This window comes from Gordonia alkanivorans (genome assembly GCF_004011905.1).
Classification (GTDB): Bacteria; Actinomycetota; Actinomycetes; order Mycobacteriales; family Mycobacteriaceae; genus Gordonia; species Gordonia alkanivorans.
Map to the genome: position 1 here is coordinate 400,317 of NZ_CP027114.1, position 461,373 is coordinate 861,689.

Annotated in this window: 404 protein-coding genes, 7 tRNA genes, 1 other RNA gene, 15 pseudogenes and 1 riboswitch (2 of these 428 running past the window's edge); of the genes and pseudogenes, 197 read left to right on the forward strand and 230 right to left on the reverse strand. The window is 67.2% G+C overall.

Translation table 11 applies throughout. The annotated features are described in order from the left end of the window. The 20 genes from C5O27_RS01845 to C5O27_RS01940 all read right to left on the reverse strand — a co-directional run. Positions 1 to 238 carry the 5' portion of a hypothetical protein gene (locus tag C5O27_RS01845; RefSeq protein WP_127961760.1) on the reverse strand. It extends 77 nt beyond the left edge of the window, so 238 of the gene's 315 nt are visible here — the first part of the coding sequence; its start codon is at positions 236 to 238; the stop codon falls past the left edge of the window. Positions 239 to 307: 69 nt separating this feature from the next. Further along, positions 308 to 1,789 carry an acetyl-CoA acetyltransferase gene (locus tag C5O27_RS01850; protein WP_127961761.1) on the reverse strand — a complete coding sequence of 494 codons (1,482 nt, stop codon included), beginning with the start codon at positions 1,787 to 1,789 and terminating at the stop codon, positions 308 to 310. A gap of 126 nt (positions 1,790 to 1,915) precedes the next feature. Continuing rightward, positions 1,916 to 3,013 (reverse strand): ABC transporter ATP-binding protein, encoded by a 1,098-nt coding sequence (locus C5O27_RS01855; protein WP_127961762.1) that lies wholly within the window; start codon positions 3,011 to 3,013, stop codon positions 1,916 to 1,918. A gap of 28 nt (positions 3,014 to 3,041) precedes the next feature. Beyond that, positions 3,042 to 3,839: a GNAT family protein gene (locus C5O27_RS01860; protein WP_244216577.1), complete on the reverse strand. Its 798-nt coding sequence runs from the start codon at positions 3,837 to 3,839 to the stop codon at positions 3,042 to 3,044. 92 nt (positions 3,840 to 3,931) lie between these two features. Beyond that, complete coding sequence (locus tag C5O27_RS01865) at positions 3,932 to 4,888, reverse strand: MlaD family protein (RefSeq protein ID WP_074851834.1); 957 nt, start codon at positions 4,886 to 4,888, stop codon at positions 3,932 to 3,934. Continuing rightward, positions 4,885 to 5,916 carry an MlaD family protein gene (locus C5O27_RS01870; RefSeq protein ID WP_127961763.1) on the reverse strand — a complete coding sequence of 344 codons (1,032 nt, stop codon included), beginning with the start codon at positions 5,914 to 5,916 and terminating at the stop codon, positions 4,885 to 4,887. The genes C5O27_RS01865 and C5O27_RS01870 overlap by 4 nt, the downstream gene beginning before the upstream one ends. Then, positions 5,917 to 7,032: an MlaD family protein gene (locus C5O27_RS01875; protein ID WP_127961764.1), complete on the reverse strand. Its 1,116-nt coding sequence runs from the start codon at positions 7,030 to 7,032 to the stop codon at positions 5,917 to 5,919. Continuing rightward, a complete protein-coding gene (locus tag C5O27_RS01880; protein ID WP_127963738.1) occupies positions 7,032 to 8,015 on the reverse strand; it encodes an MlaD family protein in 984 nt (327 codons plus the stop codon). The genes C5O27_RS01875 and C5O27_RS01880 overlap by 1 nt, the downstream gene beginning before the upstream one ends. Continuing rightward, the gene (locus C5O27_RS01885; protein WP_425269590.1) at positions 8,012 to 9,022 is read right to left on the reverse strand and encodes an MlaD family protein; all 1,011 of its coding nucleotides are present in this window, start codon (positions 9,020 to 9,022) and stop codon (positions 8,012 to 8,014) included. Before C5O27_RS01885 ends, C5O27_RS01880 begins: the two co-directional genes overlap by 4 nt. Continuing rightward, complete coding sequence (locus tag C5O27_RS01890; protein WP_127961765.1) at positions 9,022 to 10,107, reverse strand: MlaD family protein; 1,086 nt, start codon at positions 10,105 to 10,107, stop codon at positions 9,022 to 9,024. The genes C5O27_RS01885 and C5O27_RS01890 overlap by 1 nt, the downstream gene beginning before the upstream one ends. 1 nt (position 10,108) lies before the next feature. Next, on the reverse strand, positions 10,109 to 10,972 hold the full coding sequence (locus tag C5O27_RS01895) for an MlaE family ABC transporter permease (protein ID WP_174718234.1): 864 nt from the start codon (positions 10,970 to 10,972) through the stop codon (positions 10,109 to 10,111). A 7-nt stretch (positions 10,973 to 10,979) separates the two neighbouring features. After that, positions 10,980 to 11,840, reverse strand: a complete 861-nt coding sequence (locus C5O27_RS01900; RefSeq protein ID WP_119031146.1) for an ABC transporter permease — start codon at positions 11,838 to 11,840, stop codon at positions 10,980 to 10,982. Positions 11,841 to 12,338: 498 nt separating this feature from the next. Then, entirely contained in the window at positions 12,339 to 12,974 is a 636-nt protein-coding gene (locus tag C5O27_RS01905; protein WP_127961766.1) for a TetR/AcrR family transcriptional regulator, read from the reverse strand. Positions 12,975 to 13,170: 196 nt separating this feature from the next. Continuing rightward, entirely contained in the window at positions 13,171 to 14,688 is a 1,518-nt protein-coding gene (locus tag C5O27_RS01910; RefSeq protein ID WP_127961767.1) for a class I adenylate-forming enzyme family protein, read from the reverse strand. Positions 14,689 to 14,852: 164 nt separating this feature from the next. Continuing rightward, a complete protein-coding gene (locus C5O27_RS01915; RefSeq protein WP_127961768.1) occupies positions 14,853 to 16,034 on the reverse strand; it encodes an aromatic ring-hydroxylating oxygenase subunit alpha in 1,182 nt (393 codons plus the stop codon). A gap of 181 nt (positions 16,035 to 16,215) precedes the next feature. Then, positions 16,216 to 17,448 (reverse strand): cytochrome P450, encoded by a 1,233-nt coding sequence (locus C5O27_RS01920; protein ID WP_127961769.1) that lies wholly within the window; start codon positions 17,446 to 17,448, stop codon positions 16,216 to 16,218. Then, positions 17,445 to 17,684 carry a ferredoxin gene (locus C5O27_RS01925; RefSeq protein ID WP_127961770.1) on the reverse strand — a complete coding sequence of 80 codons (240 nt, stop codon included), beginning with the start codon at positions 17,682 to 17,684 and terminating at the stop codon, positions 17,445 to 17,447. Before C5O27_RS01925 ends, C5O27_RS01920 begins: the two co-directional genes overlap by 4 nt. A 2-nt stretch (positions 17,685 to 17,686) precedes the next feature. Next, entirely contained in the window at positions 17,687 to 18,556 is an 870-nt protein-coding gene (locus C5O27_RS01930) for an SDR family NAD(P)-dependent oxidoreductase (RefSeq protein ID WP_127961771.1), read from the reverse strand. A gap of 364 nt (positions 18,557 to 18,920) precedes the next feature. Further along, positions 18,921 to 20,414, reverse strand: a complete 1,494-nt coding sequence (locus C5O27_RS01935) for an aldehyde dehydrogenase (RefSeq protein WP_127961772.1) — start codon at positions 20,412 to 20,414, stop codon at positions 18,921 to 18,923. Positions 20,415 to 20,610: 196 nt separating this feature from the next. Next, a complete protein-coding gene (locus C5O27_RS01940) occupies positions 20,611 to 21,039 on the reverse strand; it encodes a hypothetical protein (protein ID WP_127961773.1) in 429 nt (142 codons plus the stop codon). Positions 21,040 to 21,112: 73 nt separating this feature from the next. Between C5O27_RS01940 and C5O27_RS01945 the strand changes: the two genes are divergently transcribed. Genes C5O27_RS01945 through mnhG form a run of 6 tightly spaced genes read left to right on the forward strand, consistent with a single transcriptional unit; the run spans position 21,113 to position 27,835 of the window. Next, positions 21,113 to 24,088 carry a Na+/H+ antiporter subunit A gene (locus C5O27_RS01945; RefSeq protein WP_127961774.1) on the forward strand — a complete coding sequence of 992 codons (2,976 nt, stop codon included), beginning with the start codon at positions 21,113 to 21,115 and terminating at the stop codon, positions 24,086 to 24,088. Next, the gene (locus C5O27_RS01950) at positions 24,085 to 24,774 is read left to right on the forward strand and encodes a Na(+)/H(+) antiporter subunit C (protein WP_006358097.1); all 690 of its coding nucleotides are present in this window, start codon (positions 24,085 to 24,087) and stop codon (positions 24,772 to 24,774) included. Before C5O27_RS01945 ends, C5O27_RS01950 begins: the two co-directional genes overlap by 4 nt. Then, on the forward strand, positions 24,771 to 26,384 hold the full coding sequence (locus tag C5O27_RS01955) for a Na+/H+ antiporter subunit D (protein ID WP_006358098.1): 1,614 nt from the start codon (positions 24,771 to 24,773) through the stop codon (positions 26,382 to 26,384). Before C5O27_RS01950 ends, C5O27_RS01955 begins: the two co-directional genes overlap by 4 nt. After that, a complete protein-coding gene (locus C5O27_RS01960) occupies positions 26,381 to 27,232 on the forward strand; it encodes a Na+/H+ antiporter subunit E (RefSeq protein WP_127961775.1) in 852 nt (283 codons plus the stop codon). The genes C5O27_RS01955 and C5O27_RS01960 overlap by 4 nt, the downstream gene beginning before the upstream one ends. After that, positions 27,229 to 27,492, forward strand: coding sequence for a monovalent cation/H+ antiporter complex subunit F (locus C5O27_RS01965; protein ID WP_127961776.1), 264 nt, complete (start codon positions 27,229 to 27,231; stop codon positions 27,490 to 27,492). The genes C5O27_RS01960 and C5O27_RS01965 overlap by 4 nt, the downstream gene beginning before the upstream one ends. A 10-nt stretch (positions 27,493 to 27,502) precedes the next feature. After that, complete coding sequence (gene mnhG / locus C5O27_RS01970) at positions 27,503 to 27,835, forward strand: monovalent cation/H(+) antiporter subunit G (RefSeq protein WP_035754943.1); 333 nt, start codon at positions 27,503 to 27,505, stop codon at positions 27,833 to 27,835. 94 nt (positions 27,836 to 27,929) lie between these two features. On the opposite strand, the gene C5O27_RS01975 is transcribed toward mnhG, so the two are convergent. The 4 genes from C5O27_RS01975 to C5O27_RS01990 form a co-directional block, all read right to left on the reverse strand. Further along, complete coding sequence (locus tag C5O27_RS01975) at positions 27,930 to 29,051, reverse strand: glutamate--cysteine ligase (protein ID WP_035755221.1); 1,122 nt, start codon at positions 29,049 to 29,051, stop codon at positions 27,930 to 27,932. A gap of 33 nt (positions 29,052 to 29,084) precedes the next feature. Continuing rightward, positions 29,085 to 29,765 (reverse strand): superoxide dismutase family protein, encoded by a 681-nt coding sequence (locus tag C5O27_RS01980; protein WP_035755223.1) that lies wholly within the window; start codon positions 29,763 to 29,765, stop codon positions 29,085 to 29,087. Between the two features lie 138 nt (positions 29,766 to 29,903). Continuing rightward, positions 29,904 to 30,389, reverse strand: coding sequence for a LytR C-terminal domain-containing protein (locus C5O27_RS01985; protein WP_127961777.1), 486 nt, complete (start codon positions 30,387 to 30,389; stop codon positions 29,904 to 29,906). A gap of 47 nt (positions 30,390 to 30,436) precedes the next feature. After that, positions 30,437 to 30,781, reverse strand: a complete 345-nt coding sequence (locus C5O27_RS01990) for a nucleoid-associated protein NapA (protein WP_006358107.1) — start codon at positions 30,779 to 30,781, stop codon at positions 30,437 to 30,439. A 249-nt stretch (positions 30,782 to 31,030) separates the two neighbouring features. Between C5O27_RS01990 and C5O27_RS01995 the strand changes: the two genes are divergently transcribed. From C5O27_RS01995 to C5O27_RS02020, 6 genes are all read left to right on the forward strand, one after another. After that, complete coding sequence (locus tag C5O27_RS01995; protein ID WP_127961778.1) at positions 31,031 to 31,645, forward strand: peptide deformylase; 615 nt, start codon at positions 31,031 to 31,033, stop codon at positions 31,643 to 31,645. A gap of 30 nt (positions 31,646 to 31,675) precedes the next feature. After that, complete coding sequence (locus C5O27_RS02000) at positions 31,676 to 32,704, forward strand: N-acetylglutamate synthase, CG3035 family (protein ID WP_127961779.1); 1,029 nt, start codon at positions 31,676 to 31,678, stop codon at positions 32,702 to 32,704. Next, positions 32,704 to 33,222, forward strand: a complete 519-nt coding sequence (locus C5O27_RS02005; protein ID WP_127961780.1) for a guanyl-specific ribonuclease — start codon at positions 32,704 to 32,706, stop codon at positions 33,220 to 33,222. Before C5O27_RS02000 ends, C5O27_RS02005 begins: the two co-directional genes overlap by 1 nt. After that, positions 33,219 to 33,722: a barstar family protein gene (locus C5O27_RS02010; RefSeq protein ID WP_127961781.1), complete on the forward strand. Its 504-nt coding sequence runs from the start codon at positions 33,219 to 33,221 to the stop codon at positions 33,720 to 33,722. The genes C5O27_RS02005 and C5O27_RS02010 overlap by 4 nt, the downstream gene beginning before the upstream one ends. Beyond that, positions 33,723 to 34,508 carry an exodeoxyribonuclease III gene (locus C5O27_RS02015; protein ID WP_127961782.1) on the forward strand — a complete coding sequence of 262 codons (786 nt, stop codon included), beginning with the start codon at positions 33,723 to 33,725 and terminating at the stop codon, positions 34,506 to 34,508. Positions 34,509 to 34,831: 323 nt separating this feature from the next. Continuing rightward, entirely contained in the window at positions 34,832 to 36,439 is a 1,608-nt protein-coding gene (locus tag C5O27_RS02020) for a DUF222 domain-containing protein (RefSeq protein ID WP_244216578.1), read from the forward strand. 36 nt (positions 36,440 to 36,475) lie between these two features. Here the strand turns inward: C5O27_RS02020 and C5O27_RS02025 are convergent, their stop codons facing one another. Both C5O27_RS02025 and mbtM read right to left on the reverse strand, forming a co-directional pair. Beyond that, positions 36,476 to 37,231, reverse strand: a complete 756-nt coding sequence (locus C5O27_RS02025) for a siderophore-interacting protein (RefSeq protein ID WP_127961784.1) — start codon at positions 37,229 to 37,231, stop codon at positions 36,476 to 36,478. Then, positions 37,228 to 38,892 (reverse strand): long-chain-fatty acid--ACP ligase MbtM, encoded by a 1,665-nt coding sequence (mbtM, locus tag C5O27_RS02030; protein WP_006358114.1) that lies wholly within the window; start codon positions 38,890 to 38,892, stop codon positions 37,228 to 37,230. The genes C5O27_RS02025 and mbtM overlap by 4 nt, the downstream gene beginning before the upstream one ends. A 331-nt stretch (positions 38,893 to 39,223) precedes the next feature. Between mbtM and C5O27_RS02035 the strand changes: the two genes are divergently transcribed. From C5O27_RS02035 to C5O27_RS02065, 7 genes are all read left to right on the forward strand, one after another. Further along, entirely contained in the window at positions 39,224 to 42,937 is a 3,714-nt protein-coding gene (locus C5O27_RS02035; protein ID WP_127961785.1) for a non-ribosomal peptide synthetase, read from the forward strand. A gap of 49 nt (positions 42,938 to 42,986) precedes the next feature. Then, positions 42,987 to 43,595 (forward strand): GNAT family N-acetyltransferase, encoded by a 609-nt coding sequence (locus C5O27_RS02040; RefSeq protein ID WP_127961786.1) that lies wholly within the window; start codon positions 42,987 to 42,989, stop codon positions 43,593 to 43,595. A 5-nt stretch (positions 43,596 to 43,600) separates the two neighbouring features. Then, positions 43,601 to 45,400: an IucA/IucC family protein gene (locus C5O27_RS02045; protein ID WP_127961787.1), complete on the forward strand. Its 1,800-nt coding sequence runs from the start codon at positions 43,601 to 43,603 to the stop codon at positions 45,398 to 45,400. Then, complete coding sequence (locus C5O27_RS02050) at positions 45,397 to 47,730, forward strand: penicillin acylase family protein (protein ID WP_127961788.1); 2,334 nt, start codon at positions 45,397 to 45,399, stop codon at positions 47,728 to 47,730. Before C5O27_RS02045 ends, C5O27_RS02050 begins: the two co-directional genes overlap by 4 nt. Then, positions 47,718 to 49,163 carry a condensation domain-containing protein gene (locus tag C5O27_RS02055; RefSeq protein ID WP_127961789.1) on the forward strand — a complete coding sequence of 482 codons (1,446 nt, stop codon included), beginning with the start codon at positions 47,718 to 47,720 and terminating at the stop codon, positions 49,161 to 49,163. The genes C5O27_RS02050 and C5O27_RS02055 overlap by 13 nt, the downstream gene beginning before the upstream one ends. Before the next feature lie 65 nt (positions 49,164 to 49,228). Beyond that, positions 49,229 to 50,773, forward strand: a complete 1,545-nt coding sequence (locus tag C5O27_RS02060; protein WP_127961790.1) for a pyridoxal phosphate-dependent decarboxylase family protein — start codon at positions 49,229 to 49,231, stop codon at positions 50,771 to 50,773. Further along, positions 50,770 to 52,086, forward strand: coding sequence for a lysine N(6)-hydroxylase/L-ornithine N(5)-oxygenase family protein (locus C5O27_RS02065; RefSeq protein ID WP_127961791.1), 1,317 nt, complete (start codon positions 50,770 to 50,772; stop codon positions 52,084 to 52,086). Before C5O27_RS02060 ends, C5O27_RS02065 begins: the two co-directional genes overlap by 4 nt. A 108-nt stretch (positions 52,087 to 52,194) precedes the next feature. On the opposite strand, the gene C5O27_RS02070 is transcribed toward C5O27_RS02065, so the two are convergent. The 6 genes from C5O27_RS02070 to C5O27_RS02095 form a co-directional block, all read right to left on the reverse strand. Then, positions 52,195 to 53,166, reverse strand: a complete 972-nt coding sequence (locus tag C5O27_RS02070) for an ABC transporter substrate-binding protein (RefSeq protein ID WP_127961792.1) — start codon at positions 53,164 to 53,166, stop codon at positions 52,195 to 52,197. A gap of 24 nt (positions 53,167 to 53,190) precedes the next feature. After that, positions 53,191 to 54,012, reverse strand: a complete 822-nt coding sequence (locus C5O27_RS02075) for an MTB12 C-terminal domain-containing protein (protein WP_127961793.1) — start codon at positions 54,010 to 54,012, stop codon at positions 53,191 to 53,193. Positions 54,013 to 54,137: 125 nt separating this feature from the next. After that, positions 54,138 to 55,442: a wax ester/triacylglycerol synthase domain-containing protein gene (locus C5O27_RS02080; RefSeq protein ID WP_127961794.1), complete on the reverse strand. Its 1,305-nt coding sequence runs from the start codon at positions 55,440 to 55,442 to the stop codon at positions 54,138 to 54,140. 24 nt (positions 55,443 to 55,466) lie between these two features. Next, complete coding sequence (locus C5O27_RS02085) at positions 55,467 to 56,633, reverse strand: acyl-CoA dehydrogenase family protein (protein ID WP_127961795.1); 1,167 nt, start codon at positions 56,631 to 56,633, stop codon at positions 55,467 to 55,469. Between the two features lie 29 nt (positions 56,634 to 56,662). After that, on the reverse strand, positions 56,663 to 56,911 hold the full coding sequence (locus C5O27_RS02090; protein WP_006356947.1) for an acyl carrier protein: 249 nt from the start codon (positions 56,909 to 56,911) through the stop codon (positions 56,663 to 56,665). Between the two features lie 47 nt (positions 56,912 to 56,958). Beyond that, the gene (locus C5O27_RS02095; protein WP_127961796.1) at positions 56,959 to 58,329 is read right to left on the reverse strand and encodes a salicylate synthase; all 1,371 of its coding nucleotides are present in this window, start codon (positions 58,327 to 58,329) and stop codon (positions 56,959 to 56,961) included. Positions 58,330 to 58,480: 151 nt separating this feature from the next. Between C5O27_RS02095 and C5O27_RS02100 the strand changes: the two genes are divergently transcribed. Together C5O27_RS02100 and C5O27_RS02105 are read left to right on the forward strand one after the other, a co-directional pair. Next, positions 58,481 to 60,145, forward strand: coding sequence for a (2,3-dihydroxybenzoyl)adenylate synthase (locus C5O27_RS02100; protein WP_127961797.1), 1,665 nt, complete (start codon positions 58,481 to 58,483; stop codon positions 60,143 to 60,145). An 85-nt stretch (positions 60,146 to 60,230) separates the two neighbouring features. Then, complete coding sequence (locus tag C5O27_RS02105; RefSeq protein ID WP_127961798.1) at positions 60,231 to 61,772, forward strand: PucR family transcriptional regulator; 1,542 nt, start codon at positions 60,231 to 60,233, stop codon at positions 61,770 to 61,772. 26 nt (positions 61,773 to 61,798) lie between these two features. Here the strand turns inward: C5O27_RS02105 and C5O27_RS02110 are convergent. Next, positions 61,799 to 63,266: pseudogene (locus C5O27_RS02110) on the reverse strand (aldehyde dehydrogenase family protein). Between the two features lie 181 nt (positions 63,267 to 63,447). Continuing rightward, complete coding sequence (locus C5O27_RS02115) at positions 63,448 to 63,795, reverse strand: GNAT family N-acetyltransferase (RefSeq protein WP_127961799.1); 348 nt, start codon at positions 63,793 to 63,795, stop codon at positions 63,448 to 63,450. 194 nt (positions 63,796 to 63,989) lie between these two features. After that, positions 63,990 to 64,104: riboswitch (TPP riboswitch) on the forward strand. Here C5O27_RS02115 and thiC point away from each other — a divergent pair. Continuing rightward, the gene (gene thiC, locus C5O27_RS02120; RefSeq protein WP_006356939.1) at positions 64,096 to 65,787 is read left to right on the forward strand and encodes a phosphomethylpyrimidine synthase ThiC; all 1,692 of its coding nucleotides are present in this window, start codon (positions 64,096 to 64,098) and stop codon (positions 65,785 to 65,787) included. (Overlaps the previous riboswitch by 9 nt.) Continuing rightward, positions 65,784 to 66,641 carry a bifunctional hydroxymethylpyrimidine kinase/phosphomethylpyrimidine kinase gene (gene thiD / locus C5O27_RS02125; RefSeq protein WP_006356938.1) on the forward strand — a complete coding sequence of 286 codons (858 nt, stop codon included), beginning with the start codon at positions 65,784 to 65,786 and terminating at the stop codon, positions 66,639 to 66,641. The genes thiC and thiD overlap by 4 nt, the downstream gene beginning before the upstream one ends. A 120-nt stretch (positions 66,642 to 66,761) precedes the next feature. Here thiD and C5O27_RS02130 read toward each other — a convergent pair whose 3' ends face one another. Genes C5O27_RS02130 through C5O27_RS02150 form a run of 5 tightly spaced genes read right to left on the reverse strand, consistent with a single transcriptional unit; the run spans position 66,762 to position 72,902 of the window. Further along, positions 66,762 to 68,414 (reverse strand): ABC transporter family substrate-binding protein, encoded by a 1,653-nt coding sequence (locus C5O27_RS02130; RefSeq protein WP_035755246.1) that lies wholly within the window; start codon positions 68,412 to 68,414, stop codon positions 66,762 to 66,764. After that, positions 68,411 to 70,483 carry a dipeptide ABC transporter ATP-binding protein gene (locus tag C5O27_RS02135; protein WP_127961800.1) on the reverse strand — a complete coding sequence of 691 codons (2,073 nt, stop codon included), beginning with the start codon at positions 70,481 to 70,483 and terminating at the stop codon, positions 68,411 to 68,413. The genes C5O27_RS02130 and C5O27_RS02135 overlap by 4 nt, the downstream gene beginning before the upstream one ends. Beyond that, positions 70,480 to 71,478: an ABC transporter permease gene (locus C5O27_RS02140; RefSeq protein ID WP_127961801.1), complete on the reverse strand. Its 999-nt coding sequence runs from the start codon at positions 71,476 to 71,478 to the stop codon at positions 70,480 to 70,482. The genes C5O27_RS02135 and C5O27_RS02140 overlap by 4 nt, the downstream gene beginning before the upstream one ends. Position 71,479: 1 nt before the next feature. Then, positions 71,480 to 72,463 carry an ABC transporter permease gene (locus C5O27_RS02145; protein ID WP_075863617.1) on the reverse strand — a complete coding sequence of 328 codons (984 nt, stop codon included), beginning with the start codon at positions 72,461 to 72,463 and terminating at the stop codon, positions 71,480 to 71,482. A 49-nt stretch (positions 72,464 to 72,512) separates the two neighbouring features. Further along, the gene (locus C5O27_RS02150; RefSeq protein WP_127961802.1) at positions 72,513 to 72,902 is read right to left on the reverse strand and encodes an SHOCT domain-containing protein; all 390 of its coding nucleotides are present in this window, start codon (positions 72,900 to 72,902) and stop codon (positions 72,513 to 72,515) included. Between the two features lie 215 nt (positions 72,903 to 73,117). On the opposite strand from C5O27_RS02150, the gene C5O27_RS02155 reads away from it, so the two are divergent. Beyond that, complete coding sequence (locus C5O27_RS02155) at positions 73,118 to 74,173, forward strand: LLM class flavin-dependent oxidoreductase (RefSeq protein WP_127961803.1); 1,056 nt, start codon at positions 73,118 to 73,120, stop codon at positions 74,171 to 74,173. Between the two features lie 6 nt (positions 74,174 to 74,179). Here the strand turns inward: C5O27_RS02155 and egtD are convergent, their stop codons facing one another. Then, complete coding sequence (egtD, locus tag C5O27_RS02160) at positions 74,180 to 75,115, reverse strand: L-histidine N(alpha)-methyltransferase (RefSeq protein WP_006356911.1); 936 nt, start codon at positions 75,113 to 75,115, stop codon at positions 74,180 to 74,182. Beyond that, entirely contained in the window at positions 75,112 to 76,413 is a 1,302-nt protein-coding gene (egtB, locus tag C5O27_RS02165; protein WP_127961804.1) for an ergothioneine biosynthesis protein EgtB, read from the reverse strand. The genes egtD and egtB overlap by 4 nt, the downstream gene beginning before the upstream one ends. A 179-nt stretch (positions 76,414 to 76,592) precedes the next feature. On the opposite strand from egtB, the gene C5O27_RS02170 reads away from it, so the two are divergent. After that, positions 76,593 to 77,342: a Clp protease N-terminal domain-containing protein gene (locus C5O27_RS02170; protein WP_075863614.1), complete on the forward strand. Its 750-nt coding sequence runs from the start codon at positions 76,593 to 76,595 to the stop codon at positions 77,340 to 77,342. 23 nt (positions 77,343 to 77,365) lie between these two features. Here the strand turns inward: C5O27_RS02170 and C5O27_RS02175 are convergent, their stop codons facing one another. Beyond that, on the reverse strand, positions 77,366 to 77,860 hold the full coding sequence (locus tag C5O27_RS02175; RefSeq protein WP_006356908.1) for a DUF5709 domain-containing protein: 495 nt from the start codon (positions 77,858 to 77,860) through the stop codon (positions 77,366 to 77,368). Positions 77,861 to 77,969: 109 nt separating this feature from the next. Between C5O27_RS02175 and C5O27_RS02180 the strand changes: the two genes are divergently transcribed. Further along, complete coding sequence (locus tag C5O27_RS02180) at positions 77,970 to 78,542, forward strand: hypothetical protein (RefSeq protein ID WP_035755297.1); 573 nt, start codon at positions 77,970 to 77,972, stop codon at positions 78,540 to 78,542. 17 nt (positions 78,543 to 78,559) lie between these two features. Here C5O27_RS02180 and C5O27_RS02185 read toward each other — a convergent pair whose 3' ends face one another. Next, complete coding sequence (locus C5O27_RS02185; protein WP_006356906.1) at positions 78,560 to 78,988, reverse strand: DoxX family protein; 429 nt, start codon at positions 78,986 to 78,988, stop codon at positions 78,560 to 78,562. A 217-nt stretch (positions 78,989 to 79,205) separates the two neighbouring features. On the opposite strand from C5O27_RS02185, the gene C5O27_RS02190 reads away from it, so the two are divergent. Together C5O27_RS02190 and C5O27_RS02195 are read left to right on the forward strand one after the other, a co-directional pair. Next, on the forward strand, positions 79,206 to 80,573 hold the full coding sequence (locus C5O27_RS02190) for a M1 family metallopeptidase (protein ID WP_006356905.1): 1,368 nt from the start codon (positions 79,206 to 79,208) through the stop codon (positions 80,571 to 80,573). Between the two features lie 8 nt (positions 80,574 to 80,581). After that, positions 80,582 to 81,880, forward strand: coding sequence for a polysaccharide biosynthesis protein (locus tag C5O27_RS02195; protein WP_127961805.1), 1,299 nt, complete (start codon positions 80,582 to 80,584; stop codon positions 81,878 to 81,880). On the opposite strand, the gene C5O27_RS02200 is transcribed toward C5O27_RS02195, so the two are convergent. Beyond that, positions 81,858 to 82,724, reverse strand: a complete 867-nt coding sequence (locus C5O27_RS02200; protein ID WP_127961806.1) for a glycosyltransferase family 2 protein — start codon at positions 82,722 to 82,724, stop codon at positions 81,858 to 81,860. The genes C5O27_RS02195 and C5O27_RS02200 overlap by 23 nt on opposite strands. 67 nt (positions 82,725 to 82,791) lie before the next feature. Here C5O27_RS02200 and C5O27_RS02205 point away from each other — a divergent pair, with 67 nt between their 5' ends. Both C5O27_RS02205 and C5O27_RS02210 read left to right on the forward strand, forming a co-directional pair. After that, a complete protein-coding gene (locus tag C5O27_RS02205) occupies positions 82,792 to 83,493 on the forward strand; it encodes a glycosyltransferase family 2 protein (RefSeq protein WP_006356915.1) in 702 nt (233 codons plus the stop codon). Positions 83,494 to 83,500: 7 nt separating this feature from the next. Further along, positions 83,501 to 83,866, forward strand: coding sequence for a DUF2304 domain-containing protein (locus C5O27_RS02210; protein WP_075863610.1), 366 nt, complete (start codon positions 83,501 to 83,503; stop codon positions 83,864 to 83,866). A gap of 119 nt (positions 83,867 to 83,985) precedes the next feature. On the opposite strand, the gene C5O27_RS02215 is transcribed toward C5O27_RS02210, so the two are convergent. Together C5O27_RS02215 and C5O27_RS02220 are read right to left on the reverse strand one after the other, a co-directional pair. Next, positions 83,986 to 84,636 carry an MspA family porin gene (locus tag C5O27_RS02215; protein WP_127961807.1) on the reverse strand — a complete coding sequence of 217 codons (651 nt, stop codon included), beginning with the start codon at positions 84,634 to 84,636 and terminating at the stop codon, positions 83,986 to 83,988. Between the two features lie 35 nt (positions 84,637 to 84,671). Continuing rightward, positions 84,672 to 85,265 carry an MspA family porin gene (locus C5O27_RS02220; RefSeq protein ID WP_042378245.1) on the reverse strand — a complete coding sequence of 198 codons (594 nt, stop codon included), beginning with the start codon at positions 85,263 to 85,265 and terminating at the stop codon, positions 84,672 to 84,674. A gap of 752 nt (positions 85,266 to 86,017) precedes the next feature. On the opposite strand from C5O27_RS02220, the gene C5O27_RS02225 reads away from it, so the two are divergent. Next, positions 86,018 to 86,797: a GntR family transcriptional regulator gene (locus tag C5O27_RS02225; protein ID WP_075863607.1), complete on the forward strand. Its 780-nt coding sequence runs from the start codon at positions 86,018 to 86,020 to the stop codon at positions 86,795 to 86,797. A 39-nt stretch (positions 86,798 to 86,836) separates the two neighbouring features. Here C5O27_RS02225 and C5O27_RS02230 read toward each other — a convergent pair whose 3' ends face one another. Continuing rightward, positions 86,837 to 87,463, reverse strand: coding sequence for a dTDP-4-dehydrorhamnose 3,5-epimerase family protein (locus C5O27_RS02230; protein ID WP_006356920.1), 627 nt, complete (start codon positions 87,461 to 87,463; stop codon positions 86,837 to 86,839). 28 nt (positions 87,464 to 87,491) lie between these two features. Then, positions 87,492 to 88,367 carry a glucose-1-phosphate thymidylyltransferase RfbA gene (gene rfbA / locus C5O27_RS02235; protein WP_127961809.1) on the reverse strand — a complete coding sequence of 292 codons (876 nt, stop codon included), beginning with the start codon at positions 88,365 to 88,367 and terminating at the stop codon, positions 87,492 to 87,494. A gap of 97 nt (positions 88,368 to 88,464) precedes the next feature. Here rfbA and rfbB point away from each other — a divergent pair, with 97 nt between their 5' ends. Both rfbB and galE read left to right on the forward strand, forming a co-directional pair. Beyond that, positions 88,465 to 89,469 (forward strand): dTDP-glucose 4,6-dehydratase, encoded by a 1,005-nt coding sequence (gene rfbB, locus C5O27_RS02240; protein WP_127961810.1) that lies wholly within the window; start codon positions 88,465 to 88,467, stop codon positions 89,467 to 89,469. A 51-nt stretch (positions 89,470 to 89,520) separates the two neighbouring features. Next, complete coding sequence (galE, locus tag C5O27_RS02245; RefSeq protein ID WP_127961811.1) at positions 89,521 to 90,540, forward strand: UDP-glucose 4-epimerase GalE; 1,020 nt, start codon at positions 89,521 to 89,523, stop codon at positions 90,538 to 90,540. 4 nt (positions 90,541 to 90,544) lie between these two features. Here the strand turns inward: galE and C5O27_RS02250 are convergent, their stop codons facing one another. Next, the gene (locus C5O27_RS02250) at positions 90,545 to 91,381 is read right to left on the reverse strand and encodes an MBL fold metallo-hydrolase (protein ID WP_006356924.1); all 837 of its coding nucleotides are present in this window, start codon (positions 91,379 to 91,381) and stop codon (positions 90,545 to 90,547) included. Positions 91,382 to 91,575: 194 nt separating this feature from the next. Between C5O27_RS02250 and C5O27_RS02255 the strand changes: the two genes are divergently transcribed. Beyond that, complete coding sequence (locus C5O27_RS02255) at positions 91,576 to 93,165, forward strand: DUF222 domain-containing protein (protein ID WP_051405997.1); 1,590 nt, start codon at positions 91,576 to 91,578, stop codon at positions 93,163 to 93,165. Between the two features lie 16 nt (positions 93,166 to 93,181). Here C5O27_RS02255 and C5O27_RS02260 read toward each other — a convergent pair whose 3' ends face one another. The 3 genes from C5O27_RS02260 to C5O27_RS02270 all read right to left on the reverse strand — a co-directional run bounded on the left by C5O27_RS02260 (position 93,182) and on the right by C5O27_RS02270 (position 97,331). Then, positions 93,182 to 95,314: a DUF6541 family protein gene (locus C5O27_RS02260; protein WP_127961813.1), complete on the reverse strand. Its 2,133-nt coding sequence runs from the start codon at positions 95,312 to 95,314 to the stop codon at positions 93,182 to 93,184. A 104-nt stretch (positions 95,315 to 95,418) separates the two neighbouring features. Further along, complete coding sequence (locus tag C5O27_RS02265) at positions 95,419 to 96,684, reverse strand: MFS transporter (protein ID WP_127961814.1); 1,266 nt, start codon at positions 96,682 to 96,684, stop codon at positions 95,419 to 95,421. Beyond that, the gene (locus C5O27_RS02270; RefSeq protein ID WP_127961815.1) at positions 96,681 to 97,331 is read right to left on the reverse strand and encodes a GntR family transcriptional regulator; all 651 of its coding nucleotides are present in this window, start codon (positions 97,329 to 97,331) and stop codon (positions 96,681 to 96,683) included. Before C5O27_RS02270 ends, C5O27_RS02265 begins: the two co-directional genes overlap by 4 nt. A gap of 267 nt (positions 97,332 to 97,598) precedes the next feature. Between C5O27_RS02270 and C5O27_RS02275 the strand changes: the two genes are divergently transcribed. Then, the gene (locus C5O27_RS02275; RefSeq protein WP_006356930.1) at positions 97,599 to 98,795 is read left to right on the forward strand and encodes an NAD(P)-dependent malic enzyme; all 1,197 of its coding nucleotides are present in this window, start codon (positions 97,599 to 97,601) and stop codon (positions 98,793 to 98,795) included. Positions 98,796 to 98,861: 66 nt separating this feature from the next. On the opposite strand, the gene C5O27_RS02280 is transcribed toward C5O27_RS02275, so the two are convergent. From C5O27_RS02280 to C5O27_RS02310, 6 genes are all read right to left on the reverse strand, one after another. Then, positions 98,862 to 99,530, reverse strand: a complete 669-nt coding sequence (locus C5O27_RS02280; protein ID WP_127961816.1) for a VOC family protein — start codon at positions 99,528 to 99,530, stop codon at positions 98,862 to 98,864. Between the two features lie 106 nt (positions 99,531 to 99,636). Beyond that, positions 99,637 to 100,341: a hypothetical protein gene (locus tag C5O27_RS02285; RefSeq protein ID WP_127961817.1), complete on the reverse strand. Its 705-nt coding sequence runs from the start codon at positions 100,339 to 100,341 to the stop codon at positions 99,637 to 99,639. Between the two features lie 108 nt (positions 100,342 to 100,449). Beyond that, entirely contained in the window at positions 100,450 to 100,929 is a 480-nt protein-coding gene (locus tag C5O27_RS02290; RefSeq protein WP_005198347.1) for a hypothetical protein, read from the reverse strand. A 123-nt stretch (positions 100,930 to 101,052) separates the two neighbouring features. Continuing rightward, complete coding sequence (locus C5O27_RS02295) at positions 101,053 to 102,168, reverse strand: hypothetical protein (RefSeq protein ID WP_127961818.1); 1,116 nt, start codon at positions 102,166 to 102,168, stop codon at positions 101,053 to 101,055. 697 nt (positions 102,169 to 102,865) lie between these two features. After that, positions 102,866 to 103,981: a hypothetical protein gene (locus C5O27_RS02305; RefSeq protein ID WP_127963740.1), complete on the reverse strand. Its 1,116-nt coding sequence runs from the start codon at positions 103,979 to 103,981 to the stop codon at positions 102,866 to 102,868. A 121-nt stretch (positions 103,982 to 104,102) separates the two neighbouring features. Further along, positions 104,103 to 104,984: a DUF8176 domain-containing protein gene (locus C5O27_RS02310; RefSeq protein WP_127961819.1), complete on the reverse strand. Its 882-nt coding sequence runs from the start codon at positions 104,982 to 104,984 to the stop codon at positions 104,103 to 104,105. 213 nt (positions 104,985 to 105,197) lie between these two features. Here C5O27_RS02310 and C5O27_RS02315 point away from each other — a divergent pair, with 213 nt between their 5' ends. From C5O27_RS02315 to C5O27_RS02340, 6 genes and pseudogenes are all read left to right on the forward strand, one after another. After that, positions 105,198 to 105,779 carry an ASCH domain-containing protein gene (locus C5O27_RS02315; RefSeq protein ID WP_006359066.1) on the forward strand — a complete coding sequence of 194 codons (582 nt, stop codon included), beginning with the start codon at positions 105,198 to 105,200 and terminating at the stop codon, positions 105,777 to 105,779. 36 nt (positions 105,780 to 105,815) lie between these two features. After that, a pseudogene (locus tag C5O27_RS02320) lies at positions 105,816 to 106,061 on the forward strand (AraC family transcriptional regulator); the annotation flags it as partial. Positions 106,062 to 106,093: 32 nt separating this feature from the next. Next, positions 106,094 to 106,177: pseudogene (locus C5O27_RS22890) on the forward strand (VOC family protein); the annotation flags it as partial. A 49-nt stretch (positions 106,178 to 106,226) separates the two neighbouring features. After that, entirely contained in the window at positions 106,227 to 107,078 is an 852-nt protein-coding gene (locus C5O27_RS02330; RefSeq protein WP_425269591.1) for an esterase/lipase family protein, read from the forward strand. Positions 107,079 to 107,251: 173 nt separating this feature from the next. Continuing rightward, positions 107,252 to 107,327, forward strand: a tRNA-Thr gene (locus tag C5O27_RS02335). 308 nt (positions 107,328 to 107,635) lie between these two features. Then, on the forward strand, positions 107,636 to 109,090 hold the full coding sequence (locus C5O27_RS02340) for an alpha/beta hydrolase family protein (protein ID WP_127961821.1): 1,455 nt from the start codon (positions 107,636 to 107,638) through the stop codon (positions 109,088 to 109,090). Between the two features lie 19 nt (positions 109,091 to 109,109). On the opposite strand, the gene C5O27_RS02345 is transcribed toward C5O27_RS02340, so the two are convergent. From C5O27_RS02345 to C5O27_RS02355, 3 genes are all read right to left on the reverse strand, one after another. Then, positions 109,110 to 109,718: a hypothetical protein gene (locus C5O27_RS02345; protein WP_127961822.1), complete on the reverse strand. Its 609-nt coding sequence runs from the start codon at positions 109,716 to 109,718 to the stop codon at positions 109,110 to 109,112. A gap of 207 nt (positions 109,719 to 109,925) precedes the next feature. Next, positions 109,926 to 110,471: a hypothetical protein gene (locus C5O27_RS02350; protein WP_244216579.1), complete on the reverse strand. Its 546-nt coding sequence runs from the start codon at positions 110,469 to 110,471 to the stop codon at positions 109,926 to 109,928. Positions 110,472 to 110,732: 261 nt separating this feature from the next. Further along, entirely contained in the window at positions 110,733 to 111,305 is a 573-nt protein-coding gene (locus C5O27_RS02355) for a TetR/AcrR family transcriptional regulator (RefSeq protein ID WP_127961824.1), read from the reverse strand. A 146-nt stretch (positions 111,306 to 111,451) separates the two neighbouring features. On the opposite strand from C5O27_RS02355, the gene C5O27_RS02360 reads away from it, so the two are divergent. Next, positions 111,452 to 112,294 (forward strand): alpha/beta fold hydrolase, encoded by an 843-nt coding sequence (locus C5O27_RS02360; protein WP_127961825.1) that lies wholly within the window; start codon positions 111,452 to 111,454, stop codon positions 112,292 to 112,294. Positions 112,295 to 112,366: 72 nt separating this feature from the next. Here the strand turns inward: C5O27_RS02360 and C5O27_RS02365 are convergent, their stop codons facing one another. From C5O27_RS02365 to C5O27_RS02400, 8 genes are all read right to left on the reverse strand, one after another. Continuing rightward, positions 112,367 to 112,555 carry a hypothetical protein gene (locus C5O27_RS02365; protein WP_127961826.1) on the reverse strand — a complete coding sequence of 63 codons (189 nt, stop codon included), beginning with the start codon at positions 112,553 to 112,555 and terminating at the stop codon, positions 112,367 to 112,369. A 60-nt stretch (positions 112,556 to 112,615) separates the two neighbouring features. After that, the gene (locus C5O27_RS02370) at positions 112,616 to 113,677 is read right to left on the reverse strand and encodes an ABC transporter substrate-binding protein (protein ID WP_075863595.1); all 1,062 of its coding nucleotides are present in this window, start codon (positions 113,675 to 113,677) and stop codon (positions 112,616 to 112,618) included. A gap of 51 nt (positions 113,678 to 113,728) precedes the next feature. Further along, a complete protein-coding gene (locus tag C5O27_RS02375; RefSeq protein ID WP_127961827.1) occupies positions 113,729 to 114,562 on the reverse strand; it encodes an ABC transporter permease in 834 nt (277 codons plus the stop codon). Next, positions 114,559 to 115,332, reverse strand: a complete 774-nt coding sequence (locus C5O27_RS02380; protein WP_127961828.1) for an ABC transporter permease — start codon at positions 115,330 to 115,332, stop codon at positions 114,559 to 114,561. The genes C5O27_RS02375 and C5O27_RS02380 overlap by 4 nt, the downstream gene beginning before the upstream one ends. Then, positions 115,325 to 116,170, reverse strand: coding sequence for an ABC transporter ATP-binding protein (locus tag C5O27_RS02385; protein ID WP_035754783.1), 846 nt, complete (start codon positions 116,168 to 116,170; stop codon positions 115,325 to 115,327). The genes C5O27_RS02380 and C5O27_RS02385 overlap by 8 nt, the downstream gene beginning before the upstream one ends. Positions 116,171 to 116,234: 64 nt before the next feature. After that, a complete protein-coding gene (locus C5O27_RS02390; protein ID WP_127961829.1) occupies positions 116,235 to 116,762 on the reverse strand; it encodes an SRPBCC family protein in 528 nt (175 codons plus the stop codon). Continuing rightward, positions 116,759 to 117,127: an ArsR/SmtB family transcription factor gene (locus C5O27_RS02395; RefSeq protein WP_127961830.1), complete on the reverse strand. Its 369-nt coding sequence runs from the start codon at positions 117,125 to 117,127 to the stop codon at positions 116,759 to 116,761. The genes C5O27_RS02390 and C5O27_RS02395 overlap by 4 nt, the downstream gene beginning before the upstream one ends. Positions 117,128 to 117,194: 67 nt before the next feature. Next, entirely contained in the window at positions 117,195 to 118,481 is a 1,287-nt protein-coding gene (locus C5O27_RS02400) for a DNA polymerase III subunit delta' (RefSeq protein ID WP_042378205.1), read from the reverse strand. 115 nt (positions 118,482 to 118,596) lie between these two features. Between C5O27_RS02400 and C5O27_RS02405 the strand changes: the two genes are divergently transcribed. Next, complete coding sequence (locus tag C5O27_RS02405) at positions 118,597 to 120,114, forward strand: adenylate/guanylate cyclase domain-containing protein (RefSeq protein WP_035754782.1); 1,518 nt, start codon at positions 118,597 to 118,599, stop codon at positions 120,112 to 120,114. Positions 120,115 to 120,196: 82 nt separating this feature from the next. Here C5O27_RS02405 and topA read toward each other — a convergent pair whose 3' ends face one another. The 3 genes from topA to C5O27_RS02420 form a co-directional block, all read right to left on the reverse strand. Beyond that, positions 120,197 to 123,262, reverse strand: coding sequence for a type I DNA topoisomerase (topA, locus tag C5O27_RS02410; RefSeq protein WP_127961831.1), 3,066 nt, complete (start codon positions 123,260 to 123,262; stop codon positions 120,197 to 120,199). A 184-nt stretch (positions 123,263 to 123,446) separates the two neighbouring features. Beyond that, positions 123,447 to 124,031, reverse strand: a complete 585-nt coding sequence (locus tag C5O27_RS02415; protein WP_006359049.1) for a hypothetical protein — start codon at positions 124,029 to 124,031, stop codon at positions 123,447 to 123,449. Positions 124,032 to 124,189: 158 nt separating this feature from the next. Then, positions 124,190 to 124,393, reverse strand: a complete 204-nt coding sequence (locus C5O27_RS02420; protein ID WP_006359048.1) for a cold-shock protein — start codon at positions 124,391 to 124,393, stop codon at positions 124,190 to 124,192. A gap of 335 nt (positions 124,394 to 124,728) precedes the next feature. On the opposite strand from C5O27_RS02420, the gene C5O27_RS02425 reads away from it, so the two are divergent. Together C5O27_RS02425 and C5O27_RS02430 are read left to right on the forward strand one after the other, a co-directional pair. Continuing rightward, positions 124,729 to 127,056 (forward strand): DEAD/DEAH box helicase, encoded by a 2,328-nt coding sequence (locus C5O27_RS02425; protein ID WP_127961832.1) that lies wholly within the window; start codon positions 124,729 to 124,731, stop codon positions 127,054 to 127,056. Beyond that, positions 127,049 to 127,600 (forward strand): hypothetical protein, encoded by a 552-nt coding sequence (locus tag C5O27_RS02430; RefSeq protein WP_006359046.1) that lies wholly within the window; start codon positions 127,049 to 127,051, stop codon positions 127,598 to 127,600. Before C5O27_RS02425 ends, C5O27_RS02430 begins: the two co-directional genes overlap by 8 nt. A gap of 73 nt (positions 127,601 to 127,673) precedes the next feature. Here the strand turns inward: C5O27_RS02430 and C5O27_RS02435 are convergent, their stop codons facing one another. The 10 genes from C5O27_RS02435 to C5O27_RS02480 all read right to left on the reverse strand — a co-directional run bounded on the left by C5O27_RS02435 (position 127,674) and on the right by C5O27_RS02480 (position 135,352). Further along, positions 127,674 to 128,006 (reverse strand): hypothetical protein, encoded by a 333-nt coding sequence (locus C5O27_RS02435; protein WP_127961833.1) that lies wholly within the window; start codon positions 128,004 to 128,006, stop codon positions 127,674 to 127,676. Positions 128,007 to 128,252: 246 nt separating this feature from the next. Continuing rightward, a complete protein-coding gene (locus tag C5O27_RS02440) occupies positions 128,253 to 128,624 on the reverse strand; it encodes an Rv3654c family TadE-like protein (RefSeq protein WP_006359044.1) in 372 nt (123 codons plus the stop codon). Continuing rightward, positions 128,621 to 129,022 (reverse strand): TadE family type IV pilus minor pilin, encoded by a 402-nt coding sequence (locus tag C5O27_RS02445; protein WP_006359043.1) that lies wholly within the window; start codon positions 129,020 to 129,022, stop codon positions 128,621 to 128,623. The genes C5O27_RS02440 and C5O27_RS02445 overlap by 4 nt, the downstream gene beginning before the upstream one ends. Beyond that, positions 129,022 to 129,237, reverse strand: coding sequence for a DUF4244 domain-containing protein (locus tag C5O27_RS02450; protein WP_006359042.1), 216 nt, complete (start codon positions 129,235 to 129,237; stop codon positions 129,022 to 129,024). The genes C5O27_RS02445 and C5O27_RS02450 overlap by 1 nt, the downstream gene beginning before the upstream one ends. 124 nt (positions 129,238 to 129,361) lie before the next feature. Further along, positions 129,362 to 129,736, reverse strand: coding sequence for a VOC family protein (locus C5O27_RS02455; protein ID WP_127961834.1), 375 nt, complete (start codon positions 129,734 to 129,736; stop codon positions 129,362 to 129,364). Positions 129,737 to 129,790: 54 nt separating this feature from the next. After that, positions 129,791 to 130,405, reverse strand: coding sequence for a type II secretion system F family protein (locus tag C5O27_RS02460; RefSeq protein ID WP_006359040.1), 615 nt, complete (start codon positions 130,403 to 130,405; stop codon positions 129,791 to 129,793). Continuing rightward, complete coding sequence (locus C5O27_RS02465; RefSeq protein WP_127961835.1) at positions 130,402 to 131,268, reverse strand: type II secretion system F family protein; 867 nt, start codon at positions 131,266 to 131,268, stop codon at positions 130,402 to 130,404. The genes C5O27_RS02460 and C5O27_RS02465 overlap by 4 nt, the downstream gene beginning before the upstream one ends. Next, positions 131,265 to 132,503: a TadA family conjugal transfer-associated ATPase gene (locus tag C5O27_RS02470; protein ID WP_006359038.1), complete on the reverse strand. Its 1,239-nt coding sequence runs from the start codon at positions 132,501 to 132,503 to the stop codon at positions 131,265 to 131,267. The genes C5O27_RS02465 and C5O27_RS02470 overlap by 4 nt, the downstream gene beginning before the upstream one ends. Further along, the gene (gene ssd, locus C5O27_RS02475) at positions 132,500 to 133,558 is read right to left on the reverse strand and encodes a septum site-determining protein Ssd (RefSeq protein WP_035754779.1); all 1,059 of its coding nucleotides are present in this window, start codon (positions 133,556 to 133,558) and stop codon (positions 132,500 to 132,502) included. The genes C5O27_RS02470 and ssd overlap by 4 nt, the downstream gene beginning before the upstream one ends. A 1,038-nt stretch (positions 133,559 to 134,596) precedes the next feature. After that, a complete protein-coding gene (locus C5O27_RS02480; RefSeq protein ID WP_035754777.1) occupies positions 134,597 to 135,352 on the reverse strand; it encodes a Fic family protein in 756 nt (251 codons plus the stop codon). A 409-nt stretch (positions 135,353 to 135,761) separates the two neighbouring features. On the opposite strand from C5O27_RS02480, the gene acs reads away from it, so the two are divergent. The 3 genes from acs (at position 135,762) to C5O27_RS02495 (ending at position 139,467) form a co-directional block, all read left to right on the forward strand. Further along, a complete protein-coding gene (gene acs, locus C5O27_RS02485) occupies positions 135,762 to 137,705 on the forward strand; it encodes an acetate--CoA ligase (protein ID WP_127961836.1) in 1,944 nt (647 codons plus the stop codon). Between the two features lie 181 nt (positions 137,706 to 137,886). After that, a complete protein-coding gene (locus C5O27_RS02490; protein WP_006359034.1) occupies positions 137,887 to 138,399 on the forward strand; it encodes a phage holin family protein in 513 nt (170 codons plus the stop codon). Between the two features lie 3 nt (positions 138,400 to 138,402). Then, positions 138,403 to 139,467, forward strand: a complete 1,065-nt coding sequence (locus tag C5O27_RS02495) for an alpha/beta fold hydrolase (protein ID WP_127961837.1) — start codon at positions 138,403 to 138,405, stop codon at positions 139,465 to 139,467. Here the strand turns inward: C5O27_RS02495 and C5O27_RS02500 are convergent. From C5O27_RS02500 to nth, 4 genes are read right to left on the reverse strand one after another with little or no spacing between them, the layout of a single operon-like run. Continuing rightward, positions 139,382 to 140,575: a MarP family serine protease gene (locus C5O27_RS02500; protein WP_006359032.1), complete on the reverse strand. Its 1,194-nt coding sequence runs from the start codon at positions 140,573 to 140,575 to the stop codon at positions 139,382 to 139,384. The genes C5O27_RS02495 and C5O27_RS02500 overlap by 86 nt on opposite strands. Continuing rightward, complete coding sequence (locus tag C5O27_RS02505; protein ID WP_035754726.1) at positions 140,575 to 141,402, reverse strand: NUDIX hydrolase; 828 nt, start codon at positions 141,400 to 141,402, stop codon at positions 140,575 to 140,577. The genes C5O27_RS02500 and C5O27_RS02505 overlap by 1 nt, the downstream gene beginning before the upstream one ends. Beyond that, the gene (locus C5O27_RS02510; RefSeq protein ID WP_006359030.1) at positions 141,399 to 142,139 is read right to left on the reverse strand and encodes a TlpA family protein disulfide reductase; all 741 of its coding nucleotides are present in this window, start codon (positions 142,137 to 142,139) and stop codon (positions 141,399 to 141,401) included. The genes C5O27_RS02505 and C5O27_RS02510 overlap by 4 nt, the downstream gene beginning before the upstream one ends. Beyond that, a complete protein-coding gene (gene nth, locus C5O27_RS02515) occupies positions 142,136 to 142,939 on the reverse strand; it encodes an endonuclease III (protein ID WP_006359029.1) in 804 nt (267 codons plus the stop codon). The genes C5O27_RS02510 and nth overlap by 4 nt, the downstream gene beginning before the upstream one ends. A gap of 209 nt (positions 142,940 to 143,148) precedes the next feature. Between nth and C5O27_RS02520 the strand changes: the two genes are divergently transcribed. Together C5O27_RS02520 and C5O27_RS02525 are read left to right on the forward strand one after the other, a co-directional pair. Next, positions 143,149 to 143,409, forward strand: coding sequence for a hypothetical protein (locus tag C5O27_RS02520; protein WP_006359028.1), 261 nt, complete (start codon positions 143,149 to 143,151; stop codon positions 143,407 to 143,409). 221 nt (positions 143,410 to 143,630) lie between these two features. Beyond that, entirely contained in the window at positions 143,631 to 144,305 is a 675-nt protein-coding gene (locus C5O27_RS02525) for a Crp/Fnr family transcriptional regulator (protein ID WP_005194565.1), read from the forward strand. Positions 144,306 to 144,467: 162 nt separating this feature from the next. On the opposite strand, the gene C5O27_RS02530 is transcribed toward C5O27_RS02525, so the two are convergent. The 7 genes from C5O27_RS02530 to sp36 all read right to left on the reverse strand — a co-directional run bounded on the left by C5O27_RS02530 (position 144,468) and on the right by sp36 (position 150,272). Beyond that, complete coding sequence (locus C5O27_RS02530) at positions 144,468 to 145,289, reverse strand: MBL fold metallo-hydrolase (RefSeq protein ID WP_006359027.1); 822 nt, start codon at positions 145,287 to 145,289, stop codon at positions 144,468 to 144,470. Positions 145,290 to 145,365: 76 nt separating this feature from the next. Beyond that, positions 145,366 to 145,782 (reverse strand): DUF2628 domain-containing protein, encoded by a 417-nt coding sequence (locus C5O27_RS02535; protein WP_006359026.1) that lies wholly within the window; start codon positions 145,780 to 145,782, stop codon positions 145,366 to 145,368. A gap of 97 nt (positions 145,783 to 145,879) precedes the next feature. Further along, on the reverse strand, positions 145,880 to 147,109 hold the full coding sequence (locus C5O27_RS02540) for an MFS transporter (RefSeq protein ID WP_231499020.1): 1,230 nt from the start codon (positions 147,107 to 147,109) through the stop codon (positions 145,880 to 145,882). 75 nt (positions 147,110 to 147,184) lie between these two features. Then, complete coding sequence (locus tag C5O27_RS02545; protein ID WP_042378155.1) at positions 147,185 to 148,744, reverse strand: MFS transporter; 1,560 nt, start codon at positions 148,742 to 148,744, stop codon at positions 147,185 to 147,187. A 118-nt stretch (positions 148,745 to 148,862) separates the two neighbouring features. Then, positions 148,863 to 149,624: a TSUP family transporter gene (locus tag C5O27_RS02550; protein WP_127961838.1), complete on the reverse strand. Its 762-nt coding sequence runs from the start codon at positions 149,622 to 149,624 to the stop codon at positions 148,863 to 148,865. A 7-nt stretch (positions 149,625 to 149,631) separates the two neighbouring features. Further along, the gene (locus tag C5O27_RS02555) at positions 149,632 to 150,105 is read right to left on the reverse strand and encodes a RidA family protein (RefSeq protein ID WP_006359022.1); all 474 of its coding nucleotides are present in this window, start codon (positions 150,103 to 150,105) and stop codon (positions 149,632 to 149,634) included. A gap of 2 nt (positions 150,106 to 150,107) precedes the next feature. Beyond that, positions 150,108 to 150,272, reverse strand: coding sequence for a Sp36 family protein (sp36, locus tag C5O27_RS02560; RefSeq protein WP_004022081.1), 165 nt, complete (start codon positions 150,270 to 150,272; stop codon positions 150,108 to 150,110). A 43-nt stretch (positions 150,273 to 150,315) separates the two neighbouring features. Here sp36 and bagA point away from each other — a divergent pair, with 43 nt between their 5' ends. Both bagA and bagB read left to right on the forward strand, forming a co-directional pair. Then, complete coding sequence (gene bagA / locus C5O27_RS02565) at positions 150,316 to 151,386, forward strand: ATPase BagA (RefSeq protein WP_006359021.1); 1,071 nt, start codon at positions 150,316 to 150,318, stop codon at positions 151,384 to 151,386. After that, positions 151,386 to 152,480, forward strand: a complete 1,095-nt coding sequence (bagB, locus tag C5O27_RS02570) for an ArsA family ATPase (RefSeq protein ID WP_006359020.1) — start codon at positions 151,386 to 151,388, stop codon at positions 152,478 to 152,480. Before bagA ends, bagB begins: the two co-directional genes overlap by 1 nt. A gap of 87 nt (positions 152,481 to 152,567) precedes the next feature. Here bagB and C5O27_RS02575 read toward each other — a convergent pair whose 3' ends face one another. Beyond that, positions 152,568 to 152,879, reverse strand: coding sequence for a WhiB family transcriptional regulator (locus tag C5O27_RS02575; RefSeq protein WP_035754718.1), 312 nt, complete (start codon positions 152,877 to 152,879; stop codon positions 152,568 to 152,570). 383 nt (positions 152,880 to 153,262) lie between these two features. Here C5O27_RS02575 and C5O27_RS02580 point away from each other — a divergent pair, with 383 nt between their 5' ends. The 4 genes from C5O27_RS02580 to C5O27_RS02595 all read left to right on the forward strand — a co-directional run bounded on the left by C5O27_RS02580 (position 153,263) and on the right by C5O27_RS02595 (position 157,725). After that, entirely contained in the window at positions 153,263 to 155,713 is a 2,451-nt protein-coding gene (locus tag C5O27_RS02580) for a penicillin-binding protein (protein ID WP_127963741.1), read from the forward strand. 83 nt (positions 155,714 to 155,796) lie between these two features. Then, the gene (locus C5O27_RS02585; protein WP_006359016.1) at positions 155,797 to 156,792 is read left to right on the forward strand and encodes a metallophosphoesterase; all 996 of its coding nucleotides are present in this window, start codon (positions 155,797 to 155,799) and stop codon (positions 156,790 to 156,792) included. Between the two features lie 34 nt (positions 156,793 to 156,826). Then, positions 156,827 to 157,522 carry a haloacid dehalogenase type II gene (locus C5O27_RS02590; protein WP_006359015.1) on the forward strand — a complete coding sequence of 232 codons (696 nt, stop codon included), beginning with the start codon at positions 156,827 to 156,829 and terminating at the stop codon, positions 157,520 to 157,522. A gap of 11 nt (positions 157,523 to 157,533) precedes the next feature. Beyond that, positions 157,534 to 157,725: a hypothetical protein gene (locus C5O27_RS02595; protein WP_040004162.1), complete on the forward strand. Its 192-nt coding sequence runs from the start codon at positions 157,534 to 157,536 to the stop codon at positions 157,723 to 157,725. A gap of 104 nt (positions 157,726 to 157,829) precedes the next feature. Here C5O27_RS02595 and C5O27_RS02600 read toward each other — a convergent pair. After that, positions 157,830 to 157,903, reverse strand: a tRNA-Pro gene (locus C5O27_RS02600). Positions 157,904 to 158,103: 200 nt separating this feature from the next. Here C5O27_RS02600 and C5O27_RS02605 point away from each other — a divergent pair. Then, positions 158,104 to 158,529 (forward strand): DUF7144 family membrane protein, encoded by a 426-nt coding sequence (locus C5O27_RS02605; protein WP_006359013.1) that lies wholly within the window; start codon positions 158,104 to 158,106, stop codon positions 158,527 to 158,529. A 142-nt stretch (positions 158,530 to 158,671) separates the two neighbouring features. Continuing rightward, positions 158,672 to 159,286, forward strand: coding sequence for a lipocalin family protein (locus tag C5O27_RS02610; protein WP_035754712.1), 615 nt, complete (start codon positions 158,672 to 158,674; stop codon positions 159,284 to 159,286). Positions 159,287 to 159,317: 31 nt separating this feature from the next. Here C5O27_RS02610 and C5O27_RS02615 read toward each other — a convergent pair whose 3' ends face one another. Together C5O27_RS02615 and C5O27_RS02620 are read right to left on the reverse strand one after the other, a co-directional pair. After that, the gene (locus C5O27_RS02615) at positions 159,318 to 160,571 is read right to left on the reverse strand and encodes a serine hydrolase domain-containing protein (protein WP_127961839.1); all 1,254 of its coding nucleotides are present in this window, start codon (positions 160,569 to 160,571) and stop codon (positions 159,318 to 159,320) included. A gap of 189 nt (positions 160,572 to 160,760) precedes the next feature. Next, positions 160,761 to 161,216 (reverse strand): helix-turn-helix transcriptional regulator, encoded by a 456-nt coding sequence (locus tag C5O27_RS02620; RefSeq protein WP_127961840.1) that lies wholly within the window; start codon positions 161,214 to 161,216, stop codon positions 160,761 to 160,763. Between the two features lie 198 nt (positions 161,217 to 161,414). Here C5O27_RS02620 and C5O27_RS02625 point away from each other — a divergent pair. Further along, positions 161,415 to 161,905: pseudogene (locus tag C5O27_RS02625) on the forward strand (acyl-CoA dehydrogenase family protein); the annotation flags it as partial. 58 nt (positions 161,906 to 161,963) lie between these two features. On the opposite strand, the gene C5O27_RS02630 reads toward C5O27_RS02625, so the two are convergent. Then, complete coding sequence (locus C5O27_RS02630; protein ID WP_127961841.1) at positions 161,964 to 164,402, reverse strand: pentapeptide repeat-containing protein; 2,439 nt, start codon at positions 164,400 to 164,402, stop codon at positions 161,964 to 161,966. Positions 164,403 to 165,467: 1,065 nt separating this feature from the next. Here C5O27_RS02630 and C5O27_RS02640 point away from each other — a divergent pair. Beyond that, entirely contained in the window at positions 165,468 to 165,857 is a 390-nt protein-coding gene (locus C5O27_RS02640; RefSeq protein WP_127961842.1) for a hypothetical protein, read from the forward strand. A gap of 140 nt (positions 165,858 to 165,997) precedes the next feature. Continuing rightward, the gene (locus C5O27_RS02645; RefSeq protein WP_127961843.1) at positions 165,998 to 167,995 is read left to right on the forward strand and encodes an Hsp70 family protein; all 1,998 of its coding nucleotides are present in this window, start codon (positions 165,998 to 166,000) and stop codon (positions 167,993 to 167,995) included. 34 nt (positions 167,996 to 168,029) lie between these two features. Here C5O27_RS02645 and C5O27_RS02650 read toward each other — a convergent pair whose 3' ends face one another. The 3 genes from C5O27_RS02650 to C5O27_RS02660 all read right to left on the reverse strand — a co-directional run bounded on the left by C5O27_RS02650 (position 168,030) and on the right by C5O27_RS02660 (position 170,361). After that, positions 168,030 to 168,581 carry an RNA polymerase sigma factor gene (locus C5O27_RS02650; protein WP_127963742.1) on the reverse strand — a complete coding sequence of 184 codons (552 nt, stop codon included), beginning with the start codon at positions 168,579 to 168,581 and terminating at the stop codon, positions 168,030 to 168,032. Positions 168,582 to 168,710: 129 nt separating this feature from the next. After that, entirely contained in the window at positions 168,711 to 168,914 is a 204-nt protein-coding gene (locus C5O27_RS02655; RefSeq protein WP_127961844.1) for a hypothetical protein, read from the reverse strand. A 460-nt stretch (positions 168,915 to 169,374) separates the two neighbouring features. Further along, on the reverse strand, positions 169,375 to 170,361 hold the full coding sequence (locus tag C5O27_RS02660) for a C39 family peptidase (protein WP_127961845.1): 987 nt from the start codon (positions 170,359 to 170,361) through the stop codon (positions 169,375 to 169,377). 237 nt (positions 170,362 to 170,598) lie between these two features. Here C5O27_RS02660 and C5O27_RS02665 point away from each other — a divergent pair, with 237 nt between their 5' ends. Together C5O27_RS02665 and C5O27_RS02670 are read left to right on the forward strand one after the other, a co-directional pair. Further along, entirely contained in the window at positions 170,599 to 171,975 is a 1,377-nt protein-coding gene (locus C5O27_RS02665) for a dynamin family protein (RefSeq protein WP_164905298.1), read from the forward strand. Next, positions 171,972 to 173,816, forward strand: coding sequence for a dynamin family protein (locus tag C5O27_RS02670; RefSeq protein WP_127961847.1), 1,845 nt, complete (start codon positions 171,972 to 171,974; stop codon positions 173,814 to 173,816). Before C5O27_RS02665 ends, C5O27_RS02670 begins: the two co-directional genes overlap by 4 nt. Here the strand turns inward: C5O27_RS02670 and C5O27_RS02675 are convergent. Next, positions 173,804 to 174,133 (reverse strand): hypothetical protein, encoded by a 330-nt coding sequence (locus tag C5O27_RS02675; RefSeq protein ID WP_127961848.1) that lies wholly within the window; start codon positions 174,131 to 174,133, stop codon positions 173,804 to 173,806. The two genes, C5O27_RS02670 and C5O27_RS02675, sit on opposite strands and share 13 nt — an antisense overlap. A gap of 8 nt (positions 174,134 to 174,141) precedes the next feature. Next, complete coding sequence (locus C5O27_RS02680) at positions 174,142 to 176,151, reverse strand: Hsp70 family protein (protein ID WP_167483110.1); 2,010 nt, start codon at positions 176,149 to 176,151, stop codon at positions 174,142 to 174,144. A 174-nt stretch (positions 176,152 to 176,325) separates the two neighbouring features. Here C5O27_RS02680 and C5O27_RS22815 point away from each other — a divergent pair. The 5 genes and pseudogenes from C5O27_RS22815 to C5O27_RS02705 form a co-directional block, all read left to right on the forward strand. Next, a pseudogene (locus C5O27_RS22815) lies at positions 176,326 to 176,688 on the forward strand (hypothetical protein); the annotation flags it as partial. A gap of 160 nt (positions 176,689 to 176,848) precedes the next feature. Then, the gene (gene istA / locus C5O27_RS02690) at positions 176,849 to 178,360 is read left to right on the forward strand and encodes an IS21 family transposase (protein ID WP_127961568.1); all 1,512 of its coding nucleotides are present in this window, start codon (positions 176,849 to 176,851) and stop codon (positions 178,358 to 178,360) included. Then, positions 178,357 to 179,145: an IS21-like element helper ATPase IstB gene (gene istB, locus C5O27_RS02695; RefSeq protein ID WP_006902471.1), complete on the forward strand. Its 789-nt coding sequence runs from the start codon at positions 178,357 to 178,359 to the stop codon at positions 179,143 to 179,145. The genes istA and istB overlap by 4 nt, the downstream gene beginning before the upstream one ends. 66 nt (positions 179,146 to 179,211) lie before the next feature. Beyond that, positions 179,212 to 179,481 (forward strand): annotated as a pseudogene (locus tag C5O27_RS02700) (hypothetical protein); the annotation flags it as partial. Positions 179,482 to 179,685: 204 nt separating this feature from the next. Further along, entirely contained in the window at positions 179,686 to 180,483 is a 798-nt protein-coding gene (locus C5O27_RS02705) for a hypothetical protein (protein WP_127961850.1), read from the forward strand. Between the two features lie 104 nt (positions 180,484 to 180,587). Here the strand turns inward: C5O27_RS02705 and C5O27_RS02710 are convergent, their stop codons facing one another. Then, entirely contained in the window at positions 180,588 to 182,324 is a 1,737-nt protein-coding gene (locus C5O27_RS02710) for an Hsp70 family protein (RefSeq protein WP_127961851.1), read from the reverse strand. A gap of 320 nt (positions 182,325 to 182,644) precedes the next feature. Here C5O27_RS02710 and C5O27_RS02715 point away from each other — a divergent pair, with 320 nt between their 5' ends. The 4 genes and pseudogenes from C5O27_RS02715 to C5O27_RS02730 all read left to right on the forward strand — a co-directional run. Further along, entirely contained in the window at positions 182,645 to 184,024 is a 1,380-nt protein-coding gene (locus tag C5O27_RS02715; RefSeq protein WP_127961852.1) for a hypothetical protein, read from the forward strand. 507 nt (positions 184,025 to 184,531) lie between these two features. After that, a pseudogene (locus tag C5O27_RS02720) lies at positions 184,532 to 185,784 on the forward strand (IS256 family transposase). 603 nt (positions 185,785 to 186,387) lie between these two features. Further along, the gene (locus C5O27_RS02725; RefSeq protein WP_127961853.1) at positions 186,388 to 187,698 is read left to right on the forward strand and encodes an ISL3 family transposase; all 1,311 of its coding nucleotides are present in this window, start codon (positions 186,388 to 186,390) and stop codon (positions 187,696 to 187,698) included. A 4-nt stretch (positions 187,699 to 187,702) separates the two neighbouring features. After that, positions 187,703 to 187,840: pseudogene (locus C5O27_RS02730) on the forward strand (acyl-CoA dehydrogenase family protein); the annotation flags it as partial. On the opposite strand, the gene C5O27_RS02735 reads toward C5O27_RS02730, so the two are convergent. From C5O27_RS02735 to C5O27_RS02745, 3 genes are all read right to left on the reverse strand, one after another. Then, positions 187,837 to 189,243 (reverse strand): dipeptidase, encoded by a 1,407-nt coding sequence (locus tag C5O27_RS02735; RefSeq protein ID WP_127961854.1) that lies wholly within the window; start codon positions 189,241 to 189,243, stop codon positions 187,837 to 187,839. The pseudogene C5O27_RS02730 and the gene C5O27_RS02735 overlap by 4 nt on opposite strands. Positions 189,244 to 189,312: 69 nt before the next feature. Further along, positions 189,313 to 190,671: a DUF2252 domain-containing protein gene (locus C5O27_RS02740; RefSeq protein ID WP_006359007.1), complete on the reverse strand. Its 1,359-nt coding sequence runs from the start codon at positions 190,669 to 190,671 to the stop codon at positions 189,313 to 189,315. 65 nt (positions 190,672 to 190,736) lie between these two features. Beyond that, entirely contained in the window at positions 190,737 to 192,188 is a 1,452-nt protein-coding gene (locus tag C5O27_RS02745) for a hypothetical protein (RefSeq protein WP_127961855.1), read from the reverse strand. Between the two features lie 208 nt (positions 192,189 to 192,396). Between C5O27_RS02745 and C5O27_RS02750 the strand changes: the two genes are divergently transcribed. Then, positions 192,397 to 192,924, forward strand: coding sequence for a hypothetical protein (locus C5O27_RS02750; protein ID WP_127961856.1), 528 nt, complete (start codon positions 192,397 to 192,399; stop codon positions 192,922 to 192,924). A gap of 102 nt (positions 192,925 to 193,026) precedes the next feature. Here the strand turns inward: C5O27_RS02750 and C5O27_RS02755 are convergent, their stop codons facing one another. From C5O27_RS02755 to C5O27_RS02780, 6 genes are all read right to left on the reverse strand, one after another. Further along, on the reverse strand, positions 193,027 to 193,500 hold the full coding sequence (locus tag C5O27_RS02755; protein WP_006359004.1) for a Dps family protein: 474 nt from the start codon (positions 193,498 to 193,500) through the stop codon (positions 193,027 to 193,029). Between the two features lie 114 nt (positions 193,501 to 193,614). Further along, positions 193,615 to 194,046, reverse strand: coding sequence for an organic hydroperoxide resistance protein (locus C5O27_RS02760; RefSeq protein ID WP_006359003.1), 432 nt, complete (start codon positions 194,044 to 194,046; stop codon positions 193,615 to 193,617). A gap of 159 nt (positions 194,047 to 194,205) precedes the next feature. Further along, the gene (locus C5O27_RS02765; RefSeq protein WP_042378170.1) at positions 194,206 to 194,880 is read right to left on the reverse strand and encodes a hypothetical protein; all 675 of its coding nucleotides are present in this window, start codon (positions 194,878 to 194,880) and stop codon (positions 194,206 to 194,208) included. Between the two features lie 126 nt (positions 194,881 to 195,006). Beyond that, positions 195,007 to 196,296, reverse strand: a complete 1,290-nt coding sequence (locus C5O27_RS02770) for a lipase family protein (protein ID WP_127961857.1) — start codon at positions 196,294 to 196,296, stop codon at positions 195,007 to 195,009. Between the two features lie 192 nt (positions 196,297 to 196,488). Then, positions 196,489 to 197,883 carry a GntP family permease gene (locus C5O27_RS02775; RefSeq protein ID WP_035754699.1) on the reverse strand — a complete coding sequence of 465 codons (1,395 nt, stop codon included), beginning with the start codon at positions 197,881 to 197,883 and terminating at the stop codon, positions 196,489 to 196,491. Positions 197,884 to 197,885: 2 nt separating this feature from the next. Continuing rightward, a complete protein-coding gene (locus C5O27_RS02780; protein ID WP_035754697.1) occupies positions 197,886 to 198,389 on the reverse strand; it encodes a gluconokinase in 504 nt (167 codons plus the stop codon). Positions 198,390 to 198,514: 125 nt separating this feature from the next. Between C5O27_RS02780 and C5O27_RS02785 the strand changes: the two genes are divergently transcribed. After that, the gene (locus C5O27_RS02785; RefSeq protein WP_127961858.1) at positions 198,515 to 199,249 is read left to right on the forward strand and encodes a FadR/GntR family transcriptional regulator; all 735 of its coding nucleotides are present in this window, start codon (positions 198,515 to 198,517) and stop codon (positions 199,247 to 199,249) included. Here the strand turns inward: C5O27_RS02785 and C5O27_RS02790 are convergent. Together C5O27_RS02790 and C5O27_RS02795 are read right to left on the reverse strand one after the other, a co-directional pair. Next, a complete protein-coding gene (locus C5O27_RS02790) occupies positions 199,246 to 200,271 on the reverse strand; it encodes an aspartate-semialdehyde dehydrogenase (protein WP_006358996.1) in 1,026 nt (341 codons plus the stop codon). The genes C5O27_RS02785 and C5O27_RS02790 overlap by 4 nt on opposite strands. A gap of 2 nt (positions 200,272 to 200,273) precedes the next feature. Beyond that, positions 200,274 to 201,539, reverse strand: a complete 1,266-nt coding sequence (locus C5O27_RS02795; RefSeq protein WP_127961859.1) for an aspartate kinase — start codon at positions 201,537 to 201,539, stop codon at positions 200,274 to 200,276. Positions 201,540 to 201,707: 168 nt separating this feature from the next. Here C5O27_RS02795 and C5O27_RS02800 point away from each other — a divergent pair, with 168 nt between their 5' ends. Further along, a complete protein-coding gene (locus tag C5O27_RS02800) occupies positions 201,708 to 203,036 on the forward strand; it encodes a glycosyltransferase family protein (RefSeq protein WP_127961860.1) in 1,329 nt (442 codons plus the stop codon). Between the two features lie 16 nt (positions 203,037 to 203,052). On the opposite strand, the gene C5O27_RS02805 is transcribed toward C5O27_RS02800, so the two are convergent. Further along, positions 203,053 to 203,727, reverse strand: a complete 675-nt coding sequence (locus C5O27_RS02805) for a TetR/AcrR family transcriptional regulator (RefSeq protein WP_006358993.1) — start codon at positions 203,725 to 203,727, stop codon at positions 203,053 to 203,055. 170 nt (positions 203,728 to 203,897) lie between these two features. Here C5O27_RS02805 and C5O27_RS02810 point away from each other — a divergent pair, with 170 nt between their 5' ends. After that, a complete protein-coding gene (locus C5O27_RS02810; RefSeq protein WP_006358992.1) occupies positions 203,898 to 205,475 on the forward strand; it encodes an MFS transporter in 1,578 nt (525 codons plus the stop codon). Further along, positions 205,463 to 206,041, forward strand: coding sequence for a nitroreductase family protein (locus C5O27_RS02815; protein ID WP_006358991.1), 579 nt, complete (start codon positions 205,463 to 205,465; stop codon positions 206,039 to 206,041). The genes C5O27_RS02810 and C5O27_RS02815 overlap by 13 nt, the downstream gene beginning before the upstream one ends. Before the next feature lie 81 nt (positions 206,042 to 206,122). Here the strand turns inward: C5O27_RS02815 and C5O27_RS02820 are convergent, their stop codons facing one another. Together C5O27_RS02820 and C5O27_RS02825 are read right to left on the reverse strand one after the other, a co-directional pair. After that, a complete protein-coding gene (locus tag C5O27_RS02820) occupies positions 206,123 to 207,553 on the reverse strand; it encodes an MFS transporter (protein ID WP_127961861.1) in 1,431 nt (476 codons plus the stop codon). 189 nt (positions 207,554 to 207,742) lie between these two features. After that, positions 207,743 to 208,150, reverse strand: a complete 408-nt coding sequence (locus C5O27_RS02825) for a RidA family protein (protein WP_006358989.1) — start codon at positions 208,148 to 208,150, stop codon at positions 207,743 to 207,745. A 74-nt stretch (positions 208,151 to 208,224) separates the two neighbouring features. Between C5O27_RS02825 and C5O27_RS02830 the strand changes: the two genes are divergently transcribed. The 10 genes and pseudogenes from C5O27_RS02830 (at position 208,225) to C5O27_RS02885 (ending at position 218,043) form a co-directional block, all read left to right on the forward strand. Next, on the forward strand, positions 208,225 to 208,638 hold the full coding sequence (locus tag C5O27_RS02830) for a winged helix-turn-helix transcriptional regulator (RefSeq protein WP_006358988.1): 414 nt from the start codon (positions 208,225 to 208,227) through the stop codon (positions 208,636 to 208,638). A gap of 208 nt (positions 208,639 to 208,846) precedes the next feature. After that, positions 208,847 to 210,697, forward strand: coding sequence for a 2-isopropylmalate synthase (leuA, locus tag C5O27_RS02835; protein WP_006358987.1), 1,851 nt, complete (start codon positions 208,847 to 208,849; stop codon positions 210,695 to 210,697). Between the two features lie 173 nt (positions 210,698 to 210,870). Then, on the forward strand, positions 210,871 to 211,482 hold the full coding sequence (locus C5O27_RS02840; protein WP_127961862.1) for a TetR/AcrR family transcriptional regulator: 612 nt from the start codon (positions 210,871 to 210,873) through the stop codon (positions 211,480 to 211,482). Positions 211,483 to 211,550: 68 nt separating this feature from the next. After that, positions 211,551 to 211,802 (forward strand): annotated as a pseudogene (locus tag C5O27_RS02845) (LLM class flavin-dependent oxidoreductase); the annotation flags it as partial. Between the two features lie 43 nt (positions 211,803 to 211,845). Further along, complete coding sequence (locus C5O27_RS02850) at positions 211,846 to 213,282, forward strand: recombinase family protein (protein WP_006358979.1); 1,437 nt, start codon at positions 211,846 to 211,848, stop codon at positions 213,280 to 213,282. Positions 213,283 to 213,463: 181 nt separating this feature from the next. After that, positions 213,464 to 213,676 (forward strand): hypothetical protein, encoded by a 213-nt coding sequence (locus C5O27_RS02855; RefSeq protein WP_006215449.1) that lies wholly within the window; start codon positions 213,464 to 213,466, stop codon positions 213,674 to 213,676. Then, the gene (locus tag C5O27_RS02860; RefSeq protein WP_006215448.1) at positions 213,676 to 213,924 is read left to right on the forward strand and encodes a hypothetical protein; all 249 of its coding nucleotides are present in this window, start codon (positions 213,676 to 213,678) and stop codon (positions 213,922 to 213,924) included. The genes C5O27_RS02855 and C5O27_RS02860 overlap by 1 nt, the downstream gene beginning before the upstream one ends. Positions 213,925 to 214,275: 351 nt before the next feature. Beyond that, entirely contained in the window at positions 214,276 to 216,273 is a 1,998-nt protein-coding gene (locus C5O27_RS02870) for a Rep family protein (RefSeq protein ID WP_244216581.1), read from the forward strand. Further along, a complete protein-coding gene (locus C5O27_RS02880; protein WP_006215444.1) occupies positions 216,270 to 217,556 on the forward strand; it encodes a relaxase/mobilization nuclease domain-containing protein in 1,287 nt (428 codons plus the stop codon). The genes C5O27_RS02870 and C5O27_RS02880 overlap by 4 nt, the downstream gene beginning before the upstream one ends. 10 nt (positions 217,557 to 217,566) lie before the next feature. Beyond that, positions 217,567 to 218,043 carry a hypothetical protein gene (locus C5O27_RS02885; RefSeq protein ID WP_006215443.1) on the forward strand — a complete coding sequence of 159 codons (477 nt, stop codon included), beginning with the start codon at positions 217,567 to 217,569 and terminating at the stop codon, positions 218,041 to 218,043. 370 nt (positions 218,044 to 218,413) lie between these two features. On the opposite strand, the gene merA is transcribed toward C5O27_RS02885, so the two are convergent. Then, on the reverse strand, positions 218,414 to 219,835 hold the full coding sequence (gene merA / locus C5O27_RS02895) for a mercury(II) reductase (protein WP_127961864.1): 1,422 nt from the start codon (positions 219,833 to 219,835) through the stop codon (positions 218,414 to 218,416). A 105-nt stretch (positions 219,836 to 219,940) separates the two neighbouring features. On the opposite strand from merA, the gene C5O27_RS02900 reads away from it, so the two are divergent. From C5O27_RS02900 to C5O27_RS02920, 5 genes and pseudogenes are all read left to right on the forward strand, one after another. Then, positions 219,941 to 220,330: a heavy metal-responsive transcriptional regulator gene (locus C5O27_RS02900; RefSeq protein WP_006215441.1), complete on the forward strand. Its 390-nt coding sequence runs from the start codon at positions 219,941 to 219,943 to the stop codon at positions 220,328 to 220,330. A 35-nt stretch (positions 220,331 to 220,365) separates the two neighbouring features. Next, positions 220,366 to 221,145, forward strand: a pseudogene (locus C5O27_RS02905) (LLM class flavin-dependent oxidoreductase); the annotation flags it as partial. A gap of 89 nt (positions 221,146 to 221,234) precedes the next feature. Continuing rightward, positions 221,235 to 221,555 (forward strand): putative quinol monooxygenase, encoded by a 321-nt coding sequence (locus C5O27_RS02910; protein ID WP_006358977.1) that lies wholly within the window; start codon positions 221,235 to 221,237, stop codon positions 221,553 to 221,555. A gap of 211 nt (positions 221,556 to 221,766) precedes the next feature. After that, positions 221,767 to 222,435 (forward strand): TetR-type transcription factor C-terminal domain-containing protein, encoded by a 669-nt coding sequence (locus tag C5O27_RS02915; protein ID WP_127961865.1) that lies wholly within the window; start codon positions 221,767 to 221,769, stop codon positions 222,433 to 222,435. Positions 222,436 to 222,471: 36 nt separating this feature from the next. Continuing rightward, entirely contained in the window at positions 222,472 to 223,623 is a 1,152-nt protein-coding gene (locus tag C5O27_RS02920) for an acyl-CoA dehydrogenase family protein (RefSeq protein WP_042378292.1), read from the forward strand. 64 nt (positions 223,624 to 223,687) lie between these two features. On the opposite strand, the gene C5O27_RS02925 is transcribed toward C5O27_RS02920, so the two are convergent. Further along, positions 223,688 to 224,572: a LysR family transcriptional regulator gene (locus tag C5O27_RS02925; protein ID WP_127961866.1), complete on the reverse strand. Its 885-nt coding sequence runs from the start codon at positions 224,570 to 224,572 to the stop codon at positions 223,688 to 223,690. Between the two features lie 101 nt (positions 224,573 to 224,673). On the opposite strand from C5O27_RS02925, the gene trxA reads away from it, so the two are divergent. The 3 genes from trxA (at position 224,674) to C5O27_RS02940 (ending at position 227,249) form a co-directional block, all read left to right on the forward strand. After that, complete coding sequence (trxA, locus tag C5O27_RS02930; RefSeq protein ID WP_006358973.1) at positions 224,674 to 225,036, forward strand: thioredoxin; 363 nt, start codon at positions 224,674 to 224,676, stop codon at positions 225,034 to 225,036. Positions 225,037 to 225,134: 98 nt separating this feature from the next. Further along, complete coding sequence (locus tag C5O27_RS02935) at positions 225,135 to 226,166, forward strand: EamA family transporter (RefSeq protein WP_035754491.1); 1,032 nt, start codon at positions 225,135 to 225,137, stop codon at positions 226,164 to 226,166. A gap of 105 nt (positions 226,167 to 226,271) precedes the next feature. Next, complete coding sequence (locus C5O27_RS02940) at positions 226,272 to 227,249, forward strand: IS481 family transposase (protein ID WP_127961867.1); 978 nt, start codon at positions 226,272 to 226,274, stop codon at positions 227,247 to 227,249. Here C5O27_RS02940 and C5O27_RS02945 read toward each other — a convergent pair. Then, positions 227,246 to 228,340, reverse strand: coding sequence for an alpha/beta hydrolase (locus C5O27_RS02945; RefSeq protein WP_127961868.1), 1,095 nt, complete (start codon positions 228,338 to 228,340; stop codon positions 227,246 to 227,248). The genes C5O27_RS02940 and C5O27_RS02945 overlap by 4 nt on opposite strands. A gap of 75 nt (positions 228,341 to 228,415) precedes the next feature. Between C5O27_RS02945 and C5O27_RS02950 the strand changes: the two genes are divergently transcribed. Both C5O27_RS02950 and C5O27_RS02955 read left to right on the forward strand, forming a co-directional pair. Beyond that, positions 228,416 to 229,717 (forward strand): MurT ligase domain-containing protein, encoded by a 1,302-nt coding sequence (locus C5O27_RS02950; protein WP_075863644.1) that lies wholly within the window; start codon positions 228,416 to 228,418, stop codon positions 229,715 to 229,717. Next, positions 229,714 to 230,442 carry a type 1 glutamine amidotransferase gene (locus C5O27_RS02955; protein WP_127961869.1) on the forward strand — a complete coding sequence of 243 codons (729 nt, stop codon included), beginning with the start codon at positions 229,714 to 229,716 and terminating at the stop codon, positions 230,440 to 230,442. Before C5O27_RS02950 ends, C5O27_RS02955 begins: the two co-directional genes overlap by 4 nt. Before the next feature lie 4 nt (positions 230,443 to 230,446). On the opposite strand, the gene C5O27_RS02960 is transcribed toward C5O27_RS02955, so the two are convergent. The 8 genes from C5O27_RS02960 to C5O27_RS02995 form a co-directional block, all read right to left on the reverse strand. Continuing rightward, positions 230,447 to 231,187 carry a uracil-DNA glycosylase gene (locus tag C5O27_RS02960; protein WP_127961870.1) on the reverse strand — a complete coding sequence of 247 codons (741 nt, stop codon included), beginning with the start codon at positions 231,185 to 231,187 and terminating at the stop codon, positions 230,447 to 230,449. Positions 231,188 to 231,220: 33 nt separating this feature from the next. After that, complete coding sequence (locus C5O27_RS02965) at positions 231,221 to 231,781, reverse strand: uridine kinase family protein (RefSeq protein WP_006358967.1); 561 nt, start codon at positions 231,779 to 231,781, stop codon at positions 231,221 to 231,223. Next, a complete protein-coding gene (locus C5O27_RS02970) occupies positions 231,778 to 233,352 on the reverse strand; it encodes an alpha/beta fold hydrolase (RefSeq protein ID WP_051405980.1) in 1,575 nt (524 codons plus the stop codon). The genes C5O27_RS02965 and C5O27_RS02970 overlap by 4 nt, the downstream gene beginning before the upstream one ends. 97 nt (positions 233,353 to 233,449) lie before the next feature. Next, complete coding sequence (gene recR, locus C5O27_RS02975; protein ID WP_006358965.1) at positions 233,450 to 234,061, reverse strand: recombination mediator RecR; 612 nt, start codon at positions 234,059 to 234,061, stop codon at positions 233,450 to 233,452. A 51-nt stretch (positions 234,062 to 234,112) separates the two neighbouring features. Next, complete coding sequence (locus C5O27_RS02980; protein WP_005199059.1) at positions 234,113 to 234,529, reverse strand: YbaB/EbfC family nucleoid-associated protein; 417 nt, start codon at positions 234,527 to 234,529, stop codon at positions 234,113 to 234,115. Continuing rightward, the gene (locus C5O27_RS02985; RefSeq protein ID WP_006358963.1) at positions 234,507 to 234,836 is read right to left on the reverse strand and encodes a hypothetical protein; all 330 of its coding nucleotides are present in this window, start codon (positions 234,834 to 234,836) and stop codon (positions 234,507 to 234,509) included. Before C5O27_RS02985 ends, C5O27_RS02980 begins: the two co-directional genes overlap by 23 nt. Before the next feature lie 65 nt (positions 234,837 to 234,901). Continuing rightward, complete coding sequence (locus tag C5O27_RS02990) at positions 234,902 to 235,768, reverse strand: pseudouridine synthase (protein WP_035754418.1); 867 nt, start codon at positions 235,766 to 235,768, stop codon at positions 234,902 to 234,904. A 68-nt stretch (positions 235,769 to 235,836) separates the two neighbouring features. After that, positions 235,837 to 236,274 carry an SRPBCC family protein gene (locus C5O27_RS02995; protein WP_006358961.1) on the reverse strand — a complete coding sequence of 146 codons (438 nt, stop codon included), beginning with the start codon at positions 236,272 to 236,274 and terminating at the stop codon, positions 235,837 to 235,839. Between the two features lie 81 nt (positions 236,275 to 236,355). Between C5O27_RS02995 and C5O27_RS03000 the strand changes: the two genes are divergently transcribed. Then, positions 236,356 to 237,738 carry an FAD-binding oxidoreductase gene (locus C5O27_RS03000; RefSeq protein ID WP_075863643.1) on the forward strand — a complete coding sequence of 461 codons (1,383 nt, stop codon included), beginning with the start codon at positions 236,356 to 236,358 and terminating at the stop codon, positions 237,736 to 237,738. After that, entirely contained in the window at positions 237,735 to 239,054 is a 1,320-nt protein-coding gene (locus tag C5O27_RS03005; protein WP_006358959.1) for a class I SAM-dependent methyltransferase, read from the forward strand. The genes C5O27_RS03000 and C5O27_RS03005 overlap by 4 nt, the downstream gene beginning before the upstream one ends. 82 nt (positions 239,055 to 239,136) lie before the next feature. On the opposite strand, the gene C5O27_RS03010 is transcribed toward C5O27_RS03005, so the two are convergent. The 6 genes from C5O27_RS03010 to C5O27_RS03035 form a co-directional block, all read right to left on the reverse strand. Further along, on the reverse strand, positions 239,137 to 239,865 hold the full coding sequence (locus tag C5O27_RS03010; RefSeq protein ID WP_127961871.1) for a M15 family metallopeptidase: 729 nt from the start codon (positions 239,863 to 239,865) through the stop codon (positions 239,137 to 239,139). 32 nt (positions 239,866 to 239,897) lie between these two features. Continuing rightward, positions 239,898 to 242,492, reverse strand: coding sequence for a DNA polymerase III subunit gamma and tau (locus C5O27_RS03015; protein WP_127961872.1), 2,595 nt, complete (start codon positions 242,490 to 242,492; stop codon positions 239,898 to 239,900). A 43-nt stretch (positions 242,493 to 242,535) separates the two neighbouring features. Continuing rightward, positions 242,536 to 243,996 carry a glycosyltransferase 87 family protein gene (locus tag C5O27_RS03020; protein ID WP_035754412.1) on the reverse strand — a complete coding sequence of 487 codons (1,461 nt, stop codon included), beginning with the start codon at positions 243,994 to 243,996 and terminating at the stop codon, positions 242,536 to 242,538. 111 nt (positions 243,997 to 244,107) lie between these two features. After that, positions 244,108 to 245,382, reverse strand: coding sequence for an aspartate aminotransferase type Ic (locus tag C5O27_RS03025; protein WP_006358955.1), 1,275 nt, complete (start codon positions 245,380 to 245,382; stop codon positions 244,108 to 244,110). A gap of 70 nt (positions 245,383 to 245,452) precedes the next feature. Continuing rightward, positions 245,453 to 245,547: signal recognition particle sRNA small type (gene ffs, locus C5O27_RS03030), an RNA gene on the reverse strand. Positions 245,548 to 245,702: 155 nt separating this feature from the next. Beyond that, positions 245,703 to 245,791: transfer RNA gene (locus tag C5O27_RS03035), tRNA-Ser, on the reverse strand. A 79-nt stretch (positions 245,792 to 245,870) separates the two neighbouring features. On the opposite strand from C5O27_RS03035, the gene C5O27_RS03040 reads away from it, so the two are divergent. Both C5O27_RS03040 and C5O27_RS03045 read left to right on the forward strand, forming a co-directional pair. Beyond that, positions 245,871 to 246,719 carry an NmrA/HSCARG family protein gene (locus C5O27_RS03040; protein ID WP_127961873.1) on the forward strand — a complete coding sequence of 283 codons (849 nt, stop codon included), beginning with the start codon at positions 245,871 to 245,873 and terminating at the stop codon, positions 246,717 to 246,719. 154 nt (positions 246,720 to 246,873) lie between these two features. Beyond that, positions 246,874 to 247,851, forward strand: a complete 978-nt coding sequence (locus C5O27_RS03045; RefSeq protein ID WP_127961867.1) for an IS481 family transposase — start codon at positions 246,874 to 246,876, stop codon at positions 247,849 to 247,851. A gap of 38 nt (positions 247,852 to 247,889) precedes the next feature. Here the strand turns inward: C5O27_RS03045 and C5O27_RS03050 are convergent, their stop codons facing one another. Both C5O27_RS03050 and C5O27_RS03055 read right to left on the reverse strand, forming a co-directional pair. Continuing rightward, positions 247,890 to 248,972, reverse strand: coding sequence for a DNA polymerase domain-containing protein (locus tag C5O27_RS03050; protein ID WP_035754404.1), 1,083 nt, complete (start codon positions 248,970 to 248,972; stop codon positions 247,890 to 247,892). Between the two features lie 2 nt (positions 248,973 to 248,974). Next, positions 248,975 to 250,027, reverse strand: coding sequence for an ATP-dependent DNA ligase (locus tag C5O27_RS03055; protein WP_127961874.1), 1,053 nt, complete (start codon positions 250,025 to 250,027; stop codon positions 248,975 to 248,977). A 145-nt stretch (positions 250,028 to 250,172) separates the two neighbouring features. Between C5O27_RS03055 and gluQRS the strand changes: the two genes are divergently transcribed. Further along, positions 250,173 to 251,090, forward strand: a complete 918-nt coding sequence (gene gluQRS / locus C5O27_RS03060; RefSeq protein ID WP_127961875.1) for a tRNA glutamyl-Q(34) synthetase GluQRS — start codon at positions 250,173 to 250,175, stop codon at positions 251,088 to 251,090. A 3-nt stretch (positions 251,091 to 251,093) separates the two neighbouring features. Here gluQRS and C5O27_RS03065 read toward each other — a convergent pair whose 3' ends face one another. The 3 genes from C5O27_RS03065 to tgt form a co-directional block, all read right to left on the reverse strand. Beyond that, a complete protein-coding gene (locus C5O27_RS03065) occupies positions 251,094 to 252,104 on the reverse strand; it encodes a hemolysin family protein (protein ID WP_035754398.1) in 1,011 nt (336 codons plus the stop codon). After that, the gene (locus C5O27_RS03070) at positions 252,097 to 253,518 is read right to left on the reverse strand and encodes a hemolysin family protein (protein WP_035754396.1); all 1,422 of its coding nucleotides are present in this window, start codon (positions 253,516 to 253,518) and stop codon (positions 252,097 to 252,099) included. Before C5O27_RS03070 ends, C5O27_RS03065 begins: the two co-directional genes overlap by 8 nt. Before the next feature lie 287 nt (positions 253,519 to 253,805). Continuing rightward, positions 253,806 to 255,062, reverse strand: coding sequence for a tRNA guanosine(34) transglycosylase Tgt (gene tgt, locus C5O27_RS03075; protein WP_127961876.1), 1,257 nt, complete (start codon positions 255,060 to 255,062; stop codon positions 253,806 to 253,808). Positions 255,063 to 255,178: 116 nt separating this feature from the next. On the opposite strand from tgt, the gene C5O27_RS03080 reads away from it, so the two are divergent. Beyond that, the gene (locus C5O27_RS03080) at positions 255,179 to 255,679 is read left to right on the forward strand and encodes a hypothetical protein (RefSeq protein ID WP_127961877.1); all 501 of its coding nucleotides are present in this window, start codon (positions 255,179 to 255,181) and stop codon (positions 255,677 to 255,679) included. Positions 255,680 to 255,744: 65 nt separating this feature from the next. Next, on the forward strand, positions 255,745 to 256,542 hold the full coding sequence (locus C5O27_RS03085; RefSeq protein ID WP_127961878.1) for a MerR family transcriptional regulator: 798 nt from the start codon (positions 255,745 to 255,747) through the stop codon (positions 256,540 to 256,542). 21 nt (positions 256,543 to 256,563) lie between these two features. On the opposite strand, the gene C5O27_RS03090 is transcribed toward C5O27_RS03085, so the two are convergent. Further along, positions 256,564 to 257,379, reverse strand: a complete 816-nt coding sequence (locus tag C5O27_RS03090) for a tyrosine-protein phosphatase (protein ID WP_127961879.1) — start codon at positions 257,377 to 257,379, stop codon at positions 256,564 to 256,566. Positions 257,380 to 258,058: 679 nt separating this feature from the next. Here C5O27_RS03090 and C5O27_RS03095 point away from each other — a divergent pair. The 5 genes from C5O27_RS03095 to C5O27_RS03115 all read left to right on the forward strand — a co-directional run bounded on the left by C5O27_RS03095 (position 258,059) and on the right by C5O27_RS03115 (position 264,071). After that, positions 258,059 to 258,790 (forward strand): ATP-binding cassette domain-containing protein, encoded by a 732-nt coding sequence (locus tag C5O27_RS03095; RefSeq protein ID WP_127963743.1) that lies wholly within the window; start codon positions 258,059 to 258,061, stop codon positions 258,788 to 258,790. A 4-nt stretch (positions 258,791 to 258,794) separates the two neighbouring features. Then, entirely contained in the window at positions 258,795 to 260,672 is a 1,878-nt protein-coding gene (locus tag C5O27_RS03100) for a YhgE/Pip domain-containing protein (RefSeq protein WP_127961880.1), read from the forward strand. 111 nt (positions 260,673 to 260,783) lie between these two features. Further along, a complete protein-coding gene (gene gad, locus C5O27_RS03105) occupies positions 260,784 to 262,193 on the forward strand; it encodes a glutamate decarboxylase (RefSeq protein ID WP_006358942.1) in 1,410 nt (469 codons plus the stop codon). A gap of 92 nt (positions 262,194 to 262,285) precedes the next feature. Further along, entirely contained in the window at positions 262,286 to 262,960 is a 675-nt protein-coding gene (locus C5O27_RS03110; RefSeq protein WP_127961881.1) for a hypothetical protein, read from the forward strand. Positions 262,961 to 263,018: 58 nt separating this feature from the next. Continuing rightward, on the forward strand, positions 263,019 to 264,071 hold the full coding sequence (locus tag C5O27_RS03115; protein ID WP_040004147.1) for a helix-turn-helix domain-containing protein: 1,053 nt from the start codon (positions 263,019 to 263,021) through the stop codon (positions 264,069 to 264,071). Positions 264,072 to 264,090: 19 nt separating this feature from the next. Here the strand turns inward: C5O27_RS03115 and C5O27_RS03120 are convergent, their stop codons facing one another. Continuing rightward, on the reverse strand, positions 264,091 to 265,404 hold the full coding sequence (locus C5O27_RS03120; protein WP_127961882.1) for a UDP-N-acetylmuramoyl-tripeptide--D-alanyl-D-alanine ligase: 1,314 nt from the start codon (positions 265,402 to 265,404) through the stop codon (positions 264,091 to 264,093). A 131-nt stretch (positions 265,405 to 265,535) separates the two neighbouring features. On the opposite strand from C5O27_RS03120, the gene C5O27_RS03125 reads away from it, so the two are divergent. From C5O27_RS03125 to C5O27_RS03215, 19 genes are all read left to right on the forward strand, one after another. Continuing rightward, positions 265,536 to 266,612, forward strand: a complete 1,077-nt coding sequence (locus tag C5O27_RS03125; protein ID WP_006358938.1) for a D-alanine--D-alanine ligase family protein — start codon at positions 265,536 to 265,538, stop codon at positions 266,610 to 266,612. Between the two features lie 69 nt (positions 266,613 to 266,681). Next, on the forward strand, positions 266,682 to 267,092 hold the full coding sequence (locus C5O27_RS03130) for a hypothetical protein (protein ID WP_127961883.1): 411 nt from the start codon (positions 266,682 to 266,684) through the stop codon (positions 267,090 to 267,092). A gap of 158 nt (positions 267,093 to 267,250) precedes the next feature. Further along, the gene (locus tag C5O27_RS03135; RefSeq protein ID WP_006358936.1) at positions 267,251 to 267,658 is read left to right on the forward strand and encodes an NADH-quinone oxidoreductase subunit A; all 408 of its coding nucleotides are present in this window, start codon (positions 267,251 to 267,253) and stop codon (positions 267,656 to 267,658) included. Positions 267,659 to 267,697: 39 nt separating this feature from the next. After that, a complete protein-coding gene (locus tag C5O27_RS03140; protein ID WP_127961884.1) occupies positions 267,698 to 268,252 on the forward strand; it encodes a NuoB/complex I 20 kDa subunit family protein in 555 nt (184 codons plus the stop codon). Further along, positions 268,249 to 268,938 carry an NADH-quinone oxidoreductase subunit C gene (locus C5O27_RS03145; RefSeq protein WP_006358934.1) on the forward strand — a complete coding sequence of 230 codons (690 nt, stop codon included), beginning with the start codon at positions 268,249 to 268,251 and terminating at the stop codon, positions 268,936 to 268,938. Before C5O27_RS03140 ends, C5O27_RS03145 begins: the two co-directional genes overlap by 4 nt. Beyond that, positions 268,938 to 270,299, forward strand: coding sequence for an NADH dehydrogenase (quinone) subunit D (gene nuoD, locus C5O27_RS03150; RefSeq protein WP_075863547.1), 1,362 nt, complete (start codon positions 268,938 to 268,940; stop codon positions 270,297 to 270,299). The genes C5O27_RS03145 and nuoD overlap by 1 nt, the downstream gene beginning before the upstream one ends. Further along, complete coding sequence (gene nuoF, locus C5O27_RS03155; RefSeq protein WP_127961885.1) at positions 270,296 to 272,347, forward strand: NADH-quinone oxidoreductase subunit NuoF; 2,052 nt, start codon at positions 270,296 to 270,298, stop codon at positions 272,345 to 272,347. Before nuoD ends, nuoF begins: the two co-directional genes overlap by 4 nt. Beyond that, on the forward strand, positions 272,344 to 274,755 hold the full coding sequence (locus C5O27_RS03160; RefSeq protein WP_127961886.1) for an NADH-quinone oxidoreductase subunit G: 2,412 nt from the start codon (positions 272,344 to 272,346) through the stop codon (positions 274,753 to 274,755). Before nuoF ends, C5O27_RS03160 begins: the two co-directional genes overlap by 4 nt. Further along, positions 274,752 to 276,086: an NADH-quinone oxidoreductase subunit NuoH gene (nuoH, locus tag C5O27_RS03165; protein WP_127961887.1), complete on the forward strand. Its 1,335-nt coding sequence runs from the start codon at positions 274,752 to 274,754 to the stop codon at positions 276,084 to 276,086. Before C5O27_RS03160 ends, nuoH begins: the two co-directional genes overlap by 4 nt. Beyond that, entirely contained in the window at positions 276,079 to 276,648 is a 570-nt protein-coding gene (nuoI, locus tag C5O27_RS03170; RefSeq protein ID WP_127961888.1) for an NADH-quinone oxidoreductase subunit NuoI, read from the forward strand. The genes nuoH and nuoI overlap by 8 nt, the downstream gene beginning before the upstream one ends. After that, positions 276,645 to 277,448 (forward strand): NADH-quinone oxidoreductase subunit J, encoded by an 804-nt coding sequence (locus tag C5O27_RS03175; protein ID WP_241549224.1) that lies wholly within the window; start codon positions 276,645 to 276,647, stop codon positions 277,446 to 277,448. The genes nuoI and C5O27_RS03175 overlap by 4 nt, the downstream gene beginning before the upstream one ends. Beyond that, a complete protein-coding gene (gene nuoK / locus C5O27_RS03180) occupies positions 277,445 to 277,744 on the forward strand; it encodes an NADH-quinone oxidoreductase subunit NuoK (RefSeq protein ID WP_005200546.1) in 300 nt (99 codons plus the stop codon). The genes C5O27_RS03175 and nuoK overlap by 4 nt, the downstream gene beginning before the upstream one ends. Before the next feature lie 10 nt (positions 277,745 to 277,754). Then, complete coding sequence (nuoL, locus tag C5O27_RS03185; protein ID WP_127961889.1) at positions 277,755 to 279,668, forward strand: NADH-quinone oxidoreductase subunit L; 1,914 nt, start codon at positions 277,755 to 277,757, stop codon at positions 279,666 to 279,668. Beyond that, positions 279,665 to 281,302 (forward strand): NADH-quinone oxidoreductase subunit M, encoded by a 1,638-nt coding sequence (locus tag C5O27_RS03190; RefSeq protein ID WP_127961890.1) that lies wholly within the window; start codon positions 279,665 to 279,667, stop codon positions 281,300 to 281,302. The genes nuoL and C5O27_RS03190 overlap by 4 nt, the downstream gene beginning before the upstream one ends. Next, positions 281,299 to 283,086: an NADH-quinone oxidoreductase subunit NuoN gene (gene nuoN / locus C5O27_RS03195; protein ID WP_006358924.1), complete on the forward strand. Its 1,788-nt coding sequence runs from the start codon at positions 281,299 to 281,301 to the stop codon at positions 283,084 to 283,086. The genes C5O27_RS03190 and nuoN overlap by 4 nt, the downstream gene beginning before the upstream one ends. 112 nt (positions 283,087 to 283,198) lie before the next feature. Then, positions 283,199 to 284,080, forward strand: a complete 882-nt coding sequence (locus tag C5O27_RS03200; RefSeq protein WP_127961891.1) for a LysR family transcriptional regulator — start codon at positions 283,199 to 283,201, stop codon at positions 284,078 to 284,080. Next, on the forward strand, positions 284,077 to 285,006 hold the full coding sequence (locus tag C5O27_RS03205; RefSeq protein ID WP_127961892.1) for a serine hydrolase: 930 nt from the start codon (positions 284,077 to 284,079) through the stop codon (positions 285,004 to 285,006). The genes C5O27_RS03200 and C5O27_RS03205 overlap by 4 nt, the downstream gene beginning before the upstream one ends. An 89-nt stretch (positions 285,007 to 285,095) precedes the next feature. Continuing rightward, positions 285,096 to 286,868: a penicillin-binding transpeptidase domain-containing protein gene (locus C5O27_RS03210; RefSeq protein WP_127961893.1), complete on the forward strand. Its 1,773-nt coding sequence runs from the start codon at positions 285,096 to 285,098 to the stop codon at positions 286,866 to 286,868. Positions 286,869 to 286,916: 48 nt separating this feature from the next. Next, entirely contained in the window at positions 286,917 to 287,141 is a 225-nt protein-coding gene (locus C5O27_RS03215; protein ID WP_006358920.1) for an amphi-Trp domain-containing protein, read from the forward strand. Positions 287,142 to 287,201: 60 nt separating this feature from the next. On the opposite strand, the gene C5O27_RS03220 is transcribed toward C5O27_RS03215, so the two are convergent. Both C5O27_RS03220 and C5O27_RS03225 read right to left on the reverse strand, forming a co-directional pair. Then, positions 287,202 to 287,849 (reverse strand): DUF5995 family protein, encoded by a 648-nt coding sequence (locus C5O27_RS03220; RefSeq protein ID WP_341867536.1) that lies wholly within the window; start codon positions 287,847 to 287,849, stop codon positions 287,202 to 287,204. Between the two features lie 440 nt (positions 287,850 to 288,289). Next, positions 288,290 to 289,945, reverse strand: coding sequence for a nuclease-related domain-containing DEAD/DEAH box helicase (locus C5O27_RS03225; RefSeq protein WP_127961894.1), 1,656 nt, complete (start codon positions 289,943 to 289,945; stop codon positions 288,290 to 288,292). A gap of 395 nt (positions 289,946 to 290,340) precedes the next feature. On the opposite strand from C5O27_RS03225, the gene C5O27_RS03230 reads away from it, so the two are divergent. Both C5O27_RS03230 and C5O27_RS03235 read left to right on the forward strand, forming a co-directional pair. Beyond that, positions 290,341 to 290,859 carry an OsmC family protein gene (locus tag C5O27_RS03230; protein WP_127961895.1) on the forward strand — a complete coding sequence of 173 codons (519 nt, stop codon included), beginning with the start codon at positions 290,341 to 290,343 and terminating at the stop codon, positions 290,857 to 290,859. A 233-nt stretch (positions 290,860 to 291,092) separates the two neighbouring features. Next, positions 291,093 to 291,989, forward strand: coding sequence for an HNH endonuclease domain-containing protein (locus C5O27_RS03235; RefSeq protein WP_127961896.1), 897 nt, complete (start codon positions 291,093 to 291,095; stop codon positions 291,987 to 291,989). Here C5O27_RS03235 and C5O27_RS03240 read toward each other — a convergent pair. Continuing rightward, positions 291,973 to 292,689, reverse strand: coding sequence for a YoaK family protein (locus C5O27_RS03240; protein ID WP_127961897.1), 717 nt, complete (start codon positions 292,687 to 292,689; stop codon positions 291,973 to 291,975). The genes C5O27_RS03235 and C5O27_RS03240 overlap by 17 nt on opposite strands. Before the next feature lie 170 nt (positions 292,690 to 292,859). Here C5O27_RS03240 and C5O27_RS03245 point away from each other — a divergent pair, with 170 nt between their 5' ends. Continuing rightward, positions 292,860 to 293,582, forward strand: coding sequence for a GNAT family N-acetyltransferase (locus tag C5O27_RS03245; protein ID WP_127961898.1), 723 nt, complete (start codon positions 292,860 to 292,862; stop codon positions 293,580 to 293,582). Between the two features lie 6 nt (positions 293,583 to 293,588). On the opposite strand, the gene C5O27_RS03250 is transcribed toward C5O27_RS03245, so the two are convergent. Continuing rightward, positions 293,589 to 294,464, reverse strand: coding sequence for a hypothetical protein (locus C5O27_RS03250; RefSeq protein WP_127961899.1), 876 nt, complete (start codon positions 294,462 to 294,464; stop codon positions 293,589 to 293,591). Positions 294,465 to 294,589: 125 nt separating this feature from the next. Between C5O27_RS03250 and C5O27_RS03255 the strand changes: the two genes are divergently transcribed. Beyond that, a complete protein-coding gene (locus tag C5O27_RS03255) occupies positions 294,590 to 295,561 on the forward strand; it encodes a hypothetical protein (RefSeq protein ID WP_127961900.1) in 972 nt (323 codons plus the stop codon). Here the strand turns inward: C5O27_RS03255 and C5O27_RS03260 are convergent. Beyond that, positions 295,551 to 296,471, reverse strand: a complete 921-nt coding sequence (locus C5O27_RS03260) for an NADP-dependent oxidoreductase (protein WP_127961901.1) — start codon at positions 296,469 to 296,471, stop codon at positions 295,551 to 295,553. The genes C5O27_RS03255 and C5O27_RS03260 overlap by 11 nt on opposite strands. A 112-nt stretch (positions 296,472 to 296,583) precedes the next feature. Here C5O27_RS03260 and C5O27_RS03265 point away from each other — a divergent pair, with 112 nt between their 5' ends. Together C5O27_RS03265 and C5O27_RS03270 are read left to right on the forward strand one after the other, a co-directional pair. Continuing rightward, positions 296,584 to 297,024, forward strand: a complete 441-nt coding sequence (locus C5O27_RS03265) for a winged helix-turn-helix transcriptional regulator (protein WP_006358909.1) — start codon at positions 296,584 to 296,586, stop codon at positions 297,022 to 297,024. A 79-nt stretch (positions 297,025 to 297,103) separates the two neighbouring features. Then, positions 297,104 to 298,852: a DUF3556 domain-containing protein gene (locus C5O27_RS03270; RefSeq protein WP_127961902.1), complete on the forward strand. Its 1,749-nt coding sequence runs from the start codon at positions 297,104 to 297,106 to the stop codon at positions 298,850 to 298,852. On the opposite strand, the gene C5O27_RS03275 is transcribed toward C5O27_RS03270, so the two are convergent. Further along, the gene (locus C5O27_RS03275) at positions 298,849 to 300,114 is read right to left on the reverse strand and encodes an NAD(P)/FAD-dependent oxidoreductase (RefSeq protein WP_127961903.1); all 1,266 of its coding nucleotides are present in this window, start codon (positions 300,112 to 300,114) and stop codon (positions 298,849 to 298,851) included. The genes C5O27_RS03270 and C5O27_RS03275 overlap by 4 nt on opposite strands. A 49-nt stretch (positions 300,115 to 300,163) precedes the next feature. Beyond that, positions 300,164 to 300,523 (reverse strand): UBP-type zinc finger domain-containing protein, encoded by a 360-nt coding sequence (locus C5O27_RS03280; RefSeq protein ID WP_127961904.1) that lies wholly within the window; start codon positions 300,521 to 300,523, stop codon positions 300,164 to 300,166. 414 nt (positions 300,524 to 300,937) lie between these two features. Between C5O27_RS03280 and C5O27_RS03285 the strand changes: the two genes are divergently transcribed. After that, on the forward strand, positions 300,938 to 301,408 hold the full coding sequence (locus C5O27_RS03285; protein WP_127961905.1) for a hypothetical protein: 471 nt from the start codon (positions 300,938 to 300,940) through the stop codon (positions 301,406 to 301,408). Positions 301,409 to 301,418: 10 nt separating this feature from the next. Here the strand turns inward: C5O27_RS03285 and C5O27_RS03290 are convergent, their stop codons facing one another. The 5 genes from C5O27_RS03290 to C5O27_RS03310 form a co-directional block, all read right to left on the reverse strand. After that, entirely contained in the window at positions 301,419 to 302,705 is a 1,287-nt protein-coding gene (locus tag C5O27_RS03290; protein WP_127961906.1) for a PucR family transcriptional regulator, read from the reverse strand. Positions 302,706 to 302,728: 23 nt separating this feature from the next. After that, positions 302,729 to 304,156, reverse strand: a complete 1,428-nt coding sequence (locus tag C5O27_RS03295) for a phytoene desaturase family protein (protein ID WP_127961907.1) — start codon at positions 304,154 to 304,156, stop codon at positions 302,729 to 302,731. Next, positions 304,153 to 306,015: a DUF3556 domain-containing protein gene (locus tag C5O27_RS03300; RefSeq protein ID WP_127961908.1), complete on the reverse strand. Its 1,863-nt coding sequence runs from the start codon at positions 306,013 to 306,015 to the stop codon at positions 304,153 to 304,155. The genes C5O27_RS03295 and C5O27_RS03300 overlap by 4 nt, the downstream gene beginning before the upstream one ends. Positions 306,016 to 306,135: 120 nt before the next feature. Continuing rightward, on the reverse strand, positions 306,136 to 307,602 hold the full coding sequence (locus C5O27_RS03305) for a class I adenylate-forming enzyme family protein (RefSeq protein WP_006358900.1): 1,467 nt from the start codon (positions 307,600 to 307,602) through the stop codon (positions 306,136 to 306,138). Positions 307,603 to 307,778: 176 nt separating this feature from the next. Further along, entirely contained in the window at positions 307,779 to 308,669 is an 891-nt protein-coding gene (locus C5O27_RS03310; protein ID WP_127961909.1) for an alpha/beta fold hydrolase, read from the reverse strand. A gap of 96 nt (positions 308,670 to 308,765) precedes the next feature. Between C5O27_RS03310 and C5O27_RS03315 the strand changes: the two genes are divergently transcribed. After that, positions 308,766 to 309,227, forward strand: a complete 462-nt coding sequence (locus C5O27_RS03315) for a MarR family winged helix-turn-helix transcriptional regulator (protein WP_127961910.1) — start codon at positions 308,766 to 308,768, stop codon at positions 309,225 to 309,227. A gap of 31 nt (positions 309,228 to 309,258) precedes the next feature. Here C5O27_RS03315 and C5O27_RS03320 read toward each other — a convergent pair. The 5 genes from C5O27_RS03320 to C5O27_RS03340 form a co-directional block, all read right to left on the reverse strand. Then, a tRNA-Ser gene (locus C5O27_RS03320) sits at positions 309,259 to 309,349 on the reverse strand. A gap of 77 nt (positions 309,350 to 309,426) precedes the next feature. After that, entirely contained in the window at positions 309,427 to 309,636 is a 210-nt protein-coding gene (locus C5O27_RS03325) for a CsbD family protein (RefSeq protein WP_006358717.1), read from the reverse strand. A gap of 169 nt (positions 309,637 to 309,805) precedes the next feature. Further along, positions 309,806 to 310,075: a hypothetical protein gene (locus C5O27_RS03330; protein WP_006358718.1), complete on the reverse strand. Its 270-nt coding sequence runs from the start codon at positions 310,073 to 310,075 to the stop codon at positions 309,806 to 309,808. 121 nt (positions 310,076 to 310,196) lie between these two features. Beyond that, positions 310,197 to 310,661, reverse strand: coding sequence for a nucleoside deaminase (locus tag C5O27_RS03335; RefSeq protein WP_006358719.1), 465 nt, complete (start codon positions 310,659 to 310,661; stop codon positions 310,197 to 310,199). 10 nt (positions 310,662 to 310,671) lie between these two features. Then, positions 310,672 to 311,214: a tRNA adenosine deaminase-associated protein gene (locus tag C5O27_RS03340; protein WP_006358720.1), complete on the reverse strand. Its 543-nt coding sequence runs from the start codon at positions 311,212 to 311,214 to the stop codon at positions 310,672 to 310,674. 79 nt (positions 311,215 to 311,293) lie between these two features. Here C5O27_RS03340 and C5O27_RS03345 point away from each other — a divergent pair, with 79 nt between their 5' ends. Beyond that, positions 311,294 to 312,268 (forward strand): prephenate dehydrogenase, encoded by a 975-nt coding sequence (locus tag C5O27_RS03345; protein ID WP_035754337.1) that lies wholly within the window; start codon positions 311,294 to 311,296, stop codon positions 312,266 to 312,268. Positions 312,269 to 312,295: 27 nt separating this feature from the next. On the opposite strand, the gene C5O27_RS03350 is transcribed toward C5O27_RS03345, so the two are convergent. Further along, positions 312,296 to 312,946: a putative glycolipid-binding domain-containing protein gene (locus tag C5O27_RS03350; protein ID WP_035754335.1), complete on the reverse strand. Its 651-nt coding sequence runs from the start codon at positions 312,944 to 312,946 to the stop codon at positions 312,296 to 312,298. Positions 312,947 to 312,997: 51 nt separating this feature from the next. Beyond that, entirely contained in the window at positions 312,998 to 313,744 is a 747-nt protein-coding gene (locus C5O27_RS03355; protein WP_035754333.1) for a hypothetical protein, read from the reverse strand. A gap of 485 nt (positions 313,745 to 314,229) precedes the next feature. Between C5O27_RS03355 and helR the strand changes: the two genes are divergently transcribed. Beyond that, positions 314,230 to 316,410, forward strand: coding sequence for an RNA polymerase recycling motor ATPase HelR (gene helR, locus C5O27_RS03360; RefSeq protein WP_084813222.1), 2,181 nt, complete (start codon positions 314,230 to 314,232; stop codon positions 316,408 to 316,410). 61 nt (positions 316,411 to 316,471) lie between these two features. Here helR and C5O27_RS03365 read toward each other — a convergent pair. Then, positions 316,472 to 316,544 (reverse strand) — tRNA-Arg (locus tag C5O27_RS03365). Positions 316,545 to 316,580: 36 nt separating this feature from the next. Next, positions 316,581 to 316,672: transfer RNA gene (locus C5O27_RS03370), tRNA-Ser, on the reverse strand. A 117-nt stretch (positions 316,673 to 316,789) separates the two neighbouring features. On the opposite strand from C5O27_RS03370, the gene hisC reads away from it, so the two are divergent. After that, positions 316,790 to 317,857 carry a histidinol-phosphate transaminase gene (gene hisC / locus C5O27_RS03375; RefSeq protein WP_006358725.1) on the forward strand — a complete coding sequence of 356 codons (1,068 nt, stop codon included), beginning with the start codon at positions 316,790 to 316,792 and terminating at the stop codon, positions 317,855 to 317,857. Here the strand turns inward: hisC and C5O27_RS03380 are convergent. Continuing rightward, positions 317,854 to 318,807 (reverse strand): alpha/beta hydrolase, encoded by a 954-nt coding sequence (locus tag C5O27_RS03380; RefSeq protein ID WP_244216583.1) that lies wholly within the window; start codon positions 318,805 to 318,807, stop codon positions 317,854 to 317,856. The two genes, hisC and C5O27_RS03380, sit on opposite strands and share 4 nt — an antisense overlap. Positions 318,808 to 319,048: 241 nt before the next feature. Between C5O27_RS03380 and C5O27_RS03385 the strand changes: the two genes are divergently transcribed. Then, positions 319,049 to 319,528 carry an acyl-CoA thioesterase gene (locus C5O27_RS03385; RefSeq protein WP_006358728.1) on the forward strand — a complete coding sequence of 160 codons (480 nt, stop codon included), beginning with the start codon at positions 319,049 to 319,051 and terminating at the stop codon, positions 319,526 to 319,528. Here C5O27_RS03385 and C5O27_RS03390 read toward each other — a convergent pair. Next, complete coding sequence (locus C5O27_RS03390; protein ID WP_127961912.1) at positions 319,502 to 320,737, reverse strand: hypothetical protein; 1,236 nt, start codon at positions 320,735 to 320,737, stop codon at positions 319,502 to 319,504. The two genes, C5O27_RS03385 and C5O27_RS03390, sit on opposite strands and share 27 nt — an antisense overlap. Before the next feature lie 148 nt (positions 320,738 to 320,885). Here C5O27_RS03390 and C5O27_RS03395 point away from each other — a divergent pair, with 148 nt between their 5' ends. The 4 genes from C5O27_RS03395 to C5O27_RS03410 all read left to right on the forward strand — a co-directional run bounded on the left by C5O27_RS03395 (position 320,886) and on the right by C5O27_RS03410 (position 324,807). After that, on the forward strand, positions 320,886 to 321,983 hold the full coding sequence (locus C5O27_RS03395) for a magnesium transporter CorA family protein (RefSeq protein ID WP_127961913.1): 1,098 nt from the start codon (positions 320,886 to 320,888) through the stop codon (positions 321,981 to 321,983). Positions 321,984 to 321,990: 7 nt separating this feature from the next. After that, positions 321,991 to 322,905 (forward strand): ABC transporter ATP-binding protein, encoded by a 915-nt coding sequence (locus C5O27_RS03400; RefSeq protein WP_127961914.1) that lies wholly within the window; start codon positions 321,991 to 321,993, stop codon positions 322,903 to 322,905. After that, positions 322,902 to 323,702: an ABC transporter permease subunit gene (locus tag C5O27_RS03405; RefSeq protein ID WP_035754319.1), complete on the forward strand. Its 801-nt coding sequence runs from the start codon at positions 322,902 to 322,904 to the stop codon at positions 323,700 to 323,702. The genes C5O27_RS03400 and C5O27_RS03405 overlap by 4 nt, the downstream gene beginning before the upstream one ends. Before the next feature lie 121 nt (positions 323,703 to 323,823). Beyond that, the gene (locus C5O27_RS03410; protein ID WP_127961915.1) at positions 323,824 to 324,807 is read left to right on the forward strand and encodes an alpha/beta hydrolase; all 984 of its coding nucleotides are present in this window, start codon (positions 323,824 to 323,826) and stop codon (positions 324,805 to 324,807) included. Position 324,808: 1 nt separating this feature from the next. Here the strand turns inward: C5O27_RS03410 and C5O27_RS03415 are convergent, their stop codons facing one another. Continuing rightward, positions 324,809 to 325,483 (reverse strand): winged helix-turn-helix transcriptional regulator, encoded by a 675-nt coding sequence (locus tag C5O27_RS03415; RefSeq protein WP_127961916.1) that lies wholly within the window; start codon positions 325,481 to 325,483, stop codon positions 324,809 to 324,811. A gap of 176 nt (positions 325,484 to 325,659) precedes the next feature. Between C5O27_RS03415 and C5O27_RS03420 the strand changes: the two genes are divergently transcribed. After that, positions 325,660 to 326,475, forward strand: a complete 816-nt coding sequence (locus C5O27_RS03420; protein ID WP_127961917.1) for a class I SAM-dependent methyltransferase — start codon at positions 325,660 to 325,662, stop codon at positions 326,473 to 326,475. A 99-nt stretch (positions 326,476 to 326,574) separates the two neighbouring features. Here C5O27_RS03420 and C5O27_RS03425 read toward each other — a convergent pair whose 3' ends face one another. From C5O27_RS03425 to C5O27_RS03445, 5 genes are all read right to left on the reverse strand, one after another. Continuing rightward, positions 326,575 to 327,804, reverse strand: a complete 1,230-nt coding sequence (locus C5O27_RS03425) for a multidrug effflux MFS transporter (RefSeq protein ID WP_127961918.1) — start codon at positions 327,802 to 327,804, stop codon at positions 326,575 to 326,577. Positions 327,805 to 327,817: 13 nt separating this feature from the next. Continuing rightward, complete coding sequence (locus tag C5O27_RS03430; protein ID WP_006358737.1) at positions 327,818 to 328,756, reverse strand: exodeoxyribonuclease III; 939 nt, start codon at positions 328,754 to 328,756, stop codon at positions 327,818 to 327,820. After that, positions 328,749 to 329,522: an SGNH/GDSL hydrolase family protein gene (locus tag C5O27_RS03435; RefSeq protein ID WP_127961919.1), complete on the reverse strand. Its 774-nt coding sequence runs from the start codon at positions 329,520 to 329,522 to the stop codon at positions 328,749 to 328,751. Before C5O27_RS03435 ends, C5O27_RS03430 begins: the two co-directional genes overlap by 8 nt. Positions 329,523 to 329,596: 74 nt before the next feature. After that, positions 329,597 to 329,684, reverse strand: a tRNA-Ser gene (locus tag C5O27_RS03440). Positions 329,685 to 329,769: 85 nt separating this feature from the next. After that, the gene (locus C5O27_RS03445; RefSeq protein ID WP_006358739.1) at positions 329,770 to 329,919 is read right to left on the reverse strand and encodes a hypothetical protein; all 150 of its coding nucleotides are present in this window, start codon (positions 329,917 to 329,919) and stop codon (positions 329,770 to 329,772) included. A 100-nt stretch (positions 329,920 to 330,019) separates the two neighbouring features. Between C5O27_RS03445 and C5O27_RS03450 the strand changes: the two genes are divergently transcribed. Further along, the gene (locus tag C5O27_RS03450) at positions 330,020 to 330,988 is read left to right on the forward strand and encodes an NAD(P)H-quinone oxidoreductase (protein WP_035754307.1); all 969 of its coding nucleotides are present in this window, start codon (positions 330,020 to 330,022) and stop codon (positions 330,986 to 330,988) included. A gap of 1 nt (position 330,989) precedes the next feature. On the opposite strand, the gene C5O27_RS03455 is transcribed toward C5O27_RS03450, so the two are convergent. Beyond that, positions 330,990 to 331,490 (reverse strand): MarR family winged helix-turn-helix transcriptional regulator, encoded by a 501-nt coding sequence (locus tag C5O27_RS03455; protein WP_208651416.1) that lies wholly within the window; start codon positions 331,488 to 331,490, stop codon positions 330,990 to 330,992. A 75-nt stretch (positions 331,491 to 331,565) separates the two neighbouring features. After that, on the reverse strand, positions 331,566 to 332,762 hold the full coding sequence (locus C5O27_RS03460) for a cysteine desulfurase-like protein (protein WP_035754467.1): 1,197 nt from the start codon (positions 332,760 to 332,762) through the stop codon (positions 331,566 to 331,568). A 115-nt stretch (positions 332,763 to 332,877) separates the two neighbouring features. Between C5O27_RS03460 and C5O27_RS03465 the strand changes: the two genes are divergently transcribed. Genes C5O27_RS03465 through glfT1 form a run of 4 tightly spaced genes read left to right on the forward strand, consistent with a single transcriptional unit; the run spans position 332,878 to position 336,088 of the window. Further along, positions 332,878 to 333,435 (forward strand): bacterial proteasome activator family protein, encoded by a 558-nt coding sequence (locus C5O27_RS03465; RefSeq protein WP_006358743.1) that lies wholly within the window; start codon positions 332,878 to 332,880, stop codon positions 333,433 to 333,435. Positions 333,436 to 333,462: 27 nt separating this feature from the next. Next, on the forward strand, positions 333,463 to 334,326 hold the full coding sequence (gene wzm, locus C5O27_RS03470; protein WP_006358744.1) for a galactan export ABC transporter permease subunit Wzm/RfbD: 864 nt from the start codon (positions 333,463 to 333,465) through the stop codon (positions 334,324 to 334,326). 11 nt (positions 334,327 to 334,337) lie between these two features. Beyond that, entirely contained in the window at positions 334,338 to 335,174 is an 837-nt protein-coding gene (wzt, locus tag C5O27_RS03475) for a galactan export ABC transporter ATP-binding subunit Wzt/RfbE (protein ID WP_127961920.1), read from the forward strand. After that, positions 335,171 to 336,088, forward strand: coding sequence for a galactofuranosyltransferase GlfT1 (gene glfT1 / locus C5O27_RS03480; RefSeq protein WP_127961921.1), 918 nt, complete (start codon positions 335,171 to 335,173; stop codon positions 336,086 to 336,088). The genes wzt and glfT1 overlap by 4 nt, the downstream gene beginning before the upstream one ends. 61 nt (positions 336,089 to 336,149) lie before the next feature. Here the strand turns inward: glfT1 and C5O27_RS03485 are convergent, their stop codons facing one another. Both C5O27_RS03485 and C5O27_RS03490 read right to left on the reverse strand, forming a co-directional pair. Next, positions 336,150 to 337,559 carry a DHA2 family efflux MFS transporter permease subunit gene (locus tag C5O27_RS03485; protein WP_164905299.1) on the reverse strand — a complete coding sequence of 470 codons (1,410 nt, stop codon included), beginning with the start codon at positions 337,557 to 337,559 and terminating at the stop codon, positions 336,150 to 336,152. Beyond that, complete coding sequence (locus C5O27_RS03490) at positions 337,556 to 338,383, reverse strand: acyl-CoA thioesterase (protein ID WP_127963746.1); 828 nt, start codon at positions 338,381 to 338,383, stop codon at positions 337,556 to 337,558. Before C5O27_RS03490 ends, C5O27_RS03485 begins: the two co-directional genes overlap by 4 nt. Positions 338,384 to 338,437: 54 nt before the next feature. Here C5O27_RS03490 and C5O27_RS03495 point away from each other — a divergent pair, with 54 nt between their 5' ends. Together C5O27_RS03495 and C5O27_RS03500 are read left to right on the forward strand one after the other, a co-directional pair. Beyond that, complete coding sequence (locus C5O27_RS03495) at positions 338,438 to 338,914, forward strand: winged helix-turn-helix transcriptional regulator (RefSeq protein ID WP_127961923.1); 477 nt, start codon at positions 338,438 to 338,440, stop codon at positions 338,912 to 338,914. A 93-nt stretch (positions 338,915 to 339,007) separates the two neighbouring features. After that, positions 339,008 to 339,886 (forward strand): TIGR03619 family F420-dependent LLM class oxidoreductase, encoded by an 879-nt coding sequence (locus tag C5O27_RS03500; protein ID WP_075863638.1) that lies wholly within the window; start codon positions 339,008 to 339,010, stop codon positions 339,884 to 339,886. Positions 339,887 to 339,947: 61 nt separating this feature from the next. On the opposite strand, the gene C5O27_RS03505 is transcribed toward C5O27_RS03500, so the two are convergent. After that, positions 339,948 to 340,301 carry a nuclear transport factor 2 family protein gene (locus C5O27_RS03505; RefSeq protein ID WP_006358752.1) on the reverse strand — a complete coding sequence of 118 codons (354 nt, stop codon included), beginning with the start codon at positions 340,299 to 340,301 and terminating at the stop codon, positions 339,948 to 339,950. A gap of 118 nt (positions 340,302 to 340,419) precedes the next feature. Here C5O27_RS03505 and C5O27_RS03510 point away from each other — a divergent pair, with 118 nt between their 5' ends. The 4 genes from C5O27_RS03510 (at position 340,420) to C5O27_RS03525 (ending at position 346,678) form a co-directional block, all read left to right on the forward strand. Continuing rightward, complete coding sequence (locus C5O27_RS03510) at positions 340,420 to 341,202, forward strand: helix-turn-helix domain-containing protein (RefSeq protein WP_035754458.1); 783 nt, start codon at positions 340,420 to 340,422, stop codon at positions 341,200 to 341,202. A 322-nt stretch (positions 341,203 to 341,524) separates the two neighbouring features. Beyond that, entirely contained in the window at positions 341,525 to 343,132 is a 1,608-nt protein-coding gene (locus tag C5O27_RS03515) for an ABC transporter substrate-binding protein (protein WP_244216584.1), read from the forward strand. A 1-nt stretch (position 343,133) separates the two neighbouring features. After that, positions 343,134 to 344,099, forward strand: coding sequence for an ABC transporter permease (locus C5O27_RS03520; protein WP_127961924.1), 966 nt, complete (start codon positions 343,134 to 343,136; stop codon positions 344,097 to 344,099). Beyond that, complete coding sequence (locus C5O27_RS03525) at positions 344,096 to 346,678, forward strand: ABC transporter ATP-binding protein/permease (RefSeq protein ID WP_127961925.1); 2,583 nt, start codon at positions 344,096 to 344,098, stop codon at positions 346,676 to 346,678. Before C5O27_RS03520 ends, C5O27_RS03525 begins: the two co-directional genes overlap by 4 nt. 1 nt (position 346,679) lies before the next feature. Here the strand turns inward: C5O27_RS03525 and C5O27_RS03530 are convergent, their stop codons facing one another. The 3 genes from C5O27_RS03530 to C5O27_RS03540 are packed head-to-tail and all read right to left on the reverse strand — an operon-like array spanning position 346,680 to position 349,473. Beyond that, positions 346,680 to 348,083: a phytoene desaturase family protein gene (locus C5O27_RS03530; protein WP_127961926.1), complete on the reverse strand. Its 1,404-nt coding sequence runs from the start codon at positions 348,081 to 348,083 to the stop codon at positions 346,680 to 346,682. Between the two features lie 19 nt (positions 348,084 to 348,102). Next, entirely contained in the window at positions 348,103 to 348,621 is a 519-nt protein-coding gene (locus tag C5O27_RS03535) for a GtrA family protein (RefSeq protein ID WP_081474330.1), read from the reverse strand. Between the two features lie 21 nt (positions 348,622 to 348,642). Beyond that, a complete protein-coding gene (locus C5O27_RS03540) occupies positions 348,643 to 349,473 on the reverse strand; it encodes an aldo/keto reductase (protein ID WP_006358759.1) in 831 nt (276 codons plus the stop codon). Between the two features lie 148 nt (positions 349,474 to 349,621). Here C5O27_RS03540 and C5O27_RS03545 point away from each other — a divergent pair, with 148 nt between their 5' ends. From C5O27_RS03545 to C5O27_RS03570, 6 genes are all read left to right on the forward strand, one after another. Beyond that, positions 349,622 to 350,860: an alpha/beta hydrolase family protein gene (locus C5O27_RS03545; RefSeq protein WP_232283159.1), complete on the forward strand. Its 1,239-nt coding sequence runs from the start codon at positions 349,622 to 349,624 to the stop codon at positions 350,858 to 350,860. A 62-nt stretch (positions 350,861 to 350,922) separates the two neighbouring features. Then, entirely contained in the window at positions 350,923 to 352,542 is a 1,620-nt protein-coding gene (locus tag C5O27_RS03550; protein ID WP_127963748.1) for a phytoene desaturase family protein, read from the forward strand. A gap of 88 nt (positions 352,543 to 352,630) precedes the next feature. Beyond that, a complete protein-coding gene (dprE1, locus tag C5O27_RS03555) occupies positions 352,631 to 354,055 on the forward strand; it encodes a decaprenylphosphoryl-beta-D-ribose oxidase (RefSeq protein WP_127961927.1) in 1,425 nt (474 codons plus the stop codon). A 76-nt stretch (positions 354,056 to 354,131) separates the two neighbouring features. Continuing rightward, entirely contained in the window at positions 354,132 to 354,893 is a 762-nt protein-coding gene (gene dprE2, locus C5O27_RS03560; protein ID WP_127961928.1) for a decaprenylphospho-beta-D-erythro-pentofuranosid-2-ulose 2-reductase, read from the forward strand. Between the two features lie 25 nt (positions 354,894 to 354,918). Then, positions 354,919 to 356,922, forward strand: a complete 2,004-nt coding sequence (locus tag C5O27_RS03565; RefSeq protein WP_425269594.1) for a galactan 5-O-arabinofuranosyltransferase — start codon at positions 354,919 to 354,921, stop codon at positions 356,920 to 356,922. Between the two features lie 3 nt (positions 356,923 to 356,925). After that, on the forward strand, positions 356,926 to 357,693 hold the full coding sequence (locus C5O27_RS03570; protein ID WP_006358765.1) for an MBL fold metallo-hydrolase: 768 nt from the start codon (positions 356,926 to 356,928) through the stop codon (positions 357,691 to 357,693). 3 nt (positions 357,694 to 357,696) lie between these two features. Here the strand turns inward: C5O27_RS03570 and C5O27_RS03575 are convergent, their stop codons facing one another. Further along, entirely contained in the window at positions 357,697 to 358,374 is a 678-nt protein-coding gene (locus C5O27_RS03575) for a nitroreductase (protein ID WP_006358766.1), read from the reverse strand. Positions 358,375 to 358,607: 233 nt separating this feature from the next. On the opposite strand from C5O27_RS03575, the pseudogene C5O27_RS03580 reads away from it, so the two are divergent. Next, positions 358,608 to 359,795: pseudogene (locus C5O27_RS03580) on the forward strand (AMP-binding protein); the annotation flags it as partial. Here C5O27_RS03580 and C5O27_RS03585 read toward each other — a convergent pair. Next, positions 359,787 to 360,764, reverse strand: coding sequence for an IS481 family transposase (locus C5O27_RS03585; protein ID WP_127961867.1), 978 nt, complete (start codon positions 360,762 to 360,764; stop codon positions 359,787 to 359,789). The pseudogene C5O27_RS03580 and the gene C5O27_RS03585 sit on opposite strands and share 9 nt — an antisense overlap. Before the next feature lie 102 nt (positions 360,765 to 360,866). On the opposite strand from C5O27_RS03585, the pseudogene C5O27_RS03590 reads away from it, so the two are divergent. Beyond that, positions 360,867 to 362,276, forward strand: a pseudogene (locus C5O27_RS03590) (alpha/beta fold hydrolase); the annotation flags it as partial. Between the two features lie 161 nt (positions 362,277 to 362,437). Next, positions 362,438 to 364,000, forward strand: coding sequence for an HNH endonuclease signature motif containing protein (locus C5O27_RS03595; RefSeq protein WP_127961930.1), 1,563 nt, complete (start codon positions 362,438 to 362,440; stop codon positions 363,998 to 364,000). Between the two features lie 30 nt (positions 364,001 to 364,030). On the opposite strand, the gene C5O27_RS03600 is transcribed toward C5O27_RS03595, so the two are convergent. From C5O27_RS03600 to aroQ, 3 genes are all read right to left on the reverse strand, one after another. Beyond that, entirely contained in the window at positions 364,031 to 364,348 is a 318-nt protein-coding gene (locus tag C5O27_RS03600) for an ArsR/SmtB family transcription factor (RefSeq protein ID WP_127961931.1), read from the reverse strand. After that, complete coding sequence (locus C5O27_RS03605) at positions 364,341 to 364,823, reverse strand: SRPBCC family protein (RefSeq protein WP_127961932.1); 483 nt, start codon at positions 364,821 to 364,823, stop codon at positions 364,341 to 364,343. Before C5O27_RS03605 ends, C5O27_RS03600 begins: the two co-directional genes overlap by 8 nt. A gap of 87 nt (positions 364,824 to 364,910) precedes the next feature. After that, complete coding sequence (gene aroQ / locus C5O27_RS03610; RefSeq protein WP_006358789.1) at positions 364,911 to 365,381, reverse strand: type II 3-dehydroquinate dehydratase; 471 nt, start codon at positions 365,379 to 365,381, stop codon at positions 364,911 to 364,913. Positions 365,382 to 365,449: 68 nt separating this feature from the next. Between aroQ and C5O27_RS03615 the strand changes: the two genes are divergently transcribed. From C5O27_RS03615 to C5O27_RS03645, 7 genes are all read left to right on the forward strand, one after another. Next, positions 365,450 to 368,797 carry an arabinosyltransferase domain-containing protein gene (locus C5O27_RS03615; protein ID WP_127961933.1) on the forward strand — a complete coding sequence of 1,116 codons (3,348 nt, stop codon included), beginning with the start codon at positions 365,450 to 365,452 and terminating at the stop codon, positions 368,795 to 368,797. Positions 368,798 to 368,860: 63 nt separating this feature from the next. After that, positions 368,861 to 372,184, forward strand: coding sequence for an arabinosyltransferase domain-containing protein (locus C5O27_RS03620; protein WP_425269595.1), 3,324 nt, complete (start codon positions 368,861 to 368,863; stop codon positions 372,182 to 372,184). Continuing rightward, the gene (locus tag C5O27_RS03625) at positions 372,177 to 375,503 is read left to right on the forward strand and encodes an arabinosyltransferase domain-containing protein (protein WP_127961934.1); all 3,327 of its coding nucleotides are present in this window, start codon (positions 372,177 to 372,179) and stop codon (positions 375,501 to 375,503) included. Before C5O27_RS03620 ends, C5O27_RS03625 begins: the two co-directional genes overlap by 8 nt. Positions 375,504 to 375,666: 163 nt before the next feature. Then, positions 375,667 to 376,206: a Dps family protein gene (locus C5O27_RS03630; RefSeq protein ID WP_006358793.1), complete on the forward strand. Its 540-nt coding sequence runs from the start codon at positions 375,667 to 375,669 to the stop codon at positions 376,204 to 376,206. 269 nt (positions 376,207 to 376,475) lie between these two features. Further along, positions 376,476 to 377,684 carry a DICT sensory domain-containing protein gene (locus C5O27_RS03635; RefSeq protein WP_127961935.1) on the forward strand — a complete coding sequence of 403 codons (1,209 nt, stop codon included), beginning with the start codon at positions 376,476 to 376,478 and terminating at the stop codon, positions 377,682 to 377,684. Between the two features lie 150 nt (positions 377,685 to 377,834). Continuing rightward, complete coding sequence (locus tag C5O27_RS03640) at positions 377,835 to 381,092, forward strand: arabinosyltransferase domain-containing protein (protein ID WP_127963750.1); 3,258 nt, start codon at positions 377,835 to 377,837, stop codon at positions 381,090 to 381,092. Continuing rightward, complete coding sequence (locus C5O27_RS03645) at positions 381,085 to 384,450, forward strand: arabinosyltransferase domain-containing protein (protein WP_127961936.1); 3,366 nt, start codon at positions 381,085 to 381,087, stop codon at positions 384,448 to 384,450. Before C5O27_RS03640 ends, C5O27_RS03645 begins: the two co-directional genes overlap by 8 nt. 81 nt (positions 384,451 to 384,531) lie before the next feature. Here the strand turns inward: C5O27_RS03645 and C5O27_RS03650 are convergent, their stop codons facing one another. From C5O27_RS03650 to glf, 13 genes are all read right to left on the reverse strand, one after another. Beyond that, on the reverse strand, positions 384,532 to 386,082 hold the full coding sequence (locus tag C5O27_RS03650) for an acyl-CoA carboxylase subunit beta (RefSeq protein WP_127961937.1): 1,551 nt from the start codon (positions 386,080 to 386,082) through the stop codon (positions 384,532 to 384,534). Positions 386,083 to 386,121: 39 nt separating this feature from the next. Further along, on the reverse strand, positions 386,122 to 391,464 hold the full coding sequence (pks13, locus tag C5O27_RS03655; protein WP_127961938.1) for a polyketide synthase Pks13: 5,343 nt from the start codon (positions 391,462 to 391,464) through the stop codon (positions 386,122 to 386,124). A gap of 64 nt (positions 391,465 to 391,528) precedes the next feature. Continuing rightward, positions 391,529 to 393,433, reverse strand: a complete 1,905-nt coding sequence (gene fadD32 / locus C5O27_RS03660) for a long-chain-fatty-acid--AMP ligase FadD32 (RefSeq protein WP_006358799.1) — start codon at positions 393,431 to 393,433, stop codon at positions 391,529 to 391,531. 258 nt (positions 393,434 to 393,691) lie between these two features. Continuing rightward, positions 393,692 to 394,702, reverse strand: coding sequence for an LLM class F420-dependent oxidoreductase (locus C5O27_RS03665; RefSeq protein WP_006358800.1), 1,011 nt, complete (start codon positions 394,700 to 394,702; stop codon positions 393,692 to 393,694). Between the two features lie 180 nt (positions 394,703 to 394,882). Continuing rightward, on the reverse strand, positions 394,883 to 395,890 hold the full coding sequence (locus tag C5O27_RS03670) for a cutinase family protein (protein WP_127961939.1): 1,008 nt from the start codon (positions 395,888 to 395,890) through the stop codon (positions 394,883 to 394,885). 1 nt (position 395,891) lies between these two features. Then, a complete protein-coding gene (locus C5O27_RS03675) occupies positions 395,892 to 396,440 on the reverse strand; it encodes a DUF732 domain-containing protein (RefSeq protein ID WP_127961940.1) in 549 nt (182 codons plus the stop codon). Between the two features lie 183 nt (positions 396,441 to 396,623). Next, positions 396,624 to 398,120 carry an alpha/beta hydrolase-fold protein gene (locus C5O27_RS03680; protein ID WP_127961941.1) on the reverse strand — a complete coding sequence of 499 codons (1,497 nt, stop codon included), beginning with the start codon at positions 398,118 to 398,120 and terminating at the stop codon, positions 396,624 to 396,626. Positions 398,121 to 398,391: 271 nt separating this feature from the next. After that, on the reverse strand, positions 398,392 to 399,381 hold the full coding sequence (locus C5O27_RS03685) for an alpha/beta hydrolase (RefSeq protein ID WP_006867062.1): 990 nt from the start codon (positions 399,379 to 399,381) through the stop codon (positions 398,392 to 398,394). Positions 399,382 to 399,783: 402 nt separating this feature from the next. Next, positions 399,784 to 401,865, reverse strand: a complete 2,082-nt coding sequence (locus C5O27_RS03690; protein ID WP_127961942.1) for an arabinofuranosyltransferase AftB family protein — start codon at positions 401,863 to 401,865, stop codon at positions 399,784 to 399,786. After that, positions 401,852 to 402,772: a decaprenyl-phosphate phosphoribosyltransferase gene (locus C5O27_RS03695; protein ID WP_127961943.1), complete on the reverse strand. Its 921-nt coding sequence runs from the start codon at positions 402,770 to 402,772 to the stop codon at positions 401,852 to 401,854. The genes C5O27_RS03690 and C5O27_RS03695 overlap by 14 nt, the downstream gene beginning before the upstream one ends. Beyond that, positions 402,769 to 403,524: a phosphatase PAP2 family protein gene (locus C5O27_RS03700; RefSeq protein ID WP_127961944.1), complete on the reverse strand. Its 756-nt coding sequence runs from the start codon at positions 403,522 to 403,524 to the stop codon at positions 402,769 to 402,771. The genes C5O27_RS03695 and C5O27_RS03700 overlap by 4 nt, the downstream gene beginning before the upstream one ends. Continuing rightward, positions 403,505 to 405,448 carry a glycosyltransferase gene (locus C5O27_RS03705; protein WP_127961945.1) on the reverse strand — a complete coding sequence of 648 codons (1,944 nt, stop codon included), beginning with the start codon at positions 405,446 to 405,448 and terminating at the stop codon, positions 403,505 to 403,507. The genes C5O27_RS03700 and C5O27_RS03705 overlap by 20 nt, the downstream gene beginning before the upstream one ends. Next, on the reverse strand, positions 405,449 to 406,657 hold the full coding sequence (gene glf / locus C5O27_RS03710; RefSeq protein ID WP_006358810.1) for a UDP-galactopyranose mutase: 1,209 nt from the start codon (positions 406,655 to 406,657) through the stop codon (positions 405,449 to 405,451). A gap of 164 nt (positions 406,658 to 406,821) precedes the next feature. Here glf and C5O27_RS03715 point away from each other — a divergent pair, with 164 nt between their 5' ends. The 5 genes from C5O27_RS03715 (at position 406,822) to C5O27_RS03735 (ending at position 410,667) form a co-directional block, all read left to right on the forward strand. Continuing rightward, positions 406,822 to 407,529, forward strand: coding sequence for a glycosyltransferase family 2 protein (locus C5O27_RS03715; protein WP_006358811.1), 708 nt, complete (start codon positions 406,822 to 406,824; stop codon positions 407,527 to 407,529). Next, entirely contained in the window at positions 407,526 to 408,488 is a 963-nt protein-coding gene (locus tag C5O27_RS03720) for an acyl-CoA dehydrogenase family protein (protein ID WP_006358812.1), read from the forward strand. The genes C5O27_RS03715 and C5O27_RS03720 overlap by 4 nt, the downstream gene beginning before the upstream one ends. Continuing rightward, positions 408,485 to 409,267, forward strand: a complete 783-nt coding sequence (locus tag C5O27_RS03725; RefSeq protein WP_006358813.1) for a PIG-L deacetylase family protein — start codon at positions 408,485 to 408,487, stop codon at positions 409,265 to 409,267. The genes C5O27_RS03720 and C5O27_RS03725 overlap by 4 nt, the downstream gene beginning before the upstream one ends. Then, positions 409,264 to 409,869, forward strand: coding sequence for a class I SAM-dependent DNA methyltransferase (locus C5O27_RS03730; RefSeq protein WP_006358814.1), 606 nt, complete (start codon positions 409,264 to 409,266; stop codon positions 409,867 to 409,869). Before C5O27_RS03725 ends, C5O27_RS03730 begins: the two co-directional genes overlap by 4 nt. Before the next feature lie 111 nt (positions 409,870 to 409,980). Then, a complete protein-coding gene (locus C5O27_RS03735) occupies positions 409,981 to 410,667 on the forward strand; it encodes a GAF and ANTAR domain-containing protein (RefSeq protein WP_006358815.1) in 687 nt (228 codons plus the stop codon). Here C5O27_RS03735 and C5O27_RS03740 read toward each other — a convergent pair. After that, positions 410,664 to 412,151 (reverse strand): SpoIID/LytB domain-containing protein, encoded by a 1,488-nt coding sequence (locus C5O27_RS03740; protein WP_208651476.1) that lies wholly within the window; start codon positions 412,149 to 412,151, stop codon positions 410,664 to 410,666. The genes C5O27_RS03735 and C5O27_RS03740 overlap by 4 nt on opposite strands. Positions 412,152 to 412,611: 460 nt before the next feature. Between C5O27_RS03740 and C5O27_RS03745 the strand changes: the two genes are divergently transcribed. Then, positions 412,612 to 414,210, forward strand: a complete 1,599-nt coding sequence (locus C5O27_RS03745; RefSeq protein WP_127961946.1) for a peptidoglycan recognition protein family protein — start codon at positions 412,612 to 412,614, stop codon at positions 414,208 to 414,210. Positions 414,211 to 414,217: 7 nt separating this feature from the next. Here C5O27_RS03745 and C5O27_RS03750 read toward each other — a convergent pair whose 3' ends face one another. The 4 genes and pseudogenes from C5O27_RS03750 to C5O27_RS03765 form a co-directional block, all read right to left on the reverse strand. Then, on the reverse strand, positions 414,218 to 415,051 hold the full coding sequence (locus C5O27_RS03750; RefSeq protein WP_006358820.1) for a Cof-type HAD-IIB family hydrolase: 834 nt from the start codon (positions 415,049 to 415,051) through the stop codon (positions 414,218 to 414,220). Next, positions 415,048 to 415,445, reverse strand: a pseudogene (locus C5O27_RS03755) (hypothetical protein). Before C5O27_RS03755 ends, C5O27_RS03750 begins: the two are co-directional and overlap by 4 nt. A gap of 17 nt (positions 415,446 to 415,462) precedes the next feature. Beyond that, positions 415,463 to 416,221, reverse strand: coding sequence for a lysophospholipid acyltransferase family protein (locus C5O27_RS03760; protein ID WP_006358822.1), 759 nt, complete (start codon positions 416,219 to 416,221; stop codon positions 415,463 to 415,465). A gap of 35 nt (positions 416,222 to 416,256) precedes the next feature. Continuing rightward, a complete protein-coding gene (locus C5O27_RS03765) occupies positions 416,257 to 416,871 on the reverse strand; it encodes a TetR/AcrR family transcriptional regulator (RefSeq protein ID WP_127961947.1) in 615 nt (204 codons plus the stop codon). Positions 416,872 to 416,998: 127 nt separating this feature from the next. Here C5O27_RS03765 and C5O27_RS03770 point away from each other — a divergent pair, with 127 nt between their 5' ends. The 3 genes from C5O27_RS03770 to C5O27_RS03780 all read left to right on the forward strand — a co-directional run bounded on the left by C5O27_RS03770 (position 416,999) and on the right by C5O27_RS03780 (position 419,484). Next, on the forward strand, positions 416,999 to 418,600 hold the full coding sequence (locus tag C5O27_RS03770; RefSeq protein WP_127961948.1) for a Rieske 2Fe-2S domain-containing protein: 1,602 nt from the start codon (positions 416,999 to 417,001) through the stop codon (positions 418,598 to 418,600). Between the two features lie 98 nt (positions 418,601 to 418,698). Next, the gene (locus tag C5O27_RS03775; RefSeq protein WP_127961949.1) at positions 418,699 to 419,103 is read left to right on the forward strand and encodes a four-helix bundle copper-binding protein; all 405 of its coding nucleotides are present in this window, start codon (positions 418,699 to 418,701) and stop codon (positions 419,101 to 419,103) included. 168 nt (positions 419,104 to 419,271) lie between these two features. Next, a complete protein-coding gene (locus C5O27_RS03780; protein ID WP_006358826.1) occupies positions 419,272 to 419,484 on the forward strand; it encodes a hypothetical protein in 213 nt (70 codons plus the stop codon). 25 nt (positions 419,485 to 419,509) lie between these two features. On the opposite strand, the gene C5O27_RS03785 is transcribed toward C5O27_RS03780, so the two are convergent. From C5O27_RS03785 to C5O27_RS03820, 8 genes and pseudogenes are all read right to left on the reverse strand, one after another. Beyond that, complete coding sequence (locus tag C5O27_RS03785; protein ID WP_127961950.1) at positions 419,510 to 420,757, reverse strand: lipase family protein; 1,248 nt, start codon at positions 420,755 to 420,757, stop codon at positions 419,510 to 419,512. Between the two features lie 62 nt (positions 420,758 to 420,819). Then, the gene (locus tag C5O27_RS03790) at positions 420,820 to 421,698 is read right to left on the reverse strand and encodes a DMT family transporter (RefSeq protein WP_127961951.1); all 879 of its coding nucleotides are present in this window, start codon (positions 421,696 to 421,698) and stop codon (positions 420,820 to 420,822) included. A 34-nt stretch (positions 421,699 to 421,732) separates the two neighbouring features. Then, positions 421,733 to 422,284 (reverse strand): annotated as a pseudogene (locus C5O27_RS03795) (hypothetical protein). Further along, positions 422,281 to 422,925, reverse strand: a pseudogene (locus tag C5O27_RS03800) (aldo/keto reductase). The pseudogenes C5O27_RS03795 and C5O27_RS03800 overlap by 4 nt, the downstream one beginning before the upstream one ends. A gap of 183 nt (positions 422,926 to 423,108) precedes the next feature. Next, positions 423,109 to 424,671, reverse strand: coding sequence for an HNH endonuclease signature motif containing protein (locus C5O27_RS03805; protein WP_127961952.1), 1,563 nt, complete (start codon positions 424,669 to 424,671; stop codon positions 423,109 to 423,111). A gap of 392 nt (positions 424,672 to 425,063) precedes the next feature. Further along, positions 425,064 to 426,002: an EamA/RhaT family transporter gene (locus C5O27_RS03810; RefSeq protein ID WP_127961953.1), complete on the reverse strand. Its 939-nt coding sequence runs from the start codon at positions 426,000 to 426,002 to the stop codon at positions 425,064 to 425,066. Between the two features lie 14 nt (positions 426,003 to 426,016). Beyond that, on the reverse strand, positions 426,017 to 427,276 hold the full coding sequence (gene serS, locus C5O27_RS03815; protein WP_035754227.1) for a serine--tRNA ligase: 1,260 nt from the start codon (positions 427,274 to 427,276) through the stop codon (positions 426,017 to 426,019). Between the two features lie 75 nt (positions 427,277 to 427,351). Next, entirely contained in the window at positions 427,352 to 427,768 is a 417-nt protein-coding gene (locus C5O27_RS03820) for an ankyrin repeat domain-containing protein (protein WP_035754226.1), read from the reverse strand. A gap of 96 nt (positions 427,769 to 427,864) precedes the next feature. Here C5O27_RS03820 and C5O27_RS03825 point away from each other — a divergent pair, with 96 nt between their 5' ends. The 3 genes from C5O27_RS03825 to C5O27_RS03835 all read left to right on the forward strand — a co-directional run bounded on the left by C5O27_RS03825 (position 427,865) and on the right by C5O27_RS03835 (position 430,010). Then, entirely contained in the window at positions 427,865 to 429,055 is a 1,191-nt protein-coding gene (locus C5O27_RS03825; RefSeq protein ID WP_127961954.1) for a septum formation family protein, read from the forward strand. A gap of 4 nt (positions 429,056 to 429,059) precedes the next feature. Continuing rightward, the gene (locus C5O27_RS03830; RefSeq protein ID WP_005199266.1) at positions 429,060 to 429,410 is read left to right on the forward strand and encodes a metallopeptidase family protein; all 351 of its coding nucleotides are present in this window, start codon (positions 429,060 to 429,062) and stop codon (positions 429,408 to 429,410) included. Positions 429,411 to 429,509: 99 nt separating this feature from the next. Further along, entirely contained in the window at positions 429,510 to 430,010 is a 501-nt protein-coding gene (locus C5O27_RS03835) for a hemerythrin domain-containing protein (protein WP_127961955.1), read from the forward strand. Position 430,011: 1 nt separating this feature from the next. Here the strand turns inward: C5O27_RS03835 and C5O27_RS03840 are convergent, their stop codons facing one another. After that, on the reverse strand, positions 430,012 to 430,671 hold the full coding sequence (locus C5O27_RS03840) for a histidine phosphatase family protein (RefSeq protein ID WP_006358838.1): 660 nt from the start codon (positions 430,669 to 430,671) through the stop codon (positions 430,012 to 430,014). Continuing rightward, positions 430,671 to 431,642: a prephenate dehydratase gene (pheA, locus tag C5O27_RS03845; protein WP_040004122.1), complete on the reverse strand. Its 972-nt coding sequence runs from the start codon at positions 431,640 to 431,642 to the stop codon at positions 430,671 to 430,673. The genes C5O27_RS03840 and pheA overlap by 1 nt, the downstream gene beginning before the upstream one ends. Positions 431,643 to 431,803: 161 nt before the next feature. On the opposite strand from pheA, the gene C5O27_RS03850 reads away from it, so the two are divergent. Both C5O27_RS03850 and C5O27_RS03855 read left to right on the forward strand, forming a co-directional pair. Then, entirely contained in the window at positions 431,804 to 432,556 is a 753-nt protein-coding gene (locus C5O27_RS03850; RefSeq protein WP_127961956.1) for a DUF2470 domain-containing protein, read from the forward strand. Between the two features lie 39 nt (positions 432,557 to 432,595). Continuing rightward, positions 432,596 to 433,393 carry a CPBP family intramembrane glutamic endopeptidase gene (locus tag C5O27_RS03855; protein ID WP_006358841.1) on the forward strand — a complete coding sequence of 266 codons (798 nt, stop codon included), beginning with the start codon at positions 432,596 to 432,598 and terminating at the stop codon, positions 433,391 to 433,393. Between the two features lie 12 nt (positions 433,394 to 433,405). Here the strand turns inward: C5O27_RS03855 and C5O27_RS03860 are convergent, their stop codons facing one another. Further along, positions 433,406 to 434,758, reverse strand: a complete 1,353-nt coding sequence (locus C5O27_RS03860) for an APC family permease (RefSeq protein WP_127961957.1) — start codon at positions 434,756 to 434,758, stop codon at positions 433,406 to 433,408. Between the two features lie 253 nt (positions 434,759 to 435,011). On the opposite strand from C5O27_RS03860, the gene C5O27_RS03865 reads away from it, so the two are divergent. Together C5O27_RS03865 and C5O27_RS03870 are read left to right on the forward strand one after the other, a co-directional pair. Further along, positions 435,012 to 436,193 (forward strand): LCP family protein, encoded by a 1,182-nt coding sequence (locus C5O27_RS03865; protein ID WP_230461878.1) that lies wholly within the window; start codon positions 435,012 to 435,014, stop codon positions 436,191 to 436,193. A 95-nt stretch (positions 436,194 to 436,288) separates the two neighbouring features. Beyond that, positions 436,289 to 436,825, forward strand: a complete 537-nt coding sequence (locus tag C5O27_RS03870; RefSeq protein ID WP_006358844.1) for a ferritin — start codon at positions 436,289 to 436,291, stop codon at positions 436,823 to 436,825. A 79-nt stretch (positions 436,826 to 436,904) separates the two neighbouring features. Here C5O27_RS03870 and C5O27_RS03875 read toward each other — a convergent pair whose 3' ends face one another. The 5 genes from C5O27_RS03875 to C5O27_RS03895 all read right to left on the reverse strand — a co-directional run bounded on the left by C5O27_RS03875 (position 436,905) and on the right by C5O27_RS03895 (position 441,305). Continuing rightward, a complete protein-coding gene (locus C5O27_RS03875) occupies positions 436,905 to 437,828 on the reverse strand; it encodes a DUF5926 family protein (RefSeq protein WP_127961958.1) in 924 nt (307 codons plus the stop codon). A 59-nt stretch (positions 437,829 to 437,887) separates the two neighbouring features. Further along, entirely contained in the window at positions 437,888 to 438,697 is an 810-nt protein-coding gene (locus C5O27_RS03880) for a glycerophosphodiester phosphodiesterase (protein ID WP_127961959.1), read from the reverse strand. After that, positions 438,694 to 439,578, reverse strand: coding sequence for a DUF4328 domain-containing protein (locus C5O27_RS03885; RefSeq protein ID WP_244216586.1), 885 nt, complete (start codon positions 439,576 to 439,578; stop codon positions 438,694 to 438,696). Before C5O27_RS03885 ends, C5O27_RS03880 begins: the two co-directional genes overlap by 4 nt. A gap of 110 nt (positions 439,579 to 439,688) precedes the next feature. Then, complete coding sequence (locus C5O27_RS03890) at positions 439,689 to 440,051, reverse strand: rhodanese-like domain-containing protein (RefSeq protein ID WP_244216587.1); 363 nt, start codon at positions 440,049 to 440,051, stop codon at positions 439,689 to 439,691. A gap of 390 nt (positions 440,052 to 440,441) precedes the next feature. After that, entirely contained in the window at positions 440,442 to 441,305 is an 864-nt protein-coding gene (locus tag C5O27_RS03895) for a S49 family peptidase (protein WP_006358849.1), read from the reverse strand. Positions 441,306 to 441,404: 99 nt separating this feature from the next. Between C5O27_RS03895 and C5O27_RS03900 the strand changes: the two genes are divergently transcribed. After that, a complete protein-coding gene (locus tag C5O27_RS03900; RefSeq protein WP_127961961.1) occupies positions 441,405 to 442,172 on the forward strand; it encodes a VOC family protein in 768 nt (255 codons plus the stop codon). 2 nt (positions 442,173 to 442,174) lie between these two features. Here the strand turns inward: C5O27_RS03900 and C5O27_RS03905 are convergent, their stop codons facing one another. Both C5O27_RS03905 and msrA read right to left on the reverse strand, forming a co-directional pair. Beyond that, positions 442,175 to 443,248 carry a winged helix DNA-binding domain-containing protein gene (locus C5O27_RS03905; RefSeq protein WP_127961962.1) on the reverse strand — a complete coding sequence of 358 codons (1,074 nt, stop codon included), beginning with the start codon at positions 443,246 to 443,248 and terminating at the stop codon, positions 442,175 to 442,177. A 1-nt stretch (position 443,249) separates the two neighbouring features. Continuing rightward, a complete protein-coding gene (gene msrA / locus C5O27_RS03910; RefSeq protein ID WP_127961963.1) occupies positions 443,250 to 443,963 on the reverse strand; it encodes a peptide-methionine (S)-S-oxide reductase MsrA in 714 nt (237 codons plus the stop codon). A 172-nt stretch (positions 443,964 to 444,135) separates the two neighbouring features. On the opposite strand from msrA, the gene C5O27_RS22685 reads away from it, so the two are divergent. Beyond that, a complete protein-coding gene (locus tag C5O27_RS22685; RefSeq protein ID WP_164905300.1) occupies positions 444,136 to 444,288 on the forward strand; it encodes a hypothetical protein in 153 nt (50 codons plus the stop codon). Between the two features lie 198 nt (positions 444,289 to 444,486). Further along, positions 444,487 to 445,116, forward strand: a complete 630-nt coding sequence (locus C5O27_RS03915; RefSeq protein WP_127961964.1) for a superoxide dismutase — start codon at positions 444,487 to 444,489, stop codon at positions 445,114 to 445,116. Between the two features lie 78 nt (positions 445,117 to 445,194). On the opposite strand, the gene C5O27_RS03920 is transcribed toward C5O27_RS03915, so the two are convergent. Together C5O27_RS03920 and C5O27_RS03925 are read right to left on the reverse strand one after the other, a co-directional pair. Further along, entirely contained in the window at positions 445,195 to 445,947 is a 753-nt protein-coding gene (locus tag C5O27_RS03920; protein WP_006358855.1) for an energy-coupling factor transporter transmembrane component T family protein, read from the reverse strand. Continuing rightward, the gene (locus C5O27_RS03925) at positions 445,944 to 448,064 is read right to left on the reverse strand and encodes an ABC transporter ATP-binding protein (protein WP_208651419.1); all 2,121 of its coding nucleotides are present in this window, start codon (positions 448,062 to 448,064) and stop codon (positions 445,944 to 445,946) included. The genes C5O27_RS03920 and C5O27_RS03925 overlap by 4 nt, the downstream gene beginning before the upstream one ends. Before the next feature lie 178 nt (positions 448,065 to 448,242). Here C5O27_RS03925 and C5O27_RS03930 point away from each other — a divergent pair, with 178 nt between their 5' ends. From C5O27_RS03930 to C5O27_RS03940, 3 genes are all read left to right on the forward strand, one after another. Further along, positions 448,243 to 448,764: a hypothetical protein gene (locus C5O27_RS03930; protein WP_006358857.1), complete on the forward strand. Its 522-nt coding sequence runs from the start codon at positions 448,243 to 448,245 to the stop codon at positions 448,762 to 448,764. Positions 448,765 to 448,912: 148 nt separating this feature from the next. Next, entirely contained in the window at positions 448,913 to 449,635 is a 723-nt protein-coding gene (locus C5O27_RS03935) for a TMEM165/GDT1 family protein (RefSeq protein ID WP_035754202.1), read from the forward strand. Positions 449,636 to 449,755: 120 nt separating this feature from the next. After that, positions 449,756 to 450,517, forward strand: coding sequence for an SDR family NAD(P)-dependent oxidoreductase (locus C5O27_RS03940; RefSeq protein WP_127961965.1), 762 nt, complete (start codon positions 449,756 to 449,758; stop codon positions 450,515 to 450,517). Here C5O27_RS03940 and C5O27_RS03945 read toward each other — a convergent pair. The 3 genes from C5O27_RS03945 to C5O27_RS03955 all read right to left on the reverse strand — a co-directional run bounded on the left by C5O27_RS03945 (position 450,514) and on the right by C5O27_RS03955 (position 452,995). Next, positions 450,514 to 451,734 (reverse strand): MAB_1171c family putative transporter, encoded by a 1,221-nt coding sequence (locus C5O27_RS03945; RefSeq protein ID WP_127961966.1) that lies wholly within the window; start codon positions 451,732 to 451,734, stop codon positions 450,514 to 450,516. The two genes, C5O27_RS03940 and C5O27_RS03945, sit on opposite strands and share 4 nt — an antisense overlap. Continuing rightward, complete coding sequence (locus C5O27_RS03950; protein WP_006358861.1) at positions 451,725 to 452,237, reverse strand: hypothetical protein; 513 nt, start codon at positions 452,235 to 452,237, stop codon at positions 451,725 to 451,727. The genes C5O27_RS03945 and C5O27_RS03950 overlap by 10 nt, the downstream gene beginning before the upstream one ends. A 182-nt stretch (positions 452,238 to 452,419) precedes the next feature. Beyond that, positions 452,420 to 452,995, reverse strand: a complete 576-nt coding sequence (locus C5O27_RS03955) for a helix-turn-helix transcriptional regulator (protein ID WP_040004141.1) — start codon at positions 452,993 to 452,995, stop codon at positions 452,420 to 452,422. A gap of 346 nt (positions 452,996 to 453,341) precedes the next feature. On the opposite strand from C5O27_RS03955, the gene C5O27_RS22900 reads away from it, so the two are divergent. Next, entirely contained in the window at positions 453,342 to 454,235 is an 894-nt protein-coding gene (locus C5O27_RS22900; protein ID WP_231380944.1) for a hypothetical protein, read from the forward strand. Between the two features lie 23 nt (positions 454,236 to 454,258). Here C5O27_RS22900 and C5O27_RS03965 read toward each other — a convergent pair whose 3' ends face one another. Further along, positions 454,259 to 455,905: a TM0106 family RecB-like putative nuclease gene (locus C5O27_RS03965; RefSeq protein ID WP_006358864.1), complete on the reverse strand. Its 1,647-nt coding sequence runs from the start codon at positions 455,903 to 455,905 to the stop codon at positions 454,259 to 454,261. Positions 455,906 to 456,021: 116 nt separating this feature from the next. Between C5O27_RS03965 and C5O27_RS03970 the strand changes: the two genes are divergently transcribed. Together C5O27_RS03970 and C5O27_RS22690 are read left to right on the forward strand one after the other, a co-directional pair. Further along, on the forward strand, positions 456,022 to 456,714 hold the full coding sequence (locus tag C5O27_RS03970) for a DUF6474 family protein (RefSeq protein ID WP_006358865.1): 693 nt from the start codon (positions 456,022 to 456,024) through the stop codon (positions 456,712 to 456,714). A 147-nt stretch (positions 456,715 to 456,861) separates the two neighbouring features. Next, the gene (locus tag C5O27_RS22690; protein WP_164905301.1) at positions 456,862 to 457,467 is read left to right on the forward strand and encodes a hypothetical protein; all 606 of its coding nucleotides are present in this window, start codon (positions 456,862 to 456,864) and stop codon (positions 457,465 to 457,467) included. A gap of 3 nt (positions 457,468 to 457,470) precedes the next feature. Here the strand turns inward: C5O27_RS22690 and C5O27_RS03980 are convergent, their stop codons facing one another. From C5O27_RS03980 to C5O27_RS03995, 4 genes are all read right to left on the reverse strand, one after another. Then, positions 457,471 to 458,871 (reverse strand): fatty acid desaturase family protein, encoded by a 1,401-nt coding sequence (locus C5O27_RS03980; RefSeq protein WP_127961967.1) that lies wholly within the window; start codon positions 458,869 to 458,871, stop codon positions 457,471 to 457,473. Positions 458,872 to 458,981: 110 nt separating this feature from the next. Further along, entirely contained in the window at positions 458,982 to 460,079 is a 1,098-nt protein-coding gene (locus C5O27_RS03985; protein WP_127961968.1) for a ferredoxin reductase, read from the reverse strand. 247 nt (positions 460,080 to 460,326) lie between these two features. Next, entirely contained in the window at positions 460,327 to 461,175 is an 849-nt protein-coding gene (locus C5O27_RS03990) for an alpha/beta fold hydrolase (RefSeq protein ID WP_127961969.1), read from the reverse strand. 38 nt (positions 461,176 to 461,213) lie between these two features. Beyond that, on the reverse strand, positions 461,214 to 461,373 hold the final stretch of the coding sequence (locus C5O27_RS03995) for a PQQ-dependent sugar dehydrogenase (RefSeq protein WP_127961970.1). It continues 1,061 nt past the right edge of the window; 160 of the gene's 1,221 nt are visible here — the last part of the coding sequence; the start codon falls outside the window, past its right edge; the stop codon is at positions 461,214 to 461,216.

Below are 461,373 nucleotides of genomic sequence, written 5' to 3' on the forward strand. Positions count from 1 at the left end.
GGAGGCCGACCTGACGGCCGTCGAAAGTGTAGACGGCCTCGCCGATCATCCGGTCGCCGTCCGCGCGGACCCCGACGATCCGGTGGTCCTCGATCACGCCACGGGGCACGTCGACGCCCTCGAACACGGTCGGGAGGTTCTCCTGGACCATCTCCGCCAATGCAGATCCCATGTCTCCGGCGGCGACGTGGCCGACGTGCTGCGCATAGCGGGCACGAAAGTCGTCGATCTCGCTCATCGCGTCACTCCTTCACCGCCGGATGCCCGGCGTCTGTGCAATAAACCTTACGTCGTTAGATATAGCGGGTCAACCGAGCCGGGCGATCCCGGACTCCTCGACCCTCATCGAGCGACCGGCCATCTCGGCGTCGGCGAACTCGGCGAGGTCGCCGGCGTCGGTGACCACCGCCAGGGTCCGCGCACCGCCCGGCACCCGCGCCGCGACGAACGCCTTCTCGGGATCCCCCTGCCGGCCGAAAGCGACTGTCCAGGACTCGACCTCGGCTACACCGTCATGGGTTTCGGCCACCGCCGTCGTGGGCTCGGCATCCACCTCGGCCTGGACGTTCTCACGCCGGAACCCGCCTGCCGGGGGCTCGGTGCTGTACACGCCGAAGGCGTGCTTGGTCAGGTACCCGCTGTTCGCCGTCACCAGACCGTAGGTGCCCGGGGACTCCCGCAGCCGCGACGCCACCGTGGCGATGGCATGCGTGCTGTAGTTGTTCCACGGCCCACCGGCGAAGGTGAGGCCACCCGTACAGGTGAGGGGCCGCTGCACGCCGCTCGGGTCGAGCCCCAGCTCGATGGCGGCCACCTGCACCGCGGACGGGAAGCAGGAATAGATGTCGAGGAACGAGACGTCGTCGATCCCCACGCGGGCGAGCTCGAGCGCACGGTGTGCACCGACCCGGATCGCGGCCGACCGATCGAGCGCCCCGCGCGCCGCGATCGCGCCGGTGTCCTTCGACTCGGTACCGCTGTGCGGGAACACCCACTCCGAACGGGGCACGCCGAAACGTTCCGCCGCCTCCGCCGAGCACACGATCAGCGCGGCCCCCTGATCCACCATGTTGTTCGAGTTCAACAACTTCGGATAGGGAGTCGAGATCCAACGGTTGTCCACCGACGGTTTCGCGACCTCGGCGGCGGAGTAGGACCGCTGCGTCCAGGCGTGCGGGTTCGTCGCGGCCATCTCGCTGAACGACGACCAGAGCGCACCGATGTGTTCGGCGTGCTCGGCGATGGTTCGGCCGGCGGAGATCCGCAGCGCCTGCTCGAAGAGCGGATAGACGTACGACGGGCGGTCCAGCCCGATTCGGCGCTCGCTCTCGGCCTCCATCGGAACATCGGGCACGATGATCTCGGCCGGCGGCACCGACTCGTCCTGCTTGGTCCACGCCGGACGCTCCCCCTTGGCGCGCAATTTCATCCGCGTACGCCAGGACTCCGCGCCACCGATGAGGATGACGTCGGCCCGCCCAGCGGCGATGTCCTCGGCAGCCGCGTTGACGAGCACCTGCGGCGTACTGCCACCGTTTCCGGTGTAACCGGTGTGCACACGTCCCGCGCCGAGCCGGTCCGCAACGAGTGCCCCGGGATCGCGATAACGCCAGGAGAGCAATCCCACCACGCGCACCGAATCGATGCTCTCGAGCAGCTTCGGCGCACCGGCCTGCTCGGCAGCACCGCGGGCCGCCCGCACGATCAGGTCGACGGGCTCGACTCCGCCGTCGCGTTCGTTCACCTGTCCGCCCCCGACGACGACAGGTGTACGGGGATCAATTCTCATGGACTGTTCGCTTCCCTTCAGGCATGGGCACTCGCGAGGGGTTCACGACCCGGCGCGGGACCTAAACCTAACATCAGTAGGTAGCGGGCGTGCGCCGGCCACCACGCCGACGCTTGCGCCGGACGCTCAGACCCGGGGCAGGACCTGGGTGGGCGCGTCCTGCCAATCCCGCGCCGCTCCCGGGCCCGCGACCCCGTCGGCCACATCCGCCGCGTGGGCGTCACCCTCGGCACGGATGCGGTCCTCTACGGCCATGCTGCGCAGGATCGCCTCCTGCGCATTCGGCGGCAGGTCGGGAAGCATCTCGTGCACCCGCACACGGTGACGGGCCACCGCCTTGCGTTCGGGCATACCGGGATTGGGCTGCACCTGCGGGATGATCTCGGTGAAGTCCTCCTTGGTACCACCACCGGAGATACCCGCGGCCTGCATGGCCTCTTCCTGCTTCTGGACGGCCTCGTCCTTCTCCTCGGACATACCGATCGGACCGAAACGATCACCGGAGAGGAACTGCTTGACCACCGGCTGCTCCGAGGTCAGCAACTGCTCGCGCGGACCGAACATCACCAGCTCCTTGCGGAAGAGCATGCCGATGTTGTCCGGGATGGTACGAGCGATGTTGATGTTGTGCGTCACGATCAGGATCGTCGCGTCGATCTGCGCATTGATGTCGATCAACAGCTGCGAGATATAAGCGGTACGAACCGGATCCAGACCCGAGTCCGGCTCGTCGCACAGGATGATCTGCGGATCGAGAACCAGCGCACGAGCCAAACCGGCACGCTTGCGCATACCGCCGGAGATCTCACCCGGCAGCTTGTCCTCGGCACCGGTCAGACCGACCAGGTCGATCTTCTCCATCACGATGTCGCGGACCTCGTTCTCCTTCTTCTTCGTGTGCTCACGAAGCGGGAACGCGATGTTGTCGAACAACGACATCGAGCCGAACAGGGCGCCGTCCTGAAACAGCACACCGAACAGCTTGCGGATCTCGTACAGCTCCTTGGCCGAACACTGCGTGATGTCGGTGCCATCGATGATCACCGAACCCTGCTCGGGATGCAGCAGACCGATCAAGGTCTTCAGGAACACCGACTTACCGGTACCCGACGGACCCAGCAGCGCCGACACCTCACCCTCCGGCAACGTGAGCGACACGTCCCGCCAGATGTTCTGCGAACCAAAAGATTTCGTCAGATTCTCGACACTGACCTCAACACCCATGGCCTTTACCCCGTCCTCGTCGTCGCGTTCAGTTACCCGGAACCGCGGGTGCGGGCTGTGCGGGTGCGGGCTGTGCGGGCGCCTGCTCGGCCGGTGCCTGCTGCGCCGGCGCCGGTGCTCCACCCTCGTTGGCGTCGAGGTTCGAGCCGGTGCTGCTGATGGCGGTGATGAGCCAGTCCTGACTCTTGTCCAGGGTCATCCGGTAGGTCGCCGTCGACTCGATACCCGACGGTGCCTGCACGTTCTTGGTGCGCACGTTCACGAAGGCCACCACCTGGTAGGAGTCACCGTCGACCGATTCGACCTTCGCCGCAATGGGTTCCGCGGTCGACGACCACTGCAGCGGACGCAGCAGCTGTTCCATCTGGGTCGACGCCTGGCGCAGGCGCTCGGACAGTTCCGGCGAGGTACCCGCGGTGAGGCGACTCCGCCAGTCCTCCGGATTCTCGAAGCTCATGTTCGCGGCGCCCTGTGCATAGTCGAGGGCGACCTGCTCGGCCTTGGCCTGATCGGCCGAGGCCGCCTTCAGGTCGTCGACCTCGTTGGAGGTGCTCATCAGCTGCCAGCCCATCAGGCCCAGTGCGGCGACCACCAGCACGGCGACCGCGCCGACGAGGACGGAGCGCAGCGACACCGAGCGGCCGGCCAGGCGGGACTTCGACTCGGCCTTGATGTCGGCGGTCTTCTTCTCGGCGGTCTTCTTCTCGGCGGCCTTCTTCTCGGCGGCCTTCTCGTCAGCGGTCGTCTCGGTGACGTTCTCCTCAACCGCGACATCGTCTGCGGTGGTGTCGGTCTGGTCGTTCTCCGGGTGGGTATCGGTCTTCATGGGAGTCTCTCTTCAGGTCGGGGGTGAAGTCAGCAGGGCTGTGACATCCAGGCGACGGGGCTACGCCCGTCCCGTCTGTCTTCGACGCGACATCATCGACCTCCCACGGGGATCTCGATGTCGAGCGCCCCGGAATCCGTTGCGTTCAGCAGGTTGTCGAGGAATCGTCCCATGTCGACGGTCCGCAGCGAAGCCGCGCCTGATTGCGCGGCGGGCAGCAGGTTGTCGCCGATGACCTTCAGATCCGCTCCGCTGTCGTCGAGGAACTTCTGCAGGGCGGCGACCAGAGGCGAAGCTCCGGTGGTGATCCCGGTGTACATCGGGCCACTCCAGTCGATCGCGTCCTTGGTCCCGGATTCCATCGCCGAGAAAGCCACACCGAATTCTTCGAGGTTCGGCGAGGTCGCGCGCAGCAAAGCAGGCAGCGGAGTGGATCGCATCAGCAGCGGCTGCATGGTGGCCAGCAGCGTGGTGAGCTGATCGGCCTGCTGGGTGAACTCGGACGTGAGCAGCCGGCCGGCACGGTTGAGGTCCTCGATGACCTCCATTCCGTCGGGCAGGCCCAGGTCGAGTTCGGCGAAGACGCGCTGGACCTTCTCCGGGTCGGTCTGGCCCAGCACTTCGGTCACCCGCTCGGAGAGTTCCTTGAACGTCGCCGAACTGGAGACGCTCTCGCCGTCGACCAGAGCGTTGTCCTGCAGGTACGGTCCGCCGGCCGTACTCGGCATGACGGCCACGTAGGCCTCGCCGAGCGCCGAGAGGTTGTCGACCCGGAACTCGGACTCCACCGGAACATTCTCCGACTCGTCGTAGTCCCAGGTGATCTGGGCTCCGTCCGCGGCCTGCCGGATCGAGGTGACGTGCCCGATCTCGATACCGCGGAGCAGGACACGCGAACCGACGAGGATGCCGTTGGTGTCGGGCACGGTGATCGTCGCGTGCTTCGCCGACGGCGATTTGACGTGCAGTCCGACGTTGAGGATGTAGGCGATCGACAGGGCGGCCAGCGCCAGCATGGCCACCACCGACACGCGGGTCTTCGTGATCATCGAATTGCTCCCAGCATGCTCAGCAGCAGCTTGGTGTCCCCGAGAAGCTGCTTCTTACCCGCCGTGCGGACCGAACCGCTGTCCGTGGCGGTGACGCGAACCGACGACACGTTGACCGACGGGTTCTTGGCGAACGGGATCAGCGTGTCCTCGAGGAACTTCGCCATCGCGGCGCCGGTGGACGGCGCCTGATCCCACATCCCGCGGCCGGCCTCGCCCGTGGCGGCGAGGGAGTTCAGCAGCGGCACGAGGAACAGACCACCGGTGAACACCGATCCCACCGACGGCAGGAGCGTACTGATGTGGGCGACCAGTGATTTGGCCACGGTCTTCCAGTAGTGCAGGCCCTGATCGGAGAAGACGTGGTCGATCTGCACCCGGCTGTCGTCGAAGGACTGGGACACGGCGTTGAGCGCGTTGATGGTCCGTTCGATCTCGCCGGTGTTCCGCGCGAGATCGTCGAGGTCCTTCGACACGGTCGCCGCGATCTTCCGGACATCGCCGACCGGCGGCATCGTGCGGTTGAGGGTCGCCATCGTGTCCTGGACCTTCTGGATGCTGCCGCCGTTCACGAAGTACGCAAGGACGGCGATGGTGTCCTCGAGCGGCGGCGGCGAGGTCGTCCGGTCGACCGGGATGACGCTGCCCTCTCGGAGATACTCGCCGGAGCCGTCACGGGCCGGCGGTTCGATGGCGAGGTAGGTGTCGCCGAGCGGCGTGTTCTGGCGGATGATCGCGGAGGAATCGGCCGGCACCGCGCGGTCATCGGTCAGTCCGACGATGACGTCGACGCCGTCCGGGGTCGGGTTCGTCGACTCGACGCGTCCGACCTGGATGCCGTTCATCATGACGTCGGCACCGTCGGGCAGGTTCAGCACACTGGTGAACTGCAGGGTCACCCGGTAGTCCAGCGGCACACCGCTCTTCACCGACGGAAGGCGATTCGGGCTCAGTGACGAGCAGCCGGTCAGGCCGACGACGATCGCGCAGACGACGATCGCCGCGACGAGGATTCGTTTCGCGCTCATCTAGAAACCAGCCTTCTGCAGCAGGATCGACAACGGATTGACCGAGGTGGTGCCCTTCTCCTGATCGCAGGCTCCGCCGAGGGCCTTGCACTCGGCCTTGCTGACCGCGACCTTGGGTGCCTGATACGGCACGGACAGTGCACCGGCGGCCGACTCCTGCTCGCGCATCGCCGCGGCGATCGACGGCGTGACACCGAGGAGCTCGGAGAGCTCCGGAGCGCGCTGCGCACCGTAGGCGACGATGTCCTCCACCGGCCCGTGTAGCAGCGGCCACAGGATGTCGTCGCCGTAGTTGCGCTGGATGTCGTACAGCAGGGCGATGGTCCAGCCGACACCCTGACAGAACCGGGCGACGTCGTAGAACAGGGTGGTGCCCAGCGCCGAGACGTTCGGCGCCTGGTTCATGATCGACATGATCTGATCCCAGTTGCGCACCGCGGAGTCGGTGAGCGGGGCCATGTCGCGGATCGACGTCCCGATGTCGGCGATGAACGAGTCCGGGTTCTGGGCGGCTCGCGCCGCATTCTCGAACATCTTCGACGCCTGCGTCCCGGTCCCGGCGAACGCACGGTCGGCACCCTCGAGGACCTTCTCGAGGTCGTCACCGCCGTTGTCCGACAAGGCCTTCAGGAAGTCCGACGCCGAGCCGGCGACCTCGGAGATGCTCTTGGGCGTGAAGGCGTTGTCGACTCCGATGCATCCGCCCTCGACGAGCGTGGGGCCGCCCGCATAATTGCCGACGAGTTCCAGATTGCGGTCTGCGAGGAGGGATTTGGACCTCGTGACCGCTTTGACGTCGGCCGGGTACTTCCGTCCCGGCTCGAGCGAGAAGGTGACGCGCGCGTGGGTGCCGCGGCTCTCGATCTTCTCGACCTTGCCGACCGGGATGCCCATCTGGGTGACCCGGTTGCCCACATACAGACCGATCGTGTCCGAGATGTCGGCACAGAAGCCGTCACCACCCGCCATGTCCGGACCGACATCGCGTGCGGAGGCCACGCTCAGCCCGACGGTCGTGACCACGGCGGCCATCGCCGCGACCGTTCCGACCGCGATGGCGGCCCGCCGACGCTTGCCGGCACGGTCTGTCCCGAGCCTGGAGATGATGCCCCTCATCAGCAGTTCCTTCCCGGAATCGGAATGCACACGTTCTCGGTCCACAGCGCGTCGCCGCCGATCTCGCGCATGCCCTGCGGAGTGATCCACTGCGCCAGCTGTTTCCGAGTGGAGACCAAGCCGTCGATGGCCGGTCCCAGCTGCTGCTGCAGCCGGATGATGGTGTCCTTCATCTGGTTCACGTGCTGGGCGACCAGATCACTGTGGCCGAGGTAGAAGCGCATGAACGGGGACAGCTTGTACAGCACGTTCGCGAACAGCTTGTAGGCGTAGTTGAAGCCCGCCGAGTTCACATGATAGGTGCTGACGACCATGTCGATCTTGCGGATCAGTTCGAAGACGAATTCACGGTTGCCGTTGAAGGTCTGGAGGTACTCCGCAGCCAGTCCGGCGATCTGATGGACCTGACCGCGCTGCTTGTCGAAGACCTCGGTGACCGACTCCAGACCGTCCACGATGCCCCGGAGGGAGGTGTCGTTGGAGCCGAGCGCCTTCGCGACCTGGTCCAGGTTCGAGTTGACCTCGCCGGCGTCGACCTCGTCGGTGGTGCTGGGCACCGCCTGGATGATGTCGCCGATCGAGTAGGGCACGGTGACCCGTTCTGCCGGAATGGGTGTGGTCAGTTCTTCCCGCCCCATCGGGATCATCGTGATCGCGTAGCCGCCGACCGGGGTGAGCATCCGGACCTCGAGGCGGGTCTGGTCGCCGACGAAGGTCTCCTCGTCGATCCGGGCGGTCACCTGGACCCGGTCCGGCGCGAGGGTCACCTCGCTGACCTTCCCGACGCTGATCCCGGCGACGCGGACGTCTTCGCCCGGTTCGATCGCGGAGGCGTCGGTGACCTCGAAGGTGATCGACTTCTGGCCCGGCGGCCGCAGGTAGATGACCGCGAGGGTGCCCAGCAGTGCCACGACGACCAGTAGGACCACCGCGCCGATCACACCGTCGTGTGTCGAGAACCGATGCAGCCGGCTCTTCTTCATCGCTGGCACAGGACCACCTCGCTACCACTCATGAGCACACGGACATCGGCGGGGAGCTGCGCACGTCCGTTCGTGCACTGCTTCGAGAACGACGCGCGGGTGTCGATTCCCCGCAGGCCGGCCAGCGCATTCGGCATGAGCTGGAACGAGTTCAGCGCTTCCTGCATCGACTTGAACGAGGTCTGGAGGAACTCGTCGACATCGAACTGCTCGTTGATGCCCAACGCCACCAGGAGCCGCTCGACGGGTTCGAACAGGGCCGGGCCGGCACTCGCCGTCACCGCGAACTCGTCGAGCACCGTCATCGCATTGCTGATCGGCAGGTCCACGGCCTCCAGGAACCCCATGACCTGAGGTGAACGCCCGCCCATGGTGTCGGCGATGCGCGCGAGATTTGCGGTGAGGGTGGAGATCAGCTGCTGCCGGTTCTTCGCGTAGTCCGCCAGTTTCTGCGTGCTGTCGAGCATCGGTCCGAGACCGGAACCGTCTCCCTGCAACAACGCGATCGCGTTCTCGCTGAACTGGTTGACCTCGTCGGCGTTCATGGTCGTCAGCACCGGTTGGAGTCCGTTGAACAGACCGGTGATGTCGAAGGACGGCACCGTCTGGGAGGTCGACGCATGGCTGACCATCTGACCGGGCTCGTCCCCGGGTCGGACGTCGAGGTAACGCACGCCGGTGAGGTTCTGGTACTTGATCGCGAGCTTGGTGGTCGACGTCAGCTTCTGCTGGTCTTCCATCGTGAATTCGACTCGGGCGAAGGGCTTCCCGTCGGCATCGTGCTGCAGATCCACCGCGGTGATCTTGCCGATGCGCTTGCCGCGGAAGCGGACGTCACCGTTCTCGTGCAGTCCGGATGCGTCCGTGAAGTCGGCGCGGTACTTGACCACCTGGGCGTCGACCGGGTTGCGCATCGCGTTGATCACCAGGATGAACAACAGGACGGTGATCACCGCGACGATCGCGACCTTGATGCCGGCGAAGAGCGTGTTGCGAGACGTCAGCATCAGTTACCTCCGACGCGCGGGCCGTCGACGACACCCATGCGGGCCAGCGGACCCGCGACCGCGGGCACGGTGTCGAGGAGCAGACGGATCTGCAAGGTCTTGGCCTCCTCGTTGCCCTTGAACATGTTGCGCAACTGTTCGATCGCCTTTCGTGTCTTTGCCATCGACGCACCGCCGCCGATCATCTGCGGCACCGGGTCGACCAGGTACTTGATCGAGGTGACCACCGGGGTCAGATCCGTGGCGTGCGACCCCAGCAGGGTGCCGATAGCGCCGAACAGTCCGTCGGCGGCGACGGTGAGCGACCGGTCCATCAGGTCGTGGTAGGCCTCGTCCACGCCGCGTGAACCATCAGGCAGCTTGTTGAGGACGTTGTTGCTGATCGCATCCAGGCTCTTCATCGCCTCCCGGTTGAAACCGGGGAAGGCCTCGGCGAGGTCGTTCATCTTGCCGAGGAGTGTGCTCGGCATCTGGTGCTGCGTACGCGCCACCTTGTCGGTGAAGATGACCGCGGTCTCGATCAGCGGCGACAGGCCGTTGGCGTAGCGCATCACCTCGTCGAGGCTGTCGATCATGTCGCGGGTCAGCGTCCCGTCCACCACGATCGAGCTGCGTTCGATCATCGTCGACATGGTGAAATCCGGTGCGGCCTCACGGCGTACGGTCTGCCCGCTGCGCAGGGACTCCCCACCCGGCATCGCCACGAGGTTGACCGCGGTGACGCCGAAGTAGTTCTGCGGCCGGTAGTCGAGCTGGAACGAATCGGTGAGGCTGCCCGCGGCCTGCTCGTCGAGGACCACGTCGACGTGGACGACGCCGGGCTCGGTCGAGTCGATGCCGGTCACCTCGCCGACCTCGGCCCCGCGGAGCAGGACCCGGCTCCCGTTCTCGACGCCGGGCCCCAGTGCCGGGAGAACGAGGTGCAGATCGGTTCCCCGGGGCGCGGTCGCGCGGGGATAGACCACCGCGAACACCGCGACGACGACCACCAACACCACCAGAGCCGAGAGGCCTGCGGTGACGAGCGTCCGGGACTGGCCCCGGACATCTCCTCTGATGAAGTCCTGACTGCTGTTCACTGACACGTCAACCCCTGAACGGAAGGACCGGATTGAGGCCCCAGATGGCCACGGTCATGAGGAAATTGAGAACGACGATGGCGACCAGGCTCGCGCGGATGGCGCGCCCGGATGCGGCGCCGACACCTGCCGGCCCACCGGAGGCGAAATAGCCGTAATAGCAATGGATGATGGTGATCACCGCGCAGAAGATGAGCGCCTTGGCGACCGAAGCGAGAAGATCCGGTATCGAGATGAACTGCGCGAAGTAGTGGTCGTAGGTTCCTTCGGGTTGATCGTGGAACAGCTTCACGATCAGTCCGCCGGTGATGAAGCTGACGACCAGCGCCATGAGGTAGCTCGGCAGCACCACGAGCATGCCGCCGATGAGGCGGGTTCCCACCACGAACGGGATCGCCCGCAGTCCCATGGTCTCGGTCGCGTCGATCTCCTCGGAGATTCGCATGGCGCCGATCTCCGCGGTCATCCGGCAGCCGGCCTGCGCGGCGAAGCCGATGCCGGTGATGATCGGCGCCACCACGCGGATGTTGCCGAACGAGTTGATGATTCCGGTCAACGCTCCGAAACCGAGGAGGTCGAAGGCCATGAAGGCCATGATCGCGACCACCGAACCCACCGCGATACCCAGGAAGAACATCAGGCTGACCACGCCGCCGTCGACGATGACCGAGCCACTCCCCCAGGCCATGTCGTTCATGGTCTTGACTGTTTGCTTGCGATAGTGGCGAATCGTCGTCGGCAGCAACGCGAAGGTCTTGCCGACGAACACCACGATCTGACCGAAGGTTGCGATCGCCGTGGTCACGCGCTCGTTCAACGCTCGGCCCAGGCGGAAGATGCCCGCGGGGGCCGTAGCACTCTCTGTCGTCATCTGAGCCTCACGCCAGTTGGGCCGGGAAGAACATGGCCTGCAGCTGACTGACCGCCATGTTCGTCATGAAAATGCACAGGACACTGAGGACCACCGAGGCGTTGACCGCGTTGGCCACCCCCTTGGGACCGCCTTTGGCCTCGAGGCCTCGCAAGCTTGCGATGACCACGACGATGAAGGCGAACAACACGGCCTTCAGCACCGAGAACATCAGGTCGGTCGGGGTCGCGAAGGTTCCGAAGGACTGCCAGAAGCTAGCCGGGACAACGTCGTTGACGTTCGCCGCGATGGCCAGACCCGCACCCACACCGGACGCGATGATCATCACGCAGAGTGCCGGCGCGATGGCGAGCATCGCCAGGAACCGCGGCACGATGAGCCGCTGGACGGGGTTGACGCCGATCACCCGCATCGCCTCGATCTCCTCGCGGATCGACCGCGCGCCGAGGTCGGAGGCGATCGCCGAGGCGGCCGCGCCACTCATCAGCAATCCGGCGGCCATCGGCGCGCCCTGGTTGACCACGCCCAGACCCGACGCCGCGCCCGCAAGGGAGTTGGCGCCGACCTGATCCATGACGCCACCCACCTGAACCGAGACCTCGGCACCGATCGGAACCGCCATCAGCAGCGCGGGAAGCGCGGTGACCTTGAAGAGCTTCCACATCTGGTCGATCACTTCACCGCCGGCCAGGCGGAGGGTGAAGGTGTCGGTGATCGCGAACCGGATCATCTCCCCGGCCAGTCGCGCCGAACGACCGATGGTCGCCAGACTACGACTGATCCGGTCGATCACACCGGCGGCGAACCTACGGAGCGCCTCGGCCGATCTGATTCCCGGACTGCGCCCTCCCAGAGCACTGACAGTCATCACGGTCCTCTCGAATTCATTAAGAGCGGTGACACGTCGGGGAGATTGCCGAACGGTCCACGACCCCGTGGCGGGTTCAGGGCTGCCCCGCGCCGGCGTCGACGGTGAGGCCCTGAGGGATGTCTCCCCGACTTCGGACATCACCCTTGTGGCCTAGCATCGTTAGGCGGGACACTGTGATGCCCACCACTTGAAGCCTTGATCAGACTAGCAGACATGAGACGTTCGCTGTCAAGTGTCAGCAGCTCGAAACCGCCTGGACCGGCTAAAACCCCAGCTAGTCGCCTGACTTATCCCGAAACCGCAATCTATTGTTGTTAGATTAATGACCAGCCCCGGCAGTACGGTCGATCCATTCGGGGTGCATTCAGTGCCGGCACGACGGAAAGCGCCCCTGGGAACCACCCTCGGTGGCCGCGCCGACGACACCATGTCCTCGGGCGGCCTCTGGAGGGTTGAACTCAGGGGCGCTCTTCAGGGGAGCTTTTCGTTGGCGCGCTAGGCCTTCGCGGAATCGGCCGGCACCGCACTGGGCAGAAAGGACGGAAGTACGAAGTTACGCAACATCTCTCGATGTTCCGGATCATCCGGGCGATCGAAATCCAAACGGCCGACGAGGATGAACTGGACGAATGCGATCCACTCGGCCATCTTCTCCCTGTCGAGATCCGTACGGATTTCGCCGCGCTCCATCGCCTGCTCGATGACCGGACCCCACATCTCCGCGGTGAGCCGGGCGGCAAGCCCCGACGCCCCGACGAGGGGTTCGGCCATCTGCATGTGTTCGGGGCTGACCAGGATGCGGATCAGCGGATCGCGGCGACCGCGGTCGACCAGGAAGATCAGGCCCTCGACCAGCTGGTCGGCGAAGGAGTCTCTCTCCTGCAAGAACTTCCGTGCCTTGGCGAACAGCATGCGCGACCGTCGTTCGATGATGGCAGAGATGAGAGTGTCGCGGTCACCGAAATAGCGGTAGACAGTCGGGCGGGACACACCGGCCTCACGACCGATGTCGTCCATCGTCGTCTTGGATATGCCGTATCGCTGGAAAACCTTCTCGGCAGCGACCATGATCTGTTTACGGGCCTCGTCGACGTCCTCGCTCAGGACGTTGCCCGTCTTTCTGCGTGCCACGTGTGTACACCTCCCAGAAAGTCATGTTACAACGGACAAACTGTGTCATCTGTCCGGCAAGCTGAAAAAGCGAGACAGCCTTCTCGGACCTCGCGACGAGCCAAACGGAACAGCAAAACGACCGAGGTGCGGATATCCTCCGCGACCTCGGCCGTCTCACCAGCAGCGCGTACCTCGTCTAACGCACGCGCACCCCTCAGCGCACGCGCTCGAAGCGAGTGTCCACATCCTTGTACTCGTCCCGGATCACCGTCTTGGCGATCTTCCCGCTGGGCAGACGGGGCAGCGGGTCCTGACGGATCACGACGTAACGAGGCACCTTGAAGTCGGCCAGGACCTTCTGGCAGTGCTCGACGATCGTCTTCTCGTCGACGTCCGCGGCCGTCACGATCGCCGCCGGCGTCTCGCCGAACCGGTCGTCGTTCGCCGCGATCACGGCGACCTCCTGGACTCCGTCGATGGCGCCGATCGCGATCTCGAGTTCCACCGGCGAGATGTTGATGCCGCCGGAGATGATGAGGTCCTTGAGTCGGTCGACGAACTTCACCCGGCCGTCCTCGTCGGCTTCGCCGAGGTCACCGCTGTGCAGCCAGCCGTCGCGCAGCGCCTGCGCGGTGGTCTCGGGGTCGTTCCAGTAGCCGGGGGTGACACCCGGGCCGCGGACCACGAGTTCGCCCGCTTCTCCGGGAGCCGCTTCCTCACCCCTGTCGTTGAAGACCTTGACCTCGGTGAAGATCGACCCCGTGCCGCACCGGTCCGGGAACTCGAAGGCCTCCTCACGGATCGTCGCGGTCGCGACACCGCCGGCCTCGGTCATGCCGTAGATCTGACGCAGGAGGACACCCTTGTCGGCCCAGCGCTTCAGCAGCGGCACCGGAACGGCTGCGCCGCCGACGATCGCGGTCTTCAGGGCGCTCAGGTCCGCCTCGGCGAACTCCGGGGCACGCGAGATGGCCTCGAAGATCAGCGGGACGCCGAAGATGGCCTCCACCGAATGCTTCTCGAGGAGCTTCACCGCGTTCGAGGGATTCAGCTCCGGCTCGACGACCAACGTGCCGCCCAGAACCGTCGTGATCAGGAGTCCGTAGACCAGGCCCGGAGTGAATGCGAGCGGCAGGACCAGCAGCGTGGTGGTTCCCGGCCGGAAACCCTCCTCGGTGAGGGTGTTCTCGAAGACGATCGACATGAGCGTCCGGTTGGTGAGGATCACACCCTTGGACAGCCCGGTGGACCCGCTGGTGAACAGCACGGTCGTCGGCTCGTCGGGTTCGAGATCGACGCGGAAGTCGTCCGCGCCGCCGGCGCGCAGCGCCTCGAGCTCGGCGTAGGTGATGACGCTGAACGGTTCACCGATCGCCGCGGTGTCCTCGGCCAGCTGCTCGAAGCCCGGGGCCACGATCACGACGCCGATACCGGCGTCGTCGGCGATCTTCCGCAGCTCGGCCGGACGGTAGCGACTGTTCAGCGGAACCAGGACGCCGCCGGACTTCAGCGCGCCGAGGGCCGCGACCGGCCACTCGAGCGAGTTCGGTCCGAGGAGACCCACCCGGGCGCCAGGCGCGACGCCCTTGCCCTCGACGAGGAGGCGGGCGATGCGACTGGTCCAGTCCCGCAGCTCGCGGTAGGAGATCTCGGAATCGGAGAACACCACTGCGGTGGTATCGCCCTTGGTACGGGCCCACCAGTCGAGCGCCTTGCCGATGGTTGCGGTCATGATCGTACTTTCTTCTATGTCAACAGGTTTCGATACGGCCGAGGGGTGCGGCCGCCGCACTGCGCAGATCCGGCATGTCGGCCGGCCCCTCAATCACCTAACGCTTATAGGATAAATCGGACTTTGCCGCTGCGGGCCGGTTCCCGCGAACCGCCCCCTCGACCTCACGAGCCGGCGGCGCGACCCTCGGCGACGAGCCTCTTGGTCTCACGACGGAAGACCTGGTTGGCGATCTCGTTGCGGCCGAGCAGCATGTCACCCGCGTCGGCACTGCCCATGCCCTGTTGCGAATCGCGCAGCAACGGGAAGTCCTCCTGATGCAGGACCGCGAGCAGGATCTCCCAGTTCTTGTTCCACAGGCGCTCCCACCGTTCCTGCTCCATACCGCTGTCCTCGACGGTCGGCACCATCAGGCGCTGTTCCATCCGGGACTTGGCCGGATCGGTGGGGTGCGGACGGAACGTCAAGAGCTGGAAGTGATCCGGCTGGCGGAGCAGGGTGCTGTTCGGCCCGAGCCAATGCGTCTCGGTGACGAACTTGTCCAGCGGGGCATCACCGGGATCCTCTTCGAGGAAGCGGTCGATCGACTTGCGCGGCGCGATGAATCGGCAGTGCCGGCCGAAGTCCTCGAAGGCCATCACGTTGGTGTGGATGATCTTTCCGGCGGTGTTCGGGTGCGCGTACTGGATGTGGTAGCCGTCCAGGAACGCATCCTGCATGATCTTCCAGTTCGTGGGTTCGTCGAAACCCGCGGCCCGGAAGCAGACCAGCTTGTCCAGGTTGTACTCGGCGAGCATCGGGTCGATCTCGGGACCGAGCCAGGCCGCGACGTCGATCTCGGCCGAGGCGTTGTCGACGACCCAGATGAACCCGTGACGCTCTTCGGTCGGGATCTCGATCAGGCCGTGGTCGGAACGGTCCACATCGCCGAAAGTCGAGTCTCGCGTGATGGTCCGCAATGAACCGTCCGGATCGTAGGACCAGCGGTGGTAGCCGCAGGAGAAGATCCGGCAGCGCCCCTTCTCGCTCTTCTCCAGCATCGCGCCCCGATGCCGGCAGAGATTGACGAAGGAGCGGACACCGCCGTCCTTCTGCCGCACCACGATGATGTTGTTCCGCGGCATCTGGACCGTCACGAAATCGTTGGGCCGCGAGATCTCGCTGCCGTGCGCGACGATCGACGGCACCCGGCCGAAGATGTGGTCGCGCTCCTCCTTGGCGAGCGCCGGGTCGGTGAACTCCTCGGGCTCGAACTGCACGATCTCATCGAACTTGTCCGTCGTCTCATTGCGCAGGAGCTCGAGCGCACGCCGGATTCGGTCTTGCCGGGGAAGCGAAGTGGTCATGGTTCCCTCCGTGGAGGAGCGGTTGTCTACGAGTTGGTATGCACCCGTCCGGACTGGGGCGGATACTGCAGTAAACCTACAGTAGTAAGTTTTATGGAGCAATGGCGCGCCACCCCTGGACCGGTGTGGCGGGCGGGGAACACAACCCACCACACCGGTGATCAGGGCACGCCAAGCCGGGTCAGGGCTCCGGGGTGAACCGGATCGGCATGCGGACACACCCGCGCACCTGACTGGAGTGGAACACCGGCGGATCTGATTCCACGAGCCGGAAATCGGGGATGCGGCGCAGGATCTCCTCGAGTGCGATCGTGAGTTCGATACGCGCCAGATGCGAACCGAGGCAACGGTGCGGCCCACCACCGAAGGACAGGTGACGGTTCGGCTTGCGGGCGATGTCGAGCGCGTCCGGGTCGTCGAATTCCTCGTCGTCGCGGTTGGCCGAGCAGAGCATCAGGATCAGCTGCTCGCCTTCGGAGATCTTCATTCCGCCCAGTTCGACGTCGCGGGTGGCACGACGCCCGGGGACCACGGCGGCCTCGATGCGCAGGATCTCCTCGACCGCGGTCGGGATCATCAGCTCGGGGTCGTCGATGATCGCCTGTCGCTGCTCGGGATTGTTGACCAGGTGGACGATCGCCCACGCCAGCGAGCCCTGCACCGTGTGCAGGCCGGCGATGAGCAGCAGGAAGAACATCCTGTTCAGCTCTTCGTCGGTCAGCAGCCGGAGACCGTCCTCGAGCTCCACCTCTGTGTGGATGAGCTGCGAGGTGACGTCGTCACCTGGGTTCGCACGTCGCTCGTCGACCATCTTCTGGAAGTAGCCGAGCATCTGCATGCCGGCGATGGCGCGCGCTTCCAGCGATTCCTGTTCGGTGCCACCGGGCTTGCCGAACAGCACGACATCGGTGGCCTCGGTGAACAGCGGCGCGTCCTCGACCGGCCAGTCCATGAGCGCCAGGAAGATGCGGGCCGGGAGTTCGTGTGCGAACTCCGAGATGTATTCGGCCTCACCCTTCTTCGCAAACCCGTCGAGCAGGTCGTTGACGACGCCGCGGATGTCGTCGGACAGCTTCTTCATGCGGGCCGGACCGAACAGCGGCTGAAGCGCCTTGCGGTAGCCGGTGTGTTCCGGCGGGTCGAGCTCGATCGGGATGAACTTGCCGAAGGCCTCGTTCGTCACCAGGTTGTTGGGGTAACTGGAGAAGGTTTCCGCGTCACGCAGAACCTCGTGGATCTCGTTGTAGGAGGTGACGATCCAGTGTCCGCCATGGGCGGTCGAGTAAACGACCGGACCCTTCGCGGCGAGTTCTGCGGCGAACTCCTGGAATCGATCTACCGGGGCTGCGATGGACGGGTCGTAGACGTCGAAGTCGACGGTGACGTCCTCGCGGGATCGTTCCGCTGTTGTCATTGCTGATCCTTGGTGGTCGTGGATGTGGTGGTGAGCAGTGCCAGTGCCCGTTCCGGGCACATCGACACCGCCTCGCTCGCCTGAGTCGCCTCGTCCGGCGTGAGAGTGCGCTCCGGGACCACGGGGTCGCCCTGATCGTCGGCGTCGATCAGATCAGGGGCGACCCCGTAGCACAGTCCGTGTCCGGCGCACGCCACGCGATCCACAGTGAGAGTGGTGGGCTGCGGGGAGGACATGATCAGGCGTTCGGGTTCTTCTGGTCGAGATCCTCGGGGAACCACATGCCCACGCGGGACAGGGTGCCGCCGTCGCCCGAGCCGATAACCTGACCCGACATGTAGGCCGAGTCGTCCGAGGCCAGGAACAGGGCGATCTTGGCGTTGTCGACGAGTGACGGCGGGCGGTTCAGCTTGAGGGGGATCGGCGAGACCCACGGATCCCACGGGCCGGCGACCTCTTCGTAGGACTGACCGACGACCGGCGAACCCGCGGGCATCAGAAAGTTCGGCGACATACCGTGGGTCGGTGCGATGCCGTTGACCCGGATGCCGAACGGGCCGAGGTCCAGGCTCAAGCCGCGGACCAGGCCGTTGACGCCGGCCTTGGTGGCCGAGTACAGGGCGATCTGGTGGTAGGCGAGGAACGAGGCAGCAGACGAGGTGGCGATGATGGTGCCGCCGCCGTTGGCCTTCAGGTGGGGAACAGCCGCCTGCGCGGTGAAGATGACACCCGAGAGGTTGACGCCGAGGACGTCGTTCCAGTCCTGCTCGGTCAGGTCCTCGAAGTTGACCTGCTCGCCGCCGGCGACGGAGGGAACACCGCCGCGGGACACGATTCCGGCGTTGGCCCAGGCGATGTCGAGCTTGCCGAACTCGGCGACCGTCGCCTCGACCGCGGCCGTGATCTCGTCCTTCTTCGAGACGTCGGCGGTGATGGCGATCGCCTCGCCGCCCTGCTGCTCGACCAGCTTCACCGTCTGTTCGGCGCGGTCGGCGTCGATGTCGACGACCGCGACCTTGGCGCCCTCCGCAGTGAACATCTGCGATGACTGGCGGCCGAGACCCGAACCCGCTCCGGTGATGAGTGCGACTTTGCCTTCGAGTTTCATGTTCGATCCTTGCTCTGGGGTGTGTGGCGATACCTGCCGAAGAGATCGCAGACAGGCTGACTGACGCCGTGAAAACGAGGTGACCCGCATCGTGACGCGAGAGTCGATGTGATGACCGCCACCTTCTCGACTCACGGTAGAGCGTTGAACATGAGACGTCAAGTGATATTTGTCAGCAGCTCGCATTGTTCTTTTGACGTTGCCACACAGTCACTTTGAACGACGACGACCAGGCGTGACAGCGTCACGCCTGGTCGTTCCGTCGGGACCGCACACCACGTTGGCGACCAGCGAGGGGTCGCCGATGCGGCGTCTTTTCAGCTGTGTGTCGGGCAGTCGGGGACGCGGCCGGGCCGCAGCGGGGTCAGGACGGCTGGGGAGCCGGCAGGTGCACCGTCTTGATCTCGAAGAATTCCTCGAGCCCCTCGGCCCCGCCCTCGCGGCCGACACCGGACTGCTTGTATCCGCCGAACGGAAGCGTGAAGTCGAGCACCGAAGTGTTCACGTTGACCGTTCCGGTCCGGATACGTTGCGCCAATTGGAATCCGCGCTCGACATCGGCGGTGAAGACCGCACCGGACAAGCCGTAGACCGAGTCGTTTGCGATCGCCACCGCGTCGTCTTCATCCTCGTAGGTGATGATCGAGATGACCGGACCGAACACCTCTTCCTGCGCGATCGTCATGTCGTTGCGGACGTTGTCGATGATCGTGGGCTGCACGAAGAAGCCCTGATCCCCGACCCGACCGCCGCCGTAGACCACCTCGCCACCTTCGGCCTTGGCCTTCTCGATATAGCCCTCGACCCGGTCCCGGTGCCGTGCCGAGGTCAGCGGACCGAGGAAATTCGTCTGCTCCCAAGGGTTTCCGATCGGGATCATGTCCAGCGCAGCCTTGTACGCCCCCACGATCTCGTCGTGACGCTCGCGCGAGACGAGAACGCGGGTCAGCGCGACGCACGCCTGGCCGGACTGCATGCAGCCGGCCATCGGCAGATTGGCCATCACAGTGCCGAGGTCCGCGTCGTCGAGGATGATCGCGGCGGACTTGCCGCCCAACTCCAGGGACACCTTCGCGACCCGGTCCGCCGCGAGACCCATGATCCGGCGTCCCACCGAGGTGCTGCCGGTGAAGGTGATGTGGTCGACCTTCGGGTTGACCACGAGCGACTCGGAGACCTCCCGGTCGGCGACGAGCACGCTGAGGACGCCCTCGGGGATCGAACCCTCCTCGACGAGCTCGGCGACCACGTCGGCGAACACCGACGGCGACAGCGGCGCCTCGGGCGAGGTCTTGAGAATGACCGAGCAACCGGCGGCCAGTGCCGGGATGACCTTGAAGGCGATGCTGCCGATGGGACCGTTCCACGGGATGATCGCGGCGACGACGCCGGTCGGCTCCTTGACGATGCGCGATACCCCGCCGTCGGCGCGCGGACGCTCCTCGACGATGTTCACCTTCCGCGCCTCGGCGGCCACCGCACGGAACAGGCCGAGGATCATCTGCTGGGTCATGGCGCTGACCGGGGTGGTGACCCCCACCTCGGCGATGCCGAGCGTGGTGAGTTCGGGGATGCGCGCCTCGAGGCGGTCGGCGATCACGTCGATGACATCGGCGCGTTCGGCGGGCGACTTACGCGCCCACTCGCCGCAGTCGAACGATGCCCGGGCGACGTCGACGGCACGCGCCACGTCGTCGGCGGTGGCAGCGCGAACGCGGGCCGCGGTGCGCTCGGACCACGAGTCGACCACCTCGATCCACTCGTCGCCGCTGGACTCCACCCAGTGTCCGCCGATGAACACCCTGTCGCGGTCGGCGATGGTCTCCAGGGGGTCGGTCACCTGTTCGGTCGTCGTCATGGAACAGCTCCTCGATCTCGGTTGTGCGCCCGGTGCCGAACATGGCGTCCGGCACGGGAGCGCTGCGCTGTGAAGCGGGTCACAAGGAAGGGTAATAACCGAATGGCGTTAGGTCAACACCTGACATCTTCTGTCATTTGTCTCGCCGCTTCGGGTACGAAAAAGCCCCCGCCGGAGCGGGGGCTCATGACGTCGACTATTCGACGTTGACCAGATAAAACACCGATGAACCGCCACCGGCCGCCTGCGGGGAGGCCCCGATCTGGACCCAATAGGTTGATCCGCCCTTGGATGCGGACAACACGGCGACCGACTGACCACCTTCGGTGGAACGGTGCGATTCGGTGTAACCGGCGTCGGTCAGCTTCTTCGTCGCCGCCTCGAGCTGATTGCCGGCGTTCGCCGGACCCTGGACGGTGACCTCCCAGCCGTCGGCGCGCGTACCGCTCGCCGACAGCACGTGCCCGTCGATCAGCGGCACCTGCGTGACGGGAAAATCAGACGGCAGCGGAACCCCATCGGGGCCCGCCTGCTCCTCCTCGCTGCACCCGGCCAGCGCGCCACCGACCACCGCGATCGAAGCCAGTACCACAACGAGACGCCAGAGCCAGTCGAACCGGAACATACGGGCAACGGTAAAGTAGTTCCCGCGGGTGTTCGCCCGTGACACCCCGCCGGGAGAAAGACGGAGTGCCCTTTTGATTTCTGTGTTGGCTGCGTTGGCAGTGTGCGCACTGATCGCGCCCGCAGTCATCCACTGGATCGGCACCCGGGGTTTCTACATCCTCGCGCTCGCGCCGCTCGGCGCCCTGATCTGGGTGATCACCCACTGGCCCGCCCCCGAGGCCGACCGCGCCGTCGTGGAGACGGTGAGCTGGGTTCCGTCGTTGCAGATGGACATCGTCACCCGCTTCGACACCCTCACGGCGATCCTGTCGGTCCTGATCCTGGGCGTCGGCGCCCTCGTGCTCTGCTACTGCGCCCACTACTTCGACGACGCCCGCCCGCGCGTCGCGCTGTTCGGTGGCGAGATGGTGGCCTTCGCGGCGGCCATGTTCGGTCTGGTCATCTCTGACAACATGCTCGTGCTCTACGTGTTCTGGGAGCTCACGACCGTCCTGTCGTTCATGCTCGTCGGCTTCTACGGCGTCCGTGCGACGGCCCGGCGATCGGCCACCCAGGCTCTCCTGGTCACCACCTTCGGTGGCCTGGCCATGCTCGTCGGCATCATCATGCTGGGCGAACGCTCCGGGACCTACCTGCTCTCGGAGATCATCGCGGCACCGCCGACCGGCGTCTACGTCGACATCGCGATCGTCCTGCTGCTCATCGGCGCGCTCAGCAAGTCGGCCATCGTCCCGTTCCACTTCTGGCTCCCGGGCGCGATGGCCGCCCCCACGCCGGTCAGCGCCTACCTGCATGCTGCCGCGATGGTGAAAGCCGGCATCTACCTGATCGCGCGTCTGGCCCCGGGCTTCTCGGCCACCGCCAGCTGGCAGATCGCCGTCGTCGGCCTCGGTGCGCTGACGATGGTCCTCGGGGGCTGGCGTTCACTCCGTGAACTCGACCTGAAACTCATCCTCGCCTTCGGCACCGTGTCCCAGCTGGGATTCATGGCCGTCCTCGTCGGCATCGGCGATGCGAACGTGGCCATGGCAGGCCTCGCCATGCTCGTCGCGCACGCCATGTTCAAGGCGTCGCTGTTCATGGTCGTCGGCATCATCGACCACGCGACCGGTACCCGCGACATCCGCAAGCTCGCACGTCTCGGGCACCGCCTGCCGGTGCTCGCCGTCACCGCGGCGCTCGCCGGTGCGAGCATGGCCGGCATCCCGTTCACCTTCGGGTTCATCGGCAAGGAGACCGCCTTCGCGTCGGTCTGGGACACCGGGGCCCTCAGTTCCTGGCAGGCCCACACCGTCGACATCGTCCTGCTGGTCGGATCGATCATCACCTGCGCGTACACGCTGCGCTTCCTGTGGGGCGCGTTCGGACGCAAGGTCCGCAACACACCCAGCCCGGCCGTGGCGAAGATGCACGCCCCCGCCTGGGCCTTCTACATCTCCCCGGTCGTCCTCGCCGTCGCCGGTGTGGTCGCCGGCTTCGTCAGCGGGCCGATCGGCGCCCTCTTCGAGCCCTACGCCGAGACCCTGAACAGCTACGGACACGAGCTCGAACACCTCGCGCTGTGGCACGGTTTCGGACTCCCGGTGATCTTCTCGATCATCGTGATCGTCGGCGGTGTCATCGCCTTCCTCGGCATCCGCAAGATCCGCGACCGTGTCTTCGGTTTCCGGCCGATGCTCAACGCCGACCGGATCTACGACGCCGCGCTGCGTTCGGCCGACACCGTCTCACTGCTGCTCACACGCAACACCCAGCGCGGATCGCTGCCCGTCACCCAGGGCGTCATCCTCTGCACGGCGATCCTGTTGCCGACGATCGTGCTGTTCCTCGGCGCCCGTGACCAGCTGCAGATCGACTACGACGCCACCGCTCCCCAGTTCGTCATCGGCGGCATCATGATCGCTGCTTCGATCGCAGCGGTCGTCCTGCGCAATCGTCTCGCCGCGACGCTGCTCGTCGGCGTAACCGGTTACGGCTGCGGCATGTTGTTCGCCCTCTACGGCGCCCCCGACCTCGCGCTCACCCAGTTCCTGGTGGAGACGCTGACGCTGGTCATCTTCGTGCTCGTCCTGCGTAAGCTGCCGGCCGAGCCGGAGAAGCGGCACGCCACCGGCTTCAAGCCCCTGCGCGCGCTGATCGGCCTCGCCTTCGGCGCCATGCTCGTGGTGATCGGCCTGTACGCGGCCTCCGCACGCTCGACCGAGCCACTGCACGTCGACCTTCCCGAGGCCGCCTACAAGTTCGGTCAGGGCGCGAACGCGGTGAACGTCATCCTCGTCGACATCCGCGCGTGGGACACACTCGGCGAGGTGTCCGTGCTGATCGCCGCGGCGACGGGTGTCGCCTCGATGGTGTTCCGCAACCGGCGCTTCGGCGCGGTACCACGCGTCGCCGACGCCGCTCGCCTGCAGGCCGGGATCAGCGACAACGACACCGATGACGACGACGATCCGATCCCACCGGACCGCACGACCTGGCTGCTCGGGTCTGGTCTGCGCGACCCCCGGCATCGATCGATGGTCCTCGAGGCCACCACCCGACTGCTGTTCCCGACGATGGTCGTGCTGTCGGTCTACTTCTTCTACGCCGGACACAACTCGCCGGGCGGCGGATTCGCCGGTGGCCTCACCATGGGTCTCGCGCTGGTACTGCGGTACCTGGCGGGTGGCCGCTACGAGCTCGGGGAGGCCCTGCCGATCGAACCGGGCCGCATCCTGGGCGCAGGTCTGGCGATCTCCGCCGCCACCGCGATCATGTCGTTGTTCCTCGGGGCGCCCGCGCTCTCGTCCGCCGTCTTCGAGATCACCGTCCCGGTCCTCGGCGACATCAAGCTGGTCACCGCGCTGTTCTTCGACCTCGGGATCTACCTCATCGTGATCGGACTGGTACTCGACGTGCTGCGCAGCCTCGGGGCCCGCCTCGACGTCGAGACGACGATGGCGCGCACTCCCGTCCGCACCCAGACCGATCCGTCGGCGATCCCGGCCGAATCCGACGAGCCGACGGCCGAGAACGTCCCCGCGGGAGAGGGACAGGTGGTCCGATGAGCACCAATCTCCCACTCCTCCTCGTCGTCGGGGTCATGGCCGCGTGCGGCGTGTACCTGCTGATGGAACGCAGCCTGGTCCGGATGTTGTTCGGCCTGCTCCTCGCCGGCAACTCGCTCAACCTGATGATCATCGTGGTGTCCGGCGGGATGGGTAATCCGCCGATCCTGGGCCGGTCGTCGGAGAACCGAGCCACGGATGCCGACCCGCTCGCCCAGGGAATGATCCTGACCGCGATCGTCATCACCATGGGCGTCGCGGCGTTCGTGCTCGCGCTCGTCTACCGGCTGTTCGTGATCAACCGCGACGACGACGATCTCGAGGACGACGTCGAGGACGTCAAGATCAAGACGGGCACACTCGACACGGCCCCCGATCGCGACCGCAGCGACGACCCGGTCACGCTGTCCGATACCGCCAGCGGCGACTACTTCGACGACTCGGGTAACCCCCTCTCCCCCGAGGAGGTCGCCGAACGTCACGCGGCGCTGCACGAGACCGACATCATGCCGACCGACTCCGACGTCATCGACGAGATCGGGTCCGACAGTTCCGAGGACGACCCGGACCTCGTGGGAGACAAGATCCCCGAGGACGACTCCGACCACCCGAAGGTCATCGGGAGCTCCGGGGAGAAGGTCGCCACCGACGACGCCGAACACGATTCCGAAGGGGGTGACCGATGACTCCGCAGCCGTCCTGGATTCCCGTCCTGATCACGCTGCCGACGCTGGTCCCCCTCGGCGCCGCCGCGCTGTCGCTGCTACTCGGCCGCAGCCCGCGGTTCCAGCGCGTGGTCGCCATCGCGGCGATCTCGGTGGCGTTCATCGCGTCGTGTCTGCTGCTCTACCTGACCGACCGGCACGGTACCTTCGCGGTCGCGATCGGCGGCTGGGGTGACAAGGGCTTCCCCAACGGCCCACTCGGGATCACGCTGGTCGTCGACCAGCTCGCGGCGCTGATGCTGGTCGTCTCGACGATCGTGCTGCTGTGCGTCGTCGTGTACGCGATCGGTCAGGGTATCCGTGACGGCACGGCCCAGCAGCCGACGTCGATCTTCCTGCCGACCTACCTGATCCTGACCGCGGGTGTCTGCAACGCCTTCCTGGCCGGCGACCTGTTCAACCTCTACGTCTCCTTCGAGGTGCTGCTCACCGCGAGCTTCGTGCTGCTCACGCTCGGCGCCAGCGAGGAACGCGTCCGCGCCGGCGCGTCGTACGTGATGGTGTCGATGTTGTCGTCGCTGATCTTCCTGGCCGGCATCGCCTTCGCCTACGCCACCACGGGGACGCTCAACCTCGCGGAGATGGCGGTCCGCCTCGACGACGTGCCCGACGGCACCCGCAACGCCCTCTATGCGGTACTGCTCGTGGCGTTCGGCATCAAGGCCGCGGTCTTCCCCCTGTCGACGTGGCTGCCCGACTCCTACCCCACCGCGCCCGCCCCGGTCACCGCGGTGTTCGCGGGCCTCCTCACCAAGGTCGGTGTGTACGCGATCGTCCGCGCCCACACCCTGTTGTTCCCCGGCGGGTCGATGGACACGGTGCTCATGGTCGCGGGTCTGCTGACGATGATCGTGGGCATCTTCGGTGCGATCGCCCAGTCCGACATCAAACGTCTGCTGTCGTTCACCCTCGTCAGCCACATCGGCTACATGGTCTTCGGCGTCGCGCTGTCGTCGGAACTCGGGATGTCGGCGGCAATCTACTACGTCGCCCACCACATCCTCGTACAGACCACGTTGTTCCTGGTGGTGGGCCTGATCGAGCGTCAGGCGGGATCGGCCTCACTGCGTCGGCTCGGCGGCCTGATCGCCAGCCCCGTCCTCGCCGTCCTCTTCCTCGTCCCGGCCCTCAACCTGGGGGGTATCCCGCCGTTCTCCGGGTTCATCGGCAAGGTCGCACTCCTCGAGGCCGGCGTCCAGAACGGATCGGTGCTGGCCTGGATTCTGGTGGCCGGCTCGGTCGTCACCAGCCTCCTCACGCTGTACGTGGTGGCCCGAATCTGGACCAAGGGCTTCTGGCGGCCCCGCGCCGACGCCCCCGAAGGCGAACTCGCCGACCAGGGACCGTCCGCACTCATCGACGAACGCGACGACGGCGCCTTCTCCGAACGTGAGGACGTCGGCCGCATGCCGGCGATGATGGTCCTCCCCACGTTCGCGATGGTCGTCGCCGGTCTGGTGCTCACACTGTGGGCCGGCCCGATCTTCGACTTCACCGACAGCGCCGCAACCGACGTCGTCCACCGCGGCGTGTACGTCGAGGCCGTACTGGGCGGAGGTGAATCACGATGACGACCGGAGAACAGCCCAGCGGGAAGCAGCCCGACGGTGGCGAACGGACCATGAAGCTACGCGCCCCGGTGGTGTCCACCAAGGGCCCCGTGCTCTCGCTGGTGATCAACACCTGGCGGGTGTCACTGCTGTTCATCTTCTGGCACTTCGTCAGTGCTCTGGTGTGGCTGCGCAGTCACACGCGCCTGCCCAAGTGGCTCGGCAGCGACAGCCGCGAGGTCGGGGTCCGGCTGTGGACCATCGCCTGGCTGACCTTCGTCTGGGTGTTGTTGTGGGGCACCGTTTCGTGGGCCAACATCATCGGCGGCGTGGTCCTCGCGGTTGCGGTGCTCACCGTGCTGCCCCTACCGCGCGTACCCGTCGAGGGCCGAATCCACCCGCTGTCGCTGGCCCGGCTCGTCGTCCGGCTCGTCGTCGACTTCTTCGTCTCGAGCCTGCAGATCGGCTGGATGGCCATCCGACCCGGCCGACCGCCACTCGGTGCCGTCGTGCGCGTCCGGGTCGCGATCAAGTCCGACATGGTCCTCACCCTCGCCGTCGACTACCTGAACCTCGTGCCCGGCACGATGGTGCTCGAGATCGACCACCGTCGTCGCATGCTGTATGTCCACGTCTTCGACGTCCGGTCGGAGAAGAAGGTGCGCGCGTTCTACGACCAGGTCGCCTACGTCGAGCGCATGTTCATCAAGGCCTTCGAGCGGGACAGCGAATGGCATCCCAGCCCGTACCACGGCATCGACGAGGACTTCCATCACGTGCGGCCCATCCAACCGGTCGCCGGTGCGCAGTCGGCGGACATCCCGACCGCGACGCCGGAAACCTCCCGCTCGGATCGAGGTGAGTCATGAGCGTCGTGTGGACGGTCGCGGCGACGATGCTCCTGGTCGCCGCGATCCTGACGATGATCGCCATCCTGCGCGGACCGTCGACGCTGGACCGTCTGGTCTCGCTCGACGTCCTCATCGCGCTGTGCATGTGCGGTCTCGGTGTGTGGGCGGCCTACAGCCTCGACTCGACGGTCGTGCCGGCCATCGTCGCGCTGTCGCTGCTGAGCTTCGTGGGATCGGTGGCGATCGCACGATTCCGAGTCCGGGATGACCAGACATGACGGTGCAGAAATGATCGTGGACATCATCAGCGGAACGCTGATCCTCATCGGCTGCCTCATGGCGGTCACCGCGGCCATCGGTCTGGTGCGGTTCCCGGACACGCTGAGCCGGATGCACGCCGCCACCAAACCGCAGACCTTCGGGCTGCTGCTGATCCTGCTCGGCGCGGTGGTCCGCCTCGGCGACAACGTCGACGCCGGGATGCTCATCCTGGCCGGGCTCTTCGCACTGATCACGGCACCGGTGGTCGCCCACCGGATCGGACGCCTCGCCTATCAGGAACAGCGCGCCCGCGACGGCCTCATGGAGGAGCGCGACATGGAGTCACCCGACCGGGATTAGGCGCCTCGGCCCACCCCGGGTAGTGCGCGCTGCGACGGGACCACCTGCCGCTCCCTGAGTAGCCCCGGAGCTTGCGGAGGAGCGTGTCGAAGGGTCAGTCCAACTCGGCCACGACGGACGCGACGACGTCGCGCATGGAGTGGGTGTCGCGGTACACCGCACGCTGGCGCTGATAGCTGGCGCCCTGCGCGATGATTCTCTCCACGCCGGCGAGTTCGTCGACGCAACCGAGGTCGCGCGCGATCGGCTGGAGACGTTCGAGCAGCCTGTGCAGATCGTCGGTGACGAGTTGTTCCCGGCACTGCCCGTCGAGGATGACGATGGCCTCGAGGCCGTAACGCGCTGCGCGCCACTTGTTCTCCTGGACCAGCCAGGGTGCCATCGTGGGGAGGGTCTCCCCCGCGGAGAAGCGGCGGTCGAGATCGACGACGAGGCAATGGATCAGCGCGACGATCGCGGAGAGCTCCCCGAGGTTGGTCATGCCGTCGCAGACGCGGACCTCGATCGTGCCGAGATGCGGTGACGGGCGGATGTCCCAACGGATCTCGTTGAGGTGGTCGATGATGCCGGTCGTCTTCTGGTCGGCGACGAAGGCCTCGAACTGGTCCCACGTCTCGAACTGGAAGGGCAGTCCCGCGGTCGGGAGCTGCTGGAACATCATCGCGCGGTTGCTGGCGTAACCGGTGTCCTGGCCGGCCCACATCGGCGACGACGAGGACAGCGCCAGCAGGTGCGGATAGAAGTTCAGCAGGGAGTCGAGGATCGGGAGGACCTTGTCGCGGTGGCTGATCCCGACGTGGACATGGACACCCCAGATGAGCATCTGCCGGCCCCACCACTGGGTGCGCTCGATGAGCTCGGCGTAGCGGTGCCCCTCGGTGAGCAGCTGAGTCGAGTACTGGGCGAACGGATGCGTGCCCGCGCCGTACAGGTCGACGCCGAGCTCCTCGGTCAGGACCCGTACGACGCCGAGGGTGTCGGTCAGATCCGCGATCGCCTCACCGGTGGTGCGGCAGATTCCCGTCACGAGTTCGACGGTGTTGCGGAGCAGTTCCTTGTGGATCTTCCCCTCACGGTCGGGGTGATGCTCACCGACCGCGGCGAAGAGCGCCGCCGCCGAGTTCGACAGATCGCCGGTGACCTTGTCGGTCAGAGCGAATTCCCACTCGACCCCCAGCGTGGGGGTCGGCGACCCGTCGAACTCGATCGGTGACATGGGCGGCCGCGCCCGGTGCCGGATCGCGGGTGCCTAGCTGCGCTCTTCGATGACGCCGCACGCGATCCGCGAGCCGGCGTCACCGGTCTTCAGGGTGTCTTCCTTCGGTCCACCCGGGTACTTGTCGGCCGGGATGTTGCCGAAGTTGTCGGGCTTCTCGTGGATCATGATGGCCTTGCCGAAGACCTGATCCAGCTTCACCGCGTCGGTGGTCGTCACGGTACGACCGGTGTGGTCTTCGAGGATGTTGATCGAGACCAGGTCACCGCTTGCGGGGTGGCTGGTGTTGCCGTCGACCTGCAGGTGTCCACCGGCCGAGGTGAAGGCCTGTGCCCCACCGGAACCGGCGTCGCAGGTGCCGTTCTCGTGGATGTGCATGCCGTGGAAGCCTGCGGGTAGGTCACCGTCGGTGACACGAACGCTGACCGTGACCGGGCCGTCGCCCTGGGACTCGGCCGAGAAGGTGGCCTCGCCGACGACCTTGCCGGAGGTGTCCTTGATCTCGGCGGTCGCGACCTGACCGCTGGGCTCGTCGTCGACGTTGTCCGCGGCACCCGGGGGCAGCGGCTTGTCGGAGATCACCGGCGGTGTCGTGCCGGGGACATCCGTGGGGTTCTGATCGGGGCTGCACCCGGCCAGGGCGACCCCGATCAGTCCCGCGGAAGCCAGCGCGGCGAGGGCGCGCGACGCGGTGAGTTTCGAACGTCCGGACATGTCACTCCTTGATCACTGTCACCGGGGCTTCGCCCGGCTGTGGGCGGTTCACTGGGCGTCGGCCCAACGGTGCGCGACGACTGCACTGCGCGCTGTTGAAGTTGTGCGAATGATTCGACGATAGTCCGGCCGCGTGCGTCACGATCCACTGACCGCGGTCACCACGATCACCGGGACCCCGCCCTTGCATCGGGTGAACGAGCTGGGACGCTCCTCGACCGAGACCGTGCCGCCCAGTGCCTTCGCAAGCTCGTCGGCCTGGGCCCTGTCGGAGTCCGAGTCGTAGAAGATCGTGTTCTCGCTGAAACCGCCGGCGGTGTAGTTGCCGGGCTGGGCCATCGTGTAGCCCTTCTCCTTCAGCAGGTCACTCACATCCGAGGCGAGTCCGGACACCTGACCGGCGTTGATCACGCACACCCGCTTCGTCGTCGACGACGCGGAGGTCGACGACGTGGTGGAGGCGGGTGTCGGGGTGGCGGTCGCGGTGGTCTCGGTGGCCTGGGGTTCGCTTCCCGAGGTCGCCGCGGAATGCCAGCCGAGCCCGATGAAGACGACGGCCACTGCGAAGAGCATCATCGCCCCCGCGCGCAGCGGCAGGCGATTGGGCTCACGGTCTGCATTCATCACCGACGACCTTAACGCACCTCGGGTGGCTGACCGGGGTCAGCGTCTCAGGTGATCTCGAAGCCCAGACGGCGCGCGGCGCGGGCCTTCTGGCGCGACGCACGGAGACGGCGGAGTCGCTTGACGAGCATGGGATCCGCGGCCAGCGCCTCCGGCCGGTCGACCAGCGCGTTGAGTACCTGGTAGTACCGGGTCGCCGACAGGCCGAACAGTTCCTTGATGGCTTCTTCCTTGGCGCCGGCGTACTTCCACCACTGACGTTCGAAGGCCAGGATGTCGTGTTCTCGGCGCGACAGACCGTCCGCACCGACCTCGTGCGGGTCGGGCTGGGCTCCGTTGTCGGGGGTGGGTTGCTCGCCGTCGTTCTGGCTACGCGCGGTTGCGCCGTCCATCTCACTCCCTCACCGATAAACCTGATGACCCTCACACCGTCGCTGACGTGCACGGAACCGGCGGGCCGATCCAGACGGAACGAATCGGACATCGGCGGCACGGCGACGAATCACAACAGTGTGGTTCGCAGACAATCTAACCACGGTCAGGGCGTCCGATCGTGCTGTGACTCGCCACGACGCACGGCCGGTCCGCGACGCCGTACCCGGCGTCGTTGCGGCGCTCTGAGCAGCGTTAGGGTGATCGACATGTCGATTCTCCCGATCTGCATCGTGGGCGAGCCGGTGCTGCACCAGCCCACCTCCCCGGTCCCGCTCGACGCGGACGGCCGTCCGTCGCAGGAGGTCATCACGCTCCTCGACGACATGTTCGACACCATGGATGCCGCCCACGGCGTCGGACTGGCCGCCAACCAGGTCGGGGTCGGGTCTCGCATGTTCGTCTACGACTGCCCCGACGGCGACCGCATGGCGACCCGACGCCGCGGCGAGGTGATCAACCCGGTCCTGGAGACCTCCGAGATCCCCGAGACCATGCCCGATCCCGACGACAACGACGAGGGTTGCTTGTCGGTGCCGGGCGAGCAGTTCCCCACCGGCCGCGCCGACTGGGCACGCGTCACCGGCGTCGACCGGACCGGCGCCGAGGTCGTCATCGAGGGCAACGGCTTCTTCGCCCGGATGCTGCAGCACGAGGTCGGCCACCTCGACGGCTTCCTCTATGTCGACGTGCTCGTCGGCCGCAATGCGCGCGCCGCGAAGAAGGCCATCAAGCGCAACAAGTGGGGTGTCCCCGGACTGACCTGGCTGCCGGGCGCCGTCGCCGACCCGTTCGGGCACGACGACGATGACGACGACGACTGACCGCCACCGATCAGGCCACACCGGGCGACAGTGTCCCAGCTGCACACGACGAAGTCGGGCGCCGTGATCGGCGACCGGGTCGTCGTGCGCTATCTGCTGGGTGACTCGACGCCCGCAGACTGGCGCGGCAATCCCGATGCGGCGCAATCGGATGTCACCGGCGTCCTGCTCGACGACACCGATCCGCTTCGCCTCGAACGCGACGGCGAGGTGGTGTCGATCCCCGCTGCCACCGTCACCTCGGTGCGGCTCCTCTCGGCGACGCCGGTGCGTAACAAGGGAATCCGCGCCCTGGAGGGTGTCGCGGCACGATCCTGGCCGGGAGTGGAGACCGCGTGGATCGCCGGGTGGTTCGTCCGCGCCGGACACGGGTTCAGCCGCCGCGCGAACTCCGCGATCCCACTGGACATGTCGGCCCACCCGGACGCGACGACGCTCGCCCGCATCGCGCGGTGGTACGCCGAACGAGACCTGCCGCCCCTTCTCGCACTCCCCGAGCGCCTGGTGAAGGCCGCCACCGTCGGCGGTGTCCAGGACATCGAGGTGCAGATGCTCACCTGCGACGCGGCGCCGCTGACGGCACGGCTGGCCGGGTCCCGTTCCGACGCAGTTCGTCTATCCGACGAGCCGGATGCCGAATGGCTCGCCGCCTACACCGGGCACCGTGCCGGCGACGACACCGACGTCGAGGACGCCACCGACGCCGTACGGCAGGTGGTGACCGCCGGCGACGGGCCGCCGGTCTTCGCCGCGATCCGCGACGAGTCATCGGCGGTCATCGCGATCGGCCGCGGCGTGGTCACCGAATCCCCGGACGGCCGACGGTGGTTGGGACTGTCGGCACTGTGGACCGACCCGGAGCGACGCCGGACGGGGTTGTCCTCACAGATCCTCGCGGAGCTGGTCGCGTGGGGGGCCGAGCACGGCGCCGATCACGCCTATCTACAGGTCGAGACGACCAACCGTCTCGCCGGAGCCTGGTACCGCCGGCTCGGCTTCGGCCTGCACCACAGCTACCGCTACGTGATGCTCGACACTCCCGCGCCCGGAGACCACTGATGCCCAGCCGTTCACGCTCGACGCCGTCCGTCGCCCGACGCCGTCGGCAGGCCGAGATCACCACCGCCGCTCTCGTCATCGCGCTGGTGTTCGCGATCACCTGGTTCATCAACGGCGGCAGCGACTCCGGGACCGACGAGCCCGTCTCTGCAGGTTCGGCCTCGTCGAAGAGTTCGACGGTCCGGACCTCGGCCGCCGAGACCACGGCAAAGACGCCGACGCCCACTGCGGTACCTGCGCATGTCACACGCACGCTTGCCCTCATCGACGCCGGTGAGTGGCCGGAGGCGGCCCGCGCACCGGGGACGAAGGGCGGAATCACCTTCCGTAACAACGAGCGTCGTCTGCCGCTCACCGACGCCGACGGACGCCGCGTCACCTACCGGGAATGGGACGTCAACCCGAAGGAACCCGGCCGCAGCCGGGACGCCGAACGGATCGTCACCGGTAGCGACGGAACCGCCTGGTACACCGCCGATCACTACCGGTCGTTCATCCAGATGCGAGGACCGTCATGACCTCGCACGACGATTCCGCCGTTCACCTCCGGCGCTTCCTCGAGACCGCCGGACACGACGGCCCGGCCGTCGGACTCACCCTGTCCACGGACCTGCCCGACCTCGGTCCCGACACCCGCCTGCGCACCATCAGCGGTACGGCGGCGACCACCACCGGCACGCTGTACTCGACCTTCGCGCGCGTCTGGGATTTCCCGGATCACTTCGGCCGCAATCGGGATGCGTTCGACGATTGCATGCGCGATCTCGACACCCCCGACACCGACGGACGCACACCGTCGGCCATCGTCACCCACATCATGCAGGCTCACCGCCTCCTCGAAGAAGACGACGCGACCTTCGCCTGGTTCGCCGACTCGATCGACTTCTACCGCGATCACTATCGCGATGTGGGACGGACTTTCGCACTGATCCTGTCGACGTCGTCGTCACGCGCCTCGGCCGTACGAGCGCGCTGGGATGGCGCCGGTGTGCCGGTCGTCGACCTCGAGGAGTGCTGAATGCGGATCGCCACGTGGAACGTCAACTCCATCCGCGCACGATCAGAGTCGGTGGTCGAGTGGATGGAACATGCCGAGATCGACGTCCTCGCGATGCAGGAGACGAAGTGTCACGACGACGCCTTCCCGCTGATGAGCTTCCTCGCATCCGGATACGACGTGGCGCACATCGGACAGGGCGCCTACAACGGCGTGGCGATCGCGTCGCGGGTCGGGCTCGATGCCGTGGAGGTCTCGTTCGACGGGGTGCCCACCTATCCGGTCGACGGTCAGCCGATCCGTGAGGCGCGCGCGATCTCCGCGGTGTGCGCCGGGATTCGCGTCTGGAGTCTGTACGTACCCAACGGGCGAACGCCCGAGGACCCGCACTACGAGTACAAACTCCGCTGGCTCGACGCCCTCGGTGACCACATCGCGTTGCGGCTGGCACACGATCCGGCCGCCGAGATGATGCTGGCCGGTGACTGGAACGTCGCGCAGACCGACGACGACGTCTGGGACCGCGAGTACTTCGAGGGACGCACCCACGTCACGCCGCCCGAACGTGCTGCAGTGCAGCGCTTTCTGGACGGCGGACTGGTCGACTCCGCGCTGCCCTACGCCCCGGGTTACACGTTCTGGGACTACACGCAGTTGCGTTTCCCGCGAAACGAGGGGATGCGTATCGACTACGCGTTCTGCTCGCCCGCGCTCGACACGCGCGTCATGGGTGCCCACATCGACCGCGACGCCCGGAAACGCAAGGGCGCCAGCGACCATGCGCCGGTGGTGTTCGAGCTCGGCTAGGCAGGCCCTGCCGAGTCGAGCGATTATCCGCAACGACGTCGCGTGCGATGCCGTTCCGGCGGTTTCGAATTCGATCGAGGACGCCGTTCCGAATCCGGTTGCTACACAGCTGTGTAACTAGTCGCGCCCTGTGGATGAGAATCCATACTTGTCGGCGGTCGGGTCTACATTGGTTGTCAGCAGGTGAGCCGCCCTATCCGGGTTGGCGCTGCAACGCTTCTGGGGGCAAGGTGTTGGGGAATCGGAACGATCCATCAGGCGAGGTTGTCGCCGGGGTCGATCCTGCCCACCCCTACGATCCTGCCCACCCGTACAGCGCCGACATGTACACACTCATGGACGAACTCACAGCGTCACAGCGGCGCGAATCGCATGAGCACTGGACCCGCTACGGCACGGTGCACGCGATCGCCGAACGGAGCATCGCCACCCGCCCCACCGTCGACGGCGGGATCATCGCCACCGGTGAGGCCGACTGCGTCCAGCGGGTCTCACGCCAGCTGTCGATGACGCGACGCCAAGCCGAGATCCTCATCGACGAAACCATCACCCTCCACGAGAACCTCCCCGAAGTCCTCGACACCCTGCGCGATGGCATCACCACCCGCTGGCAGGTGCAGGCGATCGTCTCGCGCACCGCACTCGTGCCCGCCGACTCCTCGATCACCCCGACCCTCGACGCCGAGATCGCCGCCACCCTACGCAACAAGAAGGGCGCGTGGAGCCGCGCCCGCCTGCGCGACATGGTCGACCGCCTGGTCTTCCGCCACGACCCCGACCTGGTCCGCGAACGGCGCAAAGAAGCCCTCGACAACCGCGGCATGTTCCTCCACATCCTCGACGACGGCACCGGCGAGATCACCGGGGTCATGTCCGCCGAGAACACCCGTATCGCGGCCAAAGCCGTCCGTGCTCTCGCCGATTCGGTATGCACACACGACGGCCGCACCGTCGGGCAACGCAACTCCGACGCCATGTTCGCCCTGCTGACCAGCACCGCCTTCGAGTGCCACTGCGACCGCGAAGACTGCACCGCCCAGACCCCCGATCCCCACACTGTTGTCGCCTCGATCCGGTCGCAGGTCCACATCCACGTGGTCACCGACGCGGCCACGCTGGCCGGCGCCCCCGGAATCGGCTGGATCGACGGCCACGGCGTCATCTCCGATGAGCATGTCCGCGACCTCGCCGCCCGCCCCGACGCCAGCATCACCCCGGTCACCCCGATCCGCACCTCACCGATGGGCGTGGTCGCCGACACCAGAGCAAACGACTCCGAGGGCGAGAGCTCCGAGGGCGACGCCCTCGACACGCATACCGTGAAACATGCTCGGAAACAATCGGATACGTCGACGACCGATGACGCTTCCGTGCCCTCGGCCGAGTTGGTCATCGTCTACCCCGGCTCCCTACCGTCGGACCCGTACCGGCCCACCCAAGCCTGTGCCGATTTCGTACGCATCCGGCACGGTTACTGCGGCGATCCCTTCTGCGATCGCTCGGCGTTCGACTCCGACCTCGATCACGTCGCCGAATACGACCACCACAATCCCGCCCGCGGCGGCGCGACATCGAGTGAGAACCTCGCCCCAAAATGCCGGTACGGGCATCTGCACAAGACGTTCGGCGACTGGACCGACGTCCAATACCGCGACCACGACGGACGTCTGGTCACCGAATACATCACCCCCGAGGGCTATCGCATCCACGGCGACGCCGAAACACTGGAGGACCTCTTCCCCAACCTTCGACGCATCCGCTTCGAACAACCCGCCCAAGCCCCACCCCCGCCACGGGTCATCACCGGCGACAACACCCCACCGCCGAGCAACCGAACCGCCGCGAAACACGCCCGGCGGCGAGCCGAACGCGCCCGCAACCAGCGCGAACGCGAACGACGCGAAGCCGAAGACGGCCCCGCACCGTTCTGATCGGAACTTTCGACGCCGCGAGTCCGGCAGGCACCCTCAGGCGAAGGACTTGCCCGGGATCCAGTAGGCCTGGGCCTTGACCGACTTCTTGGGGATGCCGTACTCGTTCTTCAACGCGGCCGAGACGGCGCGGGTGCTGACCGAATCCAGTGCGACCCAACCGAAGTGGTCGTCCGCGGCGAACGCGGAGGCACGTACCGCGTCGACGAGAGCGCCGCCGTCGCGCTCCCGCTCGACCCAGTGGACGGTGTCGTGTGCGCGAGCCCGCAGGGGCAGTGACCTGTCGCTCTCGTGCTGGTACTCGAGCCAGATGGTCGCCGGTGTCGACGGGTTGTCCGACGTCTCGATGGCGTCGAGTAGCGAGTTGATCGCCGGTAGCGAGGCGGGGTCGCCCGCGATGATCCAGCCACGGACCTCTTCGCCGGGCATTGTGAACTTGGAACCCATGACGGTGGCGGTGATCGTGTCCCCGACCTGTGCCTGCTGCGCCCAGCGGGCGGCGATACCGTCGTGGATCGCGAACTCGATGCCGAAGGTGTCGGCGGCGGGATCGGCGTCGACCAGGGTGTACCCACGCTGATGGAGTTTCCCGGCGTCGTCGAACCACATCCGGATCCACATCGTCGGGTGCAGCGCCCGCTTCGTCAGCAGACCGCCACCGGTGAACGTCAGGCGCACATAGTGTTCGGTCACCGCCTCGGAGCCGGTCACGGTGAGCTCGAAGTCGTCGCCGCCGAGGAGTTTGAGGACGGCGCCCTGCCAGCCGCGGCCCTTCGTCGCGACTTGACTCACTTCTGTCCGATGGTTTCGAACGCCCCGTCCTCGACCATCTGCCGGGTCTCGAGGCGACGGATCTTGCCCGACGTGGTGCGCGGAACCGCGTCGGGTGCCACGAAGATCACCTCGGCGGGCATGATCCCGCACGCCGACGCCACCTCCGAGTTGACCTCGGCGCGAGCCTTGTCCGGGTCCGAACCCTTGTACTCGGCGAGGATCACCAGACCCGGGCGCGACGAGCCCTCACCGCGGGCCATCGCGACCACACCGCCCCGGCGCACGCCCGCGACCTCCGCGGCGGCACGCTCGATCTCGATCGGGAACAGGTTGCGGCCGGCGACGATGATGACCTCTTTGGCGCGTCCACAGATGACCAGTCGGTCGTCGATCAGGTAACCGAGGTCTCCGGTGGCGAACCATTCCCCCGCACCGAGGTCGGGGCCGCCGAGATAACCGCGCATCATCGAGGTACCCCGGATCTCAACGTGCCCGACCGAACGCCCGTCGATGACCGGAACGTCCACATTCGGTTCGACGATCCGAACCTGCATGCCGCCCAGCGGCTTTCCGAGGAGCGCGTATCGCCGGCGGATGGGTTCGCCACCGCCGGGCGGGGTCACGGTGACCTCGTCGTAGTGCGCGCCCTCGCCGACCGCGGGCATCGTGACGGCACAGGCGGATTCGGCCATACCGTAGGCGGGTGCGGCGGCCGAAGGCTCGAAGCCGAACGGCGCCGTGGCCTCCAGGAACTTGTCGAAGGCGTCGGCGTCGATGGGTTCGCCGCCGCTGATCGCGACACGGAGGTTCGACAGGTCGATGTCGCGCAGGAGCTTTCCGTAGCGTCCGAGGATGTCGTAGGCGAAGTTCGGGGCGGCGGTGACGGTGGCCTTCGTCTCGGTCAGCCACTGCATCCACTTGAACGGCGCGGCCGCGAAGGCCGTGTTCGGCACCACGTAGGCGGGGATGCCCGTCGTCATTCCGGCGAGGAGGAACATCAGTCCCATGTCGTGGTAGAGCGGCAGCCAGGTGAACCCGGTGTCGCGGGTGCGGTGCATACCCAGGCGGCTCACCAATTCGATGGCGTTGGAGTACACCGCCGACGCCGTGAGGACCGCGGTCTTCGGATCACCGGTCGATCCGGCGGTGCCCTGCAGGACCGCGACGCTGTTGGGGTTGACATTGCGGGCGACGAAGCCGCTGGTGTCGGCGGCGATCCCGTATTCGGCGACCCTAGCGATGCGGAGCTGCCCGTCGACCTTGGTGAGCAGATCGAGCTGGGAGCCGCTCCCGAGGACGGTGCCGACGCCGATCGAGACGAATCGCCTGTAGGTGGTCTCCGCCCAGCGGCTCTCGTCGGCTCCGCGGATGGGTCCGGGCAGGATGCTCACCGGAACGCCGGCGAGCCACGCGCCCTGGATCGCGGCGATGAGGTCGACCGTGGGATCGCCGATGAGACCGACGGCGAGCGGCTCGTGCAGGTCACTGTCGGCGAGGAGCTGCACCGCGATCTGTTCGGCGCGCGCGTGAACCTCGCGCCAGGGCGCGATCACCCATTCGCCGGATTCGGAGTCGAGCACGGACAGCGTGGTGTCCCCGGCCAGCATCGCCTCGCGGACGGTCGCCGCGAGGGTGTTGGTCGAGCCTGTTTCCTCCAGAACCACGCTGCTCTGCGACATGTTCGTTCCCCGTTCTCGCCGACCGCGGGTGTCGGCTGTCGTGTTCGTGTGGATGCGTCCGGTTCGCATGTATCGCGCGGGTCGCGGCGACCCGTTGTCGGCCCTCCGCCCATGGGTAGGTTAGCCTAAACTTTGCAGCACACAAGAGGTCTCCGCCGCCGGTAACAGCGTGATCCAGATCATCTGGCCAGACGGCGGCATCTAACTTAGGCTGTCCTAAGTTACGGCCCGCTCAGGCATTTCATCTAGCGAGTAGTTAGTATAACCTACCCTAAATTGGGTATGTTGCTCGAGTAATCGACGTTCCCGAACCGCGAGAGGCAATCGGCTGATGGCCACGAACTCTGAGATGACTGACCCCATCGCGGACCTCGTCAGCCCCGCCGGCATCCGAGCCCAGGTCGCCGCCGCGCTCGGCGTCGCGTCCGAGTCCCTGGACCCCACCCAGGATCTCATCGCCCAGGGCCTCGACTCCTTGCGCATGATGCGACTCGCCGGCACCTGGCGTAAACGTGGCATCGACATCGACTTCGCCCGCCTCGCCGCTCAACCCACACTCGACGCCTGGATCGAGATGCTCGCCGCCGATGCCACACCGGCCCCCGCTGCCCGCGAAGCGGCATCCCCGGAGAACGGGGCGCCTGCGGTGCCGGACATCCGCGGAGAGATCGCCACCGCTCTCGGCGTCGCGCCCGAGTCCCTCGACCCCACCCAGGATCTCATCGCCCAGGGCCTCGACTCCTTGCGCATGATGCGACTCGCCGGCACCTGGCGTAAACGCGGCATCGACATCGACTTCGCCCGCCTCGCCGCTCAACCCACACTCGATGCCTGGATCGCCCTACTCGGCGAGCCGTCGACCCCCGCCGAGACGAGCACATCGCCGGAAAACGTCGATCCCACAGCGCCTTTCCCTCTGGCACCGATGCAGCATGCCTACTGGATCGGACGGTCCGACAGCCATGCGTTCGGCAACGTGGCCGCGCACCTCTACATCGAGTTCGACGGCCACGACCTCGATCCCGACCGCTTCACCAGCGCCATGGGCGAGTTGCTCCAGCGACATCCGATGCTCCGGGTCCGCGTACTCCCCGACGGCACCCAGGCCGTCGGACCGGCGCACCCGGACGCGATCGCCGTCCACGACCTGCGCGCCCAGCCGGCGGAGATGGTCGAGGCGATCCTCGCCGAGAAGCGCTCCCACGGAACACATCGGACGCTTCCGGTCGAAGAGGGTGCGGTCATCCGCGCCGAGCTGAGCCTGCTGCCCGACGGGTCCACCCGGGTGCACCTCGACGTCGACATGATCGCGGCCGACGCCATGAGCTACCGCGTCCTCGTCGACGACTTCGCTCGCCTCTACCGCGGGGAGACCCTGCCCGAACTGGGTGTCACCTTCGCGACGATCACCGCCGACCGGGCCTCCCGCGAGATCCGCGACGAGGACCTCGCCTGGTGGCGCGAGCGCATCCCGCACCTGCCAGGGCCGCCGGAACTCCCGCTCGACGATCGCGCCGCCCGCGGCGAGGTCGAGCCGCGTAGCGTCCGCCTGCACCACTCCGTCTCGGCCTCCGAATGGAAGCGCCTCGAGGAGCACGCCCATCGTCGAGGGGTGACCCCCGCAGCCGCGGTGGCGGCGGCCTTCGCCGAAGCGGTCGGCACGCACGCGGCGAATTCCCGCTTCCTGCTGACCGTTCCACTGTTCGATCGTCCCCAGATCCACGCCGACGTCGAGCGCGTGGTCGGCGACTTCACCTCGTCGATCCTCGTCGATGTCGACCTGCGCCGCCCGGCGACCCTGGCCGAACGCGCACGCCAGATGCGCTCGGCGATGCACGACGCCGCCGCTCACGGATCGATGAGCGGTCTCGACGTCCTCCGCGAACTCGGCCGCGCCCGAGGCGAATCCGTCGTCTCCCCGATCGTGTTCACCAGCGCGCTCGGACTCGGCGACCTGTTCTCTCCCCAAGCCACAGACGTCCTCGGCGACCCCGCCTGGATCGTGTCGCAGGGCCCACAGGTACTGCTCGATGCCCAGGTCACCGAGATCGCCGGCGGTCTGCTCCTCAACTGGGATGTCCGGGTGTCCGACCTCGACGAGACCACCGCACGCGCGATGTTCGACTACTACGTCCGGCTCCTCGGACTGCTCGTCGACGGTGAATGGGATGCCCAGGCACCCGATCCCGTCGACGATGATGTTCGTGCACAGCGGCTTTCGGTCGAGGAACCGCTACCCGAGACCGACACCTTCGACGGGACCCTGCACGGCTCCGTCTTCGCGCGCGCGGCGCAGCGGTCCTCGGACCCGGCGGTCATCACCGACACGCGCACCTGGACGCACGGCGAGCTCACCGACGAGGCATTGCGCGTGGCGGGTGCACTCACCGCTGCGGGCGTCCGCCCCGGCGACACCGTCGTCGTCAACCTGCCCAAGAGTGGCGACCAGATCGTTGCCGCACTCGCCGTCCTCGCCGTCGGCGCCGCCTACGTACCGATCGCGCCGACACAGCCCGCGGCCCGTCGGGATCGCATCGTCTCCATCGCCAGACCACGCGCCGTGCTCACCGCCGACGCCGATGCCTGGGCAGAACCCGACGGCCCCACCGTCATCGACCTCGCGACGGCGCGCACCTCCGCACCGGTCGCCCCGGTGGAAGTCACCGGCGAGGAGTTGGCCTACATCCTGTTCACCTCCGGATCGACGGGGCTGCCCAAGGGCGTTCAGGTCCCTCATCGAGCCGCGGTGGCCACCATCACCGACCTTGTCGACCGCTACTCGATCGACGCCCGTGACCGCAGCCTGCAGGTCTCCTCGCTCGAGTTCGACCTCTCCGTCTTCGACATCTTCGGTCTCCTCACCGTCGGCGGGGCGGTCGTCGTACCCGGCGACGACGAGCGCACCAAGGTCGACGACTGGGTGCGGCTCCTCGCCGACCACTCGGTGTCCGTGCTCAACTGCGTGCCGTCGATCCTCGGGATGATCCTCGACCTCGGTTCGCTGCCGTCGTCGATGAGGATGATCATCATGGGCGGCGACAAGGTCGACGTCTCGCTGCTCGAGCGGGTTACCGCACAACTGCCCGCCTGCCGCGTGGCCGGCCTGGGCGGCACCACCGAGACCGCCATCCACTCCACCATCTGCGAGGCGGACGACGTCCCGGCCGGAATGGCGTTCGTGCCCTACGGTGTCCCGCTGCGCGGCGTCCGCTGCCGGGTCGTCGACGAGATCGGCCGCGATCGCCCCGACCTCGTGCCCGGCGAGCTGTGGATCGGTGGCGCCGGCGTCGCCGACGGTTATCGCGGCGATCCCGAACGCACGGCCGATCGCTTCGTCCATCACGACGGTGAGAAGTGGTATCGCACCGGGGATCTCGCCCGGTACCTGCCGGGCGGATTCCTCGACTTCCTGGGCCGCGCCGACCAAATGGTCAAGGTCCGCGGTTACCGCGTGGAGCTCGGCGAGGTCGAGGCCGGCCTGCTCGCCCTCGACGGGGTCGGCTCGGCGGTCGCCTGGTCCGACGGTCGCGACCTGCATGCCGCCGTCGTCGCCGACGCCGACGAGAGCACGATCCGCGCAGAACTCTCCGGTTCCCTTCCGCCGCACATGATCCCGCGGTCGATCAATCTCGTGGATACCCTCCCGCTGACCGCGAACGGGAAGTACGACCGCAAGGCCCTGGCGGCACTGGTCGACACCGCCGAGGGCGGTCCGCAGGTCGTCCCACCGGGCACCCCGCTCGAGGAGGCGCTCGTCGTGATCTTCTCCGAGGTGCTCCCCGTCCGACCGATCGGCGTCACCGAGGACTTCATCTCACTCGGCGGTGACTCGGTGCAGGCCACCCGACTCGTGGCCCTGTCCCGCACCTGGCTCGACACCCCGCGACTGTCGGTCGCCGACATCTTCGGGCACCGGACGATCGCGGGTCTCGCCGAGCGGCTCACCGCCCTCGAAGGCACCCGGGTCGAGCGGGTCGCCGCGATCCTCCTCGACGTCGTGGCCCTCTCCGACCAACAGGTGGATGCCGAACTCGCCGGCACCTGACGCATCCAGCAGGCCCGCTTCCACCAGACACCCCGACAGCAAAGGCATCATGACCACTTCATCGGCACCCACGTACGACCTGCACTCGGTCGATCTCGACGACGTGTCGCACGCCGTCACGGTCCACGGGTGGCTGACCCATCCCAAGGCCAAGTACTGGGACATGCTGGAGAGCTCCGTCGCGGACGTGGAGAAGATGATCCGGGACACCGCGGCGGCAACCGCCGGGACGCCCTACGGCTTGCGTCTGGGCTACCACGACGGCCGCCCGCAGTTCCTGTTCGAACTGTACGATCCGCAGACCAGCGAACTCGCCGACCCCGCAAGCGGTTACGTCCACGCCGCGGGCGACATCGGTATGCATCTGCTCGTGGCCCACTCCGAGCAGGCCCTGCCCGGTTTCACCGGCGCGGTGATGCTGCACATCATGCGGACGGCGATCCTCGAGGTCGGGGCAGCGCGGGTGGTCGTCGAACCCGACGTCCGGAACACTGCGGTCCACCGGCTCAACGCGAGCGTGGGCTTCCGGGTCGACGGCGACTACCCGGTCGGGAACAAGACCGCGCATCTGAGCTACTGCACGCGAGACGACTTCCTCCGCGTCACCGCCGACGGCACCAGCGTCGGCGCCGTCGAGGTGACGGACCTGGGAGCGTAGATCCGTTGACCATCGAACAGATCCGCCCGGTACCGACCGCACTGCAGTCCACCGTGTCGTATCGGCAGGTGTATCACCACCGGATCGCGCGGAAGATCCTGGCCGAGTTCTCCCACGAACGCGCCTTGAGTCCGGTCGAGACCGGCCCGGGTCGCTACGTGGTCGGTTCCGCCGACGGCCGCACCGAGTATCACTTCCGTGCCGAGGTCCTGTCCCTGGAGAACTGGGCGATCGAGGAGTCCTCGTTGCGCCGGGTGCGCGATGGGGAGGAACTGCCCGTCGACGCCGTCGCGCTGGTCGTCGACCTCGCCCCGATGCTCGGCATCGGCCCGCAGGCGTTGCCGGAGTACCTCGAGGAGTTCATCAACACTCTCGCGATCAGCGCCGAGCGGCCTGACGAACGACGCATCACCGCAACCGATCTCGCGCACGCGGACTTCCAGACCATCGAGCGGACGATGACCGAGGGTCACCCGTGCATCGTGGCGAACGCCGGGCGCCTCGGGTTCAGCGCCGACGACATCGATCGTTACGCACCGGAGGTCGGCAACCACTTCCGCCTCGTCTGGGTCGCCGCCCGCCGCGAGGACTGCGACGTGGCGACGGTGAGCGGCGTCGACTACGACGCCATGCTCGTCGACGAACTCGGCACCGACACCCTGGCGGAGTTCGATGCAGTGCTTCGCGAATCCGGTTGTGAGTCCGACGATTACCGCTACCTGCCCGTTCATCCGTGGCAGTGGACGGAGAAGGTCCGGAAGCTCTACTCGGCCGATCTCGCCGACCGCCGCATTGTGTTCGTGGGCGAGAGCCCCGATCTGTACCAGGCGCAGCAGTCGATCCGCACGGTCTTCAACGCGACTACGCCCACCCGTCACTACGTGAAGGGCGCCCTGTCGATCGTGAACATGGGCTTCACCCGGGGCATGTCGGCGGACTACATGCGCACCACCCCGCTGATCAACAACTGGGTCCGCGGACTCGTCGCCGACGACCCGTATCTCGCCGCAATCGGCTTCGAGATGATCTTCGAGGTCGCGGCCATCGGTTACCGCAGTCCCACCTTCACCCCGATCACCCAGCCGGGGTCGGAGTACCGCAAGATCCTCTCGGCGCTGTGGCGCCAGAGTCCGGTCACACTGGTGCGTGGCGGCGAGCAGCTCTCCACCATGGCCGCGCTCCTGCACGTCGACCACCACGGCGACCCACTGGTGGGCGCATTCATCGCGCGGTCGGGGATACCGGCCGCCGAATGGATCCGGCGCTACCTGCGCACATACCTCCACCCGATCGCCTACCTGCTGTACCGGTACGAGCTGAAGTTCTCCCCCCACGGCGAGAACCTGATCCTCGTTCTCGACGAAGGGGTTCCGGTCCGCGCGATCCTCAAGGACATCGGCGAGGAGGTGTCGGTCTTCGGCGAGCCGGAGGATTTGCCGAAGAGCTGCGCTCGCGTCCTCACCACCGAGCCCGACGAGATCCGCAACCTCGGCGTGCTCTCGGACGTCTTCGACGACTACCTGCGTCCGCTGGCGGATGTCCTCCACACCCACCGACTCGTGACCGACGAGGAGCTCTGGGACCTGGTGGCCGACAGTCTGCGCGAGTTCGTCGACACGCATCCCGATCTTGCCGACCAGTTCGCGAAATGGGATCTCTTCGCACCGGAGTTCGGCGCGGTACACATGAACGGCCTGCAGCTGCGGAACAACAAGCGCATGGTCGACATCGAGGACTCCTACGCATCCCTCGTCGACGCCGGACACCGGCTCCTCAATCCCGTCGCCGAACGGGGACGCCAGTGACCGTCACGACCCCGGCACCCGACACGTCCCCCGCGGAGATCCTGCGCGATGCGCACGGCATCCCGCACGTCCTTGCCGCCACGCCGGCCGACGCGCTGTACGGACAGGGCCGCGCCTGCGGACAGGACCGCCGCTGGCAGATCGAGTTCATGCGTCTGCGCGCCGAGGGGCGTACCGCCGAGGTGTTCGGCGAATCCTGCGTCGAATGGGACACCTTCGCGCGGCGCGCCCGGCTCGACGCGGTCGCCGAGCAGATGTATCACGCGTCGTCGGACCGCACCCGCAGCCTGCTGCGCGCCTACGCCGACGGTGTGAACAGCACTCTGTCCGACACCGAGACCGTGCCGCCGGCACCGGAACTCGAGGCGCTCCGGCACGAGCCGGACCCGTGGCGACCGTGGACGCCGATCTCGGTGTTCATCATGCACCACGTGTTGTTCGGCCGGTTCACCACGAAACTGTTCCGACTGCACGCCTGCCGGACGACGGGTCCGGATGCGCTGCGGTTCTGGGCATTCGAGGGTAGCGAGAACGATCCGACCGTGCCGCCGATACCAAACGAGCAGTTCGTACGCGAGATCTTGGATCTCACCCGGCCCTCTCCGGCCGCCGATTCTCCCGTCGGCGAGACCCTCGACCTGGGTGACCCGATGTCCGGCAGCAACGCGTGGGGGGTGTCCGCGGCCCGCAGCACGACCGGGTCCCCGATCGTCGCCGGTGATCCCCACCGGTTCCTCGAACTGCCCGGCATCTACGAGCAGTTCCACCTCGCTTCGACCGATCCGGCGCAGTCCTTCGACGTGGTGGGCTTCGCCTTCGCCGGTGTCCCCGGCGTTCCACACTTCGCGCAGGGCCCCGAGATCGCCTGGGGCATTACGAATGCGATGGCCGACTACCAGGACCTCTACGTCGAGCGGTTGACCCGCGACGAGGACGGGACACTTCTCGTCGAGGTGCCCGGCGGACACCGCGTCCCGGCGACCGTCCACACCGAGCAGATCGCCGTCCGCGACTCCGCATTTGTTGCCGTCGAGGTGATCACCACCCACAACGGTGCCGTCGTCTTCGGCGGTCCGGACGAGCCGTTCGCGATGAGCCTGCGGTCGCCGCTGCTCTCCGAGGACGTCACCTTCGACGCCCCACTCGACCTCCTGTTCGCCCGCTCGGTCTCCGACGTCGAAGCCGCACTGTCGTCGTGGGTCGAACCGGTGAACCGCGCCGTCATCGCGCACCGCGACGGGACCACGGTCACCCACGTGGCCGGCCGCGTTCCCGTCCGCGCCCCGGAGAACTACTGGCTCCCTGTTCCCGGCTGGGACGAGCGCTACCAGTGGAAGGGCTACGAAGCCGGTTCGCTCGGCGACCCGGGCTTCGATCCGAAAGTCGCCGACGGCGGTGTGAGTGTGACCGCGAACCAACGGATTTCCGCGGTTCCTGCGCTGCAACCGATCACGACGGAGTGTGTGGAGGCGTTCCGCGCCGATCGGATCACCACCCGCCTCGATGCTCTCGACACTGTCGATCCCGAGGATTGCGCCGACATCCACCGCGACGTCGTCCTCGACCAGGCCGCGGTGGTCCAGCAACTCCTCGCCCGGGTCGTGGGCAATTCCCCGGCCGCCGAGGGCATCCGGCAGCGCATCCTGGCCTGGGACCGCACCATGGCTGCCGACAGCACCGACGCCTTCCTGTTCGCCGAGTTCCGCAGCCAACTCGTGCTCGGTGTCGCGCGCACCGATGCCCTGGCGCCGCTGCGCGGTCCGCACGGTTTTCCCGCCGTGTTCCAGCCGTGGTTCGTCCCGGAACCCCGCCTCGCGACCGCGATCACGACGGTCATCGCCAACTGCGCGCTGATCGGCATCGACATCGATGAGGTCGCGGTCGACGCGCTCGACGCCGTCCTCACTCGCATCGAGACGTTCGGGGACATTCCGAACTGGGGGACTGTGCATGTGCTCGCCCCCATCCACGGGTTCGATCTCGTCGGTGCGTCGCCTCACCATCCCGAGCTGTTCGCAACGCTGCGACCCGATCCGCTGCCCCTCGCCGGGGATTCGGAATGCGTCTTCGCCAACGCATCCGCGGTCGGCACCCACGTGTGCATCACCGGCTCCGCGGCCCGCTACGTCTGGGATCTCGCCGATCCGCACGCGAGCCGCTGGGTGGTTCCGCTCGGCGCCTCCGGCGACCCGGCCTCCGATCACTTCCAGGACCAGGCCCCGCTGTGGGCCGACGGACGGTTGATCCCCGTCGCCCGCGACTGGGAGGCACTGCGCGCACAGGACTTCACCACCGCCACTTCAACAGAGGGGGAACCGTGCCCACGTTGACCGAAGCACGACTCACACTGCTGCGCCGGCGGATTGCGGAATCCGGTGAATCCCCGTCGGGCGAGCACCAGACCGGAGCGGGCTCGGAAAACCCCACTGCCTTCGGGCAGTTCGGGGTCGCCGAGCGCCGGATGTGGAAGATCTACGAACTCGACCCCGAATCGGTCTCGCACAACATCGGTCTCGTTCTCGAGTTCGGTGGCGATCGCACCGCCGAGTCCGTCGTCGCCGCGGCCGAACTGCTCGTCGAGCGCTTCGAGGTGCTGCGCTCGGTTGTCGAGGTCGACGGCGAGGGTGTGCCCCACCGCGTCCCGGTGCAACGAGAAGGGCATTGGGACGCAGCACATTCGGTCTGGACCTGGGGAGTCGATGACGTCCAGGACCCCTCCGCCGATACCGACACCGTGGCCACCCAGATGACTCGCACCGCGTTCGACCTGCACGCCGACGTGCCGCTGCGCCTGCGTGTGTCGGGACGGGGCGGGCAGGTGACCATGATCCTGGTCGTCCACCACCTCGCGGTCGATGACACCTCGTGGCCGCTGCTGCTGGGCACGCTCGTGTCCGGAGAGTGGGCGGGCGACGCCGACGCCGATTCCCGCCCCGCGACCCCGGATGCCGCCACCGCAGCGGAGGCAGCGGACTCCGCGGTGCGGCATGCACTGTCGACGTGGGCCGCCGAGGACGTCCGGTACCCGCTCTCGGGCGAACTGCCCACCGAGAGCGCCGCCGGGAGCTGGCTGTCCCCCATGGATGATCGTGCGGGCATCAAGGTGGCCGCACCGGTCGCCGACGAATCGCTGACCGCCTTCGACCGGGTCGCGCAGACGGTCGGCGCGACGCCGAATGCGCTGCTCATCGGCGTGTGCTCGCTGGCCGCCTACGCGCTGACCGGCGCATCCGACCATGTGCTCGTCGTCCCGGCCGACAATCGACGACGCTCGCAGTCGCCGCAGCACATCGGCTACTGCGGCAACATCATCCCGATGCGTTTCCGCGTCGATCCGACCGCGACCGTCGAGCAGACCCTGCGCACCGCGGCCGCGGTGATCTACCGGGCGATGGAGCACTCCGGCACCGACTTCGGGCCTATCCTGACCGCACTCCGTCAGCAGGGCGGGCGGTTCCCGATCATGGAGATCATGGCCTCGGTGCGGCCCGCCCCGCTGCGCGGCATCACCCAGTCCCCCGACTCCCCGGTCACCTGCCGTTCGGTCTTCAACGGCATCGCCAACTATCCGTTGTCGATCGCCTTCGAGGCCGACGACCACTCCACCCACGTGGAGGTCGACCACCAGCCGGGGATCGTTCCCGACCCCGTCGCCGCGCGCGCCACCGGGGTGTTGACCGCACTCGTCGACCTCATCCCGTCCACGTTGGGGACGACGGTCGCCGAACTCCTCGCGGAGCTCGACAGGCGGGTCCCGGCGTGACCGCCCGGCGCCCGCGCGGCTCGGCACACCACCACACGACCACCGCACGTTCAGGGGGGAACTCAGTGACCGAAGACCACGACTCCGCGTGGGGTGCTTCTCGTTTCGCGCGGCCGGGTACCGGCTGGGCGGACATCGGTCGCGGTCTGGCCGAAGCAGCGGAGTCGGTCGCCGATCACCACCACGGAGCACCATTGCCGGCCGGGGATCCGGTGTCGGTCCTCGCGGCGGTCACCGGCTCACTGGGCGGCCCCGGGATCCCCGAGTCCGGGATCGGCGAGTCCGAGGCCCTGTCGCGGATGGCGCGCCTGGTCGCCGAGTTCGGACTCGACCTCACCCACCCGCTGACCGCGGCCCATCTGCAGCCGGCACCCCTGTCGGTCGCGGTTGCCGCGGATGCACTGGCGAGCGCCACCAACGCTTCCCTGGACACCTATGACTCGGGTCCGGCGACCCTTGCCCTGGAGACCTGGACGGTTCAATCCCTGGCCCAGATGGCCGGATTCGGCCCGCGGGCCGGTGGTGTCTTCAGTCCCGGCGGTTCCATCTCGAATCTGTTGGCGCTCATGATCGCCCGCGATCACACCGCGGCCCGTCGGGGCATCGACGTCCGCCAGGACGGCGTCGGCGCACTCCGCCGGCCGGTGGTGTTCTGTTCGCGGGTCGCCCACTTCTCGGTACACCGCGCTTGTGCCGCACTGGGACTCGGCGAGTCCGCGGTGATCCCCGTCGAGGTCGACGCACATCACCGGATGATCCCGGGGGCGCTCGAGAGCGCGATCCGTCAGGCCGGCGACGTCACCCCGCTCGCGATCGTCGCCACCGCCGGCACCACCGACTTCGGCACCGTCGACCCGCTGCCCGACATCGCCGACATCGCCGAACGCCAAGAGATCTGGCTACACGTCGACGCGGCCTACGGTTTCGGCACCCTGTTCTCGGACCGCCTGTCTGGGCTGCTGTCCGGGATCGACCGCGCCGACTCCGTGACCCTGGACCTGCACAAGGTCGGCTGGCAGCCCGCGGCGGCAAGCCTCATGCTGCTCTCCGACGCCGGCCGTTTCGCCTCGCTGAACCGCTCGGTGGCGTACCTGAACCCCGACGACGACGTCGAAGCCGGTTACAGCGGGCTGCTCGGGCAGACCCTGCAAACCACCCGTCGACCCGACGTCCTCAAGGTGGCCGCGACACTGTTGGCGTACGGTCGTCGCGAACTCGGCGGGATGCTCGAGCGGTGCAACGACCTCGCCGTATACGCCGAACAGCGGGTTGCCACCGAACTGCAACTCGAGCTGATCGCCCCGGTCACGTTGACCACCATCGTCTTCCGCTACCGCTGCGCCGACCTCGACGCCGTCAACGGCGAATTGCGACGCCGCCTCATCACCGACGGCAAGGCGCTCATCGGACGTACCCAGGTGCGGGTGCCGGGTGAGGACGAACCCCAGACCTGCCTGAAGCTGACTCTTCTGAATCCGGAGACCGCCGAGCGCGACATCGACGACCTGTTCGACGAACTCCTGCGTCTCGCGATCGAAGTGGAGTCCGAGAGCACCTCGGTCGCCGGCGACCAGGCCCGCAGTGAAGAAATGGTGAGGGTGTCGGAATGACCCGTGTAGAGAACGTGGATGTCCTGGCGATCGGCTGCGGTCCGTTCAACCTGGGGCTCGCGGCGCTGGCATCGACCGTCGATGACCTCGACGTGCTCGTCGTGGACTCCCGCGAGGAGTTTCGGTGGCATCCGGGCCTCATGTTCGACGAGGCCCGGTTGCAGGTCGGCTTCCTCTCCGACCTGGTGACTCTGGTCGACCCGACGCATCCGATGTCGTTCCTGAACTACATGGCCGACACCGATCGGATGTACCGATTCCTGGTGCGGGAGAACTTCTATCCCACCCGCATCGAGTACGAGGCCTACCTGCACTGGTGTATCGACCGGCTCGACTCCCTGCGCTGGGGCACCACCGTCACCGAGGTCACCTGGGACGCCGACGCCGACGCCTTCGCCGTCACGGTCGTTACCGGCGGCACCCCGTCGACGGTGATCGCCCGCCACGTCGTCGTCGGCGTCGGCACCGAACCGCACGTGCCCGAATCGTTGTCGTCCGACTCTCCGGCTGTCGTGCACAGTGCCGACTACCTGTACCACCAGGACAAGGCGCATGCCGCAGACACGGTGACCGTCATCGGTTCGGGACAGTCGGGCGCCGAGATCGTCATCGACCTGCTCGAGGCCAATCTCCGCGGCGGGCCGTCGGTCCGCTGGTGGACCCGCACCCCGTGGTTCGCCCCGCTCGACTTCACCAAGATGTCGCTCGAGATGACCACCCCGGCGTACATGGACTACTTCCACAGCCTGCCGGAGGAGGCCCGCGATCGAATCCGACCGCAGCACTGGCAGTTCCACAAGGGTGTCTCCAGCGACACCCTCGAGCGGGTCCACGAGCTGATGTACCAGCGCCAGCTGCGCGACAAGCTCAACCCGGTCCAGTTGCGCATCTCCACCGAGGTCGACGGCATCGACACCCTCGCCGACGGCAAACTGAAGGTCCGCGGACGCCACCTCGACACCGGCACCCAGCTCGCGCACACCACCGACATGGTCATCGCCTGCACCGGCTACCAGCCCCGGCCCATGCCGTTCCTGGCCCCCATCGAGTCACAGCTGCACCGTGATTCGCGTGGCCGGCTCGTCGTCGGAGCCGCCCACCAGGTGGAAACCGAACCCGCCCTGGCCAACCGGTTGTTCGTCGCGAACGCCGAGGAGCACGCCGTGGGTGTCTCTGCCCCCAATCTCGACATCGGCGCGGTCCGCAACGCCCGAATCCTCAACGCCGTCACGAGCCGAGAGGTGTACCGCCTGCCGAAGGACACCGCGTTCACCGCCTTCGGCGCCGACGACCTCGACGACGTCGTCGGCTGAATCCCCCGCCCTCTGAGGTGCGAGGAGCCCCCCCCTCCACTCCCTGCGGTCACACAAACCAGAACGGCCCGACCCACAACCGTGGGTCGGGCCGAATCTCTTTGCGTATCAGTTCGTCGCGGCCGCGAAGCTCGGCTTGAGCAGGTCCAGAACGTACGGCACCGAATTCGGCGTCGGCGCATTGAGGCCGGTGATCTGCGACTGGGTCATGAAGGTGACGGCGCCGTTCTTGACAGCCTTCAGGTTCTTGTAACCCGGGAGCTTCTTGAGGGTTTCGGCCTGTTCCGGTGTCGCGGTGGCGACGACCAGCACGTCGGCGTCGAGCATCGGGATGTTCTCGGTGCTCAGCCCGAAGCGGGGATTGCGGGTGCGCTGGTACTCGGCGACGAGCTTCGGCGCCATCTGCATCTTCAGCTCGGTGAACAGCTTTGCCGCGCCGTCGTTCGGGTCGCCGAGCACCGACAGCTGGTCGTTGCCGTACATGAAGGCCAGCGCGTAGGTCTTGCCGGCGAGTTCCGGGAACTCCTTGCCGACGGCGGCGATCTTCGCGTCGGTCTCGTCGATGATCTCGGTCGCCTTGTCGGGCTGGTGCAGCACGGTACCCATGACGGTGACCATGTCCTGCCAGGGGTCGATCTCCTGGCCGCTGATCGCGTTGACGGTCGGCGCGAGCTTGGCGATCTGCTCGAATTCCGGGCTGTCGGAGGCGAATCCGGGAGCGAAGATCAGGTCCGGGTCGAGCTTGGCGATCGTCGTCGCGTCGTCGCCCTTGGTGGGGTCGATGAACGTCGAGTCGGCTAGCTTCTGCCCGTACCAGGGCTGCAGTTCGCCGGTGGCCGACTTGGAGTAGTCGTAGTAGCCGACCGGGGTCACGCCGAACGAGAGCGCCACGTCGGTCCACTGGTCACCCAGGGTCACGATGCGCTTCGGCGTCTCCGGGATCGTCACCGAGCGACCGTCGGGCAGGTTCAACTGCACCGAACCACCGGTCGACTCATCCGAACTCGAGCATCCGGCGAGAAGGCCGGCGGACATCAGCGCACCTGCGAGCAGGGCACCCAGACGAAGTCGTGTTTTCACGTCAGTTCTCCAGAACGGTGGGGGTCAGAGCGAGCAGGGAAGGAGGACGAAGCTGGCGATGAGGCAGACGCTGCTGTTCGACAGCTTCCACTTGTCGCCGCTCCACACCCAGGTCATCGCACGGTTCTGGCTGCCCCGGCCGACGACGCTGATCTGCAGCGGGGCGGTCATCTTGGTGCCGTTGACCTGCACCGGGCCGACCATCTGGTAGCTGAGTCCGACATTGCCGTAGGTGGTGATCGCCTGGGAGACAGCATCGAGCTGGCGCAAGGCACGCTCACCGCCCTGGAGCTCGGCAGCACGTGCGGCACGGTTGCCGCGCGAGTTCATGACCGTCTTGACCTTGGTGTTGAGCTGTCCGGGAGTGAGTGCGGTCGGGGCCGCGACGGCCTGCTGCTGGGACGGCGCCGCCGAGGTGCCCGGCACGGGCGCCGGTGCAGGCGCGGGCGCTGCGGCGTCGGGGCCGGCGCCGACAATGCCGCCGCTCTCCGGCACGTTCTCGGTGGCCGCGGGTGCGGGCGCCACGGCAGGGGCGGGCTCACCGGGCGCGGCGGCCGGCGGCTGGTTGGCGGCCGGACCCACCAGGCCCTGCTGCTGTTGCGGAGTCTGCGCAGAACCGAGGTTCACGACGGTCGGCTGGGCCGCGTTCGCCGAGTCGTTGCGGTCGCCGACCATCAGACCGACCACACCGATCGTCACGATGATCGCCGAGATCACCGCCGCAACACCTGCCGATGCCAGCACGGTCGGGATGTTGATCCCACCCGAGCGCTTCTCCGGGCCCGTTTCCGGTTCGTGGGTCTCATCCACGTAGGCCGGGTCCTGGTAGCCGACATCGTTCTGCATGGTGCTCTCCGTGTTTTCTGCTGTGTCGTTCACTTGTGCCGTGGAACGCCTGGATGCGCGTATCCACGTGCTGATCGTTCCCCGTGGGGAACGAATTCCTAGGCAAGCCTAAGCTCGCCTCGTCTTCATGCTGACGGTAGGGCCTCGGTGAGGACCTTGTCGAATGTCTCCACGAACTTCTGCGCGTACCCGGGAAGCGCCTGGGCGTCGGTCACGATGCCGAAGGTCGTCGTGTTGCCGAGGATCAAAACGGTCACCGAGAAGGAGTAACCGGCCAGCGGCGACAGCGGCGTCAAGCTCACGATGGACCTGCCCAGGACCGACCGAACCCGGGAGAAGCCAGGATTGATCCCGATGTGGATGTCCGGATGCATGTGACCCATCGAGGCGTTCACGATCGCCCGCTGCAAGCCCCAGAGCGGCGCCCGCGGCAGGTCATCGGCCGCGGCGAGGTAGAGCTCCGGCCGACGCTCGGCGATGGTCGCCAGCTCGCTGCGCGCCCGGCCGATCTGCTGAGACAGGTTCGTCTCGTTGCCGGGCAGGTTGAGCAGCGCCACCGAGACCGCGTTGCCGGTGTGCCGGAACTCCGGATCGAGGGTCACCGGCAGGGTCACGCGGAGGACCTCGGCCTGCGGTGACGCAGGCGGGTCGATGCTGAGCGCGCGTCCGATGGCCCCGAGCACGAACTCGTGCACGCTGGAGTCGTTGGCCTTGGCCGCCTTGCGCAGCGCGCGGGTGGACGTACTGAAGAGCGCGTGTTCACGACGCCCCGACTTCGTCAGACTCGGCCAGGCGCGCTTCTTGCCGCCGCCGGCCGCATGCTGGTCGTTGAACGCCGACTTGGCCTCCCCCAGCTTCTCCGGGTCGATACCGCTGATGTGGAACCGCGGGCTGGTGGCGAAGCGCTCGAACTCGGCGAGGTCCTCGGGTTCACCGTCGGCGAGCAGTGCTGCGAAGGCCGCGCCGGCGATGCCGTCGGAGATGCTGTGGTGCACGCGCAGCAGCACCCACTGACCGACCCCCTCGGCACCGGCGGAGGGGGTGAAGAGCGTGATGTCCCAGAACGGGCGCGGCCGGGGCAGCGGCGTCTCGAGGAGCTTGGAGACGCGGCGCTGCAGATGCTCACGGTCGGTGAATCCGAGCTCCGAGACGTGTTCGCCGGCATCCCAGTTCGCGTCGGCGAGCACCACCTCGGGCTTGCGCCACCGGCCGTTCTTCACGCCCAGCCGGAAGATCTCGAACAACCGCCCCCGGTCCCGCACCCGGGCACGTACTTCATCGAGGCCGAGAAGCGTTCCGCCGGTGTCGATTTGGAGGATCATCGACCAGTGCATGGGCCGACTGTCGGTGTCCATGTGCAGATAGGTGTGATCCGGCGGTGCGAGTTCGGTGACACGAGCGTCGGCCGGAGTGCTGACTGGGCTGTTCATTATGACCGCCTGGATGAGGGACGCTCAGGGCGCCTGGTTGAGGGAATGGGAAAAGAACTGGTGGTAACGCTCGGCATCGGGTTTCATGGCCGCCGCGACCAGTTCCCACAACACCTCGTCGGTGCCGCCCCCGACGCGAGCGAGCTTCATGTCGCGCCACCAGCGTCCGATCGGCGTCTCGGTCTCGAGATAACCAATCCCGCCGAAGATGTGCAGGCACTCCGAGGCGACCTCCTCACCGAGGTTGGCCGCGGTCGCCTTGAGCGCGGCGGCGGTGCGCAGGTTGATCTTTCCCCCGGCAGCGACGCCGTCGAGCGAGTAGCTCAGCACGTCGACGCGGGCCTGCAGATCCGCGAGCCGCAGACGAAGCGCCTGATGGTCGTAGAGTTTCTTGCCGAACTGCGTGCGTTCCATCATGCGGGCGAGCGTCACGCCGAGCATCACCTCGCACGCGGCCGCGATCTGCGCGGCGACGGAATAGCGTTCGTGCGCAAGCCCCCAGCTGATGACCGCCAGCCCCGTTCCGGGCCGGGCGATCAGCGCCTCCTCGGGAATCCAGGTGTCGATGGTGACCGGCGCGGTGTCGAGCGGTCCGGCGCCCAACTTCTCGTAGGGCGCACCGACGCGGACCCTGTCGATCGGCACGGCGGCCAGCGCGACGTTGCCACCGATGTCGGGGCCGTCCTCGACACCGCGACACACGACGAACATGTGGTCGGCGATCGGTGAGAGCGAGACGAACTTCTTGGCGCCGACAACCCGGTAGCCGCCGTCCTCGGCAAAGATTCGCGTCTCCGAGTTCTGCAGATCCGAACCGCCCTGTTCCTCGGACGCACCGATGCACAGGACGGCATCGGTGGTCATCGCCCGCTGCGCGAGGTCTTTCAGGAAGTCGTTGCGGCCGAAGCGGCGGAGGATGGCGATCGCCGAATCGTGCAGGCTGACGCCGACACCGATCGCAGCCGAACCGAGCGATCCGAGATGACGGCCGAGCGCGAAGTGGTCGTGCAGGTCGGTGAGTTTGCGATCCTCCCACTTGCGGGTGAAAACCCCGGCCTCGCCGAGGTGTTCGAGGAGCGGCCGAGGGAATCGATGATCGTTCTCGGCCTGTGCCGTCCACGCGGTGACCTTCTCGTCGAACGCGTCGTCGAGCAGTTCGGCGTACGACTGCACTCCGGTGTCCACACTCATCCCCCGCCCCGACTCGCGTCCCACCCGGTTCAGGCCGGTGTCCCGGCCTTCGCGCGGACCAGGTCTTCGAGATCGCCGACCGTCTTCGACTCGAAGAGCTCGCGTTCGGAGAGCTTCACACCCAGACGCTCCTCGATCGCGACGACGCCGATGGCGAACGCCACCGAGTCCAGGCCCAGGTCGTCTATGAGCCGCGAGTCGCGGGTGACGTGGCCGAGCGCGAGGTCGAGGTCCTCGGTGAGGATGCCGTGCAGCGCTTCGGTGATGTTGTCGGACATGTGATGGCTCCTGATGGGATCGGTGGTGGTTCGAACGTAACGGCCGGTCAGCGCGGGATGACGTACGGGGCGACGCTGCCCAGCTTCTCGCAGGTCTCCTCGAACTCACGCTCCGGCGTCGACTGCGCGACGATGCCGGCGCCCGCCCGCAACCATGCCGCGCCCCCGGACGAGAAGACGGTGCGCAACGCGAGGGTTGCCTCGAGTTCCCCCGACGACGACGCGACGAGGACCGCACCGGAGTACGGCCCGCGACGCCGGGACTCGAGCCGGTCGATGGCGTCGACGGCCGCGGTCTTGGGTACTCCCGAAGCGGTGATCGACGGGAAGACGACTTCGAGTGCACGCCAGGGAGATTCCCCCTCCGCGAGGGTTCCCTTCACGGTCGACGCCAGGTGCTGGACGCTGCCGCGCTCACGCACCTCCATGAACGTGCTGACCGCGGTCGTCTCGGCGGCCGAGATCGAGGCGATCTCGTCATAGCAGGCGCGCACCGACATCGCATGTTCGGCAACCTCTTTGGCGTCGCCGAGAAGTTCGGCCCGAGCGGCCGCGTCGTCGTCGGCGGACACCCCGAAAGCCCTTGTCCCGGCGAGGGGTTCGGTGACCACGGTGCGGTCGGAGTGCACCGCGACCACGAGTTCGGGACTGAACCCGGCGGCCGCGAGATCGCCGAGCGACAGCAGATAGGAGCGAGCCGGCGTGTTATCCGCACGGCCGCGGGCATAGGTGGCGGGGATGTCGACCGCGAAGGGGATGTCCACCGCGCGGGAGAGGATGACCTTCTGGTAGCGACCGGCCGCGATCTCGGAGACGGCGGCCGCGACGCGGCCGCGGTAGTCCTCGGTGTCGACCCGCACGTCGACGGGGCGCGACGCCCCGGGATCACCTGCCGTGGCGGCGATCTCGAGGAGACGACGAGCTCGGTCGGAATCGGCGGTGCCGGTGTCCACCCCGTCCGCGTCGACGAACGCCTCGAACCCGGGAACGATCAGATGCGCGAGCACCGTGTCGTCGGGAACGCGGTCGAGGATGCCGTGGTACGGCGCGCAGAAGTCGAAACCGACCCACCCGTAGAGGCGCCAGTCGGGGATCGACAGCGACTCCGTCGCCGCGGCCAGCGCGTCGGCCGGGTCACCGTGCCATGCGGTGGTCGACCGGCGCCCATGGTCGTCGACGATGACCTCACCACGTGTGACCACCACTCGCACGTGAACGCCGGCAGCGAAGGTCCAGCGACCGTTGCGCTCGTAGACGACGTGGTCGCCGAACTCGCCGGAACCCGCCCAGGCCGCCGAGATCCGGGCGGCGTCCGCGTCGTCGAACCGCGTCGTCGGAGCGTTCAGGCCGGCGGCGCCCTCGAGGCCGAGGTCCGCGGCATCGAGCCTCGATGTCGGCGAGTCGGTCGTCAGCGACATGTCCTTGTCCTCCGGTCGTGGGCGGCAGCACCAGTGATCCTAGGGATTTTAGGACAGCCTAAGCAAATGTTTTGGCGAGTCGATGGCGTGGATCACACCACCAGACCGACCGGTAAGGTTACCCTACCCTGCCTGTGTTTGAATGGGTTCCATGCCGACGCCTCTGGACCACGCGACCGACCTGCTCGACGGTTTCACCCCGTACGCCGACGCCCAGGCAGCCCGCTACCGCGACGCCGAACTGTTCCGCGGACTCCCACTGTTCGCCGGCTTCGACGCCAGTGCCGAGAGCACCCCCGATGCCCCGGCCGTCACCGATGCCTCGATCGACGGGCCGCGGACGCTCACCTACTCCGAACTGCGCGAGGCCTCGCTGCGTCGAGCGGCCGGATTCGTCGCGGCCGGACTCCGCCCCGGAGAGCGCGTCGTCCTCCAGCAGAACAACTCGCTCGAGTTCGTCGTGAATCTGCTCGGCCTGCTCCGCGCGCGCGTCGCCCCCGTCATGACCCTGCCCGCACACCGGATCACCGAGATCGCACATCTCGCCGCCGGTGCCGGGGCCGTCGCCTACATCGGTGAGGACGGGCGACGCGGCTTCGACTTCCGGGACCTCGCCACCGAGCTGCAGTCCCGCGTCCCGGCCGTCACGCAAGTGTTCGTCTCCGGCGATCCCGGTCCGTTCGCGACCGCACCCGACGCGGATCCCGCATCGGTCGACCTCCCGGCCTCGCCGAACTCCGACCTCCCGGCCCTTTTCCTGGTCTCGGGCGGCACCACCGGCCTGCCCAAACTGATCGCGCGCACGCACGACGACTACGACCTGAACGCACGACTGTCGGCCGAGGTCGCGATGCTGACCGCCGACGACACCTATCTCGTCGCATTGCCGGCGGCCCACAACTTCCCGCTGTGCTGCCCGGGCATCCTCGGCGTCTTCGGGGTAGGCGGCCACGTCGTCTTCACCGACAACCCGAGCCCCGACAACACCTTCGACCTCATCGAACGTCACCGCGTGACGGTGACCGCCCTGGTCCCCGCCCTCGCACAGCTGTGGTGCGCGGCGACCGAGTGGGAGCCCGCCGACATCAGCTCGCTGCGACTCCTGCAGGTCGGCGGCGCCAAGCTCGCCCACCCGGACGCCGTCGCCCTCGACGAAGCGCTCGGCGACGTGGTCCAGCAGGTGTTCGGCATGGCCGAGGGCCTCATCTGCTACACCCGGCCCGACGAGCCGCGGAACCTCGTCCACGAGGTCCAGGGCTCGCCGATGTCGGAGTTCGACGAGGTACGCGTCGTCGACGAGGAGGGCGTGGACGTTCCCGACGGCGAAGAAGGCGAGCTGCTGGTGCGCGGCCCGTACACGATCCGCGGGTACTACCGGGCCGACGCGCACAACGAGAAGTCCTTCACCCCCGACGGCTTCTACCGGTCGGGCGACAAGGTGACCCGGCTGCCGTCGGGGCATCTCTCCGTGACCGGTCGCATCAAGGACACCATCGTCCGGGCGGGCGAGAACGTGGCCGCCGACGACGTCGAGGAGAACCTGCTCGCGCACCCATCGGTACGCCAGGTCGCGGTGGTCGGGCTTCCCGACGACGCACTGGGCGAGAAGATCTGCGCCGCGGTCGTGCTCTCCCACGACCATCCGCCGACCCAACCGCTCGAACTGGCCACGCTGCGCACGTTCCTCGCGGACCGCGGCCTCGCATCGTTCAAACTGCCCGACGTGGTCCGCGTCGTCCGGACCCTCCCCGTCACCGCCGTCGGCAAGATCGACAAGAAGGTCTTACGAGAGCAGCTGGTGTCCACAGCGGGATGACCTCGACACCCGGCACCCTCGCTATGCTTTGACGCACCTGCGGACGGGTGTCGAACGTCCGCTGACCTGTGAGGAGTGAGTCGCCGTGGCGCTGACCGTGCAGCGCCTGTCCCATAACGCCGACCTGGGCCTGACGCTGGTGGCAGGTCACTCTGGCGCCGATCGGGTCATCGAGTGGGCACACGCCATCGAACTCGCCGATCCCGCTCCCTGGATCACCGGCGGTGAACTGGTGATGACCACGGGCCTGGCGATCGGACCTTCCGACTCCGAACAGTTCGACTACGTGACCCGCCTGGTGCGGGCGCGAGCGGCGGCACTCGCCGTCGACACCGGCATGACCTTCGACGCGGTCCCTGACCGCATCCGGGCCGCCGGCGACGCACTGGGTCTGCCCGTCCTCGCAGTGCCACCGCACACTCCGTTCATCGCGGTCACCCGCGCCGTGATCGACGATCTGACCGCCGACCGGGTGCGCGCGGTGCAGCAGGTCGTCGACCAGCAGGACAAGTTCGCCCGAGATCTTCTCCGCGGCGGCATACCGCATCTGGTCACCGCCCTCGGGCGTGCCCTCTCGTGCTCGGTCGTCCTCGTCGACGCCGAGGGCGGGGCACTCTCGGTCCACGGTCCTGACGCGGCGCGAGCGCTCGAACATGCGCGTTCGGTGTCACGCGGTTCGGGACGCCGCCGACAGGCCGGCTCTGCCTTCGCCGACGAACACGCCACGTACCTCGTGCAGAGCGTGTCCGTCGCCCGGGAGCCGCATGGATATCTGGCGGTGGCGTCGCCGGCGGCGTTGCAGCCGGAGGAACGACTCCTCGTGGCCCACGCGGTGGCCTTGCTGTCGATCGAACTGGGCAAGCCGGCGAAGGTGCTCGACGCCGAACAGCGGCTCCGGACGGTCGTGACGCAAGCACTCGTGAACCTCGGTCCCGAACTCGACGCGGGCCTGCTGCGGTACTTCGGCTTCGACGAGGACACCCGCGTCGTCGCAATCACGGTGACGAACGTCGGGCCGGCGTTGCCGGCTCTTCGGGAAACGGCCGATGTGATCACACGGCAATCAGTTCCGTACCTCTTGTCGCCGATACGGGAGGGTCTGCTGCTCGTCGTGTCCGACGACCGCGGACGGGACTGGGTTGTCGAATTCGTCGCGCGGCTCGGCGCCCGGCTGGAACGGACGCTGCGGGCCGGGCGAGGCGGGACCGCCGTGATCGCCGAAACCGCCGTGAGCCTCCGCCAGGCCAGGGCCGCCCTCCACCTCGGCCCGACGCAGGAGACGGTCGTCGACTTCTCGGACACGGGTACCTTCTCGATGTTGTTCGGTGGACGGTCACCCGGCGAACTGTCCGCGATGTCGCGAATCGTCCTGGGACCACTCGAGGATTGCGACGCCGCACACGGTTCGTCGGTGGATCTCGTCACCGCGCTACGGACCTGGCTCCGGAACGACGCACACATCGAGAGCGCCGCAAGGGAATTGGGCGTACACCGACACACCATGCGGAGTCGGATGGCCAAGGTCGGCCAACTCCTCGGCCGCGACCTCGACTCGGCCGAGGTCCGGGTCGAGCTGTGGATAGCGGTCAAAGCGCGCGAACTCCTCGACGTCCTCGAGACCGATTGACGCACGGTCGTCGGTGTCGACGGCCGTCAGATGCGCGGCGCGCCACCACGGAGGTAGACCGTGGTGGTGTGGGTGAAGAACTCGCGCGCCGAACGTCCCTGCTCTTTGGGCCCGTACCCGCTTTTCTTGGCTCCGCCGAACGGTACATGGGGATCGGCGCCCGCCGACTCCGAATTGACGTGCAGGATACCGACGTCGAGGTCGTCGACCGCCTCCAGTGCACGGGTGAGATCCTGCGTGAAAAGTGCAGCGGACAACCCGTACTCGCCGTCGCCGGCCACCCGGAACGCCTCGGAGACCGAGGGCACACGGACCACCGCCAGGACCGGACCGAAGAGCTCGTCGCGCCACACGTCGAGGTCCGTGGACGGTAGTTCCAGGATCGTCGGGGACAAGAAGTATCCGTCTTCGGGGATACCTACGGGCGGCTGGTCACCTCCGGTGAGCACGGTCGCACCCTGCTCGACTGCGCGAAGGATGCCGGCCCTGATGGTGTCACGAGCAGGGGCCGTGATCACCGGACCCATCTCGGTGGAGGGGTCCAAGGGATCACCGACGACCAGGTCGGCGGCAGCCTTGCTCAGTGCGGCGAGGAGTTCGTCGGCCACGGCCTCGGTGACGACGAGTCGCGATGTGGCCGTACACTTCTGACCCGAGGAGCGGAACGCTCCCAACAGGATCTGCTGGACCGCCAGGTCGAGGTCGGCGTCACCGAGGACGATCGCGGCGTTCTTGCCACCCATCTCGGCCTGCACCGGCACGCCGCGCGCGGCGCCGGCGGCCGCGATACCGCGTCCGACCCCGGTCGACCCGGTGAAGGTGATGGCGTCGATGCCGGTGTGATGGACGATGGCGTCGCCGATCTCACGGTCGCCGAACGTCAGATTCACTACGCCGGCGGGGAGCCCGGCTTCGGTCAGGGCCTCGCCAAACGGAACGCGAGCAGCGGAACGGTGCCGGCCGGCTTCCACACCACGGTGTTGCCGTAGACGAGGGCCGGCGCGATCTTCCACGCCGGGATCGCGATCGGGAAGTTGAACGGAGTGATGACACCGATGGTGCCGATCGGTTTGCGCGTCACCAGGATTCGCTCACCCTTGCGCGGTGACGAGTACACCTCGCCGGCCTCGCGGTCGCCGTCGGCGCCGTAGTAGCGGAGGATCTGTGCGGCGCGCCGCACCTCGCCGATACCCTCGGCGAGCGTCTTGCCCTCCTCGCGGGCGAGTTCCGCGCCCCATTCCTCGGCATTGCGCTCCAGGACGCCGGCAGCCTGCACGAGTACCCCACCGCGTTCGTGCGTGGACAGGCGTGACCACTCGGCCAGGCTGCGTCCGGCCGCGGTGACCGCGGCGTCCAGTTGGCGGCGCTCGCCCGACGCCCCACGGCCACGACGACGTTCGGGTCACCGGGACTGTCGCTGGTAAAGGGCGCGTCCTCGCCGTCGACCCATTGTCCGTCGATGAGGTTGTACAGGGACTCGACCGTCTCGGTCATCGTTCTCGCTTCCGTGGCAGCAGTCGGCCCGACAACCGGGCGGGATCACCGCCGAACAATACGTCCGCATCGGCACGCAAGGTCGTCGCCCGAGGGTACAAAACCTCGACCGCGGGTCACCCTGGCGTACAAGAACGCCAACGCCGGCAAGCGGCACCGCGGGCGCGCGGAAGCCGCCTGCTCACACCGGCGCGAGCTCGACGATCCCCGGGTGATGGTCGAGATAGTTCTTGGTGAACGAGCACACCGGCCGAAGCCGCGCGTTGCGTTCCCGGGCGAAGTGGATGACCGACCGGGTGAGACGGGTGGCGAGCCCGTGACCGCTGTATTCGTCGTAGAGAACCGTGTGCAGAACGGTGATGGTGGTCTGACCGTCGACAGTCTCGATCGAGTAGCCGAGCACCCCGACGAGATCCCCCGCGACCCAGAGTTCGAACCTCTCGCGGTCGGGATTGTGCACCACCTGAGCGATCTGCTGCAGAATGGATCGCGCCGACTGCGGCGGCCGATGCCGGTTCTTGCGTAACACCTACATCTCCTCACGTGATCACTGTGGCGGGTCACCGGCAGGACGTCGCGGCTCGACGCAAGGGCCCCTGTGACTAGGGTCACACCCTACCTTACGGTTCCGTAACTGCCGAGACCTCCCGGTGATCCGGTGCAGTGAGCATCTGGGCGCATCGTCAGGTGTTGACCGACGTTGTAGGGTGGCGAACGCAACACAATCACACACGCGGGGGCTCTCACGATGACCGAGGGCTGAGATGGCGACGGGCGGTCGCCGACCGCCCGAACCTGTCCGGGTAATGCCGGCGTAGGGAGAACCATCATGGGCACACGTGTATCCACCGCACCCACCACTGCGACATTCACAGACGGCGGTCTGACCACCGGGCCGATCGAGGGCAGCTCCAAGCACTACCTCTCCGTCGATCACCTCCGTGTACCGCAGCGCCGAATCCACCTGACGAACGGGGAACACCTCGACGTCTACGACACCTCCGGGCCGTACACCGACCCCGATGCCGTGATCGACGTGGAGCGCGGCCTGCCACCGACCCGGGACGCGTGGCACCGCCCGGAACCCGTCGACGGCGCGAGCACCCAACTCGCCTGGGCGCGAGCGGGGATCGTCACCGATGAGATGCGGTTCATCGCGGCACGGGAGGGCGTCGACCCCGACCTGGTCCGCTCCGAGGTGGCCATCGGCCGCGCCGTCATCCCGGCCAACCATCGTCATCCGGAGTCGGAGCCGATGATCATCGGCAAGCGGTTCGCGGTGAAGATCAATGCGAACATCGGCAATTCTGCGGTGCGCAGTTCGATCGCGGACGAGGTCGAGAAGATGGTGTGGGCCACCCGATGGGGCGCCGACACCATCATGGACCTGTCCACCGGCGCCGACATCCACACCACCCGGGAGTGGATTCTGCGCAACTCCCCCGTCCCCGTCGGGACCGTGCCGATCTATCAGGCCCTCGAGAAGGTGAACGGCGATCCCGTCGCTCTCACGTGGGAGATATACCGCGACACCGTGATCGAGCAGGCCGAGCAGGGTGTCGACTACATGACGGTGCATGCCGGGGTGCTTCTCCGCTACGTGCCGCTGACCGCCCGGCGGGTCACCGGCATCGTCTCGCGGGGCGGATCGATCATGGCCGCCTGGTGCCTGGCGCACCACGAAGAATCGTTCCTGTACACGCACTTCGACGAACTGTGCGAGATCTTCCGCCGCTACGACATCACCTTCTCCCTCGGCGACGGACTGCGTCCGGGGTCGATCGCCGACGCCAACGACGAGGCCCAGTTCGCCGAACTGCGCACCCTCGGCGAACTGACCTCCATCGCGAAATCCCATGGCGTGCAGGTGATGATCGAGGGCCCGGGACACATCCCGATGCACAAGATCGTCGAGAACGTGCGTCTCGAAGAAGAACTCTGCGAGGAGGCGCCGTTCTACACGCTCGGCCCCCTCGCCACCGACATCGCACCCGCCTACGACCACATCACCTCCGCGATCGGCGCGGCGATGATCGCCCAGGCGGGCACGGCCATGCTCTGCTACGTGACACCCAAGGAGCACCTCGGGCTGCCCGACCGGGACGACGTGAAGGTCGGCGTCATCACCTACAAGATCGCGGCCCACTCGGCGGATCTCGCGAAGGGCCATCCGCGGGCGCAGGAACGTGATGACGCATTGAGCAAGGCGCGCTTCGAGTTCCGCTGGGTCGACCAGTTCAACCTTGCCCTCGACCCGGACACCGCCCGCGAGTATCACGATGAGACCCTGCCGGCCGAGCCCGCGAAGACCGCGCACTTCTGCTCGATGTGCGGTCCCAAGTTCTGCTCGATGCGGATCTCCGCCGACGTGCGCGCCTACGCGGAGGAGAACAACCTGGTGACCGCCGAAGACATCGACCGCAAGATCGCCGAAGGGATGGCGGCGAAGTCGGCCGAGTTCGCCGAGGCGGGCAACCGCGTGTACCTGCCGCTCGAAACCGGTCCCGGAGGTTCTGCGTGACCGACGTCGAGTTGCTGCCCGTCGCAGCACCGGGAGAGACCCCGGTCCGCGTGATGACCATCGCCGGATCGGATTCCGGCGGTGGTGCCGGCATCCAGGCCGACATGCGCACCTTCGCGCTGCTCGGCCTGCACGGCTGTGTCGCGGTCACCGCGGTCACCGTGCAGAACTCGCTGGGCGTCACCGGTTTCCAGGAGATCGCACCGGAGACCGTCGCCGCCCAGATCGCCACGGTCGCCGACGACATCGGCGTAGGCGCCGCCAAGACCGGCATGCTGGCGTCTGCACCGATCATCGACGCCGTCGTCGCGCAATGCTCGGCGAGCGGTATCGGTCGCGACGGTTCCTCGCCGCTGGTCGTCGACCCGGTGTGCGCCTCGATGCACGGGAATCAACTACTCGCCGACTCCGCCCTGGACACCCTGCGCGACAACCTCTTCCCGCTGGCGACGGTGGTGACACCCAACCTCGACGAGGTGCGCCTCATCACCGGCATCGACGTCGTCGACACCGGCTCCCAGCGCGACGCAGCGAAGGCGCTGTTCGATCTCGGACCCGCGTGGGCGCTCGTCAAGGGAGGCCACCTGCGGTCGAGCGACCACTCCCCCGACCTGCTCTACGACGGCGCGGAGTTCATCGAGCTCAACCACGAGCGCATCGACACCGCCCACGACCACGGCGCGGGTGACACCCTCGCCGCGGCGATCACCTGCGCCCTGGCACACGGCTATTCGGTGCCCGACGCAGTCTGCTTCGCGAAGAAGTGGGTCACCCGCGGCCTGGCCGCCGCCTATCCGCTCGGCGCCGGCCACGGCCCGGTGAACCCGCTGTGGCGGGTGAGCGGCCCCTACTGACGCACCGCCGAGCGAACGATCTCGCCGATACGCACTTCGGTCCCGCGGTGCCGTTTCCTTCCCGCGTGCCGGCTAGCGCCCGCGGGAAGGAAACGGCACCGCGGGAGAGTAGGCGCAGACCTACTTCTCCCAGCCGATGTCCTCGATGGGACCGACGTAGAACTGTCCCGCTCCGTAATTGGCGAGCCCTTCCTTCACCGCGACCATGGACGGACCGTTGAAGAGGGGAAGGTTGGAGAACTGCGCGAAGGCCTCGCGCTCGAGTTCGTTCCCCGCCTTGATCTGGGCCATCGGGTCGCCGATCCTCGACATCGCACGGATCTGTGCGTCGAGTTCCGGGGACCCGGCACCGGCGGGGTTCAGCTGGGACCCCATGCACCACACCTGACAGAAGTAGGCCATGCCGAAGGGGTCGCTCGACGAGAAGCCGAGCAGGAGCACGTCGAACTCCTTGTTGACCACCACCTGTGAGAAGTCGGCCGACGGGCGTTGGCGGACAGCGAGGTCGACGCCCACCTTCTTCAGGATCGCCTGGAGCGCGCGTGACAGGTTCTGGGTCGTGGTGTCGTCGCCGATGTTGGGCAACTCCAGCGACAGCCGTCTCCCGTCCTTGCTGCGGATGCCGTCCCCACCCTCGGTCCACCCCGACCGGTCGAGCAGTTCCTCGGCTTTCGCCGGGTCGTAGGACAACACGTCCGACAGGTTGTCCTCGTATCCCGGTTGGAACGGGTACAGCGACAACGAACCGGGGAGTTCCTCCGTGTAGTTGAGGCCGGTGAACCTGATGCGCGACAGCGTCTCCCGGTCGACGGCGGAGAGCACGGCCTCACGGACGCGCCGATCGGACAGGATCGGGGTGTCGAGGTTGAGCACCAGCAACGACTGCTGCGGTGCGGCCGCGGTGCGAATGTCGATGCCGTTCATCGTGAGTGCCCGCGCGCGCGCGTCTTTGGCGGCCACCCCGGTCGCGTCGATCTCGCCGTTCTGGAAGGCGTTGAGCGCCGCCTGGGACTCCATCTGCCGGAAGATCCGTCGGTCGAGTTTGCCGGGTTTTCCCCACCACTTGGGATTTCGTTCGAAGACGACGGTCCCGTTGTCGGCGTCGTAGGAGGCGATCGTGAACGGTCCGGCGCCCCATTCGGGATGCGGCTTCCGGACATAGCCCTCGTTGTAGACGTCGGGATCGGCGGCCTTCGGGTGGAGCACGACGTTGAACAGGCCGTCGGGCCAGGCGTAGACGCCGTCGAAGCGCACGACGACCTCACGGTCGTCGGCGCCGCGGGTGACCGAGGCGATCTGGCTGTACCCGTCGGTGGAGCTGACGATGTAGCGATCGTCGATGCCCCGGCTCGTGCGCCAGGTCTCGACGAAGGCGCGGTAGTCGATCGGTGTGCCGTCGTTGAAGAAGGCCTTCGGGTTGATGGTGTAGGTGACCACGGTGTCCCGGCCGACGACCTCGGTACGGACGTCGGTGAGGTAGTCGGGATTCGGCGCGTACTGCCCGTCCGGCGAGAAGTAGGCGAGCACCGGGTTGTACCAGCGCCACAAGGCCAGGGTGTAGGCGTTGCCGTCGGCGTGGAAGGTGTTCCACTGGGCCGATACCTCCGCGAGCACGGTCGTGAGACTGCCGCCGTCCTCGAGATTCTCCCGGGGTTGCAGGTTGAGCGAGGCTCCTTCGGTCTTCACCGCCCCGGTGTCGATCGCGGCACCGCAACCGGTGATGCAGGCGATGGTCACGGCCATCGCGGCGATGATCACCGACCAGCGCTTCACCGGTCCACCTCCAGGAAATGGCATGCCGCTCTGTGGTCGACAGCAGGAGGCCCGTGCCGATCCGTCGGCCGCAGTAGGGGTACGACCGTCCGACACCGCTCGCGACGCTCCTCGCCGAGCCGGGCGTGCAACGGGCACCGGGTGGTGAAACTGCATCCGACGATCTCGTCTGTCGCACTGGGCTGTTCGCCGGTCAGGACGATGCGCTGCCGCTCGCGTTCGACGCGCGGGTCCGGAATGGGCACTGCCGACAAGAGTGCCCGGGTGTAGGGATGCGCGGGTTCGGCGAAGACCGCCTCGGTGGGCCCTGACTCCACGATCGAACCCAGATACATCACCGCGACGCGGTCGGCGAGATGTCGGACCACGGAGAGATCGTGGGCGACAACCAGATACGCCACGTCGCCGTCGGCTTGGAGGTGGCGGATCAGGTTGACGACGTCCGCCTGCACCGAGACGTCGAGGGCCGACAGCGGCTCGTCGAGGACGATCAGATCGGGGTCGGTGGCGAGTGCCCGCGCGATGGCGAGACGTTGTCGCTGGCCGCCGGAGAAGGCGGCGGGGAAACGGTCGGCGTGAACGGGATCCAGCCCGACGCGCCGCATGAGACCCGTGACCCTCTCCTCCGTCTCCGCTCTCGGGACCCCCAGCGCGCGAAGCGGTTCGGCGATGATGTCGAAGGCGGTGAACCGAGGGTCGAGCGCATCCGACGGGTCCTGGAAGACGATCGACGTCTTCTGGCGCAACGCGCGGGCCTCGCGTGAACGGACCGCCGCCGGGTCCACCCCGCCGATCCGGACGACGCCCTCGGGCTGCGCGAAGTCCATGATCTCCAGCAGAGTCGTCGACTTGCCGCTGCCCGACTCTCCGACGAGGGCCATCGACTCACCGCTCCGGATGTCGAAGCTGATCCCGTTGACGGCCCGCACCGAACCCACCCGACGCTTGAGGAAACCGCTCGTCAGCGGGAAGACCTTGGTCATGTCCACCACATCGAGGACGGTCGCACGTTCCTGCCGGTCGGTCACTGCCGGCGACGCCGCCGGCACATCGGGCGGCGGGAACACCGGCTCACCACCGATCCGGCCGTCGCCGTCGATCTCCCCTACACGGATACACGCCGCCCGGTGGCCGCCGGCCACCTCCGCCAGCGCCGGTTCGCTCCCGCGGCAGTCATCGATCGCGACGGGACACCGTGGCGCGAACTGACATCGGTCTGCCACGTCGATGAGAAGCGGAGGCGTCCCAGGGATGGGGATGAGTGCATCGGTCCGATGGTCCACCCGCGGCACCGCTCCCAGCAATCCGATCGTGTACGGCATCCGCGGTCCGCCGAAGAGCGTGTCGACGTCGGCGGTCTCCACCGCCCGCCCGGCGTACATCACCACTACATCGTCGGCATGACCCGCGACGACGCCGAGATCGTGCGTGATCAACAGCATCGCGGCGCCGCTCTCCCGTCGCGCCGTGGCCAGCACATCGAGGATCTGTGCCTGGATGGTCACGTCGAGCGCGGTGGTCGGTTCGTCGGCGATGATCACCGACGGGTCGTTGGCGATCGCCATCGCGATCATCACACGCTGCCGCATCCCGCCGGACAACTCGTGCGGAAAAGCCCTGGCGCGTCGCTGCGGATCGCCGATCCCGACCAGGTCGAGCAGTTCGACCGAGCGCGACCAGGCCTGTTTGGCGGTGATGGACTGATGGGCCCGCAGCGCCTCGGAGATCTGCGCTCCCACGGTGAACACCGGGGTCAGCGACGACAGCGGGTCCTGGAAGACCATCGCGATCTCCGAACCCCGGACCGCGGACATCTTCTTGTCCGACAACCCGATCAGTTCTCGACCCCGCAGTGCGACCGATCCGCTGATGTGCGCACTGTCCGGTAGCAGTCCCGAAACCGCCAGTGCCGACACCGATTTCCCTGATCCGGATTCGCCGACGATGGCGGTGGTCCGGCCGGCCCGCAGGTCGAAGTCGAGACCGCGGACGGCGGCGACGACGCCTGCCTCGCTGCCGAAATCCACTGTCAGGTCCCGGACCGTCAGCACCGCATCGGGATTCGTCATCGACGGGCACCTCCACTCGACGAAGGGTCGAAGGCGTCGCGCAGGCCATCGGCGATGAGCGCCATCGAGACCGTGAGGAGCGCCAGCGCGGCCGCGGGGAACCAGAACAGCCACGGCGACGCGGCCAGCGTCCCGGCACCCGCCTGCAGCAGTGAGCCGAGGGTGACGTCGGGGATCTTCACACCGAACCCGAGGAACGACAGCCCGGTCTCGGCGAGCACCGCGGCCACCACGCCGAGGGCGAAGTTGATGACCAGCAACGACGCGATGTTGGGCAGGATGTGCCGGAGGATGATGGTCACCGGGGACACGCCCAGATACTTTGCGGCGGCGACATAGTCGCGCTCGCGGACGGTCAGCGCCAGGGAATGGATCACGCGCGCCAGCATCATCCAGCCGAACGCGATGAGCACGACGATCAACCACCGCCAGTCACCACCGGTGCTGTTGGAGACCAGGGCGAGGATGAGGAACGTCGGCACCACGAGGAGCAGGTAGACGACGCCCAGGACGACGCGCTGCACCCAACCGCCGAAGTAGGCGGCGAGCCCGCCGAGGAACGCGGCGATCGCGGTCGTCCCGATCGACACGGCCAGGGCGATCGTCAGCGAACGTTGGAGTCCGTGCACCACCTGCGCGTAGAGATCGTTGCCGGCGTCGTTGGTACCGAACCAGTGGGCACCATCCGACCCGTGCGTCGACGGCGGGAAGCCGATCGCCAGGAAATCGGTGTCGGTGTAGGAGTACGCGGTGAACAGTCCGCCGAAGACGGCGAACAGCACGAGCAGGACGAAGATGGCCAGGCCCAGCAGCGCGGACCGGTTGCGCGCGTACCGTCTGGCGAAGATCTTGACCCGGCCGCTGCGCCGCCGGGCCAGTGGCGCCGACGCGGTGTCCGATTCGTCGAGGACACCGCCTGTCTCACCCATGATCGGGGCGGTCGCGTCGAGGTGACCGGACTGCGGCCCGCGCGGTTCCGGCGGCATCATCGCCATCTCAGCTCACCCGGACTCTCGGATCGAGGTAGACCACGGCGAGGTCGGCGAGGATCGCACCGACCGCGGTGGCCAGGGCACCGAATGCGGCGACGGCGACGACGCCGTGGATGTCGTTGGTGTTGATCGAGGTGACGAAGTACCGGCCCATCCCCTCCCAGCCGAAGATGGTCTCGGTGAGGACCGCGCCGGTGAACACCGCGGGGATCGCGAAGGCGATACCGACCGCAACCGGGATGATGGCCGTGCGCAACGCATGTCGTCGAACCGCCACCCCACGGGTGAGTCCCTTCGCACGTGCCGTGCGGACATAGTCGGCGTTGATGGTGTCGAGCACCATCGAACGCTGGAGCAGATGCAGTCCGGCGTACTGGATCACGACCAGGGTGATGGTCGGGAGGATGAGGTGCTGGATGCGGTCCAGCAGCACCGGGAAAAATCCCTCGACCCCCACGCTGGCGGCCCCGGAGACGTAGACGACGCTGTGGCCGAGGGACTGATTGAGCGAGATGGCGGCGAGCACGATGCCCAGGCCGACGACGGGAACCGGCAGGTTGATCATCGCTATCGAGATGAACTGCCACGCACGGTCGGCGAGCTTGTACTGGCGGAGGGCCGTGTAGACGCCCAGGGCGATACCCAGCAGGGTGGAGATGACGGTGGCGGCGGCGAGCAGCTGCACCGAGGAGACCAGCCGGAAACCGATCTCGCTGTTGACGCTCTCACCGACCGGCGTCGACCCCCAATCCCAGTGCAACACCACGCCGGTCAGCCAGTTCCACCAACGTTCGACCAGCGGGGTCTTGTCGTTGAGGTTGTGGGAGGACAGCGTGGCGTCGACGACGCTCTCCGGCAACGGGGGTCGCCGGACGGCGTAATTGGATCGGGGGTCGAGGAACCAGGTGGCCAGGAAATAGGTCAGATTGGTTGCGAGGAAGACGAGGACAGCCCAGGCCGCGATGCGTTTACACAGGTATCCGATCACCGCGGCTCCAGGTCGTCGTCAGGTCGGTGTCACCCGACCGTAGCGTGACTCAAGCCGCTCCGCCGTGAGCCTTCGCCTTGAGGTGCTCGAACTCTTCGGGGGTGATGGCACCGGAGTCGAGGAGAGCCTTCGCCTCGGTGATCTGCTGGGTCGGAGAGGTTCCCGCCACCGACTTGATGTACTCGTCCGACGCCTGCTTGGCCTCGGTGAAGGCCTCGCGCTGACGTTCGGCCATACCCTTGCCCTTCGCCAGCAGGTACACGATGGCGGTGATGTACGGGAAGATGATCAGGAAGACCACCCAGACCGCCTTCTGCCACCCCGACGCCTTCTTGTCACGGAACAGGTCGGTGATGATGTGCCACAGGACGATCAGGTACGCGACGAACGCGAAGATGACGATGGTGTACCAGATGAAGTCCCAGAATGAGTCCCACATGAAGGTCTCCTCTTTCTAGAAGAAAAGGACCACTTCACAATGGCCCCCTGACGGATAGAAGCATGGCACAGCAATACCCTCGGTACTGCTCTGTCAGGCCAAAGTGGCCGTGAGAACTATTAGCACGAGTCAGCGGTGCACCATTTGCCGCATATGAGAATGTGTCCCATAAGCAGTTCCGGCTCGGAGCAGAACCGGACGAACAGAGAGACGCGATGGAATCACACACGGCCAGGCATGAACTCGAGTTGGGCTTGGACACCTTCGGTGACATCACCGCGGCACCCGATGGCAGCCCGCTTTCCGACGCGCAGACCCTGCGCGACGTGCTCGACCAGGCGGTCCTGGCCGACGAGGTCGGCGTCGACTTCCTCGGCGTCGGCGAACATCACCGCGCGGACTACTCCGTGTCCGCACCCGAGGTGGTCCTCGGCGCCATCGCCGCGCGCACCGGCCGGATGCGCCTGGGATCGGCCGTGACCGTCCTGAGCTCCGACGACCCGATCCGTGTGTTCCAGCGGTTCTCGACCGTCGATGCCCTCTCCTCGGGCCGCGCCGAGGTGATCCTCGGCCGCGGCTCGTTCACCGAGTCGTTCCCTCTTTTCGGCTACGACCTCTCCGATTACGAAGAGCTGTTCGCCGACAAACTCTCCCTCTTCGCCGAACTGCGCACCGGCAACCCCGTCACCTGGTCCGGCTCGACGCGCGGCCCGCTACGCGCTCAGCCCGTGTTCCCCCAGCTCGAGAATCCCCCGCTGCCCACGTGGATCGCAGTGGGCGGCAGCCCCGAATCCGTGGTGCGCGCAGCGTCGTACGGGCTTCCGCTGATGCTGGCAATCATCGGCGGCGACCCGCTCCGCTTCCGCCCCTATGTCGACCTCTACCACCGCGCTCTCGCCGACTTGGAGAAGGACGCCCTCCCGGTCGGCGTGCACTGCCCGGGACACGTCGCCGACACCGACGAGCAGGCACGCGAGGAGTTGTGGCCGCACTATCGGGGATACGTGGCGCGGATCGGGCGCGAACGAGGGTGGCCACCGCCCAGCCGTTTCGAGTTCGAGCGGTCCACCGGGCCCGACGGCGCACTGTTCGTCGGATCGCCGGAGACCGTCGCCCGCAAGATCGCCTCGACATCGAAGGCTCTCGGGCTGAGTCGCTTCGACATGAAGTACTCCCACGGCACCCTGGGCCATACACAGCTGATGCGCAGCGTCGAGCTGTACGGCACGAAGGTCATCCCGCGGGTGCGCGAGCTGCTCGCCGAGGGGTGAGCGGTCTCAGCGCCGACTGAGCGTGAGCGCGAAATCCCCGGCCGGGTCGGTCCACACGGTGACCACCTGGAGTCCGGCGGATTCCAGTTCGTCGCGCAGTGCGTCGGGCTCGAACTTCGTGCTGATCTCGGTGTGGATCTCGGTGCCGGCCGGCAGCCGCCACGCCCGGCCCAGGACCTCGAAGTAGGCGTCGATGTCCCGGCGGGCGCGCAGCCACATCTCGATGCGGTGTTCGCGCGGGTTCCATCGCGCGATGTGTTCGAAGTCGTCGGCGTACAGGCCGCGGGCGTCGAGCCCGGTCCGCAGGACCTCGATGAGGTTGCGGTTGAAATCGGCTGTGACACCGGCCCTGTCGTCGTAGGCGGCGACGAGCCGGCCGGTGTCTTTGACGAGGTCGGTGCCGAGCAGGAAGAAGTCGCCGGGCGAGAGCGCCTTCGCCAGGCCTTGATAGAACGCGCGCCGCGCGTCGGGGTCGAAGTTCCCGATGGTGCCGCCGAGGAACACGGCGAGGCGGGGGCCGTCGGCGTCGGGCAGACGCAGATCGGGTTCGGTGAAGTCCGCGACCACCGGGACGACGTCGATCCCCGGGTAGTCCGCGGACAGCACGTCGGCCGTGGTCGTGAGCATCTCGGTGCTGACATCGACCGGTACGTAGGTGAATCGCTCGGCGTCAGGGGTGGCGGCGCTGAAGGCATCGAGCAACAGCCGGGTCTTGGTGGAGGTGCCCGAACCCAGTTCGACCATCACCTGTGCCTGTGTGGCATCGGCGATCTCGGCCGCACGCGCGCGCAGGATCGCGGTCTCACGACGTGTCGGGTAGTACTCGGGCAGCCGGGTGATCTCGTCGAAGAGCTTGCTCCCGCGCTCGTCGTAGAGCCATTTGGTGGGCAGCGTCGGCGGGTCCTGCCACAACCCCGAAAGTGCATCCGCGGCAAGAGTCATCGGGCGAGCCGCAGTCCCGAGAACACCCACCGCGACGCAGCGGGGAAAAAGTTCCGGTAGGTGATCCGCTCGTGGCCGACCGGGGTCACCGCGCTCGCGCCGCGCAGGACGTGCTGGTCGGACATGAACTTGCCGTTGTACTCGCCCACCGCCCCGTTCGCCGGGACGAATCCCGGGTAGGGCAGGTACGCGCTGGCCGTCCACTCCCAGACGTCACCGACCATCGCCGAACCGGCCCGACCGGGATGACATCGGCCAGGGTCGAGGAGCCGGCCACGCGCGTCGCCGAGTGTTCCCGCGGCGACCTCCCATTCGAATTCGGTGGGGAGGCGCGCGCCGGCCCAGCGGGCATAGGCGTCGGCCTCGTAGAAGGACACATGGGTCACCGGCTCGTCGAGCACGACCGGGCGGCGCCCGGACAAGGTGAAAGTGGTCCAGCCACCGTCCTCTTCGCGCCAGTAACCCGGTGCATGCCAGCCTGTTTGGTTGACCGTGCCCCACCCGTCGGAGAGCCAGAACTCGTGGCGTCGGTATCCGTCGTCGGCCATGAACTCCAGCCAGTCGGCGTTGGTCACGAGCCGGTCGGACACCGCGAAGTCCTCGAGATACACACGGTGCCGGGGCCCCTCGTTGTCGTAGGCGAATCCGCTTCCGACAGCACCGACCTCGTGCACACCGCCGGCGAACTCACGCCAGCCCATCGGCGCGACCTCCCCGGGCACATCGGGTTCACGGTCGACGTACACCGGCCCGAACGCGTGCGTCGAGAACAGGTGCTTGATGTCCATGAGCAGCAGTTCCTGGTGCTGTTGTTCGTGATTGCAGCCCAGTTCGACGAGGTCGAGTGCGGCGTCGTCGAGTCGGCCGGACTCGAGGGCCGCGACCATCGCCGCGTCCACGTGTTCGCGATACCGCGTCACGTCACGCACGCCCGGTCGGGTCACCAGGCCGCGATCGGGACGAGGATGCCGTTCTCCCACCGTCTCGTAGTAGCTGTTGAACAGGTACCGGAACGTCTCGTCGTAGACCGCGTAGTCCGGGTCCCGGCGGAGGATGAACTCCTCGAAGAACCAGGTGACATGCGCCCGATGCCATTTCGCGGGACTCGCCTCGGTCATCGACTGCGGCGTCTGGTCTTCCGGCGAGAGCCGTTCGGCGAGAGCATCGGTCCGCGACCGCACGTCGAGGAAGCGGCGGACGGTGTCGGAACCGCCCGCGCCCACTCCAGGGGGTTCGACATCCGGGGACCCCGCTCCCGATCGCGGATCGGGGCGGACGGTGGGTTCGGTGATGCTCACTGGAAAGCCTCCCGTGGCAAACGAAGGAGTGTGCGGCGGCGTCTTGGGCGAATCTCCGCATCCATCGTCACGACGGTTTCCATCTCTGTCAACGATGGTCGGTCTTGCGTCCGGCCCCCGAACACACCAATCGTCAACCGAGGGTTGACGACCGAGTCCCGTCAACCTACGGTTGACGCATGGCAAAGAATCGCATTCCCGTTCGCCTCGACGACCTGATCGCCGCGATCCGCAAGGTGCACGACGACCCGCTCGACCAACTGTCCGATGCGGTCCTCGCCGCGGCCCACCTCGATGAGGTCGCCGACAGCCTGATCGGCCATTTCGTCGACCAGGCTCGCCGCTCCGGGGCCTCGTGGACCGCGATCGGAACCAGCATGGGCGTCAGCAAACAGGCAGCTCAGAAGCGATTCGTCGACCGGGTGTCGACGACCGGCGATGCCGGGGCGGGACCGGCCGACGCGTCGGACCCGTTCTCGAGGTTCACGCCCCGCGCGGCGAATGTCCTGATGGCGGCCAACGGTGCGGCGGCCGCGGATCGGGCCGAATTCGTGACCCCCGCCCACGTGGCCGCGTCGATGAGCGTCGATCCGCGGGCCCTGGTCTTCGTGGTGCTGCGGGAGTTCGGCGTCGACGTCGAGGCGTTCACGGAGGCCATGGCGCCCCTCGTCCCGGCGCCGCGGGACATCCCGGATTCCGAGGCGTCGACCGTCGTGCCCTATGACGACGCGGCCAAGGCCGTCCTGGAGGCGACCGTCGGCGTCGCCGTCGACCTCGGGCACAACTACGTCGGCACCGAACACCTGCTGCTCGGGCTGTTCGCCGACGACTCGGTGGCCGCCGCGCTCACAGACCTCGGGCTCGACAAGACCGCGATCCGCGACACGATCATCGTGACGCTCGCGCAGTTCACCCCGCCGGCCGAGTAGCTACTCCTGAGCCGGCCGAGTAGCTACTCCTGGTCAGAGATGTAGTGCACCGCGGCTTCTTCGGCCGAGGCGCCCGCGCCGTCGATACCCGCGTCGGCGGCGATGGCCTCGGGTTCGGTGTCGATACCCGAACCCTCGTCCGGCGCGATCAGCCGACCGGCTCGTCGGTCACCGACCTCGTGGTCTTCGTCGAACTCCTCGCTCCGGTCGGAATCATGTGCGCGCCAATCCTTTTTGGCGCGCTCGTCGGCGGTGATCTCGTCGAGCGGATCGACCGCCCCGACGTCGGGCTCCTCCTCGGCCAGCCGCTCGTCGAGGCTCTCGCCCTCGCGTTGCTCCTGGGCCGTCAGCCCGTGGACAGCACCTTTGGGCCGGTAGTCGGGTGGTGAGAATCCCTCGTCGAGGACGTCGTCGACGCCGCGGTCGACCAGGGTGTCCTCCGGCTGGAGTTGATCGTCCTCGTCAAGGCTGTACTCGCCGTCGGAGCCTTCGGGGGTGCTGCCGATGTCGTCCTTCATCCTTGTCACGATGCCAGCCCGTCGTGGCCTGTGCCAGAGATCGGCGCGGGTTGTCCCAGTTCGGTCAATACGCCGGTAACCGTCAGCGGAATCGACCAGAATGACGAAGATGATCGAGGAATTGCAGGTCGAGGCCGAAGCTCTCCTCTCCGCGGGCGAATACGAGCATGCGCTCGCCGCATTCTCGGTCCTCCGCGAGGTCAGGGCACGACGCGAGGGACCGTACTCGACGAAGTATCTGTCCAACCTGCACGACTGCGTCCGATGCATGTCGCACCTGCAGCTGTGGACCGACGCCAACTACCTCTGCAGCGAGCTGCACGGCAAGTACGTGCGCACCCACGGCCGCGGGGAAGCCGACACCGTCGACGTCGCCAAACACTGGGCCTGGGCGCTCGTCAACCTCCACGACTACCCGACGGCCATCCGCCTCTACCTCATGACCGCCGACGCTCTCTGGGACATCGACCCCGGTCAGGCACAGCGCCTTCTCGGTGCCGCCGTGATCCACCGGCATGACACCGATCCCCTGGAGATCCTCACCCCGGGCGAGATCGACGGAGTGGGCCTGCACCACGCCGACGAGGAACGCACGGTGATCGCTCGCCTGGTGGCTCAGCTCGCCGACAACGACACCGCCTCGCGGAGTTCGGCCACCATCGACGGCCTCGCGTTCGCCTGACCCGACGAGAGTCGAGGTCAGACCACGTCGGTTCGACGCCGCCGTCGCATGATGTAGCTGTCGGCGGCGGCACGCCCCGCCGAGGTGAAGCCGACCGCCAGGAGACCGGCGATCAGTGCCAGCGGCCATTCGTAGCCGCTGTCGGCGTTCCAGAATCCCGCATCCCAGTGCACGAACACGATCGCGCCGATCATGTCCGCGATCAGCAGCGTGGCGACGATGGGAAGCAGCAGGCCGAGGATCAGCAGGATGCCGCCGACCAGTTCCACCCAGGTCGCGTAGTACGCGGCGAGATCGGGGTACGGCACGTCCATGCCGGCCGGACCGAAGGCCACCTTCGTGGCGTCCATCCCCTGCGTCACCAGCTTCTGCCAGCCGTGCGCGATGAAGATGATGCCGAGTATCAATCGCGCGAGAAACTGCGCGACACTGCCGAATCCGCTCATAACCCTGCTCCTCGCATCGTCGGGCGGGCCCGGATCCCCGCCGCCAGGTACTCTCACAGTGTCCGCGACGACATCACCTCGTCGCGGGTGTTACGCCGAAATCGAGTCATCAAACGCAACCGCGTCGTGACCAAAGGCACCGTACCGGCGCCCGGGGGCCACGGCCGTCCGACCGCCGGCGAACATGCCATACGGCAGAACGGAGTAGGAGTCGAGAGTGCCGGGAAAGTCTGGCCTGGGGTCGCGAGCAAATACCGGGCAGCCCGTCCTGGGCGCACCGTCCGATGTCCTCGATCCGTACGTGCCGGACAACGGGAATCTCGGTTTCCGGATCTCGCGCTACGACCTCGAACTCGAGTACAAGGTCGCGAGCAATCGCCTCGACGGCACCGCGGTCCTGACCGCGACGTCGTTGCGCGAGCTCAAGCGCTTCACCCTCGATCTCGCGGGCACGATGTCCGTGCAGCGGGTCTCGGTCAACACCAAGCGCGCCCGCTACAGCCATCGCCGCAACAAACTCACCATCACCCCCGACACCCCGGTGCCGCCCGGCGGCGCGATGACGATCACCGTCCGCTACCACGGCAGCCCCCGTCCGATTCGAGGCCCGTGGGGCGAGGTGGGCTGGGAGGAACTGACCGACGGCTCGCTGTGCGCCAACCAGCCCAACGGCGCCGCATCGTGGTTCCCGTGTGACGATCACCCGAGTGCCAAAGCGCCGTACCGGATCTCGATCACCACCGACAGTCCGTACCACGCGCTCGCCAACGGCGTGCTGGAGTCCAAGCGGGTCCGCGCCGCACAGACCACCTGGGTTTACCAGCAGGTGGAGCCGATGCCCACCTACCTGGCCTCCATCCAGATCGGCCAGTACAAGCAGATCCCGTTGGCCGACAAGCCTTTTCCGGTTACCGGGCTCATCCCGTCCCGTCTCGAGGAGAACTTCGGGATCGATTTCGGACCACAGATGGACATGATCTCGGCGTTCATCGAGATGTTCGGGCCCTATCCGTTCCCGCAGTACACCGTCGTCGTCACCGACGACGAACTCGAGATCCCCATCGAGGCACAGAGTTTCTCGACCTTCGGTGCCAATCACTGCGACGGCAGCCGCGACGCCGACCGCCTCATCGCCCATGAGCTCGCACATCAGTGGTTCGGCAACTCGGTGACCGCCGCGCGCTGGCGGGACATCTGGCTGCACGAGGGATTCGCCTGCTACGCCGAGTGGTTGTGGAGCCAGCGATCCGGTGGCCGAAGCGCCGACGAGTGGGCCCGCCACTACTACGAGAAGCTCGACGCCGCGCCGGTGAAGGTGCCGCTGGCCGATCCCACCCCGCGCAAGATGTTCGACGACTGGGTCTACAAACGCGGTGCGCTGACGCTGCACGCCCTACGTCTGCGGATCGGCGACGGCGACTTCTTTGCCCTGCTTCGCCGCTGGACCGAGAAGTACCGCTACGGGTCGGTGACCACCGAGGACTTCATGTCGCTCGCCGCCAACCACTCGTCGAAGCCGCTCAAGGACCTGTGGGACGCCTGGCTGTTCACCCCCGAGCTACCGCCGTTCCCCACTCCGTCCTGAGGCACCTCATGACGACGGACACGCCGGCACCGACGCCGGACTCCCCTTCCGGCGCGGCCGAGGGAACCGACACCGACGCGCGGTCGCTGGGACGCGTCACGATCGCGACGCTCATCGCCGCCGCGTCGGGCTATGTCGTGCTGCTCTTGGCCGCACGACATCTCGGCGCGATCGGGTACGGAGTCTTCGCGGTGTTCTGGGCGGCCTACGGCCTCGTCACCGGTGCGCAGAACGGTCAGCTGCAGGAGACGACGCGTGCCGTGCGCGCGGCCTCCGACGATGCCGTCCGGTCGCGACCGTTGCCCGTGAACGTCGGGATCGGAGTCGGCCTGGCCGCGCTCGTGGCCGCGACCTCGCCGCTGTGGAGCGGTGAGGTGTTCACCGATCAGCGTTGGCTGTCGGTGGCGTTGCTGTCGGTCGGGGTGGCGAGCTTCGCGGTGTACGCACACCTGTGCGGCGCCCTGTCCGGGATGCTGAGCTGGTCGTCGTTCGCGGTGTTGCTGTCTGTCGACGCGCTGATCCGTCTCGCCGGTGCCGTCGTCGCGGTGGCCGCCGGCTGGGGCACCACAGCATTCCTGGTCATCACCGTCATCGGTTCCGCGTCGTGGGGCCTGCTGCTGCTCGGTTCATCGGCGGCCCGCCGGGCGGTCGGGATCGGCGGGGACGTGTCGCCGCGTCGACTCACCACCAACACCCTGACCGCGATGGCCGCCGCCGCGGCGAGTGCCGTTCTCGTCATGGGCTTCCCGGTGCTGATCAACCTGACCGCCAACCTGCGCGGCACCCCCGACGCCGACGAGGCCCGGATCATCGGCGCACTCATCCTGGCGGTGACACTCACGCGTGCCCCGCTGCTGGTGCCGCTCAACAGCTTCCAGGGCGTGCTGATCTCGCGATTCGTGGACGGCCGCGATCGGCGGATCGCCGCGCTGGCCGCTCCGCTCGGCATCGTCGGCATCGTCGGCGGGGTCGGGGTCGCGGCCGCGTGGCTGGTCGGGCCCTGGCTGCTCCGGTCGGTCTTCGGCGCCGACTTCGACCTCGACGGCTACGTCGTCGCACTCCTCACCGCAGGTGCCACGTGCCTGGCCCTGCTGACCGTCACCGGTGCCGCCGCGATCGCCGCCGGCGCGCACCGCTGGTATGCGGCCGGGTGGTGGGTCGCGACCGTGGTCGCGGTCGGGATGCTGCTGATCCCGGCCGACGTCGAGGTCCGGACCTGCGTCGCCCTCGTCGTCGGACCACTCGTGGGCCTCGGCGTGCACATGGTCGGGGTGCTGCGGCGGCCTAGTGCCCCTGTCGCCGGGTGAGCCCCGTCGAAACCTTGCCGACCTGCGCACCAACCCGCGCCTGCAGGTGGTTCATCCTCGAGGTCGCATGCAGCCGGGCCGCCCGCGCCGCCTTGGGCCAGCCGCGTTCCGCGCACCGCTGCGCCTCCTCCGCGAAGAAGCGGTTCTCCTCGTCGAAGCGCCGTCCGTCGACGGCCTGCACCGAACTCACTGACGCGCTGTGGCGGCGGTAGGAGAACACGACCTCGGGGTCGTAGACCAGTGAGCCGTCGGCGGCGGCAAGGTCGACGAGGAGCGCAAGGTCGAGGACGATCTCCAGTCCCGGCCGGAAACCCACCTCACGCACCGCGGCGGTCCGCCACAGCAACGACGGGAAGTACGTCCAGTTGCCGTGGTAGAGGCTGGTCGCGAGGCGTTCACCGGACAGCACGGTCGCCCGGGAGGGCGCCAGCACGTTCTTCATCCGGTCCCCCAGCGGACGCACCGCACGGCCGTTCTCGTCGATGACGTCGACTCCGGGCGCGATGACCGACGCGTCCGGGTGGTGCCCGGCCAGGGTGCGGACCGTCGCCAGGTAGTCGGCGTGCATCACGTCGTCGCAGCCCATGACGACGAACCAGTCGGCGGTCACGAGGTCGACGCAGCGCCGGAAGTTGCCGTTGACGCCGAGGTTGGTGTGGTTGCGCACGTAGCGGACGCGGGCGTCGTTCAGCGAGGCGAGCCATTCGCGGGGCGTGGGGTCGGGATAGCAGTCGTCGACCACCACGAGCCGCAGATCCGGGTCACTCTGGTCGAGGACGCTGGTCACCGCCTCGCGGAACTGCGCGACGTCGCCGTAGAAGGGCATCATCACGTCGATCGGCACCCGACCAGACTAGCCGGGCCGTGCCGGGCGATGAGTACCGCGACCGGCCGGGTTAGGGTTGTTCACCATGGCCGACCCCATCACCAATGCCGACGTCTGGCTGGTGGTACCCGTCTTCAATGAGGGACAGGTGATCCGGGGGGTCGCCGCCAAGGCGCGCGAGACATTTCCCAACATCGTCTGCGTCGACGACGGCTCGTCGGACAACTCGGCCGAGGAGATCAGGGCCGCCGGCGTCCATCTCGTGCGGCACCCGGTGAACCTCGGGCAGGGCGCCGCCATCCAGACCGGCGTCGAGTACGCCCGCAAGCAGCCCGGCGCGCGCTTCTTCGTCACCTTCGACGCCGATGGCCAGCATCAGGTCGACGACGTGTCGGCGATGGTCGCCCGCCTGCGAACCGAACCGGTCGACATCATCGTCGGCACCCGCTTCGCCGAGGGCCGCAGCGAGTCCGTCCCGGTGTTGCGTCGAATGGCCCTGCGCACCATCGTGTTCCTCAGCCCGCGCACGCGGCGGCTCGGATTGTCCGACGCGCACAACGGACTTCGTGTCTTCAACAAGAAGGTCGCCGACGACCTCGACCTCCTCATGAGCGGGATGAGTCACGCATCGGAGTTCATCGCGCTGATCGACCACCACAAGTGGCGGGTCGCCGAGCAACCGGTCACGATCCTCTACACCGAATACTCACGCGCGAAGGGACAGTCGCTGATCAACGGCGTCAACATCGTCGCCGACGGCCTGTTCCACACCCGGATGAGGAAGTGAACAACGCATGATCTGGTTCCAGATCCTCGCGATCATCGGCCTGCTCGCGCTCGTCGGCTTCTTTGTCGTCAACCGCGGCACCGCCCGGTCGTCGGCCGGTGTGAAGATCCTATTCGTCGCCTTCGTCGGCTTCGGCCTCTACGCGATGCTGCGCCAGGACGACGTCACCTGGGTCGCGAACAAGATCGGAATCCAACGCGGCCTCGACCTCGTGCTGTTCCTACTGGTCATCGCGTTCGCGTTCACCACGGTGTCCACATACCTGCGGTTCCGCGACCTCGAGGTCAAGTACGCCCGCCTGGCGCGCGCGATCGCGTTGCAGAATGCCGAGAAGCCGCACCGACCGGGAGAGACCGGCGGCGTTCAGGACTGAGGGCTCGTATAGTGCGGCGCCTCGGCTCTCGACCACGGCTCTCGACCACGGCGAGCGGTCCCCACTCCGACGCACCTGTCCGAAGTGGGAACCGCCTCACCCGTGAGAGGGAACCTTGATCAGCCCAAGCTGAACGGCTTGCCCCACAGGACGGTCTCGCTCTTGAGCCCGCCCGCCGTGACCTGGATGGACATCCGCGCCCGCGCCTGGGCGTACCCGGCGCATCCGTTGACCCGCAACGGTTCCTGGCTGTAGGCGACGGATGCGCTCGTGCCGGCGAACTTGTACCCGTTGATCCGGTACAGCTCGTTGTCGGCATCGACCAGCGAATTGGTCTGGTTGATGATCGGCACATACGCCGCCTGACCGGGTCCCAGGGACAGCGTGGAACCGGCGCCGGCCGACGCCATGCCGGACTGGTTCGCCGTCGAATTGCCCGAGAATCCGACACCCGCCAGATTGACCTGGCAGCCCACCACGTAGCCGCCCTTGATGATGCCGCCGGTCGCCTTGCCCGTCAGGGACACGCGCACCTTGCCACTGACCCAGACCTCGCGGCTGGTCGGCACCGCGGCCACACCCGATCGCTGGTAGGAGACCCGCTCCTCGGCCAGCTTCGCGGTCATCGACGTGCCGCCGCCGAGGTCTTCGTATGCCGAACCGCCCGGCAGTGGTCCCGCGACGGCCGAACCCGCCCCCAGGGCAGAACCTGCCCCGGCTACGACGGCCAGGGCGACTACTCCGCGAACGGCCAAAATCCTGTTATTCATCCGCTGTGTTCTTCTCTCTCGCTGGGGAATTCGGCTCAGTTGAGGCTGAACGGCTTGCCGTAGAGGGTCGACTGCACGTAGGCACCCTCGCCGCCGATGTTGTTCGCCGTGGTGCCTGCATCGACGGCGTATCCCTCGACTGCCTCCACCTTCGCGAAGGAACGGGCCTGCGCGAATCCACCACAACCCTGCACTTCGACCTCCAGCCCGGAATACTGATACCGAGCCAGTCCGTCGACGATGGGTTGCACGGACAACTGGACGGCCTTGATCTCGCCCGGCGCCAGCGGGAACGAGATACTGCCAGAGACCGTCGGGGCCGCGGACAGCGTCCCGGACACCCCGGCGGTCAGGTTGCCGACCGAGACCTGGCAGCCGACGAGGTACCCGACCCTCAGCCGGCCCTCCCCCTTCGACACCCGCGTCGTGACCTCGCCCGACAGCACCGCTGAACGCCCGATGCCGTTGGCGGCCATCGACGTCGCGGGCATCGCGGTTTCGCCCGTACGCCAGGTCTGCACCGTCACGGCACCCTCGGACACCTTCTTGTACCCGTTCGGCAGCGGAGCCGCCGAAGCCGGTGAGGTTCCCGATGCCAGCAGCACCAACGCCGCCGCCGCTACCGCCATACCTACTTGTTTCACTCCTAGAACCCTTCTTCGCAGGACATTTGTTCGGACATCACCGGGCACGGACGCACGCCGAAGAGACCGACGGCCCACAAGCCACGGTTGTCGAACGCACGCAGCAGCCCGACTTCTCGTCGAGGCCGACGTGTTCAGTGATGAAGTCGCTACCCGGACAGCATCTTTCGACCTCACTTGCACGGATCGGAGAACTCGCCGCACGCACCTCCACGCGATGCTCTGGACGGCCGACTCAGGTGCGTGGCGAGTCCGGCTTCGGCCGGCACCGCACGCGCGAGCGCGCACTGCCTTTCGTGATGCCGTTCATTTGTACGGACAATGTATAGCCCAGAGACCCAGATCTCCACAAGGGTCGTCCAGTGACGCATCCCACCTTCTACCACCAGGGACGGCGATCGGCCCGCGCGTACGATCATCAAAAGGCGAGGTCGCCGGGATGCCACCGATGCCGGCAGGCTACTGGGAGACAGACAGGAAATGTTGTCTCACTGGGCTTTCGTACCATCGTCGGGCGTGCTCGGCGGTTTGCACGGCGACGAACTCGGACGCCTACGCGACCCATTTGGCGTGCGTGCACGAGAACGCTCAACCCGTCCACTGCGGCGCCGCTGGTCCTCATCCAAGTCCGGACATTGCGGGAGACGCACGTCCGAAACCAGCGCCACACACCCCAACGGGGACGACTTCTGATAGGACGGTACGCAGTCGACCGACGCTCTACATCAAGGAACTCCGTGACCGAATCCGAGAACTCAGACAGCGAGCCGAACAGTCCACGCGACAGGCGCGGCGGCCCGCTCCATCGCGAGCTCTCGCGAACGCTTCGGGCAGAGATCGCGGCAGGCGAATACGACATCGGCAGCAAGTTCCCGACCGAGATGGAACTGTGCGCCCGATTCGGCGTCTCGCGCCACACGGTCCGTGCCGCGATGGCAGATCTGCGACAGAGCGGACTGATCTCCCGCCAGCGGGGCGTCGGAACCACGGTGCTGTCGTACGTCTCGCAGGCACGCTACATCCTGCGGGCGTCGGACGAGGACAATGCTGTGCGGCAGTACACCGAGAGCACCCGGTTCGAATTGATCGATGAGCCGGGACCGGCCGCGGTGTTCGACAGTCGTCGTCTCCTCCTCGGCGACGCGCGCGACTGGCTCAAGTGGACGGGGCTGAGACGAACCGTCGACAATCCCCTGCCCATGGGTTTCAACACCTACTACATTCCCACCAAATACGCCGTCGCGGTCCGAGACCGTGTTGCAGATGCGCAAACTGCCGTGTTCCCTCGCATCACCCGCGAGTTCGGCTTGACCCTGCAGAGTCTGGAACAGTCCATCGCGGTCACCCTGTTGGACGACCACGAAGCCGAGCATCTTCGGGCGGCAGCAGGCAGCCCGGCACTCGCGATAACGCGGCGATTCATCACCGAGGACGGGCTCATCGGGGTCTTCGAGGGAATTCACCCCGCCGACCGTTACGCCACGACGATGCGTTTCGATGTCGAGATCAGTGAGTGACCGAGCGGCATACGGCGGCTGAGGACAAGCGTCAGGTCACTACAGCTGATCGCCGGCGAGCCCCCGCAGGAATGCGGTTACGTCGTCGTGATCCGGAAGCAGCCCCGACTCGCGCGCCTCGGTGAGACCCGGTGCGGCGGTGTCCTTCTCGGACAGTTCGTACTCCAGCGGCGACCCGTCGCGGGCGTGCGTCGGCCACTCGATGCCGAGTTCGGGGTCGAGCGGATTGATGCCGTGTTCACCGGACGGGTTGTACCCGGTGGAGCAGAGGTAGGTGACGGTCGAGTTGTCGGCCAGCGCACAGAACGCGTGTCCGAGCCCTTCCGACAGGTAGACCGCACGGCGGTCGACGTCGTCGAGCAGGACGGTGTCGTAGGTGCCGAAGGTCGGGGAACCGACGCGGATGTCGACGATGACATCGAGGATGGCACCCGTCGCGCACGTCACGTACTTCGCCTGCCCCGGAGGCACATCGGCGAAGTGCACGCCGCGCAGTACACCCGCCGCGGACACCGACAGGTTGACCTGGGCAAGGTCGAAGCGATGGCCGATCACCTCGGCGAGCAGGTCCCCTTTGAAGGCCTCGGCGAACAGGCCGCGTGCGTCACCGTGCTGGACCGGCGTGAGTTCCCACGCGCCGTCGATCGTGAGCGGTCGCACCTTCATGGATGAGCCTTTCGCAGCTGATGTGGACTCAGAACCCCTTGCCTCGCTGTAGGAGTTCGAGCAGGTAGTCACCGTATCCGGACTTGCGCAGTTTCTCCGCGCGGGACCGGAGTTCGTCGTCGTCGAGGAAGCCACGACGCCAGGCGATCTCTTCCGGCGCAGCGATCTTGAGACCTTGGCGTTGTTCGACGGTGCGCACGAAGTTACCGGCGTCGAGAAGGCTGTCGAAGGTTCCGGTGTCGAGCCAGGCGGTGCCGCGCGGCAGGACCGTCACCGAGAGTTTGCCGCGTTCGAGGTAGTGGGCGTTGATGTCGGTGATCTCGTACTCACCGCGGGCGCTGGGCTCGAGACCTCGGGCGATCTCGACCACGTCGTTGTCGTAGAAGTACAGACCGGGAACGGCGAAGTTCGACTTCGGTTGTGCCGGCTTCTCTTCCAGCGAGATCGCGGTACCGTTCGCGTCGAAGTCGACGACACCATAGGCCTCTGGATTGGACACCCAGTAGGCGAAGACCGCACCGCCGTCGACGTTCTCGAATCCCTGCAACTGACTGCCGAGACCGGGACCGTAGAAGATGTTGTCGCCGAGCACGAGTGCGACCGACTCGTCGCCGATGTGGTCGGCGCCGAGCGTGAAGGCCTGCGCGAGTCCGTCGGGTGAGGGTTGGGTCTTGTAGGTGAGGTTGATGCCGAACTGGTCACCGTTGCCGAGCAGCCCCTGGAAGGCGGGAGCGTCGTGCGGAGTGGTGATGATGAGGATGTCGCGGATACCGGCGAGCATCAGTGTCGAGAGCGGGTAATAGATCATCGGTTTGTCGTAGACCGGGACGAGCTGCTTGCTCACACCCTGCGTGATCGGGTGCAGGCGCGTGCCCGTACCACCGGCCAGAATGATCCCTCGCATGCGCTTCAGCCTAGTGCCCGACGATCCGGCTCACCGAGTGCACACCCGGCGCCTCGGTAGAGTGACGTCCACGAATACCTCAGGCGGAAGGAACGACGTGCGTGTTCTCGTGACCGGTGGTGCCGGTTTCATCGGCGCCAACTTCGTGCTGCGCACCCTGGCCACCCGCCCCGACTCCTCGATCCGGGTCCTGGACAAACTCACCTACGCCGCCAACCCCGAGACCCTCGCCCCGGTCACCGATCGCGTCGAACTGATCGAAGGCGACATCGCCGACGCCGCCCTGGTCCACAGGTTGGTCGGCGAGGCCGATCTGGTGGTGCACTTCGCCGCCGAATCCCACAACGACAACTCCCTGGCCGACCCCTCAGCCTTCGTACACACCAACCTCGTGGGCACCTACACGCTGCTCGAAGCCGTCCGCGCCCATCAGGTGCGCTACCACCACATCAGCACCGACGAGGTCTACGGCGACCTCGACCTCGACGACCCGGCCCGCTTCACCGAGCACACCGCCTACAACCCGTCGAGCCCCTACTCCTCGACCAAGGCCGGTTCCGACCTGCTCGTGCGTGCCTGGGTGCGGTCCTTCGGCGTCGCCGCCACCATCTCGAACTGCTCCAACAACTACGGTCCGTACCAGCACATCGAGAAGTTCATCCCCCGCCAGATCACCAACGTGCTCTCCGGTGTGCGCCCCAAGCTCTACGGCGACGGCCGCAACGTCCGCGACTGGATCCACGTCGACGACCACAACGACGCGGTGTGGACCATCATCGACAACGGCCAGATCGGCGAAACGTACCTGATCGGCGCTGACGGCGAGGTCGACAACCGCACCGTCGTCGAAACCATCCTCGAACTCCTCGGCCAACCGAAAGATGCGTTCGACTTCGTCACCGACCGCCCCGGCCACGACCGCCGCTACGCCATCGACTCCACCCGCCTGCGCACCGAACTCGGGTGGACACCCAGCTACAACGACTTCCGCGCCGGCTTGGCCGCCACCATCGACTGGTACCGCGACAGCACCGACTGGTGGCAACCCGTCAAGGACGCCGTCGAACAGAAATACGCCGCCACCGAGCGGGTGACCGGCTGACCTCTGCCGGTCGTTTGGCGTTCTCCCAGGTCCGCCGCCTACGGTGGTTTCATGCGCGTACTCGTCAGCGGCGGCGCGGGCTACATCGGCTCGCACACCGTGATCCAGCTGGTCTCCGCCGGTCATGACGTCGTCATCGTCGACGACTTCAGCAACGCCAAGCCCACCGTGGTCGGTCGGCTCGAGGCGTTGAGCGGTCGTTCCATCCCGGTGCACGCTTTCGACCTCGCGGACGTGGACAAGACCGAACGCTTCTTCGCCCACGAGGACGTCGACGCGGTCATCCATTTCGCCGGGTACAAGGCAGTCGGCGAGTCGGTGGCCAAGCCGCTGGACTACTACCAGAACAACCTCGGCACCACGTTCTCGCTGTTGCGGGCGATGGAACGCCACGACGTGCACACGCTGGTGTTCTCGTCGTCGGCGACCGTCTACGGTGCGGACCCCGAACTACCGATGACCGAGGACCTCCCGACGTCGGCCACCAATCCGTACGGCTGGACGAAGGTGATGATCGAGCAGGTGCTGCGCGACGTCGCGGCCAGTTCCGACGCCTGGCGGATCGCCGCGCTGCGCTATTTCAACCCGGTGGGCGCGCACCGGAGCGGTCAGATCGGCGAAGACCCGTCGGGCATCCCGAACAATCTGATGCCGTTCGTCGCGCAGGTCGCCGTGGGCCGGCGCGAGAAGCTGTCGGTCTTCGGCGACGACTACGACACCCCTGACGGCACCGGCGTCCGCGACTACATCCACGTCGACGACCTCGCCGCCGGACACGTCGCCGCTCTGGACCGGATCAGCACCGGCGACACCGGCATGTCGACGTGGAACCTCGGTACCGGGCAGGGTGTCTCGGTCCTCGAGGTCGTCCACGCCTTCGAGAAGGCCAGCGGCAAGCCGATCCCGTACGAGATCGCACCCCGCCGACCCGGCGACATCGCCGCGTCGTATGCCGATCCCACCCGGGCGAACGCCGATCTCAATTGGCACGCCACCAAGACGATCGACGACATGTGCGTCGACACGTGGCGATGGCAGTCCGAGAACCCGACGGGCTACCCCGACTCCTGAACCGTCACCGAGCCGCGTACGGATCGTCGGGATCGATGATCTCGTCGGTGGCCCACCCGATGTAGCGCCGGGCCGACGTCTCGACGACCTCGCGTGCGTCCTTGTCCACGACGACGCCGAATGCGTCGTACAGCCGGTCGAACGGCAGGGCCGTGACCCGGTCGACGATCTGACGAACGAGCCTGGGCGACAACGGGATCATGTTCGGATAGCTGCGCATGAACGTCACCATTCCCGGCTGCATGACACCTTTGACGGTGTCGCCGGTCAGCAACGCTCCCCGACCGTCGGCGGCGTCCGGTAGGTGCAGCACCGCGCTGCCGGGAAAATGTCCGCCGCACTGGATGAGTCGCACTCCGCCGAGAACCTCGGCTTCGCCGGACCAGAACTCGACCACGGGGTCCGGCCGGGTCAGCCATCGACGATCGAGATCGTTGTAGAAGACCGGGACCCCGCCGAACCGATGACTGAGCGAGACACTCGCGCCGTAGAGGTGCGGGTGGCTGGCGGCGATGGCCTCGACACCGCCGTGCTCTTCCAGCCAGCCGACGAGGGACGGACCGATGAACCCCGGCGGCTCCCAAAGGATGTTGCCGTTCAGGGTGGCCACCAGGAATCCTCGTTGCCCGATGCCGACCGACGGTCGCAGCGACAACCGGAACAGGCCCGGCTCCAGTTCTGTGGTGTCGAGCGCGTTGTCGGCGTTCTCGTCAAGCCGGGTCCACTGCTGCCCGCTCGTCGGGATCCATTGCCGGTCGTCGTCACAGATCGGGCAGACCTCGGGTAGGTCGGCGTCGGGAGCGAACTCGTTTGCGCAGAAAACGCACATCCACGGCTGCATGGTTCGACGCTAACGCGGGCCCGGTCAACAGGTCAGTGGTTCCGCACAGATTCGGACGGCGAACCGACGAGATGTGGACAATACCAGGCGACACCGACAAAACCCTTGCGACGTATTTCTGGCGACAATCGTTGCAGCACTGGCTAATCGGGTGTACTGTCGAACATATATTCGCACGATGTTTCCGGGGGGGGGTGACCGTCTTGACCGAGATCTCTCAGGCTGATGGTCCCACTTCGCGCGCAGAAGAACTTCTGAGTGAACTGCACCGGATCACCACCGAGCTGCAGACTGTTGATCTGACACAGTGTTCGGATGCCGAGCTCGTCGACGTCGCTGCCGAGACCGAACGGGCAATCGCCCGAATGACTTTCGCCGGCGACCGGCAAATCGTCGAGATCGCCGACCGCGACCTGCCCCACAAGACCGGCCACCGCAGCATCACCCAGTTCATGACCCACCGCCTGCGCGTGGCCGACCCCATGCGCCGCACCAGACAACGCCACGCGACCGCCACCCACCTCAGCCCGACCGGTGAACCACTCGAACCCGAACGCCCTGCTCTGGCAGAGGCATTGGCCGACGGCAAGGTCAGCACCTCCCACGTCCGGGCAGTACTCGATGTACTCGACCAGATCCCGCACGCCACCGACCACGACGTCAAAGTCGCCGCCGAACGACAGATGGCCGAGATCGCCGTTGACCACACCCCCGCCGACATCACCGCCCTCGGCTCGCGGCTACTGGCCCACCTCGACCCCGACGGCACACTCACCGACGACACCGACCGCAAACGTCGCCGGAATCTGTACGTGAACCGGCAACGCGCCGACGGCACCGCCAAACTCACCGCCACCCTCACCCCTGAACTCCTTGCCCGGGTCACCATGCTGCTCGCCGTCTGGGCGAAACCCGGCATGAACAACCCCGACGACCCCGACTCCCCGCGGGGGTCGATCGAGGACGCCGACCCCGACGCCGTTGCCGCTGCTGCCGAACGTGATGACCGCACCCCGGCCCAGCTCAACCACGACGCCTTCAACGCCCTCCTGAAAGCGGTGTTGGAGGACGGCATGCTCGGCAAAAGCCACCGCGGGTTGCCGATGCAGATGATCTTCAAAGCCGACCTCAACGATCTACTCCGCGAAGCCGGGTTCGCCACCACCGCCACCGGCACCCTCATCCCGATCGACGATGTCATCCGCATGGCCGCCGACGCCCAACCCTGGCTGGCCGTGTTCAAAGACGCCACCGCCGTCCCGCTCTACTTCGGCCGCGGCAAACGCCTCGCCACCCGCGAACAACGCCTCGTCTCCTTCGCCCGACCCGACGGCGAAAACTGCTCCACACCCGACTGCGACCAATCCGCCGCACACGTGGAAATGCATCACGCCCAACTCGATTGGGGACTCGGCGGACTCACCGACATCACCGACCTCACCCCCGCCTGCCCGAAACACAACCGAATGGTCGGCGACCAACCCGGCCAATACACCACCCGCATGGTCCGCGAAGGACCCGACGAAGGCCGCTGCGCCTGGCGACTCAACACCCAACCCGGCGCCCCACCCAACCCCGAACGCATCAACCGGCGACCCGACATACCCCGCCGATTCGCCGAACACCTACAACACGTGCGCACCGAAATCCACGGACCTGACAAGGCGTCCGGCGATACCCCACGCCTCCACCTGCGTGAAGTCATCGACCTCCGTCACGCCACACCCGTCGAACTCGTAGTCGCCTCAGCACTTCTCAACCACGCGTACGGGCACTCAGGATAGGAGCACTCCTCACAGCTCAGGGAGCGGGGACCGGAACCGGCGGAGCCTCCACTGGCGGCACGCCTTCAGCCGGTGCACCCTCGACAGGCGGTGGCGGCGGGTAGACCAGGTCGTTGACGCGGTAGACGACGGCCTCGCCCTGGCGGAACACCTCTGTCAGTCCAGGAGCGCCGTTCTCGCGCAGCTCCAGGAACGGGTCGCCCTGGTGGCCGTTCGCCGGATCGGGTCGGCCGCGCTGGAACTCCCAGTAACTCGTCGGGGAGTCGATCACATAGTGCACGTTCATGTCCCGGACGATCTGGTCGGTCGCGGGGTCGGCGCCGATCTTCGCGACGCCCCAGAAGAGGTCGCGTTGCCGTTCGGAGAACTCGTTGGCCCGATAGAACGGGAACATCGGGGTGACGCCGGTGACCGGGTACAGCCAGCCGGTGCCCTGGTCCAGGTTGTTCAGGACGAGCACGTCCTGGGCGTCGGGCTGCGAGGCGAGCCATGCGTAGGCGGCGAGGTCGTCGGGACCGACATACTTGCCACCGCGCTCCTTCGACGCGATCTGGGCGTTCGGCGGGTAGCGGACCACCGCGGCACCGGCGATCAACGCCAGCAACACCACGTACGTCGACGCGACCAGCCAACCCGCGCGAGCGGTGCCCTTGACGGACGTCTCGTCGGACTGCGCGAACCGCCGCCCGATGACGCCGATCAGCGCGATCACCGCGACGCCGATCGCGACACCGGCGGCCGCGGCCGAGAAGATGGCGACGACGAAGGTGAGGCGGTGCGGCGAGTTGTAGAAGTAGCCGCCGATGGCGCCGAGCGGGTACGACAGCAGACCGAGCGAGACCACCGAGTTGGTCGTCACGAGCGCGAAGACCAGCCAGACGGCGAGTCCCGCCCAGCATCGCAGCCAGGCGAGCACCCCGAGGCCGAGGACGGTCACGATGATCAGCGGCCAGATCGGGAAGTGGTTGAGCTCCAGCGGGATCGTGCCGTTGAACGCGCCCTGCGCCAGGCCGCGCAGCACTCCGATCCCTTCTTCCCGGAAGTCGAAGAACGGGAGTTCGTTGGTGTCGGCGACGCGGATCGTGCCGATCACCACGGGGGAGATCAAGATCATCGTGAGGACGGCGGTGACAGCCAGGGTCGCGAGATCTGCCAAACGACTCGTCGCCGGACGCCACAGACCCTCACACAGCCACCACAGGCCGACGATGACGCCGACGAGAATCAGACCGGACGGATGCGTTGCGGTCACGCCGGCCACGGCCAGGGCCGCAGGTGCCACTCGCGACCGGTCTCGGACGACGCTCAGAACCAGGACCGCTGCTACCGGAGCCAGACTCACGCCGACGGCATTGGGCACCGAGGTCAGCTGCACCTCGACGTACGGCAGCGACGGGAACAGCGCGGCGACGGCGGCGGCCGTGCCGGCGATCAACGCAGAGTTGTCGACGTCGTAGCGGTGCCGGGCGAACCAGTAGGCCAACGACGCCACACCCAGCGGGACCGTGACGGCCAGCACCGCAGGCGAATACGTGTTGTACAGCTCGACCGGGTTCGCGCCGGTCAGCGGGAACAGCAAGGCACCCAGCGCATGCCACGTGTTCGGGTAGTAGTTGAACCCCTGGGTGTCGTAGTTCATCAGCTCGCCCATGCGCATGGCCGAACCGATCCCGGTCTCGTCGATCCATCGCAGAGAACTGGCGTGCCACAACGAGTCCCACACCTGTGAGATGTTGTTCAGTCCCGCGAAGGCGGTCTTGGCCACCGGTCGGATGCAGGTGATCGCGATGATGAGTCCACCGAGCCCGAGGCCTGCAGCCGCACGCAGGATCGCGGTGCGGCCGACGCGAGGCTCGCCGGTCTCAGTGGGTACCGGCGCGAGACGACGTCCGATCCCCGTGCCGAGCAGCCGCGAGTACAGCCAGGCGCCGGCAAGGGCCAGGACCAGGCCGACGAGCGCCGAGACCGCGTTCCATTCGAAGCCGACCGCCGAGTACAGGACGGTGAGGATGGAGACCAGGGCGAACGTGATGGCCGGTCCGGCCGCGAACGCCACCGGCCAGGGCAGGTTCATCCGCCGACCCACGAAGGCGCCCGGCAGGATCAGCACCAGCGCGGACACGATCACGACCCACGCAGCCAGCACCATCACCCCGCGCCTTTCCACACTCGCTTGTCACACCCACGGTGAGACCCGGTTTCCACTCCCTTCCGGGCCCCGACCAAACACTCAGCAGGGTACCCGGCGTCGTCTCAGTGCGACTGTCCGGTGACGACGCTCTCGTCGCGCATCGGCCGCTCGCCGGACACCGGCCGGACTTCCGGGCGATGCCTGGTGTGCCCCGACGCGGCGACGGCGAGGCAGGCCAGCGCCGCGACCGCACCGAACGTGAACATCTCGGTGTAGGTGATCGACGTCCACTTCTCGGTGATCCATGCCAGGAGCGCCGGGACGGCGAAGCCCAGGTAGGTCACGCTGTAGAAGACGGCGGTCAGGCCGGCGAGGTCGTCGGGCCCGGCGATGCGCTGCACCTCCAGGAGCCCGGCGATCAGCGCCATGCCGTAGCCGCAACCCAGCAGGGTCGCGGCGATCAGGGACAGCCAGACCGTCAGCACGTGTGCCGCCAGTGCGGCGACGAGCATGCCCGCAACGAGGGTCGTGAGGGCGACGACCACGCCACGCGAGCTCCCCGGAACGTCGATGCGTCGACCCACCGATTGAATGCCGAACCCGGCGCCGAGCCCCAGGACACAGCACAGGGCGGCAAAGGCGATCGGCGCTCCAGAAGTCCGTGCCGACATCAACGCCGGGATGATCGCGTACGCCGACGCCGCGGCGCCGAAGACCCAGGGCGCGACCGGCAGGACGACGAACATGAACCGTCGATGACCGGCGGCCGGGATGCGCAGGTCGTCGATCAGACGGCCCGGCGTCGAACTGCGGAATCGCATCTCCGGCACGACCGTCAGGAGGGCTCCCGCGCAGACCGCGATCGCGATGTTCACCAGATACGGCAGCACATGCGGCCAGGGGCCCCACTGGGCGAGCACACCGGCGACGCCTGCGCCGACACCGAAGCCGGCAGTGAGGCTCATCGCCGCGCGTCCGGCGCCGACCCCGGCCCGTGCACCGTCGCGGTCGGACAGCTCCTTGATCCAGCTTCCGCCGACCGCCATCGACAGACCGAGTGCGATGCCGCTGCAGATGCGTCCCACGGTCAGCAGGGCCGCCGACTGAGACCCTGCGGCCAGCAACACCGAGCCCAGCGCCGCGAACACCGGTGCCGGCAGCATGAGCGGCCGCCGACCGAACCGGTCCGACAGCGGCCCGCCGATCAGGAGGGCGGGCACGATGCCGAGCACGTAGGCGAACAGCAGGGCGTCGACGACGACCGGCGACAGGTCGGTGATCTGCCGGTACATGACCAGCAGCGGGGTGAACTCGTTGCCGCCCCACGCGGCCGCGAAGACGGCCAGCGAGACAGCGGGCCACCCGAAGCGGTTGCGGTTGTCGGTCATGCGGGTTCCCCCGGGAGGTCGTGAACACCGGCGAGGTGCCCCGCCAGGAGGTATTCGAAACGGTCCGCGTCGGCGGCTTCGATGGCGCCGAGGAGATCGAGGTGATCGGCGAGGATGCGCGCCGCAACCCCGGCGTCACGATGCACCGAGGCGATCGTCATGCGTCGATGCCGCTCGCCCAGCGTCGTGTAGAAGTCGGCGAGGAGCGGATTGTCGCCGGCTGCGGCGATGAGCTGGTGGAACGCGGCGTCGAGCCGGGAGAACTCGGCGACGTCGGTCGCGTCGGCGCGTCGATGGGCGGCGAGGTTGTCGCGGAGTCGCTCGGCCAGCTCGGCGACGGCGGCGGGCCGAGACGTGACCGACCGGACGGCGTGTCCCTCGAGGAGGCGGCGCGCGTCGACGACGTCACGCTTCTCGCGGTCGCCGATCGGCACCACGAGCGCTCCCCGCTTCGGGTAGAGCCGCATCCACCCTTCGGTCTCGAGACGCAGAAAAGCCTCCCGCACGGGAGTGCGGCTCACCGAGCACTTCGAGGCGATCTCGCCCTCGCTGATCAGCTCACCGCCGGCGATCTCGTTTGTGAGAATTCGCTCTTTGACCTCGGCATATACCCGCTCAGCAGCGGATTCAGCAGAGGTATGCAACATAGACACAAGTCGTACCTTACCAATAGGCGATGACGCCGCGACCTGGGCCGACCCGCCTTTCATGGCGATCCCAAGCAGTGAGACACTTAATGTGGCCGTAACGAGCGTCACCTCGCTCGCGGGCCCTGATCGCGTCCGCTGAGCCATCCGCTCTCGCGTCGATGCGGATCTCTACAGCTCGCGGGCAGCGTGGCCGGCGAGACGATGCAACCCGCGTTTCGCGGCATTCAGGAGGACCCGACCGTGACAAGCACGGAGGACACACGTATGGGCGATACCCCGATCACCGAACCGACCATTGCCGATCTGCCGATCACCGACGACGAGATCTTCTTGGCGCATGCCGGCGGCAAGCTGTCCGTCGAACTTCGCGCGCCCATCGACACCCAGCGCGACCTGTCGATCGCCTACACCCCGGGCGTCGCCCAGGTGTCACGCGCGATCGACACCGACGCCACCCTGGTGAACAAGTACACCTGGACCGACCGTCTGGTGGCCGTGGTGAGCGACGGATCGGCTGTGCTCGGCCTCGGTGACATCGGCCCGCGTGCGTCGCTGCCGGTCATGGAGGGCAAGTCCGCACTGTTCCGCAGCTTCGCCGGACTCAACTCGATCCCGATCGTTCTCGACACCAAGGATCCCGACGAGATCGTCGAGACCCTGATCCGTCTGCGTCCGAGCTTCGGCGCGGTCAACCTCGAGGACATCTCGGCACCGCGATGCTTCGAGATCGAGCGCCGCGTCATCGAGGCGCTCGACTGCCCGGTCATGCACGACGACCAGCACGGCACCGCCATCGTGGTCCTCGCCGCCCTGAAGGGCGCCGTGACCCACCTCGGCCGGGACATCACCACCCTGCGGGTCGTCATCTCCGGTGCCGGCGCCGCGGGTGTCGCCTGCGCCAACATCCTGCTCGCGGTCGGCATCACCGACGTCATCGTGCTCGACTCGAAGGGCATCGTCTCCGCCGGCCGCGACGGCCTGAACGAGTCGAAGGCCGAGCTCGCGAGCCGCACCAACCCGCGCGGCCTGACCGGCGGAGCGGTGGAGGCCCTCGACGGCGCCGACGTCTTCATCGGCGTATCGGCCGGCCTGATCCCCGAGGAGATCATCGCGTCGATGAGCGACGACTCGATCGTGTTCGCGCTGTCGAACCCCGATCCGGAGATCCACCCCGAGGCCGCCGCCAAGTACGCGGCCGTCGTCGCGACCGGTCGCAGCGACTTCCCGAATCAGATCAACAACGTGCTCGCCTTCCCGGGCGTGTTCAAGGGCGCACTCGACGCGGGTGCACGCCGGATCAGCGAGGGCATGAAGATCGCTGCAGCAGAGGCGATCTTCTCGGTGGCCGCCGACGACCTGCGGGCCGATCGCATCGTGCCCAGCCCGCTCGACGACCGGGTCGCACCGGCCGTTGCGGCGGCGGTCGCCAAGGCGGCGCAGGACGAGGGCCTCTGCTCGTAAAATTGTGTGTCACAAGCCGGTTCGATCATCTCGATCGAACCGGCTTGTTTCTTTTCCGCAGGTGTTTCAGTCCCGTTCCTGCCAGGTGCACAAGCAGATCTCGTTGCCCTCGGGGTCGGCGAGAATCCACCACGCCGGTGCGAACTCGTCCGAGAGCAGTTGCCCACCGGCGGTGATCGCCGCTTGCAGTCGTTCGTGCACCTCGTCGTGCGGTAGGCAAAGGTCGAAGTGAATCCGGTTACGTTGCGGGCGAGCTTCATCCATCTGCTGGAACCACACCGACGGCAGCCGCCCGGTCGGGTCGGCGAGCTCGGCGAGTTCCCTGTCATTCCCGTCGGAGTAACCCAGGACTGCCTGCCAGAACGGACGGATCGCACCGATGTCCATGGCGTCGATCGCGAGTTCGATCGCCGTCACCGGGCCCACGAGTTTCTCGAGGGCCATCTCGGCGGCGATCCCGGTGATCCGGTTGGCCAGCGCCGCATCGGCTTCGGTCAGCTGATGCGCGCTGTGTGTCGTGAGAGCGAGATGCACTGACCCGTAACGCAGGTCGACGTCGGGATGATGGTTGGCTTCCTCTGCCGCGTCGACGATCCTGGTCACGAACTCGAGACCCCGCACCATCGAACCGGTGCGGTAGGCGGCCACGAGCTTGTCGGCGACGACGCGCCACGGGTCGGCGACGACCTCGGTGGCCTGCTTGGCGTTGAGCGGTGTGCGCGTGGACCCGGTCATACTGCCCCATGCTGCACCTTCGAGACCTGTTTCGAAAGGGCCCGGTTTCCCAGAGTGCGGCCTGGGTGCCGTTTTCCGGCACTCAGGCCGCGCTCTGGAATCGCTGTCAGTGCCGGTTCGACGTAGCTGCCGCGAGTTTCGCGATGGACTCGACCGTTGCAGGCAGGAACCCGCGTCGAGCGTCCTGGTCGATCGAGGTCCCGGCACCGAGGACCGGGTCGTAATCGAGGCCGATCACCGGGCCGACCGCCCCGGACACCACACCGACGAGCATGTCCGCGAGGCCCGTCTGCTGCTGTACCGGCAGCTGGGAGTCGATCACCACGACGGTGTTCTCGAGTACGCCGGCGCGGTCCCACTCCGTGAAGATCACGCGTGCCCGGTTGAGCAGGTCGGGGCGTGGGCTGATCACGAGGACGGGCGTGAGGTTCGGGAGGTCGTCCTCGGCGAGTTCGGGCAGCAGCGTCAGCGGATGCGCCCCGGCGTCGATCACCGGCACTGCTCCCTGCCGCCACACCTCGACGACGGCGTCGGTGACGGCCGCCTCGTCGGGCGGCAGCCACAGGCCCGTGCCCGACGCGGTGCGCAGCAACTCTTCGTTGCCGGTCCCGCGGAGGCGGAGTTCGATGTCGCAGTCGTTGCCGGAGGCATCGACCCACCACGAGAGCAGGCCGAGACCCGACGCGGCGCGATGTTCGGCGAGAAGGGCCGACACGACAGACGTGCCGACCCCGCCGGCAGTTCCACAAACGACGACGGCCCGCTCATCCCAGATCTGCGGGTCGCCGTCGCGAGGTGTTGGAGCAGTCATCGGTCCTTATGGAACCAGAAGGTAGGCGCCGTACCCAATCGGCTGAGGCGCGCCCGCCGGGCCATTCGGCGCGCGTCCACGAACAGTGAACGGCACCACGGGAAGAAGTCAGGGAACCAGCATGTAGATCGTCGCCCCATAACCGGCGGGCACCCGAACCTGACTATTAGGCGAGAAACCGCCGAACCCAAGACTGACGGGACCGGATCCCGTGGCAATCTCCCAGACCTTTTTCTCCCCTGGCCTCGGCCCAAACGTTCCGCTTACCCACTTTTCAAGGTTGTACCCGCGCACGCTGGTAAAGAAATTCCCGAAGAGTACCCGACACTTGGGATTTCGTTTCCATCCGGCACCGTCTCCGGTAAAGCCGTGCGATCGCGCCGTCACCCGCACAACTCCACGCTTCTTCGCTGGTGCATCCACCGTCACATTGATCGCACCGCGACACGAGGCATGGTCACCGAACGTTCCGAAGTTGTACCCGGTCGGCGAGACTTGTGGAACCGGTGCGGCCGAGGCCGTCCCAACACCAACCAGACCCATCGCCGCCGCAATAACCCCGGCAAGCGCCACAAGTAACTTCTTCATCGATCTCCCTTCGACTGCCCTTCACGGGCGCGTTGAACGTGTCTTCCTCGCTTGCAATTTCGTTCAGTGCGGACAACACGGTTGCGACCTGCTCGAGTAGCTTTACGCGAAACGGAGCAACTATTACCTGGACAGTTCCCCGGGCCAGAGAACTTCACTCCCCGGAATGGTCTTCTTCAGGTTGTCCGACTGCGCCCTAGTCCAGTCCCGAACGGACTTCTCAGCATGCGGACCGAACACGGCATACGGCGAGCGAGCCTGCTGACCGGACCATTTGTGGACCGAAGACCCGACCTTAACGTCCACATCTCCACGGTTGTTCACGACGTAATCGACTGCCGGAAGACCTGAACGACGAGCGTCCTCCGCCGATAGGTGGAATTCGAACTGGTTCGAGCCGTCGTTCTCCGGCAACGCGTGTCGGGGGCCGTCGATCTTCCACGGTTCATCCGGATTAGCCCCGGGGTCGCCTGCACCGAGTGAGTACGCAAGCAGACCGCCTGCGGTGCCACCAATTGCGAATCCAAGTGCAGCTCCGGCCACGCCAACACCGACGCCTCCGATCGCAGCACCGGCTCCGGCCCCAATCGCCGCGCCCGGACCACCCAAGATGTAGTAGGGAGGCAAGGACCCGACGATCGCACCGGCGACGGCACCGACCCCGGCCCCACCAACAGCACCAACCACCGCCGACGGAATACTCAGCGCGACAGCACCAGCCGTGCCACCGGCCATCACACCGATGATCGTGGCAGCAGCACGACGACTCGCCTCGTCCTCCGGCACACCCACCGAGATCAAACCCTGAGCGATCTTCGCCTCGCCATACGCCGACCACGCATTGATCGAGTTCACATCCCTGTCGGACAGGCCCTTCGGGATGTCGGTGACGAAGTTACCCACACGGATCTTGTCCGGCGGCGGCGCAATCGGACGCACCGGCGGAGCAACCCGCGGCGCAACAGGATTGGTGATCGCCGGCGAATACGGCTGCTGGTAACTCTGCGACAACGACTGGTCATACGACTGATACGGAGCCTCGACCGGCGGACCCGGAATCGAACCCGGACCCGGAACAACAACCGGCTGCACCACCGCATCACCCGGAGCCGGAACACCCGGCGCCACATCCGACGGACTCGTACCACCCTGACCCGGCGCCGAATCCGACGGATCGGTGCCACCCTGCTCCGGAACAGCGAACGCCGCACCCGCACCAGCAGTGATCGACACCGCCACAACAGCAGACGTCACCGACAACAACGGACCACTCGGGGTCCGACGCCTACGATGCCGACCTCGACTCTGGGTCACCGCTGCGCTCCCTCTCCCAGCGAACTTCACTAGTCAACCCGGATTACGGCGCGCCCTACGGAACGAGCACGTAGGCGCCACCGTTGTATCCCTGCCGCACGCGGACGGGACTGTTTACCGAATAGGTCGTCAAACCGATAGACGCGGGACCTGATCCCGTGGCGACTTCCCAAACCTTCTTCGCGCCGCTACGAGGACCGAACGAAGCGGTGACCCACTTCTCCCGACCAAGCCCCGCGGAACCGTTGTAGAGCGTGTTAATTCGCATGCGACAGTTTGGGTTTCGCTTCCACGTTGCCCCATTGCCTGTGAACCCAAGAGAGGTAACGGTCACCCGCACGACACCGCGCTTTTGCGGCGGCGCGTCGACATCGACCCTCAAGACACCATGACAAAAGGAGTGGTCGCCGAACGTCCCGAAGGAAGTCGACGCAGGAAAGTGAGGTATAGGAGAGGCGGACGCCTGCCCCGCCCCGACCAAACTTGCAGTCGCAGCAACTGCAGACGCCGCCGCGGCCACTGCCAATCTTTTCATATCTTCTCTCCGCCTGTCTCTATGCGCTGATTCGTCTCAGGAAGCGTCCGTCAGGCTTCGTGAGGGCCGAACCAATGGCCACCCGAACTACCGTGTGCTTTCCGCCGGCCACAGAACCTCGCTACCCGGAATCGCCTTCTTCACGCTGTCTGATTGCGCCCTGGTCCAGTCTCGAACAGACTTTTCAGCCCCCGGACCTAGAACCGCGTACGGTGCTCGCGCCTCTTCACCTGACCACTTATGGGTTGAAGTCCCGAGCTTGAGATTCACGTTCCCGCGGTGGTTGACCACATAATCGACAGCAGGAAGACCAGAGCGGCGTGCTTCCTCAGGTGAAAGGTGGAACTCGAACTGGCTCGGCCCATCAGCCTCGGGCGCCGCACGCCGAGGCCCGTTCTGTTGCCAGGGTTCATCCGGATCCGCCCCCGGATCACCGGCACCGAGCGAGTACGCGAGGAGACCGCCTGCAGTGCCGCCGAGTGCGAAACCGAGAGCAGCGCCTGCCGCAGCACCGCCAACGCCACCAACTCCCGCGCCGATCAAAGCGCCAACACCAGCCCCGTACGGTGCCTCGACACCGAAAGTAGGGATACCGAGTATGAGTGCCCCTGCGACCGCGCCGACACCTGCACCACCCACGGCTCCGACAACCGCTGCCGGAATACCCAGCGCGACAGCACCAGCCGTGCCACCGGCCATCACACCGATGATCGTGGCAGCAGCACGACGACTCGCCTCGTCCTCCGGCACACCCACCGAGATCAAACCCTGAGCGATCTTCGCCTCGCCATACGCCGACCACGCATTGATCGAGTTCACATCCCTGTCGGACAGGCCCTTCGGGATGTCGGTGACGAAGTTACCCACACGGATCTTGTCCGGCGGCGGCGCAATCGGACGCACCGGCGGAGCAACCCGCGGCGCAACAGGATTGGTGATCGCCGGCGAATACGGCTGCTGGTAACTCTGCGACAACGACTGGTCATACGACTGATACGGAGCCTCGACCGGCGGACCCGGAATCGAACCCGGACCCGGAACAACAACCGGCTGCACCACCGCATCACCCGGAGCCGGAACACCCGGCGCCACATCCGACGGACTCGTACCACCCTGACCCGGCGCCGAATCCGACGGATCGGTGCCACCCTGCTCCGGAACAGCGAACGCCGCACCCGCACCAGCAGTGATCGACACCGCCACAACAGCAGACGTCACCGACAACAACGGACCACTCGGCGCCCGACGCCTACGATGCCGACCTCGGCTCTGGGTCATCTCAGGACTACCTTTCTGCGCCATCTGAATGGCTTTCTGTCTGAACTCATTCGACGGACTTGATGGACTGGATGAAGGTCTGGCCGCCTGTCGTGGACGTGCGGATGACCTGGCGATAGGTGATGGGCGCCGCGTCGGGCTGCAATTCGGTGAGCACCACCGAGTACTCGCCGGGCGCCCGTTCGGTGATCTTCAGACAGTGCCGCGTGCCGATGGGGCGCTGATCGATGTACTGCTGCATCACGTACTCGGAGGCGACTGCACCCGGGGCGGCAACGGCGCGTGCGGCTTTCGCCGAGCGCAGGACGTAGTAGGCGTGGTTGAACGCGCGGATCGCGCCCGGACCGGACTCCTGATCGCCCGTCTCGTCGTCGTTCGACACGGTGGTCCCCGAGCCGATAGGACGCTGCGCGCAGGCCGGGTGACCGACGACGCCCGACGTCGACGGCACCTCAGTCGGTGCCGTGGACGCCGTGGCGTCCGCGGTGACCCCGGGGCGGTCCGAACCGCCACCGGCGAGAGAGATCGAGACAACCACCGTGACCACGATCACAAGGATCGCGGCTGCCGCACCTGCGATTCGCGGTCCCGAACCCAAGAACCGACGCCAGCCGGGAGCCCTGCCGGACATGGTCTTTCGCTTCGCGCGGACCGACTTCTCGGCTTCGGCGAGAAAGGCATCGAGATCGGACGACGGCTTCCCCGGAATCTCGGCAACCGGGGTCTCGAACCTCGGCGCCGAGGGCTCGACGGGCAGTGCCGGAGCGTCGAGAACGGCCACCGCGGTGCCGCCGACATCGCCCTGAGCTGCGTCGACGGAACGGAATCGGGCGAGGTGAGCGGCCAGATCGGCCGCCGGCGTGGTTCCGGAGGACGGCCACGCGGGAACGTCGGGGAACCACAGGGACTGCGGACGCGGCAGCACCATGAGACCCCCTCCCGGCTGGTGATCGTCGTCGTCAGTTGTGCACGCGACGACACGACACCAAAAGGAAGACCCCCCGGGCGCCGGCACTGCCGTCGCTGATCTCGGGTCACCCTACAACAGCTCTCAGCAACATCTCAGACATCCTCCACAGGCATCACCTGCACCGGTTCTGACTGGCTGCGCAGCCGCGGCGCCCTCGCTACGGTCGAAGATGTGCTTCTCACAGCTGCAGTGGCGCGCGGGATCGCCGACGGTTCCGTCGACCTCGCCTTCCGACGTTGGGGACATCCCCGCATCCGACCCGGGTCGAGCTTCATCGCACTGACACACGTCATCGAGGTGACGTCGATGGAGCGCGTCGATCCCGCAAAGATCACCGCGAAAGAGGCGCGACGGGCCGGTTACGAGACTGTCGACGACCTGCGGGCGACCCTGTGCGTCAACACCCACAACCCGACCTATCGACTCGGACTCCGATGCATCGGCGAGGACCCGCGCATCGCACTCCGCGCCGATGACGATCTCTCCGACGACGACGTCGCGGACATCCGCTCGCGGCTCGACCGGATGGACACTCGATCCCAGAACGGGCCCTGGACGCATGACATCCTCGCGCTCATCGGCCGGCGGCCCGGCGTCGTGTCCACCGACCTCGCCGCCGAACTCGGCAGGGACCGAGCCGGTTTCAAGAACGACGTCACGAAGCTGAAGAAACTGGGACTGACCGAAAGCCTCGAGGTCGGTTACGCACTCTCACCACGCGGCGTCGAGTTCCTCCGTCGCGACAACACCTAGCCACCGCCGGACATGGCGCGCGCCGGTCGCGAGGTCGTGGCGGTGGGACTGTCGAGTGTCGGATCGTTCACCACGAGCTTCACCCGCGCCTTCGGCAAGACGCCGACCGCGTACCGGGATTCGTTCCCGCCTGCCGCCACGTACGCGCACGTTCCCGCATGCGTGCTCCGCGTCTGTTCACGGCCGGGGCCGGCCAGTCGTGTCGAACGGCCGAAACCGCCGGCCGAAGAGCTCCCGAAGACAGCACCCGGGAAGAAGACCGTCACACCCGTCCGCGCGTAGCTTGATTTCCACCGGAGGGAAACGCAGCCCCGAGGACGTACGGGATCGATGCCGGCTTCCGCGACCCGTCGGGCAACAGCATCCGTCTGACGCAGATGGCGGAAATCCTGGCGTAGGGCGCGAGACCGCCTGTCGCCCTGACGGTCATGGGCGACAATGTCCCCTATGAACCGTCTCCGATCAGGACTCGCCGCCGCGGCCGCGTTCGCCGCGGCCTGCGTGCTGCTTGCCCCGGGCACCGCGCAGGCCGCGCCCTTCGCCGTCACCACAGATGTGAACAAGGCGATCGCCGAGCACTACCTCAGTCCGGCCACCGAGTCACCCGCCGGCAGCAACCGGTTCGACTGCCGGGATCGGGAAGGACGAGACCCGATCGTTCTGCTGCACGCGACCGCGATGAACCAGAGCGCCAACTGGGCCTACCTCGCTCCGACCCTCGCCAACGCCGGGTACTGCGTCTTCAGCCTCACCTACGGCCAGGCGTCGTGGAGCGGCAACACCGGCGGTCTCGGCAACAAGGAACGGTCTGCGGCGCAGCAGGTCGCGCCGTTCATCGACAAGGTCCTCGCCGCGACCGGCGCCGCCAAGGTCGACCTCATCGGTCATAGCCAAGGCGGAGCGATCGCCCAGCTGGTGACACAGCTTCCCGGCCGCGCCACGCAGGTGGACACCATCATCGCGTTGTCGGCATCGCACCAGGGAACCTCGCGGGTCGGCTCGATCACCGACCGACTCCCGGCCCGGGCTCCCGGCCAGAGCTACTGGGGCCCCCGGCACCCGGCGATCGACTACGTCAACTTCGCGACCCGCTTCGACGAGATCTCCACCCCGTACACGAACACCCTGATGACGCCCGGCCCGAACGTCGTCAACACGCTGATCCAGGACGTGTGCCCGGCGTCGAAGATCGGTCACGTCGGCATGGCCTGCTCCCCGACCGTCGCCGCGCTCGTCCGCAACGCCCTCGACCCCGCTCATCGGGTGCCGCTGGTGTGCGGCTCCGACTACCCGCTCTGAGCCCCGAGCGCTCGCCGGAATCGCCAGGTCAGATCAGGTTCGCGAGCCGCAGACAGCGCGCCTGGGCGAAGGTGGCGATTCTGGGCGGGGTCACGTCGAGGCACTCGAATGGAGCCGGTTTTTGTTGCGGGCGATGGACTCGCTAGACTCGTCTGCGCTGCCTCGCGTAGCACGCCGCCCTAGCTCAGTCGGTAGAGCAATTCACTCGTAATGAATAGGTCAGGGGTTCGATTCCCCTGGGCGGCTCCACCGGGATCGTGCGATCTCCGACCCGTACGACGTCCCTCGATCCCCCGGATTCACACCGAGCTTTTCATCCGACGGCGAACCGCCTACACCAGCCTCTTAGCGACGCAAAGATAAATGCGTGTCAGGATGTCGGTGTTAATCCATTCGGATGACACATCCCGAGCCCCCCGCTCCTTAGACTTTATCCGACTGTAGGAGGTCAATTGGGGGCACGTCGGGGAGGAAGGCACCGGTCTCAACCGGCGCGAACCGCCACATCTTCTCGTAGACCATCGCGCGCGACAACCACTTCGCTGACGCTCAGCGCGTTGTCTCTCGGCACCGTCGTGCCGATCGCCGTCGCGTCGACGAACGTCACCGCCGTCGTCGAATCCCTCATCGATCGCGAGATCGTGCGGGAGGCCACGCAGCACGACAACACCAGCGACATCTTCACCGACCTGCCCGACAGCACGATCATGGTCGTCACCCCCGGGACCAATGACACCACGCTGATCCCGCGCAACCTTCCGTACGTCGGCCACCGGCAGACCCTGATCGTGAACTACCCCGAGTCCTTCGGACCCGTCATCGCCGGCCGCTCGAACACGCTCGCACCGTTCGCTCCGGGCTACGACGAGTCCAAAGAGCATGCGATGAACCAGAACCTGGCCGTGATGGCCGCGTTCGCCAACATGGGTGAGGACCGCCCGTTCGTCGTCTACACCGGTTTTTCGCAGGGCGCCGACGCGCTCGGCGACGCCGCCGAGGATCCTCGGGCCTACGACAACGACTTCCTCGTTCCGGGCAAGGACATGGTCGTCCTGGTCGCCGACCCGCGGAGCCCATGGGGCATCAAGGCCTGGCTCGACACGATGCCGTGGCTGAAACCGTTCGTGGCGGTCGCCGGGATCGACGCCAACGGCGCCCGCGACCCGGAAGCCACCGGCAAGATCAAGATCGTGTCGGTGATCGTCGTCGGCGACCCGGTCAGCAACTTCCAGTGGGTGGCGTACCGCCCCGTCACGTCACTCGTCGTCAACGCGGCCGGGTTCCTCACCATCCACTCGGGCAACGGACCGCACACCTACGGCGACGTCGAGCGTCTGGGCGACCCGACCGAATACACCAGCGGCAACACAACATACCTCGTGTACGACGCGGCACATCCCCTGGCACTACTGGTGGCAACCGTCTACGACACACTCGGAATCGCCTACGACAAGGACGATCTCGCCCGCTGGGATGAACTCGCCGAGGCCTACTACCCGACCCAGGCACCCAATCCCGACACCGCGGCGGTGCCGGTCACGGCCGCGGATTCGGTGAAGCAGGACCAGCCCGGCGACGGATACACCGTCACTGTGCCGTCCGAAGTCGCGACCGGCGCCGAGAAACCTGGGGGTCCGCCGGAAACGCGGGGGATCGTCCCGGCCGGCGCCGTGCCGCCGGCGGTCGATGACGTCCCCACGGATGACCGGACGCCCACTGACGAGCGTGAGCCCGACCGCGGAGATGCCGGCGACCGGCCTGACAGCTCCGACAAGCCGGATTCCGATCATTCGGATTCGGATTCGGATTCGGGATCGGGCTCGGGCTCGGGCTCGGGTTCGGGTTCGGGTTCAGGGAAGCCGGACTCCGGTGACAGCGGAGCCGGGGATTCCGGCTCGTCGACCGGCGGCGACGACTCATCGAGCAGTAGCACCGGCGGCGATCGGGAGAACTCCGAGTCTTCCGAAACCGGTTCGGCCGGTGGGGGTTCGACGGACCACGAGGCCGCCTGATCCCCCACCGACCGTGGGACTAGCTGGAGCCGAACAGATTTCCCAGGCTTCCGTTGCCCGAGTCGCCGCCGCCGTTGTCACCACCGCCGTTGTCACCACCGCCGTTGTCACCACCGCCGTTGTCGGCCGGCTTGCCGGTGCCGGTGACCTTGTACACCTGCGCGAGGCCGTTGATCGTCAGGCCGGTGATCGGATCAGGCGTCGTGCATTCCTGGTAGATCGCGCACGACGTGTCGGACCGGTTCGAGACCCAGGTGCCGGTCGCCGACGAGTCCTTGGCGACGGACTGGCCGGACCACACGATCCTCAGCGCCCCGGCGGCCGCGTCGGCCCGGGCATTGTCGAGCACCGTGGACTCGATACCTGAGGCGATGATCGCGTTGACGGCGGCGACGCGCAGACCGAGCTGAGTCTCCTTGCTCGCGTCGTGGATGGACAGCCAGCAGGTGGCCGTCTTCGACGTCTCATTGCCCACGTTCACTGTCAGCGTGCCGTTGGTGAGCGACTGGGTGTGCGGGTACGACGACGGCAACAGCAGTGCCGCCGACGCCTCTCCGCTTCCGGTGAATGCCACCGCGGCGCCGGCCGCCATTCCGATTCCCGTCAGTGCCAAGCGTGAAAACCGCATCTGATCCCTTTCCTACGCATGATTCATTGCCCCACAACATGTGTCGTCGGGTGAGCCCGACGAATCGACGACGTCGGGGAACTGTTTGTTCTGGTTCAAGCGGGCACGACGATGTGCCCAGAGCCGCAACATGACCGGCGCGCGAGTCACCACGCCGAATCGACGGTGAGCCGACGAGCCCCGCCCGCCTCCCCAACGACCGCTGAACTATCCGAGCAGACCGCCGAACAGGCCGCCGAGGCTGCCATTGCCCGCGTCCGGCGAGTCAGGGGACTTGCCGGTTCCGGTCACCTTGTAGACCTGCGCGAGGCCGCTGAACGTCAGACCCAAAAGCGAATCGGAAGAGCAATCCTGATAGATCACGTAGGACGTGTCGGCACGCCCGGATTTCCACGTGGCCGTGGCCGAACCGTTCGACGAGATCGACTTCTTGGTCCACACCACCTTCAGCGCGTCGGCCTCGACTTCCTGGCGCGCCGCGGCGAGAAGCGTATCGCTGACCCCGCCGGCGAGGTGGGTGTTCACCATGGCGACTGCCAGGTTGACCTGCGCCTCCTTGCTCGCCTCGTGGACGGACAAATTGCACTTCACCGACGACGACGTGTTGTTGTTCACCTTCACCGTCAGCGTTCCATCACTGAGCGACTGGGTGTGGGTGAACGAGGCCGGAATCAACAGCAGCGCGGACGCGCCTCCCGATCCGGAGAATGTCATCGCGGCTGCCGCTGCCAGCCCGAATCCCGCCGTCGCCACCTCGGTGAATCGCATTGTGCACCTTTCCCAGCCCGAGATCCGCTGTGTTCCAATGCCCCCCCCGAAGCACCTCACAACGAATTGATTACGCCGGGACATTAGCAGACCAAATCGAAGATTCGGAACGATTCTGTTTCCCCAGGTCAAGATGATGGCTCAATTTTGTTCTCGCGAGATTTATTGCGAATAATGTCTCACGAATTGGTTCAGATGACCCACTAACAATGCGGTTGGTGACATTCCTTCAATCGAACGAACAATTCAGCCGAGAGCCTGGTCGATCAGGGTTTCCGCAGCACTCCGCGCGTCACCGGCCGCCTGCGCAGTGCCGGCGATCGCCGCCGTCGTCTGGGCCCCCTCCGCCAGGATCGCCAGCTGAGCAGCCAGCTGCGACGGCCCGCCGAGCTCCTCGACCAGGCCGGCCACGTAGTCCTGGAATGCGCACTTCTGCTTGCGCACCGCCTCGACCACCGACGGCAACTCCCCGCCCAGCTCCCCATAGGCATTGATGAACGCGCACCCCCGGAACTCGTCGGTACCGAACCATTCGAGCAGGAAGTCGAAGATGGCCAGCAGCTTCTCCCGCGGCGTCGACAAATCTTCTGTGCGGGCGGCGACACCCGCATTCCATTGCCGGGTTCGATCGTCGAGGACCGCGAGGATCAGGGCCTCCTTGGAGGGGAACAGCGAGTAGATCTTCTTGAGCGAGACACCTGCGGCGTCACGGACCTTGTCCATCCCGACCGCATGCACCCCATAGGCGTTGAACAGTTCATCCGCGGCCCGAATGATCCGCTCTCGCGGGTCTACCGCGGTGTTCTCCGAAGCTGCCACGACGCACCATCCTCACCCGATTTCCTGGTTACCCCTTGCGTGGGGAACGATCGTTCTCTAGTGTAGCAACCAGCTCGGAGAACCTCCGTTCTCCACAGCTCCGATCAGACCCCCTCGGGTCGCTGCAGAAGAGAGAAGTGATCGCCATGGGTTACATCAACGTCGGCACCGAGAACACCACCGTCATAGAGCTGTACTACGAGGATCACGGGACCGGTCAGCCGGTCGTGCTGATCCACGGCTACCCGCTCGACGGCGCCAGCTGGGAGTTGCAGGCTCGCGAGCTGCTCGACGCCGGCCACCGGGTCATCACCTACGACCGTCGAGGTTTCGGCAAGTCGAGCAAGGTCGGCACCGGCTACCACTACGACACCTTCGCCGCGGACCTGAACACCGTGCTCGAGACCCTCGACCTGCGCGACGTGATCCTCGTCGGATTCTCGATGGGCACCGGCGAACTCGCACGCTACGCCGGAAAGTACGGGACCGAGCGGATCGCCAAGTTCGCATTCCTCGCAGCGCTCGAGCCGTTCCTGGTGAAGACCGACGACAACCCCGACGGCGTCGACGCCGCGGTCTTCGACGGCATCGCACAGGCCGCCAAGGAAAACCGGTACGCCTGGTTCACCCAGTTCTACAAGGACTTCTACAACCTCGACGACACCCTCGGGACCCGCATCACCCAGGAGGTCGTCGACGCCAACTGGATCACCGCTGTCGGCAGCGCACCGGTCGCGGCCTACGCCGTCGTCCCGACATGGATCGAGGACTTCCGCTCCGACGTTGCCGCAGTTCGTGATTCGGGGAAGCCGACGCTGATCCTGCACGGCACCGCCGACAACATCCTGCCGATCGACGCCACCGGCCGCCGCTTCCACGAGGCCGTTCCGGAGGCCGAGTACGTCGAGATCGAGGACGCTCCTCACGGCCTCCTGTGGACGCATGCCGCCGAGGTCAACGAAGCGCTGCTGCGGTTTGTGAGGAAATGAGCGCGACGCACCACGGCCGCCGGGCGGGACCACCCGCCCGGCGGCCGCTGCGTCGTGTCTGCCGCGTCGTCTCTACTTGGTCGTCTCGTCCCCTGATTCGAGGGACGCAGGTTCGACTGACGCCGACTCGTCGGACGACTCGTCGGTGTCATCCGCGAGCGGGTCGTACCCGGGGACTCCTTCGAGGACGGTCAGTTCCTGGTCGATGGCAGCCGAGACGGCCCTGGCCTCTTGCTTGATCTTGCGGATGAAGTCCGACATCGCCTGCTCCCTTGCTCATCGGCTGTACGGCCATCGACCGTGCACCAATGATAGGGCCGGTCACTTCTTCAGGTCGGGGTTCTCCTCGTAGACCTCCTTGACGAGCGACATGTCGAAGATCTGCTCGGCCTTGATGGCAAAACCGCCCTTGCCCAGGGCTTCGATGTTCTGCGCGATCAGTTCGTCGGTCATCGTGAGCAGGCCATTGGCCTTGGTGTCCGCGGAGACGACGAGGGTGTTCTGGGCAATGGCCTCCTTGGTCTGTTCGGCTTCGTCCAGACCGAGGTCCTTGCCGTACTTGGTGACCGCGAGCCGCGCCGACCCCGCCGGGTCGGCGACCGCGTCGTACCAACCCTTGATGTCCGCCTTGAGGAACGCCTTCACCTTGTCTCGCTCGTTGTCGATGGTGTCCTGCCGGAGGACCAGGGTCTCGGCGACGAGCGGCAGGTTGAAGTCGGCGAACAGGAAGTTGGCATTCGGGAAGCCGCTTTCCTCCAAGGTGATCGGCTCGTTCGTCACATAGCTGACCCAGCCGTCGACCTCACCGTTCTTCAGCGGCGTCGGGTCGTACTGGACAGTGATCTTCTGGATGTCGGCCTCGGTCATGTTGTTGGCGGTGAGCAGCGCCTGGAAGACGTTCTCGTTGGTCGCCTGGACGCCGATCTTGCGGCCTTTCATGTCCTCGGGACCGAGGATGGGCTTGTCGGCCGACGACACGATGCAGAACGGGTTGCGCTGGAACGTCGCGGCGACGGTCATCAGCTTTGCGCCCTGCAGGATCACCGGCGCGGTCAGCTGCGGCGAGGACATTCCGATCCACACCTTGTTCGACGTCAGACCATTCTCGACGCCCGTACCCGCACCACCGCCGGTGATCAGCTCGGGCGTGCCGAGACCTTCCTCCTCGAAGTAGCCGTTCTCGATGGCGAAGTACTCACCCGCGAACTCGATGTTCTTCTGCCACGACAGCTGCACCTTCGGGTTGGTCGAGCTCGTGCCCCCGCTCGCGGTACCGCCGGAACTGCACGCCGACAACGCGCCGGTCAGACCGAGGGCACCGGCGGCTGCGCCGCCCATCATCGAATAGCGGAGAAACGACCGACGGTCGAAGGAGTTGGCCATGTGAGAATTACCTTTCGCCAGAAGCAGATGCGGTCGAGCGTGCGCCCGACCTCAGTTGTGCTGCGTTCCCATCTGTGACAGGACGACAGTCTCGATGACACCCACCACGGCGTAGATGACGATCGAAGCCACGGTGATGACGAGGACCGAGGCCCACAGCTCGTCGTAGGCCGCCGCGGGCAGGGCCCGCTGGAGTGACGCACCGAGGCCTTTGTTGGTCCCCAACCACTCGGCGACGGTTGCGCCGATGAGCGCGCCCGGCACCGAAACCTTGGCCGCGCCGAACAGCGACGGCACCGCCGACGGAATCGCAGAGCGGCGCAATGCCGTCCAGCGCCCGCCGCCGTACACACTGATCACATCGGTGATCTGACGCGGCGCATTCGACAGCCCGGTCATGATCATCACGAGCGCGGGGAAGAACACGACGATCCCGCCCATCACCGCGACCACCGCGACTCCCCGACCGACGATGACGGTGATCAGCGGTGTCATCGCGACCAGCGGCACCGACCGGAGGAGCATCGCGATCGGCATGAACGTCTGTGCCGCGGAACGGGACACGACAAAGATCGCCGCCGTGGCGATCGCCGCGAGCATACCGGCGACGAACCCGATTGCCGCGTCCTGCAGGGTGATCCAGAGGTTGCCGAAGATCTCGGCGCGGGCCGCCGGCGCGTCGGCGTCGACGAACAGGTAATCGAACACGTCGACAGGCGTGCGCCCGATGATCGGCCCGATGTCGGGGAAGGCCAGGAGGAACAACCACCAGATCACCAGGATCAGCGCGAACGACAGCAGCAGGGATCCGAGGAAACGTCCTGCCGCCCACAGACCACCGGTTCCGAAGCCCCCCGCCCTGAGAGTTCTCACCTCAGTGCTCATCGTCCCGCCGCCGTTCCGTTCGACCAGGCCGTCGCATACTTGGCGATCGCCGCGACCACGGCGTAGCCGAGGCCGGCAATCGCCCCGCTGATCAGGGCGATGGCCCACACCTGCGGGATGTCGCCGCTCTGCTGGGCGATGATCATCGCCGGTCCGGCACCGGTTTCGGGCATCGCGAGGAACTCGCCGAGCACGGCACCCAGAACTGCGGCCGGAGCGGCGATCTTGATGGCGGCCAGGGTGTTCGGCAGTGCGGCGACGGATCTCACCCGCCACAGTTGCGCGAAGCGGCCGCCGCCGTAGACCTTGATGAGGTCGAGACTTCCCGAGTGCGGTGCGCGCAGACCCGACAACGTCCCGATCATCGTCGTGAAGAACACCGAGATGGCGGCGAGGAAGACGATCATCGTCGTCACCTCGGCGAAGGCCACCTGGATGATCGGCGCGACAGCGATGATCGGCGTGCAGTACGACAGGATCGCGAGCTGGGTGGCCAGTCCTTCCACCGGCGGAAACAGGATCACGGTGACGGCCAGGGCGATCGCAAGCCCGTTGCCCCAGAGGAATCCGCGGAATGCGAGTTCGACTGTCAGCGAGAAGTTGTCGACGTAATAGGTGGACCCGGTCTCGCCGATCTCGGCGAGCACCGACCACGGCGTCGGGATCGTTCCGCCGAACAGGTCCAACGCACCGGCGATCCACCACACCACGATGAGTCCGACGATCCCCCCGAGACCGGCCACCCATCGGACCGATCCGAATCTAGCCACTCACGCCCTCCGAAACAGGTTCGGGCGCTACGACTTCGGCCGGTTGCGCGGTCGCCCGCTTACCGAACAGGAGGCCGGAGAGGTGGTCGTGTATCGCGTGGAACTCGGGCGTGCGCATCATCTCCGGGATGCGGGGCCGCGGCAGATCGACGGGGACCACCTCCGCCACCGTGCCCGGCCGCGGACTCATGACCGCGACCACGTCGGACAAGAAGACCGCCTCGGCGATACCGTGCGTGACCATCAGCGTGGTCGCCGGCTTCTCGGTCCAGATGCGCAGCAGTTCGACGTTGAGCCGCTGCCGGGTCATGTCGTCGAGCGCGCCGAACGGTTCGTCGAGCAGCAGTGCGGTCGGTTTAACCACCAGAGCACGGGCGATCGAAACACGTTGGCGCATACCGCCGGAGAGCATCGCGGGCTTGGACTTCTCGAAGCCCTTGAGCCCGACCAGTTCGATCAGGTCGGCGACGAGGTCGTCGTCGGCCGGCATTCCCCCGACCTGCAGCGGCAGCTTGATGTTGGATTCGACCGAGCGCCACGGCAGCAACGCCGAATCCTGGAAGGCGATGCCCAGCTCATGATTTCGCTGGAGGTCCTGGGGCGATTGCCCGTTCATCAGCGCGGTCCCCGAGGTGGCGTCCTCGAGGCCGGCGAGGATACGCAGCACCGTCGACTTGCCGCAGCCCGACGGGCCGAGCAACGACAGGAAGGAACCCTCCGACGTGCTCAACGAGACGTCGGACAACGCGGCCACCGTCGAACTCCCGCGCAACGAACGAGAGGTGAACGTCTTGGTCAGTCCAGAGATGTTGATCCCCGTACCCAGGGGTCGTGTCATGACCGGAGACGTTAAAGAGGCCGTGTTGCCGCCCGATTACCGTCGCGTAAGAGTCGCGACGTGCTCAGCCGGCGAACATCTGCGCGTAAGGAGCCGACAGCGCCGGATAGTAGGCATCCCAGTCCACCGCGTCGACGCCGCTGCCGGACTCGGCCGCGACGAGCCGGTCGAGGTAGTACTCCCACCCGGGACCGACGTTCTCGGCCATCTCGGGGCGTGAGAGCCCCTGCGCGAACGTGAGTGTGGTCGTACCGTCGGCCTCGGTGAGATCCAACTCCAGTCGCCACACGTCGTCGGCCCCGCCGTCGGGGTCCGGGCTCTTCGATTCGACGACGAGCCGGTTCGGCGGCTCGCATTCCAGAATGGCCATTCGCTCCGCCTCCGCGTCCTCGCCCTCGGCGGTCATCCGGAAGTCGACGTAACCGTGTGTCGGATCCCCATCCCAGGTCCCCACCCACCGTTCAAGCCGGGTCGGTTCGGTGATGGCTGCCCACACCGCGGCGACCGGCGCGTCGAAGGTGCGCTCGAGGACCACATAGGCAACCCCGTCGCGGATCTCCTGGCGCCCGGTGGCCGTCACTTCGGCTTTCATCCTGTCTCCTTCTGTTCGCCGGTCTGGATGCTCGGGTCGGCGAACTCCCGCACGGTGCGTCGAACCTCGAGGTCGAGGGCGTCGAGATGATGCTCGCCGAACGGCTGCGTTGCTCCCGACGCCAGTCCGTCCAGCCAGCCGCGTACCGGCGCCAGTCCCCCGGACACGAGTTCGTAGTGCCGTTCACGGCCATGGTCGACGGCCGCGACGACGCCGGCCTCGCCGAGGACCCGGAGGTGGCGCGAGATCGCCGGGCGGCTGACCGGATGTTCGGCCGCGAGATCGACGACGCGTGCGGGACGCTGCGCGAGACGTTCGACGAGCGCCCGACGAGTCGGGTCGGCGATCGCCTCGAATGCATCCACCCACTATTGGTAACACATCAGTTACCAATAGTGGGTGCTTTGCGAGACTGGGGAGGCCCCGCGATTGCTAGGCGTCGACCTTGCGCTTGAGCGCCAACCCGATCCGGGCGACCATGTCGTCGACCGCGAACTTGGGTTTGACGTTCATGTCCAGCGCCTCGCGGCAGTCGAGGACGGCCTCGACGCACGACAGCAGTTGCTCGGGGCGGGCGTAGCCGGCCAGGGGTATCGAGATGTCGTCGGACTTGTCGGGATGCATCGCGGTCACCTCGGCCCCGACCCCGACGACGAGCGCGTCGCGGAAGAGTGCGGCGAGGTCGACGAGGGCGCGGTCGAGGACATCGCGTCCGACGCGCGTGGCGCGCGACTTCTGACGCTTCTCGAGCTCCTTCAGCGCGCCCGCACTCCCGCGGGGCATCCGGGCGGTGCCCTTGCCGGTGCCGCCCGCACCGAGCGCGGTCCTCATCTCCTCGGTCTCGGCTTCGTCGAGTTCGGCACTGATCGCCTTGGCCGCGGCCTCCGCCGACCGCACCAGCTCCTCGGCCGCGGCGTACGCCGTCGAATCCCGGGAAGCGGCCCGAGCCAGCGAGAGCGCCTTCTCGCGCTGGGAACGGGCGTCGGGGTCGGTGGCGAGGCGGCGGGCGCGGCCGATGTGGCCGCCGCACACCGACGCCGCCCAGCGTGCCTGCTCGGGGTCGAGGCCGTCGCGTTCGATCAGGACGCGTTCGATGGCCGCGGGTGTCGGCGACACCAGCGCGACGTGCCGGCATCGCGATCGGAGGGTCACCGAGATGTCCTCCGGGTCCACCGACGGCGCGCACAGCAGGAACACGGTGCGGGGTGGCGGCTCCTCGACGACCTTCAGCAGCGCGTTCGCGGCCTGTTCGGTGAGGCGGTCGGCGTCCTCGACGATGACGATCTGCCAGCGGCCGGTTCCGGGGCGTCGGGCGGCGGCCTGCACGATGTCGCGCATCGCATCGACCGCCAGACTCAGACCCTCGGGCACGACGTGCCGGACGTCGGCGTGGGTTTTGGCCATCACCGTCACACAGGCACGGCACTCGCCGCACCCGACGTTCGCCGACTCGGGCGACTGACACTGCAGGGCGGCGGCGAAACACGTCGCGGCCACCGAGCGACCGCTTCCGGGCGGCCCGGTGAAGAGCCAGGAATGCGTCATCGATGCGCGTGACCACCCCGCGTCGACGCCCGGGATCTCGTCGTCGGGCACGAACAGGCCCTCGCTGCTGCCGGCGTCGAGCTGCTGCGCGAGGACCCGCGCAGCACGCGCGGCGGCACGCAGATCGTCCGCGATCGCCTCTTGGCCGGTCAGCCGATCAAAGACATTGGTCACAACGACACCCTAAACCGCAGTTCGGACACGCCAACGGGGCGGAACCGTGTTTAACGATTGCAAGCAGCCAGCTACCGTAGTCTCCGTGGTGGAACAGCGGTCGCGATGGTCCAAGGTGCTGCACCTTGGCCGTTGGCTGATTCATACGCCGTGGCCGATCCTCGCGCTCGACATGCTCCGCGCGAATCTCGTCGGCGCGCTCTTCACCTTCGCCTTCCTCCGCTTCGGGATGCCGCTCCAGGATTCCATCAGCCTGGACGAGATCACCGCACTGAACCAGGTGATCTTCGCGAGCTACTTGCTGATCGCGATGGTCATCGGCGGGTACGCCAGTATCCAGCTGTCGCTACCCGTGCTCGTGTGGCACCGAAGACGCACGCGACTCGACAACGAGGCCGCCCGACGCCGCGCCCTCGCGCTACCGACGCTGCTGACGGTCGTCAACGCCGCGCTGTGGGTGGTGGGCGGCGCGCTCTTCACCCTGGTCAACCTGACGGTGTCGTCGAAGAACGCCTTCATCGTCGCCATCGCGAGCGCCATCGGTGCGATGGTCACCTGCGCCCTCAGCTACATGCAGGCAGAAAAGGTCATGCGGCCGATCACCGTCGCCGCGATGGCCAACAACCCCGACCATGCGATCGCCCCGAGCGTCACCACCCGCATCACCGCGTTCTGGGTGATCAGCGTCGTTGCACCGATGGTCGTCATCATCGGCTTGATCGTGCTGCACCGGCTGGGCATCTTCGAGGGCGACTCCACCGGCCTGGAACGTCCGATCCTGTGGATGGCGGTGTCGGCTCTCGCATTCAGCGTCATCGCGATCGTGCGCGTGGTGGCCGCGATCAACGACCCGATCAAGCAGTTGCGCCGCGCCCAGTCGAAGGTCAGTGAGGGCGACCTGAACGTCGCGGTGAAGATCTACGACGGCAGCGACCTCGGCCTGCTGCAGGCCGGCTTCAACGACATGGTCGCCGACCTGCGCGAACGACAGGAACTACGCAACCTGTTCGGCCGCTACGTCGGCGAGGACGTCGCCCGACGCGCCATCGAGACCGGCACCGAGCTGGGCGGCGAGGAACGCTACGTCGGTGTGCTCTTCGTCGACATCGTCGGTTCGACGCGCCTGGCCGTGAACCGCCCGCCGCGCGAGATCGTCGAGCTGCTCAACGAGTTCTTCCGGGTGGTCGTGGCCGTCGTCGGACGCCACGGCGGCTTCGTCAACAAGTTCCAGGGTGATGCGGCGCTCGCGATCTTCGGCGCCCCCCTCGACCTCGACGACTTCGCCGGCCGCGCGCTGGCCTCCGCGCGTGAGCTACGGGCCGAGCTGTACCAGACCCTCGGTGACACCGACATCGGCATCGGTGTCTCCGCCGGCAAGGCGATCGCCGGGCACATCGGCGCCGAGCAGCGCCTCGAGTACACCGTCATCGGCGACCCGGTGAACGAGGCCGCGCGCCTCACCGAACTCGCGAAGGACGAGCCCACCCGCGTGCTCGGTTCGGCCCGTGCCGTGTTCCTGGCCTCGCACGAAGAGGCCGAGCACTGGGAGATCGGTGAAGGCGTCGAACTCCGCGGCCGCGGGATCGAGACCCTCCTCGCCCGCCCGCACATGGAGCCCTACCGCAGGGACTGAGCGGCTCCCGAGGTCGACTCACCAGGGCCCTTCAAGACTCGTCGCTCGCGCTCCTCGCACCTCAAGCAGCGGCTGGGGCCCGCTAATCCTCCGACGACTCCGTCGTCTTCTTCGCGGCCGTCTTCTTGGCCGCGGTCTTTTTGGCGGTCGTCTTCTTGGCGGCAGCCTTCTTCGCGGTCTTCTTGGCGGCCGTCTTCTTCGCAGCCTTCTTTGCCGGGGCCTTCTTGGCGGCCTTCTTCGCCGCCTTCTTGGCCGGGCCGCGAGCGCGACGATCGGCGAGGAGTTCCATCGCGCGCTCCGGCGTGATCGAGTCGACCTCGTCGCCCTTGCGCAGGCTCGCGTTGGTTTCGCCGTCGGTCACGTACGGACCGAAGCGGCCATCCTTGATGACCATCGGCTTGCCGCTGACCTCGTCGTCCTTGCCCAGTTCACGCAGCGGCGGCGCAGCCGCCTGCCGTCCACGACGCTTGGGCTCGGAGTAGATCTTCAGGGCCTCGTCGAGGGTGATCTCGAAGAGCTGTTCCTCACTACCGAGGGACCGCGAATCCGAGCCCTTCTTCAGGTAAGGACCGTAGCGCCCGTTCTGCGCGGTGATCTCGTCGCCGGACTCCGGGTCGACGCCGACGACGCGCGGCAGCGACAGCAGCTTCAGAGCCTCGTCGAGGGTGACCGTCGAGATGTCCATCGACTTGAACAGCGAACCGGTGCGCGGCTTGGGACCGGCCTTCTTCGCCGCCTTCTTGGCGACCTTCTTCGCCGCCGGCTTGGTCTTGGTGGTGGTGCCGCCGCCCGGGGAATCGAGCGGGACCACATCGGCGTCGCCGGCATCGCTGCCGCCGGCACCGGGAGATCCGCCGTCGCGCGGCGTCGGACCCGCAGGGATGGTGATCGGGGCATCACCGTCGTCGTCATCGTCGTCGGACGGCAGGATCTCGGTCACGTACGGGCCGAAACGTCCTTCCTTGGCGACGATCTCGTGCCCGGTCAGCGGGTCGACGCCCAGCGAGCGACCCTCCTGCGGCGTCGAGAACAGCTTCTCCGCGATCTCCAGGGTCAGCTCGTCCGGCGTGATGTCGGCCGGCAGGTTGGCACGCTGCAGATCGGGTTCGGCGTCGGCGTCGGTCTTCTTGTTCGCGTTGACGTCACGCTCGAGGTACGGGCCGAAACGGCCGACGCGCACGTAGATCGGACGGCCTTCTTCGTCGTCGAAGAGCCGGATCGAGTTGACCTGGCGGGCGTCGATCTCCTCCAGGTTGACGCTGACGAGCTTCTTGAGGCCGCCGTATTGGGCGATCGCCGACGATGCAGATCGTGCCTCGGCGTCGTCGCCGGACCGCTCGTCGCCGAAGTAGAACTCCGTCAGCCACTTGGTGCGGTTCTCGTTGCCGGTGGCGATCTGGTCGAGGTCGTCTTCCAGGGTCGCGGTGAAGTCGTAGTCGACGAGACTCTCGAAGTACGCCTCGAGGAGCCCGACCACTGCGAAGGCGATCCAGGACGGGACAAGGGCGTTGCCCTTCTTCACGACGTAGCCGCGGTCCTGGATGGTGCCGATGATCGAGGCGTAGGTCGACGGACGGCCGATGCCCAGCTCTTCGAGCACCTTGACCAGCGACGCCTCGGTGAAGCGGGCCGGCGGGTTGGTCGAATGGCCGTCGGCGGTGAGCTCGGTCGCGGTGAGCGACTGTCCCTCGGTCAGCTGCGGCAGGCGGTTCTCGGCGTCGTCGGCCTGACCGCCGGTCTGCTCGTCGACGGTCTCGACGTAGGCCGACAAGAAGCCGGGGAACGTGATGGTGCGGCCCGACGATGCGAAGGTCGCGCGCTCGCCGGAGGAGGCGGTACCCGCGATGCGCAGGCTCAGCGTGGTGCCCTTGGCGTCGGCCATCTGGGAGGCGACGGTGCGCTGCCAGATGAGCTCGTAGAGGCGGAACTCGTCGGCCTCGAGCTGGCCGGCGACCTGACCGGGGGTCCGGAAGGTCTCGCCCGCGGGGCGGATCGCCTCGTGGGCTTCCTGCGCGTTCTTGACCTTGCGGGTGTACTGACGCGGCGTCGGATGGACGAAGTTGTCGCCGTACAACTCGCGGGCCTGGGCACGGGCGGCGTTGATCGCCGACTCGCTCAGGCTCGTCGAGTCGGTACGCATGTAGGTGATGAAGCCGTTCTCATACAGCCGCTGCGCGATGCGCATGGTGCGGTCGGAGGTGAACCGCAGCTTGCGGCCGGCCTCCTGCTGCAGCGTCGACGTCATGAACGGCGCGTACGGGCGGCGGGTGTAGGGCTTCTCCTCGACCGACGTCACCGTCATGGCCGCGCCACGCAGGCCTGCGGCCAGGCTCTCCGCACGGTCGGCGTTCAGCACGACGACGCCGTCGGGCTTCTTCAGTTCGCCGGTCGCCTCGAAGTCGCGACCGGTGGCGACGCGGGCGTCGTCGACGTTGACCAGACGTGCCTTGAACGTCGACGGGCTGGCCTCGGCGCCGGCGTCCATGGTCGCGGCGATGTCCCAGTACTCGGCGGACACGAACGCCATGCGCTCACGTTCACGCTCGACGATGATGCGCGTCGCAACGGACTGCACACGCCCCGCCGACAGCTTCGGCATGACCTTCTTCCACAGGACCGGCGACACCTCGTAGCCGTAGAGGCGGTCGAGGATGCGGCGGGTCTCCTGGGCGTCGACCAGGTCGATGTCGAGGTCACGCGGGTTCTCGGCGGCGGCGCGGATCGCAGGTTCGGTGATCTCGTGGAAGACCATCCGCTTGACCGGGATCTTCGGCTTGAGCGTCTCGAGGAGGTGCCAGGCGATGGCCTCCCCCTCGCGGTCACCGTCCGTGGCGAGGTAGAGCTCGTCGACATCCTTCATCAGCGACTTCAGTTCGCTGACGGTGGTCTTCTTGTCCGGCGAGACGACGTAGAGCGGCTCGAAGTTGTCGTCGACGTTCACCCCGAGGCGCGCCCAGGGCTGGCCCTTGTACTTGGCGGGGACGTCGGCGGCGCCGCGCGGCAGGTCGCGAATGTGGCCGCGGGACGACTCCACCACGTAGTTGGAGCCGAGGTAACCGGCGATCTTGCGCGCCTTTGTAGGGGACTCGACGATCACGAGTCGTCGGATTCCCCCACTAGAGCGGGATGCGGTGCTGGTCTCGGCCACCGGGGCGTCCTTCGGTTGACTGGGTGGAGAACCACCTGCATGTCTGAACAGGTGTGTTCGATGGGTTTGTACCTTATGTATAGCGCCGTTTGCACATCCGAATTCCTTGTGACGCTGTCAGATGTGACCCATACCGCGCTTTCGGTCAGCGTTTTCCCAGGTCAGAACGATCTAGAAGAGATCGCTAATGTATGTCCGCAGGTGGCCAATCCGGCACCGCCGCTGCATTCGGCGGCGGACCGACGTATTCGTGCAGACGAACGAGACGACGGTGGCCGGCGATGCGAAGTGCAGGTGAATGACCCCGCGTGCCGACCAGGGTGGGTGCGATCCCGACCCTCATCAGTGCGGTGGCGAGTGCCGCGTGGGTGTCGGGGGCGTGCGGGTCGAGACCGAGTTGGTAGCGGCCTTCGTCGGAGTGGCCGGAGGCGATCACCCAGAGCCGCAGCGCACGGTATGACGGAATCCAGCCGGTGGGCATCGCCTTGACCGCGCCTGCCGACCATGCCAGGTGAAGCGCGTCGAGTTCATGACACGCCGCGGTGCGGGCCAACGGGGTGCCCTCATCGGAGGTGGTGACCTCGGCGTCGAGACCGGAGGCCCGCATCTCCTCGACGATCTGCTCCGCGCGCCAGCGATCGCGGACGACGATCGAGACCCGCGTACCGGAGTCCGAACGGACGGCCTGACCGTGCGCCGCGAGCAGGCCCGCGAGATCGGAGTACGCGGGCTCCTCTGTCTCCGCGGAGAAAAACGACAACTGGCCCACAAGCCGAGATTAGGTGGTCCGGGTCCCCGAAACCGGTCTTTCCCGCGGCGGTTCGCGCCGACGCTTCAGCGGCCCCCGCAAAACAAACCGCTCCCGTCTCGACTGAACGAGACGGGAGCGGTTGTCGGCAAGCTGCGTATGCAGTTGCGCAGGTGGTCTCAGACCGCGCGAACGCCGGTGGCCTGCGGGCCCTTGGTGCCCTGGCCGACCTCGAACTCCACCCGCTGGTTCTCCTCGAGGGTGCGGAAACCGGCTCCCTGGATTTCGGAGTAGTGGACGAACACGTCGTCGGAGCCCTCGTCAGGCGCGATGAAGCCGAAGCCCTTTTCCGCGTTGAACCACTTCACAGTTCCCTGTGCCATGTCTTGCAATCCTTTACATATCAACTGTCGCGACACGATGGGTCATCGCGTCGTGGCCGGTTGACCGCCATACTTCAAAGAGCCCCGCGAAGATCTGCTTCGATCCGCCAAACTAACCTCAGTACCACGGCTGCAACACGCTTGTCGCCCGCCTCGACGGGTTGCGAAAGCTGCGGCCGCACCCAGTCAATCATGTCCGGCCCACTTGCGATAGTCACATCAACCAAGATGAGCAAAAACCTCGCCAAACTTCAGCAGCACGACATCCATCGGTAACATCCCGACCTTCCCAGACCTCCCGCGCCGACACCACTTTGAAGAGTTTCCACCATAAAATGCAGTACTCCACATTCGGGACAGATCTCCTCGCAAGGTCCCTCGCAGGCACCGACCCCGACGAGTCCCCACTCACGCACCTGTCGGTAATCCCGTCGCGCCCTGCATCTTTCGCCGAGTGGCCGGAATGGGTGCCCACAGCACTCCTCGACGCGTACGCGGACAACGGAATAGAACGCGTCTGGACACACCAGGCCCGGGCCGCCGACGAAGCATTCCGCGGTAATCATGTCGCCATCTGCACGGGAACCGCATCGGGTAAATCACTGTCTTACCAGATGCCAATTCTTTCGACTCTGTTGAATGAAAAGAATTCGACAGCGTTATATCTCGCGCCGACGAAAGCGTTGGGCGCGGACCAGATCCGGGCGGTCTCCTCGATCATCGCCGGGCGGCCGGAGTTCGGGCACCTGCAGCCCTGCGCCTACGACGGCGACACCGACCCCGAGATCCGGCAGTGGGCGCGCGTGCACTCACGGTGGATATTCACCAACCCCGACATGCTGCACATCGGCATCCTCTCGCATCACGCCCGGTGGCGTCAGTTCTTCCGGCATCTTCGCTTCATCGTCGTCGACGAATGCCACCACTACCGTGGCGTCTTCGGCTCCCACACCGCACTCGTCATGCGCAGGCTCCTCCGGATCGCCCGTGCGGCCGGCGCGAATCCGACGGTGATCGGTGCCAGCGCGACGGTCACGCAACCCGCGGAGGCATTGGGCCGCTTGATCGGTGAGCCCGCGGTCGCGGTGACCGAGGACAGCTCGCCGCGCGGTGAGCGCACCGTCGCATTGTGGGAGCCGGACTTCCTGCCGGCGGTGACCGGGGAGAACGGCGCGCCGGTCCGACGCTCCGCCGGCGCCGAATCTGCACGGTTACTCGCGGATTTCGTGGTCGAGGGTGCGCGGACACTGTGTTTCGCGCGCAGTCGGCGGGGCGTCGAACTGACGGCACTGTCGGCGCGGAACATGTTGTCGCAGAGTGCGCCCGAACTCGAGTCGAGGATCGGGGCCTACCGTGCGGGCTATCTCGCCGATGACCGGCGCAAGCTCGAGAAGGCGATCTCCGACGGCGAGCTGCTCGGTGTCGCGACCACCAACGCACTCGAATTGGGCGTCGACATCAGCGGATTGGACGCTGTCATCGTCAGCGGCTACCCCGGGACGGTCGCGTCGTTCTGGCAGCAGGCGGGTCGGGCCGGACGCCAACGGGAGTCCGGGGACTCGCTGGTGGTCCTGGTCGCCCGCGACGACCCACTCGACACATTCCTGGTGCACCATCCCGACTCGCTCCTCGGCAAGCCGGTCGAGGCCACCGTCACCGACCCGGCCAACCCGTACATCCTCGGGCCGCATCTGTTGTGCGCCGCCGCAGAGAAGCCGCTCTCGGACACCGAGATAGACGCCTGGGATGCGCGGCCGGTGGCCGAGGACCTGGCCACGGAAGGCCTGCTGCGCAGACGGAAGTCGGGTTGGTACGTCGCCGCCGGCGTCGAACCGCACGCCGAGATCGACATCCGGGGCGGGATCGGCGGGCAGGTGTTGATCGTCGACACCACGACCTCGCAGGTCCTGGGCACCGTCGACACCGGGCGCGCGATGTCGACGGTGCACCCCGGCGCGGTGCACATCCACCAGGGCGAGACGTACCTCGTCGATGAACTAGACCTCGACGACGGCCTGGCGCTCGCACATCCCGAGGACCCCGACTGGACCACGTCGGCACGCGAGACCACCGACATCTCGATCACCTCCGTCATCGAGAGCCGTGAGTTCGGTCCGCTGACCGTGGCCTTCGTCGAGGTCGACGTGACGCATCAGGTAGTCGGTTACCTGCGGACGCTGCGGACCGGTGAGGTGCTCGACGCCGTCGAACTCGACATGCCCGAGCAGACCCTGCATACCCGGGCGGTCATGTACACGCTCACACCGGAGGTGCTGGCCGAGGCCGGAATCGACGACACGAGGCTGCCCGGTTCCCTGCACGCGGCCGAGCATGCGGCGATCGGACTCCTCCCCCTCGTCGCGACGTGCGACCGATGGGACATCGGCGGCGTCTCCACCGACCTCCATCCCGACACCGGATTGCCGACCGTTTTCGTCTACGACGGGTACATGGGCGGGGCGGGTTTCGCCGAGCGCGGGCACTCTGCCTTCCTCACCTGGATCAACGCCACCCGGGACGCCGTCGCGAGCTGCGGATGCGAGAGCGGCTGCCCGTCGTGTGTGCAGAGCCCCAAGTGTGGCAACGGCAATGATCCGTTGGACAAAGATGGCGCAGTGACCGTCCTCGAACTGTTGTCTCGGCAATACTTGGCTCATGCATGACGAGGCATCCGATCGGGGGATCGGAACGAAGCGGCTGGTGTCCCGGCCCTCGCGCGCCTTCTTCCTGCTTGCCCGGCCCACCCAGGACACCGACAACCTGCCGGCCTCCATCGGCGAACGCGACGTGTTCTTCTCCGAGGAGGCGGCACTCGATGCCCTCGACCTGCACTACGGGTGGTGCGCGGCCCGGTCGGGCGGCTTCACCCCGGTGGTGACCACCGCCCAGTGGTACCTGCAAGCCGCGATGATCGGCCCGAGGATCACGCCGTCGCTCGGCGAGGTGTACCTGGCGTCGTCCGACGCGCAGTCCGGCGAAACCTGGGCTGCTGCAGGCGGGTTCCTGACCGAGGGCGAACTGATCCACTGGTCGTCGTTCGTGCGGGCGGTTCGACCGTGGATCCCGCTGAACACCGGGACCGAAGCCTTCGAACTCGCCTACCGCGGCGACACGGACGTTCACTTTCACCAATTGTGGTTCGCCCCTATGCAATCGGTACGGGTGTATCCGAAACGGATCGTCGTCGACGAGGACAGTCGCGGGTAGGTCAGCGTCTGGTCGTGTCGTTCACGAGGCCCTGGTCGTACACGCTCTTCCGCGCTAGGTCACTCGGACCCTGTTAGGACGCGAACACCGCCTTGTACCTCTCTGCCTCAGACGGTTTGAGATCACCCGACACACGGAGCACCGCATCTCCACGAACCGTGTCGTACTCCTGTCCGAGCATCGGGGCTCCCTTCAGCACCCGCTGGATGTAGTCGGCACGCGCTTGGGCTGATGCATGGTCTGGCCACTGTTCGACCATTGCCCCGCAGTCAACACCGATGCTGCTGCCCGGCAACTCGAGACAACCAACGCGCGAGTCTTCGATGACAAAGGCTGTCGTGTACCCGTTTGGGCGACCGATCAGATTGTTCGGGTCGTTTTCTTCGGTGATCTCAATGATCTTCACCACTTCGGGTATCGATGTCTTCAATCGCTCGGCCAAGTCAGAGGCAGTCAGAGGTTGAGCTGTCATCACCCCGGGGAGTGCGGAAGCTTGCCGAGGAGCATCTTTCTCAGACGAGCATCCCGCGAGTAGTACAAGTGCCGCGGCAGTGGCTACGAAGGCTCTAATCACGTCCGTAACCGTACGACGACCTGATTTGGCCGATCCCCAGACTCCGTTCTCTTGTCCGACGCGGGTAGCGCTCCACCGTCACTCGACCGGACCGGCCCGCGCGGACGCCGTGGCCGCCCGGACGCCGAAGGTGCCCAGGTCGACCGGGACCCGCACCGACACGAGCACGTCCTCACCGTCCGTTCGGCACGCGACCACCTCGACCGAAGGCCGTTGTGCCGTCGCCATTGCACGCGCAGCGGTGCAGGGTTCGGACTCCCCCGCCACGTGATCTGCGGCTGCGGCCAGCGCGGACAGGTCAGCTGCCGACTGAGCGCGGTGACGGGCGAGCACGGCCGCGCCGACGTAGATGACCATGACGAGAACTGCCGCGAGAGCGGCGATCGCGAACGCACCCAGCACCGTCGCATTGCCATGGTCATCTGCGACGAGACCGCGGACGGCCCTCACGGTTCGACGCCGGGCGCGAAGACCACCTGATCCTCGCCTCGCGGTTCCTTGGCGGCCACGGCCTGTGCCGACATCGTGAGGCCCGGCAACAACGCCACCGAGGTGCGCACCTGCGCGACGACACGTTTCCCCTGGACCGACACCAACACCACGGCCCGATCCCCCGCCATCCGCTTCGCGACCTCGCGCGCCGAATCGTCACCCGCTGCCGTCAGCCGTGCCGCCTCCCGCGCAGCGTCGGTACAACGGATCTGGGCCGTCACGCCACCGATCGCTCCGACGGCGAGCAGCACCGCGACCACGATCGCAGCGACCGCGTATGCCGCCTCGACCGTCACCATCCCCGCCTCATCCCGACCGATCTCCGCAATCCGAATCCTCAGCGCACGCAAGCACATCAGCCCACCGAGGTGTTGAGAGCCTTCCCGATGATGCCGGTCAGCGCACTCACGATGTTGTCCCCGGTGATCACCGTGTAGAGGATCGCCCCGAACGCCGCGGCCGCAATTGTGCCGATCGCGTATTCCGCCGTGGACATGCCGTCCTCGTCGGTGATCAGCCGCGTGGCGTGCGCACCTGCACGATCGATGAGACGAGAAAGGTTGTGGGTCATGGGTTCTCCTGTCGGGACGAGCGACCTTCGAGTTCTGCACTACTTGGACGCATCAAAGCCCCGCTGGGATCCATCGAGTTTTCGACTCCGCACCCCTCGAGGGGTGGGTTTGCGAGCGGACACCTCAGGCGGACGACCAGACGCCGAGCTCGTTACCGCTCGGGTCGGTGAAGTGAAACCGTCGGCCGCCCGGAAAGTCGTAGGGACCGTTGACGATCTGACCTCCCGCCGCACGCACCTTCTCAACCGTCACGTCGAGGTCATCGGAGTACAGCAGGACCAGCGGGCCGCCCCGGGTGGGCGCCGAGTCGCCGAGCGCGAGGCCGCCCGCCTCCGGCGATCCTGCTCCTCCCGGCCCGACGATTCCCGAGTAACCGGGTCCGTAGTCGTTGAACTCCCAGCCGAACGCGCCCGAATAGAAGGTCCGCGCCGCAGCCATGTCCGTGACGGTGAGCTCGACGTAGTCGATCGCATGGTGTCGGTGTCCGGTGTCAGCCATGTCTCCAGTGTGCTGGTGGGCACCGACAGTTCGTGAGCACTTCCGCGCTCGCAGTCAGAACGCGCCGAGCACCGTCGACGCCAGACCGACCACTACCGGCACGATCCCGAGACAGATGAACGCAGGCAGGAAGCACAGCCCGAGCGGACCACTGATCGCCACTCCGGCGCGCTCGGCCGCGGCCAGCGCATCGTCATGAGCGCGGCGTCGAACATCGTCCGCCAGTTCCGCGAGTCCGCCCGCCAGTGACGAACCGGCTCGGGCCGAGCGTCTGGCCAGCGCCGCGAGGGCTTCGAGATGGTCGTCGGCCGACCTCTTCGCCTCCGATGAATCCTCGAGCAGCGCCGCCCATGCGGTGTCCGGGTCGGCACCGAGTTGCAGCAGGTCAGCGACACGCGCGAGCGGCCGGGCGAGCGACGGCGGGGCCCGGCCGGCAACGACCGCCGCGGCGACACCCACCGGCAACCCGGCCCGGAGGCACACGGCGAACAGATCGAAGGCGGATGCCACGGCGAACGGATCCTCCCGCGGTGGACCCGCACCCAGCCATCTCGGCGAGCGGTCGGGGCCCGGCGGAGGGTCGACGACCCGGTACAGCCGCCAGCGCGGCGCGGGCCAGACCAGCAACCCCGCGGCCAAGGACGCCATCGCGATCGCCACCCCGGTCAACGGGCCAGCACTTTCCCGGTGATGCGTTCCGACCACGCGACTCCGGCTGCGGCCAAGACGGTTCCGACCATCAGCAGGACGCCGCCGAGACCACCGCCGAGGAGTACCTGGATCGGCCCGGCGCCGGTCGCCTGGCCCAGTGCAATACCGAGCAGGGGCAGACCGGCCAGCACCATCGCCGTCGCACGCGGCCCCGACAGGCCGGCACGTGTGCGGTCGGCGAATCCGCGGCGCGACCGCAGATCGGACCGCAACGCCGCCAGCGTGTCCACCATCGGCAGGCCGTACTGTTCGGCGGTCTGCCAGGCCACTCCGATCCGACGCCACGACGCCGCCCCCGACGCGTCCTCCGAACCCGGTGTCGGCTCCGGATCTGCGATCGCCGACCCACCGAGCGACGCTCGCGACGCCATCGCCTCGAGCCCATCGGCGATCTCCGAACAGCCACGACCACCGTCGGCCGTGCGCCGCCGGAGCTCGGCGACCGCAACCTCGCAGGCGTGCACCGGGGGCGCGCCGACCGAAAGTTCCGAGATCATCAGGGACAGCGCCAGCAGCAGGTCGTCCAACCGACGATCGAACCTCTTCTCCGCCTGTCGACGTCGTCGAATCCACATCACGAGCGCCACGACGATGCCCGCCGCAACCGCGGCCGAGAGCCCACCGAGCACCAAGGCCGCCACCGGTGCACCCGCGGCGAGAAACGCCATCCGATTCGACGATCGGGTGACGCGCGGCCTCCCCACGACGATCTGCAGGCGCTGCCAGGCCCGCGGCGGCGACCACAACAGGACACCGAACCCGAGGGCCACCAGGACCGGGGCCACCAGGACCGGGGCCATCGGCGGAATCCCGGACATCATGCCGACAGCCGGCGCGGACCAGCGGAGGTCCCGGGGTCGTCAGCGGACCGACCGCCGGGCGGTCGATGTCTGGCGAGCATCGTGTCGAAGAACGGTCGATGGTCGGTGAAACCACTGTCTCGCAACCAGATCGGCACGATGTCGACTCGCCCGTCAGGAGCACGCCGTACGACGCCGATCTCGACGAGCCCACGTGAACCGTCCGCTCGGCGCGCGACACCGAGCACCATCTGCAGGGCCGCGCCCAACTGGCTGTGCAACGCATCGCGACCCATCCCGCCCAGCGCGGCAAGGGCTTCCATCCGCGCCGGCACCTCGGAGGTCGAGTTGGCGTGCACGGTCCCGGCGCTGCCGTCGTGTCCGGTGTTGAGTGCGGTGAGCAGGTCGATCACCTCGGCGCCTCGCACCTCCCCGACGACGATCCGGTCGGGCCGCATGCGCAGCGCCTGCCGCACCAGCGCACGCACCGGAACCTCGCCCACGCCTTCGACATTCGCCGCGCGTGCCACGAGTCGAACCACTTGGGGATGGCGGGGCGCGAGCTCGAGGGCGTCCTCGACACACACGAGCCGCTCACGAGTGTTCATCTCGCCGATCAGCGCGTTCAGCAGCGTCGTTTTTCCGGAGCCCGTGCCGCCGATGACCAGGAAGGAGAAGCGGTGTCGGAGGATGTCACCGATGATCCCGACCACCTCTGCCGGGATGGCGCCGCCGGCGATCAGACTCGGCAGGTCCTTCGACGCTGCACGCAGCACCCGCAACGATATACAGGTGCCGTCGGCGGCGAGCGGCGGGATGATCGCGTGTAGTCGCACCGTGTATCCGCGCCGGCCGACGTCGGACAGCTGGCCGTCGACCCACGGTTGCGCGTCGTCGAGGCGACGTCCGGCGCTCAGCGCGAGACGTCCCGCCAGGCGCCGGACCGATGCCTCGTCGGGAAAGCGGATCGTCGCCGGCTCGAGTCCGCGTCCGCGGTCCACCCATACGTCGTCGGGACCGGCTACGAGGATGTCGGCGATGTCTGGTTCGGCGAGCAGTGCCTCCAGCTTTCCGGCGCCGGTGAGCTCCGTTTGAAGGAAACGGAGTGCCGCGAGGAGGTCGGTGTCGCCCAGGACACCGCCGGCCTCGGCACGGATCGCCTCGGCGATCACCGCCGGGCTCGGTTCCGCGGCATCTGAGGCCAGCCGAGACCGGACGCGTTCGAGCAGCTCGTCGTCAGTTCGATCGACTGTCACGCCGCTCTCCCCTGCCCTGCCACCCTCGAGTGGACGGCTTGGGCCGCACGTCCGAGCGGACTGCGGGGTCGGACGCGGAGCGGTCCACCCTCCAGCCGGACCGGAAGACGCGGGTCAGGCCGATACGCGGCGATCAAGGGGACCCCGATCGCGTCGGCGACCTGCGCGGGCCGCAGACCACCCGGTGACGGACCCCGGACCACGAGTTCGACGGAGACCTCGTCACCGATGAGCCGGCCGACCACCCGACGTGCCGCGGCGCAGCCACCGACCGACGGGGCGGAGACCAGCACGACGAGATCCGCCGAAGCGATCGCTGTACGGACGACCGGGGTGTCGGCGCGCGGAAGGTCGACCACCACAAGATCTCCGTGGGCCTGACCTGCGTCGATGACCGCGGCCACCGCGTCAGAGCCCGGCGCCCGCGTGGGGAGACGTTCCGAGGTCAACACCGCGAGACCACTCCCGGCACGTGGCAGGGCGTGGTGCAACGCCGTGCCACCGACGACGCCTCCGTCCAGCGACAGGTCCTGCCAGCGCAAGCCCGGGCGCTGCTCGATCCCGAGCAGCAGGTCGGCACCGGGCGCGACGTCGTCGAGATCGAGGAGCAGGGTGGACGATCCGTTCCCGACGCTGGTGAGAGCCACCGCCGCGGCCAGCGTCGATGCGCCGGCTCCACCATGTGCGCCGATCACCGCGAGGACACCCGCGGGCCGGCGGCGCGGTACGCGGACGTCGGTCAACGATCTGACCAGGCGATTCTCGTCGGACGGCAGCGCGGCCGCGTCGGTGGCCCCGAGGTCCATCGCCATCCGCCAGGTGTCGGCTCGCGGTTCCTCCGCACTGACGAGGATCAGACCGTCGCGACGCGGTGGATGTATCAGAGTGAGGACGGCGATCGCCGCCGGATCGGCCACCACGGCGCGGCTGGTGAGCCATTCACGGCGACAGTCGTCGGGCCGGGCGGCGACGGTGCGATATCCGGCGGCCGCCGCGCAGCGGGCGACGTCGTCATACAGATCCGGGTCGACGAGAACGAGCAGATCATCGGGCATGGCGTCGATGATGAGGCGGAGAAGGTCCCTCAGGAGCCCGCTCGCGGCCTCTGTGGACATCGTCGGCGGGCTGTGGAAAGAATCCACAGGACAATGGCCGAGCAGACTACAACTGGCAGTGAACGAATGTCCGCAAAGGCGGAGGCTTCCCCTAGATAGAAGACAACCCCGGCCAGGGGGGGAGGAGGCCGGGGTTGTCGCGTTTCAGCCCCGGGGGGTCGGGCTGAAACGCGCCGGTATCAGAACCGGGTACCGACGACTATACACACGGCTTCTGATTCTTTGCAAGTACAACAATCGTTCTTCGCAAATGTCCGTTCTGATCCTCGGGAGACCGACGAGGCTTATACACAGCGCTACAGCTAACACATTTTCTCAAGGAAACTTGCAGTTGGTGAATCTCGGACATCCGGGCCGTCCGCCGGGGTTGCGGACGACCCCGAAGGTCGGATCGTCATGACGAACCCGGAACCCATCGGGACCCCGAGACCCGCGTCGCGACACGCCGGCCACCGCACGCCGCGCGCCGGACAGCACCGTCTCGGATCGCGAATACCCTGCCCCGCAGTACTTCCCGTCGATTCCGGGAAGTCGTTCAACATTTGGACACCGATCACTTGATGTGACCGCGATCACGGTGTACAACAGTGGTACGGAAGTTCGGAGGGCCAAGCCCGATCCGGAAGAGAAGGACCGAGTCCCCGCTCCGAGCACTTCCCAGCACGGGCGGCAAGCACCCACGCGGAGCACGCCGCATAAAGGCAAAAGCGTTGTGCGCCTGCGAAATCGCGGCAGGAGAAACGACCGCCACATTAGTTGCGCCACTGCCTTCCCCCCGCCGGCGAGGAGCCCGGGGAGAATGGCCTTGAAGATGGCCGCACGTGGACGGTACGGGCGACCTGACCCGCGTTCAATCGCCGAGGCGGTGACCACAACCCACCAAGCACGCTTGGTAACTTGAGTCCGTGCTACGCGGGCGGCAACCTCGTCGGTAACGACAGGGAGGCCGCCCGCAGTGTTGTCCGGGGTCGGTTCGAACTACCCCGCCCGCGCCGCATCGGCAATCGACTTCGCCTCCGCCGCACCGGCTTCGAGCGCCTCGCAACAGAACACGAGCCAGTCCCGCAACCCGTCCGGACCACCCGAGGCGAAGGCCGCCGCCAGCGACCGATACTCACCCGCGCGCTTGAACCAGGTGACCTCCGGGACCCCCAGACAATGCGGGTCGAGTCCCGTCGCGGCGCCCACGAGCCTGGACACGGCACGCGCGACCACTCCGTTCGCAGTCGGGAAGGGCTGGAGCCCGAGAAGCTCGCCGTGCACCACCGCGGCGAGCACCGGCGCCGGCACCGACGTGGCACCGGTTATCAACTGCCCCAACAGATCGAGACGATTCGCCACATCCGTCTCGGGTCGCGGGCGGCCCAGCTCGTCGGGATTCGCGACGAGGTCGGCGGCGGCGAGCGTGTGCAAACGAGCGAGTGCCTGAGCAGGGGCGCGTCGGATCACGCCGGTGAGGGTCTCGAGCGATTCACCGTCGAGGGCCTGCGACACGCGCATCGCCCCCGCGAGAATCGGATCGTCGAAGTCCCCGTCGCGGCGTAGTTCCACGCTTCCGCCGTCGATCGCAGCCGACGACCGGCCCGCCCGCCACGACGCCTCGGTGGCCGTTTTGTCCCATCCGCGCAGGTTGGCGGGGTGCCGATGCACCGCGGACAGCGCGTCACGCGCTCGATCGGCAGCGTCGGCCACGCCGGGGAGGTCCAGCAGAGGAGCCAAAGGATCGTTGGTCACGCCCTGACGATAGTTGCGCGAACTCGTCGCGTGCTCCCCCGACCCCGGTCGGACCATACCCACGGCGCCTCGCTCCAACCCGGACATCGATGTAGTCCAACCGGTCGATGATCGAAAGGCCTCACGAACGAACCATGACGACACTTATTGTTAGTGATGGTTTCGAATATTCGCCCTCCGCCCATTCTTGCGGGCGCCTGAACAAGGCCGCGGTCATGCGTGAACAATGGGTGACGACCGCTCGTCGCGAAAGAGCCACCGCTCGTCGCGAATCGACCACGCTCATCGGAGCACCGGTACCCCGTTGCAACGTGGCGTGACTACGCTCACACCAGCGATCCGTCATCCCGTCGTGTCACCTTTACTCTGGGTTGATCCGCCGTCGAGAAGCGAAAGGCTCATTTCACTGATGTCCTCCACCACCGTCCAGGCGTTCCCGCCATCCGAAGAGTTCGCCGCGCAGGCCAACGCCAACGCCGAGATCTACGACCGTGCAGACGCGGACCGACTCGAGTTCTGGGCGGAGCAGGCGCGTCGACTCGATTGGGCCACCGACTTCACCGACACCCTCGACTGGTCGAACGCACCGTTCGCGAAGTGGTTCGTCGGAGGCAAGCTCAACGTCTCCGTGAACTGCGTGGACCGGCACGTCGCCGCGGGCAAGGGCGATCGCGTCGCCATCCACTGGGTCGGCGAACCCGGCGACACCCGCGACCTCACCTACAGCCAGCTGCTCACCGAGGTCAGCAAGGCGGCCAACTACTTCACCTCCATCGGCCTGCAGGCCGGCGACCGCGTCGCCATCTACATGCCGATGGTCCCCGAGGCCCTGATCTCGATGCTCGCCTGCGCGCGCCTCGGCCTCACCCACTCCGTCGTGTTCGCGGGCTTCTCCTCGGGCGCCCTGCGCTCCCGCGTCGACGATGCCGAGGCCAAGCTCGTCATCACCACCGACGGTCAGTACCGACGCGGCGAGCCCGCCCCCCTCAAGACCAACGTCGACGAGGCGCTGGGCACCGGCGACGACGCCGCGAAGTCGGTCGAGAAGGTCCTCGTGGTGCGTCGCACCAATCACGACCCCGACCTGAACTGGGTCGAGGGACGCGACGTCTGGTGGGAGGACACCGTCGACCAGCAGTCCGACGTCCACGAACCGGAGGCCTTCGACTCCGAGCACCCGCTGTTCCTGCTCTACACCTCCGGCACCACCGGCAAGCCCAAGGGCATCGTCCACTCTTCGGGCGGTTACCTGACCCAGGTCAGCTACACCTTCCACTACGTCTTCGACCACAAGGAAGGCCGCGACGTCTTCTGGTGTGGCGCCGACATCGGCTGGGTGACCGGCCACTCGTACCTCGTCTACGGGCCGCTCTCCAACGGCGCCACCGAGGTGGTCTACGAGGGCACCCCGAACTCCCCCAACGAGCATCGCCACTTCGAGATCATCGAGAAGTACGGCGTCACGATCTACTACATCGCCCCGACGCTGATCCGCACGTTCATGAAGTGGGGCCAGCAGATCCCCGAGGCCCACGACCTGTCGTCGGTCCGCCTGCTCGGCAGCGTCGGCGAGCCGATCAACCCCGAGGCGTGGAGGTGGTTCCGCGAGGTCATCGGCGGTGGCAAGGCACCGATCGTCGACACCTGGTGGCAGACCGAGACCGGCGCGATCATGATCTCGCCGCTTCCCGGCGTGACCGCGACCAAGCCCGGCTCGGCGATGAAGCCGCTGCCCGGCATCAGCGCGAACATCGTCGACGACCAGGGCAACCCCGTCGGCGTCGGCGAGCAGGGTTATCTCGTCCTCGATCAGCCGTGGCCGGCGATGCTGCGCGGGATCTGGGGCGATGAGGAGCGCTTCCGCGACACCTATTGGTCGCGTTTCGCCGAGCAGGGCTGGTACTTCGCCGGTGACGGCGCCCGCTACGACGAGGACCACGCCCTCTGGGTCCTCGGCCGCGTCGACGACGTGATGAACGTGTCCGGCCACCGCATCTCCACCGCCGAGGTCGAGTCGGCCCTCGTCGGGCACTCCGGTGTGGCCGAGGCCGCGGTCATCGGCGCCGCCGACGAGACCACCGGCCAGGGCATCGTCGCCTTCGTCATCCTCCGCGAGGGCGTCGAGAACACCGGCGACGAGCTGATCGCCGAGCTCCGCATGCAGGTGTCGGTGGAGATCTCCCCGATCGCCAAGCCGCGCGAGATCAACGTCGTGCCGGAGCTGCCCAAGACGCGTTCGGGCAAGATCATGCGCCGCCTGCTCAAGGATGTGGCCGAGGGTCGCGAGCTCGGCGACACCTCGACGCTCGTCGATCCGTCGGTGTTCGAGGCGATCCGCTCGAAGAAGTCCTGACGCTCGCGAGCCCGCTCCTCAGGGAGCAGGAACGACTGCGTCGATGCGCCGCCGGTGACAAGTTCACCGGCGGCGCATCGGGCTCTCGGCGGACTTTCACCGGCATCTCGCCGGGTGGGCCGCCACCTCGTGAGCCCACACATGGCAACATATGGCCATCAGCCGAACAACGGAGGATTCTGTGAGCCCCAACGAGCACGGCCTGCCCGAAGCGGGCCGGGACTCCGTCCCGTCGATCCCACTCTCGGACGCGAACGCCGGTCCCAACGGCGAGCCGAGCATCGGGAGCCTGGTCAAGGACGCCACCGCGAGCGTCTCGACCCTGTTCCGGTCCGAGGTCGCCCTCGCCAAGGCCGAGCTCGTCGGTGAGGCCAAGAAGGCCGGCGCGGGTACGGGTCTGCTGATCGTCGCCGGCGTGATGGCGCTGTACTCCAGCTTCTTCTTCTTTTTCTTCCTGGCCGAACTGCTCGACGAGTTCGTGTGGCGCTGGCTGGCGTTCCTGATCGTCTTCCTGATCCTCGTCGTGGTCACCTGCATCGCGGCGTTCGTCGGCTACATCTTCTTCAAGAAAGTCCGTGGACCGAAGAAGACGATGGAATCGGTCAACGAGTTGTCGACGGTGCTGCCCCACCGCGGCCCCGGCCATCCGCAGGCCCCGGCGCACCCGAGGATCCCTCCCGCCCGCGAGGGGTGAGTCTTGAGCGAGGCACCTGACCCGTCGAGCGTTCGTCTTCCCGGCGACTGGGAGCACCTCGACGTCCGCGCCAACGGTGTCCGATTCCACGCGGTCGAACCGGCGGGGGTTCCCGCCGGCGACCGACCGCTCGTACTGCTGCTCCACGGCTTCGGCGAGTTCTGGTGGAGCTGGAGACACCAGCTGACCGCGCTCACCGAGGCCGGTTTCCGGGCCGTCGCGGTCGACCTCCGCGGTTACGGCGACACCGACAAACCGCCTCGCGGCTACGACGGCTGGACCCTGGCCGGTGACACCAACGGTCTCGTCCGCGCCCTCGGGCACACCAGCGCCACACTCATCGGCCACTCCGACGGCGGACTGGTCTGCTGGGCGACCGCCACCCTGCATCCCCGCGTCGTCGACCGGATCGTCGTGGTCGCGTCGCCTCACCCGCGGGCACTGCGTCGACGCGCGCTGCGTGACCGGGCTCAGCGGGAACAGTTCCTGAACCTCTTCCTGCGCAACCAGATCCCGCGCGTCGGCGAACGACAGGTCACCCGGGACGACGCGGCGTTCATCGCAGACTATTTCGCGCAGCGTTCGTCGTCGTCCTGGCGCTCCGGACCCGACTACGCGCAGACCGTCGAACTGAACCGGTCGGCGATGCTGATCCCCTACGTCGCGCACTGCAGTCTGGAGTACCGACGCTGGGCGTTCCGCTCCCAGTTCCGGCCCGACGGACTGCGTTTCATGGAGCTCATGGACCAGCGGCTACACCTGCCGGTCCTCGCCCTGCGCGGCCGCGACGACCCGTACATCCTCAGCGACGCCATCGCCGACGGCCGTCGGTGGGCGGCGCACCAGACCTACCGGCAGATCGAGGGCAGCGGGCACTTCGTGCACCAGGAGCAGCCCTCGGCGGTGACCGAGGCGATCCTCGAGTTCCTCCGGACCGAACCGGAGGCGACCAACGACGTGGCCACCGAGAAGGCGCGGCGGATCAGGCCAGCACGCACCTCTTGGTACTCACCCGCTCGCTTCGTCGCTCGGATTCGTCGAAGTCGGCGCGCACCTGACGGGCGGTGAGCACGAAGCCGGTCTCGTCGGCCACGTTCTCCGCCGCACCGAACACGACCCCGAGCACCTCGCCGTCCGAGTTGAGCAGCGGTCCACCGGAATTGCCCTGCCGGATCGATCCGCGCACGGCATAGACCTCACGCGTGACCTGACCGGTCCGGTAGATGTCGTCGCCGGTGTGGTTGAACGTCGACCGGACACGCAGCGGGCTGACGTAGAACGGCCCGGCCTCGGGGAAGCCGAGCGCGATGGCGTCGTCGCCGGTCGACGCCGGCCGCGAGGCGAATCTCAGTGCGGGCGCGCGGAGGCCGGGGACGTCGAGGACGGCGATGTCGGTGTCGCTGTCGAAGAGGACGACCTTCGCGGGGAGCCGTGCCCCGGTGGAGGTCTCGACCTCGAGGCGTTCGGTGCCGGCCACCACGTGGGCGTTGGTCATCACGCGCTCGGGCGAGACGACGAAGCCGCTGCCCTCGAGGGCCTGGCGGCAGCTCGGCGCGACACCCTCGATCTTGACGACGCTCGGACGCGCCTGGCGGACCACGGGCAGGTCGGCCAGCGCCGGGTCGGGCGGGTCGACATTGGTCGACGGCGTGCTCACGAACGGGAACTTGGGAAGCCCGGAACTGTCGAGGAGCGCTTTGAAATCGCCGGGCAGATCGTTGACCCACTGCGGCGACAGCACCTCGACGCCGGTCAGGACCTTGGAGTCGCGTACCGCCCCGGCGATGGCCGGGTCGGCGGAACCGCGCAACGGGATCGCCAGCAGTCCCGCGGCCAGGAGCACGGCCACGACCTGCAGGATCGAACCGACGCCACTGTCGATGGCCCGCAGTCCCGGCGACCGGATGCCGCCTCGCGCGGCCCGGCCCAACACCATGCCGGCCACCTCACCGATGACCACCAGCACGACGAGCACGGCAATCCCGACGAGCACCCGGACCTGCAGGTCGTCGAAACGCTCGATCAGATGCGGCGCAAGGAGCAGTCCCGCGACCGCCCCGAGCGCGACGCCGATGAACGCGAGCGCCGAGGCGACCGCACCGGACCGGTAGCCGCTGATCGCGGCGAGGAGCGCGATGCCGATGACGATGACGTCGACCCACGCGGACCCGGTCATCAGTTCGCACCGGGTCCGGCGTGGGCGTCGGGGTCGGTGGTCCCACGCGGATGGACCGCGCTGAAACCCGACTCCTGACGGTTGCCCGCACGTTCGATCATCTCGTCGAGCGGTCGGACATCGTTCTTGTCCCAGGGGCGGTCCCAGCCGGATGCATCGCTGATGGCCGCGATGAGTCCGCCGGTGAAGCCCCAGACCAGCAGACCGTCGACGAAGAAGGCCGGACCCTGATAGAGGCGGCCGCCCATCACCGAACGACGCACCTGGAAGCGGTTCTCGGGAGCGAGGAGCTCACGCAGGTTGATGCGGTCGACGCGGGCGGTCTCACCCGGATCGACGACCCTGACCTCGCTCGGCTCGCGCCAGTAGCCGATCACCGGCACGACGTCGAAGCCCGACGGCGGAACCGGGAAGGTCGGCAGGTTTGCCACGATGTGCACACCCGACGCGTCGAGACCGGTCTCCTCACGCGCCTCGCGCAGTGCGGTGCCTACCGGGAAGTCGTCGCCCGGATCAGCAGCACCTCCGGGGAAGGCGACCTGTCCGCTGTGCTGACGCAGGGTCGACGCACGTTCGGTCAGGAGCACCTCGGCGTCGGCGGGAACGCCGCCGGGATGATCGTCGGCGGCCTCCCAGGAACCGGAGAACAGAACCAGGACCGCGGCTGCGCGGCGGTCGCGCCGGAACATCTGGGCCCAACGGGTCCGGTCCCCGCCCCGATTGTTGACGCTCTCGGAGACAGCGCCGACGTCGCCGGTCATCGCATGCATCCACGGCGGGATCTCGTCGGGATGCACGAGCGGGCCGACGTGCGAGTCGTTGCTCATACGGTCACGCCCAGGTACTCCTCGACCGCGTCGGCGATCTCCTGCGGGCTGTCGAACACTCCGGGGTACACCTTGGCGATCGTGCCGTCGGGACGCAGGAAGACGGTCGACGGGAAGACCCGTGGCGCGGTGATGGCGGCGGCCACCCGGCCGTCGGGATCGAGCACGGACGGCAAGCGAACTCCGATCTCGGTGAGCAGTGTCAGCGGGAAGAACGGGTTGGTCCCGCCTTCCTTGGCATGGAGTGCCAGCACCGTGACGCGGTCGCCGGCACGAGCGGCGAACTCCTCGAAGTACGGCAACTCTGTCTTGCAGGGGCCGCACCATTGCGCCCAGACATTGACGACGAGGGGCTTTCCCGCGGTGGCAGCGCCGAGGTCGTACGGCGCGCCGGTCCCCAGACACGGTTCGACGATGCCGGCCAGCACCGAGTCCGGGTTCTCCGGCAGGCCCGTGACCGGGCAGTCGGCGAGCTCTGCGTCGGCCCGTGCCTGCGCCACGCGGGCCTCGTCGACCGGCGCGTCGAAGGGGCGTGGCCCGCTGACCGACGGCGGCGACCCGGTGGTCGGCGAAGGGGCGTCGCCGCGGGGCCAGATCGCGACGATGAGCGCGATCATCACGATGACGAAGACGAGGGTCCAGCGCGCAGCGGCCGGGAAGCGAGAGGTCGGCGGCGCGGGGGGTTCGGGGGAATCGGCGGGTTGCGGGGTCGCCGGTTCGGTGGCGTTGTCGTTCACGGGGCGGCGAGTCCCGCCAGTCGGAGCAGGTGCTCGGTCTCGGGGCCCTTGACCAGTGCGGCCGCCTCGGCCTTGTCCATCGGACCCGTGCCCACCGACGGGCAGTCCTTGGCGAGGATGCAGACCCCACACGCAGGCTTGCGGGCATGGCACACACGCCGACCGTGGAAGATCACGCGGTGGGACAGGTCGGTCCACTCCTTGCGTTCGATCAGTTCACCGACGGCGTGCTCGACCTTCACCGGGTCTTCTTCCTCGGTCCACTGCCAGCGTCGGACCAGGCGACCGAAGTGCGTGTCGACGGTGATCCCCGGGACCCCGAACGCGTTTCCGAGAACGACATTGGCCGTCTTGCGGCCGAACCCGGGCAGTGACACCAGGTCCTTCAACTTGTTCGGGACCTCACCGTCGTACCGCTCGACGAGGGCCTGGCCGAGTCCGATGATCGAGTTCGCCTTGTTCCGGTAGAAGCCGGTCGAGCGGATCATCTCCTCGAGTTCGGTGCGGTCGGCCTCGGCGTAGTCGCGGGCGGTGCGGTACTTCGCGAACAGCGCCGGGGTGGTCTGGTTGACCCGCACGTCGGTGCACTGAGCCGACAGGATGGTGGCGACCGACAGCTCGAGCGGGTTGGTGAAGTCGAGTTCGCAGTACACGTGCGGGAACGCGACCTTGAGGGTGCGGTTCATCCGGCGCGCGCGTCGGACCAGCCCGAGGTGGGTCTCCTGCTTGCGGGCCGGGGCCTGACCCACGGACGCAGCCTTACGTGCGCTCACGTGATTCAGGTTAGCGATGTCCTGCACGAACTCCGCTCACCACGGCCGTCGGTGACCGCCCCGACCCGCACGCCCGAGCCCATCACCGCAGGTCAAGGGCGTTGCTCCGGTTCCGGTGTGAGCTACCCGGCTCAATCGGGCGAAATAAGGGACGCAACCTACGGTCAGGTAACAAGTCAGTGACGTCGCCTTGTCCGATGAGGATTCTGCGGGGTCGATTGTGTTTACTTGTCCCCATGCATGGTCTCGCAGCACTGCTGTTCCCGGCTGTACTCATGCTCTTCGCCATGGGCATGGACAAGTTGCAGGCCCGGGTCGACCGCGTGTCCGTCTCGAACGACGAGGTCGACGAATTCATCGACCGCACGGGGTCCCAGAACGCCGGCAAGCCACCGCACGGTTCCGCGCCCGCCGAACTGCACGAGTTGCGGTTCCATCGCTTCGACCACGATCCGGCATCCGCCGAGCACGCCGCCTCGCCGCAGCGGGCCAGCTGATCCGCGAGCAGCAAGCGCACACCGTTCCCGACGCCTCTTTCTCGGTGTCGACAGCCCATCGGCGGCCGATGATCGTCGAATCGCCGCATCTAGTCCGTCAGACACACCCGTAATGCGCCGTCAGTGACCCATTCAACACATATGCTGGTTCGCGGGGTAGCGTATCCAAGGGCGCGATCTCACACGTGGCTGTAGCAAAGATTTCGAGAAAGGTTCCCTAGGTGGAAGAAGTACTGGCGCGGGCAGGCATATTTCAAGGTGTCGAGCCTTCTGCCGTCGCGGCGCTGACCAAGCAGCTTCAGCCCGTTGACTTCCCTCGTGGACACGTGATCTTCCATGAAGGCGAGCCCGGTGACCGGCTCTACATCATCATGTCCGGCAAGGTGAAGGTCGGCCGTCGCTCCCCGGACGGTCGCGAGAACCTGCTGACGATCATGGGACCGTCGGACATGTTCGGCGAGCTCTCCATCTTCGACCCGGGCCCCCGTACCTCGTCGGCGACGACGGTGACCGAGGTCCGCGCGGTGTCGATGGACCGTGACGCCCTGCGCGCGTGGATCAAGGACCGTCCCGAGATCGCGGAGCAGTTGCTCCGCGTGCTCGCGCGTCGTCTGCGCCGCACCAACAACAACCTCGCCGACCTGATCTTCACCGACGTGCCCGGTCGCGTCGCGAAGCAGCTCCTGCAGCTCGCGCAGCGTTTCGGCACGCAGGAGGGCGGCGCCCTGCGCGTCACCCACGACCTGACCCAGGAAGAGATCGCCCAGCTGGTCGGCGCCTCGCGCGAGACCGTGAACAAGGCACTCGCCGACTTCGCCCAGCGCGGCTGGCTGCGCCTCGAGGGCAAGAGCGTCCTGATCGCCGACTCCGAGCGTCTGGCGCGCCGCGCCCGCTGACCCTTGCTTCGCTCGTTCCTCGGGGAGCGAGTACGACAAACGTAAGAGCCGCTCGTTCCTCCGGGGACGAGCGGTTCTTGCGTTTGTCCAAAAGCGCTACCTGAGGCCAGGTGCGCTATCCACAGGTAGCGCCCCTGCGCCGAAGTCACGACTCTGCGGCCCTCAGGCGTGCCGCAGATACTCCAGCTGCGCCTTCACCGACATCCGCGCGGCCGGCCAGAGCTTCTTGTCGACGTCGGAGTAGACCCGGCGCACCACCTTCATCGGCTTCGCCTCGTGTGGAGACACGCCCATGTCGTCGAGGGCGGCCACGATCTGGTCGATCCGCTCCTCGCGGTGGGCCTTGTAGAACCGGGCGACCGGCACGAGATCGGGATGATCGGGGCCGTGTGCGGGAAGCAGTGCCGCACCGTCACCTTCGACGATCAGCCGGTTGAGGGAGTTCAGGTAGTCGCGCAGCCCACCGTCGCTGGGGTCCAGTACGGTCGTGCCACTTCCCAGGATGGTGTCTCCGGTCAGCACCGCGCGCTGGTCGTCGTGCTCGACGAGGAAGCTCACCGAGTCGCCGGTGTGTCCGGGTGTGTGCAGCACGGTGATCCGCAGCCCCGCGATCTCGATGACCTCGCGGTCGCGTAGGGGTTCGGCGTTCCGGCAGAACTTGTCGAGACGTGCGCGCACGGGCGCACCGGTGCGCTGGTGGAGACGCTTGACCCCACCGGTGTGGTCGAAATGCCGGTGGGTGATGAGGGTCAGTGCGACCCCGGGCAGTTCGGCGAGGCGTCGTGCGTGGTGCTTGTACTTCGGCGGACCGGGGTCGACGACGACGCACTCGTCACTGCCCGGCGCCCGCAACACGTAGGTGTTGGTGCCGTCGAGTTCCATCATCCCCGAGTTGTCGCACAACAGAACCGAGGCGAAGGGCGTGACCTCCCGCAGCACCCCGTAGGCGGGGTGTGTGGGAACGGCATCGTCGGAGTCGCTCATGACTCCGAGCCTATCCATTGCCGCCGACCCGGGACACACTGCTCCGCGCATCCGACCACGGTGAGTCGATCCGCGGTCAGCTCTTACTGCGCCCCATGCCCTCGAAGACGTTCCACGACCGGTTGTCGTTCCGGACGTGCAGGTACCACGCGTAGTTCGCGGTCGTCGCGTACAGCGCACCGACACCACACGCGATGGCCAGGTCGAAGCTGCTCGGGACATTCAGGGTCAACAGCACGAAGTTGAACACGAGCGTCAGTGCGAACAGCATCAGACCCTTGCGCCACATACCCTTCACGGCGAAGTAGATCGGTCCGAAGAAGAACGCCAGTGGATTGAACGCGAGCCGCGCGCGCTGCCCGAATGACAGCCGCTTCATCGCCTCTCGGGCGGGCGGGTCGGCGGGCGGTCCGTAGGCGTCGTAGAAGGCGAACCGGCTGTGCCAGCTCGGCGGTACGGCCTGATCACGGATGGGCTGTTCGGAGAAGGTCATCTTTTCCTGTTCCTCGACCCCCGACGACCGGGGTACCTTTCACGGACTACTCATCGGCCGCCTCGTTCACGCCCTCGGCACTGCCGTCGCTCGAACTCTAGGCCATCGCCGCCTGTCGTCGCCCGCGCGCACCGTCGACGACGACGTATACCGCGGTGACGACAGCGATCGTCCCGGCACCGAGGACGAGAGTCGCGTAGCCGAAAGCTCCCACCACGACCCCGGCGAGCGCGCCCGCCCCGGCACCCGCGAGACTCATCGACGTGTCCGAGACACCCTGTGCAGCAGCGCGTCTCGTCACGTCGACGGCATCGGTCAGCAGCGTCGACGCGGCAACCGTGGACGCCGACCATCCGATGCCCAGCACGACCAGCGCGGCGACCAGGCCTGCCTGGGAGTCGACGAAGACGAACCCGAGGACACAACTGACCACGAGCATCGCCTGGCCACCGAGTATCACCGGCACGCGTCCAACCCGGTCGGCGAGGACGCCCATGACCGGCGAGAGCGCGTACATCCCGGCGATGTGAGCGCTGATCGACAACCCCACGAGAGTCACCGACGCGCCACCGTGGTGCATGTGGACGGGCGTCAGAGCCATCACCCCGACCATCACCGCGTGTGCCGAGACCACCGCCGCCAACGCAGCTCGGGCGGAGGGGGATTGCACGATCGCCGAGAACCCATCCGCCAGAGACGGTCTCGACGTCGACTTCGGAGTCCCACGATTGGCCTCGATCAGCGGGTCGGGCCGCAGTCCGACGAGGAGTACTGCTGCGGCACACAAGCATCCGACGGCACCCAGCAGGAACGGACCTGCCATGTCGGCCATCCCGACCCATCCCGCGACCGTCGCCCCCAGCGGCACCAACGCGGGGCCGACGACGGCGCCGACCATCGTCATCCACACCACCAGCGACAGGTCTCGTCCGCGGGTCTCCGGTGCGGCCAGATCCGTTGCCGCGAAACGCGCCTGGAGGCTGACCGCGGTGCCCGAACCAAGTGCGATCATCCCGGCGAGCATCAGCAGGAACCGGCCCTGATCCACGCCGAAGGCCACGATCAGGGCACCCGTGGCGGCCACGAGCAGACCGGTGGTGAGCGCAGGTCGCCGCCCCCGCGCCGATGCCAGCGCGGCGAGCGGCAGACCGGCCGCCGCGGCACCGAGAGTCAGCACCGTGGCCGGCAATCCGGCCAGCGACTCGGTCCCGGACAGTTCCTCACCGAGGATCGCGCCGAGTGCCAGTGCCCCGCCCATGGACACGCCACCCAGGACCTGGACCAGGCACAGCAGGACGACGGTACGCCGCTGGATCGCGGCGTGCATCGGTTCGGCGACGGATTCACTCGGGGCGTTCACCCCCACAGCATCGACGTTCCGGCGCGACACCGCCACGTCATCTCAACCCGTGCGCCGCATGCGCAACGCGTTCAGGGTCCCGAGTGCACCCGCGGCCAGCGGGATCACCAGTGCCACCTGCAACGCCACCGGACGGACGTCGGTGTTGATCCGGATGATCTCGGCGCGGACGTCCGGTGGTTGTCCGGCGAGCAGCTCTGACAGTCGGGAGTTGCTCATGACCTGCGCGTCGTCGTCGAGCACCTGCGCGACACGTTGCTGCTCAGCAGGTTCCAGAACGGTGCTCGATTCCGACTCGGCGGTGAACCCGAACGCGAGAGACGCCAGCAGGACCGCACCCGCACAGGCCAGGCCGAAGGAGAGTCCGAACGAGCCGGCGGCGGAGTTCGTTCCGGCCGCCTCGCTCACCCGTTCTTCGCTCATCGGCCCCAGCGTGTAGTCGTTGAGTTGGGAGACGAGCAGTCCCAGCCCGGATCCGGCCACCAGGAGCGGAATGATCAGTCCCCAACCGAATTCGGCGCGGGGCACGATCGGGATCAGCACGGCGATACCCGCGGTGAGAAGCGCGAAGCCGAGGAGGACGATGGTCGACGCGGGCCGCTCGCCCGCCTTCCGGCCGGCGAGCAGCGCCACCGCGAACATGCTGAGCGACAAGGGCGCCAATGACAGGCCGGCCTGCATCGCGTCGTACTCGAGGACCATCTGCAGATAGATCGGCAGCGCGATCATGATGCCGCCCAGGGCGATCTGCTGGAGCAGTTGTTGACTCACCCCGATCCGGAACGGCTTGGAGCGGAACAGTTCCGGGTCGAGCAGGGTGGGCCGACCGGCTCGCCGCCGCCGGATCAGCCACCAGGTCAGACCCGCGAGCGCGGCGGCCCCGACCACCAGCAGTGCACCTACGGATTCCCCTCCCTCCTGCCACACCAGGATTCCGAGAACGATGCCACCCATGCCGATCACCGAGAGCAGGGCGCCGACGAGGTCGACGCCGCGCGGTCCGGTGAACTCGACATCGCGGACGAGTCCGATGCCGCACAACACGATCGCGATGATGACGGCCTCGCTCAGGAACGCGAGTCGCCAGGAGAGGTAGGTCGTGACGAATCCGCCGAGCAGCGGGCCGACCGCCGCCGCGATCGCCGCAGCCGCGCCGACGAGGGCGTAGACCCGCTTCTGGTCGTCCCCGGCAAAGTTCCCGTGAACAAGGGACTGCATCGCGGGCAACAGGAGAGACGCCCCGATTCCGCCGATGATGGCCCAGAAGACGATGACGGTCGTCAGTCCCTGGGCGAACACCATCGCCATCGCGCCGACGGCGTAGCCGAGCAGACCGAGGACGTACGCGCGGCGCCGGCCGATGAGATCGCCGATCTTGCCGCCGATCAGGATGAACGCCGCTGACACCAGGGCTTCGAGCGCGATCGCCGACTGCACCCCGCTGACGGTCGTCCCCAGGTCTCGGACGACGGCCGAGATCGAGACGTTCATGACCGACGTGTCGACGACCAGCACGAACATCGCCATCGCGAGCAGGAGCGCGAGGACCCGTTGCTTTCCCGACAGCGGCGCGGCGGTACCGGGAACCGTGGCATCGGTCATTCCGCACCGCCTCGCCGGCCGGCCGGCGAAGCATCGGGTGACGCATGCGACCGACCCGATACCGAGGATAGGTCCGCGGGCGGCCCCCGGGTCGGCGTTCGGTCGTCCGGTCGGCGGATCAGTCCGTGATCAGGTCGTACCCGAGCTTCCCGACCATCACCACGACGACGGCGAGCAGGACCCACCGGACGAAGGAACTGCCGCGTCCGATGGCCATGTGCGAGCCGATCTGGGCGCCGACGATGTTGGCCGCCGCGAGCCCGAGGCCCAAGAGCCACAGCACATTCCCCTGGAGTCCGAACACCGTCAGCGCGCCGAGGTTGGTGCCGGTGTTGATCACCTTGGCCATGGCCGAACTCTCCAGGAACGACGTCCCGACCAGCGCGGTGAGGCTGATGATGAGGAAGGTCCCGGTACCGGGCCCCATGACCCCGTCGTAGAACGCGATGACGACACCGGCGAGCACCAGACCGGCGAGCGTGGACAGCCGCGAACGCGGTCCCGCAGACGCGTCACCCCCGAAACCGGGGTTCAGCGCGACGAACAACCCGACGCCGACGAGCATCACCAGCACGATCGGCGTGAAGATCTCCGTCGGCAGCGAGATCGCCACCAGCGCGCCGAGAGCCGAGAACACGAGCGCGGCGACGAACACCGGCACGAGCCTGTGCAGGTCGATGCGTACATGCCCCACATAGCGCCACGCGGCCGACGCGGTACCGAAGACGGCGGCGAGTTTGTTGGTGCCGAGAGCCGTCGCCGTCGGCAGGCCGGGTTGCGCGATCAGCATCGCGGGGATCAACACAAGTCCCCCGCCGCCGACCACGGCGTCGACCCAGCCGGCAGCGGCGGCCGCGACGATCAGTAGCGCGACGTCCAAGGAGACGTCAGGCCACTTCGACGATGAGTTCCACCTCGACGGGTGCACCCAGCGGCAACTCGGCGACCCCGACGGCCGAACGGGCGTGCACGCCCGCGTCCCCGAAGATCTCGCCCAGCACGTCCGACGCACCGTTGATGACCTTCGGCTGCCCGGTGAAGCCCGGGGCGGACGCCACGAAGCCGACCACCTTGACGATGCGCACGACCGAGTCGATGCCGACCAGCGCGTGCACCGCGGCGAGCGCGTTCAGTGCGCAGACCCGTGCCGCGTCGGTGGCCTCATCCGGCCGGACGACGCCCTCGGCACCTTCGTGCACCTTGCCGTGTACCGAGAGTTCGCCGTCGACGATCGGGAGCTGGCCCGACGTGTAGACGAGGTTTCCGGTCCGCACGGCCGGCGTGTAGCTGGCCACCGGCGGCACCACGTCGGGCAGCGCGATGCCGAGTTCGGCGAGTCGATCTGTCCAGGTCGCAGCCATGCTCAGCCCTTCGGTCGCTTCAGGTAGGCGACGTGCTGCTCCCCGGTCGGGCCGGGCAGCACCGACACCAGTTCCCAGCCGTCGGCACCCCACTGATCGAGGATCTGTTTGGTTGCGTGCGTCAGCAGCGGCACCGTCACGTATTCCCACGCAGTCACTTCACTCATGGACTCACCCTAACTGCCGACGATCAATGGATAAGGTGTTGCGGTGGCCAATGAACAGGGCGCACGTTCCGGGGCGGGGGAAGGTCTCGATTCCGGCGTGACAGACAAGTCTTCAGTCACTGTCGACAACGAGTGGCCGGACGCGGCATCGCGCGCCCGGTTGCACTTCGTGTCGGGCAAGGGCGGAACAGGTAAGACGACGATCGCGGCGGCGCTGGCACTCGCGCTGGCCGCCGACGGCAAAAAGGTCCTCCTCGTGGAGACCGAGGGTCGGCAGGGCATCGCGCAGCTCTTCGACATCCCGCCGCTGCCGCCGACCGACACCAAGATCGCGACCGCCGAGGGCGGCGGCGAGGTGTCGGCGCTCGCCATCGACATCGAACATGCACTGCTCGAATACCTCGACATGTTCTACAACCTCGGCTTCGCGGGCCGGGCGATGAAGCGCATCGGCGCCATCGACTTCGTGACCACGGTGGCACCGGGTCTGCGCGATGTGCTGCTCACCGGCAAGATCAAAGAGCGCATCATCCACACCGACAAGCAGGGTGACCGCGTGTACGACGCGGTGGTCGTCGACGCACCGCCGACCGGCCGGATCGGCAACTTCCTCGACGTCACCCAGGCGATGGCCGACCTCGCCAAGACCGGTCCGATCCGCAATCAGAGCGAGGGCGTCGTCCGCCTGCTGCATTCGGAGGAGACCGTCGTCCATCTGGTGACGCTGCTCGAGGCGATGCCGATCCAAGAGACCATCGAGGCGATCGACGAGCTGCGCGGCAAGAACCTCAACCTCGGCAGCCTCATCATCAACCGGGTCAGTGCCCCGCACCTGCCCGCCGACGCGATCGACGAGATCGCCGAGGGCCAGATCGATGCCGGGCGCATCGAGGAGAACCTGAAGGCCGCCGGTGTGAAGCTCGCCGACGGCGATCTGTCCGGCCTGCTCACCGAGACGATCGAACACGCGACCCGCCTGCAGGCGCAGCAGATCGCGAAGGCGCAGCTCGACGAGGTGGAACTGCCGACGCTCGAAATGCCGTCCCTCGGCGACGGCGTCGATCTCGGTTCCATCTACGAGCTGGCCAACCTTCTCCAGAAAGCGGGTGCGTGATGCCACTCGATCTAAAGATGGGGGCGGTGCTGACCGACCCCGCGACCCGCGTCGTCATCTGCTGTGGCGCCGGCGGCGTCGGCAAGACCACGACCGCGGCCGCCATGGCGATGTACGCGGCCGAGCAGGGGCGCACGGTCGCGGTCCTCACCATCGACCCGGCCAAGCGGCTCGCCCAGTCGCTCGGGATGTCCGAGCTCACCAACGAGCCGCAGCCCGTGCCGATCGAGGGCAAGGGCACGCTCGACGCGATGATGCTGGACATGCGCCGCACCTTCGACGAGATGGTGCTCGAGTACTCCACTCCGGAACGCGCCGAGGCGATCATGGAGAACGCCTTCTATCAGACGGTCGCGTCGTCGTTCTCCGGCACGCAGGAGTACATGGCGATGGAGAAACTCGGCAAGTTGCTCGAGCGGGACCACTGGGACCTCATCGTCGTCGACACCCCGCCGTCCCGGAACGCACTGGACTTCCTCGACGCCCCGCAGCGCCTCGGCTCGTTCCTGTCGGGCCGTCTGATGAAGGTGCTGGTCGGCGGCGGACGCGGCGTGGGCCGCATGGTCACCGGCGCGATGAGCCTGGCGATGCGCGGCGTCTCCACCATCATCGGCGGCGACATGCTGCGCGACGTCGCGATGTTCGTGCAGTCCCTCGACTCGATGTTCGGCGGCTTCCAGGATCGGGCGCTGAAGACCTACGAACTGCTGAAGCAGCCGGGCACCCAGTTCGCTGTGGTGGCGGCGGCCGAGGCCGACGCCCTGCGTGAGGCCGCGTTCTTCGTCGACCGGCTGTCGGAGGAGACGATGCCGCTCGCGGGTCTGATCCTCAACCGGACCCACCCGAATCTCACCTCGATCCACGAGGAGGCCGCACTGGTGGCGCTCGAGTCGGTCACCGACGACCTGACTCGCGGGGTGTTGCAGATCCACGCCGATCGCGCCGCCACCGGAAAGCGCGAACTCCATCTGCTGCAGCGGTTCACGGCTGCGCATCCGCGGGTGCCGATCGTCGGGGTCCCGGCACTGCCGTTCGAGGTCGCGGATGTGACCGCCCTCCGCGCCGTGGCGGAGCAGATCACCGGACGGGGCTGACTTCCCTCATCATCGACCAACGACAATTCGGCTCGGCCGGCATCTGCCGGTCGAGCCGAATTGCCTTGGCTGAAGAGGTCTCGGTGATCAGACCGCGTCGGCGCGCTGGCGACGTCGCTGGGCTTCGAAGAACGCCGACCACGAGGTCACCTCGGGGTGCTGGCGCAGGAGAGCGCGACGCTGACGCTCGGTCAGGCCACCCCACACACCGAATTCGACGCGGTTGTCGAGGGCGTCTGCACCGCATTCGAGCTGTACCGGGCAGTGCCGACAGATGGTCGCGGCCTTGCGCTGAGCTGCTCCTCTCACGAACAGATCGTCCGGGTCTCCGCCTCGGCATCGTGCCTTGGCCACCCAGGCCAAGCGATCTTCTCCGGTAGAAACTGCCGCTGTCGCCATCCGCCACCCCTACTTGTCGTGTTCCGCATAGCCCCGAGCTCGGGACTCAACTCGCTGCTCAGACCACATTTACAACTCACTGTTAAGTGAGTCACATTCTGCACTCAATCTAGGGATCTGTGCTTGGGTGCGCAACCCCTGGAGCGCAACAAAGTGGGACCACCGTGCAAACTCATCCGATCGGAGGGTTGCGCTGACGCGCGGTCGGGGTTGCGCTGACGCGCGGTCGGGGTTGCGCTGACGCGCGGTCGGGGCTGCGCTGACGCGCGGTCGGGGTCGCGCCGACCCGGTGTCGGATCGTGTCCAGGCACAACGGTCCCCCACGGATCCCGAGGGCGAGGCTGGGCGATGTTCCGGCCGATCGCACGTATCCTGTCGGGGTGATGTCGAAGAAGCTGTGGTCACTGGCCTGGGCGAGCCTGCTGGCCGGCATTCTCGTCGCGGGCCTTCTCTATCCGGTGGCCAGTGGGGTCGGCGTCGTCTCCAACCGGGCGGCAGCGGCAGTCGAGAACGTCTCCTCCGAACTCCTGAACGGCACGTTGCCGGAGGTCACCACCATGACCGACGTCAACGGGAAGCCGATCGCGGTGCTGTTCGACCAGTACCGCTACCAGGTCGGATACAACGACATCTCGCCCGACATGATCCGCGCGATCATCTCCGTCGAGGACCGGCGCTTCCTCGAGCACGACGGCGTCGACTGGAAGGGCACGATCCGCGCCGCGCTGAAGAACTCGTCGTCGGGCGAGGTCCAGCAGGGCGCGTCGACGCTCGACCAGCAGTACATCAAGAACTATCAACTGCTCGTCCTGGCCCGCACCGAGGCCGATCGCCAGGCCGCGGTCGAGACGACCCCCGCACGCAAGCTGCGCGAGGTGCGTATGGCGCTCACGCTCGAGCAGACCCTCATCGACCAGGCCAAGCGCGACAAGGGCCTCGACGACGCCGCCGCCAAGCAGGAGGCGAAGAAGCAGATCGTCACCCGCTACCTGAACGTCGTCCCCTTCGGCAACAACGCCTACGGCATCGAAGCCGCCGCGCAGACCTACTTCGGCATCCCGGCCAAGGAGCTCCAGGTCGAGCAGGCCGCCATGCTGGCGGGCATGGTCCAGTCCAGTTCGGCGCTCAACCCCTACAGCAACGCCGAGGGCACGCTGACCCGCCGGAACCTCGTGCTGGACACGATGATCGACAACTTCCCGGAACGACGCGCCGAGCTGGTCGCGGCCAAGGAGAAGCCGCTGGGCGTGCTGCCGCGTCCGCGAACGCCGACGCAGGGCTGCATCGCCGCCGACAGCGAAGGCTTCTTCTGCGACTACGCGTTGCAGTTCCTCGCCGAGAACGGGATGTCGCGCAACTCCGTGCTGCGGGGCGGCTATGTCATCCAGACCACCCTCGATCCCGAGGTACAACGCTCGACGGATCGCGCGGCCAAGGCCCAGGCCAGCCCCACCGCCGACGGCGTCGCCGACGTGATGAGCACGATCCGGCCCGGGGACAAGTCCCATGACGTGCTGTCGATGGCGTCGAGCCGCCGCTACGGTCTGAACCTCGCCGCCGGCGAGACGATGCAGCCGCAGCCGTTCTCCATGGTCGGCGACGGCGCGGGCTCGGTGTTCAAGATCTTCACCGTGGCCGCAGCGCTGGAGAAGGGCCTCGGCGCCGGGTCGACGATCCCGGTGCCCGGGTTCGTCGCAGTGGAGGGCATGGGAAACAGCGCGGGCGCCAACGGGTGTCCGGAGAACTCCTACTGCGTCAAGAACGCCGGGCGCTACCCGGCGGCGATGTCGGTGACCGATGCGCTCGCGCAGTCGCCGAACACCGCCTTCGTCAAGCTGCTGCAGCAGGTAGGCGTGAAGCCGGCCGTCGACATGGCCGTCCGCCTCGGCCTGCGTTCCTACACCGTGCCCGGCTCGTCGGGTTACGGCGACAAGAGCATGGCCCAGTACGTCAAGGACGGGAACTTCGGCTCGTTCACCCTGGGGCCGCTGCCCATCAACGCGCTCGAGCTCGCCAACGTGGCCGCGACGATCGCCTCCGGCGGTGTCTGGTGCCCGCCCAACCCGATCAAGTCGATCAGCCGGGTGAAGCGCGATCAGTACGGCAACCCGGTGATCGGACCCGACGGGCGGCGTGCCCTCACCTCGGTCCCCTTCAACTCGCCGGGCTGTGAACAGGTCGTCGACAAGGGACTCGCCGACACCCTCGCAATCACCATGAGCAAGGACGACGTGGGCGCGGGTACCGCTGCGGGTGCTGCGGGTTCGGCCGGCTGGACGCTGCCGATGTCGGGCAAGACCGGCACCACCGAGGCCTACCGGTCGTCCGCGTTCGTCGGGTTCACCAACCAGATCGCGGGTGCCGCCTACGTCTACAGCGACGGCCCCAACCCGCAGGGTGTGTGCACCAGCCCGCTGCGGTCCTGTTACGACGGCAACGTGTTCGGCGGTATGGAACCCGCACGCACGTGGTTCCAGGCGGTGAAGCCGGTGGCCACGAAGTTCGGTCCGGTCCGGCTGCCCCCGGTCGACCGCGAATACTGGCGCGGCAGCGATCGCGGCCGAATCCCGCAGGTCAGCGGCCTGACCGCCAGCGAGGCAACCTCGCGGCTCCAGCGGGACGGTTTCAAGGTCAACGAGCTCGAGGTCGACAGCGGCCGCCCGAAGGGCACGGTCGTCTTCACCGCGCCGTCGGATTCCGCGATGCCCGGCAGCACCGTGACGATCTACGTGAGCAACGGTCGACGGGCAGGCGGCGACAGCGGCAACGGTCCCACCGAGACCACCGTGGTGGTTCCGGGCGTCGGGCCTGTCGTCATCCAGCTGCCCGGCTGAGCGCCTCCATCTCTGACGGTGGGTCGCCCGTGCGGCCCACCGAAGGGGGTGGGCATGCGCTCGGAGGTGCGTATTCTGAACAGATGCAGCACTCCGAACTCGACTTCCGCTCACGCCTCGGTTCGGCCGGTTCCGGGGTCGGTTCGCGCGCACTCGTCGGCGCCGCGGGGCTGGCCGCCGCCGGCCTCGTCTACTCGACCGTCATCGAGCGCAACGCCTTCGCCCTGCGGCACACGACGCTGTCGGTCCTCGAGCCCGGCGCCTCTCCCCTGCGGGTCCTGCACATCAGCGACCTGCACATGATGCCCGGCCAGAGACTCAAGCAGGCGTGGATCTCCGAGCTCGAGGCGCTGGAACCCGACCTGGTGGTCAACACCGGGGACAACCTCGCGCACCCGCAGGCGGTGCCCGCGGTGATCCAGTCGCTCGGCGGTCTCCTGTCACGGCCGGGTCTGTTCGTCTTCGGCTCCAACGACTACTTCGGCCCCAAGCCGAAGAACCCGTTCAAGTACTTCCGGAAAGACCACCAGCGCACGCACGGCGAACCCCTCCCCTGGCAGGACCTGCGGGCGGCGTTCACCGAGCGCGGCTGGCTCGATGCCACGCACACCGTGCGGGAGCTCGAGGTCAGCGGCGTGCGCGTGGTCGCGGCCGGTGTCGACGATCCGCACATCGAACGGGATCGCTACGAGACCGTCGCCGGACGCCCCAACCCGCTCGCACACCTGCGCCTGGGCCTCACGCATTCACCCGAGCCCCGGGTTCTCGACCGCTTCGCCGCCGACGGCTACGACCTCGTGATGGCCGGCCACACCCACGGCGGGCAGCTGTGCCTACCGTTCTTCGGCGCGCTCGTCACGAATTGCCACATCGACCGTTCCCGGGTGAAGGGGCCGTCGAACTGGGGGTCGTCGATGAAGCTGCACGTCAGTGCCGGTCTGGGTACCTCCCCGTATGCGCCCGCACGTTTCTGCTGCCGTCCGGAGGCCAGCCTGCTGACCCTCACCCCGGTCTCGCACGGCGACGCCGACTACGACGCCGACCAGTCGCTGCCGCAGCTGGCCCGCGAAACCCTGTGACGGGCAAGCGAACACGCCGGGAGCGCGCCGACTCGTGAACTCCCTCGGGGTGAAGGTCCTTGCGTTCGACACCTTCGGGACGGTCACCGACTGGTTCACCGGGATCTCCGGTGCCGTCGCACACACCGTGCCTGACGTCGACGCCGCCGACTTCGCCCGCGAGTGGCGTCGTCGCTACTCACCTATCCTCGCGCGCGTCGAGGCCGGAGAGCTCCCCTGGCGCCGTCTGGACGATCTACAGACCGACACCCTCCACGAGGTCGCGGCGGCCTTCGACGTGACGCTGGACGCCGATCAGAGCCGCGCGCTCGTACGTGCGTGGCGGGTCATCCCGGGTTGGCCCGACGCCGCCGAGGGGATTCGTCGACTCAAGCGGGACTTCATCGTGTGCGCGCTGAGCAACGGCACCGTGGCGTTGCTGACCGACATGGCCCGGCACGACGACTTCGCGTGGGACGTCATCGGCGGTTCCGACCTCTGGCGGCATTACAAACCCGCGCGCGAGACCTACTGCGGCCTGGCCGAACTCCTCGAGGTCGAACCGAACGAGGTGATGATGGTCGCGACGCACCAAGCCGACCTCGACGCCGCACGATCCTTCGGCCTGCGCACCGCGTTCATCGAGCGTCCGGACGAGTGGGGCGGCGAACCCAAGGACGATTCCGGGTCACCCGACAACGATTTCCACGCGTCGGATCTGCTGGACCTCGCCCGACAGCTGGGTTGCTGAGCGGCACCGACATGACCCTCGACGATCTGCGGCGCTGGGAGGACTCCGGGGCCGGCTGGCGGGTCGTCCACCGCGGCCCGGAGGGCATCACGGTGAGTCTGGTGCGCTGCGACGGCGGTGAAGAGGTCGACCGGTTCGTCAGCGACGACCCGACGATCGTCGCGCACGTCGGCGGTCGCACCTCCTCCGAGCAGGACGCCTGAGGACCCGGAAAACGAGGAAACCCCGGCCGCATCTCTGCGGACCGGGGTCTCACTGCTTGTGTCTCAACCAACACATCTTGGTGACCGACCGTGGTCGATCTCTGTCGGGGTGGCGGGATTCGAACCCACGACCTCTTCGTCCCGAACGAAGCGCGCTACCAAGCTGCGCCACACCCCGTGTGTAGCCTGCGATAGCTTATACCGGCCCCCCGCCGAGTACTAAATCGCCTGGTCAAAGATGTGCCCGAAGTGAGCGAAACGCTGTGGTATCCGGGTCGGACGTCCCATTCTTGGTTAAGGTCCACCCGCAACAACCCCCCGCGCCGTCGCTCAGGATCACTGGGCGCCGGCGTTCACCCCACACGAAAGGACGCCATCATGAGCGCCTCCCCCGATCAGCAGGCGAACTCGTCCGCCAAGCAGGGCTTCGCCCTCGGGATCTCGATCGTCGCCGCGGCCCTGCTGTTCGTCGCCGGCCTGGTCTCGGTCTTCCAGGGCATCTCGGCGATCGCCAACGACGAGCTCTTCGTCGTCGGCCGCAACTACGTCTTCGAGTTCGACCTCACCGCGTGGGGCTGGATCCACCTGATCCTCGGCATCGTCGGCATCCTCATCGCCGGTGGTCTCGCGGTCGGCGCCGACTGGGCGCGCATCGCGGCCATCGTGATCGCCTCGCTGTCGATCATCGCCCAGTTCCTGTGGCTGCCCTACTACCCGGCGTGGGCGATCCTGATCATCGTCCTCGACCTCATCGTCATCTGGGCGGTCTCCACCTGGAACCCGAACAACGCCTACAACCTGTAATCTTCCGCTCCACCAGCGACGACGCCGGCCGACGAGGCCTGCAGGATGCCCACGACCCATCCGTGACCCGCTGTGGTCCGAACCCCTGGTCAACAGCCCGTTGGGGCTCGACGGAGATGATCGGGCCACGAAAGGAAACACCATGCGCGTCACACGCACCCTCGCAGCCCTCGTGGCCGGCATCGTCGTCGGTCTCGGGTTCGTCATCGGAACCGGTTCGGCACAGGCCGCACCCCTCGCCCCGGTGGAGAAGGTCGACATCGACCGCTACCTCGGCAAGTGGTGGCAGCTCGCCACCGTTCCCTCGTTCTGGGGAGTCACCTGCGCCAAGGACACCAACGCCTTCTACACCCGGATCGACGAGAAGACCATCGGCGTCGACAACCAGTGCACCGGACCGACGGGCATGAAGGGCGGAGTGCTCGGACGCGCCACCGTCGTCGACACGAAGTCGAACGCCCAGCTGAGTGTTCGGTTCCCGCAGACGCCGGCGAGCATCAACCCCAACGGGGCGCCGAACTACATCATCGCCCACATCGAGGACGGCGAGAACCCGAACGGCCCCTACAAGTACTCGATCGTCGGCGATCCCAGTCGCGCCTCGGGATTCCTGCTCTCCCGCGACAAGGTCGTCACCGACGCCGAACTGCGTCGCCTGACGAAGGAGATCGAGAAGGTCGGATTCAACCCGTGCACGTTCCTCGTCTCACCGACCACCGGCGGCCGCAGCGACTACTCCCCGCTCTGCACGATCTGAGGATCCGTCCCATAGGCCGTCGGCGGGCCCCTCACCGTGCTGGTGGTGTGTCCGCCGGGGTGTTGTAGATGTGCTGTAGCAGTCTCGCCATCACGGTGAACGCATTGTCGACGTCCTGTGTGACTGAGAGATTGGTCCAGACGACCATGCTGACGTCGTTCGCCTCGTCATGGACCGCCATCGTGTTGAAACCGGGGAGCTGGCCCTCGTGATAGGTGAGGCGGTTCTCCCCGAACCGGACCTCGGTGATCCCGTAGCCGTAGAACACCCGGGGATCCTCGTCGTGCTGGATCCGAATGCTGTCCCACCACAGCTGCTGGTTGGCGTCGTCGAGAAGATCTCCGCCGACGAACGCCTTGATCCAGGTCATCAGGTCGTCGGCGGTCGAGACGACGCCACCGGCCGCCCAGGCCCACGAGGGGCTCATCACCGTCACATCGTTGGGTAGCAGGGACCCGGCTCTCGCCGCCGCGGTCTCCTCGGGCGTCATCGGCTTGTCCGAGACCTGCAGCGGGCCATACTGATATCCGTGCGAGAACGGCGCCGAGAGGGTCGTGTCGGTCGCGGCGGGAAGCGAGGTACGGGTCAGGCCGAGAGGCCCGAAGAACCGGTCGGCGAACACCTGCGCGAGGGACTTGTCCTCCGCCTTCTCCACGACCAGGCCCAGCCGGACGGTGTTGGTGTTGGAGTAGTCGAACTGCGTGCCCGGCGCGAAGCCCGAGGGCTGGGAAAAGCCGAGGGCCAGGAGCTCGGACGGGGCCCACACCTTCGTCGGATCCGATCCGAAGGCAGCACGGAATCCGTCTGTGTCGAGGTAGTTGTGCAATCCACTGCGCATGCTCATCAACTGCGCGATGGTGATCTCGGAACCCTCGGGAACGCCGAGGACGTATTTGTCGATCGGGTCGTCGACGCCGATCTTCCCTTCCTGGATCAGCTGTAACACTGCGGCGACGGTCATCGTCTTGGTGACCGATCCGATCCGGAACTGGTCGGCGACCGCGCGCGGGATGTCATCACCCATTGTCGTGGTGCCGGCCGAGACGGTGTACGTGCCTGCCGGGGTTTGGATCAGCGCGAGGGCGCCGGGTACCAGGAGTTCCTCGATCGTGTCGTCGAGGGTTGCGGTCATCGCCGCGACATCGACCTGTTTGAGTTCGGGATTCGTCTCCGTCGCCGAGCCATCGAAGGAGCACCCGGACAGGACCAGGCCACACGCGACGATGGAGACGAGCGGTGCACGGCCGCGCGTCCGTACCGGCAGCCGACATCGGAAGCTCTTCACGCTGTACGCCTTGCACCGGCCCGCTCCATGACGGACGTGCGATGTAGTCGTATCACGCGAGAGGGGCCACCGTGCCCAAATCCGACACTTCCGGCATCAGCTAGTGGGGTGCATCGACTCATGATGGCCCCGAACGGCGGCGCCATACGGTTTCGGCGCAAGCACCCAAAGTGCTTGCGCCGAACTCTCTTAACTGGCTTCTGCGTCGGCCGCCATTGCGGTGCGCCGGAATTCGTCGGGTGTGAGACCGAACTTGGCGCGGAAGCGGTTGCGCATCGTCGCCGTCGAGGCGAAGCCTGAAGCATGGGCCACCGCTTCGAGTTTCAGGTTCCCCGGGCCGGTCAACAGTCGGCGCGCCCACTCGAGACGGCGGTCGGCGATCATCTCGGCCAGCGACGTCGGGCCGCCGGCGAGAACGCGGTAGAGATGCCGGCGACTCACGTGAAGGTGCCGTGCCACTGCCTCGACACTGAAATCTGGGTCGCGGAAATTACGCTCGATGAGGTCGGTGACCGCGGCGCGTAGATACCGCTCACTGGTACGCAAGTCGGACACCCCGTCACGAGAAACGCGTTCACTGTGCGAAACACGTTCCGGCGCAATGCTCATCACTTGCCCGTCACCACCATTGGGACCTGCGCCCACCTGATTCCTTTCACAAGAGTCCCCTCCGACCCACAACAAAGATTACCGACGGGTCGCCCCTCGGTCTTGAGCCTTTGGTCCCAAATCGACAGGTCTTTGTCACGGGATTGTGCTGCGGGACGCGGACTTTCCCTATCCACTTCGCTCAGGGAGTGGGTCATACGTCCACGTTCTACTGCGACGTACGGTGGACTCCATGAGCACTCAGGACCCGGGCTCGAGTTCGGTGAGGTCACCGAGATCTTGGAGGTCCTGGTCAGCGGTTGCCTGTCGACCGCGTTCACCTGGCTCCAGCATCACGGTGTCGTCATCTCGCTGTCGCGAACCGCGAACAGATCGTTGAGCGACGAACTGCTCGAACCGATCATCACGGGTCGACTACGTGCGGGGGTCGCCTACGCCGGCGTTGTCCCGACCCCGCTGAGTTCTTCGCCAACCAGAACGTCGGTGTCCGTCTCAACGGCACGCTGATGTTCGGGCTCGTCCGGCGCTGCACGGCACTTCTCGACGTCACCGGGCAGGCGCGGGCCGCACGACGTCTCCGCGAGCGTGCCGACGACGCGCGGATGGTCCTCGACTCGGCGATGGACGACGCCACGGATCTGCTGGCCGTTCGCGCCGACGCCGCCGGGCTCGCTCTCGAGGCGGTTGCAGCCCTCGTCGCGGCACGCGGCGGCGAGGCATTGCTGGCTCTTCCGGAACGGAAGAGCCGGTAATGGGCACCAGACCAACTCGTCGGTGCGCGCTTCATCTTTTGATCCGACTACGGACTGCCAAGCCGGCCAGCACGAGCAGGACCAACCCAGCTAGTCGGACGATGATGTCGATGACCAGACCGAACCCGACGAGGGTTACACCGGGGGCCCCGGTGGGCCGGAGCAAGGCGATGGTTTCCTGAGCGGCGAACGCCAACGGCCAGAGCGCGCTGTGCGGGTCGACGAGGGAAGTCGGCGTCGCGCTGGGGGTCCTTACCCATTCCCAAGGGATGAACGGGTTGTCATCGCGGATGAAGCACATTGATGCGACTCCGATGATCACCGCCAGCGCCGTGACAGCACGGCAAGCCCGCATTCCATAGCCGGACACAAGCCAATAGGTCGCGAGGACGAACCGCTCCACAGAAACCGGATTCGCGGAGATGCGCCGCATCTCCATCTCGCCGAAATAGAAATCGTTCGCGCGGGTCCAGTCCTTGTTGGATTCGAGGGTAATGCGCAGGGATCTGTAAGCGGCAGAGACCGCTCGCGCTGCAGGGAGTTGATTGCTCGCGTCCTCGGTACCGACGGTGTCGGGTATGGGTTCGCCGCGAACTGCAAACTCGTCAGCGATTACTTCGCGTTCTGTGCGTCGAAGTTTCCAGGGCCATCGGAGACCGTCGCGGCGACGGGCGAGGACGCTCGAACCGGCGATCGTCGGTTCACCCGCGGCGCCCACGAATGCGAATGTGCACCCCCGCAGATCCATCCCGCACAGGGTCACTCCCGACAGATGCGCCCCTCGAAGCGACACGATCGTTGCGTGGCGTTGCGGAGTGAGCGCGTCGCTGAGATCGCGATCCAGTGTGATGAACTCGCCGAGGTCGCCGAGCGTTGCTTGCACCGGCGTCTCCATCGGTTGGGTCGTATTGCCGTCGGCCTCGCGGGTGTCGAGAATCGCAACCCACACCCCACCTTCGGGAACATGTCCATACGGACCCCCGGTCGGAGGGTCGGGGAGCCTCACCGGCGCGGACTCAACGGACGATCCGGCCACCAGGTCAGCGTCCGCGAGGTTTACCGTCGCACCGGCCACCACCAGATGCAGAGGCTCAAGCGCCCGCAACCGACGTGCCGAAACCTCATCGGCGATGACATCGAAACGCACTGGGCCCTCGACGACCGCACCATCGAGGACTATCCTCACTGCGGCCAAACCCGTCGTCGACAGTTTATCGTTCGACCACTTCGTCTCAGCCCAGTGCAACTCCCGAAAACGTGAGTCACAAAACCGGGTGTCCCCGGCGAAGGTCGCCAACTCGAACTTGGCATGTCCGCTGCACGTCATCCCGTCAAACACCGTTAGTTCACGGAACCTCGCGTTTGTGAACCTGGCGTCTCCGGCGAAAACCGCCATGTAAAACATCGCGATCGCGCTGAACGTCGTGCCGCAGAACGATGCGCCCTTACTGAACGATGCACCTGCAAACCACGCGTCACCGCTGAACGTTGTGCCGATGAACTCGGCGCCCTCGGGGAACGTCACCGAATTGAATGCTGCTGCCTTGCAAAAAGTGGCCCTACCAAATCGCCCTTCGCCGCTGAACGTTGCACCCTTGAAATCGGCAGCCTCGTGAAATGTCACCTCATCAAAAGTTGCGTCCTTGCCGAAGGTCGCCCCGTCGAACCAAGCGTGGTCGCCGAACGTCGCGCGGCTGAACACGACGTCCTCGCCGAATGCCACCGAACTGAATTCGACATGCTTCCTGAACGTCGCTGTGCTGAACCGGGCACCTTTGGTGAACGTCGCCGAAACAAATTCGGCGTTGCCGCCGAACGTCGTCCCGACGAAACGCCCTTGACCGCCAAACTTCGCGCCCCCGAACCTGGCGTCCCCGCTGAACGCTGCACCCTTGAACTCGGCACCCTCCTGGAATGTCACCCCGTTGAAGGTTGCGTTCTTGCCGAAGGTCGCTTCGTTGAATGAAGCGTGCTGGCCGAACAATACGTCATCGAACGCCACCAGCCCGAACTCGGATTCCGCGCGAAAGTCAGCCCTGCGGAAATAGGCGTTATGGCAGAACGTCGCGCGCCGGAACAGGGCATCTTCGTCGAAGGTTGCCTCAACGAACTCGGCCAACCTGGTGAATGTCGTACCTGCAAATGAGGTGTGGCCAGTGAAGGTCGTTCCGAGGAACCGGGCAGTTCCGTCGAGGACACAGCGCCGCAGCGCCAGTCGGACAGGACGGCCACCGTACAGGCGGAGGTCACCGTCGACACGGGCCCCTGTCAGCTCAATGGGCAGCGTCTTATCGAGAAGGAGGTGGCGCAGGAAGGCGGCTCGCACGACCCGGTTGTGTGCCCACGTGGCTGCGTCCTTGGCGGACGGGTCCCACATGAAGCGTTTTTCGTTCGTGCTACGCAGATCACATGCCTCACCGGCATGCGCGGCGGCGAGCAGCGCGCGTTCAGCGGGTGTGGTGGGCTGCAAGAGTGGAGCTCCTCGATTTGGGAGGCATTGGTACCTGGTTGGAGTCGACAGTGGTCGATTTGGTTCCCGGGCACCGGCATTCGTCGGCGCCGCAGGTGTTTCGGTCCGGCTCTGGCGGATGCTGGGTCGGGGCTGAACAGGCGATCTACTTGCGTTACGAAAGAGTTCACTTAGGTCGTAGAACCTTTCGTTGCGACGAGTCTCAGACAGGGTGACGTCCCCTTCCCTCTAAGAGAGCACATCATGACCATGGCAGGTCCCCGATAACCGGCCCAGGCAACTGTAGAGCCAGTTCCTTCTAGCTAGTGTCCCGCGCCGAATATTCGTTGATGATTTCGACGTCCAGGCGGCGCCTCGCTTCGTTGGCGTCGTCGCAGGTACATCCAGTACCTGCTCCCGCCGCCTCGCGATGCATCCACCTGCACCGCCGAACTCATGAAACGAATTTCCGACGCGGGGACACCTTCTTGCCATCCATGGTCGAGTCGAACTGAAAATCCAATACCCACATCACCTTCGGTGCATCCGCCACCACTACCGGCACCGACGATTGCCCGACCCGTTCACGCCGCGTCGCCCGGCGCAACTGCAGGCACTCCACTTTCCACAGCCGGTGCACCTTCTGCTAGTTCACCTCGATGCCGTCGTCGAACCGCAGGTGCGCCCACGCCCACCGGAACCCGTGCCGAGGATGCTTACGGGCCTAGGTGCGTAAAAACTGTGCGCGCAGGCCAGCATTTGGGTCGGCCGGTGTATGAAGCCGCACGTATGTAGCGGTCAAGAAATCCAACTTTGAAATGATCCAAGTAAGGCCGAGGCGATTCTGTTCCAGCCCAGGCCGTCTACCGTCTCTTCGGGACCTTTCGTGATCAGGGAACTCACAAGATGTACCTTTCGGTTCGAATGCTACTCGCGGCAATCTGAATTTAGACCAGGAACGGTGAAGGATGCGGCAGCTGCAGGTTCTTCGACGGTATCTTGCTGGCGAGGTCGCGAGCGGAGGGAACCTTTCCTGGGTCGCGACCCTCTCACGGTGTATAACCCGCAGATTCGAGGGAGCGATCGATGAGTGAAGGCTCATTAGATGGTGATGGTCAGCTCGACAGCTGGGTGGGCCCCACGGGTGGAACACAGACGCCGGCGGGCTCGACCGGAACCTTCACGCCATATGTTGCGGCACCCGGTGACGGCACCACGGGAACCTTCACCCCGTATGCCACACCCGCCGGAGACGGCACGACCGGAACGTTCACCCCGTTGCCAGGAGCCGACCTGAGCGATGTCGGCCAGTCCCCCACGGGTATCTCCGGGATCTCGGGTGTTTCCGGTCCGGTTCCGGACTTCAACTCGATCGTGTCCAAGCAGTGGAGCGATTCGGTGTTGGATGTCAACAGCGACCTTGACGATGTCCCGAACACATTCGATTCGAGCCCGCATGACAGCGGCAGTCGCTGAATCACCTGTGTGCGACTTGAGGACGAGGCAGTACTGACGTGGTTTCCCCGAACAGGCGACGCCGCAGCGTGGCGAAGGAGCAGGATGGGAACGTCTATTCCGGCGCGTTCGTCGTGCTGCCGAACTTGAGGTGAGGGTTGATGCAGCGGATTGCGTTGGCGATCGATTTCGGCACGACCAATAGTGCGGCAGCCATTCGGATCGGAGCCGGCGATCCGGTCGTCGTGCGTCTTGCGGACGGCGACACCATGCCGTCGGCGGTGTGGGTTGACGGCGACGAGATCACGGTCGGCTCTGCGGCGCTGAACAATGCACTGCTCGATCCCGACGCTTTCGAGCGGTCGCCGAAACGGCGCATCGGTGATGGCCACCTGGTGCTGGGAGGGCGCCTATGGGCGGTCAGCGATCTCGTAGCGGCGGTGCTGCGGACAATCGTGGAGGCGGCTCGACGTCGACTGCCGCCGGGCAGCGACTTTTCGCAGGTGATCCTTACTCATCCTGAGTCGTGGGGGCAGGCGCGTGTGGACACCTTGCGCTCGGCAGCCACCGGAGCGGGTATCAGTACTCAGATCCTTCACCTGATGCCCGAGCCTGCTGCAGCCGCTTGCTTCTATTCAGGTACCCAGGCAGACCACGCCGAGAGATTCTGCGTCTTCGATTTCGGCGGCGGAACGTGTGACGTCTCGGTGCTCGAACGAAGCGGCGACACGTACACCATCCTCGCGTCTCGTGGCGACACCACATTGGGTGGCGATGATTTCGATACCCGCCTGCGCGGATGGGTGTTTCAACAACTCGCCCGTGACGGTGGGGATGTCACAACCGCGATGTCCAGCGTCGGGGCCCAACTGACGCTGATGGATAGGGCTCGCGACGCCAAAGAAACACTCTCGTCCCATAGCCGGGCCGTGATCGGCCTACCCGATGGCCGTGCACTCCAGATCACGAGGTCGGAACTGACCGAAGTTTGTGGTGACCTGATCGATCGCGCCACCCAGTTGACCCGCGACGTACTCGCCGACGTCAAGGGTGGGCCCATGCCCATCTTCTTGTCGGGTGGTGCCAGCCACCTGCCACAGATCCACGAGCGACTCGCGGACCTCGGTGAGGTTCGTGGCCTCGGAGATCCCAAGACCGTTGTGGTCCTCGGTGCCAATTTCTCCAAACCGGGAGAATCTGAAGAAGAACCAGTTGCGCCCGAAACCGTTGTACGGGGTCAGCTCTCTGAGGAAGAAGCGATCCGGTCGTTGAACCGCATTGGCGTGGCGGGTGAGAATTTGGACCCGCACCGTGACCCCACCCCCATCCCTGCGGTAATCGATAACGACAACTCAATCAATCGTGAGCAGGCCTCAGCCACGGAAGGTTCGAGCAGGCGGTCAGGAAAGTGGATGGCCGGCGCGGCGGCCGCTGCTGCTGCGCTGATCGTCGTTGTGATTCTAGGAGTCGCTTCCGCCATGTCCGCGGACTCGGGTACCGACGACTCCGGCGGTTCGGCCGTAGCTGAGAGCAGTTCGCCGTCCGACACCCCCCAGGTCTACTACAACCTTGGGGCTGTTGGCGATCCGATCAGCCGGGCAGATATCGACTGGTGTCTAAATCCGCCGCCGCCCGTCGGACCAGGGGGGATCATCCGGCCGCGTCGAGCGACCCCCTATAACCGTCTCTGCGCGATGCTTGATCGAGTACCAGCTGAGATCGCCACTAACGGCGGTTGCTTATACCTATCTCAGGCGGGGTATGAATCCGCGATATCGTGCTCGATGACTGATAGATATGCCGTCAACGTCTATGTTCGCGACCTCTACACAGCGGCCGGCCCGTCACAATTCAGTGCTGTAGTGGGGTCTGCGACATTCCCCGAACCCGAATCCGCGATCTATTTCGATGCTCCGAATGCCTCGGACTACCGCGAAAACTGGAGGCTAGTGTCGGTCCTGACGGATGACGCCCGTGCTGCGTTGTGCACTGAGAGGCAGACGCGCCTGTACGATACATGCACCACGTACAATCGTGGGTTAGCGACAGCACAAGAAGCCTTTGATTGGTGGAGATCCCAGGCGGAGCTATGTGCGGACTCCACCCCCGATATCTCTGGAAACAATGAGGACATCACGATCCCACTGGATTGCACCTAGCCGACAATTCACGAGGCCGTGTTCAACCAGGGCATCAACCAGATTCCGCGCGTTCATCGAACTGTAGATCGTAAAGCGACTCTTGCAGTGCACTTTTCGCGCGCGAGAGTCTGCTCCGGACTGTCTGAATCGGTACGGCGAGGTGGTCGGCGATCTCCTGGTAGCTCAGGTCGCCGTAAGCCCGCAGCACGAAGGTGACCCGATAGGCCTCGGGGAGCAGTTGCAGCGCGTCGTGGATCCGGTCCGACGATGTCACCTGCCCGGCGATGTCGAGATTCGACGACATGTCGTATCCGTCGAGGTCCTCATCCGAGGATGCCTTCTTGGACTGGGCGATGGCGGCGTTGGACGCAATTCTGTACAGCCACGTCGAGAATTTGGCGTCGCCACGAAAGCTCCCGATCCCGCGCCATGCGGCCACCAGAGCGTCCTGGAGCGCATCTTCGGCATCCAGCCGGTTTCCGGTGATTCGGTAGCAGACGGCCCACAATTGCTTGCGTTGAATCTCGACCAGTTGAACAAAGGCCTGTGCGTCGCCGGCTGTGGCGGCACGCGTGAGGGCGTCGGTGTCCGGCCTCTGCTCCATGCTCACCTGGCACTGCCGCCTTCGCTCGCGAAATTCGTGATCGTGAATTCAATCCTTGCGTGTTCAACGATCATAGCGGCGTAGGTGCATCATCGGTAGTGCAGCAGCCAAGCGGCACAGGACTATTCGTTAGCCATGCGAATCTTGCGGGTCGGCTGGCGTCCGTGGCATCGGTTCACCGGGCGGTGCGTTGTTCGGTTCATTCCGTTCTGTGACGGTGTTCGTGTGCGCGGGAGCATCTGTCCCGTCGAAGTCGACGATGAAGAGAATCAGCGCGGCACCAAGAGCAATGGCGGCCAGAACCGCCACTATCCCCTTTCTCGTCGTCGTCATCGCGACGCCTTCCAGACAGTCACATCGGCATTGCGGTACACGGTCGTGCCATCACGTCTGCGCCAGCCCGGCCGATCCGTGTGGGCCACTCGGCCATCCAGTTCCGCAGTGGGTGCCGGCTCGGTGGCGACGCAGCGCGCAGTCTCCGAATCAAACCGCGAATCAGGCGCTATACCAACGTAATCGACACCGTTTCGGTTCAGCTCCTGAGTGATGAACAGTCTGACGGACTCCTCGGAGCTGGTGTCATATGCGCCTATGAGAGCGTGCACCAACCGGGCACTCTCGCCGTCCTGGGCGTCGCTTGCCACGGTTGGGGAGTGCGCGGTGGCGCTGACAGCGTGCCTACTGCGGTGCGACCCACCAAGTAGGTACCCACACGCCGCGGCACAGGCGCCCAGTACGGCGATCAGGGCCAAGCGCCAGACGCTGGGATCCATGGTTGCCTGCTGAGCGGTGATCATCGTCGACTCGAGACTTGCGCGCCGGCGATGGCGCCAATCGTCAGGGTCACGGGCAGCATTACCCATGGGCGCGCGGTGGCCCAGTCGATTGTTGCAGCCAGATCCGATGTGATCGACGGGCCGGCACCCGCTGCGGAGGTCGAAGGCAGGCCTGTTGTCGCGTCGACTACCGATGTCGACGACGCGGCATCGGTATACGCGTATTCGTCGTCTGGGGCGAGGGTCGTCGTGTACTCGCCGGGGATGAACTCGGGGTCGGTGGAGTCGTCGGTCGCGGAGCCGGTGTTCGGCGAGGGATCATCGCACACAACCATTGTGTTGGCGCTCTCTGCCCACGCTTGTTCGAATTGGTAGAGCGGGACGGCCAACTGATTACCATCCGGAGTCCCGGTGTCGGAAAGGTATACGACGCCTGAGTTCTCATCTATTTCGGTGACCACCACGCAATGGTCGGCGCCGATGTCGACTCCGGTCAATTCGTCGACGACCTCCTGCCCTGGCGACCAATAGTCACCGGAGTCGACTGCGAGCATGACCCCATGGCCGGCCTCGAGCAGTGTCTCTAGGCTCTCCAGGTCTCCCTCTGCGACCGTCGCCGGTATGCCGGCGGCGTTGAGGATCGCCGCGCCTTGCTCGGCGGTCATCCCGTTCTCGACTTTGCCGTCGGTATAGAATCCTTGCTCGTAGGCGTACTGGACGAAGACGCCTTCGTTGGCGAATTCGGTTCCGGTGTACTCGGACACGATCTGCGCAACACTGGCGGGAACGCATGTTCCGTTCGCGGCCTGTTCGAACCAGTGGGGCGAGAACTCCTCGCGGGCCCCCGCTGGGGATTCGAACACGGCACTCTCGTCGTCAAAAAAGGGGATGGCGGTATCGGCCGACGATCCGAACTGTGCGGACGCCAGGGGGTCGATCGCCGTATCAGCGTCGTGTGCGGCGTCATCGGTGTCGTCAGTGCTGCTGTCGATGAAATCACTCATCGGTCTCCTCGATTCGCGTGTTCGCGATTGGCATTTGGTAGATAGGAGGGCGGCTCCCCTCAGAAAGTTCCCGTGGGCCGAGTAGGGCCCAATTGGTTAGTCGGACTAAGTATTTGCCGTCTGGGTCTCTGGAAACTTGCGATACAGCATGCGAAACTCAGGAAGTTGTGGGCGTGCAGCCTCGTGTCGAATCAAAGAGAAAGCACTGGTGATGGCGTGGAGGACAGTCCTGCCTCGGTGATCGACATCGTCACATCGCTGTTGACCTCAGCGGCGTCGGTGGTAAAAACCACCGACGAGAAGCGGTGGATCGACCAGTTGGCGGAGCGACTTGTGGGCGTACCCACGATCGGTCTGGCGGGGCGGGTGAGTTCGGGCAAGTCGACGTTGGTGAACGCACTGGTCGGGGCGCAGGTCGCGCCGACGGACGCGGGTGAGTGCACACGCGTCGCCACACTCTATGAATGTGGGGCGCCCGAGTGTTTCGATGTGATCGGCTTCGGTGGGCAACGACTCCGGCTGCCCGAACTCGCACCCGCGCAGTTGGGGATGCCGCTCGATGACATCGACTTCGCGGTGGCGTACACGCCGCAATCCCGACTACGAGATCGATATCGAGTCATCGACACCCCGGGCCTCAGCAGCCATGAAATCACCTCGGAGCGTGCCACGCGTCGGGCGCTTGTTGATCACGGTGGCCTGCCTCAACCGGAAGTGACCCTCTTTCTGGTGGAGGGTGGGCACGTGCGTCAGGACGAGGCCGAGTTCATGCGCGCAATGGGTGCATCGCGTGTCAACACGATTCTGGTGATCTCGCGAGCCGACATTGCCGGTGACGGCGTCATGGGCGAGGAAGACCCCTTCGACGTCGCGACGCGTCACGCGCAACGCCTTCTGCATGAACGCCGCGACCTGGCGAGTGCCGCCATTCCGGTCGCGGGTCTGATGGCCGAGAGTGCAGAGGTCGGCATCTCCGAGCACGAGGCCGCAACGCTGGCGCGACTCGACGGCGTCGACGAATTCGATCTGATGGCAGACATCGACGGTGGATCAGCGGACCCGACGCTGATGAATCTGTACACGAAGATCGGACTCTACGGCGTGGTTCACGGCCGTTTGGCAGCCTCGGGTGGGGCTATCAGGTTGTCCGATTGGCTGATCGAGCGATCGGGTCTGCAGGCCTTGCACCGGGCCATCGACGACCGTTTCCGCCTGACGGGCCCGGTCCTGAAGGCCCGAACCGCGCTGGACGCACTCCAGCACCAGGCGTGGAGGTCGTCGGCTCGCGCGGAGATCCTGACGCTGATCGAAGAGGCTGAACTCGATCCGCGGCTGCATTGCCTACGCGAAGTCGTTGCCCTCGACAGGCTGGTGCAATCCGCGCCGACGAGTCCGCTCCTGGACGAACTGGAGCGCTTGCTGCATAGCGACAATACCGAGAGTCGAGTGGGAGTGGCGGCTGGAAGCGGGGCCGACGAAATCAGAGACGCTGCGATACAACGGATATCGAGTTGCCGAACCATGAAACTCACGACCTTCTCCGGGGTGGAGCGAGAGGCGTTGACCGTGCTGGAACGTAGTTATCAGCTGGCGATGGGCGAGGTGGCGCGATGACGCGTCCGGCCACCGCCGAGCAGAAGAAACGAGTGGATCCGGTCGTTGCGGCAGGAGCCATCCTGAAACGGTTCGGCAAGGATCGTGAAGCCGAGCAGATCGCCGAGGTGGCGAGCCGGATTCCGCCCAGCCGCACCGTCGTGGTGGTCGGAGAGGTCAAGCGCGGCAAGAGTTCTCTGGTCAACGCACTGATCGGAGTGCCCGGACTTGCCAAGGTCGACACCGACATCGCGACCTCGGCGGAAGTTCGTTACGTGCCGACCTCGGCGGATCGTGTCCGGGGTAGCGCCTCGTTGCTGTTGCCGGGGGGTCGCCGGCATGAGGTTCCGCTCGGCGAGGTTGTCGAGTGGGTGACCATCGATGGGAAGGCCGCCGATGCGGAGGCCACCGTTCGGGAAATCGACGCGATGGTGCCGATCGGAGCGGAGGTTGTCGTCGATGCAGCCCACCTCCCCAGGACGACAATCGTCGACACCCCGGGTGTCAACGGGTTCGACCCCCGCCACATGGAAGCCGCGGTGACTGCCACCAACGGTGCGTGCGCACTGGTGATGGTATGTGATGCGCTCGCCCCGATCAACTCTGCCGAGCTCGAGTTTCTTCAGAGCGTCACCGCCGAGATCGGCACCGTGATACTCGCGGTGACCAAGACCGACAAGGCGCTCACGTCGTGGCGATCCATCGTCGACGACAACCGCAGGCTGCTCGCCGAGAATGCTCCGCAGTTCGCGGGAATACCGATCGTGGGTGTATCAAATCTATTCGCACTCAAAGCGATGCGCTCGCAGGACGATGCTCGCACACCGTCGTTGTGGAAGTCGTCGGGGATTCCCGAACTAGCCTCGGCGATCGATGATGCGCTCGGCGATCCTCTAATGGTGGTGCGTCGCAATGCCCTCCAGTGTGCGATGGTAGCGCTGGCCGGCTTGCAGGCGGAGCTCGAGACCAGCCGGCAAGCGATCGTCGACGCACCACGCGTGCACCGAGAGATGACCGAGGAGAAGGCCCGCCTAGAAGAACTGCAGGCCGCCCAGAAGGAGTGGAGCACACGCCTGGGGCAGCGACTGACGCGGCTGCAGTTGGCGTCAGACAATCGTGGGAAAGTGCTCGTGGGTGACTTCAAACAACGGTGGGAGAAGCGATTCGACAAACTCGGCGTCGTCGGACTGAGTCGCCACTCCCAGCGGATCGTCGGCGAGATGAGCATTGAGGTCGAGGCCCTGTGCAACCAGATCGTGACCGAATTGCGATCGGAGTTGAACGACCTGGCCATCGACATGATGGGGGAAGCATTCCTGAAGTCGGAGTCGATCGCGGAGGCACTCTCCGGACTCGAAGCCGTCGACCTACGTCCTCCCCGAGAGTACGAACGCTGGAAGGGATTCCTCGACCCCCAATTAGTCTCCATGGCCATGGCCGGAGGAGGGCTCAGCGCACTGGCGGGACCGTTCGCCGTTGCCCTGATCCCGGTGTGGGGGGTCGTGATCGTCGGGTTCCGGGCGACCAAGTTCGGAAAACAGAATCTCACCAGGTGGCTCAACGACACACTCCGTCAAGCCCAGGAGGACACCAGTTCTGCGATCAGGACAGTTCTGAACGAGTTCGGGCCAGAGTTGCGACTTACCTACGCCGAAACGCTCGCCGAATCGTTAGCGGAGTCGCGGCGGCTGCTCAAAGAGTCGGCGGAGCAGGCTCGTGCCGACGAAGCAAAACGGAGTCAGAGCCTCGGGGTCCTCGATACCGAACTCAATCGAGCGTCGAACATCCTGAAGGCGCTCGCTGCGGACCGTGCACTAACGGGCACGGCCCTAACGCAGCGTGCCCGGGCTCAGAACTCATAGCCGTCAGCGCGTTCCGGCCAGCCATCGTCATCCTCGTCGTCAGCCACGTCTGGCGAGTCGAAGAGACTTTCGCGGAAAGTCGAACAGTCGGAGCTCGCGGGCCCGGGTGGCGATTCCCATCGATCGGCATCTTGTTCCATGTCGGCGGCGTCTTGGCTGGACAGCTCGGGTTTCTCGTACAATGCGTAGTCAACCTCGCGGGCATCATCGAACGCCGCCTCGACGGCAGCGTTCCACACGCCTTCGGGCAGAGTGAGATCATCGATGGCGTCGTACTCGCTCCACCACTGGGGTAGGTCATCAGAGGTTGTCAACATCCCTGCGTTCAATCGTTCAGTTCACGTCTGTCATCAAGAGTAGAAGGCCGTGGAGTGGCGTTTGTTCCCGAGATGGCAGTCACATCTTGACCCACTGCGGGTTGCGCAGAGATCAGTGTGCCGATGCGGTCCGCGAGCCAACACAGCACGATGCCCAAATAGACGTAGATCAGGCTGGGGGTGTCCGGAGTAATCGGTGCATGGTCGGGCCCGATGACCTGCGGAAACAGTTCCACGAACGTGTTGAAAAGGTCCGAATTGTCCGCCTCGTAAGAATTGAATGCTCGCTCATAGTCCCAATACGTTCTGGTTGACCCGATCGGAACGAACAAGACGAATACTGCCGCGACGACAAGCCCACCGAGCCATGCCTTCGACTGTCGGCGGGACAAGCCCCAAGCGAGCACCATAAGCAGGGTGAACCAGGGCAGTAGGTCGTGGTTGAGGCGCGTCCACCCCGTGGTCGCATCAGTACCGCCCTCGAAGAACCACCGCCCAGTCTGTGCCATCGGGAGCTGGTTGAGGAAAAACCCGAGAGTTCCAACGAATCCTGTGAGGGCAGACCACCACATGAGTCGAGTCGTTCGCGCCCGCACGGCGACGACGGCGCTGAAGTAGATGGTCGCGACGCTGATGAGCACCCAGTCAAGAACTGTGCTTCCGACCCGGCCGACCCAAACAAACTCATCATCGATGTACTGGACGCCAAAATGCCGCGCTAGTGGCCACACCGCCAGCAACGGGAGGAGTAAGGCACAGCTCACCGCTCCGCTCGCCCAGCCTGGAAGGGCAGCGTCAGCACGTTGCACCCGCGCGAGCCATGACGCTGGTCCCGCCTTTGCGGCGGTGTCGATCTGCTGGGTCTCATCGGCCGGTTCCGAGACCTCAGCGGAGGACGGCGGTCCGGCAGACTCACGGTTCCTGACGGGGACGAGTCGTTCCTCAGCACCGGGCGCAGGCGTCGATATCGCAGGGTGCTCTGCGGCGGACGCATGCCATAGGGCACCGTGTACGACCAGTGTCTTCGGGTCACCGAGTTGTCGGACGTCGCCCACCTCGGAGAGTCGGACATGGATGAGTGGAATGCTGCTCGATCCACCTGACAGGAATATCGGTAGCCGCCCGCCCCCAGAGTCGGTGATCGCGTCTTGCGCCAGGCGCACTGCCCGTTCTGCGAGGTCGTCGACCAACCCTTCGAACTCGCTCCGTGTGATCTGGAGTGCCTGTGTGCAGTGTGGTATTGCGATCACTGCACGGTTGGCGGAGGAGAGGGTCTCCTTTGCAGTGCGTATCTGATCGATCAGCGTCAATGCCGATGCAGCCCGGGACAACTCGGTCATTGCTACATGGTCATTCGTCGACAGGTGCTCGAAGACCCAGCCGCGCAGCCGATCGTCGAAATCGTCCCCGCCGAGGGTGCTGTCACCACGAGCGGCAATCACGCGGTAGTCGCCTTCGGATGTCTGATGCATGATGGCGACGTCGCACGTTCCGCCCCCGAAATCAAACACGCACATTTGAGCTATTGCGGCTGGTGAATGGCGTCGTGTGTAGTACGCAGCGGCTGCCGCAGGTTCACTCACCAGGCGAATCCGATCGCCGCGGATGCCGGCGATCTCCGCTGCGTCACGCAAGAGTTTCAATCGCACCTCACCCCACGACTCGGGGTGGGTCAGGATGAGCTCGTCGAAGGACTCATGCAGAGCCGCAGCTCGTTCGGCGCTCGTCACGATCGATCCGATGACCGCGGCGACGAGATCGCGGACAGCCCACAAGCGATCGCCGAGTTGGATGTGGCCCTCGGCCATCCTTCTCTTTGGGGATCGCTCGAAGGCGCACGGAATCAGCAACGCATTGTTGAGTGCAGCCCTGCCCACAATCAGATTGTTTCCATCGACGAACACTGCCGATGGCGTCGTGTCTCCGCCATCAAGCCGGACGGTCACCGGCTCGGCCTGGCCGAGTGCGAATGCTGCCGCACTGTTGGTGGTGCCGAAGTCGATAGCGAGTCTGTTCACTTGTGCATCCGTTTCTTCATGGGCTCCCTATGGTCTCAGGACCTTTACCACCATTGGAGCGCGGAACATCGCGATTGGTTCCACAATCCACGGTCCGATTGTGTCGGCATCGAGCCGTCAGCACAGACCGGTGGAACCATCCGCGCTTTGTTTGTCTCCCGGATGCGGTAGGTGGAGTCGGTCGACGCCCTGTTCGACAACGGCCGTCGCGGCCGTCCGGTCACCGGACCGGGCAACCGCCCGCTGAAGTCGCTGTCGGATCTGCTCAAGGGCAAGCAGGGTCGTTTCCGTCAGAACCTGCTCGGCAAGCGTGTCGACTACTCGGGCCGTTCGGTCATCGTCGTCGGCCCGCAGCTCAAGCTGCACCAGTGCGGTCTGCCCAAGCTGATGGCGCCCGAGCTGTTCAAGCCGTTCGTGATGAAGCGTCTGGTCGACCTGGACCAGGCACAGAACATCAAGTCGGCCAAGCGCATGGTGGAGCGTCAGCGCCCCGCCGTGTGGGACGTCCTCGAAGAGGTCATCGGCGAGCACCCTGTCCATGGCCATGAGAAAGTCCCCACTGGTGGCCAGGTCGAGGTCCCCGCTGGTGGCCAGATAAAAGTCCCCACCCTGTGTTCGTCGTGTCGACCCGGAACTGAGGGCCCAGGCGATGACGGTGAAGGTGCCAACCGATCACTGTCACCGCCTGGGAGTTCCATTGAAGTCTGCGAAGGACCGTATGGACATCATTTCTGCTTACCGAGAACTCGGAAGCTATCGCGCCGCCGCCGAGGTGTGCGGCACCACCCACAAGACCGTCAAGCGTGTGGTCGACCGGTTCGAGGCCGACGATCAACCACCAGATCGCATGGTACGGGCCCGCAACTACGACACCGTTGCCGAGCTGGTCGCTGAGCGAGTCGAGCGGTCGCGCGGCCGGATCACCGCGAAACGTCTGCTATCAGTAGCGCGAGCGGCGGGTTATGCAGGCTCGGCCCGCAACTTCCGTCGTCTCGTCGCTCAGGAGAAAACACAGTGGCGCCGTGACCATCATCGTGGGCGTCGCCCGGCAGTGTGGGCTCCGGGTGACTACCTGGTCATCGATTGGGCCGTGATCGGCGGGCTACACATGTTCTGCGCGGTGTTGGCGTTCTCACGCTGGCGGTTCGTTCGGTTCGCCACCAACGAAACATCCACCACCACACTCGGATTCATCGCCGAGGCGTTGGAAGAGATCGGTGGAGTACCCAACAAGGTACTCGCTGATCGGATGGGCTGCCTCAAAGGTGGGGTCGTCGCCAACGTCGTCGTACCGACCCCCACGTATGTGCGGTTTGCCACCCACTACGGGTTCGCCCCGGACTTCTGTCACGGCGCCGATCCGGAATCGAAAGGGATCGTGGAAAACCTGTGCGGGTACGCGCAGTCGGATCTGGCGCAACCGTTGTGGACCGAAGCCAAGATCGCCGCAGGTCGTGACGACGTGCAGCTGGATGTGCACGCAGCGAACCGGGCCGCGCGGGACTGGTGTGTCGAGGTCAACACCCGCCGCCACAGCGACACACTGTGCGTGCCTGCTGAGCAACTCGATGTGGAACGAGAAGTGCTGTCGAAGTTGCCATCTCTGCGGGCCCAAGTCGGTCCACCGCCGGTCACCCGTAAGGTCGATCGCCTCTCGTGTATCCGGTACGCCTCGGCCCGCTACTCGGTACCCAACCGGCTCATCGGCACCACCGTGACCCTCATCCAGGACGGTGAGCGGCTCCTGATCGCCGAACCCGCCTCCGGTGAGATGGTTGCCGAACATCTGCTGGCCGCACCCGGAGAGGTCGTCCTCAACGACGACCACTACGGGGGGCCACGCACACCGCCCAGTCGTGCACCACGACCCAAAACTGCGGTGGAGAAACAGTTCTGCGCTCTCGGTGAGGTTGCTGAGCAGTTCCTGGTCGGTGCCGCGGCGATCGGCAACACCCGCCTGGGCGGTGAACTCGATGACATCCTCGGCCTGGTCACCTCCCACGGCCATCAACAGGTGCTCACCGCTCTGACCAGGGCGGTGGCGTTCCGACGGTTCAAGGCCGCCGATGTGCGTTCGATCCTCGATGCCGGAGCCGGCACCCCCAACCCGCGACCGGCCGGCACAGCACTGCTCGGGCATCTGCCTACCGCGCCCACCCGCTCGCTGGATGCCTACAAGCTCGGCGCCGGCGACAAGGAGGTGTCATGACCACCACAACATCGACATCAGTTGCACCCCAAACAGTGCCGCCACTACCGGCCGACCTCGACCACGCGCTACGCCGATTGAAACTGGCCTCGATCCGCCGCACCGCACCCGAGGTGCTGCTCACCGCGAAAACTCAGCGGTGGACACCCGAAGAAGTACTGCGGACCCTGGTCGAAGCCGAGATCGCCGCTCGTGATGCCTCCAACATCCGCAACCGACTCAAAGCTGCCGGGTTCCCGCTCACCAAAACCCTGGAATCGTTCGACGTGGCCGCATCGTCCATCCCGGCCAACACCTTCGAATACCTGTCCTCGCTGGAATGGGTTCGGGCCCAACACAACCTGGCCTTGATCGGCCCAGCCGGGACTGGCAAGAGTCACACCCTGATCGGGCTGGGGATCGCCGCAGTGCACGCCGGACACAAAGTGCGGTACTTCACCGCCGCCGACCTCGTGGAGACCCTGTATCGCGGGCTGGCCGACAACACCGTCGGCAAAACCATCGACACCCTGCTGCGCCAAGATCTGCTCATCCTCGACGAGATCGGATTCGCCCCGCTCGACGACACCGGCACCCAACTGCTATTCAGGCTCGTCGCCGGCGCCTACGAACGCCGCTCTCTCGCGATCGCCAGTCACTGGCCCTTCGAACAATGGGGACGCTTCCTGCCCGAACACACCACCGCCGCCAGCATCCTCGACCGACTCCTACACCACGCCACCATCGTCATCACCGACGGCGACTCCTACCGCATGACACACCGAACGGAGGTACCACCCACCTAAAACATCCCGCACAGGGTGGGGACTTTTACCTGGCCACCAGCGGGGACATCAAACTGGCCGTTGACACACCCGGTGCTGCTCAACCGCGCGCCGACGCTGCACCGCCTCGGCATCCAGGCCTTCGAGCCGCAGCTCGTGGAGGGCAAGGCCATCCAGCTGCACCCGCTGGTGTGTGAGGTGTTCAACGCCGACTTCGACGGTGATCAGATGGCCGTGCACCTCCCGCTGTCCGCGGAGGCGCAGGCCGAGGCGCGCATCCTGATGCTGTCGTCGAACAACATCCTGTCGCCGGCATCGGGCCGTCCGCTCGCCATGCCGCGTCTGGATCGCTGGACGACTACAGGTTCTCCAACGAGAACCACTAGTCACTAGTCAAAGACTTTCGGCCTCGGCCCAATTGGGTGGGGCAGAAACTCGTTCTAATGGCCATGCAGGCAAGCGCGAGGAAGAGATCCGACGTCACTCCGGAGAGCGTGATCGTGCTGTGCGGGAACTATATGGCTGAATGGTGCCTCTGACCCTGAAACGAACAGTCGCGGCGTGGCCCGCAAGAGTGAGGAGGACAGCATGAGCGGTGGCAGTTCTGGAGGGGTGTACGGGCGGCGCGTGGATGTGGCAAACGGTGCCGACGCAGAATGGAGGCGCGAGGACACGATGCGTCTCTATCTCGACGGCGCTGCCGTAGCAGTCGAGTGCGGTCCAGTGCCCGAACACTTCGATATCGAAGCTATAGCCGAATCGGCTGCCAATAATCTCGCGGGTCTCTATGACGAGGTTCAATTGATCTCAGGTGAACGCGGCGTGATTGGTGATCAGCCCGCAGAGGTCCTCGAACTCGACGCATTGTCTGACGGAACTGTCTATCGGTTCAAGGTGCTGGCCTCGGCTGGAGGTGGTCGCGCGATAGTGGCCTCCGCAAAGTGCGAGGTCGCCGCGCTCGACGTTCTCGGCCCCAAGATCGACAATTTGCTCGGCTCCCTGGTCATCGACCCGCAGTTCCGGGCCGTCGACCAGCAATGGCGAGCCGGCGACATCGTCACCTACCCGAGTGACGAGCAATGGGCGGTCGCCAAGGTTCTCGTAATCGAGAGCGGAATCGTGCACCTTCGCTTGTACTCCAACAGATTTGATGGTGCGCCAAGCGAGCTCAATCCGGCGACCCTTCAACTAGGGTCGGTCACGGGCGGCGACGGCCCGATTGGTATCGGGCATTTGCCGTTGGCGAGGACGGAATTTCTTTCATGGAACCCGATCTTGGTACAACACTCGTCGGTATCGGATGAGGAATGCGAGGGCTATCGGCTGTGGGCAGATGCCAATGGCGGTGTATTCACCTGAGCGATTCAGTGTTGATGGCGACGGACTGCACGCTTGCTTGGTCGTCCCACGCGCCGCTGGGAACTAAACGGGTACGGGACCCCCGACCCGAGACCCGACGGACATTACGACCCGGATGGCGTCGCGGTGTCGTGGGTGAAAACCCGCGCCGCGAGAAGGTCTGCTGCCCAACTCGTCAGGACTCCGAAGCAGAAGAAGCCCATGGGGATAAATGGTCCCACTGGCTGCGGTATCAAGACTGACAGGGTTGCGGCGCTCGCGGTTCCGAAGGGCCACGCTCTCGAAGAACGTCTCGCCAGGCTCCAGCCGGTGATCATGAGGAGAGGCCAGATTTGCCAGTAGTTCATGATAAGGGTCCCGAACGCGCCGAGAGCGCCGGCCGGGGCAGCCCACCAGAGGAGTACTGGATTTGTCGATCGCGTCACGAGAATCGCGCAGAAGCATCCTGATAATGCGATGATGACGAACCAGTCGCCGGGCTCCGAGAGGTTCCCTTGATCTGTCAACCATATGGCGAATGCCCAGAACGAAAGGAAGGGCAACAGCAGCGCGACACTGACGCTACATCGCTGCCATGCCGGCATGTGCCGGTCCAGACGTCGCAGCTTCGCCAGAGTGCTCTCGTGCTCGGGACGTTGATCTCTACTGTAGATTTCTTTCATCGAGACATTGGATGGCACTATTGGTTTCGGCGGAGCTATGGGAATAGCGCTCGGATCCTGCGCGTCGCCCTTCGGCGTCCTGTCGTTTGGCTGCCGGGTTACTGTTCTGCGGTGGGCGATGGCGCCCCGAGCGATGATTGTCTTGGGGTCGCCGAGTTCTCGGATGTGACCGAGGTGTCTGAGTGCGGCGTGGATTGCGGGGACGCTGCTGGATCCGCCAGATAGGTAGATTTCGATTGTCCCGCCCCCTGCGTCCGCGATGACGTCACGGGTCAGGCGGCTGGCACGGTCTGTGAGGTCGCTAACGAGGTGGTCGAACTCCGTGCGGGTGATCTGTAGTGCGGTGCTGCTGTGTGGGATGCCGATGACCGCACGGTTGGCCGTGGACAGTGCTTCTTTCGAGGTTCGGATCTGATCCATCAGCGTGAGCTGCGTGGAGACGTTGGACAGTTGAGCCAATGCTTCAGGGTGGTTGCGGGAGAGTTGTTCGTAGGTCCAGCCGCGTAGTCGCTCGTCGAAGTCGTCACCACCGAGTGAGCTGTCCCCGCGGGAGGCAATCGCGGTGTAGGTGTTGTCGGACTGAGCCTGCATCACAGCGACGTCGCAGGTGCCACCGCCGAAATCGAATACACACAGTTGTTGGAGGCTGTTGTAGTTGCCGTTCGTCGGTGACGTCGGCGTTGACTCGTTGGCGGTGTAGAAAGCGGCGGCTGCCGCTGGTTCGGAGATGAGGTGGAGTCGGTCAGGAGCGACGCCTGCCGCGTACGCGGCTTCACGAAGAAGGCTGAGGCGGGTGTCACCCCATTCCTCGGGATGGGTCAGCAGCACTTCGTTGAACGGCTGGGCCAAGCCGGCGACGCGCTGCCCGGTACTCAACGCGCAATGGATGACGGCGCTAACGAGGTCACGAACTGCGCACATGCGAGCGCCGAGATGTATGTGTCCTTCGGCCATTCGACGCTTGGGTGAGCGTTCGAAGGCCGTCGGGTCGAGCAGGGCGTTGTTGAGGGCCGCTTTACCGACAAGTATCGTGTCGGCATCGACGAAAACAGCTGACGGCATCGTGTCACCTGCGTCGAGGCGGACAGTGATTGGCTCGTCATCACCGATCGCGACGGCCGCACAGCTGTTGGTGGTACCGAAGTCGATGGCGATGCGAGACAGTTGACTTCCTGGCACGACGGTCCTCTCAGCTGCACGTACGCAGCGTCAGAAATCCAACTTTGACATCATCCAAGTAATGCCGAGGCGATTCTGTTCCAGCCCAGGCCGTCTTCCGTCTGTTCGGGGGACCTTTCGTGATCAGTGGACTCACAAGATGTACCTGGGGGTTCGAATGCTACTCGCGGCAATCTCAATTGAGACCAAGAACGGTGAAGGATGCGGCAGCTGCAGGTTCCTCGACGGTGATCTTGCTGGCGAGGTCGCAAGCGGAGGGAACCTTTCCTGGGTCGCGACGCTCTCACGGTGTATAACCCGCAGATTCGAGGGAGCGATCGATGAGTGAAGGCTACTACGACGACACAGCCTATTTCGACGCGTCGTATTACTACGAGGACACCTCGACCTACGCCGAACCGACGTACTACGAGGACACCTCGACCTACGCCGAACCGACGTACTACGAGGACACCTCGACCTACGCCGAACCGACGTACTACGAGGACACCTCGACCTACGCCGAACCGACGTACTACGAGGACACCTCGACCTACGCCGAGCCGACGTACTACGAGGACACCTCGACCTACGCGGAGCCGACTTACACCGAACCGGTCTACGACGTGACCTCGACCTACACCGAACCGGCCACGTCCGAAACTGTCGCCGAGTCATACGTCGACCCGACCTATTCGGAAGCCGTGGACTACGAAACCACCTACGCCGAGACGACCTATGAAGAAACTGCGACGTCTGGAGTCGACACATCAATCTCCGTAACGGCGTCAAACACCTATGTGTACGACACCAATGCTGACGGAGTCGACGACGCGCAGTTGATCGATTCCGATGGAAATGGAGTTGCGAACGGGGTCGGCTACGACACCGACGGCGACGGATTTGTCGACTACGCGATCGTCGACAACGACGGTGACGGGTGGTCCGATGGTGAGGGCTACATCGACAGTGAGGGTTATGTTCCGGGGGTGGCGGTCAGCGAGACCGCTGACCCGACGTGGTCGGACTACTCCACTGATGGCTATTCCGACGTCGGAGTCGCTTCAGCGGCCGCAGCCGGGATCTATGCCGCGCCAGGCACCAACGCGGGAGCTGCCGGCGGCGTCGACACGACGGGAGACGGGATCGCCGACGCTTACGGGCACGACTTGAACGGCGACGGCGTGGCGGACACCGTCACGCTGGATTCCAACCAGGATGGCGTTCAGGACGGGATGGCCACCGACATCAATGGTGATGGGCAGTTGGATGTGTTCGCCTTCGACCACGATCAAGACGGTGTCGACGAAACGGTCGGTGTGCTCGGGCAGGGCTACGGCACAGACACTGATGGTGATGGTCAGCTCGACAGCTGGGTGGGCCCCACGGGTGGAACACAGACGCCGGCGGGCTCGACCGGAACCTTCGCGCCATATGTTGCGGCGCCCGGTGACCCCACCACGGGAACCTTCACCCCGTATGCCACACCCGCCGGAGACGGCGCGACCGGAACGTTCACCCCGTTGCCTGGAGCCGACCTGAGCGATGTCGGCCAGACCCCCACGGGTATCTCCGGGATTTCGGGTGTTTCCGGTCCGGTTCCGGACTTCAACTCGATCGTGGCCAAGCAGTGGAGCGATTCGGTGTTGGATGTCAACAGCGACCTTGACGATGTCCCGAACACATACGATTCGAGCCCGCATGACAGCGGCAGTCGCTGAATCACCTGTGTGCGACTTGAGGACGAGGCAGTACTGACGTGGTTTCCCCGAACAGGCGACGCCGCAGCGTGGCGAAGGAGCAGGACGGGAACGACTATTCCGGCGCGTTCGTCGTGGTTCCCCCGAACCGTAGAGGCATCGATAGTGATGAGCACGATGCCAGAGAAGCGCAAGAAGTACGACCGGGAGTTCCGGGATGGGGCGGTCCGGATCGTCGAAGAGACAGGTGAGCCGATCGCCAGGTCGCCCGAGATCTGGAGATCAACGAGGGCACGCTGGGTAACTGGGTCAACCCGGCTCGGTCATTTCGGTGACGTTGGCCCCGACATCTCCGGGGACAGTGGGCCAGTAGTCCCTGATTCCTCGACTTCGATAAGTAGTGCCCCATAGAGTGGTGTAACTCGGTGGCCGAGATCGTGTCTGACGCTGTGTTGTTGACCGATGCAAAGCGGCCACCGCGTGATCCTTCGAGTCAACCTTCCACAGAATCCTCGAGGAGTCATCGCGATGACCGCACCCCATATTGTCGACCCTGCCGGCCTTCTTGGCCAAGCCCTCGCAGACGCGTCACCGGATCTGATGCGCGAACTGCTACAGACTATGATCAACGCCCTGCTCTCGGCGGATGCCGACGCCGTGTGCGGTGCCGAATGGAACGCACGATCTGCCGAACGCACCAACCGCCGCAACGGCTACCGTCACCGCCCCCTCGACACCCGGTCGGCACCGTCGAAGTCGCCATTCCGAAGCTACGCTCGGGCAGCTACTTTCCCGAGTGGCTCCTCGAACGTCGCAAGCGGGCCGAGTCAGCGCTGATCACCGTCGTGGCCGACTGCTACCTGGCCGGTGTATCGACCCGCCGGATGGACAAACTGGTCAAGACACTCGGCATCGACTCACTGTCGAAGTCACAGGTCTCACGCATGGCCACCGACCTCGACGAACAGGTCACAGCATTCCGCCATCGTCGCCTCGACGAGGTCGGGCCGTTCACCTTCGTCACCGCAGATGCCCTGACGATCAAAGTCCGCGAGAACAAGCAGGTCGTCAAAGCCGTTGTCCTGCTGGCCACCGGTGTCAACGGCGATGGCCACCGCGAGGTGTTGGGCATGCAAGTAGCGACCAGCGAAACCAAAGCCTCCTGGAACACCTTCTTCGCCGATCTGGTCGCCCGCGGGCTGGGCGGGGTGCGTCTGGTGACCTCTGATGCCCATGCCGGACTGGTCGAGGCGATCGCGGCGAACCTGCCCGGCGCCGTGTGGCAACGGTGCCGTACCCACTACGCGGCCAACCTGATGGCGGTGTGCCCCAAGTCCATGTGGCCGGCGGTCAAAGCGATGCTGCACAGCGTGTATGACCAGCCCACCGCCACCGCGGTGCACGAGCAGTTCGACCGACTCCTGGAATACACCGAAGGCAGACTCCCCAAGGTTGCTGACCATCTCGGTGACGCTCGAGAGGACCTGTTGGCCTTCACAGGCTTCCCCGATGACGTGTGGCGCCAGATCTGGTCCAACAACCCCACCGAACGGCTCAACCGCGAGATCCGCCGCCGCACCGACGTTGTGGGCATCTTCCCCAACCGCGACGCCATCATCCGCCTCATCGGCGCCGTCCTGGCCGAACAGACCGACGAATGGGCCGAAGGCCGCCGCTACCTCGGACTCGAAGTCCTCAACCGATGCCGACTGACCCTGACCACCGACACCACCACAACAACGGAGACCATCACCGACCCACTGATCGAGTTGCCCGCCTAGAAATCCAACGAAGGATCAGAAACGAGTTACACCACTACTCGGGGCTTGACCCTTCGATATCGCCCGCCGGGTTGTTCGGAGGTGTGATCTCACCGTTGAGGTCCCCGGTGGGCTCAGCTCCCGAGCCATCGGCGGGTTCGGCCTGGTCGTCCCTATTGCCACTCTCGGCACCGCTGTTTGGAGTGCCGGGTTCGCCTTCAGTGGCCGTCGGGTATGAGCTCGCTGGCATGTCGCCGTTGGATCTGGGATCTGACGAGGAAACGTCGTCTGTGGAATGCGCCCCCCACGCCCGAGTCAGTGTCGTTTTCCGATGAGGACGCACTCGAGTCTGAGTCGGAACCGCCCTCATCGGCGGCTGCTGTCGCGACCGGTCCTACTAAAAACAGCGCGGCGACTGTTCCCGCCGACGCAACGACACGGCGGGTCAGAAAGGCCCGTTTGATAGCTCTTCCGGAACGACGGTGCGCAGAACGGGTTCTCGTGACCACTAGATGTAGGTGATCAAGGTCGCGGGGTGATGGGCGGTGTCGCTGGAGGTGTAGGCGGGTCCTGCGGTGTGAGGATGAAAGTTCTCACACCATCAGCCCGACACCGACAGGACCCATGTTGCAGCGTAGCGCGATTGCCGACACCATTTGCCGCACCATCGAGCTCGGGGTGACGATCACCGACGCCGCCCTCGACGGCGAGGACCGCACCCACGTGTTCTGCGAGGTCCTGGAACCGACGAACACCTGTCCCGGATGCGGGCGGCCGGGACGACTGCGTGACCACATCGATCGTGAGGTTGCTGATCTGCCGATCGCGGGGCACCCGACCCGGCTTCATATCGCAGTGCCGCGCTATCTGTGCGACAACCCGGACTGTCCCACCACGATCTTTCGTGCCGACATCTCGACGATCGTGGCGCCGCGGGCACAGGTCACCCGGCGCACCACGACCTGGATTCTTCGGGCGATGATCGTCGACAAGATGTCGGTGACAGCGGTCGCCGCTGCGATCGGGATGAGTTGGAACACCGTGAACACCCTTGCGCTGGACGCAGCCCGCTCGTTGGCGTCCGCACCGGCCCGCCTGGACGGTGTGCGAGTCCTTGGGGTGGATGAGCACAAGTGGAAACACGTTCGCGGCAGGGGTGATTCGAGTTTCGTGACCGTGCTCGTCGACCTGACACCGATCGTGGACGGTACCGGCCCGGCACGTTTGTTGGACATGGTCGCCGGCCGTTCCAAGGCGGCGTTGAAGGATTGGCTGACTGCACGCGATCCTGCGTTTCGTGACCGAATCAAGGCGGTGACGATGGACGGCTTCTCCGGGTATCGCACCGCGACCGCTGAAACCCTGGACAAGGCGCGTGCGGTGATGGATCCGTTTCATGTGCTGCACTTGGCCGCAGACAAGCTCACCGTGTGTCGTAAACGCGTACAACAGGATACGTGCGGACACCGCGGCCGCAGCGGGGACCCGCTCTACGGCATCCGCCGCCCCCTGCTCACCCGAATCGGCTTGTTGACCGACAAGCAGAAGACCCGCATCACCAACGGCCTCGAAGCGCGTGAGGAACACCTGGCGGTCGCGGTCACCTACGCCGTCTATCAAGACCTGATCGACGCCTACGACCAGCCGCACAAGCGAGACGGGAAGATCGCGATGTACAAGCTGCTCAAACGCATCCACACCGGCGTGCCGAAAGAACTCGCCGAACTCGCCCAACTCGGCCGCTCGCTGTGGGCTCGACGGACCGAGATCCTGGCCTACTTCGACACCGGCGCCTCCAACGGGCCCGTCGAAGCGATCAACGGCCGCCTGGAACACCTACGCGGGATCGCGCTCGGCTTCCGCAACCTCAACCACTACATCTTGCGGTCACTCATCCACTCCGGCGGCCTGGCAGAACGCTTGCACGCACTCTGAATCAGGAAGAGCCGCATTGCTCCGCGGCAGCGACGCCGAGCGTCTGTTCCGTGAGGCGTCGTTCGTCCTCGTCGCGGCGAGCCGACCCGAGTTGAAGGACCTCCTGGTCCGGAGGTTCGCCGGCGAACCCGACTCCCGCTAGACCTCGCCCGCGGTGGTGGCGGCCGATCTCGGGGCCTCCGATTTCGGCGCCTCCGCCGCGCGGGACGCGTAATCACGCAGGAAGAGAGCCTCGGCGAGCGCGATCCGCTCGATCTCCGTCGGGTCGACGCTCTCGTTCGGCGCATGGATCAGACACTGCGGTTCCTCGACACCGAACAGCATGATCTCGGCGTCCGGGAAGGTGCTCTGCAGGACGTTGCACAGGGGGATCGACCCGCCCTGCCCCTGGATCAGCACCTCGCTGCCGTAGGCGGTCGCCAGCGCGTCGGTGAGCGCCTCGTAGGCCGGGCCGGAGGTCGAGCCGACGAACGGCGAACCCACCGCCTCGCGTTCGAAGGACACCCGCGCATTCCACGGGGTGACCGCCTTGAGGTGTTCGATGAGCGCGTCCTGGGCGTAGGTCGGGTCCATTCCCGGGGGCACGCGGAGGTTGATGCGCGCCCGTGCCCGCGGCTGGACGGCCGCGGAGGACCCGACCACCGGTGGGCAGTCGATACCGAGCACCGTCGCCGCCGGCCGCGCCCACACCATGTCCGACACCGACCCGGACCCCACGAGTTCGACGCCGTCGAGAACCGTTGCATCCGAACGGAACTGCTCGGGTGGATAGGACACGCCGGGCCACTCGGCGTCGGCTTCGAGGCCGGTGATCGTGGTGTTGCCGTGCTCGTCGCGCAGGGTGGCGAGCATCGAGATGAGGGCGGCGAGCGCATCGGGTGCGGCTCCGCCGAACATCCCGGAATGCATTGCCGATTCCAGGGTTTCGACCGACACGTCGATGTTGGCGATGCCGCGCAGCGTCGTGGTGAGGCTCGGTCTGCCGACGGCGAAGTTGCCGGAGTCGGCGATCAGGATGGCGTCGGCGCGCAACAGGTCGGGGTTCTCGACCGCGAAGTGCTCGAGTCCGCCGGTCCCCTGTTCCTCGGACCCCTCGCCGATGATCTTCACGGTGACGCCGAGGTCGCCGGCGAGCGCACGCAACGCGGTGAGGTGTACGGCGATGTTGCCCTTGCAGTCGGCGGCTCCGCGTCCGAACCAGCGACCGTCGCGCTCGGTCAGCTCCCAAACCGGGGAATCCCATTCGTCGTCACCCAGCGGAGGTTGCACGTCGTGGTGGAAGTACAGCAGGACCGTCGGCGCGCCTTCGGGGCCCGGGATCTGTCCGGTGACCGCCTTGGAACCATCACTGGTCACATGCGCGGCGACATCGTCGACGCCCAGCTCACGGAAGGCCGTCAGCAGCCAGTCGACCATCCCGTCGCATTCCTCCGGCGGGAACTGCTGCGGGTCGTGGACCGACCGGAACCGCACCATCTCCGCCAGATCCGACTTCGCGCGAGCCATCAACTCCCGCACCCGATCCCGCAATGTCGCGTCGTCCATGCACACGTCTCCCTGTCGGCTCTCACTGTCGGTTCGCCCTGCGGTCTGTGTACCACAGCCGGGCACGCGTCAGCTCTTTCCCTCCGCGGCGAGGTCGTGCACACTCAGCTCGCCACGGTTGATCGCCGCCGTCATCTGGACGTGGTCGGCGTCGTTGAGATCAGCGTAGGAGATCGAGAACTCCGCCATCGCGTCGGCGAAACCCGCTGTCTCGGACAGATACCGCGCGATGTCGAACCGCGTCGACGTGCGGGCGTGCGCCTGACCGAGTGCCATCCCGCACAGGCGCGCATAGAGTTTCATCGCATCGGGTCCGAGCGCTTCGACGACGACCGACCCCTTGCCGTCGCGGAGCTGGCGCACGTAGAAGTCACGGCGATCGCCGTTCTCGTCGAGTCCCGTCGACCAGCCGAGGAAGAGATCACTGGCTGCCTGCAGGAGCCGCTGGCCCTCGACGACGCGCTGTCCCTGGTTGTCGAAACCCGATGACGGCACATGATCGGCAAGGACCGACCGCTGTGCCTCCTTGACCTGCAGGAAGAGCGGGTCCTCCAAATTTCTGCCCATCATCAGCACGATCCACGCGCGGGTTCCGACACTGCCCACACCGACGACCTTGAACGCAATGTCGACGAGCGAGAACTGGGCAAGCAGGGTCTGCACATGCAACGGCAGTGTCGCCCGGTAACTGTCGACGCGCTCACGGACCCGTTCCTCGACCACGGCGGCGTCCTCGTCGGTGAAGCGTTCCGTCAGGGGGACCAACAAGGGCGGTTCACTGCGGATGTGCGCGTTGCCATCCGGGTCGATCTCGCAGAGTTTGGCCAGGGCCTGCGCGCTGTTGCGGTGCCGGGCCTTGCGCAATGCCTTCTGCGTCCGCTCGGTCATCGAGGTGTCCAGGCGATCGCCCAGATCCGCGAACATGGACTCGACATCGATTCCGGCGTACCAGCACTCGAGGGTCGTCATCGAGACGCTCCGTCTGATGGTCCGGCGGTACGCCTTCGCCACCGTCTTGGCGATCTTGCGGTTGGTCGTGTCGTCGAACCCGTTGTCACGTCCCGCGATCGCGAAACTCGCGGCCAGTCGTTTCACGTCCCATTCGAAGGGACCGATGTGGGTCTCGTCGAAGTCGTTGAGGTCGAACACCATTCGACGCTCCGGACTGAAGAACAGGCCGAGGTTGCTGAGGTGGGCATCCCCGCACAGCTGGGTGATGATGCCGGTGTCGGGGGTCCGGGACAGGTCGTCGGCCATGACCGCGGCGGCGCCGCGATAGAAGGTGAACGGTGTCGCCGCCATCCGCGCGTGCCGGACGGGGATGAGTTCGGGCACGCGGTTGCGCGCCTGTGCGGCGAGGATCGTCAGCGGGTCGGCACGTTCGCCGCGCGTCGGACAGGCGGCCAGGTCGGCGGGGGTGGTGGTCACCGGGGCTCCTCCCTGTGGAGCGTGTCCCGGGCACCGGTCGGAGCCCGGAGGTGGGCCTCCCGGCGCTACTGGTACGAGACGAACCAGGGTGTCGGCGCGACCGCCATGGTCGTCGCCGGCGAGAACGTCGGCTTGTCCTCCGTGTAGAAATTCTTCCAGCCCATCCACACTCCCGCGGGGAGATCGTGTAGCAATCTGCGCCAGGTCTCCATCTTCACCGGCGGCGTCCCGTGCCCGTCGGCGTGCAGGACCACCTGCAGTTCGGGTCGATCGGTGACGATGTTCTTCCGCTGGGCGAGCATGCCGGCGTCGAACTGGTGGAGCACGAACAGCTTCTGCGGCAGTCCCCGATCGCGTACCAGCCCCGCGAGCCAATCCGACGTGCGGTTGACCTCGTCGGCCTCGACGGACCCGATCTGCGTGAGGTGCACCTGATCCGGCTTGAGACGCCACTCCGGGTCGAGCGCCAACCCGACGTGCGGCAGCGCCAGGAGGTCCGCATACCGCTGGGCTTGCGCCAGGAAGTCCATGCGTCCGGGCTGGAAGTCGAGGGTCACATAGACCCCGGCGCGGCCGGCGGCCTCGACCCAGGGCCGCAGCACTTCCGGGTCGATCATGTTCGTATACCGGGACCCCTCGCCCGGCTCCGACGACGCGACGGTCGCGATGATCTCGAACGCCGGGACCACCGGTTCGGCGCTGACCTGCTGATAGTCGGCGGCCAGTCGCCGGACGCGGTCGATCGACGCCTCGATGCCCTGCCGGCCGAGCGGACCCAACGCCGGCGCATCGGGCGAACCGTACAGCGCGACCATTCGACGGCCCGGGAACACGATCTGCCCACCGCCGGGGAGCTCCGGCGTCCGACGCGCCTGATCGACACGGGCCGCGAACGTCTCGTCGTCGCCGAAGCCGGGACCGACCGCGCGGATCGGGGTCGCCGACGACGCGCCGCTCACCGCAGCGACGGCGTGGGCACCTGCCCTGGGGTCGGGGACGGGCACCTCGACGACGCGCCCCGCAGAACGGGCGGTCAGCATCGCGTCCATCGGGATACCGCGGGCGACCATCACGATCGGCTCGTCCGCGCTCGGGCGCAGGTTGCCGCGCACGTCCTCGAGGTCGATGGACCTGCGGTTGTCGAGCCCGTCGATCTCGCCGACGCGGACCGCCCGCTGGACACCGAGCCGCCGCAACTCCTCATCGACGCTGTGCGCGGTCTCCGGGCGCACGGTGAGCACCGGGACGTGCTTTTCACCGGCGGCCGTTGCGACGCGCTGCCGGGTTTCGGGATCGTCGAGGGCACCCGGCCCGAGGAGGATCGCCTCGTCGGATCGGGAGTAGAACTCGCGGCTGACGAGGACCGAATCCGGTTCCGCGCCGGTCAGAACGGCGGCACCCGGCCGTGGGTCGGCGAACGCCAGGACCCGGTCGGTTTCGGCCTGCCCCGCCGATGCGCTGATGAAGAGCCCAACCATCACGCAGACGATCGACGCCCCGATCATCCGAATCGTCACCAGTGCATTCCTCCCGTCCTCGGCTCCGCTCGACCAGGGGTCGGACGGGTCTCGACCAGCGTTGGCGCAGACGGTCGCCCAACGTATCAGCGGCAGCACGTCCCTACGACCTCCGGCAAGCACCCGTACTCGGCCCACACCGTCGTGACCGGCACCGACCGGCGGGCATGTGACCTGGTTCACGAGCGGTGTCGGACCGCGTTGTAGCGTGTGTGCCGTGGACTATTGGGGTGTGATGGTCGGGTTGGGTCTTCTCGCGTCGGCGTTCGGTGCGGCTGCATTCGTGCGCTACCGCGAACGGGAGTCCGCAACCCTGCAACGACAGACAGCACTGGCGCGCGAGCTGCGCGAGCTCGCAGGCGATGACGAGGTCCGACTGGCAGCGGTGGACGAGTTCTCGCTCACCATCTATCAGCGTCTCTTCTACGCATCGGTGGTGGCGCCGTGGATTCGCTCGGCGGCCTGGGCCCTGCTGGGTGCAGTCCTCGCCGCCGCGGGAGCAGTCGCGGTCGGGCCGCTGGACGGCGTGTACGCCACCGTGGTCCACATCGTCACGATCGCGGCCTCGGCGATCTTCATCCTGGCCGCACTCGTCTTCACCGGCATCGCGCTGTACCACTCGACGTCGACCCCGCGTGTCTCCTTCCGCGATTCCTACGCCGACGACGACGCGGGCGTGTCCACGCCCGCTGCCGAGGTGGCCGACACGAAGACCGGCGAGCCGGCGGGCGACTGACGCCTTCGTCGAAGAGCCACCGAGACAGTCGAATACAACGGACCCCGCCGGTGGCGGGGTCCGTTGCTGTGAGAGGCCCCGATTGAGGGCTCATCCGGTTGGTCAGGCGGACTGCGCCTGCCACATCCAGTGCAGCTGTTCGAGTTTCGACGCGAACGAGATGAGCAGATCCTGCGTCACCGGGTCGGCTTCCTCGGTCACCTCGATGCGCTCGCGGAGACCGGCGATGACCGCCTTCAGGTTCGCCACGACGGCGTCGACGACCTCGGTGTCCTTGGTCCAGCCTTCGCCGAAGCCCTTGGTGTTGGCGGTCTTGGCCACGGTCTCGGCACGGCCGTCCGGACTGACGCCGATGGCGGTCGCGCGCTCGGCGGCGGCGTCGGTGAACTCACGGGCCACGGTGACGAGCTCGTCGAGGTCGAGATGCACCGACCGGAACTGCTTGCCGACGACGTTCCAGTGGGCCTGCTTGGCGATCAGGGTGAGGTCGATGAGGTCGACCAGGGTGTCCTGCAGGGCCTTACCGGCCACAGACTGCTGCTCGTCGGTGAGGGTGCTGGTGATGGGGGTGGTCATGATCAAGAGCGTCCTTTCTTGTCATATCTGGGGTGCTACCGCAGGGCTGTGTCGGACTGAGTTCTACGCCCCGTCGGATGGAAGAAACGACTGGTTCTGGTGGCGGGCGACGCGTCAGACGGTGACGGTGACCTTCTGCTCGATGTTGCCGCGGGTGGCCTTGGAGTACGGGCAGAACTCATGCGCCTTGTTCGCCAGCTCCTGTGCCTTCGCCTCGTCGACGCCGGGGATCGAGACATCGATCGCCACGGTCAGTCCGAAGCCACCGTCGGCGGGGTCTTTGCCGATGCCGACAGTCACGTTGACGGTGGAGTCGTCGGGCACCGGGCTTCCTGCCGCCTCAGACGTCGCTCGGAGTGCTCCGAGGAAGCACGCCGCGTAGCCGGCCGAGAAGAGCTCCTCCGGGTTGGAACCGTCGCCGCTGCCACCCATCTCCTTCGGCGGTTGGAGGTCGAGGTCGATCTGGCCCGAGGCCGAGACCACCTCACCGTCGCGTCCTCCGCCGGATGCCTTGGACGAAATGGTGTACACGGGTTCGATTGCCATCGGAGATCCTCCTGGGTTCAGGTGGGTGGATGTTCAGCTGCGTAGAACCAACGTTCTTTCCAACCGGCCTGTACCCGTATTCATTCCGACCAAACCGCCTGGTGGCGGGCGTTACAAACCGGCCGTGGAGTGTCGGCAGCGATACGACACTCCACGGTGTCAGCGACCGCGCAGCATGCGGGTCGGCTTCATCCGGGTCGACTCCGGCAGCCAGATGTTGACCGACCGGCGCGCGGTGAGCAGGGCGGCGATCACCAGCAGTACGAACTGCACCCAGCTGATGACGACCATCGTCGACGAGATGTCGGGATAGCGGAAGAGGAGGTCGACGCCCACCGGGATGCAGAGGAGGTGGACCACCACGGCAGCGAGGAAGAAGTTGCGGCAGTGGCGGCTGTGGTGGGTCACCGCGGCCACGAGGAGGAGGTACTCGATCACCAGCACCACAACGATCATGACCAGCATGAACGGCGGGAAGAATCCGGCGAGCGTCTCGACCTGGTCCTCCGGTGCGGAGTTGGCCGGGTCGGTCACGACCCCCTCGAGGAGGCGCTGCCGCAGGTCGTCGGTGATGGTGCTCAGGTTGAAGAAGCCGTATACCGCCAGGACCAGTCCGATGACCGCCGCACCCCACCAGACGACGCGGGCGTGGAGTGCCAGGGCCGCGGGCGGGCTGCCCGGGTCGGCCGGCCGCGGCGGGTAGAGCGCCGCCTGGTCGCGGTCGCGCGACGATCGTTCCAACTCGGCGAGATCTTCGGCGTCGAGTTCTGCCTGAGTCGGGATGCGTTCGGGGTCTCGATCGTGGGGGTCCCCCGGCCCGTGCGGATCGTTCATCCTTCGATCCTGCCATCCGGGCCACCGGTACGAACAGGGCCCGCCGGAGCGATGCCGGCGGACCCTGTCTGCGGTTCGGGTGGTCCTGCGTCGAGTGGATCCGCGTCGAGTGGTTCTGCGCTTCGACTACTTCCGGAACTCGCCGAGGACGAACTCCATGCCGGGCAGGAAGGTGCCGAGCATCGGGACCACGTGGTTGACGATCGACTTGGTCAGGATCGGCGGCGTCGGGTTCGTGACGAACCGGACGTCGGCGCCCTGGGCCCGCCAGTCCGCGGCGAGCTGCGCAACCTGGCCATACGGGATCACGTCGTCGTGGAGGCCACCTTCGAGGAAGACGGGAGCGTTCGGCTTCAGCCGACCGATGCGCTGTTCGCCGACGACCTTCTGCACCACCGGCGACCGTGCGATCACCGAGGAGAGCGTCTCGCCGGTGCGGGTCCAGTTCTTCGTCTGCTGGAAGCCGAAGGCGGGGATGATGTCGCCGATGCAGCTGGTCGAGATGTGCTTCAGCGCAGCCTTTCCGGAGGAGTTGGTCTCCCGCTGCACGACGTCGGCGACCAGCGGGTACCGCTGGGTGAGGCCGTTGATGGCGAAGCCGATGGCCCCGGCAATGGTGCTCCCGTCGATGGCCGGGATGACCTTCGCCAGGTCGGCTGGCGGCGCACCGGCGTAACTGGCACGGACGTTCAGTTCCGGTGCGTAGGTCGCGGCGAGTTCGGCCGCCGAAGCGGCCGCGCCACCGCCCTGCGAGTAGCCGGCGAATCCCACCGGCGCGTCGGCCGGGGCTCCCGACGCGCGCAACGCCGCCCGGGCGCCGTCGAGCATGGCGTGGCCGGTCTCCGAGCGGTTGACGTAGGTGTGGATTTCCGGGGTGCCCATGCCGATGTAGTCGGTGACGAACACCCGAACACCGTTGAGCAGCATGTAGAACATCTCCGGCGCGGTGTAGTTGACGCCGATGCTGGGCTTGGTGATGTCGATCGACATCGGCAGGCTCATCAGCTTCGACGCCGCGCACTGGTCACCCTGACCGATGGTGCCCGGGCCGACGACGACGGTCGGGCGCGGACCCTTCCCGGCCCACGGCGCGGTCGGCTCGACGACGGTGCCGGTGACCGCCGCGGGCTTTCCGTCCTGGTAGGTCGAGGTGTACATGACCTTGCGGGCCGTACCCGGCCACTGTCCGGGAGCACCCGGGATCTGCAGGAGCAGCGGGATCTGCTGACTCCGGATCACCGAGCCGGGCTCGGTGGCGAAGGATGCCGGCGGTGTGTAGAAATCGGCCGCAGTCGCGTCCGGCGCCGGACTCATCACGGCAGCCGCACAAGCAGCTGCCACCGCACCCGCAATCGTGGTCTTTCGCAGGCGTGACCTGCGGCGCCACCCCACGCTCATTCCCGACTTCAGCTTCATGGGCGAGTAACCTACCCCACAGTAAGTTGAGTCAGGTGACTGGGTCCTCATCCGCGCTGTGACCACCCGCGCCGTCACCGAAAACCGCCCCCGGGATCCGCCCTTCAGCGCGGGCTCGACGACACTATGTCGCCGGCGCGGCTACTGGGGGTCGATCCCAGGGGCGCTTTTCAGCGGGCGGCGTCAGCCCGGTCAGATCACCAGGCCGAGTGCCAACACGACGACGAGGCCGCTAACCGAGAGCAGGGTCTCCATCATCGACCAGGTCTTGAAGGTCTGGCCGACGGTCATGCCGAAGTACTCCTTGACCAGCCAGAAGCCGGCATCGTTGACGTGCGACAGGAAGACCGAGCCGGCACCGATCGCGAGGACGACCAGCGAGACCTCACCCGAGCTCAATCCGTCGACGAGTCCGAGCATCAGCGACGACGCGGTGATCGTCGCGACGGTCGCGGAGCCGGTGGCCAGGCGGATCAGCGCGGCGAGCACCCAGGCGAGGACGAGGATCGGGACGTTCGCGCCGGTGGCCCAGTCGGCCAGGAGCGTGCCGATTCCCGTGTCGACGAGGACTTGCTTGAAACCGCCGCCGGCGGAGACGATCAGCAGGATGCCGGCGATGGCGGGCAGCGCCGCACCGGTGCACTTCGAGATCGTCTCGCGGTCCATCCCCGAGCCGCGGCCGAGGGTGAACATCGCGACGACGACGGCGATGAGCAGGGCGATCAGCGGCGTACCGAGGATGTCGAGAACGCGACGCAGGAGCTGGTCCTCGTCGGAGATGAAGATCTCGGCGAGCGCCTTGCCCAGCATCAGGACGACCGGCAGCAGGACGCTGAACATGGTGACGGCGAAGGAGGGCCTCTTGGTGGTCGGACCGTCGTCGGGGTCGACGTCGAAGGTGTGTGGCGCCTCGACCGTCACCCACTTTCCGGCGACGGTGGCGAACAGCGGGCCCGAGACGATGATCGTCGGGATCGCCACGCCCACACCGAGTGCGAGGGTGAGGCCGAGGTCGGCGCCGAGGGCGTCGATCGCCACGAGCGGGCCCGGGTGCGGTGGCACGAAGCCGTGCATGGCCGAGAGGCCTGCCAGCGCGGGGATGCCGATCGGGATCAGCCCCAGGCCCGAGCGTCTGGCCACCAGATAGATCACCGGCATCAGGAGGACGAGGCCGATCTCGAAGAACATCGGCAGACCGATGATCGCGCCGACGAGCGCCATCGCCCACGGCAGCATCCGTGGGGAGGCATGGCCGACGATCGTGTCCACGATCTCGTCGGCGCCCCCGGAATCGGCGAGGAGTTTCGCGAACATCGCACCGAGAGCGATCAGGATGCCGACACCGGCTGCGGTCGAACCGAATCCGGTGGTGAACGAATCCAGCACCGTCGGGATCGACTCCCCCGCGACGATGCCGACCGTGGCACCGCCGCCGACCAGCGCGAGGAACGGGTGGACCTTGGCGACGGTGATCGCGATGACGATGACCGCGATACCGGTCAGCGCCGCGACGACGAGCTGCCAGCCCGGCGCGACCGGCTCGGGCAGATCCGCACTCGCGGCGAGGATCGTGGTGGTCGACGACATGTTCAGTTCTCCTCGCCGTCGGGGAGCGACGCGACGAGCTCGTCGACGATGGCGTCCACACTCTGGTCCACGTCGACGGTCAGGCCGCGCTCATCGGGGGTCAGGGGTTCGAGGGTCTCGAACTGGGATTTCAGCAGCGCCGTCGGCATGAAGTGCCCCGGCCGCGATGCCTGCCGGCGGGCGATGACCTCGACCGAGCCGACGAGGTGCGCGAACAGCACCGATGACTCGTGCCCGCGCAGACGGTCACGGTACTCGTGCTTGAGAGCGGAGCAGCTCATCACCCCGCCGTCACCGTGCTCGGCGAGCCAGGCGCCGATGGACTCCAGCCACGGACGGCGGTCGTCATCGTCGAGCGGCCGACCCGCCGACATCTTGGCAATGTTCTCCTCCGAGTGGAAGTCGTCGGCGTCGGCGAACGGAACGCGAAGACGCTGCGCCAACGCGGCTCCCACTGTCGACTTCCCCGACCCGGAAACACCCATCACGACCACCGGTGATCGCATGCCAAGTCCTCCACATCGCTGTGCTGCTGATCACGGAGACTGCCTCAATAGTCATACTTATGCAAGTCTCTTGAGCAATACGTACGCACATTCGCTCCTTGCGCCGCTAATGAGAAGATGAAAGCGTGAGTCAGAGCACAGGCCGGACCACGGAGCGCCACGACGAGACCCTTGCCGCCATCGGTAGGCGCATCGTCTCGGGGGCACAGCCGGCGGGCAGCGTGCTGACGCTCGACGCCATCTGCACCGAGCACGGGGTGTCGCGGACCGTGGCACGCGAGGTGATCAAGGTCCTCGAATCGATGGGACTCGTCGAGTCGCGGCGCCGGGTCGGCATCACCATCCAGCCGCGCACCAGGTGGAGCGTGTTCGACCCGCGACTGATCCGGTGGCGTCTCGACGGCGCGGACCGTGCGGAGTTTCTCGCGACCCTGTCGGAGCTACGACGCGGATTCGAGCCCGTGGCGGCCGCGCTGGCGGCGGAACGAGCGAACGAGCACCACTGCCGCATCCTCGCGGCCGCGGTGTCGGACATGTCCGTCCACGGACGGACCGGCGACCTCGAGTCGTACCTGCTGGCCGACAAGGTCTTTCACCGCACCCTGCTCGAGGCGAGCGGCAACGAGATGTTCCGGTCGCTGGCCGACGTCGTCGGCGAGGTGCTCGCCGGTCGAACCCATCACGGGATGATGCCGCCGACCCCGAACCCGGCCGCGATCGCACTGCACGACGACGTGGCGAGAGCGATACGCCTCCGCGACCCGAAGGCCGCGGAGGCGTCGATGCGAGAGATCATCACCGAGGCGGCGGCAGCCGTCTCCCCCTCGCTGCCTGAGGTGCGAGCCTCGAAGGCCGACTAGACCAGCAGCTCGGCGATCTGAATGGTGTTGAGAGCAGCGCCCTTTCGGAGGTTGTCACCCGAGACGAACAGCGCGAGGCCGCGACCGTCCGGGACACCCGGATCCTGGCGGATACGACCCACGAGCGAGTTGTCCTTGCCGGCCGCGGCGAGCGGCGTCGGCACGTCGGTGAGCTCGACTCCGGCTGCGGCACCGAGGATCTCCTGGGCACGAGCAACCGACAGCGGCTCGGCGAATTCCGCGTTGATCGACAGCGAGTGTCCGGTGAACACGGGCACACGCACGCAGGTTCCGCTGACGAGAAGCTCGGGGAGACCGAGGATCCTGCGCGACTCGTTGCGCAGCTTCTGATCCTCGTCGGTCTCGCCGGTGCCGTCGTCGACGAGCGAACCGGCAAGTGCCACAACGTTGAACGCAATGGGTGCGACGTACTTGTTCGGGGCCGGGAAGTCGACGGCCGAGCCGTCGTGGACCAGCTTCTCGGCGTCGCCGACGACGGCGCGCACCTGTCCGGCGAGTTCCTCGACGCCGGCCAGACCGCTACCGGAGACCGCCTGGTAGCTCGAGATGATCAGACGCTGCAGTCCGGCTTCGTCGTGCAGCGGCTTGAGCACCGGCATCGCTGCCATGGTGGTGCAGTTGGGGTTGGCGATGATGCCCTTGGGCGGGTTCTTCGCCAGCTCCCCGTTGACCTCCGAGACCACCAGCGGCACATCGGGATCCTTGCGCCACGCCGACGAGTTGTCGATCACGGTGACACCGGCGGCGGCGAACCGCGGCGCCTGCTCGCGGGACATCGTGGCGCCCGCGGAGAACAGGGCGATGTCGAGACCGGCGGGATCGGCGGTGGCCGCGTCCTCCACCACGATCTCCCCGTCACCCCACGGCAGCTTCTTGCCCGCCGACCGCGGCGATGCGAAGAAGCGCACCTCGTCGGCCGGGAAGTTGCGCTCTTCCAGGAGGGTTCGCATGACGGCACCGACCTGACCGGTCGCGCCGACGACTCCGATACGTACACCCATGATCAGCGACCCGTTCCTGCGTAGACGACGGCTTCTTCTTCGCCACCGAGATCGAAGGCGGCGTGCAGTGCGCGCACGGCGTCGTCGAGTTCGGTGTCGCGGCACAGCACCGAGATGCGGATCTCCGAGGTGGAGATCAGCTCGATGTTCACGCCGGCCTCACTCAAGGCCTCACAGAAGGTGGCGGTGACGCCCGGGTGCGACTTCATGCCGGCGCCGACGAGGGAGACCTTGCCGATGTGGTCGTCGTACAGCAGTTCGGTGAAGCCGATCTCCTCGCGCAGCTTGGTGAGCTTCTCGACACCAAGCGGGCCGAGCTCGCGCGGCAGGGTGAAGGTGATGTCGGTCTTGCCGGTGTCGACCTTCGAGATGTTCTGCAACACCATGTCGATGTTGATCTCGGCGTCGGCGACGGCACGGAACACCTTGGCGGCGAAGCCCGGCTTGTCGTCGAGACCCACGACGGTGATCTTGGCTTCGCTGCGATCGTGTGCGACGCCGGTGAGAATGGCTTCTTCCACGGGAATGTCCTCCATCGATCCGGTCACCACGGTGCCGGGTTTGGTCGAGTACGACGAGCGCACGTGAACGGGAACGTTGTACCGGCGGGCATATTCCACGCACCGCAGCATCAGGACCTTCGCGCCGCAGGCCGCGAGCTCGAGCATCTCCTCGAAGGAGACCTTGTCGAGGCGGCGGGCGTCGGGGACGATGCGCGGGTCGGCGGAGTACACGCCGTCGACGTCGGTGTAGATCTCGCAGACGTCGGCCTCGAGGGCCGCTGCCAGCGCGACGGCGGTGGTGTCGGAGCCTCCGCGGCCGAGGGTGGTGATGTCCTTGGTGTCCTGCGAGACACCCTGGAACCCGGCGACCAGCACGATCTTGCCCTCGTCGAGTGCGCTGCGAACGCGTCCCGGCGTGACGTCGATGATCTTGGCCTTGCCATGTGAGCTCGTCGTGATGACGCCGGCCTGTGAGCCGGTGAACGACTGAGCATGTGCACCAAGCGAACTGATGGCCATCGCCACCAGCGCGTTGGAGATGCGCTCACCCGAGGTCAGGAGCATGTCCATCTCGCGCGCCGGGGGCGCCGGGTTGACCTGCTGGGCGAGGTCGAGCAGTTCGTCCGTTGTGTCGCCCATCGCCGAGACGACGACGACAACGTCGTTGCCCTGTTTCTTCGTCTCGACGATGCGCTCGGCAACGCGACGGATGCGTTCGGCCGTTGCGACCGAGGATCCGCCGTACTTCTGCACCACGAGGGCCACGTCGAGTTACCTCCCGCCGGCTCGTGCGCCGGTTCGATAGACGTCAGCTTGCTTCGGACAACCTTACCGGGCAGCAGGTTGCAGCTCTGACCTGGTCACCGACGTTCTGTGATCCGTCGCACACGGCACGTCGCCGGTGGTCGTCCGCGACGACCTAGGATTCCACGGGTGGCCACCCCTACCGACGTCGACGATCCGGGCCGTCGTCCCGACCCCGACCCGGGCACGGGTGGAGTCGACGGCCGGCCGATCTCTCCGGGCGGCTCGACGCCGGCCCGACGCTCCGCCGACCCGGGACCCCCGTTCGCCGACTGGGTCCGCCGGTATCGCTGGTGCCTCGACGCCCTCGTCGTCTATCTGGTCATCCGCGCGATCGGAATCCTCACGCTCGCACGGTTCGCGGACCTGCGCGACATCACGCTCGGCAAGGCGCTCACCGTGTGGGACGGGCAGTGGATGCTGGCGATCGCCACCCACGGATACGACGGGGTGCCGGCGAGCCTGACCGATGCGCGCGGAATCCACACCGCCGACACCGCATATGCCTTCTTCCCCGGGTACCCGTACCTGGTCGGGTTCCTGGCGAAGCTGCCCGGTGTGACGCCGTTCGGTGCGGCGCTGACCCTCAATCTCGTTCTCGGATGCATCGCCGCGGTCGGCGCGGCCCGGCTCGGCATGGTGTGCGCGCGGCTGATGTCCCGTCGCTCCCCCATCGGCCCCGCCCCCGAGCGCGCCACCGGACTGCTCCTGGTGGTGCTCTTCGCGGCGACCCCGATGTCGATCGTGCTCAACATGGCCTACACCGAGGCGATGTTCTGTGCCCTCGCGACGTGGGCACTCATCGGAATCCTCGAGAAACGCTGGCTTCTGGCCGGGGTGATGGCCGGCCTCTGCGGATTCTGCCGGCCGACCGCCGCGGTCGTCATCGGCGTGGTGGTCCTCGCCGCGCTGGTGTTCCTGTGGACCGGCCGCAGCTCCGCCGAGGTCACCGGCGCGGACCGAGCGCGTGCCGTCGCTGCGATCGTCCTCAGTCCGCTGGGATACCTCACCTATCTGGGCGTCGTCTGGGCCCACACCGGTTCGCCGACGGGATGGTTCCGCATCCAGACCGAGGGCTGGGACACCGAGTTCGACTGGGGTGTGGCCGCATTCAACTTCGTCAACGAACAGCTGGTCAATTCCGCCGAGGTGGCCCCGACCGCGACGTCGTGGATCGTCCTGAGCACACTGGTGATGCTCGGTGTGGCGGTCTGGGCGCGGCTGCCGTGGCCGGTGTTGCTGTTCGGTTCGCTGCTCGTCGCCCAGATCGTGCTGTCGAGCGGCCTGATGATGAGCAGACCGCGACTCCTGTTGCCCGCCTTCGTCCTTCTCATCCCGCTCGCGATGGCTCTCGCCCGGGCGCGGCCGGTGATCGCCGGCCTCGTCGTCGTTCCGATCGTCGTCGGCAGTTCGTGGTTCGGCGCGCACATGCTGACGGTGTTCCCGCACGCGATGTGACCGCGGTTCCGGCGGCTCAGTGCGCGGAGGCCTCGAAACCCGCACAGAGATAACCGATCCCGGCGTCGAGCCGGGCGCGCGGGTCCAACAGGTGTGCGGCGTCGGGGCGTCCGGCGAGACGGGCGAGGTGTTCGGGCACCGCGGCGTCGGACCGTCCGGCGATCACGTCGGAGAGCCGGACCGACGACGCCTCGGAGTCGCCTTGGACCTGATCGTCGATCAGCTTGTCGCCGACGGCCATCAGCGCGACGCCGTGGACGAAGCTCCACACCGTCAGCGCCATGTCGGTGGCACGTTCGATGCCGACACCGAGTTCCAGGAAACCCGCGGACAGCCAGTCGAGACATTCCAGCGAGGCCTCGCCGTAACTGAGCCGAGGTGACGAATAGGCCAGCACCACCCAGGGGTGACGCCGGTACAGCTCCCAGTCGACGTCGACGGCGATCCGGACCCGCTCCTGCCACGACGGCGCGTCCTCGTAGGGGTAGGGATAGCGCTGCGTGACCTCTTCTGACATCGCCAGCAGGAGGGCCTCCTTATCGGCGACGTGCCGGTAGAGCGACATCGCCCCGACCCCGAGCTCGTCGGCGACCCGCCGCATCGAGAGACCGTTCAGTCCCCGGGCGTCGGCGATCCCGATCGCGGCGTCGACGATGACCGCCGGCGACAACTTGGTCGTGCCAGATGTCACCTGCTCGCCCCTCCTGGTCCTCCGCGGGAATAAACGGATTGCGTACAGCGTACTCACCTGGCGTACGCTTGCCCGCGTACACCGTACGCGCCCTCGCTGGACGAGCAGATGAGGACCGCTGCGACGAACCTTGTCGAAACCCCATCTGCGAAACCATCGAGGAGCACATCGTGTCCACCCGCCTCGGCCCGTCGGATCGGCAACTTCCGGGTACCGCCGACCGACGAACCTGGCTGGGACTCGCGGTGCTCACGCTGCCCGTGTTCCTGGTGTCGATGGACGTCTCCGTCCTCTATCTCGCGATCCCCTCGATCACCGACGCGCTCGCGCCGTCGGCGGCCCAGCAACTGTGGATCCTGGACATCTACGGCTTCCTGATCGCCGGCCTGCTGATCACGATGGGCAATCTCGGCGACCGCATCGGACGGCGTCGCATCCTGCTCGCCGGAGCCGCGGTGTTCGGCGCGGCGTCGATCCTCGCCGCCTTCGCACCCACGGCCGGAATCCTCATCGCCGCTCGCGCCCTGATGGGTGTCGGCGGGGCGACGCTGATGCCGTCGAGCCTGTCGCTGATCGCCAACATGTTCTCCGACGACCGGGAGCGCGGCCGCGCCATCGGCGTCTGGACGGCAGCCTTCGCCGGTGGCGCCGCGGTCGGCCCGGTCATCGGCGGCGTGCTGCTGCACCACTTCTGGTGGGGCTCGGCCTTCCTCATCAACGTGCCGGTGCTGGCCGCCCTCCTCATCCTCGGCCCCCGACTCATCCCCGAGTACAAGGCACCCTCGACCGCACGGTTCGACGTGCTCGGCGTCGTGCTGTCGATGGCCGGCATCCTGCCCGTCGTCTACGCGGTGAAGACCATCGCGAGCGACGGCGCCGACGCGGGCGTCATCGTCATCGGGCTCGCCGGCCTGGCACTGCTCGCCGGCTTCGTGGTCCAGCAACGCAACTCCGCGGCACCACTTCTCGACCTCAAGCTGTTCCGGAACGCCCACTACGTCGGCGCGATCTCGGTGGCGCTCGTCGGCATGATGGCCCTCGGCGGGATGTCCTATCTGACCGGTGTCTACCTGCAGTCGGTGATGGGGCATGACGTCCTTGCCGCGGCGGTGGCCGGACTCCCGATGGCGGTCGCGGTGGCGGTGTTCTCGATCGGCGCCTCCCGGATCGCTACGGTGGTCGGCACCCGCGCGGCGTTCCTCGGGTCGATCGTGCTGGCGGCGGCCGGCAACTTCGGTTTGCTCGCGCTGACCACGTCGTCGCCGATCTGGGTGTACCTCGTCTTCACGTTCATCGCCGGTATCGGTTACGGCATCCAGTTCAGCCTGGTGTCGGTCGTCGTCGTGGGCGCGGTCCCACCGGAGCGGTCGGGCTCGGCGTCGGGGATCTCGGAAACAAGCTTCGAACTCGGCAACGCGCTCGGACTCGCCCTGTTCGGTTCGCTTGCCACGCTGGTGTTCCGCGGACATCGCGACGGCTGGTCGTTCGGCGACACACTCGGTGAGACGCTCCATCGCGCCCTCGAGATGGGTACGCCGGGCGACGGACTCGCGACCGCGGCCCGCCAGGCCTACGTCGACGGCATGCACGCGGCGTCGCTCGCGATCGGGATCTCGATGACCGTTCTCGGCATCGGGGTGTTCTTCGCGATGCGCAAGCCGCTGACGCCGTGGACTGCCGATGCCCGGACCGTGACCGACGAACCGCAGGAGGGTTCGCCGCTACCCTCGACCAAGTGCATGAACTGATCGAAGGACGATGGAGCGCGCGGGGTTACGACCCCGCCGCCACCATCTCCGTCGCGAACCTCACGACCATCGTCGACGCCGGGCGGTGGGCACCCACCTGGGGGCGCATGCAGCCGGTCCGGTTTGTCGTCGGCCGACGCGGAGACGCCACCTTCGACGCCCTCACCGGCGTCCTGACCCGGGGGAACTCGGGCTGGGCACCGCGGGCGGCCGCGTTGGTGCTGGTGTGCACCACGGATCGTCCCGACGACCCGAAGGAACACACATACGCGGCGGTCGACGTTGGTCTCGCCGTATCGCAGATGATCCTGCAGGCCGAGGCACTCGGCTTCAACGGCCACCCGATGGCCGGCTTCGACGCCGCCGCCGCGACCGCGGCCTTCGACATCCCCGCCGACAAGCGGCCTCTCGTACTCCTGGGGATCGGCGCACTCGTCGAGGACACCGCGTCGTTGCCCGAGGACATCCGCGACCGCGACGAGCGCCCGCGGACCCGCCTGACGCTCGACGAGGTCGCGTTCGCCGGACGGTGGGGACGGCCCGCGTTCACCGCGCCCGACGCGTGAAACGTCCCCGCCGCGATCGATGATCGCGACGGGGACGTCCTTGTTCTCATGCGGCCGTGTGCCGATTCGGCGTCAGGGACTTCAGCCGACGAGCTCGGGTTCCTGTTCGGTCTGCTCGGCCTCGGCGCGCATGGCCTTGTCCTTGGTCTCCACGATCAGGATCGTGCAGACCACACTGATCGCGGACAGGCCGGCGAGCAGGACACCCACCCAGATCGCACCGGGTCCGGCGATCAGCGGGGCGGCGATCAGCGGCGGGATTGCTCCGCCGAAGATCCCGGCGAGGTTGTAGCCCATGCCGGCACCGGTGTAGCGGTAGCGCGCCTCGAACAGTTCGGGGAGCAGCGCACCCGCCGGGCCGTAGGCGATGCCGAAGATCAGCAGGGTTCCGATCAGGCCGACGACGAAGGCGAAGCCGCCGCCGATCTCGAGGATCGGGAACAGGACCAGCGCCCACGGGATGGCGATGATGCACGAGGTCAGGATGACCCGACGTCGACCGACCCGGTCGGACCACATCGCCGACGCCGCGGTCGACAGGCCGAAGACGATCGCGGCGATCATGCCCGCGCTCAGCACGAACGTGCGGGACAGGTCGAGGCTCTTGGTGCCGTAGTTCGTGAGGAAGGCCGTGCCCATGTAGAAGAGGGAGAACAGGCTCGCCAGCGCACCGCCGGCGATGAGGATCTCTTTCCACTGGTATCGGAAGGCATCCATGAAGGGCAGTGCGGGCCCGTCTGCGGCCTCGGACTGAAGTGCCTTGCGGCGCTGGACTTCCTGGAAGACCGGGGTCTCCGCGACGGCGAGCCGCACCCAGAGGCCGACTGCGACGAGAGCGAACGACAGGATGAAGGGGATACGCCAGCCGTAGTCGAGGAAGGCCGAGCTCGTCTCGCCGAGGGTCAGCGTGGCGATGAGGAACGTCAAACTCGACAGGAAGAATGCGAACGCCGGTCCGAGCTGCGGGAACATCGCGTACAGACCACGTTTTCCGGGAGGTGCGTATTCGGCCGTGAGCAGCGTCGCGCCGGCCCATTCACCGCCCACCGCGAAGCCCTGCAGGAATCGCAGTACGACAAGGGCGATGGGAGCCGCGATCCCGATGCCCGATTCGGCGATGCCGAAGACTCCGGTCTCGTACCCCGGGAGGAGTCCGATCGCCACGGTCGCGATGCCCATGATCAGCAGCGTCCACACGAGCGTCCGCTTGCGGCCGATCCGGTCACCGAAGTGCCCGAACAGCATGGCGCCGACCGGGCGTGCGAAGAACGCCACGGCGAAGGTCGCGAAGGATGCGATCGTGCCGGTCACTTCGTCGGCTGCCGGGAAGAACACCGTCGGGAAGACCAGCGCGGCCGCGGTTCCGTAGATGAAGAAGTCGTAGAACTCGATGGTCGTGCCGATCGAGCTGGCGGCCGCGACGCGTCGAAGGCTGGTGGGCTTCGCGTCCGGCGGAGTCTGGGGAGCCGGCGGTAAGTCAGCGCGAGGCGGATCGGCGGGGATCGTGGTCACTGGCGTCGTCCTTCTGTGCAGGCGGCCGCGTCGTGGTTGAGCGGCGCTGTCGAAGACCGGGCACGAAGCCCGTACACCCTCCAGGACCGAGAATGAGTTCGATCACTCAGCGTCCCAGGTGAGATGCATGTCATAGATTCGCCGTGGCCGCCCCCGCGCGGCACCCCCCGAAGAGGGGGCGCGGAGGGGTCAGTTCACGATGGCTGTCGCCTCGATCTCGACCAGCACCTCCGGTTCGTACAGCGCCTGCACTCCGATCAGCGTGGCCGGCGGCATCGGCGTGGGCAGTCCCACTTCGTCGGCCACGGCTTCGATCCCGGCCATGAAGTCGCCGATCTTCGCCGGTTCCCAGTCGGTCACGTACACGGTCAGACGTACGACGTCGCCGAAATCCGCGCCTGCGCCGCGCAATCCGCGGGCGACGTTCCGCAGCGCCTGGGCGACCTGTCCGGCGAGGTCGGCCGGGATCGGCGATCCGTCACCGGTGTGAGCCACCTGTCCGGCGAGGTACACGTGTCGGGTGCCGGTTCCCACCGCAACGTGGTGGTACGGGGCGTTCGGCAGCATGCCTTCGGGGCTGGAGAGCGTGACGGACATGTGTTCCTCCTGGTCTTTGTAGGTATCGCTTGTATACTTGGTTCCGTTCGGTTACTTCAACGAAACCAGGTCTCATGCCCGATACCCCTGCAGCCGCACCGCCCTCGCCGAGAGGCGAACACGAACTGAGGATCGACGCCGCGTCCCGGGAGTTGCTGGGTCAGGTCCTGGACAAGTGGTCCCTGAGCGTGCTGAACGAACTGTGCGAGGCGCCGTCTCGGTTCAACGAACTGCGCCGCGCCATCCCGGCGGTGTCGCAGAAGTCGCTCACCAGCACGCTGCGCCGCCTCGAGCGAAACGGCATCATCGAACGCCGCATGCTCAGCACACGACCGGTCTCCGTCGAGTACCGGATCACGCCGTTGGGCAAGACCGTTCGCGAACCGATCGACGGACTCCTGGAGTGGGCGTCGACGCATCTGCCGGCCATCGACGCCGCGCGCGAGAGGTTCGACGACGAGGTCCTCGGCCCCGACGAGGACCGCTGACGCGGGCCCCGCCTGCCACCGACCGACGGACCAGGAATAGGCTTCCACCTGCACCTTTGGTCTCGATAGCACTGAGGAGTACAGTCGAGCGCATGCAGCGCGCACTCCTTCTCGGTTGCCGCGGCGGGGTCTGACACGACCGGCCCTCCGTCGCGGGGCCCAATCACGCGCCGGTCACTTTCCTTCCAGACACGGAGAATGACCACTCATGGCACCAGCAGACACCTTCACCTCCGGCGCCAGCCGAATCGTCGAGCCGAACGGCCCGATTCCCGCCGACCAGCCCGTATGGAATCCGCAGCGCAACTCCGCGATGCCGGTTCACCGCTACCGTCAGTTCGCCGACGAGGTCGAGACGATCTCGCTGCCCGACCGCACCTGGCCCGACAAGGTCATCACCAAGGCCCCCCTGTGGTGTGCGGTCGACCTGCGTGACGGCAACCAGGCACTGATCGATCCGATGAGCCCGGCGCGCAAGCGTCGCATGTTCGACCTGCTGGTCCGCATGGGCTACAAGGAGATCGAGGTCGGCTTCCCGTCGGCGAGCCAGACCGACTACGACTTCGTCCGCGAGATCATCGAGGACAACGCGATCCCCGACGACGTCACCATCCAGGTCCTGACGCAGTGTCGCGAGGAACTGATCGAGCGCACCTTCGAGGCCTGCCGCGGTGCCGCGAACGTGATCGTGCACTTCTACAACTCCACCTCGGTGCTGCAGCGCCGGGTGGTCTTCCGTGCCGACAAGCCGGCCATCGTCAAGATCGCCACCGACGCCGCCCACAAGGTGCTCGAGGTGGAGAAGAACTACCCCGACACCAACTGGCGCTACGAGTACTCGCCGGAGTCCTACACGGGCACCGAGCTGAGCTTCGCCAAGGAGGTCGTCGACGCGGTCACCGAGATCATCGCTCCCACCCCCGAGAAGCCGATGATCGTCAACCTGCCCGCGACCGTCGAGATGGCCACGCCGAACGTCTACGCGGACTCGATCGAGTGGATGCACCGCAACCTGGCCCGCCGCGACTCGATCATCCTGAGCCTGCACCCGCACAACGACCGCGGAACCGGTGTCGCCGCAGCCGAACTGGGCTTCCAGGCCGGTGCCGACCGCATCGAGGGCTGTCTGTTCGGCAACGGTGAGCGCACCGGCAATGTCTGCCTGGTGACCCTGGGCATGAACATGTTCAGCCGCGGCGTCGACCCGCAGATCAGCTTCTCCGACATCGACGAGATCCGTCGCACCGTCGAGTACTGCAACCAGCTGAACGTCCCCGAGCGTCACCCGTACGGCGGCGACCTGGTCTTCACCGCCTTCTCCGGCAGCCATCAGGACGCCATCAACAAGGGCCTGGACCAGATGAAGTACGACGCCGACGACGCCGACTCCGACGTCGACGACATCGTCTGGGCCGTACCGTATCTGCCGATCGACCCGAAGGACGTCGGCCGCAGCTACGAGGCCGTCATCCGCGTGAACAGCCAGTCCGGCAAGGGCGGCGTCGCCTACATCATGAAGGCCGACCACGGCATGAACCTGCCGCGTCGTCTGCAGATCGAGTTCAGCCGCGAGATCCAGAAGATCACCGACGGCGAGGGCGGCGAGGTCAATCCCAAGGAGATGTGGGATGTGTTCGCCCAGAACTACCTGCACCCGGTCTGGCCGCTGGAGCGCATCCGCCAGAAGGTCGACGCGGCCGAGGTCGACGGCGGCGAGGACCACATCACCGCCGTGGTGAAGATCGAGGGCAACGAGCGGGAGATCACCGGCTCGGGCAACGGTCCGCTGGCCGCCTTCGTCGACGCCCTGGGCACCGTCGGCTACGACGTCCGCGTCCTGGACTACAGCGAGCACGCCCTGACCGCGGGCGGCGACGCCAGCGCGGCGGCGTACGTGGAGACCGAGGTCAACGGCGAGACCGTTTGGGGTGTCGGCGTGGCGTCGTCGATCACCACCGCAAGCCTGCGTGCCGTGGTCTCCGCGGTCAACCGCGCCTACCGCGTCGCCTCGACCCCCGCCGCCGAGGACGAAGCCGCACCGCGCACCTGGGCTCCGTAGAGACCCTCGCGTAGCCGAGAACCGAGTACATCGCCGGCCGCTGGGCCGGGACCACGTCGACGGGTGATCCTCGTCCGGGGTCCCGGCCCTTTGCGCATCTCCATGCCGACGGACCGTCGAAGACGGCACAACGCCGATATCACTCGCTTCAGAATTTTGTATACGGTTGCGACATGGTAGCCACGACAACCCGCGAGTTGTATCTGGAGACCGGCCTCGCCGTACTCGCCGATTCCGGATACAGCGCGTTGAAGCTGTCCGAGGTGTGCAATCGACTCGGGGTCACCAGCGGCTCGTTTTATCACTTCTTCAAGAACTGGTCGGACTACACCACCCAGCTGATCGACCACTGGCTCGACTCGCGCACCCAGGTGGAGGTCGCGGCCGTCCAGGCCGAACCCGATCCGTTGCGCCGGATGATCGAGCTCATCGAGTTCGCGGTGTCCCTCCCCCACGACGCGGAGGCCGCGATCCGCACGTGGGCGGCGATGGATCCGGACGTCCGCAAGGTGCAGGAGGCTGCCGACCGCGCGCGCTACGACGTCGTGTTCGACCTCGTCATGGAACTACTCGACGATCGGGTCGCCGCTCATCGGTACTCGAGCTGGGCCAACTTCGTCCTCACCGGATACGAACAGACCACCCTCCCCGAGGACCGTGAGGCCCTCCGGTGGGCGGCGCAGCAGTTCATCGATTCGCTGGCGGGTGCGGCCCGGCAACGGCGTGACGGCCAGATCGTGACAACGGATGGGCGCCCCCAGGCACCGGTGGTTGCCCGCGACTGACCTGCCGGGACCGGCGCCCCATGCCCCTCGTGCGGGAACAAAACGGACCGTGGTTTCATTTACCGATCATGAAGAAGATCGGTTTCCTGTCGTTCGGTCACTGGTCGGAGTCGCCCGGATCGCAGGTCCGCACGGCCGCCGACACATTGCTGCAGTCGATCGACCTCGCCGTGGCGGCCGAGGAACTGGGCGCCGACGGCGCGTACTTCCGGGTGCATCACTTCGCGCGCCAGTTGGCGTCGCCGTTTCCGTTGCTGTCGGCGGTCGGCGCCAAGACCAGCCGGATCGAGATCGGCACCGGCGTCATCGACATGCGCTACCGCATCTCGTGGTTGCAACGCCCGTTCACGTAAGCTTGGTTGCATGGTCGAACTGGTAGCGCTGAGGAAGACGAACGAGGTGGCCGCGTACGTCCGCGCCTCCATGGACCGCAAGGGCGACCGCTGGACGGTCGATACGCAGCTGAGGAAGATCAGGGCGCTGGCCGAGGCCAAGGACTGGAACGTCGTCGAGGTCTACGAGGACAACGCGGTGTCGGCGACGAAGAAGCGCCGCGCTGGCACCCGGTGGGCCGAGATGCTGGACGACGCCCGCGCGGGCCGGTTCTCGATGGTGGTCGCCGTGGACATGGACCGGCTCCTGCGCAGCACGAAGGACCTGAACACGCTGATCGACCTCGGTCTGCGCGTCGTCACCGTGGACGGCGAGATCGATCTCTCGACGGCGGACGGCGAGTTCCGGGCGACGATGCTCGCCGCTCTCGCCCGGTTCGAGGCGCGTCGCAAGGCCGAGCGACAGATCAGGTCGAACGAGCGCCGACGTGCCGAGGGCATCCCCACGTCCGCCTGGAAGGCGTTCGGATGGTCGAGGGAGGGTGAGCTGATCGAGGAAGAGGCCGACGCGGTTCGGCGGGCCTTCGACGCGTTCCTCGGCGAGCCGTCGCTGTCGATCCGGCGCATCCGCGAGGACCTGAACAGCGCTGGTCACCTCACCGCCCGCGGCTCGGAATTCTCCGTCGATGCCGTGCGCTACCTGCTCGCGAACCCGCTTTACTGTGGCTACATCAAGCACTACGCATCCGGCGAGCTGTACCCGGTGCAGGGCGAGGCGTTCCCGCCCATCGTCAGCGAGCAGACGTGGCGGACCGCGGTGGCGAAGCTGGAGGACAACGTGCGGAGGTCGGCCAGGCAGGGCAACCAGCCGAAATACCTCCTGTCGACGATCGGGCTGTGCGGGAAGTGCGGTGCGACGCTCGTCTCGGGGACGAACAGCCGCAAGCAGCCGACGTATCGCTGCGGCGAGCAGTTCCACCTCACCCGCCAACGCGAGCCCGTCGATGCGATGGTCACCGAGGCAGTGCTCACCCGCCTGTCGTCGGTGGACGTGCACGACCTCGTGATGCCGCAGGAGGACGACGGGCCGGACCGCGAGGAGCTGCTGACCGAGCGGAACGCCCTGGTCGAGCGCGTAAAGGAGCTGAGCCCGCTGCTGCGCGACATCCATCAGCCGGTCCTGGAGATCACCGCGGCGATCAACGACGTGAAGGTCCGCATCGACGAGATCGACGCGGAGCTGCTCGACCGCTCGGTATCCGTGGCGGCGAAGCTGCTGGCAGACGTGGAGGAGGCGGTCGGCACCGCGGAGCGTCGCGAGGTTGTCGAGTCGAAGTGGAAGGCGTTGGACATAGACCGCCGCCGGATGCTCGTGGACGAGCTGGTGACTGTGACCATCGAGCCCATCGCGCCCGGTCACGTGAAGTTCGACCCCGACCTCATTCGCATAGAGCCGCGTCGCGACTGACTCATGAGTCAACTCGTCATTGCAATGGTGAGTCGACTCGTGGGAGAGTGGTTGCAGACAAGAAGATCCCACCGGGGCCGCGACTTAGAAGCGCGGGGTTCTGCTCCCGGATGAGTAGCCGGTCAAACAGCCCAACTACCGTGGCGGGGAACCGGAAGATACTCATATCTGAGGACTTCCGATGTCTGTCGTTATCGACGTTCCCCGCGCATCCGCGCTTGACTGCCCTGCTCTCGATCAGGACTCGTCTCCCGTTCCGCATGCTGATGGGCTCGATCCCGTCATCGCCGCCGCCCGCGCCGCCGGTCGCCGAGCCGGTGAGCGCCTGGCTCTCACTCCGCTGACGCCGCGACAGCGCGCCGCCGTCGCCGCCGTGATGGGCGGTGGTCGCTGATGAGCGCGAACTCCGCCGCCTTCGATCACCTGACCAGCTTCCGCTGGCGACAGGGCGACCCGTCCCTCGCCGATGGCGAGGCCCAGCTCTACGACCTCGGCGTGCTCCGCTCCGTGCTGGAGGAGGCCGTCGAGATCGCCGTCGCCGACGCCCGCGCCGACGGGGTGACCTGGGCCAGGATCGGCGACGCCCTCGGCGTCACGCATCAGGCTGTCATCAAGCGCTACGGCCGGGGCGGTGGTCGCTGATGCACGCCGACGCACGCAACCTCAGCACCGCACCCGCCGACCTGACCCCGCCCGGAGGGCCTGGCCTGGCACCCGCCGAAGGCGGGCTGCCCATCGCCGTGATGACGGTCCGCAGCCGTGCTTCGCACTCCAAGAGTTTCGGGGGCCTCATTCGTTCCTACGGGCGCGGCAAGGGCTTGTCGATTGCCGCGCCTTGCAACAACGCGCCTGGTCAGAAGCCGATTCCGTCTTCGCTGCGTCGCGTCGCCTCGCGGGTTCATTTGAGGTCTCATTTGGGGGTCAATAGGGGGTCATTTAGGCGCCGCACCCCCTCTGCGGCCCTCCACGCCGCCTGCGACGGGGGTGGTCGCCGTGGCTAAGCAGGAGAACAACCCGACGATCATCGGGCTCACGCAGTACCTCGATCCGTCGTACTGGACCTGGGCTGCCGAGGACCCGAACGGGGCCGCGCTGCTCGAGCAGGGAGCCGGGGCGATCCTCGCCTACGTCGCGCAGCGGCTCGAGGCCATCGGCTGCGAGGTCATCGAGGCCTACGGAATCGTGCACGACAAGGATGAGCGCGAGGTCTGGAGCGACACGGAGAAGGCTCTGGTGGTCGAGCCGAAGCCCGATCACCTGCACGCGGTCATCAAGTTCGCCAGCCGTGCGAAGAGCGCGCCGCTGGATCGGCTCGCGTTCGGCATCGGCGTCGAGCCCCAGTACGTCGAGAAGCCGGGCCGCGGTCGGTACGCCTTCGACAACATGCTGTCGTACCTGACTCACGTGAAGTATGCGGACAAGCATCAGTACGCGCCGTCGGAGGTCGCCACGGTGCGCGGGCCGGACTACCTCGGGATCGACGCCCAGCGCCGGGAGACCTGGCTCAAGGGGCGCGCCCACGTGAAGAAGAAGGTCGTCGCGGAGAACTTCGAGGACATGCGGGAGCGGGTGCTGCAGGGCGAAATCACGCGGGATCAGATCATGCTCACGGACGAACTGTTCGACATCTACTCGCGGCATCAGCGGGAGATCGACGACGCGCTGTCGGCCTACGGCCAGCGCCGCGCGTACCGGGCGGCCGCGAAGCTGCGCGCCGGTGCCTTCTCGACGCACGTGGTGTTCGTCCACGGGGATGCCGGGATCGGCAAGACTCGGTTCGCAACGGATTTCATCACCGAGGCGATTAGCGCGGCCAATGCACATGGCGAGCGGTGGCAGGTCTACCGTGCCGCGACGGGGAACCCATTGGATGACTGGCGGGGCGAGGAGGTGCTGCTGCTGGACGATCTGCGGGCCTCGGCGATGGACGCGAACGATTGGCTGCTGCTGCTCGATCCGTATAACGCCTCGCCTGCGAAGGCTCGGTACAAGAACAAGGGCGAGGTGGCTCCGCGCCTCATCGTGATTACGGCGACGATCGAGCCGGTCGAGTTCTTCTACTACGCCCGCCAGAAGGGCAACGTGGACGAGGCGCTGGACCAGTTCATCCGCCGCCTGGCGTCGGTCGTGAAGGTGTACCGCACCGACGACATCAACCGCTACCTCGTGCAGCATCGGGAAGATCGAGCCCTACGAGTGGCACCAGTGCAGCATCCCGACCGCCGCGCACACGCCCGGCATGTACGGCAACGCGTACCACCAGAACGCCGGGTCGCGGGAACTGACGTACGGTCCGGAGACCTCGGCGGAACACGACGCGGACGGTGCGGTCGCGGAGCTGCTCAGCGGGCTCGCGGTGCGAAGTCCGGACGTGCCGCTGGCGCTGATCGAAGGTGCCGCATGAGCACCGATCAGCATTCGCTCTTCCAGGGGGTCGAGGGGGCCGGAGGCCCCTCGCAAGCAGGGCTGGAGGACACGAGCGTCAGCGATGTGTCCGACAGGCCTACTGCTTGCCACTCTGGCGTACAGGTGGAGCAGCAGACCGACTCCCAGGTGAACACCGGTCGGGCTGATGCGGAGCCTGTGCGTCAGAGTCACGGCGGCGCGAAGCGTCGTCGTGGGGGCCGCGCGAAGCTCGATACCGACTTCGGGGAGGAGACGCTCGCGGCGCTTCGCACTCGTGCGAAGCGGCTCGGGCTGGCTCCGAGCACGTGGGTGCGGACCGTCGTACGCGATGCCCTCCACGCCTCCCGCTCGGAGGAGTTGGACGCCGCCGTGGCGGCGCACCTGCTCGGGGTCGAGGCGCGTGTGCAGGCGTCGGCGGACGCTCGTGAGCTGGCTGCCCAGGTGCGCCCGCTGGCGATCAACGTCAACGACTTGGATCACCGCGCGCGCGCCGGTGAGGCGGTGGCGCTGTCGTCGGAGGTGCCCGAGCTGATCGAGCTGCTGCGCGAGGTCCGCGCCTTGCTCGGGGATCGGACGGCCGCATGAGCACCACCCACTACAGCCCGAGCACCAGCGCCGCCGACACCGAGCGCTATATCCGCGGGAAGGAGGACGAGCGGGGCGTCGCGATCACGTGCGAAGTGCCGGGAGGCCCTGGCGCATTCTCGGCGCGCGCACGGGCGCTCACGCAGAACACCACGCGCGAGGTCGAGGCGCTGCATTACCGGCAGTCTTTCAGCGACGAGGAGTTCGACCCGAAGAACCCGGAGCACGTGCAGCGGGTGAACGATCTCGGCTATCAGCTCGCGAAGAGGATGCACCCCGACTCGGACTGCCTCGTGGTCAGTCACGTGGATGGCCGGGGCAGAAAGCCGCATAACCACATCTTGGTCATCAATCACAGCAACCGGACCGGAAAGGCGCTCTCGGACTACCGGACGTTCCACGATCGCAAGGCCGGGAACCAGCGGGGCGTGCAGTCGGCGAACGACGAGCTGATGCGAGAGCACGGGCTCTCGGTCGTGAAGCGGCTGGAGCACGCGCCGAAGGACTGGGAGCTGCGCCGCGAGGACTTCGCGGAGGGCGGGCTCGACCGCGAGATGGGTGACCGGATGAGCGCCGCACTGGCCGACCCCCGCGTGGTGGACAAGGCCGGTCTCGAAGCGGTGATCGAGGAGCAGAACCAGCAGCTCGACGACGCCGGGGAACGTGTGCCGAGGATGCGGCTGCACAGCCCCGTCAGCAAGAAGGGCAAGCGCGCCGGGCAGGAGACCTGGACGCTCTACATCGAGGACCGCCGCGGCGAGTCCGGCCGCGCCGATCGCCGCAAACGCGCGAGCGCGCTCTCGGCGGACTTCACCCCGGAGGGCGCGCAGGCGTTCTTCGACTACCACCAGCAGCAGAAGGAGCAGGAACATGAGCGCAGCGCTCGACAGGCTGAAGCAGCAGAACGGGCCCGTGCAGTCGCCGCAGCCGCTCGGCAGTCCGGAGACGATGGAGCTGTTGACCTCGATCCTCGCCGCCGTCGAGGCGCAGAATACGAGGATTGCCACGCTGACCGAGCAGCAGAAGAAGCTCGCGGGGTTCGTGAAGGTCATGGACGAGGAGACGACGAGGCGGCTGGAGCGGATCACGACCCCGGCGTCGACCTCCTCGCCCTCCAGCGACGTGTCCGCGAGGATCGCGAGTATCGAGAGCAGGCAGAACGAGATCGCGAGCACGCTCGGCGAGTTCGCGCAGAGTCTCAACGGCGAGAGCTTGAACGCCGCGTCGCGAACCTTGGTCGCGGAGGCGCAGAAGAATCGCGCGGCTACGGCCTCGGCGATTGAGGGTCTGAAGGTGCAGGCCACAACGAACCAGAAGCTTGTGAGCCAGGTCGGCGGCGCGGTGCAGCGGATCGAGAAGCGTACTGAGGAGCGGGTCGAGAAGGCCGTCGAGCAGGTCGCCGGGGAGGCCTCGGCCACGATGACCGCGAACCTCGACGCCTCGAACGAGCGCGCCGAGCGGATGATGGCGGCGACGGCGAAGCTCGAAGCGCGTCAGCTCTGGTCGGCCGCCGCTGCGATGTGCCTCGCCCTGCTGCCGGTGGTCGTGGTCGTCGCCGGGCTCTGGATGGGCATCGCCGGTCTCATCACGGGCGCTCAGTGGGCGCTCGACGTGGACGGGCGCATCTGGCTCGGCATCGGGCGCTGGCTCGTGGTCTCCGTGGGTCTCGCCGGGGCCGGCTACGGGCTCTTCGCGTCCGTCCGCTCGGCCGCCGGTCTCGTGGAGACGTGGAAGGGTCGCGGGGTGCCGAAGTGGCCGAGGTGGCGATGATGGCTGGATCCGCTCGAGCTACCGGTTCCGATCAGCGGTCGAAGGATTTTCGCAGCAGCCGGTCCTGCGGCCTCGGTGCCGCCGCCCTAACCTGACGAGCATCCCCGCCGTGACGGCCATCACGACGGCGATCCCGGCACCGATGATCCAGGGGTTACCGAGGAGCCCACCGACGCCCGCGAGTGCTCCGCCCGCCGCGATGAGCGGCAGGCCGCAACAGAGCAGCAACGGAAGCGCGCAGCATGCCAGCAAGAGCAGTCCGGTCCCTGCAGCGACGACGGGACCGGCGCGCCGTTCGTCGCGGTCCTGATCGGCGCTCGTCGTCTGCACCTCTTCAGGATGAGATCTCCCCGATTGCCTGCGCTGCCGGTCATGCGCAGCACGACAGCAGCGACGGGTCGGTGGTGAAGGCCTTCGCGGCGATCCGGATGCCCTCGGCCATCGTCAGGTAGGGAGCCCAGGCGTCGGCGATCTCGGCGACGGTCTTGCCGAGCACGTGGACACCGGCGGCGGCGAGCTCTCCGGCGTCCTTGGCGACGGCGGTCAGGCCGAGGATCTCGTTCGTGTCGGCGTTCACGACGATCTTGATGAACCCGCGGGTGTCGCGGTTGACCAGCGCGCGGGGCACGTGGTGCAGCGGCAGGACGCGGCAATCGCAGCGGATCCCCGCAGCAAGCACTTCCTTCTCGGTCATCCCGACCGCTCCGATCGCGGGCCCGGTGAACGTCACCCGCGGCAGGCGGGAATAGTCGACGGCACGATCGGCGTCGGCGAACGCGTTCTCGGCGACGAGGGTGCCGTGGTGGGCGGCGACGTAGACGAACTCGGGGTGCCCGGTCACGTCGCCCGCGGCCCAGATCCGCGGGTTCGAGGACCGCAGCCGGTCGGAGACGACCACCTCGCCGGAGTCCCCGGTCTTCACCCCGACCGCATCGAGGTTCAGGCCATCGGTGACGGGACGGCGTCCGAGGGCGACGAGCACCTGCTCGGCGCGGAACTCCTGCGAGTCGCCGGACACGTCGGCGGTCACGACGGCCTCGCCTCCCGTGCCGCGGGAGACCCGGGTGGGCACCACGCGGCGGACGACGCGGATGCCTTCGTCGGCGAACACCTCCTGAAGCGCCTTGGACACCTCCGGCTCCTCCTTCGAGGCGAGCCGGGACCGCACCAGCAGCGTGACCTGCGAGCCGAGGCGAGCGAACAGCTGCGCCTGCTCCAGGGCGACGTAGCCGCCGCCGAGCACCAGCAACGACTCAGGAACCTCAGCGAGTTCCATTGCCGTGGTCGAGGTCAGGTACCCGGTCTCCTCCAGGCCGTCGATCGGCGGAGCCCACGGGCGAGAACCAGTCGCGACCAGGAAGTGGTCGGCCTCGATGGTCTCGACCGTCCCGTCGCCGGCGATGATCTCCAGTACCGGGGCGTCTGGGCCGCCGGCGAACGATGCATCGCCGCGGCGGACCTGCCAGCCGTAGGAGTCGGCGACGTCGGCGTACTTCTCGCCGCGCAGCGACTCGACCAGCGCCTGCTTCCCGGCGATCAGCGCAGGCATGTCCACTGTCTCAGCCGTCGCCGCGATCCCCGGGAACCGGCCTGAAGCGTCGGCGGCGACGTGACGGGCGTCGGCAGCGGCGATGAGGGCCTTCGACGGCACGCAGCCGGTGTTCACGCAGGTGCCGCCGAGCGTCCCGCGCTCGATCATCACCACCGACTTGCCGAGCGTGGTCGCACGGATGGCGGCGGCGAATGCTCCGCCTCCGGATCCGATGATGGCGAGGTCGTACTTGGTAGGCATCGCTGCTCCTGTCAGTCCTTGGCTTTCTGCTCTGTCTCAGCCATACTGGACCTTCCAGTGCAGGGGAAGGTCAAGCCTGCTCCTGCCGAACGATCGGAGGCCGCGATGCGCATCGGAGAACTCGCCGAACGCGCGGGCACCACGGCGAAGACGCTCCGCTTCTACGAGGGGCAGGGGCTGCTTCCGCCGGCCGAGCGCACGCAGTCCGGCTATCGCGACTACGCACCCGAGACGGTCGCCCGGATCGACTTCGTCCACCGCGGCCAGGCCGCGGGCCTCACCCTCGCCCAGATCCGCCAGATCCTCGACATCCGCGACGGCGGCCATGCGCCCTGCGAGCACGTGCGCGACCTGCTTGACGTGCGCCTCGCTGAGATCGAGCAGCAGATCGCGCAGCTCTCCGTGCTGCGCGACACTATCGCGGACCTCAGACAGGACGCCGCGCACCCGGACCCTGAAACGTGCAGCACCGATCAAGTGTGTAGGTACTTGTAGACAACGGTAGCCAATGACTCCAACGCTACAACCCCGATATGCGCTATGAGAACCCGCTGTACATGGCCGAGGACGCCGGCGCAGCCGACCTCATCGCCGGCGGGCGTCTGCAGCTCGGTATCAGCCGTGGATCCCCCGAGCAGGTCATCGAGGGTTACAAATACTTCGGCTACGTTCCGCCGGAGGGTTCCACCGACGCCGACATGGCCCGCCAGCACACCGAGGTGTTCCTCCGCGTCATCGAGGGCGGCGGCTTCGCCCGCCCCAACCCGCGACCCATGTTCCCGAACCCGCCCGGACTGTTGCCCATCGAGCCGCAGTCGCCCGGTCTCCGCGACCGCATCTGGTGGGGTGCCGGCACCCGCGCGACCGCCGAATGGACTGCGCAGCAGGGCATGAACCTGATGTCGTCGACGCTGCTGACCGAGGACACCGGCGTCCCGTTCCACCAGTTGCAGGCCGAGCAGATCCAGCGCTTCCGCAAGGCCTGGGCCGACGCCGGCCACCCGCACGAACCGCGGGTCTCGGTGAGCCGCAGCATCTTCGCACTCGTCGACGACCGCGACCGGGCCTACTTCGGCCGCGGTGGCGACGAGTCCGATCAGGTCGGCATCATCGACAACAGCGTGGCGCGGTTCGGCCGCAGTTACGCCGACGAGCCGGACAAGCTCATCGAGCAGCTGCGCGAGGACGAGGCGATCGCCGCGGCCGACACCCTGCTGCTGACCGTGCCCAACCAGCTCGGGGTCGAGTACAACGCACACGTCATCGAGTCGATTCTGAAGTATGTGGCACCAGAACTGGGCTGGCGCTGAGTTCGACCATCGTCGATTTCGCCACGCGCACGACCGCACTCCCATAACGTCACGAGCGATCCCGTCCCCATCCCGAGGAGTACCCACCCATGTCCGAAGTGATCGTCGTCGCCACCATCTCGCCGAAGCCCGGCGAGGAGCAGGCTGTCCGCGACGCGGTGCTGGCCGCCATTCCCGAGGTGCACGGCGAGCCCGGTTGCGGCAAGTACGCACTGCACGAGGCCACCGGCGACTCGACCGACCTGGTCATGATCGAGCGCTGGGAGTCCTTCGAGGCGCTGGCCACCCACGGCGGCGCACCGGCGTTGACCGAGCTCGGTAAGAAGATCAGGCCGCTGCTGGCCGGCCCGCTGGACGTGAAGACGTTCTCCCCCGTTCCCGCAGGTGACGCCAACAAGGGCGCGATCTGACCCGCTGATCCGCTGACGCCCTCGCCCCGTTTCCGACGGGGCGGGGGCGTCGTCGTATGCCGGATCCCTCCGAGCCTGTTGATTCGCCGAACGGATGCGTGCTACACCTGTATAACGATCGTTAGATAAAGTGATGGGCGCCATGCTGGGTCCGCACCGGTTCGCGACACCACACGGAGGAAACCCATGCCCGAAGCCACGATCATCGAACGTGTCTGACTCAGCGAAAGCCGCTGCCGGAAAACGGTTCACGGTCGACACCGAGGGGTTGGACTGGCGGCGGCGCGAGCCGGTGCCGCTGCCGACGACACTCGTCGCGGCGAAGCGCGCGTTCTACGAGCGCGGGTTCCACGGAACCTCGATCCGCGACATCGCGTCGCGCGCCGGGGTGTCCCTGCCGACGCTCTACTACCACCACGACAACAAGCTCGGCATCCTCGTGGAGTTGCTCGAAGCGGCGATGACGTCGGTCCTCGCCTGGGTCGGAGCAGCGATCGAGGAAGGGCGCACGCCGAGCGAGAAGCTGTCGAACGCGATCGAGTCCATCGTTCTGCACATGACCAGCGATCTCGAGCTGGCCAGTGTCGCAAGCGAGTTCCGCCATCTCGACCCGGAGGACCCGCGCCGCGAGCCCTACATCGCGATGCGGACCGAGACCGAGAACATGCTCGCCGACGTCATCCAGGCAGGCCTGGACTCGGACGAGTTCCGATTCGACCAGGACGTCAAAGACGTCCTGCGCTATCTGTTCGGCGCCTGCCAAGCGGTCACCACCTGGTACCGCCCGTCCGGTGCTCGCACACCCGCAGAGGTCGCGGCGTCCTACGCCTCGATCGCCCTGCGGGTCGTGGGTGCGCAGGACACGAACAACAACGACTGACACAACGAGTTACGGTCCACGAAAGGGAGAAAATCCATGAAGCGCAAGATCTTCGAAGACGAGCACGAGGCCCTGCGGGAAACCGCGCGCAACTTCCTGATCCGCGAGTGCGGTCCGTACAACGAGGAATGGACCAAGGCCGGTCAGGTCGACCGTGAGATCTTCAAGAAGGCCGGCGACGCAGGCCTCCTGGGCTTCAACATCCCGGAGGAGTACGGCGGCGGCGGCGCGATGGACGACTTCCGCTTCAACGCGGTCGTCGTCGAGGAGTTCGCCAAGTTCGACGGCGCAGCTCCCGGCCTGAGCCTCCAGAACGACGTCGTCGCACCGTACTTCGTCCACCTGGCCAACGACGAGCAGAAGAAGCGTTGGATGCCGGGCATCGCCACCGGTGAGACGATCCTCGCCGTCGCGATGACCGAGCCGGGTGCCGGTTCGGACCTCGCCGGCATCAAGACCTCGGCGAAGCTGGAGGGCGATCACTACGTCCTCAACGGCAACAAGACCTTCATCTCGTCGGGCATCAACTCCGACCTCGTCGTGGTCGTGTGCCGCACCAACCCGGACCCCACGGCCGGCCACAAGGCGTTCTCGCTGCTGGTCGTCGAGCGTGGCATGGAGGGCTTCGAGCGCGGTCGCAAGCTCGACAAGATGGGCCTCAAGGCGCAGGACACGGCCGAGCTGCACTTCAACAACGTGCGCGTCCCGGTCGAGAACCTGCTCGGCCAGGAGGGCATGGGCTTCTACCACCTCATGCAGAACCTGCCGTCCGAGCGCCTGTCGATCGGCATCGGCGCGATCGCCGGTGCACGCGCGATTTTCGAGGAGACCCTGCAGTACACCAAGGACCGCAAGGCATTCGGCCGTCCCATCGGCACGTTCCAGGCGAACCGCTTCACGCTCGCCGAGATGGCCACCGAGCTCGACATCGCGGAGGTCTACATCGACCGCTGCCTGCAGGGTGTGCTCGACGGTGAACTCGACGCCATCGACGCCTCCAAGAACAAGTGGTGGTGCACCGAGCTCGCCAAGCGCGTCATCGACAGTTGCCTGCAGCTGCACGGCGGCTACGGCTACATGAACGAGTACCGTGTGGCCCGCGCCTACACCGATGCCCGCATCCAGACGATCTTCGGTGGCACCACCGAGATCATGAAGGACATCGTCGGCAAGAGCCTGGGCGTCTGATCCAGGAGTCGAACCACAAGGCCGGTGGCTCACGCGGAATGCGTGACCCACCGGCCTTTTTCGTTCACTGACCGTGTTCGGCGCCCGCAGCCGTCAGGTGTTCGACGACCTGCTGGACCGCCGATCGGGACCGTGGCCGCGCCAACGCCTCGTACACCCGGGCCGCCCGAACCCCTTTGAGTTCCAGACGTTTCACCTCCGGATGACGGACGGCAAACCGCGGCATCAGTGCGATCCCGTGACCGCCGGCGACGAGCGCCTCGATGGTGGTGAAGTCCAGCATGCGTTGGGTGACCCGGGGCGCGACCCCGGTCACCGCCGAGATCGACTGCAGCACATCGTCGACCGGGAATCCGCCCTCGACGCTGATCCAATCGTGTTCGGCGAGCTCGGACACCGCGACCTCGTCGGCGTCGGCGAGCGGACTGTCGGCGGGGACGATCACGTCGACCGGCTCGCGCATCAGCTCGGCAACCCACACGCGCGACTGGTTGACCGCAGGTGTCCGCTCGTCCCGGTGCGTCACGACGACGTCGAAGTCGGCGAGAGCAGGTGCCGCATCCGGATATCCGACGTCGAGGTGGAAAGCGTGCACCTCGATCCCGGATTCGGCGGCGCGATCGAGGACGGTCGGCAGCAACAGTGTCGAACCCGACGGGAACATCGCGAGCCGTACGCGGGCCCGGCCCGACCGATATGACGCCATCTCCTCCTGGGCCCGTTCGACGGCGGCGATCACCTCGTCGGCGCGCAAGACCAGCGCGCGGCCCGCCTCGGTCAGCCGGATGCGCCGACCGTCGGGTTCGAACAGCGGGACGCCGGCCTCGTCGGCGAGGACCTTCAGTTGCTGTGACACCGCCGACGGCGTCATGTGCATCGCGTCGGCGACCGCACCGATCGACTCACGATCGGCGAACTCACGCAGCAATCGCAGTCGGCGGACCTCCATGGGCCAAAGGTACCGACAAACCGGTCGGGTCCTGCTCAGGTGCGAGGTGAGCCGAGCCGCCGACAAGGAATGTCTCCGCCCCCGAATCGGTTGTGCCGATCATGGCAACACAAGACGTGACCCTGGAAACCTTTCAACCCACCATCGAGGCCGACGGCATCGTGCTTCTCGACTTCTGGGCGAGCTGGTGCGGCCCGTGCCGCATGTTCGGCCCCGTGTTCGAGAAGGCCTCCGAGTCCCACACCGACATCTTCTTCGGCAAGATCGACACCGAGGCCGAGCAGCAGCTCGCCGGTAGCCTCGGCATCCAGTCGATTCCGACGCTGATGGCCTTCCGTGACGGCATCCTCGTGTTCAACCAGCCCGGAGCGCTCCCCGCCGCACAGCTCGAGGAGCTCATCGGCGCGGTCGAGGCTCTCGACATGGACGACGTCCGGGCGAAGGTCGCCGCAGCACAGCAGTGACCCACGATGCACGTGGGACGGATTGTTCAGATGATCTGAACAATCCTTCCGCTTAAATTCGATTGTCCTTCATCGCGCCGCCTCGGACGATGGTGGTCATGTCCACTCGTGACCGGTTGCTCGCCCTCTGCGTCGTGTTCTTGTGGGGACTGAACTTCGTCGCGATCCACTTCAGTCTCGAACACTTCCCGCCGTTCTTTCTGGCAGCGCTGCGCTTCGCCGTCATGGCGATCCCGGTCATCCTGTTCGTGCGTTTTCCCAAGGTCCGCCTCAAGTGGTTCCTCGTCTACGTGGCGGGGTTCGGGACCGTGCAGTTCATGTTCCTGTTCCTGGCGATGAGCCTGGGGATGCCGGCCGGACTGGCCTCGCTGGTGTTGCAGACGTCGGCGCCCTTCACCGTGGTTCTCGGCGTGCTGTTCCTGCGTGAACGGATGACGGTCGCACAGGTGGTGGGCCTGATCGTCGCAGTCGGCGGCATGGGCCTGATCGCCGTCGACCGCGCGACCGGCAGCGACATCGGCGTGGCCGCGCTCCTCCCGATCGGCCTCACCATCCTCGGTGGCCTCAGCTGGGCGATCGGCAACATCGGTGGCCGTCTCGCCCAGCCCGACGACTCCTTCCGCATGACCATGTGGATGGCCGTCGTCGCGACTCCGCCGCTCTACCTGGCGAGCCTGATCATCGAGGGACCGTCCGCCGGCTTCGACGCGCTGATGACGATCGGCACGGAGACCGGCCTGCGCGCCCTCGGCGGACTCGTGTACCTGGCCGCCCTGGGAACCCTCGTCGGCGCGGGCCTGTGGACTGTGCTCCTGAGCCGCAACGACGCGAGCCGGGTGTCGCCGATGTCGCTGCTGGTGCCCGTCGTGGGGATCAGCGCGTCGTTCGCCTTCCTCGGCGAGGTCCCGACCGTCGGTGAGATCGTCGGTGCGGTGATCGTCGTCGGCGGCTGCGCGGTCGGCGTGATGGCCCGGCCGCGGTCGCGCAGACGTCAGCGGGTTGCGGCCGAGGCCGCATCCACGAAGCCGCCGACCACGACTACAGCCACCACGAGCACGGCGACCACGAACACGGACTCGGCGGCCGACGTCGACCTGGCGTGCGCGGCGACTGCAGCCCGCGACCGCTAGCTGTAACTCTTGGGGAGGTTGTGAACGGCGTGGTGCCGGTCAACAGGTGAGGGCCTCCGGTATCGATGTGGTTACCACACACACGCCGATCACCAAGAGGCCCTCATGACCCACCGTAATGCCTTCCTCACCGAACGTGGCCGTCTGGCCCTGGCTCAGTGCGTCGTCGATAAGAACTGGCCTCTACGACGGGCCGCCGAACGGTTCAACTGCTCACCGGCCACGGCCAAGAAGTGGGCCGACCGCTACCGGCAGACCGGTGAGGCCGGCATGGCAGATCGGTCCAGCCGCCCCTACCGGTCACCCCATCAGCTCCCTGTGCGCCGGGAACGTCGAATCATCAAGTTGCGGTTCCTGCGTCGCTGGGGCGCTGCACGAATCGCTGCGCACCTGCGGCTAGCAAAATCGACCGTCGAGGCGGTGTTGCGCCGGTATCGGATGCCGCTGTTGCGTCACCTCGACCAGGCCACCGGGCTTCCGGTACGCCGGACACCGCCACGACGCTACGAACACGACGCTCCCGGCGACCTGATCCACATCGACATCAAGAAACTCGGCCGCATCCCCGAAGGCGGCGGCCACCGCAAACTCGGGCGCACGATCGGCAACCGGCACAACAAGAAACACCGCCCGGGGTACGCATATCTGCACCACGCCGTCGATGACCATTCCCGGCTGGCATACTCCGAGATCCTCACCGACGAACGCAAAGAGACCGCCGCGCAGTTCTGGGACCGCGCCAACGCCTTCTTCAGCCAACATGGGATCACTGTGAGACGAGTGATGACCGACAACGGCGCCTGTTACCGCTCAAAGGTTTTCGCAGAATCCCTCGGCGCCGAGATCAAGCACAAGAAGACCCGTCCCTACCGCCCGCAAACCAACGGCAAGGTCGAACGATTCAACCGCACCCTGGCCTCGGAATGGGCCTACGCCGAGTTCTACAGCTCAGAAACCGCCCGCGCAGCCACCTACGACGACTGGCTACACCACTACAATCACCACCGAGCCCACACCGGCATCGGCGGACTCACCCCGATCGAACGCCTACACGTTCACAACCTGCCCGGGTCTTACAGCTAGCCGGCAATCGACCCCTGGTCAGCGCGGGGCGCCTCGTCGAGGGCTCGCCGGACCTCGGCGCACATCCGGTCCACCGCCGCGCGGGCGCCGGAGCTGATCAGGGTCATGTTGATGAAGCCGTGGATCAGCGATCCCTCTCGGCGCAGCGTCACGGGTACACCCGCCTCCTCCAGCTTCCTCGCGTAGGCGAGGCCCTCGTCGCGGAGTGGGTCGAACCCGGCGACGATGACGTGTGCCGGCGGAAGGCCGCTGAGGTCGTCGGCGAGCAGCGGCGAACAACGCGGGTCCTTGCGTTGTGCGACATCCGGCACGTAGCGGTCGTTGAACCAGTGGATTCCGTCCAGGGTCAGGAAGTACCCGTTCGCGAACTCACGACGCGAGGGGGTCTCCGCGGTGGCGTCGGTGACCGGGTAGATGAGCAGCTGGAAGACCGGTGTGACCGGCTCGTCGCGGACGAGTCGGGAGACCACGGTCGCGAGGTTTCCGCCCGCGCTGTCCCCGGAGACGACGATCCGCGCGGGATCGAGACCCCACCGCGGTGCCGTGTCCACGGCGAAATGCCAGGCCGCGACGGCGTCGTCGACTCCGGCAGGGAACGGATTCTCGGGTGCGAGCCGGTACTCGACCGACAGCACGTCGAGTCCGGTGCCGTGCGCGAGCCGACGCACGAAGGTGTCGTGGCTGATCCGGCTGCCGGTGACGAACCCACCGCCGTGGAAGTAGACGACGAGCCCGTCCGACTCGGTCGACGAGCGGTAGCGCGTGGCCGGGATCGGACCGGCCGGACCGTCGATGACCAGGTCTTCCTCGACGGCCATCGGCGGCAGTTTCTCGGCCATCGCGGCGCCGAGCTCATCCGTACTGGCGCGCGACTGGTGGACCTCACCCGCGAACGGATTCGACCCCGGGACGTGCTCGGTGGACCAGCCGACCGCGACGAATTCCGGTGCCACCCGCTCACCATCGGAGTTGACGGGCGCACGCCGGCCGAGAACCGCCATCGCGGCGTCGGGAATCCTCGCCGCGGCGAGTAGCACGCCACGTTGGATTCGTGCGGGCAGGGACAGGCGGAGATAAGTGTCGCGGCTCACAGTCGCCGAGCCTACTTGCTGGTCGCCTGTCGGCACGAGCAACCCGGGCATCCGCCCTGTGGAACACTCGTGGCCATGCCCGACCGTCCATCGTCTGCCGGATCCGCATCTCGCCCGAGCACCCGTGTGCCCGCCCGCACCTCGGTCGCGCTGGCCGCGGCCGCAGCGGCTCGCTGGGCATCGCGCACCGCGGGCCGCGGCAAGGGTTCGATGATCGGCGGCCTCGTCGCCGCCAAGATCGATCCCGACATCATGCGTCGTCTCGCCGCCGGCAAACGCTCCGCGATCATCACCGGCACCAACGGCAAGTCGACGACCACCCGGATGACCGCCGCCGCGATGGCCGAGCTCGGCGAGGTCGCCACGCAGGCCGACGGCGCCAACATGGACGCCGGCATCATCGCGACCCTCACCCTCAGCCGCACCGCGCCACTGTGCGCGCTGGAGGTCGACGAACTCCACGTACCGCACGTCAGCGACGCGGTCGATCCCGAGGTGCTGGTCCTGCTGAACCTGTCGCGCGACCAGCTCGACCGGGTCGGCGAGATCAACCTGATCGAGCGCAGGCTCCGCGAGGGCATCGCCCGTCACCCGTCGACCACCGTGGTCGCGAACTGCGACGACGTCCTGGTCACCTCGGCCGCCTTCGACGCGCCCGACGTGGTGTGGGTGGCCGCGGGCGCCGGCTGGGTCGGCGACTCGGTGAGCTGTCCCCGCACCGGCGAACCGATCGTGCGGTCCGGCGACGGTTGGCAGTCGACCGGAGACGAGAACTTCCGCCGACCCACGCCCGACTGGTGGTTCGACGACGAGAACATCTACGGCCCCGGCGGCTTCTCCGCTCCCCTGACCCTGGCCGTCCCCGGCCGGGCCAACCGCGGTAACGCGACGCAGGCGGTGGCCGCCGCCGTCGCGATGGGCGCGGACCCGGGCAAAGCCGTCGCCGCGGTCGGGACGGTCGGCGAGGTCGCCGGTCGTTACGGCGTCCACCAGGTCGGGAACCACTCCGTCCGTACGCTTCTCGCGAAGAACCCGGCCGGCTGGCAGGAGGCCCTGTCGATGATCGACCAGGACGCCGATGGCCTGGTCATCGCGGTCAACGGACAGGTTCCCGATGGCGAGGACCTCTCCTGGCTGTGGGACGTGCGATTCGAGGCCTTCGAGACGATGCAGGTGGTCGCCGCCGGCGAGCGGGCCGCCGACCTGTCGGTGCGCCTGCTCTACGCGGGCGCCGAGCACACCACCATCCCCGACCCGATGGCGGCGATCGCCTCGTGTCCGCCGGGACGCGTCGAGGTGCTCGCCAACTACACCGCCTTCCGCGATCTGGGTATCGCCATGGAACGCGCGGCACGTGCACGAAAGGCCGAACAGTGAGCGAGTCGACGCTGCGGATCGGGCTGGTCCTGCCCGACGTCATGGGCACCTACGGCGACGGCGGCAACGCCCTCGTCCTCAAGCGTCGCGCCATCATGCGCGGGATCGACGCCGAGGTCGTGCACATCACGCTCGACGACCCGGTACCGAACTCCCTCGACGTCTACACCCTCGGTGGCGCCGAGGACTACGCCCAGCGTCTGGCCACCCGCCACCTGACCCGTTACCCCGGCCTGCAGCAGGCCGCGGCGGCGGGACGCCCGGTCCTCGCGATCTGCGCGGCCATCCAGGTGCTCGGCCACTGGTACGAGACCTCGGCCGGTGAACGGGTCGACGGCATCTCGCTGTTCGACCTGACCACCGCACCGCAGGAGAAGCGCAGCATCGGCGAACTGGTCACCGAACCGACGCTCGCCGCGCTCACGCAGCCGCTCACCGGCTTCGAGAACCACCGCGGCGGAACAACGTTGGGCTCCGATGCCAAGCCGCTCGGACGTGTGAAGCACGGCGTCGGCAACGGCGTCGGCGTCGGCGACGGTACCGAGGGCGTCGTGCAGGGCAGCGCGCTCGGCACCTACATGCACGGTCCGGCGCTGGCTCGCAACCCGGAGCTCGCCGACCACCTACTCGCGACCGCGGTGGGCGTCGAATCGCTTGCGCCGCTCGACCTCCCGGAGGTCAGCCGGTTGCGTAAGGAGCGCCTCGCCGCCGGCCGGCGGCGGTAGGCGCTCACTCCCGCGGCACGATCCCCGCGGACTCCGCCGCGGCTTTCAGCACGTCCACGAGCATCTCGACGGTCAGCCGTCCGGTGAAGGTGTTGTGCTGACTCACGTGATAACACCCGAACACCTCGAGGGCCGCGTCGCCACGGGTCAGGATCGTCGACGCGCCGTGCCCGAACTTCGGCGCCGGCCGCGGCACCGTCCAGCCGAGCGCGCCGAACGTGCGCAGCGTCGACTGCCATCCGAAGGCGCCCAGTGTGATCACGGATCGCGCCGTCGGAGCGAGCAATTCGAGCTCACCGTGCAGCCAGTGCGAGCACCGGTCCCGCTCCTCGACCGTCGGTTTGTTCTGCGGCGGAGCGCAGTGCACGGGCGCGGTGATCCGGGTGTCGAACAGTTCCAGCCCGTCGTCCATCGACACCGAGTGCGGCTGACTCACCAGGCCCGCGAGATACATGGCGGAGAACAGGAAGTCACCGGACTGGTCGCCGGTGAACATCCGGCCGGTGCGATTGCCGCCGTGGGCGGCCGGCGCGAGACCCACGATCAGCAACCGCGCATCCGCCGGTCCGATGCCCGGGACCGGCCGTCCCCAGTACTCCTGGTCGGCGAACGCCCGACGCTTCTCACGGGCCACCTGTTCGCGCCACTCGACGAGCCGCGGGCATGCGCGACAGTCGATCAGCAGCGCATCGAGCTCCGCGAGGTCACGGAATCCCGGATCACGAAAGTGCCGTCGGGTGCCCATATCCGACAGTAACCGCGAGCGGCGGTGGAGCGATCAGTCCAGTACGACGCAGCGTTCGCGCGTGCGGTCGACCGCGAACCAGCCGCGTTCGAACTCCTGCCATTGCTGCAGGTGGGCGCGCGACCCCTCGCCGTCCCGTGCGACGGCCCGCTCCAGACGCTCGGCCTCGGTTCCGCCGTCGAGCCACAGGGCGTGGGTCAACCGGTCGGCGATGCGACGCCGCGCCGACGACACCCCTTCGATGATCAGCAGCGGCTGCCACTCGATCCACACCGGCGGCCCGGGCGTCGCGACACCGTCGCGCCACACCCGAGGCCGATAGCGGTAGTCCCATCGCCGGACGAAGGAATGCAGCACATCGGCTTCCAGTTCGGGCCACCAGGCGACCGGGTCGTCCCAGGAGGCGAAGTCGTCGGTGCGCACCAGCGTCACCCCGGCGCCCCGCTCACGCAGTTGCGCGACCAGTAGATCCGCGACCGTCGACTTGCCCGCTCCCGACGGTCCGTCGATGGCGACGATGCCCGAGTCGAGCTGCCCGGCGAGTTCGGCGACCCGCGCACCGATCTCGGGGGCGACGCGGTCGGCCGCCGTCACCGCACCGCCACACCCGCGGACAGACCCGGCGGGAACGTGGTCAGTGGTGCGGTGATCGGCGCCTCCGGGACACGGGTGACCGCGGTCCGCCCGGTCCGCAGGTACTCGGCGATGGCGGCGTCGAGCGGCCGGTTCGCACGGCCCAACTGACCGTGGTCTCCCCCGCCGACGGTGATCAGGTGGCTGTCCATCTGCCGCCGCATGACCAGGCTTCCGCGGTACGGCGTCTGGGGATCGCCGATGCTCTGGATCTGCAACGGCCGTACGGCGAGGCCCCGATTCCGGATCTGGATCGGGCGGGTGACCGGAGCCGCTCCCGCACAGGCCATCCCCGACCGGTAGACGAATCCCGGCGCCTCGAACGGGTCGGCGGTGACGTAGCCGGTGATGAACGCCGGGAGGCTCATCGACGGGTCGGCCGGCACCTGGTTCTCGTTGCACAGGACGATCCCCTGCATGTCCTGTGAGACCGTCGCAGCTTCGAGAACCGTGGGTGGGGGCTCGGCGAACTTCCGGGCGGTACCGGCCGTCATCATCGCGATGACCGGCCAGAGGTTCCGATCGGGCGCAAACGCCCGCGTCAGGATCAGGAGTCCCGAGTTCGCCTGCACCGAACCGGGTGTCAGCAGCGTCGCAACGAAGTTCTCGAACCGTGCACGCGCATCCGCGGTCAGGTCGGTCCCGGCGATGTACTGGTCGGCGACGGCGCGAAGCCCCGGCGGAACGTCCCCGACCCGTGCCGGTGGCGCGACCAGAGACGGCGGGACGCCCGCCTCGGCGCTGACACGGTTGCTCCACTTCCGGTACACGGCAAGCGGAGTGGCACCGAGATGGTAGATGCGATCGTTCCGGGCGATCCAGGCCATCATGGCGTGGACGCGGGCCTTGTAACCGGGGGTCTGCGTATCCAGGAGTGCGTTCCACACGACGCCGGGATCGAAGCCGGAATCGAGGACCATGCGATCCACCCGCTGGGGGAACAGCGTCGCGTAGGTCGCGAAGAGCAACGTCCCGTAGGAGATGCCGTACAGGCTGATCGCGGACTCGCCCAGCGTCCGACGGACCACCTCGATGTCGCGTGCGGTGTTCTCCGTGGTGAGGGTCGACCCGACACCCGGCGTTTGCCGTTCGCACCGATCTCGATTGAGTTTCCCTGCGGCGGTGAAGGTTTCGGGCTCCGATCCGGTGATCGGGTCACACTTGAGCGGAGTGCCCGACACCAGCCCACGCGGCTGCACCGCAACGAGATCCCACTGATCGCGCACCTCGTCCGGCACACGCAACTGGCTGAACATCGCGATCCCGTCGCCGCCGGGGCCTCCCGGGTTGCCCATCAGGACACCGCGGCGCTGCGCCCGATCGCGTGCGGGAACACGGCTCACCAACAGCTCGATCGTGGGCCCGTTCGGCTTGGCGTGATTCAGCGGGACCTCGACCGCGGCACACCGGACGCTCGCCGGCACGCCGTGCACGGCGGGACATGACGTCCATTCCAGCTCGGGCACCGCAGCCCCGGCGGGAGCCACGACCCGTGCCGTGTCCGCCAGGCCGGCGACGGCGACAGCGGCCATCCCCGCCGCGATCACCCGGACTCGTCGACGCCCCCGCTTCAGCGATATCACTCCCCGACCTTAGCCGGGCTCACGAGGTACGCCCGCGTTCGGTTCCTCAGGCGAGAATCCGGCGCCCGGACAGGGCCCGGCCGAGGGTCAGTTCGTCGGCGAACTCGAGGTCGCCGCCCATCGGCAGACCCGACGCCAGGCGCGTCACCGACAGCCCGGGGAAATCCTTGAGCATGCGCTGCAGGTAGGTGGCGGTGGCCTCGCCCTCGGTGTTGGGGTCGGTCGCGACGATCACCTCGCTGACGTCGACGCCGTCCTCCTGATTGGCGAGCCGACGCAGCAGCTCGCGGATACGGAGTTGGTCGGGCCCGATCCCCGACAACGGATCAAGGGCCCCGCCGAGCACGTGGTAGCGACCGGTGAACTCCTTGGTCCGCTCGATCGCGTGCACATCCTTGGGTTCTTCGACGACGCAGATCTTGGTGGCATCGCGTCGCGCATCCGAGCAGATCCGGCACAGCCGGTTCGCCGACACGTTTCCGCATTCGGCGCAGAACACGACGTCGTCGCGCACGCGTCCGAGCGCGGCGATCAGCCGGTCGATGTCGGACTTCTCCCCCGCGAGCAGATGGAAGGCGATCCGCTGCGCACCCTTGGGACCGAGCCCCGGCTGTTTGGCCAGTTCGTCGATCAGATCCTGGATCGGTCCTTCATACATCGCGTGCCCGGGTTCTCTGGTGTGGTGGGAAGGATCGCGCGGCGGGCGCGATCAGCCGCCGAGCCCGGGGATGCCGCCGCCGAGGCCTCCGGCCAGCGGACCCATCTTCTCGCTCGTGAGCTGCTCACGCTTCTGCGACAGGTCGGCGAGCGCGCCGAGCAGCAGATCCTGCAGGGTCTCCACATCCTCGGGGTCGACGACCTTGGGGTCGATGGACACCGCGGTCACCTCGCCGGTGCCGTTGCCGGTCACGGTGACCAGGCCGTTGCCCGCGCTCCCGACGATCTCCGCCGCGGCGATCTCGTTCTGTGCCGACAGGAGCTTCTCCTGCATCTGCTGCGCCTGGGCCAGCAGACCCGCCATCGGGTTCTCGCCGCCCTGGCCGCCGCCGAACAATGCGCTGGGATCGAATGGTTGCGTCACGCCGTCCAGGGTAGCCCCCGGGTCAGCGCAACAATCGATCGACATGCGCGGCGATGTCGTCGACGCTCACCTCGTCGACCGGGCTGATCTCGAAGGACAGCACCTCGTCGCCGAACAGATGACCGGCTCGTCGTGTGAGAGAGAACTCGAAACGGTCCTCGACCCGCCGCCACTCGACGATCCCGCCGTAGATGGGCGCACTCGCCCCGGTGGTGACGCAGTGTTCGTCGGCCCGGGGGCCGCCGGTGAGATCTCGCTGGATCTGGAAACACGCCAGCGACTCGTCGTCGATGAACACGACGGCCTCGCAGCCCAGGTCGGGGTGTCGTTCGTACGACGCGCGGATGGTCACGGTCGCCAGGGTACTTCTGCCGCCCGCCCCGAGGTCAGCCGCCGAAATCCACCAGGGGCGGCATTTCAGGACACCACCGAGCGACGGCTCACGAACCGGCGCTCCGTCCCGTCGAGCGGGTCCGTGAACTCCAGGGCGTGTGCGACGAGCCGCAGCGGGGAAGAGAAGTCCCCGTGATCGGCCCGTTCCGCGAGCTCGGGGCGTACGTCGGGATACAGCGGATCGTCGACGATGGGCACACCCAGGGACGACATGTGCAGCCGCAGCTGGTGCGTGCGTCCGGTGTGCGGCACCAGCCGGTAGACGCCGCCACGGTCGGTCTGTTCGACGAGGGTGACGTCGCTGATGGCGTTGACCGGCCCGTCGACGACGCGGGCCCGCAGGTCACCGGCGGTTTTTTCGATCCGGTCGCGCACGGTGACGGTCTCGGTGAGTCTCTCGTCGACCGGCGCCAGCGCGCGGTACTCCTTGCGCGCCAGCCGGGAGGCGAACAGGTCTTGATACGCCGCCCGGACCTCGGGCCGCAGCGTGAAGAGCAGAACACCGGCGGTGAGCCGGTCCAAGCGGTGGGCCGGCGAGATCGTGTCGCTGCCCAGTTCGCGGCGGAGTCGTACCAGCGCGGTCTGCGTCACGTGACGACCCCGCGGCATGGTGGACAGGAAATGCGGCTTGTCCACGACGACGATGTTCTCGTCGCGGTAGAGCACCGGGACGTCGAACGGGATCGGGACCTCGTCGGGCAGGTCGCGGTACAGGTAGAGCGAGACGTTCACCCGCGACGGCGCGTCGAGGTCGACGGGCTGCCCGTCGGCGTCGACGATCTCGCCGGCCGCGGCACGCGCGTGCAACTCCTCGATCCCGAGATCCGCGAGGCTCGGCGACGCCAGCAGTGCCTCGGCGACGGTGCATTCCGGCCCGGACCGCAGCACCACCCGTGTCGAGTCGACGCCGTCCCGGATCGGGAGCGGCGAAGGCCGCGCCCGCCCCCTCCTGCGCGGGGTCAGTTCTCGAGGCGCTTCTTGAGATTGCCGAGCACCTCGGCCTGAATGCGGTTGAGCCCCTTGGGCGCGAAGGTCTTCTCGAAGAAGCCGCCGATGCCACCGGCACCCTTCCAGGTGGTGGTGGTCGTGACGCGCGAACCGCTGCCCGACGGGGCGACCGTGTAGGTCGTCACCATCGTGGAGTTGGCGTCGCGCTCGGTCACGGTGTCCGGGGTCACGCTGACGGTGGCCTGGACGTCACGCTGCCGCTTCTCGGTGGCCTGCAGGATCCAGTGCACGACGGTGCCGTCGCCGTTGCCGCCGCTGATGACCTTGTAGTCGCGGTAGTGGGCCGGGAGGATCGCCGGACGCACCTCGGTGTAGTCGGCGAGGGCTCCGATGACGGCGTCCGGGGCGGCGGTGATGTCGATCGACTGCGATGCGGAAACCTGACCCACGATGGAACACTCCTCGGGACGAAACGATTGGCGGGCGAACTGATCAAGTCCTAGGCTAACCGGGTGAGCTCTGGCTTGGAGATGGGGGGACAGGCATTTGACCAGGGGGTGTCCGCCCTACTGGCCAGCTATCGTGCCATCCCCCCGAACGCGACCGTGCGCCTTGCGAAGAAGACGTCGAACCTCTTCCGTAAGCGCGCAGCCAATCCACATCCCGGACTGGACGTCTCCGGACTCGACCGGGTGATCTCGGTCGATCCCGATGCCCGCACCGCCGACGTCGCCGGGATGTGCACCTACGAGAACCTGGTCGCGGCGACCCTGCCCTACGGTCTGGCACCACTGGTGGTCCCGCAACTCAAGACGATCACCCTCGGCGGCGCGGTGACCGGCCTGGGTATCGAGAGCACGTCGTTCCGTTCCGGACTGCCGCATGAGTCGGTGTCGGAGATCGACATCCTGACCGGCGACGGCGAGATCATCACCGCGACGCCCACCAACGAGCACGCCGACCTGTTCTTCGGCTTCCCGAACTCCTATGGCACGCTGGGCTATTCGGTCCGTCTGCGCATCGAGCTCGAACCGGTGAAGCCCTACGTCGCGTTGCGGCACGTGCGATTCACCTCGATCGCCGAGCTGCAGGCGACGATGGAGACGATCGTCACCGAGAAGACCTACGACGGCGAACAGGTCGACTACCTCGACGGAGTCGTGTTCTCCGCCCACGAGTCCTACCTCACGCTCGGACGCCAGACCGACGAGAAAGGCCCGGTCAGCGACTACACCGGGATGGACATCTACTACCGGTCGGTTCAGAACAAGACCACCGACCGTCTCACCATCCACGACTACCTCTGGCGCTGGGACACCGACTGGTTCTGGTGCTCACGGGCGTTCGGGGCACAGAATCCGAAGATCCGCCGCTGGTGGCCGAAGCGCTACCTGCGCAGCAGCTTCTACTGGAAGCTGATCGGACTCGACCAGCGCTGGGACATCGGCGACCGCCTCAACGCCCGCAAGGGCCTCCCGCCGGGCGAACGGGTCGTGCAGGACATCGAGGTGCCGATCGAGCACACCACCGACTACGTCGAATGGTTCCTGGACAACATTCCGATCGAACCGATCTGGCTGTGCCCGCTGCGCCTTCGCGAACCGGCCCTGCCGGGTTCGGATCCGGTGCGCCCGTGGCCGCTCTACCCGCTCGAACCGCAACGCGCCTACGTCAACGTCGGCTTCTGGTCGGCCGTGCCGGTCACCCCGGGCGATCCCGGGCACACCAACAAGATCATCGAACGCAAGGTCGCCGAACTCGACGGCCACAAGTCGCTGTACTCGGAAAGTTTCTACGAGCCGGAAGAGTTCGACGAACTCTACGGCGGAGAGAGTTATCGGCTCCTGAAGAAGCGGTACGACCCCCGCGGCCGCCTTCTGGACCTCTATGCGAAAGCGGTGAAACGCCAATGACGACATTCAAAGACGCACCGATCGGTGCGGACTCCCATTCGGGGAAGATGTCCCTGTCGGAGATCTTCGAGACCCTCCTGGGCGGCAACCTGTCCATCCGGATCTCGGCGTACGACGGCAGCAGCGCAGGCCCGGCCGACGCCCAGTACGGCCTCAACCTGAAGACTCCGCGCGGCACCACCTACCTCGTCACGGCGCCCGGCGATCTCGGTCTGGCCCGCGCCTATATCGCCGGTGACCTCGAACTCATCGGCGCACACCCCGGCGATCCGTACCCCGCGCTGAAGGCGCTCGCGAGCGATCTGGACTTCCACCGTCCGTCGCCGCTGGCCCTGGCACAGATCGCGCGCTCGCTCGGCATCGAACACTTCAAGCCGATCGCCCCGCCGCCGCAGGAGGCCGTACCGCGCTGGCGCCGTTTCGCGGAGGGCCTGCGCCACAGCAAAGCTCGTGACGCCGAGGTCATCCACTACCACTACGACGTCTCGAACACCTTCTACGAGTGGGTCCTCGGCCCGTCGATGACCTACACGTGTGCGGTGTACCCCGACCACGACGCGTCGCTCGAGACCGCCCAGGACAACAAGTACCGCCTCATCTTCGAGAAGCTGCGCCTCAAGCCCGGTGACCGGCTCCTCGACATCGGTTGCGGCTGGGGCGGAATGGTCCGCTACGCCGCCAAGCGCGGGGTGCACGCGATCGGCGCGACGCTGTCGGCCGAGCAGGCGGAGTGGGCCCAGAAGGCCATCGTCGACGAAGGACTCTCGGACTTCGCCGAGGTGCGTCACAGCGACTACCGCGACATCACCGAATCCGGTTTCGACGCGGTCTCGTCGATCGGCCTGACCGAGCACATCGGCGTCGGCAACTACCCGGCCTACTTCGGTTTCATGCGCGACAAGCTGCGACCGGGCGGAATGCTGTTGAACCATTGCATCACCCGGCCCGACAACGCGAGCCGCAGCAAGGCGGGTTCGTTCATCGACCGCTACGTCTTCCCCGACGGGGAGCTCACCGGCTCGGGCAAGATCATCTCCAAGCTCCAGGACATCGGCGGCATGGAAGTGCTCCACGAGGAGAACTTCCGCGAGCACTACGCGATGACCCTGCGCGACTGGAACGCCAACCTCGTCGAGCACTGGGACGAGGCCGTGGCCGAGGTCGGCGAGGGCACCGCCCGCCTGTGGGGCCTGTACATGGCGGGATGCCGGATCGGCTTCGACCGCAACATCATCCAGCTCCATCACGTGCTGGCGACCAAGCTCGACGACCGCGGCGGCCATCAGGTCCCCCTGCGGCCCTGGTGGAACGCCTGAGCCTGCGCGACCAACGAGACCCCGTCGGATGCCCGGCGGGGTCCCGTCGTCGAGGTCCCGGGATTGTTCAGGCCAGGGCGGCTCAGACCAGGGGGACGTCGACGATCGGCCGGCGCACGTCCGCGCCCGGGCCGTCGAAGTGCCACCATTCGCCGGAATAGACGGTCAGTCCTCCGTCGGCCATCGCCTGGCGCAATCGCGCCCGAGCAGCCTGCGCCGGCGCCGAGACCCCCTGTGTCGCATATGCGTTCGCACGCGGGGTAAACGAGTCGAAGTCGGTGCCCATGTCGACGCGACAGAGGTTGCCGATCTTGCGCGGGGCCGTACAGCCCGGACTGCGGACCGCCAGGGTGACGTCGACCGAACGACCGGTCTCATGGCTGGTCGAGTACGGACCCGGGGCTGCGACCCACGCCGGGTCGGGGACCTTCTGGAACATCTTCTGCTGCACCGAATGCGGCCGGTAGCAATCCCAGAACACCAGCGTCTGACCCCCGGCCCGAAGTTTCTGGGCCGCGGTCCTCAGACCCGGCGCCATCGACTCGTGCACCAGACAGCGAGCATCCGGCGGATACAGCCGCTCACCGACGAAGTTGTCGGTCGTCGCGTAGCGCAGATCCAGCACTGCGTCCGCGACGACGCTCTTCACGTCGACGAGACCGACCGCGCGTGTCTGCCGGTCGACGGAGTGCCTCGGCGTCGGCGACGGCGAGTCGACGGGAGCCGCCTCGGCACATGCCATCGACAACGTCAGCGCCGCAGCCATTGCTGCCGGCGCCGTGGTCAGACGTAGGACCGATCGGATCTGCATCTCTGCGTTCTACCAGCCCTTCGTCTCGACGGTCACTCGATCGGTCGTGCCCCGAGCTCGGACTTGAGAAGTTCGAGCGCGACCTGATCGGGATCGAGACGTTGTTCGGGGGCTCCGGTGCGTGCGTCGGCGACCATCTCGGCCCGCTCCTCGTCGGGGATGTCCTCGTCCGCGCGTGGCGGCTCGGGCTCCTCCGGCTCGGCCACCGGTTCGGGCGGCGGAGGCGCAGCCGCCGACTGGTCACGAGACCGGCTCGGGCGTGAATACGACTGCCGGGGCTTGGCCTGCTGCTTCGCGGACTGTGCGCCACCGGCCGCCGACGACGCGACCGCAGTGCCCGGCGCCTGATGCACGGTGCGCACGTCGAGCGGTGTGCCGAAGACCTCGGAAAGCGCCTCCCGGATGATCGTCACCGCGTGCGGTGCCGAGAGTCGTCCGACGAGCACCTCGACCGGGTGGCCGAGCACCACCGTGGTGCCCTCGAGATCGGCGATGACCGCCGCAGACAACATCGGCTCGAGACTCTTCGACCGCTCCCGCACCGCGGCCCGGATCTCCGGATAGCGTTTGCGGATCGCGTCGGCGTCGAGCCCGCCCGAGGGAGCCGGTTCTGGTTCCGGTTCCGGTTCTGGCTCCGGTTCGGGGCGCTTCGCCCGGACCGGCATCGCGTCGGGCGGCGGGACCGAGTACTCGTCGACCGGCTCGTCCGGCAACGGGATGTCGTCGGTGTAGGCCGGCTGGGCCGGCTCGGCAGTGGGTTCCCGGGTCGGCTCCGGAGCCGGTTCGGCCACGGGTGCCCGCCAGGGCGGTTCCGGTGCCGTCGGGGTGCCGCCGTTCCGGACGCCAGGGCGTACGGGTTCCGAGACCGGGGCCGGCGCGATGTTCTCTACCTCGGGCTCTGCCCCGGGAAGGTCGAGAGTCGGTGCCGCAGCGTCGACTTCGAGAGCCTCGGCGTCGAGGGTCTCGGTGTCGAGGGTCTCGGTGTCGGGAGTGTCGGCGTCGGCGGCGTCGAGATCCCCGAGATCGAGCGCCTCGGGTTCCGGCAGGGCGTCGGGGTCGGGAAGCGCGTCGGGATCGGGGATGGCGTCGAGCGCGGGCTGCTCGACACCCAGCTCCTCGAGCATGTCCGCGTCGTCGGTCTCGACGGCGGCAACCACGTCCACCGGCGGTGCGGCAGCGACCGGCTCCGCGGCGGGCGGCGCCGGGTCGGGCTCGGAAACCGCAGGTGCAGAGGCGGGTTCGGCCGGCGCCGGTTCGACCGCCGCGGGCTTCACCGCCGGCACAGGCGGTTCGGGCGCGGTGGGTTCCGGAGCGGGCGCGGCGACCGGGGTGTCGGCCTCGGCAACCTCGGCCGCAGTGCGGCGTGCCTCCTCGGCCGCCTTCGCCTCTTCCATCGCCTTGCGCTGCGACGGACGCACGAACTTCGGTTCCGGTTCGGGCTCAGCGGGTTTCGCGGGCACCGGGATCGACGTGGTGCCGATTCCCGACTCCAGACGCTCGAGCCGCTGCAGCAGAGCGGCGTCGTCGTTCGACACGCCGGGCAGCAGCATGCGCGCGCACATCACCTCGAGCAGGAGGCGCGGTGACGTGGTTCCGCGCATCTCGCCGAGGGCGTCGTGCACGATCTCGGCGAAGCGCGTCAACGAGGCGGGGCCGAGCGTCTCGATCTGGCTTTGCATGCGTCCGAGCTGATCACCGGGCGCCTCGACCAGGCCGCGGTCGGCGGCATCGGGAACGGCCTGCAGCAGGATCAGGTCGCGGAGCCGTTCGAGGAGATCGACCGCGAAGCGTCGTGGGTCGTGCCCCGCGTCGACGACCTTCTCGACGGCCCCGAACAGAGCCGCGCCGTCGGCCGACGCCAGCGCGTCGACGGCGGTGTCGATGAGTGCGACGTCGGTGACGCCGAGCAGTGCGAGTGCGCGCTCGTAGGCGACGCCCTGGTCGTCGGCGCCGGCGAGGAGCTGATCGAGGATCGACAGCGAGTCACGCGGCGAACCACCACCGGCACGGATGACCAGCGGGTAGACCTCGGGCGCGACGGTCACGCCCTCCCGCTCACAGATCTTCTCCAGCAGCCCGCGCATGACCGGCGGGGCGAGCAGACGGAACGGGTAGTGGTGCGTACGCGAACGGATCGTCGGCAGCACCTTCTCGGGTTCGGTCGTCGCGAACACGAAGATCAGGTGCTCCGGCGGCTCCTCCACGATCTTGAGCAGCGCGTTGAAGCCGGCGTTGGTCACCATGTGCGCCTCGTCGACGATGAACACGCGATAACGCGACTCGGCCGGCGCATAGAACGCGCGGTCGCGCAGCTCGCGGGTGTCGTCGACGCCGCCATGGCTGGCTGCGTCGAGTTCGATGACGTCGAGGTTGCCGGGACCGCCGGGAGCGAGAGCCACGCACGACGTGCAGGTGCCACAGGGACGCGAGGTGGGGCCCTCGACACAGTTCAGCGACCGCGCCAGGATTCGCGCCGACGACGTCTTGCCACACCCGCGCGGACCGGAGAACAGGTACGCGTGGTTGATGCGCCCCGAGTCGAGGGCACGGCTCAACGGATCGGTGACGTGCTCCTGCCCCACGACGTCGGCGAAGGTAGCCGGGCGATAGGTGCGATACAGAGCCACGCGTCGAGAGTACCGGCGACCCGTGACATCGGATGCGCCTGCCTCACACTGCGGGCGACGCCCCCGTCTCGGGTGCTTCACCCATCGACTCACCGGCGGTTCCGACCAGGTCATCGGCCATGTCGTCGGACACGTTCACCCGCTCGGCGTCGGCTCGTGCCGACGGTTCGACGACCCGCGGACTCCCGCCCTCGGCCGGCTCGCCGGCCAGTCCGCCGTCGGCGATGACCGCTGCCGCGACCCCCGGGGCGATGACCGCAGCCGGCTCGGCCGCGGTGGTCGAACGGGAGCCGAAAACCCGCAGGGCGACGACCGTCGCGATCAGGATTCCCACGAACGCGAACAGATAGGGGCTGACGGTGAACCAGTTGAGCCAGGTGACCCGCGTCTTCACGTAGAGCCCGGTGTAGTAGCCATCGGGAACGAGCGCGGGGACGTGCGTCGGCCACGCGAACGCGAGCAACACGAGCGCCGCAACACCCACCGCCGCCAGGCCCCGCTCGAGCTGGGTTCGCCTCAGGTCGAGGGCCAGGTGGACCCCGATCACCACGATCGGCACGAACCAGACCCAGTGGTGCCCCCACGACATCGGCGACACCACGCATGCGGTCATGCCGACGATGCTGATCGCGAGCAGTTCCTGGCCCCTGCGGTGGGCATAGGTGGCGACCGCGAATCCGGCGACGAGCGCGGTCAGTGCCAGGGCTCCCCACAGGAGTGTCGACGGGTGGTCGGTGTCGAGGTGGTTGGCGAGCATTCCGCGGATCGATTGGTTGCCGCGCAGTTGCGCCGAACCGACACGTTCGGACTGGAACAGCTTGCCGGTCCAGTAGGCCCAGGAGTCACGCGGCAGGACGATGAACCCGATCGCGACGGTCATGACGAAGCCGCCGATGACACCGAAGAACGCGCGCCAGTTGCGTTGCACCGCGTAGTAACCGGCGAAGATCAGCGGCGTGAGCTTGATCCCGGCGGCGATGCCGGCGCCCACGCCCTTGGTCCTGCTGGTGTCGGGACGGGTCAGGTCGGCCAGGATGAGGAGCATCAGGAAGACGTTGATCTGGCCGTACCAGATGGTGGTGCGGACGGGCTCGAGCAGCATCGCGACCGCGACGAGCGACATCGCGATGACCCGCAGCGGCCACGTCACCGGCCGGCCGAGACTGCGGAAGCTGAGCATGACGACGAGATAGAGGGCGACCACGATGCCCGCGGTCCACAACCATCGCGCCACGTCGAAGGAGATCAACGCGAGCGGAGTGAAGAGCAACGCCGAGAACGGTGAGTACGTGTAGTCGAGGTCGCCGATCATCTTGACGTCGTAGAGGCTGGCGCCTTCGGTGACCGCTTGAGCACCCTGCCGATAGACGGCCAGGTCGATCTGGTTGTTCAGCAGACCCCAGAACTGGGCTCCCCAGGGCACGACGACATCCTGGAGGACAAGCGCGATGACCCCCACGATGGCGAAACCGGATGCGAGAAGAACCGGCCTGGGCAGATTCACGATTTACAAGAGTGGCATAAGAGTCGGCACATACCGGCTACTCATCGCCGAATGAGAGCTATCTAACGCCGATCCGGCGTTTGACAGCGGCGTGTCGGCGAGACGAGTGGCTCAGCTGCGCTCCGCCAGGAGGGTCTCGGCCGAGGCGAGGAGCACGCACGTCGCGACCCCGTCCATCGCGGCCCGCAGGTCGTCGGTGTTCGGGAAGGTCGGTGCGAGACGGATGTTCCGGTCGTGCGGATCGGTCTTGTACGGGAACGCGGAACCTGCGCCGGTCAGCGCGATTCCGGCTTCCTTCGCCAGTTCGATGGTGCGTCGGGCGGCGCCGTCGACGACGTCGAGACTGATGAAGTACCCACCCTCGGGCTCCGACCACGAGGCGACCTTCGACTCGACCAGCCGGTCTTCGAGGATGTCGAGCACCAGCTTGAACTTCGGCGCCAGGATCTCGCGGTGGCGGGCCATGTGGGCGCGCACGCCGTCGGCGTTCCCGAAGAACTTGAGGTGACGCAGCTGGTTGACCTTGTCCGGGCCGATGGTCTTGAGGCCGAGGTACTTGCTGAACCACGCGAGGTTCTCGTCCGACGACCCGAAGAACGCCACCCCGCCGCCGGCGAAGGTGATCTTCGACGTCGAGCCGAGGACGTACACGCGGTTGGGATGACCGGCTTCGACGGCCATCTCGAGGACGCGCAGCGGCGTCGGCGGGGCCTCCACGAGGGTGTGCACCGCGTAGGCGTTGTCCCAGTAGATGCGGAAGTCGGGTGCCGCGGGCATCTCGAGCAGACCGCGGGTCACCTCCTCGGAGAAAGTGACGCCGGTCGGGTTCGAGTAGGTGGGCACCGCCCACAGACCCTTGATGCTCGGGTCGTTGGCGACGAGCTCGGCGCAGAGCCGCACGTCGGGGCCGTCGGGGAGCATCGGCACCGGGATCATCTCGATGCCGAAGCTCTCGGTGATCGCGAAGTGACGGTCGTATCCGGGGGCCGGGCACAGGAACTTGATGGTCTGGCGACCCCACGGCTCGTCGGAGTCGGCGGTGCCGTGCAGCAGGCCGAAGACGGTGAGGTCGTGCATGAGCTCGAGGCTCGAGTTGCCGAACGCGATCAGGTTCGCGGGGTCGACGGCGAGCAGCTCGCCGAAGATCTCGCGCAGCTCGGGCAGGCCGTTGAGGCCGCCGTAGTTGCGGGTGTCGGTGCCTTTGCCGTCGCGGTACTCGTCGCCGGGGAGCGACAGCAGCGCGTTGGAGAGATCGAGCTGTTCGGGAGCGGGCTTGCCGCGGGTGAGGTCGAGCTTCAGACCCAGAGCGGCCAGCTCGTCGTAACGCTTCTTCAGATCCGCCTGGGTGTCTCGTAGTTGGTCGACACTCATCGAGTGGAAATTCAACGTTAGACCTCTCGCGCTCGACGCCGGCGCGAGTGTCCGACGACGCAGACCTGGAAATGGAAATCGGGGATATAGGGGACCCCGCGCACCCGAGAGAGCCCGTTGACCCTTGCTGCCTTCCGGCCCTGGGGGAGTTCACAGGATGCACGCCGCGCGGGATCCGTCGTCCAGTGTAGCGAGGGTTCACAGCCGGGTGACACCGGGTGGTCACCACCCCCGCGACGGCCTCGGTCCGTGCAGGCGAGGCGGGTGATCGTCTCCCGGATACGACGAAGGTCCGGGGTGCGCTCCCTTGCGGGTCGTGCACCACGGACCTTCGGTGGCGGAGGATAGGGGATTCGAACCCCTGAGGGCTGTTAACCCAACCCGCGTTCCAGGCGAGCGCCATAGGCCACTAGGCGAATCCTCCAACGTCGAGATGATAGCCGCCGGGGACTCCCACACCCAAACCCGCTTGCCGGCCGCTCGGTCGGCACTAGGGTCGGGGCATGTCCGATTCCTCCCCCATCGTCGTGATCGGAGCGACCGGCGGACAGGGCGGTGCCGTCCTCGACGCGCTGCTCGACGCCGGTTTCGCGGTGCGCGCGGTCGTCCGCGACGCCGTGTCGTCGAAGGCCGCGGCGCTCGCCGACCGCGGTGTCGAACTCGCCGTCGGCGACATCGTGAGTGGCGTAGGACTCACCGATGCGTTCACCGGCGCGGCGGGAGCCTTCGCGCTGACGACGCCCTTCGAGTCCGGCGTCGACGCAGAGGTCGCCCAGGGCACCGCGCTGATCGAGTCGGCGACCGCGGCCGCGCTCCCCTACCTCGTCTTCTCGTCGGTGGCCTCCGCCGACCGCGACACCGCCGTCCCCCACTTCGACTCCAAGTTCGAGGTCGAGCGGATGCTCGCCGCCACCGACATCCCGCACACGATCGTCGGGCCGGCCTACTTCTACGACAACCTGCTCGCCGGGTCCGACGCGCTCGCCGCCGGCGTCATGCCGATCGCGATGCCTGCGGACCAACCGCTGCAACAACTCTCACGCCGCGATCTCGGCCGGTTTGTCGCGACGCTGTTCCGGAACCCGGGTGCGTACACCGGCGAACGGATCGACATCGCCTCCGACCAGCCGACGCCCCTGGAGATGGCGGAGATCGTCGGCGACGCACTCGGAACGACGGTCAGCGCGGAATCCTATGATCCCGAACGCATCCCGTCGCCCGACATGAGTGCGATGTTCACCTTCCTCGGCGAACGCGGCTACGAGGTCGACATCCCCGAACTGCACCGCCGGTTCCCCGACGTCGGATGGCAGACCTTCGCGGAGTGGGCGGCTGAGGCACTGCGCCGCTGAGGTGCCGCCAAAATCGCCAGTTCCGCCGCGAGGCGCCATTTGCAGCTAGCTGTAACTCTTGGGGAGGTTGTGAACGGCGTGGTGCCGGTCAACAGGTGAGGGCCTCCGGTATCGATGTGGTTACCACACACACGCCGATCACCAAGAGGCCCTCATGACCCACCGTAATGCCTTCCTCACCGAACGTGGCCGTCTGGCCCTGGCTCAGTGCGTCGTCGATAAGAACTGGCCTCTACGACGGGCCGCCGAACGGTTCAACTGCTCACCGGCCACGGCCAAGAAGTGGGCCGACCGCTACCGGCAGACCGGTGAGGCCGGCATGGCAGATCGGTCCAGCCGCCCCTACCGGTCACCCCATCAGCTCCCTGTGCGCCGGGAACGTCGAATCATCAAGTTGCGGTTCCTGCGTCGCTGGGGCGCTGCACGAATCGCTGCGCACCTGCGGCTAGCAAAATCGACCGTCGAGGCGGTGTTGCGCCGGTATCGGATGCCGCTGTTGCGTCACCTCGACCAGGCCACCGGGCTTCCGGTACGCCGGACACCGCCACGACGCTACGAACACGACGCTCCCGGCGACCTGATCCACATCGACATCAAGAAACTCGGCCGCATCCCCGAAGGCGGCGGCCACCGCAAACTCGGGCGCACGATCGGCAACCGGCACAACAAGAAACACCGCCCGGGGTACGCATATCTGCACCACGCCGTCGATGACCATTCCCGGCTGGCATACTCCGAGATCCTCACCGACGAACGCAAAGAGACCGCCGCGCAGTTCTGGGACCGCGCCAACGCCTTCTTCAGCCAACATGGGATCACTGTGAGACGAGTGATGACCGACAACGGCGCCTGTTACCGCTCAAAGGTTTTCGCAGAATCCCTCGGCGCCGAGATCAAGCACAAGAAGACCCGTCCCTACCGCCCGCAAACCAACGGCAAGGTCGAACGATTCAACCGCACCCTGGCCTCGGAATGGGCCTACGCCGAGTTCTACAGCTCAGAAACCGCCCGCGCAGCCACCTACGACGACTGGCTACACCACTACAATCACCACCGAGCCCACACCGGCATCGGCGGACTCACCCCGATCGAACGCCTACACGTTCACAACCTGCCCGGGTCTTACAGCTAGCGCTTGCGCACCGAAGTAGCGCTCCTGCGAGCTGGGCGTCAGTCCTCGATCCGGTTGCCCTTCTCATCCCAGTGTTCGGCGACCTTCTTGCTGGGCTGCACGCGCGGCGGTTCGCCGGGCATCTTCGGGTAGCTGGGCGGGTAGGGCATGTCGCCCAACCCGTCCGCATCGTCTTGCTGGACCATCTCCAGCAGTTTCTCGATGCCGCGCCGGTGATCGGCGATGTCGGTCCACGGATCGCCGCGGCGCTCGAGCAGCTTCGGGACGGTCGCCATCGTGCAGTCGTCGGGATCGACGTCGGCCAGTTCGTCCCACGTCACCGGCGTCGACACCCGACCGATCGCGCTGCGTCGTACGGAGTACGGCGACGCCATCGTGCGGTCGCGGGCGTTCTGGTTGAAGTCGATGAAGATCCGTTCCCCGCGTTCCTCTTTCCACCAGGACGTGGTGACCCGGTCCGGGTCCCGGCGCTCCAGTTCACGGGCTATCGCGATGACACATCGCCGGGTGGCGATGAAGTCCCACAACGGCTCGATGGGGACGTACACGTGAATTCCTCGGCCACCCGACGTCTTCACGAAGCCCGTGAAGCCGAGTTCGTCGAGCAGGGGCTTCAGCCCGTCGATCGCCACGCTCCGAACGTCGTCGAATGTCGTGCCGGGTTGCGGATCGAGGTCGATGCGGAGCTGATCGGGATGGTCGTTGTCCGGGTGCAGGGTCGGCCAGGTGTGGAAGGTGACGGTCCCCAGGTTCGCCGCCCACACCAGATCGGCCGGCACCGTCGGGCGGATGGCGTCCCCGGTTCGCTTGGACGGGAACATGATCGGCGTGGACTGCACGTGCTCGGGACGCTTCTTCGCGATGTGCTTCTGGTAGATCTCCTCCCCCTCCACGCCGTCGGGGAAGCGTTGCAGGAAGGTCGGCCGGTCGCGCGTCGCGCGCATGAGCGGCCCGTCGCCACTGTCGTCGATGCCGAGCGCGAGCGTCCGGTAGTAGCCGACGAGATCCCGCTTGCGGCCGCCGTTCTCGCCGAGCTCGGGGAAATAGATCTTGTCCGGGTTGCTGAGACGGACGGCGACCCCGTCGACGTCGAGTTCTTCTGCGGGAGAACGGGATGCCATGGTCATTCTCCTTCGAGGACGTCGTGCAGGTCGTAGGTGAGCGGAACCTCGAGCTGGCCGTAGCCACAACTCTCGGGATCCCGGTCCGGGCGCCAGCGGAGGAACTTCACGGTGTGGCGGAAGCGCTGGTTCTCCATCTGGTCGTAGGCGAACTCTGCGACCAGTTCGGGGCGGATCGGAATCCACTCCCCCGACTTCTCCGACCGCCATCGGGTGGGCTCGTCCGGTGACGGCTTGTCCGGGTCGAGGCGCATCGGCTCGAACATCTCCTGCAGCTCAACGCGTTTGGCGTCGGAGAACGCGCCCGCGCCCCCGACCATGCGCAACTCGCCGTCGTCGTCGTAGAGACCGAGGAGCATCGAGCCGATCCCCCTGCCCGACTTGTGGATCCGATAACCGAAGATCACGCAGTCCGCGGTCCGCTTGTGTTTGACCTTCAGCATCTCGCGCTTGTTCTCGACGTAGACGCCGTCGACACGCTTGGCGACGACGCCGTCGAGGCCGGCGCCCTCGAAGGCGGAGAACCAGTCCTCGGCGACCGACGCGTCGCTGGTGACGCGGCTGACGTGCATCCGCCGATCCCGGTCGCCGGGTCCGACCGCGCGCAGCAGCGCCTCTCGACGGACCTCAAACGGTTGTCCGTTCACCGCCGTCGATTCCAGTGCGAGTGCGTCGAAACCGATGAAGATCGCCGGCGTCTTCTCGGCGAGCATGTTGACCCTCGACTCGGCGGGATGGATGCGCTGCGCGAGCGAATCCCAGTCGAGCCGGTGGGTGTCGCCGATGAGTGCGGGTACCCCGATCTCGCCGTCGAGAACGACCCTGTCCGGCAGCTCGGCCTTCGCCGCGGCGACGATCTCCGGGAAGTACCTCGCCAGGTCTTTCCCACCGCGGGAGCCGATCGCCACCTCGTCGCCGTCGCGGAAGATCAGCGCGCGGAAACCATCCCACTTGGGTTCGTATGACCAGGCCGTCTCACCGTCGGGCTGCTGCGGCACGGCGGTGACCGCCTTGGCCAGCATCGGGGCTACGGGCGGCATGACCGGAAGATCCATGGCTTCACTGTTCCTCACTTCTCCGGGCGCTGGCAACGATCCGCCCGGAACTCCGGGGTGACCGTGGGGTCTGGCGCAGAGACAGACCATCGGCGAGACCGATTCTCATCGCGGGGCGTCGACGCGACGCGGTAACCTCGACGCGATGTCGACACAGCACGCAGCGGGCCGGTATGCGCCGTCCCCGTCGGGCGACCTCCACGTCGGCAACCTGCGGACGGCTGTGCTGGCCTGGCTGTTCGCCCGCACGACCGACCGCCGGTTCCGGATCCGCATGGAGGATCTCGACCGCGCGGTCGCCGGCGCCGACGCCCGGCAACTCGCCGACCTCGCCTCGCTGGGCATGGACTGGGAGACCCCCGTCGACTATCAGACGCAACGACGGGACATCTACGGCCGGATCATCGCCCGGCTCCGCGAGGCCGGTCGCACCTTCGACTGCTTCTGCACGCGACGCGAGATCCTCGAGGCACCGTCCGCTCCCCACGCACCGCAGGGCGCCTACCCCGGCACGTGCCGGACACTGACCGCCGCCGAACGCGCCGAGAAGATCGCCGCCGGCCGACCGCCCGCGATCCGCATCCTGGCCGACACCACCGAGTTCACCGTCACCGACCTGCTCCACGGCACGTTCACCGGAATGGTCGACGACTTCGTGATCCAGCGCAACGACGGCACCCCCGCCTACAACCTGGCCGTGGTCGTCGACGATGCCGCGCAGGGAGTCGATCAGGTCGTCCGCGGCGACGACCTGCTGTCGTCGGCTCCGCGCCAGGCCTACCTCGCCACGCTGCTCGGCGAGACCACGCCGACCTACGCCCATGTACCCATGGTGCTCAACACCGACGGCGTCCGACTCTCCAAGCGCGACGGAGCGGTGACCCTCGCCGACCTCGCAGCAAGCGGTGTTCCGGCCGGCACCGTCCTCTCGCACATCGCTCGCTCGCTGGGCCTCGCAGACCCCGGCGAAACCGTCGATCTCCCCACGCTCGCAAGCCGTTTCGACCCCGATGCCCTCCCCCGCGAACCCTGGCTGCTGGGGCCCACGGAGTGGTCGTCCTGACGGTTACGCGGTCGTCGCCAGCAACCTCTGCAGCAGGTCGTTGAGCGTGATCAGCCCGATGGCCCGGCCGGAGTCGGTGACCAGCGCGAGGTGGGCGCGGCGTTCACGCATGGCGGCGAGCGCCTCGTAGACCGGTTGCCCGGACTCGAACCGCAGCACCGGACGCATGAGGTCGACGGCTGTCGCGTCCGGCGCCGCGCGCAGGCTGTCGCGCACGTGTACGACACCGTGCACCGGGCCCCGATCGGCGTCGCGCACCAGCAGCCGCAGATGTCCCGAAATACGTCCGGCAGTCTGGATCTCGCCGGCAGTCGCGGTCGGCAGCACCGCCCCCAGGGTGTCGCTGGGCGTGACGACGTCGCCGAGCGTCAGCGATTCCAGTTCGAGCGCGCTGGTCAGATGCGCGTGATACCGCTCGTCGAGTGTTCCGACCGTCGCCGAGTGCTCGACGAGGTGACGCAACGCGTCGCTGTCCTGTCCGGTGGCGACCTGGTCCACGGGTTCGACGCCCACGCGCCGCAGGCACCAGTTGGCCAGGTGGTTGAGCTGCACGATGATCGGCCGCGTGAGCCACATGAAAGCTCGCATCGGCAGGGCCAGCACGATCGCCGACCGCTCCGGGTGCGCGATCGCCCACGACTTCGGAGCCATCTCACCGACCACCAGGTGCAGGAACGTCACGACGATGAGCGCCAACACGAAGCCGACGATGTCAGCGGACCAGTACGGCAGCCCCCAGGTCTCGAACAGCGGCGTGAGCCAGTGATGGACAGCAGGTTTCGTGATCGAACCCAGCGCAAGCGTGCAGACGGTGATACCGAGCTGCGATCCCGCGAGCAGCACCGACAGCTCCGATGCGCTGCGCAGGGCGGCGCGGGCGCTGCTACTCGTGGCGGCCTCGTCCTCGAGGCGGTGGCGTCGGGCCGCGATCAGTGCGAACTCGACGGCGACGAAGAAGGCACTCGCCGCGATCAGCGCGACGGTGATAGCCCCGATGACCCACGGGTTATCCATTGTCGGTCTCCCGTCCGTCATCCGATGCCGTTGCGGTGCTCACTTCGGTGCCGAGTGACATCGATACCAGAGCCGGCACATGCTTCTCGACCTCGAGCACCTCGACGTGGACCACGCGGGGTGGCGCCTCATCGTCGTCGAGAAGCGAGGCGGGATCGGGGTCGATGGTGATCTCGACGGTCTCACCGACCTCGGGCAGTCCCACGAACTCTGCGATCACCAGACCGGCGATCGTCTCGTAATCCCCTTCGGGCAGTTCCCAGCCGGTCGCACGGGACACCTCGTCGACGTGGGCGTCACCTCGGACGCGCCAGCCGTCGGCGGTCTTCTCGATCGCCGCGGAGGCCTCCGGGTCGTGTTCGTCGTCGATCTCGCCGACCAGTTCCTCGGCGATGTCCTCGGCGGTCACGACGCCGGCGAAACCACCGTATTCGTCGATGACGATGGCCATCTCCTCGTGTGCGGTGGAGAGGTTCTCCAGCACCTCCGGCAGCGGCAGGGTCGACGGCACCACGACGGGGCGGCGGCAGAGATCACCCGCGGTGGCGGTCGGATCGGCCTTCGAGGGTTCCTTCTGCAGCGCGTACGACCATTCGAGGAGGTCGGGGAGATGGACGACGCCGAGAACTTCGTCGTCGTCTCCGGCGACCGGGTAGCGGGTGTGTCCGGTGCTCATCAGCGCAAGCACCTCGGACGCGGGCAGCGACGCATCCACCTGGTCGGTGTGCGGACGCGGAATCATCGCGTGTTCGGCTGTGCGCGTGGGGAACTCCAGCACGCGATCGAGCAGCACGGACAGATCCTCGGGCAGTTCGCCGGCGTCACGGGATTCGGCGACGATGTGTTCGAGGTCGCGGACCGACGCCGAGTGCTCGACGTCGTGGACCGGCTCGATACGCAGGGCGCGCAGCAACAGGTTCGATGCCTTGTCGAACAGCGCGATCAGCCAGCCGAATACGGCCAGATACATCGTGGTCGACCGGGCGAGCCACAGTGCGACCGGTTCCGGCCGGGCGATCGCGAGGTTCTTGGGGAAGAGCTCACCGAAGACCATTTGCACCACGGTGGAGAACAGGATCGCGATGATCGTGCCGATCGCGACACCGACACCCACGGGGATGCCGACGTTGTTCAGCAGGTCGCCGACGCCGGAACCGATCAGCGGTTCGGCGACGTAACCGACGAGCAGGCCGGTGACGGTGATGCCGAGCTGGGCCCCGGACAGCATGAACGAGGTGCGTCGGGTGACGGAGAGTGCGCGCTTGGCGGCGGCGTCACCGGATTCGGCGCGCGCCTTCAGGCGGGAGCGGTCGACCGCCATGAAGCCGAATTCCTGGGCCACGAAGTAGCCGGTGACGGCGGTGATCGCGAGGACCACCAGAATTCCCAGGAAGATTCCGAGAACGGTCAGCATGTCGCCGTCCGATCAACGTCGACGCCTGGGACGCCGGGAATGTTCTTGCAGTGGACTGTGGGCCCGGAACGCGGGTCAGGGCCCGGTTCGGAACAGGGTGCGGACGGGTGTCGTCGGCGTTTTCGGCGCTTTGCGCGTCTCATCGTCTCTCTCGCTGGTACTCGAATACCCCTACAGGGTGCCGAGTGTTCGGGGGTGTTCGCAACCTCGTTGCGATGGGTTCACAACGAAGCACCGTTCCGCACGGTTCCGACACGTGACCCACCGCACGCCGGTCGCCGACTCCTTCAGGCCCGCGTCGAACCGTAGTAGCGCCGCAGGAACTCGTCGCGGTACTCGATGTACGTGCCGTTCTCGATCGCCTGTCGGGCCCGGTCTACCAGCGTGACGATGAACGACACGTTGTGCAGGGTCGCCAGCGTCGGGCCGAGACCCTCCTTCGCCTTGAACAGGTGATGCAGGTAGGCGCGGCTGTACTGCGAGGTGTAGTTCTCGATCTCTGGATCGAGCTGCCGGAAGTCGTTGCGGTACTTCGCGTTCGTGACGTTGTATCGACCGTCGAGCGAGTAGATCGCACCGTTGCGGGCGACGCGCGTGGGCGACACACAGTCGAAGGTGTCCACGCCGTTCTCGATGGCGGTGAAGATGTCGTCGGGTTCGCTGATGCCCAGCAGGTGCTTGGGCGCGCCCTCGGGCAGCTCGTCGTTGACCCAGCCGACGATGGTGCCCAGGTTGTGCTTCTCGAGCGCGCCGCCGATGCCGTAGCCGCCGAAGCCCTTTCCGCCGGTCTCCCGGTCGGCGTCGCTCAGCGCGACCAGATCGCGCGACGCCTTGCGCCGCAGATCCTCGTACTGGGCTCCCTGGATCACACCCCACAACGCCTGCTGGGGCCGATCCGCACGCTCGACACTCAAGCGGTTGTGCTCGGCCAGGCACCGGATGGCCCACAACCGGGTTCGTTCCAGCGAATTTTCCTGGTAGGCACGGGTATTCATCAGCGTGGTGAGCTCGTCGAAGGCGAAGATGATGTCCGCACCGAGCTGGTGCTGGATCTGCATCGACACCTCGGGGGTGAAGCGATGCGCCGAACCGTCGAGGTGCGACTTGAACGTCACCCCGTCGTCGTCGACCCGCGAGAGACGTTCCTTGCCCTCGGCGATGAGCGAGTCGTCGGGGCTGACCTCCATCGCGATGACTTTCTTGAACCCCGCACCGAGCGACATGACCTGGAACCCACCGCTGTCGGTGTAGGTGGGGCCCGACCAGTTCATGAAGGCACCGAGCCCGCCGGCCTGATCGATGATCTCGGGACCCGGCTGCAGGTACAGATGGTAGGCGTTCGCGAGGACGGCCTGAGCACCCAGCTCGGAGACCGACTCGGGCAGGACGGTCTTCACCGTCGCCTTGGTACCCACCGGCACGAAGGCGGGGGTCTGGATCGCGCCGTGCGGGGTCTGGATCACCCCGGTGCGGCCGCGGGTGCCGGGCAGGGTGGTGCCGACGGTGTAGGCGGGGTCGGCGACTTCGGTTCCGGTACTGCTCACCGGTGCATCCTCCCAGGTCGGCGCCCTCCGCCCAAACCGACGGCGGCGCCGTCGGGCCCTTCGGCGGCCGCGACGACCGACCGGTCCGGCATTCCTGGATTCGCTACGGTGGGACCATGTCGTGCAGAACGCGCCGCGCCATCGCCTCCGGGGCCAGGGTCGCCACCACCGCATTCGGCCTGTCGTTGGCCCTGTTCACGCTGTCCGCCTGCGGTTCGGAACAGGATGTCACCGACACCTCCGCGAACAACGCGGCCGCATCGGCGGAACAACCCGCCGACGCCCCGTCGACGTCCGCCCCCGTCGTCCCCGGCCGCAAGCCCGCGTCGGCCCGCGCCGACTCGGTCACACCGCGCGCCGACGCGGACGAATCGACAGGGAGCGGCCCCGGCACCACGTGCGGCAGCATCCCCGGCCCCGACGGCGCGCTGCGAGTGTTGATCCTGGCCGGCGACGTCGAGTGCGACCAGGCGAAGTCGGTCGCGGACGATTACGGCCCCAAGATCGTCACCGGCGCGCAGCAGTCGGTCTCCGGCTGGACCTGCGGGCCGTCGCAACTGCAGGGCGTACTCGCCGCCTGCCAAAAGGACGCGACGGTCATCGGTTTCGCACCCTGACCCCCGAAACTCGCTGACCCAACTGCCTTGACCCTCACGCGACGTCAGACGCCAAGGTTGCTCATGTGAGTGAAGAGAAGCACCGACCGCGCCCCGCTCCCTCGTCGGACCTGACCGTGGGCGTCGTCGCGGGGATGGTCGGCGTCAGCGTCCGCACACTGCACCACTACGACCGGATCGGCCTGGTGACACCGTCGCGCCGGACGCCGGCGGGATACCGCGTCTACGACGACGCCGACGTGGCACGGCTCTACCGTGTCCTGCCCTACCGCGAACTGGGCTTCTCACTCGAGCGGATAGCGACCCTGCTCGACGATCCCGATGCCGACGAACTGCATCAGCTCCGGGCGCAGCACGAGCTGCTCACCGACCGGATCGATCACTTGCACCGGATGGTCGCAGCGGTGGAGGAGATGATGAGCGCAAAGAAGCAGGGAATCCAGCTGTCGGCGGCCGAACAACGCGAGATCTTCGGCGAGGACTGGCGCGGCGAAGAGTACGCGGCCGAGGCCGAGAAACAGTGGGGCGAGACCGACGCGTGGCAGGAGAGCCAGAAGCGCGTCGCCCGGTTCTCGAAGGAGGACTGGCAGCAGATCAAAGCCGAGACCGACGACCTCGAACGACGCCTCGCCGACGCGATGCTCCGAGGACTCACGCCCGGTACCGCCGAAACCGATGCCCTCGCCGAGGAGCACCGCGCGCAGATCGGCCGGTTCTACGACTGCACGCACGAGATGCACGTCGGGCTCGCCGACGTGTACGTCACCGACCCGCGTTTCACCGCGCACTACGACGAGCAGGTCCCCGGGCTCGCCGTCTACCTGCGCGAGGTCATCCGGGCCAATGCCGAGAAACGGATCTGATCGACGCCGCCCGGTGTCTGCTCACTCGTCCAGGTAACGCTTCCGGAGCGCTTCCGGCACAGCGGGATCCAGTCCCAGACCGTCGCGGAAGTAGCCCTCGATGTCACCGAACTGTGCGGTCATCTCCTCGAAGGCGCCCTCGAGGTAGTTCCGCTGGACGCCGAGGATCGGTTTCAACACCTCGGGGTCGCCGCCGGCCGCCTGGAACGCGGCGAAGACCGGGTGCAGTGCCGGGATGAGCTCGTCGTTGGTGAGCAGGTAGTCCTCGAACACCTCGTCACGTCCGACACCGAGCACAGAGAGGAAGGTGGCAGCGGCCCAGCCGGTCCGGTCCTTGCCGGTCGTGCAGTGGAAGAGTGCCGCTCCCGGCTGCACGGGCTCGGCGAGTGCGCTGAACAGCCGGTGGTAGGCCGCATGGGCGCTGGGCAGGGTCAGGATCTGTCGGTAGGTGGCCTCCATCAGCTCCGCCGCCTTACCTCCACCGAGCGCATCGCTCACCGCGGCGACCGCCGCCGGATCGGCGACCACCTCGTTGAGGCGTGCCGGGATCGCGGTCGACGAGTCGGCCAGCACGTCGAGGGGAACCTCCACGACACCGGGCAGGGCCGGGTCCGGCGCGGCCGAACGCTCGGCAACCGTGCGGAGGTCGTAGACGGCCGTGATCCCCAACGCGTCGAATTTCGTGAGGTCATCACCCGCCAGCCGGTGGAGCTCGGTGGACCGGAACACCAGACCGGACCGCACACGGCGTCCGTCGGCGGTCGTCCAGCCGCCGAGGTCCCGGAGGTTGGGCACGGTGGAAAGGGATACGGCGTGGGCGTGGGTGAGATCGGTCATGACGAAAGATTGTGACAGGCCGATTCGAGTTGCCCCCGACAACGACTGGGTCCAGTGACCGAAATGTGCCACCGATTCACATACGACAAACCTGATGAGTCACTCTGGTGACGTCGCGACGACGAGAAGTTATCCCGAACTTTGGTGTTACTCGCGGGTAACGGCAATATCGTGCCGTCTTCCGTGATTGCCCCTACCCGGCCTTTCTTTCCCACGGAAAGGGGACCACGAAACCCGGTCCGCGGGATTCTGGACACATCATGAGGATTGCAGCCGTTCACCCCAAACGTGCTGTTCGCGGACCCAGCGGGCACTTCGAACCGGACCCCGAAGCCGTTACGGGTGCCGGGGCGAATTTCGTGCCAGGATCACCCTCTGTGACCTGCGCGTTCGCATTGAAAAGCCGGATATGCCTGAGCTAAGTTCCAATGTATGTCCAGTAAAGTGACTGTTCACGGTCGCACAATCATCCGAGACACTCGGGTATTCGACGTGACGTCCGAAGGACTGATCGACGGCACAGACCCACTCATCGAGGGCGCCTCCGCGCGAATCTTCAAGAACCTCTGAATTAACCCCTGCCTGTCGTACTGCTCACCGGCGGTACGGCAGGCAAGTCGGTTATGCCGACACAACAACAGAAAGTTGGACGATGTGGTCTTCGGATCGGGCGGCAGCGATGCATGATGCCCCGGAGCCTGGCGGCACCCCCTCTGACGCGACCCTGATCGAAGGCCACGGACTCTCCGTCGATGCTTCCTGGGGCCACATCTACGGCCCGGTCGATCTCCGGGTCCGCACCGGCGGGGTCACGGTCCTCGCCGGGCCGGAGGGCCGAGGCCGTACCGCACTGCTCCTCACCCTCGCAGGTCGCATGAAGCCGACGAAGGGTGAGCTCGTCGCCTTCGACCGCTCGAACGACGCCCACCACCTGTTCGAGAACGCCGCCGTCGCGTGGATCGACGAGGTCGACGAGATCGAACAGACCATCCGCGTCAGCGACGTCATCACCGAGCAGATCCGGTGGTCGGCACCTTGGTACAAGTGGGTCACGCCCGCTCGTGAGGAAGACCTCGAGCGCATCTGTCGGCCCGTCTTCGGTCCGTACCCCCTCCCGGCCATGGAGTCCTTCGTGGAGGAACTCCCCGAACTGACCGCAGCGCTCTTCCGCATCGCCGTGGGCAACCTGCGACGTCCGCCGCTGCTGGTCGTCGGCGGGGTGGACAACCTGACCCGGCGCGAGAACCAGGTTCATCTCATGGACCGCCTCGTCGACCTGGGCCGCACCCAGACGGTGATCACGGCCGACATCAACGCCGTGTCCCCGGCCGGCGGCGTCCGTGACGTCATCCCCGTCGACAACCTCACAGATGGCCAGTTCATCGGCCTCGAGCACGAAGATCGGACGTAGGAACATGTTTGCCGCATTCTCGCCGGGCAGCGACATCAAGCGTTACTACCGGGGCCGGATGCCCCGGCTGGCGCTGGTGGTCATCATGCTCATGCCGCTCCTCTACGGCGCGATGTACCTGTGGGCGTTCTGGAATCCGTTCGCGGCCGCCGACAAGATCCCGGTCGCGCTCGTGAACGAGGACACCGGCGCGGTCGTCGAAGGGCAGAAGCTCGACGCCGGCTCCCAGGTGGCGGCCGGACTCATCGAGTCCAAGCAGCTCGATCTGCACGAGGTCTCCGCGGCCGAGGCCGCCGACGGTGTCGCGCACGGCAAGTACTACTTCTCCATCACGCTGCCCGCCGACTTCAGCAAGGCGATCGCCTCGCCCACGAGCGACAAGCCGCGTTCGGCGCCGCTGGTGTTCACCTACAACGACGCCAACAACTACCTGGCGACGATCATCGGTCAGGACGCCGCCCAGCAGGTCGTCAACAAGGTCAGCGCACAGGTCGGCGCGCAGACGTTCGAGATCGTCCTCAACGAGGTCGGGGACCTCACGCCCAAGCTGACGGAAGCGGCCGACGGCGCGAACGAACTTGCCGCCGGTCTGAAGACCGCCGACTCGGGCGCTCAGGAGCTCGCGTCCGGTCTCGGCCAACTCGACTCCGCACTGATCAAGGCCACCGATCCCCTGCTCAACGCACTCGGCGCCGACCAGACCGGTCTGTCCGCAGCCGAGGTGAATGCGGCCGCAGATCGACTCGCCCGCAATGCCGGAGCGGCGTCGAACGAACTCACGACCGCCGCGAATCAGCAGTCGCAGGCCAGCAAGGGCCTCGACTCGGTCATCGCCCAGCTGAGTTCGTCGCCGGATCCCACGATGCGATCTCTCGCCAATGCCCTTTCCCCTGCACAACAGTTCCTGCGCACCAGCGGACTCGGACCGGACGCGAACAACCAGCTCACCCAGCTGAACAACGACGCCAACCTGCTCTCGCAGCAGCTCGCCAATCCGAACAGCCCCCTCCGCCTCGGCCTCACCCTCGTCGAGAACGGCGGCCTTCGCAACGACATCCTCGCCGCACGCGGTGCCGCCAACGAACTGAAGAGCGGCTCAGCCGAACTCAGCTCTGGCCTCGGTGAGCTGAGCGCGGGTGCCGACGAACTGGCGTCCGGTCTGGAAGAAGGGGTCAAGGCCATCCCGTCCTGGACCAACCAGGAGAAGACGGAGATCGCCAAGACGCTGGCGCAGCCCGTGGAGTTGCAGGAGGACTACACGCACGAGGCCCCGACCTTCGGTACCGGCTTCGCTCCGTTCTTCATGTCCCTGGCATTGTTCGTCGGCGGCATCATCACCTGGATGTTGTTGACTCCGCTCCAATCCCGTCCGATCGTTCAGGGTTTCTCCTCGCTGCGCGTCGTATTGGCCTCGTACACACCCGCGTTCGCCATCGGCTTCATCCAGGCGACCGTCCTGTACACAGTGGTCACCTTCGCGGTCGGACTCCGCGCCGAGTACCCGATAGCCACGTTCCTGTACCTGTTGCTCGTGGTCGCGACCTTCATGGCGATGATCCAGATGTTCAACGCGGTCTTCGACGTCGCGGTCGGACGTGTTGTGACACTCGCATTCCTGATGGTCCAGCTGGTCTCCGCGGGTGGCATCTATCCCGTGCCGACCACGGCCACGCCGTTCCAGTACATCCACTACGTGGACCCGATGACCTACACGGTGGAGGGCCTCCGACAACTCACGGTCGGCGGCATCGACTACCGACTGTGGCTCGCCATCGGCGTCCTCAGCGGAATCACCCTGGGCTGCCTGCTCATCTCGTCGTGGGCCGCCCGCCGAAACCGCCAGTACACGATGGACCGTTTGTATCCGCCGGTGGAAGTCTAGGGAGGTCGAGACAGGCAAGCCCCCGTGACTGTCGTCTACCTCGAGTAGATCGCTTCAACCGCCCCATTTCCGGTATTGAGCGCCTTAGCATCTGAACACCAGGAGGAATACATGACACCCAAATCGAACTCGCAGGCCCGCGCCACCACCAACATCGGCGACAACCTGAACCTGCGGACCGTCTTCACCCGCCCGGGCGAGGCCACCGATCTGCCCAAGTTCTCGATGGCCGACGACATGCTGCTGCCCGAGACCGCCTACCAGATCGTCCACGACGAGGCGATGCTCGACGGCAACGCGCGCCTGAACCTGGCGACCTTCGTGTCGACCTGGATGGACGACGAGGCGAAGAAGCTCTACTCCGAAACCGTCGACAAGAACATGATCGACAAGGACGAGTACCCGCAGACGGCCGCCATCGAGGACCGCTGCTGGAAGATCCTCGCCGACCTCTGGCACAACCCGAACGTCGACAACGCCATCGGCACCTCGACCATCGGTTCGTCGGAGGCCTGCATGCTCGGCGGCCTGGCCCTCAAGCGCCACTGGCAGGCCCGCCGCAAGGCCGAGGGCAAGTCCACCGAGACCCCGAACCTGGTGCTGTCCACCGCCGTTCAGGTCTGCTGGGAGAAGTTCTGCAACTACTTCGAGGTCGAGCCCCGCTGGGTGCCGATCAGCCCCGACCACATGGTCCTCGACGGCCACGAGCTCGAGAAGTACGTCGACGAGAACACCATCGGTGTCGTCGCCATCATGGGCCAGACCTACACCGGCATGTACGAGCCGGTGAAGCAGATCGCCGCCAAGCTGGACCAGATCCAGGCCGACACCGGCCTCGACGTGAAGATCCACGTCGACGGCGCGTCGGGCGCGATGATCGCTCCGTTCTGCCAGCCCGACCTGGAGTGGGACTTCCGCGTCGACCGCGTCGTCTCCATCAACACCTCGGGCCACAAGTTCGGCCTCGTCTACCCGGGTGTCGGCTGGATCGTGTGGCGCGACACCGAGGCGCTGCCGGAGAGCATGGTCTTCCACTGCAGCTACCTCGGTGGCGACATGCCCACCCTGGCTCTGAACTTCTCGCGTCCCGGCGCCCAGGTGCTGCTGCAGTACTACCAGTTCCTGCGCCTCGGCCGTGAGGGCTACCGCCAGGTCCAGCAGGGTTCGCTCGACGTCGCGCAGTGGCTGTCGTCGGAGATCGCCAAGATCGACGCCTTCGAGCTCGTCAGCAAGGGCGACACCATCCCGGTCTTCGCATGGCGCCTGAAGTCGGGCCACACCGACAACTGGAACCTCTACGACCTGTCTGATCGCCTGCGCATGAAGGGCTGGCTGGTCCCGGCCTACCCGATGGCCGACGACCTCGCCGACCTCACCGTGCAGCGCATCGTCGTCCGCGCCGGTCTGAGCCACGACCTCGCGCGTGCCCTCATCGCCGACATCCAGACCGAGGTCGACTTCCTCGATCGTCTCGAGGGCCCGATCCCGGCCGAGGGCGAGCGTTCGCACTTCCACCACTGATCGCCGAGATCGTCGCGATCCCCTGATGTGTCCCCGGCCTGGCATCCCTTCCAGGCCGGGGACGCATCGTCGCATTCACAGACAGGTAGAAAATGAGTATTGCCGCGTCAGCCCCCAGACGCAGCACGGTCTTCATCCCGACCCTGAACAAACAGTGTTGGGGCTTCATGATCGGATCCGCACTCTTCGCGTTGAGCGCGGCGCCGGGCTTCGGCAGCTCGGCTGGATCGTCGGCCGTCAATCTCTGCTGCTTCGTCGGGGCGTGGTTCTTCACCGCCGCCGGCCTGATCCAGCTGATCCTGAGCGGCCCCGTGACGACCAAGGTCGACTACGGCAGCGGCATCATGGTGCGCGCCGACTGGCTCGCGGCGTCGACCCAGTCGTTGGGAACGGTCCTGTTCAACGTGAGCACCACCGCGGCACTCACCGCGCATTCGATCCCCTCCCAGAGAGAGTTCGTCTGGTCGCCGGATGCCGGCGGATCGATCCTCTTCCTCGTCAGCGGCTTCATGGCCGTTCGCGGCTACCGGCACGCACACAAGTTCTTCGACCCGGGTTCGGCCGGCTGGTGGTCGGTGCAGATCAACCTCATCGGATGCATCGCCTTCGGCGTCGCCGCGGTGGGCGCCTACGTGTCCAAGGGCGGAGTCACGGTCGACACGGCGATGGCGAACTGGGGAACCTTCATCGGAGCGATCTGCTTCTTCCTGGCGTCCCTCGTGGTCCTCCCGGCCTGGAACCGGAACTCGTCGGGTGAGTCGGCATGACCGGATCACGTACACAACCGGATCCCGGCGGGGGCGCACCGGCACCGGGGAGCCGGGGATGACCGAGTTGTTCCGGAACGAGGTCTCGTCGGCACCCCTGCCCCCGAAGGTGATCGAGACGTGGGAGCGCCGTGTCGGCGTGCACCGCAGCAACATCCACGCCGAGCCGATCCGACTCACCGGACCCGACGGAATGCGCCACTACGGGCAGCACGTCGAGGTACGGACCGATGACCCCGGTTCGTTCGACTCGCTGATGTACGTACGTCAGCTCTCGATGATCGGCACGTTCTGCAGCCTGCACACCCCGCTCGAGGTGTCGCGGAACCCGCGCCTCATCTCCGAACAGCCCTCCGAAGACCTGGTCATCGGGGTGCACACCCTGGAGGGCAAGCACATCATCCGCCAGGGGTCACGCGATTTCGCCTACGGCCCCGGGCAACTCGCCTTCGTCAGCAATGCATCCCCCTACCTCGAGCGGACCTTCGAGATCAATGACCCTGCGGGCCTGGTGATCCCGCTCGAACTCCTCGGGAACCAGCGCCGCGTCGCCGAGCAGGCCCGCCGGCCGGTCGCCTCTCACACCCTGCTGGCGCGCGCCACCGCATCGTTCATCCTTCAGTTCGCGTCGGACACCGCGGTCGGCGTGACCGAACCCGGCCCGGACACGGAGATGGCCGCCATCGAATTGGTTCGCGCTGCACTCGGACAGCTCGACTACGACAATCGACAGATCACCGACAACGCCCTTTTCGTGCGGGAGGCGGTCTCCGACCTCATCGAGCGTCACCATCGCGATCCCTCGTTCACCCCGAACGCGATCGCCCGCTACCTGCACATCAGCCGCCGTCAGCTGTACCGGCACTTCGAGGACACCGAGGACTCGTTGGCCGCACGCATCGCCGACCGCAGACTCAAGACCGCCTGCGAGTTCCTCCGGACACGTCCGGACATGGCGGTCTCCGAGGTGGCCAGGATCTCCGGCTTCCCGTCGAGTCCCACGATGCGCAACCGCTTCCGGGCCGAACTCGGGATCGGCCCGAGCGAGTACCGCGCCCGCGCGGCCGCCGAGGCCGACCCCGTGGAGAACTGGGAATCACCGACCGCGTGACACGCGGCCGGCCCGGACCTCAGCTCAGCAGGGCCTGCGCCACCCGCTCCAGTGCGGCGACGCGACTTCCTTTGACCAGTACCGCATCTCCTCCGGCGAGGTCGCCGAGTGCGGCAACCGCTTCGTCGACGCCGGAGGTGTGGCGCGCGGTGTCGCCGTAGTCGGGTTCGTCGACCGCGATGACCTCGATGTCGAGTTCGTGTGCCTCGAGTGCGATCGCGTGATGCTGGGCCGGAGAGTCCGATCCGAGTTCTGCCATGGTTCCGAGAACGGCGACGCGTCGTCCCGCGGGCAGCGCGGCGAGCGACTTCAGTGCCGCCGACATCGACGTCGGGTTCGCGTTGTAGGCGTCGTTGAGCACGATCGTGCCGTCGGCGTTCTTCGCGAGTTCCATTCGCAGACCGGACAATTCGGCGGCAGACATACCATTGGCGATGTCCTCGACGGACACTCCGAGACCGCCGCCGGCCGCCGCGGCCGCGAGCGCGTTGCGGACCTGGTGCTCACCCCGCGCGCCGAGGCGCACGTCGGTCGAACCCCACGGCGTGTGCAACCGGAACGATGCTCGCAGCTCGTCGTCGACGACGATGTCCGACGCGTATACGTCGGCGTCCGGCGACAGGCCGTACCGCAGCACCCGGGCCGAGGTGCGCTCCGCCATCGCCGCGACGTACCGGTGATCGGCGTTCAGAACCGCGATCCCGTCGGCCGGAAGGGACTCGACCAGCTCACCCTTCGCGCGGGCCACCGATTCGATGTCCCCGAACAACTCGAGGTGGACACCTTCGACGCGCGTGATCACGCCGACGGTCGGGCTCGCGATGGAGCACAGCAGGTCGATGTGGCCGATCCCGCGCGCACCCATCTCGAGGACCACGGCTTCGACGTCGTCGGCCGCGCCCGCCAGGGTCAGCGGAAGGCCCAGTTCGTTGTTGAAGGACTTCTCGCTCGCCGCGGTGCGGTAGGTGGTCTGCAGGACCCCGGCCAGGAGGTCCTTGGTGGAGGTCTTGCCGACCGAGCCGGTGATGCCCACGACGCGGTCGGGAATACGGCCGCGGACCGCACGCCCGAGATCAGCGAGGGCCAGGGCGGTGTCGGGGACGCGAATGGCGGTGCCGCGAGAGACCTCCGCGCGCGAGGTGAAGTACGCCGCCGCGCCGCTCTCCAGGGCCGACGGGATGAAGTCGTGACCATCCCGCTCGGCGACGATCGGCACGAAGAGCTGACCCGGCCGGACATTGCGCGAGTCGATGCTCGCCCCGTCGATCTGCACGTCGGGACCGATCAACTCGCCGCCGACGGACGCTGCGACCTCACTCGCCAAGAAATGCACGACCTCACGCTAGCCGACGTCCGCGGACCGGCTTCCCGAGCCGTCTGCGCTGCTGGTCGAGCCGTGTCGAAACCCACAACCGGCCACGCCACCCCGAGAACTCGGTTGCCGGGGGCCGTATCGTGACATGCATGTCTTCGCGGCTCCTGCGTCTTGTGGTCCTCTATGGCGGGGTGTCCGCCGAACATGATGTGTCACGGGTCACAGCCGCGCATGTTCTCGCCGCCGCTGACCGGGCCAAATACGACCTGGTCCCCATCGGCATCGCCAAGGACGGCACCTGGCTGCGCAACGACAAGGCCATCGCCGCGATCGCCGACGGCACCCCGCTCCCGGACGTCCTGGAGGTGGCCGGCACCGTCGTCGACCCGCTGACCGAACTCCGCGGACACGCCGACCAGGCGATCACCGTCGTCCTGCCGCTGCTGCACGGTCCGCACGGCGAGGACGGCACCATCCAGGGGATGCTCGAACTGTTCAAGCTGCCCTACGTCGGCGCCGGGGTGCTCTCGTCGGCGGTGTGCATGGACAAGGCAATGGCGAAGATCGTCGCCGCGCAGGCCGGCATCCCGCAGTGCCGCTGGGTCGAGTTCCGCGACGGCGTCGACGACCCGGACACGATCGTCCCGCGGGTCGTCGAGGAGCTGGGGCTCCCGGTGTTCGTCAAGCCCGCGAACCTCGGATCGTCGGTCGGCATCACCAAGGCGCACGACAAGCGTGAGCTGGACGCCGCGATCAACCTGGCCCTGCGCTACGACAACGTGGTGATCATCGAGGAGAACGTCACCGGTCGCGAGATCGAGGTGGCCGTTCTCGGCGACACCGCCCCCGAGACGTCGGTGCCCGGCGAGATCGAACCCGGCAGCGAGTTCTACGACTACGAGGACAAGTACGTCACCGGCGCGGCGAAGCTCGTCATCCCGGCGGTCCTCCCCGACGCCGCGATCGCCGAGGTCAAGGAGCTCGCGGCCCGGACGTTCACGGCGATGCGCTGCACCGGCATGGCCCGTGTGGACTTCTTCTACGAGGCCGACGGTCGCGGCTGGCTGCTCAACGAGGTCAACACCATCCCCGGGTTCACCCCCGGTTCGATGTACCCGAAGCTGTGGGAGGCCACCGGGGTGCCCTACGCCGATCTCATCGACCAGCTCGTCGCCTTCGCGCTCGAGGTCCACCGGCGCCGCGCCGGCTTCTCGACCGAGCACTGAGCCACCCGACGACCGACGCGCGGGTCAAGTCACCCGAACCGGACGTCGAACGGCGGTAGCATCGCACGCGTGACCCACACCCAGGCTGCCCGGTCGCTGCGCGTGCTGGTCTTTTCCGACGATTCGGAGACCCGGGCCCAGGTCATCGGTGCGCTCGGTACCCGGCCGTCCCAGGACATCCCCGAGCTCAGCTTCATCGAAGTCGCCACGGCTCCAATGGTCTTCGCCCAGCTCGACGCCGGCGTGGTCGATGCGGTGATCGCCGACGGCGAGGCCTCCCCGGCCGGCGGGATGGGGATCGCCAAGCAGATGAAGGACGAGCTGGACCCGAGCCCACCGGTGCTCGTACTGCTCGGCCGCGCCGACGACCGGTGGCTCGCCGAATGGTCGCGGGCCGATGCCGTCGCCACTCTCCCGGTCGATCCGATCGCCCTCGCAGAGGCCTTCGTTGAGATGGTCGAGAAACGCCGAACTGCCTGAAACGGGTGACTCCCGCGGGACGACCACCTAGGCTTGTGGTGTAGCTCACAACCGCGTCGGGAGGTTCTGACCGAACCCCTGGCACGGGCAGGACAATCGCCGAGCCGGAATCGCCCACCAGGTGTTTCGGCCGCCCGGAGCGAGGAGGAGTCCACGCTTTGAACGCCTACGTCCCGATCATGATCCTCGGGGCAATCGGCGTGGCGTTTGCCGTTTTCAGCGTCTTCATCGGTATCGCGATCGGCCCGAAACGGTACAACCGCGCCAAACTCGAGGCGTACGAGTGTGGCATCGAGCCGGTCGGCCAGAGTCTCCTGACTCCCGCCTCCCGTCGCGGGGGCGAGGGCCCCACGTTCAGCGGCCCGATCCAGCGGGTGCCGGTCAAGTACTACCTCACCGCGATGCTGTTCATCATCTTCGACATCGAGATCGTCTTCCTCTACCCCTGGGCCGTCGCCTTCGACTCCTTCGGCTGGTTCGGCCTCGCGGCCATGCTCTTGTTCATCGTCAACGTCTCGGTCGCCTACGCCTATGAATGGCGTCGTGGCGGACTGAGCTGGGACTGAGGACTTTTCACCCGGTCACCGTCTGCAAGGAGGTCAGTCATGGGACTCGAGGAACGGCTCCCCAGCGGTTTCCTGCTGAGCACCGTCGAAGATCTCGCCGGCTTCATGCGCAAGGGTTCGCTGTGGCCGGCCACCTTCGGACTCGCCTGCTGCGCAATAGAGATGATGTCCACCACGTCGGGTCGCTACGACCTCGCCCGATTCGGCATGGAGGCCTTCCGTGCGTCTCCGCGGCAGGCCGACCTCATGATCGTCGCCGGCCGCGTCAGCCAGAAGATGGCGCCGGTGCTCCGGCAGATCTACGACCAGATGCCCGAACCCAAATGGGTTCTGGCGATGGGGGTCTGTGCATCGTCCGGCGGGATGTTCAACAACTACGCGATCGTCCAGGGCGTCGACCACGTCGTGCCCGTCGACATCTACCTCCCGGGCTGTCCTCCTCGTCCCGAGATGTTGCTGAACGCGATCCTCAAGCTGCACGAGAAGATCCAGGAGATGCCGCTCGGCGTGAATCGCGAGGAGGCCATCTGGGCAGCGGAACGCGCTGCCCTGCAGGCGACTCCGACCAACGAGATGAAGGGGCTGCTGCGATGACCGACCTGGGCATGCCCGACCCGAAACCGCCCGATCCCGAGGTCATCGGCGTCCGCCACGGACTGTTCGGCGCACCGGGCACCGGCGACACCTCCGGATACGGGGGTCTGATCGATCCGATCACCCTGCCGCCCAGCTCTTCTCGACCCTACGGCAGCTACTTCGACGAGATCGCCGATCTCCTGGAGGCCGAACTCGGCGACTCCTACGACGCCGCGGTCGAGAAAGTGGTCGTCTTCCGCGACGAGATGACCGTCCACGTCGCGCGAGAGCACCTCCCCGCCGTCGCGCTGACCCTCCGCAACGCACCCGGATTGCGCTTCGAACTGTGCCTGGGCGTCAACGGGGTCCACTATCCCGGCGACACCGACCGGGAACTGCACGCCGTCTATCCCCTCGCCTCCCTGACCCACAACCGGCGCCTGCGCCTCGAGGTGTCGGCACCCGACACCGATCCGCACATCCCGAGCCTCTGCGACATCTACCCCACCAACGACTGGCACGAGCGCGAGACCTACGACTTCTTCGGCATCGTCTTCGACGGCCACCGATCACTGACGCGTATCGAGATGCCCGACGACTGGGAAGGCCATCCGCAGCGCAAGGACTATCCGCTCGGCGGAGTGCCCATCGAGTACAAGGGAACCCGCGTCGACCCACCGGACCGGAGGAGGTCGTACAGCTGATGACCGACACAGCCACCGGATCGTCGAAACCCCGTTCCACGACGCCACGCGAGGAGACCCCGACCCGCACCTACACCGTCTCCGGACAGGACTGGGACTCCATCGTCTCCGACGTCCGCACCCGCGCCGAACAGCAACCCGGCGACGAGCGCATCGTCGTGAACATGGGCCCCCAACACCCGTCGACGCACGGCGTGCTGCGGCTCATCCTGGAGATCGAGGGTGAGACGGTCACCGAGGCGCGCTGCGGAATCGGCTACCTGCACACCGGGATCGAGAAGAACCTCGAGTATCGCAACTGGACGCAGGGCGTCACGTTCGTGACCCGGATGGACTATCTGTCACCGTTCTTCAACGAGACCGCCTACTGCCTGGGCGTCGAGAAGCTCCTCGGGATCACCGACGACGTCCCGGAGCGGGCCACCGTCATCCGCGTCATGCTGATGGAGCTGAACCGGATCAGCAGCCACCTCGTGGCCCTGGCCACCGGCGGAATGGAGCTCGGCGCCGTCACCGCGATGTTTCTCGGTTTCCGCGAGCGAGAACTGATCCTCGACCTCTTCGAGCTCATCACCGGCCTGAGGATGAACCACGCCTACATCCGACCCGGCGGCGTCGCGCAGGATCTGCCGCCCGACGGGCCGGAACAGGTCGCCAAGGTCGTCGCCCAGCTACCCGGCCGCCTGGACGAGCTCGGAGATCTGCTGACCGACAACTACATCTGGAAGGCGCGCACTCAGAGCGTCGGTTATCTCGACCTGACGGGCTGCATGGCTCTCGGCATCACCGGACCGGTGCTGCGGTCGACCGGTTATCCGCATGATCTGCGGAAGACGCAGCCGTACTGCGGGTACGAGACCTACGACTTCGACGTCATCACCACCGACACCTGTGACTCCTACGGCCGCTACCTGATCCGCGTCAAGGAGATGCGCGAGTCGATTCGCATCGTCGAACAGTGCCTGGAGAGGCTCCGGCCCGGCCCGGTCATGGTCGCCGATCGCAAACTGGCCTGGCCGGCCGATCTGGCCCTCGGTCCCGACGGTCTCGGCAACTCCCCCGAACACATCGCCAGGATCATGGGGACGTCGATGGAGGCGCTGATCCATCACTTCAAGCTGGTCACCGAGGGCATGCGGGTGCCGGCGGGACAGTGCTACGTCGCGGTCGAGTCCCCACGCGGCGAGCTCGGCGTCCACCTGGTCAGCGACGGCGGCACCCGACCCTATCGGGTCCACTTCCGCGATCCGTCGTTCACGAATCTGCAAGCGGTGGCGGCGATGTGCGAGGGCGGCATGGTCGCCGACGTGATCACGGCCGTCGCCAGTATCGACCCGGTGATGGGAGGCGTGGACCGATGACCGATCCCGTGTTCGTGGAGCTCTCCACCTCACCGCCCACCGAGGACGCCGCGCCGGTCCCCGGCACCCCGGCGCCGACCATCACCTTCGGCGGACCGGCGGCCTACCCGGCCGAGGTCACCGAACGTCTCGCCGAGCAGGCGGCACCGGTCATCGCGCGCTACCCGCAGTCGCGGTCGGCCCTTCTCCCCCTGCTTCATCTCGTGCAGTCCGAGGACGGTTACATCACCCGCGCCGGTATCGAATTCTGTGCCGCACAGCTCGATCTGACCGCCGCCCAGGTCGCGTCGGTGGCCACCTTCTACTCGATGTACCGCCGCTCACCGACCGGTGAATACCTCGTCGGGGTCTGCACCAACACGCTCTGCGCCACCCTCGGCGGCGACGCCATCCTCCGCGCGGTCTGCGACCACCTCGGTGTCCGGCCCGGGGACACCACCGCGGACGAACGCATCACCGTCGAACACGTCGAGTGCAATGCCGCCTGCGATTTCGCGCCGGTGGTGATGGTGAACTGGGAGTTCTTCGACAACCAGACCCCGGAGTCGACGATCGAACTCATCGAGGACCTCCGCGCCGGCGTCTCGGTCGAGCCCGCCCGCGGCACCGGGAGCGTGTGCTCCTTCCGTCGGACCGAGCTCGAGCTCGCCGGGGCCGCGCCCTCGTCGGCCGACCCCCACCTCCCGACGGACCAGGCGACCAGCGAACCTGCGCAACCCGAACCCCCGGACACCCCGGTGCTGTCCCGGCATTGGGACGAACCCGAGTCCTGGTCCCTGACGAACTACCTGCGCCACAACGGATACCGCGGCCTGCGCACCGCGCTCGACACCCCACCCGACGACGTCATCGAGATGGTCAAGGCGTCCGGCCTCCGGGGGCGCGGCGGCGCCGGCTTCCCGGTCGGGATGAAGTGGTCCTTCATCCCGCAGGAGAAGTCACCCGGCGCCGAGCCCTCGATTCCGCACTACCTCGTGGTCAACGCCGACGAATCCGAGCCCGGCACCTGCAAGGACATGCCCCTCATGCTCGCGACGCCGCACACCCTCGTCGAGGGGGTCGTCATCGCCGCGTATGCGATCCGCGCGCACCACGCGTTCATCTACGTCCGCGGGGAGGTCGCCTCGGTCCTGCGCCGTCTGCGTACCGCCGTGCACGAGGCCTATGCCGCAGGCTATCTCGGGAAAGACATCCTGGGCTCGGGCTTCGATCTCGAGCTCGTGGTGCACGCCGGCGCGGGTGCGTACATCTGCGGTGAGGAGACGGCGCTCCTCGACTCACTCGAGGGCCGTCGGGGCCAGCCGCGCCTCCGCCCGCCCTTCCCTGCGGTCGCCGGCCTCTACGCCAGCCCGACCGTGGTCAACAACGTCGAATCGATCGCGAGCGTGCCGGCGATCATCCGGAACGGCGTCGACTGGTTCCGGTCCATGGGCACCGAGAAATCGCCGGGGTTCACTCTGTACTCCCTGTCCGGCCACGTCACTCATCCGGGCCAGTACGAGGCACCTCTCGGAATCACCCTCCGGCAACTGCTCGAACGCGCCGGCGGCGTCCGCGCCGGACACGAACTCAAGTTCTGGACCCCGGGCGGGTCGTCGACGCCGCTGCTGACGCCGGATCACCTCGACGTCCCACTCGACTACGAGGGCGTCGGCGCCGCCGGATCGATGCTGGGCACCAAGGCTCTCCAGATCTTCGACGAGACGACCTGTGTCGTCGGTGCGGTGCTGCGCTGGACCGAGTTCTACGCGCACGAGTCGTGCGGCAAGTGCACGCCGTGCCGGGAGGGCACCTACTGGCTGGTGCAACTGCTCCATCGGCTCGAGCACGAGGGCGGCACCGCCGCCGACCTGGACACTCTCTCCGATGTCACCAACAGCGTCGTCGGAAAGTCGTTCTGCGCGCTCGGCGACGGTGCGGGCAGTCCGATCGTGTCCTCGCTCGAGTACTTCCGCGACGAATACCTCGCCCATCTCGATCACGGTTGCCCGTTCGACCACTCGCTGTCGACCGTCCTGGGTTCCGAGCCGATGGGAGACGCCCGATGACCCTCACACACGGCAGTGATCCGGCGACCCAGGCCGACAACCTGGTCGGCATCACCATCGACGGCGTCGAGCTCCGGGTACCCAAGGGCACCTTGCTGATCCGCGCCGCCGAACAGATCGGCATCACCATCCCCCGCTTCTGCGATCACCCGCTGCTCGACCCGGTCGGCGCCTGCCGCCAGTGCCTCGTCGAGGTCGAGGGTCAGCGAAAGCCCCTGGCATCGTGCACCACCACGGCCACCGACGGAATGGTCGTCCGGACACAGCTCAGTTCGCAGATCGCCGCGGACGCGCAGCGCGGCGTGATGGAGCTGCTGCTGATCAACCATCCGCTCGACTGTCCGGTGTGCGACAAGGGCGGCGAGTGCCCGCTGCAGAACCAGGCCATGTCGGCCGGTCGCAGCGAGTCCCGGTTCGACGGCGTCAAACGCACGTTCACCAAGCCGGTCCCGCTGTCCTCGGAGGTCCTGCTCGACCGGGAGCGATGCGTACTGTGCGCCCGGTGCACGCGGTTCTCCACACAGGTCGCCGGCGATCCACTCATCGAACTGGCGGATCGCGGTGCGCTGCAACAGGTCAGCATCTACTCTGACGAACCCTTCGACTCGTACTTCTCCGGCAACACCGTCCAGATCTGCCCGGTCGGCGCGCTGACCGGCGCTCAATACCGTTTCCGTGCACGGCCCTTCGACCTCGTCTCGACGCCGAGCGTGTGCGAGCACTGCGCGAGCGGATGCGCCCAGCGCACCGATCATCGGCGAGGCAAGGTGCTCCGACGCCTCGCCGGCGACGACCCCGAGGTCAACTCCGAGTGGAACTGCGACAAGGGACGGTGGGCCTTCGCCTATGCGACCAAGGCCGACCGCCTGACGTCTCCGCTGATCCGCGACCGGCACGGCGAACTGCGGGAGGCGTCGTGGGCCGACGCCATCCGCGTTGCCGCCGCGGGACTCTCGACGGCCATCGGCAACGTCGGCGTCCTCGCCGGTGGACGCCTCACCGTGGAGGACGCCTACGCCTACGCACGGTTCGCCCGAACAGTCCTGAAGTCGGACGACATCGACTTCCGTGCCCGTGTGCACAGCACCGAAGAGGCGTCCTTCCTTGCGAGCCGGGTGGCCGGGCGCGGTCTCGACACCACCTACGACGATCTGTCCGCCGCCCCGGCGGTACTCCTCGCGGGTTTCGAACCCGAGGAGGAGTCCCCGATCGTCTTCCTGCGTCTTCGCCGGGCGGTGCGGACGAACCGGCAGCGGGTGGCCACCCTGGCCCCGTTCGCGAGCCGCGGCGCACAGAAGCTCGATGCGCGACTGTTCCCCACCACGCCGGGCGCAGAGACGGAGATCCTCGCCTCCGACGAGGTGACCGACCATCTGCGCGAAGCGGGTTCGGTGATCATTGTCGGGGAGCGACTGGCCGGGGTTCCGGGGGGACTGCGGGCGGTCGCCGACCTCGCTGATCGCACCGGCGCGCGGATCGCCTGGATCCCGCGCCGGGCCGGTGAGCGGGGCGCACTCGAGGTCGGCGCGCTCGCCGGGCTGTTGCCGGGCGGTCGGCCGATCACCGACAGCGCGGCGCGCGGCGCGGTGTCGGAGGTGTGGGGCCCCGGCATCCCGACGCTGCCCGGTCGGGACACCACCGGAATCCTCGATGCGGCCCGCTACCACGGACTCTCGCTGATCGTCGCCGGCGTCGACCTCGATGATCTCCCCGATCCCGCGGCCGCGCAGGACGCACTGGCCGCCGCACCCTTCGTCGTGAGTCTCGAACAGCGGCAGTCGACGGTGACGCCGCATGCCGACGTGGTGTTCCCGGTGGGGACGGTCGCCGAGAAGGAGGGCACGTTCGTCGACTGGGAGGGCCGTCCGCGCAGTTTCACCGCCGCGCTGACCGAGTCGGGACAGATTCCCGACCATCGGGTCCTGGACGCACTCGCACGGCGGCTGGGCGTCGAACTGCGCTGCGATGGACCGCAGACCATCCACATGGACCTGCGCCGCATCGGAGCGTGGTCGGGTGAACGCCCGGCCGTCGTCGCCCATGAGCGTCCCCAACGCGCACCGGAGTCCGGCCAGGCCGTGCTCGCCACGTGGCACATGCTGCTCGACCTGGGGCGTCTGCAGGACGGTGAGCCGCACCTCGCCGGGACCGCACGCCCGCCGGTTGCGCGCATGTCTCCGACGACCGCCGCCGAAGCCGGGGTCGCGGTCGGCGGTCGCGTGCGGATCAGCACCGCCGACGGGGAGATCGCTTTGCCCGTCGAGTATGCCGAGATGCCCGACCGCGTCGTGTGGGTCCCGCTCAACTCTCCCGGCTCGCGAGTGCACGCCGACCTCCGGGCCCGGGCGGGCGATCTCGTCGCGCTGTCGCCGGCCTCGTCGGCGGACGTCGCCGGAGGTGTTCGATGACAACTCTCGCCACCGATTTCCCCGACCTCGCCGACTTCGGCCACGACCCCATCTGGCTCATCGTCGTCAAGGCTGTCGCCGTCTTCGCGTTCCTCGTCGTCAACCCGCTGGTCGCGATCCTGCTCGAGCGCAAGATCATGGCGCGCATGCAGACCCGGATCGGACCCAACCGCGTCGGGCCTCGCGGAATTCTCCAGAGTCTCGCCGACGGTGTGAAACTCGCACTGAAGGAGGGCATCATCCCGTCCGGCGTCGACAGGGTGATCTACCTCCTCGCACCGATCATCGCGGTAGTGCCCGCGGTGATGGCGTTCGCGGTGATCCCGTTCGGGCCGATGGTGTCGGTGTTCGGCCACGAAACCCCGTTGCAGCTCACCGATCTGCCGGTCGGGGTGCTCTACGTCCTCGCCGTGACCTCGGTCGGCGTGTACGGAATCGTGCTGGCCGGTTGGTCATCCGGCTCGACCTATCCCCTTCTCGGCGGACTCCGTTCCACCGCCCAGGTGATCTCCTACGAGATCGCGATGGGACTCACGTTCGCGGCGGTGTTCCTCGATGCCGGGACGATGTCGACCTCGGGAATCGTTGCGGCGCAAGAGCACCACTGGTACTTCCTGCTGTTGCTCCCGTCGTTCGTGATCTATGCGATCTCCATGGTCGGCGAGACCAACCGCGCCCCCTTCGACCTGCCCGAGGCCGAGGGCGAGCTGGTCGGCGGCTTCCACACGGAGTACTCGTCGCTGAAGTTCGCGATGTTCATGCTCGCCGAGTACATCAACATGGTGACGGTCTCGGCCCTGGCCACCACGATGTTCCTGGGGGGTTGGCAGGCGCCGTGGCCGCTGAGCGCCTTCGACTGGGCGAACTCCGGTTGGTGGCCCGTCCTCTGGTTCACCATCAAGGTCTGGGCGTTCCTGTTCGTGTTCATCTGGCTCCGGACCAGCCTGCCGCGGTTGCGTTACGACCAGTTCATGAACCTGGGCTGGAAGGTGCTCATCCCGATCTCGCTGACGTGGGTGATGGTCGTGGCGATCATCCGCGCCTCCATCGGCGGCGACGACGCCGGCCTCATCCGCGCACTCGTCTCTGCGGGCGCCGGTCTCGCGGTGACTGCGCTGATCGCCTACTCGATCTGGCGGATGATGCGGGTACCGGATCTGCCGGAGGCCCCGGCCGAACCGGAGAGCCCGGCCGAGTTCGATCCCATGGCCGGCGGGTTCCCCGTACCGCCCATGCCGTCGACGGATTCCAGATCCCAGCCCGTCCGTATCGATCCCGAAACGCCCCTTCCCGCCGATCAGACGCCGAGCAGGGAGACCACCGATGCCTGATTTCCTCAAGCCGGTCAGTGGATTACGCGTCACCTTCGGTGGCATGTTCCAGCCGAGCATCACCGAGCAGTATCCCGAGGAGAAGCGGCCGACCGCGCCTCGCTATCACGGTCGGCATCAACTCAACCGTCATCCCGACGGCCTGGAGAAGTGCATCGGCTGCGAGCTGTGCGCGTGGGCGTGTCCGGCCGATGCCATCTACGTCGAAGGGGCCGACAACACCCCGGACGAACGGTATTCGCCCGGTGAGCGGTACGGCCGCGTCTATCAGATCAACTATCTGCGTTGCATCGGCTGCGGACTCTGCATCGAAGCCTGTCCGACCCGTGCCCTGACGATGACCAACGACTACGAGCTCGCCGACGACAACCGCGCCGACCTCATCTACGAGAAGGACCGACTGCTGGCGCCACCGGCACCGGGCGTCGAACCACCACCGCACGCCATGGCGCCCGGTTCGACCGAGGAGAACTACTACCGCGGTGAGGTCACCTCCGACGGCCGGGTGACGCCGCTCCCGACACCGACGGTTCGCGAGGGTGCCCGGGAGCCGCGACCATGACGCCCGGGCCGATGACCGCGACCCTGGCCGACGAGGTGATTCGCACCTCGACCGGTGAGGCCGTGCAGTTCTGGGTGCTCGGAGTGATCGCGGTGGCCGGCGCGCTCGGCGTCGTCTTCGCCACCAAGGCCGTGTACTCGGCGATCTTCCTGGCCACCACGATGATCGTCCTCGCGGTCTTCTACGTGGCGCAGGGTGCGCTGTTCCTCGGCGTGGTGCAGGTGGTCGTCTACACCGGCGCGGTGATGATGCTGTTCCTCTTCGTGCTCATGCTCATCGGCGTCGACTCCTCCGACTCTCTGAAAGAAACGCTGCGAGGGCAGCGAGTCGCCGCGATGATCATCGGTGTCGGGTTCGGCGTCCTGCTGATCGCCGGGATAGGCAACGCCACCATCGCGGTCACCACCGGCGCGACCGCCCCCGGCGCGCTGGCCGACGACAGCGACTACGGTATCGAGGCCATCGCCGAGCTCATCTTCGTCCGGTATCTCTGGGCGTTCGAGCTCACCGGGGCACTGCTCATCGCCGCGACCCTCGGCGCGATGGTGCTGGCCCACCGGGAGAAGTTCGGCCCACGCCTCACCCAGAAGGAGCTGTCGCAGGCACGATTCCGCAGCGGCATCAACATCACCCCGCTACCGAGTCCCGGTGTCTACGCCCGGCACAACGCGGTCGACGTCCCGGCACGACTCCCCGACGGCAGTCCCTCCGATCTCTCGGTGAACGCCATCCTGGCCGCCCGCACCCTGCGCCAGAAGAATCCGCAGGCTCCGGAGAACCCGGGTGGGGGTCGATCATGAATCCGGAGAACTACCTCTACCTCTCGGCACTGCTGTTCACCATCGGGGCCGCCGGAGTGCTGCTGCGGCGCAACGCGATCGTCGTGTTCATGTGCATCGAACTCATGCTCAACGCCGCGAATCTCGCCTTTGTCACCTTCGCCCGGATGAACCAGTCCTTCGACGGGCAGGTGATCGCCTTCTTCACGATGGTCGTCGCCGCGGCCGAAGTGGTCGTCGGGCTCGCCATCATCATGACCATCTTCCGATCGCGCCGCTCGGCGTCGGTCGACGACGCGGATCTACTGAAGCGGTAGAGGAGGATTGGTGAACGCCGAACTGACCGCGTCACTGCTCTGGTTGGTCCCCGCGCTCCCGCTCGCCGGTGCGGTGATCCTTCTCCTCGGTGGTCGGACCACCGACCGCTGGGGTCATCTGCTCGGTACCGCCGCTGCGATCGCATCGTTCGTGGTCGGGCTGGTGATGTTCACCGGGATGGTGTCTCGTCCCGCCGACGACCGCGGGGTGACCGACACCCTGTTCAGCTGGGTTCCGGTGGGAGAACTCCAGGTGGACTTCGGTTTCCGCCTGGACCAGTTGTCCATGTGCTTCGTCCTGCTCATCACCGGCGTCGGGTCGCTGATCCACGTCTACTCGATCGGCTACATGGCCGACGACCCCGACCGTCGACGATTCTTCGGCTACCTCAACCTGTTTCTCGCAGCGATGCTCGTCCTCGTCCTCGCCGACAACTATCTCGGCCTGTACCTCGGTTGGGAAGGCGTGGGCCTCGCGTCGTATCTGCTGATCGGCTTCTGGCAGTACAAGCCGACCGCGGCGACCGCGGCCAAGAAGGCCTTCGTGGTCAACCGCGTCGGCGACATCGGGCTGGCCGTCGCACTGATGATCATGTTCGCGACCTTCGGGTCGGTGGCGTTCACCGCGGTCTTCGACGGCGCTCCCCAGGCCGGCGAAGGAACCCTCACCGCACTGGGTTTCGTGCTCCTGCTCGCCGCCTGCGGCAAGTCGGCCCAGGTACCGCTGCAGTCGTGGCTCGGCGACGCCATGGAGGGTCCGACCCCGGTGTCCGCGCTGATCCACGCGGCGACGATGGTGACCGCCGGCGTGTATCTGATCGTGCGCTCCGGCCCCATCTTCGACCTGGCACCCACCGCCCAGGTCGGGGTCGTGGTCGTCGGTGCCGTGACGCTGGTGTTCGGCGCGATCATCGGCTGCGCCAAGGACGACATCAAGAAGGCGCTCGCGGCGTCGACGATGAGCCAGATCGGTTACATGGTGCTCGCCGCCGGACTCGGCCCGGCCGGTTACGCATTCGCGATCCTGCACCTCCTCACCCACGGCTTCTTCAAGGCCGGCCTGTTCCTCGGTGCGGGATCGGTGATGCACGGGATGAACGACGAGACCGACATGCGACGCTACGGCGGGCTGCGCAAACTCATGCCCGTCACCTTTGTGACCTTCGGGGTCGGCTACCTCGCGATCATCGGTGTCCCACCGTTCGCGGGCTTCTACTCCAAGGACCACATCATCGAGGCCGCCTTCGGCGCGGGCGGCGCGAAGGGCCTGGTCCTCGGTGGTGCAGCGCTTCTCGGCGCAGGCATCACCGCGTTCTACATGACCCGCGTGATGCTGCTGACCTTCTTCGGCGAGAAGCGCTGGCACGACGGCACCGATGCCCCCGCACCGCACCCGCACGAGTCCCCCCGGGTGATGACCGGGCCGATGGTCCTGATCGCACTGGGTTCGGTGGCTTCCGGTGGCCTGCTCGCGATCGGCGGTTCGCTCGAGCGCTGGCTCGAACCGGTGGTCGGCCAACACACCGCCCACCACCTGATCCCGGTCTGGGCGATGACCGCGATCATCCTCCTCGTCGTGGCGGTCGGCGTCGCGATCGCCTACCGGCAGTACGCCACCCGGCCGGTTCCCGTCGTCGCACCCGAGGACGTGTCGGTGCTGACCGTCGCAGCACGACGCGATCTGTACGGCGACACGATCAACGAGGAACTACTGATGCGTCCCGGGCAGCGCGTCACCGCGGGCCTGGTCGCCGTGGAATCCGACGGTGTCGACGGGCTGACGAGTGGGGTCGGCGAGACCGTGACCCGCGCATCACGCCGAATACGCGGGTGGCAGAACGGTTATGTACGGTCCTACGCGCTGTCGATGTTCGCCGGGACGACCCTGATCGTCGCACTCGTGATGGCGGTGAACGTGCTGTGAACATCCCCTGGCTGACGATCCTCTGGCTGGCCCCCGCGGTGGGCGCGGCCCTCGTCCTCGCGATTCCCGCGAGCCGTCCCTCGGTGGCCCGCTGGTTCGCCTTCGCGATCACTGTCGGTGTTCTCGTCCTAGCTGTCGGTCTCGCGGTCGGTTTCGATCCTGCCGGGCAGCGATACCAGTTCACCGAGGACGTGAGCTGGATTCCGGCCCTGGGGACCCGATATGCGTTGGGGCTGGACGGAATCGGATTGGTCCTCATCCTGCTGACCGCAGCTCTCCTGCCGTTGCTCCTGCTGGCCGGCTGGCACGACGCCGACTCCGACGGTTCCCTGGACCACTCGGGTGGACGGGCACAAAAGGGCCCGCACATCTATCTCGCGCTGTTCCTCGCGACCGAGGCGATGGTGCTGATGAGCTTCGTCGCCCTGGACATCCTGCTGTTCTACATCTTCTTCGAAGCCATGCTCATCCCGATGTACTTCCTCATCGGCGGCTTCGGCACCGGCCCCAACCGCTCCGGTGCGGCGGTGAAGTTCCTGCTGTACAACCTGTTCGGCGGGCTGCTCCTGCTCGCCGCGGTGATCGGCCTGTACGTCGTGTCCGCACAGAACGGCGTCGGGGCCGATGGCGGCGGGACCTTCGCACTGGGAGACATCGTGGCCGCGGTGTCGAGCGGACAGATCGACGACACCACCGGCCTCGCGAAACTGCTGTTCCTCGGCTTCATGTTCGCGTTCGCGGTGAAAGCCCCGCTCTGGCCGCTGCATTCGTGGCTTCCCGACGCCGCGGTCGCGGCAACCCCGACGTCGGCGGTGCTCATGATGGCCGTGATCGACAAGGTGGGGACCTTCGCGATGCTGCGGTTCTGCCTACAGCTGTTCCCGGATGCGAGCCAGTACTTCGCCCCGCTGATCTGCGGGCTGGCGGTCGTCAGCATCATCTACGGCGCGGTCCTGGCCATCGGGCAGACCGATGTGATGCGTCTGATCGCCTACACGTCCATCTCCCACTTCGGTTTCATCATCCTCGGCATCTTCGTGTTGACCGACCAGGGACAGACCGGGTCGACGCTGTACATGGTCAACCACGGACTCTCCACGGCCGCACTGTTCCTCATCGCGGGGTTCCTGGTGTCGCAGCGGGGCAGTCGCCTCATCGCCGACTACGGCGGTGTCCAGAAGGTCGCCCCGGTCCTGGCCGGGACCTTCCTCGTCGCGGGTCTCGCGACCCTGTCGCTGCCCGGACTCGCCCCGTTCATCAGCGAGTTCCTGGTCCTCATCGGCACATTCACGCGCTACCCGATCGCGGCCGTCCTCGCGTGCTCGGCCTTGGTGCTCTCCGCCATCTACATCCTGTGGACCTACCAGCGGATGATGGGCGGACCGGCCAGGCCCGACGACGAGCGGTCGACGCCGATACGCGACCTCGCCGGCCGCGAGCTGGCCGTCGTCGTCCCGCTTCTCGCCCTGCTCATCGCCCTGGGGGTCTATCCCAAGCCGATGATCGACCTGATCGATCCGGCCGTGCAGAGCACGCTGACGACGGTCGGGGTCACCGATCCCGAACCCGCGGTGGCGGACCCCGCCCATGACCGGCCCGCCGGCTCGACCCCTGTCGCGGAGGCTCACCGATGACCACGTCTCTCGTCGCCCTGAGCACGACGCCGCTGGCCGCGATCGAAGCCCCGAGCGTCGAGTATGCGGCGCTGTCCCCCATGCTGATCGTGTTCAGTGCGGGAGTCATCGGGGTCCTCGTCGAAGCCTTTGCCCCGCGCAGGTTGAGGTACGCACTGCAACTGGCACTTTCGCTGGGCGGCCTCGTCGTCGCTCTCGCCGCGCTGGCCACCGTCACAACCGCACAGACCGCGGACGGCGCGAACGGTCAGTTCGCGATGTCGGGGGCCGTCGTGATGGACCGCCCGACACTGTATCTGCAGGGACTCCTGCTGATCATCGCGATCATCGCGGTGGGTTTCATGGCCGAACGGCGGCTCGAGCGGGTCGTCGCGCCGGTCACCATGCGTACTCTCGCCGGCGCCGAGGTCGGCGACGATCAGTCCGGCAGGACAGGTCTGAACGGCGGTGGAGTAGACGCGGACATGTTCACGCCGTCCGGTGCGTCGGTGCCCAACACCGACGCCGAGTTCGAGGCGACCCGTGCCGGGGCCGTGACGACCGAGGTGTTCCCGCTGGCCCTTCTCGCGGTCGGCGGCATGATGCTGTTCCCCGCCTGCGGCGATCTGCTCACCATGTTCATTGCGCTGGAGGTCTTCTCGCTGCCGCTCTACCTGCTGTGCGGACTGGCGCGGCGTCGTCGGCTCATCTCGCAGGAGGCGTCGCTCAAGTACTTCCTGCTGGGCGCCTTCTCGTCGGCCTTCTTCCTGTTCGGTGCGGCATTCGTCTACGGCGCGACCGGCTCGCTGAACCTGTCGACGATCGGAGCGTCGCTCACCGATGTCGCCGGTACCGGCGGCGACACCACGCTGGCGCTGATCGGGCTCGCGATGCTGGCCGTCGGGCTGTTGTTCAAAGTCGGTGCGGTTCCGTTCCATTCCTGGATTCCCGACGTCTACCAGGGCGCCCCGACCCCGGTCACCGCGTTCATGGCATCGGCGACCAAGGTCGCCGCATTCGGTGCGCTACTGCGCGTCTTCTACGTCGGTTTCGGTGCGCTGCGCGATCAATGGGAGCCGGCGCTGTGGGCAGTGGCGATAGCGTCGATGGTCATCGCGTCGGTGATGGCGGTGACCCAGAACGACATCAAGCGCATGCTCGCCTACTCGTCGATCGCGCACGCCGGTTTCATCCTGCTCGGCCTGATCGCCTTCGACGACGCCGGTCTCGGCGCAACGCTCTTCTACCTGGCGGCCTACGCGTTCACGACGCTCGGCGCCTTCCCCATGGTGGCGGTGATCCGCGAACCCGACTGTGACACGACAACTTCGGACACCAGCACTTCGGCACGCACGGCCGCGATCCACGGCACCGCGGCGACGGTCCGCAACCCGCACTTGTCCGGCCGCGAGGCCACCGACCTCACCCAGTGGTCGGGTCTCGGCCGTCGGTACCCCTTGGTCGGCGCCATGTTCGCGGTCTACCTGCTGTCCTTCGCGGGCATCCCGCTGACAAGCGGTTTCATCGCCAAATTCGACGTCTTCGCCGCAGTCGCCGGCAACGGCGGCGGAGTCCTGGTGGTCATCGGCGTCATCAGCAGCGCGATCGCCGCCTACGTCTACATCCGCATCATCGTCGCCATGTTCTTCGACGACGTCCCCACCCACGACGCACCGCACGTCGTGAAGCCGAGCATCCTCACCACCACGGGCATCGCGATCTGCACCCTGGCCACCGTCGTACTCGGCATCTTCCCGCAACCGCTGCTCGACCTCGCCGACGCGGCCGCGACGTTCCTGCGCTGACCGTCGCAGCCTCTCCCCTTTTCCGTATACCCGCCCCCGCTCGACGGGGTGGGTATACGGAAAAGGGGTGGGTTGCGAGGCCGGTCGACGCCGCCGTGCCATCCTGGAACCCGTGGATCTCGTCAGGCACCTGCGGTTCTTCGTCGCCGTCGCCGAGGAAGGCCACTTCGGGGACGCGGCTGCTCGGCTGGAGATGACGCAGCCACCGGTGTCGCAGGGGCTGAGACGCCTGGAGAAGGAGCTCGGGGTCCAGCTGATCCGACGCACCTCCCGCGGCGCCGAACTCACCGACGCGGGCCGCGACCTGCTGCCCCGCGCACGTCTTCTCATCGACGACGCAGCGCGGTTCCTCGGTGAAGCCCGACACCTTCACGACGGATCCGAGGTGCTGCGTTGGGGTGCAGTGCCTCTCGCCGGTGCCGCGGCGATTGCGGCAGTCGCACAACGTCTCGGTGACGTGTCCTCCGGCCAGGAGATGCTGAGCGCAACTGCGGTGAGTCTGGTCGAGCAGGTATCCGCGGGCACGCTCGACCTCGCGATCGTCGACGCTCCCTGTGTCACTGGCACTCTCACCACCGGTCCGATCGTCGGGTTTCGGCGCCACGTGGTCGTACCCGCAAACCATCCGGTGACCACCACGGTGCGTCCGCGGTTGCGACAACTGGCCGGACTCGACCTCTGCCACCAATCGCGCGCGGCGAATCCACCCGCACATGATCAGCTGATCGACCGCCTCCGCGAATCCGGGCTCGATCCACGCATTCTGCCCATCTCGTCGTCCGAACACCTGGTGGCCGCCGTCGCCGGCAGCGGAGCCTTCGGTCTGACCGCCGACGCGCAACGCCTTGCATCGCTGGACTCCATAAGCTGCCTGCCCATCGGGCGTGACGCAACAGCACTGCGACTCCGCGTCGTCTACCGGGAGTCTGCGCTCGGCGAGGTGGCCGACGTGGCGACGGCCGCACTGTGGAAGATCAGCAAGGCGACCGGGTGACCGTCGGCCCGGGTGAGCTGCCTGCCCACGTGAGAGATCGGATCGACCGCAACGTCGCCGAGATCCTCGCCGACGCCGGCTGTTCCGGCTGGCTTCATGCGACGACGATCGGCTCGCCCCAGATCAGCTACTCCTACGACGCCGACGCACCGGTCGTTCTGGCATCGGTCTACAAGCTCGCTGTCCTGATCTCGTTGTGCCGCAGCGCAGATCGCGGAGAGATCGACCTGACCTCGCCGGTGACCGTCGATCCCACCCGGTGGGCGCAGGGACCGACGGGCCTGGCCGCGCTGCGCGACCCGATCACCCTGAGCCGACGCGATCTCGCCACCTCGATGATGACCGTCTCCGACAACGTGGCCGCCGACGTCCTCCTCGACGAGATCGGGCTCGACCGCGTCCGAGAGGACCTCATCGGCCTCGGTGCCACGAGCACGCGCATCGTCGGAGGGGTCGCAGAACTGCACGAAAGACTCCAGCGCGAGACCGGAACGAGCACGGTGGCAGAGGCTTTCGCCGCACTCGCCGACCCGGACAGCGACACCACGGTGAGCGCCTACGACGCCGCCTACTCGAGCTCGTCGACGCCCCGTGACTGCACGACGCTGTTGTCCGCGGTCTGGACCGATCGGGCGGCGTCGTCGGTGATGTGCGCGTTCATCAGGGATACGATGCGCCGCCAGGTCTTCACCGCCCGCCTGGCGTCGGGATTCCCCTTCCGGCGGGTCACCGTGGCGGGCAAGACCGGGACCCTGGTCGCGATCCGCAACGAGATCGGCGTCGTCGAGTTCCCCGGAGAGCTGCCGGTCGCGGTCGCCGTCTTCACCATGAGCGCCCGATCTGAGCCCTCTCTGCCGCAGGTCGACCGGGCCATCGGCGAGGTGGCCCGGACGGTCGTGACCGAGCTCCGCATTCCGGGTGAATGACCAGTCGACCTGGCCCGATAGCGGATCGCTATCGGGCCATCGCGCGTCCTGACTTTGCGTGGACGCCCCGGGGTCGGTTGTCTGGCCTCATGCGTCGGTGGCTGGTCGTCCTCAGTGTTCTAACCGTGCTGGTCGGCACGTTGTCCGGGTGTTTCCTGTCCCAGGACTCGCCGGACGACACCCTGCAGTCGTTTGCAGAGGCACTCCAGCGGGGCGACGTCGAGGCTGCCGCCGGACTCACCGACGACCCGGCCGCCGCGCGTACGACCATCAGGTCGATCTTCGATGGCATGGGCTCCACCCCGAAGCTGTCGGTCACCCCCGACCTCGTCGATGACAAGAAGGTCACCGGGACTCTCGACCACCAGTGGCAGATCCGGAACGGGAACACCGCCTATCAGACGTCGGTCGTCCTCACCGAGACCGATTCGGGCTGGCGTGTGCGGTGGCAGCCCTCCGTGATGCACCGGCAGCTCCGCGACGGACAATCCTTCTCCTACAGCGACGACCGCGCCTACCGCACCCCCGTACTCGACACCAACGCCCGCCCGCTGATGACATGGCAAGCCGTGACGCTGATCGATCTCGAACGGGCACAGCTCGCGTCGGCCGGTCAACTGGCGCGCGCGCTCCGGCCGATCGAACCGTCGATCACCACGGCAACCATCCGAAAACTGTTCGACGGCAACAAAGCCCCGAGCCAGACCGTGATCAGGTTGCGCGACAGCGATCTCGAACGTGTCCAGCGCAGCATCAGGTCGATCGCCGGCATCACGACCACCGAGCAGGGCGCGCTCCTCAGTGCCACCAAAGCTCTCCACTCCCCCGCGATGGCCGGCCTCGAGGACATCTGGCGAAGCGCGATCGACGCCACGGCCGGCTGGTCGATCCAGATCGTCGACAAGGACGGCGCACCAACGCATCTCGTTGACTCAGCTCAACCTGGCGAGACGTCTCCGGTTCGCACCTCGCTCGATCGCGACATCCAGGCCCAGGCGCAGCGGGCCGTCGACCGGGAACGACGCCCCGCGATGATCGTCGCGATCACCCCCTCGACCGGCGGAATCGTCGCCGTCGCCCAGAACGACACCGCGGACCGCTCCGGCGCAGTCTCCCTGACCGGGTTGTATCCGCCGGGCTCGACCTTCAAGACCATCACCACCGCCGCAGCCCTGGCGTCCGGCGGGGTGCAGCCGACATCGCAGGTCCCGTGTCCGGGACGGACGACGATCGAGGGGAGGACGATCCCCAACGAGGACGAATTCGATCTCGGAACCGTCCCTCTACCAACGGCTTTCTCGCGCTCCTGCAACACCTCCATGGGTGCGCTCGCAAACAAGCTCCCCGCCGACGCGTTGACCTCGATGGCCCGCAGGTTCGGCATCGGCGCCGACTACACCGTTCCGGGCCTGACCACCGTGACCGGTTCCGTACCGAACGCCGACACCCCCGCCCTGCGCGTCGAGAACGGCATCGGCCAGGGCACAGTCACCGTCAGCCCGTTCGGCCTGGCACTGGCCGAGGCGAGTCTCGCGCGAGGTGAGACCGTCACCCCGACGCTGGTCGAGGGACGAGGAACCACCGGCGACACCGAACCCCAGCCGATTCCCGACGATGTGGTGCGCGCGCTGCGAAGCATGATGCGCGACACCGTCACCCGCGGAACCGCCACCGCGCTGCAGGACATCCCTGGCCTGGGCGGCAAGACCGGGACGGCTGAGTACGGCGACAACAAGAACCCGCACGGCTGGTTTGCCGGCATCGTCGGCGACCTCGCCTTCGCGACGCTGGTCGTCGGCGGCGGATCGTCGGCGCCCGCAGTTCAGGTCAGCGGCGAGTTCCTGCGGCCGCTGAGCAACTAGTTCAGCTTCTTCCTTGACCGATGCATCCCGATCGGTTCAGATGAACACATGAGCGACGAACTGTTCGAACACGAGACCAAGACCACGCTGACCCGCGAAGAGGCGGCGCAGCGGCTTCACGACCTCGCCGACGCGATCGCCCGGCACAACGAGGTGTCGTACGTCGAGAACAACAAGACCGTGCGTATCGACATCCCGGCGCAGGTGAAGCTGAAGGTCGAGTTCGAGCGCGGCGAGGACAAATCCGAGATCGAGATCGAGATCTCCTGGTAGTTGGATCTACAGGAACCAAGACGCGGGCCGGTGACGGGTTGTCACCGGCCCGCGTCTTTGTCAGATCTGGCCGAGCTTCTCCATCACATCGAGGGCGACGTTCGACGTCTGGAACAGAGCATTGATCCCGGCCACGGTCACGCCGCGGGTTGCCGGATTCTGCAAGCCGAAACTGTTGACGAGTGCAGCGGTCCGGGTCGACTGGAAGAGGAGCGTCGTGGCCTGGCTGTCGCCGATCAGGTCGCCGACGAACCATGCGGTGAAGAGCGGCCCGAGGTCGACACCGTAGGTGCGCTTGACGTCCTTGACGATTGCCGGTGTGGCGTCGACCAGCGCACCGCCGAAGGTGTAGAAGTCCCGGGTGTGGCCGACGGTCGTGTCGATGTTCTCCAGCGCGTACGGGAAGTCGACGAGGAGATGGGCGAGGATCTGCCCGAGCAGGACCCGTCCCGGGCTGCGGTCGCACGCGGTGGTCAGAGCGAACGCCTGCGCCCACTGCGCCTGCGGCTTGCCGCCGATGACGTACTCGTGGAGGTTCCCGACGTAGAGGCGGACGACCTCCACCGCGAGATCCGAAGCCCACTCCGGGTGCTCGTAGATTCCGGACTCGATGCTGGGTCCGACGAGCTCGAGGATGTTGTCGAAGGCGATCGGGAACGTGCCGAGATAGTTGTTCGCCTTGCTGAGCTCACTACGCAGGTCGCTGATCGTGGAGCGTGCATCGTCAAGGTCTTGATCTCGGACGGATCGGTCAGTTCCGAGAGCCGCTGCGTCGTCTCAGGGGTCGAGGCGGGGGCACAGCGACTTGCGGGAGCAGCGTTCGCCGCCGGGGCCAGTACTCCGGCACCACCGACGAGGACAGCGACTGCTGCGAGGCCCGCACAGAGGGCGCGTCTGGCATTCATGCCGACGGAGCGTAAGGAGCTTCTCAACCGAACCGAACGGCTGTGAAGCCGGTGGACTCAAATCTTCTCGCCTTAGGTAACCAGGTCCCGGCACCCACACGCCATAAGTCCACTTATCCTCGGGACCAAAGTCCCATAGGGCGCGCGATCTCGTGCCAAACTGGGGCAAACGTCCTGGTCGGCGGCTTCTGTTTGCCTTGTCGAAGGCCGTCGTTCACCGCTGCCATCGTCTGTACGGGTCGGTTAGGCGATGCCGAGTTGTCGGGCGACCTGGGGTCCGCCGACCTCCCGCACGAACTCGGGATCACCGCAGACCACCAACTCATCACGGGCCCGCGACAATCCGACGTAGAGGCGTTCGCGAGACCGGTCCCACGCCTTCGTCTCGTTGAGCGCCAGCACCACGACGCGCCGTTCCAGCCCCTTGAACCCGAGGACGTGACCGTAGAAGACCTGCTCGCCGTCCCAGAACGACTCCCAGTACTCCTTGGTGCCCTCGGCCTGGCGCGCCTTCTGTTCGGCGTGGCGACTCCCGGTGGTCAGCAGCGCGATGTCCTCGGGACGCCATCCCTTGTCGAGCAACGGGTCGATCTGGTCGTCGGCGACGTCGACCGCCTCTGCTGCCGTACACGGCACGAAGGTCACCGCCGGACCATCACCGCCGTGTAACTGCATTCGCTGTCCGACAAGCGGTTTGAAGGTCTCGGCGATCTGTTTGGTGTTACGCAGATTATGGTCGAGGACCAGCGGCACCAGGTCCACCGGCGGCGATCCCTGCCGGGCGAAGACACGTTGCGCCTCGTCGCTGAACACGTAGATGCCGCCGGACTCGGTGTCACGCAGGCACGCGAGCATCGGTTTCCACCAGTCGTCGGCGAAGTCCTGTGCCTCGTCGACGACGATCGAGTCGAAGCGCTTCCCCGGCGGGAGTTCCTGTGCGAGTTCGTCCATCAGTTGCGGCAACGTGTGTTCCCAGAAGTCCTGCGCCGCTTGGGTTCGTTCCTGTTCGTCGGGGCCGGTGGGAGCACCCCATTCGATGCCCAGCTCGTGGAACTCGCCGACGTACGCGGGCCGTTCCTTGTGTTTCCACGTGCCGGTGAGTCGACGGAGGAACGACGCCAGCCCGTGTGAGTAGCAGACGAGGGCAACCCTCTGCCCGTCCTTCGCAAGGCGTCGTGCCTGTTCGACGGCAAGGAATGTCTTCCCGCTGCCGGCACCGCCACGCACCTCGACGCGATTGAGCTGATGGATCGCACGGAGGATCACCGCCTGGTGGGAGGTGAGCGTGTCGGCGACGCTCTCGTTCTCCAGAGCACGGGCGACAACATCTCGTTGCGGTAAACCCCTGCCGCTCAGCGCGAGTCGAAGTCGACCGATCCCCTCGGCATCGATCCCGGGAACCTCGACGTCCTTCTTCAGCGAAACGTTCCGGATCAGGGGCATGAGCTGGTGGAGTTGGGTGCGGTCGACGACCTTCCATCGCGGGCACTCGGGAAGTGCGAAGGTCGGATCCACCTTCGAATGCGGAAACACCACCACGTGATCCCATCGCACCCGCCCCTGCGTCCACCGGGGATCGTGTTCGACGAACTCACGCAGCGCGTAACAGCCGTCCCTGACCTGTGCGACCGGGTCGATCCGCTTCGGGGCCTGCCCGGAACGCTCCTGCCACCACGACTCCCCGTCGTGCCACACCGCGCCGCCCTTGACCTCGACACACACGACCCCGGCGCCCTCGATCGCGACGACGAAGTCGATCTCGTGATCCTTCGAGTGGTCGGTGACCCGCTGCCCTACGACGAGCAGGTCCTCGTCCAGGAGCTGCTCGTTCAGCGCGTTGAAGACGACTTCCTCGCTCGCCGCCGCGAACCGCGGGTTCTCGGGGATCACGCTCGGCATGGCGGGATCTTTCTTCCCAAGCCCCACCAGGGGTGTCGTCCGTAGTCACTGGTCAACCTCGTGTCGTCGGTAGCCGGCCTTGCCGCAGGCTACCGCGCGGTCGCGACATGCCCGCCGCACGACCGGCAGGCAGATCTCGATTCCTTCGTTCGAACCAACTGAACGCATAGGTGGGCGCGGGTGCCCCTACGCGCCCAATCGTTCGGGGAGCGCCAGGCCGTTCGCTCCGCCGTGAAGATCGGCGAACCGAACAACTGCTGACCGGCCGGGCCGATCATCATGCTCCGGTTGCGGACCGCCGCCAAGACTTCGGCTCAGGATGACGCTGACTGGTGATCGCGGCGTCGTCGCCGGATAGCTTCGGCGAAGATCGACATTCTTCCCGAAGGAGCACCATGACCGAGACCGCCACCCGCCTCAACGACGTCGACATCGCAGCTGTCGGTCAGCTCGTCGAAGCCATCCGGGCCGACGACACCAAGGCTCAGACGACCTGGGCTGCTCACGTCCAGTGGAATGGCGCGTTCGCTTCCGAAGCCCGTGTCCGCAACTTCTCGCCGGTGGCATCCGACGAGCCGGCCGCGCTGGGCGGCGGCGACACGGCACCCAACCCGGTCGAGCAGCTCCTCGGTGCGCTCGGCAACTGCCTCGCGGTCGGTTACGCCGCCAACGCCACGGTGGCCGGCGTCGAACTGAAGGATCTCCGCATCGACCTCAAGGGCGACATCGACCTTCGCGTCTTCCTCGGCCTCGCCGACGGTCACGCCGGTTTCAACTCGATCACCGCGAACGTCACCATCGACTCCGACGCCCCGCGCGAGAAGCTCGACGAACTGCACGCAAAGGTTCAGGCGAGCTCTCCCGTCGGCCATACCCTCGGCAGCGCAGTGCCGGTCGAGATCGTCTTGAGCTAGTTCCCGCGGCCTCGGGCTCGGCGACCGCTCGGCCGGGACCTGAAAGACGTTCGGCGAGCGCGCTTCTGCGTGTTCGCCGACCGTTCCTTTGAGTGGCTTCCAGATCACGTTGCGATCGGTGCCGCTTTCCGCGACAAGACGCAATCTGTAATTGCAGACCCGTCGCCCAAGGTGAGCGCAACTTACACAGTCAGTCACTCCGGGGTCGCCTGCTCGTCGAATAGAATGCGACCGTGCCGCATCCCACCGACCCGCTCGCCCTCGGGCAGCAACTGGTGGCGATCATCGAGGGTGGCCGGCGCACAGCAACGTACAAGCTAGCCGTCCTGATGGCTCTGCTCGACCTAGCAGTTGAATCCGTGCCCGACAACCCGGACGCGGCTGTCGACGTCGACCTGGATGATCTGACCAGCCGAGTCATCGAGCTGTACTGGCGCCAGATGCGACCCCTAGACGGCCATCTCCTGCGACAGTCCGCCGACGGGCGAGGAGTCATCTTCGACGCAGTCTCGGACTTGCGGGCCAAGGCCACGACTCACCGGACTCAAGGCCTCGATCTCGTTGTCGCATACGAGTCAGAGCGCTACAGGGCGACGCATGCCGTCGTCAAACGGACGCTGGTGCGGTATCCGTTGAAACTTCTTCAGAACCTCACCTCGGGCGGCGAGCAGGAACGCTTCCTGTACGACGACTCCTGGATGGGTACTGACTCGCAGGGAAGAGTGGCTGACCACGGCAACAAACTGACGCTGTTCCCCGGCGTATGCGTGACTCTCGCGCGCCTTGCACCGTTGCTGAAGCCGGCCTTCCAGCTGGCGTGGGTCGATGACGTTCTGCCGTGGTCGCGGGTCGGCATCGACGGGCTCGCGAATCTCGTTGTCTCGTGCCAGGGCTGCAACTCGAGCAAGTCAGACCGGTTGCCCGCGCCCGCGCACGTCAAACGCGCACTCGACCGCGGCGAGGATACGCTCGACGGTCTCGCCGCCGAGATCAATTGGCCCAGTCAGTACGACCGCGTGCTCGCTGCCGGTCACGGACTGTACTCGACCCAACCAACCGGAACGCCGATCTGGCAGGGACGCAACGACATAACGTCACTCGGCCGCGTCGACATCAACTGGCTCGGGTGATCCCACCGGAACCCGCGGAGGCGAGCACGTGCCCGCACACCACCACGACGGCGCTGACTCCCGCGGCCACCGCGAAGACAGACCAGAGCGCAACCTTCACCAACAGCGCACCGACCAGGGCACCCACCAGAATCGTCACGATCGCAGCCAGCCGGCGATTCAGGATCGTGGCCCGACTGGGGCGCGCGAACATGTCGATCGCCCAGGCGGTGATCGTCGACGTCACGACGACGGTGGTCACGTCCGCGACACCGATGTTGCGCGCCGCGGCGGCCTGCATGCCCATCGCGCCCGCCGTCATCCCGATCGAGAACATCGCTGCCACATGCTCGGTCGGTTCGAGCCAGACGAGGACCGCGGTGCCGGCGACCAGCGATGCCGACACCACCAGCACCGCGGTCAACCGCGGACTCCATCCACGCCGCCCCGAACGTAGGAACAGGCTCGCGATCCCGGCGCCGACGATGAACGCAATCAGGGCGAGGGCCAGCGAGAAGACCGGCAGTCCGTCGGCACCGGCCGCACCCATACCGAGGATCAGCACGTTGCCGGTCATGTTCCCGAGGAACACGGTGTCGAAGCCGAGAAAACCGCCCGCGTCGACCACGCCGGTCGCGAACGTGAGCACGAGCATCAAGGCGAGATTGCGCGTCGCCTCACGGTCGACGCCGACATCGGGGGGCCTCTCACTCATCGCCACGCGCGGCTCCTTCGGGCCCGGACTTCCGCCGGCGACGCTACGCGGAACGTTCGTGACCAGCGCTGTTGATCGCCCGATCGTAAGGCCGAGATGGTCCATGTGTCCTGCGTAGGCCGTTTCCCGCGCGAACTCGACCCGACCCGGTCCGCACCGCCGGGTATCGTCGTCGTGTGGTCGGAAGCGTCGACGAATCCGCGGGCGGGACAAAACGTTCCGACCACACCCCGCTCGACAACCCGGCCCGGGCCGCCCTGGCCGGCCCGCATGCGCGGTTCGCCGAAGGAGTCGGCACCGCCCTGCGGTACCACCCCGACGTCTGCCCGATGGCTGCCCTCCCCGACGGCCCGACCGCCCAGGACTGGGCCGACGCCGCCCGTATGGTCGGACCGGGAAATTCGCTCTTCATCCCGGTCGTCGCCGACACCCCACCCGCCGACTGGCAGTCGAAGATGCATCTGCCCGGAGTCCAGATGATCGACGCCGGGGTGCCCGCGAGGCCCGACGACGCCGCGATCCGCCTGACCGCCGACGACGTCCCGCAGATGACCGACCTGGTCAGCCGCACCCGTCCCGGGCCATTCCGGAAACGGACCATCGAGATGGGCACCTACCTCGGGTTCCGACGCAACGGCCGGCTGATCGCGATGGGCGGCGAACGACTCACCCTCCCGGGATACACCGAGATCAGCGCAGTGTGCACCGACCCCGATCACCGTGGTGAGGGCCTCGCGTCGCGGCTGGTTCTCGCACTCGCGCAGGGTATTCGGGACCGGGGCGAAACCCCGATCCTGCACGCGGACGCGACCAACGTGAACGCCATCCGCCTCTACGAGCAGCTGGGATTCGAGGTCCGGAAGGAGGTCCTGTTCCAGGTGGTCACCACACCCTCGTAAGAGGTCCTACGATGCGTCACTCCGCTTGAGCGACTTCGCCAGCGGGGCGATCTCATCCAGGTAGATCGAGGCGAGGACCTCGGATTCGTCGGCCAGGTTGCGGACGCGGTCGCTCTCGGCGCGGTCCCACTCCGCGTCGACGACGTGCTCGAATTCGTCTATCGCACTGACCCTGTCGAGCCAGGCCTGCTTCTCCTGGCGCTGTTGGATGCGGGCGACGATCTGCTCGTAGCCGGCGAATGCCTCCAGACGTTCGACTAGGCCGTCGAGTCGCCCGGACAGCACCCGCGACTTCTCGGCGAAGATGGCGATAACCTCGTCGTCGACGCCGAGGTGTCCCTCGGGTTTGTCGCCGAGGATGTCGAGCTGGTCGCGCAGTCCGGCGGCGGCGGTGGCGATGGAGGTGACCTCGCCGCCGAGGTCGACGCGGACCGCATGGCGGTCGAAGAAGTCCAGCTGCCAGGCCGGTTGACGGGCCACGCTGTCGGCGACCATCGCCGTCGTCCAGACGATCTGTCCGACGCGGTCGCCTCTGAGTTTGTCGAGGTCGCCGCCACCCCAGATGTCGAGAGCGAGGGAGACGTACTCGGATGTCTCGTTCACCTCGTCCTGCAGACGGCTCTGCACGGACTGGCACGACGCCCATCGGCGGGCCTGTGCCAGCCGCATGTCGTCGGCGAGCTCGGCGAGCGGGTCGGTCGAGTTCGACGCGACGGGGTCTGACACCGAGATCGGCGAATCACCGCGCCCAGCGCGCCGACGCGCGGAGTCGGCCTTCATCTCGCTGAACATCGCCGAGAAGGCACCGATGGCCATGGACATCAGCAGGACGAGCGCCACCGCGACCACCACCACGAAGACGGCCACCGCGACGAGCATCATGCTTCCAGTGAACCACTCCGCGCTGGTCCCGTCGCCGGTTCGAACGCAGGTCTGCGCACGCCGGGGATTGTCGGACCCGACCTCTAACGTCGGCGACACACATCAGCACCAGCCGGAGGCCGCACATGTCCCCCACCGTCACCCGGAACCAGTTGGAATTCGCTTTTCCCGATGTCCACCCCGACGCCCGACTGCACATCCGCGTGTATCGCACCCTCCGCGTTCCCGACGACGAGACCACCTACGGGCTGCCGCCCGGAATCGGCTCGTTTTCCCTGATCAATGCGGGCACCGTTGCCCACCGGCCTCGCACCTGGGCCGGCTCTGACGTACTCCTCCCCATGTGGCAGGCCGAGGCCGCCTGGTTCAGCTTCAACTCACCCGAGGACTACCCGTTTCTCGTCCGGATCTCGGTCGGCGGGATCAACGCGGTCACCGGCGACGACTTCTCCGACGCCGTCGACTTCCTGGGCGAGGACTACTTCGAGGTCCCCGAGCAGCCCTGGCTCGACGGCTTCCGGGTGGACGAGAAGACCGTCCGGCAGTTCGTCGCGATGCCACTCGGCGGCGGCTACACCGCTGCGGAACAGCTCAGCGGGGCCGACGACGGAAGAGTCCGCATCCAGGTCACCCCGCTTCGCTCGTCGACTTGGAACGAACGGGTCGCCGCACGACGCGTGGCGCTGCCTCTGTCCGCTCCCGACATGATGAATTTGTGCGCAGAGGCACCCGAAGCCACCGGCGCGATGGGCATGGGCGCAGGTGGATCGATCACGCAGTCCATCGCGACGCCCGTCGAACCACGCACCAACTGGGACACCGACGCCACCGGCGCGGCCGTCCTGCGGATCATCAACAGCGCGGACTGGGAGGGACTGACCGGAACGGCTCCGCACCACGCGCCTCCCACCATCGAGGAGTATCTGCAGTACGGCTATCCGTGGTTCGAGTGGTACGACGACTCGCTCGCGCGGCGCGGCGGCTCGAAGCTCACCGACCTGAAGACAGTGAAGGAGATCGGTGACTCGAAGGGCGAATCGCCTCTCCCCGACAACCCGAGCTTCGATCCGCCCGCACCGCACATCGTCACGGCGTGATCACCCACCGACCCCGACCACCCGGCTTCGCCGCGGCCTTCTGAGCGTCGGCGACCCAGTCGAGCGGAAAGGTTCCCTCGACCCGGATCGGCAGGTCACCCACCGCGGCGAGTTCCAGCAGCCGCGCGAGCCGGTCGTCCGCGTGAGAGTCGACCACGTCGACCGTGATCCCACGTTCGGCGGCCGGGGCCCGACCGGGCATCACCCCGACCAACCGACCGTCGTTCTGCACCAGCGCGAGGGCGTCTTCCTGCATCGCGGCGGCATCGGCGACCGCGAACCAGCCGCCCAGCGGCCGGTCGAGGAAGTCCGCACCGAGACCCCGCACGAAGTCCTCGTCGGCCGGTCGGGCGAGCCCGGCCACGTCCCACCCTCGACGCCGGGCCAGAACCAGGAGGTATCCACCGACCACCCCGGCCGCACCGGTCACGAGTAGTCGGTCGCCGCCGGGCCCGGGCTCGCCGAGAAGGTCGAGGATCTGCTCTGCGGCAAGGGCATTGATGGCAACGGTCGCCGCGGCGACGAGGTCCAGCGATTCCGGCACGACTGCCACCGCGTCAGCCGGGACCACGACCTCGTCGGCGTAGGCGCCCGTCGAATGGTCGAAGCCGGGCAGGACCCCGGCGACCCGGGTACCCCGTGCGAGGTCGACGCCGACGCCGGACTCGAGGACCGTGCCCGCGAAGTCCATACCCAGCCCGACGGGCGTGTCGCCGCTGATCACCCCCACCGAGTGGAAGAACCCGGACGAGACCGCCAGGTCGACCGGATTGATCGACGCGGCAGCGACGGCGACGCGCACCTCACCGTCCGCGGGTTGCCGCACCGGGATGTCGACGATCTCGATCGAATCGGGTCCCGACGGCGTGGTCACGACGGCGGCGCGGAAAGTGTCTCGGTATGTGTTCATGACGTTCTCCTCCTTGTGTGTAGCCCTCCTATGAACCACCATGAGAGAGCAACTCTCTATTGGGAAGTACGCACTTCGAAGTGCGTTACGCACCGGAACGAAAGGTGCCACCATGCCGACACAGACCGCGGCGGACAGACGGGCGGAAGCTCGCGCGCAGTACGACGCATTCCTCGCGCAGTGCCCCAGCCGCCAGCTCCTCGACCGCATCTCCAACAAGTGGGTCGCGCTCATCCTCGCCGCGCTCGGAAGCGATGGTCCCGCGCCGGGCAACGACTGCCCGGGCGGCCCGCGGGCGATGCGCTACTCCCAACTCGCACAACGCCTGGCCGGCGTCAGCCAGAAGATGCTGACGCAGACGCTGCGGTCGATGGAACGCGATGGACTTCTCACCCGCACGGTGACTCCCACGGTTCCGGTCACCGTCACCTACGAACTCACCGACCTCGGGCTGTCCCTGCACGGCGTCATGGCGTCGATCAAGACGTGGGCCGAAGCCCACATGGACGAGGTGCACGCGTCCCGCGACAGATACGACACCGCGCACCAGTGACCCGGCCGCTCTGCCGCTCGCACGCCGCCGAGCCCGATCCGACCCCAAGCAATCGCTTGGTTTGTTACGTTCAGCGACGATGGGATTCCTGAAGCAGACCACGCCGGACATCGATTTTCCGACCTGGAGCCAGGGCACGCGGGCGGAGAAGATCCGACCGATGGCGCGACACTGGGCCGAGGTCGGATTCGGGACCCCGGTCGCCTTGCACCTGTTCTACGTCGGAAAGATCCTCGCCTACATCCTGATCGGCTGGGCGATCGTCATCTCGACACCCGGCATCGACGGCTTCTTCGCCGTCACCGACTGGTACAACGAGCCGATCGTCTTCCAGAAGGTCGTCCTCTACACGATGCTGCTCGAGGTCGTGGGCTTCGGCTGCGGGTTCGGTCCGTTGAACAACCGCTTCTTCCCGCCCTTCGGTTCGATCCTCTACTGGTTGCGCCCCAAGACGATCCGCCAGCCCCCGTGGCCGCGCATCCCCTTGACCACGGGCGACACCCGAACCCCGGTCGACGTCGCGCTCTACGGCGCGCTGATCGTCGTCGTGCTGATCGCGCTGTTCAGCCCCGGGTCCGGCGCCGTCCCCGCTCTCGACACGACCGTCGGAGTTCTGCCGGTGTGGCAGATCTGGACGATCCTCGCACTCCTCGCCGCGATCGGGCTCCGCGACAAGACGGTCTTCCTCGCAGCGCGCGGGGAGGTGTACGGCGCACTCACGGTGACCTTCCTGTTCAGCGGCGTCGACATGATCATCGGCGCCAAGCTCATGTTCCTGTGCATCTGGCTGGGTGCGGCGACATCGAAGCTGAACAAGCACTTCCCCTTCGTGATCGCGACGATGATGTCGAACAACCCGATCTGGCGGTCGCCGAAGATCAAACGCAAGTTCTTCGAGGACTTCCCCGACGACCTGCGCCCCGGACGACGGTCACGCTGGATCGCCCACTTCTCCACGGCAATCGAGGGACTCGTCCCCATCGTGCTGTTCTTCTCGCACGGCGGTTGGGTCGGCGGGATCGCCGCCGCGATCATGCTCGTCTTCCACTTCGGCATCCTGTCGTCGATCCCGATGGGGGTCCCGCTCGAGTGGAATGTCTTCATGATGTTCGGCATCCTGGCGATCTTCGTGGGACACCCGGGCATCGGCCTCACCGATCTCGAATCACCCTGGCCGATACTGTTGTTCGCAGTGTCGGCGACGACAGTCGTCGTCGGCAATCTGATGCCGCGCAAGGTGTCCTTCCTGCCGGGCATGCGGTACTACGCCGGCAACTGGGACACGGGGCTGTGGTGCATCAAACCGTCGGCGTCGGCGAAGATCGAAGCCGGTATCGTCGCCATCGCCTCGATGCCGGCCGCTCAGCTCGAACGCTTCTACGGCAGTCCCGAAGCCGCCCAGATCCCGCTGTACATGGGATATGCGTTCCGCGCCTTCAACAGTCACGGTCGGGCACTGTTCACATTGGCGCACAAGGCGATGGCCCCCACCCCGGAGGATCAGTATGTCCTCACCGACGGTGAGCGGATCTGCAGCACCGCGATGGGCTGGAACTTCGGCGACGGCCACCTCTCGAACGAGCAGCTGATCGAATCACTACAGCGGCGTTGCCACTTCGAGCCGGGTGAGGTCCGGATCGTCCTGCTCGACGCCCAGCCGATTCATCGCCAGACCCAGGAGTACCGCCTTCTCGATCCGGCCACCGGCATCTTCGAACGCGGGTACGTCCGGGTCGCCGACCTCGTCACCCGCCAGCCCTGGGACGACGAGGTCCCGACGACGGTGACGTGGCGCGCCGACGGGAGCCACACCGGCGTTCACAGCTAGGTCGAGGCGAGGTAACTGTGGACGAAGGTGACCGCCATCGCCCCTTCACCCACGGCGGATGCCACGCGCTTCACCGAGTTCCGGCGGACGTCGCCCGCCGCGAAGAAGCCGGGAACCGAGGTCTCCATGTAGTAGGGGGCACGCTCGAGCGGCCAGTGCGCCTCGTGATGGGTGCGCACGAGATCGGGTCCGGTGATGAGGAATCCGTGATCGTCGCGCACCAGCGGGGTCCCGGCAGCCCATTCGGTGGCGGGGTCGCCGCCGATGCACACGAAGAGTCGTTCCGTGTCGGCATCCTCGACGGCGCCGGTCTTGGTGTCCTCGAGACGGATCGATGTCAGCCCCTGCGCTCCGTCGAGGCCGACCACCCGGGTGTTCGTCCTGATCTCGACGTTGGGTTGCCGGACGACCCGCTCCTCGAGATAGGCGGACAGCGTCGCCGACAGGGACGGCCCGCGAACCAGCATGGTGACGCGCTTGGCGTGCGCCGACAGGTTCATCACCGCCTGGCCCGCCGAGTTGCCGCCGCCGACGACGAACACCTCGAGGTCGGAGCACGTCGAGGCCTCGCTGGTCCCCGCCCCGTAGAACAGGCCGCAGCCCATATAGCGCTCTTCGTCGGGGATTCCGAGGCGTCGCCACTCGACTCCGGTGGTGCACACCGCAGTCCGTGAGACGACGGTCGTGCCGTCGTTCAGGGTCGTGTACACCCGATCGTCGGCGAAGCGGGTCTGCATCCCGTCGCGCATGAGGAGGAGTTCGGCGCCGAACGAGACCGCCTGCTGGCGGGCACGTTCCGTCAGTTCGCCACCGGGGATGCCCTTCGGGAAGCCGAGGTAGTTCTCGATGAGGCTGCTGTAACCGGCCTGCCCGCCGACGGCCTCGCGCTCCAGGACGGCGACACTCAACCCCTCAGAAGCCGCGTAGACCGCGGCGGACAGACCCGCCGGCCCGGCGCCGTAGATCGCGACGTCGTACTCCTGCAGCCTGGGTTCCCGGACCCACCCGAGCTGGTCCGCCAGCTCCGCGACCGTCGGCGAGTGCAGCCGTGAACCGTCAGACAGGTCGACGATCGGAAGGTCTGTCTCGTCGAGCGGAAGACCGAAGCGCCGGGTGCAGTCGACATCGTTGTCGATCGGGACCCATTGGAAGTGGACGACGCTCCGGCTGAGGAAGTCGCGTAGCTCGAACGCTCGCCGGCACTGGCTGCGACCGTAGACGGTGACGAGGTCGGTGGCGTGCGAATTCGTCGTTGTGGACATGAGGGGCTCCGTGATTCGTGAAGTGCGGTGGTCGAGAGTGTTTCGGAAGTCAGCGTGCGTGGGCGTGGTTCAGCTGCCGGACCCAGTCGTCGGGCACACGACCGACCGGGCCCGGCACGCCCTGGTCGGCTGGGTGGGAGGTGGGTTCGACCATCGTCGGGCCGTCGAACACCTGACGGGTTCGGAAGCTGTAGAACCAGTTCTCCCCGGGTTCGAAGCTCTGCATGACCGGGTGTCCGGTTTCGGCGGCGTGCTGACGGGCGTGGCGGCTGAGCGAGTCGTCGCAGCAGCCGATGTGGCCGCACTCGGCGCATCGCCGCAGGTGGAACCACCAGGACCCGGCGGCTTCGCATTCGACGCAACCCGGTCCGCTCGGCGGAACGCTGGTGTCGATCGATGTGTCGTTCATGGTGAGAGCCCCTCTCGCGCAGTGTCACTGCAGAGTCCTTGGATCGGTGACTCCAAGACTCGTCCGATGGCGGGCGGATGTCGTCGATGCTGACCGCCAACCCGACCGGAGGCTGGCCGGTGCACGGGACTACCGGCTAGCCGGTATCGCGGTTCCCTCGAACAATCGACAACGGCGTGTCCGAGGTGCGCAGGTTCGCCGGTTGCGCCATGATCGGAGGCACACGACGAGATCGCGGTCGGGGACCCGATCGTCGTTCGCGCCGGATCGGCGTCCGAGCCAGCGTGTGCGCACGATCCTCGGCAGGTCTTCAATTCTGTTGTTGGTCAACGTTTTTCCGCCGCGTCGAGGTGCGGAACGTCCCCCGATCGGTCACACTGTGAGAACGCAGTCCTTCGCCGAGAGGGGTCAGAAGTGACCAGTACCTTCGATGCAGCCACCTGGGGAGCCCAGCTCAACGCCGTCGGGGACGACATTCTCGCAGGCGATCTCTCGTTGCGAGAGGAATCCCTTCGACGCAAAGTCGCCTTCTATCTCGGCGCCGACGGACTGCCCGTCAGCCAGACCTCGTGCGAGCCGTCAGAGTGGTATCCGACGCTGGTGACCCGCATGACCTCGGTGGTCGTCGCCCATGGACGCGTGGTCGTGGCCATCGATGCCGCGCTACCCCTCCACTCCTCGATCCTCGACGTCGCGTTCCCCGGGGCCGGCTCGACAGGGCCGATGCTCGACATCACCGTCGTCGACCTGTCCCGGCACCGCCGAACACTCCACGCCCAGATCCCGTCTCACCTGGTTGTGACCGGCACCATCGCCGTGGCACTGTCTCCCGTCGCGGCGAGACAGAAGAGCACCGCACAAGTGAACAGGACCGCGATCGGCTGACCGGACGGCCTCAGCGGTCGAGAACCGTGGGGCCGAGGAACTCGCAGACCTTGAGGGCCAGGGCGAGGTCGAGGCGGTCGCGGTCGCGCGGCACCTCGGCCAGCGCCTTCCCGACGCGGTACTTCACCGTGTTCCGGTGCAGGTTCAGGCGTTCGGCGGTGTGGAGGTGACTTTCCTTCGTGGCGAAGTACACCGACAGCGTCTCGCGCAGCATCGCCGCGTTCGGGGTGTCCTCGGCGAGTCCGCCCAGTACTTCGTGGACCCAGGCACGCGTCGAATCCAGTTCGCGGGCAAGTAATGACACGACGGCGACACCCCGGTCGCCGAAGCCGACGACCTGTCCGGCCGAACTCCCCGGCGTCGTGGCGACCGAATAGGCGGCGCGGGCCTGCTCGTGTGTGCGCCGGAAACCACGCGCACCCGACGCCGGGAGGCCCCAGGCGACCCTGACCCCCGGCGGCACCGTTGCCTGCGCAACGCTGTCGTCGTCGCCGCGAACTGCCAAGGGAATCCAGGCCCAGACGGTCGACCGGTCGATCGCGGTGACGATCGGGTCCCCTCCGCCACCGATCTGTACGGCCAGGTCTCGCGCCGCGCGGGTGAGCGCGCCCAGCTCGCGCGGATCGTCGTCGGCCGACCACACGATCAGCGCGAGATGCCGCCGTTCCAGGCGGTATCCGGTCTCGCTCTCGAAGTCGCGGTCGTCGGCGTCGAGGCTGTCGAGGAACGAGTGGATGGCGGCCGACTGCACGTTGCCCTCGACGCCGAGCCACCGGCGGCGCTCGTCCTCGTAGGCCTCGAACACGTAGAGCGTTATCCAGTCGATGTAGCCGAAGACGACATCTGAGATGTGCCGGATGAGCGCCATGGAGGCCTCGGCATCGAGGTCGAGTTCCTCGACCATCCGGTAACAGCGGTGCATCATGCTGTTCTGTCCCATGTGGTACGCCCGGACGAGTGAGTTCGACGGCACGTCGCGCTGCGCCAGCCTGAGCGCATATTCCACTGCGGCGGTTGCCGGTTGGAGATGCTCGATGGGGATGTCGTTGGCCAGGACATGGATGATCGTCGACACGTTGCCGTGAACGCTGGCCGCGAGAAGTTCGATCAGCTTGGGGTCGGTGTCGAGTTGGTCGATGCCGCGGGTCATCATCGAGCTCAGCTCGGCGACGAGCTCGGACTCGCCCTCCCGCAACATCTTCGCGACCAGCGCGGCGTGTTCGAGCAGTTCGGAGCCGGCCGCGGCGGGCACCCCGGCCAGCCGGTCGCGGGCTGCGTCGCCCGCGGCCGTCGACATCGAGCGAAACGCACCCGAACCGGTCACCGGGCCGAACCCACCCGGGCGTGACGCAACGCCGACTCCGCGGCGTGGTACCCGCACAACCCGTGCACACCGGCTCCCGGCGGACTGGACTGAGAGCAGATGTACACGCCCGGGACGCCTGTCGAGTACGGATCGACCGCAAGGCGGGGACGCAGGACCATCTGCAGCCCGTTGTTGGCGCCGCCGATGATGTCACCGGCCGCGAAGTTGGCGTTGCCCTGGTGCAGAGCCTCGGTTCCCAGGCTCGTCGTGGCGACGATGCGGTCGCGGAAACCGGGGGCGAATCTCTCGATCTGCGCCACGATCTGTTCGGTGGCGTCGCCGTCGAAACCCCGCGGGACGTGGGCGTAGGCGTAGATCGGATTGATGTCACCCGCACTCCGACTGGGATCGGCGACGTACTGCTGACCGAGCAGGACGAAGGGCCGAGCCGGCATGACCCCCGCCGCGCGTTGCTTCTCCGTGTACGCGACCTCGTCGAAGTCGCCGCCGAGGTGCACGGTTCCGGCCCGAACACAGTCCGGATTGGTCCACGGGATGTCACCGTCGATGACGAAATCGACTTTGAAGGCCGACGACCCGACGCGGTACCGCCGGTAGGAGCGACGGATTCGTGCGGGCATGGCGTCGCCGTAGATCGAAAGCACCTGCGCCGGAGACAGATCCAGCAGGACGAGGTCGGCGGTGGGGATGTCCGCACGGGAACTGACACGGACTCCGGTCTCGATCTTGCCGCCGGCGTCGAGCAGCGCCGCCGACACCGCCGCGACGATGGCGCCGGAACCGCCCTCGGCGACGGGCCATCCGTATCGATGCCCGCTCGCGGCGATCATCAGACCGAGAGAAGCCGTCAGCGGCCGGTCGAGGCGGGAGAACAGGTGCGCGGCGATCCCGCCGTAGAGCGCACGCGCCCGTTCGGTTCGGAACCACCGCGCGAGCACGGTCGCCGGCAGCACCGCACGAGGACCGAACGCCGCCAGACAGATCGGGTGTCCGGGGACGTTGACGATCGGCCGCAGCAGGTCCTCACCCAGGTCGTCGAAATGTTCGGCGAGGTCGCCGAACATGGACCGCCAGCGGACTCCGTCGTCGCCCAGACCGGCGGCGGTCTCGGCGATCGACTGGTACAGCAGCGCGGCGTCGCCGGAGTCCAGCGGGTGGGCGCAGTCGATCTCCGGCCACTTCCACACGAGCCCGTACTTCTCGAGTCCGACCTCGGCCCAGAACGGCGACCCCACCCCGAGCGGATGGAACGCCGAGCAGTGGTCGTGGATGACGCCCGGGACGGTCAGTTCGCCGGATCGTGCGCCACCCCCGACCGTGTCGGCGGCTTCCAGTACCTGCACCTGCACGCCGTTGCGGGCCAGGTGCAGGGCGGCGGCGAGCCCGTTGGGCCCGCCGCCGACCACGACAGCAGTGGTCACTGCTGCACCTGATCTGTCGCCTGCACGGGCGACGTGCCGCTGTCGTTGCGGCGCATCCGCGGTTCACGCACCACTTCAGGATCGGTGACCGCGCGACGAGCGTCAACGTCGAGAGTCCACTCGACGTCGAACGGGATCGGCCCGTTCGGGAGCCACGGCTGCTCGTTGATCGCGTCGACGACCCGGTAGGTGCCGGTCTCGATGACACCCAGCGCGGCGTCGATCACCTTGTAGGCCTGCGTGCCCTTGTGGATCGGCTGCGACTCGATCCACGCGACGGTGAACTCACCCGGCGCGAAGTTGCAGCGTCGCTGCAGGGCGGCGATCAGCTTCTCATCGTGGAGGTGTCCGTCACCGAAGTTGAAGGCCACCAGTGAGTTACAGGAGAACTCGGCCTCGCGCAGGGTGTAGGTGTCGATGTCGGAGCCGAGACGGCGCATCATCAGCGAGTACAGCGCGCGGCCCTGGCTGTGCAGCGACCGCCACGCCAGCAGCTGGTGCATCACCACGTCGGCGACCTCCGGCGGGTACGACTCGAGCAGCTGCGTGCGGGTGTTCTTGGCCGGTCGCACAACATACTTGTCGAGCTTCTCCTCGGCGCCCGGCGCGAACGCCCAGGTCGCCGACGCCCAGTTGCCGGCGTACTGACGCATCGACGGCAGGAAGGAGACGAGGTCGGGCCGCAGGTTGCCCAGGATCGGGAAGAAGCAGAGCGCCGCGACGATCAACACCATGCCCCACGGGGTCGAGGTGTCGGTGAGGGCGTAGCCGTCCCAGGCCGGGAACCCGAGGAACAGGAACACCGACGCGTAGGCGAACAGCATGTTCCATTCGAGCGGAACGGCCAGCGGGAACGTCGACAGGATGAACAGGTGGAAGCACACCATGAGCACGACCGCGGCCACGGTGAGCGTCTTGTTGGTGGAGAAGAGCAGCACCAGGGGCGTGACGATCTCGACGATGGTGCCCAGCACGTGCCCGACGCCGCCGGCCAGCTTCGACGGCCGCATGTCCTCGGGGAAGTTGCGGTAGTGCGCACGCTTGACCGTCTTGCTCGGCAACCACGGGGTGTTCGACAGCATCGGCGGGATCACCATCGAGAAGTGATGCCCCATCTTGGAGATTCCGGCACCGACCCAGACGGTCACGATCAGCAGCTTCAGCGCGAGGATCATGTCCACGAACGGCAGGATTCCGAAGAAGATGATCGCGGGCAGGTACTGCTCGGATCGTCCCGCGAGGAAGATGACCTTGTCCCGCAGACCCATGACGACGAGCAGAGCGATCAGCGGGTACATCAGCGTCGGGTTCACCAGGCCCTGGTTGTCGGCCATCGCGGCGTCCAGCGAGTCCGACGTGACACCCGGAAGAGCGATCGCGACAACGAGATTCGTGAGGATCAGGGCGTACACCGCGACGTCGAAGGGGGTGCGGGAGTCGCCCTTGGTGAAGGGCACCTTGCCGGGCCACGGTGGGAGCCGGATCGTCTTGGGGCGCAACCAGTACAGGATGCCTCCGGTCATCGGCTTGAAGTGGCCGGCCAGCGGACCCCACGAGCCGCCGATGCCGAGGATCTCCACCAGCACCGTCCACAGGATCGCCTTCTGGTAGACGATGGGTTGGTTCCACCACTCGGTGACGTGGAGCGGGTTGAGTCCGGACGTCAGGGTCGCGAGCGTGATCCCCACGCCGACGTAGAAGACGAAGACCTTCACCAGATAGATGATGTGCACCATCTTCGGTGTGCCGAATCCGTAATCGGCCCAATGGGCGCCGAGTGTGCGGATTCGGTCGAAGAACGGTCTCTGGAGGAATGTCTCCGGGTCCACTTGGGGGAAATCGGGTTGGGTGAGTCCCATTGCTGTGCACTCCTTTTCCGGTGGAATATCACCGGATTCGGGCGTCGCGGGGGTCCGTGGCGCGTGGGGTGTCGACTCGGCAGCCGGGACGGCTGCGAGGTGGTGGATCGTGTGGGGTCGTCAGATGGGCGCGGGGCTGCGCAACTCGTTGCGCAGGGTCGGCTTGTCGATCTTGCCGACGGGGTTGCGCGGCAAAGCGTCGATGACGTGGATCACGCTGGGCTGCTTGACCTTCGCGAGTCGGTCGGCGATGTGGTCGGCGAGTTCCTCGACCGACGGGTTCCGCTCCGGGTAGGCGACCACGAAAGCGACCGGCAGCTCGCCGTAGAGCTCGTCGGGGGCGCCGACGACGGCGCATTCGAGGACGTCGGGGTGGGTGGCGAGCGCGTTCTCGATCTCCTTCGGGTAGATGTTCTCGCCGCCACGGATGATCATGTCCTTGATCCGGTCGACGAGGGTCAGGTAGCCGTCGGAGTCGAGACGGCCGACGTCACCGGTGTGCAGCCGGCCGTCGACGATGGTCGAGGCGGTGGCATCGGGACGATTCAGGTAGCCGCGCATCACGTTCGGTCCGCTGATGACGACCTCGCCGATCTCACCGGTCGGCACCTCGGCGCCCGTGGCGTCGACGACGGCGATGTGCTGGCCGGGCAGCGCAGGCCCGACCGTGCCGAGTTTGCGCACACCGTCGACCGGGTTGCAGGCCGACGCACACGTCCCCTCGGTCAGGCCGTAGCCCTCGACGATCGGGATGCCGAAGGCCTGCTCGACCCGGTCGAGCAGTTCCTTGGAGATCGGGGCCGCCCCGCAGACCGCGAATCGCAGTGAAGCGACCGCGTCCGGGGTCAGACCGGGCTGCGAGACGAGGAGCGCGTAGATGGTCGGGACTGCGGAGAAGTACGTCGGCTTCAGTCGCTCGACGTCGTCGAAGAATCGGCTCGGCGAGAACTTGCCGGTGATGCTCAACTGCCCGCCGACCAGCATCGGCGCCAGGAAGCTCACGCAGATGGCGTTGACGTGGAACAGCGGCAGCACGAGTAGTGCGTGGTCCCGATCGGTGAGCGAGAAGTGCTGGGCCATCGCCGAACCCATGTGGTGCAGGTTTCCGTGGCAGAGGCGCACGCCTTTGGGACGGCCGGTCGAGCCGGATGTGTAGATGAGCAGTGCGTCGTCGTCGAAGCTCGGCGTGGCCGGGGCGCGCCAGCGCTGGGGCGGCGACGTGGCGAGGTCGTCGACGGGGAGGAAGTCACGATCGGGATCGGTGCCACCCGCGGTGAGCCCGACGACGAGGCGTGCGCCCGAGTCCGCGAGCTGGTACTCGGCCTCATCGGGCGTGAAGGCGGGATTGACCGGCGTAGCGACCGCGCCCAGCCGCCAGGCGGCCATCAGCGTGATCAGCAGTTCGACGCGGTTCGGCAGGAAGGTCGCCACCACATCGCCCCGGCCGACACCTCGACCGGCGAACTGCTCGGCCGCGGCGTCGACGCGCTCGGCGAAGCCCACGTAGTCGAGTGCGGTCGCGTCGTCGCGAACACACGGTGCGTCGCCACGCTCGGTCAGGTCCCAGGCGAAGTAGGAACTGGTCACGGGTAGGCCTCCAAGGCAGATCACGTTTGTCCTCCGGTATGTGATTCAGAACACTAAGCAACCGCAAAGTGATCTGAAACGGCCCGGGAGGCCAGACTTGGCAGAGGCGTTTGTCCTCGGAGCACAAAAGCCTCTGCCGGGATCGCGACGCAGCATCCCCGCTGCCGACGTGGGCGTCAGCCGTCCACGTCGGCGAGGAAGTCGGCGACCGCTGTCGCGAGCCGATCCGGGGCCTCGAGCGCGACGTGGTGGCCCACCTCGTCGAACTCCACCGCGGACAGCGGCCCGCCGGAGATCTGCGCGAGCGTCTGGACGGTGAACGCCCCTCCGGAGGATCCGACCGCGAGCATCGGCACGGCCAGCGGCACGGCAGCCCTGGCCCGGAACTCCTCCCCTTCGGCGAGCATGGACCGGTACAGACCCGCTGCCCCGCGCCAACCGCCGTCTCGGGCGAAAACCCGGACGAACTCGTCGAGATCCTCCTCGCCAACCGCCCCCTCGACAGTGGTCATCGTCGGAAAAGCCCACTCGCCGAGCACTTCCCGCTCGCGGCCGGCGATGAGCAGGTCGGGTATCCCTGGCGCGGCCAACGCACCGATGTGCCACGAACCACCCTGGGTGACATCCCCGAATCCCTCGAGTCCGAATCCGGCCAGCCCCATCTCCACGCCGACAAGGCTCCGCACGAGTTCGGGATGCCCCGAGACGAACCGATAGACCGCACCGCCCGAGATATCCTGCGCGAGAACATGTACGGGGCCGGACGCGAGGTGTCTCACGAACTGGTGGATGTCCTCGGCGGCCATGGAACTGGTGAAGTCGTCGCCGGCGACAGCCGAATCGCCGAAACCGCGGAGGTCGAGGGCGAACACCCGATGGGTCCCCGCCAACAGCGGGATCAGCTTGTGGAACGCCCACCACGACTCGGGGAACCCGTGGACCAGGACGATCGGCGAGCCCTCCCGCCCCGCCGAAACGTAGTGCAGCACCGTTCCGTTCACCGCTGCATCGTGATGCTCGACGCCGGGGATCGTGGCCCGGACCGGGATCTGCGTGCCCATGATCATGATCGACTCCTTAGATTGACAACTAGGTTGTCAACATACGGTAGGAGTATGACAACTAGGTTGTCAACATCTCGGGGCGCGCAGTAATCTCCCGGCGTGGACGTTTCTCATGGCGCACAGTTCGCCCGCATGCTGGTCGAGACCTTCGACGCGATGACGCGCGAGGTCACCGAGAAACTGACCGAGGCCGGGCATGCGGGCCTCACGGTTTCCAATGAGCTCGCCATGGAGGCCATCGAGGAGGGGGCGGGCAACGCCGCTTCCCTCGCCCGGCACCTCGGCGTCTCCCGCCAGGCGGCCGCCAAGACCATCAGCACGCTCGAGGGACTGGGCTACGTGGAACGAGCGGCAGACACCGACGATGCGCGCCGCAAGAGTCTGCAGATCACCGCGCACGGTCGCGAGGCGATCGCGATCGGGAGTGCTGCGTTCGAGCAGATCCGTGTCCGATGGGAGGCGGCTGTCGGCGCGCACCGGGCCGCCGAGACCGAAGACGCCCTGCGAGCACTTCGGGACGACGTCGCCGGCAACTTAACGGCTCCCGGAGAAGCGAAATGACCCCCTACCTGAATCGATAGGGGGTCATTCCTGGCGGTGGCGGAGGGATTTGAACCCTCGGTACGGGGTTACCGCACACAGCATTTCGAGTGCTGCACCTTCGGCCGCTCGGACACGCCACCGCGAAAGACTGTACCGCAGCAGGGCGTTGAGTCTTAAATCAGCTGGTCAGAGCCATAAAACCGGGTGCAGCGGACAATCAGTGGCCGGTGAGCTTGTCCTTGACGTCGTCGATCTTGCCCTTGACGGCGTCGGCGGCCTCGGTGATCTTCTGCTTGCCCTGGGCGTGGGCCTGATCGCCCTTGCCCTCGTTCTTCAGACTCTGATCGTCGGTGAGGCTGCCGGCGGCTTCCTTGCCACGGCCCTTCAACTCTTCGGCCTTGTTCTTGGCGTCGTCAGTGGTTCCCATGAAGCCTCCTCGGTGAGGTTCGGCGCGGCCTGGTGCCGGCCGAGGTGGAAGAACTCGGCGACCTCACGCGCCGGTGGCTCGACGCGGGCGTCGCTCGAAGGAGCTGACTCCTGGTTCCCACCGTGCCACAGACATTCCCCGGCCTGCAGAACCGCAGGTCAGAGGATGATCAGCGGTTGTTGAACTTCTGGGCGACCTCGGTGATCTTGTCTTTGGCCGTGGTCACGGCCTCCTGGACCTTCTCGTTTTCGGCGAGTTCGCTCAGCTTGTCCTTGGCGGTGCCGAGCGCATCCTGGACCTGCTTGCTCTCGACGAACTCGTCGATCTTGTCGCGGGCGGTGCCCAGTGCTTCCTGCACCTTGCCGCTCTCGGCCAGTTCGTTGATCTTGGACTTGGCGGTGTCGAAGGCTGCGGTGACCTTGTCGGCCGGGTCGGACATGGCTTCTCCTCGAGGATCTGGTCGGTACCAGTCCAATCTGCCAGAGCAGCACAGCGCCGACCATCGGTCGCGACCCTGAGATCCCACCGATCTTTTTGTCGCCGGCCCCTGACAGCCGCCCTCAGCGCTCGCGCTTCGTCGCGAAGAAGTCGACCATCAGCGCCCGGCACTCGTCCTCGAGTACCCCGCCCTTCACCTGGGGGCGGTGGGTGAGTCGCGGGTCCCGCACGACGTCCCACAGGGACCCGACCGCCCCGGTCTTGGGCTCCCATGCCCCGAACACGAGTGCGTCGACGCGCGAGAGCGTGATGGCACCGGCGCACATCGTGCACGGTTCGACGGTCACCGCGATCGTGCAGCCGGGGAGTCGCCAGCCGTCACCGAACGCCTGGGCGGCGGCGCGCAGGGCGAGAACCTCGGCATGAGCGGTCGGGTCACCGTCTGCTTCCCGGCGGTTGGCCGCGCGCGCGAGTTCGACGCCCTCGGGGTCGAAGACCACGGCACCGATCGGGACGTCGTCGGTACCCGACAAGGATGCGGCGTCGAGCGCCGCGCGGACCATGTTCTCCCAGGCGGGGGCGCTCATCAGGAGCCGGTCAGTGTCCGAGCGAGTCGAGAACCTTGCCCAGTTCGTCGGCGAAGCCGAGTCGGGCGGCGATCATGCCGAGCTGCTCGTCGGCGTAGAGGTCGGTGTCGCCGACGATGATGCTCATGACCGCGTCGGGCAGGCCCAGGTCGGCGAGGACCGCCAGGTCTCCCTCTTCCCACGGGTCGACGGTGTCGAGCTCGTCCGGGTCGATGTCGGGGACGTCGAGGTTCAGGGCGTCGAGGACATCGGCCGCGACGTCGTAGTCGATCGCCGCAGTGGCGTCGGAGAGCAGTAGACGAGCACCCGTCGGCGCGGGACGAATGACGATGAAGAACTCGTCGTCGACGTCGAGCAGTCCGAAGACCGCACCGGCGGAACGGAGCTCGCGGAGTTGCCTCTCGGCGTCCTCGAGATCGGAGAGCGCCGACGGCTTGAGCGCAGAGACCTTCCATCCGCTCTCGTCACGGACCACCGCGACGGCGAAACCGTCGATGTCGTCGTCCACGTCCTGCGCGTTCGACCCCGACTTCCCAAATCCGGCACCGGCCATGGGAGAAACCGTAGCCGCTATCACCGGCAGTCCCAAGTCCCGGGACGAGCAGCGATCAAGGTATGGGAACGTTGTCGGCGTGACTGCTGACTCGTCGTCCTCGCGTTCTGTGCCCACGACGCCGGTGTGCGTGCTGGGTCTGGGTCTGATCGGCGGCTCGCTGCTGCGCGTCCTGCACGACGCCGGCCACGAGACGTTCGGCTACAACCGCTCGTCGGCGACCGTCGAGGCAGCGACCGCCGACGGGTACCAGGCGTCGACAGATCTCGTCGCCACCCTGCGCCGGGCGGCCGAGACGGGTGCCGTCGTGGTGCTGGCGACGCCGGTCACGACCATCGAGCCGATCCTCTCGGCCATCGCCGAACATGCGCCCGGCGCGTTACTGACCGACGTGATCAGCGTCAAGCAGGAAGTGGAGAAGGTGATCGCGCGGGCGCATCCCGGTGCGCGGTACGTCGGCGGCCATCCGATGGCCGGGACGAGCCGGTCGGGTTGGTCGGCAACCGATCCGACGCTGTTCCAGGGGGCGATGTGGGCGGTCACCACGACCGATCACACCGACGCCGACGACTGGCTGGCCGTCGCGTCGATCGCCCGGCTGGCGGGTTCGCGGGTCGTGCCGGTGGCGCCCGACGCCCATGACCGTGCCGTTGCCGCGATCTCGCACATGCCGCATCTGACGGCGGCCGCGACCGCGGCTGTGGGTGCCGGCGAGAGCGACCTGGCTCTGCGTCTGGCGGCCGGCAGTTTCCGCGACGGCACCCGGGTAGCCGGTACCGCGCCCGCGCTGCAGCGGGCGATGATCGAGGCCAACGGCATCGCCGTCCTGAATGTGCTCAGCGAGACCATCGACCGGCTGATCGCCGCGCGCGACGAGCTGCGCGACCACGGGACCGCGGAGATCCTGGTCGACGACGGGCATCGCGCACGCGTCGCATACGAGCGACTGCACGATGGCGAGCCGGAGCCGATCAGCGGGGTGACCATCGGTGAGCCGGGCTGGCAGGAGGAACTCCGCCGCCAGGCGCACCAGGGGCGGGTCTGGGTGGGCTAGGCCTACAGCCGGGTCTGGGTGGGTTAGCTAGACCCGTCGGGCGAGTCCCGGGTAGTCGGTGACGAACCCGTTGTCATCGAGCGTGAGGGTCGTGGTGGCCAGTGGCGACACGAGGTCGATGCCCTTCGCGGTGGCGGTGTAGGACATCGTGGCCGCCTTGACCTCGCCGCTCGGCAGGTACATGTACACGACCGGGACGTCGACGGCCCCGTCTGCCTCGGTCAATGCCTTGCGGCGCAGCGGAAGCGCGTTGAACATCGGCGAGAGGGCGAGGTCGACGTCTTCGGCACCGTCGAAGTCCGACCGGATGATCTCGCCGTCGGGGCGCCGGATGAGCCAGGTGCCCTCGTTGTCGCGGGTGATGCCGAACTGGGTCTCCCCCGCCTCGCAGATGAGGTGCACAGTGAGGCGTTTGGTGACGCCGGACTCCGTGGTCTGCAATTCGTACGACGCCGAGAAGGCCTCATGGTCGTCGGTCTTGGCGGCGATGATCCGGCCGTAGGCCTTCATGCGCGCGCCGGAGACGACCAGGCGCACCTGTTCGAGTCGATCGGTGTCCTCACCACGCCACGTCAGCACTGTCTTGAACTCGTCCGTGGTGGCGGAGGACTGCCCGCTCTCGGGGGCTGTCTGCGGGGAACTCACACGTCTACGGTAGCGAGCCGACGGACCGATCACACATCGGACGTGCTGGTCACTCCACCGAGTGGACGACCGTGGAGACGCCGGTCAGGCGATACAGGAGGCGGTGCGTCGGGCCGACGACGCCGTCACGGTGTCCTCCACGACCACCTCGCCGTCGACGGTGATCGAGCACTTGGCGCCGCTTCCCGTCCCGGCGATCACGAGCAGGCGCAACGGATTGTCGCTGCCGGTGAACTCGACACTCCACGGATTCGACGGCGCGAACTCCGACCGCAGGCCCATCGAGTCGACGTAGAGGATGGTCGCCTGGCCGTCGATGGCGACCTCGTAGGTCACCGGCTTGTCCTGCGGGTTGACGCGCTCATCGGGTCCGCCGGGCGCCGACCGGCCGGGACCGTCGGGGGTCAGCCGCGGCGGCTCGAACGTGCGGGGAAGCGGGACCGTGTCGATCGTGGTGGGCGGGTCGGCGAGCGGCGGCTCGGTGGGCTCGTTCCGGAATATGCCGCTGAACCCGACGATCGCCACCGCCACCAGCACGACGAGTCCGAGACAGACGATGAGCGACGTCGTGGACACCTTCGGGATGCGGGACTCGTCGTCCGCCCCGGCTGTCGACTCGGCGGCGGCCCGAGCCTCTTCGCGTTCGGCCTGCTCGGCGATCCGGAGTTCGGTGTTCGTCGGCTGGCCAGGCGTGAACAGGGCGGTGCCGTCCGGGGCGTAGCCGAGCGGCGGGTACAGCTGCGGCGACGCGGATGTCTGCGTATACGGATCGTTGCCGTGATCCCGCGGGTCGCGGGCGTCGCGGTTCGGCCCGCCGTACGGCTGTCCCATCGTCGGCCTCCGGTCGAAGTGTCGTCTGTCTTCGACCTTACGGCGGGTCGCGATGGTAGTGACCCCGCGCGGTCCGGAAATACAGGTCGCTTGGGGTTCGATCCGACGCGGATCCGGTTGACCAAATGAAATCGGCTGCTTCTCGAAATGACTTCCCACGCGCGGACAGCCGGCCTCTGGGGGTCGAGGCGTCCTCGACCGATGCCGCGCTGCCGCCCCTACCCCCAGTATCTGGGGGCGGCAGCCCCCTGACAGGCCCCGCCGAAATAGTTCACCGAGTGAACTGATGCCACCTTCACACAACTGGAAACAGCGTGCAACAGATGGGCGCCGGCGCGTCGTCATCCGTGACCCGCTCGGTGTCCGAAAGTTTTTCCCTCTTCACCATAAGCGCTGGACGGGGCCTTGCCGCAAGCCCCCACCGGGTGCAGAATCGCCTTCCCACCTGCCGGAAGTCCCACCCGCATCGCACCATCGGAGCCGCCTTGTCCGTGCCGTCCGCCCCGCTCGCCCCTGAACCCAGCACTGTCTTCGACCTGCCGCCCAGGCTGTCCGTCAAGGCTGACCCCGCTCTCATCGCCGACGACGAGCGACACTTCGCCTCGATCGCCACGAGCCTCGCCGAGAGCATCGCCGACGCGAACTCCCGGATCGCGGCGCTTCGCCGATCCGATGGCGGCGGCGGACGTCGAGCCCTGGATCGGGATCTGGAGATTCACGAGACCCTGTCCCGCGTGCGGGCTCTGAAACGCTTCGACCTCGAGGCTTGCCTGGGGCGCATCGTCGGCGCCGACGGTGAGGTGCTCTACATCGGCCGGCTCGGTCTCACCGATGCCGCCGGCCAAACCCTTCTCGTCGACTGGCGTACACCCGTGGCGGCACCTTTCTTCGCCGCGACCCTGCGTGATCCCGCAGGACTGGTCAGTCGACGCCGCTACCGCTGGACGCAAGGGCGGATCACCGACTACTGGGATGAGGTCTTTGTCGACGACCCGGCTGCTCTTGATCGTCACGCAGCTCTCGACGACCAGTCGGCATTCATCGCCGACCTGGGCGCCGTCCGTTCGCCGCGGATGCGGGACGTGCTGGGCACTATCGCCGCCGATCAGGACGCGATCATCCGTGCCGGCTCCCACGGCGCGCTGGTCGTCGACGGCGGCCCCGGGACGGGCAAGACGGTGGTGGCCCTCCATCGGGCGGCCTATCTCGTCTACGCCGACCCTCGACTCGCCGGTAACCGCGGAGGGCTCCTCATCGTCGGTCCGCATCGCCCGTACCTCGCCTACGTCGCCGATGTGCTGCCGAGCCTCGGCGAGGAGAGCGTGCAGACGTGCACGCTCTCCGATCTCGTCGTCGAAGGGGATTCGGCGACAATGGAATCCGACGATCGCGTGGCACGACTGAAGTCGTCGGCGCGGATGGTCGGGGCTGTCGAGCCGGCGGTGGAGTTCTACGAGCAACCACCGACGACGCCGCTTGTCGTCGAAACGCCCTGGGCCGAAGTCACTCTCACTGCATCGGATTGGACCGAGGCGTTCGATGTGCCCGAGCCCGGCACGCCGCACAACGACGGCCGGGACGAGGTGTGGGAGGAACTCGTCTCGATCATCGCCTCGAAGCACGACGACGATGTTCCCTTCGGCGCACTGCGGCGTGCGCTCGCCACCGACCACGAGCTCACGTCGGCATTCAATCGCGCGTGGCCGGTTCTGCAACCGGCGGACATCGTCGGCGATCTGTGGTCGGTGCCCGCCTATCTGCGCCGGTGTGCGCCGTGGCTGACACCTGACGAGGTGCGTGCCCTACAGCGCGACATCCCCGACGCCTGGACCGACGCCGACCTCCCGCTGCTCGACGCTGCGCGACGCAGGGTCGGGGACCCCGAAGCCGCCCTGCGCAGACGCCACCGTCGGGCGACCGTCGCGGCCGAGCGCGATCGCATGAACCAGGTGGTCGACGACCTGATCGCAGCCGGGGTGCACGACGACGGCGAGGGCCTCATGACCATGCTCCGCGGGGAGGATCTGCGCAACGCGCTCGACGACGGCGTCGTGGCCGACACCGGCACCGCGGACCCGCTGGCCGGACCATTCGCGCACATCGTCGTCGACGAGGCGCAGGAGCTGACCGACGCGCAGTGGCAGATGCTCCTCGACCGCTGCCCGTCGAAGAGCTTCACGGTGGTCGGCGACCGTGCACAAGCCCGTCACGGATTCACCGAGTCGTGGTCGGAGAGGTTGCGGCGGGTCGGGTTCGGCGACGTCGCCCTGGCGGGGCTGACCATCAACTACCGCACGCCCGAGGAGATCATGGGCGCCGCGGAACCGGTCATCCGCGCCGCGCTGCCCGACGCCAACGTCCCGACCTCGGTACGCCGCACCGGCTTGCCCGTCCGTTACGGACGACGATCCGAGCTCGCGGGGGTCGTCGACGAATGGTTGTCCGCGCATGACGAAGGACTGGTCTGCGTCATCGGCGACCCGGGCTTCGCCGAGAACGAGCGGGTCCGGTCGTTGACCCCGACCCTCGCCAAGGGGCTCGAGTTCGATCTCGTGGTGCTCGTCGATCCGGAGTCGTTCGGCGAGGGGATCGAAGGTGCCGTGGATCGGTATGTGGCGATGACGCGGGCGACGAACGAATTGGTGGTGCTCACCACAGACACGTAGATCACGTTCGTCGCCGACGAATGAACCCGCCACCGGGAGCCGGTGGCGGGTTCACTTTCTGTGCGCCCGTAGGGATTCGAACCCCAAACCTTCTGATCCGTAGTCAGATGCTCTATCCGTTGAGCTACGGGCGCGTGTTATTCAGTTGTACCGCCGTCGGCCGACTGCGGTGGCGGAGGCGAGAGGATTTGAACCTCCGGTCCCGTTTTAGCGAGACAACTCATTAGCAGTGAGTCCCATTCGGCCGCTCTGGCACGCCTCCTTGGCGGAGTCCTTTCGAACTGCCGGACGAAAGATTACACACCCGCCGCGTCCACAAGCAAACCGTTTGGTCAGAGCCGGTTTTTGCCCCTCTGACGGGTCGGCCTACATTGGTCTGGTGAGCCTGCGAATCCGCCCCGATCTCGACACCCTTCCCGTCTACGTTCCGGGCAAGACGTTTCCCGGGGCCGTGAAGCTCGCGAGCAACGAGGTCACCGAGGGTCCGTTGCCGAGCGTCGTCGACGCCATCGCCGCAGCCGCGGCCGGAGTCAACCGCTACCCCGACAACGGCATCGTCGAACTCACCGCAGCGCTCGCGAAGAAACTCGGCGTCACCGAGGACGAGGTCCAGGTGGGCTGCGGATCGGTGATCCTCTGCCAGAACCTCATCACCATCACCAGCGGCCCCGGCGACGAGGTGGTCTTCGGCTGGCGGTCGTTCGAGACCTACCCGCTGGCCACGCGTGTGGCGGGGGCGACGCCGGTGCAGGTGCCGCTTACCGGCGACCTCACCTACGACCTCGACGCGATGGCTGCGGCTGTCACCGACCGGACCCGGTTGATGTTCGTGTGCAATCCGAACAACCCGACCGGCACCGTCGTCGAGGCGGCCGACCTCCGCGCGTTCCTGCAGCAGGTGCCGTCGGACATCCTCGTCGTGCTCGACGAGGCGTACTTCGAGTACCTGCGCCTGCCGGAGAGCCAGGCCTACGACGCACTCGAACTGCGTCGCGAGTTCCCGAATCTCGTGATCTTGCGCACCTTCTCCAAGGCGTACGGCCTCGCCGGTCTCCGCGTCGGTTACGCGATCGCCGACCCCGAGGTCATCACTGCGCTCGGCAAGGTCCACGTGCCCTTCTCGGTGAGCAGCGTCGCCCAGGCGGCCGCGCTCGCGAGCCTCGAGGCCGCGGACGAGCTCGTCGCACGGACCGACGCCGTGGTCGCCGAACGTGCCCGCGTGACCGAGCGGCTACGGGCCGCCGGCTACCGAGTGCCCGAATCGCAAGCGAACTTCGTCTGGCTCGATCTGGGCGACGCGGCGATGGAGTTCGCGCGGGCCGGCGTCGACGCCGGTGTGGTGATCCGACCGTTCGACGGTGACGGTGTGCGCGTGACCGTCACCAACGCCGTCGAAGGTGACGTCTTCTTGGCGTTCGCCGAGAACTGGGGCGGACCCCGCGCCTAGAGACCGCGCGCGATGGTCGGCCACGCGACCTCGAGGTCGCGCTCCCAGTAACCCCAGGTGTGGGTACCGATGAGCCGGAAGCCGTCGGTGTACGGGATGCGTGCGGCGCGCAGGGTGACCGCGAACTCGAGGGAGCAGCGGTAGGCACCCAGTTCGAGCGCGGACGACGAAGCCGTCACGACGTCGCGGGTGCCCTCTTCGGGGTCGATCCGGCGCTGCAGGTCCAGGGGACCGATGGCCCCGGACCCGGCGGAGAGGAAGATGTTCTTCCCGCGGAGTTTGTCCAGATGGTGAGTCGGGTCGTGAGCGCGCCATCCGGCCGAGCCGAACGGTCCCCACATGTTGGTCGCGTCGCCGCCGTCACGGCCGACCGTCGAGCGCACATACGCCTCGTTGAACGGCCCCGACACCGGCGGACAGCCGCTGAGCGACGCGACGCCGGTGTACATCGCCGGGTTCCGGACGGTGAGCGCGAACGCCGCCTGCCCGCCCATCGACAGACCGATGATCGCGTTGCGCCCGTTGCCGTTGAACCGCTCGTCGACGAGCGGGGGCAGCTCCTTGGTCAGGAACGTCTCCCACATCGGCTTGCCGAGCTTCGCGTCCTTGCGCTTCCAGTCGGTGTAGAAGGTGCCCGACGCTCCGGCGGGGAGCACCACGTTGACGTTCTTGTCGGCGAAGAACCGGCCGGCACGGCCCTTGGTGATCCAGTCGCTCACGTCCTTGTAGTTGCCGGCACCGTCGAGCATGTACACCGTCGATCGCGGACCCGTCGCCCCCGGCGGGGTCAGGACGGACACGCGGATGCGGTCCTTCATGGCCGGGGAGTACACCCATACATCGGTGCGCAGGGCACTCATCTTCACGGTCTTGGCGATACGTGCGACGGGTTTCGGCTCGGTCGTCCGCGGTGCCGCGTGGGCCACCACCGGGGTCAATGCAGCCGTCATCAGCACACTGGCAAGGCCCGCGATCAAGCGCCTCGAAATCACGTCAAACTCCCTACCCGGCAAAACCCCGACCGCACCGGAAGTCACCGTTCGTCATGTAACTGCACCGCACCGGACAACCGGACACGTGGCGGACATCTAGACTGTCAGACTACCTGCTGGTCGGCAGGGCGAGACGCCGCGGAAGTGGCCGATCCGATACCAATCGCCACACAATCTCTGTCCCCGAGCGAAAGTCACGATGAACGCAGCGAAGACCGGTCTCGAGGACGGCGGGCTCGACGACTCCGCGTACGCGTTCGTCGCGGAGGTCGGGGTCCGGTGGTCGGACATGGATGCCTTCGGGCACGTCAACCACGCGCGCATGGTCACCCTCATGGAGGAGGCGCGCATCGCCTGGCTCCTGAGCGCCGGCGAGGAGTACACCCCGCTGATCACCAGCGCGATGATCGTCCACGTCGACATCCGGTACCAGGCCCAACTCAGACACGACGACTCGCCACTGCGAATCGGCATGTGGATCAAGAACTTCCGGTCGGTCGACTTCACCATCGGCTACGAGATCCGCGGTGCACATGCCGACCCGGTGAGCCGCCCGGCGTGTGTGGCGAGCACCCAGATGGCCGTCGTCGACGTGGAGAAACACACTCTCCGGCGTCTCAGCCCCGGCGAGAAGGACTACCTCAAGGCCTGGTCACGACGGCTCGTAGCGAGCCGGTAGCTCCCGCGGTACGGCCGGTGATATCCGGGCGATGTTGCCCTGCAACACATCCCGGTAGATCCGAAGCTGCTCTTCGCCGCTGCGCACCTGCTCGGTGAGACGCATGGTGTTGTCGACCGAGATCTCCCGATCTCCCGAACGCGCGATCAGCGCGTCGATGCGGTCGTCCAACGTCATCGCCTTGTTGTATTCGGCGAGCACCTGGAGTTCGACGGCGGCCGACTCGACGACGTGCGCGACCTCGCCGAGTGCCTGGACGCGATCGATGAGTTCACTCCACACCGGGCGGAGCGTCGTCTCTCGCTGGTCTATCTGGGCCGCGAAGGTGCGGTCGAATCCGCCGTTGCGCTTCGCGCGGTCGAGGTCGATGCGAACAGCTCGCAGGCCGATCACGTCGGCGGCGATCTCGGCCAGCTCGGCGTGGAGGTTGACCTGGGTGCGCTGCACTTCGAAGTGGTCCGAACGCCACGCGGGGTTGCCGACGATGCGGTCGTAATAGTGGCCCGCGATGAACAGCAGTGTCTCGTAACCGTCGACGAAGGTCGCCGATCGCGGGGCGCCGGCCTGTGCCGCGTCGCGGCTGGTGGTCAGGAGCTGATCGGCCCACTGCCCGGCCTGCGGGTTGCCCGACTTCGCGGCGACCTGTCCGACGACGCCGGCGATGCGGTCGATGGCCGCCGTGCCCGCGCGTCGGACATAGCCCGAGGAGTTGACGTTGGGGGTCGGCGTGCACAGCAGGCCGGAGAAGAGCCGCTCGCGTTCCTCGATCTCGAGGTAGATGTTCTCGCGACGCTCGCGACGGATCGCGCGCGTTCCCGAGGCGAGGACGCCCTTGGCGGTCACGATGTGCTTCCGGGCGTCGTCGCGGCGACGTTGGAGACCGTTCAGCCGGTTGCGCATGACGGCGCCGACGACGCTCGGGACGACCGGGTTGGACAGCTGGTGTTCGAGCTGGACGATCGCGCGCTGCAGGCGGCGCAGGTCGCCGAACCCGGCGGGGACCGTCGGCATCGGGCGGCCGGTGGAGATCCTGCGCACCACGATCGCGCGGCCCCCGGGAGTCAGGTAACCGGCCGCGACGAGCAGCGCGGCAGTGTCGGACAGTTCGCGACGCTCACCCGGCAGTGCCGACCGGTCGCACCACTCGCGGATCTGCTCGCTGCTGCGCGCAGGCATCCGCCTCTGCCCTCTCGAGCCGTTCTCGACCATGCCATTGCCGCCTTACCTGGGAGAATCGGTGCGCCCCCGTTTCCGCAAACACCGATTTCGATGCTACCCGCGGTTTCCGACACGCCGGGGTGACCGCGATCTCCTCACCCGGGCTCGCCCGAGGCGTTCGTGCTGTCACGATGTGGGCATGACCGATTCCGCCGAGGCCGGTACCGAACGGCACGCGAACGAGCGGGTACGCGGCCAGCTCTGGCGCGAAGGCGAAGCCGTGGACGGCTTCGACATCGACGCGATCTCGGACTGCCTCGACACCGACGATCCCGACACCCTCATCTGGGCCGACCTCGAATGCCCCACCCACGAGACCCTGTCGAGGGTCGCCGCCGAGCTCGACCTCGATCCCTTCGCGGTCGAGGACACCGTCGCGGCGGCCGAACGCGTGAAGACGGTCATGTACTCCGGCCACACGTTCGTCATGGTCTACGCGATCGTCCTGCACGACGGCGCCGCCGGTGAGACCACGTCCGACGACGTCGCGGAGAACGCGTCGGGGACCGACTTCCGGGCGTCGTCGGACGGGCGCGCCCGCATGTTCGACCTGCACCGGATCTCGATCTTCGTCAAACGGAACGTTCTGATCACTGTGCGCCCGACCCCGGACTTCGACATGGACGAGGTGGTCCGGCGCTGGTCGGAGAGCGGCGCGACGCAACACGGCATGGGCGCGCTCGTCCACGGCCTGCTCGACGTCGTGGTCGACGGACATTTCGACGCGGTCCAGCGACTCGACGACGAGATCGAGGACCTCGAGGCACTGCTCTTCGACGAACGGGTCCCGGGCCGGGAACTCCAGCGCCGCACCTACGATCTGCGCAAGGACCTGGTCGTGCTGCGGCGGGTGGTCCTGCCGATGCGTGAGGTGATCGCCGGCATCCAGCGGCGCCGTCTCGAGAACCACGCGCCGCCCGAACTCGATCCCCACTTCTCGGATCTGTACGACCACGCCCTCCGCGCGTCCGAGTGGACGGAGTCGTTGCGGGACATGATCACGACCGTCTTCGAGACGAACCTGACGCTCGCCGACGCGCGGCTGAACACGGTGATGAAGAAGCTGACGGCCTGGGCCGCGATCATCGCGATTCCGACGGCCATCACCGGTTTCTACGGACAGAATGTGCCGTATCCGGGGTATCTCGCCACCTCCGGCTTCATCATGAGCATCTCTCTGATAGTTGTAATCGTGCTCGGCCTCTACATCACCTTCCGACGCCGCGATTGGTTGTGACCCGACGTTGAACTCCCCCGCCATCACGATCGATGGATTGACCAAGCGCTTCGGTGCGGTCACCGCGGTCGACGACTTGTCCTTCACGGTCGCGCCGGGGCGCGTGACGGGTTTCCTCGGACCGAATGGTTCGGGCAAGACGACCACCCTGCGAATGCTGCTGGGGCTCGTCGAGCCGACGGCGGGACGAGCACTCATCGGTGACCGCCCGTACCGGCAGATCCGTCTGCCCGCACAGCAAGTCGGGGCGGCGCTGGAGGCGTCGAGCTTCCACCCGGGCCGCACCGGACTCGGGCACCTCGAGGCCCTGGCACCGCAGGTCGGAGTGTCCACCACACGGTGCCGGGAGTTACTGGACTTCGTCGGACTCACCGGGGCCGTGGACCGTCGGGTCGGTGGCTACTCGATGGGCATGCGCCAGCGACTCGGGCTGGCCACCGCACTTCTCGGCGACCCGGGGGTCATCCTGCTCGACGAACCGGCTAACGGTCTCGATCCCCAGGGCATCGTCTGGTTGCGCGGACTCCTTCGATCGCTGGCCCACGAGGGGCGCACGGTGCTCTTGTCGAGTCACGTTCTGGCAGAGGTACGCAGCACCGTCGACGACGTGGTGGTCATCAGCAACGGTCGACTCGTCCGCGCGTCCACCCTGACCGAGTTCGAGGACCTCGCGGTTCACGCGGTCGGGGTCCGCACGCCGAGCCCCGCGTCGTTTGTGGCCCTGGCGCGCGAACGCCACTGGCGAATCGAGGACGCCCCCGGGGGGTTCCGCATCCACGGCGTCGACACCGCGACCGTCGGCTCCGCGGCATTCGGCGCCGGGATCGAGTTGCACGAACTCACCGACGCCGGAGCCGATCTCGAGACCGTCTTCCTGCAACTGACCGGTTCGGCCACGCCGTCGATGGGAGCTGTGCGATGAAGGCGGCGCTGGTCGCGGAATACCGCAAGTTCGTCTCCACCAGGATGTGGTGGGTGCTGCTCATCGCGATGGTCGGATACCTGGCGTTCATCGGTGCCGTCCTTGCCTTTTCGATGACCGCTGACGATGCGATGAATCAGCCGGTGCTGCTCTCGGGTGGCGACCTCGCGCGGTCGATCTACGCACTGACCTCACCGATCGGATATGTCTTCGCGCTGGTGATCGGCAGCTTGGCGGTGACCGGCGAGTTCCGGCACAAGACCATCACCGCCAGCCTCCTGGTGGAGCCGCGACGCGGAATCCTGTTGGTGGCCAAGTTGATCGCGGGCATCCCGATCGGCGCGCTGTACGGCATCCTCGGCACGCTCGCGGTGGTGGCGACCGCCGCGCCGGTCCTCGCGCTCCTCGGGGACGGCGCCTTCCTCGGCGACACGTCGACCATCGAGGTCATCGTCCTGTCGATGCTCGTGATGGTGTTGTGGACGGCGCTGGGCGTCGCCTTCGGGGCGGTGGTCTCCAATCAGGTCGCCTCGATCGTCATCCTGCTGGCGTTCACCCAGCTCGTCGAACCGATCGCCCGGATCGCGCTGGCCTCCTTCGACGCCACCACGTCGGTGTCGAAGTTCCTGCCCGGGTCGGCGGCCGACGCCCTGGTCGGCACGAGCTTCTACGCCAGCATGGGTGAGGGCGCCGGGGATCTGCTCCCGCAGTGGGCCGGTGCTCTCGTGATGCTGGTGTACATCGCCGCGTTCGCGGTGATCGGGCGGTACACCACGCTGCGACGCGACATCGCTTAGCTCCCGCATCAACGGGGCGTATGCCGAGCCCGTCGTTGCAATCCGGTCACAACACCTGTCCCATCCGTCACATCTGCCCCATACTCGACGGGTTACTCGACCCACGACGAGGGGATGCCGCATGCGACGACACCGAACGCTGACCGGGGCACTGGTGGCGGTCGGGGTGTCACTCGTCGCGCTGACACTCACCCCGGGAGTCCCGTCCGCTGTCGCCGACCAGGACACCGCCCGCATCGTCTCGACCACCGCCTTCGACGGACGCGAGCGCCTCAAGATCTGGTCGCCGTCGATGGGTCGCGAGATCACCGTCGACGTCCAGCATCCGGCCGGGGACACCACGCGACCGACGCTGTACATGCTCGACGGCGCCGAAGCACACGACGAGGAGTCCGGCTGGTACGCGATGACGAACCTGCAGCAGCTGGCCGCGGGCGAGAAGCTCAACGTCGTGACGCCGGTCGGCGATCCGCACAGCTACTACACCGATTGGCGCGCAGTCGATCCCGGCGTCGGCAAGAAGTACATGTACGAGACGTTCCTGACCGAGGAACTGCCCCCGCTTATCGACGAGGAGTTCGGCGGCAACGGTCGCAACGCCATCGCCGGGGCGTCTATGGGCGGGGTCGCGGCCCTGACCCTCGCCACCCGACGCCCCGCGCTGTACCGCGGGGTGGCCGGGTACAGCGACTGCGCCAACATCTCGAGCCCCCAGAACCAGCTGCTCACCCGATGGGACGTGAGCCGCGGCGGCGGCAACGCGAACAACATGTGGGGCCCGATGGGCGACCCAGAGTGGAGCGCCCACGATCCCTACGTGAACGCGGAGGAGCTGCGCGGCAAGACCATCTACATGTCGTCGGGAAACGGCCTCCCCGGGAAGTACAACAACCTGCTCTCCGACCCGATCGACGAGACCTTCCAGGGCATGATCGGCGAGTTCGGCAGCTGGACCTGCACCGGACAGATGAGCAACCGCTTGAAGCAACTCGGCATCCCCTACACCTCCAACCTGCGACCCAGCGGCACCCACAAGTGGGGCTACTGGAAGGACGAACTGGCTGTGTCCTGGCCGATCCTGATGCGCTCGATCGGACTGCGCTGATTCACGCGGGACGCGGGATGGCCGCCGAGAGGCTCTGCCCGATCCACGACGGGATCTCGCGGGCGATCTCCGCCGGGGCGTGGACCTCGGCTCGATCGGCGCTGAGCGCGTACCGCCAGTCGATGTCGCCGCGCCAGATCTCGGTCAGGGTTCTCAAATCGGTCACGATGGTGGCGTCGACCTCGTAACCGGGATCGAAATCGCACACCTGCGCGTCGTCGCCCGACACGACGAGCCACCAGGTGCCCGACCTACCGATGACATCGCGAAACCTGAACTGCACCATGGTCCGTAGCCGTGGCCATCGTTCGACGGCGATGGTGCGGCGCATGTCCCACATCAGCAGGTGAGGGTCGAGGTCGGCGTCTCCGAGTTCTCCGACCCAGCGAATCCCCCACTGGCTCAACGCCTCCACCACAGTGGTCAGCTCCTGGCCCATGTCGGTCAGTGAGTACACCGAACGACCACCGATGTCCGAACGCCGAATGACCCCGGCTCGTTCCAAACTGCGGAGCCGCTTGGTGAGCAGCGCCGGCGACATCTTCGGTACGCCGCGTCGTAGTTCGTTGAAATGACGGCTGCCCAAGAGCATTTCGCGGACGATCAGGATCGTCCAGCGTTCATCCAGGAGCTCCATGGCCTTGGCGACCGGGCAGAACTGTCCATACGACGTCATCGCATCCTCCCTTGCGTCGTTGAATCCCAGTACACACCCGCGGCACGTCGATGACCAGTACAGAATGTGAACCGGAACCGGTACAGATGTTGGTCTAGAGGGAAGTCGTCCCGACGGCGGAAGCTCGTGGTGTCCGCAAACGAACCCCGACACGACCACGACGAGGAGTCCCCATCATGACCACCACCCAGCCCACCCCGTTCGACGCCGAGATCAAGGCGCGCCACCGCAAGCTCTGGGCAGCGGGCGACTATCCCGCCGTCGCCGATCTGATCGCCCCGCTGGGCCGGCGACTCGTCGACGCGCTGTACATCCGGTCCGGCGACAAGGTTCTCGACGTCGCCGCCGGCGCCGGCAACGTCGCGGTGCCGGCAGCTCGGGCCGGTGGGCACGTCGTCGCCACCGACCTCACCCCCGAGCTGCTGGAGACCGGCGAGGCGCGGCACAAGGATCTCGGCATCACCTGGCGCACCGCCGATGCCGAGGACCTCCCGTTCGACGATGACGACTTCGACATCGCGACCTCCTGCGTCGGCGTCATGTTCGCACCCAACCACCAGCGGTGCGCCGACGAACTCGTCCGCGTCGTCCATACCGGCGGCAGGATCGGCCTGATCAACTGGACGCCAACGGGTTTCATCGGCGAACTGTTCGGCGTCATGAAGCCGTATGCACCGCCGCCACCTCCCGGAGCACAGCCCGGACCGCTGTGGGGCAGCACCGACCATGTGCGATCGCTGTTCGACGGCCGCGTGACCGATCACCGGTTCACCACCACGACGGTGGAGATCGACAAGTTCCCCGACGGCGCCGCCTTCCGGGACTTCTTCAAGGCCCACTACGGCCCGACGATCGTGACCTTCCGCAACATTGCCGACGACCCGACGCGCGTCGCCGAACTCGACACCGCCATCGCCGAGCTCGCCGACCGGCACATCACCGACGGCCGCATGGAGTGGGAGTACCTGCAGGCTGTGCTCACCGTCGTGTGAGCCCGCCCCCGCCGCGTGGCACAATCGCGACTTCCCTTCAGATGCACCACTTCCGGCTGGCGCTTCTGGCCGGAACCAGCGATTGTGCCCGGGCGCGGGTCACGCGCGCGCGAACGCCGCCTCCGATTGCGGGTTGCGCGCGACGTAGCGCCGGCCGACCACGAAGCAGACCGCGGTGAGGATCGACGAGACGATCATGAGGCAGGCCATCGGCACCGCGGTGTGGTCGCCGGCGAGGCCGCCCAGCGGGGACAACGCGCCACCCACGAGGAACATGATCCCGCCGAGCACGGCGCTGCCGGCGCCCGCAGCGTCGTGGGTGTGCTCCATGGCCAGGGCGGCCGCGTTGCCGAAGATGAAGCCGATGGCCGTGGCGAGGACAAACAGCGGGACAACCAGCAGGACCGGCACCGACGACACCGCCGCGCCGAGCACCCCGCACGCGGCGAGGATCAACACGGGAAGACTGCGCTTGATGGTCGTCGCGGGATGGACCTGCCGACGCGCCAGCCTCGACGAGATCAGTCCTCCACCCATCATCCCCAGCGCGTTGACCGCAAAGGCGCAGCCGTACACCAGCTCCGACGTTCCGATGACGTTCTGGTACACGAATGACGAGCTCGAGATGTAGGCCATCAGCGCGCCGAACGCGAAGGCCTGCGTCAGTACGTAGGCCATGAACGCCGGGCGCTTCAGCCGACCGAGTAGGTCCCCGAACCGAAGTCGCGGTGCACGACGCTCCTGCGGCAGGGTCTCCGGCACCGAGGTCACCGCACCGATCAGCTGCAATACGGCCGTAGCCAGGATCACCGCGAGGATGCCGCGCCACGGAACATGTCCTGCGAGAACACCTCCCACGAGCGGTGCGATGACCGGTGCGAGACTCTGGATACTCATCATCAGCGTCATCGACCGGGCGCCGGCGAGTCCGCGGAGGAGATCGGCGATGACGGCGCGGGCGATGACCATGCCGGACGCCGCCGCGAGCGCCTGCACGAACCGGGCGCCGATCAGCACCTCGATGTTCGGTGCCGCGACCACCACCACACCGGCGATGACTGCGCCGGCAGAGCCGATGATCAGCGGGAGACGCCGACCGAACCGGTCCGAGATCGGACCCCAGATGACCTGGCCGACACCCACACCGATCAGGAACGCGGTCAGCGTCAACTGCACGTGCGTGGCGTCCGTGTGCAGAGCGTCCTGGACGTCGATGAACGAGGGCAGGTACAGATCGGTCGCGATCGGTGCGGTCGCCGACAGGAGCGCCAGAGTGAACAGGAGGCGCGCACCCAGGCCGTCGCGGGTGGTCGGAGCAGAGCTTGTCACCGGCGGGAGATCATCAGCCCAGCTGAGTACCTGCGGGTCGCGGACCGTCTGACGACCCCTTCTCCCCGTCGTTGACCTCGGCGTATTCGACGACGAGGGGCGCGTGGTCGGAGAGCCGGACATCCGGCGTCGGTTCCTTGTCGACCTCGACCCACCGCGCCCGACGCGCGAGCCCGGGTGTCGCGAGATGGTGGTCGATGCGCCACCCGACGTCCTTGACGAAGGACTCCCCCGCCCAGCTCCACCAGGTGAGCGGGCCCGGCCGGTCGCCGTGCAACGCACGCACCACGTCGACGAGCCGGCGCGACCCGGTGATCTCACCGAACCACTCTCGTTCCTCGGGCAGGAAGCCCTCCATCTTGCGGGCCGCACGCCAGTTGGTGACGTCGTGTTCGAGGTGGGCGACGTTGAGGTCGCCGAGAAGAAGGAACTCCCGCCCGGCGCGGCGTGCCGCGAGCCGGCTGCGCTGCAGTTCGCGGGCGAACGCCGCCAAGAACCGTTGTTTGCGTGCATGTTTGGTGCCGCCATCGGGCTTCTCCCGCATCGAACCGGGCCGCTGCAACTCCGCGGGCAGACCGCCCTTGGGTAGGTAGATGTTCGCGACGGTGAGGGGCCGGTCGGCCAGATCGACCTCGACATACCGCCCTTCGAGCGCGAAAGCGTTCAGCCCGAGCGCCTTCGGTGGATGCGTCAGCCAGGTACGCACTGCGGCGGGCGCGGTGCGGGTCAGGATCGCCACGCCGTTTCGTCCCGGGATCGTGCCGACGTCGACTGCCGCGGTGTAACCGGCGAACTCACCGACATCGTCGATGCCGCACCGCAACTCCTGCAGGCCCACGACATCGGGATCGCGCTGTGCCAGCCAGACGTCGAAGCCGCGCCGACGTGCCGCCCGAATCCCGTTGACGTTGAACGACGCAACGGTGAATCCGGCTCCCTCGACCTCAGACATCCCGAACGACGATCGAGGTGAGTGACGGCCGCTTGGGATCGCGGCCGTCGCCGAGGGAGACCCCGCGGAGCTTGCGTATGAGCCACGGCGTGAAGAACTCGACCGCCCACCGGGTGTCGCGAACGAGGGCGGCCACCGGATGCGAAACCGGTGCGGGTGGCAGCGGATTGCCCCAGTCGTCGGTCGCGTCGGGGAGACCGAGGGCATGCGCGGCAGCGTCGGCAAACCTCTCATGCCCGAACGGCGAGGCGTGCAGGCGGTCCGACGACCACGATCGCGGGTCCGTCAACACCGGTGCGGCGTGGAGGTCGACGAGGATAAAACCGTAGGTCGCGGCGAACTCGCGATTCATCGCGTTCAGCTCCAGCAACCGGTGCTCTTTTCGGGCGGCGAACGGGATGGTGCGGACGATGTTCGGGAAGGTCGAGACGACCACCGTGACATCCGAATCGGCGAGTCGCCGATAGATCGCATCGAGGTCGGCGCGCACCTGGGTGAGGTCAGAGCGGCCGATCACGTCGTTCATACCGAGCGGTGCGGCGACGAGATCCGGTTCGAGAGCGAGCGCCGGTTCGAGCTGATCCTCGAGAACCTGCCGCGTCCGCTTCCCACGGATCGCCAGATTGGCGTACTGCAGATCCGGGTTGAGTACCGCCATCCGCTCGGCGAGGCGATCGGCCCACCCGCGGAATTCGTACTCCGGGTGCGGGTCTCCCAGACCCTCCGTCTGACTGTCACCGATGGCGACGAACCTCGAGAACTGCACGGCGAAGATCTTAGGACGCCGCGTGCCGTGTCGTGCCTCACGTACAGATTCGCGAAGGCGCCACACGGCGATCCTGGCGGAAGCGGAGGGATTTGAACCCCCGGTGGTTTTACCCACGCTCGCTTTCAAGGCGAGTGCATTCGGCCGCTCTGCCACGCTTCCCTGACCAGCAAGAGTACGTCAAACACGGACATCGGCCGTCAGCACCCCATTGCGCCGCGCTGATCTGGTGGTAGGCGGCTCCGAGTCAGTCCTCCTCGGCTTCGCGCTCCCGCCGCGCCGCTTCGATCACCTCGGGTGGAGCCGGCTTCCGCAGCCAGGCCTGCATGCGCAGCAACCCGCCTGCGATCGTGCCGATGGCAACCACGGTGATGATGATCCAGAACAGAGTGGACATGAGCCCATTGTCCGCCCACCGAAGCCGAGTGAACACCGGTTCGGCCCGGGACGTCGCGGGACACCGTGGTTCTGGTGCCCCATGTGGAACCATCGACAGGGTGAAAGCCATCGTCGTCGAATCCGAGAACCTGTCCGTGCAGGACGTGCCCGACCCGTCGCCGGCTGCCGGTGAGGTGGTGATCGACGTGGTCGCGGCCGGTGTCAACCGTGCCGACATCCTCCAGCGAGCCGGGAACTACCCGCCGCCGCCCGGTGCCTCGGAGACGCTCGGTCTCGAGGTGTCCGGCCGGATCTCCGCGCTCGGTGACCAGGTGTCCGGTTGGGCGGTGGGCGACGAGGTGTGCGCACTCCTGGCCGGCGGCGGCTACGCGGAGAAGGTCGCGGTTCCCGCCGAGCAGGTCATGCAGGTCCCGCGTGGCGTCGACCTGGTGTCGGCGGCCGCGCTCCCCGAGGTCGCGTGCACCGTGTCGTCGAACGTCTTCGACACCGCGCACCTGAGCACGGGCGAGCTGCTTCTCATCCACGGCGGATCGAGCGGCATCGGCACCCATGCGACACAACTCGCGCATGCGATGGGCGCCCGGGTCGCGGTCACCGCCCGCACCCAGGCCAAGCTCGACCGGTGCCGCGAATACGGCGCCGAGATCCTGATCGACTACACGCGAGACGATTTCGCCCAGATCCTCAAGGACAACGGCGGCGCCGACGTGATCCTCGACATCATCGGCGCCAAGTACCTGTCGTCGAACATCAAGGCGTTGAGCACCGACGGACGTCTGGTGATCATCGGGATGCAGGGCGGCACGAAAGCCGAACTCCCGATCGGCCTGCTGCTGGCCAAGCGGCTGTCGGTGATGGGCACGACGCTGCGCGCCCGTCCCGTTCACGGGCCGGGCGGCAAGGCCGAGGTGGTCGCGGCGACCATGGCCCGCACGTGGCCGTTGATCGAAGCCGGGAAGGTCGAGCCGGTCGTCGACCGCACTTTCCCCCTGGCCGACGCCGCCGCGGCGCACGACCACCTCAACAGCGGTGACGCCATCGGAAAGGTCCTGCTGACGGTGGAGTAGGTCAGCGAGCGGGGGCCGACTCCTCGTCGGCGGCGGCGACCGCCTCCTTGATCTTGCGGAACGCGATCCCGAGACAGGCGAACTCATCCGGGCGCATCGCGTCGACGACGAACCTCCGGATGACCCGGTCGCGGAGATGGACGTGGGTGGCAAGAGTCTCGCGGCCCTGATCGGTGAGGTGAACAAGTCGATGGCGCCCGCCCGCCTTCGACTCGAGTCGTTCGACGTCGCCGACCTCGCTGAGTCGCGCGATCATGCGCGACACGGTGCTGACGCGCATGTGCACGGTGTCGGCCACCTCGCTGACACCCAGCTTCGGCGATTGCGAGATCGCCTCGAGGATGCGCAGGTCCGACAGCGACAGGCCGCGCCTTACGAACTCGTCGTTGACGCGCGCGAACAACGCCCATCCACCGTCGACGAGGTAGAACCAACTCTCGGCCTCGGCAGAGGTGAGTGACCGCGGAGGACCTGATGCTCGATCATCCTTGTTTCCCGACACAACAGGGCAACATACATTGTTGTTAATTCGGGACGCGCAATAGTGAATACCGTGCGGGGTTGCGCTGTCCTCTGTTCAGGCGAGTGAACCCAGGGTCCGGACCAGGTGGTCCACCTCGTACGGCGTCGAATACGGTGCGAGACCCACGGTGACGGCACCCCCGAACTCGGGTGCGCCCATCCGCACCAGCGCTCGGTGAGGGACGTCGGCAAGCGCACACACCCCGTTGTCGGCGAGGCGACGCACCACCTTGTCGGCGCTCACCCCGTCAACGGTGAAGCTCACCAGCGGCACCCGGTTCTCCTCGGTGCCGACCACATTGACGTGATTGAGCTGGGTCAGCGTCGTGACCAGGTAATAGGTCAGCCGCTGCAGGTACTCGTAGACGCCGTCGAGGGACGTGATCAGACGGCGCCGGCGTTTTCCGATGCCATCCTCGTCCAGTCCCGCGATGTGTTCGACCGAGGCCACCAGTCCGGCGAGCATCGACCCCTGGTGGGGTTCCGGTTCGAGTCGTGCCGGCCCCTTGGCGCCCGGGTCCATCGACATCAGTCGTAACCGGTCGATGACCTGGGGTTCGCGAAACACCATCGCCGACATCCGCGGGCCGCCCCAGCGTTCGGCGGAGACCACCAGGACGTCGGCCCCGAGCTCGTGGATGTCCAGCGACAGGTACGGCGCGGCATTGGTGGCGTCGACGACGAACAGCGCGCCCGCCTCGCGGACCAGCGGCGTGATCTCGCCGATGTCGGTGATGGCACCCGTCGTCGACGAGGCGAGGGTCACGGCGACGACCTCGGTCTCCGGAGTGATGAGATCACCGAACTGCCAGGCGGGCAGCGCACCGCTCTCGACGTCGACCTCGGCCCACCTGATCCGACCGGCATACCGCTCGGCCGCGCGGACCCACGGAACGATGTTCGGCTCGTCGTCCTGCCGGGTCACCACCACATCGCCGCGCAGGAACGCGTGCGGGGAGAGCGCCTCGGCCAGGCAGGCCAGCAGCGAGTAGCGCGACGGACCGAGGACCACGCCCGCGGCGTCGCCGCCCACGAGATCGGCGATCGCGCGTCGAGCGCTGTCGGTGACATCCGCGGAGGCGCGGGCCGACGGGTACACGCCACCGGGAGCCGCCGCCAGATGACGGAAGCTGGTGGTCACCGCCGTGGCGACCGAATCCGGAACCTGCATACCCGCCTGAGGGTCGAGGTGAATCCAGCCGTCGCCGAGCGATGGAATCAATCCACGCACATAGGCGACGTCGAAAGCCATGGCACGAGGATAGACGCCCTTACTCGCGCCGTTCACCGCCTCTGGTGAGTGCCGGTACCCGAACGATCCGCGCCCGGCGAGGTCTCGGTCGATCTGGATGGGCACAATGGGAGCCATGGCAATCGATGGCACTCCAGGACCCGGTTCGACGCCCGGCAGCCCCTTCGGCGCCGGCGACTCCGAGAACGTGATCGTGGTGGGCGCAGGCGTGGACGGCCCGAAATCCGGCGACGAGTCGTCGGAGTCGACGAGCGTCGCCGACATGGTCGAGCAGCCCGCCAAGGTCATGCGGATCGGCACGATGATCAAGCAGCTGCTCGAGGAGGTGCGGGCCGCACCTCTCGACGAAGCCTCGCGCAACCGGTTACGCGAGATCCACGAGTCGTCGATCCGCGAACTCGAAGAGGGCCTCGCGCCCGAGCTGCGCGAAGAGCTCGAGCGCCTCGCACTGCCGTTCTCCGACGATCAGACTCCGTCCGACGCCGAGCTGCGGATCGCGCAGGCCCAGCTCGTCGGCTGGCTGGAAGGCCTCTTCCACGGAATCCAGACGGCACTGTTCGCCCAGCAGATGGCGGCCCGCGCCCAGCTCGAACAGATGCGTCAGGGTGCACTGCCCCCGGGCATGCCCGGACCCGGCGGTGGCCCTGGCCACAGCACCGGCCAGTACCTCTGAGTCCCGGCGCGGGTACGCTGACTCCTCGTGTCAGCGGTAGTAGACGACGACGCGATACCCGCGCGTCCCGAGAGTTCTGAGTCACGCACCTTCGCGCGTGCGGTCAAGGACCTCCGCGACGGTCTCGCCAGCCGCGAGCTGTGGTTCCATCTGGGTTGGCAGGACATCAGGCAGCGGTATCGCCGGTCGGTGCTGGGCCCGCTCTGGATCACCATCGCCACCGGCGTCACCGCGACCGCGATGGGCCTGCTGTACGGCGAACTGTTCGGCATGGACATCAAGGTGTTCCTGCCGTACGTCGCGCTGGGCTTCATCTTCTGGAACTTCATCCAGACCTCGATCCTCGACGGCGCGGAGGTGTTCGCGAAGAACGAAGGCCTGATCAAACAGCTCCCGGCCCCGGTCAGCGTCCACGTCTACCGGGTCGTGTGGCGGTCGCTGATCATCTTCGCGCACAACGTGGTGATCATCGTGATCATCTTCGCGATCTTCACACCGCCGCTGAACTGGACCGTGTTCCTCATCGTCCCGGCCATCGGCCTGTACGTGCTGAACGCGGTGTGGGTGACGATCGTCTTCGGTATCCTGTCCACCCGCTTCCGCGACATCGGTCAGCTCCTGACCACCGCGGTGCAGCTGGTGTTCTTCATGACGCCGATCATCTGGACGACGTCGAGCCTGAGCAGCGCGACCGGCGAGACGTCGTCGCGGCTGAAGCTGGTCGAGCTGAACCCGATGTTCCATTACCTCGAGATCGCGCGCGGACCGCTGCTCGGCGAACCGGTGGAGTTCTACCACTGGGCCGTCGTCCTCGGATGCACCGCCGTCGGCTGGGTTCTGGGCATGCTGGTGATGCGCAACTATCGCGCCCGCGTGGCGTACTGGGTGTAGGGACTCAACTGATGGCCAGAAACAACACCCTCGAGGACAACCGGGTCCGCGTCGACACGTGGGATGCCTGCGTCGACTTCCCGATCTTCGACGCCAAGACGCGTTCGCTGAAGAAGTCCGTCATCGGCGCCGCCGGCGGTGTCATCGGATCCAACGCGTCGAACGTGGTGGTCGTCGAGGCTCTCAAGAACATCAACCTGCACCTCAAACACGGCGACCGCATCGGTCTCGTCGGCCACAACGGCGCCGGCAAGTCGACGCTGCTGCGCCTGCTGTCGGGTATCTACGAACCGACCCGCGGCGCCTGCCGGGTGCATGGTCGCGTCGCCCCGGTCTTCGATCTCGGCGTCGGCATGGACCCCGAGATCTCGGGCTACGAGAACATCATCATCCGCGGCATGTTCCTGGGCATGACCCGCAAGGAGATGCTGAAGAAGATCGACGACATCGCAGAGTTCACCGAACTCGGCGACTACCTGCAGATGCCGCTGCGCACCTACTCCACCGGTATGCGCGTCCGCATCGCACTCGGCGTCGTGACGTCGATCGACCCGGAGATCCTCATCCTCGACGAGGGCATCGGCGCGGTCGATGCCGACTTCATGAAGAAGGCGCGTGGTCGTCTGCAGGCGCTCGTCGAGCGTTCCGGAATCCTGGTCTTCGCCAGCCACTCCAACGAGTTCCTCGCCCAGCTCTGCGATCGCGCGCTGTGGATCGACAAGGGTGAGGTCCGCATGGAGGGCGGCATCGAAGAGGTCGTCGAGGCCTATGAGGGCCCGGGCGCCGCAGCCCACGTCCGCAAGGTGATCGCCCAGGTCCAGGCCGATTCGCAGAAGGCTTCCGAGTGAGCGGTTCCCGGCCGGAGAAGGTGATCGCGGTGGTGGTGACCCACCGTCGCGTCGAACTGCTCGCCGAATCCCTCGCGGTGGTGTCCGGTCAGGACCGGCCCGTCGACCACCTCATCGTCGTCGACAACGCCGACGAACCCGCGGTCGCCGAACTCGTTGCGTCTCAGCCTGTTCCCACCACGTACCTGGGGTCGCAGCGCAACCTCGGCGGTGCCGGCGGTTTTGCGCTGGGCATGCTGCACGCACTCGCGCTCGGCGCCGACTGGGTCTGGTGCGCCGACGACGACGGCCGGCCCGACGGATCGTCGGTGCTCGCGACGCTGCTCGACTGCGCGAAGCGTCACGACCTCGACGAGGTGTCGCCGGTGGTCGCCAACCTCGACGACCCGGACACCCTTGCCTTCCCGCTGCGACGGGGACTCGTGTGGCGCCGTAAGCGATCCGAGCTGTTCGCCGACGGTGAGGCCCAGTCTGACGATCTCCTGCCCGGCATCGCGTCGCTGTTCAACGGCGCGCTGTTCTCGGCGAAATGCCTCGAGCAGGTCGGCGTCCCCGATCTCCGGTTGTTCTTCCGCGGCGACGAGGTCGAGGTGCACCGCCGTCTGGTTCGCTCCGGGGTGAAGTTCGGTACCTGCCTGCGAGCCGGCTACCTGCATCCGGACGGTTCCGCGGAGTTCCGCCCGATCCTGGGTGGCCGCATGCACACCCAGTACCCGGACAACGACACCAAGCGCTATTTCACCTACCGCAACCGCGGCTACCTCATGAGCCAGCCCGGTATGCGCAGGCTGCTCCCCCAGGAGTACGCCCGCTTCGGCTGGTTCTTCCTTGTGCAGCAACGTGACCCGAAGGCGTTCGCCGAGTGGGTACGACTGCGCGGATTGGGTCGTCGGGAGCGGTTCACAAGGCCCTGAGTCGGCGCGAATTGTTGCGGCAGTCGGTCCCGTATTCCGGTACCAAGTGCCGCAACTTTTTTCAGAGCCCGGCGCGCGGGGTCATGCCGAGCGCGGCGACACCACCGACCACCCCGATTCCGGCGAGCACCCACCACGCCGAGACGAACCCGTCGTGCACGTCGTCGTAGAGAACCGCGGTGCCGACGATCGCGACGAACACGCTGACACCCAACGACATTCCGATCTGGCGGTTCATGCTGACCACCGCACTGCCGGTCGCCGCCTGATGGGCGGGTAGGTCGGCCGTCGCGGAGGACAGGATCGACGGCAGCGCGAATCCGACACCGGCACCGCCGATGAGCCAGCCGGGCAGCATCTCGGTGGCGAAGTCCGGGGTCGCGTCGACCGACAGCGCGACCATCCCGATCCCGACCGCGAACAGGACACAGCCCGCGGCCACGATGACGCCCACCGGAATCCTCGCATTGAGGCGATCGGCGACCGCCGCGAAGATCGGGACCATCAGCGGTCCGGTGGACACCGCCAACCCGGTCGTGATCGCCGAGAACCCCCAGACCTGTTGTAACCACAGGATGTTGGCGAGCAGCGCGCCGGCGAACGGAATCGAGAAGAGCAGGATGGCCACGTTGGCGTAGGAGAAGGCCCGAACCCGCAACAACGCGGGGTCGATGACCGGTTCGGCGTGGCGTCGGGAACTCAGCACGAACCCGGCGAACGCCACCAGCGCAACGAGCCATGCACCGATGATGCGGGAATCCGACCAGCCCCATTCACTCCCCTGCACCAGACCCAAGGTCAGCCCACCCACGGCCACCACGAGCAGACCGGCGCCGAGAGCATCGGGAAACGCAGTCACAGAATCGTTTCGGGAGCGGACGAGAACGAGCGCACCCGCGATGAGAGCGGCGATGCCCACCGGGATGTTCACCAGGAACACCCACCGCCACGACGCCTCCACCAACACGCCTCCCACAGCGGGACCGAAAGCGGCGGCGAGCGCACCGGTGGCCGCCCAGATCTTCACACCCCGCGCACGACGCTCCGGCGGCAATGTCGACACCACCAGCCCGAGGCTTGCCGGCGTCAGGATCGCCGCACCGACGGCCTGCAGCGCACGGAATGCGACGAGCCACCAAACACCCTGTGCTGCAGCGCAGGCTGCACTGGCGACGGTGAACAGTGCGAGACCCAGAAGGAACCCACCTTTACGGCCATAGCGATCGACGATCCGGCCCGCCGGGACGAGGAGCGCCGCATAGAGAATCGCGTACGCGTTGAGGATCCACGACATCGCGGACAGGCTCGCGCCGTCGAAGTCGGCACTGATGTCGTCGAACGCGACGTTGACGATGAACACGTCCAGGCTGGCCATGAACGCGGCGCCGGACAGGATGAGCAGCGTGAGCCCGGGACGGGCGAGAACCGGTGACGCTGCGGCGGAGTCGGTTTCGGTACGCGTGGAGGTCATGGGGCCGACCACCCCACGACGCGGCGGCTCTGGCGCGCGGAAGCGAGGAGCCGCCCGTTGCGGTCACGGAGGGTGGTGTCGTCGACGGACCAGCCGCCCGACGTGGAGATGTTGCGGGTGTGCACGAGGACCGGCGCCGGTTCGGGATCGTCGAGCGCTGCGGTGATGTGCATCGAGAAGGCGACGGTGGGGATGGCCAGGGGTGCGGTCAGTGTGGGGAAGACCGCGGGCGGCAGACAATCGGCGAGCAGGCCGAGGTAGGCCGCGTCGAGCGCCATGGGGGCACGCGTCGAGATCCACGCACGCATCCACGGGTCGTCGGCGCCGGTCAGCGGCAGCGGGCCATCGACCGGGCGAAGGTCGAGGTGACCGCCCATGGGGACGATCTCCGGCGGGATGTCGAACTGCGCGAGCCCTTCCGGACCCGGCACGGCCGCCGTGAAGTCGACGATGTCATCGGCAGCGGCGTCGCCGACCCGCCCCGCCGTCACCGAGGCGATCGCGATCTCGGCGGTTCCCTGCGTGACGGCCACGTCGACGATCCGCGTGTGCCGGCCGACCTCACGGACCGACGGCGTCAGGATGAGTTCGCCGCCGGCCGGTTTGCCGACGAACCGCAGGTCCACCGCGCGGACCGACGCCCCCGGCACCGCATCGGCTGCGACGTGTACGGCGAGCGCGACGATCGCCCCGCCGAACGGGCCCGACCAGCCCCACCAACTCTCGTCGATGGTTGCCGCCCACCTCCCCGAACCGACCGGCAACGCCCCGAATTCTCCCGCCAGACCACCGGCAGCGTTCCACTGCCTGCTGAGTTGTTTCATGCAACTCATGCAAGCAGGTTGAGTTGCTTCACGCAACCCACTATCGTCGAGGGCATGCGCCGCGCCTCTTTCACCGACATGAACTGCTCGGTCGCCCAGAGCCTGGAGATCGTCGGCGAGTGGTGGACCCTGCTCATCGTTCGCGATGCCCTGTTCGGCGTGACTCGGTTCGACGAGTTCTCGACGCGGCTCGGTATCGCCCGCAACATCCTGACCCAGCGTCTCGACACCCTCGTCGAGCACGGCGTGATGACCAAGGAGCCCTACCAGGACAACCCGGTCCGCTACGACTACCGCCTCACCGACAAGGGGCGTGACCTGTGGACCGTCGTCACCGCGCTACGGCAATGGGGCGACAAGTGGACCACCGACGACGGCGCGCCGGTGGAGTCGACGCACACCTGCGGCGACACGATGACCGTCGAGCCGCACTGCTCGGTCTGCGGCGAGCACGTCGAACTCGCCGACCTCCGCGTTCGCCCGGGGCCGGGCGCGCGGGAGAACAACCCGCTTTCCGGGTTGCATCGATAGCTCCCAGCTGCGTCGATGGCGGACTCTTCCCGAGCAAACTAGAACGTGTTCTACTGTGGGGAGAGTTCCGTCTGGACGTCCTTGAGGAGCATGATGCGGTTCACTTTCGCCGAGGCCATGACCGACCCGTCGTACTACGCGCCGCTCGCGCAGGCCGCGGAGAAGGCGGGGTACGCCGGCTTCACCATCCCCGACTCGCTCGCCTATCCCGAGGAATCGGACGCCAAATACCCGTACACCCCCGACGGCAATCGCGAGTTTCTCGACGGCAAGGCGTTCATCGAGACCTTCATCCAGGCCGCGGCACTGGGCGCGGTCACCTCGACCATCCGCTTCACCCCGTTCGTGCTGAAACTTCCCGTCCGTCCGCCGGCCCTGGTCGCCAAGCAGGCCAGTTCGGTCGCCTTCCTCACCGGTAACCGCCTCGCCCTCGGCGTCGGCACGAGCCCGTGGCCCGAGGACTACGACTTCATGGGTGTCGACTTCCGCCGCCGCGGCAAGCGGATGGACGAGTGTATGGACATCATCCGCGGCCTCACCACGGGCGAGTACTTCGAGTTCCACGGCGAGTTCTACGACATCCCGAAGATCAAGATGACGCCCGCGCCCACCGAGCCCATCCCGCTGCTCGTGGGCGGCCACGCGGACGCCGCACTCAAACGAGCGGTGATCCGTGGCGACGGTTGGATGCACGGCGGCGGCCCGCCCGAAGAACTCGACACGCTTCTCGATCGGATCAACGAGATCCGCAAGGCCGAGGGCAAGGCCGACGATCCGTTCGAGATCCATGTGATCTCGATGGACGCCTACACGGTCGACGGATGTAAGCGACTGGAGGACAAGGGGATCACCGATGTGATCGTCGGCTTCCGACTCCCCTACGTGATGGGTCAGGACACCGAGCCGCTCCAGACCAAGATCGATCATCTGAACTGGTACGCCGACAACGTGATTGCGAAGGTCAACGACTGATTCGGTTGTGCAGCGGTCTCCGTGACAGTCCCCGACGTTGCGGCCGGCCCTCGACCAGCTGTCAGGCAGGCACCTTGTCGAGGAAGCCGCGAACGTCACGGATGCGCTGGTCCGCGTCGACCACCACCACGTCGAAACCGACGACGACCGGCTCCTCGCCGTCCGGGCCCAGACCCCATTGGAAACGAACCTGCTGATGGTGGGCATCGACCTCGCCCACGGAGGTGAACACGAAGCCCGGGAACTGGGCATGCACGGCCTGGATGGTCATTCCGACGGCTTCGCGGCCCTGCACCTCGGCAAGCGGGTCGACGTACGCGCAATCCTCGGACCAGTGATCGGCGAGAAGTTCGGCGCGTGCCGCCTCGTCGGTGGCGTTCCAGGTGTCGAGGTAACGGGTGACAATTTCTTTCATGGTGTCTTCCTTGTCTTTTCTCGAATGAGCTGCACCCGAAGTCTCACCGCTGGTCGACCGGCGGTCGATTACCCGCGAGGTCATGGTCGTCCTGATCCGGACTGCCTACGCTCGGGGCATGACTTCGACGGCGACAACTCCATCGGTCGGCAATGAATTGCGCCGCTGGCGCGAGCTGCGATCCCTCAGCCAGCTCGCCCTCGCCACGCAGGCGGAGGTGAGCACCCGGCATCTGAGCTTCGTCGAGAACGGACGGTCCCGGCCGACACCGGAGATGATTGTCCGTCTGGCAGAGGTGATGCGGGTACCCATGGGCGAGCAGAATCGACTTCTGCTCGCCGGAGGCTACGCTCCTCGCTATCCGCACCGTGCCACCGACGACGAGGCGCTCGCGCCGGTGATGGCCGGACTGCGGCGCTTGTTGGACGCCCACGCGCCGTACCCCGCTTTGCTCCTCGATGACCATTGGGACGTCGTCGATGCCAACGAGCCCGTCGATGCGCTGGTCACCGGTTGTGATCCCGGTCTGATCGAGCCGCCGCTGAACGTGATCCGGCTCTGCTTGCACCCGCGAGGACTCGCGCCGCGCATCCGCAACCTGCCCGCTTGGCGAACACACCTGATTCACCAACTCGAGCAGCGCATCGCCCACACCGGCGGTGACCCCGACCTGGTCTCACTCCTGGAGGACGTCACCGCCTACCCCTCCGACGGAACTCCACCCGCCCGATCGCTGGTCGACCCTGTCATCCCGATGGAGATCGAGGTAGGCGACGATGTACTCCGGCTCTTCAGCGTGACCAGCCAGATCGAGAGTGCATCAGACGTCACCCTCCGTGGGCTCCATCTCGAGACTTTCGTACCCGCGGACGACACCACGCGGCAGCTGCTGAGTCGGTGACAGGAAACTGAGCGGCCTCCGCACGCGCTGAGCACCCGGCCCAAGCCAGGCCGGCGAGTCTCGCCTCGCATCCGCGGAAAGACGGCGAGGCCCATGCTGTCCGACATCATGCGACTTCGCGATCACCTCCGAGGTCATGATTGTCCTTCTGAGAGTGCCGCTTTCGGATCAGGCGACTGGTGTCGCCCAGCAACTGCGCTTCGATGCTGCCACTGGGGGGGCACCGGTCGGCGCTGTTGCACGGCACCTCCCCCTGGGGCAGACTGCAGACACGGACAATGCAGACCCCAGGTGTGAGCAATCACCGGGTGGGAGGACAGCGATGACCGATTCACCCGGTGGGTCGGCCTCGTGGTCGACGCAGGGTGCCGGTCGGGTGAACGGTTCGTCTCGCCTGAACAGGCGTACCTTCTTCAAGGCCGCGGGGGTCACCGGTACCGCGCTTCTCGGCGCCTCGGCACTCGCCGCATGCGGCGGGTCGTCCGTCTCGCCGAATACCTTGCGGGTCGCCATCGCAGGCGAACCCGATCAGCTCGATCCGCAGAAATCCAGCTCGTACTTCACCTTCGAGGTACTCGAGAACGTCTTCGACACCCTCGTCGAACCCGACGAGAACCTGCAGATGCAACCATCTCTCGCCGAGAGCTGGGAGGTGAGCCCCGACGCCAGGCAGTGGACTTTCCTCCTGCGCCCGGGGGTCACGTTCCACAACGGCGATCCGCTGACCGCCGCCGACGTCGAGTACTCCTTCCGCCGCATCCTCGACGAAGAACTCTCGAACGCCTGGAAACTCGAGGCCATCGAGACGATCACCGCACTCGACGACCGACGCGTGCAGTTCACGGTCCGGGAACCCACCCCGAACCTGCTGACCAACATCGGCGGCTTCAAAGGACTCGCGATCGTCAACCGCCGCAACGTCGAATCAGGCGCGATCGCGACGAAACCCGTGGGTACGGGCCCGTTCTCGTTCGTGTCCCGGTCCCCCGGCGCGTCGATCGTGCTGAAATCCAACCCCGACTACTGGGGTGGCCCACCCGCGATCGACGGCGTGAACTACAGCTTCATCTCGCAAGGTACGACGGCCGTCTCGGCACTCCGATCCGGTGAGATCGACTGGACGGACGCGATTCCCGCGCAGCAGCTGAGCATCCTGTCGCGCGACGACACGCTCGAGGTCGGCACGGTGGTCGCGAACGACTACTGGTACATCACGATGAACTTCGACGCCAAGCCGTTCGAGGACACCCGCGTCCGCCAGGCCGTCGCCTACGCCATCGACCGACCATCGATCGCGCAGGTCGTCGGATACGGCACCGCCACACCCAACGAACTCGCGATCCCCTCGACCAGCCCCTGGTTTGCCCCCTACGACCGCTACACCGCGGGCCTCGACCGCGCCCAAGCCGTCGACAAGGCGAAAGACCTGTTGCGCCAGGCCGGTATCCGGTCGATGGACATGCGGCTCATGGTGACCACCGAGTACCCCGAGACCGTGACCGCGGCGCAGGTCATCGCGTCGAACCTGTCCGACGTCGGCATCGCCGTCAAGATCGAGCAACTCGACTTCGGCGCGTGGCTCGACCGGCAGGCCGCCGGCGACTTCGACGCCCTGCTGCTCGGCTGGCTCGGCAACATCGACCCCGACGACTTCTACTACGCCCAGCATCATTCGGCGGGAACGTCGAACGCGCAGAAGTACTCGAACCCGCAGGTGGACGCCTTACTCGACCGGGGACGCACCGAACTCGACGTCGAAACCCGCAAGGGCATCTACGCCGACGCGGCCGGCCGGATCGCCGACGACGTGAGTTATCTGTACCTCTACAACCCGTCTGCCACGCAGGCGTTTTCGAAGGAGCTCCACGGGTACACGGTCCGGTCCGACAAAGCCGTCCGGTTCCGGTCCGCCCGGCTGGAGAGGGGCTGACGTGACCTCGCTCCGTTCCCCGCTGCTGCGCTTCATCCTCATCCGGCTCGCCTACACCGTCGCCGTCTTGCTGGGGGTGATCGTCGCGGTGTTCTTCCTGATCCAGATCGTGCCCGGCGACCCGGTGCGCATCGCACTCGGCACGCGCTACACGCCGGAATCGTATGAGGCGCTTCGCAGTGCATCCGGCCTGGATCAGCCGCTTGCCAACCAACTGTTCGCCTACGTCGGCAATGCCTTCACCGGCGATCTCGGGGTGAGCTTTCGCAACAGCGAACCCGTCACGACCATGCTGTTCGACCGGTTGCCCGCCACCATCACGCTCGCCCTCGCCGCCATCGTGGTGGCACTGCTCATCGCGATCCCGCTGGGGTCGTGGGCGGCTCTCCGCGAAGGCCGACTGGCCGACAACGTCATTCGCGTCATCAGCCAGTTCGGCATCTCGGTCCCGGACTTCTGGATGGGCATCCTGCTGATCGGTCTCTTCTCGACCGCGCTCGGCTGGCTGCCGTCGGCGGGATACCAGCCGTTCGCCGACGGGCCGCTCGGTTGGTTCGAGCATCTCGTCCTGCCCGCGGTGACGGTCGGGGTCGTGACGGGCGCGATCATGACGCGGTACGTCCGATCGTCGGTGCTCGAGGTCGTGAACACGCCGTTCGTCACCACCGCCGAGTCAAAGGGTCTGAGCAACAGACGGATCCTTCTCGACCACGTGGGTCGCAACGCGCTGGTGCCCGTCCTCACCATCTCCGGTATCCAGTTCGCCGGGCTCCTCGGTGGCGTCATCGTCGTCGAGGTCGTGTTCGCCTGGCCGGGCCTGGGACTGCTGGTCTACGACTCGGTCGCGGCCCGCGACTACCCGGTGCTGCAGGGAGCCATCCTGCTGATCGCGGTGATCTTCCTGCTCGTGAACCTCGTCGTGGACATCCTCTACGCCGTCATCGATCCGAGGATCCGGTTGTCATGACACCCACCGCACCCGACCCTCCCGCCGCCACGGATTCGGCCTGGCGCCTGCTGCTCCGCAATCGCGCATCGGTCGCGGGCCTGGTCATCATCGCGGTCGTCGTCGTCGCCGCGATCTTCGGTCCGCTGATCGCCCCGTACGGCGCCAACGCGATCGACGTGCCGAACGCGCTGCAGGCACCGAGTTGGTCGCATCTGTTCGGCACCGACGACCTCGGTCGCGACGTCTTCTCCCGGGTCGTGCTCGCGGCGTCGGTGAGCTTGCGGGTCGCGGTGATCGCCGTGGCGATCTCCCTCACGGTCGGCGTGATCCTCGGGATGGTCGCGGGTTTCGCCGGCGGGGTGCTCGACACGGCGCTCATGCGCATCGTCGACGTGGTCTTCTCGTTCCCCGTGCTCCTCCTGGCACTGGCGATCGTCGCGGTCCTGGGGCCCGGGGTCACATCGGCGATGATCGCCATCGGCGTCGTCTACATCCCGATCTTCGCTCGGGTCGCCCGCGCGGACACGTTGCGGGTGCGGCAGACCCAGTACGTGCAGTCGGCCCGGACGATGGGGGTGCGTACGTCCCGCATCCTGTTCAGCCATGTGCTGCCGAACATCTCGGGGCCGGTCATCGTGCAGACCTCGATCTCTCTCGCGTTCGCCATCCTGTCGGAGGCCGCACTGTCCTTCCTGGGCCTCGGTGTCCAGCCGCCCGATCCGTCATGGGGCCGCATGCTTTTCGATGCGCAGGGTTTCATCACCACCGCATGGTGGATGGGCGTCTTCCCCGGTCTCGCGATCCTGTTCACCGTGTTCGCGTTCAACCTGGTCGGCGACGGGGTGCGCGACGTGCTCGACCCACGGCAGCGCACGCTGCTGCGCAACCGGGGATACGACCGCACGTCCGTCACCGTCGCGACGGCGACGCCGAAGCCGGCACGCGCAGTCGCCGAGGATTCGGTGCTGGACGTGGAGAACCTCATCGTCGGGGTCGGACCGCGGGAGATCGTGCACGGCATCAGCTTCACGGTCGCACGCGGCGAGACTCTCGGCATCGTCGGCGAGAGCGGTTCGGGAAAGTCGTTGAGCGTGCTCGCCGCAACGGGTCTGTTCGACGCCCCGAGCGCCTACGTGCGCGGATCGGCTCGACTCGGCACCACCGAGATCGTCGGCGCCACCCCGTCGACGCTGCGTGCCCTCCACGGAACACGAGTGGGCTTCGTCTTCCAGGACCCGTCGTCAAGCCTCAATCCGCTTCTCACCATCGAGCAGCAACTCACCGAGGGACCACGCCGGCACCTCGGCCTCAACCGCATCGAAGCGCGCGAGCGCGCGTTACAGCTGTTGCGCGACGTCAACCTGCCTGACCCCGAAAGCCGTTTGCGCGCATACCCGCACCAACTGTCGGGCGGCCAGCGCCAGCGCGTGATGATCGCGATCGCCCTTGCCTGCGACCCCGACCTGCTCATCGCCGACGAGGCGACCACGGCCCTCGACGTGACCACCCAGGCGCAGATCATCGATCTCGTCGCCGACCTCCAGCGCAAACGCGGCATGGCGGTGGTGTGGATCAGCCACGACCTCGGAGTGATCGGCCGCATCGCCGACCGGGTCATGGTCATGCGTTCGGGTCGCATCGTCGAAAGCCGGGACGTGGCAGCACTCTTCGACGACCCGCGGGACGAGTACAGCAAGAAGCTCCTCGACTCGCGGCCGTTGCTGAGCAAGGTCGAGGAACGCGACACCGACCGGGGGCTGACGAAGGAAGTCGCCGAGAAACCCGTCCTGCAGGTGAGCGGGCTCGGCGTCGAGTACGTGGTGCGCGGCCCGGCGGGTCGCAGCGTGGTGCATGCGATCGACGGCGTCGACCTGCAGGTGGCCTGGGGTCGGACACTCGGCATCGTCGGCGAGTCGGGATCGGGAAAGTCGACGGTCGCCGGCGTTGTCACCGGTCTGATCACCTCGGGTCAGGGAACGACGGTGACGGGCAGCGTCACGGTTTCCGTCGACGGGCGCGAGGTCGAGGCGGTGGGTGTTCGAGGTGCTGACGAGGCGCTCCTCCGACGCCGGGTCGCGATGGTCTTCCAGGACCCGACCGCGTCACTGGATCCGCGGATGACGGTCGCCGCGTCGATCGCCGAACCGCTCCGCGCACACGGGTTGACCTCCGGCCGGGACGAGATGCGCAGCCGCGCAGAGCAGTTGCTGGCCGACGTCCGCCTCGATTCGAGGTTCCTCGGCCGGTACCCGCACGAGATGTCCGGCGGCCAGCGTCAACGCGTCTGCATCGCGCGAGCTCTGGCGTCCGAGCCGGAGATCCTCATCCTCGACGAGTCGACCGCGTCGCTCGATGTGTCGGTGCAGGCGGGCGTACTCGAACTGTTGCGGGGGCTGCAGCGCGAGAAGGGTCTGACCTTCCTGTTCATCGCGCACGACCTCGCCGTCGTCGAGCAGATCAGCGGCACCGTCGCGGTGATGCAGAACGGCAGGGTCGTCGAAGCAGGCCCGGCGTCGCAGATCCTGCACGATCCCGAAACCGATTACACGCGAGACCTTCTCGCGGCGATCCCGCCAGAGGTCCCGCAGCGGGCGTGACCTAACCGCGCAGCGCGGCCTCCGCGGCGCGGAACCCGCACATGCCGTGCACTCCCCCGCCCGGTGGGGTCGACGAGGAGCACAGGTACACGCCGTCGACGCCCGTGGCGTACGGATTCGGCGACAGGCGGGGCCGGGCGACGAGATGCCACAGGTCGTTTCGGCCGCCGCCGATGTCGCCGCCGACGTAGTTCGGGTTCTCGACCTCGAGCTCGGCGGGACCGATGCTCCGGGACGCGCGGATGCGCGAGGAGAATCCCGGTGCGAAGCGCTCGATCTGCGCGGTGACCGCCTCGGTCGCGTCGCCGGTGTACCCGCGCGGCACATGGGCGTAGGCCCACAACGGTTTCCGATCACCCATCGCCCGGGAGGGGTCGGCAAGCCACTGCTGGCCGATGAGGACGAACGGATCGTCGGGCATCCGGCCGTCGAGGACCGTGTTCTCCGCTCTCACCACCTGTTCCATGGTGCCGCCGAGATGGACGACGCCGGCGCGGTCGCATCCGGGGGCGGTCCACCCGACCTCGCCCTCGACGACATAGTCCACCTTGAACGCCCCCGGTCCGCCCCGATGCCCACGATAGGTCCGGGCGGTGCGCGACGGCTGTTCGGTGCCGAGGATGCGTTGCGCCGCTGTGGGGTCGGTGTCGAGCAGGACGATGTCGGCATCGAGGTCGGCGCGGCTGGTCACGGTGGTGCCGGTCTCGATCCGGCCGCCGAGATCGGCCAGCTTCGCGGCGAGCGCCCGGGTGATCGCGGCAGAGCCGCCCTCGGCCACCGGCCAGCCCTCGACGTGGCCGGCCGCGGTGAGCATCACGCCGCCCGCGGCGGTGCCGATGCGGTTCAACCGCACGAAGGGATGCGCGGCGATGCCGATGAACAACGCGCGTGCCTGCGGGGTGGAGAAGGCCCGGGCCAGCAGGGTCGCCGGTAGTCCCGAACGCGCTGCGAAGCCGGCGAAACCCAGCGGATGTCGCGGGATTCGCAGCATGGGCCCGAGCGCATCGTCGGCGACGGCGGAGAAGCGTTTCGCCACGGGCCCGAAGATCGCGCGCCACCGTCGACCGTCGGCGCCGAGCCCGGCGGCGGTCTTCTCGACCGACTGGTAGAACAGGCCGGCGGTGCCGTCGTCGAGGGGATGCGCGGCGTCGATCTCCGGCCGGACGAAGCGCAGGCCGTACTGCTCGAGCCCGAGGGTTCGCAGATATGGAGACGCCGCACCGAGCGGGTGGAAGGCCGAACAGATGTCGTGCACGATGCCGGGCTCGAGCAGCTCCGCGCTGCGTGTGCCGCCACCGATCTCGTCTGCGGCCTCCAGCACGGTCACCTCCAGACCCGCCTGGGCGAGCCGGACCGCGCCCGCGAGTCCGTTGGGTCCTGCTCCGACTACGACGGCTCTTCGCATGCCGCCACGGTAGCCGCGATCAGCGGATCTTGAAGATGACCGCCCGCTGGACCACGAAGTTGATGACCGTCGCGGTGCCCTGCGCGATGACGAAGGCGATCGCCGAGTAGAGGGCCGTCTTGTCCCACAGCGACGACAACCAGCTGTACAGACCGACGTTGACCGCGAAGGTGACCAGGTAGAGGAGCACGACCGCGGTGAAGCGGGCGGCGCTCGGCTCGGCGCGGAACGTCCAGCGCCGGTTGATCAGGTACGCGACGGTGGTGCCGAGGATGAAGCCGAATGCCTTGGCGACCCAGTCCGGGGTCCCGACGATGTACTGCAGGAACAGCGTCAGCCCGAAGTCGAGAACCGCCGACCCGGCGCCGGTGACGACGAAGCGGATCAGCTGCGTCTTCAGGTCGACATCGGTCGACGCCTCTTCGTCGTCGAAGGGCAGTTCGATCGGCATCGGCGCATGCCGCGTCGTGAAGTCCTCGTGGTGATCGTGAGGGACGTCACCTGCGGGTTCGTCGTTGCCGGAGTCGGGTCGAGACACGCTGACACCCTAGCGGACGAGCTAGAACTCCTCGTCGACGTCCGAGTCCCGGGCGGCGCGTTCGCCGCGGTCCAGCGAGGCGAGGTCGGCGAGGTCCGCGTCGTCGAGGGCGAAATCGAAGAGGTCCGCGTTCTCGAGCTGACGGCCGGCGTGCGACGACTTCGGCACGACGCTGATGCCGTGCTGCACCGCCCACCGCAGCGCGATCTGAGTCGGCGACTTGCCGTACTTGCGGGCGATCCGCAGGATTGCCGGGTCGCCCAGGACACCTTCCTTACGGCCGGTCGGATGCCACGCCTGTGCGTGAATCCCCTTCTCCGCCATGAACTCACGGAGCTCGGTCCGTGGCAGTGCCGGTGAGCACTGGATCTGGTTGAGCACCGGCCAGCGCCCCGTCTCGTCGAACAGCGTCTGGAGCTGATGAGGTTTGAAGTTCGAGACACCGGGCGTGCGGACGTAACCCTCGTCGGCCAGGGTCAGCAGTGCCTTCCACGACTCGACCGTGCGTCCGAGACTCGGGCACGGCCAATGGATCAGATAGACGTCGATGTAGCCGACACCGAGCCGACGCGCGCTTTCCTTGGCGGCGTTGATCGCCTCGTCGAAACCCTGGTCACCGCCGCTGAGCTTGGTCTGGACGATGACCTCGTCACGAGCGATGCCCGAACCGTGCACGCCCATGCCGACACTGAGCTCGTTGCTGTAGCGGGGAGCGGTGTCGAGGAGTCGGTATCCAGCCTTGAGTGCGGCGCTGACCGCGCCGATGCACGGCCGGCCGAGCATGTTGTAGGTGCCGAGTCCCACGAGAGGAATCGACCGACCGTTGCTGAGCTCGACCGAGGGGATGTCCACCCGACAAGGATAGGTCGGCCGCGACCCCCGTTCGCTCCGCCGAGACCAAACTGGAAACCGAGGGGGGCACGGAAACCGCTCCGGTACGGCACGAATACTCACCGTCCTGAGGTGTACGCGGCACATGAGTACCTTTACTGTTCTGAACATGTCTGCCCTCACGTCCAGATCACCTGTGTCGCGCACCACGCGAACACTCGTCTCCGTCATCACCGGCCTCGGCATGGTCCTGCTCGCGTTCGGATCGACCGCCCCGGCACACGCGGATGACGCGGTTTCCGTCGGCATCCCGAACTGGTCGGGCCTGGACGTCACCGAGTACTCGGGCCCCATCCCGGCCAAGGCGGGCACCCTCATCTCCCGGGTCCCGCTCGCCGCGGAGCTCAACCTCCCCGCGGCCGGTGACGCCTACCGCATCCAGTACTCGTCGCTGAACCAGCACGGCAAGATGGCGACGGGCACCGGCGCGGTCTTCCTGCCCAAGGGCAAGGCACCCGCCGGTGGCTGGCCGATCATCTCCTGGGCGCACGGCACCGTCGGCATGAACGACGACTGCACGCCGTCGGCGTTCCCGCGCAGCGAGCGCGACCAGAAGTACCTGGGCCACTGGCTCCAGCAGGGTTACGCCGTCGTGGCCGCCGACTATGTCGGTCTCGGCACCCCGGGCCTGATGGCCTACCTGAACGGCGTCACCGCGGCGCACGCGATCGTCGACATCGTCGTAGCGTCGCATCAGATGGATCTGCCGTTCGCCAAGCGCTGGGCCATCATCGGACAGTCACAGGGTGCGGCCGCCGCACTGAACGGCGCCCGCTACGCCACCGAGTTCAGCCGTGGCTCGGGTCTGGACTACCGCGGCGTCGTCGCCACCGGCATCCCGGCCAACCTCGAGTACCTGTACCAGAACCTGGGACCGGCCGTCCCGCCGGTGAACCTGCCCGGCGGCCTGAACGCCTACACCGCCTACATCCTGGCCGGGTTCAACGACACCCGTCCCGACATGAACATCACCAAGGTCATGACGCCCAAGGGCATCGCACGCCTGGCCGAGGGTCGCACCACCTGCTACCCGATCCTCAAGAAGGCACTCGCCGGTGACGACGTGCGGACCTGGTTCCGCGCACCGCTCATGTCGATCCCGGGTCTGAGCCCGGCACTGCACGAGTACATGGCGACTCCGTACAAGGGTTACGACCGCCCGATCTTCCTCGGACAGGGCCTGCGTGACGTCGATGTGCCGGCACCGTCGGCGCTGTCGCTCTACGCACAGATGAAGGCCAACAACCAGCCCGTCGAGCTGTTCGTCTACCCCGAGGACGACCACTCCAGCGCGGTTCTGGCCTCGATGAAGGACTCGACCCCGTTCGTGGCCCGCATCCTGCGCTGACCCGAAATCACCGCTGCGGTGTCCATCGATCTGAGACCCTTTGAACGATGGGCACAGGACCGATGGGCACCGCAGTTGCTTTCTATGACGACGTCATCATCGGCGCTGGGCACAACGGTCTGACCGCCGCCGCCTATCTCGCGCGCGCCGGTCGTCGGGTCCTCGTCCTGGACAAGGCCGATCATGTCGGCGGGGCGACCGTCTCGGCGATGCCCTTCCCCGGTCTCGCGGCCCAGCTGTCGCGGTTCTCGTATCTGGTCTCGCTGATGCCGCGCGAGATCATCACCGACCTCGACCTCGACATCTCGCTGATCCGACGCCGCTACTCCTCGTACACGCCGCTCCCGTCGGACCCGACGCGCGGCATCCTCATCGACACCCAGGACGACGACGCGACCGCGGAATCGTTCCGGCGGGTGTTGCGCGCCGACCGCGTCGGCGCCGACGCCGTGGGATTCTCCAACGCCGGTTTCGTGGCGTGGCAGTCCTTCTACCGCCGTGTCGGGACCATCGCGCAGCGCGTCTTCCCGACCCTGACCGAACCGCTGCGCACCGCCGCCGACATGCACGAACTCGCCGTCGGCACCGACACCTCCGACGCCGAGCTGTGGGAGGCGCTCACCACCCTGCCGCTCGGCACCCTGCTCGGCCAGTACTTCGACGACGACCTGCTGCGCGGCATCGCCGCCACCGACGGCCTGATCGGCACGTTCGCCGATCTCGACGACCCGTCGCTGCGGCAGAACATCTGCTTCCTCTACCACGTGATCGGCGGTGGGACCGGCGACTGGGACGTCCCGGTCGGGGGCATGGGTGCGGTCTCGGGTGCGCTGTACCAGGCCGCGACGTCGGCGGGCGCCGAGATCCGCACCGGGGTCGCGGTGTCGGGCGTCGATCCGGTTGACGGGACCGTCGAGTTCACCGATTCGGGCGGCACGCCGCACACCGCACGCGGCTCGATGCTCTACGCCGCCTGCGCACCGCAGGTCCTCAACACGCTGCTCGACGATCCGATCGTCTGCGAGGCCCATCCCCGCGGCTCGCAGCTGAAGATCAACCTCCTCCTCGACCGTCTCCCCCGCCTCCGCGACGAGTCGGTGACACCCGAGGCCGCGTTCGCCGGCACCTTCCACATCAACGAGACCGCGAGTCAGCTCCACGACGCCTGGCGGCAGGCCACCCGGGGCGAGGTCCCTGAGCTGCCGCCCTGCGAGATCTACTGCCACACCCTCTCCGACCGGTCCATCCTCGGACCCGAACTCGACGGCAAACACACGCTGACGCTGTTCGGGCTGCACATGCCGCCGGACGTCTTCGACGAGCCGGGGGCCGTCGAGCACGCGGTGGGCGCGACCTTCGCCTCGCTGAACATGCTCCTGGCCGAGCCGATCCAGAACGTCATCGCCCACGACCTCGACGGCCGTCCGTGTATCGAGGCGAAAACCCCTCAGGACCTCGAGGAGATGATCGGGCTGCCCGGCGGCAACATCTTCCATCAGTCGCTGCGGTGGCCGTGGGCGGAAACGGCGACGGAGGTCGGCACCTGGGGCGTCGAGACGCGCCATCCGCGACTCTTGCTGTGCGGCGCCGGCGCACGACGCGGCGGCGGCGTGAGCGGTATCCCGGGTCGTAACGCAGCGGCCGCGGTGCTGGGAGACACCGAACTCGGCGCGCTGCGGTAGCCCGACACCACAGCCGCGCGAAAGTGCGACGCCTGTCGCAGGTCGTCTCTCACCGTCGGCGCAGGGCGGCCGAGTACTCTCTTCACCGATGTCTACTGAAGAGTTGCTGCCGATCACGACCCGCAAGCTGGTGGGTTGGTCTCGCACCACCCCGATCGAGGGCCACGTCCTGTCCACGCCGTATCCCGAGGTCATCGCCGAGGCGGTGGCCCGCGTCGCCGACGACAACGCGGACAAGCCGGACTACCTCAAGCGCGGTGTCATCGCCCGCGGACTGGGCCGCTCCTACAACGAGTCGGGCCAGAACAGCGGCGGTCTCACGATCGACATGACCCCGCTGACCAGGATCTACGCCATCGACTCCGAGACCGCGACGGTCGACCTCGACGCCGGCGTCTCCCTCGACACCCTCATGCAGGCCGCGCTCCCGTACGGCCTCTGGGTGCCGGTGCTCCCGGGTACCCGCCAGGTCACCGTGGGCGGTGCGATCGCGCACGACATCCACGGCAAGAACCACCACAGCCAGGGCAGCTTCGGCAACCACGTCGTCGAGATGCAGCTGCTCGTGGCCGACGGTCGCATCCTGACGCTCACCCCGGACGGCTCCGGCGACGACCCGAGCGGCGAACTGTTCTGGGCGACGGTCGGCGGCATCGGCCTCACCGGCATCGTGCTGCGCGCGAAGATCCAGATGAAGCGCACCGAGAGTGCCTACTTCATCGCCGACACCGCGCGCACCGGCTCGCTGCAGGAAACGCTCGATCTGCACCTGCAGGACGGTTTCGAGGACGGGTACGAGTATGCCTCGGGCTGGTTCGACACCATCAGCGCACCGCCGAAGCTCGGCCGCGGCACGTTCTCGCGTGGCAACCTCGCGCGCGTCGACGAGCTGCCGGAGAAGTACCGCGACAACCCGCTGTCCTTCAACAACAAGCCCCTCGTCCGTTTCCCGGACGTGTTCCCGCGCGGGCTGGCCAACAAGCTCAGCTTCTCCGCGGTCGGCGAGGCGTACTATCGGATCGGCCCGCCCAGCGAGGGCAAGGTCAAGAATTTGGCGCAGTTCTACCACATGCTCGACGTGTTCGGTGACTGGAACAACGCCTACGGCCGCGGCGGCGGGTTCTGCCAGTACCAGTTCATCGTGCCCACGGGTAACGAGGCCGAGTTCACCAACCTCATCGAGCACATCCAGGCGTCGGGACACGTCAGCTTCCTCAACGTGATCAAGCTCTTCGGCGAGGGCAACAAGGCGCCGCTCAGCTTCCCGTTCAAGGGCTGGAACGTCTGTCTGGACTTCCCGGTCAAGGCCGGGCTCGCCGAGTTCCTCAACGATCTCGACCGTCGGGTGATGAGCATGGGCGGACGCCTCTACACGGCGAAGGACTCACGGACGTCGGCGGCGGCCTTCCACTCGATGTACCCGCGCATCGACGAGTGGATCGCCACGCGCCGTCGGATCGACCCCGACCGGGTGTTCATGTCCGATATGGGCCGTCGACTCGAACTCGCCTGACCCACAACCGGTTCCGACCTCCATTCCACCGCTACGGCCCACCGGCCGCAGACCACCGAAAGCGAGAAGACCCACGATGATGAACGCCGTCGGCGTCCCACAGTCCATCCTGGTCCTGGGCGGGAGCTCGGAGATCGGGCTCGCCATCACCGCCGAGTACCTGAGCAAGGGCCCGGCCCGGGTCATCCTCGCCGCCCTGCCGGGCGACCCGTCCGTCGAGGCGGCAGTGGAGAAGGCCAAGAAGGCCGGCGCCACCGAGGTCAGCGTCATCGACTTCGACGCCCGCGCCACCGACACCCACCGCGACGTGATCGACAAGGCCTTCGCCGACGGTGACGTCGACGTCGCCATCGTCGCCTTCGGCATCCAGGGCGACGACGAGCAGGCCTGGCAGGACCACGGCCTCGCGGTCGCCGAAGCCCAGATCAACTACACCGCAGCGGTTTCCGTCGGCGTCCTGCTCGGCGAGAAGATGCGCGCCCAAGGCCACGGCCACATCATCGCGATGAGCTCGGTCGCCGGTGAGCGCGTCCGTCGCAGCAACTTCGTCTACGGCTCCACCAAAGCCGGACTCGACGGCTTCTACCTCGGACTCGGCGAGGCATTGCGCCCCTACGGTCCTCGCGTCCTCGTTATCCGCCCGGGCCAGGTCCGCACGCGACTGTCGGCGCACGTCAAGGAAGCGCCGCTGACCGTCGAGAAGGAAGACGTGGGACGTCTCGCGGTCGCCGCGGCCACCAAGGGCAAGGAGATCGTCTGGGTCCCCGGACCTTTCCGCTACATCATGATGGTCCTGCGCCACATCCCGCGCCCGATCTTCCGCAAGCTGCCCGTCTAGCAGCCCTCGACTGCGATTGCGAGCGATGACGACTTCGGTGAGCGCTGACCGCCAGGACCCCACGACCGCGCCTCAGGAAACGGACTCCGGTCCCACCACGGCCTCACGCCTCGGCCGGACGGTGCTGCTCCTGCTGACGGCGGTGGTGGTCGGTGCGGTGGTGTCGATCGTCGGCCTCAAGGCGATCGAGACCGTCAACTGGCCGGCCTTCAACTCGTCGAACGTGACCCGGTCGCTGACGACCGCCGGTCAGGTCCTCGCGATCGCGGTGCTCGTCGTCGTCGCGCTGCTGTACCGCTACGGCAAGGGACGGGTCTTCATCCCGTTCCTGTCGGCGGCGGCGACGGCGGCGTTCGTGACGGTCACCATCGGGATGCCCTTGGGGGCAACGCGTCTCTACCTCTTCGGCCTGTCCGTCGACCAGGAGTTCCGCACCGAGTATCTGACGCGGATGACGTCGAGTCCGCGCCTGGCGGACATGACCTACCCGGATCTGCCCCCGTACTACCCGGCCGGCTGGTTCTGGTGGGGCGGCCGGTTCGCGAATCTGCTCGGCCAGCCCGGCTGGGAGGCCTACAAGCCGTGGGCCATCGTGTCGATGGCAGTGGCCGCGGCCGTCGGCATCATCCTGTTCAACCGGATGTTCGGCGCAGATCGTGGTGTGGCACTGGGACTCGCGGTGACCACGATGGCCCTGCTGTACGCCTCACCCGAGCCGTACGCCGCGATCCTCGTGATCATCGGTGTACCGATGATGATCGTCCTCACCTACGCGCTGAGGGGTCGCACGCGTGCCGCCGATGGTCCGGCCGGACCACTGCGGGGTGCGACCAGTTGGCCTGCGGTGGTCGGTGCCGGTGTCTTCCTCGGCATCTCGGCCGCGACCTACACGCTCTACACCGGCCTGTTCGCACTCACCGCGATCCTGCTTGCCTGCTACTTCCTCGCCCAGGGCTGGATCGCGGCGACCAACAAGGCGACACCGACCCGGACCGTCAAGGCGCACCGCCGCGAGATCATGGTCGCCGTCGCCGTCCGACTCGTCTCGGTGGGCGTCATCGCCGGAGGAATCGCCCTGCTGGTCTGGGCGCCTTATCTGCTGAAGCGGCTGTCCAGCGCCCCGGCCAGCGGCGGAACCGCCGAGCACTACCTCCCGGAGCGCGGTGCGGTGTTCCCGCTGCCGATGTTCGGGGTCAACCTCGTCGGCGCGATCACCATGATCGGCCTGCTGTGGATTCTCCTGCGTTTCCGGACACGCACCGTCGCGGTTGCCATGGGCGCCACCGTGATCACGGTGTACCTCTTCTGTCTACTGTCGATGCTCATGACCGCGATGGGCACCACCCTGCTGTCCTTCCGGCTCGAACCGATCCTGGTGTGTGCGCTCGCCGCGGCCGGCGTCTTCGGTGTCGTCGACATCGGCCGCTGGGCCGTGGGCAGGTTCGGTGACGTACGCGTCGTCGTCGGCGCGGTGGCCGTGCTCGCCGCAATCGCAGCGGCACAGAGCATCCCCGGTCATCTCGGTACGGAGATCACCACCGCCTACACCGACACCGACGGTTACGGCAAGCGCGCCGATGCACGTCCGGCCGGCGCCGAGTCGTACTTCGCCGAGATCGACAAACTGATCGGGGAGCAGACCGGCCGGCCGCCGACCGAGAACGTCGTCCTCACCGCCGATTTCGGGTTCCTGTCGATCTATCCGTACTGGGGTTTCCAGGGACTTACCTCGCACTACGCCAACCCGCTGGCCGAGTTCGACAAGCGCGCCGCGGCCATCGCACGGTGGGCGAAGTCGGAGGACGCCGATCAGCTGGTCGGACACCTCGACGAGTCGCCGTGGAAGGCGCCGAACGTCTTCCTGTTCCGATACAGCTCGGACGGGTACTCGCTCCGCCTCGCCGAGGACGTCTACCCGAACGACCCGAACGTGAAGCGTTACACCGTCACCTTCGATCCTTCGGTCTTCGATGACCCGCGGTTCGAGGTCACCGAGGTGGGCCCGTTCGTCCTCGTCGTCCGGAAGTGAGCGATGCGTCCCTCCTTCCGCACCGCCCGGCCGATGGAGATCACGCGCCTCGACGCTGACTCGGCGACAACGTATTTCGTCCACACCGACGTCGTGAACTGGGTGCTGCTGGAGCAGAACGGCGAGCTCACCCTCATCGACGGCGGTTACCCCGGACAGGCCGGGCAGGTGATCGAATCGATCAATCGGATCGGTCGCCGCCCTGAGGACATCCGTGGCGCGCTGCTGACACACGCGCACGTCGACCATCTCGGCGGACTCGCGAAACTGCAGGCGCGGTACGGATTCCCGGTCTACATGGATCCCGTCGAGGTCGACCACGCCCTGCGGCACCATCTCCAGCAGGCCAACGCCCTGGACCTCGCACCGCTCGCCGGACACCGACGACTCTGGTCGTGGCTGGCCAAGACCACACCACTCGGGGTGTTGAGCCGCGCGGGACTGCCGGCGGCAGCACCGTTCTCCGAGCCGCTGGATCTGCCGGGTTCACCGATCCCGGTGGCCAGCCACGGCCACACCGACGGCCACAGCTCCTACCTGGTCGGCGACGGACGCGCCCTGGTCTCCGGCGATGCGCTGGTCAGCGGCCATGAGGTGTCGGCGATCGCCGGGCCACAATGCATTCCGTCCCCCTTCCAGCACGACGAGGCCACGGCGCGTCGGAGCGTCGAACGGTTCATCGAACTCGACGCCGAGCTGCTGCTGGCCGGACACGGACCGCTGTATCGAGGCAGCGTCGCCGACGCGGCCCTCCGAGCGCTCTCGCTCTAGCCCCTACTCGAACCCCACGAACGTGGTGGCTTCCTCGACCGTCTTGCGTTCGGAGATCACGGCATTGGCGGGGAACGTCTCATCCGGCCAGCCCAGCGCGATGCTCTTCATGATCACCTGGTCATCCGGGATTCCGGCATGTTCCCGAACGACGGGTGACTGCATGATGCCCTGGCTGTTGATCACCGCACCGAGACCCCGGGACCAGGCGGCGTTCACCAACGCGGTGGAGACCGCACCGCAGTCGAAGGGTGTGTCGTCGCTGCCGTCGAGGATGCGGTCGTAAGTCACGATCACGCAGACCGGGGCGTCGAACTGGCGGAATCCCCGTAGGACCCAGTCCTGCCGCATCTCCATGTCCTCGCGAGCGATGCCCATCGCGGTGAACAGCTGCTTGGCCACGCCGACCTGGCGATCACGATGGACACCGGTGAACTTCTCCGCCCCGGTCCGGAACTCGCGAGAGTGCGGTACACCGGCCAGGTTGCGCTCGGTGTTGCCCGCACGGATGCGATCGAGTGGTTCACCGGTGATCACGTAGAAGTTCCAGGGCTGGGTGTTCATCGAGGACGGAGCACGCATGGCGAGCGCGAGGATCTCCTCGATCAGTTCTCGGGGCACGGGCTCCGGTGTGAAACCGCGGATGCTGCGCCGGCCCAGGATCACGTCGTCGTACTGCATCGTTCCCTCTCGTCGGGCCATCGGGCCTACCGATCTGTCTTCACCCTACTGTTACCCGCGCCACGTTCTCGCCGTCCAACACTGCCGATGAGCCGAACAAAGGGTAGCGTTACCTGAGTAGTTTCCGGGGCCGGAGGAGGGGCCGCGTCCCGCACGGAACGGCGCCGTCCGGGTCGAGAGCCGCGGCCCGCCCGCAACCGTGGTCCCCCCCGCCACCTGGGGAGTTCGAGGACATGACCGGCGCCAGATACCTGGATCACAGTCCGTTTGCCACGGCCGGATCATCCGAGTCCGCCGGGACCGTCGCCGCCCGATGGCGAGCCATCGCCCGCAGCGGTGGCGACTCGGCCGCGATCCGCACTCCGGAGCAGTCGATCACTTTCGCGCAGGCGGCCGCGCGGGTGGACGACCTCGCCCGCGCAATCCTCGACACGACCCCGACGGACAACCCGGTGGCCGTCGAGATCGAGTCCGACGTCGACTCGGTGCTCTCAATGCTCGCGGTCTGGTGCGCCGGACGTCCGCTCGTACTGGTCGACCCGTTCCTGCCCGAGGACCGCCGCGCGAACATCCTGGAACTGTCCGGGGCGCACCTCCTCACCCCGGCGACCGTCGGTCAGCTCGCGCCGCTCGACCAGGCCGCGACGCCCTACGCCGAACCCGCACCCGACGACCCTGCAGTTCTCCTGTTCACCTCCGGCTCCACCGGCACCCCCAAGGGGGTCGTACTCGCCCAGCGCACACCCGTCAACCACGCGCGTGACGGCCGACGGTTCATGGAGCTCGGTCCCGACGATCGCGCTGCGGTGCTGCTGCCGCTGAGCTTCGGCGGCGGGCTCGACGCGCTCGCGATGAGCCTCCTGAACGGTGCGACGATGCTGCTGTGGGATGTCCGGCGCCGCACGACCACCGGGCTACGCGACTGGCTGTCCGCCGAAAGTGCCACCACCGCGCACTGCACTCCGTCGCTGCTCCGGTCGTGGCTGGGCGAGCTCGACGCCGAGGACGCCGTCGACTCCCTGCGCCTGCTCTCGACCTGCGGTGAGCCTGCGCATCGCGCAGATGTCGAACTCGCACGGAACACGATCCTCTCCCGCGGCGTGTTCTGTTGCTGGGCAGGCGCATCCGAGGTCGGCAACCTGGCCTTCAATCTCTTCCCACCGGAACGCGAGGTCACCGACGGCGCGATACCGGTCGGCCTCCCGGCATCGGACAAGGTCGTCCGCATCGTCGACGAGGACGGTCACGATCTGCCGCCGGGGACCACCGGTGAGGTCATCGTCGAATCCGCACACATCGCCTCCGGGTACCACGCGGATCCGGAGCTGACCGCGGCCCGCTTCACCTCGCTGCCCGACGGCCGCAGACGCTACCGCACCGGCGATCTCGGCCGTCTCGACGAGAACGGTGAACTAGCTGTAAGACCCGGGCAGGTTGTGAACGTGTAGGCGTTCGATCGGGGTGAGTCCGCCGATGCCGGTGTGGGCTCGGTGGTGATTGTAGTGGTGTAGCCAGTCGTCGTAGGTGGCTGCGCGGGCGGTTTCTGAGCTGTAGAACTCGGCGTAGGCCCATTCCGAGGCCAGGGTGCGGTTGAATCGTTCGACCTTGCCGTTGGTTTGCGGGCGGTAGGGACGGGTCTTCTTGTGCTTGATCTCGGCGCCGAGGGATTCTGCGAAAACCTTTGAGCGGTAACAGGCGCCGTTGTCGGTCATCACTCGTCTCACAGTGATCCCATGTTGGCTGAAGAAGGCGTTGGCGCGGTCCCAGAACTGCGCGGCGGTCTCTTTGCGTTCGTCGGTGAGGATCTCGGAGTATGCCAGCCGGGAATGGTCATCGACGGCGTGGTGCAGATATGCGTACCCCGGGCGGTGTTTCTTGTTGTGCCGGTTGCCGATCGTGCGCCCGAGTTTGCGGTGGCCGCCGCCTTCGGGGATGCGGCCGAGTTTCTTGATGTCGATGTGGATCAGGTCGCCGGGAGCGTCGTGTTCGTAGCGTCGTGGCGGTGTCCGGCGTACCGGAAGCCCGGTGGCCTGGTCGAGGTGACGCAACAGCGGCATCCGATACCGGCGCAACACCGCCTCGACGGTCGATTTTGCTAGCCGCAGGTGCGCAGCGATTCGTGCAGCGCCCCAGCGACGCAGGAACCGCAACTTGATGATTCGACGTTCCCGGCGCACAGGGAGCTGATGGGGTGACCGGTAGGGGCGGCTGGACCGATCTGCCATGCCGGCCTCACCGGTCTGCCGGTAGCGGTCGGCCCACTTCTTGGCCGTGGCCGGTGAGCAGTTGAACCGTTCGGCGGCCCGTCGTAGAGGCCAGTTCTTATCGACGACGCACTGAGCCAGGGCCAGACGGCCACGTTCGGTGAGGAAGGCATTACGGTGGGTCATGAGGGCCTCTTGGTGATCGGCGTGTGTGTGGTAACCACATCGATACCGGAGGCCCTCACCTGTTGACCGGCACCACGCCGTTCACAACCTCCCCAAGAGTTACAACTAGCACTGCTCGGTCGTGGCGACGACGCGATCAAGATCCGCGGCTATCTCGTCGAACCCCTCGAGGTCGAGTCCGCGCTGCGGTCGCTGCCCTGGACCACCGACGCCGTCGTCACCGCCGATCGGGACGAGGGCCGGCTCACCGCGCACGTGGCCGTCGACCCGTTGAAGTGGTCGCCGTCGCCCGCGGAGATCCGGCACGAACTCGGAAAGACGCTGACCCCGTGGATGATCCCGCGCGACATCGTCGTGGTCTCGGAGATCCCGCGCAACGAGCGCGGCAAGGTCGACCGCGGAGCCCTGCCTCCTCCCCCACCGCGCCCGACGCCCGAGCGTCCGCGCGGGCTGACCGAGATGGCGCTGCACCGCTTCTGGAGCGAGATCCTCGGTCTCGAACCCCAGTCCTTCGGTCGTCACGACGACTTCGTGGAGCTCGGCGGTGACTCCCTCGCCGCAGCCAAGATGCTCTCCGAGGTCCAGCACCACCTCCAGTTGGAGGTGAACACCGCCATGCTCGCCGAGGCACCGACGATCGCGCAGTTCGCGCAGCGGATCGAGGCGGCCGCGAAGGAGCGCTCCAAGAACGCCACCGGTGCCACGCTGATCCCGTTGCGGAAGGGCGCCGGCGACCCGGTCTTCCTCATCGCCGGGGCGGGCAGTCTCGCGACGAGCCTGACGCCGGTCGTCCGTGCACTCTCCGGCGACCGTCCGGTGTACGCCATCCAGTCCCGTGGCGTCGAAAAGCGCGGCCGTGCAGATCATTCTGTGCGCGCCGCGGCACGTCGGGCGATCGCCGACATCCGGTCGGTGCAGCCCCACGGCCCGTATCAGATCGGCGGTTACTCGCTGGGCGGGTTCATCGCCGTCGAGGTCGCCGCGCGCCTCACCCGGGCCGGCGAGACCTGCCATCCGGTCGCCGTGCTCGATTCGGTCATCGACCCGATTCTGGCACAACGCCTTTCCGGGAGCGGACCGAACGTCGTGCAGCGCATCGGCAACTCGCTGCGCTCGCTGACGATGACGAGCGAGACACTGCCGGACCGCACCGGAACCGACGCGAAGAAGCCCACCGGCTCACCGGTCCAGCGCGTCGTGCAGGAAATCGCCCTCAAGGCACTGGTTCTCACCGCGGGACTCGTCCCGTTGTCGACGCCGGTGCAGTGGGTCGTCTTCTTCCGCCTCGGCACCAAGATGATCCGACGGCACCGGCCCAGCCCCTACTCGGGTCCGATCACGGTCGTCAAGGCACGCACCAACACCGACGATCCCGCCCTCTGGGGCCACTTCACGTCGGGGAAGGTCGAGTTCCTCGACATCGACGGCGACCACATCTCGATGATCCGCGCTCCGCACGCCACCGAGACCGCAAGGGCGATAGAGGAGATCCTGGAGCGCGCGGCAGGTTAGAACTTGTCTGCCAGACTTCATTCCGATCAAACCGTCTGCCCCACAACGTTTCTATTTCCCGACCTTGTGGAGGAGGATCCGCGTTTGTCGGTGGGTTGATCTAGATTGGTTGGTAACAGATTCAGCCATCCAGGTTGGGCTGTAGACGTTGTGGGGGCAGCGTGTCGCGTGCATGGACCGATCTTCCGAGCGGGTTCCTCGCCGGGGTCGATCCTGCCCACCCCGAATTGTCTGACACCGCAACCCATATGGAACGGTTCGGTTCGATCCGCCATGGTGAGGCTTATCTGGCGTGGTGCCGGTATGAGTCGATCGTCACCGTCTACGACCAGCTCGTGGTCAACACTCAGGGCGGATTCTTCATCGACCGCTACACCGAGATGGTGACCCGGGTCTGCCGCGAAGCCGCCATCACCCGCTACCAGGCCGATCAGTGGGTGGGTGAAGCGCTCGCCCTGCGGGACCGGTTACCGAAAGTGCTGACCACCCTGCGCGACGGCATCCTGTCGCGCCAGTTGATCCAGACGGTCATCTCCCGCACCGACCTCATCTCCGACGCCGCCGTCATCGCGGACCTCGATACCGAGATCGAACGCATCGTGCGGACTCGCAAGGGCGCCTGGACCACACCGAAGCTGCGTGACATGGTCGATCGCCTCGTCTTTCGTCACGATCCTGACGCGGTGCGGGAGCGGCGTCGTGAAGCGTTGGACAAGCGCGGTATGTGGACCGAGAACTTCACCGACGGCACCGGTGAGATCACCGGCGTGATGGCCGCGGAGAACATTCGCATCGCGGCACAAGCGGTGAAAGCGTTGGCCGATACCGTGTGTGCGCACGACGGCCGCAACCGTAACCAGCGCAACTCCGATGCCATGTTCGCGCTGTTGACCGGCACCATCTTCGACTGCCAATGCGGGCGTGAGGATTGTGACGCCGAGATCCCCGACCCCGCCGAGGTGGTCCGGTCGGTGAGTACCGAGGTCGTCATCCACGTCGTCACCGACGCCGCCACCCTCGCCGGGGCACCAGGGGTCGGTTGGGTCGACGGCGCCGGCGTCATCTCCGACGACCACGTCCGCGATCTCGCCGAACGGTCGGACTCCACCATCACACCCGTCACCCCGGTCCGCACACCACCGGCCCGCATCGTCGTCGAGGACGTCCCGTCGAACGACGTCGTGATCGTCTACCCCGGTGCGCAAGCCGCCGACCCGTACCGACCCACGGCTGCGTGCGCCGATTTCGTGCGTGTCCGCGATGGGTACTGCACCGAACCCGGCTGCGCCCACTCAGCTTTCGGTAGCGATCTCGACCACGTCACCGAGTACGACCACACCAATCCCGCCCAGGGTGGGGCGACGGCGAGTGAGAACTTGAACGCCAAGTGCCGGTTCGGGCATCTACACAAGACGTTCGGCGACTGGATCGACGTCCAGTACCGCGACGACGACGGCCACCTGGTCACCGAATACCGCACCCCCGAGGGGTTCGTCATCCCTGGTGACGCCGAGAACCTCGAGGACTCCTTCCCCAACCTGCGTCGTATCCGCTACGAACAGCCACCCCAAGCCCCACCGTCCCCACGAGTCATCACGGGGGACGACACCCCGCCCACCAGCAACCGGCTCGCGCACAAGCACGCACGCCGGCGGGCCGAGCGTGCCCGCAACCAGCGAGAACGTGAACGACGTGAGCAGGCCGGCGGGCCACCGCCGTTCTGAGAGGTCACCCCACGAGCAACCTCTCGCGGATCAGTCGCGTTCGGCGGCCTTCTTGATACCGGCCAGACGGCGATCCCATCCGCGCGCGATCGTGTCCAGATGTCGTGCGAGGCGCGAGAGCTCCGAACCGGCTGCCTCGTAACGTATTTCGCGGCCGGCGCGAGACGCGGCGACCAGGCCCGCATCGGTCAGTATCTTGAGATGTTTGGCGATCGCCTGACGGCTGATCGGCAACTCGGTGGCGAGGGTCGACGCCGACGCCGGTTCGGTTCCCACTCTGACGAGGATCTGCCAGCGACTCTCGTCGGCGAGAGCGCCGAAGATCTCGACCGGAGCAACCTCAGGCATCGGATCTGCTCGTCAGGTGGGTGCGTGCCAGTTCGAGCTCGAGCTTCCACCCTTCGGCGTTGCCGTCGAACCGGGCGCGTCGCTCCGCCTCCGAACCGGACAGCGAGGCGAATCCCGACTCGACGACCTTGAGGATCACCCCGGACCCGGAGTCGGCGATCCAGAACTCGACGAGCGTCGACTCCGAGTCGGGATCGGATGCGTCGGCGAGCCAACGGAAGGCGGCGTAGCGCGGCTCGTCGAGTTTCACGGTGCGAAAGACGAAGGCGCCGTGGACCGGATCGTGCACCGTCGACAGATCTCCGTCGCGGTCGATCCGGTGCTCGGTGATCACGCTGTCGTTGATGTACCAGCCCGGCTCGCTGACGAGCTGCCACACGCGCTCGGCGGTCGCCTCGATGGCGATCTCCCGCTCGACCCGATCGAAGTTCTCATCGGTTGCCGCACTGACTGTTTCGGGATCGGTCGCACTCATGACGCCTCCTGGGTCACTTCGAATGATGCAACCCAATGGTTGCATCATTACCGGCAACTTGCAACCCCTGGGTTGCAGCAATCGGGTTCAGTCCACGATCTCCGCGAGTCGTCGGATCGCAAACTCGTAACCGCGGATGCCGTAACCCGCGATGACGCCGGCCGCGAGCGGTGAGACATAGGAGTGGTGCCGGAACGCCTCGCGCTTGTGCACATTGCTGATGTGCACCTCGAAGATCGGCACGCCGGGCACCACCAGGGCGTCGGCGAGGGCCACCGACGTGTGGGTCCACCCGCCGGGGTTGATGACGATGCCGCTGATCTTCCCGACCGACTCGTGAATCCAGTCGATCATCTGTCCCTCGTGATTGGTCTGCGCCGCACGCAGGCCGAAACCGAGTTCCGACGCGGTCCGCTCGGCGAGGTCGACGACATCATCGAGCGTCTCGGAGCCGTAGATCGCCGGCTCACGCGTACCCAGGGTGTTCAGGTTCGGCCCGTTGAGCAGCAGGATCGGCAGCGGTTGCGCACCGGCCGTATCGGACGTGGAGTCGGACATGGGTTCACCATAGTCTCAGCCGCCTCGCCGACCGGGGCGAGACACCTCAGCGGCTACCATCTCTCTTTGTGCCAGCGCAGACCGTCCGACGAGCGAGGATCGTCGCCATCGTCACCGGCCTGCTCGGCTTTCTGCTCGCGCTCGCCACCCCGCTGATGCCGGTCGAGCAGAAGACCGCGGAGATCAACTGGCCCCAGAACGGACAGATCGGTTCCGTCGCCTCCCCGCTCATCGGCTACACCCCCGTCGACCTCGACGTCACCATCCCGTGCGCCGCGGTCGACGACCTGCCTCCCGGTGGTTCGGTCCTGCTGTCGACCACACCGAAGCAGGCGGAGAAGTCCGCCGAACGCGGCCTGTTCATCCGCAAGACGGGCGCCGCCGACGCCCCCGCCGACCGCCAGGGCGTCGAGGTGGTCATCCGCAACGTCCCGCTGATCTCCGCGAGCCTCCAGGACATGCGCACGCAGGACTGCCGCGAGATCGTCGTCCACGCCGATTCCGACGCGGTGACCGCCGAGTTCGTCGGCATGACCAACGACGCCGGCGACCCGCTCGAGGGCACCACCGAGGACAAAGAGGCCTTCAAGAACTCGCCCGATCAGCGACCGCAGGTCACCGGCCTCTTCACCGACCTGTCCGGACCCGCGGCCGCCATCGAGGGTCTCGACGCGCACGTCACGGTCGACTCCCGGTACAACACGGCCCCGACGATCTCGAAGTGGCTCGTCGTCATCGTCGGTGTCGCCTCGACGTTGCTCTCGCTGGCCGCACTCGCCGCTCTCGACGCGACCGACGGCCGCCGTCATCGACGCATCTTCCCGGCCCGCTGGTGGCGCCTCAACGCGCGCGACTATGTGGTGATCGGTGCGCTGATCCTCTGGCACATGATCGGCCCGAACACCTCCGACGACGGTTACCTGCTGACGATGTCGCGGGTCGCGCAGGACAGCGACTACACCGCCAACTACTTCCGCTGGTACGGCGCGCCGGAAGCGCCGTTCGGCTGGTACTACCAGGTCTTCGGACTGCTCAGCCATGTCTCGGTGGCCAGTCCGTGGATGCGGCTACCCGCGCTCGCCTGCGGGATCCTGGTGTGGCTCATCGTGAGTCACGAGGTGATCCCGCGGCTCGGCCGCGCCGCGATCGCCCGCCCGTATGTCGCGTGGACCGCGGCCTTCACCTTCCTCGCCTGCTGGTTCCCGTTCAACAACGGCCTGCGTCCCGAGCCGATCATCTGCCTCGGCGCCCTGCTCACCTGGTGTTCGGTGGAGCGCGCCATCGCGACCGGCCGACTGTTGCCCGCCGCGGTGGCCTGCCTGGTCGGTGCGTTCAGCATCGCCGCCGGCCCCACCGGCCTGCTCGCAGTCGCGGCACTGATCGCCGGCGCACGTCCGATGATCATGGCGCTGATCAAACGTGCCCGGGTGATCACCGGTGACTCGACCTCGCCCCGCGCGCTGCGATGGTCGTTCGTCGCGCTGATCGCACCGATCCTGGCCGCCGGCAGCTTCGTCGTCTTCGTGGTGTTCTCGAACCTGACCCTGCGCTCGTTCTCCGAGGCGTCGAGCATGAAGACCGCGCTCGGACCGTCGATGAACTGGTACAACGAGCTCGGTCGCTATTCGGCGCTGTTCGCCTTCTCCGCCGACGGCTCGATCGCTCGACGCTTCGCGGTCCTCGCGATGATCCTCGGTCTCGTGGTGTCCGCAGCGGTCCTGATCCGCAAGAACCGCATCCCCGGAACGGCCATCGGACCCACCCGGCGCATCGTCGCGATCACCTTCGCCTCGCTGGTGTTCCTCATGTTCACGCCGACCAAGTGGACCCACCACTTCGGCGTCTTCGCCGGTATCGCCGCCGCACTGGCAGCCATCGCCGCGATCGCCGCGAGCCAGCAGTCGATGCACTCACGACGCAACCGCACCCTGTTCTGCGCGCTCGTCCTGTTCATCGGCGGTCTGGCGTTCACCGCGCCGAACTCCTATTACTACTACTCCTCCTGGGGTATGCCCTGGGGCATCCAGCAGGTGACGATCGGCGGCGTGATGCTGGGCAGCGTCCTGCTGTACGCGTCGCTCGCGCTGCTGCTCGTCGCACTGTGGTTCCACTTCCGCGAACCGTTCACCGGCACCGATCCGCATCCCGCGGAACCCGTCGGCACCTCCGACCAGCGGTGGTATCGGCGACTGTTCGCCTCGGTGGCGGCCGCCCCCCTCGCCTACCTCGCGATGGCGGTCGTCGTCTTCCAGATCATCACCGCGATCTTCGCCGGCATCCACCAGAGCTCGTCCTTCTCGGTACCGCGGTCCAACCTGGCCGCGGTCGCCGGAAAGCCGTGCGCGATGGCCGACAAGGTGTGGGTCGAGGCGGACCCGAACCGCGACATGCTGCGCCCGGTCGACTCCTCGCTCACCAATCCGCTCGCCGGGCCGCCGCCCGCCCCCGGCGCGTCGGCCACCACGTCCGGCTTCTCACCGAACGGGGTTCCGCTGGACCTGGCGTCGACCGCCAGCGAGGGCTCGCTTGGCGTGCTGTCCGGCAACGTCTGGGCCGACCCCAAGATCCTGAACTCCAACCCCGGCGGCACCGGCGGCGGCGAACTGCCCGAACCCGGCGTCAACGGCAGCACCGCGGCCCTGCCGTTCTTCCTCGACCCCGCGACGACGCCGGTCATGGGCAGCTACTCCAAGCTCGACCAGGTTCCGGCGCGCCTGACCTCCGGCTGGTACGCGCTCCCGAAGGACTGGCGTGACCGTCCGCTGCTGACGATGTCGGTGGCCGGTGAGTACGACAACCCGAACGTGATGCTCGAATACACCGCCGACCCGATCGGACCGGACACCGGGGACGCCGACCTGACCGCCGCCGGTGAGACCGAACTCATCGACCCCGGACCGCGCCCGGCCTGGCGCAACCTGCGGTACAACACCGATGAGCTGCCCGCCGACACCACCGCGGTCCGCATCGTCGCCACCGACGACAATCTCAACGAGGACCGCTTCATCGTGCTGACCCCGCCACGGGTTCCGCAGATGGACACCCTGCAGGACGTCGTCGGCAGCACCGACCCGGTCCACGTCGACTGGACGTCGGGGCTCGGCTTCCCGTGCCAGCGACCGTTCACCCACGACGCGGGTATCGCCGAGATCCCGAAGTGGCGCATCAAGCCGGGAGCCGATCTCGCCGCAGCGGTGTCGGCGTGGCAGAACAGCTTCGGCGGTGGACCGCTCGGCTGGATCGAGGTCTCCCAGCAGGCCACCGCGCTGCCGACGTACCTGATGGCCGACATCGGTCGCGACTGGGGCGCGCTGGAGCGCTACGAGCCGTACGGCGGCGTGGACACCCTCGCCGACATCGACACCGGCACCCAGACCCGCAGCGGCCTGTGGAGCCCGGCGCCGATCCGACACTGACGAGCGGCGCAGCTCAGGGTGGGCGCTAGGTGGGCGGGTGCCGGTCGCATACGATCAAGCACCGTGCCTGTGACAGCCCCGACGTCCCGTGTTTCCGCACGTACCGCCCGTCTGATCGCGATCGTCGCGGGTGTTCTCGGCGTCGTGCTGTGCGCTCTCACCCCGCTCCTGCCGGTGAAGGCCACCGACGCCGACATCACCTGGCCCGCAGGTCAGGAGCTCGCGGCGGAGACGTCATCGGTGATGGCGCCGCTCATCGCGCAGACCCCGCAGACGCTCGAGGCGCGCATCCCGTGTTCGACGCTTACCGGCGCTCGCAACGGCGTCGTCCTCTCGACCATGCCGGTGAGCGCGCCGAAGTCGAAGGGCTCGTCGCTGTGGGTGACGAAGTCCGATCAGGCCGTCACCGTCACGTTCCGCAACAGCGTCGCGGCCACCGCGGCCCGCGCCGAACTCGACCGTTGCCGCGAGCTGCACATCTTCTCCGCCCCGAGCGGACCCGGCGCCCGGTTCGTCGGCCTCGGTGACTCGACGGTGCTGCCGCCGGAGAAGCGACCGCAGGTCGCCGGCATCTTCAGCGAACTGAGTGCCGAGCAGGCCCGCGCCGCGGCCGACGCCGGGATGTCGGTCTCGATCGACATCGACAACCGCTACGAGTCCTCGCCGACGGTCCTGAAGATCATCGTGATGGTCCTCGCCGTGATCTCGGTGATCGTGGCCCTGGTCGCCCTGGCCCTTCTCGACCGCATCCAGGGCTACCACCGGCGGATCGGGGCCCGCACCCACGCCTGGTGGCACTCACTGAAGCCGCGCGCCGCCGACCTGGTCGTGACGACGATCCTGCTGATCTGGCTGTTCCTGGGTGCCGGGTCGCCCGACGACGGTTACGTCCTCAACATGGGCCGCACCGCCGACGGGTTCGGTTACCTGGCCAACTACTACCGCTACTACGGCATCCCCGAGGCGCCGTTCGACTGGTACTACAGCTTCCTCTCGATGTGGTCGTCGATCTCGCCGTCGATCCTGTGGATGCACATCCCGGCACTCGTCGCCGGCCTCGTGTCGTGGTTCGTGCTCAGCCGGGTGCTGCTGCCGCGTCTCGGCCCGGCGGTGCGTCGCAGCTCGTGGGCGACCTGGGCTGCCGCCCTAACCTTCACGGCGTTCTGGCTGCCGTTCTGCAGCGGCCTGCGCAGCGAGGGCATCATCGTCCTCGGCTCCCTGTTGACCTGGTGGGCAGCCGAATACGCCATCTCCACCCGACGCCTGCTGCCGGCGGCGCTGGCCGCGGCGCTCGCCGGGTTCACCCTCGCGCTCGCCCCGCACGGCGTCGTGGGTGTCGCGATCCTGCTCGTCGCCGCCCGCGCGTTGCTGCACATCCTGCTCCGACGACGCAACGAGCTCGGCGGTTCGACGTGGACGTCGACCGCGGCGCTCGTCGCGCCGATCGTCGCCGCCGGGATGGTCGTACTGGTGATCGTGTTACGGGACCAGACGCTCGCGACTGTGCTCGAGGCCGTCAAGCTCCGCTACACCGTCGGCCCGGTGATCTCCTGGCACCAGGAGTTCTTGCGGTACTACTTCATCTCGGTCGTCACCGACGACGGCTCGCTGACCCGGCGGGTGCCACTGCTGCTGCTTCTCGCCGGCCTGTTCGTCGTGGTCGCGGTGATGCTGCGGCGCACCAGGATTCGCGGTGTCGACCCCGGCCCGGTGTGGCGTCTCGTCGGCGCCGTCGGCGTGACCCTGCTGCTGTTCGTGTTCACCCCGACCAAGTGGACGATCCAGTTCGGCGTGCTCGCCGGTCTCGCGGCGGCGATCGCCGCGGCCGCGACCCTCGCCGTCGCCCAGTCCGCAGCACGGTCGGCACGCAACCTCACCGTCTTCGTGTCGGGTCTGCTGTTCGCGATGGCCGCGGCGATGGCCGGTTACAACTCCTGGCCGTTCGCCTACGAGTACGGCATCTCCTGGTTCGACCGGGCGCCCGTCATCGCCGGCTACGGGGCGTCGACGCTGTTCCTGATCCTCGCCGTCCTCGCCGCCGCCCTGGCGGTGTGGCAACATCTGCGACTCGACTACGTCACCAATCGCGGACTCGCTCACAGCGACACCGGCCCCGGCGAGACCCGCGCGGATCGTCGCCGCCTGTTCCTCGCATCCTCGCCGATCGCGGTGATCGCCGGACTCCTCGTCGTCGTCGAGATGCTGCTGTTCGTCAAGGCCGCCGTCACCCGGTATCCGGCACCGACGGTGCTCACCGAGAACCTGAACACCCTGCGCGGCAACCCGTGTGGCCTCGCCGACGAGGTGCTCGTCGAAGTCGACCCGAACACCGGCATGCTCACCCCCGCCGGCGGTGCGTCGGCGACCGAGGCACTGCGCGGCGAGAACCCGGTGGGCTTCTCCCCCAACGGCATCCCCGGCGACCTGCAGCCCGAACCGGGAAGCCAGCGCCCGGGCCAGATGAACGTGTCGGCGAGCATGGCACGCCCGTTCGCCATCACCGGCGGACTCGGCTCCGGGACCACCGGCGGCCGCGGACCCGAAACCGTCAACGGGTCGAACGCCAAGCTCCCCTACGGACTCGACCCGGCCACCACGCCCGTGCTCGGCAGCTACGGATACAACGGCGAGGCGCGCCTGACGACGGGCTGGTACGACCTGCCCGCCGACCGTGCCGCGTCGCCGCTGCTCGTGTTCAGCACCGCGGGCGCCGTCTCGACCATCGACACCTTCGGGGTGCGCAACTTCGGGCAGAAGATGGTCGTGCAGTTCGGCCGTCCCGGCCCCGACGGCTCGTTCCAGCAGGTCGGCCCGGACATCCTGCCCATCGACCCCGGACCGGTGATCCTCAACCGCCCGTGGCGCAACATGCGGGTGCCGATGGCGGCCGCACCGCCGGCCGCGACCGTGATGCGACTGTCGTTGCAGGACAACAACCTCGGCGACAAGCAGTTCATCGGGATCACCCCGCCGCGCGCGCCGCAGCTGCAGACCCTGCAGGAGGTCGTCGGGACGACGGCGCCGACCCTGATCGACTTCGGGGTGGCCTCGCACTTCCCGTGCCAGCAGCCGATGGGTGTCTCGCACGGCGTCGCCCAGGTCCCGCAGTGGCGGATCCTGGGTGACTACCCGCTGACCAACTCGCAGTCCAAGACCTGGCAGGCGGGGGTCGACGGCGGCCTGCTGGCCATCTCGGAGGCGACGACCTCGGCCCAGGCCGTGTCGACCTACCTCAAGGACGACTGGGTCCGCGAATGGGGCGCCCTGGAGAAGCTGACGCCACTGGTACCCGACGCACCGAACGCACAGATCGACACCGCACAGACGACGCAATGGGGCTGGTCACGCGCCGGCTCGATCAGGGTGGAGCCCGAATCGGATGAGTGAACCCAACCCCACGAGCACGGCCCCGCAGGCCGACGAGCGGCCCGGACGCGACTATCGCACCGCGAAGATCGTCGCGGTCGTCACCGGCCTGCTGGGTTTCCTGCTCGCGATCGTCACGCCGATCCTGCCGGTGAACCAGACCACCGCCGAACTCGAATGGCCACAGGGCGATTCGGTCTCGGATGTGGCCGCACCACTGGTGGCCTTCGTCCCGATCGACATGGACATGTCCGTGCCGTGTTCGCTGGCCGCCCGCCTGCCCGCGCAAGGCGGTGTCCTCCTCTCGACGACGCCGGAGGGTGGACAGGACGACTCCGCTCGCGGCCTCTTCGTCCGCGCCACCGCCGACACGCTGACGATGATCGACCGCAACGTGGTGCTCCTCGACACCGACCGTGCGGCGGCGCAGGCCAACCCGAACTGCCGGATCGTGATGCACGCCGACGGTGAGGGCGTCGACGGCCGCTTCGAGGGCCTGCCCGCCCCGGACGCCGCCGATGGTGGTCTCAACGAGTTCGCCATCCCCGACCACGAGATGCGACCGCAGATCGTCGGCATCTACAGCGATCTGCCCGCCGACGTGTCCCGCGACGGGTTGTCGCTGCGCGCCACCATCGACACGCGCTACGTCACCTCGCCGACGCCGGTGAAGCTCGCGGCGATCGTGATCGGCATCGTGATGACGATCCTCTCGCTCATCGCTCTCGGTGTTCTCGACAGCCGGGACGGGCGGGCGCACAAGCGTTTCCTGCCGACCGGTTGGTGGACCATCCGCCCGCCGGACGTCGCGGTGTTCGCGATCCTGGCCTTCTGGTGGTTCGCCGGCGCCAACACCTCCGACGACGGCTACAACTTCACCGTCGGCCGCATCACCAGCGAGGCCGGATACGCGGACAACTACTTCCGCTACTTCGGTGTCCCGCAGGATCCCTTCGGCTGGCATTTCCAGGTCATCTCGGCGATGTCGCACATCAGCGTCGCCGCGCCGTTCATGCGCCTGCCCGCCTTACTGCTCGGCCTTCTCGGCTGGTGGCTCATCAGCCGCGAGGTGATCCCTCGTCTGGGCCGCACCGTCCGCAACAGCACGCCCGCGGTCTGGTCGGCGGCGTTCGTCTTCCTCGCAATCTGGTTGCCGTTCAACAACGGACTGCGCCCGGAACCCGCGGAGGCCGTGGGCGCGCTGCTCACCTGGTGCTGCGTGGAACGGGCGATCGCGACGCGGCGCCTGCTGCCGTACGCGATCGCGGTGGTGACCGCGGCCTTCACCCTCGCCCTCGCCCCCGGCGGGTTGATGGCGGTCGCCGCGCTACTCGCGGGCGTCCGGCCGATCGTCAAGACGCTCGTGTCCCGGCGTCGCCGCGACGGGCTGCTGCCGATGCTCGCGCCGATCCTGGCCGCCGGTACCGCGGTGCTCTTCCAGATCTTCTTCGACCAGCCCCTGGCCCCGCTGATCGCGGGCAACAAGGTCGCCTCCGACGTGGGGCCGACCCTGGAGTGGTGGCAGGAACCGATCCGGTACTACTACCTGATCCTGCCGACCGCCGACGGTACCCTCGCACGTCGTTTCGGCGTGCTGGCGATGATCCTCTGCCTGTTCGTCGTGCTCCTGCGCCTGCTCCGTCGCGAGCATCCCAACGGCGTTGCACGGGCCCCGATCTGGCGACTGATCGCGGTCACGCTCGGCACCATGTTCCTCATCGCGTTCACCCCGACCAAGTGGACCCACCACTTCGGCGTCTACGCCGGTATCGCCGCCGGTATCGCCGCCGCGGCGGGTGCGATGATGGCGCCGGCCGTCCTCCGGTCGCGTCGCAACCGCACCTTCTTCGCGGCCGCCGTCCTCGCGATCACCGGGATCTCCTTCGCCGGCACCAACGGCTGGTGGTTCGTCGGCAGCTACGGCGTGCCGTGGTGGGACCGCCCGCCGGCCGTCGGCGGGATCAACGTCGCGTGGTTCATCCTCCTCGCTGCGGTGGTCACCGCCCTGGCCGGTCTGTGGTTCCACTTCCGCGACGACTTCGTCGACGAGCAGACCCGGACCCTCGGTGGCGACCGGTGGTACTCGAAGCTCAAGTTCTCACCGCTGCCGGTGATCTCCGGCCTGATGGTGCTGTTCATGGTCGCCTCGTTCCTGAAGGGCGCCTACGAGCAACGGGACTCCTGGTCCTGGATGAAGTCCAATGCCCGTGCCCTGACCGGCAACTCGTGCGGTCTGGCCAACGATGTCCTCGTCGAGGCCGATCCGACCGCCGGCCTGCTCTCTCCGGCGGCAGTCAACGGACGTCCGGCACCCGCTGTCGCACAAGCACTCTCGGGTTCGGACTCGACCGGCTTCACGCCCAACGGCGTCCCCGACAAGCTGTCGGTGGACGCGACCGAGAGCGACACCTCGTCCACCACGACCGCCCAGAACACCGCGCAGACCGGCGCCGGTGCGGACGAGTCCGCCGACTCGTCGTCGGCGCAGGGTGGCACCGAGGGCGGACAGGGTGCGCGCGGGATCAACGGGTCGACGGTCCGTCTGCCGTTCGGGCTGAACCCAGCTGCGACACCGGTTCTCGGCAGCTACGGCTCGCCGTCGGGCTCCGCCTCCCTGACGACGGACTGGTACCAGCTTCCCGAACGTTCCGACGACGCCCCGCTGCTCACCATGGCGGTCGCCGGGTCGGTCGAGGCCGTCGACGGAATCGGCGTCGTCCACGCCGGCCAGAAGGTGATCGCGCAGTTCGGTCGTGTCGGCGCCGACGGCCGGGTGGTGCCGACGGGACAGATGTTCCCCATCGACATCGGTGAGGTCCCGACCTGGCGCAACCTGCGGTTCCCGCTGGCCGATTCGCCGGCACAGTCGACCGTGGTGCGCATCCTGGTCGAGGACACCGCAGCGGCGTCGTCGGAGTGGGTGGCCATCACCCCGCCGCGCGTCAGCAGGCTGGCGACCCTGGACGATGTCGTCGGCCGGACCGACCCGGTCTTCATCGACTGGCTGCCCGGTCTGGTCTTCCCGTGCCAGCAGCCGATGAAGGTCCGGCACGGTGTACTCGAGGTGCCGAAGTGGCGGATCATGCCCGACGCCGAGGCCACCAGGAAGAACAGCCAGACCTGGATGTCGGGCACCGCGGGCGGACCGTTGGGCATCACCGAGGCGATGCTGCGTCCGACGCTGCTACCGACGTACCTGCGCAACAACTGGGGCCGCGACTGGGGCGGCCTGCAGCGGTTCACCGAGATCATCCCGGCCCCGCCTGCCGAGATCGAACTCGGGGAGGCACGACGGTCGGGGCTGTACGACCCCGCCCCGATGCGTTCCAGCGGGTACTGAGGCTCTGACCTGGTCCGACGAGGGTGTCGCGGTGCTACCCGCAACACCCTCGTCGAAACCAGGCGACCTCCGTTCGTTACCGCACCGTGACCTCCAATCTCGGTTGCGTCACTCATCCCGCGCGACCCTCGATCCCGCCGTGACCGCGGCCTAGCGTCGTGTCATGAGTAAATTCACGGCACCAGGACTCAGCACGGAATCGGCCGATGAGGTGGCCGGGATTCTGCAGGAGCGCCTCAGCGCACTGAACGACCTGCATCTCACCCTCAAGCACATCCACTGGAACGTGGTCGGCGCGAACTTCATCGGGGTACACGAGATGATCGACCCGCAGGTCGAACTCGTCCGCGGCTACGCCGACACCGTCGCGGAGCGCATCGCGACCCTGGGTTCGTCGCCCAAGGGCACGGCCAAGGCGATCGAGACCGACCGCTCGTGGAGCGATTACTCCATCGGTCGCGACACTGCACAGGCACACCTCGGAGCCCTCGACCTCGTCTACGAGGGCTTCATCACCTCGCACCGGGACGCGATCGAGAAGATCGGTGAGATCGACCCGATAACCGAGGACGTCCTGATCGGGCAGACCGCTGAACTCGAGAAGTTCCAGTGGTTCGTCCGCGCCCATCTCGAGAGCTACACGGGCGAGCTGAGTCACGCCGGCGCCAGCAGCGAGAAGGAAGCCGCCGATGCCGCACGCTGACCGCTAGACCGGGTGCGGGGCCATCGCCCGGTCCCGCACCGAAACCGCGGTCGCGACCGCCCCCACCACCAGCTCGCGGCCGCGGTTTCCCCCCTCTCGACCCGAACACGTTGCGAGAGTTGATCTCTCGATGTGGTACGGGTGTTGTCGCACGTCCAACCGTCGACGCACTGTTACTCTGGGCACAGGCTTAGGCCGTGAACAGGATGTGAAGACAATTGCGTCCGCCGGATCGATCGGGGCGCCCTCGCTCTGACGGGGAGGTACGTGTGGCTGAAACACGATCATTCACGCTGTTCGACGATCTGGAGCTCCACATGCAGTTCGCGCCGGTGTGCCGGCTGTCGGACGGAGCGTTGGCTGCCGTCGAACTACAGCTCCGTGGACCCGCCGGAACCCGCCTCGCCACCGCCGCCGCCCTCAAGCGGGCCGCACGGCTCGTCGAAGAGCACCCGGTGCTGGACGAGCGTAAGCGGAAGATGGCCGCCAGCCCGCGCGCGCAGTCGCTGGCCAAAATCCTTCCGCTCCTGGTCAACCTCGATCTGGAACTGATCGACAATCTCGACGAGGAGACCACTCACACGCTCGAGCGCCACGTCATGGTGATCCTGCCCGACTCCGTCGAACGCAGTCCCCAGCGCACGCTGGCCCGGGTCGCGCAGGCCCGCGCCGCGGGCAAGATCATCTGTGTCGACGGCCTGGTCCGCAGCGAACACGCCGCCACCCTGCTGTCGCTCGTCGAACCGGACATCATCGTGACCGGTGCCGAGCTCCTCGCCAAGCAGGCCACCGCCGATGCCGCACAGCTCGCCCACGCCCTTGCCGCGCACACCGAACGCAGTCATGCCGTGGTGATCGCCGAGGGCGTCGACGACGAGTCGTCCCGGGTGACCGCCCAGACGATGGGCGCGGCCTTCGGTATCGGCGATCTGTACCCGCCGGTGTCCGACCCGTCGACTCTGGCGACGCGGACCATCGTCCCGCTGCCCGACATGCCGGTGTGGACGACCCCGGACTCGGAGAAGTCGACCCCGTATCGCATCGCATCGACCTCCATCGAGCCGCGCATGGGCAACAAGCGCCTGCTCATCGAGATGAGCAAGGCCTTGGAACACCAGGCCGCGATCGGGGGCGCCGCCATCGTGCTGGGCACCTTCCAGTTCGCCGAGCACTTCACTCCCCGCACCGCCAAGCGGTGGCGGGAGATGTCGACCCAGACCGGCCTGGCCGGCGTCTACGGCGTCGGGCTCCCCGACGTGCGGGACGGCAACGTGCACCGAGCGCCCCTCGATCCCGAGGACGACCTGATCAACGAGTGGAACGTCGCGGTCCTCGGCCCGCACTTCGCCGCACTGCTCTCCGCGCGCGACCAGCACGACGCCGGCCCCGACCTGGAGCGCACCTTCGAGTTCGTCCAGACCTATGACCGGATGACCGTCACGCAGGCCGTTCACTCGATCCTGGCCAGGTTCGCCTGAGTTCCCGACGGGAGCTCGATTTGGGATTGTCACAGCATCGCTGACTACGATGCGCCTGTGCCGAAGTCGCCTGGAGTGTCCGAATCAGACGAGCCCACCGTCGGCGCCGACACCCCCGTAGCGCAGTCTTCCGATCGTTCCTCGCGGCCCGTGGCGATCGTGGCCGCGGTGGCCGGACTGGTCGCCCTCGCCGCCGGTGTGCTGACCCCGTTCCTGCCGGTCACCACGTCGACGGCGTCGATCACGTGGCCGCAGAGCCAAGAGCTGGGCGCGGAGTCGGCGTCGGTCACCGCACCGCTGGTCGCGCAGACCGCACGCGATGTGCAGATCACCATCCCGTGCCGGGTGCTGGCGGCCACGCCGGGCGATGCGACCACGACGGTGCTGTCGACGATGCCGGCGAGCGCCACGAAGGCGAGTGAGAACGGTCTCTTCGTGGTGGCCGACGCCGCGAATGTGACGGTGTCGGTCCGCAACAAGACCCTGGCCTCGGTACCGCGTTCCGCTCTGGCGGGGTGCGACGACCTACGCATCTTCTCCGACGCCACCACGACCGGCGCCCAGTTCGTCGGCGTGCCCCCGGGTGCGGCGAGCGCCGGTGGCGGCGATGTGGGCCTGGCCGAGCCGTCGTCGAATCCGCAGATCGCGGGTGTGTTCACCGGCCTGACCACCGAGCAGGTCCGGGCGTCGGGCATCGACGTGCGGATCGAGATCGACGACCGCTTCGACTCCTCGCCGTCGGTGATCAAGTGGCTGGTCATGATCATCGGCGTCGTCGCGGCGATCGTCGCGCTGATCGCGGTGGGCCGACTCGACCGCATCCACGGCTACCACCGCCGGGTGGGCGGCAGGCTCCGCTGGGGAAAGGTGCTGCGGCCGACGCCGACCGACATCGGCGTCACCCTGACGCTCGTCGTGTGGCACTTCCTGGGTGCCGGGTCGCCGGATGACGGCTACATCCTCAACATGGGCCGCAACGCCGCGGACGCGGGCTACCTGGCCGACTACTACCGCTTCTACGGCATCCCCGAGGCGCCGTTCGACTGGTACTACAACTTCCTCGCCTACTGGTCGACGATCTCGACCACCGGCCTGTGGATGCGTCTGCCCTCGTTGATCGCCGGCCTTGCCGCCTGGTTCATCCTCAGCCGGGTGCTGCTGCCGCGTCTCGGCGGCGCCGTCCGCCGGTCCCAGTGGGCGATGCTGACCGGTGCAGCGGTGTTCCTGGCGTTCTGGCTGCCGATGTGTTCGGGTCTGCGCAGTGAGGGCATCATCGTGCTCGGCACGCTCCTCACCTGGTGGGCGGTCGAGGTCACGGTCTCGACGCGCCGGATGCTCCCCGCGGCACTCGCCGCGCTCACCGCGCTGCTGACGCTCGCACTGGCCCCGCACGGCCTGGTCGCGCTGGCTCTGCTGATCGCCAGCGCCCGGCCGTTGCTGCGCATCCTCGTCCGCCGCCGTCGTGAAGACGGTCTGCTGCCGCTCCTCGCACCTGTCCTCGGTGCGGGTGCGCTCGTCGTCATCGTCGTCTTCCGCGACCAGACGCTGGCGACGGTCTTCGAGGCGATCCGCATCCGCTACTCGGTCGGACCGACGCTGGCCTGGTACCAGGAGCTGCTGCGCTACTACTTCCTGGCCGTGAACCACACCGACGGTGCACTCGCACGACGCATCCCGGTGCTGCTGTTCGCCGTGTCGATGTTCCTCGTACTCGCGATCATGTTGCGTCGCAAGCGGATCGACGGAGTCGACCCCGGGGCCGTGTGGCGCGTCCTGGGCGCATCGTTGCTAACGATCCTGCTGCTGTCGTTCACGCCGACCAAGTGGACGATCCAGTTCGGCATCTTCGCCGGCCTCGGCGCGGCGCTGGCCGCCGTCGCCTGTGTCGCGATCGGCCAGGCGGCGAGCCGAACGCTGCGCAACCTGTCGATCCTGATCGCCGGCCTGCTCGTGGCGTGCGCCGCCGCCGCGGCCGGCAAGAACGCGTGGCCGTGGCCGTACAACTTCGGCATCGCCTGGTTCGACAAGGCACCGGTCATCGCCGGGATGCAGGTGTCCACGGTGCTGCTCGCGCTGGCCGTCGTCGCGCTCGTATTCGCCGTCTGGCAGCACCTGCGCATGGACTACGTCGACGAGACCGGCCTGTCCCACGACCAGGGCGCCGCTCCGGCCGGTTGGCGCATCGGCGTCGCCTCGGCACCGATCGCGGTGATCGCCGTCCTCATCGTCGTCTGCGAGCTCGCGGTCTTCGCCAAGGCCGCGGTCAGCCGGTCCGACACGTTCACCGTGCTGTCGGCCAACCTCGACTCCCTGCGCGGCAACACGTGCGCCATGGCCGACGCGGTGCTCGTCGAGCCGGACCCCAACAAGGGCACACTCGCCCCCGCTGACGGCGGATCGGCGTCGAAGACCCTGGAGGGCGACTCGCACGGCTTCAGCCCCTACGGCGTGAAGCCCGACCTGACACCGCAGGCCGGTGCCCAGAAGCCCGGCGCGATGAACACCTCCGCGGACCTCTCCAAGACCTTCATCGTCTACGGTTCCAACCCCGGCACCGCGGGCGGCGTGGGCCCGCGCGGGGTCAACGGCAGCACCGCCGCGCTCCCGTACGGCCTCGACCCGGCCACCACGCCGGTCATGGGCAGCCACGAGACCAGTGACGGACAGGCCACGCTGACCACCGGGTGGTATCGCCTCCCGGATCGCGACGCCTCGCCGCTGATCGCCGTCACCGCCGCGGGTGCCGTGTTCACCTACGACCGCGACGGTGTCCCGATCTTCGGGCAGACGCTGCAGGTCGAGTTCGGCCGCGAGGTCGACGGCGAGTTCGTCGAGGTCGGCGCACCCGCGGTCCCGATCGACGCCGAGCGGTCGAACCGGCCGTGGCGCAATCTCCGCATCCCGATGGACCGCGTGCCCGCCGATGCCACGGTGATGCGCCTCGTCGCCAAGGACAACAACCTCGACGCCGACCAGTGGCTCGCGATCACGCCGCCGCGTGCTCCGGTCCTGGAGACCCTGCAGCAGGTGGTCGGTTCGACCGATCCGGTTCTCATCGACTTCGCCGCCGGCGCCTGGTTCCCGTGCCAGCGGCCGATGACCGCCCACGAGGGCGTCTTCGACGTCCCCGACTGGCGAATCCTGCCGGAATCCTGGATCGCCAACTCGCAATCCAAGACCTGGATGGCCGCCGAGGACGGCGGCCTGCTGACGACCGTCGAGGCACTGACCCGGCCGTCGACGGTGGCGACGTATCTCGACAACGACTGGTATCGCGAGTGGGGCAACCTGCAGCGACTCAACCCGCTGGTGCCGCAGGCGCGGCCGGCGGACGTGACAACCGGGTCGGCGACCACATGGGGATGGTCACGACCCGGCCCGATCAGGGTGGTGCCCGAAGATGACTGACCGCGTTGACGCTCCCATCGAAGCGGAGCACAACGACTCGCCGCCGGCGAAACGGGAGCAGAGTTTCTCCGAACGCCATGCGGGCAAGGCGCGCATCGTCGCCATGGCGGCGGGCGCGCTCGGCATCCTGCTGGCGCTGCTGAGCCCGTTCCTGCCGGTCGACTACACGAAGTCCGAACTCGTCTGGCCGCAGCAGGGTTCGGTCGCCAACGTCGCCGCACCGAACGTGTCGTTCGTGCCGGTGTCGATGGAGGTCTCCGTCCCGTGTGCGCTGGGTGCGTCGCTCCCGCGCACCGGCGGCGTCCTGCTGTCCACGGTGCCCGAGGGCGGTGCGGAGGCCGGGAAGGTCGGCCTGTTCATCCGGGCCACCGCCGACTCCCTGCAGGTCGTCCAGCGAAACGTGGTGCTGCTCAACACTCCACGCACGGCCGCCCAGAACGCCCCGGACTGCCGCATCGTCGTCGACGCGGACACCGACGGCAGCCGCGGCTCGATCCAGGGCGTGCCCGAGACCGCGGGTGCGATCCACGAGTTCGATCTCCAGGACCCGAACGCGCGTCCGCAGATCATCGGCGTCTACTCGGGACTGCCGTCGACCGTGTCCACCGAGGGACTGTCCTTCCGGTCGACCATCGACACCCGATTCGTCTCCACCCCCACGAGTCTCAAGTTCTGGCTGCTGGTGCTGGGCGTGGCGTCGACCATTCTGTCGCTGGCCGCCCTGGCGGTTCTCGACGCCCGTGACGCCCGCGGGCACCACAAGATCTTCCCGGCCGGCTGGTGGCGGGTCCGCCCGGTCGACGGCTTCGTCGCACTCGTCTTGGGAATCTGGCTGTTCGTCGGCGGCAACACCGCCGACGACGGGTATCAGGTGACGGTCGGCCGGATCGCCCGCGAGGCCGGCTATCTCGACAACTACTACCGCTACTTCGGCGTGCCGCAGGATCCGTTCGGCTGGCACTACCAGTACCTGTCGGTGTGGATGGACGTCAGCACGGCCACCCCGTGGCTCCGCCTGCTGCCGTTCGGTTTCGCGATGGCATCGTGGTGGCTGATCTCCCGTGCCGCGATCCCCCGCCTGGGTCGTGCGGTCCGCGAGTCGACGCCCGCGATCTGGGCCGCCGCCCTGGTCTTCCTCGCCGTGTGGATGCCGTACAACAACGGTCTGCGCGTCGAACCGCTGATCGCACTCGGAACCCTGTTCACGTGGGTCTGCGTCGAGCGGGCCATCGCCACCGGGCGGTTCTTCCCACTGACGGTCGCCATAATCTCGGCGGCGTTCACGCTGACCATCCACCCCACCGGGGTCATCGCGGCGATCGCGCTCATCGCCGGTATCCGGCCGCTGCTCAAGCGGTTCATGGTGCGCCGCAAGCGCGATGGCGTCCTTCCGCTGCTGCTGCCGATCCTGGCCGCGGGTCTGGCGGTGATGTTCGAGATCTTCGCCGACCAGCCGCTCGCCCCGATCCTGGAAGCGGTGTCGGTCAACGGTCAGGTCGGTCCCACCAACAAGTGGTGGGAAGAACCGATGCGCTACTACATGCTGATGAACCCGACCGCGGACGGCGGCATCGCCCGACGCTTCGGTGTCCTGATCGTGTTCACGTGCTTCGTCCTCGTGGTGATCATGCTGCTCAACCGGCGGCGTCTGCCCGGCATCGCGACGGCACCGACGTGGCGTCTGCTGGCCATGGTCGCGGGTTCGGTTGTGCTGATGGCGTTCCTGCCCACCAAGTGGACCCACCAGATGGGTGTGTACGCGGCGATCGGCGGTGCGCTCGCCGCGGTGGCGACCGCGTGTGCGGACCGGACGATCATGCGGCGCCGCCGGAATCGCACGCTGTTCGCGGCCGCCTGCGCCTACGTCCTCGCCCTGGCGTTCTCCGGACGCAACCAGTGGTGGTACGTCGGCAGCTACGGAATCCCTTGGCGCGACGCCGTTCCCGATGTCAAGGGCATCCCGCTGTGGACCGGCATCCTCGCCGTTGCGGTCGCACTGACACTGCTGGGCCTCTGGCAGCACTTCCGCGACGACTACGTCGACGAGGCGGTCCGTGCGGGCTCGTCGACGTCGCTGTTCTCACGCCTGCGGAGTCCGTCGATCATCATCGTGTCGGCGATCATGCTGGTGTTCACCCTGGTCTCGTTCGCGAAAGCAGACTGGACGCAGCGCAATTCGTGGTCGTGGCTCAGCTCGAACGTGAACGCGCTCAAGGGCGAACCGTGTGCGCTCGCCGACGCCGTGCTCGTGGAGAGCGACCCGACCGCCGGGCTCCTCGCCCCGGCACGCGTTGCCGGACAGAACAATCCGTCGCCGGGTGCGGCCCTCGCGGGCGCGGGCATGGCGGGCTTCGATCCCAACGGCGTCGCGTCGGATCTCTCCGAGGACACCGAGGAGGAGTCCGACGACTCCGCGGGCACCTCGACCGCCGAGGTCGATCGCACGCAGACCGATCCGACCGAGGACGGCAGCAGCTCTGACGACACCACCACGTCGTCGACCGACACCAGCGGCGGTCGTACCGCGCAGGCGGGCGTCAACGGCTCGACGGTGAAGCTGCCGTTCGGACTGTCACCGTCCAAGACCCCGGTGTTGGGCACCTACAACTCCCCCACCGGGACCGGGAACCTCACCTCCGACTGGTACCAGCTGCCCGAGGGGCGTTCCGACGCCCAGCCGCTGGTGACCATGTCCGTGGCCGGTTATGTCGAGTACATCGACGACCTCGCGGTCGTCCGGCCGGGCCAGAAGGTGCGGTTGCAGTTCGGCCGCGTCGCACCGGACGGCACGGTGGCCCCCGCCGGTCAGATGATGCCGCTCGACATCGGTGGCGCACCCGAGTGGCGCAACCTGCGTTTCCCGCTGGATCAGGCACCTCCGGGCGCCTCCGTGGTCCGCGTGCTCGCCGAGGACACCTCTCCGCTGCGCGATCAGTGGCTCGCCGTCACCCCGCCGCGGGTGTCGTCGATGGAGACGCTCAACAAGCTCGTGGGCAGCGAGGATCCCGTCCTCATCGACTGGGAGGCCGGACTCGCGTTCCCGTGCCAGCGACCCGCTCAGGTCAAATACGGCGTCCTCGAGACGCCGGTCTGGCGGATCTCCCCCGACCGCGAGGGCGAGCGGGTGAACTCGCAGCGCTGGATGGCCGGCGACGCCGGTGGTCCGTTGGGCATCATCGAGAACGAGGTGCGCGGCCGCGTCTACCCGTCGTACCTGGGCAACGACTGGGCGAAGGACTGGGGCTCGCTCCAGGGCCTCACCCCGATCCTGCCGCAGACCGACGCGGAGCTGATCATCACCACCGAGACCCACAACGGCCTCTGGACACCGGGGCCGATGCGGGCGATCGGCAACTGACACCCTCCGCAAACCCTCCCTTTTTCCGTAAACCCGCCACCTCGTGAAGGGGTGGGCCTACGGAAAAGGGGTGGGTTTGCGCTAGATCGGCATCAGGAAGTGCTTGCGCGGGGTCTTGAGGACCTGCTTGTCGCGCAACTGCGCCAAAGCCTTCCGGAGCTGCAGGCGGGTCTCGGCGGGCTCGATGACCGCGTCGACGTAGCCGCGTTCGGCCGCGAGGTAGGGCGTGGCCATCATCGTGTTGTAGAAGTCGATGAAGTCACGACGAACCTTGTCGGCCTCGGCAGCCGAGAGCCCTTCGGTCTGACGACGAGTCAGCACGGCGGCGGCCGATTCGGCACCCATGACGGCAATCTTGGCTGTTGGCCAGGCGAAGTTGATGTCGGCACCGAGGTGCTTGGAACCCATCACCGCATAGGCGCCGCCGTAGGCCTTGCGCAGCACCACGGTGACCTTGGGGACGTCGGCCTCCACGTAGGCGTAGAGGAAGCGACCCGACCGGCGGATGGTGCCCTTCTGCTCCTCGGCGAGGCCGGGGAGGATGCCCGGCGTGTCCACGAGGAACACCAGCGGGATGTTGTAGGCGTTGCAGATCCGGACGAAACGCGTCGCCTTCTCCGACGAATCTGTGTCCAGCACACCGGACATGACGCTCGGCTGGTTCGCGACGACGCCCACCGACCGGCCGTCCACACGTGCGTAACCCGTGATGATGTTGGGCGCGAACAGTTCTCCCACCTCGTGGAAGGCACCGTCGTCGAACAGCCGGATGATGATGTCCTTCATGTCGTAGCCGGCGTTGTCGTTGTCCGGCATGAAGTCGTTGAGCGACAGATCCGACTCGGTGATCTCGGGTTCGAGTCCCGGGTTGATCACCGGCGGTTCCTCGTACGCGCTCGACGGCATGTACTGCAGGTACTCGCGGACCCAGTCGAACGCGGCCTTCTCGTCGGGCGCGATGTGGTGGATGTTGCCCCAGCGCGCCTGGTTGTGGGCGCTGCCCAGATCCTCGGCGGAGATCTCCTCGCCGTTGACCTGCTTGAGCACGTCCGGGCCGGTGACGAACATGTACGACTTGTTCTCGACGGCGACGAGGATGTCGGTGTTGGCCGGCGTATAGACGGCACCGCCCGCACACTTGCCGAGGATGACCGAGATCTGCGGTGCGAGACCGGAGAGCAGATCGTTGCGTCGGCCCATTTCTGCGTACCAGGCCAGCGAGGTGACGGCGTCCTGGATGCGGGCGCCCGCCGAGTCGTTGATGCCGACCATCGGGCAGCCGATCTTGCCCGCCCACTCCATCAGCGATGCGACCTTGCGGCCGAACATCTCGCCGACGGTGCCGCCGAAGACGGTCTGGTCGTGCGAGAACGCGGCGACGGGGCGTCCGTGGACGAGGCCGTGGCCGGTGACCACACCGTCGCCGTACCCGCTCTCCGCGGCGCCCGGCATCTTGGCGAGCGCGCCGATCTCGACGAACGTCCCGGGGTCGAACAGCATGGCCAGGCGTTCGCGAGGGGAGCAGATCCCCTTCGCCGCACGCTTGGCGACTGCCTTCTCCCCTCCGGGTTCGCGAGCGGCCTCCAGCTTTTGCCGGAGGTCGGCGAGCTTGCCTGCGGTGGTGTCAGTCACGGTCCTTCACTTTCTACGCGACCACGATGTCTCGTGAGGCTACTTCTTACCAAGCCGTCCGAGACGCATGGCCAGATCGGCGCCGATCTTGGCGATGTAGGGCTCGTCGACGATCGACAGGTGGTCGCCACCGATGTGGATGATCTCCAGGTCGTCGACGACCTCGCCCCACCGGCCGTCCTCGTCGATCTCGGCCCACTGCGGTTCGAGCTCGATCGCCCCGGCATGCATCTTGTCCGCGCGGTACAGCACGACCTTGCCGTCGTACGGTTCCGGCGCGATGTTGCTGAGCACGCGGTTCTCGATGAACGAGGTCCGCTGGTGTTCGATGATGCCGCCCGGGATCTTGGTGCCCGACATCGACATCATCTCCATGATGATCGCGAACTGACCCTCGTCGTCGGCCTCGACGAGCCGCTCCATCGGGATCGGCACATCCGGATCGAGGTCGTAGTTGCGGATCGCGAAGTCCTTCCACCGTTCCAGGCGGGCGCGCTTGGTCTCGGGGGTCTCGGTCATGTCCTCGCGAGGACGCACGACGTCGATCAGGCCGACGAAGGCGACCTCCTCGCCGGCTTCGCGGAGAACCTGGGCGACGCCGTAGGCGAGGGCACCGCCGAACGACCAGCCCACCAGCACGTACGGCCCGTTCGGCTGCAGTTCGCGCAGACGCGGGATGTACTCGCGGACACGGTCTTCGATCGTTCCCTCGACGCCGCGGTCGAAACCGATGACCGGCTGGTCGTCGGGCAGCCGCTTGAGCAGCGCCTCGTAGGCCGAGGTGTTGCCGCCGGCCGGGTGGAACAGCAGGATCGGGGTCGGGTCGCCCGCAGCGGGGTCGTAGACCTTCTTGCCCTCGGGAACCAGACGCAGGTAGCGCAGGAATCCGTCGGTCGACGCCCCGGCATCGAGGTGCTCGCGAACGTAGTTCGACATCTCCTCGATGGTCTCCGAGTCGAGGATGTCCTCGACGTCGATGTCGCCACCGGTGCGCTCGTTGAGGCGGTCGGTGAGCTGCTGGGCCGTCTCCTCCGACAGGACCGGCAGCTTGTTGAAGATGCCGCCCGCGGACTTCTTGGTCACGACCGCGTAGGTGCCGAAGGTCAGGCGCTCGGCCGCATCACGCGGCGGGACATCCGAACCCGCGGCCTCGGCGACCGCCTTCTGCGAGGTGATGTCGGTGGCCGGCTTGGCGGCCGCGACCGGTTCCGGATCGGTGCCCGGGGAGGTCGCGACGGCGTCCTCCACCTCCACGACATCCCGGGCCACCTCTTGCTTGGGCTCCGGGGACTCCTCGACGGCCGGCACGCCCGGGGTCGCGCCCTGGGCGTTCTGCTCGTCGATGTAGGCGTTGAGCGCTGCCGTGTCGAGTTCGCCTCCGCTGGCGGCGTTCTCGGCGAGATCGTCGAGCTGGTCGCGGTGGGTGACCGCGAACTCGACGAACTTCTGAACGTCGGCCAGGTTCGCCTGGCGCATCGCCTGCAGCTGTAGCTGCGGGATGTCGAACTCGTACTCGACGCGGTTCTTGATCCGCACGGCCATCAGCGAATCCAGGCCCAGCTCGATGAGCGGGATCTCGCGCGGCAGGTCCTCGGGGTCGTAACCCATCGACTCGCTGACGATGATCGCGAGGCGATCGCCCACGGTCTCACCGGATTCCGGATTCCACTTGTTGCCGATGTCGTCGACGATCTCGTCCTCGACGACGACCTTGTCGTCGGCGAACGCCGCGGCACCGGACTCGGGGGCCGCAGCGGGCGCGGACGCCGTCGCGGCGGTCTCGTCGAGGTCGCCGGTCACAGCGGCCTCGAAGAGCAGGCGGAAAATCTTGTCCGCCTTGACGTGCAGGCTCACCGACGCGCCACCCGGATGCGGGCTCAACGTGGTGGTGATGGTGCCGGTCGTCGGGACCTCACCGTGCGACACCGCCGCACCCACCGAGGCGTTCTTCAGCACCTGAGCGGCGGCGGCGTGCACCAAAGCGCGCGGGTCGGTGACGGCTGCGGCATTGACCTCCCAGGCGTGCCGGCCGTCGGGCAGCGCGACATGCGATCCGGGGACCGAACCGGCCGAGCCGCCCGAGGACAGCTTCGCCTTGAGCCAGAACTCCTTGCGCTCGAAGCGGGTTCGCGGAACGGCCGCATAGCCACCCGCGCCGAACAGCGACGCGACGTCGACCGGGTGGCCGTGCACGTACAGCTTCATCAGCGCGTTGACCAGACCGAAGCTCTCGTCTTCCTTGCGACGCAGCGTCTCGATGAGCTCGGCGTCGTGCAGGCCGGCCGAGAAGGTGACGGCCGCAACGGAGATCAGGACCGCCGGGTTGGGCGACAGCTCCAGGAAGGTGCGGTGACCGTTCTCCACGGACTTCGAGATGGCCTGGCTGAACCACACACTGTGGCGCAGACCCTTCAGGAAGTAGTCGATGGTGTGGACCGGCTCGTGGCCCGCGCGGTAGAACACCTCGCGGTCGACCGAGCTGTAGAACCCGGTGGTGAGCCGCCGCGGCTCGATGCCGGTGAGCTCGTAGGCGAGTTCGCCGAGGATCGGGTCCATCTGCGAGGTGTGACTCGCCCCCTTGGTCGCCAGCTTGCGGCCGAGTTTGCCCTCGGCCTCGGCCCGCTCGACGATCGCGTCGACCTGCGACTCCGGCCCGCCGATGACGGTGTGGGTCGGTGCCGCGTAGACACAGATCTCGAGGTCGGGGTAGTCGACGAGGACGTCGTTGATGTCCTCGGCGCTGTACTCGACCAGCGCCATCAGACGGATGTCGTCGCCCTGCAGCATCGACTCGCCTTCGCCCATCAGCCGCGAACGCTGGCAGATGACGCGGGTCGCGTCCTCCAGCGACAGGCCGCCGCTGATGTAGGAGGCCGACGCCTCGCCCATCGAATGCGGCACCAGCACACCGGGTTCCGCACCGTGGTGGCGCAGCGTGTCGGCGAGCGCGACCTGGATGGTGTAGATGCCGACCTGGCTGGTCTCGATGCCGTAGGTCTGCTCGTCGTCGAGGAACATGTCGGCGATCGAGTAACCCAGCTCGTTCTGGATGTGCGCGTCCACGCGGTCGACGTACTTCGCGAATATCGGGTTCTCGGTGTAGAGCTGCTTGGCCATCTTGCGGTGCTGCGAACCGAAGCCCGACAGCAGCCACACGGCCGACGCCGCATCCGGCGAATCCGAGGAGTACACCAGTGGATTGCCCTTGCCGTCGGCGATCGCCCGGACACCGGTGATGGCGTCGTCATGGGTGCGGGCCATCACGACGGCACGTGAACGGCCGTGGTTGCGGTGCGCGAGCGCGCGGCCGATGTCGGCGAGCGGGGTGGCCCGGCCCTCGTCGGACTCTAGCCACTCGAGCAGGTCGGCGGCGGTCTTGCGGCGGCGCGACGGCAGGAAGCCGGAGATCACCAGCGGGACGACCGAACCCTCGACGGCACACGGCGCGAAACCCTCGGCCGGGTCGGCCGCGGTCTCGGCGAGCGCCGGCTCGACATTCGCGGCCTGCGCGGCCAGAACGGCCCGCTCGGCCTCGGTCAGGTACTCGTCCTCATCGTCGAGATCCGGCTCGCCCGGAAGGGATTCCGTGGCCGGGAGCTCGGCTGCCGAGGCATCGACCGGAACCGTCTCCGGCTTCAGGTCGCTCGGCAGGACCTCGCGGACCACGACGTGCGCGTTGGTGCCCCCGAAGCCGAAGCCGGAGATACCGGCGACGGCGTGACCCGAGTAGCGGGGCCATTCGGTGGCCTCCGGGATCACCTTGAGGTTGGTCGCGTCGAACTGGATGTACGGGTTGGGACCGCTGTAGTTGCGCGACGCCGGGATGATCCCGTTCTTCAGCGCGAGGACGACCTTGGCGATCGCACCCGCACCGGCAGCGGACTCCATGTGTCCGTAGTTGGTCTTCACCGAACCGAGCAGCATCGGCTTGTCGGCGGTGCGGCCGCGACCGACGACGCGGCCGAGGGCGTCGGCCTCGATCGGGTCGCCGAGGATGGTGCCGGTGCCGTGGGCCTCGACGTAGTCGACGGTGCGCGGGTCGATCGCCGCGTCGGTGTACGCCGAACGCAGCACCTCGACCTGGGCCTCGGGGTTCGGGGCCGGCAGGCCGTTCGAACGTCCGTCGGAGTTGACGGCCGAGCCGGCGATGACCGCGAGGACCTCGTCGCCGTCGCGGCGGGCGTCGGCCATGCGCTTCAGCACCACGAGACCGCCGCCCTCGGCGCGGATCATGCCGTCGGCGTCGGCGGAGAAGGCCTTGATGTGGCCGTCCTTGGCCTGCGCGCCGATGCGGTCGAAACCGAGGGTCGCGGCGGGCGTGATCAGCATGTTGACGCCGCCGGCGAGGGCGACGTCGGATTCGCCGGTGCGCAGGCTGCGAACCGCCTGGTGAATCGCCACCAGCGACGACGAACACGCGGTGTCGATGGCGATCGACGGTCCGCGGAAGTCGTAGAAGTAGGAGACGCGGTTGGCGACGATGGCCGTCGAGGTACCGGTCAGCGCGTAGGCCGCGGTGTCCTCGGCGCCCTCGCCGAGTCCGAGGGTCGCGAGCAGCTGGTAGTCGTTGGTCGACGTACCGATGAACACACCGACCGGTGCGCCCTTGAGGTCGCTCGGCGGGATCTGGGCGTGCTCGAGCGCTTCCCAGGTGAGTTCCAGGGCGAGCCGCTGCTGCGGGTCGACCATCTCGACCTCGCGCGGGCTCATCTGGAAGAAGTCGGCGTCGAACGAGCGCACATCGTCGAGGTAGCCGCCCTTGATGTTCGAGGACTCCAGGATCTCGGCGAACCGCGGATCGGAGGTGAACTCGGTCCATCGGCCCTCGGGCAGATCGGAGATGCCGTCGACGCCGCCGACGAGCGCCTCCCACGTCGACTCCGGGGTGGTGCCGGACTTGGGGAAGCGGGTCGACAGGCCGACGATCGCGATGTCGTCGTCGGCGCTGCGCTCACGCCGCCAGAAGGTGTCGGCGGTGTCGTCGAGACCTTCGTCGGGGTCGCCGTCGATGATGCGCTGTGCCAGGGACGAGATCGTCGGGTGGTTGTAGACCACGGTCGCGGTCAGGATGACCCCGGTCTTGTCCTCGACGTCGGCGGCGAGCGCCACCGCGTCGCGCGAGGAGAGTCCGAGTTCTTCCATCGGGCGGTCGACGTCGATCTGGGCGACCGGCACGGCCGTCGCCTGCGACACCCATTCGCGCAGCCAGTCCCGCAGCTCGTCGACGGTGAGGTCACCGGCGGTCTCGCCTGGTGTGGCCTCACCGTTCGACGTCGCGTTGGTCGCGTCGGCGGTTGCTCCGTCTACCGAACCGGGGGTCTCGAGGGACGAGTCGTCGGGCAGATCGGTGCCGCGTGACTCGTCGGTATTCAGTTCAGACATCGCTTCCAGACTACTGCTCTCGTCGGCACCCGAAACCGGGTGCCGGGTGACTGTTGTGGACGCGCTATTCCGCCGCGTCCGGGAACGCCGTCTGCTTGTAGCCGCCGCGCAGGCTGCCGTCGATGTAGGCGGTACGAGTGGCCCGGCGCGCGATCTTGCCCGACGAGGTGCGCGGGATCGAACCGGCGGGAACCAGCAGGACGTCGCGGGCCATGACGCCGTGGCGCTGCGCGACGGCGGCACGCACGGTGTCGGCGACCTCCTGCGGGTCGGCCTTGCGGCCCGGGCCGCGCTCGGCCACGATGACCAGCTGCTCGGAAGCGTCGTCGGGATCGGGGGTCAGACCGCTGCCGGCGAACTCGAAGACCACGGCGGGCAGCTGGTTCGCCGGCACCGAGAAGGCCGCGACGAAGCCCGGACGCAGCGCGGTGCTGGCCTCCTGGGCGCTGTACTCGAGGTCCTGCGGGTAGTGGTTGCGTCCGTCGACGATCACCAGGTCCTTGACGCGACCGGTGATGTAGAGCTCACCGTCGAGCCAGACGCCGTAGTCGCCGGTCCGCATCCACAGGCCGTCGGCCGGGGCGCCCTCGGAGTGGCTGCCCTCCGACAGCGGGGTGACGAGCTTGTTGTGGAAGGTCTCCTCGGTCTCGGCCGGCTTGTTCCAGTAGCCGGCGCCGATGTTGAGGCCGTGCAGCCAGATCTCGCCGACGTGGCCGTCGGGACGCTCGGATGCCGTCTCCGGGTCGACGATGACCGCCCACTGGCTCACCGCGACCTGGCCGCAGGACACCTGCGCGACCGAATTCGGCGTGCCCTCCTCCACAACGGTCAGCTTGCCCGCGTTCAGGTCGTCGCGGTCGACGTAGATGACCTTGGCCTCGTTCTCACGCTGGGTCGCGGAGACGAAGAGGGTGGCCTCGGCCATGCCGTAGCAGGGCTTGATGGCGGTTTTCGGCAGGCCGTAGGGCGCGAAGGCCTCGTTGAACTTCTTCATCGAGCTGACCGTGACCGGCTCCGAGCCGTTGATCAGGCCGATGACGTTCGACAGGTCGAGTTCCTCGCCCTCCTTCGGCAGACCGCGTGCGGCGGCGTGCTCGAAGGCGAAGTTCGGGGCCGCGGCGTAGGTCTCCGCGCCGTCGGCGGCCGCGGCGAGTTCCTTGATCCAGCGGCCGGGCCGGCGGACGAACGCCTGCGGACTCATGATCGTGATGTACCGGCCGCCGAGCGCCGGAAGGATCACCGTCAGCAGGCCCATGTCGTGGAACATCGGCAGCCAGGTGACGCCGCGGGCGTTGCGGTCGATCTGGATGGTGTCGGAGATCTGCAGGACGTTCGCGGCGACCGCCTGGTAGGTGATCTCCACGCCCGCGGGGACGCGGGTCGAACCGGACGTGTACTGCAGGTACGCGACGGTGTCCTTGTTGTGGTCCTTGCCCGCGATCGGGGCGACCCAGCTCGAACCCACCGAATCGGGGACCGCGTCGACGGCGATGACGCGCGGGCGCTCCTTGGCCGGCAGCGGCGCGAAGAAGTCGCGGACCGCCTCGGCGGACTTGGTGGAGGTCAGGATCGCGGTCGGCTTGCAGTCGTCGAGGACGGCATGCAGTCGATCGGTGTGGCCGGGCTCGTCGGGCGAGAACAGCGGCACCGCGACGTTGCTGGCGTACAGCGCGGAGAAGAAGCCGATCACGTACTCGAGCGACTGCGGCGCGAGGATCGCAACACGATCACCGGGCTTGGTCACCTGCTGCAGGCGTGCGGCGACAGCGCGCAGGCGCTTGCCGAACTGCGCCCAGGTCAGGTCCTGGGCTTCGCCGTCGCGCTCGCGGCTGTAGTCGATGAACCGGTAAGCCAGCGTGTCGGCCTGCTCACGCACGTTCTGTTCGACGTAGTCGACAAGCGTCGCTTCCTCGGTGAAGGAGATGTTTCCCGTCTCATCGAGAAAGTCTTCGAGTTCAGTCTTCAGCATTCATTACTCCTGTGGCCCCCTCGTGGACTCCCCCACGCGAGTGCAGTTCCCGGTGACGTCCTTCGGCGACAACACCCGGCGCTTCTGCCATCCACGTCCTGTGCCGACCGCGGGATACGGTAGCGCACGTCCAGTTACACAACGAAAAACTTGTGATCGTCAAGTTCAGCTTCGAAAGAGCGTACGTCGGTTCATCGGCGTACACCCTCGGGTCAACACCCACCACCTCGTCGTTCACACGCGAGACAGACGGTCATCCTACTCCCCCTTCAACTGGGCCAGAACGGGCGCAAACGCGTCCATCTGGGTCGGGAAGACCCCGACGTAGGACATGGTCGTCCGGCGACGGACCTCGCGGATCTGATCCGCGATCTCCTCGAAACTGCCGATCGCGATGTACGGCGAGGACAACACGTCGTCGACGGTGAACTCGGTGTCGTGCGCGATGTTCGGCGGGTAACCCTGCTCGAGGGCCTTCAGCGCCATCTCGGCGGTTGCCACGCGATCGTCGGTGATCACGATGACGGCGATGGTCCAGTTCAGCTCGATGTCGTCGAACCGGTCACCCGCGGCCTGGCGGATGCGGTCGACACGTTCGGCCGTCTTCTCGATTGTCATGTCCGACAACTTCATCTTGCCGTCGGGCGTGGTGCCCGGGGCGACGGAGATGATGTCGGCGTGCTTGGCGGCGAGCGCCAGCATCTTCGGTCCGCCACCGCCGACCGCGATCGGCGGTCGCGGTCCCTGGCGGGGTCGCGGGCTGCCCTCGAGGCCGTTGATCTTGTAGAACTCGCCGTCGAAGTCGACGGTCTCGCCGCGCATGAGTCCGTCGAGGATGGTCAGCGCCTCGTCGAGACGGCGGATACGGACGCCCGGGGACTCGAACTCGATCCCCGCCTTGTCGAACTCTTCCTTCATCCAGCCTGCGCCGATGCCGAGCTCGAGTCGCCCCTTGCTCAGCACGTCGATCGTGGTGGCCTCCTTGGCCAGGAGAGCCGGGTGGCGCCAGCCGTTGGCCAGCACCGACGTCGCGAGGCGGATCGTGCTGGTGGCCTGGGTCAGCGCACCGAGCGCGGCCAGCGGACCGACCTGGTTGCCCAGGTGATCGGGCACCGCGAAGGTGTCGTAGCCGTATTCCTCGGCGGTCTGGGCCAGCTTGACGAACTTGCGGGCACCACCCTCGTCCTTGTTTCCCTCACCACCCGCGCCGAAGCGGAACTTGCGCAGACCGGAGGAGCTGCCACCCGCATCATTGGGGGGTTGCGTCATCGCTGTCCTCTCCTCGTGTCCGGCCGTCGGGGACGCCGTGCGGCATCCCGTGTGTTCGTTCGCCCGGGTGAACCCCGGGCCAGCCCAACACGTTAATGCAGCGTGACGGCCCCGCAAAACGAATCGGTGGTGTTGGCGACAGGGTTACCGCAAGTTGACCGACCGCGGGACGCCGACGGGTCAGCTGTGCTTCGGACGCGGGGCCTCGTCGATGAGGCGCTCGGCCCACGAGTACATCCACTGCGTCGCGGTCTGCCCGTCTTTCTCCCAGTACCGCGGCGTGCCGTACATCGCGTGGATCGGGTTGCTCGCCGCATTGGCCAACTTCGACACGGCGGCGAGCGGATTGACGACCGTCGGCGAATCGCAGATGAGATCGCCTGGCGCACAGATGGACTGCACGCGGTCCTCGAGGTCACCGAATCCACCGTTGCGCGGGCCGGTCATGGTGATGCCGGGGACGATCTTGCCCATGCCGCCCAGCGCGATCTCGGCACCGACGCCGTCGGGGCTGGGGTCCACGTCGTTCTGCTTGCCGGGCTGGCGTCGTCCGTCGGCGATGAGCCCGACCCCGAGAACGAGATCCTGGTCACCGTCGGCGAGCACGCCCCGGCCGTTGCCGATGTTGCTGGCGAGATCGCCCGCGATCACCGCCCCCTGGCTGAAGCCCATGAGCACGTAGCCGGTGAGCGGGCAGCGCTTGTTGGTGTTGATGATCTTTCCGGCCGCGCGTTTGTACCCCTGCGTGCGCGAGACGTTGTAGTCGGCCTGCCGGTCGGCGAGGTTCGTCGGATTCCGGAACTGAGCGGTGTAGGGCACCGTGTAGATCTCGGTCCGCGACGAGTCGAACTGCTTGCCCAGTGCGCTCGAGACACGCAACATCAACGAGTTCGGGTTGGCCGTGGGCGTATACGGATCGTCGGTCGCACTCGACTCCCAGGTGCCGGGGATCACCACGGTGAGCACGTCGGGACAATCCGCGGGTTGCGCCTCAGGCCGCTCCTTCGACGGCGTCGACGGCACCCCGGGCCCGATCGGCGGGATCGGCCCGGGCCTCAGCCACACCAGGATGAGCAGCACGATGAGCACGATCGCGATGACCGCGAGCGCTAGGAGGAACAGGGAGAACTTCCCCAACCGCCGGACGGGGCTCTTCCGAGCGCGGCCCGCGGTGCGTCTGGCCATCACGTCAGCAGTAGTGCTGTTCTGCTGCGCGAATCACCTTGTCGGCCTTGGTGTTCGCCTCTTCGACGGTCTTGGTGCCCGGCCCGACCGACGCGGTGACGAAGGCCTTCACCATGCCCGGGTCGGTGCCCTTCTGCTTGGCGCCGCACACGTATCTCGCCATGGTGAGCGAGACGGAGTGGTCGCTGTCGCCCATGAAGGTGACGTTGTCGGCCTTCAGCGCCGCGAGGTAGGCCTTGGCCTTGGCGTCGAGCGGGGCACCGCTGGGTCCGGGGAAGTTGTCCGGGACCTTGGTGCTCGGGTTGGGCTCGGTCTCGGGCAGCTTCGAGGTGGTTCCCGACGGCGCGTCCGAGGCCTTGGCTGTCGGCTCGGCCGAGACCGAACCCGACGCGGGCGTGGACGATCCCGCGGCCGAGTACAGCGACGTGGTGGTGACCGGGTTGTTGGTGATCGGCGCACTGGCCGTCGAATCGTCGGAGCACGCCGAGACCGAACCGAGCGCGAGTGCGAGTCCCGCCAGGGGCAGCACCAGCCGAGCACACTTCGTTGTCATCGCCACTTCCTGTCGAACCTCTATCCCGCCGGACGCGGCGCAGTCGGACACTGCACCGCACGCCCCGTCAGGCTACCGTCCCCGCATACCCCGACGATCCCGCCCACCGGCGCGACCTGCACGAACACCTCGATTCCTCAGCGAAGTCTCAGCGCCCGCACACGTGCGGTCGAGGTTGGGGCCTCACTTGAGGACCTTCGTGCCGTCCTTGGCCGTCCAGGTGATCCGGCCGTGCTCGAAGTGGTTGACCCGGCCCCTGCCGTCGCGGGTCGGCTCCTCGTTGCTCACCGGCTTGCCGAGACGCCCACCCGGGCCTCCGGCTGCCACGTAGGCACCGCCGATGGCACCGGTCACGATCTTCGGACCCTTCGGGCCGGTGAAGATGCGGCCGTTCGCGAAGTCCTGGGCCTTGCCGCCGGGGACGCCGTACGCCGGGGTCAGGCAACCCCCCAGGTCGCCCTTGTTGGCGTCCCAGAGCTTGCGGAAGGCGCCGTCCACACGGCAGGCGATCGCGTCCCGTGAAAGCCCGAGGGCCGCGGCGGCCTGCGGCCACGCCTGCATCATCTCGAACTCCCAGTACGGCCAGGTGTGCGTTCCGGACGGGCGGTAGACCGCCTGACCCGGGATCCCCTTGCGGTTCAGCTGGACCGCGAACTGCTGGGATGTGACGCGGCTGAGCATCTCCAGGCCCACGCCCGAGTAGTTGGTCGCGAGCAGCGGGATGTCGGAGGGCTTGTCGTGCTCGCCGACCATGCCGTTGCCGGAGGAGACGTAGAGGCTCGTGCCCTGCAGCTTGTCGGCCAGGACGTACGGGTCGTGTTCCTTCCAGGCCGGGTCGGTGGGCGGACCGAACATCTTCATCGAGTCGTAGCCGCCGCCATCACGGACGGCGAACTGGATGGCCTGGGGCATACCGAACGAGCTGAACTGCAGGATGCCGGAGAACGACGCGGCGAACTTGTAGAAGCCGGGGTTGCGCGCGGCCAGCATCATCGCGGCCGAGCCACCCATCGACAGACCTTCGACGCCGCGGACGTCCGTGGAGCGCCAGTCGTTCTCCAGGATGGGCGGCAGTTCCCGCATCAGGAACGTCTCCCACTTGTAGTTCTTGCCGCGGTCGGGTTCCTTCCAGTCGGTGTAGAAGCTCGACTCACCACCGATCGGCAGGATGACGTTGACGTTCTTGTCCTTGTAGAAGTCGACGATCTTGGTGTTGAGAACCCACCCGCTCTGATCGTCCTGCGCACGCAGACCGTCGAGCATCGTCAGCTGCGGGAACTTCTCCTTGGGCTTGGCATGCCAGTCGCGCGCCAGGAGGATCTGCACCTGGATGTTGGTGTTCATCGACGGCGAGTACACCCAGAGGGCGACTCGGCGATCGGTGTACCAGTAGGTGTTTGTCACCTTGCCCGGCGGAACCGCCGCCGGTGCGGCTGCCGGGGCCGCCGACGAGGGGGCCGCCGACGACGGGGGCGCAGCCGGAGAAGCCGGGGGCGCAGCCGGGGACGCCGGCGCCGGAGCCGCCGGCGAGGCCGGGGCTGGTGCCGGCGCGGGCTCTGCGCCCGCGAGGCCCTGACCCACGACAAGTGTCATCACGGCCACGATCGCCACCACGGCGGCCATCACCGCTCGCCAGGCCACTCGGGCACCGACCGGTCGGGTACCACTGATTCGCCGCATCACTCTCCAGAACTCCTTCGACCCAGTACAACGGCGTCCGCACGTTCTGACCGATTCCCCGTCAGTCACAACTGCATCATCAATACCAAACGCCTCAGGAGTTTCTTACACGCAATCCGACCCCGGTGTCCGAACGCCACGCTGTGACTCGTGGGATTTATGTGACAGTTGATACCAACCATCCGGCGGCAGTTCCCGAAACACGACGACGCCCCGTCCGGGAATCCGGACGGGGCGTCGTGCAGGCCGTGTCAGGCCGGTCTCTCGCCGATCAGCGGAAGAAACCGCGGTTCTTGGCGTTCCAGACCATGTCCTGCCAGTAACCCCAGGCGTGGGTGCCGTTGGCGTAGTACGTCATGAGCGGCACGCCCTGGACGAACGCGGCGGCCTCAAAAGCCTTCGACTGGGTGAACGCCAGCAGCTCCAGCGTCGAACCCTTGAAGAGGTCGTCGAAGACGTTGGGCAGTGCGTTGTACTTGCCGAAGAGGCCGTTGCCCGAGCCCACGAAGATCTTCATGCCGCGCATGTTGCCGATGTTCCAGAAGGGATCGTTCTGGAACCAGCGGATGCTCCACGGCGGGCCCCACATCGCGTCGATGTTCCACGGCTTGGGATCGACGTCGAACATCGCCAGACGCAGCGCGGTGCGCATACCCGGGGCGCTCAGGAAGTTGTAGCCCGACAGCGAGCCGGCACGGTCGAAGTGCTGGCGGTTCTGCGCGCCGATGACGAGGGCGGCGTTACCACCCATCGACAGGCCCATGATGGCGTAGCGCTTCGACGCGCCGACGCGGAAGCCGCGCTTGTCGAGGGCACCGACCAGCGACTTGGTGATGGCGCAGTTCCAGCGGTAGCGGTACTTCTGGCCGTTGAAGTTGCTGGGTGCGTCCCAGTCGGTGTAGAAGCTGGCCGGTCCACCGATGGGCTCGACGACGTTGACGCCGGACTTCACCATCTCCTGGACGTTGGTGTTGATCTCCCAGCCGTTGTAGTCGTACTGGGCGCGCATGCCGTCGAGCAGGATGACGGTTTTATAGTTGCCCGGCTTCTTCCAGGCGCGGACCTTCACATCGGGCATTCCGCAGCCGTTGACAAAGAACTCCTGCTTGCCGACCTGCGTTCCGCCGATCCGGGCGCTGGCCTGGCCGGCGACCACGCCGGTCAGTCCCACAACTGTCAGCACGGCGACGAGTGCGGCGATCAGCCGGTTCCCCATCCGGCCGCGCGCAGGCTTGGTCGCCTGAGTGGCAGCTTCACGCATGTACAGAATCTCCCTCTTCGGCCGATCGGATCACCGGAGGTCTCACCTCCCGCGGAACCCGACCGGTTCTTGTGCGTCTCACATCTCTCGTCCCCCGGCGCAGAGCGCGGCGCGACGATGGTTTCCGAGCCGATCTCGCATGCGATTCGCCGTCGGCGAGCCTATTCGATGCCCCCGACCGTGACAAACCTTGTGATCGCGATCACAACCCCCGTCACCGTGCGTGCCCCGGCACTTTCCAGGACACATCGGTCACGAACGGTTTATCGACCTCTGACGTCGGGACGTTACCGATCCGAGACGTTCCGGGGCAAGTCCTCAGCGCAGAGTACGCGTTTTCTGTGCACTTACTTGGGTTCGTGTGCCAGGGTCGCGCGCACCCGCATACCGCCCGGGCGCCACCTACTCCGGGTTCACGGGCGGCGGCATCTCGAGTCCGCACCGGGCGATCTCGTACTCCGGCTCGCGCTGGATGCGGTAACTGTTGAACGTGAACGCCTGCTTCAGATTGTGCTTGAAGCGGGTGAGCGACCACGGGCCCTCGAAGGACGCGAACCGATCCTTGGTCTCGGGGCACTGCAGCGCCACCTGCGCCTGCCGGACGAGGTCCTCGTCGAGGTAGCCCGGCAGAACCGGCTTGCGCGGATAGGCCCCGGCCTCGGCGACGACCCATTCGCTCGGCAGGATCTTGTCGTGTCCGATGCGGCCGTCCTCGAGCCGCTCGGTGTGTGCGGCGAGCGGATACGCCAGACCCATCTGGTCGATGACGCGCACGTCGAGCGGCGCGTTCATGCTCGTCATGCCGAGATTGAGGAAGTAGACCGTCACCTGGCGCTCGGCACCCTTGGGCATCACCGCGGGCAGCTGCGCGACGTACCACTCGTCGTAGTTGAACGACGGCAGGATGACGCCGCCGTCCTCGCGATACTTGTCGATCTTCTCGACCATCGCGCTCATCCGCGGGTAGGCGAGGTAGTCCTCGGCGGTCACCGGGTTCTCGTTGCCCATGTTCGTCACATAGAAACGACGCTCGTCGACGATGCCGCTGCGTCCGATGTCGATCCCGGCGTTGGGCAGCACGTTCGCGTGGGTGCTGATCCCCCACACGAGAACCGTGATCCACAGGCAGGCCATGGCGACCGCACCGGCCAGTCCGACGCGGGTCCGGCGACGTTCGGCCGGCGACACCTCGACGGGCTCGGGCTCGTCGTCAATGGCGGATTCCTGCGCGCCACGGCGTCGGCCGAAGGCGGCACCGAGGTGCGCGGGGACCGTCAGCGGCACGACCATGAGCGGCAGCAGCGTCACGAACAGCGGCACGAGCAGCACGCGGCCGTGCATGAAGTCGCCGCCCTGGCGGATCCAGTAGACGATCAGGACGAGACCGGCGACGGCGACCACGGTCACCACGGCGGTCGACGACTGGAGCCGGGCCGACAGCGCGGCCGGCCGGGAGCGGTCGGTATCGGCCGTGCTCGCACCGGCATCCGCGCGTAGACGTGCGCCGACGATGAGGATCACACCGGCGACGACGGCCATCACGACCGGCAGCACCAGAATGTACGGACCGAACAGGTTGGTCAGATAGGAGAAACCCTGCTCCCACTTGGCGCCGCTGGCGTCCTTGGCGACCGCCGGGTTGGGGACCAGGAGGGCGTAGTAGCCCATCCGGAAGATCTGGTAACCCACCGGCAGGGCACCGGCGACGACGGCCACGCCGAGGCGCATCTTCCAGCCGAGCGGCGCGAAGAAGACCAGCACCAGCACCAGTCCGCCGAACACGGTGAGCTCGGGCCGGATCAGTGGTGCGAGACCCGCGGTGAACGCGAGCGCGAGCGTCGCGGCCGAGGCCTTGCGCGTGGACTGAGGACCGCGTCGGGCCCAGGCGACGAGCTGACACCACAGGACGGCGGCCCAGAAGATACAGAGGCCGTTCTCCAGTCCGCTCGTCGCGAAGTCGCGGGCCGGGGGGATGGTGATGTAGATGATGGCGCCGAACGGGAGCAGCAGCGTCCAGCCGTCACCGGTGATGCCGCCCAGGCGGTTGCCGTAGAGACGTGCGCTGCCGTACATGGCGATCGGGATCGCGGCGACCGAGCACACCAGTGCCACCCAGAGGGCGACGTACTCGAGCTGGCCGTCGCTGACCCACGCCCAGAACCACAGCAGGTAGGTCCAGGCGGTCGAGGTGTTGGCCTCGACGCGTTCGCCCGCGTTGAACACCGGTCCGTTGCCCGCGAAGAGGTTCCGCAGCGTGCGCAGCACGATCAGACCGTCGTCGGCGATCCACCGCCGCTGCCAGGCCCCGATCGCGAAGAACGTGCTGACGGCGACTGCGCCGATCAGGAAACTGACCGCGGCGAGCCGTCGGCGCGCCTTGTCGATGACGGGCGTGCCAGACGCCCGGGTGCCTTCTACCTCGGGTTCGTCGACGGAATCGCTACCGACACCGTCGGTGGACTGCAGACCGTCAATTGACTGCATAGACCGCGACACCCACGCATACTAACCAGGCCACGGCCAGCAGCTGCAGTACACGGTCGCCGAGGGCGATCTCCTCGGGTTCGCCCGCCGCACCGCCGTCGACGTCGACCGCATAGCGAAGGATCGCGACCGTGAACGGCACCATCGAGATCGCGTACGCGACGTTGGTGTTATGGTCGGAGCCCTTGTCGAAGGCCCAGAGTCCGTAGAAGACGACGACGCCGGTGGCCGACAGCGTCCACACGAAACGCAGGTAGGTGGTCGTGTAGTACTCGAGCGCCTTGCGGATCTTGGCGCCGGTGCGCTCGGCGAGCTGCAGCTCGGCGTACCGCTTGCCGGCCGCCATGAACAGCGAGCCGAAGGCCATGACGAGCAGGAACCACTGCGACAGCACGATCTCGGCGGCGACACCGCCGGCGATCGCGCGCAGCAGGAATCCCGACGACACGATGCAGATGTCGATGACGGCCTGGTTCTTGAGGCCGAAGCAGTAACCGAGCTGGATGACCAGGTAGATCGCGATGACCACCGCGGTCTGCCAGTTCGCCAGGAAGGAGATGCCGATCGACGCGGCCAGCAGCACCGCTGCGAGGCCGTAGGCCAGCGGCACCGGGACCACGCCGGCGGCGATCGGACGGAACCGCTTGGTCGGGTGATTACGGTCGGACTCGACGTCCATCGCGTCGTTGACCAGGTAGATGCTCGACGCGGCGAGGCAGAACGCGACGAAGGCGATGCCCGCGGAGGCCAGCACCGAGGCGTCGGTGATGTTGCCCGCGGCCAGCGGCGCGGCGAGCACCAGGACGTTCTTCACCCATTGCCGCGGGCGGATCGCCTTGATCAGCCCGGCGGTCAGGTTCTTCGGGGGCCCGGCGACCTTCCCGTGCTCGATCGGCTCCTCGCTCATGCACTCTCCCTGTGTCGTGTCACCCGTGCGATGACGGGGGACGCGGCGAGTCGCAGCGGCCCGCCGGGCACCGCGGCCGTGAGGCCGAGCCGGGTCAGGACGCGCGCCGCGCGACGGGCACGTCCTGAAGCCGGAGCATTCCGGGTGGGTTCGAGCAGCACCTTATCGCCCGCGATGACCGCCGCTGCGCTCGCGGCACCGATCGCGGCACCCGCGGTGACGTCTGTCGGATAGTGAACGCCGAGTACGAGACGCGACAGGAGCATCGGCGGCACCAACGCGGCGGGCAACACCCTGGCGTCCCAGCCGGCCGCCCGGCCGATGAGGATCGCCGCTGCCGTGGTCGAGGTGGCGTGCGACGACGGGAAGCTCAGCTTGCTCGGCGTGGACACCCCGATGTCGATGGCCGGGTGGGCCGGCCGGGGCCGGCGCACGATGCGCTTGATGATCACCGAGGCCGCGTGTGCGCCGAAGGCACCCACACCGGCTTCGATCCACAACTGCTGCGATCGCACATCGCCACGGGCACGCGCCAGCGTCCAGCCGGCGCCCGAGATGGCCAGCCAGCCCAGGGCGTGCTCGCCGAAGTGCGACAGACCGCGCGCCGCCGACCGCACACCCGGGCGGGAACCGATGCCCGTCTGGATGGCGACGAGGACCTTCTCCTCACCCGCGAGGGGCCTGGGGGCGTCGTCGGCCGGGAGCTTTGTCGACTCAGCCTGCACGTCGGGACTACTCGATTCCGAAGACACCCGCCCAGCTCTCCTTACTGGTCAACTCACGATGTGCGGCGCGGTACTGCTGCTTCATGTCGCCGAACTTGTCCTGAAGTTCTTTGATCAGAGCGAAATGCTCTCGCGCGAGCGCGATCATCTTCTCGCGATCACGCTGCCGGTACACCACTCCCCGACCGTCGGCCGTGGTGACGGTGACACCGTCGACGCGGCCGAGCGAGAACCAGCGCGCCTCGATCGGCGGGTAGTTCGCCTGCGGGACCTCGTGATGCCGCGGGTCGGCGGGGCGCGCGTTGTTGACGACGGCAGCGGCCAGCGCCTTGACCTTACTGATCGGGTTCAGCGGGATCGAGGTACCCAGATGCGTTGCCTCACCGGAGGTTCGGGGCAGCTCGGTGGCCGACGGCAGCACGACGGCGTCCGGGAACTCCTTGCGCATCGCCGCGACCTTGGGTAGCGCGGTCGGCAGCAGGCTGCGGATGTGCTCGGGCCCGGCGAGGAAGTCGCGGATCGCCTCGTTCTGGATGGCGACCGTCGAATACTCGAGGCACAGAAGGTGTTTCGCGGTCGCCTTGGTCATCGAGCGGATGATGCCCTTGATCGGACCGTCATGGTGGATGGACGCGACGACGAGCCGGTTGCGCAGGTGGAAGTACGCCTGCCAGTCGATGGCGTCGTCCTTGTCGCTCCACGCCATGTGCCAGATCGCGATGCCCGGGATGGTGGCCGTCGGGTACCCGGCCTTGGCCGCACGCAGCGCGAATTCCCAGTCGTCCCACTTGATGAACAGCGGCATCGGCAGGCCGATGGTCTCGGCGCATTCGCGGGGGATCATGCACATCCACCAGCCGTTGCCCTCGACATCGATCCGGCGGTGCAGGTTCTTCGAGTTCTCACGATCCCGCAACGGGTATTCGGAGAAGTTGTGGTCGTATTCGACGAATGGCGCAGCGGTCCACATGAAGGTGTCGCGGCGGATGACCTCGCCCATGCAGTGCAGGTGACTGCGGTCCTGCAGGTTCAGCATCTGCCCGCCGACGAGCATGGGGGACTTGGCGAATCGCGACATGGCGAGCGCGCGCAGGATCGAGTCGGGCTCGATGGCGATGTCGTCGTCCATGTAGAGGATGTACGGCGAATCGGTGAGTCGCAGCGCCTCGTACATGATGCGCGCGTAGCCGCCCGAGCCGCCGAGGTTGCCCTGGTCGAAGATGTGGAGCCGGCCCCCGAGAGCCGCGGCGGCCTCGGCGTACCCCGGCTCGTCGACGACCTTCTTGGTGCCCTGGTCGGGCATCATGACCGCGTCGATGACCTCGTCGACCATCGGGTCGGAGGTCAACGCGGCCAACGCGTTCACCGCGTCGGTGGGCCGGTTGAAGGTCGGGATGCCGACGGTGACGCGCTTGGTGTCGGCGTCGGAGGTCGGCGCGTCGATCGGCGAATACCAACCGGCGGAGACGATCTCGGTGTCGGTGTCAGTGGTGATGTCGAACCAGATCCAGCCACCGTCCTCGAACGGGCCGAGGTCGAGTTCGAATTCGACCACACCGCGGCCGTGTTCGTCGGTGGCGATCAGGTCGCCGCCGATGCCGATGCGCGAGCCGTCGATCTTGGAGCGATACAGGTCGACTCGAGCGGTGCCGACCACCTCGATGCGCAGCACGACCGAGTCCAGGATGCTCCAGCGGCGCCAGTAGGCCGCCGCGAAGCCGTTGAAGTAGGTCTCGAAGCTGACCTCCGATTCGCCGCCGAGCAGCACCGAGGTCCGGCTCGGCGCATGCGCCCGCCGGTTGTTGGAGTCCGACTCGAGCAGGTACAGCGACCGCACGTCGAGCGGCTCACCCGCGCGCGGGAAGATGACGCGCTGCAGAAGGGATTTCGCCTTCGACGGCCCGATGCCCGCATCGGGGATCTCGGCCTGGTTCACGGGGGTCACCGTCATCTATTCGGCTCCTGCGGGGTCGGACACCAGCGGCGCACCGTCACGCAGATGCGGCGCCAGGGTGTTGTCGAACATGGTGAGCGCGCTGGCGATCGCCATGTGCATGTCGAGGTACTGGTAGGTGCCGAGACGACCACCGAACAACACGTTCGCACTGGCGGTCTCGGTCCGGGCGAGTTCACGGTAGGCCGAGAGCTTGGCCCGGTCGTCGGCGGTGTTGATCGGGTAGTACGGCTCGTCGTCGTCGTTGGCGAAGCGGCTGAACTCGCGCATGATGACGGTCTTGTCCGCGGGGTAGGAGTCCCGCTCCGGATGGAAGTGACGGAACTCGTGAATCCGCGTGTACGGCACGTCGGCGTCGTTGTAGTTCATCACCGGGGTGCCCTGGAAATCGCCGGTGTCGAGTACCTCGGTCTCGAAATCGAGTGTGCGCCAGCCGAGTCGGCCGGCCGAGTACTCGAAGTAGCGGTCCAGCGGGCCGGTGTAGACGACCGGTGCGTCCGGGTTCTGCTCCCGCAGCTCGTCGCGGACGGCGAACCAGTCGGTCGACAGGCGGACCTCGATGCGCTCGTCGGCGGCCATGTTCTCCAGCCAGGCGGTGTAACCGTCGACCGGCAGGCCCTCGTACTTGTCGTTGAAGTACCGGTTGTCGAAGGTGTACCGGACCGGGAGCCGGGTGATGTTGCCCGCGGGCAGCTCGGTGGGATCGGTCTGCCACTGCTTGGCGGTGTAGTGCTTGATGAACGCCTCGTAGAGCGGCCGCCCGATGAGGCTGATCGCCTTCTCTTCGAGGTTCTTGGCATCGGCGGTGTCGATCTCGCCGGCCTGCTCGGCGATCAGCTTGCGCGCCTCGTCGGGCGAGAAATAGCGACCGAAGAACTGGCTGATGAGGCCGAGACCCATCGGGAACTGGTAGGCCTGCCCGTTGTGCAGCGCGAAGACGCGGTGCTGGTAGTTCGTGAAGTCGGTGAACTGGTTCACGTACTCCCACACCCGGTCGTTGGAGGTGTGGAACAGGTGGGCGCCGTACTTGTGGACCTCGATACCGGTCGTCGGCTCGGCCTCGGAGTAGGCGTTGCCACCGAGATGGTTGCGCCGTTCGATCACGAGGACCCGCTTGCCCAGCTGGGTGGCCGCCCGCTCGGCGACGGTGAGACCGAAGAATCCGGAGCCGACGACGATCAGGTCAAAGCTGCTAGTGGTTGCCACGGGTCCTCAGGGTAACGGACCCTTCCTGATGATTCTCCGAGCCACGGTGGTCGCCGGGTAATGTTCGATCGTCGGTCTGCAGCCATCGGGCCGGTTCCTCTGCTTCTCGAGTAGTTCGGGGCACCGTGACGTCATCGCCTGAGTTGTCGGCACCCGTGGCTGCAATGCCACCTCCCGCGGTGGCGTCCGCCATCACGGACATCGTGGTCGTCGTGCCCGCCCACAACGAGCAGGTCCTACTCCCCTCCTGTCTCGCCGCACTCGACGCCGCGGTCGCGGGACTTCGGCAATCGGTGCAGGTGATCGTGGTGCTCGACTCCTGCGACGACGACTCCGCCGGTGCGGTACCCGACCACGTGACGACACTGCACGTGACCGCCAGGTGTGTCGGTGCCGCGCGGCGGGCGGGCTTCGCCGCGGCATCACCGACACCGGCCGACACCACCTGGTTCGCGACGACCGATGCCGACTCGGCGGTGCCGCCCGACTGGCTGCTCACCCACGTGGAGGCGGCGGACTCCGGTGCGGACGCTTTCGTGGGGATAGTCACTCCGGACGGCTTCGACGGATGGCCGCGGGGAATCGGGTCGATGTTCGACGCCCGCTACGACGCCCGACCCGGTCACCGTCACGTGCACGGGGCAAATCTGGGCATACGAGCGACCGCGTATGCCGCAGCGGGCGGATTCCGGGAGCTCGACGCGCACGAGGACGTCGACCTCGTCCGGCGGCTCGAGGATTCCGCCGTGCCGATCGTGTGGGGCGCCGATGCCCCGGTTCGTACGTCGACGCGACGGATCGGCCGGACCGTCGATGGTTTCGCCTCTTATCTTCGTGAACTCACCGATCAAGCTCCCGAGGCGTCCCGATGAGCACCGAAGCCGCCCGCGGGATCGTCGACTCCGCCGGGTTCGGCCTGCCGCGGCCCGGCACCGGTACGACGCTCGGGCGCTTCGCTGCGCTCACCCGCCTCTGCTCCGACGACATCAGCACCGGGCGGCTCGTCGAGGCGCACGCCGACGCCGACGCCATTCTCGGCGAGATCGTCGGCGGCGGGGTCCGTCCGGGCGAGTTCTGGGGTGTCTGGGCTGCTCAGCCGCCTGGGACGGGGGTCGACGCCCGGTCGGTCGCGGACGGTTTCGAGCTCGTCGGCGTCAAGGAGTGGTGCTCGGGCGCGGGGGCGTGCACCCATGCGCTCGTCACGGCCGCGACGGCCGACGGCAATCGCCTGTTCGCAGTCGACCTGCGGCACCCCGGCGTGTCCACCGACTTCTCGTCCTGGCACGCCGCCGGCATGCGCGCCACCGACACCGGGACCGTCACCTTCGACTCGGTGCCCGCTACGGCAGTCGGTCGGGTCGGGGCGTATCTCGCCCGTCCCGGCTTCTGGCACGGCGGGATGGGAGTCGCGGCGTGCTGGTTCGGCGGAGCTCGGCGCGTCGCCCGACCGCTGTACCGCGCGGTGAGCCGTTCCGACGACCCTCTCCTGCGGATGCACGCGGGTGCGGTGGATGCACAGCTCGCGACCGGGTGGGCCGCGATCGAAGCCGCTGCCCGGCACATCGACGCCGATCCCACCGCTCCGTCGCAGCGCGAGGCATTCGCCCTGCGGTGGTCGATCGAACAGATCGCCACCGCCGTCATCGACCGGGTCGGTCGTGCGCTCGGCCCCGGGCCGCTGGTCGCCGATCCCGATCACGCACAGGCGGTCGCCGACCTCACCGTCTACATCCGGCAGTCACACGCCGACGCCGACCTCGCGGTTCTCGGGTCACTCGTCGACGAGAACATCCCGGGCCCCCTCGCGGATTCGTCGGAGGAGGATTCATGACCTCGGATGCCGGCAGCATGTCGGAACGTTTCGCCGCGACCCCGGTGGCAGAGACGGGAACCCCGGAGGCGGAGTGGCAACGCTGGTTCGCCACCCGGGGGCGGTGGCCGGGCGTCGACCTGTCGGTGGAGCGTCTCGTCGTGCTGTCCGCGCATCCCGACGACGAGGTGCTCGGGGTCGGGGCACTGATCTCCGCAGCCGCGCGCCGCGGGATCGAGGTGGTGACGGTGTGCCTGTCCGACGGAGCGGCGTCGCACCCAGGCTCGCCGACACTCACACCGGAACAGCTCGCCGGCCGACGGCGCACCGAACTCGATTCGGCGACAGCACTATTGGGCCTATCCCCATCGCGATGGTGCGGCCTCCCCGACGGCACCCTCGCCGAACACGAGGAGGAGGTCGAGGCGATCGTGTCCCGGGTGCTCGCCGAGAAACCGGACGTCGCCACCGGCCTGCTGGCCGTGTGGGCGCACGACGGCCACCCCGACCACGAGACGGTGGGCCGCTGCGCCCGACGGGTCGGCGACCGGTTCGGTGTGCCGTTGTGGATGTACCCGATCTGGATGTGGCACTGGGCAACTCCCGACGACCCGGCCGTCCCGTGGCATCGGGTGCAGACCTTCGACCTCGACGACGAGGCACTCGAGCGCAAACGTGCGGCGGTCGAGGCCTTCGTCACCCAGGTCGATGCACTGTCGGACGCACCCGAGGACGCCGTCGTCCTCGGTCCGCACATCCTGGCCAGATTGCTCCGCCATCGGGAGTTCGTGTTCGTATGAGACTGCCGGACAGCTACTTTCACGACATGTACGCGGGGAACGACGATCCGTGGGGATTCACCTCGCGGTGGTACGAACAGCGCAAGTACGCACTCACGCTCGCCGCACTGACCAAGCCGCGTTACCGATCGGCCTTCGAACCCGGATGCTCGATCGGTGTGCTCAGCGGGGGGCTGGCCACGCGGTGCGATCGGCTGATGTGCACGGACGTGAGCCCGCGCGCCGTCGACCTCGCCCGCCAGCGGCTCACCGGGCACCCGCACGTCGATGTCCGGGTCGGCGACATCGTGGCCGACTGGCCGTCGAAGCGCTTCGACCTCATCGTTCTCAGCGAGGTGCTGTACTACCTGGACAGGACCGCCCTCGCCGAACTGATCGCCCGGTTACCCGCGGCCCTCGCTCCGGGTGGGGAGGTCGTCGCCGTCCACTGGCGCTGGCCCGTCGACGAATATCCCCAGTCGGGTGACGACGTCCACGCCGCTCTGGCCGAGTCTCCGATGGTGGCCTCGACGTCGTACTCCGACACCGATTTCCGACTCGATGTTCTCCATTTGTCACCTGAACGGTCGGTTGCGCAACGAGAGGGACTCGTCAGTTCCTAGGGGTTATACGATCCGGCATAATAGATCCTCGACAAACGAGTGTTTCGTTTCCTGCGCTCAGCTGTCGGTCCGGCTGAGACGCGTGGAACGCGGTCTCTCGAGGAGGCAGGAGTGACCGAGGTGACGGATTTCTCGGCGCAGATGACGCGCATCGCCGGCGAGATGCGCAAACAGAGCGACGACACCGAGACTGCGGTGCGGGCGATGACCAAGTATGCGGTCGACGCCATCCCGGGCGCGGAGTACGCATCGGTGACCCTCGTGACCAACGGCGTCGTCGAGACCCCGGTGATCATCGGCGACCTGGGCGGCGAGGCCGACGAACTGCAGCGTGAGCTCGGCGAGGGGCCGTGCATCCGTGCCGCGGTCAACGACGTGACCGTGTGGATCGACGACATGCTGGTCGACGAACGCTGGCCGCGGTTCGCCGCGGAGGCCGCCGACATCGGCATCCGCTCGATGGCATGCTTCTTCCTCTACATCGACGGCGACGACTTCGGCGCGCTGAACCTGCACAGCACCCGTCCCCACGCATTCCCATCCGAGGCGCGCCTGCTGGGCGAATTGTTCGCCGCACATGCCGCGACCGCGTTCGGCGCCATCCAGGAGAAGCAGCAGCTCCGGGCGGCGCTCAGCTCGCGCGACATCATCGGTCAGGCCAAGGGCATGATCATGGAGCGCTACAAGCTCGACGCCAACGGCGCGTTCGCGCTGCTCGCCCGTCTGTCACAGGACACCAACACCAAGCTGGTCGATGTCGCGGCGCAGATCGTCGTAGCCGGGCCGGAGAGCTCCTAGCCGAGCCCGTCGTCCGTGGGGAACCCCAGCGCCGGGATGCCGCCGCGTTCCTGGAACTGCTCGAGACTCTTGCCGACCAGCACGCGCGGTCCCGTGGCAGGGGTGAAGAACATCATCCCCTTCTCGTAGACCTGCGTGACGCCCGCGGCGTCCGGGGTCAGCGACGGGAGCCCCATCGCCTCTCCGAGGGGGCCGGAGAGCCCGCCTAGGTCGGCGAACTTGCCGTCCATGGCCGACGCGGCGATCTCCAGGAACTTCGCGCCGCCGGGAATGATCTGGTCGACGAACTGCCCGAAGCTACCGAAGTCGAGTCCCAGTGAGGGCCCGGACGGTCCGGTGGGCGGCTTGACGATGCGCGGCGCCGGCTGGCCCTGCACGGTGAACCACGACGACTTCAGCTTCAGTTTGGTGCGTGCCTCTTCGCCAGAGACCTCGGAGGTTCCGCCGGAACCCACGGCACGGACCTTGACAGCGCGGCCGTGTTCGGCTCCGAGGCCGTTGGCCTCGACCACTTCGAAGCTCCGGAGAGCACCCACACCGAAGGCCGAGCCGATGGTGCCGGCCGAGACGGTCACGGTCCAGTTGTGATTGGGCGAGACCGTGTCACCCTCGTCGGGTACGGCCGGGAAGCGGCCGCCGGCCGAGAAGCCACCCGTCGAGGCGGAGAACTCGGTGAACGCGGGCTGGCCGTTCTGCAGCAGGATCTGGCCTGCGGTCGCGTCGGCCGCCACATTGGTCCGACGATCCTCGCCGGAGACGCCGCCGTACACCTGGGAGTTCTGGGTGTCGTCGATCTTCTTGCCGCCGGCGATCGCGGCGAGTGCATAGGTGCGGGCGGCGACGGCTTGCGCCTGCAGTGCCGCCGCGCCGCCGGAGTCGGCCCAGGCGGGCAGGCTCTCACGCGGGATGACGCCCTTGACGTAGTCGTCGATGTGGATGCGGTTGACCACGCGTCCACCTTCGAGGCCCAATGCGCCTCGGTAGGCCTTCTCGGAACCACAGAACTTGAGGAACTCGGCCGCGGGCCGGTTCGGCGCCATGCTCAGCGGTTCGACGAACGTGGCCGGGACGGAGCGGAGCACGTTACCGCCGCAGCCGCTGCGAATGGCGGCCGTGCCCCCGGACAGGCTGACCGCCTGTCCGGGAGCCACCGTCTGACCTCCGACGCGCATTCCGGCGTCCGCATGCACATTCACCGAGTTCTGACCCGTGAGGGCCACGATGATCTCGGGCCTGTCCACCTTCCCCGCGGTGGTTCCACCGTAGAAGTGACGCAGGATCTGCTGTGCCGACCAGCCCTTACGGGCGTAGCCGTACGCACCCCATTGCCCCATTCCGCGGCCGTGGCCATGACCGTGCCCGATCAGCGTCACCGTCGACCCGACCGAAAGCTCGACCCCGGGGGTCGATTCCGTCGAACTCGCGGCAACGAGTCCTCCGGCCAGCAGTGCGGGCGCGAGCCCGGCCGCGGCCCAGGTCAGCAACTTTCCGCGAGTCCGTGCGGGCCGGGAGCCGGTCGCCGGCCTCCCCGGCAGGAGCCGTCTGGGTCGGGCTTCGTTCACTGCAGAACACATCCTTCGGTCGCGACGACACCAGCCTCAGAAGTTCCAGCAAGCTGCAACTTTCACTCAATCGTGGCCGATGTGACGATTGGGACTTAAGTGACATTAGTGAACCTCATTCGCGTTCACCAAGTCGAGCAGATCACAACCGGATCACGAGTTGTCTCCCGGATCGTGACCTCATGAATATCACCAGTAACACAGGCCTCATAAGTAACAAGAGAGTCACGAGTGGTCAGACGTCGGCGTGTGTCATGTCCACGAAGCGCCGATCCGCATCACGATGGCGGCCGACACCGAGCACGCCTCGACGCCCGCCCGGCGCGCGAGGCTGCACACATCGCATCGATGACCGGATCCCCCCTCCGGCGAGGAGACCCCAGTGCGTTACCCCCGACCGAAGCATTCGATCGCTCTCGCGGCCATCGCCGCGGCGGTCGTCGCGAGTCCGTTCGCGGTGATCGCGAGCACCTCAGGCCCGCAGGCCGGCGACACCCGGCTCGTCGACAACAAGCAGAAGATCTCCAACACCGAGATCGAACAGGTACCGCTGCGTGAGCTGCCCGCCGCCATCCTCGATGTCGCGTCCTCGGGCCTCGCCGCCGCCGGCGTCACGCTGCCGGAGATCGATCCCGATGCGTTCCCCCTCCCCGATCTGACGGTCCCGCTGCCGAAGGGGATCGTGCCGAGCGCTTCCCGCGATTCGAGCACCACCGAGTCGAGCACCACCGAGTCGAGCTCCCCGGAGACCACTTCCGCCGAGGCGCCCGTGCCGACAACCGAATCGGATCCGGCTTCCGCACCGACGAGCACCACTCCCCCTCCCGTGACGACGATGCGTGACGGGCGCGAGGTGGGTGCCGCGGTGACGCACATCGTGCGCGAGGACCCCATCAAGATGGTCGCCTTCACCTGGGACCGCCCCGTCGACGTCGACCTGAAGCTGCGCGCGAAACAGCCCGACGGGAAGTGGAGTCCGTGGACGGTCTTGGAGCAGATCTCGAAGGGCGGCGCCCCGAGTGCCGAGAAGCCGGCGGGCACCGAACCGGTGTGGGTCGGCGATGCACGTGAGGTGCAGGTCGCCGCGTCGAAGGACGGTCTGGCGATCCCGGCCGCCGAGACCCAGGGCGGCGACCTCGCGCAGCTGGCCGTCGGCTCCGCGAGCGAGATCGTGACGAAGCTGGCCGAGACGGCTCTCAACACCCTCAAGGCGACCCTGATCAGCCCCGAGGGGCTGCTGTCGCTGGGCTCGTCGCTGCTGTCCCCGCTGACCGGCGGACCGCAGGTGGTCGCACGCCAGCAGTGGGGTGCGGACGAAGCGATCCGCTGCTCGCAGCCGGTGTACTCGCCGCAACTCAAGGGCGCGATAGTGCATCACACCGCGGGCAGCAACGACTACACACCGCAACAGTCGGTCGAGATCGTGCGGGGCATCTACGCTTACCACGCGCAGAGCCTGAACTGGTGCGACATCGGCTACAACGTGCTCGTCGACAAGTACGGGCAGATCTTCGAAGGCGCGTTCGGCGGACTCGACCGCAACGTGGAGGGCACCCACACCGGCGGATTCAACAAGGACACGGTCGGCCTGTCGTTCATCGGCAACCTGGAAGAGGTGCCGCCCACCGCGGCGGCAGTGGCCGCGGCCGGACGGTTCCTGCGCTGGCGGCTCGGCAAGGCCGGTCTGAACCCTGCGGGCACCGCGAACCTCAGGTCAGAGGGTTTCGCGGGCACCAAGTTCGCGGCCGGGACTCAATCCAACCTGCCGATGATCTCCGGCCACCGCGACTACAACAGCACCAGCTGCCCCGGCGTGCACGGCTACTCGGCGCTGGAGCAGGTCCGGGCGCTGGCAGGTGGCGCTGCGCCGGCCCCGGAGGCGGCGCCCGAGGCGACACCGGAAGGAGCACCTCCCGCCGAGCCGGGAGCACCCGCTCCGGCTCCGGCACCGGCACCGGAAGCTGCCCCACCCGCCGCCTGAGCGGGCGTCAGCCGAACCAGCGCTCGAGAACTTTCGCGACGCCGTCGTCGTTGTTGCCGACGGTGATCTCGTCGGCGGCGTCGAGCGCGGCCTGATGACCGTGTCCCATGGCCACGCCGTGGGATGCCCACGTGAGCATCTCGACGTCGTTGGGCATGTCGCCGAAGGCGATCAGGCCGTCGCCGGGGAGACCGGTGGCCTCACAGAGACGCGCGAGTCCGGACGCCTTGTGCGTACCGGGCACCGACAGTTCGACGAGCCCGTTGTCGGTGGAGAACGTCACCTGGGCGAGGTCGCCGACGAACGGCTGCAGCCGCGCGGCCATCTCGCCGCTCGGCATGTCCGGTTTGCGCACGAGTAGCTTCACCGCCGGTTCGCTGAACACCTCGTCGTCGCCGACCTCGACGTGATCCGGGTTCAGCCAGGCGTGTTCGTAACCGGCGCTCGCGACGAACGGCGGCGTCGCCGCGTCGTGCGCCGACCGGCCGGCACGCTCGGCGGCGATGCCACACCCCGGGATCTCCTGGTAGGCGATCTCACCCAACTTCACGAGGGCGTCGGGTTCGAGATTGGCCGACCACAGGACCTGGTCGTGCTCGGCGTCGTAGATGATGGCGCCGTTGGCGCACACCGCGTACCGGACGAAGGCATCGGTGTCGGCGAACTGGTCGGTGATCTCGGCGATCCACCGGGGCGGGCGACCGGTCGCGAGCACGAACTCGACGCCCGCCGCACGGGCCGCCGACAACGCGGCCACGGTTCGCGACGACACCCGGTTGTCGTCGTCGATCAGTGTCCCGTCCACGTCGCTGGCGATGAGGGTGGGTGGACCGAATGTCATCTGTTTCCTCTGTCTCGGGCCTGGTAGGCCTCACGTTGTTTCTCGGCCGCCTTGCGGGCGCGGGCCTCGGCTTTGCGGAGCGCTTCGTCGGCCTCGATGACCGCGGCCTCCGGTGGTGTCGGGGCCGATCCGCCGAGCCGTGCCGGTACCCAGAACTCGCCCGCCGGGTGCGGGCCGTAGGCGTCCTGGACCTCGTGGAGCATGGAATCCACGCGGCCGGGATGAAGTCGACGTAGCCCGTGTGGTTGATGCACAGCACCGCGCCGCCGACCTCCGGGATGTTCTGGACCCCGGTGAAGTGCAGGTCGAGCGCCTGGGCGCGGACGAGCGTGTTCGCGATGATCTCCAGGGTCCGGTAGACCGGCTCCCGTCCTCGACGCGGCCCGCTGCTCATTCCTCCAAGGTTAACGGTCAGCGGTTGTCACGCTGAGCGCGCTTGGCGGCGCGTTCGGCCTGCTCCTCGGCGTCCATGCGGTTCGCCTCCTCGAGCGTCGGTGCCGACCCGCCGAGGCGTGCGGGAACCCAGAACTCACCCTTGGGGTGCTCGCCGTAGGCGTCCTGCAGTTCGAGCAACTTCGCGCTCATGACCTCGTGCAGCTTCGCGGTGAGGGCGTCGGGATCGCCGGTGGGCTCGAGCGCTTCGCAGACCCCGATCGAGATCGGGTAGCCGGTGCGGCCGAGCTGCTTCGGATGTCCCTTGGTCCACACGCGCTGGGCACCCCAGATCACGGTCGGGATGATCGGCGCACCGGACTCGATCGCCATGCGTGCCGCACCCGACTTGAACGCCTTCAGCTCGAAGCTGCGGCTGATCGTCGCCTCCGGGTAGACGCCGACGAGCTCGCCGCGCTTGAGGTACTCGACCGCGGCCCGGTAGCTGTCCGCACCGGCGGTACGGTCGACGGGGATGTGCTTGAGCGAGCGCATGATCGGGCCGGAGATCTTGTTGTCGAAGACCTCTTTCTTCGCCATGAACCGCACCTTGCGACGTCCCTGCAGATGGGCGGGGATGCCGGCGTAGGTGAAGTCGAGGTAGCCGGTGTGGTTGATCGCGACGACGCCGGGGCCCTCGGCCGGTACATGCTCGACGCCCGACACCTTGAACTTGAGACCTTCGGCCAGCCACAGCAGGCGGGCGGCGGTGATCACGGTGTCGTAGACGGGTTCCATGCCGGAAAGCTTAACCAGTGATCGGACGCGGCAGGTCAGGCCTGGTCGGCACCGATGCGGGTGACGGCGAACACGAGGTCGACGGCGGCGTCGGAGAGCTGTTCGGGCGTGAGTGCGAGTCGGCCGTCGATGTGGTCGAGGTAGAGCGCCACGAGTGCCCCGGTGAGCGCCGAGGAGATCACCGCGACGCGTTCGGGGGCGAGTGAGTTCTCGTCGGTGACCATGGCCAGGACGGCCTGGACGAATCCGGGCACGGTGGCGGCACGATGGGCGCGGAGGACGTCGTCGCCGAGCGGTTCGCGCAACAGGATGCGAGCCCGCCCCGGCTCGTCCTGGAAGAACTCGCGAAAGCCCTCGAGCAGCGCACGGACGTTTCCCCGCCGGTCGGCGGGGAGCTCGATGACGGCGATCCGAGCGAGGAGTTGTTCGGTGACGCGGTCGTACACCGCGGTGACCAGCTCCTCGGTCGAGGAGAAGCTCTCGTAGAAGTAGCGGGGGCTGAGGCCGGCCTCGCGCACGACGGCCCGCATCGTCACCGCAGCGGTACCGCCGGTGCCCAGCAGGGTCTCGGCGACGGCGAGCATCTGCTCGCGCCGGTCGGTGGACCGGTCCTCGAGCGTCTGCCCGCGCCACAGCTTGGGAGAACTCATGTGTTCATCGTCGCATCTGCGGGCGGCGGGACTCATGGCCCACGCGGGCGGTCCGCGCGGCTCGATACATTGGTGGACTGTAGTGCTTTGACGCGCAGCCCCGCGCACACCAGGAAAGGCCCCCTTCGTGCAGATCACCAGCATCGGTCACGCCGGTTTCCACATCCAGACCAACGCCGGATCGATCCTCTGCGACCCCTGGGTCAACCCCACCTACTTCGCCTCGTGGGTGCCGTTCCCGGACAATTCCGAGCTCGACTGGAAGACGCTCGGCGACTGCGACTACCTCTACGTCTCGCACCTCCACCGTGACCACTTCGACGAGAAGAACCTTCGCGAGAACGTCAACAAGGACGCGACGGTCCTGCTCCCCGACTACCCGGTGCCGGACCTGCGTGGTGAACTCGAGAAGCTCGGCTTCACCAAGTTCGTCGAGACCACCGACTCGGTGAAGACGACGGTGACCAACGACAAGGGTTCGCTCGACGTCATGATCATCGCGCTGCGCGCCCCGGCCGACGGGCCGATCGGCGACAGCGGCCTGGTCGTCTCCGACGGCGAGACCGTCTGCTTCAACATGAACGACGCCCGCCCGATCGACCTCGACGTCATCGACGACGCGTTCGGCCACGTCGACGTGCACCTGCTGCAGTACTCAGGCGCCATCTGGTACCCGATGGTCTACGACATCCCGCGGAAGTCGAAGGCCAACTTCGCATCTCAGAAGCGTCAGCGCGGAATGGACCGCGCGCGCTCGTACATCGAGCAGGTCGGTGCGACCTGGGTCGTGCCGTCGGCCGGTCCGCCGATGTTCCTCGACGAAGATCTTTTCCACCTCAACGACTTCGGTTCCGCCGACACCGCGGACGACACCTCGATCTTCCCCGATCAGGAGACCTTCCTGGAGCAGATGCGCATCCACGGCACCGACGACGGCAAGAAGCATCGCGGCCTGATGATGGTCTCCGGATCGGTCGCCGACTTCACCGGTCCGACGCTGAACGAGGTCAGCCACCCGTACGCGCCGGGCGACGTGTTCGGCGAGAACAAGCGCGCCTACCTCGAGCGGATGAAGGAGAAGTTCGCGCCGGTGATCGCCGCGGACAAGGCCACCTGGGCGCCCGCCGAGGGGGAACCGCTGATCGGCGCCCTCCGCGAACTCTTCGAACCGATCATGGCCCAGTCGGATCTGATCTGCGACGGCATCGGTTACCCCGTCGGCCTGGTGATGACCCCGGGCGGCGGTCCGGCGAACGACGCCACCGAGACCGTCGTACTCGACTTCCCCAACCGCATCGTGCGTGAGCCGAAGGAGGGAGAAGGCAAGTACCGCTACGGTTTCCGAATCGCCACCGAACTCGTGCGCACGGTTCTCCGGGACAACGAGCCGGACTGGGTGAACACCATCTTCCTGTCCACACGTTTCACCACGTGGCGCATCGGCGGATACAACGAGTTCCTCTACACCTTCTTCAAGTGCCTGACCGACGAGCGCATCGCCTACGCCGACGGCTGGTTCGCCGAGGCACACGACGATTCTGCGTCGATCACCAAGGACGGCTGGGAGATCCAGCGCCGCTGCCCGCACCTGAAGGCTGATCTCGGCAAGTTCGGTGTCATCGAGGGCGAGAAGCTGACCTGCAATCTCCACGGCTGGCAGTGGGACCTGACCTCGGGCCGCTGCCTGACGTCGAAGGGCCACGAGCTGCGCGCGAGCAAGCTCGACTGACGCGATGACGGCGTCCGAACGGACCTACGCCGGCAGGCCGGTCAGCGACCAGGAACTCGGGCGGTTTCAGCCCTGAAATTGGGGGTATTCCACCCCACATGACAACTGTGACCGAGATCCTCGAGGCACATCCTGTCCGCGACGACATCGACGACGCCGTGCTCGCGGCCTGTATCCAGGCGTGCGCTGAATGTACGCAGGCCTGCACCTCGTGCGCGGACGCATGCCTCGGCGAGAGCGGCGTCGAGCACCTCGTCGAGTGCATCCGCGCCGACCTCGACTGCGCCGACCTGTGTTCCGTCACCGAACGAGTGTTGCTCCGACGCACCGAGGCCAGCATCGCGTTGGTGCGGGAGACCTTGGAAGCGTGCGCCATCGCGTGTGGAGCCTGCGCTGACGAGTGCGCAAAACACGCCGACATGCATCAGCACTGCCGGATCTGCGCGGACGTCTGCCGACGCTGCGAGGAGGCCTGCCGCCGGCTTCTCGAGGTGCTCGGCTGAGCACGACTCAAACCCGAGACGCCCATCGTTATCGAGGCGTTGTCGGGCGGGCACGATCCGACGTCGATGGTTGCGGCCGGACGGGCCTGGGTAGGCAGATGACTACGGTCGAGAGAGGCGCCACATCAGAGGCGCCCTGGTCGAACCCGACAGTGAGGAGAGAAGATCATGGCTCAGTACCGCGTCGTGGATTCCGACGAAAAGGTCATCGAGGAGAAGGATTTCGACGACGCCACCAGTGCTTACGACTGGTTCAAGACCGTCGCCGCGCCCGACGACAGCCTCGGGACCGTCATGCAGGTCCACGACAACGGCGAATGGAAGAACTTCGAGGTGTCCGACGGCGGCACCAACAAGCACCCCTCAGCCGACGCAGACTGACGTCCGAGGCCGGCGGGCGGTTGCTTCAGCAGCCTCCCGTCGGTCGTCCGGCGAACCGATTGTCCAGAAATGCAAGAGCCTCGACGCTCCAGGGGATGAACGCCGCCGTATGTGACTGACCGCGGTACTCGGTGAACGTCGTGGGCACTCCGCGACGACAAAAACGCCCGGCCAGGCGCGCGACGTCACCGGTGATCATCACGCCGTCGCCGACGCCGTCGGAGTTCCCGACTCCCAACATCATCGGCGCCCGCGGGGTACCGAGCGTCCCCATGATGTTGGCCGAAAGTGCCCGGCGTGCACCGGGAACGTCGAGGATGCCACCGACCCCGGGCTTCAGGAGCTGACGGTCGGTGAGCCCCGGGTATGCGTCGGCGAACTGTTCTATGCACTGCCCGGCCACCTGACGCAGGATGCGCGTGCCCTTCGGGGACAGGTAGTCGGCCAGGTTCAGGCCGTAGGTCTCGTCGTAGACCGCCATCAGCGCCGGGATGACTCCGGTCCAGTCCTTCTTGCCGTTGACGTAGCCCAGGTTGTGGATGGGATCGACGACCACTCCGCCGGCGGCTGCCCCGACGATGTTCAGCTCCGGCGCGTACTTCGGCGCCAGTTCCGCACCGAAGCCCGTCGGCACCGATCCGCCGGAGTAGCCGAACAGTCCGATCGGAGTGCGTGCCGGAGCACGAAGCTGACGCAGGCTCGCCCGGAGACCGTCGAGTGCGGCGTAGCCGGATTCCCGCGCAATCGTCCAGCGCAGGCCACGCCCTTCGTAGTCGGGCACCGACACCGTGTACCCGGCGGCCATCAGGCCGGTGACCATGCTGATGTCGATCGGCCGCTCGGACTCGTTGCCGCCGCGCAGCGTGTACGACGGGTCGCACTGAGAGCCCAGCGCGTCGTAGAACGAGTGGTAGGACACCAGACGACGCGGTGCCCCCGGTCCCACACCCGGCGGTGAGATCACGGTGGTGACCGTCGACGTCGGGTTGCCGAAGTTGTTGGTGCTGCGGTAGAGGATCTGTGTCGCAGATATCGGCACATTCGTTGCGCGCCAACCGAGTTGAACCTGTCGTGTCCGCAGTACCGCACCCGGCACCCGGTTCTCGTAGCCGCGGGGCGGGACATAGAAGGGGTCCTGCGACGGCAGCTGGCTCGGCGCCGCGACCGGATTCGGCAGCGGCGCGGCGGTGACCGGTTGAGCCACCAGGCACAGGGAGACCCCCATGCCGATCACGGAGGTCAGCGTCACCAGGAACCGCAATGTCAGGCGCATGAGCAGTAATGATGCCGGTGTTGTCGGATTTTGGACGGCTTACACGGTATAGACGGCACAGTTCAGCCGACCGGCGTGCTCTCCCCCGCGCGTTCGACCTCTTCGATGACCGGCGACATCGCGACGACCACCGCGCCGATGACGGCGGCGATGAACGCGATCACCGCGACCGGTCCCCAGCCTTCCCGGACGGTGTCGCCGAGGACCACAATCCCGATAACGCCGGGCACCACGGTCTCGCCGACCACCAGCGACGCCGACGCCGCACTCACCGCGCCCTTCTGCAGGGCCACCGTGAACATGTAGAACCCACCCGGTCCGGCCAGGATGATCGCGTACAGGGCGGGGTCGGTGAAGAGTTCACCGAGATCGAAGGGGTCCAGGCCGTCGAGGATTCGGACCGCCACGGCGAGAACGCCGAACAGCACACCGCCGGACAAACCTGCCAGCACCGCGGCCCGGCTCTGCATCCGCGGCAGGATCGCTGCTCCGAAACCGAGGATGATCACCGCCGCGATGAGAACGGCCCAGTGCAGCCACCACTCGTGTTTGCGTCCCTCGTCGCCCGCGGCGAACCCGAGCAGCACCAACGCCACCACGACGACGCCGATCGCGATCCAATCACGCTGGGACAGCTTTGCTTTCAGCACGATGGTCGCCAGCACCACCGTCACGACCAGATTGGCGCTGACGATGGGCTGCGCGAGGAACAGCGGGATCATCCGCGCCGCCACGAGGTTGCCGAGAAACCCGATGCCGTCCAACGCCATTCCCGCGATGAACGCCACCGTCAGCATGGCCGCGATTGTCGACCGCAGCGACGGCGCCTCACCGGGCCCGGCACCCGTGTCGGCTACGCTCTGCGCGCCTCGTGCCTGCAGCACCGAGGCCGTACCGTAGGCGAGCGCCGCGAAGACGGCCGCGAGGATTCCGATCAGCATCGGATCAGTATCCCCGCTTCGGCCCGAAAATCGGTCAGAGACCGGGACCTTCGGCACGCAAGTTGTCCACCTCGTCCATTGCGGCACGCAATTTGCCCAGCCACTCCTCGGTGTGCGCGCCGACCAGCTTGACCGACCAGGCCAACGCGTCGGCCCTCGACCGGGCGACCCCGGCATCGACGAGGGTGTCGAGAACGCGCCGTTCCGGCTACCGGAGCCGCGTCATGACCGGTACCGCAAGGTGGGTGAAGAGGATTCGCTCGTCGCCGACGGCGACACCCCATGACACCTTTCGGGCGTAGCGGGCCTGCGCCTCGTCGGCGATCGACATCCGTTCCGCGCGGGTGTCCTCGCGGAACCTCGACGCCCGCCCCTGCGCTGCGGCCCGTGCGTCGGCGTCGTCGCTGGTCTCGGGCGGCTCCAGGGTTCCGATCACCGTGATCTCGTCGCGGTCGACGGTGACCTCTACGGGTCCGGTGAACCAGGCGTCGGGCAGTCGGCCGGCGAACCACGCGGCGGCATCCCCGGCGTCGGGCAGTTCGGCTTGCTGCCAACCACCACGACGACCACGCGCTACCGCTGTCAGCGACCGATGGTGTCGAGTTCGGCCAGGTCATCGGCGGTCAGCGCGAGGCCGGCGCCCGCGATGTTCTCGCGGAGGTGTGCCGCCGACGACGTCCCGGGGATGAGCAGGATGTTCGGTGAACGCTGAAGCAGCCAGGCCAGTGCGACGGACATGGGTGTGGCGCCCAGGCGGCCGGCGACCCGGGACAGCGCTTCGGACTGCAGCGGCGAGAAGCCGCCGAGCGGAAAGAACGGCACGTACGCGATGCCGTCGGCGGCGAGTTCGTCGATAAGGGCGTCGTCGGCGCGATGGGCGAGGTTGTACATGTTCTGGACGCAGACGATCGGGGCGACGGAACGTGCCTCGGCGTCCCGGGTGGCGCCGACCTTCGTCGCGATGAACAGCGACTCGGGATATGGGTGGAGCGTCTCGCGGATCAGTTCGTTGGTGACGCGAGGTCCATAGGCGTCGCTGGTGTCGATGTGGGTGATGCCCAGTTAGATGACGTCGCGGAGCACGGCCCGGGCCGCGACGGGGTCGGCGGGCGGACCCATCACCCAAGGACCGTCGAGTTACATTGCGCCGTAACCGAATCTGGTGACTGTTGTGTCACCCAGGGTCCAGGTGCCGCCGGGAAGAGGGAGGGATGAGTTCACGATCATATCTTTCGTTCGGAGTGGTGGCTCAGTTCTTGAAGAAGCTGAGGGGCCAGCGGTGGTGGAACAACGGTCGTGCCGGTGAGGGCGTTGGTCGACGACCGCTCAAGCGTCGCTCGCGGCGAGGGCTCGTAGCCTCCGTCAAGTGACTGCATTACGATTCCTCCACCGACTCAGGCCGGTGGGACTTCAGAAGGGCGGAGGTCCGTCCATCTGCTGACGCCTCTCACGTTCCCGCTGGTTGCGGGCACGTTCGGCCCGCCGGCGTGCGTGTTTGTGCGCGAGCCGGTTGCTGGTGGGCGGGGTGTCGTCCCCGGTGATGACCCGTGGTGTCGGTGGGGCCTGGGGTGGCTGTTCGTAGCGGATACGACGCAGGTTGGGGAAGGAGTCCTCGAGGTTCTCGGCGTCACCGGGAATGACGAACCCTTCGGACGTGCGGTATTCGGTGACCAGGTGGCCGTCGTCGTCGCGGTACTGGACGTCTATCCAGTCGCCGAACGTCTTGTGTAGATGCCCGAACCGGCACTTGGCGTTCAAGTTCTCACTCGCCGTCGCCCCACCCTGGGCGGGGTTGGTGTGGTCGTACTCGGTCACGTGGTCCAGATCGGAGTCGAAAGCCGAACACCCGCAGCCCGGTTCGGTGCAGTACCCATCACGCACCCGCACGAAATCGGCACACGCAGCGGTGGGCCGGTACGGGTCGGCGGCTTGCGCACCGGGGTAGACGATCACGACGTCTTTCGACGGGACGTCCTCGACAACAACGCGGGCCGGGGGTGTGCGCACCGGGGTGACGGGTGTGATGGTCGCGTCGACCCGTTCGGCGAGATCACGCACATGCTCGTCGGAGACGATCCCGTGGCCGTCGACCCAACCGATCCCTGGTGCCCCGGCGAGAGTGGCGGCGTCGGTGACGACGTGGATGACGACCTCGGTGCTCACCGACCGAACGACCTCGGCGGGGTCGGGGATCTCGGCGTCACAGTCCTCTCGCTGGCATTGGCAGTCGAAGATGGTGCCGGTCAGCAATGCGAACATGGCATCGGAGTTGCGCTGGTTACGGTTGCGGCCGTCGTGCGCACACACGGTGTCGGCCAACGCTTTCACCGCTTTCGCGGCGATGCGAATGTTCTCGGCCGCCATCACGCCGGTGATCTCACCGGTGCCGTCGGTGAAGTTCTCGGTCCACATACCGCGCTTGTCCAACGCTTCACGACGCCGCTCCCGCACTGCATCAGGATCGTGACGGAAGACGAGGCGGTCGACCATGTCACGCAGCTTCGGTGTGGTCCAGGCGCCCTTCCTGGTGCGCAGGATGGTTTCGATCTCGGTATCGAGGTCCGCGATGGCCGCGGCGTCGGAGATGAGGTCGGTGCGGGAGATGACCGTCTGGATCAACTGCCGCGACAGGATGCCGTCGCGCAGGGTGGTCAGCACTTTCGGTAGCCGGTCACGCAGGGCGAGCGCTTCACCCACCCACTGATCGGCCTGGTAGCGGGTGATGGCGGCTTCACGGCAGACCCGGGTCACCATCTCGGTGTAGCGGTCGATGAAGAACCCGCCCTGAGTGTTGACCACGAGCTGGTCGTAGACGGTGACGATCGACTCATACCGGCACCACGCCAGATAAGCCTCACCATGGCGGATCGAACCGAACCGTTCCATATGGGTTGCGGTGTCGGACAATTCGGGGTGGGCAGGATCGACCCCGGCGAGGAACCCGCTCGGAAGATCGGTCCATGCACGCGACACGCTGCCCCCACAACGTCTACAGCCCAACCTGGATGGCTGAATCTGTTACCAACCAATCTAGATCAACCCACCGACAAACGCGGATCCTCCTCCACAAGGTCCCGGTAACCAACACGTTGTGCGCCAGTCGGTTCCATCGACCTCAGTCGGTACCTGCCAGCCGTCGAGCGCATCACGAAGCGCTGCCCGCGAGGTGACTCCGAGTTTGGGAACACCCGATACAGATGCGACGAGACGGTGCGTGGCGTCGATCCGCCCGGTGCGCACTGCGGCCTCACTCGGTGGTCTTCGCGGCCCTGCTGCTCTCCGCCGGCCTGGCTCAGTGACCGGGTGGGACACCGACTGCTGTTCATCGTCGGAATCGGCTAGCGAAACCTGCCGGGTGCCGCGAGCTAGTGGGGTCGGCCCAGCTCCCGCGGCGGATGCCCGTACCCGCGAGGCGCATTTGTGGCGTCGGCCGTCTCGACGGCGGTGACGGCACCCGACGACGCGAGCACCACTCCCCCGCCGACGGCGGCGACGAAGGCGACGATCGCGGCCGGTCCCCAGCCCGCGCGCGTGACGTCACCGAGGAAGGCGATGCCCACCGCGCCCGGGAGAACCGTCTGCCCGACGACGAGTGCTGCCGCGGCACCGTTCACCGATCCGGTCTGGAGTGCCACGGTGAACAGGTAGAAGCCGCCGATCCCGCTGAGCAGCAACGCATACAGAGCCGGGTCGGTGAACAGCACGGTGAGGTCGAGGGGGTCCAGGCCGTCGAGGATGCGGGACGCCACCGCCATCACACCGAACACGGCGCCGGCGATGAGACCGGTGACAGTGGCGATGTGAGTCTTCAAGCGCCGCATCACGATCAGGCCGAGCAAGATCAGCGCGGGACCGGCGACCAGGACGGCCCACCGCATCCACGCAGTGTGGTCCACGCCCTCGCGACCGGCCGACACCGCCAGCAGGATCAGCGACGCCACGACCACCGCACCGGCGATCCAATCACGCATCGTGAGGCCGACTTTCAGCACGACCATGGCGAGGAGCGCCGTGGCGACCAACCGGGCCGAGATGATGGTCTGCGACAGGAACAGCGGGATCAGACGGGCCGACGCGATCGTCGCGATGAACCCGATGATGTCGAACACGAACCCGACCAGGAACGGCACCGTCAGCATCGTCAGCGCGGTGGACTTCAACGACGGGTGGGCCGCCGCGGATCGTCGACGCTCCTCACGGATGGCGGCGCGCTGCGAGACCTGCTCGGCGCCCAGCGCCTGGAGAACGGCCGCGGCGGCAAACGCCAGCGCACCGATCACCGCGATGACGATCCCGCTGGTCATGACCCAGGCTCAGATCAACGAGGCGTGAGGACGTCGGTGCCGACGAACTTCGCAAGCTCGGGCGGCAGTTTCACCGAACCGTCGGGCTGCTGGTGGTTCTCGAGGATGGCCACCAGCCAGCGGGTGGTCGCGAGTGTGCCGTTGAGCGTCGCCGCGGTCTGCGGCTTCCCGTTCTCGTCGCGGTAGCGGATCGAGAGACGGCGGGCCTGGAACGTCGTGCAGTTCGACGTCGACGTGAGCTCGCGGTAGGCGTTCTGGGTGGGAACCCAAGCCTCGCAGTCGAACTTGCGCGACGCCGACGAACCGAGGTCGCCACCCGCGACGTCGATGACACGGTAGGGCACGTCGATCGCGGCCAGCATGTCCTTCTCCCAGCCCAGCAGACGCTGGTGCTCGGCCTCGGCGTCCTCGGGTCTGCAGTAGATGAAGCCCTCGACCTTGTCGAACTGGTGCACGCGGATGATGCCGCGGGTGTCCTTGCCGTAGCTGCCGGCCTCCCGGCGGAAGCAGGTCGACCAGCCGGCGTACCGCTTCGGGCCGTCGGACAGGTCCAGGATCTCGTCCATGTGGTAGCCGGCGAGCGGCACCTCCGAGGTGCCGACCAGGTACAGGTCGTCGTCCTTGTCGAGGTGGTAGACCTCGTCGGCGTGGGCGCCGAGGAAGCCGGTGCCCTCCATGACCTCCGGACGCACCAGGACGGGCGGGACCATCAGCGTGAAGCCGTTGGCGGCAGCCTTCTGCGCGGCCATGTTGAGCAGGCCGAGCTGCAGGAAGGCGCCCTGCCCGGTGAGGAAGTAGAACCGCGAACCCGACACCTTGGCGCCGCGCTCCATGTCGAGCAGACCGAGCGACTCGCCCAGTTCGAGGTGATCCTTCGGGTTCTCGATGTCGCGGGGCTCTCCGACGTGCTCGAGGACGATGTAGTCGTCCTCGCCACCCGCGGGGGCCTCCGGCGCGACGATGTTGGAGATCGCGCGGTGGGCCTTCGCGGCGGCCTCATCGGCCTCGGACTGACGCGCGACGGCGGCCTTGACCTGCTCGGCGAGCTCCTTGCCCTTGGCGAGCAGCGCCTGCTTCTCGTCGCCCTGCGCCTTGCCGACCTGTTTTCCGAGAGCCTTCTGCTCGGAGCGCAACGTGTCGGCGTCGACGATGGCCGCACGACGGGCCGCATCGGCATCGAGCAGGGCATCCACCAGGCCGGGGTCCTCGCCGCGAGTGCGCTGCGAAGTACGGACCAGATCCGGGTCGTCACGAACAATCTTCAGGTCGATCACGCCTTCAAACCCTACTTGAGCGCGCGATGCGAACCCGATCACGCCACCGAAGTGAAACCCGGGCCCGCCCGCAGGTCAGCTCCAGAGCGCCCGGAGATCGTCGCGGCCGAACATCGCGGCGGCGTCGGCGGCCGACGGGGTGCCTCCGTGCGGATCGGCCCCGGCGTCGACGAGCAGCCGGACCACGTCGTCGAATCCCTTGAACACCGCGCCGGCCAGCGGGGTCTGTCCGCGGTCGTTGGCGAGGTCGGGATCGGCGCCGCGGGACAGCAGCACCGAGACCGCCGACGCGCGGCCGTGATAGGCGGCGAGCATCAGCAGCGAGTCGCCGGACTGGTTGCGCAGGTTCACCGGCACCCCGGCATCGACGTAGCCGCTCAGCGTGGCGGCGTCGCCGGAGCGGGCCATCTCGAACAGGCGCGTGGCCAGTTCGACCACCTCGGCGTCCGGGGTCGCGTCCGGACCGGGCACGGGAGAGGAATCGGCGGGCATTCCCGCGAGTGTAGGCAGCTCTCGCCGCAGTGGCTGGTGCCCGCATCGACTGATGCGGGTGTGCCCAGCCGGATCGACCAGGCATGATGGATCCCGATGAACGAGCCCGACCCTGATCGCGACAAGCCCGACCACGACGCGCACGACGCCATCGACGACGATTTCACCGCCGTCGACCCGGTCGCACCGTACGACGAGCCGGTCAATGCCGCCGGCCGGCCCCCGCGAACCGCCACGCGCAATCCCGTCTTCGTCGTCCTGGCCGCGATCGTCGTCGGCGCACTCGTCGCCGGCGGTATCGCCTTGGCGATGGGCGTCTTCGACGACGCCGGCAGCGTCGGCGGCAGCAAGGTCGGCGAGGGCGAACGACTCGTCCAGAACGCCTTCACCCAGTCCGTCGCCGGCGACTGCCTGGACTGGCCCGAGGGGAACCCCGGGCAGCCGACCGCAGTCGAATGCGCGCAGAAGCACCGCTTCGAGGTGGCCGGCGGCATCGACACCTCGCTCATCCCCGGCGTCGAGTTCGGTGAGGACGCGCTGTGGCCCGGGCCCGAGCGTTTCGCCGCCATCCGCGACGAGCAGTGTCCGGTGATCGTCGACCAGTACCTCGACGGTCGCCTCGATCCGCAGGGCCGCTTCTCGGTCGGCATGATGTACCCGTCGCAGGCCCAGTGGGACAAGGGCGCCCGGCAGCTGCGCTGCGGGGTCCAGGAAGACGGGGCCAACGGTCAGCCCGTGCAGTTCTCCGGCCGCGTCGCCGACCAGAACCAGTCCTATGTGTGGCCCGAGGGAACGTGCATCGGCATCGACCCCGAGAACCGCAACCCCACCGGATTTCCGGTGAACTGCGCCGAGCCGCACGCCTTCCAGACCACCGGCATCGTCGACCTCGCGGTCCGCTTCGGCGACCGGATGTCGAACAAGCCGTGGCCCGCGACCGGCGCCCAGAACAACTACCTCGGCTCGATCTGCCCGAAGCAGGCCGAACGATTCGCCGGCGGCGCGGCCGCTCTCGACAAGACGACACTGAACGTGCAGTGGTCGGTTCTCAGCGAGCCGAGCTGGCTCGCCGGCAGCCGAAAGGTGGTCTGCTACCTCGGGCTGCCCGACAAGCGCGGCGGATTCGCCACCCTCGTCGGCGACGCCAAGGACGGGGCACTGCTGATCAACGGCAAGGCGCCCGTCCCGCCGCCCGCTGCTCCGCCCGGTCGCGCTCTCCCGACGCCGGTGCCGCTCCCGCCGGGAATCGCACCGAACCCCGACCAGGCCCCCGCCCCGGCGGGCTGACCCCATGGCCGTCCCGATGTCCGACGACGAGTTCGACGGGCTGGTCTCCGACGCACTGGACACCATCCCGTCGGAACTCACCGGCGCGATGAACAACGTGGTCATCCTCGTCGAGCCGTACAACCCCGAGGAGCCCGACATCCTCGGGCTGTACCAGGGCGTGGCGCTGACCCTGCGCGACCACGACTACGGCGGATTCCTACCGGACACGATCACGATCTACCGGGACCCGATCCTGGCGATGTGCAATTCGCGCGACGAGGTGGTGCACGAGGTCGCGGTCACCGTCATGCACGAGATCGCCCACCACTTCGGGATCGACGACGCCTGGCTGCACGCCAACGGCTGGGGCTAGGAACCCCGCCGGGACCCCGGCTCAGGTGAGATGTTTCAGCGCGGGCGTATTGCGGAATACCGAGATTCCGATGTCCAGCCCACATCCAGGAGTTCCGCCATGTCCACCGACGCCATCGTCATCCTGAAGGACGACCACAAAGAGATCCGCAAACTCTTCCGCGACTTCAAGTCCCAGGGCCCGAACGCCACCAAGACCAAGGGCAAGATCGTCGACAAGATCATCGAGGCCCTCACCGTGCACACCTACATCGAGAACGAGTGCATGTACCCCGAGATCCGTAAGCGCGTACCCGATCTCGAGGACGACATCCTCGAGTCCTACGAGGAACACCACGTTGCCGACGTCCTCGTCGTCGAGCTCGCCGCGTTGAAGCCGGACTCCGAGCGGTTCGACGCCAAGACGACCGTGCTGATCGAGAACGTCGAGCACCACATCGAGGAAGAAGAGGACGAGTGGTTCCCGAAGGTGCGGGAGGCCCTCGGCCGCAAGGATCTCCAGGAGATCGGCGAAGAGATGCTCCGGCTCAAGGAGAAGGCACCGCGACGCCCGTCGCAGCCGTCGGCGTTGAAGAAGACGGTCGACGCGATCATCAAGTGAACTAGCCCATGGGGTCGTCGACCAGCGGCTCGTCGACCCGATCGAACGGTGCGGTCTCGGCGCCCCAGCGGTGGCAGACCCAGATGCCGTCGGCGTACTCGAGTTCGATCGAGCCGGTGTTGCCGAGGTGCGTCGCCGCGGCGAAGCGGGAGTCGATGCCGGCCAGGCGCGCCGCGATGAGTCGGATCGCCGCACCGTGGCTGACCAGGAACACATCACGTGGTTCGGTTCCGGTCAGATACGAGCGTGCGAGGTCGTCGACGGTCGGGATGTAGCGGTCGTAGACCATCGCGAGCGACTCGCCGCCGGGGATGCGCACATCGAGGTCACCGGCGTGCCACTTCTCCATGACGTCGTGGAAGACGTGGTGGGCCTCGCGGTCGCTGCGGTCCTCGAGCTCGCCGGCCTGGACCTCGTGCACGCCGTCGACGGCCTCGGTGTGGACGTCCCACACCGAGCCGATCAGTTCGGCGGTCTGCCGGGCGCGCCGGGCCTCCGAGCTGAACAAGACCGCCTCGCGCTCGGGTCGGTTCTCCAGCCCGAACCGGGCGCCTTGTCGCGCACCGAAATCGGTGAGTGCCGCGCCGGGGAGGGCGGTGTCGAGCCGGCGCATGACGTTCGCGGTGGTCTCGCCGTGCCGGACGAGATGCAGGCGCGCCATCACACCTCTCCCTGTCGCAGCGAGTCGATCCAGGCCAGCGACTCGGCGTGGTCGGGAGGTGCCGATCCCGTGGTCCGTACCGCGGGCCATGAACCTACGTAGACGACTCGTTCACACCGGCGATGCAGTGCCGCAAGGGCTTCCGCGACCGCTGCGTCGTCGATGTGGCCGACGGCGTCGAGGAAGAACCGGTAGCGACCGGCGATGGCCCGCCCCTCCGCCTCGTCGCGCTGCGGCCGGGATTCGATGCGAGTGAGATCGATTCCCCGCGAGGCGAATTCGTTCATCGCGTGCATCAAGCTACCGGGCTCGTTGGACAGGTCGAGGATGACCGACGTGCGGTCGGTGCCGGTCCGTCGCGTCGGGACCGCGGGGCGTCCGAGGACGAGGAACCGCGTGGTGGCCTCCTTCGCGTCGCAGACACCGTCGGCGATCACGGTCAGATCCGACAACCCCGCCGCGAGACCGGTCGTCACCGCGGCGTCGGCCTTGCCGGACGCGACGTCGAGCGCCGCAGCAGCATTCGATCCGGACGTGACGAACTCCGCGTTCGGGAAGAGCTTGGCCACGGATTGACGGACCTGCGCAGCCGCCACCGGGTAGGCCGCGATGGTGCGGACGTCCTCCGGGGCGAGCGGGCCGGTCGCGGCGATCGCGAACGCGATGTCGAGGACGGTCTCGGCGAACACCTGCACGCGCCCGTCGGTACCGGACCGCGCCGGTGGTACGAGGGCGTCCATCGTCGCCGGCACCGACCCCTCGAGCGAACTCTCGATGGGCACACAGCCGTAGTCGGCCTCCCCGCTGCGGACCATCGCGATGGTGGCAGCCGGGCTCGAGGCGTCGACCTTGGTGACGTCACTCGAGAGGTCGAGACCCCCGAGTGCGGGGTCATGGGCGGCGAGGGCCGCGTCGAGTGCCATCTCGGTGAAGGTTCCGGGCGGGCCGAAGTAGGCGATCACAGGCACCACACGAGCCTAGTGGACGCCGGTGATCACCCCGGACAGGCCGCAATCCCCGGGAGCCGACGGTCCGAGGACCCGTTGACGACCACGCCAACCGTATTTAGGTTAGGGTTACCTTTCAACAGCCGCCGAGCACCGCAGCCGCCCGCGCCGACCGGAGAGACAACATGACGCGTACGACGACCGACCGACCCACGGATGCCGAGATGATCCAGACGGCCTGCCGTCGAGTCGGCTCCGCCATCCTCGCCATCGAGGGCGCCGACACCACGCCGATCGGCGTCGTCCACCTCTTCGAATCCCAGGCCTTCGTCCTCGTACCCACCGACGGCGACGCCGTGGCTGCCGTCGACGGCGCCGAGGGCACACCCGCGATGCTCGAGGTCACCGACTGGGCGCCCATCGACCTGCGCGAACGGGTCCGGTCGGTGATCTGGCTCAACGGGACGCTCCACGAGGTGCCCCGTGACCTCGAGCGCGACCTGGCCATCGAGATCGCCGGCGAGCACCCCGACGACGGCCTGCTCGACATCGGCCACGGCGCGTCGATGCTCCGCCTCCAGGTCGACTCCGCGGTGCTGGCATCCAGTTCCGGTGCGACGTCGGTGTCGGCCGCCGAACTGGCCGACGCCACCCCCGACCCGTTCTGGGAGTGCGAGGCCGGCTGGCTCGAGCACCTCGACGCCGACCACGCCGACCTCGTCGGCCAGTTGGCCCGCAAGCTGCCCACGGACCTGCGCCAGGGCCGTGTACGCCCCCTCGGCCTCGACCGGTTCGGCATGCGCTTCCGCATCGAGGGCGCCGACGGCGACTCCGACGTCCGGCTGCCCTTCCCCCGCCCGGTCTCGGACGTCTTCGAGCTGTCCCGGGCACTGCGCAACCTCGCCGGTTGCCCGTTCATGAACTCGATGCGCGACTGACCCGCATCGCCGGCTGCGAGGGGTTCTAGGCTGACCGGCATGCCTCTGCGCGAGTACCTGCGGCCGTCGCCCCACGGCATCCCGGTCGTCACCGACCGTGTCGAGCGTCGCGGTCTGATCGCCGAGCTCGTCATCGTCGGAATACTGACCTTTGCGTTCTCCGCGGCCTCGGCCGCGCTCGCACTCCTCGAAGCCCAACTCGCCGGCGGCATCGGCGGGACCACTGTCGCCCTCAACCCCAGCCGCTCCGACCTCGCCCTCATCGACGCCGCGCGCCAGATGATGAGCATCCTCAGGCTGTTCGCCATCGCCGCGCTCGGCGTGTACCTGCTGTGGCGGAGCGGGCTCGGACTGTCGCGCGTCGGCCTCGGCCGGTGGACCCCGCGACGCGACGTGCCCGCGGGACTCGTCCTCGCGGCCGTCATCGGCCTCCCCGGACTCGCACTGGTCGCGGTCGCCCGCGTCTTCGGACTCAACGCGAGCCTCGTCCCCAGCCAGGCGGACACCTGGTGGGAATGGCCGGTGCTGATCCTCATCGCGATCGGCAATGCGGCCGCCGAGGAGATCGTGGTGGTCGCCTACTTCATCACCCGGCTCCGCCAGCTCGGGGTCTCAGACGTCAAGTCGCTCGCCGCGAGTGCCGTGCTCCGCGGTGGCTACCACCTGTACCAAGGCTTCGGCGCCGGTCTCGGCAACGTGGTGATGGGCGTCGTCTACGGCCGGTTCTACCAGGTCACCGGCCGGGCCTGGCCGCTCGTCATCGCCCACGGCGTCATCGACGTCGTCGCCTTCATCGGCTACGCGCTGCTACGCGATCACCTCTCCTGGGTCGGCTGACACCCGGACCGGTCACGCGCGGTCCTCGGCGTGCTTGCCCGATCCGGTGGCACGGGCCAGCCCGAAGAGTGCCAGCCCGACGAGCATCAGGAGGCCGGCGCGCAGCCAGGTCTCCGCGTTCTGCTGGGTCAGCAGGACGATGCACGTCACGATCGCCAGCACCGGCACGATCGTCCACGCCCGGAAGTGGTCGGTGTCGGCGCGTTCGCGCCGCAGCACCAGGACCGCGACGTTGGTGCTGAGGAAGACGAACAGCAACAGCAGCACCACGGTCTCGGCCAGCGCCGCCACCGAGCCGGTCGCCGAGAGCACCATCGCGATGGCGGTCGTGGCGATGATCGACGCCCACGGCGTACGTCGACCGGGTAGGACCTTCGCCAGCGGGGCGGGCAGCAGACCATCGCGGGCCATTCCGAAGGTCAACCGCGAGGCCATGATCATCGTGAGCAGCGCGCCGTTGGCGACGGCGATGAGGGCGATCAGCGAGAACAGTTGGTCCGGCACACCGACGTCGGCGATCGTGACCACCTCGAGCAGCGGACCCGACGAGCCGGCGAGCTCATCCGGGGACACCACGGTCGAGACCGCGAGGCCCACGAGTACGTAGACGACACCGGCGGTGATCAGCGAGCCGAACAGCGCCTTCGGGTAGACCCGACGCACGTCGCGGACCTCCTCGGCCACGTTGGCCGACGTCTCGAATCCCACAAACGAGTAGTAGGCGAGCAGCGCGCCGCTCAGAACCGCGAGTGCGGGCGTCGTCGAACTGTCGAACTCGAACACACGATACGGTTCGCCGTCTCCCCGACCTAGGACGATGCCCGCCAGGACGACGACCAGCACCAGACCCGACACCTCGATGACCGTCATCACGACGTTCGCCCGCACCGACTCGCTGATGCCACGTGCGTTCAGTGCCGCGATCGCGACCAGGAAGACGAGGGCGGTGACGGTGGTGGGCGCGTTCACGAACGTCTTGAAGTAGTCACCCGCGAACGCCAACGCCAGGCCGGCGGCGCTGGTGACACCAGCGGCCAGCATGCAGAACCCGACCAGGAACGAGACCAGCGACGACCGGTAGGCCTGCCGCGCGAAGACCGCGGCACCACCGGCCTGCGGATACTTGGTGACCAGCTCGGCATACGACCCCGCGGTCAACAGCGCCATGACGAGAGCCACCACGAGCGGTACCCAGATCGCACCGCCCACCTCGCCGGCGATCTCGCCCACGAGCGCATAGATCCCGGCGCCCAGCACGTCGCCGAGGATGAACAGGAACAGCATCTTGCCGGAGATCGCGCGCCGGAGCGGAGTGCGATCGTCACCGGTCTCGGTGTCTGGCCGGGCGGCCACGTCGTCGGTCATGGCGAGCCGGATACCCCGTCGCGGGCCGATCGAGTCCTGTGATCTGCGTCGAATCCGTGCCGGGCACCCGTGGATGCGTACATTGGTTGGGATGAACGAGCAGGACCCGCCGATCATTCGGCGCGGTCGTCCGGGGCCACAGGTACCGTCCGGGCGGCCGGCAGGAGGCATACCGCCACGCCAGGGGCCTCCTCCCGGTGGACCCCACCGACCCCATCCGCAGGGTCCCGCTCCCGCCGCACACCCCCAGGCGATGCCTCGAATCCCCGCGCAGGGTCCGCCGCCGCGTCGGGCGCCCGGCCCTGCCCCGGCAGCCGGCCCGATTCCGGGGAGGGGTGCCGCCCCGGGCCAGTACGCCCCCACCCAGAAACCCGAACCGATCCCGGCCGGTGAGCGTCGAGGTGACCGCGCCCGATCGTTGGCACGTCCGCCCGCTCCGCCGGTCGGCACCCCGCCCGCTGCGAAGCCGACACGCCCCCGGCGTCGTCGGCGGCGCACCCTGCGGGTCGGCAGGATCCTGCTGATCCTGCTGCTCGTGTTCGTGCTCGGCAGTGCCGGGCTGCTCTTCTACTACGACTCGCGACTCGACCGCATCGACGCGCTACCCGCCTACGCCGGACGGCCGTCGGACACCCCCGGCACCAACTGGCTCATCGTCGGCACCGACTCCCGCTCCGATCTGTCCGACGCACAGCGCACCAACCTGTCGACCGGTGACGCCGACGGCTCCCGCACCGACACGATCATGCTGGTCCACAATCCGCCGGGGAGCGGGAAGGCGACGGTCGTCAGCATCCCCCGCGATCTCTTCGTCGAGATACCCGGCCACGGAAGCCTGAAAGTCAACGCGTCGTACAACATCGGCGGTCCGGCACTGCTGGTGCAGACCGTCGAGAACCTGACCGGCATCCACATCGACCACTACGCCGAGATCGGCTTCGGCGGTTTCGACACCCTCGTCGACGCCGTCGGCGGTGTCGACATGTGCATCGATCAACCGCTCAACGACCCCAAGGCCGGACTCAAACTGGCCAAGGGCTGCCACCACCTGAACGGCCGCCAGGCACTCGGTCTCGTCCGTACCCGAGCCTTCCCGCGCGCCGACCTCGAACGCGTCATCAACCAGCGGAAGTTCCTCGCCGCCTTGGTCTCCCGCGCGACGAGCCCGGCCGTCCTGCTCAACCCGTTCCGGTTGTTCGGCTTCATAGGCGGCGCGATCGACTCCCTCACCGTCGACGAACGCGACCACATCTGGAACCTGGCCTCGCTGATGTTCGCCCTCCGGGACCCAGTGACAACCACCACACCCACGGGTGAGAGCGTCTACACCGATGACGGCCTGGCACTGCCGGTCACAGAGACGACCGAGCAGTTCTTCGGTCTCTTACGTGCAGGTCAGCCCATCCCCGACGAGCTGCTCGTCGACGCCGGGTGACCGGGGTGGCCAGGTTGCCCAAAGACAGGTCAGACTTGCCTTACTTAGCCTGAACTTGCTGGTAGAAGGCGCTTTTCGGCACCTACGATGAGCGAATGACCGAATTCACGAAGTTCCACCAGCTGCTGCACGACCAGATCGGCAACGAGTTCTACGCCTCGCAGCAGTACATCGCGGTCGCCACCTACTTCGACAACCACGACATGCCGCAGTTGGCCAAGCTCTTCTACCGGCAGGCCGTCGAAGAGCGCAATCACGCGATGATCATCGTGCAGTACTTCCTCGACCGCGACATGGAGGTCGAGATCCCCGGGGTCTCCGCCCCGAACAACAAGTTCGAGGACTACAAGGCGCCCATCGAGTTGGCGCTCGAGCAGGAGAAGACGGTCACCCAGCAGATCGTCGACCTGGCCAAGTCGGCCCGTGACACCGGCGACTACCTCGGTGAGCAGTTCGTGCAGTGGTTCCTCAAGGAGCAGGTCGAGGAGGTCGCCACCATGACGACGCTGCAGACCATCGCCGACCGCTGCAAGGGCAACCTGTTCGACCTCGAGAACTTCGTCGAACGCGAGTTCAACGGCCCCGAGACCGACGACCCGACCGCACCTCCCGTCGCCGGCGGCAACATCTAGCCTCCGACCAGCAGACGATCTCGGCGGCGCGACTTCACCGAAGTCGCGCCGCCGAAACGGTTTTCGAAGGTTTCCTCGTCTATCGCAGAGTGACCTGGCGGCCACGGATGCCGTCGCGCGAACTACGCTCGGCGATGGTCAGCTCCGAGGAATCGGCAAGCGCCTCACCCAGCCACTGGTCGAGCTGATTGAGACCCGCCTGCCACTCCTCGTGGTGCATCTCGCTGTCGAGGTCGAACACCGGGACCAGCAGCCCGTGGGTGCGGAACGACCCCGCGAAGCGCGAGCCCTCACCCATCGTCAGACGGCCGACCGCATGCAGGCGGGCCATCGCGGCCATGAGGTCGTCCTCGGGCTCGGGACGAATCCACCGCAGATGTGCCCGCTCGCCGGCATCGACCCACCACGGGGCGCCGGAACCGCTGTCGACGACGAGGCGCGCGGTCGGCAGCACGGAATCGTTGGCGCGCTCGAACATCGGGGCGATCTCGGCAGGAACCTCGGTGCCCTCCGGGAACCACCACGAGAAGTCCTGGTGCACGGTGATGTCCAGGACCGCGTCGGCCTTCAGCACCTCGTCGAGCGAGGGGGATTCGTCGGCGGCTTCCAGATCGAACTCGCTACCGGCGTCTGCGTGGGCTGCCCAGGCGATCGCGGCCGCCAGTTCGACGGGGAGCGCCATTCGGTCGGGCTCTGTCTGCAACCCGACCAAACCCTCTGTCGCGCCACCGGATTCACGTGCGAGTGCAGGACCGGCACCCGGCAGGATCGTCACGATGGAGACGTCGTTGCGCGTGTCGGCAGGCTCCGTCAGCTCGAGACGTGCGGTCGCCGATGCGACGAAGGTCCGCAGTGCGACGAAGTCGCACTCGGAGGCCAGCCCCGCGAAGGGACGCGGCGGCGGTGCCATCGACGCCGCCTGCCGAGCCTTACGAGCGGCGACCCGCTCGGCGCGATTGCTTCCCGGGCGGGGTCCACTGCCCCGCTTGCTCTTCTTGCCCATCGGTCCACTCTCTCACGAGCCGCTCACCGCGCCGAGAAGCCCGGGCAGGAGAAGGCCGCTCAGTCGACGGTGACCAGCCAGTCGCGGACCCTGGCCGGGTGGTTGGTGGCCAGCCAGCGCACTCCGAGGTCGGCGCAGAGCTGGACGTCCACCAGTTCGTCGACGGTCCAGCAGTACGTCACGCGTCCGGCCGCGGCGGCGCGGTCGACGAGATCCGGGTACTGCCGCAGGGTCATCACCGAGGGACCGATCCCCGTGGCCCCGACGGCGGTCGCCGCACTGCCACCGAGCACTCGGGCGGTGTCGCCCAGCAAAATGGTCGGGAGCATCGGGGCATGGCGACGGATGCGCCAGACGCCGGCGGAGGAGAACGAGATGACCACGGCGCGACTGTGATCGGCCGACGGCGGGGTGGCCACGCCGAACTCGTGGAGGATCTCGAGGAGCTTCTGCTCGACGAGACTGCCGAAGCGAACGGGATGTTTGGTCTCGATGAACAACCGGACCGGGCGGCGCCAGTCCAGGGTGAGCGTGAGCAGCTCCCGAAGCGTCAGGATCGACGCGGGGTCGCCCGCGGAATGCCAACTCCCGAAATCGAGTTCGCGGAGCTGGGCCAGCGTCATCTCGCTGACGATGCCGGAACCGTCCGACGTGCGGTCGACGGTCCGGTCGTGCAAACAGACGAGCTCGTGATCGGCGGTGAGCCGAACATCGCACTCGAGTCCGTCCGCGCCCTGCGCGAGTGCGAGCTCGTATGCGGCCAGGGTGTGTTCCGGACGGTCCCCGGAGGCGCCGCGGTGCGCGACCACCGCGGGCTTACCCGAACGCGACACCTTCTCGGCCGCACCCACGTTCACACCTGAGTTCATCCGACCGCCACCCACCTTCTCTTCGGGACCGGGACCGCCGTGGCGGCGTCGAACAGCACCGGCACACGGCGCGCCGTCCAGAAGGCGAAGGCGGCCGACACGGCCGCGCTGATGATCACCATGGCGAGCGCATTGGCCCCGGTCTGCACCGAGTCCGAACCCAACGCGACGACTCGGGCGACCAGCGCCAGTACGGCGGTGACGGTGACGACCACCCACGCGACCCACAGCCGGCGGACCCGGCGGCCGACACGTTCGGCGTCGAGGGACGGATCGTGGGCCACGCGCAGGGCCACGACCTCGCCCAGCACGAGCGGCGCACCGACCAGGTTCACCAGTGGGACCCCCACCAGGACCCCGACCCACAGCGGACGCCTCGGGTCGAGGAGTCGGGCTTCCTCATAGGCACCGGCCCGCAGGTCCATCACCCAGCGGATGAACGCGAGGGTCGCCCACACATAGGCCAGGAGAGCAGCGACCCCCACGAACACGATCATCCAGTCGGAGACCACGATCAACGGGTTCGGGAGCGGCTGCGTGCGGTTGACGGCCAACAGGATATAGCGCAACAGGTGGATGACCGCCGACGCCGCGAGTGCCGTCCCGGCCACGACGAGCGCGAACAGCAGGCGTGCCCGCGAGGCGTCGATCCGATCGTGCGTCGCGTCAGCGGTCACCGGCTCGTCGCGCAGACCCCAGGTCGGGATGTAGACGTAGCGGGGGATGAGACGCGGACCGCGCGGGCCCGACGGTCCGCGGCGGCTGGGGATGGCCTCGGGAGGACGCCGCGCGACCCACCGCACGTTACGGCCCCGGTACAGCCGGCCGGTCGGCGCCGTACGGGTCGGCGCGTGGGTCGCCGGGCGCGCGGGTGCCGCCATCGCACGAGAGACGTCGTCGACGACGCTCAGCGGGCCACCACAGCGAGGACAGTGCTCGCGCCCGGGACGGTGCGGCGCCTGGATGCGGCACCGCGGACAGAGGTCGATCATCAGTGGGCGTCGCCCCCGCCGTCCCTGACGCCCAACTCGACGGGCTTGCCGTGCTCCTGCCAGGCGAGCATCCCGCCGCGCACACAGATGCCGTCGTATCCCACCTGCGCGAGGTATTGCAGCACCCGCATCGAGCGACCGCTCGAATGACACACCACATAGAGGTCGGCGTCGGGGTCGAGTTCGCCGAACCGACCCGGTATCTCGGCCATCGGGATGTGGAGAGCGCCGCGGATGTGTCCGTTCGCCCATTCGTCGTCCTCACGGACGTCGAGCATCACGGCGTCGGCCGTCTGCGTGAAGTCGTCCGGCAAATCGGTCACCGGCACCTGCGTGATGTCGCCCATGGTCACGATTTCCATGGTGGCACAGTCCAGGCGCAGCGCGTGTCACGTCATCTCCCGAGCCAGTTTTCAGCAGTGCGGTGAAGATCACCTTCGATGTCGTACAGACCGCCCGAAGCGGCCTATGCTGACCATCATAGTTTTATCCACATGCCTCGATTGGACAGCTGTCCATAATCCGCACCTCACCGTCAACCTGGGGATGAGGCTGTGGAAACTGTGGAAAAACCCTGGCCAAAGGCCCTCCCGATGTGACTGGCATCACTCGTTTGGGCCAATGTGCGCGTAGGAAATTCACGAAACTGCAGGCGTCGACCGGTGGTGCATTTTCTTACAGTGCACACACCTGTGGATAACGTGGGGACAAACCCTTGGGGAAACCCCCCGAACCGGGTCTGGTATTACCCCTCAGTCACGGTGTAAAAACCCCGTCCGCACCGCGGGCGCGCGGTCGATCGCAGCCATCACGCCCGTCGTGACGCTCTCGGCCAACCCGGAGACGGACATCTGGTTGCCCACCAGACGCGCCAGCAGCGGCTTGGGTGCCTCGATGACGGTGATCTCCGCATCGGGGTACCGCTCGGCCACCACCGAACGCATGACGCCGATGCCGTCGACGAGACCGAGTTCGGCGGCCCGGTGCCCGACCCAGACGTCACCGTTGAAGAGTTCCTCGTCGGACGCCGTCAGCTTCTTGCCCCGACGCTGCCGCACCCATGCGATGAACGCCTCGTGCAGCTGCCCCTGAAGGCCCTTCAGCCATTCGACGTCCTCGGCCACCTCCGGCGAGAAGGTGTCGAGCCGGGCCTTGTTCTCCCCCGTCGCGTAGAGACGACGCTGCACGCCGAACCGGTCGAGAAGTGCCGAGAAGCCGAAACCCGAGGACACCACTCCGATGGAGCCGACGATCGACGTGTGAGCGGCGTAGATCTCGTCCGCCGCGCAGGCGACCCAGTAGCCGCCGGACGCCGCGACGTCCTCGCAGAAGGCCAGGACCGGCACGCCCTTCTCCGCGGACAGCTGACGGATGCGCTCGGCGATGTACTCCGACTGCGCCGGCGAACCGCCGGGCGAATTGATCACGACGACGACGGCCTTGAGCCGTTCGGTGGCGAACGCCCGCTTGAGTACCGGCTCGACCGTGTCGGTGGTCAGCCCGTGTTTGCCCATCCCGGCCGCGCCGATCGGACCGTCGAGTCGAACCACCGCGACGTGCTCGGCACGCGACTTCGCGAACTTCTTGCCCACCGCCGCCAGCGGTCCTGCAGTCATCTGCCCGAGTCTAGTGGCGGTTCACCGGTTCCGGCTTCGGGCTGGGCGCCCACGCATTCTGCAGCGCACCGGGTGCACTCGCGCCGTAGACTCTCCCGCGTGCAGGTCAGGTGGCTCAGCGCATTCCTCGATTTCCCCGCCGACGAGTTCGGCAGCGAGGTGACCTTCTGGCGTGCGATCGCGGGCAGCACCGTGTCGCCGCCACGCGGCGAACACCGCGAGTTCGCCTCCCTCGAACCGTTCAACGGCGACCCTCACCTCCGAGTGCAACGGGTCGACGACGGTCCGGGCGGGGTCCACCTCGACATCCACACCGACGACCCTCTGGCAGCGGCCGACGAAGCGGTGGGACTCGGGGCGACGCTGAACCACGACGCCGGCACCCACGTCGTCCTCAGTTCGCCCGCCGGTTTCGTGTTCTGCCTGGTGCCGTGGGCGGGAGAGTCAAAACGGTCCCGGCCGATCCGGTGGCCAGGTGACGCCATCAGCATCATCGACCAGTTGTGCATCGACATACCCGCAGCCGACTTCGACGCCGAGGTCGAGTTCTGGACGGCGCTGACCGGCTGGCCGCCCAAGCCACCCGAATCCCGACCCGAACTCGTGGCACTGCGCCGCGACCCCGCGATCACCATCGGAATCCTGTTGCAGCACAGGCAATCCGATCCGGACACGCCTGGACCCGAAGGCTCGTCGACGGCAACCGGGCACCTCGACCTCGCGACCAACTCGGTCCCCGACGAGGTGGCACGCCACGAGGGATGGGGCGCTCGCGCGATCGAGCACCACCCGCACTGGACGACGATGGTCGACCCGATGGGACGCCCGTACTGCATCACCTCGCGCAATCCGCGGACGGGCGACTGAGCTCAGGGAGCAGAGAGGAACGCGCGCAGTCTCTCGACCTCGGCGTCGATCTCCCGTTCCTCGGTTTTCGTGACCTCCCGCAGCATCTCGATCCGTATCCCGCCGTCGCCGTCGAGATGCCATGTGCCGACGAGGAATCCGTCGGCGAAGACGAACCCCGGCGAGCGGCCGTTGGGTGTCACGGTCCGCCGGAACAACTCCGGGTCGGCGACGCGGACACGGTCGGCCGAGACGCCGATGACATGGTCGAACGGCGCCACGAGTCGGGCCGGGGCGGGAGTGTCAGGATCGGCGAAGCCGAGTCCGTCGAGATCGTAGAGGGTCTCGCCGTGCGGACCGGTCAGCCGGACGAGTTCCCAGTCGGCCTCCATCTTCTCCACGAGTGACCTCAGGCCGGTCATGCCCGCCCACGTCTGGATGGCCTTGACGGTGGCGGGCCCGAAACCGCGGAGGTACAGGCGGATCAGGTCCGCCCGCGCGTCCTCGCCCTCGACCGCCGGTGCACCCGGACCGGCCCATTCGTCGAACAATCGGTAGGTGGGCGCCCCGCGGCCCCGCCAGAGTCCTCGCGGCGGCACCTGGACGAGTGGGAGCCCACAGCGGGCGATCCCGGTGAGCGTGGACGGGTTCTCCGCCGGATGCCGCTGCGCCAGTTGCTTTCCCAGGTCGGCACCGGAGAGCTCACGACCGGCCAGGACTTCGGCGGCGTCGGCGATCACCCGCAACGGATCGGCGTCGACCAGCCTCGGGACGTGCGCTTCGGCGATCTCGCGCCGGAGTATCGGCTCGGCGAGCGGCCGTATCCACCGGGCATCCTCGGCGTCGATGAGGAACACCGTGGAACGCAGCAACGCGATCCGCACGGCCCCCCGCTCGGTGAGGAGCTCATCGAGTTCGGCCGGGTCGAATCCCTCGACACGGGACCACAATCCGAAGAAAGCCGCACGCGGGTCCTGGGATTGCATGCCGACGCATCGGTCCAGCACCTCGATCGCGTCCTCGTCGACTCGTTCCAGCAGATGCTGACGGGACAGCAGGGTGCGATTCCACTGCCGGAGAGTGAGCGGCTCGGACACCTCAGGCGGGATAGGTGATCCCGGTCGCCGCGTGGCAGCGGTAACCGTGCGGGTTCTTCGCCAAGTACTGCTGGTGGTGGTCCTCGGCGTAATAGAAATGTCCGTCGCCCGCAGCGGCGAGCGGCTTGATCTCGGTGGCGATCGACCCGATACCGGCGGCATCGAGCGCGGTCTGGAACTTCGCCGCCGACTCCTCGACGATCGCCGCGTCGTCGTCGGAGAGGGTGTAGACCGCCGACCGGTACTGGGTACCGATGTCGTTGCCCTGGCGCATCTCCTGCGTCGGATCGTGTGACTCCCAGAAGATCTTGAGGATCCCCTCGAGGTCGATGATCGCCGGGTCGAAGACGACGAGCGTCGACTCGGTGTGGCCGGTGCGCGCGGTGCAGGTCTCTTCGTAGGTCGGGTTGGGCGTGTGCCCGCCCGCGTAACCGACCGCCGTGGTGTACACGCCCGGGACCTGCCAGAAGATCTCCTCGATCCCCCAGAAGCAGCCACCCGCCAGGACCACTGCGGACAGTCCGTCGTCGAACGTGCCGACACCGCCGTTGGCGAAGGAGCCGTCGGCCTCCGACCGTCCACGCATGGGGGTCTCGAGGACCAGATGGACTCCGGGGACCGTGATCTCGGTGTCGCGTCCGGGGAGTGCGGAGTCGGCCGCGATGAGTTCCTGTTTGTGCGAACCGGCGGCGAAGAGCTGGTCGAGCCAAGACATGCGACAAGTCTACGCGCGCCGTCGGCGCTGTCCCGGTCCTCCGAGTTGAGTCAGCCGTCCCAGTCTGTTTATGATGGCGGTCACATCCATATGTGACACCCGTCACGTCCGGCCGGCGGTCCTCGGACCGACGACGCGGGATGGTGAGCCGATCCGCTGATGAAAGGCGACCATGGCGACGCACGCGACCGGAGACTATCGAGGTTCCCTCCGGACTCCTCGCGACGCACCGCGCGCCAACTACGATGTTGCGAGAAGGTGCCGCACCATCGCGTTGAGCATCGTCGCGCTGCTGGCCGTCATCGTTGCGCTCGCACTGATCTGACCCGACCCGGACATCTCACCCACGGGGACCGGCGTCAGTTCACGCCGGTGATCTTCAACCGCACTTGATATTTCTTCGGGCCTGTTTGTTGCAATCACCCATGGTGTGGGGAAGGCTGGAACCATCCGCGTGGCGCCGACACAATCGGCGGACCCACGTGTGAACAGGGAATACGAAAGCACCTCAGAGAGGAACATCGTGGCTGAATACACCTTGCCGGATCTGGATTACGACTACGCGGCACTGGAGCCGCACATCTCCGGCAGGATCATGGAGCTCCACCACAGCAAGCACCACGCGACCTATGTCAAGGGCGCCAACGACACCCTGGAGAAGCTGGCCGCGGCCCGCGAGGACGAGAGCATCGCCGGAAAGGTCTACGGACTGTCGGCCACCCTGTCCTTCCACCTGGGCGGCCACACCAACCACTCGATCTTCTGGACGAACCTGTCGCCCAACGGCGGCGGCGAGCCCGAGGGTGACCTCGCGGCTGCGATCACCGAGCAGTTCGGTGGCTTCGACAAGTTCAAGGCCCACTTCACCGCCGCCGCCACCACCCTGCAGGGTTCGGGCTGGGCGATCCTGGGCTACGACACCATCGGTGGCAAGCTGGTCATCCTGCAGCTGACCGACCAGAGCGGCAACATCCCCGCCGCCATCATCCCGGTCGTCATGCTGGACATGTGGGAGCACGCCTTCTACCTCGACTACCAGAACGTCAAGCCGGACTACGTCAAGGCTTGGTGGAACGTGGTCAACTGGGCCGACGCCGGTGAGCGTTACGGTCGCGCGAAGACCCAGGGCAACGGCCTCATCGTGCCTGCCTGATCCTCCCTTCGCCAGATACCAACGGCGCCGGTCACCTTCGGGTGGCCGGCGCCGTTCCTGTTCCGCGGGAGCGGGAGATCAGAGGATCAGCGTCACGGCGACGGCCACACCGCAGGCGATAGCGATCACGATGAGCGCCAACAGATCTGCGCGGCCCGGGCGGGCCGGATGAGCCGTGAGCCGACCGGTACCGCCGCGGGCGGTGATCGCCTCGGCCATCTCCGCGCTACGGCGCAGCGCCGACGACATGGCGGCCGTGATGAGATCCATGATCCCCATCTCCGCCGACGGATGATCACTGCGCCCCTTTGCCGTCGGCCGCAGCTTGTGCGCGGCGCGCAGCATGCGCAACTCCTCGATCAGCAGCGGAAGACCCCTCAGGCACAACGCGATTGCGACGGCCCACTCGTCGACGGGCAGACGCAGCCGCCGGAGGGGTCGCATCAACCGGGCGATCGCCGGTGCGACGTCGGCCATCGGGGTGGTCCAGATGACAAGGATCGAACTCGCCACGAGGACGAGCGCGAGGGTCACCGCCCGGAGGAACACCAGCCCACCGTGCAGGCCGGCGAACGAGACGTTGAAGGCGACGCCGACACCGATCAGTCCCCAGAACCACCACGGCGGACGGGGGATGGCGCCCAACGGGATCCCGGCGATCAGGGCGGTGAGGATGACGATCGCGGCCACCATCCCCAGTGCCGGCCACGACGGCAGCACCCAGGTCATGATGCCGAGGATCAGCACGATCACCAGCTTGGTTCCCGCCCACAACCGGTGGACGAAGGAATCGCCGGGGACCTGCCGCAACGGAACCGTGCGCATGGTCATAGGGCACCTCCGTCCCAGCCGGACGGCTGATCGGCGTTCTGATGTGTGTCGGGCAGCAACCGCCCGTCGACGAGCCGGACCCGCCGGGTACACACCGAGTCCAGCGATTCGAAGTCGTGCGAGATGATCACGATGGTCATGCCCTCGGCACGCAGATGCGCGAGGAGCGCGACGATCTCCTCCCGAGCCAACGGGTCGAGACCCGCGAGGGGCTCGTCGAGCACCAGCATGTCGGGGTTGCGGGCGATGAGCCCGGCGAGCACGACGCGACGCATCTGCCCACCCGACAGTGAATCGACCTTGGTGGCCGCCATCTGCCGGGGCAAGCCGACGAGTTCGAGGACGCGGGCGACCTCGGCGGTCCCGACCTTCTCGCCACCGGCCGCCATGATCTCGTCGGCGACGGTGACCTTCTGCAATTGCAGGCGGGCGTGCTGGAAGCCCAGCCCGACCGCGCCGACATGCTCGGTGACCGGCTCCCCGGCGTCGTAACCGGCTGCCGGAGTCGACTTCACGGAGGTGTCGAGCAGGTGGCACGTTCCGGTGCGCGGCGACAGGAGGCCCGCCATGATCCAGGCGAGGGTCGTCTTGCCCGACCCGTTGCCGCCGACGATGAGCAACCCCTCCCCGCGGTACACGGTCAAGGTGACGTCGGTGAGCGCGACGACCTCCCAGGGCGAGCCGGGCAGATGCGCATATCCCACATGATCGAGCACCAGCAGCGGCCCGCCGATGTGCGGGCCCGGCGCCGCGAGGGACGTCGACGGTCCGGTCGGAGGAGCGTGGTCGAGGTCGGCGTGCGGGTCCGGCATCCAGTGCGGCGGATGAGGGACCACGCGACCGGCCTCGAGATGGATGACGCGATCGGCGGCCGCGGCCTCGCTGCCGCGGTGGGTGATCAGCACAACCGCGATCCCGCGTCGGGCCGGTAGCGACGCCAGCAGGTGCAGGAGCTGCCCGCGGCCCTCCGGGTCGACCATCGAGGTGACCTCGTCGGCGATGAGCAGCTGCGGATCGCGGGCGAGTGCCGCCGCGATCGCCAGGCGCTGCTGCTGCCCGCCGGACAGGTCGGTGGTCTCGCGGTCGCCGAGACCGGTCAGCCCGACCTCGGCAAGGAGAGCCTCCACGTCGACGTCGGCATCCGGCGGCAGACCCCAGACCACGTCGTCGGCGACGCGGGAACCGAGCATCTGGATCTCCGGCCGTTGCAGGACGAGCGCGGTCCCGCCGTGGACGCCCAGCCCGGCGAGACCCGGGCGGTGCACGACACCGGTGGTCGGGGCGCGACCGGCCAGGATCTTCGCGAGCGTCGACTTGCCCGAACCGTTGGCGCCGACGACGGCGACGAACTCGCCGGGGTCGATGCGCAGGTCGATGTCGTGGAGGACCGGTCTCGCGTCCGGGCTGTAGGCGAAGCCGACACGTTCGGCGACGATCGGCAGCGGCGCGACGTCGGTTGCCGTCGATGCCGGACCGTCGGAGGTGAGCGTGTCCTCGCTGGGGACGTCGCGAAGTCGCGCGATGACGCCACCGAGAATCCACCACGCGGCGAGCAGCGAGATCGCGGTGCCGACGGTCCCGGAGATCCAGATCCACGCCCACCAGTGACTGGCGATGCTGCGGCTCATCGAGTCGAGGGCGTTGCCCACGGCATCGGTGGGTCCCCACCCGCGCAGCCACTTGGCGACACCGTGGAGGGAGTTGGTCATCGCCTCGATGGTCAGCTCACGCAAGGGCACCAGGACCAGGAGGATCAGGACCGAGACCCCGCCGAGGAGCGGCGAGGCCACCAGCGTGGCCAGTCCGAGCGTCCCGAGCCCGCGGCGACGTCGTTTGAGGTCGCCGACGATTCCGCCGATCAGCGCCGAGCCGAGCACGGTGGCCATCGCGCCCGTACCCGCCATCGCGAACGCGACCGCTGTCGTCGCCACGGTGGCGGTGAGCAGTGCACGCGGCCGAGTGCGGGCTGCGATGAGGGCGAGAGGAACCGGTGCGAGCAGCCCGGCCGCCTGCGCCAGCGGGATGACCGAGGCGATGACCACCGCGGCGACGGTCAGGCCACCGAAGATCGCGACGGACGCGAACTCCATCGGACGCAGCGGGGGCGAGTTCTTCACCGGTCCAGTGTGCCTGGGCACCGGAGCCGTCGGTCGATCGCATGTAAACGAACCGTCACAAGACGGTGGTTCGGGTTGTCCGTTTCGTCCCCGCGGTGGATTCTTTTCACACGGGTGATCTTCGGCGGTCCTGGGTCTCAATGACCAGGTCTCCCACCCGGATTGGAGGTAGGACACGATGCAGTCGATTCCGATCGGACTCACCCCGTTCCAGCATGAGGGCACGCTGAACGGAATCCTCATCTCGGGCCGCTGGCCGGAATCCACACTCGAGTGGACACAGACCCTCGTCGGGTCGGTGCGGATCGCATGCCGGCCCGGCTTCCTCCCGACGACGACGATCTTCGGCGTCGTCGAGCAGCGTCCGCCGCACGGCGGTGAGGACACCGTCGGGATGATGGTCGCGATCGGGAACGTCGTCGACGACAGCTTCGTCGAGGCCGGCAGGTTCCTGAACAATCCCCCGGCGCTCGTCATGCTGCACCCGCCGTCGCAGACCCGTCCGTCGTTGCCGGAGTGTTCCGAGGTCGCCTCGGGTTGTGTGCTGCTGCCCGGGCTCCCCGAACTCGGACTCGAGCACCGGGCCGGGTGGGCCGAGGCGGAGGCCGACGGGACCGTGGTGAACCTCCGCAACGAGGTGGGCATCGACCCCAATGCCGACCCGGACACCGCCGTGCTCGCCATGCTCCTCGCAGCTTAGGGCGCCGAGGCCTCGCGAAGGCCCAGAGGCGGTTGCCCGCACGCGGCAATCCGGGTGGCCGAACTTTAGTTTTTGTGCCCCCGACCTGCATGGATACGGGCTACTGACGAGTTGCATTCGCCAGTTAGGGCTCACTAACCTGGCGTCTGTGATTGCTGCCCTGCTCCTCAGTTTCGGCGTGATCTTCGTCGCCGAACTGGGCGACAAGTCACAACTGATGGCGATGACCTACGCCCTGCGGTACCGCTGGTGGGTCGTCCTCCTCGCCATCACCGTCGCCACCACTGCGGTACACGCCGTCTCGGTGTTCTTCGGTCATTTCCTCGGGATGTCGCTGCCGACCGATCTGATGTCGGTCCTGGCCGGCCTCGCCATGCTCGTCTTCGGCCTGTGGACGATCTACGGAGATCGCCTCGACGACGAGGAGCAGAACCGCGCGACGCGAGTCGGCGCCTCGGTGTTCCTCGCCGTGATGTCGGCCTTCTTCCTCGCCGAGCTCGGCGACAAGACCATGCTGGCCACCATCACACTTGCCACCGACCACGACTGGCTCGGCGTGTGGATCGGTTCCACCGTGGGCATGGTCGCCGCCGACGCCCTGGCGATCGGCGTGGGTGTCCTGCTCGGGAAGCACCTTCCCGAGCGTGTCATCGCGATCGGTGCGGCCGTTCTGTTCTTCGGTTTCGCGGTGTGGCTCACCGTGACCGGCCTGACCGGGGCGTCGACCCCGATGATCGCCGCGACGGTCACCGCGATCGTCGTCATCATCGGAGTGGGGACGTTCCTCATCCACCGCGACCGTCGTCTCCGCGCCGACTCCGATACCGAAGCAGCCGTTCCCGAGCGTTCGCTCGGTGGACACGAGGGCTGAACGCGGGCGCCACGCAGCAGCTGACTATCGTGAACGTGCACCCCGCGCCGGTGCACGTCGTCCACTTCACCGGGACACGGGTCCGGCGGCAATCGGTACCGCGAAAGGACTACTACACCCATGGACGTTTCAGGCGCTTCCGTTCTGGTCACCGGCGGGGCATCGGGCCTCGGCGCAGCCACCGCCCGTCGCTTCGCCGCCGCAGGCGCGCAGGTCTTCGGCCTCGACCTGCAGGCCTCGATCGACAAGGCGGCACCCACCGACGGCGTCACCCTGATCACCGCCGACGTCACCGACGAAGCGCAGGTCCAGGGCGCCATCGACACCATCGCCGAGTCGGGCGCACCGCTGCGTGTCGCCGTCAACTGCGCCGGCGTCGGCTGGGCCGCACGCATCCTCGGCAAGAACGGCCCCCACGAGCTCGACCTCTTCCGCAAGGTCATCGACATCAACCTGGTCGGCACCTTCAACGTGATGCGGCTGGCCGCCAACCGCATGTCGGAGGGGTCCACCATCGACGGCGACGGCCAGCGCGGCGTCATCATCAACACCGCTTCGGTCGCGGCCTTCGAGGGCCAGATCGGTCAGATCGCGTACGCCGCGTCGAAGGGTGGCGTCCACGCGATGACCATTTCTGCGGCCCGCGACCTCGCCCGGATCGGTGTGCGCGTCTGCACCATCGCCCCCGGCACCATCAGCACCCCGATGCTGGCGGGTGTGACCCCCGAGTTCCAGAAGACCCTGGCCGAGGCGATCCCGTTCCCGCAGCGTCTCGGTGAGCCCGACGAGTACGCACAGCTGGCCGAGTTCATCGTCGAGCACAACTACCTCAACGGCGAGACCATCCGCATGGACGGCGCGATCCGGATGGCTCCGCGCTAGAGTCCCGATTCCTGGTCCTCGGCCGGGCGACCGATGGGCGCCACCTCGGCGTCCTCGGTCAGCAGCAGCTCCTCGGACAACCTGATCAGCGGTGCGGCATCCGCTTCCAGACCCTCGCCGTCGGCGGGGGCGAGGTCGCGGACCGCGCCGCTGATCTTGTCTCCGGCCCCGTCGGCCACCGCGCTCAACTCCGACACCGCGCTGCGCAGCAATCGAACCTGCACGTCGACCTGGGCATACTCGAAGACCGGCGGTAGATACGGACTGAGCTGGGTCAACGCGTCCCGCGTCTCGACCACGCGCCGGTGGAGCCGCGTCGTCGGCGACAACTGACCCGTGTCGGGCAGCACGACCTCCGGTACCGCACCGGTCACCAACCGCCACAACGGCAGGAGTTCGGTGTCGAGTCGGCGGCGGCGCCGGTTGGCCACGAGGGACTGCACCCTGGAGTAGACCATCGGATAGCTGATGCCCAGCAGGAAGGACACGACGCCGACGGTCGCCAGGACCCGGTTGGTGGTCACGAGCCACGGGGACCTCGCGACATTCATCGCACTGACCGCGACGAACACGATCTGCGCGATCGCACCGAGCGCCAGGAACCCGAGTCCGGCCATGAGCAGACCCAGCGACACTCGTAGGTATCCGTCGGCCGTCGCATAGAACTTCCGGACACTGTTGACGCAGGCCAGGAAACCATAGGCGAGGTATCCGCTCGCGATCAGCATGAACAGGGCGAAACCCCAGTTCTGGACGGTCCATTCGCTGATGGTCTCGGTCCGGATCTCCTCGGGGATCACCAGCATGGTGATCTGGAGACCGATGAGCGACGCGACGAGCGGCAGCGCCTCCCAGCCGGCGCGTCGTTCGCGGGACACCCGGTCGGGGAAGAAGAAGACCACGACGAGCGCGGCCACCCCGATCGCGAGGAGCGCGTAGAAGGCCACCCTCGACAGTCCGGCGAATCCCCTGGTGTTGAGCGTGGACGCCACCGCCTCGTTCACCACGACGAAGGCGACCGTCAACGACGCGACCGCGACCATCATCGCCAGCGGTTGGAGTCCCCATCCGGTACGGCGGATCTGGTCCAGTCGCCAGCAGAACGCGATCGCGAAGACCACGCCCGCCAGCGCATTGACGATGCCGATCCCCGCCTCGACACCCTCAGCGAGGACGAGGGCAGTGACGGCGTCGCCGGCCGACCCGGTCACAACCATCCGCGGTGCCCACCCAGCAGCCGCTGGAGGCCCCGGAGCTCGTCGTGCGCGGCAGTGCTCCCGACGCCGGTGCCGGCCTCCTCGGCCCAGGCGAGGATCATCGACGCCAACATCTCGGCCTCCCACTCGCGGTCATCGGAGTAACAGGTACGACGCAGTGCCGCGTCGGACGAATCCTGCGTGAGAGCGGCCAACCCTTCGACGGACACCTCGGCAAGCATCTGGTGCCCGGCGATGAGATGCCCGAATTCGTGGATGACGATCTGGTCGCGATGCAGCGGCGACGTGTTCGCCTGATAGAAGAAGTAGTCCGCGTCGGCAGCCGCCAACCAGATCCCGTTGGGCGCGCCACTGGGCAACGGATGGGCGAGCAGCCGAATCGGACGACCCCGCCGCTCGCCGTACCGGTCACACAACTGCGTGACATCCAGCGGGAGATCGAGATCGAGTCCACGCAACGTGGTGCGACACAGCACACGCAGAGCACGCTCGGATCGACGCATGTGCACAATCGAACCACGACTTCGTAAGGGCACGCGATGTGTGCCACCGACCGAGGGAACAGACGCCACGAGGTGGTCACCGGCTCGGACTGGTCTTGGGCCGACACCCCACGGCCCATACTCCTGTCCGACGCCCGGCGACCCGTGCGACGCGGTTTTCGGCCGTCAGGCCGAGAACCAGGTCAGTCCTCGCTCGTCTCCCCGACCACACGCAGACGCGAATCAGCCGACGGCTTCTCGTCGCTGAGTCCCGCCGCGATGACGTCCGGTGGGTCTTTCGGAAGACCCTGCTGCTCGCGCAGTACCTTGATCAGTTCGTTCACCACGGTGACCGAATCGCTCGAGAGGCCCGCAAGTCGGAATGCCGCCAACTGCACGTTGGTGTCCGCCTGCAACCGCATCAGATCGATCTCGTCGCGGGTGCGCTGCGCGGCCCGATCCTCGAGGAAGTAATGCACGTCGACCCCGAATGCGGCCGCGATCCCCTCGACGGTTCGGAACGACGGGGACTTCGCTTTCCCCGACCGCAACTGGCTCAGATACGACTCACCCAGACGGAATCCCCGTTCCGTCGACCGCGCCGCAATCGCCTTGGCACTGTATGCCCTCCCGTTCGGACCGGGAACGGTCCGAAAAAGCTCCTCGAGTCGCCGGGCGAACAACCCCGGATCGAGTGCATCCGATTCCTTCGCTCTCGAACGATCGGAGTCGGTGCGTCCGGTGTCGCCCATAGGCTTCTCCGCCCCTCCTGAAGTCATGACCATGTTCTCCGAAATGCGAAACTTGAATTTGCAAACATTAAAGCCCGCTGCACTCGGCCGTTGCAACGACCGGTACGGTCAGAACGTACCGGACCGTCGCACGCCATGCGTATCACCTGTGGTGATGATGTAACGAACGATAGTGTGGCGTTCTTCACACTTCGGGGGGTAACACGGTGTCGGCCTGCCGACGACACATGAACTGGAGGCCTGACCGTGATGCACTCGGGGTCATGAGGTCGCGCCCCGAACCACTGGATCTTGTACACAACTGTACTCCCGGAGCCGAACGATGACCCACCGCATTCCGGAGCCTCACGGCAACCGTCGGCGGCGTCGATCCGTGGCATCCGTCGGTGCCGTCCTCGCGATGATCGCGTTCCTCGCTCTCGCCCCCGGCATCGGCTCGACGGCCCCGATCGGCTCTGGTGACTCCGGACCCGGCAACAGCGGGTCGGGCGGCTACGGCGCGCACAGCGCCGACGACGACTCCGATGATGATGACGACGACTACGGGGCGTCACCCCCGACCGGCAACGGCACCCCGGGGAGCTCCTGGCACCACGGCCACGGACACGGACACGGCCATCACGGTCACGGCACCCCGTCGGGCACCGGAACACCGTCCGGGACCACGACGACGGGCAGTTCGGTGACCGGGTCCGCCGAGACCGGGCCACCTGACACCGGGAGCTCGACGACCGAAGCCTCTCCGTCGGAGAGCCCGGCGACGTCGGCTACCTCGACGACCGGGATCGTGATCCCCGTGCCGCCCGTGAACGTCTGGCCGAACGTGCCGCCGGCTCCGCAGGACCCGACCGGCGCCGACCCGTCACCCGACGGCGAGGGAACCCCGCCCCCACCCGCCGACGTCCCGACGGTCGCCGCCCCCAGCGGTCCCCCTGCCGCCGCGGCTCCCGGGGCATCTGCAGCAGGCGCGCCGGCAGGTGTGGGAGCCGCAGCTCCTCGCGCCGGCGAGACCTCCCCGGATGCGGAGACGCCGGAAGCTGTTTCGACCGACTCGGACGAGTCCGAGTCCGCCGCCTTGGTGTCGAGTCCACCGGCACCGTCCGACGGTCCGGCACAGGCCCTGCCGAGTTCGTCCCCCGACACGATCCTGACGGGGGTCAAGAAGTTCCTGGTCGGCGTGGCCCCCGGTGGCCTGATGCTGCTCGGCGCGGTCGCCCTGTTCGGCAGCGGATCGTTCCTGGAGTCGCTGCGCACCCTGCGTTCCTGACGGTCGCCCGCCGGCTCGTCGGGTCAGTCGTCGGTCCGTGCCAGCAGATCCCGTTCGTGCGGGACGTCGTCGACGGCGCCCCCGGACATCCACTCCCGCAACACCTTTGTGGCCCGGACGTCGTCCTCGTTGTACTCCAGCAGTCGCTGCCGCTGACCGAGATCAGGGCGGCCGCCACCCAGAGCGACCGCGGCGCGGTACCACTCCATCGACGCCTCGCCGCTCGCGTCGTCGTCGCGCCACGCGAACCCGGCGACGGGCGCGACCCGTTTCAGTCCCTTGCCGCGGGGACAGATGAAGTTCTCGCCGACGGCCTCGTAGATGTCGACCCACTCGTCGGAGGCGATGAAGGCCTCCACCTCGCGTCGCGTCGGGATGCCGGGTTCGCCGGCGAACCGGTCGGCCGAGCCCAGCAGCCAACGGTTCTCGGCCTGTTGTGAGTAGCAGTACGCCGCGAAGGTCTTCCCGCTCTGCCGGGCGGCGAGCCGTTCGGCGGTCAGCCAGGCCCAGAACTCGGCGAACGACCTCGCCTCGTCGCGGGTGGGCAGCGGATCCCAGGTGACGAACGGCCGGTAGACCACCGGCTCGTCGGGCGCGGTGGTGTCGGTGCGCAGCGTGCCCCACAGGTAGGCGCCGTGTTCGCCGAAGCTCTCCATGTCGACGTCGACCTCGATGTCGGCGCGATACACCCGCGGGGTGTCGAGGCGCCGGACGAGTTCGGTTCCGGTCAGCCAGGCGATCGCACCGATCACCGCGTCGTCGAATCGTGCACTGCCCGGCCAGTTCTCCGGCGGATCTCCGCGCTGCGCGGCGAGCTGGTCGATCGTCGTGATGCCCGCCTCGATGAGTGCGGCGCCCTGGTTCCCGGTGGCGACGAGGGACACGTCGCGGACGGCCTCCAGTTCCGGGCCGCACTTCACCCACCACGGGCACGAGCGGCATTCGGCGACGCGTCGCGGTTCGGTCGGCACCTGCTGCGCCGCGATCGCCCGGCGCCGGTCCAGGACCTCGTTGTAGTCCTCGAGCATCGCACCGGTGTCGTGCACGACGATGCAGTCGGCGTCGACGCCGATCACCCCGCCGCGCAGGTCACCGCTCTCCGACGACGCGGCGCTGCCGATCTCGACCAGCATCGCGGTGAGCTGGGCGAGGCGCAGGGCGTCGCGCCGGTTGGGCCGGCCGGTGCGATACGGATCGGGCGTGGGCGCCCACCCCCAGAGCGGACTGGTGACCAGTGTGGGCGGGCGGCTCGGATCCGGGGTGGTCTTCGCGGGCTGGGTGATCCGGTGATTGACGACGATGACCGGGACGTACCCGTCGCCCACCCTCACCAGGAGTTCGGCATGTCCGCGCCGCCCGTGTTCGACGTCGGTGGGCAGCGCCGCATTCCAGATCCACGCGACACCCGCGTCGCACGCCTTCATGGTGGCGGCGACCCGGTCCGCGGCCCTGGACTCCGGGTCGACGGCGACGAACGCACCCGGCTGATCGCTGTGGATGCCGCGGAGCAGTTCCCGGACCGCGGTCCGATGATCGGCCGCGGCCTCCTTGCGTCGCTGCACGCCGGGCGGGTCCGGTTCGGTACCCGGACGCCCCTCGTGACCGAAGTCGAGAGCGACCCGGTGCTCGCAACCCGCCAGATCGCGCGGCGACAACACCACAGAGGCCACGCCATCCCTTTCTCGGCTCGAGCAGTCGGACGCGTGGCCCCACCGGGCCACGTGTCATGCTTGTACTTGTTACCACGCCCGCAGCGGTCCACTCGGCAGCAGCGAAAGGTCATTCGATGGGTTTGTTCTCCTCCGACGGTAGGTCTCGCGCTCAGCGCCGCGCAGAGGCCAAGGCTCTCAAGACGAAAGCCAAGCTCGAGGCGAAGTTCGACGCCAAGCACCGGCGGAAGGAACAGAAGGCTCGTCGCAAGACCGAGCACAAGTACCTCCAGAAGGATCTGAAGGCGGAGCGCAAGACCGCCAAGCAGTTGGCGAAGGCCCAGGAGAAGGTCGTCAAGGCCGAGACCAAGAAGGTGAGTGCCGAAGCGAAGGCGGCCGCCGACGCCAAGGTGTTCAGCCCGGCCAGCGTCAAGCGGTACCTCTCGGTCGCTCGCCTCGTGGCGCCCATCGCCGTCCCGATCGCCTACCGCGCCGCGGTCGCCGGCCGCGCGCAGCTCTCGGCTCTGCAGGCCAGTCGTGCAGGTGTGTCGCCAGAAGTGTTGCGCCAGTTCAGCGGCCACGGCGCGGCGCTGTCCGCGCGGATCGCCACGACGCGCACCGCCCTGGACAAGGTCGTCGCCCAGGACACCAGCGCCGACGCCAAGGACTTCGTCGCGGCAATGACCCAGCGTCTGGACAACCTCGACATCGCGGTCGGCGCGGCCGAGACCATGTCCGCCGCACAGCGCCGGACGGCACACCAGTCGATCGACGACGAACTCGTCGCCATCGACGCCGACATCCTCGCGCGGCTGGGCGTTCGCTCCTGACCTAGCGGTGAGCCGGTGGCCTTCGACCCTCGTCGGAGGCAGCCGCTCACCCTTTAGGATGGGTTCCACGCGTCGCGTCGGGGGTCCGCCCGGTGCGCACACCCCGGAAACACACGCAGGGCCGGGACTCACGCAAGGGAGCGCCGTATGACCGAGCAGGAGCCGAGCGTCACGCCGTCCGACGGCGGTGCGAACAACGACGAGCCGACCCTGTTCCCCATCACTCCCCCGGAGTCCGAGGCGGCAGCGGCCGATCCTGCACCGGCTCAACCGGGTGTGCCGGCGGCCCCCGAGAACCCGACCCCGAAGAAACCTGCGCCGAAGAAGACCCCGGCCAAGAAGACGCCTGCCAAGAAGGCCTCGGCGGAATCCGGCGGCGACAAGCTGCCGGCCAAGGAGGCTGCCAAGAAAGCACCCGCGAAGAAAGCACCCGCGAAGAAAGCCCCCGCGAAGAAGGCTTCGAGCGCTGCGCCCGCCAAGAAGGCCCCCGCGAAGAAGGCCCCGCCGAAGTCGGCGCCTCCCGTCGCCGAAGCGGCAGCCGCGCCCCCTGCGACTCCGGCACCCACACCTGCACCCACACCTCCGGCGGTCGACGTCGTCGCCGAATCCGATGCTGCGCGAGCCACTTTCGCGCAGTTGCGGTCCGGAGCGCCCACCGAACCGCCGACGACCAACCTCACCCCCGCTTATGCGGGGCTGGCGGCGGTCGTGGCGATTCTGGTGTTCGTGGTGCTGCGGCGCGTCCTGCGCTGACCGCTACCGCGGGGGCGGTGAGACCTGAACGCCACCCGACTCGTGCTCGGGTCCGGCGTTCGGATGATCCGCGGGCAGTCGACCGCGGAAACGTGCGGCCTCGCTGACGCCCGGTTCTCCCCCGCTAGAGTGCGGCGGCCGGTGATACGGCCCCGGCTTCGGACGTGCCTTGCCCCCGGGGAACGCCAGGCGCGCGATGGTGCGGTGGACCTGTCCCCACTGCTGCCCGAAAGGCCCTGTGTTGTAGGGCAATCCGTAGCGCTCGCAGATGTCCTTCACCTTGGGTGCGACCTCTGAGTACCGGGTGCTCGGCATATCGGGATACAGGTGGTGCTCCACCTGGTAGCCGAGGTTGCCGCTGATGATGTGGAACAGCGGACTGCCCTCGATGTTCGCCGCACCGACGAGCTGGCGGACGTACCAGCCGCCGCGGGTCTCGTTCTCGACCTCTTCCTGGCTGAATGTGTAGGTCTGGTCCGGGAAATGGCCGCAGAAGATGATGGCGTGCGCCCAGACGTTCCGGATGATGTTGGCGGTGAAGTTCGCGGTCAGGGTCCGCAGGAAGGTGCTCTCCGCACCGGGCAGCACCTGGTCGGCGAACTTCGCAGCGGCACGACCTCGCCGGCCACCGCGGCGTCGGATCGCATTGCCGATCCGCGAGGTCGACGGCTGCCGGATGGCACCGCCCGTCGCGGCCTGGCTCAGCAGGAATGCACCCGCGCTGATCGCCGGCCAGCCGATGTAATCCTTCACGACCTGGCGACGCATCTTGACCGCGATGCCCTTGAGGTCCTTGGTGAGCTCCGACATCGGCTTCTCACCGCGCCGGATCGCCTCCAGGTCGAGGTCGTGCAGCGCGACACCCCACTCGAAGAAGGCGGTCAGCAGGACGTTGTAGAACGGCTGGAGCAGATAGACCGGGTGCCACTTCTGGTTCGGGTCGATGCGCATGATCTCGTAGCCGAGATCCTTGTCCTTGCCGCGAATGTTGGTGTAGGTGTGGTGGATGTAGTTGTGGGAGTGCTTCCAGGCCTCCGCGGTGGAGGCGGTGTCCCAGTCCCACACCGACGAGTGGATGTAGGGATCGTTCATCCAGTCCCACTGCCCGTGCATCACGTTGTGGCCGATCTCCATGTTCTCCAGGATCTTGGCCATACCGAGGCACGCCGTTCCGGCGACCCAGGCTCCCCGCGAACGCGAGTTGAGCAACACGATGCGCCCCAGCGTGGCGAGCTGACGCTGGGTGGCGATGACGGTCTTGATGTAACGCCGGTCGCGGTCGCCGAGGTCGCCGTAGACCTCGTCGTGGATGGCGTCGAACTCCTCGGCGAGCTTGTCGATCGTCTCCTGATCGAGGTGCGCCAACGGGCTGGTCACGCGCTGTCCGGAATCGGTGGTTGTCATGTTTGTTCCTCCCGGTCAATCCTGACCTTCGGTCTACGGTGTGGATCCTGACCTTCGGTCTACGGTGTGGATCCTGACCTTCGGTCTACGGAGTGGGGTCTGACGTCCGGTCAGAGGTCGACGTCGACGTCTCCCTCGGCGGTGTTCACGCAGATGCGGATGCTCGTTCCCTCTGGCGAACTCACCTCGCCGGTACGCAGGTCCCGGATGCTCCCCTGCTCGAGAACCCCGGTGCAGGTGTGGCAGATACCGATCCGGCAGCCGAACTTCAGCTCCATGCCGTTCTCCTCACCTGCGACGAGGATCGGTTGGCCCGGCTCACAGGTCACCTCGGTGTCACTGCGAGTGAACCGGACGGTGCCCCCCTCACCCTCTCCGGCATTCCCGCCGATGATCGGCTGGAAACGTTCGAGATGGATTCGGTCGCCGACACCCTCGGACTCGAAATGCTCGACGAGGCTGTCGAGGAGCTCACGGGGTCCGGAACACATGGCCTGCCGTTCACGCCAGTCCGGACAGAGTTCGTCGAGGTCGGCAGCCTTGATGCGACCGTCCCTGCCCGTGATGCGCAACGTCAGATCGAAGCCGTCGTGCCGATCGTCCATCGACTCGAGATCGGACCGGAACATCACCTGCTCGTCGCTGTGCGCCGAGTGGATGGCGACCACGTCGTCGATCCGATCGCGATGGTCGAGGTCGCGGAGCATGCTCATGATCGGGGTGATCCCGCTGCCCGCGCTGATGAACAGCATCTTCTCCGGCAACGGATCGGGGAGCGTGAAGACGCCCTCGATCTCGCCGAGCCGCACGATCTCCCCCGGGCGTATGCGGTGGACGAGGTAGGGCGAGACCTTTCCCTCCTCGACCAGCTTCGGCGTCACACTGATCAGGCCGTCGCGTGGATGCGGATCTGAGGTCAACGAGTAAGCACGCCAATGGAACACACCGTCGATGACCACCCCGAGACGGACATACTGCCCCGGTTGGTGACCCGGCCACTCGTAGCCCGGCTTGATCCACACCGTTGCCGCATCCACGCCCTCCGGCCGTACCTCGACGACCCGCCCGCGCAGCTCCCGAGTCGTCCAGAGCGGATTGATCAGCTCCAGGTAGTCGTCGGGGTGCAGGGGATTGAACAGGTGCCGGATCGCGCCCAGGAAACCTCGGCGCAGCGGGGAGACCTTGGGTGTTGCGCCGCGTTCAGCCACGGAACAGCCTTTGTCGCAATTCGATTCGTGTCACGACACCTCGCAATGGGTCGTCGGTTGTCTCTTCGTTCCCACGAGCTGCTTCATGGGTACCCTCCGAGCGATCTGGGTCCGACCCTACGACCTCAGGCGTCGCAGGGTGGGTCACTCGATCAGATCGGTTCACAACGGCCGAATTACCACCGGCCGGACGATTCAAACCCAGGTCGAGGCATCAATCCGGCCACGTTCTGGCGACAACTGGGACCTATCGGACAATCGCCGACTCGATGCGCCTCAGGATCGCCGCCGCCACCTCGTCGGGCCGTGATTCCGGGAGCCAGTGGTCGGCACCCGGCAGGACGACGAAGTCGTAGGGAGCGTCGACCCACCCCGAGGACAGTTGCGCGCCGACCCTGCCCAGGGCGATGTCGCGGTCGCCCCAGAGGTACGTCGTCGGAACCCGCACCTGCCGGCGCGTCGACCTCTTGTCTGGGATGGGCATCGCCCGATACCAGCCCAACGCGCCGGGCAACGCCCCGTACTCCGCGACGTCCGGAACGATGCGGGAGGCGAACGGTTCCGGAAGTCCCATGCGCACACCGAAATCCGGCCGGGCGGTCATCAACCGCCCGAGTAGCTTCTCCGGCAGCGCCGGGATCTGGAACGCCAACATGTACCAGGACCGGAGGATCTGACCGCGGGGCATCGCCTGCAGGAACGCACCGGGATGCGGGACCGACAGCGCGGTCAGCGTTCGCACCCGATCGGGGTGGTGGGCCGCGAGTGTCCACGCCACCGCCGCACCCCAGTCGTGTCCGACGACGTGCGCATCCTCGACACCCGCGTCGTCGAACAGCGCGAGCACGTCCGCCACCAACTCTCCCTGGACGTACTCTCGGCGCCGGGTGGGTCGCGCCCCGGGTGAGTAACCGCGCTGATCCGGAGCGATCGTGCGGAAACCCCTGGCGTGCAGACGCGGGGCGACGAGATCCCACGAGCGCGCTCGTTGCGGGAAGCCGTGCAGCAGGACGATCGGTTCGCCGTCGAGCGGACCGGCGTCGAGCACGTCGAAGGTGTACGCGCCGCGCCGGAACGTGGTCAGCCTGTCGGTCATCGCCGCACTCTCACACCCAGCGCGTCACCGCACACGCCTCAGTCCTCCCAGCGCACCCGCAGGATGCGGTCGGAACCGTCACCGTCACTCGTCGTCAGCACCAGGGACCCGTCGGGTGCCACGGCGGCACTCCGCAGACGGCCGTGCTTCCGCTCGAGGGCCTCGGTCTTCGACACGACGCGGCGTCCGTCGTCGGAC

Excerpts from the sequence above, each read along its gene's own strand:
- C5O27_RS01950 (WP_006358097.1), top strand. The coding sequence starts at position 24,085 with ATGAGCACCAATCTCCCACTCCTCCTCGTCGTCGGGGTCATGGCCGCG.
- wzt (WP_127961920.1), top strand. The coding sequence starts at position 334,338 with ATGGCCAGAAACAACACCCTCGAGGACAACCGGGTCCGCGTCGACACG.
- C5O27_RS03500 (WP_075863638.1), top strand. The coding sequence starts at position 339,008 with ATGCGGTTCACTTTCGCCGAGGCCATGACCGACCCGTCGTACTACGCG.
- C5O27_RS03780 (WP_006358826.1), top strand. The coding sequence starts at position 419,272 with ATGGCTCAGTACCGCGTCGTGGATTCCGACGAAAAGGTCATCGAGGAG.
- C5O27_RS02430 (WP_006359046.1), top strand. The coding sequence starts at position 127,049 with ATGCATGACGAGGCATCCGATCGGGGGATCGGAACGAAGCGGCTGGTG.
- C5O27_RS03445 (WP_006358739.1), bottom strand. The coding sequence starts at position 329,919 with ATGTCCACTCTGTTCTGGATCATCATCACCGTGGTTGCCATCGGCACG.
- C5O27_RS02555 (WP_006359022.1), bottom strand. The coding sequence starts at position 150,105 with ATGGCTGCGACCTGGACAGATCGACTCGCCGAACTCGGCATCGCGCTG.
- C5O27_RS01880 (WP_127963738.1), bottom strand. The coding sequence starts at position 8,015 with ATGAAGAAGAGCCGGCTGCATCGGTTCTCGACACACGACGGTGTGATC.
- msrA (WP_127961963.1), bottom strand. The coding sequence starts at position 443,963 with ATGTCTTGGCTCGACCAGCTCTTCGCCGCCGGTTCGCACAAACAGGAA.
- C5O27_RS02610 (WP_035754712.1), top strand. The coding sequence starts at position 158,672 with ATGCGCGTCACACGCACCCTCGCAGCCCTCGTGGCCGGCATCGTCGTC.
- C5O27_RS02015 (WP_127961782.1), top strand. The coding sequence starts at position 33,723 with ATGCGGATCGCCACGTGGAACGTCAACTCCATCCGCGCACGATCAGAG.
- recR (WP_006358965.1), bottom strand. The coding sequence starts at position 234,061 with ATGTATGAAGGACCGATCCAGGATCTGATCGACGAACTGGCCAAACAG.
- C5O27_RS01855 (WP_127961762.1), bottom strand. The coding sequence starts at position 3,013 with ATGGGTGTTGAGGTCAGTGTCGAGAATCTGACGAAATCTTTTGGTTCG.
- C5O27_RS03690 (WP_127961942.1), bottom strand. The coding sequence starts at position 401,865 with ATGCAGTCAATTGACGGTCTGCAGTCCACCGACGGTGTCGGTAGCGAT.
- C5O27_RS02270 (WP_127961815.1), bottom strand. The coding sequence starts at position 97,331 with ATGTTGCATACCTCTGCTGAATCCGCTGCTGAGCGGGTATATGCCGAG.
- C5O27_RS02775 (WP_035754699.1), bottom strand. The coding sequence starts at position 197,883 with ATGTCGTCGACCACCACGATCCTCGCCGCGAGTGCGGATCTGCCCGAG.
- galE (WP_127961811.1), top strand. The coding sequence starts at position 89,521 with ATGCGCGTACTCGTCAGCGGCGGCGCGGGCTACATCGGCTCGCACACC.
- C5O27_RS03515 (WP_244216584.1), top strand. The coding sequence starts at position 341,525 with ATGACCGATTCACCCGGTGGGTCGGCCTCGTGGTCGACGCAGGGTGCC.
- C5O27_RS03010 (WP_127961871.1), bottom strand. The coding sequence starts at position 239,865 with ATGCAGATCCGATCGGTCCTACGTCTGACCACGGCGCCGGCAGCAATG.
- C5O27_RS02230 (WP_006356920.1), bottom strand. The coding sequence starts at position 87,463 with ATGAAGGTGCGACCGCTCACGATCGACGGCGCGTGGGAACTCACGCCG.
- C5O27_RS03385 (WP_006358728.1), top strand. The coding sequence starts at position 319,049 with ATGAACGCAGCGAAGACCGGTCTCGAGGACGGCGGGCTCGACGACTCC.
- bagB (WP_006359020.1), top strand. The coding sequence starts at position 151,386 with ATGCCACTCGATCTAAAGATGGGGGCGGTGCTGACCGACCCCGCGACC.
- C5O27_RS02840 (WP_127961862.1), top strand. The coding sequence starts at position 210,871 with ATGGTAGCCACGACAACCCGCGAGTTGTATCTGGAGACCGGCCTCGCC.
- C5O27_RS03940 (WP_127961965.1), top strand. The coding sequence starts at position 449,756 with ATGGACGTTTCAGGCGCTTCCGTTCTGGTCACCGGCGGGGCATCGGGC.
- C5O27_RS02520 (WP_006359028.1), top strand. The coding sequence starts at position 143,149 with ATGCATGGTCTCGCAGCACTGCTGTTCCCGGCTGTACTCATGCTCTTC.
- egtD (WP_006356911.1), bottom strand. The coding sequence starts at position 75,115 with ATGACTCTTGCCGCGGATGCACTTTCGGGGTTGTGGCAGGACCCGCCG.
- C5O27_RS01910 (WP_127961767.1), bottom strand. The coding sequence starts at position 14,688 with ATGACCGCAACCATCGGCAAGGCGCTCGACTGGTGGGCCCGTACCAAG.
- C5O27_RS02290 (WP_005198347.1), bottom strand. The coding sequence starts at position 100,929 with ATGAAGAAGTTACTTGTGGCGCTTGCCGGGGTTATTGCGGCGGCGATG.
- C5O27_RS03115 (WP_040004147.1), top strand. The coding sequence starts at position 263,019 with ATGACCGAGTTGTTCCGGAACGAGGTCTCGTCGGCACCCCTGCCCCCG.
- C5O27_RS03390 (WP_127961912.1), bottom strand. The coding sequence starts at position 320,737 with ATGGTCGAGAACGGCTCGAGAGGGCAGAGGCGGATGCCTGCGCGCAGC.
- C5O27_RS03810 (WP_127961953.1), bottom strand. The coding sequence starts at position 426,002 with ATGACCAGCGGGATCGTCATCGCGGTGATCGGTGCGCTGGCGTTTGCC.
- C5O27_RS03545 (WP_232283159.1), top strand. The coding sequence starts at position 349,622 with ATGTCTGCCCTCACGTCCAGATCACCTGTGTCGCGCACCACGCGAACA.
- trxA (WP_006358973.1), top strand. The coding sequence starts at position 224,674 with ATGGCAACACAAGACGTGACCCTGGAAACCTTTCAACCCACCATCGAG.
- C5O27_RS02285 (WP_127961817.1), bottom strand. The coding sequence starts at position 100,341 with ATGACTGCTCCAACACCTCGCGACGGCGACCCGCAGATCTGGGATGAG.
- C5O27_RS03225 (WP_127961894.1), bottom strand. The coding sequence starts at position 289,945 with ATGCCGAGCGTGATCCCCGAGAACCCGCGGTTCGCGGCGGCGAGCGAG.
- C5O27_RS02660 (WP_127961845.1), bottom strand. The coding sequence starts at position 170,361 with ATGAGTGATTTCATCGACAGCAGCACTGACGACACCGATGACGCCGCA.
- C5O27_RS02280 (WP_127961816.1), bottom strand. The coding sequence starts at position 99,530 with ATGACCGGGTCCACGCGCACACCGCTCAACGCCAAGCAGGCCACCGAG.
- dprE2 (WP_127961928.1), top strand. The coding sequence starts at position 354,132 with ATGATGAACGCCGTCGGCGTCCCACAGTCCATCCTGGTCCTGGGCGGG.
- C5O27_RS02530 (WP_006359027.1), bottom strand. The coding sequence starts at position 145,289 with ATGAGCGACTCCGACGATGCCGTTCCCACACACCCCGCCTACGGGGTG.
- C5O27_RS02095 (WP_127961796.1), bottom strand. The coding sequence starts at position 58,329 with ATGTCGCTGACGACCGACTCGCCGACATCGAGGCTCGATGCCGCGGAC.
- C5O27_RS03550 (WP_127963748.1), top strand. The coding sequence starts at position 350,923 with ATGGGCACCGCAGTTGCTTTCTATGACGACGTCATCATCGGCGCTGGG.
- C5O27_RS03110 (WP_127961881.1), top strand. The coding sequence starts at position 262,286 with ATGAGTATTGCCGCGTCAGCCCCCAGACGCAGCACGGTCTTCATCCCG.
- C5O27_RS03255 (WP_127961900.1), top strand. The coding sequence starts at position 294,590 with ATGTCCCCCACCGTCACCCGGAACCAGTTGGAATTCGCTTTTCCCGAT.
- C5O27_RS02195 (WP_127961805.1), top strand. The coding sequence starts at position 80,582 with ATGACGACGGACACGCCGGCACCGACGCCGGACTCCCCTTCCGGCGCG.
- pks13 (WP_127961938.1), bottom strand. The coding sequence starts at position 391,464 with ATGTCTGAACTGAATACCGACGAGTCACGCGGCACCGATCTGCCCGAC.
- nuoF (WP_127961885.1), top strand. The coding sequence starts at position 270,296 with ATGACCGATCCCGTGTTCGTGGAGCTCTCCACCTCACCGCCCACCGAG.
- C5O27_RS03665 (WP_006358800.1), bottom strand. The coding sequence starts at position 394,702 with ATGACGCAACCCCCCAATGATGCGGGTGGCAGCTCCTCCGGTCTGCGC.
- C5O27_RS01870 (WP_127961763.1), bottom strand. The coding sequence starts at position 5,916 with ATGAGCGCGAAACGAATCCTCGTCGCGGCGATCGTCGTCTGCGCGATC.
- C5O27_RS01925 (WP_127961770.1), bottom strand. The coding sequence starts at position 17,684 with ATGTCCTCCCCGCAGCCCACCACTCTCACTGTGGATCGCGTGGCGTGC.
- C5O27_RS03645 (WP_127961936.1), top strand. The coding sequence starts at position 381,085 with ATGACTGACCGCGTTGACGCTCCCATCGAAGCGGAGCACAACGACTCG.
- C5O27_RS03790 (WP_127961951.1), bottom strand. The coding sequence starts at position 421,698 with ATGCTGATCGGAATCCTCGCGGCCGTCTTCGCGGCGCTCGCCTACGGT.
- C5O27_RS02645 (WP_127961843.1), top strand. The coding sequence starts at position 165,998 with ATGCAGCGGATTGCGTTGGCGATCGATTTCGGCACGACCAATAGTGCG.
- C5O27_RS03725 (WP_006358813.1), top strand. The coding sequence starts at position 408,485 with ATGACCTCGGATGCCGGCAGCATGTCGGAACGTTTCGCCGCGACCCCG.
- C5O27_RS02445 (WP_006359043.1), bottom strand. The coding sequence starts at position 129,022 with ATGTGCTTGCGTGCGCTGAGGATTCGGATTGCGGAGATCGGTCGGGAT.
- rfbA (WP_127961809.1), bottom strand. The coding sequence starts at position 88,367 with ATGCGAGGGATCATTCTGGCCGGTGGTACGGGCACGCGCCTGCACCCG.
- C5O27_RS03930 (WP_006358857.1), top strand. The coding sequence starts at position 448,243 with ATGCAGTCGATTCCGATCGGACTCACCCCGTTCCAGCATGAGGGCACG.
- C5O27_RS01915 (WP_127961768.1), bottom strand. The coding sequence starts at position 16,034 with ATGACCACTTCGCTTCCCCGGCAAGACCGAATCCGGCGTGCGCTCGAG.
- C5O27_RS01980 (WP_035755223.1), bottom strand. The coding sequence starts at position 29,765 with ATGTCCGGACGTTCGAAACTCACCGCGTCGCGCGCCCTCGCCGCGCTG.
- C5O27_RS03870 (WP_006358844.1), top strand. The coding sequence starts at position 436,289 with ATGACCGAATTCACGAAGTTCCACCAGCTGCTGCACGACCAGATCGGC.
- C5O27_RS02465 (WP_127961835.1), bottom strand. The coding sequence starts at position 131,268 with ATGATGTCCGGGATTCCGCCGATGGCCCCGGTCCTGGTGGCCCCGGTC.
- C5O27_RS03685 (WP_006867062.1), bottom strand. The coding sequence starts at position 399,381 with ATGCGTGAAGCTGCCACTCAGGCGACCAAGCCTGCGCGCGGCCGGATG.
- C5O27_RS02925 (WP_127961866.1), bottom strand. The coding sequence starts at position 224,572 with ATGGAGGTCCGCCGACTGCGATTGCTGCGTGAGTTCGCCGATCGTGAG.
- C5O27_RS22690 (WP_164905301.1), top strand. The coding sequence starts at position 456,862 with ATGACCGAGCAGGAGCCGAGCGTCACGCCGTCCGACGGCGGTGCGAAC.
- C5O27_RS03005 (WP_006358959.1), top strand. The coding sequence starts at position 237,735 with ATGACGACATTCAAAGACGCACCGATCGGTGCGGACTCCCATTCGGGG.
- C5O27_RS03875 (WP_127961958.1), bottom strand. The coding sequence starts at position 437,828 with ATGGGCAAGAAGAGCAAGCGGGGCAGTGGACCCCGCCCGGGAAGCAAT.
- C5O27_RS02910 (WP_006358977.1), top strand. The coding sequence starts at position 221,235 with ATGTCCGAAGTGATCGTCGTCGCCACCATCTCGCCGAAGCCCGGCGAG.
- C5O27_RS02100 (WP_127961797.1), top strand. The coding sequence starts at position 58,481 with ATGCCGACGCCTCTGGACCACGCGACCGACCTGCTCGACGGTTTCACC.
- C5O27_RS03095 (WP_127963743.1), top strand. The coding sequence starts at position 258,059 with ATGCATGATGCCCCGGAGCCTGGCGGCACCCCCTCTGACGCGACCCTG.
- C5O27_RS03840 (WP_006358838.1), bottom strand. The coding sequence starts at position 430,671 with ATGGCGCGCCTGCATCTCGTCCGGCACGGCGAGACCACCGCGAACGTC.
- C5O27_RS02860 (WP_006215448.1), top strand. The coding sequence starts at position 213,676 with ATGAGCGCGAACTCCGCCGCCTTCGATCACCTGACCAGCTTCCGCTGG.
- C5O27_RS02425 (WP_127961832.1), top strand. The coding sequence starts at position 124,729 with ATGCAGTACTCCACATTCGGGACAGATCTCCTCGCAAGGTCCCTCGCA.
- C5O27_RS02220 (WP_042378245.1), bottom strand. The coding sequence starts at position 85,265 with ATGGCGGTAGCGGCGGCGGCGTTGGTGCTGCTGGCATCGGGAACCTCA.
- C5O27_RS03850 (WP_127961956.1), top strand. The coding sequence starts at position 431,804 with ATGACGCGTACGACGACCGACCGACCCACGGATGCCGAGATGATCCAG.
- C5O27_RS01935 (WP_127961772.1), bottom strand. The coding sequence starts at position 20,414 with ATGACGACGACCGAACAGGTGACCGACCCCCTGGAGACCATCGCCGAC.
- C5O27_RS02970 (WP_051405980.1), bottom strand. The coding sequence starts at position 233,352 with ATGGCCGCTGTCGCCGTCGCCGGCCTGGCGGACACGGCACGGGTCGTG.
- C5O27_RS02770 (WP_127961857.1), bottom strand. The coding sequence starts at position 196,296 with ATGAAGCTGAAGTCGGGAATGAGCGTGGGGTGGCGCCGCAGGTCACGC.
- C5O27_RS03420 (WP_127961917.1), top strand. The coding sequence starts at position 325,660 with ATGACCACCACCCAGCCCACCCCGTTCGACGCCGAGATCAAGGCGCGC.
- C5O27_RS01965 (WP_127961776.1), top strand. The coding sequence starts at position 27,229 with ATGAGCGTCGTGTGGACGGTCGCGGCGACGATGCTCCTGGTCGCCGCG.
- C5O27_RS03000 (WP_075863643.1), top strand. The coding sequence starts at position 236,356 with ATGGGGGGACAGGCATTTGACCAGGGGGTGTCCGCCCTACTGGCCAGC.
- C5O27_RS02375 (WP_127961827.1), bottom strand. The coding sequence starts at position 114,562 with ATGAGCACTGAGGTGAGAACTCTCAGGGCGGGGGGCTTCGGAACCGGT.
- thiC (WP_006356939.1), top strand. The coding sequence starts at position 64,096 with ATGGGCACACGTGTATCCACCGCACCCACCACTGCGACATTCACAGAC.
- C5O27_RS02755 (WP_006359004.1), bottom strand. The coding sequence starts at position 193,500 with ATGACCACCCCCATCACCAGCACCCTCACCGACGAGCAGCAGTCTGTG.
- C5O27_RS03600 (WP_127961931.1), bottom strand. The coding sequence starts at position 364,348 with ATGCCTGAGGTTGCTCCGGTCGAGATCTTCGGCGCTCTCGCCGACGAG.
- C5O27_RS01860 (WP_244216577.1), bottom strand. The coding sequence starts at position 3,839 with ATGAAGACCGATACCCACCCGGAGAACGACCAGACCGACACCACCGCA.
- C5O27_RS03945 (WP_127961966.1), bottom strand. The coding sequence starts at position 451,734 with ATGGTTGTGACCGGGTCGGCCGGCGACGCCGTCACTGCCCTCGTCCTC.
- C5O27_RS02830 (WP_006358988.1), top strand. The coding sequence starts at position 208,225 with ATGCCCGATACCCCTGCAGCCGCACCGCCCTCGCCGAGAGGCGAACAC.
- C5O27_RS03630 (WP_006358793.1), top strand. The coding sequence starts at position 375,667 with ATGAGTAAATTCACGGCACCAGGACTCAGCACGGAATCGGCCGATGAG.
- C5O27_RS03955 (WP_040004141.1), bottom strand. The coding sequence starts at position 452,995 with ATGACTTCAGGAGGGGCGGAGAAGCCTATGGGCGACACCGGACGCACC.
- C5O27_RS02020 (WP_244216578.1), top strand. The coding sequence starts at position 34,832 with ATGTACACACTCATGGACGAACTCACAGCGTCACAGCGGCGCGAATCG.
- C5O27_RS03530 (WP_127961926.1), bottom strand. The coding sequence starts at position 348,083 with ATGCGAAGAGCCGTCGTAGTCGGAGCAGGACCCAACGGACTCGCGGGC.
- C5O27_RS02370 (WP_075863595.1), bottom strand. The coding sequence starts at position 113,677 with ATGGCCAACTCCTTCGACCGTCGGTCGTTTCTCCGCTATTCGATGATG.
- leuA (WP_006358987.1), top strand. The coding sequence starts at position 208,847 with ATGGCACCAGCAGACACCTTCACCTCCGGCGCCAGCCGAATCGTCGAG.
- C5O27_RS03260 (WP_127961901.1), bottom strand. The coding sequence starts at position 296,471 with ATGAACACATACCGAGACACTTTCCGCGCCGCCGTCGTGACCACGCCG.
- C5O27_RS01900 (WP_119031146.1), bottom strand. The coding sequence starts at position 11,840 with ATGACTGTCAGTGCTCTGGGAGGGCGCAGTCCGGGAATCAGATCGGCC.
- C5O27_RS03310 (WP_127961909.1), bottom strand. The coding sequence starts at position 308,669 with ATGATCATGGGCACGCAGATCCCGGTCCGGGCCACGATCCCCGGCGTC.
- nuoI (WP_127961888.1), top strand. The coding sequence starts at position 276,079 with ATGCCTGATTTCCTCAAGCCGGTCAGTGGATTACGCGTCACCTTCGGT.
- nuoK (WP_005200546.1), top strand. The coding sequence starts at position 277,445 with ATGAATCCGGAGAACTACCTCTACCTCTCGGCACTGCTGTTCACCATC.
- C5O27_RS02185 (WP_006356906.1), bottom strand. The coding sequence starts at position 78,988 with ATGAGCGGATTCGGCAGTGTCGCGCAGTTTCTCGCGCGATTGATACTC.
- C5O27_RS03920 (WP_006358855.1), bottom strand. The coding sequence starts at position 445,947 with ATGACCATGCGCACGGTTCCGTTGCGGCAGGTCCCCGGCGATTCCTTC.
- C5O27_RS01955 (WP_006358098.1), top strand. The coding sequence starts at position 24,771 with ATGACTCCGCAGCCGTCCTGGATTCCCGTCCTGATCACGCTGCCGACG.
- C5O27_RS03465 (WP_006358743.1), top strand. The coding sequence starts at position 332,878 with ATGGCAATCGATGGCACTCCAGGACCCGGTTCGACGCCCGGCAGCCCC.
- C5O27_RS02850 (WP_006358979.1), top strand. The coding sequence starts at position 211,846 with ATGGTCGAACTGGTAGCGCTGAGGAAGACGAACGAGGTGGCCGCGTAC.
- C5O27_RS02960 (WP_127961870.1), bottom strand. The coding sequence starts at position 231,187 with ATGGGCACCCGACGGCACTTTCGTGATCCGGGATTCCGTGACCTCGCG.
- C5O27_RS03855 (WP_006358841.1), top strand. The coding sequence starts at position 432,596 with ATGCCTCTGCGCGAGTACCTGCGGCCGTCGCCCCACGGCATCCCGGTC.
- C5O27_RS03990 (WP_127961969.1), bottom strand. The coding sequence starts at position 461,175 with ATGACCGACAGGCTGACCACGTTCCGGCGCGGCGCGTACACCTTCGAC.
- C5O27_RS03300 (WP_127961908.1), bottom strand. The coding sequence starts at position 306,015 with ATGGGACTCACCCAACCCGATTTCCCCCAAGTGGACCCGGAGACATTC.
- C5O27_RS02760 (WP_006359003.1), bottom strand. The coding sequence starts at position 194,046 with ATGGCAATCGAACCCGTGTACACCATTTCGTCCAAGGCATCCGGCGGA.
- C5O27_RS02780 (WP_035754697.1), bottom strand. The coding sequence starts at position 198,389 with ATGCGATCACCGGTGGTCGTGATGGGTGTTTCCGGGTCGGGGAAGTCG.
- nuoH (WP_127961887.1), top strand. The coding sequence starts at position 274,752 with ATGACAACTCTCGCCACCGATTTCCCCGACCTCGCCGACTTCGGCCAC.
- C5O27_RS03335 (WP_006358719.1), bottom strand. The coding sequence starts at position 310,661 with ATGAGCGCCCCCGCCTGGGAGAACATGGTCCGCGCGGCGCTCGACGCC.
- C5O27_RS03070 (WP_035754396.1), bottom strand. The coding sequence starts at position 253,518 with ATGCTGACCGTTCTCGGAATCTTCCTGGGAATTCTGGTGGTCCTCGCG.
- C5O27_RS02310 (WP_127961819.1), bottom strand. The coding sequence starts at position 104,984 with ATGGTGCTGCCGCGTCCGCAGTCCCTGTGGTTCCCCGACGTTCCCGCG.
- C5O27_RS03820 (WP_035754226.1), bottom strand. The coding sequence starts at position 427,768 with ATGCCCGCCGATTCCTCTCCCGTGCCCGGTCCGGACGCGACCCCGGAC.
- fadD32 (WP_006358799.1), bottom strand. The coding sequence starts at position 393,433 with ATGCTGAAGACTGAACTCGAAGACTTTCTCGATGAGACGGGAAACATC.
- C5O27_RS02735 (WP_127961854.1), bottom strand. The coding sequence starts at position 189,243 with ATGGACGACGCGACATTGCGGGATCGGGTGCGGGAGTTGATGGCTCGC.
- C5O27_RS01960 (WP_127961775.1), top strand. The coding sequence starts at position 26,381 with ATGACGACCGGAGAACAGCCCAGCGGGAAGCAGCCCGACGGTGGCGAA.
- C5O27_RS03720 (WP_006358812.1), top strand. The coding sequence starts at position 407,526 with ATGAGCACCGAAGCCGCCCGCGGGATCGTCGACTCCGCCGGGTTCGGC.
- C5O27_RS02135 (WP_127961800.1), bottom strand. The coding sequence starts at position 70,483 with ATGACGAATCCCGATGCGGTGCTGACGGTCCGGGACCTGACAGTGGAT.
- C5O27_RS02880 (WP_006215444.1), top strand. The coding sequence starts at position 216,270 with ATGAGCACCACCCACTACAGCCCGAGCACCAGCGCCGCCGACACCGAG.
- C5O27_RS02640 (WP_127961842.1), top strand. The coding sequence starts at position 165,468 with ATGAGTGAAGGCTCATTAGATGGTGATGGTCAGCTCGACAGCTGGGTG.
- C5O27_RS01940 (WP_127961773.1), bottom strand. The coding sequence starts at position 21,039 with ATGTTCCGGTTCGACTGGCTCTGGCGTCTCGTTGTGGTACTGGCTTCG.
- C5O27_RS03090 (WP_127961879.1), bottom strand. The coding sequence starts at position 257,379 with ATGACCGATCTCACCCACGCCCACGCCGTATCCCTTTCCACCGTGCCC.
- C5O27_RS03890 (WP_244216587.1), bottom strand. The coding sequence starts at position 440,051 with ATGGAAATCGTGACCATGGGCGACATCACGCAGGTGCCGGTGACCGAT.
- C5O27_RS01895 (WP_174718234.1), bottom strand. The coding sequence starts at position 10,972 with ATGACGACAGAGAGTGCTACGGCCCCCGCGGGCATCTTCCGCCTGGGC.
- C5O27_RS03625 (WP_127961934.1), top strand. The coding sequence starts at position 372,177 with ATGAGTGAACCCAACCCCACGAGCACGGCCCCGCAGGCCGACGAGCGG.
- C5O27_RS01990 (WP_006358107.1), bottom strand. The coding sequence starts at position 30,781 with ATGGACGGCGCAACCGCGCGTAGCCAGAACGACGGCGAGCAACCCACC.
- C5O27_RS03835 (WP_127961955.1), top strand. The coding sequence starts at position 429,510 with ATGTCCACCGACGCCATCGTCATCCTGAAGGACGACCACAAAGAGATC.
- C5O27_RS02210 (WP_075863610.1), top strand. The coding sequence starts at position 83,501 with ATGATCTGGTTCCAGATCCTCGCGATCATCGGCCTGCTCGCGCTCGTC.
- C5O27_RS01875 (WP_127961764.1), bottom strand. The coding sequence starts at position 7,032 with ATGAGGGGCATCATCTCCAGGCTCGGGACAGACCGTGCCGGCAAGCGT.
- C5O27_RS03760 (WP_006358822.1), bottom strand. The coding sequence starts at position 416,221 with ATGGAACCCGTCTACGACACCGTGATCACCGCCGCCCGCCTGCTGTGG.
- C5O27_RS03750 (WP_006358820.1), bottom strand. The coding sequence starts at position 415,051 with ATGACATTCGGTCCACCCACCCTCATCGCCAGCGACGTGGACGGGACA.
- C5O27_RS02715 (WP_127961852.1), top strand. The coding sequence starts at position 182,645 with ATGAGTGAAGGCTACTACGACGACACAGCCTATTTCGACGCGTCGTAT.
- C5O27_RS02330 (WP_425269591.1), top strand. The coding sequence starts at position 106,227 with ATGAACCGTCTCCGATCAGGACTCGCCGCCGCGGCCGCGTTCGCCGCG.
- C5O27_RS03575 (WP_006358766.1), bottom strand. The coding sequence starts at position 358,374 with ATGCAGTACGACGACGTGATCCTGGGCCGGCGCAGCATCCGCGGTTTC.
- C5O27_RS02900 (WP_006215441.1), top strand. The coding sequence starts at position 219,941 with ATGCGCATCGGAGAACTCGCCGAACGCGCGGGCACCACGGCGAAGACG.
- C5O27_RS03880 (WP_127961959.1), bottom strand. The coding sequence starts at position 438,697 with ATGAACTCAGGTGTGAACGTGGGTGCGGCCGAGAAGGTGTCGCGTTCG.
- C5O27_RS03265 (WP_006358909.1), top strand. The coding sequence starts at position 296,584 with ATGCCGACACAGACCGCGGCGGACAGACGGGCGGAAGCTCGCGCGCAG.
- C5O27_RS03705 (WP_127961945.1), bottom strand. The coding sequence starts at position 405,448 with ATGACGGTGACCCCCGTGAACCAGGCCGAGATCCCCGATGCGGGCATC.
- C5O27_RS02090 (WP_006356947.1), bottom strand. The coding sequence starts at position 56,911 with ATGTCCGACAACATCACCGAAGCGCTGCACGGCATCCTCACCGAGGAC.
- C5O27_RS03715 (WP_006358811.1), top strand. The coding sequence starts at position 406,822 with ATGCCACCTCCCGCGGTGGCGTCCGCCATCACGGACATCGTGGTCGTC.
- C5O27_RS02065 (WP_127961791.1), top strand. The coding sequence starts at position 50,770 with ATGACCCGTGTAGAGAACGTGGATGTCCTGGCGATCGGCTGCGGTCCG.
- C5O27_RS02825 (WP_006358989.1), bottom strand. The coding sequence starts at position 208,150 with ATGTCCGTCACGCTCTCCAGCCCCGAAGGCATGCTGCCGAACGCCCCG.
- C5O27_RS02420 (WP_006359048.1), bottom strand. The coding sequence starts at position 124,393 with ATGGCACAGGGAACTGTGAAGTGGTTCAACGCGGAAAAGGGCTTCGGC.
- C5O27_RS03045 (WP_127961867.1), top strand. The coding sequence starts at position 246,874 with ATGACCCACCGTAATGCCTTCCTCACCGAACGTGGCCGTCTGGCCCTG.
- C5O27_RS02950 (WP_075863644.1), top strand. The coding sequence starts at position 228,416 with ATGCCCGACCGTCCATCGTCTGCCGGATCCGCATCTCGCCCGAGCACC.
- C5O27_RS02385 (WP_035754783.1), bottom strand. The coding sequence starts at position 116,170 with ATGACACGACCCCTGGGTACGGGGATCAACATCTCTGGACTGACCAAG.
- C5O27_RS02725 (WP_127961853.1), top strand. The coding sequence starts at position 186,388 with ATGTTGCAGCGTAGCGCGATTGCCGACACCATTTGCCGCACCATCGAG.
- C5O27_RS03250 (WP_127961899.1), bottom strand. The coding sequence starts at position 294,464 with ATGATGCTCGTCGCGGTGGCCGTCTTCGTGGTGGTGGTCGCGGTGGCG.
- C5O27_RS02080 (WP_127961794.1), bottom strand. The coding sequence starts at position 55,442 with ATGAACAGCCCAGTCAGCACTCCGGCCGACGCTCGTGTCACCGAACTC.
- C5O27_RS03415 (WP_127961916.1), bottom strand. The coding sequence starts at position 325,483 with ATGACGTCGTATGGACAGTTCTGCCCGGTCGCCAAGGCCATGGAGCTC.
- C5O27_RS02150 (WP_127961802.1), bottom strand. The coding sequence starts at position 72,902 with ATGTGGGACTCATTCTGGGACTTCATCTGGTACACCATCGTCATCTTC.
- C5O27_RS02655 (WP_127961844.1), bottom strand. The coding sequence starts at position 168,914 with ATGACGACGACGAGAAAGGGGATAGTGGCGGTTCTGGCCGCCATTGCT.
- C5O27_RS03830 (WP_005199266.1), top strand. The coding sequence starts at position 429,060 with ATGGCCGTCCCGATGTCCGACGACGAGTTCGACGGGCTGGTCTCCGAC.
- mnhG (WP_035754943.1), top strand. The coding sequence starts at position 27,503 with ATGATCGTGGACATCATCAGCGGAACGCTGATCCTCATCGGCTGCCTC.
- acs (WP_127961836.1), top strand. The coding sequence starts at position 135,762 with ATGTCCTCCACCACCGTCCAGGCGTTCCCGCCATCCGAAGAGTTCGCC.
- C5O27_RS02500 (WP_006359032.1), bottom strand. The coding sequence starts at position 140,575 with ATGACCGGGTCCGCGTGGGTCGACGTCATCGTCATCGGCATCGCGCTC.
- C5O27_RS03490 (WP_127963746.1), bottom strand. The coding sequence starts at position 338,383 with ATGAAACAACTCAGCAGGCAGTGGAACGCTGCCGGTGGTCTGGCGGGA.
- C5O27_RS03495 (WP_127961923.1), top strand. The coding sequence starts at position 338,438 with ATGCGCCGCGCCTCTTTCACCGACATGAACTGCTCGGTCGCCCAGAGC.
- C5O27_RS02155 (WP_127961803.1), top strand. The coding sequence starts at position 73,118 with ATGGAATCACACACGGCCAGGCATGAACTCGAGTTGGGCTTGGACACC.
- gad (WP_006358942.1), top strand. The coding sequence starts at position 260,784 with ATGACACCCAAATCGAACTCGCAGGCCCGCGCCACCACCAACATCGGC.
- C5O27_RS02010 (WP_127961781.1), top strand. The coding sequence starts at position 33,219 with ATGACCTCGCACGACGATTCCGCCGTTCACCTCCGGCGCTTCCTCGAG.
- C5O27_RS02170 (WP_075863614.1), top strand. The coding sequence starts at position 76,593 with ATGGCAAAGAATCGCATTCCCGTTCGCCTCGACGACCTGATCGCCGCG.
- C5O27_RS03175 (WP_241549224.1), top strand. The coding sequence starts at position 276,645 with ATGACGCCCGGGCCGATGACCGCGACCCTGGCCGACGAGGTGATTCGC.
- C5O27_RS02790 (WP_006358996.1), bottom strand. The coding sequence starts at position 200,271 with ATGGGTGTACGTATCGGAGTCGTCGGCGCGACCGGTCAGGTCGGTGCC.
- C5O27_RS01985 (WP_127961777.1), bottom strand. The coding sequence starts at position 30,389 with ATGAATGCAGACCGTGAGCCCAATCGCCTGCCGCTGCGCGCGGGGGCG.
- C5O27_RS03860 (WP_127961957.1), bottom strand. The coding sequence starts at position 434,758 with ATGACCGACGACGTGGCCGCCCGGCCAGACACCGAGACCGGTGACGAT.
- C5O27_RS03330 (WP_006358718.1), bottom strand. The coding sequence starts at position 310,075 with ATGTCCGACCCGGCCGACAAGGTCACCGCAGCCTTCGACACCGCCAAG.
- C5O27_RS03290 (WP_127961906.1), bottom strand. The coding sequence starts at position 302,705 with ATGTCGACGGCCGCGGGCGACGCAGCCCGCGACCGGCTGGCCGGGGTG.
- C5O27_RS03280 (WP_127961904.1), bottom strand. The coding sequence starts at position 300,523 with ATGAACGACACATCGATCGACACCAGCGTTCCGCCGAGCGGACCGGGT.
- C5O27_RS03275 (WP_127961903.1), bottom strand. The coding sequence starts at position 300,114 with ATGTCCACAACGACGAATTCGCACGCCACCGACCTCGTCACCGTCTAC.
- mbtM (WP_006358114.1), bottom strand. The coding sequence starts at position 38,892 with ATGTCGCAGAGCAGCGTGGTTCTGGAGGAAACAGGCTCGACCAACACC.
- C5O27_RS03605 (WP_127961932.1), bottom strand. The coding sequence starts at position 364,823 with ATGAGTGCGACCGATCCCGAAACAGTCAGTGCGGCAACCGATGAGAAC.
- C5O27_RS03040 (WP_127961873.1), top strand. The coding sequence starts at position 245,871 with ATGTCCGATTCCTCCCCCATCGTCGTGATCGGAGCGACCGGCGGACAG.
- C5O27_RS01975 (WP_035755221.1), bottom strand. The coding sequence starts at position 29,051 with ATGTCACCGATCGAGTTCGACGGGTCGCCGACCCCCACGCTGGGGGTC.
- C5O27_RS03050 (WP_035754404.1), bottom strand. The coding sequence starts at position 248,972 with ATGGCATCCCGTTCTCCCGCAGAAGAACTCGACGTCGACGGGGTCGCC.
- C5O27_RS03100 (WP_127961880.1), top strand. The coding sequence starts at position 258,795 with ATGTTTGCCGCATTCTCGCCGGGCAGCGACATCAAGCGTTACTACCGG.
- C5O27_RS03565 (WP_425269594.1), top strand. The coding sequence starts at position 354,919 with ATGACGACTTCGGTGAGCGCTGACCGCCAGGACCCCACGACCGCGCCT.
- C5O27_RS02180 (WP_035755297.1), top strand. The coding sequence starts at position 77,970 with ATGATCGAGGAATTGCAGGTCGAGGCCGAAGCTCTCCTCTCCGCGGGC.
- C5O27_RS03885 (WP_244216586.1), bottom strand. The coding sequence starts at position 439,578 with ATGGCGGCACCCGCGCGCCCGGCGACCCACGCGCCGACCCGTACGGCG.
- C5O27_RS02140 (WP_127961801.1), bottom strand. The coding sequence starts at position 71,478 with ATGGCGATGATGCCGCCGGAACCGCGCGGGCCGCAGTCCGGTCACCTC.
- C5O27_RS02035 (WP_127961785.1), top strand. The coding sequence starts at position 39,224 with ATGGCCACGAACTCTGAGATGACTGACCCCATCGCGGACCTCGTCAGC.
- C5O27_RS03970 (WP_006358865.1), top strand. The coding sequence starts at position 456,022 with ATGGGTTTGTTCTCCTCCGACGGTAGGTCTCGCGCTCAGCGCCGCGCA.
- C5O27_RS03230 (WP_127961895.1), top strand. The coding sequence starts at position 290,341 with ATGACCGAGACCGCCACCCGCCTCAACGACGTCGACATCGCAGCTGTC.
- C5O27_RS01920 (WP_127961769.1), bottom strand. The coding sequence starts at position 17,448 with ATGACAACAGCGGAACGATCCCGCGAGGACGTCACCGTCGACTTCGAC.
- C5O27_RS02920 (WP_042378292.1), top strand. The coding sequence starts at position 222,472 with ATGAAGCGCAAGATCTTCGAAGACGAGCACGAGGCCCTGCGGGAAACC.
- C5O27_RS02365 (WP_127961826.1), bottom strand. The coding sequence starts at position 112,555 with ATGTCGGACTTCATCCGCAAGATCAAGCAAGAGGCCAGGGCCGTCTCG.
- C5O27_RS03395 (WP_127961913.1), top strand. The coding sequence starts at position 320,886 with ATGACCGATTCCGCCGAGGCCGGTACCGAACGGCACGCGAACGAGCGG.
- C5O27_RS03675 (WP_127961940.1), bottom strand. The coding sequence starts at position 396,440 with ATGACAACGAAGTGTGCTCGGCTGGTGCTGCCCCTGGCGGGACTCGCA.
- C5O27_RS02040 (WP_127961786.1), top strand. The coding sequence starts at position 42,987 with ATGACCACTTCATCGGCACCCACGTACGACCTGCACTCGGTCGATCTC.
- nuoD (WP_075863547.1), top strand. The coding sequence starts at position 268,938 with ATGACCGACACAGCCACCGGATCGTCGAAACCCCGTTCCACGACGCCA.
- C5O27_RS03785 (WP_127961950.1), bottom strand. The coding sequence starts at position 420,757 with ATGCGCCTGACATTGCGGTTCCTGGTGACGCTGACCTCCGTGATCGGC.
- C5O27_RS02545 (WP_042378155.1), bottom strand. The coding sequence starts at position 148,744 with ATGACCGATGCCACGGTTCCCGGTACCGCCGCGCCGCTGTCGGGAAAG.
- C5O27_RS02575 (WP_035754718.1), bottom strand. The coding sequence starts at position 152,879 with ATGGCGACAGCGGCAGTTTCTACCGGAGAAGATCGCTTGGCCTGGGTG.
- C5O27_RS02275 (WP_006356930.1), top strand. The coding sequence starts at position 97,599 with ATGGGCGATACCCCGATCACCGAACCGACCATTGCCGATCTGCCGATC.
- C5O27_RS03210 (WP_127961893.1), top strand. The coding sequence starts at position 285,096 with ATGCGTCGGTGGCTGGTCGTCCTCAGTGTTCTAACCGTGCTGGTCGGC.
- C5O27_RS02650 (WP_127963742.1), bottom strand. The coding sequence starts at position 168,581 with ATGGAGCAGAGGCCGGACACCGACGCCCTCACGCGTGCCGCCACAGCC.
- C5O27_RS01885 (WP_425269590.1), bottom strand. The coding sequence starts at position 9,022 with ATGCTGACGTCTCGCAACACGCTCTTCGCCGGCATCAAGGTCGCGATC.
- C5O27_RS03430 (WP_006358737.1), bottom strand. The coding sequence starts at position 328,756 with ATGTCTGAGGTCGAGGGAGCCGGATTCACCGTTGCGTCGTTCAACGTC.
- C5O27_RS03080 (WP_127961877.1), top strand. The coding sequence starts at position 255,179 with ATGTCGTGCAGAACGCGCCGCGCCATCGCCTCCGGGGCCAGGGTCGCC.
- C5O27_RS01865 (WP_074851834.1), bottom strand. The coding sequence starts at position 4,888 with ATGATCACGAAGACCCGCGTGTCGGTGGTGGCCATGCTGGCGCTGGCC.
- C5O27_RS02580 (WP_127963741.1), top strand. The coding sequence starts at position 153,263 with ATGTCGAAGAAGCTGTGGTCACTGGCCTGGGCGAGCCTGCTGGCCGGC.
- C5O27_RS03730 (WP_006358814.1), top strand. The coding sequence starts at position 409,264 with ATGAGACTGCCGGACAGCTACTTTCACGACATGTACGCGGGGAACGAC.
- C5O27_RS02345 (WP_127961822.1), bottom strand. The coding sequence starts at position 109,718 with ATGCGGTTTTCACGCTTGGCACTGACGGGAATCGGAATGGCGGCCGGC.
- C5O27_RS02855 (WP_006215449.1), top strand. The coding sequence starts at position 213,464 with ATGTCTGTCGTTATCGACGTTCCCCGCGCATCCGCGCTTGACTGCCCT.
- C5O27_RS03460 (WP_035754467.1), bottom strand. The coding sequence starts at position 332,762 with ATGGCTTTCGACGTCGCCTATGTGCGTGGATTGATTCCATCGCTCGGC.
- C5O27_RS03405 (WP_035754319.1), top strand. The coding sequence starts at position 322,902 with ATGAAGGCGGCGCTGGTCGCGGAATACCGCAAGTTCGTCTCCACCAGG.
- C5O27_RS03865 (WP_230461878.1), top strand. The coding sequence starts at position 435,012 with ATGCCTCGAATCCCCGCGCAGGGTCCGCCGCCGCGTCGGGCGCCCGGC.
- C5O27_RS02265 (WP_127961814.1), bottom strand. The coding sequence starts at position 96,684 with ATGACCGACAACCGCAACCGCTTCGGGTGGCCCGCTGTCTCGCTGGCC.
- C5O27_RS03355 (WP_035754333.1), bottom strand. The coding sequence starts at position 313,744 with ATGGGACAGCCGTACGGCGGGCCGAACCGCGACGCCCGCGACCCGCGG.
- C5O27_RS02935 (WP_035754491.1), top strand. The coding sequence starts at position 225,135 with ATGTCCACTCGTGACCGGTTGCTCGCCCTCTGCGTCGTGTTCTTGTGG.
- C5O27_RS03570 (WP_006358765.1), top strand. The coding sequence starts at position 356,926 with ATGCGTCCCTCCTTCCGCACCGCCCGGCCGATGGAGATCACGCGCCTC.
- C5O27_RS03055 (WP_127961874.1), bottom strand. The coding sequence starts at position 250,027 with ATGGATCTTCCGGTCATGCCGCCCGTAGCCCCGATGCTGGCCAAGGCG.
- C5O27_RS02940 (WP_127961867.1), top strand. The coding sequence starts at position 226,272 with ATGACCCACCGTAATGCCTTCCTCACCGAACGTGGCCGTCTGGCCCTG.
- C5O27_RS02250 (WP_006356924.1), bottom strand. The coding sequence starts at position 91,381 with ATGCAGCCGTGGATGTGCGTTTTCTGCGCAAACGAGTTCGCTCCCGAC.
- C5O27_RS02505 (WP_035754726.1), bottom strand. The coding sequence starts at position 141,402 with ATGAGCAACGACTCGCACGTCGGCCCGCTCGTGCATCCCGACGAGATC.
- C5O27_RS03125 (WP_006358938.1), top strand. The coding sequence starts at position 265,536 with ATGTCTTCGCGGCTCCTGCGTCTTGTGGTCCTCTATGGCGGGGTGTCC.
- C5O27_RS02075 (WP_127961793.1), bottom strand. The coding sequence starts at position 54,012 with ATGCAGAACGATGTCGGCTACCAGGACCCGGCCTACGTGGATGAGACC.
- C5O27_RS02585 (WP_006359016.1), top strand. The coding sequence starts at position 155,797 with ATGCAGCACTCCGAACTCGACTTCCGCTCACGCCTCGGTTCGGCCGGT.
- aroQ (WP_006358789.1), bottom strand. The coding sequence starts at position 365,381 with ATGTCCGACTCCACGTCCGATACGGCCGGTGCGCAACCGCTGCCGATC.
- C5O27_RS03215 (WP_006358920.1), top strand. The coding sequence starts at position 286,917 with ATGAGCGACGAACTGTTCGAACACGAGACCAAGACCACGCTGACCCGC.
- C5O27_RS02980 (WP_005199059.1), bottom strand. The coding sequence starts at position 234,529 with ATGTCGATCGATTGTTGCGCTGACCCGGGGGCTACCCTGGACGGCGTG.
- C5O27_RS02205 (WP_006356915.1), top strand. The coding sequence starts at position 82,792 with ATGGCCGACCCCATCACCAATGCCGACGTCTGGCTGGTGGTACCCGTC.
- C5O27_RS03340 (WP_006358720.1), bottom strand. The coding sequence starts at position 311,214 with ATGGCCGGTGCCGGATTTGGGAAGTCGGGGTCGAACGCGCAGGACGTG.
- C5O27_RS03775 (WP_127961949.1), top strand. The coding sequence starts at position 418,699 with ATGACAACTGTGACCGAGATCCTCGAGGCACATCCTGTCCGCGACGAC.
- C5O27_RS01930 (WP_127961771.1), bottom strand. The coding sequence starts at position 18,556 with ATGAAACTCGAAGGCAAAGTCGCACTCATCACCGGAGCGGGTTCGGGT.
- sp36 (WP_004022081.1), bottom strand. The coding sequence starts at position 150,272 with ATGAGTGAAGTGACTGCGTGGGAATACGTGACGGTGCCGCTGCTGACG.
- C5O27_RS02535 (WP_006359026.1), bottom strand. The coding sequence starts at position 145,782 with ATGACCTTCTCCGAACAGCCCATCCGTGATCAGGCCGTACCGCCGAGC.
- C5O27_RS03510 (WP_035754458.1), top strand. The coding sequence starts at position 340,420 with ATGACTTCGACGGCGACAACTCCATCGGTCGGCAATGAATTGCGCCGC.
- C5O27_RS03895 (WP_006358849.1), bottom strand. The coding sequence starts at position 441,305 with ATGACTGCAGGACCGCTGGCGGCGGTGGGCAAGAAGTTCGCGAAGTCG.
- C5O27_RS03980 (WP_127961967.1), bottom strand. The coding sequence starts at position 458,871 with ATGACAACCACCGATTCCGGACAGCGCGTGACCAGCCCGTTGGCGCAC.
- istB (WP_006902471.1), top strand. The coding sequence starts at position 178,357 with ATGACCACCACAACATCGACATCAGTTGCACCCCAAACAGTGCCGCCA.
- C5O27_RS03825 (WP_127961954.1), top strand. The coding sequence starts at position 427,865 with ATGAACGAGCCCGACCCTGATCGCGACAAGCCCGACCACGACGCGCAC.
- C5O27_RS03950 (WP_006358861.1), bottom strand. The coding sequence starts at position 452,237 with ATGCGTCGATCCGAGCGTGCTCTGCGTGTGCTGTGTCGCACCACGTTG.
- C5O27_RS03585 (WP_127961867.1), bottom strand. The coding sequence starts at position 360,764 with ATGACCCACCGTAATGCCTTCCTCACCGAACGTGGCCGTCTGGCCCTG.
- C5O27_RS03695 (WP_127961943.1), bottom strand. The coding sequence starts at position 402,772 with ATGAGCGAGGAGCCGATCGAGCACGGGAAGGTCGCCGGGCCCCCGAAG.
- C5O27_RS02670 (WP_127961847.1), top strand. The coding sequence starts at position 171,972 with ATGACGCGTCCGGCCACCGCCGAGCAGAAGAAACGAGTGGATCCGGTC.
- C5O27_RS02605 (WP_006359013.1), top strand. The coding sequence starts at position 158,104 with ATGAGCGCCTCCCCCGATCAGCAGGCGAACTCGTCCGCCAAGCAGGGC.
- C5O27_RS02085 (WP_127961795.1), bottom strand. The coding sequence starts at position 56,633 with ATGAGTGTGGACACCGGAGTGCAGTCGTACGCCGAACTGCTCGACGAC.
- C5O27_RS01995 (WP_127961778.1), top strand. The coding sequence starts at position 31,031 with ATGTCGATTCTCCCGATCTGCATCGTGGGCGAGCCGGTGCTGCACCAG.
- C5O27_RS01850 (WP_127961761.1), bottom strand. The coding sequence starts at position 1,789 with ATGAGAATTGATCCCCGTACACCTGTCGTCGTCGGGGGCGGACAGGTG.
- C5O27_RS02540 (WP_231499020.1), bottom strand. The coding sequence starts at position 147,109 with ATGCACGCCGCGATCCAGCGGCGTACCGTCGTCCTGCTGTGCCTGGTC.
- gluQRS (WP_127961875.1), top strand. The coding sequence starts at position 250,173 with ATGTCGACACAGCACGCAGCGGGCCGGTATGCGCCGTCCCCGTCGGGC.
- C5O27_RS02175 (WP_006356908.1), bottom strand. The coding sequence starts at position 77,860 with ATGAAGGACGACATCGGCAGCACCCCCGAAGGCTCCGACGGCGAGTAC.
- C5O27_RS02675 (WP_127961848.1), bottom strand. The coding sequence starts at position 174,133 with ATGTTGACAACCTCTGATGACCTACCCCAGTGGTGGAGCGAGTACGAC.
- C5O27_RS03140 (WP_127961884.1), top strand. The coding sequence starts at position 267,698 with ATGGGACTCGAGGAACGGCTCCCCAGCGGTTTCCTGCTGAGCACCGTC.
- C5O27_RS03380 (WP_244216583.1), bottom strand. The coding sequence starts at position 318,807 with ATGACGGCTGCATTGACCCCGGTGGTGGCCCACGCGGCACCGCGGACG.
- C5O27_RS02360 (WP_127961825.1), top strand. The coding sequence starts at position 111,452 with ATGGGTTACATCAACGTCGGCACCGAGAACACCACCGTCATAGAGCTG.
- dprE1 (WP_127961927.1), top strand. The coding sequence starts at position 352,631 with ATGTCTACTGAAGAGTTGCTGCCGATCACGACCCGCAAGCTGGTGGGT.
- C5O27_RS02390 (WP_127961829.1), bottom strand. The coding sequence starts at position 116,762 with ATGAAAGCCGAAGTGACGGCCACCGGGCGCCAGGAGATCCGCGACGGG.
- C5O27_RS22685 (WP_164905300.1), top strand. The coding sequence starts at position 444,136 with ATGGCGACGCACGCGACCGGAGACTATCGAGGTTCCCTCCGGACTCCT.
- C5O27_RS02455 (WP_127961834.1), bottom strand. The coding sequence starts at position 129,736 with ATGGCTGACACCGGACACCGACACCATGCGATCGACTACGTCGAGCTC.
- merA (WP_127961864.1), bottom strand. The coding sequence starts at position 219,835 with ATGCCTACCAAGTACGACCTCGCCATCATCGGATCCGGAGGCGGAGCA.
- C5O27_RS02260 (WP_127961813.1), bottom strand. The coding sequence starts at position 95,314 with ATGGTGCTGGCTGCGTGGGTCGTGATCGTGTCCGCGCTGGTGCTGATC.
- nuoN (WP_006358924.1), top strand. The coding sequence starts at position 281,299 with ATGACCACGTCTCTCGTCGCCCTGAGCACGACGCCGCTGGCCGCGATC.
- C5O27_RS03680 (WP_127961941.1), bottom strand. The coding sequence starts at position 398,120 with ATGCGGCGAATCAGTGGTACCCGACCGGTCGGTGCCCGAGTGGCCTGG.
- C5O27_RS02595 (WP_040004162.1), top strand. The coding sequence starts at position 157,534 with ATGACCCTCGACGATCTGCGGCGCTGGGAGGACTCCGGGGCCGGCTGG.
- C5O27_RS03270 (WP_127961902.1), top strand. The coding sequence starts at position 297,104 with ATGGGATTCCTGAAGCAGACCACGCCGGACATCGATTTTCCGACCTGG.
- ssd (WP_035754779.1), bottom strand. The coding sequence starts at position 133,558 with ATGCCCGATGATCTGCTCGTTCTCGTCGACCCGGATCTGTATGACGAC.
- C5O27_RS03410 (WP_127961915.1), top strand. The coding sequence starts at position 323,824 with ATGCGACGACACCGAACGCTGACCGGGGCACTGGTGGCGGTCGGGGTG.
- C5O27_RS03505 (WP_006358752.1), bottom strand. The coding sequence starts at position 340,301 with ATGAAAGAAATTGTCACCCGTTACCTCGACACCTGGAACGCCACCGAC.
- C5O27_RS03485 (WP_164905299.1), bottom strand. The coding sequence starts at position 337,559 with ATGACCTCCACGCGTACCGAAACCGACTCCGCCGCAGCGTCACCGGTT.
- C5O27_RS02450 (WP_006359042.1), bottom strand. The coding sequence starts at position 129,237 with ATGACCCACAACCTTTCTCGTCTCATCGATCGTGCAGGTGCGCACGCC.
- C5O27_RS03765 (WP_127961947.1), bottom strand. The coding sequence starts at position 416,871 with ATGAGTTCTCCCAAGCTGTGGCGCGGGCAGACGCTCGAGGACCGGTCC.
- C5O27_RS03325 (WP_006358717.1), bottom strand. The coding sequence starts at position 309,636 with ATGGGAACCACTGACGACGCCAAGAACAAGGCCGAAGAGTTGAAGGGC.
- C5O27_RS03525 (WP_127961925.1), top strand. The coding sequence starts at position 344,096 with ATGACACCCACCGCACCCGACCCTCCCGCCGCCACGGATTCGGCCTGG.
- C5O27_RS03145 (WP_006358934.1), top strand. The coding sequence starts at position 268,249 with ATGACCGACCTGGGCATGCCCGACCCGAAACCGCCCGATCCCGAGGTC.
- C5O27_RS03160 (WP_127961886.1), top strand. The coding sequence starts at position 272,344 with ATGACCCTCACACACGGCAGTGATCCGGCGACCCAGGCCGACAACCTG.
- C5O27_RS03065 (WP_035754398.1), bottom strand. The coding sequence starts at position 252,104 with ATGGATAACCCGTGGGTCATCGGGGCTATCACCGTCGCGCTGATCGCG.
- C5O27_RS02215 (WP_127961807.1), bottom strand. The coding sequence starts at position 84,636 with ATGAATAACAGGATTTTGGCCGTTCGCGGAGTAGTCGCCCTGGCCGTC.
- C5O27_RS02005 (WP_127961780.1), top strand. The coding sequence starts at position 32,704 with ATGCCCAGCCGTTCACGCTCGACGCCGTCCGTCGCCCGACGCCGTCGG.
- C5O27_RS02765 (WP_042378170.1), bottom strand. The coding sequence starts at position 194,880 with ATGAACGATCCGCACGGGCCGGGGGACCCCCACGATCGAGACCCCGAA.